Consider the following 388,118-nt stretch of genomic DNA (forward strand, 5'->3'; position numbering starts at 1 on the left):
GCCCGGGGAGGGGGTGCGGTCGGGGAAGAGCAGTCCGTCGCAGACGAAGTTGCCGTCGTGGACCTCCTCGCCGAAGTCGCCGCCGTAGCCGTAGCCGTGCTCCGGGTGGGCGATGCCGTGGTCGATCCACTCCCAGACGAAGCCGCCCTGGCAGCGCTCGTGCGTCTCGAAGAGCCGCTGGTACTCGCTGAGTCCGCCCGGGCCGTTGCCCATGGCGTGGGCGTACTCGCACAGGATGAAGGGCAGGGCGCGCCGGTGGGCGTCCAGCTCCGGGTCGTCCAGCGGGGCTTCCGCACGGCGGCCGATGAGGTCGACCTCGGCGTGGTCCGCGTACATCCGCGAGTAGACGTCGGTGTCCGCACAGGACGGGTCGCCCTCGTAGTGCAGGGGCCGGGAGGTGTCCCGTCCCCGGATCAGGCGGGCCATGGCGGTCAGGCCCCGGCCGGTGCCGCACTCGTTGCCCAGGGACCACAGCACGATCGAGGGGTGGTTCTTGTCCCGCTCGACCATCCGCTCGGCCCGGTCCAGCAGGGCGGGGATCCAGCGCTCGTCGTCCACCGGATTCCCGCGCCCGCCGAGGTCGACGAAGCCGTGGGTCTCCAGGTCGCACTCGTCGATCACCCACAGGCCCAGCTCGTCGCAGAGGTCGAGGAAGGCCGGGTGCGGCGGATAGTGGGAGGTCCGTACGGCGTTGATGTTGTGCTGCTTCATCAGCAGCAGGTCCTGGCGCATCGTCGAAAGCGAGACGGTCCGGCCGGTCTCCGGGTGGAACTCGTGCCGGTTGACGCCCCGGAAGAGGATCCGCCTGCCGTTGACCTTGAGCACCCCGTCCTCGACGGTGACCGTGCGGAAGCCGATCCGCAGCGGGATCCGCTCACCCGCCGTGGCCAACTCGCCCTCGTACAGCCGCGGCAGCTCCGCCGACCACGGCTCGACGGGCAGTGTCACGGTCTCGCCCGTCGCGATGCCGATGCCCAGCTCGGGCACGGTGACGCGCCCGCCCGGCTCGCTGTCCACCCGCAGGGTCCCGGAGCCGTCGCGGTGGTCGTAGGAGGCGTGCACGAAGAAGTCACGCACCGCTCCCTCGGGCCGGTGCAGCAGCGTCACCTCCCGGAAGATGCCGGGCATCCACCACTGGTCCTGGTCCTCCAGATACGAGCCGGCGGACCACTGGTGCACCCGTACCGCCAGCACATTGCCCTGAGGCCGCAGCAGGGCGCCGACGGAGAACTCGTGCGGCAGCCGGCTGCCCTGGAAGACTCCCAGCTCCTGCCCGTTGAGCCAGACCCGGGCGCAGGACTCCACGCCCTCGAAGCGCAGCAGCGCGTCACCGCCCGGGGCCGCCGCCGGCCAGTTCCCGGGCAGATCGAAGGCGATCCGGTGGTCACCGGTCGGGTTCTCCGTCGGCACCCGCGGCGGATCGACCGGGAAGGGGTAGACGGTGTTGGTGTACGCGGGCGCTCCGTGCCCGTGCAGCACCCAGTGGCCGGGGACCGGCAGCTCGTCCCAGCCGCGGTCGTCGAAGTCCGGGCGGGCGAAGGACTCGTCCCGCGCCGTCGCCGTCGGGGACAGCCGGAAGCGCCAGGTCCCGTCGAGGCTCAGCCGGTGCGCGTCCGAGGCGCAGGCCCAGGCGCGGGGCGGCAGGGCCCCGCTGCCCGGCGAGACGTCCTCGTAGTAGGGGAGTCCGCCGAAGTCGATCGTGCTCAATCCTGCTCCTCGGTACGGGGACGGCGCGACCTGCGCGATCCGGGCTTGCCGCAAGGGGTGTCACCCGCCGCCATCGAGATCCGTACGCTGGCGGAGCACCCGGAGCTCGTGGCCGAGAAGCTGCATCTCGTACAGCTTCCCCCGCGCGTTGTTGAAGGGGCGGTGGAGGACCATCATCAGCCGGCCGTCGAAGGTGTGGAACAGCATGCCGTGCCCGCTGTCGTCGCGGAGCAGCGGCCGGCGCTGGCTCCAGGGGCCTTTGATGTCACCGGACTTCGAGACGGCATAGGTCTGCACGTAGGTGCCGCCGACGGTGCCGTCCGGGTTGGCCGAGTTCTTCTCGTACGTCGACCACAGCATGATCAGGGATCCGTCAGGGGTGCGGTACAGCTCCGGGCCGTCGGTGACATAGGGCGGGAGCTGGTGGGGTACGCCGCTGGGGATCTGCTCGCTGATCCAGAACGCGTCCGATGCCTTGAACAGGTAGGTCGGGTCGCCGAGGGTCTTCGACAGGTCCGGAGCGAGCCGGATCGCTTCCATGGTTCCGTCGATGGTCTGCAGCCACTCGTGCGCGTACACCATGTAGGGCTGCCCGGACGGGTCGACGTAGAGCGTGCCGTCGAGGGCCATGAGCGTCTCGGGAGTGGTGGGACCTGAGGGGTCGATGACGGTGAAGGGCCCCAGCAGCGAGTCGGAGACAGCGATGATCGTGCCGCGCATGTAGTTCCCGATGGGGAACGGCGTGCCCCATTGGTTGGGCGGCGGTACCGGAAGCGGCTTGTTCTGGTTGTGCAGCGTGGTGAACAGGTAGTACTTGCCGCCCCATGCGTGCACCTCCGGCGCCCATCCGCCGTCGGTCGTCCAGAGTCCCTTCTGGTCGGCGGCGAGGAAGACCACGACGGGACGCGTCCAGTCGCGCAGGTCGCGGCTGCGGTAGACCATCGTGCCGGTGCCCTCCACGCCCGATACCGATGGATCGTTGGATGTGTAGAGGTAGTAGGTCCGCGTCTTGTCGTCGGCGACGATGAACGGGTCGTGCAGGGGCATGTCGGGAAGCCGCATGAGATCGGTGGCAGCCGACGCGGATGACACAGACGCTGCGCCGAGGACGGCTGCGGTGGCGGCCGCGCCGGAGGCGGCGATGAAGGTGCGGCGGGATCCGGGCAAGGTGGGTCAACCCCTCGAAGGCAGCAGCGATCAGACGTCTGACCGTTGCGATGGGTGAGAACGTGACGAAGGAGTGCGCCGTCTAGCCGCGGCTTGACGGCGGGGGTGCGGTCGAGGCTCGGACGACCAGTTCGACCGGTAGGTCGCCTGCCGGCGGAATCTCGGTGTCGGGCTTTTCGATGGCGTGGACGAGCAGCCTGAGTCCGTCCTCGGCCGCGGCGTCGAACGGCTGGCGCACGGTGGTCAAAGGCGGGGTGACGTGGGCGAAGACGGGGTTGCCGTCGAACCCCACGACGCTGACGTCCTCCGGCACCCGGCGCCCGGCTTCACACAGGGCGTGGATCAGGCCGACCGCCATGTCGTCGCCCGAGACGAAGACCGCGGTCACCTCGGGGTCGGCGGCCAGTTCACGGCCCGCCCGGTAACCGGAGTCGGCTGACCAGTCGCCTTCGACGAGGGGCGGCTCATGCCTGCCCCGTGCCGCCAGCGCCGCTCGCCATCCCTCGACGCGGTCCCTGGCGGCGTACCAGCGCAGTGGTCCGGCGAGGTGGTGGACGGTCCGGTGCCCCAGATCGAGCAGGTGGTCCGTGGCGGCCCGCGCCAGCAGATCGGCGCCGACCCCCGCGGTCACCACGCGAGGGCCGCCGAAGGCCGGCGGCGCGCCGAGGAAGAGGACCGGCACGTCGACACGGACGGACACCTCTCCTTCGATGACGGGCTCGGAGACGATGATGCCGTCCACGCCCTGCTCCAGGAGGGAGTCCACGGCGCGGGCGATGTCGTCCGGCTCGCCGCCCAGTGTGTTGACCACGCGGAGTCCGTAACCGGAGTCCCGCACGGCCTTCTCGATGGCCACGAGCAGGGAGGCGGTTCCGTATCCGGCCGTCCCCAGGGCGACCACGCCGATGGAGCGGTTCCGTCCGGAGGCCAGCGCCCGGGCCGCGTTGTTCAGCCGGTAGCCGAGTTCCTCGGCGGCTTCGAGGACGCGCCGCCGTACGTCGTCGGAGACATAGGGCTCGTTGTTGAGGACCCTCGACACGGTCTTGCGCGACACACCGGCCAGCTGGGCGACATCGGCACTGCGGGGCGCGGAGGGACTCCCGCCCCGTCCTGTCGCTCGTGTCATGGTGTCTCCTCTGGCCGGGCCCGGGGATCTTTCGAGGTCACCTGTATGACCGCGCGGTCATTGTCTACGCAGTGCGCGATCGCGCGTCAAGGGTGTGTGCCCGGTTTCTTTCCCACCGGAGAAAAGCCCCGGGGGAGGGGAGTGGCGCTGCGCGGTCTATTGACGCGTGCCTCTTCGGCTGCGTAGATATGACCGCGCGGTCAGTGACCGCGCGGTCATACAGCCGACCTCGCTGATGCGGGCATACGCCGTCGGGAGACTCCATGGCACGAGCAGTGAGGCGCAGCGCGGGTCAGCCCGCACCGCGCACCGGGGACGTGGTCCGTGCACGGCACGGGCGGTGGCCTCCGGGCGGCGCTGCCGGCCCCTGACCACCCTGCGCGGCCGCCGACGAGTGAGCCGCCGGTCGCACTCCTCGTCCGGACACATCGGCCCGAGCGGCACCTGCTGAGAACCGGGCAGTGAGCCGCCTGTCAGGACCGGGTGGTGAGCCGCCTGCGCTCACCGCCCTCAACAACCCTCCACCACCGTGGACTTCCGCTGTACGGCACGCGACGCGCCTGCCGGCGTGCGGCCCGCCCGACGCAACCCGAACATGGCGACCCCGATGCCCCGGTAGCGACGTACGCGCCCGCAGACCGACACACCCTTCCTTCCCACCCTTGCGACGCGCCCTCGCCAGGCGCTGCGCCCCTTCGCCCACCGGCGGGAGTTCACCATGCCCAGATCCTTCTTGCCCTCGTCCTCCATGAGCCGTCGGCGGTTCCTCGCCGCGACCGGCGCGGTGTCCCTCGGCGCCGCACTCGCCGCGTGCGGCGGCGACGGCGAGTCCGGCTCCTCCGCATCCGCCGAGCCGGTGAGCCAGGCCGACATCGACAAGGCGATGAAGACGCCGACCGAGCTGACGTTCTGGACCTGGGTCCCGAACATCCAGAAGGAGGTAGCGCTCTTCGAGAAGAAGTACCCCGCGATCAAGGTCAAGGTCGTCAACGCCGGCCAGGGCGTCGCCCACTACACCAAGCTGCGCACCGCGCTCAAGGCCGGCACCGGCGCCCCGGACCTGGCGCAGATCGAGTACCAGGCGATCCCCACGTTCACCATCACGAACAGCCTGCTGAACCTGAGCCCGTACGGCGCCTCCGCGCTGAAGGACAAGTTCGTCGACTGGACGTGGGGACAGGTCAGCGGCCCCGGCGGTGAGGTCTGGGCGATCCCCCAGGACACCGGACCCATGGGGATGCTGTACCGCAAGGACATCTTCGACCGGCACGGCATCCAAGTACCCAAGACCTGGGACAAGTTCGCGGCCGCCGCACGCAAGCTCCACCAGGCCGACCCCGGCGTCTACCTGACCAACCTCGCGGCCAACGAGCCCGCCGCCTGGCACGGTCTGATGTGGCAGGCGGGCGCCGAGCCGTATGCGGTCTCGGGCAAGAGCACCCTGTCCATCAGCGTCGACGACGCTGTCTCGAAAAAGCTCGCCCAGTACTGGGGCGGGCTGGCGAAGGAAGGCGTCATCAGCACCGACCCGGACTTCACCGACGGCTGGTACGCCGGGTTCAACAAGGGCAAGTACGCCACCTGGCTCACCGCCGCCTGGGGGCCCGGCTTCCTGTCCGGGTCGGCCAAGGCCACCGCCGGCAAGTGGCGGGCGGCGCCGCTGCCGCAGTGGGACGCGTCGAAGCCCGCCTCGGGCAACTGGGGCGGCTCCACGACCGCGGCCATCCGCTCCACCAAGAACCCGATCGCGGCAGCCCTGTTCGCCCAGTTCCTCAACAGCGACCCGGCGAGCGCCAGGATGTTCGCGACCGAGCAGTTCTCCTTCCCGGCGACCAAGGCCCTGCTCACCGACTCGGCTTTCACCGGTGCCGCGCCCGCCTTCTACGGCGGTCAGAAGGTCAACCAGGTCTTCGCCGAGATCAGCGACACGGTCTCCACGTCGTTCCAGTGGCCGCCGTTCCTGGACCAGGCGGCGACCGACTGGACGGAGACCGTCGGCAAGTCCCTCGCGGGAGGGTCCGGCACGGTCGGCGCGCTCGGCGCGTGGCAGTCGCGGCTCACGGCGTACGCCAAGAACCAGGGCTTCTCCGTCGAGGGGGCCTGAGATGGCCTCCAGGCCAGGGCCATGGTTCGTAGCCCCGTTCCTGACCCTCTTCGTCCTGCTGTTCCTGGCCCCGCTCGGCTACGCCGCCTACCTCAGCCTCTTCCAGCAACGGCTCATCGGCGGCACGGTCTTCGTCGGCCTGGACAACTACGTCACCGCCCTGAAGGATCCGCTCCTCCTGCACGGCGTCGGACGCGTGGCGCTGTTCTTCGTGATCCAGGTGCCGCTGATGCTGCTGCTGGCCCTGCTGTTCGCCCTCGCGCTGGACAGCGGCCTGCTGCGGCTGGCGCGCGTGATCCGGCTGGGCATCTTCGTGCCGTACGCGGTCCCGAGCGTGGTCGCCGCTCTGATGTGGGGCTATCTCTACGGCCCGGACTTCGGCCCGTTCGCCCAGCTGACCCGGCAACTGGACCTGCCGGCCCCGCGGTTCCTCAGCGAGGGCTGGATGCTGGGCAGCCTGGCGAACATCGTGACCTGGGAGTTCGTCGGCTACAACATGATCATTCTGTACGCGGCCCTGCGTACCGTCCCGCAGGACCTCTACGAGGCGGCCGCGATGGACGGGGCGGGCGTCTGGCGGGTCGCCTGGTCGATCAAGCTCCCCGCGCTGCGCCCCGCGCTCCTGCTGACCCTGCTGTTCTCGGTCATCGGCAGTTTCCAGCTGTTCAACGAACCGAGCCTGCTGATGAAGCTCGCCCCCGACGTCATCAGCAGCTCCTACACGGCCAACCTCTACGCCTACTCCCTCGCCTTCACCGGCCAGCAGGTCAACTACGCGGCCACGGTCTCCTTCCTCCTCGGTCTCGTCATCGTGATCGCCTCCTACGCCGTACTGCTCACCGCGAACCGCAGGAGAACCGCGTGACGACCACCCTGGAGAAGCCCACGACCGCACCGGCCCTCACCACGACCACGCGGCGCCGGACCGCGTCCCGCCGCCGCAGCACCCCGCTGACCATCGCCATGCTGGCCGCCCTGGCCTACTTCCTCCTGCCCCTGTTCTGGCTGCTGGCCGCCTCGACCAAGAACACGCAGGACCTGTTCAACAGTTTCGGCCTGTGGTTCTCCCGTGCCCCGCGGCTGTTCGCGAACATCAGGGCGACCTTCACCCAGGACGACGGCGTCTTCGTGCACTGGCTGCTCAACACCGCCGCGTACGCCGTCGCCAGCGCGGTCGGCGCGGCCCTGCTCGCAGCCGCCGCCGGGTACGGCTTCGCCAAGTTCCGCTTCCGCGGCGACCGGGCCGCCTTCAACCTCGTCCTCGGCGCGATCATGGTCCCGGCCACCGCGCTGGCGATCCCGACCTATCTGCTGTTCGCCAAGGTCGGCCTGGTCAACACCCCATGGGCGATCATCCTGCCCTCCCTCGTCAACCCCTTCGGCCTGTATCTCATGCGCGTCTACGCGGCCGACGCCGTCCCGGACAGCCTCCTCGAGGCCGCCCGCATCGACGGGGCGGGGGAGACGCGGATCTTCCTGCGGATCGCCCTGAGACTGCTGGCCCCCGGTCTGGTGACCGTCCTGCTCTTCACGCTCGTGGCGACCTGGAACAACTATTTCCTGCCGCTGATCATGCTCAACGACCCGAATCTGTACCCCATCACGGTCGGCCTGTCCTCCTGGGCCGCCCAGGCGCAGAACGGCGGGGCCGGCGCCAGCGGCGACATGCTCCCGCTCGTCGTCACCGGCTCCCTGATCTCCATCGTCCCGCTCGTCGTCGCCTTCCTCCTGCTCCAGCGCTACTGGCAGAGCGGTCTGGCGACCGGAAGCGTCAAGCAGTGACGCACGAACATCCCCCTGGTCATCCCCCGAAGGAGAGACACATGCAGAGAAGGCGGCTGGGAAAGGCGCTGGGAACCTTCATCGCGGCATCAGCGATGGTGGCGGTCCCCATGACAGGCGCGCAGGCCTACAACCCCACGGGTGGGATCCTCTACCAGCTCGGCAACGAACCATGCCTGAAAGGGCGGGGCAACTGCGCGATCTACGTGAAGTCGGCGCAGTTGCCGAGCGGACGGCTCATCGCGTCGTTCGAGAAGGCCACTGTCGTACCGACGACGGGAAGCGCGGACGGGGAGACGCTGCCGGTCTACAAGAGCGACGACCACGGCACGTCGTGGCAGCCGCTGTCGGAGGTCAAGGCTCCGGCGTACCTCTCCGGCGACCCCGAGTACGCGAAGTACAAGAGCAACTGGGGAGCCCCCTATCTCTACACGCTTCCGCAGGACGTCGGGAACCTGGAGAAGGGCACGCTGCTCCTCGCCAGCGTCGTGACGGGCGACGACCACTACTACACGGAGCACAAGGCGGCCGACCCCGACTGGACGCCGTCCAACGACGGAGACCGCAGTGACATGGCGATCGCCCTGTACTCCAGCACCGACGACGGCGTGACGTGGAAGGTCGTCAACGTCATCGCGACCGGCGGCTGGCAGGGCGGCAGTGCGGGCGCGATCGGCAAGAACGTCGCGAGCGCGAACACGTACAAGCAGGTGGATCCCCTCTGGGAGCCGTACCTGATGGTCTACAAGGGCCGGCTCGTCTGTTACTACTCCGACGAGAACGACTACCTCGGCTTCGACCCGGTCACCGGCGTGCCCACGCTGGACCCCGCGAACGACACCGCCCCGGACTCGCACGGACAGATCCTCGTCCACAAGACCTGGAACGGCCGCAGCAAGCAGTGGAGCGAGCCCGTGGTGGACGTCGCGGGACTGACCCAGGACATGGGCGGCGGCAAGACGGAGATCGGCGGCGGCCGTCCCGGCATGACGAACGTCGTCCCGACGACGGACGGCAAGTGGCTGCTTCCGTACGAGTACTGGGGTGGCGGAACCAACGTCCGGTACGTCATGGCCGACGACCCGTTGACGTTCTACCGCGGCTCGACGGACAACCCCGTCACCTCGCTGCCCGTCGACGCCGGCTCCCGTCCGCTCGCGACGGGCGGCAGCCCGGTCGTCATCCGGCTCCCCGACGGGCGCCTGGTCTACAACGCCGCGGGCAGCGGCAACGTCTGGGTCAACGAGAGCGGACGCAGCGACGGCGCGTGGAAGGAGTACCAGACGACCTCGCGGGCCGGCTACACCCGCAACCTGCAGTACGTCCAGGGCACCGGCCGCGTCTCGATCCTCAACAACCAGGGCACGTCGACGCTCGCCTACGCCGAGGTCGACCTCGGCCACTCGGAGGGCGCCTACTACCGGTTGGTGAACCGCAGGACCGGTCAGGTGATCGGCACCGGGAACAAGAGCAACGACGCGAACATCGGCAACGGCGACGTTCCCGACGTCCGCCTGGAGGAGGCCGGTTCGGCGGCGGACCAGGACACCCAGTACTGGCACGTGGTCGCAGCGCCGAAGGGCGGCACGACGCTGCTGAACAAGTCGGGCGGCCGCATGGCGGGCATCTGGACCGGGAACGCGACGGTCGGCCAGAGGATCGGCCAGTGGGTCGACAACAGCCCTACGGGCGTGTGGAACCTCATCAAGACCGCCGACGGGTACTACAAGTTCCAGGCCGCGAGGAACCCGAACGTGTATCTGACCGGTGCGAGCGCCGGGGCACCGCTGACCCTGCAGAACGCGGCCACGGACGGCTCGCAGGAGTGGCGGCTCGTCCAGCAGGCCCCGACCTCCTCGGACCTGACGAGGGACAAGCGGTCGAAGCAACTGATCGCGGCGAACGAGGTCGGGGTGACGGCGACCGTGCCGCTGGACGCGGCGGCGTCGGACCCCGCGGGCCGTGCCCTGCACGCGAACACGACGGGCCACGTCTACGTGGTCGCGGCCGACGGGAAGGTCACCGGCCTCGGTCCGGTCTCCTTCGACGAGGACCAGAAGGGCAGCGTGACGCTTCCCGCGACGATCGCCGCCGGGAGGAGGATCAAGGTCGCCGTGGTCTTCGACGACACACCGCTGATCTGGGACACGGTCACCGTCCCGGCGGCAGCCGCCGGCCGCTGATCCGTGGCTCGGAGTGGGCCGGCTCGCCGGCTCACCCCGGCCGGCTCGCGCCGCCCCGGGGACACCCCTGCGGGGCGCGCGTATTCTCCTGTCCTACGAGGGCGAGGAGGCGAGCGCCACGGCGGGGGCCGGCCGGACTGCAGTGCGCGACGCGTCGTCCGGCGGGCGTGCCGGGCGGGCTGCTCGTAGGTTGGAGTTGCAGCGGTCGCGCCTGTAAAGATCGGCAGGTCACGCGTGACGTCAGCGGAGATGGATTTCGAGGAGCTGTTCGACGCCGCACCGAATCCCTACCTGGTGCTGGACGCCGACCTGGTGGTCTGCCACGCCAACCGGGCCTACCTCCGGGTCACCGGCAGGAGCCGCGAGGAACTGGTCGGGCGGTACATCCTGGAGGCGTTTCCGGACACCCCCGGCGCGCCGGAGGCGGCGCGTGACTTCGGAGCCTCGCTCCAGCGCGTCCTGGACTCCCACGCGCCCGACATGGTGGCGCCGCGGCGGTTCGACATTCCCGTCGACGGCAAGCCGGGCGAGGTGGAGGAGCGCTGGTGGTGCGGGATGTCCAGCCCCGTCCTGGGGACGGACGGCGACGTGAAATGGATCATCGCCCGGGCCGACGACGTCACCGAGTTGATGCATTCCCCGGCCGTCCTGGAACGGCTGAACGAGCGGCTGCGCCAGGCGCATGCCCGCGAACGTGAGATCGCCGTCACCCTCCAGGAGGTCATGCTCCGCTCGCCCGACCTGGACAGGCACCGGGACATCGCCGTGCGCTACCTGCCGGCCTACGGGCCGCTCAACGTGTGCGGCGACTGGTACGACGTGGTCGATCTGCCGCCCGACCGCTGCTCCATCGCCATCGGCGACGTCGTCGGCCACGGCCTGGAGGCCGCCGCCGTCATGGGCATGCTGCGCAGCGCCCTGAGCGCCGCCATCCGGGCCGTGCCCAGCCCCGCACAGGCCCTGGAGGTGCTGGGCCTGTACGCCAGGGCGGTCGACGGCGCGCTGGCCACCACCGTGGCCAAGGTCCTGATCGACCCGCGCAGCCGGCTGATCATCTACAGCAACGCCGGCCACCCACCGCCGATCCTGCTCAGTCCGGACGGCAGCTGCCGACTGCTGGACCAGGCCACCGACCCGCCGCTGGGAGCCCGGCCGGAGCACGTCCCCCGCCCCCAGGCCGGCCTGTCCTACTCCCGGGGGGACACCCTCGTGCTCTACACCGACGGCCTCATCGAACGCCGCGATGAAGACATCGACATCGGCCTGTCCCGGCTGATCGACGCCCTGGCCCGGTCCGGCACTCTCCCGGTGGAAGAACTCGCCGACGGACTGCTGAACCGGATGGGTGTCTCCGACGGGGGGCAGGACGACATCGCCTTGGTCGTCGTCCGCCTGTGAGGCGGTTTCCGCAAAAGCCGTTTCCGCATCAAAAAAGTGAAATTGACACGGAATTCTCGACTTTTCCATGGCGGGCAATTCGCCTAGTGTGGACGCATGGAAAAGGCAGCAGAGTTCCGCGTAGTGAAGCGTGGTGACACGCTCAGTGAGATCGCGGTTATGCTCCGCGTGACGCTGGACCAGGTTCTGGAGTGGAACCCCCAGATCACAAATCCGGATATCATTCACCCCGGACAGCGGATCCGCGTGGCACCACCGGAAATGCAGGGAGACTTCGAGCCGTTTCCGGGGGACGACTTCTTCCAGTCGTCCGTGACCAGCCCGATCATCGAGGCCATGGGCTTCCGCCTCATCGAGGAGGGCTGCTCGGCGTACGCCGACGGGCCCGACTCGCAGTGGAGCGAAGCGGACCGGAAGTCGTACTCGAAGTGGCAGCGCAAACTCGGATTCAGTGGCCAGGACGCTGACGGCACGCCCGGCCGGAAGTCGTGGGAGAGGCTGCGCGTGCCCGCCGTCTTCGAGTGACCGGCACTGTTCCGGGCCGACCGCCGCGGACCGCATGGCGCGCCCGGGCGAAAACCCGGATCGCCTATCTCGAAGCGCAACTGGAACGCGAGAGTGTCCGGCCTTGCCCCGAAGACCGTATGACGCTCGTCGACGGAATGCGGAGCCATCTGGAAAAGGCCGGATCGGCTGCCGACGAGAATTTCGGATGGCGGCGTGCCTGGTCTGGCTCGGCCGCGCGTGAGGGCGTCTGGTCGAACATTCGCAGCGCGGAGGTGATGCTCCTGCAACTGGTCTCCGACGAGGAAGCCGCCGGCCGTGCCGGCGAGGTCATGGCGCTGGTCAAGGATCACCTTGACAAGGACGACTCACGACGGGTCCGCCTCGCCCGGCGGCTCCGTTCCGTCATCTCCGGCGCGATGTCACCGAGCGACCGGTGACCTCATGGTCCGGGCGCTCGACGCCGCCTACAACGCGCTCGACGACGAACTCGCCCGGGTGCGCAGCCTGCGCAACATCCTGTGGACCGCGACCTTCCTCGTCCTGCTCGGCGTCGCCGGCCTCGCCGTCTACGGCTGGTTCTTCCCCAAGTCGCTGAGCATGTGCTTCACGCCCAAGGTCGACCCCGGGAACGCGGGCAGGATCGATGTCGTGTGCCCCACCGCGGAGCATCCCAATGTGCCGGCGGGAACCCCTGCCAGCGACCTGGCCCAGCCGAGGGACATCCTCACCGTCGAGATCGCCGGACTCGCCGGCGCGGCACTCACCGTCATCGCCTCACTGCGCCACATCCGGGGCACCGACGCTCCCTACATGCTGCCCCTGGCATCGGCGGTGCTGAAGTTCCCCACCGGCACCCTGCCCGCCTTCCTCGGACTGCTGCTGATCCGGGGCGCCTTCGTCCCCGGGCTCAGCGACCTCGACAGCAGGGCGCAGGTCCTCGGCTGGGCCGCGGCCTTCGGCGCCGCCCAGCATCTCGTGACCCGACTGGTCGACGACCGCGCCCAGATGACGCTGTCGGAGGTGGGCAGGACGACCGACGCCGTGGTCGACCCCGAGCGAGCCGCCGTCCGGGAGCACAACGTGCTGGGAGAGGCCGGCGCGCCCGGACCGCCCACCGCCTTCCAGGACGGCGCGGGACCGCACGAAGGGCACAGGAGGGAACCCGCGACGGAGAGCGCGCTGACGAAGGAGCGGACGGGTCTCGCCCGCGAGCCGGGCCCTGACCGTCCGCCGCCCGGGCGCGCCCGCTCACCGCCGGAGAGGTGTGTGAGCCGTCTCGGGCAGCCGCAGGTACACCAGCGACGACAGCAGGCAGAGCACCGCGACGTACCAGGGGAACAGTCCGGCGTGGCCCACCTCCTTGAACAGCGTGCCCACGTACGGAGCCGTGCCGCCGAAGAGGGCGACCGTCAGCGAGTACGGGAAGCCGATTCCGGCCGCGCGGACCCGGGGCGGGAAGATCTCCGCGTTCACGGCGGCGCTGATGGAGGTGAACCCCGTCAGCAGCACCATGCCGGCGCACTGCACGAGCAGCAGTACCGCGAACGAGTCGCGCAGGGCGTGCAGCAGGGGCACGGTGAGCAGGGCGAAGCCAAGGCCGAAGAACAGGAGCAGGGGGCGGCGGCCGAAGCGGTCCGACAGGAGGCCGCCGAGCGGTTGCAGCAGGGCGAAGAAGGCCAGTGAGATCGTGCCCGCGAGCAGCGCGTCCGACTTCTCCAGCCCCGCGTTGAGTTCGGCGTACGTCGGAAGGTACGACGTCCACGTGTAGTAGGCGATGGTGCCGCCCGCCGTGATGCCGCCGATGAGGAGGGACTCGCGCGGGTGCCTCCGCAGCGCCTCGAACAGGCCGGGGCGCGGCGCCTGCTGCTGCTCGGCGCTGCGGGTCTCCTGAGCGCCCTGCCGGATCCAGAAGCCGACCAGGCTCAGCACGGCCCCGAGTATGAACGGAACCCGCCAGCCCCAGCCGTTCATCTGCCCGTCGCTCAGCGTGTCCACGAGCAGCGTGGCGATGCCGGAGGCGACGAGCTGTCCCACGGTCGTCGACACGTACTGGAAGCTGGAGAACAGCCCGCGCCTGCCGGGGCCCGCCGACTCGACCAGGAAGGTCGTCGAGGCCGCGAACTCGCCGCCCACGGACAGGCCCTGCAGCAGCCGCGCCAGGACGAGGATCACCGGCGCCAGTACGCCCACCGCCGCGTACGTCGGGGTCAGCCCGACCAGCAGGCTGCTGCCGCCCATCAGCAGGATGGTGACCGTCAGCGCGGCCCGCCGCCCGTGCCGGTCCGCGACCGCGCCCATCAGCAGCCCGCCGACCGGCCGCATGAAGAAGCCCACCGCGAACACCGCGAACGTGGACAGCAGCGGCACCAGCGAGTTGTCCGCGCTCTTGGGGAAGACCTGGGCGGCGATGTACGTGGCCAGAAACGTGTAGGCGTACCAGTCGTACCACTCCACGGCGTTGCCCACGGAGGCGGCGAGGAGCTGGCGAACGGGCCGTTTCGTCGGCGGGGAGGCCGTCTGCGTCTCTGTCACGTCCATGACCCTCCCCTGCCAACGTCCCGGCACACCTCACGTACCGGCGACTTTCACACCACTGTCACCGGCCCCTTCCTTGACGTTTGGTGTCCCTGAAACACTCCTTCCGCGCAGATTCCGTCACGTTCCGGCCATCCCGTACCTCTGGATGAGAGGTCTGTCCTTCATGTCCGAAGTCAACCGGCGCCGCTTTCTTCAACTCGCGGGTGCCACCACGGCCTTCAGCGCGTTGTCCGCCAGCATCCAGCGCGCCGCCGCGCTCCCGGCCAACCACCGCACCGGGTCGATCGAGGACGTCGAGCACATCGTCGTCCTGATGCAGGAGAACCGTTCCTTCGACCACTACTTCGGCACCCTGAGAGGCGTCCGCGGCTTCGGCGACCCGCGCCCGGTCACCCTCGACAACGGCAAACCGGTCTGGCATCAGGAGAAGGACGGCAAGGAGATCCTGCCGTTCCACCCGGACGCCGACGACCTCGGCATGCAGTTCCTGGAAGGCCTGCCGCACTCCTGGCCCGACGGCCACCAGGCCTACAACGGCGGCAAGTACGACCGGTGGGTGCCCGCCAAGGGCACCACGACCATGGCGTACCTGACCCGCGAGGACATCCCCTTCCACTACGCCCTCGCCGACGCCTTCACCGTCTGTGACGCCTACCACTGCTCGTTCATCGGCTCCACCGACCCGAACCGCTACTACATGTGGTCCGGCTACACGGGCAACGACGGCACCGGCGGCGGCCCGGTCCTCGGCAACGACGAACTCGGCTACGGCTGGACGACCTACCCCGAGCGCCTGGAGCAGGCGGGTATCTCCTGGAAGGTCTACCAGGACATCGGCGACGGCCTCGACGCGAAGGGTTCCTGGGGCTGGATCCAGGACGCCTACCGCGGCAACTACGGTGACAACTCGCTGCTGTACTTCAACAAGTACCGCAACGCCCAGCCCGGCGACCCCTGGTACGACAAGGCCCGCACCGGCACTGACGCCAAGGCCGGCGACGGCTACTTCGACCAGCTGAAGGCCGACGTCAAGGCCGGCAAGCTGCCGCAGATCTCCTGGATCGCCGCCCCTGAGGCCTTCAGTGAGCACTCCAACTGGCCGTCGAACTACGGGGCCTGGTACATCGCCCAGGTCCTGGACGCCCTCACCGCCGACCCGGAGGTCTGGTCGAAGACCGCCCTGTTCATCACCTACGACGAGAACGACGGCTTCTTCGACCACGTCGTACCGCCCCTGCCGCCGAAGGACGCCTCCCGCGGCAAGTCCACCGTCGACGTCTCCCTCGACCTCTTCCCGGGCGACGGCAAGAACACGGCCGGCCCCTACGGTCTCGGACCCCGGGTGCCGATGCTCGTCGTCTCCCCGTGGAGCAAGGGCGGATACGTCTGCTCGGAGACGTTCGATCACACCTCGATCCTGCGGTTCCTGGAGCGCCGCTTCGGGGTGCGCGAGAGCAACATCTCGCCCTGGCGGCGGGCGATCTGCGGTGACCTGACCTCCGCGTTCGACTTCTCCCGCAAGGACGCGCGGCCCGCCCCGCTGCCGGGCACGGACGCGTACGAGCCGCAGGACCGCGAACGCCACCCCGACTACAAGCCCACCCCGCCCGCCGACCCGCGCATGCCCCGGCAGGAACGCGGCCTGCGCCGCGCCCGGCCGCTGAAGTACGCGCCGCACGTGGACGCCTCGGTCGACGCGGCGGCCGGGAAGCTCACCCTCGCCTTCGCCTCCGGGCCGAAGGCCGGCGCCGCCTTCCACGTCACCTCGGGCAACCGCACCGACGGCCCCTGGATGTACACGACCGAGGCCGGCAAGACGCTCTCCGACACCTGGAACTCGGCTTACTCGGCGGGCGCGTACGACCTCACCGTGCACGGCCCGAACGGCTTCGTGCGGGTCTTCAATGGGTCGAACAGGACGGCGGGCTGCGAGGTCACCGCACGCCACACCGGTGACGACATCGAGCTGACCTTCACCAACAAGGGCTCCGGCACGGCACGGCTGAAGCTCTCCGACGCGTACGGCGGCCGGCCCTCGACGGTCACCGTCCGCCCGGGCGCGAGGGTGCGCCGAACGGTGGACCTCGCCGCCGGCCGCCGCTGGTACGACCTGACCGTCACCGCCGAGGGCGACAAGGCGTTCCTGCGGCGGTTCGCGGGACACGTCGAGAACGGGCAGCCGGGCGTGAGCGACCCGGCGTTCCTCACCGCGTAGCCGCGGTGAGGTGCCCCGGATCGTGCGGCCGGGGCACCAACGCCGGTTCGGCCGTAGCGGAACCGGGTTCCAGGGCCAGGACGGCGGCCACCGGATGGTCGTCGTCCGCCGGGACGGCCGCGGGCGTCGTCCGGCTGAGCAGCACCACGCCCCAGGACGCCAGGCCGGCCCCGGCGAGCGCGAGCAGCATGCCCGCCGGGCCGCCCTGGAGGCGTTCGCCCAGCAGCGACAGGCCGATCACCGCGGCGGCCAGCGGATTGGCCAGGGTCACCATCGCGAGCGGACCGCCGAGACCGCCCCGGTAGGCCGTCTGCGACAGCAGCAGCCCGCCGGCCGCGAACGCCGCCACGAGCAGCGCCACCCCGACCACCTGGACGCTCAGCAGCGGACCGGACCGGTCCGTCGCGGCCACCGTCACGGTCTGCGTGAGGGCCGAGGCGACCCCGGAGGCCACGCCGGACGCACCCGCGTGCCGCAGCCCGGGGCGGGCGCCCGGCCGGGACAGCACTCCGATGAGGGCCGCGGTCGCGCCCGCCACCGTCAGCGCCTCGGGCACGCTCAGCACGTCGTCGGGCGCCGGCCCGGACGCCGTGACCAGGATCGCGGCCAGGCCGAGCAGTGTCAGCGCGGTGCCCCGCCACTCGACGGCGCTCACCCGCCGCCCCGCGAGCCGCGCCCCCATCGGCACCGCCGCGACCAGGGTGAGGGCGCCGAGCGGCTGGACCACGGTCAGCGGACCGTACTTCAGCGCCACGACGTGCAGCAGCGCGGCGGCCGCGTTCAGACCGACCGACCACCACCAGGCGCCACGGGCGAGCAGCCGCAGCGTGCCCGAGCCGGGCGAGCGGGAGGCGAGCCGCTCCTGGGCGACCGCCGCGGCCGCGTAGGCGACGGCGGAGACGAGGGACAGGACCACGGCGACGAGGACGGCGCTCATCGGCCCGCCCCCGCGAGTGCCTGCTCCTCGGCCGGGGCCAGAGCCTGGGCCGGTACGAGCCTTTCCTGCGCGCGGCCCGCCGTCGTCGCCGTGCGGTGCGGCAGGTGAACTGCTGCGAGCGCGAGACCCAGCAGCGCCGTCGCCACGATCGCGTCGAGCCAGTAGTGGTTCGCCGTGCCGACGATCACCAGCAGCGTCAGCAGGGGATGGAGCAGCCACAGCCAGCGCCAGTGCGAGCGTGTCGCCACGATCAGGCCGACCGCCACCATCAGCGCCCAGCCGAAGTGCAGCGACGGCATCGCCGCGAATTGGTTCGACAGGGAGTCCGTCGCGGGAGCGCCGTACACCGACGGGCCGTACACCCGCGCCGTGTCCACCAGGCCGGTCGCGGTCAGCATGCGCGGCGGGGCGAGCGGGAACAGCAGGTGCAGCACCAGGGCGGCGGCGGTGACGGCGGCCAGCACCCGGCGGGCCCACACGTAGTGGGCCGGGCGGCACAGGTAGAGCCAGATCAGGAAGGCGGCGGTGGCCGGGAAGTGGACGGCCGCGTAGTAGGTGTTCGCAAGGTGCACCAGGCCGTCGCCGTGCAGCAGCAGGGACTGCACCGCCCCCTCGCCGGGCAGGTGGACCGCTCGTTCGAGGTCCCACACGCGGTGCGCGTTGTGGAAGGCCTCGCCGGTGTGGCCCGTGGCCAGCTGCCGGCCGAGCTTGTAGACGAGGAAGAGCCCTGCGACGAGCAGGAGCTCCCGGACGAGCGGCGGTCGCGCTATCGCGTCGGACCGCGCCGGCGCAGGCTCGGTGCGGGCATTCATTCCCCCGGCCCCTTCGGTGACGGTGGTGCTGTTATCGGTACGAGTGCGTACCGATACGCCAGTGTACCGATACGGCCGCGTACCGGTACACTGGCGTATCGATAGATGAACGACACACCGCCGGCCGGGAATTTTCCGGCCGCCCGAGGACGCCGGGAGCACAGGCCATGACGTCGCAGGCTGCGGACCGACCCGAGCCGGTCGGTTCCTCGCGCCGCTCCAAGATCACGCCGGAGCGTGAGCAGGAGTTCTACGACGCCGTACTGGAGCAGCTCCGCGAGTGCGGATACGACTCCGTCACCATGGAGGGCATCGCGGCCAGCACCCGGTGCAGCAAGTCCACCCTGTACCGGCAGTGGAAGACCAAGCCCCAGTTCGTGGCGGCGGCGCTGCGCTCCCACCGGCGGACGCGCTGCATCGACACCGGCTCGCTCGCGGACGACCTGCGCGAGGCCGCCCGGGCGGCGGGTGAGCTGTCCGGCCGGGACACCAAGCTCCTCCAGGCGCTCGCCCATGCCGCGCCCCAGGATCCCGAGTTGCAGCGCGCGTTGCGCGAGGCGCTGGTCGAACCGGAGATCGCCGCGCTGAAGGAGATCATCCGGCGCGGGGTCGAACGGGGTGAGGTGCCCGCCGATCACCCGGCGCTGGAGTACATCCCGGCGCAGATGTTCGGCGTCCTGCGCATCCGGCCCGTGCTGGAGGGCGAGGACGCGGACCCCGACTACCTGGTCCGGTTCGTGGAGGCGGCCGTGCTGCCGACCCTCGGCCTCACCTGAGACCCGGGCCGCCGTCCACGGGATGACCGGACGGTGACCGGATCGCGCCGACCCGTGGGGACGGGGGCGGCGCGCACCCCCCGGCCGGGCGGGGTGCCCCTGTGAGCGGCGGGGGCGCCCCACCCGGCCGACGGTGTCCCGGCCCGGCCGGGCCGGTGCCGGTCAGACGGTCTGTCCGTTGCCGCCGCCCGTCGACACCTTGATGCCCTTGGTGATCTCGTCCAGGACGGCCTCCTTCTGGTCGGCGTCGATGCCGAAGCGCACCACGACCATCTGCTTGGCGTTCACGGGAGAGGGGAACGCGAGCGACTCCACGATGCCGTCGGCGCCCTTGCTCGTGACGGCCTTCCAGCGGACCAGGTAGCCCTTCTGCCCGGCCACGGTCACGGCCTTGGAGTCCAGCACGTCGTGGGAGGTGATCCCGCCGTAGGACTTGCCGCCGTAGGACTCCTCGGCGTTCGCCGCGATGTCCGCCTTGGCGATCTCCTCGGCGGTGCTGCCCTTGGTGCCGAGGGCCAGGGCCGGGGCCGAGTAGGCTCCGCCCTTCGTGCACGTCGAGGACGTGTCGCCGGGGCACTTGTAGGCGTCGTCGGACGTCACCTGCGCGCCGACGGCGACCTCCTGGCCGTACCAGCCCTCGGGGATCGGCAGGCTGATCCCGCTGACCGCGTCGGTCACCGACCCGCTCCTGATCTTCGGCGGCTCGGACTGCCTGGGCGAGGGACTCTGCCCACCGGAGCCGCCGTCCCCGCCGGAACCTCCGGAGCCCCCGGACCCACCGTCGCCGCCGGAACCCCCCGACCCGCCCGGTCCGCCGAACGGCCCGCCCTGGCCCCCGGGCCCACCCGGGCCGCCCGGTCCCTGCGAGCTGGCGGAACCGCCGCCCGAACTGCCGTTGTCGGTCAGCGCGTACACGCCGACACCGATGCTGGCCAGCACGACGACGGCTGCCGCCACGGCTATCCCGATCCGCAGCCCTCGCCCTCGGCCTGCGGCCGGAGGCGCGGCGGGGTAGGCGGGATACCCGGGGGCAGCCGGGTGCCCGGTGCCGGGCGGATACCCAGGACCGCCCGGATAGGCGGAGGCTCCCGGGGCGCCGGCCCCGCCCGGATACGCGGTGGCTCCCGGTTGTTCGGTGCTGCCCGGGTATGCGGGTGCTCCCGGGGCGCCGGCTCCGGCCGGATTCCCGGCGGCTCCTGGTTGTCCGGCACTTCCCGGATCCACCGAGGCCCCCGGGGCGCCCGCGCCGGTCGTATTCCCGGGCGTTCCGGGCTGTCCGGCACTCGCTGGATATGCGGAGGCTCCCTGGGTTCCTGTGCCGGTCGGCTCTCCGGCACCGGCCGGACTCCCGGGGGCTCCCGGTGCCCCGGCATCGGCGGGCTGCCCCGCTTCCGGCTGTCCGGCGCCGGTCTGCTGCCCGGCGGCACCACCCTGTTGCCCCGCGGGCGGCGTATCACCTGAAGGCGCCGGATCTCCCGACGGAGCCTCGCCAGGGGCCGGATCGCGCGTAGGGGGACCCCAGGTCGCGGTCGGCCGTGCCGGGCGGATGCGGTCCGTCCAGGTCTTGCCGTCCCACCAGCGCTCGGTGGCGGGCCCGTCACTTTTCTGTCCGGGGTCGGGGTACCACCCGGGAGGAGTCTCCTGCGTCATGCCCCCACCGTATGAGGCGTGGGTGAAAGTGGGATGAGAGGAGCCGAACGGATCGCGTCAGTCCAGCAGCAGGCGCGTCGGCCTCCGGCCGGCCGGCGGGGGCAGCCGCAGCCCGTCCCGGCCCGGCGTCAGGGCGGCCGCCAGGGTCTCGCGTACGGCCCTGTCAGCATCACCGCCCGCCGCCCGAGCAGGTCGCTGAGCAGCCCCGCCGGCACGATCGTCACCGCGAACCCCAGGTTGGCCAGCACGGTGGCGATCAGCGCCTGCTGGAAGGTCGCGCCGACGTCCGCGACACCACTGGTCAGCACCGTGCTGCGGTGCTGGTCCCACCATCTCGGCCAGCGCTCCGGGCACCGCCTGGGCGCTCTTGGGGATGGGGCGGGTGAACGCCTCTGCCAGCGCGCGGTCCAGGCGCCGTCGAGGTCGGTGCCGCGGACGCGTGCGGTCTGGTGGGCGATGAGGTGGCCAGGTCGGATCATCTGCGACTCCGTAACCATGCTGCGGCAGCGCGCTGGTTGGAGTATCAGCGGTCGCGGCCCTCAGCCCCTGTACCTAGCGTCGTGAGCAAAGACCGCGCAGCAAGAAAGGAGGGCTGGCAGATGCCCATCCTTGCGTATCACCACAGCCCTGACTGGACGCAGGAGCTCTACCAGGCGACCATCGACCAGGTCATTCCCGACACTGACAACCTGCCGAGTGGGATGATCGCCCACTATGCAGCACCGCTGGAGGGAGGCGGTTGGCAGGTTGTCGATGTCTGGGAGTCTGCGGAACATCACGACCGCTTTCTTCGCGAACGGGTGATCCCGGCCGCCCAGGAACTCGACGCGCCCCCGTTCGAGACCGAGATGACCGAGCTCTACAACTCGATGGTCGCTTAGCAGCGCTCGCCGCACTGCCTTGTGGGCAGCAGACTGTCTGAAGGCTGCTTCAGCGTCGGTCCGTGGAACGGACAACGGGCAGAAATGAAGGGCCCTCATGGCCTGCGAGTCCTCTGTGGCCTGTGGCGGGCATCGGCCGGAAACGACGGCGAGTTGCTCGCGACTCTCTCGAGTGGGACGCCATGGAGGACCTGGTTTGCTCTGCCGCTACTCGTTCCCGCGCGGCACACAGCACCTGGTAGACGTGATCCAGGACGTCGCATCAGGCACGGTTGCACGTCGGCGGTTCCACGGCCGCCAGGGGCCTCAGCCACGGGTCGGCGTGTGACTGCAGCTCACCACCAATGGCGTGGCCCAGCTCGGGCCCCACATGCTCCGTGCCCGCCCTGCGGGAGGCTGCGCGAACCGCGTTGGAGCGCTGAACATTCTTTACGATCACCGGCGCCGCCCTGTCCGCACTGGCCTCGGACTGGGCTACCGGACCGCTCGCCGCACTCGCCCAGAGCCGCAACGGACAACCGGTCGGCGAAGACTCGGTCGCGTTCCTGGAGAACACCGGATCGCCAGCCTGCACCACGCGAGCACTGCCATCCCCCGTCCTGCACGCAATGCTCTCACTGACCCTGCGACACCGTCCGAGCCAGATGATGTCCAGGACGGACAGGTGCCGGGTGAGGCGGTTGATCACGTAGACGACGGACAGCTGCCCGATGGAAGCGGCGCGGACTTCCTCGCCTTCCCGGGTCGCCGGCGTTCCACTGTGGCCAGCCCCCCGACGAGCGCACCGCGTGTGTCGACGGCCGGGGCCGCCGCGAGGCGCACCTGCCGGGTACGCACGACGTCGTGGAGCGGCGTGATGGTGTAGCTGTGCCTCGAGCCCTCCAGGGCCTTGGCCCAGTCCCGTCCGAAGGCCGGTACCTCTATGAATAGGAAGGTGGGACGGCTTCCTACCTGAAGCGGTAGATCAGGCCGATGCTGTGCCATTACGGTCAGTGGCAAACTGACGGGGCTTCGCTGTCCTGTTTTCTCCAGGCCCGCGTGGGCTATGACTGAAGGATCGGTGAGCCGGTGGCTTTGGCGGGGGCGGCACGTGTGTGGGTGTGGGTGACGGCAGTCCTGGCGGGACTGGTGACGCTCGGCCTCGTCTTGCTGGCCGTGCTGAGGGATCTCGACACGGCAGGACAGACCTCAAGTGTGGCGGGAGCGGTGGTGGGAATGGCCGCGCTATTGGTTTCGGTGATCACCTTGTTCCGCAGCAGTGGCGGCGGTGGCGGCCGGAGGGTCCGCGCGGGCCGCGGCGGTGTTGCGGCTGGCCGGAACATCACCGGCTCCGCGCTTGGAGACCGCTCGAAGGTGACAGGCTTTCGCACACGACCGAGCGCCGGCCCAGCCCGCGAGGGGACAGATGACGTGCACGCGGGTCGCGACGGAGTCGCGGCCGGCGGTGACATCACCGATAGCGCCCTGGGCGAGGACAGCCAGCGGTGAAATGGCTTGCCAGGCGGCACCGCAGTGACAACGCTGCCTCCTCTAGACCAGCCACAGAATCTTCGGTGCCCCACAAGGTAAGCGCGGGGAAGGGCGGGGTTGCAACCGGCGGCGACATCATTGGATCAGCGTTGGCCCCCAACAGTCAGGCCAACTACGTCGAGCATCTGCACGTGGCAATCCGCCATCGTGAGGTGGAGTGGCCGGTAGTCATCGGCACTCTGCCGACTCTTGCGTCGGCATTTCAGCCCCGTACGGGGCTGCGAGACCAAATCGCTCGGGCCCTTGGGAGTGGCGACACCGTTGTATTGGCCAGTGGCTCTGCCGAGCCAGAGCTGGCTGCTGGAGATGCGAAGGGCCTGCAAGTGCCCACGCAAGTGATGTCGGGCGGCGGTGGCGTCGGCAAATCGCAATTGGCCGCGGCTTTTGCTCGTGACGCCATCAGGGATGGCACCGATCTGGTGCTGTGGACATCGGCGAGCGATGTCCAGCAAGTCATCACCGCCTACGCCCAAGCAGCGTTGAGCGTGCAGGCACCTGCCAGCACCGGTCAGGACCAGCTCTCTGATGCCCAAGCGTTCCTGACCTGGCTGTGTGGCACAGATCGACGTTGGCTCGTGGTCTTAGACGACATCACTGACCCTGCAGGCATGGACGGCTGGTGGCCCGACAGCCCGCGTGCCAATGGTTGGACACTGGCCACCACCCGGCTCAAGGATCCTCGTCTGACTGGTGGGGGACGCGCTCGAATTGACGTCGACGTCTACAGCCAGGCTGAGGCCACTGATTACCTCACGGCCCGCCTTGCTCACGATGGCAAAGAACACCTGATCGACGACCAGGTTTCGGCACTCGTCGGCGCCCTCGGATACTTGCCACTGGCACTCGGTCATGCCGCTGTCTACATGATCCGCGAAGAGATTACCTGCCGTCCCTACCTCGAACGGTTCACCGATCGAGCCGCCCGGCTGGACGAACTCTTGCCCCGCTGGGCAGACACGGAACGCTACGGCCGACAAATCACCACCACCCTTCTCCTCGCCCTTGATGCCACTGACCGGGATCCCCTCGGCCCTCTGGCCCGAGCTGCGCTCCTTGTCTCGGCGGTCCTCGATCCTGCTGGACACCCTGCGGCCCTTTGGAACACTCTTGCCTTGACCGCTTACCTCACCGATCACCGTCTTGCTTTCTCCTCGGGGAGAGCGGTCACGCCAGTCACAGGTGATGAAGCACGCGCAGCACTTCGGCTGCTCGACCGATATGGACTGATCACTTACTACGGCTCCGCCGTTGAGTCTCGTGCCGTACGCATACACGCCCTCACCGCACGAGCAGTACGCGAAGCTGCCTTGGAAGAGCATCGCACAGCCGTCATCACCGCAGCAGCTGATGGCCTCGTCGCTATATGGCCCAACCGCGACCAGACACAACGTGAGCTTGCCAGCGTTCTCCGAGCCAACGCCGACGCGATCTGTACCTATGCACGAGAGGTTCTCCAGGCTCCTGACTTTCATCCTGTTCTTTGGTGTGTCGGCACTAGCCTCCTCAACGCCCACCTACACAGAGCGGCTGTTGCCTACTGGAGCGCTTTGGTGGCCGACTGCGAGCGGCTTTTGGGTAACGACCACCCCGACACACTGACCGCCAGGTCCAACCTTGCCGTCGATTACTGGCGGGCGGGGCGGAATGACGAAGCCATGGTCCTGATGGAGCAGGTGCTGGCCGCCCGAGAGCAGCTCCTGGGCAACGACCACCCCAACACCCTGACCGCCCGCACCAACCTCGCCGCCTCTTACCAGACGGCAGGTCAGACCACCGCAGCCATCACGATGAAGGAGCAGGTGGTGGCCGAGTCAGAGCGGCTTTTGGGCAATGACCACCCCGACACCCTTATCGCCCGCAACAACCTCGCCGTCTCCTATCGAGTGGCAGGTCAGACCACAGAAGCCATCATGATGACGGAGCAACTACTTGTCGACTGCGAGCGGCTCTTGGGGAAAGGTCATCCCAACACCCAGGCGGTCCGTGACAATCTCGCTGCCTCCTACCAGGAGGCAGGTCAGACCGACAAGGCCATCATGCTTGAAGAGCAGGTGCTGGCCCACTGCGAGCAGCTCCTGGGCCACGACCACCCCGACACACTGGATGCTCGCGCCAACCTCGCTGCCTCTTACTGGCAGGCGGGACGGGTCGACGAAGCCGTTGGCCCCCTTGAGCAGTTGGTCGCCGACTCTGTGCAAGTGCTGGGCGGTGATCATGCCAGCACCATTACCGCTCGTTCCAACCTTGCCGTCTTCTACTCGCAGGCGGGACGGGTCCCGGAGGCCATTGATTTGCAGAAGCGGGTGGTGGACGACCGTGAGCGGCTCCTGGGCCGCGACCATTCCGACACCCTGACCGCCCGCGCTAATCTCGCCGTCTCTTACTGGCGAGCGGGGGAGACCGGCGAGGCCATCGCGATTGAGGAGCAAGTGGTCGCCGATTACGTACGATTGCTAGGTAGCGACCACTCCGACACCCTGACCGCCCGCGCCGAGCTTGCCCTGTCCTACCACCAGGCAGGGCGGATCAGGGAGGCCATTAGCCTGCAGGAGCAGGTGGTGGCCCGTCGGGCACAGCTACTGGGCCACAACCACCCGGACACTGTCCGCAGTCGTAACGCACTGTCCCTCTGGCAATCAGCGGTAGAGAGTCCCTGTCAGCCGCCGATCCGTGACTGAGGCATCTGCGGAGAATTTCGTCAGCTGGCCCGTGCGCAGATGCAGCCGCGTAAGCGTACGGGCGAGATCCAGGAGCGGCATGTCGTCCCGACCGGGATGCCGGACCCGCTGACGGCGGAGTCCGCCGAGGAACTCGTCGAAAAGCTGCGAGAGGTCCACCGGTGGGCGCTTCGTCCCTCATACTGGGAGCTGGAAGAGCGCACCGGCACGGCCCACAAGCGCTGCGCGCATCGGGGTCCAGCTGGCGCAGCACCATCCGCTGGCCGAACACCCGGAGATCGAGATCGCCGACGCGGCCGCGTATCCGCTGCGACTCCCGGACCGTGCGGCCAACCCCGTGATCCACGATCAGCTGTCCGCACTGTTCCGAGACACCCGACCACACCCCCGATTCCACACGCCCGCAGTCTCTTTCGACATGTCTCAGCGCGACCTGCGCGACGGGGTCACCCTCGCCCCGGCCGGAGAAGCCGCGGCCACGGCACAACCGGCCGGTCTCACCTGGCGACCGCTGCGGGGCGCGCCCAGCCTGACGATCCACCTGGTCCTCCCACGCGAGCAGGCGCCGCTGCACCGCCGCATCCGTGCCGTCGCCAAAACCCTGGCGCACGAGCTGCACTGGCTGCCGGACTGACGCGCAAGAGGTCAAGCGAGACGGACGCCTGTGGTGGCGAGGCCCAAGACCTTGCGCCCGGCGGACTTCGCGGTGATGACGACGGCGGTCTTGCTGAACGTCCGACACGACCTCGCTACGCCGGCGGATCAGCATCCGATCATGGCCCCGGGTCAGGTGCCGCTGCTGCGGCCGGACGAGCAGGTGTTCACGGCGATGCTGGACGGCTGGTCCAACCAGCAGCTCGCGCGGAACCTGGCGTTCTCCACGATCGAGGGCCGGGAGATGGTGGTACGCGCCTTCGTCCAGCACGCGGACACGTTCCCCTGGGCCTGGTCGCCGCGGATGGTCGACGAGTGGCTGAGCGACCTGCGGTCGGTGCGGCGCCTGCGCCGTTCCACGATCCGCAATTGCCAGGGATCGATCCGGTCCTTCTGCTCCTTCATCCCGACCCCGCCTACGGATGGGCGGCGACCTGCGAAGAGCGTTTCGCAGCCCACCCGACTCAGACCGTGCACGAGTGGAACACGGCGGTGCACGTGGAGGAAGCCGAGGCCGATCTCGGCAAACAGGCCTTCACCCGGCAGGAGTTGCAGGCGTTCTTCGACCACGCCGACGAACGGGTCGGCGGCCGGGTCCACAAGGGCTGGCTGCCCGCCTTCCGCGACGCGATGCTGTTCAAGACCGCTTACGCCTTCGGCCTGCGCCGCAAGACGCGGATGCTGGACGCGGTCAACCGGCTCGCCGCCCAAGCGCCGCAGCGTGCTGACCGTCTTCGACTGGTCGGCGGAGATCCTCCAGCGGTTTTCGCACGTGGTCAGTACGGTGAAGCCGCAGTAAATGCGTACACCTCGCCTCGGCGACCGGAACGGACCGCCGCAGGTCGCGACGATCACGGCAGGGGCTCCATGGCAGTAAACCCGTTATTTACTGCGGCAGTCTCAGGTTGTTTGCCGGGGCCATGCCCCCAGATCCTCCGTCACGGGCAGGCACTCGGCGAGCAAGTCGACGACGTCGCGCCAGGCTCGCTGCGCGTGCTGTGAGTGGTAGCCGACGCCGGGGACCGCGGGGTGGTCGACCGGCGGGTGATGGAAGGCGTGCAAGGCGCCGCCGTAGACAGTGAGGCGCCAGTCGACGCCCGCGGCCTGCATCTCGGCGGTGAACGCGTTCCGTTGCGCGGGCGGCATGATCGGGTCTTCCGACCCGACCCCGGCCCACACTGGGCAGCGAATGCGCGCTGCCTCGCCCGGTCGTCCCGTGGTAGTTGCGTTGACTGTCCCGATCGCGCGCAGGTCGACGCCGGCTCGCCCGAGTTCCAGCGCGATGGCGCCCCCGGTGCCATAGCCGATGGCGGCGATACGGTCGGGGTCGGTCCGCGGTTCGGTGCGCAACACGTCGAGCGCCGCTTGGCCGATGCCCCGCATTCGGTCGGGATCAGCGAGCAGTGGTATGCAACGGGCCAGCATCTCCTCGGGGTCGCCCAAATAGCGTCCGCCGTGAAGGTCGAAGGCCAGCGCTACATATCCCAGCTCGGCGAGGGCATCGGCCCGCCGGTGCTCGACGTCGCTGGGCCCCATGCCCTCGGGTCCGAGCAGCACCGCGGGTCGGCGGTCGATGCCGGTCGGGAGCGCGAGGTGCCCGATCATCGTCAAACCGTCCGCCGGGTACTCGACCGTACGCGTGGTAATCGTCGTCATGAGACTGGACTGTAGTGATCTCCGAGCACGGTCCGGCCGTGAACGACTGCCACGACCCGTACAGCCCCCGCCGGCCCGGCGGCGCGAACTCCGTCATCACCGACACGGCCCCGCCGAACTCCCCGCCCGCCGACAGCCCTTGGAGCACCCGCAGGAACGTCAGCAGCCAGGGCGCCAGGGCACCGGCCTGCGCGTACGTCGGCAGCGCGCCGATCAGCGTCGTCGCCACCGTCATCAGCGTGATCACCAGGACCAGCACCGGACGACGGCCGATCCGGTCGCCCAGGTGGCCGAAAAGTGCCGCGCCGACGGGGCGGAAGAAGAACGCCAGCGCGAACGCGGCGTACGTCTTCACCAGCCCCTCGATCTCACTGCCGCCCTCCGGCGTGAAGAGCCGCGCCGCGGTGATCGTCGCGAAGTAGCCGTAGACGCCGAACTCGTACCACTCGATGAGATTGCCCACTGACCCGGCGACCAGCGCCCGCCGGCCCCGCCGTGTCTCCCCGGTGTGGTGAATGAACGTCACCTCCCTTGCAATTGCACGCCGTTGACGCGAAGACGGCTGGTGACGGCCCGGGTGCGTCGTCCGACCGCACCCCGTGTCACCCGTCACGGCAACAGGTGCCCCGAGCATCCTCCACTCAGGCAATCGGAGGGCTACGCTCGACGTCAGTACGTCGTTCGGGCGACTTGGGGAGGTAGCGGGATGACGGAGGTACGGCCCACGGCCGCCGCCTCGGCTTCCCTGTGGGAGCGCGACGAGGAAGTCGCCGCCGTCGCGCGGGCGGTCGACAGCCTGTGCGCGGACCGCTGCTCGTCGGGAGGGCTGCTGGTCTTCCGCGGCGAGGCCGGACTCGGCAAGACCGCGCTGCTGGCCGAAACCCGCCGCATCGCCGAGGCACGGGGCTGCCAGGTCTGGTCGGCCCGCGGCGGCGAGACCCTCAGGTCGGTTCCCTTCAACGTCGTACGGCAGTTACTGCAACCCGCGCTGATGTCGATGCTGCCGGAGGAGGCCCGCGAGTACCTCGGGGACTGGTACGACATCGCCGGGCCCGCCCTCGGCATTGCGGACCCGGGCGACCGGCGGGCCGACCCGCAGGGCGTGTGCGACGGCCTCGTCGCCGCCGTGCGCCGGCTCTCCCGCCGGGACTGGCCGCTGGTGCTGCTCATCGACGACGCCCACTGGGCGGACCAGGAGACCCTGCACTGGCTCGCCGCGCTGGCCGAACGCCGGGACGAGATGTCCGTCCTGGTCGTGGTCACCCGCCGCCCGGGCGAGGTCTCCGGCACGAGCGCCCGGCACCTCGACACCGTCGCCGCCGCCGCGGACGGCCCCGGCGCGACCCTGAGCGCCCTCACCCCGGACGCGACGGCCGGACTCACCCGCGCCGCCCTGGGCGAGCACGCCGACGCCGCGTTCTGCCGAGAGGTCTGGGCCGTCACCGCCGGCAACCCCTACGACACCGTCGAGCTCCTCGCCAAGGTGCGGGACAGCGAACTCGAACCGGTCGAGGCCCGCGCCGGGGAACTGCGCGAGCTGAACCGCTCGGCCCGCGGCGGCGGCGTCGTCGCCCGCCTGGAGGAACTCGGCATCGACGCCACCAGGTTCGCCTGGGCCGCCGCCATCCTCGGTACCGGCATCTCCGTCGACCTGGTCGCCAAGCTCGCCACGCTGAAACCCGACGAGGCCCGCCGCTGCGCCGAACTGCTGCGCACCGCCCGCATCCTCACCGCCCCCGACCCCGCGACCGGCCGCACCGCCGAAGGCGACCTGGAGTTCGTCCACCCGCTGATCGCCACCGCCGTCTACAACTCGATCCCGGACGCCCTGCGCACCGCCATGCACGGCATCGCCGCCCGCATCGTCACCGACGAGGGACACGGCGCCGCTGCCGCCGCCCGCCACCTCCTCGAAGTCCACCCGGACGACGACGAGGAACTCGTCGAGCAGCTGCGCGAGGCCGCCCGCGAGCACCTCGCCGTCGGCGCACCCGACGCCGCCCGCCGCTGCCTGGAGCGCGCCCTGGAAGAACCGCCCCGGCCCGACGTCCAGGCGCACGTCCTCTGCGAACTGGGCTTCGCCACCCTCCTGACGGCGCCCGGCAGGACGATCGGCCACCTGCGGACGGCGCTCGGCATGCCCGGCCTCGACGGCGACGACCGGGTGGACGCCGTCGTCCGTCTCTCGCAGGCGCTGGTTCACCACGACAAGCTCGAGGAGGCCGTCCGCACGGTCGAGGCGGAGGCGGCCCGGCTCGAACCCGGGCCCGCCCGGATACGGCTGGAGGCCGTGCGCCTCATGTGGGAGGGGATCCACGCCGGCGAGGTCGCCTCACCGGGCCGCTCCGAGCGCCTGGCGGAGCTCGCGCGGACCTGTACCGGCCGCGACAACTCCGAACGCGCGCTGCTCATCCTGCGGGGCTTCGACGCCTTGATGCAGGGCGAGAACGCCGAGGAGGTCGTGGAGCTGTGCGACCGTACCCTCGTCAATGGCCGCCTCGCTCCCGGGCTCGGGTGGACCGGCACCGAGTGGGGCATCGAACTGCTGCTCATGCTGGCCAACGCGTATGCGTACACCGACCGCCTCGACCGCGCCGAAAACCTCTTCAACGACGCCGTGCGCGCCTACGAGATCGCCGGCTGGACCGGCGGGCACCTCGCCCTCGCACACGCCTATGTCGGCGTCGCACACCGCAGGCGCGGCCGCCTCGGGGACGCGGAACAGTCCCTGCGCGAGGCGCTGCCTCTCGCCGAGCGCGTCGGCCGCGGACTGCCCCTGTACTGGACCGTCATCTGCAATCTCGTCGAAACGCTGCTCGCCCGCGGTCACGTCGATGAGGCCTGGGACGTCGCCGAACGGTATGGCTTCGCCCCGCCCTACCCGTCGACCATAGTGCTTCCGGATCCGCGGGCGGTGCGCGGTCGGCTGCTGCTCGCCGTCGGCCGTACCAAGGACGGCACCAACGAACTGGAGGCCGCCGAAAAGGCGGCGGCCGTGCGCGGCCACCACAACCCGGTACTCGTCCCCTGGGCGGCCGACCTCGCCCGTGCCCTCGCCGCCGAGGATCCGGCCCGCGCAGCCCGGCTCGCCGTAGATGTCCGCCGGCAGGCCGAGCGCTTCGGCACGGACACCGCGATCGGCGAGGCCCTGCGCTGCGCCGCCGCCTTGGAGACCGGCCAGCGCGCGGTACGCCTCGCCGCCCAGGCCGTCGCCTACCTGGAGTCCTCGCCCTGCCAGTACGAACACGCCGCGGCCCGCATCGAGTACGGCGTCCTCGCCCGCTCGGTGAGCGACCTCAACCGCGGCCTGGACCTGGCTGTTTCGTGCGGTGCGCACGGGCTGGCGGCGAGGGCGCGTGCGGAGCTGGAGTCAGGGGCCGGGTTGCGGTGAGCGCAGAACCCCGGTGACCCGGGCCGGCACCAGCCGACCGATCGCCGCGGTCGGTCGGACACACGCGCCCTGGTCGGCGAGCCCGATGCCGTCAGGCTCGCACCAGCTGGTCCGTCATCGCCGCCAGCCGCGCCCGCGCTTGCGGGTCGTACGCCGCCTCATGGGCCCGCGCCGGGCTCGTCCGGTCGTAGTACCGGCCGCTGCCCAGGTCGCGGGTGGCCAGGGCCAGCACACCGGCCGCCCCGTCGGCGACCGTGCTCCACGGCGTGACGTCCGCCTCGCGGACCATCGCCGTGTCCATGTAGGTCGCCGGGTGCAGCACGTTCACCGAGACGCCGGTGCCGTCCAGTTCCCCGGCGAGGGCGAAGGTGTGCGCGGCGAGCGCGAACTTGCTGCGGCAGTACGCCGACACGCCGTCGTAGCCGCGGGTGAACTCGGGGTCCTCGAAGTCGAGGGGTTCCTGACCGGCCGAACCGACGTTGACGATCCGCGCCGGCGCGTTCGCCCGCAGCACCGGCAGCAGGGCCCGGGTGAGCACGACCGGCGCCAGATAGTTCACGGCCAGCCGCAGCTCGTGTCCGTCGGCGCTCAGCTGACGGCCCGCACCGGGCGCCCCGAACCCCACGCCCGCGTTGTTGATCAGCACGTCGAGGTCGGGATGCGCGTCGGCGACGTGCCCGGCCAGCTCGCGCACCTGTGCCAGCGAGGCCAGGTCGGCGACGAGCGCCTCGGCGTCCCCCTCGGCGCGCAGTTCCCCGGCCAGCCGCTCGGTGCGATCCGCGTCCCGGCCGTGGACGAGGACGACATGCCCCAAGCGGACGAGTTCGAAGGCGACGTACCGGCCGAGCCCCGAGGTGGCGCCGGTGATCAGGATGGTGGACATGCCCCCACCGTAGGCACGCCGGGCGGACCGGAGCGAGCTGCCGCCGAGCCCAGGGGGTGTCCGTAAAGTCCCGTCGTCCGCCCGGAGGGCGGGCCCTGCGGCGTCCGGTGCGTGCTCTGGGGGTCCCCCCGGCCGAAGGCTGGGGGAGTGCCGGGCGGACGCCCGCGTGCTGGTTGTACGCGGGTGGTCGCCCGGTGCGGCGAGTGGGGGCACCTCCCACGCCCTTGAGGCAGTGGGGGAGCGTGCCGGGCGTCGCCGGGCAGGCGGGACTTTGCGGACACTCCCTGGGACCAGCAGGATCACCCTGGCGTGCCGTCCTCCTCCGCCAGCACGCGCTGCGCCGTCGCGAACGCCGAGTTCGCCGCCGGTACCCCGCAGTAGACCGCGCACTGGAGCAGCACCGCGCCGATCTCCTCCGGCGTGAGCCCGTTGCGGCGAGCCGCCCGGACATGCATGGCCAGTTCCTCGTAGTGGCCGTGCGCCACCAGCGCGGTGAGGGTGATCATGCTGCGCTCGCGGCGCGACAGCGTCGGGTCCGTCCAGATCTCGCCCCAGGCGTAGCGTGAGATGAAGTCCTGGAAGCGCGCCGTGAACGGGGTCTGCCGGGTCTGCGCCCGGTCGACGTGCGCGTCGCCGAGCACCTCGCGCCGCACCTCCATACCGCGTGCGGCGTTCCCGCCGAAGTGTGCCCGCAACGCGGTCAGCACCGCCTCCGGGCACTGCGCCGGCGCCAGGTGGGAGGCGCCCGGGAGCTCCACGAGCGCAGCGCCCGGCACCGCGTCCGCGATCTCCCGCAGATGCGCGGGCGGCGTCGCCGGATCGTCCCGCCCGGCCACCAGCAGGGTCGGCACGGCGATCTCCGGCAGCCGGTCCCGCAGATCGAACGCGGCGAGCGCGTCACAGCAGGCGGCGTACGCCTCCGGGTCGGCGCGACGGTGGTCCTCGATCAGCTCCGGCACGGTGAAACCGGAGGTGAACCAGCGCGCGTCCGCACTCTCCGCCAGCCCGGCCAGCCCTTCCCGCCGCACCAGCGCGGCCCGCTCCTCCCAGGGCTTCGCCCCGTTGAAATGTGCGGAGGAACAGATCACGGCGAGGGACGACAGCCGCTGCGGACGGTGTACGGCCAGGTGCAGCCCCACGGCCCCGCCCAGCGACACACCCGCGTACGCGAACCGTTCGATGCCGAGCGAGTCGGCGAGCGCCAGCACCAGGTCGGCGAGCTCACCGACCTCCGCGCCCGCGCTGATGAGATCGGCGGCCGAGCCGCCGTGTCCCGGCAGGTCCCAGCGGACGACCCGGTGGGTGATCGACAACTCGGGCGCCACCTTGTCCCACAGGGCGTTCGACGTGCCGAGGGAGGGTCCGAGCAGCAGCGGGGGTGCGGAAGGGGGCCCTTCGGCACGGTGGGCGAGGAGTGTCAACGTCGCTCCAGAGCACGGTCGGTGAGGGCTCCGGCGGAGCCGGTGTAGTGGGTGGGGTCGAGGTCGACGTCCGCCAGCTCCGGCGCCTCGGCCAGTGGGCGCCCCTCGGAGGCCAGCCGGGTCAGGAGTTCCTTGGCGCGGGCGCGGCCCAGCACCGGGGCCAGCTCGGCGGACAGCCGCTCGGAGACGATCAACCCGCCGGTGAGATCCAGGTGTTCACGCATGGCCTCGGGCCTGACCCGCAGTCCCTCCGCCAGCTCGGCGGCGTCCCGGGCGGCCCCGCCGGCCAGCCGCAGCAGGTCCCGCAGCGGCTCCCACTCCGCGTGCCAGGCCCCGGCCGGCCGCTCGTCCTCCGCCGCCAGCGACCCGTACAGCGTGGCCGCGAGCTGCGGTGCCCGCCGCGCGGCGGAGGCGATCAGGGTGGACCGTACGGGATTGGACTTGTGCGGCATGGCCGACGAGCCGCCGCCGCTGCCCTCCGCGACCTCGGCGATCTCGGTGCGCGAGAGGGTCAGCACGTCCACGGCGAGCTTGCCGAGCGCGCCCGCCGTGAAGGCGAGACAGCCGGCCAGATCGGCGACGGGTGTCCGCAGGGTGTGCCAGGGCAGATCCGGTGCGCACAGGCCGAGTTCACGGGCGTAGGCCACCGGCAGCGCGGCCGGATCGTCCGCGCCGTACGCCCCGAAGGCCGCCAACGTGCCCGCAGCGCCGCCGAGTTGGGCGGGCAGCGAGTCCCTCACGGCCTGCACCCGGTCCCGCGCGTCGAGGACGAGCGCCCGCCATCCGGCCGCCTTCAGTCCGAACGTCGTCGGTACGGCGTGCTGGGTGAGCGTCCGCCCCGGCATCGCCGTGTCACGGTGCCCGGCGGCCAGCCGCGCCAGCGCCCGTTGCGTGCGGCCGAGATCGGCGAGGACCGGGTCCAGCGTGCGCACGGCGACCAGCATCGTCGCGGTGTCCATGATGTCCTGGCTGGTCGCGCCCCGGTGGACGTAGGAGCCGTACTCCTCGCCGACGGCCTTCGTCAGCTCCGCGACCAGGGGGATGACGGGGTTGCCGCCCGCGCGGGCCCGCTCGGCGAGGGACCGTACGTCGAAGGCACCGGCACCGGCCGCCTCGGTCACCGCCGTCGCCGCCTCGGCGGGGGCCAGCCCGAGCGCCGCCTGGGCCCGGGTCAGCGCGGCCTCCGCGTCGAGCAGCGCCCGCAGATAGGCGTGGTCGCTCGTGGCGGACGCCGCCGCCGAGTCGGCCCACCCGGGGGCGAGCAGGCCGGTGTCACCTTGGGCAGCTGTCACTGGAACTCCAGGAAGACCGTCTCGCCTTCGCCCTGAAGGCGGATGTCGAAACGGTACGTGCCGGCCGCCTCCGCCACGGCGATCAGCGTGTCGCGGCGCCCGTCCTCCAGCCCGGACAGCAGGGGGTCGGCGGCGAGCACGGCATCGTCGCCCGGCAGGTAGATGCGGGTGTACAGGTGCACGAGCAGTCCGCGCGCGAAGACGCAGACACTGATGTACGGGGCGCTCCGCCCGCGCGCACCGGGCCGCAGCGTACGCGCGTACCAGTGGCCGTTCGCATCGGTCTGGATACGCCCCCAGCCCGTGAACTCCACCCCATTGCGCCCCAGGAAGCCGCCCGACGCCGGGTCGCGGCGCATCGACCCGTCCGCCGTCGGCACATTGCCGTCCGGGTCCGCGCTCCACAGCTCGATCAGGGCGTCCGGCAGCGGATCGCCCGCGCCGTCGGTGACGTACCCGTGCAGGGTGACCGTGTCCGGATGCCCGAGGGGCGCGATGTCCTCGCCGCCGCGGAAGGGCAGGGCGTGGCCGTAGAACGGGCCGACGGTGTGCGACGGGGTGGGCAGCACAGTCTCCGGCCTGCTGGTGTCGATCTTCGTCATGGCAGGTCAGCGCCCTTCTTCGATCCAGGTGGCGTTCGGGCCGTCCAGCACGATGTCCCAGTGGTAGCCCATCGAGAACTCCGGCACCGACAGGCCGTGGTCGTACGTCGCGACCAGCCGCTGCCGGGCCGCGTCGTCCGTCACCGACTGGATGATCGGGTCGTAGGGGAACAGCGGGTCGCTCGGGAAGTACATCTGCGTCACGAGCCGCTGGGTGAACGCCGTGCCGAAGAGCGAGAAGTGGATGTGCGCCGGCCGCCAGGCGTTGAGGTGCTGGCGCCACGGGTACGGGCCCGGCTGGATGGTGGTGAAGTGGTAGCGGCCCTCGTCGTCGGTGAGGGTGCGGCCCACGCCGGTGAAGTTCGGGTCCAGCGGGGCGTCGTGCTGCTCGCGCTGATGGGCGTAGCGGCCCGCCGAGTTGGCCTGCCAGATCTCCACGAGCTGGCCGCGCACCGGACGGCCGTCGCGGTCCAGCAGCCGCCCGGAGACGGTGATGCGCTCCCCGATCGGCTCGCCCTCGTGCTGCCGGGTGAGATCGTTGTCGATCTCGGTGATGTCCCGCTCCCCGAAGGCCGGGGAGGCCAGCTCCACCAGCTCCGGATCCTTGCTGACGTCGATCGTGACCGGCGGCTGCTTGGGATGCCGGAGCACCGAGGACCGGTACGGCGCGTAGTCACGCCGCGGCTGATGCTCGACGGGCCCGCCATCGGCGAGCCGCTTCTCGTACGCGGCACGCTCGGCCGCGATCTCCTGGTCGATGTCTTGCTGAGTGAGAGTCATGGGGTCCCCTGAAAGGTTCTTGTGAATCGCGCCCCAAAGGGGCGCGGGGAACTGCGCGACCAGCCACAGGCGGGCCGCAGCCGCGCGGATCGCCTAGCGTTCCAGGACGAGGGCGAGTCCCTGTCCCACCCCGATACACAGCGTCGCGACACCCACACCGCTGCCACGCCGGGCCAGCTGATGAGCAACGGTTCCGGCAAGCCGAGCCCCGGACGCCCCCAGCGGATGCCCCAGCGCGATCGCCCCACCCTGCGGATTGAGAATCGCCGGATCGAACTCGGGCCACTCGGCCACACACCCCAGCACCTGCGCCGCGAACGCCTCGTTCAGCTCCAGCACGGACAGGTCGTCGAAGCCCTTGCCGGCCTTGGCCAAAGCCCGGTTGACCGCCTCCACGGGCGCCAGCCCGAAGTAGTCCGGGGCGATCGCGGAGACACCCGTCGCGCGGACCCGGGCCAGCGGCTCGCGCCCCGCCGCCCTCAACCCCTCCTCATCCACCAGCAACAGCGCCGCCGCACCGTCGTTGAGCGGCGACGCGTTGCCGGCCGTCACCGTCCCGCCCTCCGGACGGAACGACGGCTTCAGCCTGGCCATCGCCGCCAGGGACGCATCCGGGCGGACACACTCGTCGGCGGCGAAGACCACCGGGTCACCCTTGCGTTGCGGAATCTCCACCGGCGCCGACTCGGCGTCGAAGAACCCGGCCCGCTGAGCCTGCGCGGCCTTCTCGTGACTGCGCAGGGCGAACTCGTCCTGCTGCTCCCGTCCGATCTTGTGCTTGTCGGCGATGAGTTCGGCCGACTCACCCAGCGGAATCGTCCACTGCGGCTCCATCCGCGGATTGACCATGCGCCAGCCGAGGGTCGTGGAGTACAGCTCGGTGTGCCCGGCCGGGAAGGGCCTGTCGCTCTTGGGCAGGACGTACGGCGCCCGGGTCATCGACTCGACCCCGCCGGCCAGCGCGATCGAGGCGTCGCCGACGGCGATCGCACGGGCCGCCTGGATCACGGCCTCCAGGCCGGACGCGCACAGCCGGTTGACGGTCACCCCCGGCACGGAAGTGGGCAGGCCCGCGAGCAGGGCGGCCATGCGGCCGACGTTGCGGTTCTCCTCGCCGGCGCCGTTGGCGTTGCCGAAGTACACGTCCTCGATCCGCGTCGGATCCAACTCCGGTGAACGGGCGAGGAGTTCGCGAATGGCGTGCGCGGCCAGGTCGTCCGGGCGCACGCCGGCCAGTGCGCCGTTGTAGCGGCCGATCGGCGTGCGGACCGCGTCGACGATGTAGACGTCCTTCACTTCACGCCCTCCGGCACGGTCAGTTCGGCGTCGGTCTTGGCGGCGATCTCGGCGGCGGTCACGCCGGGCGCGGTCTCGACCAGGACGAGTCCGCCGTCGGTGACGTCCAGGACGCCGAGGTCGGTGATGATCCGGTTCACGCACCCCTTGCCGGTCAGCGGCAGGGCGCACTCGGTGAGGATCTTCGGGGAGCCGTCCTTGGCGGTGTGGGTCATGACGACGACGACCGTGCGGGCGCCGTGCACCAGGTCCATCGCCCCGCCGATCCCGGTGATCAGTTTGCCGGGGATCGCCCAGTTGGCCAGGTCGCCCCGCTCGGACACCTGCATGGCACCGAGCACGGCGACGTCGATGTGCCCGCCCCGGATCATCGAGAACGACAGCGCCGAGTCGAAGAACGAGGCGCCCGGCAGGACCGTCACCGTCTCCTTCCCGGCGTTGATCAGATCCGGGTCGACGGCGTCCTCGGTGGGGTACGGACCCGTGCCCAGGATGCCGTTCTCGGATTCGAGGACGACCTCGACGCCCTCGGGCAGGTAGTTGGGGATGAGGGTGGGCAGGCCGATGCCGAGATTGACGTACTGGCCGTCCCTCAGCTCCCGCGCCGCCCGTGCGGCCATCTCCTCGCGACTCCAGGCCATCAGGACCTCACCGTCCGCTGCTCGATCTTCTTGTCCGCCGCCTGCTCCGGGGTGAGCGCGAGCACCCGCTGCACGAAGATGCCGGGCAGATGCACCGCGTCCGGGTCGATCTCGCCGGGCTCCACCAGCTCCTCCACCTCGGCGATCGTGACCCGCCCGGCCATCGCGGCCAGCGGGTTGAAGTTCCGGGCGGACTTGCCGAAGACCAGGTTGCCGTGCCGGTCGCCCTTCGCGGCCCGGACCAGGGCGAAGTCGGTGCGGATGCCCCGCTCCAGCACGTACTCCGTGCCGTCGAACTCCCGGACCTCCTTCGCCGGGGAGGCGATCGCGACCCCGCCCTGCCCGTCGTAGCGCCACGGCAGCCCGCCCTCGGCGACCTGTGTGCCCACCCCGGCAGGGGTGTAGAAGGCGGGGATCCCGGCGCCGCCGGCCCGCAGCCGCTCGGCCAGCGTGCCCTGCGGGATCAGCTCGACCTCCAGCTCGCCGGCCAGGTACTGCCGTGCGAACTCCTTGTTGGCGCCGATGTAGGACCCCGTCACCCGGGCGATCCGGCCGGCCGCCAGCAGGACCGCCAGGCCGGACTCCATCGCCCCGCAGTTGTTGGAGACCACCGACAGCCCGGCCACCCCGCGCTCGTACAGCGCCCCGATCAGCACGTTCGGCACACCGCTCAGCCCGAAACCGCCCACCGCGAGCGACGCGCCGTCCGGGACGTCGGCCACCGCCTCCAGGGCTGTGGCGACCACCTTGTCCATCCGAGAAGCCCCATCTCTTCCGAGTGACCCGACCGCTATTTAGTCAGGGCACTGAGTATTTCCGTGAAGCTGCTCTCACGCTGCCATCGGGACGGGAGGGCGTCAAGGCCTCGGTGAATCCGCCCGTGATCCCTTGTGTGGGTGGCAGACAGGCCGGGAGCAGCCGGGTATTGTTCAGTGCGCCAACGAATACTCGGCAGGGCGAACGCGAGCGAGGGGTGCACATGGCGGCGGCGGACCTCACCACCCACCCCGGGCACCTGGCCCGGCGGCTCCAGCAGGCGCACTACCTGCTGTGGAACACGATGGTCTCCGAGGAGATCACCTCGCCCCAGTACGCGGTCCTCAACACGCTCGTCGACGAGCCCGGTCTTGACCAGCGCACGGTGGGGGAGCGGGTGGGCCTGGACCGGTCGACCGTCGCCGAGGTGATCAGCAGGCTCAGCCGGCGCGGCCTCCTCGACAAGGTCCGCGACCCGGAGGACGGCCGCCGTTCCCTGCTGCGTCTCACGGCCGAGGGCGAGCGCACCCACCGCAAGCTGACCGTGCGCACCGCCCGGATGAACCAGGTGTTCCTCGCCCCGTTGTCCGCCGAGGAGCGGACGGTGTTCTTCGACCTCATCCGGCGTGTCGCGGACGCGGCCGAGGAACTGCGCAACCCGGGGGAGTCCCTGGTGGCGCCCGGCTGACGGGCGTGACCGGCCGGCGCGTCGCGGGCGCCGGCGCGGCCCGCGGGTCAGGACGCCTTGGCGTACACCACCCACACCTGGCCCTTCGCGAAGTTCACCGGTGTGCCGTCGCCGGTGGTGAACGCCGTGCCGTCCGAGGCGTCCTCGCGGTTCCAGCTCACGTCGTAGGCCCGCCCGTCGCGCAGCACCCGGGCCTTTCCGGAGCCCACCGTCTCGGTGTACGGCGTGTTGTTGCCGAGGAAGTCGCGGAAGGCGGACTCGCGGACCTTCACGTACTGCACGACGACCGTCGCGGCCGCCACCCGCTTCCCCGCGGCCGTCGTGGCGGGCGCGCCGTCCATGCCGACCAGCCAGCGGTCCTGGGAGTCCGACCAGGTGAAGGTGAAGCGGGCCGCCGGGTAGCGCACCGTCTGCGAGGTCGCCGCCGTGCCGCCGGCCGGGGCGGAGCCGTAGCGGAAACCGGTGGTCAGGGCGGCCTGTCCCGGTTCTTCGGGCACGAGTCGCTCGGGCCGCAGATAGAGGTTGTGCGGGGCGGGCTTGCCCGAGCCGCGGAAGTAGGCGCCGGGGGCGCTGCCCGGTGTCTCGGCCCGCAGCGGTGCCTCGTCGATCAGCGGCAGGAGCTTCTTCTGCGCGCCCGAGAAGGCGAGGGTGGGCCGGTCGAACTGGCGCAGCAGCTCCAGGTCCGACTCGCGTGCGCTGCGCACCGGCCCCACCGTCTTCGGCAGCTGTGTCGCGTACACCGCCATCAGCCGGCTCAGTCCGCCCTCGACCTGCTCCGCGTACACGATGTCCGCGGCGTCGAGGCCGGTGTGCGGGCGGGCCGCGGCGGCGTTGTCGAGTTTGACGGCGAGCACGGAGGAGCCGGTCGCCGACGGGGAGGTGCCTTGCTCCGACTGCCTGGAGGTGCCCCGTCCGTCGTCGCCGGGACCGCCCCCGCCGGTGGTGCAGCCCGCCGCCAGGGCGGCCGCCACCGTGGCGGCCAGCAGCGCCGTCGTCGCGGCACGCCGTCCGCGCGCCCCTCGTTCCCTGCCCACCGTCGCCACCGGCCCCATGTCATCGATTTGTCTTGATTGTGCACTTATATGTCCACCGATGGCCATACCCGATCAATTCTGGCGGAGGGTCTTCGCTCCGCCCGTCGATCGGCTCAAGGTTCAGCGCGGATGCGCCCGGGTACCCGGGCGTCGCCGACTGACCGACCGGCCGACCGACGCGCACGCTGACGGAGGGAGCGCGAGGCGATGAGGGCTGTGACCTGGCAGGGCAAGCGGGACGTCCGGGTGGAGAACGTGCCCGATCCCGAGATCCAGGAACCGACGGACGCGGTCATCCGCGTGACGTCCACCGGGCTGTGCGGCTCCGACCTGCACCTGTACGAAGTGCTCACGCCGTTCATGACACCCGGGGACATCCTCGGTCACGAACCCATCGGCATCGTCGAGGAGGTCGGCGCCGGCGTCCCGGACCTCCAGGCCGGGGACCGGGTCGTGGTGCCGTTCCAGATCGCCTGTGGCAACTGCTGGATGTGCCTGACCGGCCTGCCCACCCAGTGCGAGACCACCCAGGTCCACGGCGAGGGCATGGGCGCCGCCCTGTTCGGCTACACCCGCCTGTACGGCTCCGTGCCGGGCGCCCAGGCCGAGTACCTGCGCGTCCCGCAGGCGCAGTACGGCCCGATCAAGGTGCCGGAAGGCCCGCCCGACGACCGTTTCGTCTACCTCTCCGACGTCCTGCCCACCGCCTGGCAGGCGGTCGCCTACGCCGACGTCCCGCAGGGCGGCAGCATCGCCGTGCTCGGTCTCGGCCCCATCGGCGACATGGCCTGCCGCGTCGCCCAGGTCAAGGGCGCGGGGCGGGTGTTCGGCGTGGACCTGGTCCCGGAGCGGCTGCGCCGCGCGCGCTCGCGCGGTGTGGAGACGTACGACCTCAGGTCCTTCGACAACGAGAAGGAACTCGTCGAGGCGATCCGCGACGAGACCGACGGCCGCGGCCCCGACGCCGTGATCGACGCGGTCGGCACCGAGGCCCACGGCAGCGCGGCCGCCAAGCTCGCCCAGCAGGCCACGGCGATCATGCCCCGCAAGCTGAGCGGCCCGCTCGCCGAACGCTTCAGCATCGACCGCCTCGCCGCCCTCTACACCGCCACCGACCTGGTCCGCCGCGGCGGCACCATCTCGCTGTCCGGCGTGTACGGCGGCATGGCCGACCCGATGCCGATGCTCACCCTGTTCGACAAGCAGATCCAGATGCGGATGGGCCAGGCCAACGTCCGCCGCTGGAGCGACGACATCATCCCGTACCTGACCGACGAGGACCCGCTCGGCGTCGAGGACTTCGCCACCCACCGGGTGCCGCTGTCGCAGGCCCCGCACGCGTACGAGATGTTCCAGCGCAAGCAGGACGGCGCGGTCAAGGTGCTGATGCAGCCCTGACGGTTGTCTAGGTGCCGAAGATCTCCGCCAGGTCATAGCGGACCGGCTCCTGAAGCTGCGCGTACGTGCAGCTCTCCGGGGTCCGGTCCGGGCGCCAGCGGCGGAACCGGGCGGTGTGCCGGAAACGCTGCCCGTTCTCCATGTGGTCGTACGCCACCTCGGCCACCCGCTCCGGCCGCAGTGGCACCCACGACAGGTCCTTCTTGGCCGACCATCGGCTGGGCGCGCCGGGCAGCCGTGCCGTCTCGTGCGCGGCCTCCTCGGACCAGGCCGCCCACGGATGCCCCGGGGCCGCTCTTGTGCAGGCGGTACCCGGCGACGACCACGTCCGCCGTGCGCTCGTGCTTGATCTTGAACATGGCACGCTCGTCCGGCCGGTAGCGCACGGTCAGCGGCTTGGCGATGACCCCGTCCAGGCCCGCCCCCTCGTACTGCTCGAACCAGCCGCGCGCCACCTCGATGTCGGTGGTCGCCGGAGCCAGATGCACCGGCGCGGTCACTCCGGACAGCTCCCGGTCCAGCAGCTCCCGCCGCTCGGTCAGCGGGGCGTCCATCAGCGACTCGTCCCCCAGCGCCAGCAGATCGAAGGCGACGAACGAGGCCGGCGTCCGCTCGGCCAGCATCCGCACGCGCGAGTCCGCCGGGTGGATCCGCTCCGTCAGCGCGTCGAAGTCCAGATGCCCCTCCCGCGCGATCACGATCTCCCCGTCCACCACCGAGCGCTCCGGCAACCGCTCCCGCACGGCCGTCACCAGCTCGGGGAAATACCTGGTCAGAGGCTTGCCCGTACGGCTGCCGAGCTCGACCTCGTCCCCGTCGCGGAAGACGATCGCCCGGAACCCGTCCCACTTCGCCTCGTACTGCATGCCCGACGGGATCGTCGCCACCGACTTGGCGAGCATCGGCAGGACAGGGGGCATCACCGGCAGATCCATGGTCCGATTCTGCGCCCATATGCCGGACCACGCCCGATGTGCGAGGTGTACGGGGTGCGCCTACCGTGGCTCGCATGGGTGACGCGGTGGAGCTGGAGGCGGGCGGCCGGACCGTACGGCTGTCCAGCCCGGACAAGGTGTTCTTTCCGGAGCGGGGCTTCACCAAGCTGGACCTCGCCCGCTACTACCTGGCCGTCGGCCCCGGCATCCTGCGCGCCCTGCGCGACCGCCCCACCACCCTGGAGCGCTACCCCGAGGGCGTCACCGGCGAGAACTTCTTCCAGAAGCGGGCTCCGAAGAACATGCCCGACTGGATCCCGACCGCGCACATCACCTTCCCCAGCGGCCGCAGCGCCGACGAGATGTGCCCCACCGAGGTCGGTGCCGTGGTGTGGGCCGCCCAGTTCGGCACCCTCACCTTCCACCCCTGGCCGGTCCGCCGCTACGACGTCGACCGCCCGGACGAACTCCGCATCGACCTCGACCCGCAGCCCGGCACCGACTACGAGGACGCCGTCCGCGCCGCCCACGAACTGCGGGCCGTCCTCGACGAGTTCGGCGGACTGCGCGGCTTCCCCAAGACCTCCGGCGGCCGGGGCCTGCACGTCTTCGTGCCCATCGAACCCCGCTGGACCTTCACCCAGGTCCGGCGCGCCGCCATCGCCGTCGGCCGGGAGATGGAGCGGCGGATGCCCGAGCAGGTCACCATCAAGTGGTGGAAGGAGGAGCGGGGCAAGCGCATCTTCATCGACTACAACCAGACGGCACGCGACCGCACGATCGCCTCCGCCTACTCGGTACGCCCCCGCCCGCACGCCCCCGTCTCCGCGCCCCTGCGCTGGGACGAGGTGGGGGTCGCGCACCCCCAGGACTTCGACCTCGCGACGATGCCCGCGCGCTTCGCCGAACTCGGCGACGTGCACGCGGACATGGACGACCACCGCTACTCCCTGGAGGCCCTGCTCGACCTCGCCCGCCGCGACGAGCACGACCACGGCCTGGGAGACCTGCCGTACCCGCCCGAGTATCCGAAGATGCCGGGGGAACCCAGACGGGTACAGCCGAGCAGGGCCAGGAAGACCCCCGAGGGGCCTACAACTCCTTGATCCGGATGTCCCGGTACGACACCACGTCCGTCGTACCGTGCACCTGGAGCCCGATGTAGCCGGAGGCGAACCGCCGCCCGTCCGTGCCCGGGTCGTCCGAGCGGGGCGGGGTGAACTCCTGGCCGCCGGTGTTGTCGAACTCGTTGATCAGCACGCCGTTGCGGAACACCGAGTAGTGCTGGCCCTCCACACGGATCTCGTAGTCGTTCCAGGTCCCCTTCTGCGTCACACCGGCACCGGCGAGGCCCACGCGGTCGAAGCCGTAGACCGAGCCCGTCTTGTACATGTCGCCGTCGGGCCGGTCGAGCACCTGCACCTCGTGCCCGTACTTGATGGCGACCCACTCGGGCCGGGACTCCTCCGGGTGGTCGTGGACCCACGGGAAGCGCACGAAGACACCCGAGTTGGCGTTGCCCGTGCCGGGAGCGTCGTCACGCCACTGGAGCTTCAGCGAGAAGTCGCCGTACTTGCGCTGCGGGAACCACAGCATGCCCATGCCGGGGGACGTGGTGCTGGAGATGATCGTCCTGTCGGGGTTCAGCGCGAACGAACCGCCGCCCACCTGCTGCCACTTGGCGAACGACTCGGCACTGCCGTCGAAGAGCGCCCGGTAGCCCTCGGTCTGCCCCGGCTTGCCGATGCCGGACTGGCGGGCGGCCTTGCGGACGGCGTTGTACTCCCGCTGGTCGATGACCCCTTCCTTCAGCAGGCGGTCGAGGACGGACGTCACGTGCTTGAGGAACAGCGCGTGGGACGTCCACTCCTTCTCGTCCTCGATCAGCTCGCCGATCCGGCAGCGGTTGTCGGTGACCCGGTTGCGCACCCCGGAGTCGACGTCGCCGACGATCACCGTCAGCCGCTCGTCGTACTCCGGGCAGTTCGGTGCCGGGACCTGCCCGGAGACGACCGTGAAGGTCACCGTGCGCGCCGCCGAGGTGTTGCCGGCCTTGTCGGTCGCCCGGTACGCCACGGTGTGCGCGCCCGCCCGGTCGACCACAACCGGGGCCGTGTAGGCCAGGTACGGGCCGCCGTCCAGGGAGTACTCGGTCCTCTCGACGCCCGAGCCGTGCTCGTCGGTCGCCGTGACGGTCACCCGAGCGCTGTTGACGTACGCTCCGTCGGAGTTCTTCGTGCCCTCCACGGTCACGCCCGTCACCGGCGGAGTGGTGTCCTGCGGCGGCGCCGCGACGACCGTGAACTGCACGCTCTTGTCGGCCGCCACGTTGCCCGCCTTGTCCGTGGCGCGGTAGCGGACGGTGTGGGCACCCACCTGGTGCACCATCACGGGCGCGGTGTACGGCTGCCAGGCACCGGAGCCGATCGCGTACTCGATGGTGTTCACCCCGGAGCCCGTGTCGGACGCGGAGACGGTGACGGTCGCCATGTCGATGTACGCCCCGTCCGGGTTGCGCTCGCCGCTCACCGTCGCCGAGGTCTCCGGCGCGGTCGTGTCGTCCGACTGCGGCGCCACCACCGTGAACGCTGCGCTCTTCTCGGCGGAGACGTTGCCCGCCTTGTCGAAGGCGCGGTAGCGGACCTTGTGGGCGCCGACCTGGTCGACGACGACCGGCGCGGTGTACGGCTGCCAGGCGCCCGCGTCGCCGATCGCGTACTCGATCCTCTCGACGCCGGAGCCGCCCTCGTCGGTGGCGTGGATCGCCACGCTCGCCGAACCGACGTACTCGCCCTGCGTGTTCTGCGTCCCGCTCACGTGCGCCGACGCCTCCGGCGCGGTGGTGTCCTCGCCGGTGCCCTCGGTCACCACCAGGATGCCCTGCATCTGGCCGTGGCCGGGGATGGTGCAGTGGTAGAAGTACCGGCCGGGCGTGAGCGTGACCTGGGCGGTGTGCTTGCCGCCCTGGGCGTCGTTCGGATTGGCCAGGATGTTGAGCTGCACGTCGTTGTTGAACTCGGGGTCACTGGTCACGAACGTCAGCGTGTGCGGCATGCCCGTGGTGTTGCCGGTGGCCACGCTGTTCTCGAAGACGATCGTGGCGGTCCCGGCGACCGCCGTCTTCGGGGCCGAGAGGTACTTGTCGATGTCGTTGCCGGCCGTCCAGGTGAGGACCTGGTCGGCGGCTTCCTTCTCGGGCTGCCCGGCGGCGGGCAGCGCCTGCACGCCGAGCATCATCAGCAGGGCGGCCAGCAGGGCGGCCCAGATTCTTCGTTGCCGGATCACTCGGTCCCCCTCGCCAGCTGACCGGCGGCCGGGGTCGGCCCGCCGCCCTTGTAGGTGACCCGCCACAGGGCCGACTTGGAGTCCGAGGTGAAGAAGCCGCGGCCGTAGTCGAGGACGTACAGCGCACCGTCCGGACCGAACTTCCAGTCCATGAGGTTCTTGATGCCGTCGTTGCCGATCGGCACGATCTTCTTCAGCGACTCCGAGTGCACCGGCAGACCGCCGTCGCCCAGCGTCTTCGGGTCCATGAGCACCGCGTTGCGCGGCTGGTCGGCGTCGTAGAAGTCACCGACGAACCACTTGCCGTCCCAGTACGCCGGCCACTTGACGGAACTGTCCGCCGCGACCGTGTCGTACCGGTAGACCGGCCCGTTCATCGCGGCCTGCCCGCCGCCCTTCAGCCAGGGCAGCCGGTACGTCGCCTCCTCCGGTTTGTACGACGGGACGCCGCCGGCGTCCCGCGGGTAGTCCGGCGCGCCGCCCTGCGGCGAGTACCAGATGTTGTTGCCGGTGACCGGCGGCAGGTTGACCAGACCGTCGTTGTTCGGCGACTCGTTCTTCGGGTGGTCGCAGTCGTACCAGCCGAGCGGCTGGGACGGGTCCGGCAGATTGCGGTCCCGGTAGGGCTGGTTGTTGCCCATGCAGTACGGCCAGCCCCGGTTGCTCGCCTTGGTGATGGCGGCGAACGTGTCGTACTTGGCCGGACCCCAGGTCGTCGAGGGCGCGCTCGCGTCCGGGCCGACCCAGCCCGCGTAGAGCACGTCGGTCGACTTGTCGACGAAGATACGGGCCGGGTTCCTGACCCCCATCACATAGATCTCGCCGCGCGTCTTGCCGCCGCCCTCGTCGGTCTCCTTCCCGGTGAAGAGGTTGCCCTCGGGGAGCGTGTACGTCCCGTCCGGCTCCGGGTGGATGCGCAGGATCTTGCCGTTGAGGTTGTTGGTGTTGCCGGCCGTGCGGCGCGCGTCCGCGAAGGAGACGCCCTTGTAGTTCGGCTGCGGGTTGTTGCCCGAGTAACCGCCGCTGAACCCGCTGGAGTTGTTGTCACCGGTGGCGATGTACAGGTTGCCCTTGGAGTCCCAGGCCATCCCGCCGCCCGAGTGACAGCAACTGTGGATCTGCACCGGCCACTTCAGCAGCACCTTCTCGCTGCCCAGGTCCAGCTTGTTCGTGGCCTGGTCGAGGGTGAAGCGGGAGACCCGCCGCTCGGCCATGCGCGTGTCGCGGTTGATCTGCGAGTGGGGCGTGTAGTGCAGGTACACCCAGCCGTTCTGCTCGAACCTCGGGTCCAGCTCGATCCCGAGCAGGCCCTCCTCGACCTTGACCAGTTCGTCGCCGCCGCCCTTGTTGCCGAAGACGGTGAGCGCTCCGGCGAGCGTGACCTGCTTGGTCTTCGGGTCGTAGACGTGGATCTCGCCCTTGCCCTTGCCGATGTCGGGGTTGTTCCAGTCGGTGACCACGGGCTGCGAGGAGTCGGCGCCGCCCCGGCCGATGTAGAACACCCTGCCGTCGGACGCGGTGACCAGCCCGTGCGGCTCGCCGATCTGGTCGTTCTGCCCCGGCTGGTTGGGCTTGGTCAGCCGCTCCGCCGCGTAGTTGGCGTTGATGGTCGCCTTGCAGTCGGCCTGCTCCAGGCGCGTCGTCCACATCAGCGCGCCGCGCAGATGGGCCCGGAAGTCGGCCTCGTCGTACGACGACACCGTGCCGCCCATGCCGGTGTAGAAGGAGCGTCCGCCGTCGTAGTCACGGCACCAACTCACCGGGTGGTCCCAGCCGTTGGCGCCGGCCCCGGGCTGGTAGGTCGACTCCCGGACCCTGGCGACGGTGTGGACGTCGCCCGACGGGTTCTTCGCCCAGTTCAGCCACTTGTCGGGGCGCTTCCACTGCACCGGCAGGTCCTTGGTGGCCGGATGCCGGCGGTCGCCGACCTCCACGGTCGCCCGTTGGGCGGACGCCGGGTTCGACGCGGCCGGCCGGGCGCCCACGAGTCCGGTGAACCAGTCCGAGTACGGCTCCGCGCGCGCCGCGTCATGGATGCCGACGAACCCGCCGCCGGCCTCCATGTAGGCCTCCAGGCCCGACTCCTGCTCGGCGTCGAGGACGTCGCCCCCGCCCGTCAGGAACACGATCGCGTTGAAGCGGCCGAGCTTCTTCTCGTTGGTGAACACCGAGGCGTCGTCGGTGGCTTGCACGGTGTAGCGGCGGTTCGCCGGTCCCGACAGCCCGATGTCCTCGATGGCCTCGATCCCGGCGTTCACGACCGGCGACTCCTCCCCGGCCGCCGCGGAACCGTGGAAGATCAGCACCCGTACATTCGCGCCGCCCGGCGGCGACTTGATCGACATCGTTGTCAGCGGGGGTTCTGGATACGGGCCCGCGTGGGCGGGCCCGGCCAGCAGCCCGGCGGTCACGGCCCCGGCGGCCGCGGAGGCCGCCCAGACACGTCTTCCCTTGCTCAACCCTCGTAAGTGCATGGGCACCTCCACGGTCACAGCAACACCGCCAAGGAAGCTAAACCCCTTTGCACGGCTCGCCAATACCTATGACCGTGATGGCCCCAACTTTGTCTTGAGTGTGGATAAACGGGAGCGCGACCGGTACCGTCTCACAGGTTCATCACAGGTACGCCTCCGTAAAAGCCTTACCAGGGTGGGGAGTTCCGCATGGACAGACGCAGCTTCAACCGGCGGGTCCTGCTGGGGAGCGCGGCCGTCGCGACATCGTTGTCCGTTGCGCCGGAGGCGGTCGGCGCGGCCGGACCGGTCAAGACGGCACCGGCCGGGGGTGAGGTGAGACGCATCAAGCTCTACGCCGAGAAGCTCGCCGACGGACAGATGGGCTACGGCCTGGAGAAGGGCGAGGCGACCGTCCCCGGTCCGCTCATCGAACTCAACGAGGGCGACACGCTGCACATCGAGTTCGAGAACACCATGGACGTGGCGGTGAGCCTGCACGTCCACGGCCTGGACTACGAGATCACCAGCGACGGCACGAAACTGAACCGCAGTCATGTCGAGCCGGGCGGCACCCGCACCTACACCTGGCGCACCCACGCTCCCGGCCGCCGCAAGGACGGCACCTGGCGGCCGGGCAGCGCGGGTTACTGGCACTACCACGACCACGTCGTCGGCACCGACCACGGCACCCAGGGGCTCCAGAAGGGCCTGTTCGGCCCGGTCATCGTCCGCCGCAAGGGCGACGTCCTGCCGGACCGCACGCACACGGTCGTCTTCAACGACATGCTCATCAACAACAGGCCGCCGCACTCCGGGCCGAACTTCGAGGCCACGGTGGGGGATCGCGTCGAGTTCATCGTGATCACGCACGGCGAGTTCTACCACACGTTCCATATGCACGGTCACCGCTGGGCGGACAACCGCACCGGCATGCTGACCGGCCCCGACGACCCCAGCCAGGTCATCGACAACAAGATCACGGGCCCGGCCGACTCGTTCGGCTTCCAGGTCATCGCGGGCGAGGGGGTCGGCGCCGGCGCCTGGATGTACCACTGCCATGTCCAGAGCCACTCCGACATGGGGATGGTCGGCCTGTTCCTGGTGAAGAAGCCGGACGGGACGATTCCCGGCTACGACCCGCACGACCACGGAGGTGACCACTCCGGGCACGATCAGCGCGAGGAGCACGCGCACTGACGGTCGGGTGGGCGCGAGAGCGCTCTCACCCCTGCGCGTCCGGGGCTATCCTGATCCGCACCCGCAGGTGAGGAGCCCCGAAGTGACCGACACAGCGCCGCGTCCCACCCTGGAGGCCGTGGCAGCCCGGGCCGGTGTCTCGCGGGCCACCGTCTCGCGCGTGGTCAACGGCGGGGACGGGGTCAGGGACATCCTCGTCGAGCGGGTCCGCAAGGCGGTGGAGGAGCTCGGGTACGTGCCCAACCAGGCGGCCCGCAGCCTGGTGACCCGGCGGCACGACGCGATCGCGGTCGTCGTCGCCGAACCGGAGACCCGTGTCTTCGCCGACCCCTTCTTCGCGCTCCAGCTGCGCGGCATCAGCAAGGAGCTCACCGCCCACGACAACCAGCTCGTCCTGCTGCTCACGGAGGGCCGGGATGACCACGCCCGGGTCGGCCGGTACCTCGCCGGCGGGCATGTCGACGGGGCCCTCGTCTTCTCCCTGCACCTCGACGACCCGCTGCCGGAACTGATCCAGCGGGCCGGTGTCCCCACCGTCTTCGGCGGGAGGCCGGGCTGGAGCGGAGACCGGCGCGGCGTGGTGTACGTCGACAGCGACAACCGCGGCGGCGCCCGCGACGCCGTCCGCCACCTGGCCGGCCTCGGCCGCACCCGGATCGCGCACATCACCGGCGCCCTCGACCAGACCTCCGCCGTGGACCGGCTCGACGGCTACCGGGACGTCATGGTGGACGCCGACCCGCGGCTGATCGCCGAGGCCGACTTCACCCCGGCCGGCGGCGAGCGGGCGATGCGCGAACTCCTCGGCCGCTGCCCGGACCTGGACGCGGTGTTCGCCGCCAACGACCTGACCGCATCGGGGGCGCTGCGCGTCCTGCGCGAGGTCGGGCGGCGCGTCCCCGACGACGTCGCCGTGATCGGCTTCGACGACATGCTGCCCGTCGCGGAACAGACCGATCCGCCCCTGACGACGGTCCGTCAGGACATCGAGGAGATGGGCCGCCTGATGGCCCGCCTGCTGTTGCGGGGGTTCGACCGCGGCACTCCTCGGGAGGGCGTCGGCACGCCCTCCGGCGTCGTCCTGCCGACGACCCTGGTGCGGCGAGCGTCCGCGTAGAGCCGCGCCGGTGCCTCAGGCCGGCCGCGGCTCGCTGCGGATCACCCCGAAACGCGCCCCGTACGGGTCCGTGAGCTTGGCGAGGCGCCCGACGTCCAGCAGGTCCGTGGCAGGCATACGGACCGTGCCGCCCAGTTCCCGGGCCCGGGCGACGGTGGTGTCCGGGTCCGTGACCTCGAAGTACGGCAGCCAGTGGGCCTCCTCCTCGGCCGCGTCGGCCAGGGGGACGAGGCCGCCGAACATGGCGTCCTCGCTCTCCCCGGCCGGGGTGAGGGTGGTGTAGGTGCCGCCGGGGAAGTCGACGCCGACCGTCTCCAGGCCCAGCACGGAGTGGTAGAAGGCGGCGGCGGCCGGGACGTCCGCCGTGTACAGCTCCAGCCAGCACAGCGAGCCGGGCTCACGGACGACGTCCAGGCCCTTGCTGCGGCCCGGCTGCCACAGACCGAAGGGCACCCCCGCCTGGTCGGCGAGGATCGCCATGCGGCCCAGATCCTGCACGTCCATGGGCTGCATCCGCACCGAGCCGTGTGCCTGCCCGGCCGCCCGCGCCGTGGCGTCCGCGTCCGGGGCCTGGAAGTACACCGTCCAGGAGGGCGGGCCCTGCTCCGGGGGCGTCTGCATGCCACCGGCCGCGGTCCTGCCGTCGAGCTGGAAGAGGCCGTACCCGCCGACCTCGGGCCCACCTGGCTGGAACCGCCAGCCGAACAGGCCGCCGTAGAAGGCGGCGGCGCCGTCGATGTCGGGCGTGCCGAGATCGATCCAGTTCGGAGCGCCGGTCACATAACGGGTGGTGAGCATCGCGGTCTCCTCGCGCAGGTTCCGTCGTCCGCTCTGCCGAGTCTCGCACCGGGCACTGACAAGCGCCGCCGGAGCGCCGCCGGGGCGTGATGCTGGGTTTCCGCGCGCCGCCGTGCGTCGGCGGGTTAGGGGGGCGACCATCAAGGTGGCCGGTGGCCCGTCCACGCGGTGTTGATCCCGCGTTGATCGAACGTTTTTCGCCCTCCGGAACGCTTCTGGGCATGCACATCGACACCATGATCTCGCCCGAACTCGCCTGGCAGCAGGAGGCGTTGTGCGCACAGACCGGGGCGGACTTCTTCTTCCCCGAGCCCGGCAGTTCGGTACGGGAGGCCAAGCGGATCTGCGGCCTGTGCCCGATCCGTGACGCCTGCCTCGAATACGCGATGGACCACGACGAACGGTTCGGTGTCTGGGGCGGTCTGTCGGAGAAGGAGCGGCTGGAGCTGCGGCGTGCGTCGCGGTAGCCGTGTGCGCGTGCCTGCCGGGAAGACGGGGCCGGCGGGCGCAACGCCGAGGCCCCGGCCGCTCGTGGCGGCCGGGGCCTCGCAGTCGTGGAGCAGGACGGGCCGGGCCGGCCGTCAGGCGCCGGCGGCGCCCGCCCGGGCCGCCATGCGGGCCTTGCGCGCGGCCAGCTTCTCGTCGAACTTCGTCGCCTCGCTGTCCAGGCCGCCCATGTACAGGCCCAGTTCCTCCTGCGCCTTGCGGCCCTCGGCACCCAGGCCGTCGATCTCCATGACCTTCAGGAAGCGCAGCACGGGCTGGAGCACGTCGTCGTGGTGGATGCGAAGGTTGTAGACCTCGCCGATCGCCATCTGCGCGGCGGCGCGCTCGAAGCCGGGGATGCCGTGGCCGGGCATCCGGAAGTTCACGACCACGTCCCGCACGGCCTGCATGGTCAGGTCGGGGGCCAGCTCGAACGCCGACTTCAGGAGGTTGCGGTAGAAGACCATGTGCAGGTTCTCGTCGGTCGCGATGCGCGCCAGCATGCGGTCGCAGACCGGGTCGCCGGACTGGTGGCCGGTGTTGCGGTGCGAGATGCGGGTGGCCAGCTCCTGGAAGGCGACGTAGGCGATCGAGTGCAGCATCGAGTGCCGGTTGTCCGACTCGAAGCCCTCGCTCATGTGCGACATGCGGAACTGCTCCAGCTTGTCCGGGTCCACCGCGCGCGAGGCGAGCAGGTAGTCCCGCATCACGATGCCGTGCCGGCCCTCCTCGGCCGTCCAGCGGTGCACCCAGGTGCCCCAGGCGCCGTCACGGCCGAAGAGCGAGGCGATCTCGTGGTGGTAGCTGGGCAGGTTGTCCTCGGTCAGCAGGTTCACGACGAGCGCGATGCGGCCGATCTCGGTGACCTTCGACTGCTCCTTGTCCCAGGCCTCGCCGTCCTCGAAGAGGCCGGGGAAGTTGCGCGCGTCGCTCCAGGGAACGTACTCGTGCGGCATCCAGTCCTTGGCGACCTGCAGATGCCGGTTGAGTTCCTTCTCGACCACTTCCTCCAGGGCGTGCAGCAGCTGAGCGTCGGTCCAGGCGCCGGCGGGGCTGCCGAGGTGGGGAGTGGTGATCGTCATGGACTCTCCAGGGGGACATGCGTACGAGCGGTGAGCGGTAACCTACGGCATCGTAGGCTACGTTTCCGTAGGTTACGTTGCCGTAGGTTAAGCGTGCTGTAAAGGCCGCTGATCAGGGGTGTCGCTCGTCCGCGCCTCCATCGCCCCCGGAACCGCAGGTCCGGAGGGTGGACCAGGAGCATGCCGCCTCCTCAGGCGTACAACCCCCGCAGCCGCACCGAGAGGCACGTCACACATCCCTCGAGCTTCTCGAACTCGCTGATGTCCACGACGACCGGTTCGTACCCCAGGTCGGCGAACAGCTCCGCGGTCTTCGGCGCGCTGGCGGCCATCAGCAGTTTGGCACCGCCGAGCAGCACGACGTGCGCACCGGCCTCCTCGGGCACCGGCAGGAAGCGCCCGAACAGCGACGGCGTGTCCATCTTGGGGATGTGCCCGATGACCGTCCCGTCCGGCAGCGCGGTGACGGCCGACTTCAGATGCAGCACCTTGGTCACCGGTACGGCGACGACCCGCGCGCCCAGCGGTTCGAACGCGGCCCGCAGCTGCTGGACGCCGGCGGCGTTGGTGCGCCCGCCCCGGCCCACGTACACGGTGTCGCCGATCTTCAGTACGTCGCCGCCCTCCAGCGTGCCCGGCTCCCAGATCCAGTTCACCGAGCAGCCCAGACCGGCCACGGCCTCCTCGACCCCGGCGGTCTCGTCACGCCGGGACTCGGCGCCCGGGCGGGCGATCAGCGCCACGTTCTTGTACATCACGACCGTGTCCTCGACGAACACCGAGTCCGGGCAGTCGTCGGCCGGGTCCACCTCGATGGTCTCCCAGCCGTGCGTGCGCAGGGCCGCCACGTACGCCTCCCACTGCTCGACCGCGAGGTCGGCGTCGACCCTCTCCCGCTCGATGTGGGTCACCAGCCCTTCGGCAAGACGCGGGCTGGGGCGGCGGACGAGGGCCTTCTTGCTGGGCACGAGCGTGACTCCGTATGGGATGGGACATGTGTGGACGGCGCCGACGGAACCCATCGGACGTCGGCCTGCCATCATGCAGGGCGATCCCGGAGGACGACACCCCCGGGGGAGGCCTGGCCCCGGTGCGCTTCGCTGGGCCGGTGTCGTCGTGGTGTCGGCGCGCTCGGGCGTGTCCACTCCGTGGGTCTCGCTGCGGAAGCCGGGGAAGCGGCGGTCGAAGGACTCCAGGGCGGTCAGGTGCCGCAACAGAGGGCCGTCCGCCGTGCCGGCGCTCTCGCCCGGCATGAGGACGGGGATACCCGGCGTGACCGTGGCCGCGACCATGGGGCAGTCCCCGGAAGGCCTGTCGAGGAGCTCGACCAGGCCGTCTCGCAGCTCCTCGTCCGCCATGACCAGGAACACCGGCAGGTTCTGGAAGCGGCGCCGATCCGGCCCGGCACCGCCGCACCGCCCGGTTCACCGTCGGCCCCCGGCCCGGGCGGAAGATCCCCGGCGACCACGCTCACCACCCACCGGACCGGTAAGCCGCGCCCGAGGATCACCTCGGCGATCCTCGCCAGCTGCCCGGCGGGCGCGCCCCCCGTCCTCCGGATGCTCCGCCTCCGCCACCAGAACCGTGCTGTCGGTCATGTCCCCCCCACCGGGCGGCCCGGCGCCCCCCCCCGCATCCCGGTCTTGGCGGGCCCGCACGCGTGATCGGCCGGCGGAGCGCCAAACCACCCCATCGGTCCACGGCCACGGGCCGCAGCTTGGCGTGTCAACGACCGCGCGCCCGGCATCCCGTCGGAGTACCTGATCAACCGTCTTGCAGATGATTCACCTGGTCGCGGCCCATGCCGATCTTCCGAGGCGTCGTTAGGCGCAGTGATCCCGGCCGAACCGGCCGGGACCGATCCAGCGGAAGGAAACCGACAGAGATGTACGGCACGCGACGTATCGCGGTGGTGGCCTCGATCGTGGGGATGCTGATGGCCGTTCCCGCCGGCATGGCCACGGCCCAGGCCGGGGACGGCGACGCGGGGGCGGGCGGTGTGCTGTCCAACCTCTCCGGCAGGAACTCCTCCGGTCACGCCAACCTCTGCGGCACGGGCAAGGTGGCGCTGTTCAAGGAGCGCACCTGTGTCACCGAGGACGACGGCAAGGGCGGCGGGGACCAGGCGGGCCCGAGCGGCGGTGTCCTGTCCAACCTGCTCTTCGCCCGGAACGCCTCGGGCCACAGCAACAACTGCGGCAACGAGACCGTGGCGGTGTTCAGCAAGACCACCTGCGTGACCGAGGACCGCTCCGGTCACTGACCGGCCGCACCGATGCAGTGATGAGAGGGGCCTCGATGTCGTCACCTTCTTTGTGCCTGGGCGTGGTGGCGCCCCTGACGGGTCGACTGGCCCCTCTCGGGTCACCGTTGTCATACGTGCTGCGCAGGCTCGCGCCCCGGCTCGCGCACCTCCGCAGCGGCGGCCGCCGCTACGACGTGACCGTCGCCGTGCGCGACAGCCGCTCGGATCCCGACGCGGCCCGGCAGGCCGTGCGGGAGCTGGCCACCGCCGACGGGGCGAACGTCGTGCTCACCATGGCCGGGACCCGGGTGCTGCCCGCCGTCACCGACGCCTGTGAAGAGGCCGGGGTCCCCTGTGTGTCGACCACGTTCCCCTGGCAGGCGTACGTCGACGCGCGCGGTGCGCGGCCGGGGCACCGCTTCCGGTGGACGTACCACTTCGCGTGGGGACTGGACGACATCGCCGCCGTCTTCGCCGACCTGTGGGAGCGCGTCGACGGCCAGGGCGCCGTCGGCTGCCTGTGGAACGACGACGTGCAAGGACGGCTGCTGCGCCACGACCGGTACGGCTTCGCCCCGGTGACGTCCCCGCGCGGACACACCCTGGTCGATCTCGGCGCCTACCGGGAACCGGCCCACGGCTTCCCCGCACAGGTCGAACGGCTGCGGGAGCACGGTGCCGGACTCGTCACCAGCGCCGCCACCGCCACCGACCTCGCCCTCTTCCACCGCCAGGCCCGGGAGGCGGGGCTGCGTCCGCGGCTGATCACCTGCTCACGGTGGCTGACCTACCCGCACACCCACACCACCCCCGCCCCCGACGTCCACGGCGAACTCGCCGACGCGCGCGTGGCCACCCTCGTCTACTGGAGCCCCGGCCACCCCTACCGCTCCGGCCTGGACGGCACCACCTGCGCCGAACTCGCCCACGCCTACCGGCAGGACACCGGCGCCGACTGGCTCCAGCCCCTCGGCCTCGCCCACGCCCTGGTGGAGACCGCCCACCACGCCCTCACCGTCGCGGCCGACCCCACCGACCGGGCGTCCGTCGCGCAGGCCCTCGCCGGAACGACCCTCGACACCATCGCCGGCACCCTCGACTGGACCCGCGGACCGACCCCCAACATCGCCCTGCTGCCGCTGGCCGGCGGGCAGTGGCAGCACGGCCGGGGCGGCCCGCGCCTCGCCGTCGTCAGCAACTCGGCGCTCCCGGACGTCCCGCTCACCGGGGAACTCACACCGGCACGGTGACGGCCGATGCCGCCACGGCCCGCCGCAGGTGCTCCCCGGTGAACGAGCCCGGCGCGTCCAGGAGCCGGCGCGGCGTCCCCTCGAAGACGATCTCGCCGCCGTCCCTGCCGCCGTCCGGGCCGAGGTCGATCACCCAGTCGGCCCGGGCGACCACGTCCAGGTTGTGCTCCACGACGACGACCGTGTTGGCCGTGTCGACCAGCCGGTCCAGCAGGGCGACGAGTCCCTCCACGTCCGCCATGTGCAGCCCGGTCGTCGGCTCGTCGAGGACGTAGACCGCGCCCGTCCGGTGCAGCCGCGTGGCCAGCTTGATGCGCTGCCGCTCGCCGCCGGAGAGCGTGGACAGGGGCTGGCCGAGCGTCAGATACGTCAGCCCGACGTCCCGCAGGGCGCGCAGCCGGCGCCGTACGCCCGTGTCGTCGAAGAAGGCGAGCGCCTGCTCGGCCGTCATCTGCAGGACGTCGGCGATGGAGCTGCCCTTCACCGTCAGTCGCAGCACCTCCTCCTTGAAGCGCCGCCCCTCGCAGTCGTGGCAGGTCGTCGTCACCGGGTCCATGAAGGCGAGGTCGGTGTAGATGATGCCCCGGCCCTCGCAGGTGCCGCAGGCGCCACCGGAGTTGAAGCTGAAGAGGCCCGCCTCGGCTCCCGTCTCGCGGGCGAAGATCTTCCGTACCGTGTCCATGATCCCCAGGTAGGTCGCCGGAGTGGACCGGCCCGAGATCCCGATCGACGACTGGTCGACGACCACGGCGTCGGGGTGCGCGGCGGTGAACTCCGCGGCCAGGCTGCTCTTCCCCGACCCCGCCACGCCGGTCACGGCCGTGAGCACACCGGCCGGGAACCGCACGGTCACGTCGCGCAGGTTGTGCCGGTCGGCGCCCTTGACCCACAGCTCGCCGACGGCCTTCCGCACCTGTTCCTTGACCGCCGTACGGCGGCGCAGACAGCGCCCGGTGAGCGTGTCCGAGGCGGCCAGTGAGGCCGGTGTGCCCTCGAAGACCACGCGGCCGCCCTCGGCGCCGGCGCCCGGCCCCATGTCGACCACGTGGTCGGCCAGCGCGATGACGTCCGGGTCGTGCTCGACGACCAGCACGGTGTTGCCCTTGTCGCGCAGCCGCAGCAGCAGATCTCCGAGACGGCCCACGTCGCGCGGGTGCAGGCCGACGCTCGGCTCGTCGAAGATGTACGTCATCCCGGTCAGGCTGGACCCGAGGTGCCGCACCGTCTTCAGTCGCTGGCCCTCCCCGCCGCTGAGCGTCGATGTCTCCCGGTCGAGGCTGAGATAGCCGAGGCCGATCGCCTCGACGCGCTCCAGCGCGGCCACGGCCGCCCCCGCGATCGGCCCGGCCACCGGGTCGTCGATCTCCTTCAGTACGGCGATCAGGTCCGTGATCTGCATCCGTGCGCAGTCGGCGATGTTCCGGTCGCCGATCCGGGTGGCGAGCGCCGCCGCGTTGAGCCGGGCCCCGTGACAGACCGGGCAGGTGCCCTCCACCAGGAACTCCCGGACCAGGTCCCGGGTCTTCTGACTCATGGCGGACAGGTCCCGCTTCAGGTACAGCCGCTCGAACCGGTCGGCCAGCCCTTCGTACTCGGTGGTCCACGTGCCGCCGCTGCCGTTGACGGTGACCTTGCTGCCGGGCCGTCCGCGCATCAGGAACGCGCGCTCGGCGGCGGTGAACCGCCCCACCGGCTTGTCCGGGTCCAGGTCGGGGCTGTTCGTGTAGGCCTGGCCCTGCCAGGTGCCCGCGGCGAACGGCGGGAAGCGGACCGCCCCGTCCGCGAGGGAGCGCTCGGGATCCAGGATGCGGTCCCAGTCGGGCCGTACCGTGCGGCCGAGTCCGTCGCACTCGGGGCACATGCCCGCCGGGTCGTTGAACGAGTACGCGGTCGCCGGCCCGGCGCTCGGGGTGCCGTACCGGGAGAACAGCACCCGGATCACCGAGTAGATGTCCGTCATGGTGCCGACGGTCGACCGGGAGTGGCCGCCGACCGGCCGCTGGTCGACGACGATCGCGGGGGAGAGGTCCTCCAGTCCGTCCGCGTGCGGCCGCTCGTACTTGGGCAGCCGGTTGCGGACGAACCACGGGTACGTCTCGTTCAGCTGGCGCTGCGACTCCACCGCGATCGTGTCGAAGACGACGGACGACTTCCCCGACCCCGAAACGCCGGTGAACACGGTCAGCCGGCCTTTCGGGATGCGCAGGGTGACGTCCTTGAGGTTGTTCTCGCGGGCTCCGGTGATGGTGATGAACTCGGTCATGCGGATGAAGCTAGGCGGGAAACCCGACAGCTTCTGGCGTGATTTCCTTCAGTTCCCCGTCCTCCATCAGGAGCCAGCGCGTGATGCCGATGGACTCCAGGAACGGCAGGTCGTGACTGGCCACGATCAGCGCCCCCTCGTAGGACTCCAGGGCCGTGGTGAGCTGCCGCACGCTCGCCATGTCGAGATTGTTGGTCGGCTCGTCCAGCATGAGCAGCTGCGGCGCCGGCTCGGCCAGCATCAGCGCGGCCAGCGCCGCGCGGAAGCGTTCGCCGCCGGAGAGCGTCGCCGCCCTCTGGTCGGCGCGGGCACCCCGGAACAGGAAGCGGGCAAGGCGCGCCCGGACCCGGTTGTTGGTGGCGCCCGGCGCGAACCGGGCCACGTTCTCGGCGACGGTCAGCTCCCCGTCGAGGACGTCCAGCCGCTGCGGCAGGAACCGCAGCGGGACATGTGCCGTCACCTCGCCCGACTCCGGAGCGAGCTCCCCGCTGATGGTGCGCAGCAGTGTCGTCTTGCCCGCGCCGTTGCGCCCGATCAGCGCGACCCGTTCGGGTCCGCGCAGGTCGAAACCGCCGTCCACGCGGGCGCCGTACCGGAGCCGGAGATCCATCAGCGTCAGGACGTTGCGGCCCGGCGGCACGGCCGTGTACGGCAGGTCGACACGGATCTCGTCGTCGTCCCGGACGGCGTCCACCGCCTCGTCCAGCCGCTCCCTGGCCTCGGCGAGCTTCTCCTCGTGCATGATCCGGTGCTTGCCCGCGGACTCCTGCGCCGCGCGCTTGCGCGCCCCCATGACGATCTTCGGCTCGCGCTTTTGGTCCCACATCTTCTGCCCGTACCGCTTGCGGCGGGCCAGCTTCATCTGGGCGTCGGCCAGTTCGCGCTTCTGCTTGCGGAAGTCGGACTCCGCGACGCGCACCATGCGCTCCGCCGCCTCCTGCTCGATGGCCAGGGCCTCCTCGTAGGCGGAGTAGTTGCCGCCGTACCAGGTGATCTCCCCGGAGCGCAGGTCGGCGATCTGGTCGACGAGGTCCAGCAGTTCCCGGTCGTGGCTGACGACGACCATCACGCCCGGCCAGGACTCGACGGCCGCGTACAGCCGCCTGCGGGCGTACAGGTCGAGGTTGTTGGTCGGCTCGTCCAGCAGCAGGACGTCGGGCCGGCGCAGCAGCAGCGCGGCCAGCCGCAGCAGCACCGACTCGCCGCCCGACACCTCGCCGATGGTGCGGTCCAACTCGACGTGTCCGAGGCCGAGTTCCCCGAGGGTGGCCAGGGCGCGCTCCTCCACGTCCCAGTCGTCGCCGACCGTCTCGAAGTGCGCCTCGGACACATCGCCCGCCTCGATGGCGTGCAGGGCCGCCCGCTTGCCGGCGATGCCGAGCGCCTCGTCGACGCGCAGGGTGGTGTCGAGCGTGACGTTCTGCGGGAGGTACCCGACCTCGCCGGCCACCCGGACGGCGCCGTCGGCCGGAGCGAGTTCACCGGCGATCAGCTTCAACAGGGTGGACTTTCCCGAACCGTTGACGCCGACCAGGCCGGTCCGGCCCGGACCGAAGGCCACGTCGAGGCCCTCGAAGACGGGGGTGCCGTCGGGCCAGGTGAAGGCGAGGGAGGTGACGGTGATGGAAGTAGGCATGCGGGCCTCTTTCGCGGTTGCTTGATGCGGTCAGGGGCAAACGCGTATCGAGACACCTGCGACCAGGGAGGAGGGCTCCAGGGGACAGACAGAGATATAGCCCTGCACCGGAGGACGGCTCGAACGCCGAGGTCGCACGCAGCGCACACACCAGAGGTGGGTGACGCGGTGTCTCAGGACCTCAGACGAGCAACGTCCTTCTCCAATCGGCGGCAACAGGACGCTGAACAACGTACGAGGGGGCGTCGGGCCTGTCAACGAATTAACGTGAGACCCGATCTTCCCTCCCCGAGGAGGCCCCGTGCCCGACGGCCCGCTCTTGCTGCCGGCCCGGCTCTGCCTGCTGGCCTGGGACCCCGCGCCGCCGGCGGGCACCGGCACCGCCCACCTGTCAGGCCCCGTGCGGGCCGGTGCCCTCGTCGAGCTGGCTCGGCACGGCCTGCTCGTCGACGAGGACGGCATCGCCACGCCGGCCGACCTGGACTCCGGCACGGGTGACGCGGTCCTCGACGGGCTGCTGGAACTCGTCCGCGAGTCGTGCCCGCACCCCTGGCGGACCTGGGTGACGCTGTACTCGCGGGTGACCGCCGACGCGGTGCGGGAGCAGCTGGTGACCGAGGGGTTTCTGCGGGCGGAGAAGAAGCGGGTCCTCGGGGTGTTCCCGTCCGTGGAGTACGCCCTGGACCGCACCGCCGCCGTGGAGGCGCTGCGGGAGGAGACGCGTCAGGTCCTCAGGGGGCCGCGGCCGGTCGCCCAGATCTCCGAGCGTGAGGCCGCGGTCGCGACGCTGGCCGCCGCGGCGGAACTGCTCCCCGAAGAGGACGTCGGCGCCCACGTACAGCGTGTACGGGAACTGGAGGAACGTGCCGTGGCGTCGGTACCGGGGCTCGGGGAGATCGTGCGCGAGATCGGCACGGCCCTGGCCACTGCGACGGCGACCGCTCCACCCTGACCCACGTCCACGTCGGATTCCCGCCGGCCACGGCCCGGGCCTCCGCTGGTCGGGTTGCCCGCATGACGAACCGGACCGACCGGGCCCTGGCCTTCCGCGCTCTGCACATCGCCGGAACCCAGCTGGTCCTGCCCAACGCCTGGGACGCGGTGAGTGCCCTCCTCGTCGAGGACGCGCTGCACGGCGCCGGAGCGGGCGGACCAGCGCCGCCGGCGCCGACGGGATCCTCGTCCCCGGGGCCGTCGACCCGGGGATCGTCAAGGAACTGGTGAACGGCGTCGGCGGGCCGCTGAACGTCATGGCCGGACCCGGCGCACCGACGGTCGTCGAACCGGCCGCCCTGGGCGTCGCCCGGGTCAGCGTGGGCTCCGGTATCGCCCAGGCCGCCCACGCCCTGGTCCGCCGGGCCGCGCGGGAGCTGCTGGACACCGGGACGTACCGGTCACTGGGCGGCGGTCTCGACCACGGCGAGGTCAACGCCCTGCTGGAGCGGGCACGTTAGCCGGGCACGCCTCGGCTCAGCACGCGTCCCGCATCAGCTCCGCCAGGTCGTGGTCCAGATCCAGCTGGAGGTGCTCCAGACCGACCGGCACCAGCTCGCTCGTGGCCTCCAGGAACCGGCGCACCTCGCCGGAACGGACGTGCACGACGGCCGTGCCCTCGGGGGCGTGGAACTCCAGCACCGTGCGGTCGTACCCGTACGGCCGCACCCGCACGTCGCCGTGGCCCTCGGCGTTCTTCAGGCCCGCGGCGAGCAGCTCGCGGGAGAAGGTCCAGCAGACCTCGACGCCCTCCAGCGTGGCCGGGGCGGGGAAGGTCATACGGACGGCGAACGGATCACGTCGGTCGTAGTGGAGCGTCGCGGGAATGCTCGGCATACGCGGCGCGGCGGCGACGAGGCGGGCCTCCACGGGCTGCTCGATGACGATGGACAACGCCTTGCTCCCTTGTGACGGCTGGACGGGACACTTCCGGGCGGATGAGGCCGGGCACTGGAAGAGACGACGGAATCAGCCAATCCGTGCACACGAAGTGCGAGTGACCTCTGTCACCGCGTTCATGCACCGGAGTGACGTGGCTCTCCTCCTGCGCCCCGCAGGGCACTTGTGGCGCCACCGGAACCCCCCGGGATCCGGGCGAGGCCATCTGGACGGCGCCCTGGGGGTGGGCTAGCTTCGCCGGCCATGAGGCGCTTGGGGAGCACGCGACGGACGGGACCGACACGGAGCAGGGCGACCGGAGTGGCGGCGGGTGTGGCGGCACTGGTCGCGCTCGCTGCCCTGACAGCCGTACCGGCGCAGGCGCATGAGCCTCAGCGCCGGGCGCCGCACTGGGAACTCAAGGACACCGGCGCCCCGGACGTACGGTTCCGCGGTTTGGCCGCCGTCAGCCGGAACACCGCCTGGCTCGCCGGGACCGGCGGCACCGTCCTGCGCACCACCGACGGCGGCACCACCTGGCGGAACGTCTCGCCCCCCGGCGCGGCGGAGTTGCAGTTCCGGGACGTCGAGGCGTTCGACGCGGGCCGGGCCGTGGTCCTGGCCATCGGCGAGGGCGAGGCATCCCGCGTGTACCGCACCGACGACGGCGGGGCGACCTGGAGGGAGTCCTTCCGCAACACCGACCCGAAGGCCTTCTACGACTGCCTCACCTTCTTCGACCACCGCCACGGCCTCGCGATGAGCGACCCGGTGGACGGGAAGTTCCGCATCCTGTCGACCCGCGACGGCGGCCGCACCTGGACGGTGCTGCCGGACGAGGGCATGCCGGCCGCTCAGGAGGGCGAGGCCGGATTCGCCGCGAGCGGCCAGTGCCTGGTCAGCTCCGGGCCGAAGGACGTCTGGCTCGCCACCGGCGGGGCCGCGCACGCGCGCGTGCTGCACTCCACCGACCGGGGACGCACCTGGACGGCCACCACCATGCCCCTCCCGGCGGGCGACCCCGCCCGCGGCGTCTTCGCGCTGGCCTTCCGCGACCGCACCCACGGTCTCGCCGTCGGCGGCGACTTCACCCCCGGCCGGCCCTCACCGGACGCCGCCGCGCGCACCGGCGACGGCGGCCGCAGCTGGCGCCCCGCCGCCACGCCCCCGCCCGCCTACCGCTCCGGCGTCGCCTGGCTCCCGCACCGCCGCACCGCCGCCCTCGCCGTCGGCCCCACCGGCACCGACCTCACCACGGACGGCGGCCGCACCTGGCGCACGGTCGACACGGGCTCCTACGACACCGTCGACTGCACGCCCGACCAAGGGTGCTGGGCGGCCGGCGAAAAGGGGCGGGTTGCCCGCCTGGAGCATTGAGCGCGCGGTATGCCCTGATTGTTGGCAGTGTGGGTACTCGTTCACTGAAGGCGAAAGGAAGTGAGCGGTCATGCCACGCGGTTCGAGCTCCAAGCGGGAGCGCCAGTACGAACACATCAAGAAGAGCGCGCAGGACCGGGGCGAGAGCACCGGCCGCGCCAAGGAGATCGCCTCGCGGACGGTCAACAAGGAACGCGCCCGCTCCGGCGAGTCGAAGACGGCCAGCCGCACCTCGACGAAGGACATGTCGTCCGGCAAGCGCGGCGGCCAGCGGTCGGGCCAGGGCTCGCAGGGCCCCACCTACGACCAGCTGTACCAGGAGGCCAAGCGCCGCGGCGTCGAGGGCCGTTCCAACATGAACAAGAGCCAGCTCCAGCGCGCGCTGGGCAAGTAAACGGCACGCCCCCGAGGCCGGCGGGACTCCAGGGTCCCGCCGGCCTCGCGCGGCCCACCGGCTCGGCGGCCAGAGCATCAGCCCGTGGGCTCAGGGACTCAGGGGATCAGGGGATCAGGGGGTCAGCCCATAGGCTCAGGGGCATCATGACGACCGTACCCATCCCAGAGGACTGGCCCGCCACTGAGGAACAGGCCCGCGCCGTCCAGGACGAGCTGCGCGAGCGCGTGATCCTCGACGAACCGGGGCCGCCGCCCGGAACGGGCCATGTGACCGGGGTCGATGTCGCCTACGACGACGAGCGCGATGTCGTCGCGGCGGCTGCGGTCGTCCTGGACGCGTCGAGCCTCGACGTCGTCGCCGAGGCCACGGCCGTGGGCCGGGTCTCCTTCCCCTACGTGCCCGGACTGCTCGCCTTCCGCGAGATCCCCACGGTCCTCGCCGCCCTCGACGCCCTGCCGTGCCCGCCCGGCCTCGTCGTCTGCGACGGCTACGGCCTCGCCCACCCCCGCCGCTTCGGTCTCGCCAGCCACCTCGGCGTCCTGACCGGACTGCCCACGATCGGCGTCGCCAAGAACCCGTTCACCTTCGCCCACGACGACCCGGACGCCCCGCGCGGCAGTACGTCCGCGCTGCTCGCCGGCTCGGAGGAGGTCGGCCGCGCCCTGCGCACGCGCGACGGCGTGAAGCCGGTCTTCGTCTCCGTCGGCCACCGCGTGACCCTGGCGAACGCCTGCGCCCACACCCTCGCGCTGACCCCCGAGTACCGCCTTCCGGAGACCACGCGCAGGGCGGACGCGCTCTGCCGGACGGCGTTGCGGGAGACCTATTCAGCCTGACCGGTCACGCTCCAGTGGCCCACCTCGCGGTACTCCGAGTCGTAGATGACCGATCCGTCCCCGGGCCGGAGCGCGTAGTGGCGCAGGTTGCCGCCCCAGTACCTGAGGATCCGGCCCAGCTCGCCCGCCGGGTCCTCGGCCAACGCCGCGTCGTCCATGCTGACTTCGAGAAGGAACTTCATGCCTTCAATGGTTTCATTGAACTCCTCTTTGGCACTTTTCGAGCTGTCGCCAGGAGCGGATGGCGGAAAGTCTCAAACCAGGGGGACACGCCTGTCCGAGGCGGGGGCGGCGGATCTGAGTACCGGCTCTGAGTACGTGTACGGATGCCCGGCCCCGGTCCCGTCGGCAGGCTGGGGGCATGACAACGCACCGCGCCCCCAAGCCTGTTGCCGGCCCGACCCAGACCGTCGAGCGGGCCGTCACCATAGGGCTGATCCTCGCCGTGCTGGCGGGGCTCGCCTGGATCGCCGGGATGATCTACACCATCGCCGAGTGGCCGCTGTAGGTCCTTCAGCAGGCCCTTGAGCCGGTCGGCAGGCCCTTCAGCCGGCCCTTCAGCCGGACCTTCAGCGGGTCGACGCGACGCGGAAGCGGATGCCCGCCGCGCGCAGCCGGCCGATCAGCGCGTCGCCCATCGCCACCGCCGTGGTGACCTGCCCGGCGGTCTTCGGAAGGTCGTCGTAGGCCAGGCACAGCGCCGACTCGGCCAGCATCTTCGCCGTCTCGTCGTAGCCGGGATCGCCGCCCGAGACCTCCGTGTACACCCGCCGGCCGCCTCCCTCGCCCACGAAGCGCAGGGAGAACCAGCTCTTCGCCCGCTTCTCGGGGCTCGGCCCGTCCCCGGGCTTGAGCCGGCCCGACAACCAGCGCCGCGCCGGCGACACCTGGGCCGCCGCCACGAGCGCGCCGACGGCCACGACGCCGCCCACCGCGACGGGCAGATGCCGGACGGCCGCGTACTGCCGGTAGCGGAAGTCGGGGCCGTACCGGTCGAGGGCCGAGGCGGACCGCCGCACGATCTGCGGGTCGATCGTCGGCATCGGCAGTGCCCACGCGCCCACCTCCTTGGCGAACCGCGGCGCACCCGCGGGCGCCGACGCCCGCCGGCCCACCAGCCGCGGCTCGTGCCGCCGCCGGTCCCGCGCGGCCGCCGCCATCTCCCGCTGCCGCGCGAACTGGTTGAGGGCCGAGGCGAAGGTCCCGCCCGAGAACGCCGCGTCGGCGGTCACGAAGCCCTCCACGGTCAGCGGCACGCCCTCCGGGAGCTGTTGCACGGTGAAGTACACGCCCAGGTCGTGCGGGATCGAGTCGAAGCCGGCGGCGTGCACCAGCCGTGCCCCGGTCTCCCGCGCGCGGGCGTCGTGCTTCACGTACATCAGGTCCACGAACTCGGGCTCGCCGCAGAGGTCGAGGTAGTCGGTCCCGGTGTCCGCGCAGGCGGCGACGAGCTCCTCGCCGTACGTCACGTACGGACCGACCGTCGTGGCCACCACGCGCGCGTGCTCGGCGAGGGCGCGCACCGAGGCCGGGTCGGAGACGTCCGCCCGCAGCACTCCGACCTCCGCGCCGCCGGGCAGCCGCTCCCGCAGCCGCTCCAGTTTCTCCTCGCTGCGGCCCGCGATCGCCCACCGCAGCCCCTCGGGCGCGTGGGCCGCGAGGTACTCCGCGGTGAGCGCTCCGGCGAAGCTCGTGGCTCCGAAGAGCACGATGTCGTACGGACGGTCCGTCCTTTTCAGCCTGCTCATGACACCCCTCGGTCGTGCAGCCCGTGCCGCTGTCGGTGGCCGAGGCTAGCGTGAGGAGTGCGGAGCCCGACGACGAGCCCGGAGGACGACGATGGCCGTGCCCAGGAATGCCCTGAAGAAGTGGGAGAAAGTGCGCACGTTCGCACTGGGGCTGCCGGGCGCGGTCGAAGAGTTCCCCTGGGGCGAGTCCGTCGCGAAGGTCAACAAGAAGGTGTTCGTCTTCCTCGGCGTCGAGGACGGCAGCTACCCCCTGGGTGTGACGGTGAAGCTCAGGGACGAGACGGCCCACGCGCACGCGCTGGCGTGCCCCGGAGCCGAGCCCGCCGGATACGGCCTGGGCAAGGCGGGGTGGGTGAGCATCCCCCTGGAGGGGCAGGGCGCCCCGGCCGCGGAGGTGCTCTGCGACTGGGTGGAGGAGAGCTACCGGGTGATCGCGCCGAAGCGGCTGATAGCGGAGCTGGACGGGAGCTGACGCGTCGGGCAGATTGCTGAGCGCTTGCTCGTTCGGCTCTTGTGCCGAGTGGAACGTGTTCTTAGCATCACTGGTGTTACATCACTTGTGTCACAGCACTGGGGGCTGGATGGCCACGGCAAGGACGCCAGAACAGGGCCCGCTCACCGGCGTGCGTGTCGTCGAGCTGGCCGGCATCGGGCCCGGCCCGTTCGCCGCCATGCTCCTGGCCGACCTCGGCGCCGACGTCGTGCGTGTGGACCGCCCCGGCGGCCCCGGCCTCGGGATCGACCCGGCGTACGACGTCACCAACCGCAACAAGCGCTCGGTGCTCGTCGACCTGAAGGCCCCGGACGGTCCGGACCAGGTACTCGACCTGGCCGCTCGCGCCGACATCCTGGTCGAGGGCTACCGCCCCGGTGTCGCCGAGCGACTCGGCGTCGGCCCCGAGGCCTGCCACGCCCGCAACCCGGCCCTCGTCTATGGCCGGATGACCGGCTGGGGCCAGGACGGGCCGCTCGCCGGCCGCGCCGGGCACGACATCGCGTACATCGCCCCCACCGGCACCCTCGGCATGATCGGCCGCCCGGAGGAGCCGCCGGCGGTCCCGGCCAACCTGCTCGGCGACTACGCGGGCGGCTCCCTCTACCTCGTCGTCGGCGTCCTCGCCGCCCTGCACCACGCGCGCGCGACCGGCACCGGCCAGGTCGTCGACGCCGCCATCGTCGACGGCGTCTCCCACCTCGGCACGATGATCCACGGCATGCTTGCCGTCGGCGGCTGGCAGGACCGCCGCGGCGCCAACCTCCTGGACGGCGGCTGCCCGTACTACGGGACGTACGAGGCGGCCGACGGCCGCTACATGGCCGTGGGTGCCCTGGAGCCGCAGTTCTACGAGGAGTTCCTCGCCCTGCTCGGCATCGAGGACCAGGCCGCCGCCCGCAAGGACGTCACCCGGTGGGGCGAACTGCGCGAACAGGTCGCCGCCCGCTTCAAGAGCCGCACCCGGGACGAGTGGACGGCCGTCTTCGACGGCACCGACGCGTGCGTGGCGCCCGTGCTGTCGCTGCGCGAGGCCCCGCACCACCCGCACCTGGCCGCCCGCGGCACCTTCACCGACCACGGCGGCATCACCCAGCCCGCCCCGGCCCCCCGCTTCTCCGCGACCCCGACCTCCGTCCGCACCGGCCCGGCCCGGCCGGGCGCCGACACGGCGGACGTCGCCCGGGACTGGGACGTCCCCGGGCTTGTGCCGTCGTCCCGCAACCCTCAGTGAAAGGCCTCCTCGTGAGCACCGAAGCGTATGTGTACGACGCGATCCGCACCCCGCGCGGGCGCGGCAAGGCAGGCGGCGCCCTGCACGGCACCAAGCCCATCGACCTGGTCGTCGGACTCATCCACGAGATCCGCGAGCGCTTCCCGGACCTGGACCCGGCCGCCGTCGACGACATCGTGCTCGGCGTCGTCGGACCGGTCGGCGACCAGGGCTCCGACATCGCCCGGATCGCCGCCATCGCCGCGGGGCTGCCCGACACCGTCGCAGGCGTCCAGGAGAACCGCTTCTGTGCCTCGGGCCTGGAAGCCGTCAACCTGGCCGCCGCCAAGGTCCGTTCGGGCTGGGAGGATCTCGTCCTCGCGGGCGGTGTCGAGTCGATGTCCCGGGTGCCGATGGCCTCCGACGGCGGCGCCTGGTTCAACGACCCGATGACCAACCTTCAGGTCAACTTCGTGCCGCAGGGCATCGGCGCCGACCTCATCGCCACCATCGAGGGCTTCTCCCGGCGCGACGTCGACGAGTACGCGGCCCTCTCCCAGGAGCGGGCGGCCACCGCCTGGAAGGAGGGGCGCTTCGACAAGTCCGTCGTCCCGGTGAAGGACCGCAGCGGCCTCGTCGTCCTCGACCACGACGAGCACATGCGCCCCGGCACCACCGCCGACTCCCTCGCCAAGCTGAAGCCGTCCTTCGCGGACATCGGCGAACTCGGCGGCTTCGACGCGGTCGCGCTCCAGCAGTACCACTGGGTGGAGAAGATCGACCACGTCCACCACGCGGGCAACTCCTCGGGCATCGTCGACGGCGCCTCGCTCGTCGCGATCGGCTCCAGGGAGGTCGGCGAGCGCTACGGCCTCACGCCCCGCGCCCGGATCGTCTCCGCCGCCGTCTCCGGCTCCGAGCCCACCATCATGCTCACCGGGCCGGCCCCCGCCACCCGCAAGGCCCTCGCCAAGGCCGGACTGACCATCGACGACATCGACCTCGTCGAGATCAACGAGGCGTTCGCGGCGGTCGTGCTGCGCTTCGTCAAGGACATGGGACTGTCCCTGGACAAGGTCAACGTCAACGGCGGCGCCATCGCGCTCGGCCACCCCCTCGGCGCGACCGGCGCGATGATCCTCGGCACCCTCGTCGACGAACTCGAACGCCAGGACAAGCGCTACGGCCTCGCCACGCTGTGCGTCGGCGGCGGCATGGGCGTCGCGACCATCGTCGAGCGCATCTGACCCCCTCCCGACGGATCACACGGAGCACCTCCACATGAGCACTGAATCCACCACCATCCGCTGGGAACAGGACCGCACCGGCCTCGTCACCCTGGTGATCGACGACCCGAACCAGTCCGCGAACACCATGAACCAGGCGTTCCGCGACTCGCTCGCCGCCGTCACCGACCGCCTGGAGGCCGAGAAGGACACCATCCGGGGCGTCATCATCACCTCCGCGAAGAAGACCTTCTTCGCCGGCGGCGACCTGCGCGACCTGATCCGTGTCACGCCCGAGACGGCCCAGGAGCTGTTCGACGGCGGTATGGCGATCAAGCGGAACCTGCGCCGCATCGAGACCCTCGGCAAGCCCGTCGTCGCCGCACTCAACGGCGCGGCCCTCGGCGGCGGTTACGAGATCGCCCTGGCCTGTCACCACCGCATCGCCCTCGACGCGCTCGGCTCCAAGATCGGCTGCCCCGAGGTCACCCTCGGCCTGCTGCCCGGCGGCGGCGGCGTCGTCCGCACCGTCCGCCTGCTCGGCATCGCCGACGCGCTGCTGAAGGTGCTCCTCCAGGGCACCCAGTACAGCCCGCGGCGCGCCCTGGAGAACGGCCTCGTCGACGACGTGGCCGCCACCCAGGAGGAACTGCTCGAAAAGGCCCGCGCCTTCATCGACGCCCACCCCGAGTCGCAGCAGCCCTGGGACAAGCCGGGGTACAAGATCCCGGGCGGCACCCCGGCCAACCCCAAGTTCGCGGCGAACCTTCCCGCCTTCCCGGCCACCCTGCGCAAGCAGACGAACGGCGCCCCTTACCCGGCCCCGCGCAACATCCTCGCCGCCGCAGTCGAGGGCGCCCAGGTCGATTTCGAGACCGCCCAGGTCATCGAGGCCCGCTACTTCGTGGAACTGGCCGCGGGCCAGACCTCGAAGAACATGATCCAGGCCTTCTTCTTCGACCTCCAGGCTGTCAACTCCGGCGCCAACCGGCCCAAGGGCATCGAGCCCCGCCAGGTCCGCAAGGTCGCGGTCCTCGGCGCCGGGATGATGGGCGCCGGCATCGCCTATTCCTGCGCCCGCGCCGGCATCGACGTCGTCCTGAAGGACGTCTCCCTGGAGGCGGCCCTCAAGGGCAAGGGTTACTCCGAGAAGCTGTGCGCCAAGGCCGTCGCCAAGGGCCGTACGACCCAGGAGAAGGCCGACGCGCTGCTCGCCCGCATCACGCCCACCGCCGAGGTGCGGGACCTGGCCGGCTGCGACGCCGTCATCGAGGCCGTCTTCGAGGACACCTCCCTCAAGCACAAGGTGTTCCAGGAGATCCAGCACGTCGTGGCGCCCGACGCGCTGCTGTGCTCCAACACCTCCACGCTGCCCATCACCGCGCTCGCCGAGGGCGTCGAGCGCCAGGCCGACTTCATCGGGCTGCACTTCTTCTCGCCGGTCGACAAGATGCCGCTCGTCGAGATCATCAAGGGCGAGCGCACGGGGCAGGAGGCCCAGGCCCGCGCCTTCGACCTGGTCCGGCAGATCAACAAGACCCCGATCGTCGTCAACGACTCCCGCGGCTTCTTCACCTCCCGCGTCATCGGACACTTCATCAACGAGGGCGTCGCCATGGTCGGCGAGGGCATCGAACCCGCGTCGGTGGAGCAGGCGGCGGCCCAGGCCGGCTACCCGGCGAAGGTGCTGTCCCTGATGGACGAGCTGACGCTGACGCTGCCCCGCAAGATCCGGGCCGAGACCAAGCGGGCCGTGGAGGAGGCGGGCGGCACCTGGACGGCCCACCCCGCCGAGGCCGTCATCGACCGCATGGTCGACGAGTTCGGCCGCACGGGCCGCAGCGGCGGCGCCGGCTTCTACGACTACGGGGACGACGGCAAGCGCACCGCACTCTGGCCGGGACTGCGCGAGCACTTCACCAAGCCCGGGTACCGGATCCCGTTCGAGGACATGCAGGAGCGCATGCTGTTCTCGGAGGCGCTGGACACCGTCCGGCTGCTGGAGGAGGGCGTGCTGACCTCCGTCGCCGACGCCAACATCGGCTCCATCTTCGGCATCGGCTTCCCGGGCTGGACCGGCGGCGTGCTCCAGTACATCAACGGCTACGAGGGCGGCCTGCCCGGATTCGTGGCACGCGCCCGTGAACTCGCCGAGCGCTACGGCGACCGGTTCACGCCCCCCGCGCTGCTGGTGGAGAAGGCGGAGAAGGGGGAGCGGTTCAGCGACTCAGCGTGACTCTTCCGAGGGCTCGGTGAGCCACTCGCCCAGCTCTTCCTTCAGCGACCGCTGAAACGCGGTGAGGAGCGCCTGCACCACCAAGGGGTGCATGTGCGCCGACAGGGACCGCACGTCCCGCGCGTCACGCTCGGCCACCTCGCCGCGGAAGAGCCGGGAGAGTTCACGGGCCGCGGCGCGCGCGTGCTCGATGAGCACTGTGCGCGCCGCGGAGATCGCCTCCTGGGAGAGCGGCACGTCCAGCAGCCCGACGCCCAGCCGGAGCAGACCGAGATCGGCCTCGTACCCGCCGTCGGTGGGACGGAGCACGCCCATCGCGACCAGCCGCTCGACGTCCTCGTCGCCGAGCGGCCGCCCGGCCCGCCGCTGGAGCTCCTCCCGCGTGACCTTCTCCACCGCGTCCGGCGCCCAGGAGGCCACCACCGCCCGGTGAACGGCGAGGTCGCGCGCGCTCAGGTCCGGCGGCAACCGGTGCAGATACCGCTCGATGCCCGCCAGCGTCATGCCCTGGTGCTGCAACTCCTCGATCAGCGCCAGCCGGGCCAGATGCTCCCGCCCGTAGTGCCCCACGCGCCGGGGGCCGAGCACCGGCGGCGGCAGCAGCCCCTTCGTGCCGTAGAAGCGGACCGTGCGCACCGTGACACCGGCCCGGGCCGCCAGTTCGTCGATCGTGAGGGTCGGTTCCTCGGTGTCGGTCGTCATGTGCAGCAGTATCGCTGTCTCACCAGTGCTGTGAAACCTCCGGTGGTCGGCGGGACGGTGCGGGAGTGCCCTGTGAGAAGTAACGCTCTGTGACGCAGACCACCGCGTGAGCCGCGATCCCTGGGGAAGGTGCCCTTGGTCTGCGTCTTGATCGAGGGCGCAGGCCATACGTACGTACGGACACCTGAGCGAGACCCGCTCGGGCGCACCAGAGAGTGGTACCCCCGTGAGCAAGGACGCCGTGAACACGGCTGCGGCCACGCCGCGTACCGATGCGGCCCAGGTGCCCGCGGACGCGGGCGACGCCGGCTACAGCAAGGACCTCAAGGCCCGCCACGTCAACATGATCGCCATCGGCGGCGCCATCGGCACCGGCCTCTTCCTCGGCGCCGGCGGCCGCCTCCACGACGCGGGCCCGGCGCTGGCGATCGCCTACCTGGTCTGCGGCATCTTCGCCTTCTTCGTGGTCAGGGCCCTCGGCGAGCTCGTCCTCTACCGCCCCTCCTCGGGCTCCTTCGTGTCGTACGCGCGCGAGTTCCTCGGCGAGAAGGGCGCCTACGTCGCCGGCTGGATGTACTTCCTGAACTGGTCGACCACCGGCATCGCCGACATCACCGCGATCGCCCTCTACACGCACTACTGGAGCCTGTTCACCGACATCCCGCAGTGGGTGCTCGCGCTGATCGCCCTCGCGGTGGTGCTCGCGGTGAACCTGATCTCGGTGAAAATCTTCGGGGAGATGGAGTTCTGGTTCGCGATCATCAAGGTCGCGACGCTCGTCGGCTTCATGCTCATCGGCATCTTCCTGCTCGCCACCCAGCACGAGGTGGGCGGCCAGACGCCCGGCCTGGGTGTCATCACCGACAACGGCGGCGTCTTCCCGCACGGCATGATGCCCGTCGTCCTCGTCATGCAGGGCGTGATCTTCGCGTACGCCGCGCTGGAGCTGGTCGGTGTCGCCGCGGGCGAGACCGCCGAGCCGGAGAAGGTCGTCCCGCGCGCGGTGAACTCGATCATGTGGCGGGTCGGTCTCTTCTACGTCGGCTCGGTCGTCCTGCTCGCTCTCCTGCTCCCCGGCTCGGTCTACTCGGCCGACCAGAGCCCCTTCGTCACGGTCCTGTCGAAGATCGGCGTCCCGGCGGCGGGCGACGTGATGAACCTGGTGGTCCTGACGGCGGCGATGTCCTCGCTGAACTCGGGCCTGTACTCCACGGGCCGCATCCTGCGCTCCATGGCGACGGCCGGCTCCGCGCCGAGGTTCACCGCCCGCATGAACCGCAGCCAGGTCCCCTACGGCGGCATCCTGCTGACCTGCGCGGTCTGCGTCCTCGGCGTCGGCCTGAACTTCCTCGTGCCGGCCCAGGCCTTCGAGATCGTGCTGAACGTCGCCTCGCTCGGCATCATCAGCACTTGGGTGATCATCATGATCTGCCACCTGGTCTTCGTCCGCCGCGCCAGGGCGGGACTGGTCGAGCGGCCCTCCTTCCGGCTCCCCGGCAGCCCGGTCACGGAGATCACCACGATCGCCTTCCTGCTGGCCTGCCTCGGCATGATGTGGAACGACCCCGAGGTCGGCCGCAAGACACTCCTGCTGATCCCGGTGATCGCGGCCATGCTGGTCGCGGGCTGGTTCGGCATCCGCCGCCGGGTGTCGCAGACGGCCGACCAGGAGCTGTCGCAGTTCACGAAGTAGAGGACCGGAGCCACTGTCAGTGGCAGAGCCTACGGTGGCGTCATGTCGGGGATCAGGTATGTCCGCGGTGACGCCACCGTTCCGTCGGTGAAGGGCGTCAAGGTCATCGCCCATGTCTGCAACGACATCGGGGGCTGGGGCAAGGGATTCGTCCTGGCGATATCGCGGCGCTGGCCCGAGCCGGAGGCGGCGTACCGGGCCTGGCACCGAGGCCGCGCGGGGAACGACTTCGGGCTGGGCGCCGTGCAGTTCGTGCAGGTCGAGCGGCAGGTGTGGGTGGCCAACATGATCGGCCAGCGCGGCACCAAGACCGGCAGCAAGGGCGTCCCCGTCCGGTACGAGGCGATCGACACGGCACTGGAGGCCCTGGCCGCGAAGGCCGGTGAACTGGGCGCGACCGTCCACATGCCCCGCATCGGCTGCGGCCTCGCCGGCGGCAAGTGGTCCCGGGTCGAGCCGCTGATCGAGGAGCGGCTGACACGGCGGGGGATACCGGTGACGGTGTACGACCACGGCGACTGACGGGCCCCGGTTTCGGCCCTGGCCCTGGCCCCGGCTCAGTCCGGGCCGTCCCTGTCGAACGCCCGCACCAGACAGTCGCCGAGGCGCCGCGCGATCGCCCCGTCGGGATCCAGACGGGGGTTGAAGATCGCGACGGTGAGACCGAGGGCACCGCCGCCGGACAGGGCCGTGCGCAGGACGGTCTCCAGCTCCTGCCAGGTCAGCCCGTCCGGGAGCCGGTAGTCGACGGCGGGCATCACGGCATCGTCCAACACGTCGACGTCGAGGTGGATCCAGTACCCGGCGCCCGCGCCGTCACCGGTCAGCAGCCCGACCGCGCGCCGCGCCGCCTCGCCCGCACCCAGGGCGCGCACGGTGTCCAGTTCCAGCGCGTGCAGCGCGGACGGCAACGGCTGCATCCCGTACGCCGCCGACTCCTCCGCGTCCCGGAAGCCCAGCGCGACGACGTCCTCGTCCCGCACCAGCGGGCCCCGGCCCTCCAGGTCGGCCAGCACGCGCGGGCCGCGCCCGGTGGCGAGGGCGAGTTCCATGGAGGCCACCTCACCGGCCGGTTCCGCCGACGGCTGGTAGAAGTCGGAGTGTCCGTCGAGGAACAGCAGACCGTGCCGGCCCCGGCGGCGCAGCGCGAGCAGAGTGCCGAGCAGCACGCTGCAATCGCCGCCCAGCACGACGGGGAAGCGGCCGTCGTCGAGGACAACGCCGACGGTGTCGGCGAGCGCGGTGGAGTACGCGGCGATGCCGCCGGGGTTCAGGACGCCGGTGTCCGGGTCCCGCTGCGGGTCGTACGGGGGTGGCTGGACGCGGCCGGCGCGCACGGCGCCCAGCCCCTCAGCCAAACCGGCGTCAAGAAGCGCGTCCGGCAGCTGCTCGACGCCGGTCGGCCGTAGGCCCAGCACGGACGGCGCCTCGATGATGGCCAGATTCCGCACGTCCGGCTCCTTCGTCAGCAGTCTCCACCGTAGACCGAGGGACGGCGTTCAGCAGGCCGGGCGCCTGCACGACTGGGCGGGCGTTGCGCAGCTCGGCGCGACGAGGTGCCGCCGCGCCCACCCGTGCCGCCTGGGGGCACCTCCCAGGCCCTTAAGGCACTGGGGGAGGCACGACTGCCCGCAGCTATGCCCGATGCACCCCGTTCGTCGCCGCGATCTTCTTCCACGACCTCGGCTGCGGCACGGCCTGCGCCCCCTTCGCCACCGCAGCGGCCCGCGCCGCCGGCGCCCCCGGCTTCGACGGCTGGTACAGCCACGTGTCGAACAGGGCGGACAGCGGCTTGCCCGACACCTCCTCGGCGTACCGCTGGAAGTCGGCGACCGACGCGTTGCCGTGGGCGTACTTCTGCGGCCAGCCCTTGAGGATCGCGAAGAACGCCTCGTCGCCGATCTCGTTGCGCAGCGCCTGGACGGCCAGTGCGCCCCGGTCGTACACCGCGATGTCGAACTGGTTCTCAGGGCCCGGGTCCCCGGGCTTCACCTTCCAGAACGGGTCGTCGGCGGGATGCGAGGCGTACACGTAGTCGGCGAGTTCCTGCGCCGTGCCCTCGCCCTCGTGTTCGGACCACAGCCACTGCGCGTAGCGCGCGAAGCCCTCGTTGATCCAGATGTCCTTCCAGCGCTCGAGCGACACGTCGTCGCCGTACCACTGGTGCGCCAGCTCGTGGACGACGACGGAGACGTTCGACCCGTTCGCGAACTGCCGCGGGCTGTAGTACGGCCGGGTCTGGGTCTCCAGCGCGTACCCGGTGGTGGTGTTCGGCACGTACCCGCCGAGCGCGTTGTAGGGGTACGGCCCGAAGTAGCCCGTCAGCCAGTCGGCGATCTCCCCGGTCCGTTCGATGCTCGCCCGCGCCGCCCCGGCGTGGCCGCCCAGGTCCTTGCTGTAGGCGTTGAGGACCGGGATGCCGCTCTCGGTCGTGCCGGTCGTGATGTCGAACTTCCCGACCGCGAGCGTGGCGAGGTACGTGGCCTGCGGTTTGTCGGAGCGCCAGTTCCAGCGGGTCCAGCCGAGACGTGAACTCGTCGACTGGAGCGTGCCGTTGGAGATGGCCTGTGTGCCGTCCGGGACCTGCACGGACACGTCGTAGGTGGCCTTGTCGAGGGGGTGGTCGTTGCTCGGGAACCACCAGGCCGCCGCCTCGGGCTCGTTCGCCGCGACGCCCCCGTCCGGGGTGCGGTGCCAGCTCGTGAAGCCGTAGGCCTTCTTCGACGACGGCACGCCGCGGTAGCGCACGACGACCGTGACGGGCGTGCCCTTGGCCAGCGGGGTCCTCGGCGTGATCTCCAGCTCGTGCTCGCCCGACGTCCGGAACGACGCCTTCGCGCCGTTGACGCGCACCTCGCCGACGTCCAGCAGGAAGTCCAGGTTGAAGCTGGAAAGATCCTGCGTGGTGCGGGCCACGAGGGTCGCCGTGCCCTCGAGTTCGTCCCTGGCCGGCTGGTACTTCAGTCTCAGGTCGTAGTGGGAGACGTCGTATCCGCCGTTGCCGTAGGCCGGGTAGTAGGGGTCACCGATTCCCGGCGCGCCGGGGGAGCGGGGCGCGGCCGATGCCGGGATCGCCAGCAGGAGAACGGCCGCGGCGAGGGCTCCCGGCGCGATGATGCTGCGGTGCACGCGAAACTCCAAGTCGTAGGGTCCCGAAGTCTGTCCGGAGCCTATGGGCTCCTTGTGTCTCTGATCATGTCCATGGCCCCTGCTGTCACACGATCGCCATTCGGCCGACATGAGACACCGGGCCCCCTCGGGTCCGTCCCGGACACGCCGGTCCGTCAGCTGCCCTCTTCTGAACAGGAGTTCACCGATGTAGCGTCCGGCGCATGCCGAAACGCACGCGCTTCACGACCTGGAGACCGCTCGCGACGGCGGCCACGGCCGCCCTGATGGCCACCCTGCTCACCCCGGCCGCGGCAGAGTCCGCCCCGCGCGAGAGCCGGCCCGTCCACTCGTACGAGAACGCCATCCGCGAGGCCGTCTGGGTGGACACCGGACTCGACGGCGACCGCGACGGCAAGGCCGACCGGGTCGCCGTCGATATCGTCCGCCCCCGCGAACCCGCCCGGCAGGGCCGCAAGGTCCCCGTCATCATGGACGCCAGCCCGTACTACTCCTGCTGCGGGCGCGGCAACGAGAGCCAGAAGAAGACGTACGACGCGAACGGCGACGTCAAGCAGATGCCGCTGTATTACGACAACTACTTCGTGCCCCGCGGCTACGCCTTCGTCGGTGTCGACCTGGCCGGAACCAATCGCTCCGACGGGTGCGTCGACGTCGGCGGCCGCTCCGACATCCAGTCCGCGAAGGCCGTCGTCGACTGGCTCAACGGCCGAGCCAAGGCCTACACGACCCGCACCGGCACCACCCGCGCCAAGGCCGCCTGGACCAACGGCAGGACCGGCATGATCGGCAAGAGCTGGGACGGCACCATCGCCAACGGCGTCGCCGCGACCGGCGTCGAGGGCCTGAAGACCATCGTCCCGATCAGCGCCATCTCCTCCTGGTACGACTACTACTTCCAGCAGGGCGCCCCGCTCTACGACTCCGGCCCCGAATGGCTGTCCGACTACGTCAACAGCCCCGACGCCCGGGCCAAGTGCGCCGCCGTACAGCAGAAGCTCGTCGACGGGGCCCCGCGCACCGGCGACTGGACCCCGCTGTGGACCGAGCGCGACTACGTCAAGGCCGCGCGGAAGGTCAAGGCCAGCGTCTTTCTCGTGCACGGCATGCAGGACCTCAACGTGCGGATGAAGCACGTCGGCCAGTGGTGGGACGCCCTCGCGAAGAACGGAGTGGAGCGCAAGATCTGGCTCTCCCAGACGGGCCACGTCGACCCCTTCGACTTCCGCCGCGCGAGCTGGGTCAAGACCCTCCACCGCTGGTTCGACCACGAACTCATGGGCTACGACAACGGCATCGACCGCGAGCCCATGGCCGACATCGAGCGCGGGCCGGACCAGTGGACCACCTCCCGGACCTGGCCGCCGAGCGGCACCCGAGCCGCCACCCTGCGCCCCGGCCAGGGCACCCAGGCCGGCGTCGGCAGCCTCGGTCTGCACCGCGGCCACGGCACCCGGACCTTCACGGACGACCCGGCCCTGAGCGAGACCGACTGGGCCGCGCGGATCGACAAGCCGACACCGGAGAAGGCCGGTTTCGTCACCCGGCCGCTCAGCCGCGACCTGCGCCTGTCCGGCTCCTCCGAGGTCACCGTCACCGCGACGCCCTCCACCCCGACGGCTCATCTCTCCGCCGTCCTCGTGGACATCGGCCCCGCCACCATCCGCGACTACGCCGACGGGGGCGAGGGCATCACCACCCTCACCGACCGCACCTGCTGGGGCGCGAGCACCGCCGGCGACAGCTCCTGCTTCAAGGAGACGAAGGCCAAGACCGCCGACGTCGGCTACACGATCGTCAGCCGCGGCTGGGCGGACCTCGGCAACCACGCCTCCGCTCTGACGGGCGCCCCGCTCACTCCGGGCAAGCGGTACACGATCACCCTCGACCTGGCCGCGACCGACCACGTCGTCCCCGAGGGGCACCGCCTGGCGCTGATCGTCGCGGGCACCGACAAGGGCCTCATCGACCCTCCCGCGGACAAGCCCGAGCTGACCGTCGACCTGTCCCGCACCTCGGCGCGCGTCCCGTTCGTCGGCGGAGCCACCGCCTTCGCCCGCGCCACCACGGGCGCCGCGACCGCCACCCCCGACGCCACGCTGCTGGACGGCGTACGGGAACCGCGCACCGCTCACCGCGTCCCGGAGGGAAGCCAGTGATCCGCCCCACGACCCGAGTCGGAGCCCTGACCCTGACCGCCGCGGCCGTCGCCGCGTCCCTGGCCGCCGTCCCCGCCCAGGCCGCCACCGGCTCCCCGCCCCGCACCGGCTTCGAGCAGACGAACGGCGCCCGCTGGACCACCCAGCCCGAGGAGCAGGACTTCCTCGAGACCGTCGACCGGTCGAGCAGCCGGGTCTCCCTGACCCGCTTCGGCACGACGAAGCAGGGCCGCCCGCTCCAGCTGGTCCGCATCGGCACCCACCCGACGCCCAACAAGGTGCTGCTCGTGTGCAGCCAGCACGGCGACGAGCCCTCCGGCCGCGAGGCCTGTCTGACCACGGTCCGCGACCTCGCGTACGCCCGCGACAGCCGCACCCGGCGCTTCCTGGACCGCACCACGGTCCTGGTCGTGCCCACCGCCAACCCCGACGGCCGGGCCGCCGACACCCGGGGCAACAGCGACGGCGTGGACATCAACCGCGACCACCTGGCGCTCCGGACCGCCGAAGGCCGCGCGCTGGCGAAGGTCCTGCGCGACCAGCGTCCCGACCTCGTCTACGACCTGCACGAGTACGGCGCCACACCCCCGTACTACGACAAGGACCTCTTCGACCTGTGGCCGCGCAACCTCAACACCCACGAGGCGGTCCACGGCGAGGCGAAGACCCTCTCCGAGAAGTACGTCCGCCCCGCGGCGCAGCGGGCCGGCCACTCGACCGGCACCTACGGCATCTGGACCGACCCCGAGACCGGCGAGCCGCTCAAACAGGTCGCCGGAGACGGCCAGGAGCGCATTTTGCGCAATATGTCCGGCATCAAACACGGCATCGGGCTGCTCATCGAGAGCCGCGTGGACCCGCTCACCGAGGCCGAGAAGGCGGACGAGGCGCTGAACAACCGCCGCCGTGTCACCTCCCAACTGGACGCACTGGGAGGACTGTTCGGCTACGCCGACCAGCGCCGCGGTGCGGTCGAGGCGGCGACGGGCAGGGCCCGGCTCGCGGGCTACGCCACCACCGGCCCCGTCTACGTCGGTGGCGCCGACAACGACACGCCCGAACCGGCCGAGGTGATCCAGAACCCGCCCTGCGGCTACCGGCTCACGGCCGCGCAGTACACCGAGGTGGGAGACGAACTCGCGCTGCACGGCGTGCGCGTACGCCGGGACGCGGAGGGTGTGCTCGTACCCCTGCGCCAGCCTCTGCGGGCGCTCGTGCCGCTGCTGCTGGACGAGCGCGGAACGTACCACCTGACGGCAGGGAATCCGGAAACGCAATGTTGAGGGGGGTGAGATTGCGCCACACGTGGTAGGGGCGTTACGGAGGACTTACGTTCCTCCTACGTCCCATGAAAGGTGCCGCCTGTGACGCACGACCGACCAAGTGAGAGCGACCACGAAGTGGGGCCCGCGCTTCCGGGTTCGGAAGCGGGCCTCCCCGGTCAAGAACGTCCGAAAACCGACCGAATTGTCTTCGGGGTCACAGCCGTGCTCACCCTCGCCTTCGTGGTCTGGGGAGCGGCGGCCACCGACTCGCTCGAAGACGTCTCCACCAGCATGCTCAGCGGGCTGATGCACAACGGCGGCTGGGCGTTCATGCTCGCGGCCTCCGGCTTCGTCGTGTTCGCCCTGTGGCTCGCGATCAGCCGCTACGGCCGCATCCACCTCGGTGCGGAGGGCGAGGAACCCGAGTTCCGCACGGTGTCCTGGGTCGCGATGATGTTCAGCGCCGGCATGGGCATCGGCCTGATGTTCTACGGCGTGAGCGAGCCGCTGTCGCACTACGGCACGCCCCCGCCGGGCACGAACCCGGCCGACTCCGGTGACCGCATGGAGACGGCCATGGCCACCACCCTGTTCCACTGGACGCTCCACCCGTGGGCGATCTACGCGGTGGTCGGCCTCGCCATCGCCTACAGCACCTTCCGCAGGCGGCGCCGCCAGACCATCAGCGCCGTCTTCACCCCGCTCATCGGCAGGAAGAACGCCAACGGCGGCATCGGCCGGGCCATCGACATCCTCGCGATCATCGCGACCGTCTTCGGCTCCGCCGCCTCGCTCGGCCTCGGCGCGCTCCAGATCGGCTCCGGCGTGCAGGAGCTGAAGTGGATGGACAAGGTGAGCACCGGGCTGCTCGTCACGATCATCGCGGTGCTGACCCTGGCCTTCGTCGCGTCCGCGATCTCGGGTGTGGAGAAGGGCATCCAATGGCTGTCCAACACCAACATGGTGCTGGCGCTGGTGCTCGCCCTGTTCGTGTTCGTGGCCGGCCCGACCATCATCGTCCTCGACCTGTTGCCCACCTCCGTCTTCGCCTACCTCGGTGACCTGCCCCAGCTGGCCGGCCGGACCGAGGCGAGCGGTGGCGAGGGCGTCGCCGACTGGCTGGGCAGCTGGACGGTCTTCTACTGGGCGTGGTGGATCTCCTGGACGCCCTTCGTCGGCATGTTCATCGCCCGCATCAGCCGGGGCCGCACGATCCGCCAGTTCGTCGGCGGTGTCATCCTCGTGCCCAGCACGGTCAGCCTGATCTGGTTCGCGATCTTCGGTGGCTCGGCGATGAAGATGCAGGAGCAGGGTCAGCTCGGCAAGGAGGCCACCCCGGAGGGGCAGCTCTTCGGTGTTCTCCAGCAGTTCCCCATCGCGACCGTCACGAGCCTGCTCGTGATGGTCCTCGTCGGCATCTTCTTCGTCTCGGGCGCCGACGCGGCCTCGATCGTCATGGGCACCCTGTCGCAGAAGGGCGCGCTCGAACCGGGCCGGTTCGTGGTGGTGTTCTGGGGCGTGGTCACCGGTGCGGTGGCCGCGATCATGCTCCTGGTCGGCAGCGGCCAGGGCGATGCGCTGACCGGTCTGCAGAACCTCACGATCCTCGCGGCGGCGCCGTTCGTCATCGTGATGATCTTCATGTGTATCGCCCTGATGCGCGACCTTCGCCGCGACCCGGTGATCGTGCGTGAGCAGATGGGATCCGAGGCCGTCGAAATGGCCGTCATGGAAGGCCACAAGAAGTACGACGGCGAGTTCGAGTTCCGCGTCGGCCCGGGCCGCGGCCCGGACGTGGAGGGAGACCCGATCGGCAAGCACTGACCCGACCGCCCCAGCCGCTTGACCTCGACGCCCCCGGCCGACTTCGGCCGGGGGCGTCGAGGTCAAGCAGCAAAGGAAGGTCAAGCAGCCAAGGTCAAGCAGCCCACGGCAGGCGGTCCTAGCCGACCAGCCGGGCCGCCTCCTCCGCGCACCCCCAGGCCACCGTCACGCCCGCACCGCCGTGGCCGTAGTTGTGGATCAGCGGACGGCCGTCCGGCAGCGTGTCGCGCTCCAGGCGGACGGCCGGGCGGGTCGGGCGCAGCCCCACCCGGTGTTCCAGTACCCGCGCCCCGGCGATCTCCGGCCGCAGCGCCGCGCAGCGGCGGATGATCGCCTCGGCCGTCGCGGGGTCGGGCTCCAGCGACCACGCGTCCTCCTCCGCCGTACCGCCGAGGACGAGCCCGCCCGGCTGCGGGAACATGTACGCGTACTCGCCGGCCGCGTCGGTGGAGACCAGCCACGTGTCGATCCCCGGGTTCTCCACGACGACCAACTGCCCGCGCACGGGCCGCACGGACGGATCCGGCACCAGCTCCCGCGCGGCGAGCCCCGTGCAGTTGACCACGACCGGGGCGTCGGCCTCCGCCAGCCCGGACACCGTACGGGCCTCGACCACACCGCCCGCCGCCGCCAACCGCTCCAGCAGCCACGGCAGATGAACCGGCATGTCCAGGAGCGGCAACCGTGCCCGGAGCCCCGACCCCGCGTACTCCTCGGGCGTGGTCGCCCGCAGCTCCGGCACCCGCCCCGCCAGCCACCCGTCGACCTCGTCGAGACGCGTCTCGCCCAGTACCCCTTCGACCAGGCGCACGCCGCTCGCCCCGGACCCCGCGGCCAGCTCCTCGTACACCTCCAGCGACCGCAGCGCCCACTCCCGCGCCTGTGCGAGCGGCTCGATCCGGTACGGCCACCACAGCGCCCCCGCGACCGCCGACGTCGTCGCCTCGACGCGGTCCCGCGTCCACACCCGTACCCGCCACCCCTGCTCGGCGAGGACCACCGCGGTCGTCAGCCCGACCACCCCGCCACCGACCACCACGATCTCGCCACCGCGCTCATCCACCATGCCCGGACCGTAGCGGAATGTGTCATGCCGTGCTCACATCACCCCCGGTGTGGGGATACTCACCGTATGTGTGCCGAGTACACGACCTTCGGCCTGGCACCCGCGATGCGGGCCGGCGGCGTCCTCACCGACGGTGGGTACCAGGTCCACCGGGACTTCGTGGACTTCATCGTCGACGGACGCCCGCTGCTGTTCCGGCTCTCCGACCTCGACGCGGTCTCCCCGCTCGCCTCCGACGTACCACCCGCGATCTTCACCGCGCAGGTCCGCAGCCTGCTCCTGGAAAGCCCGGCACCGCTGCCCGGCGGCCGGTACGTGGTCTACGGCTGTCCCGAGTGCGAGGACCTGGCCTGCGGCGCCGTCACCGCCGTCATCCAGGGGGACGGCGAGGACGTCGTCTGGCGGGACTTCGCCTGGCAGACCGGCGAACACGCCGACCTGGAGCTCAACGGCTACCACGGCATCGGCCCGTTCCGCTTCCGTGGCGCCGAGTACCGCGCGGCGCTGAGCGCCCTGCTGAACGGCTCCGCCGCGGACACCCGCCGCCGCGTCCTGCTGATCGGCGCCCGCGTCGCCGCCCTGGCCAGGCTCGCCGCGGCGCTGCGCACCATCGGCGTCGGCGCCGACATCGCCCACGACGCCGACAACGTGCCCGCCGACGAACTGCGCGGCTACGGCGCCGTGGCCTTCGCACCGGGGACCGGCGAGCGGGAACGCGCCGCCGTCCGCCGGGCCTTCACACACGCCGGCGTCCCGGTCGCCTGCGTCGACGGCCTGGCCCCGATCGTGCCGCTCCTCGTCGCCCAGATCGAACACGCCCTGGACCGCAGCCCGCTGGAGCAGCGCCGCCTCACCGGCCTGACCGCCACCGGCGGCGAGGCCGACGTCGAGGTCACCTCCGCCTGCCGGGTCACCCTCACCGCGTACCGCCTGGACCGGCTCTCCCGCACCCACACCCACGAGATCTTCGACGGCGTCCTGGAACCGGGCCGGCACCGCATCGCACTCGACGCCAAGGCGGTCAGGGGCCGGTCCTTCGTCGTGGCGCGCACGTCCGGAGGCGTCCTGGTGACGGCCGTCGCCGACGGAGGGGCCCATTAGGATCGGCACTCTGATGACTGCCACCCTCGTCGCCAAGAACCTCGCCGCCGGCCACGGCGACCGCTCCCTGTTCGCCGGGCTCGACCTCGTCGTCGCGCCCGGCGACGTGATCGGCCTGGTCGGAGCCAACGGCGCCGGCAAGTCCACCCTGCTCAGGATGCTCGCCGGACTCACCGCCCCCGAGCAGGGCGAGCTGCGCCTGTCCCCGCCGACCGCCACCGTCGGCCACCTGCCCCAGGAGCCGGACCGCCGCCCCGGCGAGACCGTACGGGCGTTCCTGGCCCGCCGCACCGGCGTCGCCGAGGCCCAGCGCGCCATGGAGGAGGCGACCCAGGCCCTGGTCGACGGGGCGCCCGGCGCCGACGACGCCTACGCCACGAGCCTGGAGCGCTGGCTCGGACTCGGCGGCGCCGACCTCGACGAACGCGCCGAGGAGGTCGCCGACTCCCTGGGCCTCGCGGTCGATCTCGACCAGCTGATGACGTCGCTGTCCGGCGGCCAGGCCGCCCGCGCCGGCCTCGCCTCCCTGCTCCTGTCCCGCTACGACGTCTTCCTCCTGGACGAGCCCACCAACGACCTCGACCTCGACGGCCTGGAGCGCCTCGAACGCTTCGTGAACGGGCTGCGGGCCGGGACGGTGGTCGTCAGCCACGACCGCGAGTTCCTCACCCGCACGGTCACCAAGGTCCTCGAACTCGACCTCGCCCAGCGGCAGATCAACCTCTACGGCGGTGGCTACGAGGCCTACCTGGAAGAGCGGGAGGTCGCGCGCAGGCACGCCCGCGACGAGTTCGAGGAGTACGCCGACAAGAAGTCGGCCCTCCAGGACCGCGCGCAGATGCAGCGCTCCTGGATGGACAAGGGCGTGAAGAACGCGCGCCGCAAGGCGGGCAACGACAACGACAAGATCGGCCGCAAGTTCCGCAGCGAGGCCAGCGAGAAGCAGGCCGCGAAGGCCCGCCAGACCCAGCGCATGATCGAGCGGCTGGACGTCGTCGAGGAACCCCGCAAGGAGTGGGAGCTGCGCATGGAGATCGCGTCGGCCCCGCGCTCGGGCGCCGTCGTCGCGACCCTGCGGGACGCCGAGGTGCGCCGCGGCGGCTTCGTCCTCGGCCCGGTGTCCCTCCAGATCGACTGGGCGGACCGGGTGGCGGTGACGGGCGCGAACGGCGCCGGCAAGTCCACCCTGCTCGCCGCCCTGCTCGGCCGCGTCCCGCTCGACGCCGGGCACGCGGCTCTCGGCTCGGGCGTCCTGCTCGGCGAGGTCGACCAGGCCCGCAAGCTGTTCCACGGCCAGGAGCCCCTGATGGACGCCTTCCGCGCGGCCGTCCCGGACACCGAACCGGCCGAGGTCCGCACCCTCCTGGCCAAGTTCGGCCTCAAGTCGCACCACGTCCTGCGCCCCGCGGCGACCCTCTCCCCGGGCGAGCGCACCCGAGCGGCCCTGGCGCTGCTCCAGGGCCGCGGCGTCAACCTCCTGGTCCTCGACGAGCCGACCAACCACCTCGACCTGCCCGCCATCGAACAGCTGGAGTCCGCGCTCGACTCCTACGAGGGCACCCTCCTGCTGGTCACCCACGACCGCCGCATGCTCGACGCGGTACACGTCACGCGCCGCCTGGAGGTGGCGGACGGAAAGGTGACCGAGCGCTAACGAACCGTCAGACGGGTGGCCAGCGAGGGGTACTCCACGACATACCCCTCTGCGTCGATCTCCAGGTCGCTGCGGAAGTCGCCGGAGGCATACCGGACCCGCCCGGGGCCGAGGTGCGTGTACGTCTGCAGCGACGGCCGCACCGCCAGCTCGGGCACCGACACCCAGGCCATCAGGAACTCCCGTTCACCGGGCGCCCGATGCAGCCCGTGCCGGAGCACCGGCATGGTGTTGGTGAGCGGGCACAGCCCCAAGTCGCAGTCGAGGGCGCCGTCGACACAGGGCAGTGGCTCGCCGTTTCCTGTCCACGTGCCATGACCGTCGTGCCGCAGGTCGAGCACGCGTTCCTGCGCCGCCGTCTCCACCCTGACGCTCAGTCGCCGGGTCACGAACCCTTCAGTGGTTTCGAGCTCGTAGGAGACCCAGTACGGCTCGGGGACGGTCCCGACGGCCCGCCCGCGCGCCCGCATCACACCGCCCCCGAGCTCGACCCAGGCGGTCTCGACCCCCCGGCTCGCGGACACGTCCCAGGTGATGACACGCGAAGCAGACATACCGGCCACTGTAGATCGTGAAAGGCGCGAAGCGCCTCTTCACCAGGGGCGCGGGGAACTGCGCGACCAGCCACAACGGCCCCGCAGCTCCCCACAGCCGAGCCGTCAGCGCTTGCCGTTCTTGGGGTCGACCAGGCCCGCCCGGCGCAACGCGTCGGCCATCGCCCCGTTGGCAGGCGGCGGCGCCTGACGCGAACCGCCACCGCCACCACGGCGCCCCGCGGCACCGCCCTGCCGCTGCTGCGGCGGACGCCCGCCCCGCTGCCGGCGCTCGCCGGAGCCGCCCTGCCCCTGCGGGGCCGCCTCGTCGTCCAGACGCAGCGTCAACGAGATCCGCTTGCGCGGGATGTCGACGTCGAGGACCTTCACCTTGACGATGTCCCCGGGCTTCACCACGTCCCGCGGGTCCTTGACGAACGTCTTCGACATCGCGGACACGTGCACCAGACCGTCCTGGTGGACCCCGACGTCCACGAACGCGCCGAACGCGGCGACGTTCGTCACGACGCCCTCCAGGATCATCCCGGACGACAGGTCGGAGATCTTCTCCACGCCCTCCTTGAAGGCGGCCGTCTTGAAGGCCGGACGCGGGTCGCGGCCGGGCTTCTCCAGCTCCTTGAGGATGTCGGTGACCGTCGGCAGACCGAACGTCTCGTCCACGAAGTCCTGCGGCTTCAGCGAGCGCAGCACCGCCGTGTTGCCGATGAGCCCCGCGACCTCCTGCCCGACGGTCTTCACCATGCGCCGGACCACCGGGTACGCCTCCGGGTGCACGCTGGACGCGTCCAGCGGGTCGTCACCGCCGCGGATCCGCAGGAAGCCCGCGCACTGCTCGTAGGCCTTCGGACCCAGCCGCGCCACCTTCTTCAGCTCACCGCGGGACTTGAACGGGCCGTTGGCGTCACGGTGCGCCACGATGTTCTCGGCGAGTCCGGAGGTGATGCCGGAGACCCGGGCGAGCAGCGGGGCCGACGCCGTGTTGACGTCCACGCCCACGCCGTTCACACAGTCCTCCACCACCGCGTCCAGCGAACGCGACAGCTTCACCTCGGACAGGTCGTGCTGGTACTGGCCGACACCGATCGACTTCGGGTCGATCTTCACCAGCTCGGCCAGCGGGTCCTGGAGCCGCCGCGCGATCGACACGGCGCCGCGCAGCGACACGTCCATGTCGGGCAGCTCCTGCGAGGCGAAGGCGGACGCCGAGTACACGGACGCGCCGGCCTCGGACACCATCACCTTCGTGAGCTTCAGCTCCGGGTGCTTGGTGATCAGTTCTCCGGCGAGCTTGTCGGTCTCGCGGGACGCCGTGCCGTTGCCGATGGCGATCAGCTCGACCGCGTGCTCCTTCGCGAGCCGGGCCAGCTTGGCGATGGCCTCGTCCCACCGGTTGGCCGGGACGTGCGGGTGGATGACGTCCGTGGCGACGACCTTGCCGGTCGCGTCGACGACGGCGACCTTCACACCCGTACGGAAACCGGGGTCGAGCCCGAGCGTCGCGCGCGTGCCCGCGGGAGCGGCGAGCAGCAGGTCGCGCAGGTTGGCCGCGAAGACCCGCACCGCCTCGTCCTCGGCGGCCGTGCGCAGCCGCAGCCGCAGATCGATGCCGAGATGGACGAGGATGCGGGTGCGCCAGGTCCAGCGCACCGTGTCCAGCAGCCACTTGTCGCCGGGGCGGCCCCGGTCGGCGATCCCGAACCGGTGCGCGACCATCCCCTCGTACGACGACGGACCGTCGGTCGGCTCCTCGGGCTCCAGGACGAGGTCGAGGACCTCCTCCTTCTCGCCGCGCAGCATCGCCAGGATGCGGTGCGAGGGGAGCTCCGTGAACGGCTCGGCGAAGTCGAAGTAGTCGGCGAACTTCGCGCCCGCCTCCTCCTTGCCCTCCCGGACCTTGGCCGACAGCCGCCCGCGCACCCACATGCGCTCGCGCAGCTCGCCGATCAGGTCGGCGTCCTCCGAGAACCGCTCGGTGAGGATCGCCCGGGCGCCGTCGAGGGCCGCCTGCGGATCGGCCACGCCCTTGTCGGCGTCGACGAACGCGGCGGCCGCGGCGAGGGGCTCGACGGTCGGATCGCCGAGCAGCCCCTCCGCCAGCGGCTCGAGACCGGCCTCGCGCGCGATCTGCGCCTTGGTGCGCCGCTTGGGCTTGTACGGGAGGTAGATGTCCTCCAGGCGCGCCTTGGTCTCCGCGCCCCGGATCCGCGCCTCCAGTTCCTCGGTGAGCTTGCCCTGTTCCCGCACCGAGTCCAGGATCGCCGTCCGACGCTCCTCCAGCTCCCGCAGATAGCGCAGCCGCTCCTCGACGGTGCGCAGCTGCGCATCGTCGAGCATCTCGGTCGCTTCCTTGCGGTAGCGGGCGATGAAGGGCACCGTAGAACCGCTGTCGAGCAGCTCCACGGCAGCCCTGACCTGCCGCTCCCGTACGCCGAGCTCCTCGGCGATCCTGCCTTCGATGGACCCTGCTGCGAGGGTCCCGGGTGTCGTCACGATCCCGTACCGCCTTCTCCACTGAGGTTGCGCGGCAATTGTGGCAGGTGACACCGACACTCGGGGTCAGGGCGGCACCGGGCAGGTCGGGACGGTTCCTGTCAGAACCCGCGGTCACACCCCGCGGCTCGGGCGCCGCCGCTCAGACCCTGCGGCTGCGGGTGGAGGACGAAGCGCCGCCGAAAAGCCGGGCCAGCGCCCGGAAGGGCAGCGTCACGACGGTGGCGATGGCGCCGCCGATCTGGCGCAGCACGTCTGCAATGGCACGGAACACGTAATTCCCCTTTCTCCTCTCCCGACCGCAGCGGCCGGGAGAGACCGGGTACCTCGCCAAAGCCTCACCATGCGTCACGGCCCCCCACACGTGCCCACACACGTGCCCGCGACCGTGGACAGCACCCGGTCAGCGCTTGCCGAGCAGATCCGCCGGATACGCCCCGGCCGTGAGCGCCGCCTGCGCGAACGCCGCCGGGCTGGCCCTCTGCACCATGACGGGCGGGCGGTGTTCGGGAACATGGTGATCCGGGAGTTCGCGGTCCGATCCGACGGGGGTGGTCGGTGGGATGGCCGCGACGGACGAGGTCGGCGGCGGCGCCCGGCGCGCCGGGGCTCTCGTCGAGGAACAAGCGCGAGGGCCGCACCGGGCGCGCTCGGTTCCGCGTCGGCCGAGCTTCGGGGCCACGAGGTGGGGCGGGTCCCGCGTGAGGCAGCGGCTGCTGGGGCGTGATACGGGGGCTTCGGCTCGGCGTGACAAAATGGGGGGTCGTTCGTCCGTCCTTTGATGCTGCGAGGTTCTCCGTGAGCAAGCACGTGGCCCGCGAGCCGCTGCGCCGTAATTCGCGGTCCAACCGGGCGCGCATCCTGGCCACGGCCCGTGAGGAGCTGGGGCGGAACCCCGATGTCACGCTGGAGGAGCTGGCGCGGGCCGCCGGGGTCGTCCGGCGCACCCTCTTCGGGCACTTCCCGGGGCGGGCGGCGCTGCTGGAGGCGCTCGCCGAGGAAGCCGCCGAGACGTTGCGGAACGCGGTGGAGGCCGGGCCGGAGCCGGGGGAGTCGGCCGAGCGGGCGTTGGCGTGGTTCGTACTGCGGATGTGGCCCGTGGGCGACCGCTACCGCATGCTGCTGGCGCTCACCCGGCGGGACCTCGGCTCCGAGCGCGTCACCGAGGTGCTGGCGCCGGCCCAGGAGGCCGCCATCGGGATCCTGGAGCGGGGGCAGCGGGACGGCGTCTTCCACTCCCATCTGCCGCCGGCCGTGCAGAGCGCAGGCCTGATGGCGTTGATCGTAGCTCTGGTGGAGTCCGTCAACACCGGCGCGCTGGAGGACGACGGGCACCGGATCGCCACGGCCACCCTCATCGCGGCCGGCGTGCCGGAGGATCGGGCGAGCGCGGTGGTCGAGGAGGTCGCGTCGGCGATGGCTACGGCTCTTCCGGCCCACGGCACCTGATTTCTCTCCGGCCGACCCGTTCGCCGAGGTGTCCCGGGCGTCGTCGCGGCGGAAGGTGACCGACTCGCCGGAGAAGTGGGCGGTGAGGCCCTGCTCCGTGGTGGTGACCGAGCGCAGTCGGAGGCCGTCGGGGATGTTCCGCGGCGCGATCGGCTCGGCGAAGACCTGGCCGAGCGACTTCTCACCCGCCTCGGGCAGGGCGACGCGGCCCGCGACCTTGAGGTCCTTGAAGGTGACGCGGTTGCCGGAGGCCGCCGGAGCCCTGGCATCGGCTCTCCTCCAAAGGGCTTCGGGGGGCAGGGAGTTGGGGGCGGACGTTTGTGTGAGTGCGAGTGGGGTACGGGCACGGGGTTTCAGACGGGACTCGGGAGCGACCCGGACTTCCGTACCTGATCGACCTTCGCGATGGCGGTGTCCGGGGCGACTCCGGCGGCGATGAGGGCGGCGGTGGCGGCGCCGGTGCCGTCGTCGGAGCACAGGCCGCGGTCGATGCAGTCGAGCAGGGCCAGCAGTTGGGCCTCGATGGCTCGGCCGAGCGGGTCGGGCGGGACGGTGGTCTGGAAGACGCCCTGTCGGCGGCCGTGGGCGAAGACCCTCGTGGCCATGTCGCGGGCGGGGGCCAGCAGTTCGTCGACGCGTGCGCGTGTGAGGTCCTGGCCGCGGGCCAGCCGGATGAGGGTGCGGTAGCGGTCGCCGACGGGCCACACCATGAGGACGAATCGCGCCAGGTCCGCGACGGCGTCGGAGGTCGGGGCCGGGGCACCCGCGACGGCGCGCCGGATCGCCTCCGCGGCCTCGGCGGCCAGGCCTTCGACGAGCGCGGCCCGGCAGGCGAAGTGGACGTACACGGTGCGCCGGGCCACACCGGCGGCGGTGGCGATGTCCTCCAGACGGCTGTCGGGGTCGCGGGTCAGTTCCCGCCGAGCCGCGTCGAGGATCCGGGCACGGGTGGCCGGCGCGTCCCGCCGCTGCGCCGAAGTCGCGGTCGAAGTCGGCGAGGGGGACGAAGTCGAAGTCGGAGCAGGAGGGGGCGGCGTCTCGTGGGGTCGGGCCGGAGGCCGTCTCGGAATCGTCGTCGGTGTTCGTGCTGGTCGGCGGGTCACGTCGGTACCTCGAGGGCGGGTGGGAGGAGGGAGTCATCGCGATAGTTGCACAGCGAGGGGCAATAAACTAGTCTGCACATCGATGGGCAATTAAGTGCTCCCGCCCGTCCGTCCCGTCCCTCTCAGGAGCTACTGATGCCCTTCCTTGCAAACACCCCCGTGGAGAAGATGACCGGGCCGTACGCGCGGCGCTGGTGGGCGCTGCTCGTGCTGTGCCTGAGCCTGCTGATCACGGTGATGGCGAACACGTCGCTGATCGTCGCCGCCCCCGACATGACCAGCGACCTGGGCCTGAGCAGCAGTGATCTGCAGTGGGTCGTCGACAGCTACACCGTTCCGTACGCGGCGCTGATGCTGGTGCTGGGCGCGATCGGCGACAAGTACAGCCGGCGCGGCGCGCTGGTGCTGGGTCTGCTGATCTTCGCCGGCGGTTCGGTGATGGGGAGCATGGTCGACGAGACCTCGCTGGTCATCGTGGCCCGCGCGATCATGGGTGTCGGTGCCGCGGTCGTGATGCCGGCCACGCTGTCCCTGGTGGTCGCGACCTTCCCCCGGAGCGAGCGGACCAAGGCCATCACCGCCTGGGCCGCGACCTCCGGGCTGGCGGTGGCCGTCGGACCGCTGGTCTCCGGCTGGCTGCTCGAGGACCACGCCTGGGGCTCGACCTTCCTGATCAACGTGCCGATCGCCGTCCTCGGCGTGTTCGGCGCGCTCGCCCTGGTACCGCCGTCCAAGGCGGAGGGCATGGGCCGGATCGACTACGTCGGTGGTCTGCTGTCGATCGTCACCGTCGGCTCCCTGATCTACGCCGCCATCGAGGGCCCGCACTCCGGCTGGGGCGTCGGCCCCGTCACCGCCGCCGTGGTCGCCGGTGTCGGTCTGGTCGCCTTCGTCGCCTGGGAGCTGCGGCGCCCGCACCCGATGCTGGACGTCCGGAAGTTCGCGCTGCGGCCCTTCAGCGGCTCGATGCTCGCGGTGCTGTTCTTCTTCTTCGGCATGTTCGCCGTGATCTACTACGCGACGCAGTTCCTGCAGTTCGTCCTCGGCTACGGCGCCCTGGACACGGGTGTACGGCTGCTGCCGCTGGCCGGTGCGGTGTTCGTCGGGTCCGCGCTGACCGGGATGCTCACCCCGAAGCTGGGGGTGAAGGCGATGGTCGTGACCGGCCTGGCCATCGGCACGGCGGGCATGTTCCTGCTCATCCAGATCGACAAGGGCTCGACGTACGGGGACTTCCTGGCGCCGATGATGATGCTGGGCCTCGCGCTCGGACTGGCCATCTCCCCGGCGACCGACACGATCATGGGCTCCTTCCCCGAGTCCGAGCTGGGCGTCGGCGGCGGTGTCAACGACACCGCGCTGGAGCTGGGCGGGGCGCTGGGCATCGCGGTGCTGGGCTCGCTGCTGGGCACGGCCTACCGGGACGAGCTGACCGACCTGGTGGGCGACCGGCTCCCGGCGGAGGCGATGGAGACCGCCAAGGACTCGGTCGGCGCCGGCCTGGCCGTCGCTGAGCGGGTCGCGCAGGATCCCTCCGCCGGGCCCCAGCAGGCCCAGGCCGCCGTGGACGCCGTCCACCAGGCCTTCGCCCACGGAGTCGCCCAGACCAGCCTCATCGGCGGGATCATCATGGCCGCCGGAACACTGATCGTCCTCGCGGTCCTGCCGGGCCGGCGCGGCTTCGCGAAGCAGAGCGCCGAGCCGGGGGCCGGGACGACGGCGAGCGAGACGGCGACTGTCCGGGAGCACGCCGGGTCCACCCGCTAGATCGCCGACGGGGCGTCCACTGGATCGCCGGGGACGCGTCCGCCGGGTCGCCGGGCACCGCCCCCGCCGGATCGCCCGCCAGGCGCGTCGGGCAGGAGCCCGGCGGCGCGGGACGCGCCGGGCGCGGGCGTGGTCCACGGTCCACGGCCAGCGGGTCTCCTGCCGGAACACCTCACCGTCCTCGGCGAACGCATCGTCATACCGGCGCCGGGCACTTCCTGCGCCTCGAACAGCCCAAGACGGTCGCCGGCCACATCGTGGGCTTCCTGAACGGCTGACCCCCTCCAACCAACCACCAGAACTCGAAGGGTTGACCGAAACCATGACTGACAAGGAAAGGCAGGAGGTCATGGCTGTGGCGACTCCTCCGTACGCGAGCGACGCACTGGCCGAGGGGACCGTCGACGCGGTGGTGATCGGCGGGGGCGCCGCGGGGCTGAACGGTGCACTGATCCTCGCCCGCTCCCGCCGCTCGGTCGTCGTGATCGACAGCGGCTCCCCGCGCAACGCGCCCGCAGAGGCCGTGCATGGCTTCATCGTTTTGGACGGCACCCCGCCGTCCGAGATCCTTCGACGGGGCCGGGAGCAGGTGCGCCAGTACGGCGGACGCGTCGTGCTCGGCGAGGTGGTCTCGGCCGAGTCCGCCGCCCCGTCGGCGGACGGGGACCTGCGCTTCACCGTCACCCTGGCCGACGGCCGCAGCATCACCGCTCGCCGCATCCTGGTGGCCACCGGCCTCACGGATGTGCTGCCGGAGGTGCCCGGGCTCGCCGAGCACTGGGGGGACAGTGTGGTGCACTGCCCGTACTGCCACGGCTGGGAGGTGCGCGATGAGCCCATCGGCGTCCTCGACACCGGACCGGTCTCCATCGAGCACGCGCATTTGTTCCGTCAGCTGACCGAGGACCTGACGTACTTCACCCACGGCACCGACCTGGACGAGGACAGCCGCGCCCGCTTCGCCGCCCGCGGCATCCGCGTCATCGACACCCCGGTCACCGAGGTCGTCAACGACGAGGACGGTGCCCTCGCCGGGGTGCGCTTGGCCGACGGCCAGGTCGTGGCCCGCCGCGTCCTCGCGATCGCCGCGCCGATGCAGGCCCGCACCCAGGGCCTGGAAGGTCTGGGCCTGCCGGTGCAGGACCTGCCGAAGGGCCGCGGTTTCGCCTCCGGCCTGGCCGGCACCACCGAGGTGCCGGGTGTGTGGGTGGCCGGCAACGTCACCGATCTGGTCGCCCAGGTCGGGGCGTCCGCAGCGGCCGGCGCACTGGCCGGCGCCGACATCAACAGGATGCTGGCCATCGCGGACACCGACGCGGCCCTCCAGGGGGGATCGCCGAGGTAGGCGCAAAAGGGGTCACAGGATGATCTTGAAGCCCTGCGATCTCGGCCCGTCACCGCTCGCCTCACCTTCACCGGTGAGGAGACCATTCTGTTTTCCCGTCTGGAAACTGATCAGTTTCCAGACGCCCTCGCCGGACTCCTTCGGGGCCGCCGCGCGACCTCCCGCTGGCTGGCCCTGGAGGAGCCGAAGCACCACGGCGCCGAGCCGACGGGGGAGCGGGTCGTCACCGACGGCAAGTACGTCACCGCCGCCGGCGTCTCCTCCGGCATCGACATGGGACTGACCCTGCTCGGCCGGATCGCCGGCGACGACCACGCGCGGATCGTCCAGCTCGCCACGGAGTACGACCCCCAGCCGCCCTACGGCGCAGGATCACCCGAGAAGGCCCCCGCGCACCTCGTCGAACTGGTCCGTTCGCACTCCGGCGTCATCCTGACGTAGGAACGCTCCAGCTGAACTGTGGCCGCCTGCGCTCCATGAACGCGGCGACGCCCTCCGCGGTGTCGCCGCTCTCGCGTGCCCGTGCGGCCCAGTGCGCGTCGCGGTCCGTGCGGCCGTTCGCGAACTCCTTGGCCGCGGCCTGTGTCAGCTGCGACCGGGACGCCAGGACCCGCGTGAACTCGGCGACCCGCTTGCCCAGTTCCCCCTCGGGCAGCACCTCGTCGGCCAGCCCGGTGCGCAGCGCCCGCTCCGCGTCGATCAGTTCCCCCGAGAACAGCAGGTACTTGGCGGTGGCCGGACCCACCAGGGACACCAGCCGCCTGGTCGAGGACGCCGGGTAGACGATGCCGAGCTTCGCGGGCGTCACGCCGAACAACGCGCCCTCCTCGGCGAACCGCAGATCACAGGCCGCCGCCAACTGCGCCCCGCCGCCCACACAGTGCCCGCGCACCGCCGCCAGCGTCGGCTTCGGGAACGCGGCGAGTGCCTCCTCAGCCGCCACGGCCAGCCGCTGCGCCTCCTCCGGTGACCCCCGCAGTGTCGAGATGTCGGCCCCGGCGCAGAACGTCCCGCCCTCGCCGGTGAGCACCAGCGCCCGCACGGCCGGATCACCCGCGAGCCGCTCCAGCAGCGGCGGCAGGGAACGCCACATCGCGGCCGTCATGGCGTTGCGCTTCTCGGGATGGCGGATGACGACCGTCGCGACCGCGTCGGTCACGCTGTACAGCAACTGCGGCTCCATGCGCCGGATGCTATCCGGATGCCAAACCCGTACAACCCGAATAGTTCGCCGAGACGGCACAACAGGGACAGGACCAGTCCCACAACTGACCGTGTCATACGCCAACGGTCATAAGTGCTCGATAGTTGCTGACTTCTGTTCAGCACTGGGGTAGGGAGCGCATCCTTACCAACACTCGGGATGTGGCGACAATCGAGCGCGAGGGTGGCGACCGGACGATGGACAACGACGGGCGTGGGTCCGGCCCACGCCCAGAGGGCGGCGCGGCGCCCCTCGGCCCCGGGCCCGCGGATCCGCTGCCGTACGAAGGGGTCTGGCGATTCACCGCACCGGCGGTCGACGCCTCGGTGCCGCAGGCGCGGCACGCCGTACGGGACCTGCTGATGCGTCAGGGGGTGCCCGTCTCGGACGATCTGGCCCAGGGGCTGCTGCTGATCGTCTCGGAACTGGTGACGAATGCCGTGAAGCACGCGGCGGTGCTCTCACCGACCATCGCCGTCGAACTGGCCGTCGGTGCCGAGTGGCTGCGCGTGGCCGTGGAGGACAACCACCCCTACCGGCCGACCGCACTGGAGACCGACCACGGCCGGACCGGCGGCCGCGGACTGCTGCTGGTGCGGGAGATCACCCGGGAGGCGGGCGGGGTGTGCGAGGTCGATCACACCGCGAGCGGCGGCAAGGTGATCTGGGCCACCCTGCCGCTCAAGCCCGTGCGCTTCCCCTAGGAATCCCGGTCCGCCAGGGTCGTCGTCACCAGCCGGCCGACGTGCCGGTCAGCTCCCTGATCGCCGGCCGGGCCGCGTCCAGGACGGTCATGAACCAGGACGAGAAGGTGTCCTTGGCGTGCCGCTCCGCCAGCTCGGGCGGGGTCACGAACGCCGTCGACGCCACCTCCTGAGGATCCGGCCGCAGCACGGCCTGCACCATCCCGACGAAGAGGTGGTTGTACTCCTGCTCCACCAGACCGGACTTTGGGTCCGGGTGGTTGTAGCGGACCGTGCCCGCCTCGGCCAGCAGGGACGGGGAGGCGCCGAGTTCCTCGAAGGTCCGCCGCGCCGCCGCCGCGAAGGGCGCCTCACCGGGGTAGGGGTGGCCGCAGCAGGTGTTCGACCACACACCGGGGGAGTGGTACTTGCCCAGCGCCCGCTGCTGGAGCAGCAGCCGGCCGTACTCGTCGAAGAGGAACACGGAGAACGCGCGGTGCAACTGCCCGGGCGGCTGGTGGGCGGCGAGCTTCTCCGCGGTGCCGATCGTCACGCCGTCCTCGTCGACCAGTTCCAGCAAAATCGCGTCTGCGGTGCCGTTCGACGGGCTGTGCGTCGCGGTGGCAGGTGTGATCGGCATACCCATCCTTCACATCGGTCTTCGCGCCCCAAGTCTGCCGTACGAATCCGGCACTCCCGGCACTTCGCGACGCGCCCGCATGTCCCGCGCGGTGGCGCGGAGCGCGGCGGCGCCGCTCGGACCCCGGAAGAGGGACCCAGTAGGGGATCGTGCCCGGCGCGGTGGGCCGAAAATCGTCCCCGCCGGTGCGGTGAGAGCCAGGGCGCGGGCGCGCGCCGGAGGGCTGCGTACCCCGGCGCATTCCGAGACAATGCCCCCACCAGCCACATCAGCCTCAGAGGTCTCAGAGGCGGGCGCGTCAGTGACAGAGGTGCGCCTCGTGCTCCGCGTGCCCGCCCGGCTCCAGCTGGAAGGTGCAGTGCTCCACGTCGAAGTGGCCGCCGAGGCAGTCCTGGAGCTCGTGGAGCATCTTCTCGTGGCCGATCGCGCTCAGGACGTCCGAGCTGACGACCACGTGCGCCGACAGCACCGGCATGCCGGAGGTGATCGTCCAGGCGTGCAGGTCGTGGACGTCCTCCACCCCGTCGGTCGCCAGGATGTGGGCCCGCACCTGAGCCATGTCGACACCCTTGGGCGCCGCCTCCAGCAGGACGTTCAGGGTCTCGCGCAGCAGCTTCACCGTGCGCGGCACGATCATCAGCGCGATGACGAGCGAGGCGATCGGGTCGGCGGCCTGCCAGCCGGTGAACATGATCACCAGGGCGGAGACGATCACCGTGACCGAACCCAGGGCGTCCGCCGCCACCTCCAGGAAGGCGCCGCGGACGTTCAGGCTCTCCTTCTGGCCGCGCATCAGCAGCGCCAGCGACACCATGTTGGCGACCAGGCCGATGACACCGAACACGACAGCGAGGTGGCCCTCGGTGTCCGCCGGAGTGACGAAGCGCTGGACCGACTCGTACAGGACGTACCCGCCGACCCCGAGCAGCAGCAGACAGTTGGCCAGGGCGGCGAGTATCTCGGCGCGGGCGTAGCCGAAGGTCGCCTGGTCGCTGGGCGGGCGGTTCGAGAAGTGGATCGCGAGCAGCGCCATGCCCAGGCCCAGCGCGTCCGTCGCCATGTGCGCCGAGTCCGCGACCAGCGCGAGCGAGTCGGCGAGCAGCCCGCCGACGATCTGGACGACCACGACGCCGAGCGTGATCGCCAGCGCGACCCGCAGCCTGCCGCGGTACGCCGAGGTCGCCGTCGCGCCGGCCGGCGCGCCGTGAGCGTGCCCGTGATCGTGCCCAGCCCCCATGAAAGCAGCCCTCCGGTATTCATCCGATTGTCGCTCTGATCGCGATCGAGCACCCCAGTGAACTACGGGGAGGGGGTATGTGCAACGCGGCATTGAACACCGTTGTCATGTGCCCTGACCTGCGGAAACGATGTGCAGGTCAGGGCACCCTCAGGGGGCTCAGGAGCCGTGGTGCAGGAGCCAGCCGCGCCAGGCCGACTCGGCCATCTCGCGCACTCCGCGCCGCGCGGTCCAGCCGAGTTCCTCCGCCGCCCGGGCCGCCGAGGCGACCGCCCGCGGCGCGTCCCCGGGACGGCGGCCCTCGACGAGCGGTGGCCGGCGGTCACCGGTGACCTCGCCGATGACCGTGATGAGTTCGCGCACCGAGACGCCCTCGCCCCGGCCGATGTTGACCGTCAGATCGCCCGTGACGTCCCCGCCGGCGAGCCGCCGGGCCGCCGCGAGATGCGCCTCGGCCAGGTCGGCGACGTGAATGTAGTCACGGACGCAGGTGCCGTCCGGGGTCGGATAGTCGTCACCGAAGATCCTGGGCGCCTCGTCGCGCGTGAGCCGGTCGAAGACCATCGGCACGATGTTGAAGACGCCCGTGTCGGCCAGTTCCGGCGCGGCCGCTCCCGCCACGTTGAAATAGCGCAGACATACGGTGGAGATCCCGTGCGCCCGGCCCGCCGCCCGCACCAGCCACTCCCCGGCGAGCTTCGTCTCGCCGTACGGGTTCACCGGCGCGCAGGGCGTGTCCTCCGTGATGAGGTCCACACCCGGGTCGCCGTACACCGCCGCCGACGACGAGAACAGGAAGCGCTCGATCCCGGCCCCGGCGACCGCCTCCAGGAGGGTCACCAGACCGCCGACGTTCTCCCGGTAGTACCGCGTCGGCTGCGCGACGGACTCGGCGACCTGCTTGCGCGCCGCGAGATGCACCACACCCGTCACGCCGTGCTCGGAGAACACCCGTTTCAGCAGGTCACCATCGAGCGACGAGCCCTCGACGAGCGGTACGCCCGCCGGGAGCCGCGCGGGAACCCCGGCCGAGAGGTCGTCCAGCGCGAGGACGCGCTCCCCGGCCTCGTCCATGGCCCTGGCCACGTGGGCCCCGATGTAGCCGGCACCGCCGGTGATCAGCCAAGTCATGGTCGCCCACCCTATGCGGCCCTGACCGGACCCGGCCCGATGTCCTCGATGTCCGGTCTGGGAGGCGCGGTTTGTGGGGCGGGCCCCGGATCCACGATGATGATCGCGGCAAAGGCCTGTGCGAACCACGTCGATCGATCTGCCGAACAGGCGGTGAACGGGGCCCTCCCGGCATCCGATAGCCTCTGCCGACATGCCGCCCGGGAGCTTTCCGGCGCGGGCGCCCCCACCATGTACAGCACTGGCGCGGACGCGTCGGTACCCAGGGAGTGAATTCGGTTGTCGACCGCCATCCTCACCGGTCAGCCGGTCCCCGGATCGTCGATCGAGGGCGATCTGCGGTCCCTCGGCTTCGACGTGCGGGTCGCGGCCGACGCCGCCGAGGCCGAGACCCTCCTCGCCGGCGTGCCGGGCGAGCAGCGTGTGGCCGTGGTCGACGCCCGGTTCGTGGGGCATGTGCACGCGCTGCGCCTCGGCCTCACCGACCCCCGCTTCCCGCTCGCCGCGATCCCCGGCGCCGTCACGGCTCAGCCGGCCGGCCGCCAGGCCCTGACCCGGGCGATGGCCCGCGAGAACTCCGCGGGCGGCGGCACCACCCTGGTCGACAGCCTCGCCGACCGCATCGTCACCTCCCTGGACGCCGACGGCACCGAGGTGCACCGCCCCGAGCTGGGCAGCCTCGTCGCCGCCGTCCCCGCCGACCCGCAGGCCCGCAACGAGGCACGGCAGGCCGTGACGGACGTCGACGACGAGGCCGTACGCCTGAAGTCGGCCGTGAAGTCCCGCGACGGCTTCTTCACCACCTACTGCATCAGCCCGTACTCCCGTTACATCGCCCGCTGGTGCGCCCGCCGCGGACTGACCCCGAACCAGGTCACCACCGCCTCGCTGCTCACCGCCCTCATAGCGGCGGCCTGCGCGGCCACCGGCACCCGCGGCGGCTTCGTCGCGGCCGGCGTCCTGCTGATCGCGTCCTTCGTACTGGACTGCACCGACGGCCAGCTCGCCCGCTACTCCCTGCAGTACTCCACGCTCGGCGCCTGGCTCGACGCCACCTTCGACCGGGCCAAGGAGTACGCCTACTACGCCGGCCTCGCCCTCGGTGCCGCCCGAGGCGGCGACGACGTCTGGGCCCTCGCCCTCGGCGCCATGGTCCTGCAGACCTGCCGGCACGTCGTGGACTTCTCCTTCAACGAGGCCAACCACGACGCCACCGCCAACACCAGCCCCACCGCCGCCCTCTCCGACAAGCTCGACAGCGTCGGCTGGACGGTCTGGGTGCGCCGCATGATCGTCCTGCCCATCGGCGAGCGCTGGGCGATGATCGCCGTGCTCACGGCGGCCACGACTCCCCGCATCACCTTCTGGGCGCTGCTCATCGGCTGCGCCTTCGCGGCGACGTACACGACAGCGGGCCGGGTGCTGCGGTCCGTGACGCGGAAGGCGCAGCGGACCGACCGGGCGGCGCAGGCGCTGGCGGACCTGGCGGACTCGGGCCCCCTCGCCCGCGTCCTGAGCCGCATCGCGCGCGGGAAGGGCTTCGCCCGGGCCTACCTCGCCTTCGTCGGCGCGGCCGCCGTCGTCCTCGGCGCCGCGGCCGCACCGTACGGCAGCTGGACGCCGGTCCTGGGCGCCACCTTCTACGCGCTGATCTCGGTGCCCGCCTTGGCCCCCCCTCTCAAGGGGGCCCTCGACTGGCTGGTTCCGCCCTTCTTCCGGGCCGGTGAATACCTGACCGTGCTGGTGCTGGCGGCCAAAGCCGACGTCAACGGAGCCCTTCCTGCGGCTTTCGGGCTGGTGGCCGCGGTCGCCTACCATCACTACGACACGGTGTACCGCATCCGCGGCAACGCCGGAGCGCCCCCGGCCTGGCTGGTGCGTTCCATCGGGGGGCACGAAGGACGGACGCTGCTCGTCACCGTCCTCGCCGCGCTGCTCACCGCCTCGCAGTTCACGGTCGCGCTCACGGTCCTCGCCGTGGCCGTGGCCCTGGTGGTGCTCGTCGAGAGCATCCGCTTCTGGGTGTCCGCAGGGGCGCCCGCCGTACACGATGAAGGAGAACCCGCATGATCGGCCTCGTGCTGGCGGCCGGCGCCGGACGGCGTCTGCGCCCCTACACCGACAGCCTTCCCAAGGCTCTGGTGCCGGTGGGCCCCGCGGGCATAGAAGGCGAACCCACGGTTCTCGACCTGACCCTGGCCAACTTCGCCGAGGTCGGCCTCACCGAAGCCGCGATCATCGTCGGCTACCGCAAGGAGGCCGTGTACGCGCGCAAGGAGGCGCTGGAGGCGAAGTACGGCCTCGAGCTCACCCTCATCGACAACGACAAGGCCGAGGAGTGGAACAACGCCTACTCCCTGTGGTGCGGGCGTGACGCCCTCAAGGACGGGGTGATCCTCGCCAACGGCGACACCGTCCACCCGGTCTCCGTCGAGAAGACGCTGCTCGCCGCCCGCGGCGACGGCAAGAAGATCATCCTCGCTCTGGACACGGTCAAGGACCTGGCCGACGAGGAGATGAAGGTCGTCGTCGACCCCGCCAAGGGCATGACGAAGATCACCAAGCTGATGGACCCCGCCGAGGCCACCGGCGAGTACATCGGCGTCACCCTCATCGAGGGCGACGCGGCCGCCGAACTGGCCGACGCGCTGAAGACCGTGTGGGAGACCGACCCGCAGCAGTTCTACGAGCACGGCTACCAGGAGCTGGTGAACCGCGGCTTCCGTATCGACGTGGCGCCGATCGGCGACGTCAAGTGGGTGGAGATCGACAACCACGACGATCTCGCCCGTGGACGGGAGATCGCATGCCAGTACTGACCCGGCTCATCCCCTCGCCGCTGGTCGTGGACATCCGCCCGGGTGCCCTCGACGACCTGGCGTGCGTCCTCGCCGACGAGCGCATCTCGCACTCCGGCCGCCTCGCCGTCGCCGTCAGCGGCGGCTCCGGCGCCAGGCTGCGCGAGCGCATCTCGCCGAGCATGCCCGGCGCCACCTGGTACGAGGTCGGCGGCGGCACCCTCGACGACGCGGTCCGGCTGGCGAGCGACATAAAGGCCGGCCACTACGACGCGGTCGTCGGCCTCGGCGGCGGCAAGATCATCGACTGCGCGAAGTTCGCCGCGGCACGCGTCGGCCTGCCCCTGGTCGCCGTGCCCACGAACCTCGCGCACGACGGCCTGTGCTCGCCGGTCGCCACCCTCGACAACGACGCGGGCCGCGGCTCCTACGGCGTGCCGAACCCGATCGCGGTCGTCATCGACCTGGACGTCATCCGCGAGGCCCCGGTCCGCTTCGTCCGCGCCGGCATCGGCGACGCCGTCTCCAACATCTCGGCGATCGCCGACTGGGAGCTGGCGGGCCGCGTCAAGGGCGAGCGGATCGACGGACTCGCGGCGGCCATGGCCCGCCAGGCCGGCGAGGCCGTACTGCGGCACCCGGGCGGCATCGGGGACAACGACTTCCTCCAGGTGCTCGCCGAGGCGCTGGTCCTCAGCGGCATCGCCATGTCGGTGTCGGGCGACTCACGGCCGTCCTCCGGGGCCTGCCACGAGATCAACCACGCCTTCGACCTGCTCTACCCGAGGCGGGCCGCCGCCCACGGCGAGCAGTGCGGTCTCGGCGCGGCCTTCGCGATGTGGCTGCGCGGGGCGCACGAGCAGTCGGCTTACATGGCCGAGGTGCTGCGCCGGCACGGGCTGCCCGTGCTGCCGGACGAGATCGGCTTCACGACGGACGAGTTCGTCAAGGCCGTCGAGTTCGCCCCGGAGACCCGGCCCGGCCGCTACACCATCCTCGAACACCTCGACCTGAACACCGAACAGATCAAGGACACCTACACCGACTATGTCAAGGCCATCGGTAGCTGAACTACGCCCCGTCGTTCACCCCCCGGGGGTGAAGGACCGGCGCAGCGGTGAGCACTGGATGGGACGCCTCTACATGCGTGAGGTGTCCCTGCGGGTCGACCGTTACCTGGTCAACACCAGGGTCACGCCCAACCAGCTCACCTACCTGATGACCGTCTTCGGTGTGCTCGCGGCCCCGGCACTTCTCGTGCCGGGGATCCCGGGCGCCGTGCTCGGCGTGGTGTGCGTCCAGATGTACCTCCTGCTGGACTGCGTCGACGGCGAGATCGCCCGCTGGAAGAAGCAGTACTCCCTCAACGGCGTCTACCTGGACCGTGTCGGCGCCTACCTCACCGACGCCGCCGTGCTCACCGGCTTCGGCCTGCGAGCCGCCGACCTGTGGGGCAGCGGCCGGATCGACTGGCTGTGGGCCTTCCTCGGCACCCTGGCCGCCCTCGGCGCCATCCTGATCAAGGCCGAGACCGACCTCGTCGGCGTCGCCCGGCACCAGGCCGGGAAGCCGCCGGTCGAGGAGGCCGCCGCCGAGATCCGCTCCTCCGGCATGGCGCTGGCCCGCAAGGCCGCCGCCGCGCTCAAGTTCCACCGCCTCATCCTCGGTATCGAGGCGTCCCTGCTGATCCTCGTCCTGGCGATCGCCGACCAGGTCCGCGGCGACCTGTTCTTCTCCCGGCTCGGTGTGGCCGTGCTGGCCGGCATCGCGCTGGTGCAGACCCTGCTCCACCTGGTGTCGATCCTCGCTTCGAGCAGGCTGAAGTGAGCGGTATGAAGGTCGGCGCCGTCATCATCACCATGGGCAACCGCCCCGACGAGCTGCGCGCCCTGCTCGACTCGGTCGCCAAGCAGGACGGCGACCCGGTCGAGGTGGTCGTCGTCGGCAACGGCTCGCCCGTCCCGGACGTCCCCGAAGGCGTCCGCACGATCGAACTGCCGGAGAACCTCGGCATACCCGGCGGCCGCAACGTCGGCATCGAGGCCTTCGGCCCGGTCGGCCGAGACGTCGACATCCTGCTGTTCCTCGACGACGACGGCCTGCTGGCCGGCCACGACACCGCCGAGCTGTGCCGCAAGGCCTTCGAGGCCGACCCGAAGCTCGGCATCATCAGCTTCCGCATAGCCGACCCGGACACCGGCGTCACCCAGCGCCGCCACGTCCCCCGGCTGCGCGCCGCCGACCCGATGCGCTCCTCCCGGGTCACCACCTTCCTCGGCGGCGCCAACGCCGTGCGCACCCGGGTCTTCGCCGAGGTCGGCGGACTCCCGGACGCATTCTTCTACGCTCACGAGGAAACCGACCTGGCATGGCGGGCCCTCGACGCGGGCTGGATGATCGACTACCGGTCCGACATGGTGCTGTACCACCCGACGACCGCTCCCTCGCGACACGCGGTCTACCACCGCATGGTCGCCCGCAACCGCGTCTGGCTCGCCCGCCGCAACCTCCCCGCACCGCTCGTCCCCGTCTACCTCGGCGTGTGGCTGCTGCTCACCCTCGTACGCCGTCCCTCCGGCCCCGCCCTGCGGGCCTGGTTCGGCGGATTCCGCGAGGGCTGGACCACCCCGTGCGGGCCACGCCGTCCGATGAAGTGGCGTACGGTGTGGCGGCTGACCCGGCTGGGCCGGCCCCCCGTCATCTGACAAGCTCGTATCGGAGTATCCGGGAGCACCCGGGCCGTACCCTGGCCCCCGGCTCATGCAGGCCCGGACAGGCCGCGCATCTCGAAGACGAAAGTTTCCACTAGTGAGTGAGACAACGCACGACGCCACGGTCGCGGTCAGCGCGCCCGCGGCGCCCGACGAGGGACTCACGGCGAGGGAGCTCGCCGCCAAGTACGGGCTGAGCGTGAGCGGCGCCCGGCCGTCCCTCATCGAGTACGTCCGTCAGCTCTGGGACCGGCGGCACTTCATCCTCGCCTTCTCCCGCGCGAAGCTGACCGCCCAGTACAGCCAGGCCAAGCTCGGCCAGCTGTGGCAGGTGGCCACACCACTGCTGAACGCGGCCGTGTACTTCTTCATCTTCGGCCTGCTCCTGGAGGCAGACCGGGGCATGTCCCGCGAGGTCTACATCCCGTTCCTGGTCACGGGCGTGTTCGTGTTCACCTTCACGCAGAGCTCGGTGATGGCGGGCGTGCGCGCGATCTCCGGCAACCTCGGCCTGGTCCGCGCCCTGCACTTCCCGCGCGCCTCGCTGCCGATCTCCTTCGCGCTCCAGCAGCTCCAGCAGCTGCTGTTCTCGATGATCGTGCTGTTCGCCATCGCGGTCGGCTTCGGCCACTACCCGGACCTGTCCTGGCTGCTGATCGTGCCGGTGCTCGTCCTCCAGTTCTGCTTCAACACCGGCCTCGCGCTGATCATGGCCCGGGCGGGCGCCAAGACCCCGGACCTCGCGCAGCTCATGCCGTTCGTGATGCGGACGTGGATGTACGCGTCCGGGGTGATGTTCTCCATCCCGATCTTCCTCGCGGACAAGCCGGCCTGGATCTCCAACGTCCTCCAGTGGAACCCGGCCGCCATCTACATGGATCTGATGCGCTTCGCCCTCATCGACGACTACGACCAGAAGTACCTGCCCGACCACGTCTGGGCGGCCGCGGGCGGCTGGGCCGTGCTGTTCGCCCTGGGCGGCTTCGTGTACTTCTGGAAGGCGGAGGAGAGGTACGGCCGTGGCTGAGCAGAGGCAGGACGAACGCATCCCCACCGTCATCGCGGACGACCTGCACATCGTCTACCGCGTCAACGGCGCCAAGACCGGCAAGGGCAGTGCCACCGCCGCCCTCAGCCGCATCCTGAAGCGCGGCTCCGACGACACGGCGCGAGGCGTGCGCAAGGTGCACGCCGTACGCGGCGTCTCCTTCGTGGCGTACCGCGGCGAGGCCATCGGCCTGATCGGCTCCAACGGCTCCGGCAAGTCGACGCTGCTGCGCGCCATCGCCGGTCTGCTCCCCGCCGAGCAGGGCAAGGTCTACACCGACGGCCAGCCCTCGCTGCTCGGCGTCAACGCGGCCCTGATGAACGACCTCACCGGCGAGCGCAACGTCATATTGGGCGGGCTCGCCATGGGCATGTCCCGGGAGGAGATCAAGGAGCGCTACCAGGACATCGTCGACTTCTCCGGCATCAACGAGAAGGGCGACTTCATCACCCTGCCCATGCGCACCTACTCCTCCGGTATGGCGGCCCGTCTCCGCTTCTCCATCGCCGCGGCCAAGGACCACGACGTCCTGATGATCGACGAGGCCCTGGCCACCGGTGACCGCAAGTTCCAGAAGCGTTCCGAGGACCGCATCCGGGAGCTGCGCAAGGAAGCCGGCACGGTGTTTCTGGTCAGTCACAACAACAAGTCGATCCGCGACACCTGCAACCGCGTCCTGTGGCTGGAACGCGGCGAGCTGCGCATGGACGGCCCGACCGACGAGGTGCTCAAGGAGTACGAGAAGTTCACCGGCAAGTAGTCCGGCACGCCCAGGGCCTCGCCGGAACTGTTCCGGCGAGGCCCTGCGTCTGGCAAAAGAAGCGTCAACTCCGGGCTTACTCAGGAATCTTGGGGCCAATCGGTGTGTTCTCGTGATGCGCGGGACACCCTGGCGATCCTCGATGCGTTGTACAACGTAAGCTGTACCGGTCCCGAAACGCGGCAATCAGGGCGATAATGCGCGACATCGCTCGTCGCACCGCCGTGCGGACGGCTGGGCGGCGTGTCCGAAATAGTGTGTATTGGGTCGGCAGTGTAGAACGGGAGATGTGACGGCGATGGCTACGGAAACTCCCCAGCTCCACGCAGCACGTGCCGTCCTCGCGCCGGGCAGCCGGCGGTGACGGGAACCGGCACGGCGCGCGCCCTCGACCCGGAGCGCGGCACGCTCGACAAGGCCGCGGGCGAGAACTTCCCGGTGGCCCCGTTCTTCCTGCCCCGGGCCTGGCGCACCGACCTCATGGCCGTCTACGGCTTCGCCCGTCTCGTCGACGACATCGGCGACGGCGACCTGGCCCCCGGCGGCGCCGACGCCCGACTGCTCGGCGTGTCCCCGCAGGAGGCCGAGGACCGGCTGGTCCTGCTGGACGCCTTCGAGGCCGACCTGCGCAGGGTCTTCGACTCGACCCCGCGCCACCCCCTGCTGCGCCGCCTCCAGCCGACCGTCCGCCGGTGCTCCCTGACCCCCGAGCCGTTCCTCGGCCTGATCGCCGCCAACCGCCAGGACCAGCTGGTCGGCCGGTACGAGACCTACGACGACCTCCTCGCCTACTGCGAGCTCTCCGCCAACCCCGTCGGCCGTCTCGTCCTCGCCGTCACCGGCACCTCGACGCCCGAGCGGATCCGCCGCTCCGACATGATCTGCACGGCCCTCCAGATCGTCGAGCACCTCCAGGACGTGGCAGAGGACCTCGGCCGCGACCGTGTCTACCTGCCCGCCGCCGACATGAAGCGCTTTCACGTCGAAGAGGCGGACCTCGCCACGAAATCCGCCGGAGCGTCGGTCCGTGCGCTGATTGCGTACGAAGCGCAAAGGGCCCGGGATCTCCTGAATGAAGGCGCCCCCCTGGTGGGTAGCGTCCACGGCAGGTTGAAGCTGCTGCTCGCAGGGTTCGTGGCGGGAGGAAGGGCGGCCGTCCGCGCGATCGCCGCCGCCGATTACGACGTACTTCCCGGCCCGCCCAAGCCCGGCAAGGTCCGGTTGCTGCGTGAGGTGGGCGTGACTCTGCGAGGAGAGAGGTGATCCGGACCGTGGAGTCGGAACCACACGCGTCCCCACCGGTACTCGCCGCCTACAGTTACTGCGAGGCCGTCACCGGGCGGCAGGCCCGTAACTTCGCCTACGGCATCCGGCTGCTGCCGACGCCCCAGCGCCGTGCGATGTCGGCGCTGTACGCGTTCTCGCGGCGGGTCGACGACATCGGTGACGGTGCGCTCGCCGACGACGTCAAGGTGGCCCGCCTGGAGGAGACCCGGTCGCTGCTCACCCGGATCCGCGAGGGCGAGGTGGCGGAGGACGACACGGACCCGGTCGCCGTCGCCCTCACGCACGCCGCCGGGCACTTCCCGATCCCGCTCGGCGGCCTGGACGAGCTCATCGACGGCGTCCTGATGGACGTACGCGGCGAGACCTACGAGACCTGGGACGACCTGAAGGTGTACTGCCGCTGTGTGGCGGGGGCCATCGGGCGGCTCTCGCTCGGTGTGTTCGGCACCGAGCCGGGGGCACGCGGCGTCGAGCGCGCGCCCGAGTATGCCGACACGCTGGGGCTCGCGCTCCAGCTCACCAACATCCTCAGGGACGTCCGTGAGGACGCCGTCGGCGGGCGCACCTATCTGCCCGCCGACGACCTCGCCAAATTCGGCTGCTCGGCCGGGTTCTCCGGGCCACGGCCACCGGAGGGCTCCGACTTCGCGGGCCTCGTGCACTTCGAAGTGCGACGGGCCCGCGCTCTTTTCGCCGAGGGCTACCGGCTGCTCCCCATGCTCGACCGGCGCAGCGGCGCGTGCGTCGCCGCCATGGCCGGCATCTACCGCCGCCTCCTCGACCGCATCGAACGCGACCCCGAGGCCGTGCTGCGCGGCCGCGTCTCCCTGCCCGGGCGGGAGAAGGCCTACGTCGCCGTGCGCGGCCTGTCGGGCCTGGACGCCCGCCACGTGACCCGACGGACGGTCAGGAGGCGCGCGTGACGGACGGACCGATCCAGGGGGATGCCACCGGCGACCGGGCTCACGCCCGCCGCGCGGGCGCGGGCCTGCGCGGCCGGGCGACGCCGGAGACCGCGGTGCTGCACGCCCCGCACGCCTGCCGTGAGGTCCAGCCCGTGCCGTCCCTGGCGTCTCGACGGGGGCGAGTCGCGGTCGTCGGCGCCGGGCCGGGCGGTTGCGCCCGCGTGGCCCCGACGGCCGGGCGCGGCCACGACGCCCCTCTCGGCCAAACCGTCGCAGACAACCGGTGGGCAACCCTCCGGCGTGGGGTGGCGTCCCTGACGGAGACGGTCGGTCGTGCGTCGTTCGAGCGGTACGGCCGCCGCACAGGGGAGGGCGCACGATGACCCAAGGCACGGAATCCCGGGGACCGGTCGCCGACGGTCGGTACACCGTCGTGGTGGGCGGCGGGCTCGCCGGCATCACCGCCGCGCTCGCGCTCGCCGACGCCGGCGTGCGCGTCACCCTGCTGGAGGGCAGGCCGAGACTCGGCGGACTGGCCTTCTCCTTCCGGCGCGGCGAGCTGACCGTCGACAACGGACAGCATGTGTACCTGCGCTGCTGCACCGCCTACCGCTGGTTCCTCGACCGCATCGAGGGCGCGGCGCTGGCCCCGCTCCAGGACCGGCTCGACGTGCCCGTCCTGGACGCCGAGCGGCCCGCGGGGCGACGGCTCGGCAGGCTGCGGCGCGACGCGCTGCCCGTACCGCTGCACCTGGGCCGCAGTCTCGCCACCTATCCGCACCTGTCGCTCGCCGACCGCGCCAAGGTGGGCCGGGCCGCACTCGCGCTCAAGGGGCTCGACCTCGCCGACCCCGCCCTGGACACGCAGGACTTCGGAAGCTGGCTGGCCGCGCACGGCCAGTCGAAGCGCGCCGTCGAGGCCCTGTGGGACCTGGTCGGGGTCGCCACCCTCAACGCCGTCGCGGGCGACGCCTCCCTGGGGCTCGCCGCGATGGTGTTCAAGACCGGTCTGCTGTCCGACCCGGGCGCGGCCGACATCGGCTGGGCTCGCGTCCCGCTCGGCGACCTGCACGACCGGCTGGCCCGCAAGGCGCTCGACTCCGCCGGCGTCCGTACCGAGGTCCGTACACGCGTCACCTCCGTATCCGAGAATGTGAACGGAGGGTGGAGCGTCCAGGTTCCCGGCGAGACGCTCCAGGCCGACGCCGTCGTGCTCGCCGTACCCCAGCGCGAGGCGCACGACCTGCTGCCCGCGGGTGCCCTCGACGCGCCGGAGCGGCTCCTGGAGATCGGCACCGCGCCGATCCTCAACGTCCATGTGGTGTATGACCGCAAGGTGCTCACGCGGCCCTTCTTCGCCGCCCTCGGCACCCCGGTGCAGTGGGTGTTCGACCGTACCGAGGCGTCCGGACTGCGCCAGGGGCAGTACCTCGCGCTGTCGCAGTCGGTGGCCCAGGACGAGATCGACGAACCCGTGGCCGTGCTGCGCGAGCGGTACCTGCCCGAGCTGGAGCGGCTGCTGCCGCCGGCCCGCGGCGCCGAAGTGTTGGACTTCTTCGTCACCCGGGAGCGCACCGCGACGTTCGCTCCCACCCCTGGCGTCGGGCGCCTCAGGCCCGGCGCCCGCACCAAGGCATCCGGCCTGTACCTGGCCGGAGCGTGGACCGCCACCGGGTGGCCCGCGACCATGGAGAGTGCGGTCCGCAGTGGTGTGAGCGCGGCGGACGCCGTGCTGGGCGCCCTGGGCCGGCCCCGCCCGCGGCACCTCTTCGAGTTCGAGGAGGCGGCGTGATGCTCGCTCACAACAGCGCGGCAGACGGCCCCCGCACCCCCGGTACCGCAACAAGAGGAGAGACTGTGCCCACTGTGCCCCCGGCCTCGAAGACTGCCGAGGCGGTGGACGTGACCGCGCTGCTGGAGCGCGGCCGGACCCTGGCCACTCCGGTACTGCGGGCGGCCATCGACCGCCTGGCACCTCCCATGGACACTGTTGCCGCCTACCACTTCGGATGGATCGACGCCCAGGGCCGGCCCGCGGCGGGCGACGGCGGCAAGGCCGTACGCCCCGCCCTCGCGGTGCTGTCCGCCGAGGTCATGTCCGCCGCCCCCGAGACCGGCATCCCCGGCGCCGTCGCCGTGGAACTCGTCCACAACTTCTCCCTCCTCCACGACGACCTGATGGACGGCGACGAACAGCGCCGCCACCGCGACACGGTCTGGAAGGTGCACGGCCCCGCCCAGGCCATCCTGGTCGGCGACGCCCTGTTCGCCCTCGCCAACGAGGTGCTGCTCGAACTCGGCACCGTCGAGGCCGGCCGCGCCACCCGCCGCCTGACCACCGCCACCCGCGCCCTGATCGACGGTCAGGCCCAGGACATCTCCTACGAGCACCGCGACCGCGTCACCGTCGAGGAGTGCCTGGAGATGGAGGGCAACAAGACCGGCGCCCTGCTCGCCTGCGCCAGCTCCATCGGCGCGGTGCTCGGCGGCGCCGACGACCGCACCGCCGACACGCTGGAGAAGTACGGCTACCACCTGGGCCTCGCCTTCCAGGCCGTCGACGACCTCCTCGGCATCTGGGGCGACCCGGACTCCACCGGCAAGCAGACCTGGAGCGACCTGCGCCAGCGCAAGAAGTCGCTGCCGGTCGTGGCCGCGCTCGCGGCGGGCGGGTCCGCCTCCGAGCGGCTCGGCGAGATCCTCGCCGCGGACGCCAAGGCCAGCGACTTCGAGAACTTCTCCGAGGAGGAGTTCGCGGCCCGCGCCGCCCTCATCGAGGAGGCGGGCGGCCGCGAATGGACCGCCGACGAGGCACGCCGTCAGCACACCATCGCCATCGAAGCCCTCGACGCCGTCGACATGCCCGACCGGGTGCGGGAGCAGTTCACGGCCCTCGCGGACTTCGTCGTCGTACGAAAGAGATGATCACTATCGGTCGAATAGCCCTCGCGTAGTCGCCGGCCGGTGCCGCGAGACACCACGGAGCACCGGCCGACGGCGGACCCACAGCAGCTGCACACCTTGCACCACTGCACGAAGGGGAAGCCATGACAGCGACGACCGACGGAAGCACCGGGGCCCTGCCACCCCGCGCTGCCGCGGCCAGCGACACCGCCATCGACGACACCACCCCCGCGGCGGCCGGGGTACCGCAAGCCGCCGCCCGCGCCGCACAACGCGCCACCGACTTCCTGCTCTCCCTCCAGGACGCCCAGGGCTGGTGGAAGGGCGACCTCGAGACGAACGTCACGATGGACGCCGAGGATCTGATGCTCCGCCAGTTCCTCGGTATCCGCGACGAGAAGACCACACAGGCCGCCGCGCTGTTCATCCGCGGCGAGCAGCGCGAGGACGGCACCTGGGCCACCTTCTACGGCGGCCCCGGCGAACTCTCCGCCACCATCGAGGCCTACGTCGCCCTCCGCCTGGCCGGTGACGAGCCCGGCGCACCGCACATGGTGAAGGCCTCCGCCTGGATCCGCGAGCAGGGCGGCATCGCCGCCGCCCGGGTCTTCACCCGGATCTGGCTGGCCCTGTTCGGCTGGTGGAAGTGGGAGGACCTGCCCGAACTGCCCCCGGAGCTCATCTACTTCCCGAAGTGGGTGCCGCTCAACATCTACGACTTCGGCTGCTGGGCGCGGCAGACCATCGTCCCGCTGACGATCGTCTCCGCAAAGCGGCCGGTACGCCCCGCGCCCTTCCCGCTGGACGAGCTGCACACCGACCCGGACCGTCCGAACCCGGTCAAGCCGCTTGGCCCGGCGTTCAGTTGGGACGGGGCCTTCCAGCGGATGGACAAGGGCCTGCACGCCCTGCGGAAGGTCGCGCCGCGCCGGCTGCGCAGAGCCGCGATGAACAGCGCCGCCCGCTGGATCATCGAGCGGCAGGAGAACGACGGCTGCTGGGGCGGCATCCAGCCCCCGGCCGTGTACTCGATCATCGCCCTGCACCTGCTCGGCTACGACCTGGAGCACCCGGTGATGCGGGAGGGGCTGGCGTCCCTGGACCGGTTCGCCGTGTGGCGTGAGGACGGGGCCCGGATGATCGAGGCCTGCCAGTCGCCGGTGTGGGACACCTGCCTGGCCGCGATCGCGCTGGCGGACGCCGGGCTGCCCGCCGACCACCCGCAGTTGGTGAAGGCCGCGGACTGGATGCTGGGCGAGGAGATCGTCCGGCCCGGTGACTGGTCGGTGCAGCGGCCCGGACTGCCGCCCGGCGGCTGGGCGTTCGAGTTCCACAACGACAACTACCCCGACATCGACGACACCGCCGAGGTGATCCTCGCGCTGCGCCGGATCGCCCACCACGACCCGGTGCGGGTCGACAAGGCCGTCGGGCGCGGCGTGCGCTGGACGCTCGGCATGCAGTCGAAGAACGGCGCGTGGGCCGCCTTCGACGTCGACAACACCAGCCCGTTCCCGAACCGGCTGCCCTTCTGCGACTTCGGGGAGGTCATCGACCCGCCTTCTGCCGACGTCACCGCGCACGTCGTCGAGATGCTCGCGGTGGAGGGACTCGCCCACGATCCGCGCACCCGGCGTGGCATCGAGTGGCTGCTGGCCGAACAGGAGCCCGACGGCTCGTGGTTCGGGCGCTGGGGCGTCAACTACGTCTACGGCACCGGGTCCGTCGTACCCGCTCTGGTCGCCGCGGGCATCCCCGCCGCGCACCCGGCGATCCGCCGGGCCGTGACCTGGCTGGAGTCGGTCCAGAACGACGACGGCGGCTGGGGCGAGGACCTGCGCTCCTACAAGTACGTCAAGGAGTGGAGCGGCAGGGGCGCCTCGACCGCCTCCCAGACGGCCTGGGCCCTGATGGCCCTGCTCGCGGCGGGGGAGCGGGAGTCCAAGGCCGTCGAACGCGGCATCGAGTGGCTCGCCGCCACCCAGCGGGCGGACGGTTCCTGGGACGAGCCGTACTTCACGGGGACGGGCTTCCCGTGGGACTTCTCGATCAACTACCACCTCTACCGGCAGGTGTTCCCGCTCACCGCGCTCGGCCGGTACCTGCACGGCGAGCCCTTCGCCGGCCGGCACCAGAGCGGAGGGGCGGCCGAGGGCAGGGGGGCGGCCGAGGGCAGCGGGGCGGCCGGGAGACCGCTCGCCGTGGCCAGGGGGAGCGGGGAGACCGGGCAGCCGCTCGCCGACGCCGAGGGGAGCGGATGAGCACACAGCCCGCTCCGGCCCCGCTGCTGATCGCCTGCGCGCTCGGCATCGAGCAGTTCGCCCTGCGCGCGGGAGACCGTGGCGGCGCCGGCGGGCCGGTCACCGTGCTGCGGACCGGGATGGGGCCGGTGGCGGCCGAGCGGTCCGTCACCCGGATGCTCGCCGGCCCGGCCCTGCGCGACGCCGCCGTCCTGGCCACCGGCTTCTGCGCGGGGCTCGCGCCGGGCATGCACCCCGGTGACCTCGTCGTCGCCGAGGAGACCCGCGACCCGCGCGGTACGACCGCCTGCGTCGGGACCGACCTGCTGGTCAAGGAGCTGGGCCGCACGGTGCCCGGGCGGACCGTGCACACCGGGCCGCTCACCGGCTCCGACCACGTCGTCCGCGGTCACGAACGGTCGGATCTGCGCGCGACCGGCGCGATCGCGGCCGACATGGAGTCGGCGGCCACGCTCCTGAGCGCCGTGCGCGCGGGCGAGCGCCCGGTTGCGGCCGTCCGGGTGGTCGTGGACGCTCCAGAACATGAACTCGTCCGGATCGGCACGGTGCGCGGTGGAATATCAGCTTTCCGTGTTCTTCGTTCCGTCCTACCCGCTTTCTTCGAATGGCACCGTTTCTTGCTGCTCCCCAGGAGGTGAGCCAGATGGCCATGCCGCTCCGACAGTCCATCAAGGTCGCTACATACTTGGCTGAACAGAAGCTCCGCCGGCGGGACAAGTTCCCGCTCATCGTCGAGCTGGAGCCGCTGTACGCCTGCAACCTCAAGTGCGAGGGGTGCGGCAAGATCCAGCACCCGGCCGGGGTGCTCAAGCAGCGGATGCCGGTCGCCCAGGCCGTGGGGGCCGTGCTGGAGTCCGGTGCCCCCATGGTGTCCATCGCCGGCGGCGAGCCGCTGATGCATCCGCAGATCGACGAGATCGTGCGTCAGCTGGTGGCCAAGCGGAAGTACGTTTTCCTCTGCACCAACGCCCTGCTGCTGCGCAAGAAGATGGACAAGTTCAAGCCCTCCCCCTACTTCGCCTTCGCGGTGCACATCGACGGGCTGCGCGAGCGGCACGACGAGTCGGTGGCGAAGGAGGGCGTGTTCGACGAGGCGGTCGAGGCCATCAAGGAGGCCAAGCGGCAGGGCTTCCGGGTGACCACCAACTCGACTTTCTTCAACACCGACACCCCGCAGACCATCATCGAGGTGCTGAACTTCCTCAACGACGACCTCAAGGTCGACGAGATGATGATCTCGCCTGCCTACGCCTACGAGAAGGCCCCCGACCAGGAGCACTTCCTCGGCGTGGAGCAGACCCGCGAGCTGTTCAAGAAGGCCTTCGCGGGCGGCAACCGGCGCCGCTGGCGGCTCAACCACTCCCCGCTCTTCCTGGACTTCCTGGAGGGCAAGGTCGACTTCCCCTGCACGGCCTGGGCGATCCCGAACTACTCGCTCTTCGGCTGGCAGCGCCCCTGCTACCTGATGGCCGACGGCTACGTGCCGACCTACCGGGAGCTGGTCGAGGACACCGACTGGGACAAGTACGGCCGCGGCAAGGACCCGCGCTGCGCCAACTGCATGGCGCACTGCGGCTACGAGCCCACCGCCGTCCTCGCCACCATGGGATCGCTGAAGGAGTCCCTGCGCGCCATGCGCGAGACGGTCTCCGGAAACCGGGAGTGAGGCCATGACCGCCATCCCGCTGGGCGTTCCCGAGGTACCGGTCCGGCCGATCGCGGAGCGGCGCGTGACGCGCCGGATCCAGGTCGGTCCGGTGACGGTCGGGGGCGGGGCCCCGGTGTCGGTGCAGTCGATGACGACGACCCGTACGTCGGACATCGGCGCCACCTTGCAGCAGATCGCCGAACTCACCGCGTCCGGCTGCCAGATCGTCCGGGTCGCCTGCCCCACGCAGGACGATGCGGACGCGCTGGCGACCATCGCGCGCAAGTCGCAGATCCCGGTGATCGCGGACATCCACTTCCAGCCGAAGTACGTCTTCGCCGCGATCGAGGCGGGCTGCGCGGCGGTCCGCGTCAACCCCGGCAACATCAAGCAGTTCGATGACCGGGTCAAGGAGATCGCGCAGGCCGCCAAGGACCACGGCACCCCGATCCGGATCGGCGTCAACGCCGGCTCGCTGGACCGACGGCTGCTCCAGAAGTACGGCAAGGCGACCCCGGAGGCGCTCGTGGAGAGCGCGCTGTGGGAGGCGTCCCTGTTCGAGGAGCACGACTTCCGGGACATCAAGATCTCCGTCAAGCACAACGACCCGGTCGTGATGATCGAGGCGTACCGGCAGCTCGCCGAGAGTTGCGACTATCCGCTGCACCTCGGTGTGACGGAGGCGGGCCCGGCGTTCCAGGGCACGATCAAGTCGGCGGTGGCCTTCGGCGCGCTGCTGTCGCGGGGCATCGGCGACACCATCCGGGTGTCGCTGTCCGCGCCGCCGGCCGAGGAGGTCAAGGTCGGCATCCAGATCCTGGAGTCGCTCGGGCTGCGGCAGCGCCGGCTGGAGATCGTCTCCTGCCCGTCCTGCGGACGCGCCCAGGTGGATGTGTACAAGCTCGCCGACGAGGTCACGGCCGGACTCGAGGGCATGGAAGTGCCGTTGCGGGTCGCCGTCATGGGGTGTGTGGTCAACGGCCCCGGCGAGGCACGGGAGGCCGATCTGGGGGTGGCCTCCGGCAACGGCAAGGGGCAGATCTTCGTCAAGGGCGAGGTCATCAAGACCGTCCCCGAGTCGAAGATCGTCGAGACGCTGATCGAAGAGGCGATGAAGCTCGCCGAACAGATGGAGCAGGACGGCGTGGGGTCGGGGGAGCCGGCCGTCACCGTGAGCTGAAGAGCACGGAATTCGAAGGGGGCCCGATCGTGACGATTCTGGAGACCATCCGGGGACCACGCGACCTGAAGGCGCTGTCCGAGGCGGAACTCGGCGAACTGTCCGACGAGATCAGGGAGTTCCTGGTGCACGCGGTCGCCAGGACCGGGGGTCACCTGGGGCCGAACCTGGGGGTGGTGGAGCTCACCGTCGCCCTGCACCGGGTCTTCGAGTCGCCGGTCGACCGCATTCTGTGGGACACCGGCCACCAGAGCTACGTCCACAAGCTGCTGACCGGCCGCCAGGACTTCTCCAAGCTGCGCGGCAAGGGCGGCCTGTCCGGCTACCCCTCGCGCGAGGAGTCCGAGCACGACGTCATCGAGAACAGTCACGCCTCCACGGCGCTCGGCTGGGCCGACGGGCTCGCCAAGGCACGCCAGGTGCAGGGGGAGAAGGGCCATGTCGTCGCGGTGATCGGCGACGGCGCCCTGACCGGCGGCATGGCCTGGGAGGCGCTCAACAACATCGCGGCCGCCAAGAACCGCCCGCTGATCATCGTCGTCAACGACAACGAACGCTCCTACGCCCCGACCATCGGCGGCCTCGCCGACCACCTCGCGACGCTGCGCACGACCGACAGCTACGAGCGGGTCCTCGCCTGGGGCAAGGACGTGCTCCAGGGCACGCCCCTGGTCGGCACCACCCTCTACGAGGCCCTGCACGGCGCGAAGAAGGGCTTCAAGGACGCGTTCGCCCCGCAGGGCCTGTTCGAGGACCTGGGCCTGAAGTACGTGGGCCCGATCGACGGGCACGACATCGGGGCCGTGGAGTCCGCCCTGCGGCGCGCGAAACGCTTCCACGGTCCGGTCCTCGTCCACTGCCTCACGGAGAAGGGCCGCGGCTACGAACCCGCCCTCGCCCACGAGGAGGACCACTTCCACACCGTCGGCGTCATGGACCCGCTGACCTGCGTGCCGCTCTCCCCGGCGGGCGGCCCCTCGTGGACCTCCGTGTTCGGCGACGAGATCGTCAGGATCGGCGAGGAGCGGGACGACGTCGTCGCGATAACCGCCGCCATGCTCCATCCGGTCGGCCTGGGCGGGTTCGCCGAGCGGTTCCCGGACCGGGTGTGGGACGTCGGTATCGCCGAGCAGCACGCGGCCGTGTCCGCGGCGGGTCTGGCGACGGGCGGTCTGCACCCGGTCGTCGCCGTCTACGCCACCTTCCTCAACCGCGCCTTCGACCAGCTCCTGATGGATGTGGCCCTGCACCGGTGCGGGGTGACCTTCGTGCTGGACCGGGCCGGTGTCACTGGTGTCGACGGGCCGTCCCACAACGGCATGTGGGACATGTCGATCGTCCAGGTCGTCCCCGGCCTCAGGATCGCCGCGCCGCGGGACGCCGACCAGCTGCGCGCCCAGCTGCGCGAGGCCGTCGCGGTCGACGACGCGCCGACGCTGCTGCGCTTCCCGAAGGAGTCCGTCGGCCCGTCGATCCCGGCCGTGGACCGGGTGGGCGGACTGGACGTGCTGCACCGTGCTCCCGAGCCGGAGGTCCTGCTGGTGGCCGTGGGGGTGATGGCGCCCGTCTGCCTCCAGGCCGCCGAACTGCTCGAAGCCCGCGGCATCGGCTGCACCGTCGTCGACCCGCGCTGGGTCAAGCCCGTCGACCCGGCGCTGCCCTCTCTCGCCGCCGAACACCGCCTGGTCGCCGTCGTCGAGGACAACAGCCGGGCAGCCGGGGTCGGTTCGGCCGTGGCGCTGGCGCTGGGAGACGCCGAAGTCGACGTGCCCGTACGGCGCTTCGGGATCCCGGAGCAGTTCCTCGCGCACGCCAAGCGCGGCGAGGTGCTCGCCGACATCGGCCTGACACCCGTCGAGGTCGCCGGACGGATCAGCGCCAGCCTGACCGTGAAGAAAGAGCTGTCCAAGGAGCCACAGGAATGACCACCGCCGAATCCGCGTCGGAGTCGTCGCAGGCCGGGGAGTTCGACCTCGGGGCCCTGCTGGCCGAGCGCGGGGCCGAGCGCTACGAGCTGCACACCCGGTACCTCAACCACCAGCTCCCGCGCATGCTGCACACCATCGGCTTCGACAAGGTCTACGAGCGCGCCGAGGGCGCCTACTTCTACGACGCGGACGGCAACGACTACCTGGACATGCTCGCCGGGTTCGGGGTGATGGGCCTCGGCCGTCACCACCCCGTGGTGCGCAAGGCGCTGCACGACGTCCTGGACGCCGAGCTCGCCGACCTCACCCGCTTCGACTGCCAGCCGCTCCCGGGCCTGCTCGCCGAGAAGCTGCTCGCGCACAGCCCCCACCTGGACCGGGTGTTCTTCGGCAACAGCGGTACGGAGGCCGTCGAGGGAGCGCTGAAGTTCGCCCGGTACGCCACCGGCAGGCCCAGGATCCTGTACTGCGCGCACGCCTTCCACGGCCTGACCACCGGCTCCCTCTCCGTCAACGGGGAGTCTGGATTCCGCGACGGCTTCGCCCCGTTGCTGCCCGACACGGCCGTACCGCTCGGCGATCTCGACGCGCTGGAAAGGGAGTTGAGGAAGGGCGACGTCGCCGCCCTGATCGTCGAGCCGATCCAGGGCAAGGGCGTGCTGGAGTCCCCGCCCGGTTACCTCCTGGCCGCCCAGGAACTGCTGCACCGGCACAAGGCGCTGCTGATCGCCGACGAGGTGCAGACGGGCCTCGGCCGCACCGGCGACTTCTACGCCTACCAGCACGAGGAGGGCGTGGAACCCGACCTGGTGTGCGTGGCCAAGGCGCTCTCCGGCGGCTATGTGCCGGTGGGCGCGACGCTCGGCAAGGACTGGATCTTCAAGAAGGTCTACTCGTCGATGGACCGGGTGCTGGTCCACTCGGCGAGCTTCGGGTCCAACGCGCAGGCCATGGCGGCAGGCCTGGCGGTGCTGTCGGTGATGGAGAACGAGCAGATCGTCGCGGGGGTCCGGGCCACCGGGGAACTGTTCAGATCCCGGCTCGCGGCGCTGACGGACAAGTACGAGATGCTCGCCGACGTCCGCGGGCGGGGCCTGATGATCGGCATCGAGTTCGGCCGGCCCAAGTCGCTGAAGCTGCGCAGCCGCTGGGCCATGCTCCAGGCCGCGCGCAAGGGACTGTTCGCGCAGATGGTCGTCGTACCGCTGCTCCAGAAGCACCGCATCCTCACCCAGGTCTCCGGCGACCACATGGAAGTGATCAAGCTGATCCCGCCGCTGATCATCGGGGAGCGGGAGGTGGACCGGTTCGTCGACGCGTTCACGGCCGTGATGGACGACGCGCACGACGGGGGCCTGGTGTGGGACTTCGGCAAGACACTCGTCAAACAGGCGGTGGCGAACCGCTGACCTTTTGCCTCTGAGGCAAGAAATTTGCCGCTGGGGCAAGGGTGCGGCTGAATGGAGGCATGAGCTCCTCCGAGACCGAGCGGCCCTCCGGGGCCGCCCCGTCGCCCGACCAGGCAGCGGATGCGCTGCCCGCCGTCGCGCCGCAGCTGCGGTCGCTGCGGCGCCAGGCCTCACTGACCCTGGAGGCCGCGGCCCGCGCCGCCGGGCTGTCGCCCGCCCACCTCTCCCGCCTGGAGACCGGGCAGCGCCAGCCCTCCCTGCCGATGCTGCTCGCGCTCGCCCGCATCTACGGTACGACCGTCGCCGAGCTGCTCGGCGAGACGGCCGCCGCCCGGGACGCCGTGATACGCGCCGCCGACATGGAACCGACCGAGGCGGGCGGCTGGACGTACTGGCAGGCCGGCGCGCCCGGGCGCGGGATGCAGGCCCTGCGCGTGCACGTCCCGTACGGCTCCCAGGGCGACATCGTCCGCGTCCATCCCGGTGAGGAGTGGCTCCATGTGCTCCGGGGACGGCTGCGGCTGCGCCTCGGCGACACCACGCACCAGCTCGCGCCGGGCGACAGCGCTCACTTCGACTCGCTGACCCCGCACCGGATCGCCGCCCAGGATCCGGACGGTGTCGAACTGCTCTTCGTCCACACCCTCTTGCAGAGTCCCACGGCCGCGTTGTGCCTGGGCCCCACCCCGGGAGACAGGCCGTGAAGGACATGGAGGAGAAGTTTCCCCGCGCCCTGTGGGTGCGGCTGTTCATCTACCTCGTCGTGGGCCATGTCTTCGCGGCCTTCGTGTATCTGCTCTTCGAGGTGGGCGCCAAGTAGCCGCCGGGCCGGCGGCGGCTGTCAGTCCAGCAGCCGCTCGCGCAGCCGCTCCCGGGTCTGCGGGGTGAGCCCGAGCCCCTTCTCCAGGTAGGTGTCGACGCCGCCCCAGGTCTCCTGGATGGTGTCGAAGGCCGCCGTCAGGTACTCGGCGCGCGCGTCGAACAGGGGGCTGAGCAGCTCCATGACCTCGGGGGAGTAGGCCGAGGCGGCGGTGCTGCTGCGGTGCACCTTGTAGCGGCGGTGCTTGGCGTTGGACTTCAGGTAGTCGTCGACGATCGCCTCGCGCTCGACGCCCAGGGCGAGCAGCGTCACCGCGATGGACAGACCCGCGCGGTCCTTGCCCGCCGCGCAGTGCATCAGCGCGGGGACGCTGTCCTCCGCGAGCGCGTGCAGCACCCGGGAGTGCTCGGACGTGCGGCTCCGGATGATCGTGCGGTACGAGGCGATCATCCGGTCCGCGCCCTTGCCGTCCGCGAGGATCGCGCGCAGTTGGTCCAGGTCGCCGTCGCGCACCATCTTCCAGAACTCGGCGCCGTCGGCGGGGTCGCTCAGCGGCAGGTTCACATTGCGCACACCCGGCAGCTCGACGTCCGGCCCTTCGAGCTTCTGGTCGGCCGCGTTGCGGAAGTCGAAGATCGTGTGCAGGCTCAGGGTGGTCAGGAAGGCGGCGTCCTCCCCGGTCGCATGGGCCAGGTGTCCGCTGCGGAACAGCACTCCCTGCCGCACCCGCCGTCCGTCCACGGTCGGAAGTCCGCCCACATCACGGAAGTTGCGCACTCCAGCCAGCTCGGGCTCGGTCGACGGGACCTGCTGTGTCACGAGGGCTCCTCCCCTTCGGCGCCGCCGGCGCGGCTCGTCGACGGGCATCACTCGACGATACGACATGCCTGCCTGGGGCAATGAGTTGTCCACAGGCGTTGCCGGGAGCCCCCGCGGCCCTTGATGATGTCGGAGCCTGGTCGCCCCTGGTCGGGCTTGTTCGAATCTGTGAGGCCTTGATGCTGGACATCTCCGAAGACGGTCGTACATGGGTCCTCTCCGGGCCGGCCAGCAGCTACGCCGTCCATGTCACCGACCGGGACGAACTGCTGCACCTGCACTGGGGCCCCCGGATCGCCCTCGCCGACGCCGAGGCCCTCGCCGTCCGGCCGCTGCCGGACTACTGGCCCTTCGAGTCACCGCTCGACGGACGCGAGGAGTATCCGGTCGAGGGCGGCCCCCGTTTCACCCGGCCCGCCCTGTCCGTACGCACCGGCGAGCGGCGCGGCACCGAGTGGACCTACGAGGGCCATGACGCCGAGGACGGTGAGCTGCGGCTGCGCTTCCGCGACGGCGACCTGGCCATCACGCTGCACTACCGGATGCGCCCCGGGACGGACGTCGTCGAACGCCGGGTGACCCTCGACAACCACGGACCCGCCGTCGAGGTGCTGCGCGCCGACTCCGCCACCTGGACCCTGCCCGACCGCGACTCCTGGCGGCTGTCCCAGCTGCACGGCCGCTGGGGTGCCGAGTCCCGGCTGGAGCGCTCCGGCCTCACCCACGGCGAGAAGGTCATCGGCAGCCGCCGCGGCCACACCGGTCACCAGCACCTGCCATGGGTCGCGCTCGACACCGACGCGACCGAGGAGCACGGCGAGGTCTACGGATGCGCCCTGGGCTGGTCCGGGTCTTGGCGGATCGCCGTGGCACAGCTCCCGGACGCGCGCGTGCAGATCACCGGCGGGGCCGGGTACGACGAATCGGGCCTGCTGATGCTGGGCACGGGGGAGTCGTACACGACCCCCGTCTTCGCCGGGCTCTGGAGCGACGGCGGCCACGGCGGGGCCAGCCGCGCCTGGCACGCCTACCAGCGGACGTACGTGGTCCCGGACGCGGACCAGGACCGGCCGGTGCTGTTCAACTCCTGGGAGGCCACCGAGTTCGACATCTCCGAAGAACAGCAGCGGGCGCTCGCAGAGCGGGCCGCCGCCATGGGTGTCGAGCTGTTCGTGGTCGACGACGGCTGGTTCGGGACGCGCACCAGCGACCGGGCCGGGCTCGGCGACTGGACCCCCAACCCCGACCGCTTCCCGGGCGGACTGAAGCCGCTCGCCGAGCACGTGCACGGCCTCGGCATGCGGTTCGGGATCTGGGTCGAGCCGGAGATGGTCAACCCGGACAGCGAGCTGTACCGCGCGCACCCGGACTGGGTGCAGTACCAACCGGGACGAAAGCGGACAGAGTTCCGCAATCAGCTCGTACTGAACCTCGCCCGCGAGGACGTCCAGGAGTACCTCTGGGGGCAGCTCGACGGACTCCTCTCCAGCGCGCCGATCGACTACGTCAAGTGGGACTTCAACCGCTGCTTCACCGACGCCGGGTGGCCGGACGACCCCTACCCGCAGCGGCTGTGGGTCGACCACGTGCACGCCCTGTACGCCCTGCTGGACCGGTTGCGGGCCGCCCACCCCGGGGTGGCCTTCGAGTCCTGCTCGGGCGGCGGCGGCCGGATCGACCTCGGTGTGCTCGGCCGCACGGACCAGGTGTGGACCTCGGACAACACCGACCCGCTCGACCGGCTCGCCATCCAGCAAGGCTTCAGCCAGATCCACCCGGCCCGGGTCATGGCCGCCTGGGTCACCGACAGCCCGAACGCCATGCTCAACCACCGGGCCAGCTCCCTGCGGTTCCGGTTCGTCAGCGCCATGGCCGGGGTGCTCGGGGTCGGCGGCGACCTCACGAAGTGGACGGAGGAGGAACTCGCCGAAGCGCGGGAGTGGGTGGAGCTCTACAAAGAGATCCGGCCCGTGGTGCAGCGCGGCGACCTGTACCGGCTGCGCCCGCCGGAGGGGGGCCTGAGCGCCGTGCAGTACGTCCTCGGCGACGAGATCGTCGTCCTCGCCTGGCTCCAGGCGCAGCGCTACGGCGAGCCCGTTCCGGCGCTCCGGCTGCGGGGTCTCGACCCGGCAGCATCGTACGAATGCCTCGAAACGGGCGAAGTTCACCGGGGAGTCGTACTGCTCCATCACGGGCTGCGGGTCGGTCTGCGCGGGGATCTGGATGCGACTGTCGTCCGGCTTAGGCGTATGTAGTCTTTCTGTCCGAATAGGGAGCGCTTCAGCTGTTTAGGTATAACGTGCCCCGGCTGTAAAGGAGATGAGGCCGGGGTGCGTGAGCATCGTCATATTCGTGACGATGTGTTGTTGCCATGTGCACGTAATTCCGGCGTTGTTCAGGGGTATTGCGGGAAGCTGGAGATCGGTAATCCACGCTCCGTGACGGAAAAAATGTCGGCGCGTCAAGAAAAATGCCGTCACGGGCAACCGCGAGCTTGTCCCTTTGCGTCCTGGTCGCTTACGTTCCCCACCAATCCGGACGGACGCCTAATCCTGCCGCCGCCCGGAGCCCGCACACACTGACCCGACGTACGGCAGGAGCGGGGGACCCACAGGTAAGACGCCTGTTCCGGTTCCCGGAACGGCTTGGGGTTAAGCCGCGCCTCGGCGTGGCCGGGCATCTCCAGTCCGAACCCGACAGCTCACCTCGCAGGCGACGGAGAGGAATTCGCCATGCCCGCGAAGGGTAAGCATCGCCGCCCGAAGTCCCAGCGTTTCACCCGCTCCATCGCCGTCGCCGGAACCGGTGGGGCCGCTCTCGCCCTTCCGCTCATGGGGGCCGCCGGCGCCCACGCCGCCACCCCGCAGTCGGCTCCGGAAAAGGCCGTCCAGTCCGCGCCGGCAGCCGAGAAGAAAGCCACCGAAAAGGCCACGGGCGCCCGCTCGTACACCGTGCGGGCCGGTGACTATCTCGCGAAGATCGCCGACGAGCAGAACGTCGACGGCGGCTGGAAGAAGCTCTACTCGGACAACCGTGACGCCGTCGGCGACGACCCGTCGCTGATCCACCCGGGGCTGAAGCTGGCGATCGGCAAGAAGGCGGCGGCGAGCGAGTCCCCGGCCCCGTCGAAGCCCTCGGCTCCCAGGCCCTCGAAGTCCTCGGCGTCGAAGTCGTCCGCCGCCGAGTCGCCCGCGAAGCCGGCCGCCGCCAAGCCCGCCGCCGCGACGTCCAGCGGCTACACCCTCCCGGTGGAGGGCGCCACCGTCGGCACCCCGTACCACATGTCCGGCAGCATGTGGTCCAGCGGCTACCACACCGGTGTCGACTTCGTCGTCCCGACCGGCACCTCGCTCAAGGCCGTCAGCGCGGGCGCGGTCGTCTCCGCCGGCTGGGGCGGCGCGTACGGCAACCAGGTCGTCATCAGGCTGAACGACGGCAGCTACGCGCAGTATGCCCACCTGTCCTCGCTCTCCGTCTCGGCCGGCCAGACCGTGAGTGCCGGGCAGGAGATCGGCCTGTCCGGTGCCACCGGCAACGTGACCGGACCGCACCTGCACTTCGAGATCCGCACCACGCCGGACTACGGCTCGGACGTGGACCCGGTCGCCTTCCTGCGCTCGCACGGCGTCTCCGTCGGCTGACCGACCGCGTCACCACCTGCCTGACACGCGACCGAAGGCCGGACCCCGATCCCCGGGTCCGGCCTTCGGTGTGTGCGCGCACCTTCCGGTCGCCCCAAGGGATCGACAGCGAGCGGCAGTTGGGACACAGTGATCCCGTCCGGAGCGCAAGCGCTTTCTAGAGCCTTCCAGGCGGATCCCCCAAGGAGATGTGTCCCGTGCCGACCACTCGCAGAGCGTTCGCCACCCTGGCCGCCGGAGCCGCCGTGGCGGCCCTCGTCCCGGCGGGCGCCGCGCATGCCGCACCCCGGCACCGCCGCCTCATCGCCCGGGACGACTTCCGTCACGGTCTCGCCCAGTGGGCGACCGAACTCCAGGACGGTGGCACCGTGACCGCCTCTCGCGGCGTTCTGGAGATCGACGTGCCGAGCGGGGCGACCGTATGGTTCAGGCAGCGGCTCGACGGGCCGTATGTCCTCGAGTACACCGCCACGCCCGTCTCCGAGGGCGGGGCCAACGACCGCGTCTCGGACCTCAACAACTTCTGGAACGCGACCGACGTCCGCTCCCCGGGCGACCTCTTCGCCACGCCGCGCGGTGGGGCGCTGGAGGAGTACGACCACCTGACGACGTACTACGCCGGTTACGGTGCCAACTACAACACCACGACCCGGCTGCGGCGGTACGTCGGGGAGCCCGGTGTCCGGCCTTTGATCTACGACTACACCGAGCCGCTGCTGGTGCCGGGCGAGCCGAACCGGGTGCGGATCGTCTCCGACGGTTCGACGGTGCGGTGGTGGAACAACGGGAGGCTCGTCTTCGACTACCGCGATCCGAAGCCGTACACGAGTGGGCACTTCGGCTTCCGGACCGTGTGGAGCCACTTCCGGATCACGGGATTCCGGGTGTGGCGACTGACCCCCCAACATCGCTGACGGGTGTCCTATTCCGGAGTTGGTGAACACTTGGGGAGTGGCTTATCTCACCGCCCGTCAACCCTTTCCTACGGTCGCGTAAGTCACATTCGAAGGTGAATCATGTGCTGCTGTGGCAGACGATTCGAAGAGTGACAGCAGAGCAGTGATCGGGTCGTACGTGGCGGTGGGGGACAGCTTCACCGAGGGCGTCGGTGATCCCGGCCCCGACGGGGCGTTCGTCGGCTGGGCCGACCGGTTCGCCGTCCTGCTCGCCGACCGCCGGCCCGAAGGCGACTTCCAATACACCAACCTCGCCGTGCGCGGGAAACTCCTCGACCAGATCGTGGCGGACCAGGTTCCGCGGGCCGTCGAAATGGCACCGGACCTCGTCTCGTTCTGCGCCGGGGGCAACGACATCCTCCGGCCGGGTACCGACCCGGACGAGGTGGCCGAGCGCTTCGAGCGGGCCCTGGTGCGGCTCACCGCCGTGGCCGGCACGGTGATGGTGACGACCGGGTTCGACACGCGTGGGATGCCCGTGCTCAAGCACCTGCGCGGCAAGATCGCGACGTACAACGGGCATGTGCGGGCCATCGCCGACCGGTACGGCTGCCCGGTGCTCGACCTGTGGTCCCTGCGCAGTGTCCAGGACCGCAGGGCCTGGGACGCCGACCGGCTGCACCTGTCGCCGGAGGGGCACACGCGGGTGGCGCTCCGCGCGGGGCAGGTGCTCGGGCTGGAGGTTCCGGCCGACCCGGAGCAGCCGTGGCCGCCGTTGCCGGCTCGGGGGCCGCTCGAGGTCCGGCGGGACGACGTGCACTGGGCGCGGGAGTTTCTGGTGCCGTGGATCGGGCGACGGCTGCGTGGGGAGTCGTCAGGGGATCATGTGACGGCGAAGGGGGCGTTGTCGCCGGAGGACATCCGGATGCGGATCGCTGCGGTGGCGTAGCGCGGGTGGCTGTGGCTGCGCCCGCGGCTGGCTTGTGGGTCGGGGCCGCTTCGGGGGGTGTCCGTCCTCGGAACGGCGCGATGGGGTCGGACGCCGACCGACTGTCCGTTGACGCGCCAACCGCTGCGGGCGGACACCCCCCGACACGTCTCCTTCTCGCCGTGCGGGCGTGCGGGCGCACTCAGCTGCGGGCAGTCGTGCCTCCTCCAGTGCCTTAAGGGCCTGGGAGGTGCCCCCCAGGCGGCACGGGTGGGCGCAGCGGCACCCCGTTCCGCCGGGCTGCGCAACGCCCCGCCCCGCGCCGGCTCGGCTCGATGTGCTCGAACGAGTGATTGCGGCGAGGCGAAGCTTCGTGAAGGCGGCGTTCAGCGGCCGCGGCCCTGAACCATGTGCGTCACACTCATGGACAGGGACCGCGGAGGACTGCACGGACCGTCGTACGTTTCAGCGGGGGCTTGTCGCGCTCGGTGCCGCGGGAGGAGCCGGTCTCGCACTCGGTCCGGACACCGCGTCGGCCGCACCCGCGGACCCCGGCCCGCTCCGGAGCCGGTCGCTGAGGGAGTACGCCCTTCCTGAGGCCGGGCAGACCCATGAGCCCGTGAAGGTGTCCGGCGCCCCGCTGCTTCTGATCACCCAGTGCTACCCCAGCCGACTGCTCAAACTCGCACTGGACCCGCACACCGAACAGGTCACCGGGCTGGCGCAGTTCCCGCTGGGCGACGACACGGACCTGCCGCACGGCCTGGCCGCCTCCGCCCGCTACCCGGGCAGAATCTGGGCCACGCTGGAAGGCGGGAACCACTTGCTGCTGCTGGACCCCGTGCCGCACTCGTTGAAGGCGGCACCCCGGGTACTGCGCGATATCCCGATCCCCGATGGGGGGGAAGGGCCCCCACTACGTGGGGGAGTACGGCGACCTGTTGTGGGTCAGTCTCAAGGGCACCAACGAGGTGCTGGCCATCGACCACCGTCACCCCGAGCGCCACTGGTTCTTCGAAGCCCGGGCGCAGCCGGTCTTCGTCGGGCGTCACCCGGTGAGCGGCGAGTTCTGCGCGAGCCAGGACAAGGCCAGTTCCCCGCTGCGGATTCCGTTCCCGTCCGGTCGTACGACGCAGATCGCGATTCCGCCGGAGCGGGGTGCCACCCCCGTCGGGGTGATCGCCGGGCTGGACGCGCTGTGGGTGGCGCTGCTCGGTACGCAGGAGGGCGGTACGGGCACCTTCGGGCGGATCGACGAGCACGGCGGGATCACCTGGTACCGCCTGTCCTCCCCCATGGCACGTGCGGCCGGGCTGCTGCACCTCGCCTTCGACCCGCCCAAGTCCGGCCGAGGCCCTGGCCTGTGGCTCCTGGGCTCGTCCATCGTCAGCGACCGCGTCCTGGATCTGATCGTGCGTGTGGAGCTGGACCGCTCACACCGGCGGATCGTCTCCGAGGACGCGGTGGCGCTGCCCACCCAGCTGTCGAAAGCCCACCGTCTGCTGGTGACGCGCCGCAGCGTCTTCGCCACGGAGACGCACTCCTCGACCCTCGCCCAACTGGGTTCTGCCTGACGCGCGTTGCTCAGTCCGTCGACGCGACCCGCTCCGTCCGACCGCCGCCGAACACCTCCTTGACGAGCCTCTGCGTCGCCTTCTGGAACGGCCCGGCCAGGGACATCGCGGCATCGTCCACGTAATTCAGCGCGGCGGTCAGCGTCTTGCGGCCGTCGGGCGTGCTGTACATCAGCGCCGCGTGGCCGGTGATGCCGCCGTTGTGGGTGATGATCGTGCCGCCGCCCTCCGTGTCCTGCACGAACACCCCCAGGCCGTAGCCCGCCTTGGGATGCGGCGTGCACATCTCCGCCAGCAGCGGAGCCGGCAGGAGCTTGCCGCCCAGGAGCGCGGAGATGAACGTGTGGAGGTCCCGGGTGGTCGAGATCATGTCACCGCCGCCGGAGATCCAGGAGGGGTTCTGTCGGGTGACGTCCACCGTCTTCTGCCGGCCGCCCTCCTCCTCGTACCGGTAGTAGGCGTGGGCATGCGGCTCAGGGACCTCATGCTGGGTGTACGGCGCCACGGTGCGCGACAGCCCGAGCGGCTCGATGATCCGCCGCTGCATCTCCTCGGCCGGCGAGCGGCCGGTGACGTTCTCGACCAGCAGCCTGGCCAGCACGTAGTTGGTGTTGGAGTAGTTCCAGTCCGTTCCCGGCTCGAACCGCGCCGGCTTGGACAACGCCAGCTGTACCAGTTCCTGCGGCCGGTAGGTCTTGAATCGGTTGTCCACCCACTCCTTGCCCCTGACGGGGATGCCCGGCGCGAACGTCCCGTCGTCGTAGAACTCGCCGGTGAAGTTGAACACCCCGCTGGTGTGCTGGAGCAGCATCCGTACGGTGATCCGGCGGTCCAGCCCGAACTCGGGCAGGTAGTCATCCGCCGGGGTGTCCAGCCCGATCCTGCCTTCGGCCACCAGATGCAGGACCAGGGCCGCGGTGAAGGTCTTGGTGTTGCTGCCGATCCGGCAGTGCCCGTCGGCCGGCGGCTCGGCGCTCTCGCCCAGCTTGCGTAAGCCGGTGCTGCCGACCCACTCGCCCCGCTCGTCGTGCACGCGCAGCTGCACCCCGGTGAAACCGGAATCGACGATTTCCTGCATGGCCTTGTGCAGCTCCGGGCGATCGGACACCGTGCTCTCCTTCGTTCGTTGTTTCTGGTGACAGAAAAGCTACGTTGCGTTCATAGATGCTGCAACGCATGTGTTGCGTACGATCGTCGTTTGTGCAGGTAGTAGCTAGAAGATCGTTGCAATGGTTTTAGAATCAATGCAATGATCGTCGTTCTGGGCGTTGCAATGCGACGAAAGTGAACGCTATGCTCGGGGCCCCTTGGAGCACGAAGGAGTTCGCGATGCCGGGAGGCAGGCTCACCCTGCAGGAGCGTCAGCAGATCGCGCACGGGCTGGGTGATGGCCTCGCCTACGCGGAGATCGCCAGGAGTCTCGGTCGTCCGACCTCGACGATCACGCGTGAGGTGATGCGCAACGGCGGCCCGACCGCCTACCGTGCCGACCTGGCCCACCGCGCCACCGAACGCCGGACCCACCGGCGCAGGCAGGCGGCTCCCCGGGGGGCGCAGGCGCCCGCGCCGGACCACGGGCGGGACGCCGAGGCCGTGCGCGAGTACGAGGAGATGTTCACCACCCTCCTCATGCAGCAGGGTCTGCCCAAGATGATGTCCCGGGTGCTGACCTGCCTCTACACCACCGACGCGGGCAGCCTCACCGCGTCCGAGCTCGTCCGGCACCTTCAGGTCAGCCCGGCCTCCGTGTCCAAGGCGGTCGCGTTCCTGGAGAGTCAGGGGCTCATCCGCCGGGAGCGCGGCGAGGGCCGCCGCGAGCGCTACGCCGTCGACGACGACGTCTTCTACCAGTCGATGATCGCCGCCGCCCGGTCCAACGCCCAACTGGCCGCTGCCGCACGGCAGGGCGTCGGTGTCCTCGGTCCCGACACCCCGGCCGCCATCCGCCTGGAGAACATCGCCCGCTTCGTCGACTTCGTCGCCGAGAGCCTCATCCGTGCGGCGGAGCAGGCCCGCGAGGTGCTCCACAGCAAGCCCGAAACGACCTCGGGCGGCATCGGCCCTCGCGAATAGGCGGCTGTTTCGGGTCGCGTCCGGTCAGGGGCGGGTCAAAGCCGCCGGTTCCAGGCCCAGTTCGCGGGCCAGTGCTTCCTCGGCCCACTCCTGGGCCCGTGCCCGCGGCACCGCGCCCGGGTAGGAGGTCAGCTGGACGGCGAGGCCGTCGAGGAGGGCGGTGAGGCGCAGGGCCGTGCCGTGCGGGTCGGGGCAGTGGAACTCGCCGGCCGCCATGCCCTCCGTGATGACCTCGGCGAGAGCCGCCTTCCACTGCCGGTCGAGATCCTGGGTGACCTCCCGCAGCGCGGGCTCGCGCAGTGCCGCCGCCCAGCCCTCGATCCACAGCCGCCAGCCCTTGGCCTGGCCGGTCGGGGCGTACCACCGTACGGCCGACCGCAGCCGGCGCAGTGCCGACGTACGGCGGCCGAGCAGCCCGCGCAGATGCGCGAGGTCGGCCTCGGCCGCGTGCCGGAACGCGGCGGCGACCAACTTCTCCTTCGTCGAGAAGTGGTAGAGCACCAGCGCGTTGCTCACACCGAGCGCCGAGGCCACGTCGGCGATCCTGACCGCTGCCACACCCCGGGCCTCGATCTGCTCGACGGCGGCCCGCAGCAGCTCTCCGCGCCGTTCCGCCACGCTCAACCGGACTCTCGTCACGCCGTCACCCTACACACGCGCCCGCACCCTCTTGACCGGTGTATTCGGCCGGTGCGGCAAGGGGCCCGGGGCTGGTCCGCCGTATGTCAGCGGTAGCAGCCGAACCGTTCCGCCATGACCGGCAACCGGTCCGCCACGAGTGCGTGGGCGGCGGCCCGCGGCGTCGTGCCGTCGGCCCGTGCGCGGGCCAGCATCCGCTCCACCAGGGACCGCATCGAGCGGCGCGTGTGCGCGAACGCCTCCTCGGCGTCGGGGCCGATGTCCCCGAACAGCGTCCACCACCACCAGGCGTTCGTCCCGGAGTTGACCACGACGTCGGGCAGCACGGTCACCCCGCGCGCGGCGAGCAGCAGCTCCGCCTCCGGTCGTACGGGCATGTTGGCCGCCTCGACGACCCAGCGGGCGGTGATCCGCTCCTGGTTCCCGGTGTCGATCGCGTACGAGACGGCCGCGGGGACCAGGACGTCCGCGTCGGCCGACAGCCAGGCATCGCCCGGCAGTTCGCGGTCGCCGGGGCGCAGGGCGGAGCGGTCCACGCTGCCGTGCGCATCGCGCGCGGCGAGCAGTGCCTCGACGTCGAGTCCCGCCGGGTTGGCGATCGTGCCCTTGATGTCGGCGACGGCCACGACCGTGAGTCCCGCGCGCGTGAGGAAGCGCGCGGTGGCCCCGCCCATGGTGCCCAGCCCCTGGAGGGCGACCCGCGTCCCCCCGTGGGGCACCCCGGCGTGGTCCAGTGCCGTGAGGGCCGCCTCGGCGACACCGCAGCCGCCGGCCAGTTCGTCCAGGCCGATGCCGTCCACCTCGACCGCGAAGGCGTCCCGGAGCCGCCGCCGGGCCTCGGCCTCGTCGTCCAGCAGCGGGTAGACGGCCTGGATGGAGGAGACCAGTCCCGCCTCGGCCGCGGCCTTGTCCATCAGGTCCTGGGTGAGCCCGAGGTCCTCGCCGGTCGTCCAGAGGCTCTCGATGTACGGCCGCATGGCGCGCAGGTACCGCACCAGCAGCGGGTAGGCCTCCGGGTCGCGCGGGTCGCAGTCGATGCCGCCCTTGGCGCCGCCGAGCGGGACGTAGCGGGCGGCGGGGTCGTAGTGGAGCGCCTCCTTCATGGTCATGCCACGGGCCAGGCCGGTGACCTCGTCCAGGGTGCAGCCCGCGCGCATCCGCAGGCCGCCGCTGGCGACACCGCGCACCAGCCGGTCGACGACCAGGAAGCCCTGACGGCCGGTGATGTGGTCGGTCCAGGTGAGGGACAGCAGGGGGCTGGCCATGCGGGCTCCTTCGCCGTGATGTCGCCGTGATTTACTGAATCGGAGTTCAGTATCACCGTCGTGGGACCCCTGGGTCCCGGTGTGTGCGGAGGGGCCGACCATAATGGAAAGCCTGACCGACTCCACTTGGAGGTACCGTGGCCGGTTTCCGTTCCCCGAGCTCCGGGCTCCGTGCGCTCCGGCCCGGGGCGTTCGGTGCGGATCCGAGCGGTGAGCGCATGGCGCGCATCCGCAGATCGCCCCACTTCAAGGACGGGGTCTTCCAGAATCCCGGAGGTCCCGCGCGGACCCGGCCCTCGGGCTCCACCCTCGACTTCGCCAAGAACTTCTTCGACAAGGAGACCCGGCCCCGCCGTGCCCCGAAGGGCACCGTGCCGGTGCACGCCACCACCCTCGCCGACATCGCCCGGCCCCCGGCCACCGGGCTGCGCCTGACCTGGATGGGGCACTCCAGCGTGCTCGCCGAGATCGACGGCCGGCGTGTGCTGTTCGACCCCGTGTGGGGCGAGCGCTGCTCCCCGTTCCCGTTCGCCGGGCCGAAGCGGCTGCACCCGGTGCCCCTGCCGCTGGCCGCGCTCGGCCCGGTCGACGTCGTGGTCATCTCGCACGACCACTACGACCACCTGGACATGCCCACCATCAAGGCCCTGGCCGGCACGGACACGCTGTTCGCCGTGCCGCTCGGCGTCGGCGCGCACCTGGAGCACTGGGGCGTGTCCGCCGACCGGCTGCGCGAACTGGACTGGCACGAGTCGACGAAGATCGGCGGCCTCACCCTGACCGCCACTCCGGCCCGGCACTTCTGCGGCCGGGGCCTGCGCAACACCCAGCACACCCTGTGGGCCTCCTGGGTCGTCGCCGGCGAGGGGCACCGGATCTACCACAGCGGCGACACCGGCTACTTCGACGGCTTCAAGGAGATCGGCGCCGACCACGGGCCGTTCGACGCCACGATGATCCAGATCGGCGCGTACTCCGACTTCTGGCCCGAGAACCACACGGACCACACGCCGCTGCCCGGGGCCTGGCCGGACATTCACATGTCGCCCGCCCAGGGGGTGCAGGCCCATCTTGACCTGCAGGGAGGCAGTCCGGGAGGGGTGCTGCTGCCGATCCACTGGGGGACGTTCAACCTTGCGCTGCACGCGTGGGCGGAGCCGGGGGAGTGGACGAAGGACGCGGCCGAGGAGGCCGGCCAAGCGGTGGCGTTCCCGCGGCCGGGTGAGCCGTTCGAGCCGGCGGGGAAGCTGCCGGCGGAGGCGTGGTGGCGGGCGGTGTCGCAACCGATCGCATGCCCGTGGCGTCGTCCGCAGGTCGCTCAGGATTTGGGCGAGACGAGCAAGGAGGATCTCGACCTCGCCGGTGAGCGGTGACGTCGGTCGCAAAAAGCCCCGGCCGAGCAGATCGGCCGGGGCTGGTTTGCGGTCAGATATCCGCCAGTTCCCGTAGGGAATTCATCGCCGGGTTCCGGGCCAGTGCCGGATAGCGATGCTCGAGGTACTCCACACCGTCGGTGATGAATGACCGGACCCCGGACACGTACTCGTTGAACGAGCAGCTGGGATGCGGCGTCGGAACGCCGCGCGGCGTTGAGGTGAAATGCACCTGATCGCCGATGAGTTGCAACCGGATGACGTAGGTGTTTTCCGTGAAATCGATCTCCGCCGTCCCGGTGGACCGCAGACTTTGCAGCGAGTACCCCAGAGTGAACATGATGTCGATCAATGGGAGGCGAGCGGCCGACAGGAACGCGTGACCGTCCACGATGAAGTCGACCGGGTACTCGAAGAATGCATAGCGCAAATCCGTCGCGCTGAGAGCTGCCAGGTCGACTCGGCCTGCCTGCCAGGCCTGCTGGTAGCCGGACCCGATGTCGCTGCTGCTGTCGGGCGTGAACTTGATCTTCAAGGGAATTCTTCCGTCTTCTCTGGACAGGTCCGCGTCTGCCGGGGGCGGTCACGGAGACGCTGACCGCTCCGCATCCGCCCCCGGCTCAGGCGGTGATCTACATGGGGTGAGCGGTTCGCAGGGAACCGTCGTCGTTGAGAATCACCCTGATGCCCGTCGAGATCCCGCCGCCGTCATTTTCGGAGAGCCTTCCGACCGTCTTGCCGGGGCCGAAATTGTATTCGTACACCGTGCCGTCACGGCCGTTGGTGTTCTTGCTCGCCTTTCCATTCCCGACCGCTTCCTGAATGCGCTTCTTCAGCTTGTCGCCCTTGACGAATTTCCCCTCGAAAGCTCCCTTGTCGGGGCCGTATTCCTTTCCGCTCGTGCGGTGCCGGTCAAGGACGTGCTGCCAGCCATCGTAACCAGTGCTTTCCTGCTGCCACTTCACGATGGGACGGGCCTTGGCGGCCTTCGCGACATCCGCGACCCGCTCCAGGTCCTTCAGCTGCTCCGGCAGCTTGATGAAGTCACCGACGATCGGGATGAGGCCCATGATGCCCAGGCCCGCACCGACCTTGTCGCCTTCGTCGGCCGAGCGCTTGACGTCGTAGCCGTCGCAGCCGGCCCCCAGGACGGGAATCCAGCCGCAGCCGATGAGCAGCAGTTCCTTGACCAGCTCCGGGTTGCCCTGGTCACCGATCAGACCCGGGCAGGCCGGGTAGCCGGAGCCCGTTCCGTTGCAGCTGTTGCCGGTGTTGGTGTTGCTGTCGGACATGGGCGGTGCGCCACCGGTTGTGGTGCACTGGTTCATGCCCATCGCGTAGTAGCACGTCGTCGTGCCGGTGCTGGCGTAGGTGGCCGTGCCGCTTCCGCCGCCACCACCGCTCCCGCCGCCACCGCCACCGCCGCCGCCACCGCTTCCGCCGCCACCACCGCCGCCGGAGAGAACGTCGCCCACGACGCCCAGCACGGCTCCGACCGTGCCGCCGATCACGGCGCCGATGATGCCGAGCAGATCACCGAGGCCGCCGCCGCCCTTCTTGAGGCCGGTCGGGTCGCTGAACGTGACGGGGCTGTTGTCCGCGTAGGCGTAGCCGTTCATGGACTGGTGCTGGTCCAGGGAGAGCACCGGGTCGACACTGACGAACTGGCCGATCCCCGGGTCGTACTCACGCGCTCCGACATGGGTGAGGCCCGTGGCGGCGTCGGCCGGCTTGCCCAGGAAGCCCTTGTCGTCCGGCCATGTGGTCGCCTTGGAACCGCGCGAGGCACCGAACGGCGACGTGTAGCGCTTGACGACGGCGAACGTCGTGGCATCCATGGCCAGCGAGGACGTGCCGTGGTGGTCGGCGGCCAGGAAGCTCAGTTTGCTTCCCGTTGTTCCGCTCACAGCGGTCCGGCAGGCGACATTCTGGCCGTTGGCGGAGTAGTAACGCGTGCCGGACAGGGTCTTGGCCGTGCCCTTGGCCGTGAGGCGGACCTCGGTGGCGCCGAGGTACAGGACGGTGTCACCATCGCCCTTCGCACGCCGGATGAGGAGCTCACCGTCGGCGTCGTAGAGGTAGGTGGTCTCGGCCGGTCCCTCGGTCGTCCTGACCAGCTTGCCCTCGGCGTTCCAGTCGAGGGACTGCTGGGCGGCCGGTCCGGGCCGCTTCGTGGTGTTTCCGGTCTTGTCGTACTCGTAGTTCTGAGTGGTGCTCCCGGTCGTCGTCTTGGTGAGGGGGTGCGGCTGGTTGGTGGGCGTGTCGCCGTAGGAGTAGTCGGTCGTGGTGTCGCCCGCGGCCGTGTGCTTGGTCTCGGTCTTGCGCTGACCGGCCTCGTTGTAGGTGTACGACGTCCAGTAGGGCGCCGCACCGTCGATGTTCGCCTGGGTGCGCCCGGTAGCAGCGCAGTCGGGGGTCCTCGGCGTCCAGGCCTCGGTCAGACGGCTGTGGCCGTCATAGGCGAAGCACTGGTAGTCGGGCTTGGTTGTGCCGCCCTGGGTGGTGCCGTCGAAGATCGAGGTGACGTTGCCCGCGGCGTCCTGCTTGAACTTCAGCTCCTGCGGCATGTAGCCGTGCACGTCGTCGGTGACGTAGGAGCGCACGAGGCGCCGGGTTCCATTCTCGTAGTCGTAGTTGAGGTACGCCTTCTTCGCGGTGCTCGTGCCGTCCGTGCCGAGAGTGAGCTGGCGCAGATCGCCCTGCGGCGAGAACGTGGCACCTTGCAGGTATCCGCTCGTGCCCTTGGAGGTGAGCTGCTGGCCGGTCGCGTTGTAGGTGTAGGAGACCGTCTCGGCGGGCATACCGCCGACCGCGGGCTGCGTGGCCTGCGAGACCGTGCCGTCGAGGCGGTAGCCGGTGGAGAAGGAGAGCGTCTTCGGGACGCCCGCCTTCACCAGCTCGTCGTCCTCCGGAAGCGACAACTGGCTGCTCTCGACCTGGTACTGGGCCGAGTACTTCGTGACCGTCGCGGTGTACGCCTTGCCGGCGACGCCCCCGTCGTAACGGGTCGCCGTGTCCTGGTGCCCCTTGGCCAGGGTGTCGAAGGTCCACGCCGCCAGTTTGTTGGCGTCGGTCTTGCTGGTTTTCCACAGGCCGGTCCTGCGGCCCAGGTCGTCGTACTCGGTGAGAAGGCTGCGCCCCTCCGAGTCCGTCGACTTGATCTGCCGGTCCAGCGCGTCGAACTCCGGCACTGTGGTTCCGGTGTCCGGGTCCGTCGACTTGCGGACACGGCCGAACAGGTCGTATTCGTACGACCACGTGGCCTTGTCGGGCCCGGTGATGGTCTTCTGCTGACCGCCCGGAGTGTAGGTGTAGGCGGTGGTGGTGTAGGCACCCTCAGGCTTGGGACTGCCGTACTCACGACGCTCCGTGGTCTGCCCGAGGGCGTTGGTCACCACCGCCGTGGCCTGGCCACCGGCCGGCGCGGTGCTGGTCACCGTGTCCCCGGTGTAGGTGTTCTCGACCGACCAACGCGTGACGTTGTGGGTCTTCATCACCTCCTTGACGGCCCGGCCGGCACCGTCGTACGTGGTGTCGGTCTGCCTGGGAGCCTGTCCGCCGTCGATCTGCCCCGCCGTGCCGGAGGGCGCGGACTGCTCGTCCCAGATGTCGGACTGCCGGGAGACCGCCAGACCCCGCGAGTCGTACAGCGTCTGGCTGATCAACCGCCCGCCGACCGGGGTGGGTGACTGCACCTGGCGCGAACGCAGCAGCGAGTCGAAGATCTCGTACGTGGTGTTGTAACCGGAGCCGTCGCCCTTGAGCGTGCTGGTCGCCACCCACGGCATCGCCGCATTGGTGACCTTGTACGCATAGGTGTGGTTCGGCGTCTTGTTCAGCGCCTTGGAACGGTTGGGCAGCCAGAGCTTGGTGAGCCGGCCCAGGCTGTCGAACTCGGACTCGGTGATCTTGCCGTTGGGGTCGGTGACCTTCACGGCCGAGCCGGTTCCGATGTCCACCTTGGTGGTGGTCTTGAACTTCTTGGCGTCCTCGGTCGAGGTCGCGGTGAGCGGCCCGCTCCCGGCAGGCGTGTAGGTCGCGCTGGTGGCCGGCAGGTTGTTGGTGTCCTTCACGACCAGGGCGCGGCCGAGCGCGTCGAAGGTCGTGCTGGTGACCTTCTGCCAGGCCGGGGTGGCTGCGGAGTACGACTTCGCGCGCCCCGTCCAGGACGCGTCGCCCCGGACCGGCTCCTGAGAGGCGCTCCAGCCGGTCGCGGCGGGATCGTCGTAGACGATCGCGGTGTCTTCGATGACGTCACCAGGACGCGTGCTGTCCGCGGGCAGGTCGAGCGCCGAGTCCGTCACCGAACAGGGCTTCGCGACCTTGCGGGTGCGCGAGACGAGGGCGTTGATGCCCGCGTCGGCGTTGCGCGCGTACCAGGTGCGCGTGCACGTCTCGTCGCCGGTGACCGCGTCGTCGCCCCTGTCCTCGACCGTCTCGGGCATGCCGTGGCCGTCGTACGAGGTGACGGTGGTGCGGACGCGGTCCCTCGCGGTGCCGCCGGACGTCACACGGGTGCGCTCGTGGGTGGCGGCCGTGCGTACGTAATACGCCTCGGTGTCGGCGTACGACTTGTGCTGCGTCGCGGTGCGCTCGGACCACGGGTCGGCGATCGAGCCGGAGACCTCCGCGGTGCCGTCGTAGGTGACGGTCTCGCGTACGAAGCCCGCGAACTGGTCCGAGTCGGTGATCTCGCCGGCCTTGATGCCGGTCACCTTGGCGGTTCGGCGCTTGTCCGGGTCCGGCGTCTTTCCGTCCGGGCCGAGGACGCGGTCACCGTTCATGCCGCGCAGGTAGATGGTGACCGTCTTGGACTGGGTGCCCTCGCTCGCGCCGGTGAGGTGTGTGACCTTCTCGAAGCCACGCCACAGCGACCAGGTGCGCTTCTTGGCCGGCGTCATCGGGTCGTCGTCGTAGTGCCAGGCGCCGCCTCCCGAGTACTGGTAGCTGTGCTGGACGGCCTCGGAGCCGCCGAACGGGTCCGTTGTCGAGACCGCGCTGACCGGGTACTTCTGGAACCAGTCGAGGATCGGCTCCTGCTCGCCGTTGGGCGACCACTTGACCGGGTAGCAGCGCTTGGTGTTCTCGTCGACCTTGGGCATGGTCTGGCCGTAGACGCAGTCGGCCTCCATGTAGGACACGATCGTCTGGGCGCCGGCCTCGGACGTGATGGTCTTCAGTCGGGGCTTCTCGAACGACAGGATGTCGTCGGAGGGGCCGTCGACCCGGTTCGGCTTGAACTCATGGGTGAACTTCACCGGGTCCATGGCGAGATCGGTGCCGCGCTTCCCGGTGTGCGTGATGGAGTCGAGCCACAGCGACTGGTCGGTGGAGTCACCGGTGTCGCCCGGGTCCAGGTAGAGCTGCTTGAACGACCAGCCGTCGATCGCCGCGTACCCTGGCGTCGCGGCCGCCGCGTCCCACGCGTAGGTGGTGACACCGGTCATCCGCTTGCGAGTGAAGAAGGAAGGGCCCACGTTCCCGGTGCACTTGTCGCCCTCCTTGCAGATGGCGTCGTAGGGCACGTCGGGCCAGTTGTCCCGCTTGTCCTCGGTCAGGGCGTCGCAGCCCGTGCCGCTCGCGAGACAGCGCTCCGCGTAGGAGAAGACCACCTTGTTCGAGGCCGCCGGAGTGGCGGAGAACAGGGCACCCTTGCGCTGGCCGTAGCGGATCTCCTCCAGATAGCCGCCCCGGGTGTACGCAGTGCCGGTGGTGTCGTCACCGAGCTCGTCGTAATAGTTGACCTCGTCCTCGTACCAGTACGTGGAGGAGTTGCCGTGTGTGTCCTCGACCAGGTCGAGGTTCCAGCGCCAGGCCTGCTTCTTGTCCCGGCCCGAGAAGCTCGAACCGTCGGAGTGGCCCGGCTCGCCCTCGTCGTCACCGAACACCGGCACGGTCCACACCGACTTGGTGCGGTCACCCGTGCCCGCGCCGGGCAGCTTGTTCAGGCCGAACGTGTAGACGGTGCCCTCACCGGTGGTGACGATCCAGTACTCGCCGTCGTCGTCGCCGTTGTCGGCGCCGGTACGCCGCTCGACGGTGGAGGCGTCGTCGTTCTTCAACCGCCACTTGCCGCGGGTGTCGTCCTTGACGAGCTCGGTGGCCTTGCCGTTGAGCACGATGGAGGCGTTCTCGTACTTCCAGCACAGGTCGTACTTGTCGTCCTGGCCGTCGTCGTCACACGAGCCGTACTGCCGCTCGATGTACGACGAGGTGATGTCGAAGCCCTCACCGAGCGCCGTGCCCTGGTTGTTCGTCGAGGCCGTACGGCCGTCCACGCTTCCCGAGTCGTAGGAGATCTGCAGCTCCGGCTGCGGCCCGGCCGCGGCCGGCGGGGTGCGCAGTGGGTAGGACCACGTGAACGTGCCGGACGAACCGCCGGCCTCCCAGGTCGAGGATGCCGAGAGCGGACTCGCCTTCAGATCGCCGGCGCCGGACTGGGATCCGGCCGCGAGCGCGAGAACCATCGTCGGACCGGTGCTCGCGGAGCGGACGGCGGGCGCGAAGGCCAGCGGTGCGCTCAGTTCGTCGGCGCCCCGCTTGTTCGTGGTCTCGAGCGGCACCCGGGCACGGCACTTGGCTTCCGTGGGGTCGCTCAACGCACATCCCGGCAGCCGCTGCATCTGCAGTCGGCCGGCCCAGTCGGCCCCGTAGGCCGAGGCGAACGCCGAGTAGTCGACGCCGAGTTCGGCCCGCCCACCGGTCTTCGGACCGGTGACGGTCAGGACGACGCCCTTGACGCCCAGGGCCCTGGCCGCCTTCTGGTCCAGGACGTCCACCCGGACCGAGCCGGTCGCGCCCTTCTTGCCGGCGGCCGGCTCCAGCGTCAACGGCAGAGAGCCCGGCTCCGCCCTCGCCACGCCCTTGTCGGGCAGGGTCAGCCGTGCGGTGCCCTTGCCGGGCCACGTCACCGACCGGTTCTGGTCGGTGCGCGCACGGCGGGCGGCGGCCGCGTCGGCGGCCTCACCCTCGGTCACCGTACGGGCGGCCTTGCGGTTGGCCTTCGCCGTCAGCGGCGACACGTCTGCCGAGCGCGCGTCCTTGAGAGTCGGACGACCCAACGGATCGTCCCTGTCCGCCGCGAACGCGACGGGTGACAGCAGGCCCGGCAGCATCGCCAGGCCCATGCCCAGCGCGAGGCCGGGCATCCAGCGGACGGTTCCGGCCGCTGTCGGCCGGCTGCTTCTCGGCAGCCGGTATTTCCCCAGGGGGTTCATGTGGGTGTTCTTTCTGCGCCCAGCCGGAAGCCGGGCGCGCTGCGCCCCCGCGTGGCGGGGGACGGGGCGGTGTGAGGGGCGGCCTCACCGGGCCCGGGCATCACCTCCCGGGCCCGGCACGGCAGAAGCGTCAGAGCGTGTTCGCGCCCAGTACCTGTGAGCTGATCTGGTCGGCGCTCATCGCGCCCGTCCAGACGCGCACTTCCTCCAGGGAACCGGGCAAGTGATGCCCGGTGCTGCCGCTCTTGCTGCCTCGGCCCGCGGTGATCGCGCCGGCGCCCTGCTGAGGTGCGGTGAACCCGGCGTCACCCTCCGTGGGCTGGTCGAACTCGCCCACGTACAGGTGGAGTTTGCCGTACTTGGTCGCTGTGGACCCGTCGTCGGCATCGGTCCACTCCCAGGCCTCCTGAGCGTCGAAGACGCCGGTGACCTGCACCCAGGTGTCGACCTCGGCGATGTCACCCCCGGGCACCTCGGCGCTCTGGGTGACCTTGCCGTCGGCGCCGAGCGCGGTGCGGGTGAACTTCCACTGGTAGACGTCGTCGGCGGGCTTGACGACCCACAGTGCCCACGAGGACTCTCCGCCGCTCGCCTGCTGCCCGGCCACCTGGGCCTGGTAGCCGACGGGCTTGGCCGCGAGCTTCACGGAGTCGAGCCGCACCCGTGCGGTGGCGGTGAAGGAGCCGGACTCGTCGGCGACCGGTCCGGTCGCCGAGGCGTAGCCGGCCGTGCCGTCCAGGACCAGGGCGTCGTTCTCCGTGTCGAGGACCGCGCCCGAGGCCGACAGCTTCATCGGACCGGCCGGATACGAGGTCAGCTCCTTGATCTCGGTGGCCGTGGACGCCGCGGCGTCCCAGTGCGCCACCAGCTCGTGCAGGGGAATGCCGTTCTCCGTCAGCTGTGCCTGCTCGGTGACCTCGTCCGCGGTCAGCGCCCGCTGCCACACGGACACCTCGTCGAGACGGCCGCGGAAGTTCTCCCCGTAGGTACCGCCCACCAGCGAGCGGCCGAACTGCAGGCCGCCGGTGGACACCCACGGCGTGTACGCGGTCGACAGCGAGGTGAGCACGACCGGCTTGCCCTGCGGGCGGCCGTTGACGAACAGTTGGATGGTGTCGTTGGTCTTGTCCGTGTCGCCTTGGGTGTCGAAGACACCCGCCAAGTGCGTCCACACCTTCACCGGCGGCTCACCGGTGTCGGAGAGCGACCGGAGATAGGTCTGGCCGTCCTTGACGTCAGCGGCGGTCCGGTTGAACACCCACTTCTTGTACGCGGCGGAGTAATAGAGGGTGAACGCCGAGGCGTTGGCCCCCGGGGCCGCGAGCACCACACGGTTCTGCGAGGCGTCCGTCAGATAGGCCCACGCCGAAAGGGTGAAGGAGTCCTTCGTGTTCACGGCCGGGGCGGCCGTGGCCGCGTACGCCTTCTGGTTCTCGGGGACCGTGCTGTCCATCCACAGCGAGTAGTCCGCGTCACCGCGCCGGGCCAGCGCCGACCAGCCCGCACCGGCGGTGTAGAGCGTCGCGTCGTGCCGTGTGCCCTCGGTCGCGGTGTCCTTGGCGAGAGTCACGCCCGAGTCCGGGGCGCCGTCGTCGAAGTGCCAGGTACCGGAGGGGCCGGAGGCGGGGGCGACCTTGAAGGTGAACTCGGCAGGGGCGCCCCACCGGCTGCGTACGTCCTTGGCCTCCACCGACAGCACCTGGGTGCCAGAGAGCGACGGCGTCACGTTCGGCACGGTGACTGTGGAGCCGGTGACCGTCCTGGTCTCCTTCGCGGAGGTGGTGAGCAGCCGCCAGCGGTAGCCGGCGATGTCCTTGTCCGCCGCGTTGGGCTTGAAGGTGAAGCTGCCGGGGACGCCCGGTCCGCCCTTGCCCTCGCACAGGTTGGTGGTGCACGCGGTGTACGGGCTGCCCGAGGTGATCACCGGGGCCTTGGGCGCCGTCGAGTCGATCTTGAAGTAGCACCACTTGGAATACGACGAGAAGAGATCACCTGACTTGCCGCCGTACGACCAGTGCGACTGCGTGCGCGCCTTGAGCCGGTACAGGCCGCCGTCCGCACGGTTGGTCGTGCGCATCTTCTCCAGGGTGCCGTCCGGGGCCCAGCCGGAGTCCGGCCGGTAGTCCGACCACACCTGGTGCCAGGCGGCGTCGTCACCGCGCTCGACGATGTACTCGGCCTGCAGCGAGCCCTCTTCGTCACCCGCGTTGTGCTCCACCTGGGTCTGCACCCGCGCCTGCACCATCGGGTCGATCCGGGTCACGATCAGCGGATCGGAGGAGGACGTCTTGCAGTAGGCGGTGGTGCCGTCCCCAGGGATGACGCCGACATCGGTGGGCACGCCCGGCTTGTAGGCGTAGTTGACCTTGAGCTCGGCGTTGTCGTCGAACCGCTTCCACGCCGAGGGGTCGCCCTCGTCCTTGGCCCGCAGCATGAAGGTGAGCCGGTGGATCTTGCCGTCGGCGAACTTACGCACCGTCGACGCGAGGTTCTCGTCCGACTCCTCCGGGTTGTCGTTGAACTCGACCCACGCATCAGGCTGGTCAGGCGTGCAGTTACCGCCGCGCCCCGCCGATACGTGCCGGTCGCCCATCTGGTCGAGCTGGGGCGGGCCCGGCCAGCGGGTCCCCTCGGTGATGTTGTCGGTGCGCTCCAGGTCCACCCACTTGGGGTCACAGGAGAACGACCAGGTCTCGTACGCGCGGAACGTGGCGTCGAGGACGTACTTGCCCGCCAGCTTCGACGGCGAGAACTCGAAGAGCATGCGGTTCGTGTAGTTGTTGCCGCAGTAGTACGGCCCGGACACGCTGCACCGGCCGACGCCGTAGTCGCCGTTGAACTGCCAGAACTTGTCGCCGTCGGAGGACAGCACGGTCCGCTCCGACCTCCCGAGACCGACCGAGGGGTCGATGTACACGGGGTAAACCGTTTCTTCACCGCGCAGCAAGCCGAGGTCCGGCTTGACGGACACCGTCCGGTCGTCGACGTGCACCGGCATGACGGCGCTGGTGTCGCCGGCGCCGGGCTGGGTGCCCTCCTCGGCCGGGGCGTCAGGGGCCGGCTCCGTCGCGGTGGCGGACAGCAACTGCGTGCCCGTGCCCCCGTCCTGGCCGGCGGAGTCCCACATCTGCCCGGCCGGCCCCCGAAAGACGGCGTTGCCGTCCTGGTCCAGGGCACGCAGGCCGCCGCCCGCGCCCTCCACGATGTGCAGATCGGTGGCCGTGGCGGTCAGCTTGATGTGCTCGAGCGCCGGATTGGCCGCGGCCTTGGCGGACTTGACCACGAGCACCTCGCGGTAGCCCTCGGCGGTGGCGGTCAGCTCCAGGTCCACCCCGTCAAAGACCTCGGGGTAGACGGCCTTCGCGCCGTCCAGCCTCGGTTCCGGCAACTCGCCCGACCAGCCGAGGCGTACGCTGCCCCGCTCGTCACCGAGCTTGATCAGACCCGCGCCGTCGCCGCCACCGGAGAACGACAGGTCCACTACGGCGGATCTGGGACCCACGGTTCCATCCGCACGCTTGACCAATGTGGCATCGGCCTCCTGCCACTGGCCCTGGGCCCCCTTGACGCGCTGCGGTACCGCGGACTGCGTCAGCGTGTACGTCCCGTCCGGGTTGGCCAGGGTGGTCGAGTACTCGGTTCGCTCGCCGGTGACTTCGACCTGCTCGCCTGTCTCCAGGGCCCTGGCTGTCGCGCTGGAGTGCGTGCTCGTGCCGCTCTCGACGGACTGCGTCGCCGTCTGCTCCGTGGCCGCGGCGGTCGTCAGCGTCGGCAAGGACACCACCAGGGTCAAGGCCGTGAACTCGGCTGCCAGGTATGAGATCCCCCGGGATCTGCGTCTTCTTCGACCTACCGACGCATTGTGTCTACGTATGCGCACTTCCCCCGCCCCAACTTCACGCGATCTTCAAAATGTCGAAGCAAGTAAAGAGAGCGCCTGACAGTAGGTCAAATTCGCCCGGACGGAGCAGGGTCATCCGCGCCCGGATCGCCCTGCCCTGCGGGGCGAGCCCTTCGAGTCCACGGCCGGGACCGTCCCTTCCGAGCTGTGGCGGCGCGGAGTGGCGCTCGCCCCGGCGGGTGGTTTTGCGGCCGGCGAAGCCCTCGCCGACGCCGCTATCAAGACCACGTCGAACGCGGCAGCCGTGGCCCAGGCCGATACGGTGAGTGACGGTGACGGCAGGGCGGCGAAGGGTACGGAGGACCTGGAAACGCTTCCGACGGGCTGAGCCGGAGCGAGCGGGGGATCGACGGCGAGGGCCGGGGAGTCACAGGCTCCCCAGCCCTCGCCGTGTCGGTGTGACCACTTCTGACCAGGTCGGATCGAACTGTTTCCGTTCGTGTTCGCAGAGGTGAGGGAGTTATCGGTCTGTCGTACGAGACCTCATACCAGAGCGGGACGCTCACCGTATGAGTTTGTCAACTGCCCACCGCACATGATGCGCTGACGACTACTGTCAGTGTCCGTCGGGAAACAGACGGATCAGGGAGTGGGGACCGGTACGTGCAGGCGCATGGCGGACGAGGGAGTCGACGCGAGGGGGATCCCCGCTGCCCGCGCAGGACCGACGCCGGGACGGGAGCCGCCGTAGTGGCCGCATCCGGGCCCGGGCAGCACACGGACTCCGGACCCGGCGGTGCCGGGCGGGAGCCGGACGGGCCCGAGCGGGCGGCCCGGGGCGTGCGGAAGCGGCCGCGTGAGCCCGGTCGCACCATCGCAAGCCCCCCTGGCACCCAGGACCGACGGACCAGTACGAGGACACCGATGTCTCACCTCCGCGCCCCGGCCGCACGCGCAGACCGCCGTGAGGGCGGGCGGCACGGGCGGCCGGCCGGCCGCACCGCACCCGCGCTGCCCGAGACCCATATACGGCCCCAGCTGCTGCGTCTCGCCGTGCTGCCGCCCGTCGCCGTCGCCCTCAGCGGCTGTGCCGCCGTCCTCTTCACCGTCCGGTCCACCGGGGCCCGGCCTGGGCCGACGCTGTGGGCCGTGCTCTCCGGCGCGGTCTCGGTGACCCTCGTCGGCATCGTCGTCGCCGCGGTGGCCGCCAACCGGGCCGCCCGGTCCGTGCACGACCGCATCGGCGTCCTGCGCCGCACCACCGCGCGGCGCGAGGCCGACCTGCGCGCCCTGGTCGAGGCGCTGCGCCGCGGCGACGTTCCGCCGCAGCCCGGCCCGCAGGGCAGCCCACGCGGCGGCCCCGCAGAGGGCGCCGACGACTTCGAACTGCTCTCCGCCGACCTGACCCGCGCGCACGACGGCGCCGTCACCGCCGTCGTCCAGGCGTCACAGCTCTCCAGCCAGGCGGGCAGCGAACAGAAGCTCGAGGTGTTCGTCAACCTCGCCCGGCGCCTGCAGTCGCTCGTGCACCGCGAGATCTCCATCCTCGACGAGCTGGAGAACGAGATGGAGGACCCCGACCTGCTCAAGGGGCTCTTCCACGTCGACCACCTCGCCACCCGCATCCGCCGCCACGCCGAGAACCTCGCCGTGCTCGGCGGGGCCGTCTCCCGCCGCCAGTGGAGCAACCCGGTCTCCATGACCGAGGTGCTGCGCTCCGCCATCGCCGAGGTCGAGCAGTACTCGCGGGTCAAGCTCGTGCCGCCGATCGACGGCACCCTGCGCGGACACGCCGTGGCCGACGTCATTCACCTGCTGGCCGAACTCGTCGAGAACGCCACGGTGTTCTCCGCCCCGCACACCCAGGTGCTGCTGCGCGCCAACCTCGTCACCTCCGGGCTCGCCGTCGAGGTCGAGGACCGTGGACTGGGCATGCCGCTGGAGGAGCAGACGCGGATGAACGCCCTGCTCGCCGACCCGGACCAGGTGAACGTCGCCCGGCTCCTCGCGGACGGCCGCATCGGGTTGTTCGTCGTCTCGCAGCTGGCGCGGCGGCACGGCATCACCGTCCGCCTCCAGAGCAACATCTACGGCGGAGTGCAGGCGGTGCTCGTCGTGCCGCAGGCGCTGCTGGGGGCCGAGGTGGGCGAGCCCGGGCGCACCGGGCAGGCCGAGGGCGGGGCGGGCGGTCAGGATCGTCCGGCCGTACCGCTGCGGCAGACCCGGCAGCATGGACAGGCCGGGCAACTCGGCCGGCTCGGGCAGTCCGCGGGCGGGGCTGGAGACTCAGGCGGGAGCGGGCCCGAGTCCGGAGCCGTGTCCAGGAGGGGGTCGTCCCGAGCCGAGGGGGCCGTGTCAGGAGTCTCGGCGGTCTACGGGTTCTCGTCCGGGTCGGGTGCCGCCTCCGAAGCGTTGCCGTCGGTGCCGCAGACCGCCGGCGCGTCCCGGGCGCACCAGCAGGAGGCCGAACGGGCCTCGGGCGGAAGCCCCCAGAGCGGCCGGCCTGCGCCCCTGCCCGTGCGCGGGACCCATCGGGGGCGGCCCAATCCGGCCGAGGCGAGGCCCGGGATCAGCCCCGACGACCGGCGCATGCTCGCCGAGAACGTGACATCGCCGCCCACCCCGCGCAACGGCACGGTGCGCGGCACCATGGGCAAGCCCCAACTGCCCCGCCGCCGTGCCCAGGAACACATCGCCCCCCAGTTGCGCGACGCTCCCACGCCGCGCCAGGAACCCGAGCTCCTCGTCGGCCACGATCCCGGCCTGATGGCCGCCTTCCAGCGCGGCATCAGCCTCGCCGAGGCCCAACAGCACATGGAGGCCGGGAACATGGAGTGGGGCGACACGGCCCCGTCGACGCACACGGCCCCGTCGACGCACACAGAGCCGACGCACACGGAGCCGGCACCCATGGGGTCGACACATATGGAGTCGGCCCACGTGACGCCGCTCCACAGGGAGCTCGCACACAACGAGCCCACACATAGGGAGCCCGCACACCGGGACCCGATCCCCATGGAGCCGGTGCACACCGAGTCCCTCCCCACCGTGGACGCGGCCCGCCTGACCGAGGCGCGCGGCGTGCGGGACGGTGTGACCGCGTCCCGCCCCGACCACACCACCACCACCCGGCAGGACGGGAGTGCACCCGCCGGATGACCACCCCCCTTTCCACCCACGTTTCCACCTCCACCCCCAGCGCTCCCGCAGACCTTCGTACCTCAAGGAGTCGATCCACCATGGCGAGCGATGCGCCGACCGCCCATGTATCCGATCTCGACTGGCTGATGAGCGGCCTCGTGCAGCGCGTACCGCACACGAGCGCCGCGGTGCTCCTGTCCTGCGACGGGCTCGTGAAGTCCGTGCACGGCCTCGACCCGGACAGTGCCGACCACATGGCCGCCCTGGCCTCCGGCCTGTACTCCCTCGGCCGCAGCGCCGGCGTCCGCTTCGGCGACGGCGGCGACGTCCGGCAGGTCGTGGTCGAACTCGCGTCGACCCTGCTGTTCGTCACCACCGCCGGCTCCGGCACCTGTCTTGCCGTGCTCGCCGGCCGCGAGGCCGACGCGGCCGTCCTCGGCTACGAGATGGCGATGCTGGTCAAGAGCGTCCGCCCGTACCTGGTCACCGCTCCACGCCAGCAGTCCGTCGAATCCCCGGCGATGAGGCCTTGAGCGTGGCGGCGGCCGGTGACGGGCCCTGGCTCGACGACGCGGCCGGGCGGCTGGTGCGCCCGTTCACGGTCAGCAACGGCCGCACCCGTCCCACCGTCGCGCTCGACCTCATGTCGCAGGTGATGGCCACCGGGGCGACCCCCCTGGGCTACCTCGGCCCCGAGCACGCGCAGGCACTCGAGCGGTGCAGTGTGCCCGTCGCCGTCGCGGAGGTCGCCGCCCATCTGAAGCTGCCGGTGGCCGTCACCAAGGTGCTGCTGGCGGACCTCGTCGACTGCGGGGCGCTGACCACCAAGCCCCCCGCGTTCCACCACAACCCGACGGACCGGGCCCTTCTGGAGGCAGTGCTCGATGGACTACGACGACAGCTCTGACTACGCCGACGCTTCCGGCCACGGCGGCGATCCGTTCCCCACCGCCCTCAAGATCCTGGTGGCGGGCGGGTTCGGCGTGGGCAAGACGACCTTCGTCGGCGCGGTCAGCGAGATCGCGCCGCTCAGCACGGAGGAACTGCTCACCACCGTCAGTGCCGCGACCGACAACCTCGACGGCATCGAGAACAAGGTCGAGACGACCGTGGCCATGGACTTCGGCCGCATCACGCTCGACCCGAAACACGTGCTGTACCTGTTCGGAACCCCCGGACAGGAGCGGTTCTGGTTCATGTGGGACGAGTTGTGCGAGGGCGCGCTCGGGGCGGTCATCCTCGCCGACACCCGCCGCCTGGAGGAGTGTTTCGCGGCCGTCGACTTCTTCGAACAACGCGGCCTCGGCTTCATCGTCGCCGTCAACGAGTTCGACGGCGCCTACCGCTACGACCCGGGGGAGGTGCGCGCTGCCCTCGACCTGTCCGACGAGATCCCCGTCGTGTGCTGTGACGCCCGGATCTCCAGCTCCGGGGTCCAGACCCTGCTGACCCTCGTGCGCCACCTCATCGCCCATGCGCCGGTTGCTCCCACGACCGGGTATGGCGCCCACATGTGATCCTCCAACACCTCAGGAGCCCGTATATGACGCATGCCCACAGTCCGGGAGGACGCCCATGAGCTACGACCCGCCGCGCCCGGCCGGTCGTCTGCTGCTCACACCCGAGGACAAGGAGGCCCCCGCCCGCGCCGGCCGACTGCGCCTGCTGGGTCTGGGGGAGCGCCCCGAACCCGCACTCGACGCCTTCGCGCACGGTCTCGCCGAGCTCACCGGGGCGCCGTACGCCATGGTCAACTTCCCGGACGAGCGGGGCCAGTTCTACGCGGGCCTGTCCGTGCCGGCCGTCGCGCCGGTGGTGCGCAGCGACGGCACCAGCCCCCGGGTGGGCCGTACTCTGCCCCGCGACCATGGCTTCTGCCCCCATGTGGTGGCGCGACGCAAGGCCCTGGTCCTGGAGGACGTCCACGACTATCCGCGGTTCGCAGGCAATCCGGTGGTCGACGAGTTCGGTATCCGCTCCTATCTGGGAGCACCGCTCATCGACGGTACGGGCCTGGTGCTGGGCACGGTCAGCGTCGCCGACGTCGGGCCCCGGCCGTGGGGAAAGCCGGGCCTGACGGCCATCAAGGAACACGCCGCGCAGCTCGTCGCACAGCTGGAGGGCCGGGACGGCATGCTGCCCTACTGACACGCCCGCGTTGCGCAGGTCACGCAGGGGGCGTGAAGGAAAGCTGAGGCGGCGCTTAAGAAAACCTCGATGGACCGGTGCGGCCGGCGTACGGCAGATTGCTGTGCGATCCCACTCCTCTCCCGGCCCAGGGGCTCCTTCGGCATGCCCGGAGCCGGGACTCACCCTCAGGAGCCGTAGCGGTGAAGGCGCTGGTCAAACAGAAGGCGGAACCCGGGCTGTGGCTGGCGGACGTCCCCGAGCCCGCCGTCGGGCCGGGTGACGTACTGATCAAGGTGCTGCGCACCGGCATCTGCGGCACCGACCTGCACATCAGGGCCTGGGACGGCTGGGCGCGGCAGGCGATCCGCACCCCGCTCGTGGTCGGGCACGAGTTCGTCGGCGAGGTCGTCGGGACCGGGCGGAACGTCATCGACATCGCCGTCGGCGACCGGGTGAGCGGCGAAGGCCACCTGGTGTGCGGCAAGTGCCGCAACTGTCAGGCCGGGCGTCGTCATCTGTGCCGGGCCACCATCGGGCTGGGCGTGGGCCGGGACGGGGCGTTCGCGGAGTACATCGTCCTGCCCGCCGCCAACGTCTGGGTGCACCGGGTGCCCGTCGACCTCGACGTGGCCGCGATCTTCGACCCGTTCGGCAACGCCGTGCACACCGCGCTGTCGTTCCCGCTCGTCGGCGAGGACGTGCTGATCACCGGCGCGGGCCCGATCGGTCTGATGGCCGCCGCCGTGGCCCGGCACGCCGGAGCCCGCAACGTCATGATCACCGACGTCAGCGAGGAGCGGCTGGACCTGGCCCGCAAGATCGGGGTCAGCCTCGCGCTCAATGTCGCGGACGCCACCATCGCCGACGGGCAGCGCACGCTCGGCCTGCGCGAGGGCTTCGACATCGGCCTGGAGATGTCCGGCCGCCCCGAGGCCATGCGGGACATGATCGCCAACATGACGCACGGCGGCCGGATCGCGATGCTCGGCCTGCCCGCGCAGGAGTTCCCCGTCGACTGGGCCCGGATCGTCACCTCGATGATCACGATCAAGGGCATCTACGGCCGCGAGATGTTCGAGACCTGGTACGCGATGTCCGTGCTGCTGGAAGGCGGCCTCGACCTCGCGCCCGTGATCACCGGCCGGTACGGCTTCCGCGACTTCGAGGCGGCGTTCGCCGACGCGGCGAGCGGCCGCGGCGGCAAGGTCATCCTCGACTGGACCGCGTAACCCCCCCTCACCGCCAAGCACTTCAGGAGCCCTCATGTTCGACTCCGTGCGCGACGACCTGCGCGCCACCCTCGACGAGATCCGCGCCGCCGGACTGCACAAGCCCGAGCGCGTGATCGGCAGCCCGCAGTCCGCCACCGTGAACGTCACCGCGGGCGGCCGGCCGGGCGAGGTCCTCAACTTCTGCGCCAACAACTACCTCGGCCTCGCCGACCACCCCGAGGTCGTCGCCGCCGCCCACGAGGCCTTGGACCGCTGGGGCTACGGCATGGCCTCCGTCCGCTTCATCTGCGGCACCCAGGAGGTGCACAAGGAACTGGAGGCGCGGCTGTCGGCGTTCCTCGGCCAGGAGGACACGATCCTGTACTCCTCCTGCTTCGACGCCAACGGCGGCGTGTTCGAGACGCTGCTCGGCCCCGAGGACGCGGTCATCTCCGACGCGCTCAACCATGCGTCGATCATCGACGGCATCCGGCTGTCCAAGGCCCGCCGCCTTCGCTACGCCAACCGCGACCTCGCCGAGCTGGAGGCCCGACTCAAGGAGGCCTCCGACGCGCGCCGCCGCCTGATCGTCACCGACGGCGTCTTCTCCATGGACGGCTACGTGGCCCCGCTGCGCGAGATCTGCGACCTCGCCGACCGCTACGACGCGATGGTCATGGTCGACGACTCGCACGCCGTCGGCTTCGTCGGCCCCGGCGGCCGCGGCACGCCCGAGCTGCACGGCGTCATGGACCGCGTCGACATCATCACCGGCACCCTCGGCAAGGCGCTCGGTGGTGCCTCCGGCGGCTATGTCGCCGCCCGTGCCGAGATCGTCGCCCTGCTGCGCCAGCGCTCCCGTCCGTACCTCTTCTCCAACACGCTCGCCCCGGTGATCGCGGCGGCCTCCCTCAAGGTCCTCGACCTGCTGGAGTCGGCGGACGATCTGCGCGTCCGGCTCGCGGAGAACACGGCCCTCTTCCGCGGCCGCATGACCGAGGCGGGCTTCGACGTCCTCCCCGGCGACCACCCCATCGCCCCGGTGATGATCGGGGACGCGGCGGTCGCCGGGCGCATGGCGGAGCTGCTGCTGGAGCGCGGCGTCTACGTGATCGGCTTCTCGTACCCGGTGGTGCCGCAGGGCCAGGCCCGGATCCGCGTCCAGCTGTCGGCCGCGCACTCCGCGGAGGACGTGAACCGGGCGGTGGACGCCTTCGTGGCGGCCCGGGCGGAGCTGGGGGCTGAGACCCTCACCGACCTGAGAGAATCGATCGCATGATCGAAGCGCGGCGGCTCCACATCCTCCGTGCGGTGGCCGACCACCGTACGGTGACGGCGGCTGCCGCCGCGCTGTACCTGACCCCGTCGGCTGTGTCCCAGCAGCTCGCCGCGCTGGAACAGGAGACCGGGCACCGGCTCGTCGAGCGCGGCGCCAAGGGCGTACGCCTCACCGCCGCCGGCGAGATCCTGCTCAGCCACGCCAACGCGGTCCTCGCCCAACTGGAGCGCGCCGAGGCCGAGTTGGCCGCCTACAGTTCGGGAGCGGCCGGGACCGTCACGGTCGCCTCCTTCGCGACCGGCATCGCGCTGGTCGTCGCGCCCGCGGTGGCCCGCCTCACCGAGTCGGCGCCCGGGATCCGCATCTGCGTCCAGGATGCCGAGGGCGACGCGAGCCTGCCGATGGTGCTGGACCGGCAGGTCGACGTCGCCGTCGCCGTCGAGTACCGGGGCGCCCCGCCCGCCGACGACCCGCGGCTGACCCACGTACCGCTGTACGCCGAGCCCTTCGACGCGGTCGTCCCGGTCACCCACCGCCTGGCCGACGCGGCGGAGGTTCCGCTCGCCGAACTGGCCAAGGACGCGTGGATCGGCCCGTACCCCGGTAACCCCTGCCACGATGTGGTGGTCCTGGCCTGCGAGAACGCCGGCTTCCAGCCCCGCATGGAGCACTCCTCGGACGACTTCCGCGCGGTCGTCGCCCTCGCCTCCGCCGACGCGGGCGTCGCCCTCGTGCCGCGCTCGGCGCTGCGCGGCATGGATCTCGCCGGGGTGGTCGTCCGCCCGGTCGACGGTACGGCGCCCACCCGGCGGGTCTTCGCCGCGGTGCGCCGGGGGGCCGAGGAGCATCCCCTGATCCGCCCGGTGCTGGACGCACTCGGCGCGGCGGCCCAGGTGTGAGGACTCCGTAACCGGGCCGTCTCATATCCGGGATACCGTCCCATATGTGAGAAGTGACGACACAGGCGCGATCGATACCCGGCTGGGCGCCCGCCTGGCCGAGCTGCGGACCGAACACGGCTACTCCCTGGGCGAGTTGGCGGACCGCAGCGGAGTGAGCCGCTCCACCCTCTCCCGGGCCGAGCGGGCGGAGATCAGCCCCACGGCCTCCCTCCTGAACCGCCTGTGTGCCGTCTACGGGCGGACCATGTCCCAGCTGCTCAGCGAGGTCGAGGCCGAACCGGCACCCGTGCTGCGGGCCGCCGATCAGCCGGTCTGGCAGGACCAGGCCTCCGGCTTCGTACGGCGGTCCGTGTCACCGCCGCATCCCGCCCTGCGCGGCGAACTCGTCGAGGTCCGCCTCGCACCCGGCGCCGACATCGCCTACGACCGTCCGCCCGTCACCGGCCTGGAGCAGCACATCTGGGTCCTGGAAGGGGCCCTCGACGTGACGGTGGAGAGCACCGAACACCACCTCGGCGCCGGTGACTGCCTGCGCATGCGCGTGTGGGGCCCGACCCGGTTCCGGTGTGCCGCTCCCGAGGGCGTCCGGTACCTGCTGGCGGTGGTGCGGCCGTGATCCGTCTGGACGAGGCTCAACTGCTCCGCTCCGCCGGGGCATTGGCGGACCTGTTGACCGACACCGTGAACGGCGGTGCCTCGGTCGGCTTCCTCGCGCCGCTCGACCGCGCGGAGGCGCTCGCCTGGTGGGAGGAACGGGCCGCCGACGTGGCAGCGGGACGGCTCGCCGTGTGGGCGGCGTACGACGGGGGCCGGGTGCTGGGCACGGTGAGCCTGGCCTTCCCCGCCAAGCCGAACAGCCGTCACCGCGCCGAGCTCGTCAAGCTCATGGTGCACCGCGACGCCCGCGGTCGTGGCCTCGGACGCGGGCTCCTGACCACGGCGGAGGGCGCCGCCGCGGAGGCCGGCGTCACGCTCCTGCACCTGGACACCGAGAGCGGCAGCCCCGCCGAGCGGCTGTACCGGTCGGCCGGCTGGACCGCGATCGGCGCGATCCCCGACTACGCGGCCAGCCCCGACGGGGAGCTGCGCCCGACGACGATCTACTACAAGCGCGTACCGGCAACCGCTCTCACCAGGTGATTGTCAGTGGCAGCCGCTACCGTGCCTGCCATGCCGGATGCCGAAGACGTACGACGTATCGCCCTGTCCCTGCCGGACACGACGGAGAAGATCGCCTGGAGCATGCCCACGTTCCGGGTCGCGGGAAAGATGTTCGCCACGCTGCCGGAGGACGAGACGTCCATCGCCGTGCGCTGCCCCAAGGAGGAGCGGGACGAACTGGTGCTCGCCGAGCCGGGGAAGTTCTGGATCGCCGACCACGAGGCCCAGTTCGCCTGGGTGCGGGTCCGGCTCGACGCGCTGGAGGGCGAGGGCGAACTGCGGGACATCCTGGCCGACTCCTGGCGCCAGGCGGCCCCGACCCGGCTCCTGGAGGCGCATCCCCGGCTGGGCCTCCCGGCGGTGGAGTGACCCCTCACCCCGACGGACCGCTGCTCATCTCGGCCCCCGGAAACGGATGCGCGATCACCGGCGCGAGTGCGGTATTGTTTCCCTGCACGTTCGGCCGGGGGAATCCCCAGGTCAGACGGGCAACGGGACGTGGCGCAGCTTGGTAGCGCACTTGACTGGGGGTCAAGGGGTCGCAGGTTCAAATCCTGTCGTCCCGACAGAGTCGATCAGCGGGTCTGCCGATATCGGCAGACCCGCTGATCGCGTTCCGGGCACTCGCCGGGCGGGCTCAGCCGCCGCCGTCGAGGTCGTCGCGGCGGCGCAGCACCGTCAGTTCGTGACCGCTGAGCTCCATCTCGTAGAGCTTCCCGCGCGCGTTCTCGAAGGGCCGGTGGAGGATCATCATCAGCCGGCCGTCGAAGGTGTGGAACAGCATGCCGTGGCCGCTGTCGTCGCGGACCAGCGGCCGGTGCTGCCGCCACGGGCCCTGGAGGTCCCCGGACCTCGACACGGCGTAGGTCTGCACGTAGCCGCCGCTGACCGTGCCGTCCGGACGGGCCGTGTGCTTCTCGAAGGTCGACCACAGCATCAGCAAGGACCCGTCAGGGGTGCGGTACAGCTGGGGGCCGTCGGTGATGTACGGCGGCAGCTGGTGCGGTACGCCCGCGGGGATCTGCTCGGCGGTCCAGGGCGCGTCCGACGCCTTGAAGAGGTACACCGGGTCGCCGGCCGCCTGGGACAGGTCGGGAGCCAGCCGGACCGCCTCCATCGTTCCGTCGATCGTCTGGAGCCACTCGTGCGCGTACACCATCCAGGGCTGCCCGGCCGGGTCGACGTACAGCGTGCCGTCGAGGGTCATGAGGTGCTCGGGCGGGACGGGGCGGGCCGGGTCGAGCACGGTGAACGGGCCGAGCAGTGAGTCGGAGACGGCCGTGATCGTGCCCCGCACATGGGTCGGGGTCGGGAACGGGACACCCCACTGGTTGGGCGGCGGGACCGGGAGCGGCCGGTTCTCGTCGTGCAGCGTGGTGAAGAAGTAGTACCTGCCGTCCCAGGCGTGCACCTCCGGGGCCCACGCGCCGTCCGTCGCCCAGACGCCCTCCTGCTCGGCGGTCAGGAACACCACGACGGGGCGCGTCCACTCGCGCAGGTCGTGGCTGCGGTAGACCATCGTGCCGGTGCCGTCCACGCCCGATACGGAGGGGTCGTTGGACGTGTAGAGGTGGTAGGTGCGCGTTGGTTCGTCGGCGACGACGAACGGGTCGTGCAGCGGCATGTCGGGAAGCCGCATCAGCTCACCCCTCGGTGCCGGCCCGCACTCGTCAGATCGCGCAGCCCGCATGGGCCAGCGCCTGCTTGAGCAGCACCCCGTGACCGCCCGGCATCTCGCTCTGCACCGCTTCCGAGACGGCCTCCTGCGGGCTGAACCACACCAGGTCGAGAGCGTCCTGCCGGGGCCGGCAGTCACCCGTCACCGGCACGATGTAGGCGAGGGAAACCGCGTGCTGGCGGGGATCGTGGTACGGCGTGATGCCCTGCGTCGGGAAGTACTCCGCGACCGTGAACGGCTGGAGCGACGCCGGGACGCGGGGCAGCGCGACCGGGCCGAGGTCCTTCTCCAGGTGGCGCAGCAGGGCGTCACGGACGCGTTCGTGGTGCAGCACGCGGCCGGAGACCAGCGTCCGGCTGACCGTCCCGTCGGGCCCCATGCGCAGTAGCACACCGACACTCGTGACTTCGCCGCTGTCGTCGACACGGACCGGGACGGCGTCGACGTACAGGATCGGCATGCGGGCACGTGTCATCTCCAGTTCGTCGGAGGACAGCCAGCCGGGCGTGGTTTCGGTCATGTCAGACATCGCTTGATCATACTTTCAGCCGTTCGGACTTCCTGGATAGCCGCTCGGGAGGAACTGTGACCGTCCCCACGCGGTTCAACCGTCTTCCGGGGAGTCGTCCGGGAACCGGTAGACGCGCAGGGCGTTGTCCCGGCCCGCCCACCGGGCGATCCGCAGCGCGTCCGGCAGGGACAGCTCGTCGGCGTCCAAGCGCTCCTGGAGCAGTTCCGCCAGGCCCTGCCGGAAGGCGAGCGCCCCGAGGTGGAAGAACTCCGGCACACCGTAGGCGTCGGAGCTGTACAGCAGTTTGCGGAACGGTGTGATCTCCAGGGCCTCCGCCAGCACCGCACCGGCCCTGGCCGGGCCGACGTGGTGGAGGGTGAGGCCGACGTCGAGATACACCTGCTCGAAGACCGCCGCGAGGTACGCAGCCTGCCGCTGGTACGGCCAGCAGTGCAGCAGCAGGACCGGGATCGTCCCGGCCGTCAGACGCAGCCAGTCCGTGAGGAGGGCCGGGTCGGCCCGGTGCAGCCGGATGTCGTTGTCGCCGAACCCGGTGTGCAACTGGAGCGGCAGGCCCAGGTCGACGGCGGTCCACAGCAGGTGCCGGACCAGGACCGGGTCGTCCAGGCGGCCGCCGCGGGCCGCCCAGTGCCGGGCGGCGCCGGTGACCTCCGCGTCCGAGGGCCGGGCCGGGTCCAGGTCGAAGCCGGTGCGGTAGGCCGCCACCGACTTCACGGCCACGGCGCCGGGCTGCCGTACGGCGTCCAGCGCCGCCGCGCGGAAGGCGTCCGCGTAGGCGTCCGGCTCGACCCCCGCGGCCCGCACCGACTCGGCGACGCCCTCCAGCCGCACGACCTCGTACGCCGACCCGCCCGCGGCCTCGGCGATCTCACCCGGGGTGGTCAGCCGGTCGGGGGCGTACCCGGTGTCGACGCAGAAGATGCCTGTGCCCGAGGCGCGCAGGAAGCGCCGCTGCACCTCACGCGGGCCGAGCTCCGAGCGCCGGGCCATGTACCGCTCGTTGGGGGCGTGCCGCGGCAGGTCCAGCAGGGGCGCGCAGTGGCGGCGCACGGCCACGCCCACGGGGCTGTCGAAGGGCGAGACGCCCGGCCACGCGTCGCCCTCGGTGAGGAGCGGCTCGAAGGCCTCCCGGTCGAGATCGGCGGCGACCGTGCCGTGGCAGTGGTGGTCGACCAGGCTCAGCGCGTCGAGCGCTTCGCGGACCGCGCCCACGTCAGTACTTCCAGCGGTACGCCGCCGCCACCTGGTCGTCGTCGAACCCGGCGACGGACGCCAGCTCTCCCCGCCGTACGGCGATCACCGCGTCGGCCAGGACCGGGCCGAGGGCCGCCCGCAGCACACCGTCCTCGCGGAACTCCTCGGCGGCCTGCTCCAGCGAGACCGGCAGCCGCCGTACGCCCCGGCCCGCCGCCTCCGCCTCGCCCAGCCGCGCCGGGTCCCCGGTGGTCTCCTCGGGCAGCGCGGCGGACGAGGTCATGCCGTCCAGCCCGGCGGCGATGAGGGAGCCGATCGCGAGGTAGGGGTTGGCGGCCAGGTCGACGGGTTTGATCTCCAGGTTGGCCGCCTGGTCGCGCAGGCCGGCGGTGCCGGTGACGACCCGCAGGGCGGTCTCCCGGGTCTCGCGGCCCCACGCGGTGAACACCCCGGCCCACTGCGAGGGCCTGAGCCGCAGATAGCTGGCGGGGCTCGGCGCGGTCACGGCCGTGAGCCCGGGCAGATGGGCGAGGAGGCCGGCTGTGAACGACTCCGCCCCGGCCGTCATGCCGTACCGGCCCTCGCCCCCGGAGTGCAGATTGACCCCGCCGCGCCAGGCCGAGAGATGGACGTGCCCGCCGTTGCCGACGCCCTGCCCCGTGACGGCCGGGGCGAAGGAGACCCGCAGCCCGTGCCGCTGGGCCACCGCGCGGATCGTCTGCCGCACCAGCACGCTGCGGTCGGCCGCCGCCACCGGGTCGACGGCACCCACCGAGATCTCGAACTGCCCGGCGGCGTACTCGGGATGGACCTGCTCCACGTCGAGCCCCTGGGCCGCGCACGCCGCCAGCAGGTCGGCGGTGTAGTCGCCGAGCTCGACCTGCCGCGTGGCCCCGTACGCCGGACCGGTCGTCGCGGGCACGAACGTGTCACCGGGTGCGTCCCCGCGGGCCAGGGTCCACTCGACCTCCACGGCCGCCTTGAACGTCAGGCCGTGCCGCTCGGCCGCCTCGGTGACGACCCGGCGCAGGAACGTACGCCCGCAGCCGGGATGCCGCTCCCCGTCCTGCGTGACCCGGTCGACCGGGGCCCAGGCCCAGCCGGGCTGCGCGGCCAGCACCACGAGCTGGTCGAGGTCCGGGTAGAGACGCAGGTCGCCGTCGGGGCAGCCGAGGACGTCGGTGGTGACGATGGAGTCGTTCGCCAGGAACGTGTCGAACACCGGGGACATGCCGACTCCCCAGGCGGCGGCGGAGGCGAGCCGGGCCGTCGGGATCGTCTTCACCCGGCCGATGCCCGCGGTGTCGACGTAGGACAGCACGACGCCGTGCACACTCCGCCCCGCCAGCTCGCCGCTCAGCGCGGTGGCCCGCTCGACATCGCCGGGACGGCCGCCGGGCACCGGATCGGCCAGGGTCGTCATGCGTCCTCCTCGGTGCGTCCTCCTCGACGGGACGGTCGCCGGGCGTCAGGCCTTGACGGCCACCGCGCCGTACTGCGGCACCAGCACGGCCGAGCCGGCGTCGGCACGCCACTGGCCGCACGAGACCAGGCCCGGTTCGAGCAGCTCCAGACCGTCGAAGAACGCGGCGATGTCCGTGCCGCTGCGGGCGGTGATCGGGGGAGTGGCGTTCTCGTTCCAGAACTTCATGGCCGGGATCTGTCCCGCGCCGCCGAGCTCGTCGTCGAACGTCGGGTGGGTGAGGACCAGGTAGCTGCCGGAGGGGACCGCGGCCATCACACGGCGCACGATGTCCCGGGCTTTCTCGGTGTCCAGGACGAAGTTGAGGATGCCCAGCATCATGACGGCGACGGGCCGGGTGAGGTCGAGGGTGTCCCCGGCCCGTTCGAGGATGGCGTCCGGGTCGTGCACATCGGCGTCGATGTAGGCGGTGACGCCGTCGGAGGTGCCGGTCAGCAGGGTGCGGGCGTGCACCAGCACGATCGGGTCGTTGTCGACGTAGACGATCCGGGAGTCGGGCGCGAGCCGCTGGGCGATCTCGTGGGTGTTGTCCGCCGTCGGCAGCCCCGTGCCGATGTCGAGGAACTGCCGCACTCCGCGCTCGCCGGCCAGGAACGACACGGCCCGGCCCAGGAAGTCCCGGTCCGCCCGGGCGATGTCCCGGATGATCGGGAACATGCCGGCCACCTGCTCGCCGACCTTCTGGTCGATCTCGTAGTTGTCCTTGCCGCCGATCCAGTAGTTCCACACACGCGCGTTGTGCGCCACACCGGTGTTCAGCCGCGCCGAGCCGCTCGGCGGGGTGTGGCTCTCACTCACGTCTCTTCCTCTCCTCGCACGAGCGACCGGTACCGGTCATCGCCGCCATTGTGCCGCTCCGGTGATCACCTGTCCCCGGAATCGGCAGAAGCCGGCCGGGGGCGCGTAGGCACGCGGCGGGGGAGAGCTGCGGACCGGGTTACTCGACCTCGCCGGGGTCCGGGGAGGGGGCCCTGCCGGCCAGCACGTCCTTCAGGCGCTGGGTGCCGAGCCGCACCGCCTGCCCGACGGAATCGCTCTCGCCCCCGTCCAGCCCGCCCGCCGTGACGGTGATCGCGTCGTCGCCGACGCGTACCGCGGCGACGTCCAGGGTCAGCGTGGCCTGCGTGCCGCCGGTGGTGCCCCGTACCGTCACACGCAGGCCCTCACGGGAGTCGCCCACGCCGGGCAGCGAGGTCTCGACGACCTGCACGGTGCGCTGTTCGCCGCCGTCGGTGACGGTGAACCGGTCGCACTTCTCCGGCAGGTCCGCCATCCAGTTCAAGGAGTCCTGCGGGTCAGCCCGTTCGTAGGAGGCGACCTGGTACAGCAGGCGCGAGTCGCCCTGCTGGAAGCCGCGCAGTTCGGATGCTCCGGACGGCCTGCCCAGCAGGTCGTCGTCGAAGAGGGAGTCGAGGAGCCGCTGACAGTCGGCGGCCTGGGCCTTGGCGGTGAGGAAGTCGGAGACGTCGACCCTGCCGATGAGCAGGCTGTCGTGCCAGTTCTCGGCCTCCGTGTCCTTGACCTGGGTCCAGTCGTCCTCGACGTCCGCCTCGGTGATCAGCGCGGTTCGCGCGCCGTCCGTGGTGAGGGTGGCGGTCGGAGAGGGGGTCTGCCGCTTCCCGGCGACCTGTGACGCGGCGACGTCCGGGACGCGCGAACCGTCCGTGCCGCCGTCGTCCGAGCAGGCGGCGGTGGCCAGCAGCGTGCCTGCCGCCAGGGCGGAGGAGAGACCACGGACGAGCCGGTTCGGACGACGGGTCATCGGGAGTGCCTCCTGGAAACGTGACGCGCGTGCCCTCAGCGCACCACCGGCACCGACGGCCCACCACCGGCACCGGACTGTTCGGGTGAGCGCCGTCAGCGGCGGACGCCTCACGCTCCGGCCCAGGCGTGCCCGTCCTGCCAGGCCCTGGCCGCGATCTCGACCCGGTTCCGGGCGGCCGGCTTGAACGGAACGCGTGCCGGCGCTGGGCGGCGGCCTGCGCGCCGGGCCGTGGGCGGGGGAGGGGTGGCGGGTGACGGCGACGTCCCGGTGGCGAGGAGTTGGGGGAAGCGGGGCGGCTGGCTCGCGTGTGTGCCGTCTGGCGTGGCGCACCCCACCGGCTGTTCAATGAGGCTGCACACCCCGCTCACTCCTGAGAGGAGCCGCCCGTGTCCCCCGCCGTCGTGCCGCCCGTCGGTGCGCGTATCCGGCAGGCGCGTCTGGAGCGCGGGACGAGCCTGCGCGCGCTCGCCCGGGAGGCCGGCGTGTCGGCGAGCCTCGTGTCGCAGATCGAGACCGGCAAGAGCCAGCCGTCCGTCAGCACGCTGTACGCGATCACGACGGCCCTGGGCATCTCCGTCGAGTCCCTCTTCGACGCCCGGGAGAGCGCCGGGCTCCCGCAGCACGGAGCGACCCCCCTCACGGCGGCGGCCCCCGGCACCGTCCTGCACGCCCTGGCCGCCTTCGGCGCCGACCCCGGGCGGCGGATCGGCCCGCTGGTGGGCGCCGGTGAGCGTGAGACGCTGGAGCTGGACTCGGGCGTCGTCTGGGAGCGCCTGGGCCGGGTGCCGGGCGTGGACGTCGACTTCCTGCTGGTGACCTACCGGCCCGGCGGCTCCTCCTCCGGCTCCGGCGGGCTGATGCGGCACTCCGGCACCGAGTACGGCTATCTGACCTCCGGCGAACTGATCCTCACCCTCGGTTTCGACGAGTACACCGTGCGCCCGGGCGACGCCGTCTCCTTCGAGTCGACGACCCCCCACCGCTACCGCAACGATGGAGAGGTACCGGCTGTCGGTGTCTGGTTCGTGTCCGGCGATGTTCAGTGACACTTGACACCCGCAGGACCCGGGCGTTCACTCCGAGGTGGGGGTGGTCGCCATGGCGATCCGCACATACGGCCCCAACGCGGTCGACTGGGAAGAGCGCATCGACCTGGACCGGCTGCGCGGACAGCGCCTGGCCCGGTTGCACGAGTCCCTGAACCGCTCCGAGCTCGGCGCGCTGCTCAGCTTCGACTTCGCCAACATCCGTTACATGACCGCCACGCACATCGGCACCTGGGCGATGGACAAGCTGATCCGCTTCGCCCTCCTGGTGCGCGACGGCGAACCCGTCGTCTGGGACTTCGGCTCCGCCGCCCGCCACCACCAGCTGTACAACCCGTGGCTCGACTACAGCGACGGCAAGGGCGGCCCGCCCACCGGTGCCCGCGCCGGCATCTCCACCCTGCGCGGCGCCTTCCACCCGGACGCGGGCATCGCCGAGGACGTCGCCGCCAAGATCGCCGCCGAGCTGCGAGACCACGGCGTGGCGAACGAACCGCTCGGCGTCGACGTCGCCGAGATGCCCGTCCTCGCCGCACTGCGCGCCGAGGGCATCGACGTCGTCGACGGGCAGCAGGTCTTCCTGGAGGCCCGCCGGATCAAGACCGGTGACGAGATCGCCCTGCTCACCCAGGCCTGCGCGATGGTCGACGCGGCCTACGAGGAGCTGTACGGGTACCTGCGCCCGGGCGTGCGCGAGAACGAGTGCGTCGGGGTCGTGGCCAAGGTCCTGTACGACCTCGGCAGCGAGTACGTCGAGGGCGTCAACGCCATCTCGGGCGAGCGCTGTTCACCGCACCCGCACGTCTACAGCGACCGTCTGATCCGGCCCGGCGACCCGGCCTTCTTCGACATCCTGCACAGCCACCTCGGCTACCGCACCTGCTACTACCGCACGTTCGCCGTGGGCAGCGCCTCCCGTGCACAGCGGGACGCCTATGTGCGCTGCCGGGAGTACATGGACCAGGCGATCGCGCTCGTCCGGCCCGGCGCGACCACCGCCGACATCGTGCGGGTGTGGCCGCGTGCGGAGGAGTTCGGCTTCGCCGACGAGACCGCCGCGTTCGCCCTCCAGTACGGGCACGGCGTCGGCCTGTCCATCTGGGAGAAGCCGATCTTCAGCCGCCTGGTCTCCCTCGATCGTCCCGAAGTCCTCGAAGAGGGCATGGTGTTCGCCCTGGAGACCTACTGGCCGGCCGCCGACGGCTGGTCCGCCGCCCGGATCGAGGAGGAGCTCGTCGTCACCGCCGACGGCTGCGAGGTCATCACCAAGTTCCCCGCCGAGGAACTGCTGGTGGCCGGGCGCAAGTACTGGACGGTCGGCGGCGAACTGAACACCCGCCGGGAGGCGCAGTCCCATCTCAACACCTCTCGCGACCCGTCTCGTGGCGACGGAGCGGACTGATGGACGCCGCCGGAATCCTCGCCTGCTACGAGCGGATGGCCGTCATCCGCCGTACGGAGAAGGCCGCCCACGACCTGTTCCTCCAGGGCCTGGTGAAGGGCACCACACATCTCGCCGCCGGGCAGGAGGCGATCGCCGTGGGCGCGAGCGCCGCCCTGCGCCCGGACGACTATGTGTTCGCCACCTACAGGGGCCACCACCATGCGCTCGCCCGGGGCGCCACGCCAGAGGAGTGCCTCGCCGAGCTGATGAGCCGGGCGACCGGGCTGTGCAAGGCCAAGGGCGGCTCCATGCACCTGACCAAGGCGGCCACCGGCATGCTCGGCTCGTACGCCATCGTCGGTGCCCATCTGCCGATGGCGGTCGGCGCGGCCTGGTCGGCCCGGCTGCGCGGCACGGATCAGCTCGCGGTCGCCTTCTTCGGGGACGGCGCGACCAACATCGGCGCCTTCCACGAGTCGCTCAACCTGGCCGCCGTGTGGAAGCTGCCGGTGCTGTTCGTGTGCGAGAACAACCAGTACATGGAGTACACGCCGATCGCCGACGTCACGGCGGTGGCCCGGCCCGCCGCCGACCGGGCGCCCGCCCACGGCATCCCGGGCGAGGTCGTCGACGGCAACGACGTCGAGGCCGTCGAGGAGGCGGTGACGCGGCTCGCGCGGCGGGCCCGGGCCGGGGACGGGCCCGCCGTCCTGGAGGCCGAGACCTACCGGCACTTCGGGCACAGCCGCTCCGACCCGGCGGCCTACCGCCCGGCCGAGGAGGTCGAACGCTGGCTGAAGCACGACCCGTTGGACCTCGCGCGGGGGCGGCTCGCCGAGCTGGGGGCCGGGGCGGAGACGGTGGCGGAGGCCGACGAGCGGGCCAGGGCCCTCGTCGAGCGGGCCGTCGAGGCGGCCAAGGCCGGGCCCCCGCCCGATCCGCGGGAGGCGCTGACCGACGTGTGGGCGGACGGAGGTGCCGCATGGCGGACGTGATCACCTACCGGGAAGCCGTCGCCGAGGGCATCGCGCGCGAGATGCGCCGGGACACCTCCGTCGTGTGCCTCGGGGAGGACATCGCCGCGGCCGGCGGTGTGTTCAAGACGACCGTGGGTCTGCGAGCGGAGTTCGGACCCGAGCGGGTGTGGGACACGCCCGTATCCGAGCAGGCCATCGTGGGTGCGGCGATGGGCGCCGCGATGACCGGGATGCGGCCCGTCGCGGAGATCATGTTCTCCGACTTCCTGGCCTGCTGCTGGGACTACCTCGCCAACGAGATCCCCAAGGTCCGCTACATGACCGGCGGCCAGGTGACGGTGCCCCTGGTCGTACGCACCGCCAACGGCGGCGGGCTCGGCTTCGGCGCCCAGCACTCCCAGGCCACCGAGAACTGGGCACTGACCGTCCCCGGCCTGAAGATCGCGGCACCGGCCACACCCGCCGACGTCATCGGCATGATGGCGGCGGCGATCCGCAGCGACGACCCCGTGGTCTTCTTCGAGCACAAGGCCCTCCTGGCCACCAAAGGGCCACCGCCACCGCCCGACCATGTCGTCGAGCTGGGCCGGGCCGCCGTCGTACGCGAGGGCGCCGACGTCACGCTCGTCGCGCTCGCCTCGACGGTGCCCCTGGCACTGAAGGCCGCCGACGTGCTGTCGGGGGAGGGGGTCGAAGCGGAGGTGATCGACCTGCGCTGCCTGGTCCCGCTGGACGCCGCGACCGTCCTCGCCTCGCTGAGCAGGACCTCGCGGCTCGTCACCGTCGAGGAGAACCCGTACCAGGGCGGCTGGGGCGGCACCGTCGTCTCGATCGTCGCCGACGAGGGCTTCGGCCTGCTGGACGCGCCCGTGCGGCGGGTGGCGGGGGAGTGCGTCCCGCTGCCGTTCGCCGACGCGCTGGAGGAACAGGTCATCCCCACCGCCGACAAGGTCGTCACGGCGGTCCGCGCACTCGCCGCCTATTGAGCCGCCCACCCACCCGCACACCGAAGACCCCATGGGAGGAAGCGCGATGACCACGAGAACACTTCTGCGCAATGGTCACGTGATCTCGATGGACCCCGCCATCGGGGATCTGTCCCAGGGGGACGTCCTCGTCGAGGACGGCAGGATCGCGGCCGTCCAGCCCGAGATCAGCGCCGACGCCGAAGTCCTGGACATGAGCGGCCACATCGTGATCCCCGGCTTCGTCGACACCCACCGCCACACCTGGGAGGCGCCGATCCGCGGCGTCGCACCCGACGCCACCCTCGACGACTACTTCGTCGACATCCTCGACACCTTCGCTCCGCTGTACACCCCGGAGGACGTCTACGCGGCCAACCTCGCGGGCGCGCTGGAATGCCTCAACGCCGGTATCACCACCCTCGTCGACTGGTCGCACATCAACAACACGCCGGACCACCCGGACGCCGCGATCCAGGGCCTCAAGGAGTCCGGCATCCGGGCGCAGTACGCGTACGGCAGCGCCAACACCTCCCTCGCCGACTACTGGTTCGAGAGCAAGATCGCGATACCGGCCGACGACGTCCGGCGGATCCGCACGACGCATTTCGCGTCCGACGACGGCCTGCTGACCATGGGCCTCGCCACCCGCGGACCCGGCTTCTGCGTCAACGACGTCGTCACCGCTGAATGGGCCCTCGCCCGCGAACTCGGCATCCCGATCACCGTGCACGTGGCCATGGGGCGGCTGGCCGGCCGCTTCGGCATGGTCAAGCAGCTCCACGGCATGGGCCTCCTCGGCCCGGACACCACCTACGTCCACTGCTGCTACCTCAGCGAGGAGGAGTGGCGGATGGTCGCCGACAGCGGCGGCACGGTGTCCGTCGCGCCGCAGGTGGAGCTCCAGATGGGCCACGGCTGGCCGCCCGTGATGCAGGCGATCGAACACGGGCTGCGGCCGTCGCTCAGCATCGACGTCGTCACCACCGTGCCCGGCGACATGTTCACCCAGATCCGCGCGGCCTTCGGCGCCGAACGCGCCCGCGTCAACGCCGACTGCTGGCAGGCCAACCTGCCCGTTCCCGGCAACATGCTGACAGCGCGTCAGATGCTGGAGATCGCCACCGTCAACGGCGCCCATGTCGCGGGCCTGGAGGACCGCACCGGCTCCCTGACCCCCGGCAAGCGCGCCGACATCGTCGCGGTCGACGCCACCGCGCTGAACGTCGCGCCCGTGCACGACGCGGCGGCCGCGGTGACCCTGTGCGCGGACGTGTCCAACGTGGACACCGTCCTCGTCGACGGTGTGATCCACAAGCGCGACGGCAAGCTGCTCGCCGACGCCGCGCGTGCCCTGCGGCTCGTCTCCGAGGCCCGTGACCGGCTCCTCACGGTGAAGGAGATGAAGGCGCCGAAGGGGGAGAAGGCCCCGGCATGACGCGTCATCTGGTCCGCCGCGCGACCGAGCTGCCGGAGCCGCCGTACGACGCCCTGGGCTACCGGCGGCGGACGCTGGTCGGCGAGGACGACGGCAGTGCGCACACCGGGTTCGGCCTGTGCGAACTGCGCCCGGACGGCCGTGTGCCCACCCAGGTGCACTCGTACGAGGAGAGCTTCCACGTCCTCGACGGGGCCGTGGTCCTCGACGTGCCCGAAGGCTCGTACCTGCTGGAAGAAGGTGACTACGGCCTGCTGCCGATCGGCGTCCCGCACGCCTGGCGCGGTGCCGGGGACACCGGCGGCCGCTGGGCGGACATGCTCGCGCCCGTGCCTCGGGCCCGCTACGGGTACGACACGCAGACCGTGCCGGACCTGCCCGTTCGCGACCCCGTCCGGGTCGACGTCCGCGACCCGCGCACCCGTTCCTTCGGTCACTTCGAGCCCGCCCAGATGGACCCCGGCAAGCAGTCCCAGGACCTGCTGGCCGTCACGGCGAGCATGCGCACGGCGCTGCTGGTCTACAGCGGCATCACGGTGAAGATGATGGTCGACAGCGACCTGGGCGCGGTCGGCTCGACGATGTTCATGGTGCAGTACGCCTCCGACGGCGTGATCGGCGCCCACGACCATCCCTTCGAGGAGACGTACCTGATCCTGGAGGGCGTCGCCGAGACCACCCTCGACGGCGAGCGGTACCGGCTGGAGCCAGGGGACCTCGCGTGGGCGGGCACCGGCTGCGTGCATGGGTTCGTCAATGCCGGGCAGGGGCCCCTGCGGTGGCTGGAGACACAGGCGCCGCAGCCACCGTCGCGGCACTCGTACCGGTTCACCAGGGACTGGGACTATCTGCGCCAGACGCTTCGGGAGGGCTCATGAGCACTGTCCTTGTCGTCGGCGGCACGTCGGGCATCGGCCTCGCGTTCGCCCGGGCCCGCGCCGAGCAGGGCGACGACGTGGTCCTGACCGGCCGCGACGCCCACCGCGCCGACCTGATCGCCAAGGAGTTCGGCGCCCGGGGCATCGCCCTCGACCTGGGGCGGCCGCTGGAGATCGCGGCGGCGCTGGCCGGCGTGGGACGCGTCGACCATCTGGTGGTGGCGGGCGTCTCCCGCGACGACAACAAGGTGAGCGAGTACGACATCGACGCCGCCCTGCGGCTGGTCACGCTCAAACTCGTCGGCTACACCGAGGTCGTGCACACGCTGCGGACCCGGCTGCACGACGACAGCGCCATCGTGCTCTTCGGCGGACAGGCCAAGGAACGCCCCTACCCGGGGGCGACGACCGTGGCGACGGTCAACGCGGGCGTGCGGGGCCTGATGAACTCCCTCGCGGTCGAGCTCGCTCCCGTCCGGGTCAACGCGGTGCACCCCGGCGTCGTCGGCGACAGCCCGTACTGGCAGGCCAAGCCGGAGAAGGTACTCGACGTGCTGCGCACCGAGACGCCCACCGGGCGGCTGGCCTCCCTGGCGGACGTGGTGGACGCGGTCGACTTCCTGCTGCGCAACCGGTCGGTCAACGCGGTGGAACTGCCGGTGGACGGAGGGTGGTTGCTCGGCTGACAGGGGGTTCGGTCACCCGGCCCGGCGCCTGGCGTCCTCGGCCACGTCCTTGTCCACCGCCGCCCGCACCAGCGCGGCGGCGAGGACGGCCGGGTCGGTCCGCCCGGCCAGTTCGGTGAGACGGCCCGGGTCCTTCGGCAGCTTCAACCGCTCGGCACCCTGGAGGGCCTTGGCGTCGAGGTAGGGGGCGGCCTCCGGCCACACGCCCTGCACCTCGCGCAGGAAGATGTCGGCTCCGGCCGGGCCGATCCCGGGGAACTCCTGGAGCAGGTGGCGCAGCTCGGACACCTTGCCGTCCGCCTCACGGCGCAGTCGCCGCAGATCGCCGCCCCACCGTTCGTTCAACAGCTCGGCGGCCTCACCTAGCTGGGTCGCCGTGCGCTCGTCGTAGCGTCGGTAGCCGCCCCGGCCGAGCGCGTCCACCCGCTCCTGCCAGTCGGCCTCGGCCATACGGCGCGGGTCGCGCAGGCCCGCCTCGTGCAGGGCACGGGCGGTGGCCAGCGCGATCGAGCCGCGGATGCGGGCGCTGAGCAGATGAGCCAGCACCAGCAGCCGGTACAGCGGCTGCGGGGTGTCCTTCAGAGGGATTCCCGCCTCGTCCGCGTACGTCCGGCCGTGCGCGTCGAGAAGCTCGCGCACGACGCGCTCCTGCCGGTCCACGACCCACTACCCCTTGAGGGGATCGTGGCCGACCGTCATCAGGCGGCGCCGGCGGCGCGTGTCCTCGGGCGTCACCTCGGGCAGCGGCTCGTCCTCCAGGTCCACCTGCGAGGTGACCCTGTCCACGACGTTCCGCATCACCCGCAGGTCGTCCTCGGTCAGGTCGGTGCGCCGCTTCTGCAGGATCGCCAGGACGTGCTGTCCGGTCTGCGTGCCCGCCTGGTCGGGCAGCGGCTCCGCGTCCTCGTCGGCGTCCCGCATCCGCAGCCAGGCCGCGAGCTCCTGCGAGGTCATGTTCACCACGCGGTGGAAGTCCTCCCACAGCGCGTCGAGTTCAAGGGCGTCGGTCATCACATGCCCCTTCCGTACGTACGTGCGCGCGCTGCGTACGTGCGCGCGCCGGTCAGCCCTCGCGGGGAAAGTTCTCGGCGTCGAACATCCAGCGCTGCTTCTCCAGCTCGGCGGTGATGCTGATCAGCAGGTCCTGTGTGACCAGGTCGGCCTTCTCGGTCGCGTCGATGCGCTCGCGCAGCCGGCCGATGGCGTCCTGGAGGGACTCCACCATCACCTGCACGGCGTCCGAGTCGCGCACCCAGCCCTCCTTGGGGGCGGGCAGCGTGAAGGCCTTGGCGATCGTCTCGGGACGGCCGTCCGGCGGGACGCCGAGCGCCGCGGACCGCTCCGCCACCGTGTCGGCGAAGTTCCGCGCGGACGAGACCACCTCGTCGAGCTGGAGGTGGATCGACCGGAACCGCGGTCCGACGATGTTCCAGTGCGCCTGCTTGCCGATCAGCGAGAGCCCGAGCAGATCCACCAGGGTGTCCTGGAGTGCCTCGCACGAGACCCGGCGGGCTTCGTCGGGCAGTGTGCTCCGCACAGCCGTCATAGGGCGCTTCTCCTTCTCGCGTCGTTCCTCGTGGTCCGGAGCAGTGCGTCGCGCTCCTCCTCGCAGGTCCCGCCCCACACACCCGCGGCCTGGCCGCTGCTCAGCGCGAAGCTCAAGCACTGGTCGGTCACCGGGCAGCGCGCACAGATCCGCTTCGCGGCGTCGACGTCCCGCAGGGCCGGACCCGCCGTGCCCACGGGGAAGAACAATTCGGGGTCCTCGTCCACACAGGCGGCGCTCCGCAACCACTCCATGAACGCGCGGGTGCCCAGGGCCCACGGGGGCAAACCCGATGCGGAAGCACGCAGGCCGGTTGTTCCGACCTGCGACAACGCCCGCCGGAAGCACTTCTCCCCCCGGAATCTTCACAGGGGGCGGATCGAGGGTCTATAGTCCGAAACTAGCAGTGCTAATTAAGCGGTGTGAGGAGTCCTCTCGTGCGTCCCGTCCACTTCGCGGCCGCCCGCCGCACCCCCATCGGCAAGCTGCGGGGATCCCTCTCCTCGGTACGGCCCGACGACCTCGCCGCGACCGTCGTCCGCGTCCTGGTCGGCGACGTGCCCGCCCTCGACCCGGCCCGGATCGACGACGTCTACTGGGGTGCCGCCAACCAGGCCGGCGAGGACAACCGCAACGTCGCCCGCATGGCCGCGCTGCTCGCCGGCCTCCCCGAATCCGTGCCCGGCGCCACCGTCAACCGCCTCTGCGCCTCCGGCCTGGAGGCCGTGACCACGGCGGCCCGCACCATCGCTGCCGGCGAGGCCGACATCGTCATCGCGGGCGGCTCCGAGTCGATGAGCCGCGCCCCCTTCGTCCTGCCCCGCCCCGACGAGGCCCTGCCGCACCGCATCGAGACCGCCGACACCCGCCTCGGCTGGCGCCTGGTCAACCCCGCGATGCGGGACCTGCACGGCCTGCTGTCCATGGGTGAGACCGCTGAGGAGGTCGCCGCGCGCTACGGCATCTCCCGCGAACGCCAGGACGACTTCGCCCTGCGCAGCCACCAGCGCGCCGCCCTCGCCCGCAAGAACGGCCACTTCGACGACGAACTCCTGCCCGTGGAACGCCCCGACGGGGTGGTCGTCGACACCGACGAGTGCGTCCGCGAGGACACCTCGTACGAGAAGCTGTCCCGGCTGAAGCCCGTCTTCCGGGACGGCGGCACCGTCACCGCGGGCAACGCCTCCCCGATGAACGACGGCGCCGCCGGCCTCCTCCTGGTCAGCGAGAACGCCCTGCGCGAGCTGGGCCTGGAGTCCCTGGGCCGCTACGTCGCCGGAGCCTCGGCAGGCGTCCACCCCGACGTCATGGGCATCGGCCCGGTCCCCGCCACCCGCAAGGTGCTGACCCGGGCAGGCTGGAACATCGGCGACCTGGAGGAGGCCGAGTTCAACGAGGCCTTCGCGGCCCAGGCCCTGGCCTGCGTGGACCAGCTCGGCATCGACCCCGACCTGGTCAACCCGAGCGGCGGAGCCATCGCCCTCGGCCACCCGCTGGGCTGCTCGGGCGCCCGCATCCTGACGACGCTGCTCCACCGGATGCGGCGAACCGGAGCGGGCCGGGGCCTGGCGACGATGTGTGTCGGGGTGGGGCAGGGGAGCGCGCTGCTGGTCGAGCGGGCGTAGCCGCCCCGGGGCCGGGTCAGCCGCCGAGCGCGGTCGGGCCGAGGCCCGCCGGCAGCCGGCGCACGGCCAGCGCCACGGCTTCCCGAGCCGTGCCGAACAGGCCCAGGTCCGGAGTGACGAAGCCCCGGCCCACTCCGAACATGCCGTCACTGCCCGCGGTCAGGCACGGCCCCATGACGGTCAGGCCGGGCCGGGTGGTGGTCGAGAAGCGCAGCGCCCAGTGGCTCGTGAACGGGTACAGGGCGCGCAGGCCGGGCTCGGCGTACGCCGCCTCGATCAGGGCCTGATACGCCTCCTGCCAGTCGTACTCCAGTTCACTCGCCTCCTGGAGCATGCCCCGCCACTCGGATTCCGTCAGACGCGCGGGATCGTTGCCGGGCACCTCGAACCGGCCGGTGAGGTGCACGAAGGGCGCCGCCCGGCGGATGTCTTCGAGGGCCGCCCCGTCGTGCCACGCCCGGGCCGCCCTGGCCACCTCCCCCAGGTCGTCCGTCCTGCCGTCGACGAGCGGTATGCCCTGGAACCGATCCTCGCCCCGGACCGACCACCGCCGTTCGTGCGACCACGCGCTGATCCGCAGCGGCTCGCGGTAAAGGAGGGTGCTGGCCACCGTCGCGTGGAGCAGCGGAGCGGAATCCGGAGAGGTGACGGGGACGGCGCCCAGGTGGCCTCCCGCCACCTCCCGGAGCGCTGTGGCGAGACTGCCGCAGGCCGCGGCATCGGGATACAGAACCGCGGGATCAGGAGGGGTGGACACGGCCGCCGATTATGCCCGACCGGCGAGACGGCTCTGCGAGGCCCGGTTCGTTGCACATAGCATCAGTGCTCGCATGAACACGATGACGCTCTGGTCCATCACCGGCTGGGAGTTCGCCGCGCTCGCCTTCGCGGCCCTGCTCGTCGGCTTCTCGAAGACCGCCGTGAGCGGGGCCAACACGGTCAGCCTCGCCATCTTCGCCGCGGTGCTGCCCGCCCGTGCCTCCACAGGGGTGCTGCTGCCGATCCTGATCGCCGGGGACCTGCTCGCCGTCGCCACCTACCGGCGGCACGCCCACTGGCCCACGCTGTGGCGGCTGTTCCCGGCGGTCGCCGCGGGCGTCGTCGTCGGCACGGTGTTCCTGATGTGGGCGGACGACGCGATCGTACGGACCTCCATCGGCGCGATCCTGCTGCTGATGGCCGGGGTGACGGTCTGGCGCAGGCGTACGGCGGACGCGGAACAGGAGCCGGAGTCGGTCACGACCCCGGCGGGCCGTATCAAAGCCCGCTCCTACGGCGTCCTCGGCGGCTTCACCACCATGGTCGCCAACGCGGGCGGCCCGGTGATGTCGATGTACCTGCTGTCCGCGGGCTTCCGCAAACTCGGCTTCCTCGGCACGTCGGCTTTCTTCTTCCTGATCGTCAACGTCTCCAAGCTGCCCTTCAGCGCCGGTCTCGGCCTGATCGACGGCCGCTCCCTGCTCCTCGACCTGGCGCTCGTCTTGTTCGTCGTGCCCGGCGCGTTCTTCGGCAAGTGGGCGGTCAACAAGATCAACCAGCGGTTGTTCGAACAGCTGGTCATCGCCGCGACGGTCGTGGGCGGACTGCAGCTACTGCTGCGCTGAACCCCGGAGGAGCGCGGGAAGGTCCGCGAAGGAGTCGATCACGTGGTCGGGCGTGCCGTGGGCGGCCCGGAGGGCCTCCGGCTGGAACTTGCCGGTCCGGACGAGGACCCCGGTGATCCCGGCCCGCTGCGCCCCGAGCACGTCGGACTCGACATCGTCGCCCACCATCACGGCCTCGCCCGCACCCGCGCCCAGCCGCGCGAGCGCCGCCTCGAAGAACGCCCGGGCCGGTTTGCCGGTGATCTCGGCCTCCACCCGGGCGGCCTGCTCCAGCCCGGCCAGGAACGCCCCCGAGTCCAGGCGCAGCCTCTCGGCCGTACGCCAGTACAGGTTGCGGTGCATCGCCACCAGCCGGGCCCCGCGCTGCAGCTGCCCGAAGGCCCGGTCCAGCGCCGCGTAGCCGAACTCCGGACCGGCCCCGCCGATCAGCACGACATCCGGCACGGTGGAGGAGTCCGCCGCGTCGACGACGGTCACACCGTCGAGGTCCTCAGTGATGTCGCCGCTGTTCAGCAGGGCGCACCGGGCGCCCGGGCAGTGATCGGCGAGGTAGGAGGCGGTGGCGGCGGGCGCGGTCAGGATGTCCTCGGCGGACACCGGGAACCCGGCCTCCACGAGCGTCCCGGCGATCGACGCCCGCGTCCGGGACGTGGTGTTGGTGACCAGCAGCACGGCGAGCCCGGCTTCCCGGATCTCCCGCAACGCCTCCGCGGCCCCTGGCAGGGGACGCCACGAGACGGTCAGCACCCCGTCGATGTCGACGAGCACGGCACGCACGGACTCCATGCCTGGACGATAGCCATGGTGAGCCGTGTCCGCCGGTCGGTACCCGCCGCGTCGAGCCGGGTGTCGGACTCCCGGACGCTCCGCCGTGTGGTGCCCATGTTCAGGTCCGTGCTGCCGGTGATCTTGGCGACGGCGCCACCGGCCCCGGTGATACGCGTCCCAGTCGTGTCAGTCGCGGGGGTGCCGGCGCAGCAGATACGTGTCCATGATCCAGCCCTTGCGCTCGCGGGCCTCGGTACGCAGCCGCTCGATCCGAGGCCCGGCCTCGGCGATCGGACCGGAGACGAGGATCTCGTCCGGGGTGCCGAGGTAGGCGCCCCAGTAGATCTCGATGTCTTCGTCCGCGTACTGCCGGAAGGCCTGGTGCGCGTCGAGCATCACCACCACGTCGTCCACGCCCTCCGGAAAGCCCGCCGCGAGCCGCCGGCCGGTGGTGATCTGCACGGGCCGGGCGACCCGGTTGAGCCCCGTCCGGTGCCGGGCGGCGAGCGCCGAGACGCTGGATATGCCCGGCACGACGTCGTACTCGAACGCCACCGCGCCCCGCTCCAGCACCTCCTCCAGGATCCCCAGCGTGCTGTCGTACAGCGCCGGGTCGCCCCGCACCAGGAACGCGCCCGTCTCCTGCGCGCCGAGCTCCTCGCCGATCAGCCGCTCGTAGACCGCGGCGCGGGCGCTGCGCCACTCCTCGACGGCGGGGGAGTAGGCCGCGCCGCCGGCGGTACGGTCCCGCTCCGGGTCACGGGTCTCGACGACCCGGTACGTCGCCGCGTCCGGTAGGTGCGCGTCGAGCATGTCCCACCGCAGCCGGGTGAGGTCGGCCTTCACCTCGCCCTTGTCCAGGACGAAGAACACGTCCGTGCTCCGCAGCGCCCTGACCGCCTGGAGGGTGAGCTGCTCTGGGTCGCCCGCGCCGATACCGATGACATGAATCTTCCGCACACCGACGAGTCTCCCGCAGCCCACTGACAACGCCGGGCACGCCCCACTCCGCGGGGCTGCCCCGCCCAGCACCCGGGGGCCCCGCGCATCCCGGGCGGCGCCCGTGCCCGGCTCAGATGTCCTGGATCGGGGCTTGCGCGCTCTGGCCGGACCGGCCGGCCGCCGGGGGCACGGTGGCTGGTTGGTCCGGCGGGGCCGTGCCGTGTGTCATACGGGGGCGCTCGTGCTCAATGGCCCGGGTGGCGCGATGCGCCTGCCCCCAGGGCCCGGATCGGGTCGGGCGCGTGCCCGTGGTCGTAGCCGGGGTGGCTGTGCCAGGGGTGTGGCGGGTGTGGATCGGGTCCGGGTGCCCGTGCCGGCACCGGGGTTCCCGGGCGGGGTGTCCTGGGGCATGGCCCCGAGTCTGTGGCCCCAGCCGGGACCCCGGCACCGGGGCGCCGGGGCCCGGGCGCCGGGGCCCGGGTCGGCCTTCCGCGCTCGCTTCCACACCCGGCGTGTTCCTGCTCCGTGTCCCCCTGGTCAGCGCCCCGCGTCCGCACCCCGCAACCGGGGCGCCCGGGCCCCCGCGTCCACCGGGCTGCCCTCCCGCTCCACCTCCTCGGCCAGCTCCCGTGCCCAGGCGGCGACGCTGCCGATGTCGATCCCGTGCGGCGTCGCTTCCCCGGAGGCGGACGCCCACTTCTCGGCCGCGCCCGCACCGCGCCGCAGCAGGCGCGCCCCGCCCGTGAGGTTGCCGCGGGCGGTGTGCGTCAGGCCGACCGCGAGCTGGGCGAGGCCGCGCCACAGTTCCCGTTCCGTGTCGGGACCCGACTTCCAGGCGTCCTCGAAGACCTCGTGCGCGTGGAACGGTTTCCCCTCGTCCAGCAGTCGCTGCGCCTCGGCGACGGTCTCCTCCGGCGCGCGTACGACGCCCTCGGGCTGCCGCGGCACGCCCGGCGCGTCGTACGGAAGGGGCCGGCCGAGGCCGTCCCGAGGCCGGGCGTTGCGCGCCCGCCCCTCGCTGTCGCGGTCCCGGGCGCCGCCGGGCCGGCCCGTGGCCATGTCCCCCGTGTGTCCCGTGTTCTCGGAGTTTCCCCTGCTGTCTGTGCTGCCCATACGGCGATTGTCCCGCTCAGGGGGCCGACTTTCGGCGCGGCCGGGGGTGTGGGGTAAAGTGCTGTTCGCGCGATCACGCGGTTCACCGCGGTGGGCGCGCATCGGGACGTGGCGCAGCTTGGTAGCGCACTTGACTGGGGGTCAAGGGGTCGCAGGTTCAAATCCTGTCGTCCCGACTTGTGAAGTAGCAGGTCGGAGGTCATTTCCGGTTGATCGGAAGTGGCCTCTTCGTCGTTCCTGGGGACCGGATGGGGCCCGAGCGCTGTGGGGTGGTCGGGTAACGCACCCTGAGTCGGTCAAGCTGCGCTGATCGGGGCGATCGCCCGACGTTCTGGACTGACCGACGTTTCCCTTACCACCGCGTCCGCCAACGCCCCCTTCCATGGGAGCAGGTTCGCCGAGGTGGACTCCCCTCGTGAGCCACTGGGTGATTTGGTGCGATATGTGCTTTGTCTTGCTTTATGGGGCCCCTAGTGTTCGCGGAGAGGGAATCGCTGCGGGGTCCGAGTCCTGTGCCACCGTCCGGAAACGAGGTGTGGAGCGCGTGCACGCGAGGTGCGGCTGCCGGCCCTTTTCGGGTCACATGGGACGTCCCAGAAGGACGCGATGGCTGCGGGCGTTCGCAGTACTGCCGTTGCTGGCTTCGGTGCTCGCCGCTTGTGGCAGCGACGAGGGCTCCGGCAGACCCACCCTGAACTGGTACAACTTCCCCGACGACTCGGGTGCGCTCCAGAAGGCGGCCGACCGGTGCAGCCAGGCGTCGGGCGGCCGCTACCGGATCAGTTACAACAAGCTCCCGCGTGCGGCGGACGGCCAGCGCCAGCAGCTTGTCCGCAGACTCGCCGCCGAGGACGACTCGCTCGACATCCTGGGCCTGGACGTCACCTGGGCGGCGGAGTTCGCCGAGGCGCGCTGGATCCGGGAATGGACGGGGACGGCGAAACGGCAGGCAGTCGAGGGCACCCTGCGCGTACCGCTGCAGACCGCGACCTGGAAAGGCAAGTTGTACGCCGTCCCGTACAACACCAACACCCAGCTCCTGTGGTATCGCAAGGACCTGGTGCCCACCCCGCCCAGGACCTGGGCCGAAATGCTGGACATGGCCGGTACCCTCGCGCGGCAGGGCAAGCCGCACTTCGTGGAGATCCAGGGCGCCCAGTACGAGGGCCTGACCGTCTGGTTCAACACGCTGATCAACAGTGCGGGCGGCTCCATCCTCAACGCGAGCGCGACCGAGCCTGCTCTCGGTCCTCCTGCCTCGCGAGCCGCCGGGATCATGCGTGATCTGGCAAAGTCCCCGGCCGCGGACCCCTCCCTGTCGAACCAGATGGAGGACCAGAACCGTCTCGCCATGGAGTCGGGGGTAGCGGCGTTCGAGCTCAACTACCCGTTCGTCTATCCGTCGATGAAGGCGAACAACGCCGAGTTGTTCAAGAACTTCCGTTGGGCGCCGTACCCTCGGGTCGACGCGAACCGCCCGGCACGGCCCACGATCGGCGGCATCGATCTGGCGGTGAGCGCCTACTCGCGCCACCCCGACCTGGCCTTCGAGGCGGCGCTGTGCTTGCGTAACCGGGAGAACCAGCTCACAGCCGCGCTCGAGGGCGGTCTGCCGCCCACGTTGCGCGGCCTGTACGACGAGCCGGCGTTCATGAAGGCATACCCGTTCTCGCGGGAGGTGCTGGCCTCCCTGCAGGCGGCGAGCGTGCGGCCCCTCACTCCGGCCTACCAGAACATCTCGATCGCGATCTCCCACACGCTGTCCCCGCCGTCGGGGATCAAACCGGTGAGCTCGATCGAGACCATCAGGGATCAGATCGACGATGCCCTGCGATCCGAGGGTGTGATCCCGTGAGCATGCAAGCGGAACCGGCCGGAGCACCGGTACCCCCCGAAGCAGAGCAGACACGGCAGGACAAGGCGGCGCTCTCGGTGGGCGCCCGGCAGGAGCGGCGCCTCGGCTGGCTGCTGTGCGCACCCGCCGTCGTCGTCATGCTCGCCGTGACCGCGTACCCCATCGGATACGCCGTCTACCTGTCCCTCCAGCGGTACGACCTGCGCTTTCCGGGGCAGGCGAAGTTCGTGGGCCTGAGCAACTACGGGGCCGTGCTGACCTCCCAGTTCTGGTGGGACGCGTTCTGGGTGACGCTGTTCGTCACCGCCGTGTCCGTGGCCATCGAACTGGTCCTCGGCATGTGCCTCGCCCTGGTCATGCACCGCACGATCTTCGCGCGCGGCGTCGTCCGCACGTCGGTCCTCATCCCGTACGGCATCGTCACCGTGGTCGCCGCCTTCTCGTGGCAGTACGCCTGGACCCCGGACCTCGGCTACCTCGCCGAGCTGTTGCCCGCGGGCGAGGCCCCGCTGACCGAGCAGTGGCCGGCCCTGTGGCTGATCGTCCTCGCGGAGGTGTGGAAGACGACCCCGTTCATGGCCCTGCTGCTGCTCGCCGGCCTCGCCCTGGTCCCCGAGGAGACCCTGAGGGCGGCCATGGTGGACGGCGCCACCCCGTGGCAGCGCTTCACCAAGGTCATGCTGCCGCTGATGAAGCCGGCCGTCCTGGTGGCGCTGCTCTTCCGCACACTGGACGCGTTCCGGATCTTCGACAACATCTACGTCCTGACCGCGGGGGCCCAGGGAACCGGCTCCGTGTCGATTCTCGGGTACGACAACCTGTTCACGGCGCTGAACCTGGGCATCGGGTCGGCGATCTCGGTCCTGATCTTCATCTGCGTCGGGATCATCGCCTTCACCTTCGTCAAGCTGTTCGGCGCAGCCGCACCCGGCGCGGAGGTGAAGCGCTGATGGCCGCCGTAGGCAAGACGCATGCCGCCCGATGGACCGTCGTGAACGTCGTGGTGGTCCTGTACGCCCTGTTCCCGGTGTGGTGGATCGCCGCGCTGTCGTTCAAGGACCCCAGCACCCTCACGGACGGCGACTACATCCCGAGGGACTGGACGTGGGAGAACTACCGGGGCATCTTCGCGACCTCCGAGTTCACCCGGGCGCTGATCAACTCCATCGGCATCGCCCTCATCGCCACGGTGATCGCGGTGGCGCTGGGCACCATGGCCGCGTACGCGGTGGCCAGGCTGCGCTTCCCCGGCAAGCGGGTGCTCATCGGCATGTCACTGCTGATCGCCATGTTCCCGCCGATCTCCCTGGTGTCACCCCTGTTCAACATCGAGCGGATCATCGGGATCTTCGACACGTGGGTCGGACTGATCATCCCGTACATGACCTTCTCGCTGCCGCTCGCGATCTACACCCTGTCGGCTTTCTTCCGGGAGATCCCCTGGGATCTGGAGAAGGCGGCCAAAGTCGACGGGGCGACGCCAGCGCAGGCCTTCCGGATGGTCATCGTGCCGCTGGCCGCCCCAGGCGTGTTCACCACGGCCATTCTCGTGTTCATCTTCTGCTGGAACGACTTCCTGTTCGCGATCTCGCTGACCTCCACCGAGTCGGCGCGTACGGTGCCGGCCGCGATCGCGTTCTTCACCGGGAGTTCGCAGTTCCAGCAGCCCACCGGGTCGATCGCCGCAGCCGCTGTGGTGATCACCATCCCGATCATCGTTTTCGTCCTGTTCTTCCAGCGGCGGATCGTCGCCGGACTGACCTCCGGGGCAGTCAAGGGGTGAACGGGCCGACCCGGAAGGCACGAAGGCAAGGAGGCACCATCCATGGCCGAGATCATCCTTGAGGGAGTCACCAAGCGCTTTCCCGACGGGGCCCTCGCCGTGAAGGACGTGGACCTCGAGATCGCCGACGGCGAGTTCGTGATCCTGGTCGGTCCGTCGGGATGCGGCAAGTCCACCACCCTGAACATGATCGCCGGGCTGGAGGACATCACCGAGGGCACCCTGCGTATCGGAGACCGAGTCGTCAACGACCTGGCTCCGAAGGAACGCGACGTCGCCATGGTGTTCCAGAGCTATGCCCTGTACCCGCACATGAGCGTCGGGGAGAACATGGGCTTCCCGCTGCGTCTGGCCAAGGTGGACAAGGCCACCATCGACGCCAAGGTGGCCGAAGCCGCCCGGATCCTCGACCTGACCGAGCACCTGGACCGCAAGCCCGCCAACCTCTCGGGCGGCCAGCGCCAGCGGGTGGCCATGGGCCGGGCGATCGTCCGTGATCCCAAGGCCTTCTTGATGGACGAGCCGCTGTCCAACCTGGACGCCAAACTACGGGTACAGATGCGCACCCAGATCTCCCGGCTGCAGCGCCGCCTCGGCACGACCACCGTGTACGTCACCCACGACCAGACCGAGGCGATGACGCTCGGCGACCGGGTCGTGGTCATGAGGCAGGGCCTGGTCCAGCAGATCGGCACACCCGCGGAGCTGTACGACCTCCCCCGCAACATCTTTGTCGCGGGTTTCATCGGCTCCCCGGCGATGAACTTCCTGAACGCCACCCTGGAGGGCGGTGTCCTGCGCTCGCCCGTGGGTGACCTTCCCCTCGACGACCGTACGAGACAGGCACTGGAACGGCAGAACGCCCCCCGCGAGGTCATCCTCGGGCTGCGGCCGGAGGCATTCGAGGACGTGGCCCTGGCGCACGACCGTGACCGAACGGGCCCGGTCTTCACCACCACCGTGGAGGTCCTGGAGTCGCTGGGGTCCGATGTGTACGTCTACTTCACCGCGGAGGGCGGTCCCGCGACGAGCGCCGAGTTGGAGGAGCTGGCCACGGACTCGGGCATGCGTGACACCGGCGCCGACGCCAGTCACATCGTCGCCCGCCTGGACGCGGCCACGCGTGCCCGCGAGGGTGAACCGGTGGAGCTGCAGGTCGACATGGCCAAGGCCCACGTGTTCCACCCGGGGACCGGAGCCAACCTGACGCATCCGGTGAGGGCGGCCTGACGACGCACGCGTCGTGCGGCCTCTTTCGCCGCACGCCCTTGACCTCAAGTGCGCTCCAAGCTGAAGACTCTCCTTCGTTGCCCCGAGATCCGGGGCGGCGACGGAGGGAGCAACAGCCATGCGCTACCGCACGATCGGCACGGACCCGCGCACCCGCCGCGAGGTGAGCGTGCTCGCACTCGGCGCGATGCTGTTCGGTTCGGTGACGGACGAGAAGACGTCCTTCGCCGTCCTCGACCGGTACGTCGAAGCCGGCGGGAACTTCATCGACACGTCCGACAACTACGCCTTCTGGGCCGACGGCGGCCAGGGCGGCCAGAGCGAGGAACTCCTCGGCCGCTGGCGGCGCAGCCGCGGCGTCGGCGACGAGATCGTCATCGCGACCAAGCTCGGCGCCCGCCCCCTGGCGCCCGGCACCAGCTACGTCGACAACGCCGAAGGCCTGTCGGCGAAGGTGATCCGCGAGTCCGCCGAACGCAGCCGCGAGCGGCTCGGCACGGCGAAGCTGGACCTGCTGTACGCCCACATCGAGGACCACAAGGTCCCCCTCCAGGAGACCGTCGAGGGCTTCGCCGAGCTGGTCGCCGAGGGCACCGTAGGACTGCTCGGCGTCAGCAACCACGCGACCTGGCGGGTCGAGCGGGCCCGTGCCCTCGCCGCCGCGGCCGGACTGCCCGGCTACGAAGTGCTCCAGTACGCGCACAGCCACCTGCGCCCCCGCACCGACGTACCCGAGGAACTCTTCCCGGACGGCAGCCTCGGCCACGCCGGCCCCGACCTGCTGAGCTACCTGCGGGCCGAGCCCGGACTGACGCTGGTCGCCTACTCGCCCCTGCTGAAGGGCGCCTACACCCACCCCGACCGGCTGCCCGCGGACTTCGACCACCCCGGCACCCCGGCCAGGCTGGCGGCGCTGCGGGAGGTGGCCCGGGAGACCGGCGCGACCGTCAACCAGGTCGTGCTGGCCTGGCAGATCGGCGGCGACCTGCCGATCGTCCCGCTGGCCGGCGTCTCCTCGGTGGCCCAGCTGGAAGAGAACCTCGCCGCGATGGACCTGGAACTGACCGCCGAGCAGCGGGCCAGGCTGGACGCGGCGCACTGAGCTCGTGGGACCGTGGAGGGAACCGGACATCCGGACCTCCGGAAGGAGCACCGGCCATGACCACCCACCCGGCCCACCCCGCCGCCCGGTCGATCAGGACCACCCCCGAAGGCCTCATGTGGGAGCCCAGCGAGCGCTGGGTGCGCGGCCGCAAGGGCGACATCACCGTCGTCGACAGCCGGCACCCGGTCCTCGTCTGGGAACCCCACCTGCCAGTGCCGCAGTACGCCTTCCCGCACGACGACGTCCGCACCGACCTCCTCCGCCCGGCGCAGAACCCGCCCACCGGCAAGCACACCGGCTCCCGGATCTTCTACGACCTCGACGCCGACGGCGAGGTGCGCGCGAACGCGGCCTGGACGTTCCCCGCCGACGACCTGGCCGGCCACATCGCCTTCGAGTGGTTCCTGCGCACCGACACGGGCCTCGACCACTGGTACGAGGAGGAGGAAGAGATCTTCATCCACCCCCGTGACCCGCACAAACGCGTCGACGCGCTGCCGAGCAGCCGCCATGTCCGGGTCGAGATCGAGGGCCGGGTCGTCGCGGACACCCACGCCCCCGTCCTGCTCTTCGAGACCTCCCTGCCGACCCGCTACTACTTTCCCCGCGAGGACGTCCGCCTGGACCTGTTCGACGCCACCGACCACAGCACCGGTTGCCCCTACAAGGGCACCGCCGCGTACTGGACCTGGCGCGGCGAGGGCGATGTGCCGCCCAACATCGCCTGGAGCTACCCCGAGCCACTCCCGGCCGTGGCGCCGATCCAGGGACGCGTCGCCTTCTTCAACGAGGCCGTCGACATCACGCTGGACGGCGAGCGCCTGGAGCGCCCGGACACGCCGTTCAGCGGGATGCTGCGGAAGGCGAGCCGCTCCCGGAACCGCCCGTGAAGCTGTCGAGCAGGGCGTCGAGCCCGGCAGCGAGCCCCTCGGGCCCGCCCCGCTCGGCGAGCGCCTCCGCGGTCTCCCGCAGCGTCGGCAACTCCTTGGCGGACAGCCGGTGCAGCCCCAGCCGGAAGGCCGGATCGGTCTCGTCCGGGTTGTCGACCATGGGGCGCAGCTCCACGGACACATAGCCGAGCAGCCAGGCGGTGAAGACCCGGAACACAGCGGAGACGGTGGCCTCGTCGAACCCGGCCTGCCGCAGCAGCGCGAGCACCCGCTCGTGATCCCGCAGCACCGCGGCGGGCCGCCGGGCCAGGGGGACCGCCAGCAGACGCGTGGCCAGCAGAGGCACCGCCCGGGGGTGGGCGAGGCACACGTCGTAGGTCGCGCGGGCGATGCGGTGCAGCCCGGCCCGCCAGTGGGCATCCTCCCCGGCGTCGGCGGCCAGCCGCTCCTCCAGCTCCAGATAAAGGGCCTCGACCAGCCCGTCGAGGAGGGCGTCCTTGCTCGCCGCGTAGCGGTACAGCGCCATGGCCTCGACCCCCAGCTCGCCCCCCAGACGCCGCATGCTGAGCGCCGAGAGGCTCTCGCGATCCACCAGCTCCAGTGCACTGGCCAGCACCTGCTCCCGGCTCAGCCGGCCGTAGCGGCCACGGTCGCTGGCGCGCCGGGCCGGTTCCGGCGTCCCGGCCTTGCGCCGGACTCGGGCCCGTTCCTCGGCCATGACAGCCTCCTCGTCTCGGGACGCGGAGTCCCGGGGCGACCGGCATCCGCCGGCGCGATGGGTCACATACATCCTAGGCGGAGGGATCGCCCCTGCCCGAGGCCGCGTCGCGTCGGAGCAGGGGGGAGTCAACGGAGCCTGTCGACCGCGCCGACGGCCCTGACCGCGGCGCGGTGGATCCGCGGATTGGCGCTGATCGCCGCGTGGGCGGTGCGGTCCGACGCCATGCGCAGCCGGCACAGCATCGCGGCGGGGGTGTGCCGGCCGACGTATCCCTCGGTGACGCTCAGGTCCGCCGTCTTCAGCGCGTCCTTGTAGCGGGAGGTGCCCTTGCCCATGTCGATGTGGACGATCCCGCGCTCCGCGGCGGCCTCGGCGAGCTTGAGGTGCAGCAGAATGCCGGGTGAGTACTTGGCGAACCGGGTGTCATAGGCCGGGAACCAGGTGGCGTACACCTCTTGCGAGCGCAGCCCGTAGAGCATGGCGACGGGTGCCTCACCCGCGCGGAGCACGGACAGCGTGCCCGAGCAGGACTCGGACGGCAGATCGAACAGTTCCCGGAGAATCGCAAGGAACCATGTCCGGGAAAGAATGTCCCGGCGTCCCTTGGACTGCTGCTGGTCGGACTTCCAGCGGATCAGGGTGTCCAGCAGCACGGGGTCGGGCGTGTGAAAGTCCAGCCGGAGCGGGCCCACGTCACGGGTCAGCCTGCGCTCCTGGCTTCGCGCGGTGCGCACTACCTTGTGCCGCAGCCTTTCGAGGTAGGCGTGATGGCCGCCGTCCAGTTCCATGACAGGGGACGAGGCCCGGGCACGAGGTGTACCCGCGGTCTCGAAGGGCGTCTGCCCGGCGGTCAGATGGTCGTACTCCCAGAGGGCGAGACCGCACGCCCTGAGCAGCTCCGCCGGGTCCCAGTCGAGGCCCGGCCGGTGGATCAGGCCCTGGCAGTCGCAGAAGCCGGAGCCGATCGGCTTGCCGGATCCCAGGGCGTGCCGTTCGAAGGGGAAGAACCCGGCGATGCGGCCTCCTTCGGACAGCCGCGCCACCCGGGCGGTGGCACGCCGGTGGCCCACAGCCCGGGCGAACTCGGATGCGAGGAAGGGATTGGCCAACGCCAGGGTCGCGCGTTGCATGGCGCCCCACGCGCCGAGGTCGGCGGCGGTCAGTTCGTCGGGGCGCAGAACCGTGACGTCCATCGGGATCACCTCAGTCGTAGCGGGAGATCACAGCGGAGTAGTCCTCGAGTGACGAACCCGGAGTGCCGTCGTAGAGGTTGTTGTCGAACGCCCACATCAACCCCCGCAGCCCGCAGGTCTCCATCTGGCGGGCCGCGGCGGACATGACGCCGGGATAGTAGGGGCTCACCTGGTTCCCGGCGCTCTCTCCGTTGAGCAGGGCGAAGCCGTAGTGCCGCGCGACACGGGTGACCCAGCGCACCGACGACCACTGGTCGTGCAGGCGGTCGGGCGGGGCCAGGACGTTCACTCGGCGGTCGTCGGGGGAGCAGCCGTTGTTCCGGGGCTCTCCTGAGCCGTCCACGAGTGAGGTCGCCACGATCTGTACGTTGTGGCGTTCGCGGATCTGGCCCAGAGTCCGGAAGTAACCGACCCCGAGGGCGATCAGCCGGTTGCCGACCGACGCGTCCAGGTGCCGCTGGACGGCACGCCGGTAATCGAGCGGGTAGTAGCCGCTGCCTGCCACCAGGACCTTCAGGAACCCGTCGTAGCGCAGTGATTTGTAGTACTCGATCTGCCAGTTCACCGCACCGGTCAGGGCCCTCAGGTACCAGTCGTACCACGCGCGGACCTGAGCCTCGGTGAACACCCGTCCGCGGTAGTCGCGTTGTCCCGGCCGCCAGCCGGGTGCCGGGTTCGCGGGAGTGCCGGGCGGCCGGTCCGCATGGGAAGCGCTCTGGGCGTTGGCGTCGAAGGCCCAGTAGGCGTGGGCATGCGAGTCCGAGGGGTAGCCGAACTCGCCGGTGTCGCTGACGCCGACGCGGATGGCCCAGAAGTTCCCCAGTCCGATGTCCCGGGCCACCTGGTCCACGTAGCGCTGTGCCTGCTCGCGCACGGTCTGGCTGAAGACCATGTTGGGCGCCTCGGTGAGGCGGTTGCCGTCCTGGTCCACATAGGCGGCCTCCGGATACTCCTCGAAGAGCCAACGCGGCGCGTGATGCAGTCCCAGGCTCACCTCGACGAGGAGCCCCGCCCGCTGGAGCCGTTCCAGCGAGCGCCTGACGCTGTCCCGGTACTCGGAGGAGAAGTGGCCTTCCCGGGGCTCGTACTGATCCCAGAAGATTTGCAGATGGGCGACCTCGATGCCCTTGCTCCGCTCCAGAGGGGCCTTCTCGGGCATGGTCTGCAGAGTGCCGAAGACGTAGGACCGGCCGTCGTCGCGCTCCAGGGCCGGGGAGCAGGCGGCGACGAGGAGAGCGGCCGTGACGACACCGACGCGCCGGCGGCAGGGCGCGGCACGGCTCACCGTGCCTCGGGTCTGCCGCCATACCGGTTTCATGCCAGGGACTCCTGGTACAGACGCTCGTACTCAGTGCGGAAGCGGTCGGGTCCGAACCGCTCCTCCACCGTGGCACGACCACGCCGTGCGAGCATCTCCCAGAGTCGTGGTTGTTCCAGCAGCCGCGTCAGCAGCTCACCCGTGCGCACCCCGTCTCCGACCGGGGCCCGGGGCCCCGCGAAACCCAGCTCGCCGAACTGCGGAAGGTCGCTGAGGATCACCGGTCGTCCGGTGGCGAGCGCCTCCAGCACGATGAAGGGGACGTCCGCCTTCCCGCCGAGCGCGCGTGGGGGGAAGAGCAGGACGTCCGACGCCGCCAGCAGCCCCGGCATGTCGGGTACATGGCCGAGGACGTCCACCTCGGGCAGCCCCTCCCGGGCCGCCAGCACCCGCAGCTCCCTCTTGAGCGTCTGCTCGTCCTGCCCCGGCCGGCGTCGCATCGCCAGCACCAGACGGAATCGGGCCCCCGAGCGGTGTGCCTGCGCCGCGGCGGCGATCGCCTCACGCGCGCCGCCCTCTTGATCGTGGTGGCCGGCGAACAGCACCACGCGACCCCCTGGGTTGCGCGGGCGCCACGACCACCGGTCCAGCGGAATCGTCGGCGGGATGACCCGTACGTCGCCGAAGCCCGCCGCGCGCAGTTGCCCGGCCGTCGCCTCCGAGAGGGCAACGGTGACTCCCAGCGGCCGCGCCCGCTCCAGCAGCCCGGTGTCCATCACCCCGGGCACCGTGTGGATGACCGGGCCGCCGCCGAGCAGGCCCCTCCGCAGCCGGGAGAACAGCGGGTACGTTCCGCCGATCGTCAGGATCGCGTGCACCAGGTCCGTGCGGCGCGCCAGGAAACCCCCGGCGAGGGCGGCTTGCAGCCGCTCCGGAACGCGCGGCACACCGTCCCGGGACACGATGGGCACCCGTCGTCCGGGCGCCGTCCCGGGCGTCCCCCGCTGTGGCCACCGGCTGAACCGCAGGAAGTCCCGGTCCGGCATGCAGTCGGCGATCGACGCCGCCAGCTGGGTGTCGGCTCCCGCCCCGCCCTCCCACGGACCGCTGGTGAAGAGCAGCACCCGGCACCGCGCCGAGCGCCTAGCCACCGGCCCCGCCCGCCCCGGCCGTGTGCGCTGTCGGGGGCACCGGCAGCCGGTACACCGCCACCGTTCCGTACGTCCGGCCGCGGAAGGAGAAGAGCAGGTCACCCTGCCGGGTGAGGTCCCGGACCTGGCGCTGAGTGAACGGGGAGTACCCATGAGCGACCAGCCGCCACGTGGTGACGACGTAGGACGCCCGCGCCCCCGCCCGCTCCTGCGGCGTATGCCAGCGGCCGACGCGGTAGCGGTCCTCCAGGACCAGGTCAGTGGAGCCGCTCGTCGAGATCACCCGGCTGCCCGGGGGCACATGGTCCAGCATGTACTGGCGCAGCTGCGCGTAGCCGTCGTCGGGCCGGGACCTGGTCTGCGCGTAGGTGAATCCGGACGCGGCCAGGGCGCCCGCGACCACAAGGACCGCGGTGGTACGCGCGACACCGGAACGCAGCGGCCGGCGCTCGGCCCGCCCCTCCCACAGCCGCACGCCCGCTATCGCCATGACCACGATCGTGGGAAGGATCAGCATGTACAGGGCCTGCTCCTCCAGCGTCCCCTTGACAACGGCGTAGCCGAGAGCGATGCCCGCCGACAGGTACCAGACGCCGAGCAGACGCTGCCCACGGTTGCCGCGACGAAGGACCAGGAGCACGGCCGGCGGGCCCAGGGCCAGCAGTGCGTAGGTGCCGCCGAAATTGCTCACCTCCTCGGCGACGCGCTGGGAGAGGGACGGCGCACCCGCCGCGTTGAAGCCGGTCTCCTGGACCTGGCCCAGCAACCGTCTGATGCCGTGGGTCTTCACCGCCCACAGCTCGTCGAAGTGGCCCGCCGCCGCCACGACACCGACGTAGATCGCGTACGGAACGGTGGCGGACACGGCGGCAAGCAGGGGCAGGGACCGCCGCGACCGCCAGGTGAACAGCACGGCGGCGAGCAGCGGCAGCACCGTGATGAGGGCCGCCACGTCCTTCGTCAGGATGGCCAGGCCGAACAGGAGGCCCCCGGCGACCGCCCGGCCGCGCGCTCTGGGCGGTCGGTCCCCCTGCGTCAACGGCAACAGCACGAGATAGCCGAGCAGTACCCAGAGCATCATCGAGGTCTCGATGAGGACGCGGTCGTTGAGCCGCAGGACGAACGGGTCGAACGCGAAGAGCAGGCCAACCGCCACGGCGGCGGGGACGGACCGGGTGACGCGGGTGATCAGGAACACCAGCACCGCCACGGTGATCATGGCGAGCACGGCGTTGAGCAGCCGCATCTGTTGCACCCCGGCGATGACGTCCCCATGGGCGCCGAACAGCCGCTCCCAGCCGCCCTCCATGTAGAAGTAGCCGGGCGGGTGAAGGAAGAACAACCCACCCTTGTACCGGGGGAATCCTCCGGACTCCACCGAGTGACCGATGCGCCAGTAGTAGACCTCGTCGCCGAACACGTCCGGTGTCTGGCCGAACCCGACCAGTCGGACGACGCCGGTGAGCGCCGCCGCGAGGCCCGCCACCACCCACAGGGGGATCGCCCGGCTTCGCAGCCATGCCACCGACACCGGCAGGGCCCTGCTCACCACAGCCATGACGCACCTCCCGTTTCCTCGCCGTCCGCCGGTGCGCCACCGGCGAGCAGATAGACCTCCGGCACCTCGGGTATGCGGGTGTCGGGGAAGAGCGCGGCCGCCTGCGAGCGGTAGCCGCGCACCAGTGCCGCCTTGGCGGCGAGCCCTCGTGACCACTCCACCCCGGCGAGTTCGTTCCGTATGACGAAGCCAGGGTCGAGGCGATGCTGCTGGTTGTAGGGGAAATCGCTGTAGTAGGCCACCCGGTGACCGCTGAGCTCGGCCGCGGTCCGCACCAGTACGTGGTCCACGTGCCGGCCCACACCCGAGGGCGCCAGCAGGATCGTCTGCGGTGCCGACGCCAGCCTCTCCAGCACGGCCCGCGCACAGGTCAGGGTGTCGGCGTCGTACCGGGAGATCCGGCCCGTGGCCAGATGCAGCCGGTACGTCGGATAGACGTGCGACGGCTCGGGCAGCACACGGCGCATCCAGTCGCGGTGCCGGTCGGACGCTGTGGGCTTGCGGCGGAACAGGCCGTCGGTCAGCCCGAGATGGACCCAGTCGACACCGAGCCGCCCCAGCACGTCCTCGTCCTCGGCACGCCGGTCCCGGTACAGGCGCTCGGCGTCGGTCTGACCCGTCAGCCGGAGGTAACGCCGTCCGGAGAGCGTGTACGGCGGGATGCCGGCCTCCGTGAAGAACGTCGCCACCCGCACGGCCGTACGGCCGACGGCGTGCGCCATCAGCGCTCCGCAGGACAGGACCGCGTCGTCGAGATGCGGGGAGAGCACGACGAACGGGGTGCCCGCGTCGATCGCGGCGGTCAGCGGATCGGCTGCCATGACCCGGCCTCCTTCCGCTCCGCTGCCGGCACCGCACTCGCCGGGGCACTCCCGGCGAATACGGGCCGGTCCAGCAGCTCCTGGACGAGGCCCAGGTACTGGCCCGTCGTCCGCTCCCACGAGAACCACCGCGCGGCCTGGTGCGCCAGGTGCCCCAGCCGCCGACGGGACTCCTCGTCCGCCGCGAGGGACCGCAACCGCTGCCCCAGGGCCGGCACGTCGAAGGCGGGGACGGCGACGTTCCCGCCACCGTCCATCCAGCGCAGCGTGGGAAGGTCGAAGTGCAGTACCGGCTTGCCGTACGCCATGGCCTCCAGCGCCACCAGGCCGAAGGACTCGCTGCGGGAGGGCAGCACCAGGAAGGCGCAGTTTTCCAGGAACTTCTGCTTCTCGGCTCCCGTCACCTCGCCCACCCAGCGGGCGTCGGCACCGGTCGCGGCGATCAGCGCGGCGAGCGAGGCCTCCTCGCCACGGGCGCCCGCACCGGCCAGCAGCAGCGGCATCGACGGCGCGCCGGCGTGGGCGGCCAGCAGGAGGTCCAGCCCCTTCTCCCAGACGTCCACCCGGCCCAGGAAGGCGATGTAGTCGCCCTCCCCGATCCGCCGGGGGTCGAGGGGCGGCTGGTCGACGCCGTTGTGGATGACGTGCGTGACGGCCTGGGGGGCGTGACGCCGCACGGTCGCGGCGTCGGCCTCGTTCAGGACGACGACGTCCTCGTAGAACCGCAGTCCGTAGCGCTCGACCTGGGCGAACGGCAGGTGGTAGCGGCGTGACATCGCCGCTCCGCTGAGCGATTGGGCCACTCCCACCACCCGGCCGCGGGAGAACGAAGGCAGGAAACCCGTGGAGAAGGGCGGTGTGAAGCTCTCCAGCCACAAATCGTGCGGCAGCCTGCGGGCCGTGAGCGGCAGCACCGCGTGGTAGAGGAGTTGCCCGAGGCGCGGTCCGGCCCAGCCGAGCGGCAGCCGGTGGTACCGAACGCCGTCGCGGGTCTCGACGCCGCCACGCGCGGCCACCGTGACGACGGTGACCCGGTGGTCCTCGGCGAGGCGGCGGGCGACCTTGTCCACGAGGAGCGCGCCGCCGCCGTGGTAGTCCGGATTGTGCAGGTCGTCGAAGGTCGAGATCACCACGTGCTTCCCGCCGTCGGCCCGCACTGGGGGCGGTCCGGCCGGAGCCTGCCACCGCGTCGGCACGCATCCCATCGCCTCGGCGGCGACGGTGGCGGGCGGCGCGTCGGCGTCCACCCGGCGGACGGACGGCAACCGGGTGGCCCACTGCCGGTAGCGGTCCCGGAACTTCGCCAGCGGTTCGATCGCGTACTCGCCGTCGCGCTCAGCGAGTACCTCGGCTTCCGCGTCCAGGAGCAGGGTGATCTCGTATGTCCTCGCCAGTCGTGCGAAGGCGGCCGCCAGGCGCGAGCCCGGCGCCGGGTCGAATTTGACGAGCCCGTCGAGCGGGCCGCGGTCGGTCACCACGGCGGCCGGTCCGCCCCGAGAGGTCAGGCGCGCTCGAACCCTGGCTTCCGCGAGAGCCGCGGTGAGTTCGGCCACGTCCACCCAGCCGTGCAGCCGGCCGGCCCACGTACCGATGCCCGAAGCGATCGACCTGGGCTTCCCGGGGGACGCGGTGAACCGGGACCGGATGCTCTGGGGCAGGCGCCGGCAGACGACACAGCCGTAGCAGTACTGGGTCGCCACCGCGTACCCGTGACCGCGCAGATTCGTCGCCATCCGCCCGACCAGCGACGACTTCCCGGCGCCGTCCGGCCCGGACACACAGACCAGCAGGGGGCGATTTCTCATGACAGGAGCATCCTTCGCCTCTTGGCGACCACGAGCGGCACCCGCAGGGCGGCCTCTCGTACCGCAACACGGGTACGTCCATGGCGCAGGAGATGCAGCGCGTGCTCCGCGCCCACCCGCAGTGACGCGCCCACCGGGAGCGGCACCGGCAGTCTGACCGGCGTGCCCTCGTCCAGCCGGCGCATCGCCCCGACCGCCACGGCGAGGGCGCGGTCGCCCCCGGCGAGCCATCCCTCGCGCGCCGCCTCCCGGCGCGCCTCGGCCACCACGTCCGGGGCGAGCAGGCCCCGCAACGCGAACAGTTCCGACAGGTCGAGGGACAGGTTCTGGAACAGGCCGTGCGCCAGCCAGATCCGCAGCTCGTCCGACGGGCGGGGCACCAGCCAGGCTCCCCCGTCGGGCTCGGCCCGCTCGAAGAGCCGACGGGTGGACAGCACCGGCACGCCGAACCACGACACGGCGGTGTGCAGATGGGCCGCCGGGCCGCTGCGCGGTTCCAGCAGCACCTTCGTCGAACGCTCCAGCCAGTACGTCGAACGCTCGACGTACCAGCCCTCCAGGGCGTCGCACGCCGCCTCCCAGCGCCCGTCGGGCACCACGAGGTCGAAGTTGCCGTAGACGTAGTCGCCGGCCAGGTCCGCCTTGATGAGCACGGTGGGGATGCCGGCGGCGCGCAGGCGGCCGGTCACCTCCACCAGGTTCTCCCGGAACGACTCGTTGGCGGTGTCCACCTCGGCCACGACGTCCGCCAGCTGCCGCGGGTACGCGCGGGCGAGGCGGCCCTCCACCTGGTTGTCGCGGGCGAGTGACAGCGCGTGGCGCAGTGCGGCGTCCTCGGCCGGCCGGGCGTTGCCGCGCCATACGGCGTCGACGAGCAGGCTGCCGGGTTGCTCTTCCGCATGGGGGGCGATGGCTTTCGGATGGTCGGCTTTCGTGTACGCCATGGCTGTCCCCGGTCGGTCGGTGGTGCTCTCTGAGAGGCCGGCGGACGGATCCGCCGACGAGTGCCCGGCGGTGACCTCGGTCTGGTCCTCCGCGGGGTCCGGCGCCCCCGGCCGGCGCAGGAACCGCTCCACGGCCCGTACGCCGACGGCTGTCGCGGCGATCAGCCACACCAGCGGGAACGGGCGCAGCACCACCAGCACCGCCGTGAGCAGCAGCGGCTCCAGCAGGGGCGTGCGCCTGAGGAAGGCCGTCCCCTGGCGGTGGACGAGCCGGCCCAGCAGCAGGGCGAGCGCGGCGGCGGCGCCGAGCGCCCCGCCGACGGCGATGCCCCGGACACCGTCGAGGTGCCAGCCCGCCACAAGCGCGAGCGTGTAACCCGCCAGGCCGACGATCTGCCAGCGTGCGCAGGCGTAGTCGTCCACGGCCTGGGAGAAGGTGACCGCCAGGTTGATCGCTCCGACGGCGAAACCCGTGAGCGCGGTGAAGGCCATGAGGGCGCTCATCATGCTGTATTCGGCCGGGAAGACGGTGCCCAGGAGGGCGCCCGGCACGGTGGCGAGCGACGCCGTGAGCGGCAGGGACGCGAGGACGTACATCCGTACGGCGCTGGCGCTGAGCTGGCTGCCGGCCCGCCGTCGGGACAGGGCGGGGAAGAACGCCATGGACACCGCGCCGGCCACGAACAGGGGAACCCGGGAGAGCGTGACGCTCGCCTGATAACTCGCCGCCTCCGACGGGTCGGTGGGCAGCATCGTCACCAGCACCACGTCGACCGCAGCCATGAGCGCGACCAGTCCCTGGAGCCGGGCGATGCCGAACGCCCGCCGCCACAGGTCCCGGTTGGCCGACGCACTGCGCCAGGGCCGCCCGCTGCCGTGCGGCAGGGACGGCCACCACAGCAGGAGCGGCAGCGCGCCGATCCCGAAGGCCGCCAGCGCGCCGCTGTCACTCAGTCCGAGGGCCACGACCAGGAACACGCCGGCCGCCATCTTCACCAGCACCTCGGCCACGTGCAGCAGCGACAGCGTCCGCATCCGCTCCTCGCCCTGGAGCCAGCCCGCGGTCACCGTCGTCACGTAGATCAGGAGCGTGCTCAGCGCCAGCGCCAGCGTGGTGGCGGATCCGGCGAACCGGGTGGACACGGCGGCGACGACGCTGCCCATGACGAGTCCGCCGCAGGTGCTCGTGATGACGGCGAAGCGGCCCGCGTCGCCCCGCTCCGCGTTCGACCGGGCCCGGGCCAGCGCCTGCGCCAGCACCCACGGCACCGTCACCGTCGCCACGGTGGCCGCGCTCAGCAGCAGCCACTGACCGGCGACGAACCGCGCGTAGGAGCCGACGTCCAGCAGCCTGGTCAGGAGCAGGGCGTACCCGTAGTTCACGGCGCCCACGGCGACGGCCGCCGCGGTGAACCAGCGGGCGCCGTGCACCGCCTTGATAACGTCCGGGCGGTTCGCCGGCCGGTGCATCGTGGTCGTGTGGGGGCCGCTCATGCGGGTTCCCGCCGTTCCCGGGCGCCGGGCCCGGCGGTGGTCGGCGCATCCGTGTCGTCCGGATCGGGCTTGCCCTCCTCCGGGTTCACGAGTTCCTCGCGCCGGTGCGCCAGGCGGAACGCGGCCTCGGGCACGCCGAGCCGTCGCAGGGCATGGAACGCGCGCACCTCGTCGCAGCCGTGCAGCAGCAACTGGAAGGTGTCGCCCCGACGGCTCCACCGGTCGGTCTCCCGTAGGAGGGTCTTCACGGCGCGCTCGACCTGGTCGCTGTTCGGAGCCCGGAACCGGGTGAGGACCGTCAGGTCGCTGGCCCGGCGGCGTGACCTGCGGTGCAGGTGCACGCGCCGGGACTCCTCGAGGACCACCTGGGCGAGCCGCTCGGCGCTGTCGTCCCAGGAGAACCGCGCGCTCCAGGCGCGGCAGCGCCGGGCCGCCCGGTCGCGGGCACCGGCGTCGGCCAGCTCGGTGAGGGCCGTGGCGAGCGCGTCGGAGAGCGGCACGCCGTCGGGGACCAGCCAGCCGTTGTGGCCGTCGCGGATGGCATCTCGCAAGCCGGGGACGTCGAAGGCGAGTGCGGGTGTGCCCATGGAGTTGGCCTCGATGACGGTCAGGCCCCAGCCCTCGGCGACCGACGGCACCACGGTGAGCCACGCGCCGCCGAGCAGTGCGTGTTTGCGTTCCTCGCTGACATGACCGTGGAACGTGACGGTCGAGTCGAGACCGAGCGCGGAGCACAGTGCGCGCAGGTTCGGCAGTTCGCTGCCTTCCCCGGCCAGGTCCACGCGCAGGTCCGGCCACCGTTCCCGGAGGGCGGGGAGCGCCCCGAGCAGGAGGTCCACGCGCTTTTGCGGTGTCATCCGTGTGACGAGGGCGACGGTCGGCGTCGCGGCGCGGAGGACCGACCCCGGATACGGGCGCGGGCTGCCGTTGGGCACGAGGTAGACGGGGTTCTTGCGGAAATGGAGCTCGGTGCGCACGCCCTCGCGTGTCGAGGGCGAGACGACGACGATGGCGTTCCGGCGGTAGACCAGGCGGCTGATCTGCTTTTCCAGCAACCGCCCGATGGTGTTCATGGGCCACCGGAAGAAGAGGTCGAACTGCTTTTGGTGGATGTGGTGGATGACGCAGACACCCGCGGTCCAGCGCGGTGTGAACAACGGGGAGAAGAACGGTATGCCGTTCTGGAAGTCGACCACGGCGTCGTAGGTGTGCCGGTTCCTCAGCAGATGAAGGGCCGCGGTGAGATAGACGCCGAAGGTGCCCCCGCGGCGCAGCACGCGCACGCCGTCGGCCCACTCGCCGGCCGGAGCGCCGGGGAAACGCGCCGCGAAGAGAGTCACGCGCGCGTCAGAACCGGCCAGCCGCCGCGCGATCTCGAAGCAGTAGGCCTCCGCCCCACCGGCCTGCGGATGGGCGGGGTCTCGCCAGTTGAGGAACAGGACATTGGTGCGGGCAAGGTGCTCGAGTGCATTCATGAAGGGTCACCGCGTGAGAGAGATGCGCAGCACGTCCGCCATGGAGCGAATGCCGTCGCGTCGGGCTGAGAACGTCGATCCGGGCATGTCCGACCAGGCGACCGGTACCTCCACGACCGTGCCGCCGACCCGCACCATCCGGGCGAGCAGCTCCACGTCGAAGGCGAACCCGTCCACGCGGCAGGTCGGCGCCACGTCCCGGGCGAGCCGCCCGTCGAAGAACTTGAAACCGCACTGGGTGTCGGCGATGTCCGGCAGCGAGAGACGGGTCAGGCGGCGGAACAGCCAGCCGCCGCACTGGCGCATCGTCGACTCCTCGGCCTCGAAGCAGGAGCCGTCGACGTGCCGGGAGGCGATCACGGCCGCGTAGCCGTCCCGCAGCAGGGGCAGCACCTTGTCGAGTGTCTCGATCGGCGTCGCGTTGTCGGCGTCGAGGAACCCGACGAAGCGGGCCGTAGAGGTGACGATGCCCCGCCGGACGGCGGCCCCCTTGCCGTGTTCGCTGCAGCCGATCACCTGGACAGGGGTCGCGGGGCTGTCGAAGCGCTCCGGTATGTCGATCGTGCAGTCAACGCTGTCGTTGTCGACCACGACGACGGAGGACGACCAGGTCTGGTCCCGGAGGTAGTCCACCGTCGACTCGATGGTGCGGGGCAGGCGGCGTTCCTCGTTGACGGCAGGAATGACGATCTCCAGCTCGACCGGGGGACGCCTGAGACACGGTGGGATCTCCTGGCATATGTGCACGGGAGTTACCTCCGTCGCGATCCGGGATCCAGACGCCGTATGTTTACGACGTATACGAGCATCTTGTGCCGATTTGGCCGGGTGCGTCAAGCGGAGGGCGATAAGAGTTGACTGGCACTGTTCATCGGGGAGACGCTGTACGTATACGTTGTAAACACGAGAGAGCCGTCGCGCGGTGACGGAGGACGGTGATCATGAGCGTACCGATCGAGGACTTTGCCCTACTCAGCGATCTGCAGACGGCGACCATGGTCGGCCGTAACGGCTCCGTCGACTGGTTGTGTCTGCCCCGCTTCGACTCACCGGCCTGCCTGGCTTCGCTGCTGGGCGACGGCGACAACGGCTGCTGGCGCGTCGCCCCGGCGCGCCTCGCGACGTCCGCCGGAACCGATCCCGGCCGCTGCGCGGACCGCGCCTACCGGCCGGACACCCTCGTCCTGGACTCCCGGTGGGAAACCCCGGACGGAACCGTGCGCGTCACCGACTTCATGCCACCGCGAGCCCAACTGCCCTGTCTGGTCCGCGTGATCGAGGGGCTGTCCGGAGCCGTGCGGATGCGCAGCGAACTGCGGCTGCGCTTCCATCAGGGCCGGGTCGTGCCATGGGTGCGGGACGCCGGGAACGGCACCGTCGCGGTCGCCGGGCCGGACGCCGTCTGGCTCGACGCCGACGGACCGGTGAGCACGCTCGGCGACACGGACGCCACGGTGTGGGAGTTCACCGTCCCTGCCGGGCGGCGGCTGGCACTGAGGCTGGCCTGGTCGCCGTCACACCTGCCCGGCCCGCCGCCGCCGCTGTCCGTCCCCGCCGAGACGGCGCTGAAGGAGACCGTCGACTTCTGGCGCCGCTGGGCCGGGCAGTGCCGCTACCAGGGACCATGGCGGGGCGCCGTGGTGCGCTCCCTGATCACACTCAAGGCCCTCACCTACGCACCGACGGGCGGCGTCGTCGCTGCCCCCACCACCTCACTGCCCGGCCGCATCGGCGGTGACCGGAACTGGGACCACCGCTACTGCTGGCTGCGCGACTCCACCCTCACCCTGTCCTGCCTGCTGCGCAGCGGGTACCGGGACGAGGCCACGGCCTGGCTGGACTGGCTGGTGCGTGCCATCGCCGGTGACCCCGCCCAGTTGCAGGCCGTGTACGGCGTCGGCGGCCAGCGCCTGCTGCCGGAGACCGAGGCGCCCTGGCTGGCCGGTTACGAGGGCTCACAACCAGTGCGGTTCGGGAACTCCGCTGTCGGCCAGTTCCAGCTGGACGTGTACGGCGATGTGCTGGACACGCTCTGCCTGTCCCTGCGGGCGGGTATCCCCATGCCGGCGCACGTCTGGGACCTGGTCGAGGCGCTCATGGGCTGTCTGCTCCGGCACTGGCGGGAACCCGATCAGGGACTCTGGCAGGTGCGCGGGCCGCGGCGCCAGTTCGTCCACTCCAAGGTCATGGTGTGGGTGGCCGCCGACCGGGCCGTGCGCATGGGGGCACTCCTCGGCCGCAACGGTTCCTCCGCCGAATGGCGGGCCATGCGCGACGATGTGCACCGGCAGGTGCTGCGGGAGGGCTGGGACCCCGGACAGCAATCGTTCGTGCAGGCCTACGGTTCGCCGGCCCTGGACGCCTCCAGCCTCCTGATGCCCAGGCTGGGCTTCCTGCCTGCGTCCGACCCCAGGGTGCGAGGCACCGTTCGGGCGATGCGCGGACTGGACCGCGGTGGCTTCCTGCTGCGCTACGCGCAGGGCGGGGACGGGCTGGACGGCCTGCCCGGCAGCGAGGGTGCGTTCGTGGCATGCTCCCTGTGGTACGCCGCCACCCTCGCGGCCACCGGCCACACCGCGCGCGCCCGGGAGGTCTTCGAGCGCGTCCTCGCGATCCGCAATGACGTCGGACTACTCGCGGAGCAGTGGGATCCGGAAACCGGACGGCAACTGGGCAACGCCCCGCAGGCGTTCAGTCATCTCGCGCTGGCGGAGACGGCGTTCGCTCTGTCCGCGGCGCAGTCGCGCGACGCGCGCGGGCCGGGAGGAGTGGCGCCGCGCCGGACCAGCGTTCTGCGAAACCACCAGCGGGAAGCGCGGTAGCCGGTCTGCCCTTGCTCCAGGTGAAGCGTCCGGCCCTTGCCCTCACCTGGACCGTCCGGCCCTTGCCCTCGCCTGAACCGCCGCCTCAGTACACGCCCGGTACCGGAGCCTCCGTGTCGGGTCCCTCGCCGTGGTGCCGCCGGAGCGCGACCACGCCCTGTTCCACCGTCATGGGCCGTGCGAACAGGTAACCCTGCCCGAACCGGCAGCCCATGGCGGTCAGCAGGTCCCGCTGTCCCCGCTGCTCGATACCCTCGGCGATGATCTGGAGCCCCAGCGTCTGGGCGAGACGGACGATGCCCTGGACCAGAGCGGCCTGCCGGGGATCATGCGAGATGTCGTCGATGTATGTCTTGTCGATCTTGAGGGTGTCGACGGGGAAGTCGCGCAGGTAGCGCAGCGACGAGAAGCCGGTTCCGAAGTCGTCGACCGCGATGCGCACGCCCAGCTCCTTCAATGACCGGATGACCGATTCGAGCCGGTCGTCCCCTTGCATGAGCACGGACTCGGTGATCTCCAGTTGCAGTGAGCCAGGCGCGAGGCCCGGCGTTTCGACGGCGCTGATCACCTTCGCCAAGAAGTCCGTGTCCTGCCACTGTCGGCCCGAGACGTTGACGCTGATGTACGGGGCCACGGCCCGGCCGGCTGCATGTTGCAGCCGGGCCATGTCCAAGGCGGCGTTGCGCAGGACCCAGGCGCCCAGCGGGGTGATGCGCCCGGTCTCCTCGGCGAGCGGAATGAACTGCCCCGGCGAGACCAGCCCGTGCCGGCCCTGGGGCCAACGGGCCAGCGCCTCGAAACCGATGACTTGGCCCCCGGTGATGTCCACGACGGGCTGGTAGCGCAGCGCGAACTCTTCCCCGGAGATCGCGCGGTCCAGCCGCGCCTGCAGGTTGTGCCGTGCGGTTCCCCGGACCCGCAGTCTCGGCATGAAGCGGCGCCACTGCCGCTTCCCCGCGGCCTTGGCCGCCCGCATGGCCAGCCCGGCGCACGTCAGCAGCTCGTCGGCGTCGGTGCTGTCCAACGCGGTGGCCACGCCCACGCTGGCGGAGATACTGATCGACCCCTCGGGCAGATGGAACGGGCGGTCCAGTACCTGGATCACCTGCGCGGCCAGCAGCTCGGCGTCGAGGGGGTGTCCGGCGTCCTCCATCAGTACGGCGAACTCGTCACCGCCCATCCGGGCCGCGATGTCGGTGCGGCGCAGCGTCTGCGACAGGCGCTCGCCCACCGCCTCGAGGATCCGGTCTCCGGCCGAGTGCCCCAGGGTCTCGTTGACGGTCCTGAAGTCGTCCAGGTCGACGAGGAGCACACAGGGCAGGACCTCGCGGTGGTCGCGCAGCAGGGCCCTCCCGATGCGCTCCAGCAGCAGGGCCCGGCCGGGCAGGCCGGTGACCGGGTCGCGGGAGGCACGCCGGGAGAGTTCGTGCTCCGGCTTCCGCGGCTCGGTCATGTCCCGGAGGGTGACGACCAGGCCACCGACGGTCTCGTCCTCCCGCAGATCACGGCAGTGCGCTTCCATCTCGATGCGACCGCCCCACTGCCTCACCCACCAGCGGTCGTGGACCTCCGGGGTCCGCTCGTCGTCCAGGACGGCCAGCGTCCGGTCGACCCGCTCCCGGTCGAGCGGGTCGATAAGGTCTCCCAATGCCGTTCCGATCACCCGGGAGCGGTCGAACACGGCCCGCGCGGACGGGCTGGCATAGCGGACGGTCGAGTCGTCGTCGAGGACGAGGACGACGTCCGAGGGGCTGCCCGGCAGGGTGCGGAAGGAGGCATCGCCCTCTTCGCGCGCGTCCCGCCGAAGCCTGGCGCCGAGGGCCGGCCGGGGCCGCCGGCGGGCGAGGACCCCGGTGGCCGCGGCCGCGGCCCCGGCCAGACCGATGACCGCCCACAGCGGCGGCCGCGGGCCGGGGGGCGTCACATACAGGCAGGTGACTCCCCCGACCGGCATGACGGAGGCGGCCATCAGCCGGCGGGCCTGCGGCACGGGCACACACCTCCTCGAGTCGGGCGAGACCGGAACGGCCGTGCCCGAACGCTCGCCCCGGGCGGGGCCGACGCATCGCGGTCACGGCCGGTCAGCGGTCCGGTCCGGCAACCGTTCGTTCAGTACTCCTTCCGCTTGGGGGCTTGCGGGGAGTTCGCGTAGCCGTTCGGACGGAGTTGCTGAGACCGCCAGGCGTCCCGGCACATGGACTCCAGATCCCGTGTGGGGCGCCAGCCCAGGTCGAGTGTGGCGGCGCGCGCGTCGGCGACGGACTCGGCCACGTCACCGGGGCGTCGCGGGGCGATCTCGTACGGAATGTCCCGGCCCGTAGCGCGCGAGAACTCGGCCACCATGTCGAGGACCGAGTTGCCCTCGCCCCGGCCGAGGTTGTACACGCGCATGCCCGGTTCGTCGCCGAGGTGATCCAGCGCCACCCGGAGCGCCTCGACCGTGTCCATGACGTGGATGTAGTCGCGGATCGCGGTCCCGTCGGGCGTCGGGTAGTCGTTCCCGAACACGGGCAGCCGATCCTGCCGCCCGGCGGCCACCTGTGCCATGTACGGCATCAGTTTCCCGGGCGGGCCGGGCTGGTCCTCGCCGAGCAGTCCGCTGGGGTGGGCGCCGACCGGGTTGAAGTGGCGCAAGCACAGCACGGCGTACTCGGGGCGGCGATGGCAGACGTCGGCCAGGATCTGCTCACATGCCCACTTCGAGGCGGCGAAGGGGTTCGTCGGGCGGGCCGGCGTGGTCTCTTCGAGGGGGCGGTGGCCCGCGTCGCCGTAGACCGAGCAGGTGGACGAGAACACCAACCGGTGCACCCCGTGGTCCTGCATGACGCGCAGCAGGGCGGTGGTGCCGCCGACGTTGGTGTCGTAGTACTCCACGGGTATCCGCGTCGATGTGCCGACCGACTTCAGCGCGGCGAAATGCACGACGGCGTCCACGGCGTGCCGGTGGAACACCGCCGACAGCGCCCGCCGGTCGCGGATGTCCAATTCGTAGACAGCGCCCACAAAGCGTCCGGCGACCCTCTGTACCTGAGCGAAGACCTGCGGGGCGCCGTGGGAGTAGTCGTCGACCACGATCAACTCGTAGCCGTGGTCGAGGAGTTCTGCGCAGGCGTGCCTTCCGGTGAAACCGGCTCCGCCGGTGACCAGGACTGTGGACGGTGCGCTCATGAGCCAGGCTCCCCGTGGACGCCGTACGTTTACGGTGTATATATACGACTTTGCGCCCATCTGCACCGAAGAGTCAAGCCGTGCGCGCTACGGCCTCACCAGCAACTGGAAGTCGAACGTGTACCGCGACGCCCGGTACAGGTGCGTCCCGTACTCGACCGCGCGGCCGGTGTCGTCGTAGGCCGTACGCTGCATGGTGAGCAGCGCCGCTCCCTCCTCCTCGTCCAGCCGGGCGGCCTCCTGCGCGGTGGCCGCGCGGGCGCTGACGCGCTGCCGGGCGCTGTGCAGGGTGATGCCCGCCGAGCGCATCACCCGGTACAGGCCCGTCGACTCCAGGCGTGTGTCGTCGAGGGGCACGAGGGACGTCGGCAGGTAGTTGCACAGCAGGGCCACCGGCTGGCCGTGCGTGCAGCGCAGCCGGTCCAGGACGGTGACCTCGCTGCCCTCCGCGACGCCGAGGGCGGCGGCCACGTCGCAGGAGGCCGGGACGACCTCGAGGCGCACGACCTGCGTGGTGGGCCCCTGCCCGGCCTCCTCCAGGTCGTCGTAGAGGCTGCTCAGCTCCAGCGGGCGCTTGACCTGGCTGTGCACCACCTGCGTGCCCACCCCGCGCCGCCGGACCAGCAGCCCCTTGTCGACGAGGGACTGGATGGCCTGGCGGACCGTGGGACGGGACAGGCCGAGGCGCACCGAGAGGTCGACCTCGTTGCCCAGGAGGTCCCCCGGGGCGAGGACCCCGTGCTCGATCGCCGCCTCCAGCTGCCGCGCGAGCTGGTAGTACAGCGGCACGGGGCTGCCCCGGTCCAGGGCGAAGTCCAGCGAGCTGAGCGCGGGAGCGGCCGCGGTGCGGGCCCGGCCACCGGTCCTCGCCATGGATGATCCCCCCTTCGGCGTCAGGAGTTGCTCGGGAAACCGAGGTTGATGCCGCCGGCGTCTGCCGGGTCCGGCCAGCGCGTGGTGATCACCTTGCCCTGGGTGTAGAAGGCGATGCCGTCGTTGCCGTAGATGTGCAGGTCGCCGAAGAGGGAGTCCTTCCAGCCGCCGAAGGAGTGGTAGCCGACCGGGACCGGGATCGGCACGTTGACGCCGACCATGCCCGCCTTGACCTCCAACTGGAAGCGGCGGGCGGCGCCGCCGTCCCGGGTGAAGATCGCGGTGCCGTTGCCCCAGCGGGAGTCGTTGATCAGCTTGATGGCCTCTTCGTACGTGTCCGCGCGGACGACGCACAGCACCGGGCCGAAGATCTCGTCGCGGTACGCGTCCGCCGTCAGCGGCACCCGGTCCAGGAGGGAGACACCGAGGAAGAAGCCGTCCTCGTGGCCCTCGACCGAGAAGCCGGTGCCGTCGACGACGACCTCCGCGCCCTGCTCGGCGGCCGAGGCCACGTACGACGCCACCTTGTCGCGGTGCTCGCGGGTGATCAGCGGGCCCATCTCGGACGCCGGGTCGTTGCCGGGCCCGATCTTCAGGTTCTTCGCGCGCTCCGCGATCTTGCCCACCAGTTCGTCGCCGGTGTCGCCGACCGCGACCACGACCGACACGGCCATGCAGCGCTCGCCGGCCGAGCCGTACGCCGCGTTGATCGCCTGGTCGGCGGCGTGGTCCAGGTCGGCGTCGGGCAGGACCAGCATGTGGTTCTTGGCGCCGCCCAGGGCCTGCACCCGCTTGCCGTGCTCGACGGCCTTGAGCTGGATGTACTTGGCGATCGGGGTCGAGCCGACGAAGGAGACCGCCTCGACGTCCGGGTGCTCCAGAATGCGGTCCACAGCCGTCTTGTCGCCCTGCACGACGTTCAGGACGCCGTCCGGCAGGCCCGCTTCGGAGGCCAGCTCGGCCAGGCGGAAGGAGGCCGACGGGTCCTTCTCCGACGGCTTCAGCACGAACGTGTTGCCGCACGCGATGGCCAGCGGGAACATCCACATCGGCACCATCGCCGGGAAGTTGAACGGCGTGATGCCCGCGACCACGCCCAGCGGCTGGCGGATCGAGGCCACGTCGACCCGGGTGGAGACCTGCGTGGACAGCTCACCCTTGAGCTGGACGCTGATCCCGCACGCGAGTTCGACGATCTCCATGCCGCGCGCGACCTCGCCGAGCGCGTCGGAGTGCACCTTGCCGTGCTCGGCGGTGATCAGTTCGGCGATCTCGTCGCGGTGGGCGTCCAGCAGCTCGCGGTACTTGAACAGCACCGCCGTGCGCTTGGCGAGCGAGGACTCCCCCCAGGACTCGAAGGCGGCCTTGGCGGAGGCGACGGCGGCGTCCACGTCGTCGACGGCCGCGAACGCGACCTGCTTCTCCTGGGCGCCGGTGGCCGGGTTGTAGACGGGGCCGAAGCGGCCGGAGGTGCCCTCGACGGGCTTGCCGTCGATCCAGTGGGTGATGGTCTTCATGGTGCGCAAGGGCCTTTCGTGAGCCTGGGATTCAAGCCTGGAGTGCAGCGGGTGTTCACAGGTGGCGACGGCGTCCGGCGACCTGCCGGTCGTAGCGCTCGCGGGCCTCGACGGCGGCCTCGCGGGAGGCGGTCTCGGCCACCGGCACGTCCCACCAGGCCTCGGCCGGGGGAGCGGTCGGGGCCGGGTCGGTCTCGACGTACACGCACGTCGGCCGGTCGGAGGCGCGTGCCGCGGCCAGCGCCTCGCGCAGCTCGCGCACCGTCTTGGCGCGCAGGACGTCCATGCCGAGGCTGGCCGCGTTGGCGGCCAGGTCGACGGGCAGCGGGGCGCCGGTGAAGGTGCCGTCGGCGGACCGGAACCGGTAGGCGGTGCCGAACCGCTCGCCGCCGGTCTCCTCCGACAGACCTCCGATGGAGGCGTAGCCGTGGTTCTGGAGGAGGACGATGTTGAGCGGCAGACCCTCCTGGACGGCCGTGACGATCTCCGTCGGCATCATCAGGTAGGTGCCGTCGCCGACCAGCGCCCACACCGGCGTACCGGGAGCGGCCTGCTGGACGCCGATGCCGGCCGGGATCTCGTAGCCCATGCAGGAGTAGCCGTACTCCAGGTGGTACTGGCGCGGGCTGCGGGAGCGCCACAGTTTGTGCAGGTCGCCGGGGAGCGAGCCGGCCGCGTTGATCACCACGTCGTCGTCGCCCACGGCCGCGTCCAGCGCGCCGAGCACCTGCGTCTGGGTCGGGACCGCGCTCACGTCGTCGGCGCGGTAGGCCGCCTCGACGACCTCGTCCCAGCGCTCCTTGCCGGCGCGGTACTCGGCCTCGTACGCCTCGCTCACCCGGTGGCCGGGGAGCTCCTCCAGCAGCCTTTCGAGGCCGGACCTCGCATCGCACACCAGCGTGCGCGCGGCCAGCTTGTGCGCGTCGAAGCCGGTGATGTTGAGGTTGAGGAACCGCACGTCCGGGTTCTGGAAGAGCGTGCCGGAGGCCGTGGTGAAGTCCGTGTAGCGGGTGCCCACGCCGATGACGAGGTCGGCGGTGCGGGCGAGGCCGTCGCTGACGGCCGTGCCGGTGTGGCCGATGCCCCCGAGGTCGGCGGGGTGGTCGTGGCGCAGTGACCCCTTGCCCGCCTGGGTGGAGGCGACGGGGATGCCGGTGGCGTCCGTGAACGCCTTCAGCTCCGCCTCCGCCTCGCTGTGGTGGACACCGCCGCCCGCGACGATCAGGGGGCGCTCGGCCGACCGGATCGCCTCGACCGCCGCCGTCAGCTCCACCGGGTCCGGCGCGGGACGCCGTACGTACCAGACGCGCTCGGCGAAGAACTCCTCCGGCCAGTCGTACGCCTCCGCCTGCACGTCCTGCGGCAGGGCCAGGGTGACGGCGCCGGTCTCGGCCGGGTCGGCCAGCACGCGCATCGCCTGGAGCGCCGACGGGATCAGCGCCTCGGGGCGGGTGATCCGGTCGAAGTACCTGGACACCGGGCGCAGGGTGTCGTTGACCGACACATCGGCCTCGACCGGGTGCTCCAGCTGCTGGAGCAGCGGGTCGGGGGCGTGCGAGGCGAAGTAGTCGCCGGGCAGGAGCAGCACCGGCAGCCGGTTGATCGTCGCCAGGGCGGCACCGGTGACCAGGTTGGTGGCGCCCGGGCCGATCGAGGTCGTCACTGCCTGCGCGGACAGGCGGTTGAGCTGCCGGGCGTAGCCGACCGCCGCGTGCACCATCGACTGCTCGTTGCGGCCCTGGTGGAACGGCATGACGTCCTCGCCCGCCTCCAGGAGGGCCTGGCCGACACCCGCCACGTTGCCGTGGCCGAAGATGCCCCAGGTCCCGGCGATCAGCCGGCGCCGCACGCCGTCCCGCTCGGTGTACTGGACGGACAGGAACCGCACCAGCGCCTGGGCGGTCGTCAGTCGGCGGGTGGTGGCGCTCATACGGAGGTCTCCGGGGCGGTGTAGAGGGGGAGTCGGGGGTCGACCGGCTGGTCCGGCCAGGTGTCGCGGACCCAGGCGTGGTCGGGGTGGTCGCAGATCAGCCAGGCACGCTCGGCCTCCGGGCCCGCCATGACGTTGAGGTAGTACATGTGGTGGCCGGGCGTGGCCATCGACGGCCCGTGCCAGCCGTCCGGGATCAGCACGACGTCGCCGTCGCGGACCTCGGCCAGCACGTCGGTGTCGCGGCCCGGGCCGGACGGGGAGACGCGCTGGTAGCCGAGGCCGGGGGTGCCGTCGTGGCCGGCGAACTCGAAGTAGTAGATCTCCTCCAGCACGGACTCCTCGCCCGGCCGGTGCTCGTCGTGCTTGTGCGGCGGGAACGACGACCAGTTGCCGCCCGGCGTGATCACCTCGACCGCGATGAGCTTGTCGCACTCGAACACGCCCGCCGCGCCGAAGTTGTTGACCTGGCGCGAGCAGTTTCCGGTGCCCCGCAGCTCCACGGGCACCTCGGACGCCGGGCCGTAGCGGGCGGGCAGCCTGCGGGTGCAGCGCGCGCCGGTCAGCGCGAAGCGGCCGCCGGCGGCGGAGGTCACGGTCGCCCGGGCGTCGCGCGGCACGTACGCGAAGTCGCTGACGCCGCTGAAGACGTCCCTGCGGCCCTGGAGCTCGAAGGTGTCCTGGCCGAAGTCGTCCGTCGCGGCGACCGTGCAGCCGCCGCTGAGCGGGACGACGATCCACTCGCTGTCGCCGGCCTCGAAGGAGTGCGTGCCGCCCGGCGGCAGCTCCAGGATCCGCAGGCTGGAGTGTCCCCAGCCGGCCTTCTCGGGCGTGACGTCGACGATGTAGGGGCCACCGAGGGCCTTACCCGCGGGGAGGTGATACGTCATCGTGTGCCTTTCGGGTCACAACAGGCCGACAGAGCGACTCACAACAGACCGACGGCAGTGTCCACTGCCTCTTCCACGCTGCCCCCGGCCGGGTAGAGCAGCGAGCGCCCGACGACCATGCCCTGCACGGTGGGCAGGCGCAGGGCCTTGCGCCAGCGTTCGTACGCGCCCTCCTGGTCGCCGCCGACCTCGCCGCCGAGCAGGACGACGGGGAGCGTGGAGGTCTCCAGGACCTGGGCCATGTCGTCCGGGTCGTCGGTGACGGGCAGCTTCAGCCAGGTGTAGGCGGAGGTGCCGCCCAGGCCCGCGGAGATCGCGATGGACCGGGTGACGGCCTCGGCGGACAGGTCGTTGCGCACCTTGCCGTCGACCCGCCGGGAGATGAACGGCTCGACGAACAGGGGGAGTTGCCGGGCGGCCATGTCGTCGATGGCCCGCGCGGTGGACTCCAGGGTGGTGAGCGAGCCCGGGTCGTCGTAGTCGATGCGGACCAGGAGCTTGCCCGCGTCGAAGCGGAGCCGCGCGATGTCCTCGGCGCGGTGGCCGGTGAAACGGTCGTCCATCTCGAACGCGGCGCCGGCGAGGCCCCCGCGGTTCATCGAGCCCATGACGACCTTGTTCTCCAGCACCCCGAGCAGGAGCAGGTCCTCCAGGATGTCGGCGGTGGCGAGCACCCCGTCGACCCCGGGCCGCGACAGCGCGACGCACAGCCGTTCCAGCAGGTCGGCGCGGTTGGCCATGGCCAGGCGCCGGTCACCGACCCCGAGCGCGCCGCGCGCCGGGTGGTCGGCGGCCACGATCATCAGCCGGCCGCTGTCGCCGATCAGCGGGCGGCGCACCCGGCGGGCCGCCGCCTCGGCGACGGCCTCGGGATTGCGGGCCCGGACCGTGGTGAGGTCGGGGATGCCGATGTTCAATGCAGGCTCCGTTCAGTGACTCGTGCTCGGCGACGACACCGTGGCGAGGAGGTCCTCGACCTCGGACTCGGCGGGCATGGCGGAGGAGCAGGCGAGGCGTGAGGCGACGAGGGCGCCGGCGGCGTTGGCGTGCCGCATGGTCTTCTCCAGGTCCCAGCCGGCGAGCAGGCCGTGGCAGAGGGAACCGCCGAAGGCGTCACCCGCGCCCAGGCCGTTGACCACCTCGACCGGCACCGGAGGCACCTCGGCCCGGGTGCCGTCGCGGTGCACGGCCAGGACGCCCTTGGGGCCCTGTTTGACGACGGCCAGTTCCACGCCGGCCTCCAGCAGCGCGTCGGCGCAGGCCTGCGGTTCGCGCACGCCGGTGGCGATCTCGCACTCGTCGAGGTTGCCGACCGCGACGGTGGCGTGGCGCAGCGCCTCGCGGTAGTACGGGCGGGCCTCCTCGGGGTCGGCCCAGAACATCGGCCGCCAGTCGAGGTCGAAGACGGTGATGCCCGCCTTGTCGCGGGCCTTGAGGGCGGCGAGCGTGGCGGAACGGCTCGGCTCCTCGCTCAGGCCGGTCCCGGTGATCCAGAAGATCCGGGCCCCGCGGATCGCGAAGAAGTCCAGCTCGTCGGTGTGGATCTCCAGGTCGGGGGCCTTGGGGCGGCGGTAGAAGTACAGCGGGAAGTCGTCCGGCGGGAAGATCTCGCAGAGGGTGATCGGCGTCGGGTGGGCGTCGACCGGGGTGACCCAGCGGTCGTCGACGCCGAAGGACGTCAGCTCCTCGTGCAGGTAGGTGCCGAAGGGGTCGTTGCCGGTCCGGGTGATCACGGCCGTACGGCGTCCGAGGCGCGCCGCGGCGACCGCCACATTGGCCGCCGAACCTCCCAGAAATTTCCCGAACGTCTCCACCTGGGGCAGCGGGACGCCGGTCTGGAGGGGATAGAGGTCGACCCCGATGCGGCCCATCGTGATCAAGTCGAAATACTGGGCTGGCTCGGCCATGCGCGACCTCCTCGGGAAGCTGGGGATGCGGGTCCGGGGCCCTCCTGACACCGTGGGGCGTGGGTGACCTGGGACCTGCCGCCTTACAGGTGTAGGCGGCGGAGGACGACCCTGTCAATAGTTTGTACTTACATTCGGACCTGCTTGTGAAATGATGTCTTAACAAAGTATTGACAGCGAGCCCGGCAAGGACTTGTATCCCGTGGCATCGCAACAGTCTGTTTGCGGCATCATGATCCGGACTCCGTAAGGCTCCGGGACCACGGATCCCTCGTGATCCCTCCCCTTTCCCCCGCAGTAGCACAGTGAGGTGCCAGGAAAGATGGACCGCTCTTCTCACCCCCGCTCCCGCAGGATCGCGCCGGTTGTCGCCGTTGCCGCGGCGGCGGCCCTGACCCTCGCCGGCTGCTCCAGCAGTTCCGGGGGCAAGAAGTCCGAGGAAGGCGCCGCGAACGCCTCCGCCGGCAAGGCGACCACGCCGCGCATGACCGTCGCCCTCGTCACGCACCAGGCTCCCGGTGACACCTTCTGGGACACCGTGCGCAAGGGCGCCGAGGCCGCCGCCGCCAAGGACAACATCAAGCTCATCTACTCCGCCGACCCGAACGCGGGCAACCAGGCCAACCTGGTCCAGAACGCGATCGACCAGAAGGTCGACGGCATCGCCGTCACGCTCGCCAAGCCCGACGCCCTCAAGGGCGTCATAGGCAAGGCCGAGAAGTCCGGCATACCCGTGGTCGGACTCAACTCCGGCCTGAGCGACTGGAAGAAGCTCAACCTGCTGGAGTTCTTCGGCCAGGACGAGTCCGTCGCGGGCGAGGCCTTCGGCAAGAAGCTGAACGAGGTCGGCGCCAAGAACGTCCTCTGCGTCATGCAGGAGCAGGGCAACGTCGGCCTGACGCAGCGCTGCGACGGCGTGGCGAAGACCTTCGAGGGCAAGGTCGACCCGCAGAACGTCAACGGCACCGACATGCCGGCCGTGAAGTCGACGATCACCGCCAAGCTGAAGCAGGACCCCTCCATCGACTACGTCGTCACTCTCGGCGCCCCCTTCGCGCTGACCGCGGTGCAGTCGGTCTCCGACGCCGGCAGCAAGGCGAAGATCGCCACCTTCGACCTGAACAAGGACCTGATCAAGTCCATCAAGGCCGGTGACATCCAGTTCGCCGTCGACCAGCAGCCCTACCTCCAGGGCTACCTGGCCGTCGACGGCCTGTGGCTCTACAAGAACAACGGCAACTACAGCGGCGGCGGCGAGCAGCCCGTGCTGACCGGCCCGGCCTTCGTCGACAAGTCCAACGTCGACAAGATCGGGGAGTTCGCCGCGAAGGGCACCCGGTGATGAGCATGACCCAGCAGGCCACGCCGGCGGTGGACACACCGCCGGCCCCCGGCCCCAAGCAGTCCGACGGCCGCACGCGGCAGCGCCCGCTGGCGCTGCGGCTGCTGGCCCGGCCCGAGGTCGGCGTCTTCCTCGGCGCCGTCGCCGTGCTCGTGTTCTTCCTGTTCGCGGCACCGCCGGTGCGCGACGGCAGCTCGATGGCCAACATCCTGTACCAGTCGTCGACCATCGGGATCATGGCGCTGCCCGTGGCCCTGCTGATGATCGGCGGCGAGTTCGACCTGTCGGCCGGTGTCGCCGTGATCACCTCGGCGCTCACCGCGTCGATGCTCAGCTACCAGCTGACCATGAACGTCTGGGTCGGTGTGATCGTCGCCCTGCTCGTGTCGCTCGCGATCGGCGCGTTCAACGGCTGGCTCCTGGTCAAGACCGGGTTGCCCAGCTTCCTGGTCACCCTCGGCACCTTCCTGATCCTCCAGGGCGTGAACCTCGCCGTGACCAAGCTGGTCACGGGCAACGTCGCCACGGACGACATCAGCGACATGGACGGCTTCTCCCAGGCGCAGAAGATCTTCGCGTCGACGTTCGAGGTCGGCGGGGTCAACGTCAAGATCACCGTGGTGTGGTGGCTGGTCTTCGCGGCCCTGGCCACCTGGGTGCTGCTGCGCACCAAGTACGGCAACTGGATCTTCGCGGTCGGCGGCAACAAGCACTCCGCGCGGGCCGTCGGTGTCCCGGTGACCTTCACCAAGATCTCCCTGTTCATGCTGGTCGGGTTCGGCGCCTGGTTCGTCGGCATGCACCAGCTGTTCTCCTTCAACACCGTGCAGTCCGGCGAGGGCGTGGGCCAGGAGCTCATCTACATCGCCGCGGCCGTCATCGGCGGCTGTCTGCTGACCGGTGGCTACGGCTCCGCGATCGGCCCGGTCTTCGGCGCCTTCATGTTCGGCATGGTGCAGCAGGGCATCGTCTACGCCGGCTGGAACCCGGACTGGTTCAAGGCCTTCCTCGGCGTGATGCTCCTCGGCGCCGTCCTCATCAATCTGTGGGTCCAGCGCACGGCGACCCGGAGGTGACCGCAATGACCAGCAACGAAACCGGCACCCACGGGGCCGTCCTGAAGGACACGCCGCCCGCGGAGGACCGAGCCCTCGTCGAACTCCGCGGCGCGGGCAAGTCCTACGGCAACATCCGCGCCCTGCACGGAGTCGACCTGAAGGTCTTCCCCAACCGGGTCACCTGCGTCCTCGGCGACAACGGCGCGGGCAAGTCCACCCTCATCAAGATCATCTCGGGTCTGCACCAGCACACCGAGGGCGAGTTCCTCGTCGACGGCGAACCCGTGCGTTTCTCCACCCCGCGCGAGGCCCTCGACAAGGGCATCGCCACGGTCTACCAGGACCTCGCCGTCGTCCCGCTGATGCCGGTGTGGCGCAACTTCTTCCTCGGCTCCGAGATGACCAAGGGCCCCTGGCCCGTGCGCCGTCTCGACATCGAGAAGATGAAGAAGACCGCCGACGAGGAACTGCGCAACATGGGCATCGTCCTCGACGACATGGAGCAGCCCATCGGCACGCTCTCCGGCGGACAGCGCCAGTGCGTCGCCATCGCCCGCGCCGTCTACTTCGGCGCCCGCGTCCTCATCCTCGACGAGCCGACCGCCGCCCTCGGCGTCAAGCAGTCCGGTGTGGTGCTGAAGTACATCGCCGCCGCCCGCGAGAAGGGCCTCGGCGTCATCTTCATCACCCACAACCCGCACCACGCCTACATGGTCGGCGACCACTTCAGCGTGCTGCGCCTGGGCACCATGGAACTGTCCGCCTCCCGCAGCGAGGTCAGCCTCGAGGAGCTGACCAACCACATGGCCGGCGGTACCGAACTGGCCTCCCTCAAGCACGAGTTGGCGCAGGTCCGCGGCGTCGACGTCGAGGAACTCCCCGAGGCGGGAGACCTCACCGCCCCCGTAGCCACGTCTTCGGAAGGAAAGTCCTGACATGGCCCTCGCGCTCGACCGCATCCGGGTCGGCTCCGCCCCCGACTCCTGGGGCGTCTGGTTCCCCGACGACCCCCAGCAGGTGCCCTGGGAACGCTTCCTCGACGAGGTCGCCGAGGCCGGCTACTCCTGGATCGAACTCGGCCCGTACGGCTACCTGCCGACCGACCCGGCCCGGCTCACCGACGAGGTGACCAAGCGGAACCTGCAGGTCTCCGCCGGCACGATCTTCTGCGGCCTGCACCGCGGCCCGTCCGAGTGGGACTCCACCTGGGAGCAGGTCAGCCGCGTCGCAGCCCTCACCCAGGCCATGGACGCCAAGCACCTGGTCGTCATCCCCTCCTTCTGGCGGGACGACAAGACCGCCGAGATCCTGGAGCCCCCGGAGCTGACCACCGAGCAGTGGCGCCACCTCACCACGGGCATGGAGCGCCTCGGCCGTGAGGTGAAGGACACGTACGGCCTGGACATCGTCGTCCACCCGCACGCAGACACCCACATCGACACCGAGGAGCACGTCGAGCAGTTCCTCGACTCCACCGACTCCGACGCCGTCAACCTCTGCCTGGACACCGGGCACTACGCCTACTGCGGCGGCGACAGCGTCAAGCTGATCGAGACGTACGGCGAGCGCATCGGCTATCTGCACCTCAAGCAGGTCGACCCGGACATCCTCGCCGACGTGGTCAAGAACGAGATGCCGTTCGGTCCCGCCGTGGCGCGCGGAGTCATGTGCGAACCGCCCGCCGGTGTCCCCGAGCTGGGTCCGGTGCTCACGGCCGCCCAGAAGCTGGGCGTGGACCTGTTCGCCATCGTCGAGCAGGACATGTACCCCTGCGAGCCGGACAAGCCGCTGCCGATCGCGGTGCGCACCCGCAAGTTCCTGAGGTCCTGCGGCGCCTGACGACCCGAAAGGACGGCCATGGCTGAGCGCGCCACTCTGGGAGTCGCGGTCATCGGTACCGGAAGGATGGGCGCGGACCATGTGCGCCGCATCCACGAAGTCATCAGCGGAGCACGGGTGGTCGCCGTCGCCGACGTCGACGCGGAACGCGCGAAAGCAGTCGCCGCCCGCGTCGACGGCTGCGCCGCCCACACCGACCCGGCCGCCGCCCTGGCGGCCGCCGACGTCGACGCCGTCCTGATCGCCTCCCCGGGCCCGGCCCACGAGGCCACGCTGCTCGCCGCCTTCGAGCGCGATCTGCCCGTCCTGTGCGAGAAGCCGCTCACCCCCGATGCGGCCTCCGCCCTGCGCGTCCTCGAAGCCGAACTGCGCCTCGGCCACCGCCGTGTCCAGGTCGGCTTCATGCGCCGCTACGACCCCGAGTACGCGAAGCTGAAGGCCCTGCTGACGACGGGTCAGCTGGGCCGTCCGCTGATGGTGCACAACCGGCACCGCAACGTCGCCAGCCCGCCCTTCTTCACCAGCTCCATGCTCATCAGCGACTCGGTCGCCCACGAGGCGGACGCGACCCGCTGGCTGCTCGACCACGAGATCACGGCGGTCACGGTGCTGCGCCCGGCACCGTCCGCCAACGCCCCCGACGGACTGCGCGATCCGCAGTTCGTCGTCTTCGAGACCGACGGCGGCGCCCTGTCCGACGTGGAGATCTTCGTCAACTGCGGCTTCGGCTACCAGGTGCAGGCGGAGGTGGTCTGCGAACGCGGCACCGCCCGCATCGGCGACGGCCACGCCCTGGTCACCAACATGGCCGGCCGCTGGGGCGGCACCATCGCCCAGGACTGGACCGAACGCTTCGAGACGGCCTACGACCGGGAGGTCCAGGCCTGGGTCGACGCCACCCGCCGCGGCGAGGTGACCGGCCCGAGCGTCTGGGACGGCTACGCCGCCGCCGCGGTGTGCGAGGCGGGGGTGCGGGCGCTGGAGGACGGCGGCCGGGTCGAGGTCGAACTGGCCGAGAAACCCGCGCTGTACGCGTGAACAGGCCGAGCGGACCGGGGCGCACCCCCGACCCGCTCGGCGTGTTCTGCGCTCTCAGATCCCGGTACGGGGCCGGGGCTCGAACCCGGCCGCCCGGTAACAGTCGTCGATGAGCGCCATCGTCGTCACCGCGTCGTCCGCGTCCAGCGGCAGCGCCGCACCGTCACGCACGCGAGCCGCGAACGCCTCCAGCTGGTACGTGTACGACGAGCGCGTCCCGAGGTGTTCCGTGCGCTCGCCCTCCGGGGTGCGGACCACGATCCGGTCGTCCATCTGCGGCAGCACGAAGTTCGGGGCGGTCGCCTCGCCCCGGGAGCCGGTGATCCGGATGCTCATGTCCAGCCCCTCGTACGCCATGTGGCAGCGGGCCGAGCCCGTCGCGCCGCCCGGGAACTCCAGGTCGGCGTCCAGCCACTCGTCGACCCCGGGCGCACCCGCGCGCTCCTTGCCCCGCGCCCCGGCCAGGCGGGGCGGGCCGCCCGCCCAGGGGGCGAGCATGCGCAGCGCGTGCAGGCTGTAGCAGCCCAGGTCCATCAGTGCGCCGCCGGCCAGCGGCAGCGACCAGCGCGGGTCGGTGTCCGGCGGGGCGGCGATGGCGACCATCGCCTCCACGTGCCGCAGTTCGCCGAGCTCACCGGAGTCCAGCAGCTCGTGCAGGCGGCGGGTGACCGGGTGGAAGAGGTAGTGGAAGGCCTCCATGAAGACCGTCCCGGCCTTGACCGCGGCCTCCCGCACCTCCGCCGCCTCCCGCGCGTTGCTCGCCGACGGCTTCTCCGACAGCACGTGCTTGCCCGCCGCGAGGGCGGCCAGGTTCCAGGGGCCGTGCAGGCCGTTGGCGAGCGGGTTGTAGACGACGTCGACCTCGGGATCGGCCACCAGCTCGGCGTACGAACCCGCCACCCGTTCCACGCCGTGCTCGGCGGCGAACGCCTCGGCTCGGGCGCGGTCGCGGGCGGCCACCACGACGAGGCGGTGGCCGGTCGCCCGGGCCGGGTCGATCAGGGAGCGTTCGGTGATCCGCGCGGCTCCCAGCACTCCTATGCGCAGTGGTTCCCGGCCCTTCTCGCTCATGCCTGCCGTACCTCCTCGATCGTCACGGGACGGTGCTCGTGCAGCGACAGTGTGCACGCGTCGGCGATCCAGCCCGCCTCCAAGGCGTCCTCGATCGTGCACGGGGAGGGGCGGGTGCCGGCGACGACCTCGGTGAACGCGGTCAGTTCGGCGCGGTAGGCGGCGGTGAAGCGGTCCATGAAGAAGTCGTGCGGGGTGCCCGCCGGGAAGGTGACGCCCGGCTCGACCGAGCGCAGCGGCAGCTTGTCCTCCAGGCCGACGGCGATGGAGTCCGTGAAGCCGTGGATCTCCATGCGGACGTCGTAACCGCGGGCGTTGTGGCGGGAGTTGGAGACCACCGCGATGGTGCCGTCGTCCAGGGTGAGGATCGCGCCGGTGGTGTCGGCGTCACCGGCCTCCTTGATGAAGTCGGCACCGCGGTTGCCGCCCACGGCGTACACCTCGGTCACCTCGCGGCCGGTCACCCAGCGGATGATGTCGAAGTCGTGCACCGAACAGTCGCGGAAGATGCCGCCGGAGGCGGCGATGTACGCGGCGGGCGGCGGCGCCGGGTCCAGCGTGGTCGAGCGGACGGTGTGCAGCATGCCGAGCTCCCCGCTCTGCACGGCGGCGCGGGCGTTGACGAAACCGGTGTCGAAACGGCGGTTGTAGCCGATCTGGATCGGCACGTCCTTGCCCTGGACCGCCTTCAGCACCTCGACGCCCTCGCTCATGGTCTTGGCGACGGGCTTCTCGCAGAAGACGGGGATGCCGGCCTCGACCCCGGCGAGGATCAGCGCGGGGTGGGCGTCCGTGGCGGCCGCGACGACGATGCCGTCCACGCCGGCGGCCAGCAGGGCCTCCGGCGAGTCCACGACCTCGGCACCGAACCGCTCGGCGGCGGCCTTGGCGGCGTCCGCGAACGGATCGGTGACGACGAGGGACTCGACGGCGCCGAGCCCGGACAGGGTCTCGGCGTGAAAGGCGCCGATACGGCCGAGACCGAGGATTCCGATACGCATGGGTATTGCTCCTATTTGTCAACAGGGGGTGGTGCTACGCCCTTTTTTGGGGGCGCGGGGAACTGCGCGACCAGCCGCTACGGCGCCGCACACGACCAACGACAAAGCGCGGCAAATCCTTAGTCGAGTCCTCCGAGCACGTTCTGATCCCAATCGATAACCGACCCGGTAACGACCCCGGACCGCTCCGACAGCAGAAACACGACAAACTCGGCGATCTCATCCGGCTGGCCCAACTTGCCCATGGGCAGCCGCGCAGCAGCGACCTCACGCCAGTCATCCCCGGCGCCGTGGAACACGCGCTGCGTGGCGTCCTCCCCTTCCGTCGCCGTCCAGCCGATGTTCACACCGTTGATCCGCACCCGGTCCCACCGATGCGCGTGCGCGGCGTTCCGGGTCAGGCCGACGAGCCCGGCCTTCGCCGCGACGTACGGCGCCAGAAACGGCTGGCCCCCGTGCGCCGACGACGTGACGATGTTGACCACCGTGCCGGGCGCCCCGCGCGCCACCATGTCCGCCACCGCCGCCTGCATCGCGAAGAACGGCGCCTTGAGGTTGATCGCGATGTGCTGGTCGAACAACTCCGGCGTGGTGTCCAGCAGCGTCCCCCGCGAGGTCAGCCCGGCGGAGTTCACGAGGCAGTCGACCCGGCCGTACGCCTCCACGACCCGGGCCACGGAGGCCCTCGCCTGCTCCGCGTCCGACAGGTCGGCCCGCACGTACAGGGCCTTGCCGCCCGCGGCGGTCAGCTCCGCCACCAGGGCCTCGCCGGGTTCGGGGCGCCGCCCGGTGACGGCCACGACCGCCCCCTCGCGGACCGCGGCCCGCGCGATGGCGGCGCCGACACCCTGCGTGCCGCCGTTGACCAGGACGTTCTTGTCGTCGAGGAGTCCCACGAGGTTCCTCAGCTCTCTCGCCGTGCGGTACCGGCCCGCAGCTCCGCCCGGAGCGCCTCCGGCGGCCACCCCTCGTACAGGGCCCGCCGTACGAGGTCCGCCTGCGAGGGCGGGGCCAGGCCGTCGACCGGCGGGTCGCTGTCGAGGTTGGTCGGGAAGGGGTAGCCCTCGGCGCTCGCCGCGATCACGTTGGCCAGCCACGCGTCGCTCACGCCCTCGGCCTTCCGCTTCAGCAGCACGGGGTACACCGCGTTCGCGACGGCCTCCCGGTCCACCGTCTCCATGGCGCGCCCGAACGCGGACGACACCTGCAGCAGGTTGGCCATGCGCCGGATGTCCGCCGAGCGGTTGGTGCCGGCGGCGTGGAAGAGGGCCGGGTTGAAGAAGACCGCGTCGCCCTTCGCGAGCGGCAGCTGCACCTGGTGCGCCTCGAAGTACGCCCGGAACTCCGGGCGCCGCCAGGCGAGATAGCCCGGCTCGTACTTCTGCGAGTGCGGCAGGTACATCGTCGGCCCGGACTCCACCGGCATGTCGCAGTGCGCGACCGCGCCCTGGAGGGTGAGCACGGGGGAGAGGCGGTGCACGTGCCCGGGGTAGGCGGCGGCGGCTTCGTCGGACAGGAAGCCCAGATGGTAGTCGCGGTGCGCGGTCTGGGCGGCGCCGCCCGGGTTGACCACGTTGAGCTGCGAGGTGACCTGGTAGCCGGGGCCCAGCCAGGCCGTCGCCACGAGGGCGAGGACGTCGTTGGCGTAGTAGTCGGCGAACACCTCCGCGTCGTACAGTGCCGCCTTCTCCAGCGCGTTCCACACCCGGTCGTTGGCGCCCGGCTTCGCGAAGTGGTCACCGGCCGAGGCGCCCGAGGCGCGCTGCTCGGCGATCAGGGCGTCGAACACGGCGGTGGTCCGGTCCACGACCTCCGGGTCGGGGAAGGCGCCGCGGAAGACGACGATGCCGGGCCCGTCGGCGAGCGCCCGCACCAGCTCGGCCTGGACCACCCGGTCGCCTTCGAGCAGGCCGGTGTCGTAGACCGGCACGTTCCGCTCCACCACGGAGGCGTGCGGATAGTCGGCGGGATCGGTCGCCTGCTCGACCAGCGCGCGGAACGCGTCGAGGTCGCAGTCCTGTTCGGACAGCCAGGCGCGGCGGTGTACGGAAGTGAAGGACATCGTCGTCCCTTCGGGGTCACGGAGCGACGCAGCCCTGTCATTCTTGTCAGTACAAACCCCTCGAACAACCAGCAGTGAGCCATCAAAAACCCCTCAAGGAGCCGGAGCATGGGCCACCCCTTCCCGATCCGGGAGATCGCACGTCAGGCGGGCCTGAGCGAGGCGACCGTCGACCGGGTCCTGAACGGCAGGGGAGGGGTGCGCGAGAGCACGGCCCGGGAGGTGCACCGGGCCATCGCCGACCTGGACCGGCAGCGCACCCAGGTCCGGCTCGTCGGCCGGACCTTCATGGTCGACATCGTGATGCAGGCGCCCGAGCGCTTCACCACCGCGATCCGCGCCGCCCTGGAGGCCGAGCTGCCGTCCCTGCACCCGGCGGTGCTGCGCTCCCGCTTCCACTTCCGCGAGACCGGCCCGGTCGGGGAGCTGGTGCGGATCCTGGACCGGATCGCCCGGCGCGGCTCGCAGGCCGTGATCCTCAAGGCCCCGGACGTCCCCGAGGTCACCGCCGCCGTCGGCCGCCTCGCAGCCGCCGGCATCCCGGTCGTGACCCTGGTGACCGACCTGCCCGCCAGCGCCCGCCTCGCCTACGTCGGCATCGACGACCGGGCGGCGGGCGCGACGGCCGCCTATCTGACGGGCCAGTGGCTGGGGGAGCGCCCGGGCAACATCCTGACCAGCCTCAGCAGCGGTTTCTTCCGCAACGAGGAGGAGCGCGAGATGGGCTTCCGCAGCGTCATGCGGGCCCGGCACCCTGAGCGCACCCTGGTCGAGATCGCCGAGGGGCAGGGGCTGGACGCCACCCAGTACGACCTCGTGAGGGCCGCGCTGGAACGCGACCCGGACATCCGCGCCGTGTACTCGATCGGCGGCGGCAACATCGCCACGCTGCAGGCCTTCGACGACCTCGGCCGCGAGTGCGCCGTGTTCATCGCGCACGACCTCGACCACGACAACACCCGGCTGCTGCGCGCGCACCGCCTGTCCGCCGTGCTCCACCACGACCTGCGCCAGGACGTGCGCGAGGCCTGCCACACGGTCATGCGGGCCCACGGGGCGCTGCCGCCGGCCGGTCCGTCGCTGCCGTCGGCGATCCAGGTGGTGACGCCGTACAACATGCCGCCGCAGGCGGCCGTGTGATCCCGGAGGTGTGACCGGGTGTGGATCCGGCAGAAGAGCATCCGCGGCCCCTACGGTCGTCCCCATGTGGACCTCACGCCCCGACGGCGGGCCGGACCGGTTGCTGACGCTCGCCGACGGCGTGTTCGCCATCGCCATCACGCTGCTGGTCCTGGACCTCTACGTCCCGCGGGAACTGGACGCGGACCGGTACCACGAGGCCCTGCGCCGGCTGCTCCCGGACCTCGGCGCCTACGCGCTCAGCGTCGCGGTGCTCGGCAGTTTCTGGCGCGACCACCGCCGGATCTTCCGTGACGTGCGGGAGGTCGACGGACATGTGATCATCCTGTCCCTCACCGGCCTGGGCGTCGCGGCCCTGGTGCCCTTCCCGACCAGGCTGCTCGCGGAGTACGGCGACGAACCCGTGTCGGTCGCCGTCTACGCGGCGGCGGTCGCCGCGCTCGCCGCCTGCCATCTGGCCCTGGCCGCCGTCCTGGCCAAGCGCCCCTGGCTGCGCGACGGCACCCCTTCCGACACCGGCAGCACGCCCTACCTCCTCGAGAGCGCCACGCTGGTGGTGGTGTTCGCCGTGACCGTCCCGCTCGCCCTGGTGGCCGGGGCCCACGCCATGTGGCTGTGGCTCGTCCTCGTCCCGGTGAGGTTCGTCCTGGGGCGCCGCCTGCAGAAGACCGGCTGAACGTCAGGCACCCACGGACACGTCCGCCCAGGCACCGCTCGACGCCGACCGCGCCATCGCGTCCAGAGCGGCCGCACTGTGCACGGCATCGGAGAGGGTCGCCCCGTGCGGGGTGCCCTCGGCGACCGACCGGAGGAAGCGGTACGCCTCGATGACCTTCAGGTCGTCGTACCCCATGGCGTTCGCCGCACCGGGCTGGAACGCGGCGAACTCGCCGTGGCCCGGGCCGACGTACACCGTCGTCACGGCCTGGTCCTGGTACGTCGTGCCGCGGCTGATCCCCAGCTCGTTCATGCGGCGGAAGTCCCAGAACACCGCGCCCTTGGTGCCGTGCACCTCGAAGCCGTAGTTGTTCTGCTCGCCGACCGAGACCCGGCAGGCCTCCAGGACACCGCGCGCCCCGGAGGCGAAGCGCAGCAGGCAGCTGACGTAGTCCTCGTTCTCCACCGGGCCGAGTTCGCCGCCCGAGGCGCGGCTGTGGCCCGCCGTCGCCCCGGTGGGACGGGCCCGCTCCGGCAGGAAGATCGCCGTGTCGGCCGTCAGGGACGCGATGTCGCCCAGCAGGTGACGGGCCAGGTCGGCGCCGTGCGAGGCCAGGTCGCCCAGCACACCGCTGCCGCCCCGCTCCCGCTCGTACCGCCACGTCAGCGCGCCCTCGGGATGGGCCGCGTAGTCGCTGAACAGCCGGATGCGGACATGCGTGACCGTGCCGATCTCGCCCGAGGCGATCAGCTCGCGGGCCGCCTCGACGGCGGGCGCGTTGCGGTAGTTGAAGCCGACGGTGCCCTGCACACCCGCCGCGGACACCGCGTCCGCCACCGCGCGGGCGTCCCCGGTGGTCAGACCGACCGGCTTCTCGATCCAGATGTGCTTGCCCGCCTCGGCCATGGCGACGCCGATCTCGCGGTGCAGGAAGTTCGGCGCGGTGATGCTGACCGCCTGCACCCGGGGGTCGGCGACCACGTCGCGCCAGTCACGCGTGGTCGAGGCGAACCCGAACTGCCCGGCGGCCTCCTCGGCCCGGCCCGGCACCTCCTCGGCGACCGTGACCAGCTCCGGAACGAGGGGCAGCTGCGGATAGTGGTGCCGCACACGCGCGTACGCCTGGGTGTGCACCCGCCCCATCCAGCCGAAACCGACGACGGCGACGCCGAGCGTGTCCACCATGAGAGCCCCTCTTTGGACCGTTCCACAACCTGTCCAGCCCACCCTGGGCGCGGTTTCCCGTCGCTGTCAACCCTTTGACAAGGCCACGACCCGCATGGAACGGTCCATGTCATGAGACCGCCGACGATCCGCGACGTTGCCGAACGGGCCGGTGTCTCCAAGTCGCTGGTCTCCCTGGTGCTGCGCGGCTCCGACCAGGTGCGCCCCGAGAAGCGCGAGGCCGTCCTCCGGGCCGCCCAGGAGCTCGGCTACCGGCCCAACGCCGCCGCGCGCAGCCTCAGCGAGCAGCGCACCCGCACGGTCGGCGTCCTCCTGAACGACCTGCGCAACCCCTGGTTCGTCGACCTCCTCGACGGCCTCAACTCGCTCCTGCACGCCAACGGCCTGCAGATGCTGCTCGCCGACGCCCGCCTCAACCGCCGCACCGGCCAGGACCCGGCCGACCCGCTCCTCGACCTCAGCGTCGACGGCCTGGTCGTGGTCGGCACCCTGCCCGGCCCTGCCGCGCTCGGGGCGGTGGCCGAGCGGATTCCGGTCGTGCTGGCCGGCTCCCGCGAACCGGCGCCACCCGGCGTCGACGTCGTGTCGGGCGACGACGAGCACGGCGCCCGGCTGGTGGCGGAGCATCTGATCGGCCTCGGGCACCGCCGCATCGCGCACATCGCGGGATACGGCGCGGTGGGAGAGCTGCGGCGCCGGAGTTTCGAGGCGACGATGCGTCAGCACGGCCTCGTGGACCGGACGGTGGTGGAGACGAGCGACATGACCGAGGAGGGCGGCTACCGCACGACCGTCCGGCTGCTCAGTCGCCCCGAGCGGCCCACGGCCCTCTTCGCCGTCAACGACATCGCAGCCGTCGGCGCGCTCTCGGCGGCCGAGGAGCTGGGGCTGCGCGTTCCCCGCGACCTGTCCGTCGTCGGCTACGACAACACGAGCATCGCCCGCATGCGGCACGTGTGGCTCACCACGGTCGACAACACGAGCCACGAGGTCGGCCGCCGCGCGGCCCGCTGTCTCCTGGAGCGTTTCGAGGGCGCCGACGGGGCGGGACGGGTCCAACTGGCCACGCCCACCCTGGAGATCCGGGGGACGACGGCGCCTCCGCCCATCCGCTGACGGGCGGGTGCTGACCGGCGCGCACTGTCCGGTTCAACCCGTATGCCCTGGTAGGGAGTTACCGTCGGCCTCGCGTATTGTTTGCGGCATATGCCCGGGGGTGCGGCTCCCAGGGCATGCGAGCGCGCGGGCGAAGGGGGACGAGGACGTGGACGAGACGCGGCACCGGCGGGGTGCCGGACTGACCGGAGGTGCCGTCACGGCACCCCTGGCCGTCGCGGCCTGTGCCGGTCATGCGACCAAGGCGGAAATCCCCTGGTGGGCCGTCCTCGCCGTGGCCGTCTCGACAGCGGGCCTCGCCGGCTGGACCGGAACCCGGATCGGCCGCCGCCGCGGGACGGGCGACGAGCCCCCGGAATCCGGTGAGGAGCTGTTCGGCACCCACATGATCCGCGCCCCACACCCCGAACACCTGTCGCCCCGGGGGCCGCGCCGCTGATCACCACTCCCCGTATGCGGTAGGGTTGACCTGCGCGATCACGCGGTTCAGCCGCGTGCGGCGCATCGGGACGTGGCGCAGCTTGGTAGCGCACTTGACTGGGGGTCAAGGGGTCGCAGGTTCAAATCCTGTCGTCCCGACTTGCGAAGTGCAGGTCAAAGACCATTTCGGGTGAATCCGAAATGGTCTTTCGGTCTTTTGGGGGACCGGACGGGGGTGGAGGGGGTCAAGCCGGGGCCACGGCTACCGGCCCACCATGTGCTCGACGCCGCTCTGTGTCGGCGCCGGCTTGAGGTCTACCTGCACCCGGTGCACCGAGTCGCGGCTCACCGCGCCGCCGAGCCGCGCCTCCACGACGCCCAGGCGCAGCCCCATGCCGCCCTCACCGGCCCGGTGGAACTGCACCGAGAACTCCACGCTCACCTGTTCGACGGTGAACCGCCAGTCACTGCCCGCTCCGTCCCGCTCCGCCTGCGCCAGTTCCGTGCGGATCGAGTCGATCGCCTGAGCGAGACCGATCGGTTCTGACTGATTCGCCGTCATGTCTGTCCCCCTGCATGGCGCTTGGCTGATTCGGCAGGAGCAGGAGTCTAGTCCGGGCGGGCCCTGGTGCGTAGCGTGGTGAGGATGGGGGAACTGGTTGCGGACTGGCGGGTGCGCCTGCGGTCGGGGGGCGCGGCGGGCGCGGTACGGGGCGCCGGCGTTCTCATCGATGCGCGGACCGTCCTCACCTGCGCGCATGTGGTCCGGGCTCCGGACGAGGTGATGTGGGTCGAGTTCGTGGAGAACGCGCGCGTCGAGCCGACCTCCGCGCGCGTCGTCGCCGGCGGCTGGCTGCCGGACCTGCCGGACGGGGACGGCGAGGACGTCGCGGTGCTGCGCCTGGACAGCCCGCGCCCGCAGGCCCGCCCCGCCACCCTGTCGACGGAGCTCACCGCCGGTCTCGCCGTCACCGTCACCGGGTACGCGCGGCGCTTCGACGATGGCATGGTGCTCACCGGGACCGTGCGCGGCCTCAGTGGGCACCGAGTGCAGTTCGACGCGCGGCACCGCAGGGAGGTGGTGCGCGGCGGGTTCAGCGGGGCCGGTGCGTGGACCGTGTCTGCGGACGGAGAACCGGTTGTGGTGGGAATCGTCGTCAGCTGGCGCGGCGACCTGGACCAGCCACTGCCGGAGAACAACGTGCTGGCGTACTCGTACCTGATCCCTGTCGCGCGCATGGCCGAACTCTCTCCGATCGTACGCGCACTGGCGCGTCCCGATGCATGGGACCGGCGCTTCGGTGAGCGGGCGCGGCGCTGGCTGGCCGACCCGTGCGGCACCCCCGTCAAGGTCAGCGTGGTCGCGCGCGGGGGCGGCCGGGAGCGGACCCTGCGCCACCTGGAACACCTCGCCGACTGCGTGCATCGGCCTGCTGACGCCTCCCGGGCCGAGCTGGTCGACCAGCTCCTGGGCGGGGCGCTCGCCTTCGCGCCCGGACGCTACCCCGCCTGCCGGGAGTGGCTGCTCGGCCGGGGCGTCCGCCCGGCCGGTGACTCCCCGTACGCCGCTGCACCCGGCATCACCATCCTCGTCGACGGTGTGGACGAGGCCCGCAGCCCCGCCCGCCTCGCCGCGCTGCTCGCTCGGCTCGCCGAGTGCGGCGTGCGGCTGCTGCTGGTCTTCCGCGACAGTGGCGGCCCGGGATGGCGGGAGGTCCGCGACACGGTGCTCGAACCCGGCCTCTTCGCCCGCGTCGATGACCTGCTCGCCCGTGTGAAGGAGTGGGAGGCCCGCCAGGCGCGCGAGGCCGGGATGGTCGACGCGGAGTCCCTGCGCCACGCGGCCGCTGCGACAGCGGACCTGATGGCACGCCGCGAGGCGATCACGGGCATGACCGATCCGGGGGCACGGCTGTGCGCCTTACGGGAGTTCGCGGACGGCTTGCGGGCGGCGTGTCCAGAAGGCGGGTGAATCGGTTGTGGGGTCGGTGGGTTCTGCCGGAAGGGCGACCTGCGGGGCTGCCGGGAGCCGGCAGGGTGAGCGGTGGGCGGTATGTCCCGGAGAGGGGGCGGGGATGAGCGGCGCGACCCGCAGTCGTGGCATCGGAACGCCGACGGCCGTGGGGGGAGGCGGCAGAAGACCATGCGCGTGAGTACGGAGGCGTGCCGCCAGCGACGGCTCAGTGGAGCGCCCTGCGGCGGGGAGATCCTGCCGACCGGGTACTGCGGCCGGTGTGGCCGACGGGAGGACGCCCCGCCGCTGCCGGAACCGGGCGACGGGCCGCGGGGCCCACGGCAGCTGCTGAAACTTCCGCCCCGCACGCCGCGTTCACCCGTGGAACGACTCGCCGGCGGCGCCCACATCGCGGACCAGGCGCAGCGCTGCCGCACACCGGACTGCGGTGCCACGATCCCCGTCCTCGCCGACAGCCCCGACCGGCAGTACTGCCCGCAATGCGGCAAGCCGCAGGCCATGCGGCCCGACTTCGTACAGGGCGCCACGCTCAGCGACCAGTACCACATCAAGGGACCCGTCGCCCGTGGCGGTCAGGGCTGGGTGTATCTCGCCGAGGACACCCACCTCGGCGACCTCGTCGCCGTGAAGACCCTGCGGGACCGCTACGGCGCGGACGGCGCCGCCCTCGCCGACCTCGAGCGGCGCACCCTCGTCGCCACCCGGCACCCGTACATCGTGCAGATCCGCGACTTCCTGCCCTTCGGATCCCCCAGATCGGGCGAGGACGGTGCCACGCACCCCGAACTCGAGGTCAGGGGCGGCCACATCGTCATGGAGGACGTCGGTGACCACACCCTTCAGTCCATCATCGACGAGGTCCGTCGCGGACGCGAGACACTCGACATCGAACACGTCGCCACATACGGCATCCAGATCCTGATGGCCCTCTCCCACCTGCACCGGCAGGATCTGCTGTACGGCGACATGAAGCCGTCGAACGTCGTCCATGTCGGAGACCACGTCAAGGTCATCGACATGGGCAGTGTGCGCAAGGTCCACCAGACCGAGCCGCCGCCCCATGTGACGCCCGGCTTCCATGCGCCGGAGCTGGCCGGTGAACTCACCCTCGCGAACGACCTGCACACCGTCGGCGTGACCCTGCGCTGCCTCGCCGCCCCCGCCGTCCGCGATGATGTGCCCGGCCTCGGCACGAGTTCGCTCGACGCCGTCATCGAGCGTGCCACGCGCACCGTGCAGCAAGGGCCGCGGTTCAAGGACGCGGAAGAGATGGCCGACCAACTCCGGGGCGCCCTGCGTGAGATCAGGGCGCTGCGTGGCAAGGGCGGCTCACCCGAGCCGTCCGGCTACTTCGACCCGTCGCCGGAGTGGCTGGGTGAGCGGCTCGGTGACGTACCCGCGACGTCCGATCTCGCGCGCCGCGACACGGACCGGCCACGCCGCGGCACCCCGCCCGTCCTGCGGATTCTGGACCCCGGGCGGCCCACGCCCGTCGAGATCGCCCGCCGGCTCCCGGTGCCCAAGCCGTTCTCCGAGGACCCGCGGACCCCGGAGTTCGGCGTCAGCGGCGGATACGCCCGCACGGTGCGGCTCCAGCAGGCTCCCGGCGACGAGCCCTCCGCCGAAATATGCCTGCACAACATCCGCGTCGCCCTCGGCACCGGGCCCGCACCGCCCGACGTCGTCGCGGCGGAGGCGGAGCTGGCCCTGGCCGAGGGCATCCCGGGACCCGAGGAAGTGCGGCGCTGGCGCCTGGAGTGGCACCGGGGGCTCATCGCGCTCGCCCGGTACGGCACGGGTGCGCCGGAGCGGCCGGCCGGCCTGGCTGCGGACCTGGCCGAGGCGTGCGAGAGCTTCGAGCTGGTCCGCGCCGACCTGCCCGGGGAGTACGCGCCGAAACTCGCCCTGGCCTACGCCTACGAATGCGTCGCCCACGCCGAACCACCGGCACCGGGTGCCGCCGCCGCACGGGCCCTGGCCCGCGATCTGTTCCACGCCGTGCATCTGCGCAACCCGGCGCACTGCGGCGCCGCCCTGGGCCTGGCCCGTCTCGCTCTCGACGAGCACGACCGCGCCGAGGCGCTCGCCGTCCTCGAACGGGTGCCGCGCGGCACCCGCGGCCGCACCCTCGCCCAGCGGGCTGCCACCCGGATCCGGGCCGCGTGCCTGGGCCCCGACCTCGACGACCTGCCCCCGCCGGCCGCCGCCGAGTCCGTGCTCGACGCGCACGCCGCCGACCGGACCCGCCCCTCACAGGAACGGGAACTGGTCCTCGCGCCGCTCGACGAACTGCGACTGCGCATCGAGGTCAACGAGTGGCAGCTCGCCGCACTGCACCTGACCCATGACATCACCGGCGCGGACGAAGCCACCTTGCGGAGCCGGCTGCACCGCCTGCTCCGCTGGTGGCGCCCCGCGCACGAACCGACCCCCGACGAACGCCGGGCGATGCGGGTCCGCGCCCAACTGGAACGCGACTACCTGGAACTCGCCGCCACCGAAGCGGACCTCAGTGAGGCTCTGGTGGAGCGCGCCCATGCCGTCCGCCCGACGACGTTGACGTGACACGCAGTGGTGCCCGTGCAGCCGTACCGCAGCACCTACCAGGAGGGACTGATGAGATCTCCGGCCGAGCAGGTTTCGACGGCGCCGTCCCCGGGCGGCGGCGGAACCGCGGTGCCGTACACCACCAGACTCGTCGTCCATGTCGACGAGCCCGATCTCGTGCAGCGCGTGCCGGGAGAGCCGGTCAGGCTGCTCGCGCAGGTGAAGGCGGCCGTTCTCGACGGGGGAGAGGGCGACCACGCCGACCCCGGGCAACTCGCCCTGATCATCGCGCTCGACCTCGCCGAACAGCGCAGGGAGCGCATGGTCACAGCGATGCGTGCCGCGCTCACGGCGATGCCCTCGGGCGTGTCCTTCGCCGTGGTCACGGCGGGCGGCGGGCGCGGCGACGGGCCCGTCCGCTACTACCCGGCCGGGCCCGGTTCATGGGCGCCGGCCGACCGGGACCACCGGGTCAACGCGGCCTTCGCGATGGGCGCGGCCCCGCTGGCCGTCGACGGCGCACCGAGATCCCCCGGCTACGAGGGGTGGCTCGCCGAGGCGCGGCGGTTGTTCGCGGGGAGCGACCGGCCGCTGTGCCGGCTGCTGCTGGTCACCGACGGGGGCACCGGATACGAGGACGCCGCGCTCACCGCTCAACTGACCGAGTGCGGAACCGAGTTCACCTGTGAGGTGATCGCCGTCGGCACGGGCTGGGACTACCAGCCACTCGTACGGATCGTCAGCCGTCTGCGGGGGACGGCCGACGCCGCGGGCCCGGACCTCGCTGCCGCGCTCGCCGAGGCGGTCCGCCGGGCCTGCCGCCGGGCCGTGCCCGCGCTGCCCGTTGAGGTCACCGTGCGTCCCGGCGTGAGCATCGAGTCCTTCGTCCAGTTCAAGCCGCAGTACCTCCAACTCGCCGCCGGTCCCCCGTCCGGACCGCACCGTCACGTGTTCCCCGTCCTGCCCTGGGATCCGGCGGGCGCCGACAGCGAGTTCCTGCTCGCCCTGCACGTCGACGGCACCGGCGACCCGCTCGGCGAGTTACTCCAGTTCGCCATGGTGTCGCTGGGGCCGCAGCAGGAAGCCGTCACCGCCCGCTGGCGTGATCCCAGCCTGCCACCCGCTCGGACCGCCCCGAGCACGAGCGACGAGACGCCCGGCGACAGCAGCCGCGTCCTCGACTCACGGAGCCGGATGATCGCCCACCTCGGAAAAGGCCTCAAGTACCTCAAAGCCGGTCGAAGAGCCGACGCGGAACGGCACCTGGGACAGGCCGCCGCACGGGCGCACCGGCTCGACGAGGAGTGGGTGCTCGCCGAGATCGCGGCCTGGGGCGACATCCATGACGCCGCCGCCGGATCCGTGCGCGTAAGCCTGCCCGCCGACGCCCACCGGGTCAGTGTCACCCTGTTGCGCCTCGGCGTCCGGTCGGCGGCGGCCAGGACCACGAGCCGCACGGCAGGCCGGCAGCGCTCCGTCGGCCCTTGCACGGAATGCGGGGAACAGGCCGCCCCCGGGGCCGTCTACTGCGTGCGCTGCGGAAAGCAGCTGTCATGAGGCGGGGGCACGAGCGGCCAGGCGAAGCCCGGCGGGGCACGAGCACGCGTCGGCTGCTGCTGCGTCACCTGTGGTCCTTCCTCGGCTGCGCCGCCGTCGGCGTCACCCTGCTCACCGCCGTGGCCGTACCACAACTCGACGCGCGAGTACGGGAGTTGCGCGATGAGGTCGCGCCGTCCGTGCAGGGCTCGGCGGCCGTCAGGCTTGCCGTGTTGCGCGCCGACGAGGCGGCCCGGCACTCGATCGACCGGAAGGTCGCCCGTACGGTCGGCGCGGGTGAGACGGCCCAGAGCCAACTCGCCGCCGCGGACCAGGGCCTCACCCAGCTCGCGGACCACGTCGGCAGCGGCATGGACCAGGACATCTCCGCGGTCAACGGTCTGCTCGCCGCCTACAACAACGCCATCACGCTCGCCGCGGTCAAGTACCAGGCAGACGCGGAGATGCGGGAGGAGAAGCTCGCCGAGGCCAGAGCCCTCCTGGAGCGCCCCGACACCGGTCTCCTCGACCGCCTCGACAAGGTCGCCACCGCCGAACAGCGCAGGGCCGGTGAACTCGCCGACCTGGGGTTCCTGTTGACTGCGTCCTGGGTGGTGGCGGCTGCCGCGCTGGCCGCCGCTGCCGCCGTGGCGGGCCTCGCGTGCCGGGCCATCATCCGGCGCTGCGGTCGGCTGCTCGCCCCCTGGATCCTGGTCGGCGTCGCCGGCTCCATGGCCCTGGCCACCGTGCCGGCCTTCCTGGCGTGGCGTACCGCCCAGAACCTGGACACCGCCCGCGCCCATCTCGCAGACATCCTGCGCATCGCCCTGAAGGACTCGCTGCACGGAGCCGAGGCCCTCGCCGCCGCGCAGCAGCAGGTCGCCGGCACCGGCCTGCCCGACCTGTCCGCGTTCGGCTGGTGGAACGCCGCCTACGTCGTCGTGGGCCTCGCCGTCACCTGCGCCGCGGTCGCCGGCCTCGTCGCCCGGCTCACCACCGACTACCCGGTGCGCCCGGTCGACTGGTCGTGGGCGCGCGGGCTGTGGAACCGCGTGACCCGCACGAAGCTGCGCCGCCGGATCGCCTCGGCAGCCGCGTTGGCCGTCGTGGCGGCGATCGTCGCCGCCCCCCAGCTCCTGGACCGCGATCCCGTTGTCACCGTCCTCGGCCCGTGGACGGGCAAGGAGGAACAGCGTTTCCGCGACCTGATGGAGGCCGAGGGCATCCGCATCAGCTACCAAGGCACCTCCGCCCAGCGTGAGGTGCTGCTCTCCCGTGTGCAGGCCGGTGACCCGCCCGACATCGCGATCATGCCGGGCTTCGGGGAACTGGCCGAGTACCGCGCCGAGAAGCACCTGAAGCCGCTCGACGACCTGGTCGAGGGACTGCGGTACGCGGGCCCCTGGCGCCCGCAAGGCAGGGGCCACACCTACTGGTGGCCGGTCAACGCCAACCTCAAGAGCATCGTGTGGCAGTCCCCCGATACCGCCGGCCGCCACGGCACCCTGTCCTCCTGGTGCCTCGGCATGGGCGAGGACGGCGCAGCCGGCTGGCCCGGCACCGACTGGATCGAGGACATCGTGTTGCAGCAGGCGGGACCGGACGTCTACGCGGACTGGGCCCGCGGCACCGGCAAGGACGCCTCCACGGCGTGGACGAAGGGACCGGTCCGGGAGGCGTGGCGGCATTGGGCCCGGTTCCTCGCCACGGACGGCAAGCGGGCAGAGCGGGCATTGATCACTGACTGGCGCGGCCCCGCCGCCCTGATCCGGGGCGACGACACCGCCTTCCGCGAGGCCACCCCCCGGTGCGCCCTCGAACACCAGGGCTCCTTCGCACAGGGCGAGGACGGCGCCCGCCTCACCGACGCGGCACCCCTGCTCCCGGGCGGGCCCTACCGGACCCGTGCCTACGAGGTGTCCGGCGATTTCGCCGCCCTCTTCAATGACAGAAAACCGGCCCGCGAGGCGCTGCGCGCCCTCTTCTCCCAGGCCGGGCAGAAGAGGTGGGCGGGCCAGGGCACCATGTACTCGGCGATGCTCCCCGTGATGGAGGAAGTCGCCGACCACGGCAAGGTGGACGGCACCGCACGCGCGATCTACGGAAAGTTCCTGCAGACCCAGGTGCCGCGCTGCCTCGACGCCTCCGACGTCATGCGCCCCGCCGTGCGGGACGCGTTCCACGAGGCGGTGCTGCGGACCGTCGCCGCCGTGGCCGGGGGCGGACTGTCCGACGCGGACCTCGACGACATACTGGACGGCGTCCAGAACGTGCAGGAGGTGACGGACCAGGACGCGGGGACCGCGGGCCTCCAGGTGTGCAGCGAGGCCCGGCCCTAGTTCGGCTCCATGGCCATGACCGGCTCCCGGGCCGCACATGGCGTGGTCGGGGACGTCACCCACCCCCCGATGAGGTGACGTCCCCGACCGCTCCCCCGGCGCCGGACTGTGGCTCAGGTGTCCGCCCGGCGGATCCGTGCCGTCACCAGCACATCACCGCCGTCTCGCCCGAACCCCAGGCGGAGTACAGGCGTACGCGGACGAAGTAGCGGCGGCCCTTGACGAGCCGCGCGCTGATCGTGGCGTTGTGCGCAGTTCCCCCGTCGTCCTGCCCGGCGAGGTAGCGGGGTTCCCCGTCCCGCTCCTCGAAGACCACGACGACGGCGTCACCGTCGCCGAAGGTGCCCAGCGTGTACGTGCGGGTCTGTGGCGGATCCACGATGAAGTCGGCCTGCTCGCCCGGCCCGAGACCGAGCGGTGCCGAGCGGAACGGCACCAGCGCGGGCGGGCCCGGCCGGTCCGCCGGCGGATACCAGCGGAGCACGAACTCCTTGTCGGCGGCGGACAGGGTGCCGGGCGGGTTGAGACCCGCGCGGTACTGCTCCGGCTCCAGGACCAGCCCCGACGAGAACGGATACTCCATGATCGAGTGCGGGTCCCAGACGGAGCCGTTGACCTCGTCCGGGCCGAGCTTGCGCAGGATGTTGTAGTGCGTCGTCTCCCGGCTCCAGTGGTTGGGCGGGCCCGCCAGTTCGGCGTACACGGCCTCGTCGTCCCAGTGGATGCCGGCGAACGGGCTCTGGTGCTCGTGCAGCATGCCGAGCGCGTGTCCGATCTCGTGCAGGGCCGTCCCGCGCTCCCCGGGCGCGGTCAGGTCCCAGCCGAAGTTCATGGTGCGCTCGTGCCGGCCGGCCAGCAGCGCGTCCCGGCCCACCGCCGACCAGGAGCCGGCGCCGAGCTGGAACCCGATGCGCAGTTCGGCCTCCGAGCGGTCGTCGACCTCGACGAAGGTGACCCCGATGCCGAGGTCCTGCCACTGAGCGAAGCACCCGCGCACCACGTCCCGCTGCTCCTCGGACCCGGCCCACGGCACGCGTCGCGTCATCCCCGTCCCCGGCACGGGGATGACGGACGCGTCGGTGTCACGGTCGAAGAAGCAGTAGTGCAGGACCGTGCCGTTGACCCACATCCGCCGCCCGCTCGCCAGCGCGCCCAGCCGCTCGGCCGCCAGCCCCGGTGCGAAGGCGGGCGCCGGCGCCTGTGCCAGCGAGCAGTAGCGTGCGGTCATGGCCCACAGCCTGCCCCGCGGCCGCTCCCGGGCGCCTGAGTCGGGGGCTACTCAAGTCGCCCTGTATCAGAAGTGAGTAGCCGCGCTCATGTCTGTGTGACGACTTACGAGAGGGACGCGACGACGCTGGAGCTGCCCTGGCCGTTCGCCGGGCGCGAGGACGAACTGGAGCTGGTCCGCCGGTCCCTGGCCGGCGGGCGCCGCGGCATCGTGGTGACGGGCCCGGCGGGCTGCGGCAAGACCCGCCTCGTCACCGAGGCGCTCCGCGGCACCGACTGCACCCGGGCGGCGGGTACGCCCGAGAGCCGGGCCATCCCCTTCGCCGCGTTCGCCCATCTGCTGCCCGAGTCGGTCACCCTGCACCGTGCGGTCCAGCTCCTGTCGGGCGTACGGACGTTGGTCGTGGACGACGCCCAGCTGCTCGACGACGCCTCGGCCGCCCTGGTCCACCAGCTCGCCGTGCACGGCCGCACTCGCCTGCTGGTCGTCGCCACGGACGGACGCCCGGTGCCGGGGGCGATCTCCCGGCTGTGGACGGGGGAACTCCTGCCGCGGCTCGCTCTGGAGCCGCTGCCCGAGCAGGACACCGCGCAGCTGCTCACCGCCGGCGCCGGCCCTCTCGACGCGCTCACCGCCAACCGGCTGCGGCGCCTGAGCCGGGGCGACCTGCGGCTGCTGCGCGATCTGCTCGGGGCGGTGCGGGGGCGGCTCACCCTCGAACCGGACACCGGCGAACGGGCGTGGCGGGGCCCCGTGCCGCTGACCCCGGCCGTCCGTGAGAGCACCGCCCCCGTCCTCGGCCGCGTCCACCCGGTCGAACGGGAGACCCTCGACCGCCTCGCCTTCGCCGAACCGCTGTCGTCGCCCCTGGACGATCTGGACCTCGGGGCCCTCGAAGTCCTGGAGTCCGACGGCCTGATCGAGGTCGACGACCAGGGCGGCGTCCGCCTGGCCCACCCCCTCCACGGCCCGGTGCTCAGAGCCGCGGCGGGCCGGCTGCGGGCACGCCGGCTGGCCCGGACACCGGACGCGTACGCCGCCGCCCTCGACGCCGAGTCGGCCGCACTGGCCCGCCGCATCGACCAGGACGACGTACGGGCGATGCCCGCGCCGGTGGGGGAGTGGCTGGTCGCCGAGGGCGGCCCGCTGCCCGGCCGGTACGCCGCCGTGCGCGCCCGGTTCGCCCGGCTGCGGGGAGAGCTGAGGGAGGCGGCGGCCTGGGCGCGGGAGGGCCTGCGGAACGATCCAGGGGACGCCGCGTGCCGGGCGGAACTCGCCCGCGCCTGCACACCGGTGGACAGCGGCGGGGACCTGGACCTCGACGCCCTCGCCGACCCCTACGACGCCGTGCGCCTCGGCTGTCCCGAGAAGGTCATCGACCGGCTGACCGGCGTGTTCGCCCGGCACGCCGACGCGCTCACCCGGGCCGACGGCCCGGCCCTGGACGAGGTGGCCGAGGAGCTGGTGCGGCGCGGTTTCACGCTGTTCGCCGCGGAGGCGCATGCCCAGGCCGTGCGCGCCCACCGCGATCCGAGCGCCGCCCGGCACTCGCGCACCCGGGCGGTCGCCCTGGCCCGGCGCTGCCAGGGCGCCCGCACACCGGCTCTGTCCGGGCTGGTCCTCGGCGAACTCACCGCCCGGCAACGGCAGATCGTCACGCTCGCGGCGGCCGGTCTGAGCAACCGGCAGATCGCCGAGCGCCTCACCCTGTCGATCCGGACCGTCGGCAACCACCTGTACAGCGCCTACGCCCGCCTCGGCGCGAGCGACCGCGGCGCCCTGCCCTGGCTGACGGACGTCCCGGAAGCCCAGCCGGCCTGACGGCCACCACCAGACCGGCGGCCTGACCCGAACAGGGGACGGGTCAGGCCGCCCCGAACGCCGAGAACGCCCACCCCGTGGCCTGGTGCAGCGCGTCGCCCGGCAGGGCGGCCCGGGCGTCGCGCAGCGCCTCCGCCAGGGACAGCCCGGCCCCCAGGCCCTTGTGCAGCGCGAGCATCAGCGGCACCACCGCGGCGTCGTTGACGGGCGCGCTGCACGCCACCACCCCGGCCGTGCCGAGCGGCAGCAGCGCCGTGACCAGACCGAGCAGTTCGTCGGCGCCGACCGAGGCAAGGAGGGCGGTGTCGCAGCAGGACAGGATGATCCGGTAGGGACTGCGGTCCAGACGCTCGAAGTCGTGCACGACGATCGGGCCGTCGGCCATCCGCAACGAGGAGAACAGCGGGCTGTCCGCACGGAACGTGCCGTGCGCGGCGATGTGCGCCAGCGCGGCCCCGTCCAGCTCCTCCAGCACGCGCGGCACCCGCGCCTCGTCCTCCTCCAGGACCGTCGCGCAGGCGTACCGGCCGGCCAGTTCGGGCACTTCGGCACCGCCCGTGGCCAGACCCGGGCCGCGTACCAGCACATGGCGGCCGTCCGGCGGCGGTGTCGTCTCCCGTGCCCGCAGCCAACTGCCCGCCGACGGCGACACGCTGAGGACCCGTTCCCGCAGCGACGGCAGCAGCGCCCACGGCACCCGGTGCAGCCGCCCCGGCGGCACGATCACCACCGGGCCGCCGCCCAGGTGCGCCGCGGCCGGTCCGAGCAGCAGCTCCTCCAGCCGCCGCCCCGCGGCCTCCACCACCGCGAGCCGCGCCTCGGCCCCGGGGTGCGCCAGCCGCCGCAGCCCCGCCTGCACGTGCTCGGCCTCGGTCTCCGCCTCGGCCAGCAGCCCGGCCTCGAACCTGCGCACCCGCCCCTGCCCGCACAGCAGCACCTGCACCCGCCCGTCGAGCACGGCGAGTTCCACCAGCCGCACCTCGTCACCCAGCCGCTCCAGCAGCCGGCCGACGTCGAAACGGTCGCCGCCACCGGGGGCCTCGCCGCGCATGTGCAGGGTCCGGGAGCGGATCTGCCGCTCCAGGCGCCGCTGTTCACGCTCCAGTGCCGGAACCGGCCTGCCCTCCATCCGGGCGGCCTCCGCGCGGGAGGCGATCTCCCGGAAGGCCGTCATACCGCTGAGCAGCTCCGGGTCGGCGGGCGGCCGGGTCGGCGGGGTGGACAGCACGGTGGCCCGCCAGCGCTCGCTCCATACCAGCAGCCGCCGCGGCCCGCCGGAGACCAGACTGGCCCGCTGCGCCAACGCGGCCAGTTCCGCGCCCTGTTCGGTGGCGCGGGCCCGCAGCTCCGAGGCGCCCAGCGTCATCCGGTGGTCGTCGAGCACGTCCAGGCCGCGCCGGCACGCCTCCAGCACGCCCCGGGTGGACCCGGCGGCCCGGGCCCGCAGCGCCTGCGCCGCCCAGCCCGTCATCCGCGCCAGCGGCGGGCCGCTGCGCCGGCTGCGGGCGGCGACGGCCAAGTGCCGCTCCGCGTCCGCCGTCCAGCCCAGCCCCAGCGCGATCCGTCCTGCCAGCAGCGACGCCTCCGGTGCGGCCGGCGCGCCGAACGCGGCCAGCTTCTCGGCCACCGCGGCGGCGTCGGCGACCAGCCGCCCCGAGCCGCGCCCGGCCGCGTGCCGCGCCTCGATCAGCACCAGCCGGGCGTGCGTCTCCCACCAGGTGCGGCGCTGCCCGGCGAACAGCCGCACCGCCAGGGCGGCACGGGCGATCGCCGTGTGCGGGTCGCCGGCCAGCCGTGCGGCCCGCGCGGCGGCCAGCAGCAGCTCCGCCTTGCGGGTGGACTGCCCGCCGATCCCGTCCAGCCTCCCGATCGCCGCGTCCGCCTCGGCCAGCGCCTCGGGCGCCAGCCCGGCCGCCATCAGCACCTCGCAGCGCCGGATGTTCAGCATGAACGTCGGCGTGCCCAGCCGGGCGTACCGCACCTCCGCCTCGTCGAGCAGCCGCAGCGCCGCCGGCACGTCACCGGAGCGGAACGCGGCGAGCCCCCGGCTCTCCACCGCGTCGGCCTTGTCGTGCTCCTGGCCGGTGGTGTCCCACAGCGCCTCGGCCGCGGTGAAGTCCGCCTCGGCCCGCTCCACCGCCCCCAGCGCCAGGTGCACGGTCGCCCGCAGGGTCAGCGCCCGCGCCGTCCAGATCACGTCCTCCGCCTGCCGCAGCACGGGAATCGCCCGGCGTACGTCCTCCAGCGCCTCGCGATGGTGACCGAGCACCCACCACACGTACGCCCGCCGGTACAGCACCCGCGCCCGCGTGTGCCCGCCGCCCCGCGCGACCCCCCGCTCGAACGCCGACAGGCCCTCCCGGGTACGGCCCGCGTGCACCAGCGCCACCCCCAGGGTGGCCAGCACGTCCGCCTCCCGGTCGGCCGAGTCCGCCCGCGCCGCGAACTCCCGGGCCCGCCGCAGATGCTTCAGGGCGAGCCGCAGATCACCGAAGTCCCGCTGCCAGATGCCGATCACCTGGTGGGCGACGGAGGCGTCCAGCGGCAAGGGATCGGCGTCGAGCAGCGCCCGGGCCCTCGCGAGAGCCTCGCCCGGATCGGCGAACACCATCGGCAGCAGTTCCTGCACCGAGCCGCTTCCCGCTGTCACTCCTCGGATGGTAGTGGCCCCCGAACCGCGGCACACAGGGTTGGCTCTGTATCAAAAAGCCGTCCGGCGGCTCTTGTCGACGAGCACCGACGACCGTTCGCCGCACCGACCGAAGCCGTCGCCCAGTGGGAGGACCCGCATGGCACCTCAGCGATTCCACGAGCAGTTCGACCAGATCCAGCGCTCGATGCCCGACGTCCCCTTGGCGATGGGACCGGACGACTCGGCCGAGTTCATGTACGAGAAGGGCGTCGTCCTCGTCCGCGACGGCGAGGAGGCCCGGGTCGTCGAGGACACCGTACGGGCACACTTCACGGCCGCACCCGACCTCGACCAGGACCAGGTCCGCCGGGCGGGCCCGCGGGCCAACCGCAGCGGCGTCACCCGGATCCGGGTCGGCGACCCCGGTGAGGGAAGCCGGGGAACCGACCGGGCCGTCGCGCAGGCGCTGCGGGCCGTACGCGAGCGCGAGGCCCGGGCCGGGCACCGGATCGTCGCCCGCAACCACGTCGTGCACATCGCGGTCAACGCCTGCCCCGGCGACGAACCCGTCCCCGTCCCGGTGAACGAGCCGCCCAACCCGGCCGCCGCCGACACGGCCTACGACCCGGACAGCGCCGTCGGCGTCCTCGTCGTCGACACCGGCCTCACCCACGACTACCGCTCCTGCGCGCTCCTCGCCCACACCGACGGCGACGCCCAGGTCCAGGAGTGCGACGAGCAGGGGATCCTCCAGCAGTACGTCGGGCACGGCACGTTCATCGCCGGGCTCGTCGCCGCCGTCGCGCCCAACACCGACATCACCGTGCGCGGCAGCCTCAACGACGCCGGCGCGATCCTGGAGTCGGAGTTCGGCGAGAAGCTCTTCGAAGCCGTCGACGCCGGTGGCTGGCCCGACGTCCTCAGCCTCTCCGCCGGCACCTCCAACGGCCGCACCGACGGCCTGCTCGGCGTGGAGAACTTCATGCGGGAACTGCGCGAGCAGCGCACCCTGCTGGTCGCCGCCGCCGGCAACAACGGCAGCGCCACCCCCTTCTGGCCAGCCGCCTACGCCGACCTGCCCGGCTGGGAGGACTCCGTGCTGTCCGTCGGCGCGCTGCGCAGCGACGGCGAGTCCGGCGCCTGCTTCACCAACCACGGCCCCTGGGTGAAGGTCTACGCCCCCGGCGAGCGCCTCACCAGCGCCCTCACCGGCTTCGAGACGCCCGTCCCGTACGTGTACCAGCACTCCACGTACGACGCCTGCCGCTACGGCTCCACCTACGGCTGCACCTGCCAGAGCCCCCGGCACACCGGGGTGCTCAGCGACGAGAACGCCGCCGCCAAGCCCGACCAGGTGATGTTCGAGGGGTACGCGCAGTGGAGCGGCACGTCCTTCGCCACCCCCGTGACCGCCGGCCTGGTCGCCGCCCACATGACGGCGCACAAGGAGACCGACCCGCGCGCGGCCAGGCGCCAACTGCTCGCCGCCGTCACCGGGATCGCGGACGTGCGCGGGGCGCAGGTGCCCGCGCTGCGTCCGCCCACCTGGCGCCCCGTCCCGGTCGTGCGCCCCACCCCCGGCCCGTGAGGGCCGGAACCGCCCCCTCCACGGCGTACGATGACGTGCCGTACTCGAGGGGTGGGGCTGCCGTGGACCGTACTGATGCCGGCGCGCTCGTCCAGGCCGCCGCCGACGGCGACGCGGCGGCCTGGAAGGCGCTCGTGGAAGGGCTCAGCCCCCTGGTGTGGTCCGTGGTGCGGGCCCACCGGCTGTCCGACGCGGACGCCCACGAGGTGTACCAGACCGCGTGGTTCCGCTTCGCCCAGCACCTCGGGCGGATCCGGGAACCCGGCAAGGCGGGCGCGTGGCTGGCGAGCACCGCGCGCCACGAGTGCCTGAAGGTCATCCGGAGTTCGCAGCGGCTGACCCTGACGGACGACCCGCAGCTCCTGGACCGCGTCAGCGAGGACGGCACGCCGGAACAGTCGCTGCTCGACTCCGAGGAGGCCGCCGCCCAGAGCGAACGCGTACGGCGGCTGTGGCAGGAGTTCGAGGAACTGGGCGAGCGGTGCCGGCAGTTGCTGCGGGTCCTGATGGCCACGCCGCCGCCCAGCTACCAGGACGTGTCCGCCGCGCTCGGGATCGCGGTGGGCAGCATCGGCCCGCTGCGCCAGCGCTGTCTGCGGCGCCTGCGGGCCCGGCTCGAAGCGCGGGGGGCGATGTGAGCGACATGAACGACGACGAGCTGTTCGACGAAGGGGACTGGGGGGACGAGGAGTTGGACACCGGACTGCTGGAGGAGGAGCTCCGGCGGGCCGCCGCCGTCCTGGACCCCCTGCCGGCGGAACTCCAGCAGATCGCCGTCGACGCCTACGCGCTGCACGACCTGGACGCCCGCGTCGCGGAGCTCACCTTCGACTCGCTGGTCGACGCCCTCCCGGTCCGGGGAGCCGGCGACGCGCCCCGGATGCTGACCTTCCAGGCGGGCGAGGTGACCGTCGACGTCGAGGTCACCGCCCAGGGGCTGATGGGCCAGGTACTGCCGCCGCAGCCGGCCGGCATCGAGGTCCTGGGCGGACCACGCCCCGGCTCCCCGCTCACGGCCGACGACCTGGGCCGCTTCACCGCCGCCACACCCCCGTCGGGCCCGTTCGCCCTCCGGCTGCGGACCGGTGAGGACGTGGTCGTGACGGAGTGGCTGCGGGCGTAGGCCCTGACGCGGTGGCTGCGAGTAGGCGCTGACGCGTCACCAGGTGCAGGGCAGCGTCCTCGGCCCCCGGATCGTCGTCTTGCGGCGCCAGGCCACCTGGTCCGCGGGGACGGCGAGCCGTAGCCCGGGCAGTCTGTCCAGCAGGGTCCCGACGAGGAGCTCGGTCTGGAGGCGGGCGAGGACGGCGCCGGTGCAGTAGTGCGGTCCGTTGCCGAAGGACAGGTGCGGGTTGGGGTCGCGCTCCGGGTCGACCCGGTCCGGCTCGGGGAGGACGTCGGGGTCGCGGTTGGCGGCGAGGTACGAGACGTACACCGGGTCGCCCGCGCGGATGCGGTGCCCGTGCAGGTCGACGTCCTCCAGGGCGATCCGCGCCAGCCCACGGAGCTGCGGTGCGGGATGTAGCGCAGCAGCTCGTCCAGCAGCGCGTCGCGCGCCCCGGGCCGCTCGTGCCACGCCTGCCGCACCTCGGGCCGGGTGAGCAGCAGGCAGAGCATCTGCCCGCAGTTGTGGGTGACGGCCTCGCCGCCGATCTGGAGCGGTCCGGCGAGGCCGACCGCCTCCGTCTCGCTGAGGTCGCCGGCGGCCACGGCGGCACCCAGCAGGGAGTACACGTCCGCGCCGGTGCCGTGCGCCCGGGAGCGTATCGTCTCCGTGATCCACCCGTACAGGCTGCCCTTGGCCCGGTCGGCGGCCTCGGCTCCGCCCGACGGGGAGATGATCTGCCGGGTCCAGCCGTGCACCCGTTCCCGGTCGGCGGCGGGCACGCCCATGACCTCGCTGACCAGGGCGATGGGGAAGGGTTCGAGGACCCGCTCGATGAGGTCGGCCGGGGGCCCGACCCGTACGACCCCGTCCACCAGGTCGTCGAGCATCTCCTGCGCGCGGCCGCAGCCGTTTCATCGCGCCGACGGTGAAGGCGCCCGCGACGGCCTTGCGCAGCCGGTTGTGGTCGGGCTGGTCGGCGAAGGCGAGGGAACCGGGCCGCGGCTTGAAGTGCGGTGCCATCCGCGTCACCTGACGCCCGGTCCCCTCCGCGCGGCTGAACCGCGGATCGTTGGTGATCAGCTTCGCGTCGTCGTGGCGGGTGGCCGGCCACGCCCACCCCTCGCCGTACGGCAGCCGGATCCGGGTCAGCGGCCCCTCGCGCATCAGCTCCGCGAGGACCGGGTCGAACTCCGTCCCGTCCAGGTCGAGGGCGGGTCAGTCCCGTACGGGGGGCCTGGCCGGTCAGCGTCGTGGTCTCCTCCGTCATGCACCCACCCCTCACCGCGCCCCCGCCGCTTGTCGCGCGGGAGTGCTCCAGCCGGTGCCGGTCAGCCGGAGGCGGCGTCGACCAGGCGGGCCAGCGCGGCGGCGAGCCGCTCCAGACCGGGACCGGCAAGGCCGCCCGGTTCGGTCATGTAGGTGTCCCGGCGGATCTCCACCATGAGCGCCTCGACCCGCGGGTCGGTCCCGTAGAACTCGAGCGGCACGTAGGCCCCTCGGAAGGGGCTGTCGAGCCCTGTCTCCCCGATGTCCCCGAAGGCCTGCCGCGCGGCCTCCAGCAGCCCGGGAGGGGTGTGGAACGAGTCGGTGCCGAGACACACCGGCGGCCGGGGGCCCTCCCCGTGCAGCTCATACGGCAGCCGGGCCCGGGGATAGGAGTGCACGTCGATGATCACGGCCCGCCCGGTGGCCGCCAGCCGGTCCGCCACGGCCTGTGTCATCGCCCGCGCGTACGGCAGGAAGTACCGTGCGACGAGCGGCCCGGCCTCGACGTCCCCGGACCGCAGCACACCGCCGTGCGTGGTCCGGGTGTAGACCGCGCCCATGCCGACGGCCCGCATCTCCTCCCGCTCGTCGGGGAAGCGCTCCGGGTCGACGACCAGCCGCGACAGCCGGTTGACGAACCGCCACGGGACGACGCCCGCCGCCCGGGCCGCCGCCTCGGCGATCTCGGCCGTGTGCGCGTCGGTGATGTGGTCCAGCTCCCGTGCGAGCTCGTCGTCGCCCAGCACGATGTCCGCCCGTACGGACGGCGGTATCTCCCGCGCCGAGTGCGGGACATGCAGGATGACGGGGGAGTGCCCGGCGCCGGGCAGGACGCCGAAGGACGGGGAGTCGGTGTACGGGGAGTCGGTGTACGGGGAGTCGAAGGACGACGGGTCGTCGGTCACGCGGCGGCTCCACGGGGACGTGGTCGGGGGGCTTCACTCGTAAGCCCGGCCTCTTCGAACATGACTCCGCCCCGGCCGGGCGGTGCGCCGGCCGGGGCGGAGCGGGTGGGCCGATGGGGCCCGGGGCGTCAGCTCAGGGACGCCAGCGCCTCGTTCCACGTCGCGGACGGGCGCATGACCTCGGCGGCCTTCGCCGGGTCGGGCTGGTAGTAGCCGCCGATGTCCACGGGCTTGCCCTGGACGGCGGCCAGCTCGTCGACGATCTTCTGCTCGTTGGCGGCGAGCGTCTCGGCGATCGGCGCGAACGCCTTCGCCAGGTCCGCGTCGTCGGTCTGCTGGGCCAGCTCCTGCGCCCAGTACAGGGACAGGTAGAAGTGGCTGCCGCGGTTGTCGATGCCGCCGACGCGCCGGGTCGGGGACTTGTCCTCGTTGAGGAAGGTCGCCGTGGCGCGGTCGAGGGCGTCGGCGAGGACCTGGGCGCGGGCGTTGCCCGTCACCTTGGCGAACTGCTCGAGGGACGGCACCAGGGCGAAGAACTCACCCAGGGAGTCCCAGCGCAGGTAGTTCTCCTTGACCAGCTGCTGGACGTGCTTCGGCGCCGAGCCGCCCGCACCGGTCTCGAACAGGCCGCCGCCCGCCATCAGCGGGACGACCGACAGCATCTTGGCGCTGGTGCCCAGCTCCAGGATCGGGAACAGGTCGGTCAGGTAGTCGCGCAGCACGTTGCCGGTCACCGAGATGGTGTTCTCGCCGCGGCGGATGCGCTCCACCGACAGCTTCGTGGCCTCGACCGGGTTCAGGATCCGGATGTCCAGGCCCTCGGTGTCGTGCTCCGGCAGGTACGCCTTGACCTTGGCGATCAGGTTGGCGTCGTGCGCGCGGGTCTCGTCCAGCCAGAACACCGCCGGGTCGCCGGTGGCGCGGGCACGGGTGACGGCCAGCTTCACCCAGTCCCGGATCGGCGCGTCCTTGGTCTGGCAGGCGCGGAAGATGTCACCGGCCGAGACGGTCTGCTCGATGAGCGCGGTGCCGCTGTCGTCGACCAGGCGGACCGTGCCCGTGGTGGGGATCTCGAAGGTCTTGTCGTGGCTGCCGTACTCCTCGGCCTTCTGGGCCATGAGGCCGACGTTCGGCACCGTGCCCATGGTGGACGGGTCGAAGGCGCCGTTGGCCTTGCAGTCCTCGATCACGGCCTGGTAGACGCCCGCGTAGGAGGAGTCCGGGATGACCGCCAGGGCGTCGTGCTCCTGCCCGTCCGGGCCCCACATGTGGCCGGAGCTGCGGATCATGGCCGGCATGGAGGCGTCGATGATGACGTCGGAGGGCACGTGCAGGTTCGTGATGCCCTTGTCGGAGTCGACCATCGCCAGCTCCGGGCCCTCGGTGAGCTCGGCGTCGAAGGAGGCCTTGATCTCGGCGCCCTCCGGCAGGGCGTCCAGGCCCTTGTAGATGCCGCCCAGACCGTCGTTCGGGGTCAGGCCGGCCGCGGCGAGCTTGTCGCCGTACTTCGCGAACGTCTTCGGGAAGAAGACGCGCACGACGTGGCCGAAGACGATCGGGTCGGAGACCTTCATCATCGTCGCCTTCAGGTGCACCGAGAACAGCACGCCCTGGGCCTTGGCCTCGGCGACCTGCGCCGCCAGGAACTCGCGCAGCGCGGCGACCCGCATCACGGAGGCGTCGACGACCTCGCCCTTCTGGACGGGTACGGACTCGCGCAGCACGGTCGTGGTGCCGTCGTCGCCGACGAGCTCGATGCGCAGCGCGCCGTCCTCGGCGATCACCACGGACTTCTCGGTGGAGCGGAAGTCGTTCTGGCCCATGGTCGCCACGCTCGTCTTGGAGTCGGCGGACCAGGCGCCCATGCGGTGCGGGTGGGTCTTGGCGTAGTTCTTGACCGAGGCGGGGGCCCGGCGGTCCGAGTTGCCCTCACGCAGGACCGGGTTCACCGCGGAGCCCTTGACCTTGTCGTAGCGGGCGCGGATCTCGCGCTCCTCGTCGGTCTTCGGGTCGTCCGGGTAGTCCGGCAGCGCGTAGCCCTGACCCTGGAGCTCGGCGATGGCGGCCTTGAGCTGCGGGATCGACGCCGAGATGTTCGGCAGCTTGATGATGTTGGCCGCGGGCGTCTTGGCCAGCTGACCCAGCTCCGCGAGCGCGTCGGGGATGCGCTGGTCCTCGTTCAGGTACTCCGGGAACAGGGCGATGATGCGCCCGGCCAGCGAGATGTCGCGGGTTTCGACGGCGACACCCGCCTGCGAGGCGTACGCCTGGACCACCGGCAGGAAGGAATACGTTGCCAGGGCCGGGGCCTCGTCAGTGTGCGTATAGATGATGGTCGAGTCAGTCACCGGGTGCTCCGCTCCACGTCTGCAACATTGCTCGACATCAAGATATCTCCTGACCGACCTCGTCTCGACAGGGGTCCAGGCAGAGTTTCGCGCCACCGACCGCCCCGGGACCCGGGCCGGGGAGACGGTGCGGCGGGTGACGGCCCCGCGACTGCCCTGGTCGGCGCGGCGACGGCTTCGGGCTGGAGGGGCCGCCGCTCTCGGCGGCACCGGCTTCTCCGGCCTCAGCCGCGCCTCCGGGCCGCCTCGCCCGCTCGTCAGCTTGCCGCGAACGCCCGGGCCGGAAGGCCGGCGGGTTGCCGCACGCCGTCGGCGTCTGGCTCCGAGCGCCCGCCGTCCGGCCACGGCCGCCCGGCGCCCGGCGTTCGCTGCCCGGTCATCGCCGCCCAGCCAGCGGTGTCCGCTGCACGGCAACCGGCGTCCGCCCTCCGGCCAGCGGTGTCCGCTGCCCGGTCACCGGCGCCCGCGGCCCGGCCGCCGGCGCCCGCCCGCCCGGTCATCGCCGCCCGGCCGTCCGGCCACCGGCGTCCGGCGTCCGCCGTCCGATCGGCGAGCGGATCGCCCACCCGGACTCGTCTTGCTCGCTCATGGCCCACCGGTCGCCCGGTCACCGGCGTCCGCCGTCCGGTCACCGGCGTCCGCCGCCCGGTCACCGGCGTCCGCCGCCCGGTCACCGGCGTCCGCCGTCCGATCGGCGAGCGGATCGCCCACCCGTGCTCGTCTCGCTCGCTCATGGCCCCCCGGGTGGTGCAGGTCACGGTGGCGGCCGCCTGCTCAAGAGCACCGCAGCCGCCCCACGAGGCCTCAGTCGAAACGGGCGGCCGAGGACATCTCGTTCGGCTCGATCTCGCCCGTGCGCTGCTGAGGGATGACCACCCCGCCCTGCTGGAGCGCCACCGTACGGGCCGGTGCCGGGATGCGGATGCCCTCGGCGCGGTAGCGCTTGTGCAGCCGCTTGATGAACTCGTGCTTGATCCGGTACTGGTCGCTGAACTCCCCGACGCCCAGGATCACCGTGAAGCCGATGCGGGAGTCGCCGAAGGTGTGGAACCGGATGATCGGCTCGTGGTCCGGTACGGCGCCCTCGACCTCGGTCATCGTCTCGGCGATGACCTCGTTGGTCACCCGCTCGACCTGCTCCAGGTCGCTGTCGTAGGCCACCCCGACCTGGACCAGGATGGTCAGCTGCTCCTCCGGCCGCATGAAGTTGGTCATGTTCGCCTGGGCGAGCTGGCCGTTGGGGATCACGACGAGGTTGTTGGAGAGGTTGCGGATGGTGGTCTGCCGCCAGTTGATGTCCTCGACGTAGCCCTCCTCACCGCTGCTGAGACGGATGTAGTCACCGGGCTGGACCGTCTTGGACGCGAGGATGTGGATGCCCGCGAAGAGGTTGGCGAGGGTGTCCTGCAGGGCCAGCGCGACCGCCAGACCACCCACACCCAGGGCGGTGAGCAGCGGGGCTATGGAGATCCCCAGGGTCTGGAGCACCACCAGGAAGCCGATCGCCAGGACCAGGATCCGGGTGATGTTGACGAAGATCGTGGCCGAGCCGGCCACCCCGGAACGGGACTGGGTGACCGTGCGCACCAGGCCGGCCACCACCCGCGCCGCCGACACCGTCGCCACGAAGATCAGCAGCACGGTGAGCACCTGGTTGGTGGTGTGCTGCACCGTCCGGTTCAGCGGCAGCACCGCCGCCGCGCCCGCCGCGCCGCCCACCACCGCGGCCCACGGCAGCACGGCGCGCAGCGCGTGCACGATGACGTCGTCCCCGCTCCAGCGGGTCCGGTCGGCGTGCCCGCCCAGCCAGCGCAGCAGCATGCGCAGCGCGAAGGCGGCCAGCAGGCCCGACGCCAGGGCGATGCCGGCGAAGACCAGATCGTCCGCGGTGAGGGCCCGGTTCACTGGTCACCTCCGGGAAGAAGAACTGCGGCGAACGCCGTTTCCGGCCGCCGGATGTGAAGTTTCGTCACGTCGTCACCTGTTCGTCCTGCGGGATGTTCCGCCGTGCCCGGCCACCCTGACCTGCGGTCGGCACGACCGTTCATCCTGCCGCATTCCGCACGGGGTTTCGTACCGGGGAACGGGCCAAGCCAGGGAGCACCGCCAGGGCACTGCGGGGCCTGCCGGGCCGTCAGATGACCTTCAGCCGCACCAGCGCCGCCAGCGTCAGCGCGCCCGGGAGCAGCGGCAGCCAGACCGTGATGACGCGGAAGGCGAGGACCACGGCCGTGGCCACCGCGGCCGGGCCGCCCGCCGCCACCAGCGCCACGACCAACGCCGCCTCCACCGAGCCGATACCGCCCGGCGTCGGCACCAGCGCGACGGCGACCGTCGCCGCCAGGTAGGCCACCGCCATGTGCGCGGGCGGCACGTCCAGCCCCATCGCCCGGCCCACCAGCACCAGAACGGTTGCCTGCAACGCGGGGAACGCGAAGGATCCGCCCCACAGGGCGAGGGCCCGGGCCGGGCGGGTGTGCACGGAGCGGGCCTCGCCGAGCGCCGTCCGCAGGAAGGACAGCACGGCCGAGCGCACCCGCCGCACCAGGGTCAGCACGGCCACCGCGATGACGAACACCACACCGGCACCGGCCAGCAGCGGCCCGAACGCCGTCTCCGGAACCAGCGTGCCCAGCCGCAGCGCGTCGGGGAACGCGATGAGCAGGGCACCCAGCAGGGCCACCCGGCCGACGCTCTCGGCCAGCAGATACAGCGCGAGAGCCGCCGACGAACGGGCGAGCGGCAGCCCGCACACCGTCATGAACCGCAGGTTGACCGCGCTCGCGCCCAGCCCGGTCGGCAGCAGGTGGTTGGCGGCGCCGGCCGCGAACTGCGTGGCCAGCAGCCGCCGTCGGGGCAGCCGCTCGACGACCGCCCCCTGCCGGGTGCAGGCGGCAGCGACCCAGGTCAGACAGGTCGCGCCGACCGCGGCCAGCAGCCACGGCCACTCGGCGTCGCCCAGATGCGCGAAGCCCTCGGCCAGCACCGACCGGTGCTGCACCGCGACCACGGTGACCAGCAGGAGCGGAAGCAGACACAGGATCTGACGCAGGAGGCGGACCGGGACACGACGGGGGAGTCGTCCCGGGCGGATTTCGGGGAGTTGTACCGCTGTCACGTCCGCAGAGGCTTCCCATGCCCCGCCAACGGCGGGTTGCGGACGTGCGGACGGCGTCTTACGGACGGGGAGCGGCTGGGAGGAGAGCGTCATCGCGGCCTTTGCGGGGGGACGGGGAGACGGGATTGGGGAGTCGGGGAGCGGGAAGAGGGGGGATCGGGAAGAGGGGGATCGGGCCGATTGTGCGGGATGTCGGGGCGATGTGCGAGCGCCTTGACCTCAAGATTGCTTGAGGTTCTACGTTCTCTGTCATGAGTATGGAGACCACAGCGTGGACACAACTGCACAGCGTCATGAACGCCCAGGAGGAACACCGCCCCTTCGCCCTCGCCACCCTGCGCCGCATCGGAGCGTTCGCCCGCCCGCACCGGCGCCGTATCGCCCTGTTCGTCCTGCTCGGCGTAGGCACCGCCCTGCTCGCCGTGGCGACACCCGTCCTGGCCGGGAGTGTCGTCGACGCGATCGTCTCGGACGGCACGGAGGGCACCGTCGTACGTCTGTCCCTGCTCATCGCGCTGATCGCGGTGGCGGAGGCGGCGCTCGGCATCCTCGGCCGGAGGCTGTCGGCGACGCTCGGCGAGCACCTCATCCTCGATCTGCGGACCGCCGTCTTCGACCATGTGCAGCGCATGCCCGTGGCGTTCTTCACACGCACTCGTACGGGCGCCCTGGTCTCCCGACTCAACAACGACGTCATCGGCGCCCAGCGCGCGTTCAGCAACACCCTGTCCGGAGTGGTCAGCAACCTCGTCACGCTGTTGCTCACCCTCGCGGTGATGCTCACGCTGTCCTGGCAGATCACCCTGCTCGCGCTGGTGCTGCTGCCGGTGTTCGTGATCCCGGCCCGGCGCATGGGCAGCCGGATGGCCCGTATGCAGCGGGAGGCCGCGACGCTCAACGCGGCCATGGGCACCCGCATGACCGAGCGCTTCTCCGCACCCGGCGCCACCCTGGTCAAGCTCTTCGGGCGCCCCGAGGAGGAGTCGGCGGAGTTCGCCGAACGCGCCCGCCGGGTCGCGGACATCGGCGTCCGGACGGCGACCGCCCAGGCCGCGTTCATCACCGCCCTCACCCTGGTCTCCGCGCTCGCCCTGGCCCTGGTCTACGGTCTCGGCGGCACCCTCGCCCTGCGCGGCACGCTGGAGCCCGGCGCGGTCGTGTCGCTGGCGCTGCTCCTCACCCGGCTGTACGCGCCGCTGACCGCGCTCGCCGGGGCGCGGGTGGAGGTGATGAGCGCCCTCGTCAGCTTCGAGCGGGTCTTCGAGGTGCTCGACCTGAAGCCGCTCATCGAGGAGAAGCCGGACGCGCGCCGGGTGCCCGACGGGCCCGTGGCGGTCGAGTTCGACCGGGTCCGCTTCGGCTACCCTGCCGCCGACAAGGTCTCCCTGGCCTCCCTGGAGGAGGTCGCCACACTCGACAAGCGCGGCGGTGACGAGGTCCTGCACGGCATCTCCTTTCGCGCCGAGCCGGGGCAGACCGTGGCGCTCGTCGGCTCCTCCGGCGCGGGCAAGTCGACCGTCGCGGGGCTGCTGCCGCGCCTGTACGACGTCGACGAGGGCGCCGTACGCGTCGGCGGTGTCGACGTCCGCGACCTGAGCGCGCGCTCCCTGCGGGAGACCCTCGGCATGGTCACCCAGGACGGGCACCTCTTCCACGACACCGTCCGCGCCAACTTGCTCCTGGCCCGCCCCACGGCCACGGAGAGCGACCTGTGGGACGCCCTGCGCCGGGCCCGCCTCGACGACCTCGTACGGTCGCTGCCCGACGGTCTCGACACGGTGGTCGGCGAACGCGGTTACCGCCTCTCCGGCGGCGAACGCCAGCGCATGACCATCGCCCGGCTGCTGCTGGCCCGGCAGCGCGTCGTCATCCTCGACGAGGCCACCGCCCACCTCGACAACACCTCCGAGGCCGCCGTCCAGGAGGCACTCGCCGAAGCCCTCGAAGGCAGGACGGCGGTCGTGATCGCCCACCGGCTCTCCACGATCCGGACAGCCGACCAGATCCTGGTCGTCGAGGCCGGCCGGATCGTGGAACGCGGCACGCACGAGGAACTCCTGGCGGCCGGGGAGCGGTACGCGGAGCTGTACCGGACCCAGTTCGGCGGGGCGGAGGGCACGGTCGTGGAGGAGGCCGCCGCGTAACCGGCCCGACCTCGGTGAACGGCTCCGGGCGCGCGTTCGTACCCCTGACGAGTACTCCTGCCCGCCCGCCAGGGCGGGACGGTCCGCATCCGGAGAGACGACGTGTCCCAGCAGCAACCGCACGCACGATCCAGCCGCCGTCCCCTGTCCCGCGCCCTGCGGCTGCGCGCCGCCGCGCCGGCCGCCGCGCTGGTGATGCTCCCCCTGGTCACCGCCTGCGGCGGCGGTGACGACGACAAGCCTGCCGCCGGCGGCAGGACGGCGACCCCGAGCGGGTCCGCCGCTCCCGCCGCCGGTGTCGTCGCGCCGGCGAAGGTGGAGGTGATCGCCGGTCTGACCGGCTGCAAGGTGAAGATCCGCACCGAGGCGGACGAACTGCGCGAGGGCGTCTGCCACACGAAGAAGGGCGACTACCTCATCACCACCTTCCCCGAGGAGAAGCTCAAGGAGACGTGGCTGGAGTCGGCCAGCGTCTACGGGGGCAAGTACCTCGTCGGCATGCGCTGGGTGGTCAGCGCCAAGCCGGAGATGCTGGAGCCCCTCCGCGCGAAACTCGGCGGCACCGTCAGGGAGTTGCGGGGCATCGGCCCGAGCGCGAGCGCCTCCTGACGTCCCGCTGCCCGAGCCGGAACCAGCCGTCGGCTCGGGCAGCGGTCCGGGACCTCTCCTGACACCTCACTTCCGGTTTTGCCTGGCCGGGGTCATGATTGTGCGACTCGGCACATGAGCCGCTCCACCTGTGTCGGCATCGAAGTGAGTTCCCTGTGGTCGCCACCTTTCGTCGCCATTCGCTCGCGGGCGAGATGCTGGTGCTCCAGCTCGCCATCGTCGTGATGGTGCTGCTGGCGGTCGCCGCCGTCTCGCTCGCCCAGTCGCAGGCCACCTTCAACCGGGTCGAGGGACGCCGGGTGAGCGCGCTGGCCGAACAGCTGGCCGCCAACCCCCTGGTGCGCAGCCAGCTGGTGCGTCCCGCGCCCGGGGAGACGCTCGCCCCGCTGGTGCTCGCCACGCAGGCGCAGTCCGGAGTGACCTCGGTGACGGTGGCCGACGCCTCGGGCCGGATCGTCAGCTCGACGAACCCGACGGCGGTCGGCGAGCGGCTGCCCGCCGAGCCGGGCGCCGACCGGGCGCGGGGCTGGTCGGGGCAGCTGACGCTGGACGGCAGCCGTGAACTGGCCGCCCAGGTCCCCGTCCTCGGGGCGACGGAGGAGAACCTCGGCCGGATCCTCGGCACGGTGATGATCGGCGAGGCCGATCCGACCGTCTGGCAGCGGCTCAGCGGCGCCTCCTCGTATCTGCTCGCCTATCTGGGCATCGCCAGCGGGCTCGGCGTGGCCGGCTCCTGGCTGCTCGCGCGGCGGGTGAAGCGGCAGACCCTCGGGCTGGAGCCGGGGGAGATCGCGGGACTCGCCGAGCACCGGGAGGCGATGCTGTACGGGATCGCCGAGGGCGTGGTCGCCCTGGACCCGCAGCACCGGCTCACCCTCGTCAACGACATGGGCCGCCGCCTGCTCGACCTGCCCGAGGACTGCGTCGGCCAGAGCCTGGACGGCCTGGGCATCGACGGACGGCTGCGCGACGTGCTGGCCGGCAACGCCGCGGGCCGGCGGGACGAGGTCGTCGTCCGCCACGGCCGGGTCCTGGTGATGAACCGGATGACCGTCACCAAGGACGGCCGGCTCCTCGGCTCGGTCACCACCCTGCGCGACCGCACCGAACTGGCCCGCCTGGAGCGGGAGATCGGCTCCTTCCGCAGCTCCTCGGAGCTGCTGCGGGCGCAGGCGCACGAGTTCGCCAACCAGCTGCACACCATCTCCGGGCTGATCCAGATCGGCGAGCAGGACGAAGTCGTGCGCTACATCCGCGCGCTGAACCAGCACCGCCAGTCCCTGGACGTCACCCTCAGCCGCCGCGTCCGGGACACCGCGGTGGCCGCGCTGCTGATGGCGAAGGCGTCCCTCGCGGCCGAACGGAAGGTCAGCCTGCGCATCTCGGACGACACCGCGCTGGAGCGGCTGGCCCCGGAGGACGCCGCCGACGTGGCGACCGTGGTGGGCAACCTCGTGGACAACGCCGTCGACGCCGCGGCCCACGCCGGGGAACGGTGGGTCGAGGTGGCGCTGCGGCAGGACGCCTCCAGCGTGGAGATCGCGGTCCGCGACTCGGGGCCGGGCGTGGCCCCCGAACTGGCCCGCGAGGTGTTCTCCCACGGCTTCACCACCAAGGCCGCGCGGGAGGGCGAGCGCGGCATCGGACTGGCCCTGACCAAGCTGGTCTGCGAACGGCACGGGGGAGAGATCTCGGTGGCCAACACCCCCGACGGGGCCGTGTTCACCGCACGCATGACCGTCAGCCACCTCCCCGAAGCGGTGGCGGAAGGAGCGGCCCCATGACCGGACCGGGCGACATGACCAGACTGGGCGACATGATCAGATCAGGCGACATGGCCGGAGGGGGCGACCCGGCCGGAACAGGCGCCAAGGCGGGCACGATCGACGTCCTCGTGGTCGACGACGACTTCATGGTGGCCCGGGTGCACCGCGCGTACGTCGAACGCGTCGAGCCGTTCCGGGTCGTCGGCGTGGCGCACACCGGCGGACAGGCGATCGAGGCCGTGGACGAACTGCGCCCCGACCTCGTCCTGCTCGACCTGTATCTCCCCGACCTCTTCGGCCTCGACGTCATCCCCCGGCTGCGCACCGCGGGCCACGACTGCGACGTCATGGTCATCAGCGCCGCGCAGGAGACCGACACGGTCCGCGGCGCCGTCCGGCAGGGCGTCGTCGACTACCTCCTGAAACCCTTCGACTTCGAGGATCTGCGCCCCCGCCTGGAGCGCTACGCCGCCCAGCGGGGCAGGCTGCTCACGGCGGTGGTGCGAGGCCAGGCCGACATCGACCGGGTGCTGGCCGGTGCCGGCGTGCCCGCACCGGCCCCCGCGCTGCCCAAGGGCATGAGCGTGGAGACCGCCGAGCTCGTCGAGCGGGCCCTGCGCGAGGCGGACGGCACCCTGTCCGCCTCCGAGTGCGCCGCGCTGACCGGCGTGTCCCGGGTGAGCGCCCGCCGCTACTTGGAGTACTTCCACGGCACCGGCAGCGCGGAGGTGTCCCTGCGCTACGGCGTCGCCGGCCGGCCCGAACGGCGGTACGCCTGGCGGGCGTGATCCCCTGACTACGGCGGGCCGTCGGTCTTCGGCGTCGTGACGCCCGGCTTCTCCGCCGCGTCCTCCGCGATCCGCACGGTGTACACGCCGGGGCTCTGGTCATGCCACTGCACGGGGCCCGGTTCGAGGGCCGTCGCGACGGTCAGGGGAAGCACCACGGCCCCGGTGAGGGCCAGGACCCAGCCGAGGACGGGGCTCAGGAACGCGGCGGCGGTCCGGTGGTACGTGTCGTGGTAGGCCAACTGTCGTCCCGGTGGTTCGACTCGACGTCATGTACTGCCCCCAGGGGCTCACTGTCGCAGCCGCCGCCCGCCAACGGAATCTTGAAACTTGAAGTCTCACGGAGTTGCACAGAAATTTCACAGTGGACTCAGGGTTGGTTGGTCAAGTAGCCGCCCATGGCGGTGAAGTACTCGGTCGCGGGCAGCTCCCGGCCGTCCTCGGTCCGGACCCGCGTGATGGCCAGGCCGTGGTTGCGGCCGGTGCGGGCGTCGGCTCCGGCGACGATCACCACGCCCTCGCCCTCGCGGTAGAAGATGCGGCCGGGCGTGCCGCCGTACCGGCCCTCGGAGACGACGGCGGCCAGCACCTCCAGCCGCTTGCCCTTGTGGAAGGTGAAGGCGCTGGGGTACGGCTCGGACTGGGCGCGGACCAGCCGCTCCAGGTCCTCGGCCGGCCAGGTCCAGTCGATGCGGCTGTCCTCGATGGACCGCTTGTGGAAGAAGCTGGCCCGGGAGCGGTCCTGCTTGGTGAACTCCGTCTGGCCCGAGGCGATGAGGTCGAGCGCGCCGATGGTGACCGGGGCGATGAGGTCGACGGTCTTGTGGAACAGGTCGGTCGCCGTGTCGGCCGGCCCGACCGCCACCGCCTCCTGCCGCACGATGTCGCCCGCGTCGAGTTCGTCGTTCATCATGTGCGCGGTGACGCCCACTTCGGGCTCGCCGTTGATCAGCGCCCAGATCAGCGGCGAGAAGCCGGCGTACTTCGGCAGCAGCGAGTCGTGCACGTTCAGCGTGCCGCGGCGCGGCAGGTCGAAGATGCGCGGCGGAATCCACGTACGCCAGTTGTTGGCCACGATGATGTCCGGGTCGGCCTCCTTGAGGCGCCCGAACAGCTCGTCGTCGTCAGGGCGGTTGCGGATCACGACCGGTACGCCGTTCTCCTCGGCGAGGTCGGCGACCGAGTCGCTCCAGATCTTCTCGTAGGCGTGCTCGCTCTTGGGGTGCGTCACGACCAGGACCACGTCGTGCTCGGAGTCCAGGAGGGCTTGGAGGGTGCGGTGGCCCCAGGTCTGGTAACCGAACATGACGACCCGCATGGGGTTCCTCCTCTGAGCAGGGAATGGCCGTGGCCAGTAAAGCAAGGCTTACCTAAGTGGTCAACGGGGCCGTTTTGCGGGCGTGTTGACGATCGGGCGGTCGGTACGTGTCCCTTTTGTCTATAGACAGCCCTACGCGATGAGCTTAGCCTTACCTAAGTTTTGGGTGGGCCTCTTTCGGCGTGCCCGACTTCGTACGATGGGAGTGACATGGCACAGGCTCGTCCTGGCGACGCCCCTTTGATCCACGACCTCATTGGCATCGGCTTCGGGCCGTCCAACGTGGCCATGGCGATCGCGCTCAGCGAGCACAACGCAAGCGCCGCCGGGGGAGAGGCGGTCTCCGCGCACTTCTTCGAGCAGCAGCCGCGCTTCGGCTGGCACCGAGGCATGCTCATCGACGACGCGACCATGCAGGTGTCCTTCCTCAAGGACCTGGTGACGCTCCGGAACCCGGCCAGCGAGTACAGCTTCCTGTGCTACCTCAAGAGCAAGGGACGGCTGATCGACTTCATCAACCACAAGAACCTCTTCCCGCTGCGGGTGGAGTTCCACGACTACTTCGAGTGGGCCGCGGGCCAGGTCGACGACATGGTCTCCTACGGCCACGAGGTCGTCGGCGTCATGCCCGTCCTGCGCGACGGCGTTGTGGAGTACCTGGATGTGACGGTCCGTTCGGGGGAGGGCCTGGAGGTCCACCGGGCCCGCAACCTCGTCCTCGGCACCGGCCTGCGTCCCCTCATGCCGGAGGGCGTGGAGCGCAGCGACCGCGTCTGGCACAACTCCGAACTGCTGGGCCGCGTCGACGCGTTGGAGGGCACCACGCCGTCCCGGTTCGTCGTCGTGGGCGCGGGGCAGAGTGCCGCCGAGAACGTCGCCTACCTGCACCGGCGTTTCCCCGGGGCCGAGGTCTGCGCCGTCTTCTCCCGCTACGGCTACAGCCCCGCCGACGACAGCGCCTTCGCCAACCGGATCTTCGACCCCGAGGCCGTCGACGAGTTCTTCGCGGCGCCGAAGGACGTCAAACGCCGGCTGATGGACTACCACGGCAACACCAACTACTCCGTGGTGGACATCGATCTGATCGACGACCTGTACCGGCAGATGTACCAGGAGAAGGTCCTCGGCACCGAGCGCCTGCGCTTCCTCAACGTCTCCCGGCTCACCGGTGTCACGGAGACGCCGGACAAGGTCACGGCCGCGGTCACCTCCCTCGTCACCGGCGAGGAGACCTTCCTGGACGCCGACGTCGTGGTCTTCGCCACCGGCTACAGCCCCGCCGACCCCGTCGGTCTGCTCGGCGAGGTGGCCGACCGCTGCCTGCGTGACGACGAGGGCCGGGTCCGTGTCGAGCGCGACTACCGCATCGCCACGGAGCCGGACCTGCACTGCGGCATCTACCTCCAGGGCGGCACCGAGCACACGCACGGCATCACCTCGTCCCTGCTGTCCAACACCGCCATCAGGGTCGGCGAGATCCTCGACTCGCTCCTCGACCGGGGCCGCAAGCCCGTCTCCGACGCGGCCCGGACGGTCGCCGACGGAACGGGCACGACGGCGCGTTAGCTCCGCTGGTGAGGCTGTATCGCGTCTGCGGGCCGCATGTGGCTGGGCGCGCCGTTCCCCGCGCCCCTGGGGGCGCTGCCGTTCTCGTTGATCAAAGGGATAACGTACGTCGACATGGGCACGATCGCAGTGGAGCGCCCCGCGTCCGAGGTCACAACTCGGGCCCGTCGGCGGCGAGTTGTGGGACTCGGCGCGCTGGTGCTGGTCCTCGTGGCCGCGGGGGCGGTGTCGTTGGCCGTCGGGGCGCGCGCGCTGAGCCCCGGCGAGGTGTGGCACGCGTTGTTCGCGGCGCCGGAGTCCGATCAGCGGCTCACCGAGATCAGGCTCATCGTCGAGACCGTGCGGGTGCCTCGGACGGTGCTCGCGATCGTGGCGGGCGTCGCCCTCGGGGTCGGCGGGGCGCTGATCCAGGGGTACACGCGCAACCCGATCGCCGACACCGGCCTGCTGGGCGTGAACTCCGGTGCCTCGTTCGCCGTGGTGACGGTGATCGCCGTGTTCGGGCTCTCCGACCCGTTCCAGTACCTCTGGTTCGCCTTCCTGGGGGCGGCGGTCTCCGGTGTCGTGGTGTTCGGGCTTGCGAGCATCGGCCGGGGCGCCGGGAACCCGCTGACGCTCGCCCTGGCCGGGCAGGGCGTCACGGTGTTCCTCGCGGCGATGACCACGGCGATCGCCCTGTCGGACCAGAAGTCGCTGAACGCCCTGCGGTTCTGGAACGCGGGCTCCGTGGCGGGCGTGGGATTCGGCGTCATCTGGCCGGTGACCGGGTTCATCGCGGCCGGACTGGTGCTGGCCCTGATCACGCTGCCCGCCCTCAACCTGCTCAACCTGGGTGACGACGTGGCGCGCGGGCTCGGGGTGAACATCGCGCTGAGCCGGACCATCGGCATCACCGCCATCACCCTGCTGGCCGGAGCCGCGACCGCCGCCTGCGGGCCCATTGCGTTCCTCGGGCTCATGGTGGCCCACGTGGCCCGGTACCTGACCGGGCCCGACTACCGCTGGCTGGTGCCGTACGCGGGACTGCTCGGCGCGATCGTGCTCCTGGTCTGCGACATCGCGGGCCGCCTGGTGGTGCGGCCGAGCGAGCTGGACGCGGGTGTCGTCGTCGCCCTGCTGGGCGCCCCGTTCTTCGCGGCCCTGGTGTGGCGCGGAAAGTTCAAGAGCACATGAACAGGACAGGCGTGAAGCCGCGCATGAACAGGACAGACGTGAAGCCGTCGGTGACGCCGGGCGTGCGGCTCGGCCGGGTGTCGTTCGTGTGGCGGCCGTGGATCGTGTGCGTCTCGCTGCTGCTCGCGGCGGCGACGTTCCTGGTGTTCTGTCTGTCCATCGGCGTCGGAGACTTCCCCATCGGACTGCCCCAGGTGATCGCCACACTCCTCGGCCGGGGCGAGCGGGTCGACGAGTTCGTCATCATGGACCTGCGGATGCCGCGGGCCCTGGCCGGGCTCGTCGTGGGCATCGCGCTGGGGGTGTCCGGAGCGCTCACGCAGTCCATCGCCCGCAACCCGCTGGCCAGTCCGGACGTCCTCGGGATCACGAACGGCGCCAGCGCGGTCGCGGTGTTCCTGGTGACGGTGTCGGGCGGGACGGCGGCGGCGGTCGTCAACTCCGTGGGCCTGTCGGCGGCGGCCCTCATGGGCGGTCTGGGCACGGGCCTGCTGGTGTACTTCCTCGCCTGGCGGCGCGGCATCGACGGCCTGCGGCTCATCCTCATCGGCATCTCGGTGAGCGCCGTGATGGAGGCCCTCACGACCTGGCTGCTGGTCTCGGCCGACATCAGGGACGTCGCCCAGGCCCAGGCATGGCTGGTGGGCTCGCTGGACGACCGGTCGTGGGACGAGGTCCAGGTGGCCCTGTGGGGCACGCTCGCCCTCCTGGTCGTCGTGACGGGCGCCGCGTTCCAGTTCAAGCCGATGCACCTCGGTGACGACGTCGCCGCGGGCCTGGGCGTCCGTTACTCGGCGGTGCGGGCGGTCCTCCTGCTGTGCGCGGTGCTGCTGGCCGGCGTGGCGGTGAGCGCGGCGGGCCCGGTCCCGTTCGTGGCGCTGGTGGCTCCGCAGGTGGCGATGCGTCTGGCGCGCTGCCCGACGCCGCCCATGGTGGCCTCCGCGCTGGTCGGCGCGTTGCTGCTGACCGGCTCGGACCTGGTCGCCCGCACGGCACTGCCCATCAGTCTCCCGGTCGGCGTGGTCACCGCGGCGATCGGCGGCCCCTTCCTCGTCTATCTGCTGGTACGGGCGAACCGCAGATAGCTGGTACAAAGTCAGGCGAGCCTAAGTAAGGGGGCCTTGTGGTCACTCAGTCCGTCACCGGGGTCGAGTCGAAGTCCGATCAGGCCTCACGGCTGGCAGCCAGGGGCGTCACGGTCGGGTACGGCGCCCGGACCGTCATCGACGATCTCGACGTGGCGATACCCCCCGGCGTGATCACCACCATCATCGGTCCCAACGGGTGCGGGAAGTCGACCCTGTTGCGGACCCTGTCCCGGTTGCTCAAGCCGTCCAAGGGGACGGTCGTGCTGGACGGCGACGACATCGCCCGGCTCAGGACGCGGGACGTGGCGAGGAAACTCGGCCTGCTGCCGCAGGCGCCGGTCGCGCCCGAGGGGCTGACGGTGGCCGACCTCGTCGCCAGGGGCCGCCATCCGCACCAGAGCTGGCTGCGGCAGTGGTCCTCGGACGACGCCGACGTCGTTGAGCGCGCGCTGGCCATGACCGGCGTGTCCGATCTGGCCGACCGCCCGGTCGACGCGCTGTCCGGCGGACAGCGGCAGCGCGTCTGGATCTCGATGACCCTGGCCCAGGGCACCGATCTGCTGCTGCTGGACGAGCCGACCACCTATCTCGACCTGGCGCACGCGATGGACGTGCTCGATCTGGTCGACGATCTGCACGAATCGGGATGCACCGTGGTGATGGTGCTGCACGACCTCAACCTGGCCGCGCGCTACAGCGACAACCTCATCGTGATGCGGGAGGGATCGATCCTGGCGCAGGGGCATCCCCGTGACGTGCTGACCGCCGAGCTGCTGCAAGAGGCGTTCGGACTGCGTGCCAAGATCATCGAGGATCCGGTGGGGGATCGGCCGCTCATCGTCCCGATCGGTCGCACGCACGTTCAACTCGACTAGTTCGCCAGAAAGTTACGCAAGTAAGGCTAGGCTTACCTTACTGGCTTGCGGTACGGTTTGCCTGCCCTTACCCGGGGGCGTACTGGACAGTGCGAAAAAGCAAGGGGATTGACGGATGCTCCTCCACAGAACGACGCGCAGGAAGCCATGGCGGCGGGTCGCGGCACTGCTCTCCGTCGCCACGCTCGGCGTCGGCCTCCTCGCGGGGTGCGGTTCCGAATCGGACTCGGCGGACAAGGGCGGCGACAGCACCTCGACCGCCGCGGCCGGCGCCTTCCCGGTCACCGTGGAGCACGCGTTCGGCACCACGAAGGTCACCGAGGCCCCGAAGCGGGTCGTCACGGTCGGCTACACCGACGACCAGAGCGTCCTGGCGTTCGGCATCAAGCCGGTCGGCATGACCGACCAGTACCCGAACCCGGCGGGCAAGAGCCCCGACATCAACACCCAGTGGCCCTGGGTGAAGGACAAGTGGGGTGACACCAAGCCCGAGGTCATCATGAAGAACGGTGACACCGGCCCCAACTACGAGAAGATCGCCGCCCTGCGCCCCGACCTGATCATCGCGGTCTACTCCGAGATCGACCAGGCCGGCTACGACAAGCTCTCCAGGATCGCGCCGACGGTGGCCCGCACCAAGGCCGAGAAGGAGCCGTTCAGCGCCCCCTGGCAGGACAACGCCCTGCACATCGCCAAGGCACTCGGCAAGGCCGAGGAGGGCGAGAAGATGGTGCAGGACATCCAGGGCAAGCTGGACGCGGCCAAGAAGGCGCACCCCGACTTCGCGAAGCAGAAGGCCGTCGTACTGTCCTGGTACGAGAACTCGGTGGCGCCGTTCACCTCCACCGATGTGCGCGGCCGGCTCGTGACGGGCATCGGCTTCCAGTACCAGACCGAGATCGACAAGGTCGCCGACGGCAGCTTCTACACCAAGCTCTCGCCCGAGCGCGTCGACCTGGTCGACGTCGACCGCATCTTCGTCATCAACGACAAGGCCGACACGGCCGCCCTGAAGAAGTTCAAGCTGTTCGCCAACCTCGACGCCGTGAAGAAGGGCAACGTGTCCTACCTGCTGGACAGCGAGGGCCCGGCGGTCGGCGCGGCCATCTCCCAGGGCACCCTGCTGTCCATGCCGTACGCCGTCGACGAGCTCGTGAAGTCGGCGGCCGAGTAGCGATGCCGGTCACCCTGTCCTGTCCCCTGCCCGCCCGGGTCGCGGTGTGAGCGCGACCGCCACCCGCCCCGCCCCGGCGACGCTGCACACGGCGACCGGGCGCGAGGCGTCCCGATGGGTCGCGGCGCACTGCCGCGAGGTGCCCTGGCTGTCGGCGGCCACCGTGCTCACCACGGTGGCCGGCGCGGCGCTCCAGGTGCTGCCGGTCCTGCTGCTCGGCCGGGTGGTCGACGGCGTGGTCGAGGGCGAGTCGCGCTCGGTCCTGGTCACCATCGGGGTGTTGATCGGGGCCGCCGCGCTGCTCGGCGCGGCGGCCACCGCGGTGTCGACCTACCTGATCGGCCGGCTGGGTGCCGACCTGCTCGCGCGGCTGCGGGAAGGAGCCGTCCGGGCGGTGCTGGGGATGCCGAGCGCCCGCATCGAACAGGTCGGCCGGGGAGACGTGCTCTCCCGGGTCGGCGACGACGTGGCCGTCATCTCCAAGGGCATCCGAACGGCCATCCCCACCGTGTTCTCGGCCGGAGTACTGGTCGCCATCGCCACGTTCGGCATGTTCGGCCTGGACTGGCGGCTCGGACTGGCGGGCGCCGGCGCGCTGCCCGCGTACGCGCTGGCCCTGCGCTGGTACCTCCCCCGCTCCGCGCCGCTCTACCGCAAGCAGCGCGTGGCCCAGGCCGACCGCGCACAGGCGTTGATCAGCGGTCTGAACGGGATCGACACGGTCCGCGCGTACCGGCTGGAGGGCGCCTTCCGCGAGAAGGTCACCAGCGAGTCCTGGCGCGTGCGCGACCTCGGTATCGAGGTGTTCCGGTTCTTCGGCCGGTTCGTCGGCCGGGAGAACCGCGCCGAGTTCATCGGGCTGGTCCTGATCATCGTGGTGGGGTACGCCCTGCTGGAGGCCGATGCCGCCACCCTCGGCGAGGTGTCGGCGGCTCCGCTGCTGTTCCACCGGCTGTTCGGCCCGCTGGGCCTCATCATGTTCACCTTCGACGAGGCACAGAAGTCGGGCGCGAGTCTGACCCGGCTGGTCGGTGTGCTGGGGGAGGCCGGTGAGGGCCGGCTGGTGGGTGACCCGGCCGTCGCGCCGGCGGACGCCGAGCCGTTGCCGGTGACGGTGCGGCGACTGACGTTCCGTTACCCCGGAGCCGAGGAACCGGTGCTGAGGGACGTCGATCTGACGATCCCGGCCGGGGGTTCGCTCGCGCTGGTGGGCGCGACGGGTGCGGGCAAGACGACCCTGGCCGCGCTGATCGCGGGCATCGGCACGCCCGACGCCGGGTCGGTACGCATCGGCGCGACCGACCTGGCGGGTCTGGACGAGGCCGCGGCGCGGGCCCTGGTGAGCATCCTGACGCAGGAGACGCATGTGTTCTCCGGCCCGCTCGCCGACGACCTGCGGCTGTCCGCGCCCGGGGCGACCGACGCCGAACTGACGGACGCACTGCGCACGGTGGGCGCCGACGCCTGGGTCCAGGCGCTGCCCGACGGGCTGAACACCAGGGTCGGCGAGGGCGGTGAGCGCCTCGACGTCACCAAGGTCGCCCAGATCGCCCTGGCCCGGCTGGTGCTGGCCCGCTCGCCCGTGGTGGTGCTCGACGAGTCCACCGCGGAGGCCGGCAGTGAGGGCGCCGCCGAGCTGGAACGCGCGGTCGTGGCCGCGTGCGCGGGCCGGACCACCCTGTTCGTGGCGCACCGGCTGACCCAGGCGATGGCGGCGGACCGGATCGCCGTGCTGGACGCGGGCCGCGTCGTCGAGCAGGGCACACACGACGAGTTGGTGGCTCTCGGCGGCCGGTACGCCCGGCTGTGGCAGGCATGGCGCGAGGGTAGTTAGGCAGGCCCGAGTCGGGCTGGGCTTGATTTCTGGTTTCCTTGAAAGGGTGCTGAGTCTTCGATGATGGAACCGAGCGCTCGTCTCGTACGGCTTTCTCCCGCACGCCTGGCCGACGTACGCCGGCGGACCGGCGACCACTCCGACAGGACCATCACCGAAGCCTGCGCCATCGGGCTGTCGTACTGGACTACGGGCGAGAGCCCCGACGGCATCGACCTCACCTCCGGCACCCTGTTCGCCGACGTCCTCGGATGGGTCGACAACGGCGGGGCCGGACCCGGTGACTGGGAGGTCGGCGCCGACGGCCGGAGCATCCGCGTGCCCGACGGCGTCTCGCCGGCCGAGGCACAGCTCGCGCTGGACGACCTGGCCGACTTCCCGGACCGGCCCCTCGGCACCATCGGACCCTCCAGCGTCGCCGAGAGGCTCGAACTCCTGGCCCGCTGGAACGACACCGGGGCCGACCGGAGCCGCCCGACCATCGTCGAGATGTTCCGCGAGCAGGCACGGACCAGGCCGGACGCCGTCGCCATCGTGGACGAGCACCGTTCACTGACCTACCGTCAGGCAGCCGAACTCTCCAGCCAGTTGGCCCACCACCTGATCGAGCGCGGCCTCGGCCACGAACAGGTCGTCGGCATCTCACTGGGCCGCTCCGCCGAGATGGTCGTCGGACTGCTCGCCGTGCTCCAGGCGGGGTGCGCGTTCGTGCCACTCGATCCGCAGTGGCCCGCCGCGCGCCGGGCCGTCGTCATCGAGGACGCCCGGGTCGTCGTGCAGCTCAACGACTCGGGCGAGCACGACCCGGCCGAACCGCCCGCCGTGGCCGTCGACCTCGACGACTGGCGCCACGGTTCCCACCCCACCGGGGGGACCGGTGTCACCGTCCACGGCGACGCCCTCGCCTACGTGATCTTCACGTCCGGCTCCACCGGACGGCCCAAGGGCGCCATGATCCGGCACGAGGCGATCAGCGAGCGCCTGCTGTGGCAGGTGAACGAGATCCTGGGCTTCGGCCACGACGACGCCTCGCTGTTCAAGGCGCCGTTGTCCTTCGACATCTCCATCAACGAGATATTCCTGCCGCTGGTGTCCGGCGCCCGGCTGGTGGTGCTGCGCCCCGGCGGCGAACGCGACCCGCACCACCTGCTGAGCGTCATCGCCGAACAGCGCGTCACCTTCACCTATCTGGTGTCGTCCATGCTGGACGTGCTGCTGGAGATCGCCGGCGACTCCGGCCGCCTGGACAGCCTCAGGCACGTCTGGTGCGGCGGCGAGGTGCTGACCCCGGAGCTGTACGAGCGGTTCCGCACCAAGCTCGACATCCCCATGTACCACGGCTACGGCCCCGCCGAGACGACCATCGGCGTCTCGCACGTCATCTACCGAGGAGAGGCGGAACGCCTGTCCACCTCCATCGGCAAGGCCAACCCCAACACCCAGCTGTACGTCCTCGACGAGGAGTTGCGCCCGGTCCCCGTCGGCGTCGGCGGCGAACTGTACGTGGGCGGGTTCCTCCTGGGGCGCGGCTACGTCAACGCGCCCGGTCTGACGGCATCCCGGTTCATCGCCAACCCCTTCGCCGACGACGGCTCCCGCCTCTACCGCACCGGCGACCTCGCCCGGTTCGCCCCGGACGGCTCCCTGGACTTCCTCGGCCGCGCCGACAACCAGATCAAGATCCGCGGCATGCGCCTGGAGATCGAGGACGTCGAGGTCGGCCTTGCCGAGCACCCCGGCGTACGGCACACCTGCGTCGTCGCCCGGAAGAACGCGGCGGGCGGCACCTACCTGGTGGGCTACGTCATCCCGGCCGCCGGCAGCGAGGACCTGCGCGCCGACGAGGTCAAGGCGTGGGCCACCGAGCACATGATCGAGTACATGGTGCCCGCCCACATCGTCGTCATGACGGAGTTCCCCCTCACCGCCAACGGCAAGCTCGACCGCAACGCCCTGCCGGAGCCAAGGATCGGCACAGGCACGTTCGTACGGCCCACCACCGAGAACGAACGCGCGGTCTGCGCGGCGGTGGCGGCGGTGCTGCGGCTCGAAGAGGTCGGCGTCGACCAGGACTTCTTCCAGCTCGGCGGCGACAGCATCCTGGCGATCTCGCTGCTGACCGCCCTGCGCGACGCGGGCCTCTACGTCACGGCACGGCAGATCTTCACCCACAGCACCGTGGGGGCCCTGGCCGCAGTCGCGAGCCGGGAGGACGTCTCCACCGTCGACCACCGCGATGTCCCGACCGGGTCCGTCGTGGGTTCGCCCATCGTGCAGTGGCTCGGCGAGACCACCGACGCGATCGACGGCTTCGTGCAGTCCGTCGTGCTGAACACCCCGCCGGACCTGACCGCCGACGCGCTCGACGAGATCCTCACCGCCGTGGTCCGCAGGCACGACATGCTGCGCGCCAGGTTGGTGCGCGCAAGCCGCTGGAGCTTCGACATCCCTGAGCCCGACCGGGCCGTCGCCGGATGGCAGGAGAGCGACCGGCCGCTCGACGCGTGCGTCGCACTGGCCACCGACGCCCTGGATCCCGACAACGGTGTGATGCTGCGCGCCGTCTGGCGCCGCGCGGCAGGGCAGCTGGTCCTGGTCGCCCATCACGTGGTGATCGACGGTGTGTCCTGGCGGATTCTGATGGACGACCTGGCCACGGCTTGGCGCCAGTTCACCTCGGGCACCCCCGTCGAGCTGCCCCCGGTGGGCACGTCCTTCCGGCGCTGGACGCAACTGCTGGAGCGCGCGGCCTTCGACGCGGACAGTTCCTACTACTGGCGCCCGCTGCCCGCAGCGGACCAACCGGTGGGCCGGCGCGCCCTGTCCGACGCCGACACCGTCGCCACGGAGCGACTGCGGACCGTCTCGGCCGGCCCGGAGATCACGTCCGCGCTGCTGGGCGACATCCCCGCGAGGTTCCACGCGGGCGTCAACGACGTCCTGCTGACCGGGCTCGCCGTCGCGCTCGCCCGGTGGCGCCGCGACCTGGGGCAGGACCAGACCTTCGCGCACATCGAACTGGAGGGCCACGGCCGCGAAGGACAGTTCGTGGCGCCCTCCGCCGGCTTCGAGCCAGAACTGTCGCGGACCGTCGGCTGGTTCACCACCCTCTTCCCGGTCACCGTCGACCCCGGCACCGCGGCCGACTTCACCGCCCCCGCCTACCTGACCGCAGCCCTCAAGGCGGTCAAGGAAGACCTCGCCCGGGTGCCGGACAACGGCGTCTCCTACGGCGCCCTGCGGTACCTGACCGACACCGAGTTCGACGCGCCCGCACCGCAGGTGCTCTTCAACTACCTGGGCCGCTTCGCCGCCGGAGAGCCCGGAGACTGGCAACTCGCCCAGGCGACCGGCCAGTTGGGCGAGAAGCGCGATCCGCGGATGCGCCTGCCTCGCGCCCTGGAGTTCAACGCCATCGCCGAACCGGCCCCGACCGGCGAATACGACCTGGTCACCACCATCTCCTGGCCCGACGGCATGTTCACCGACGAGGACATCGCCACCCTCGGCGGCTACTTCCGGGACGCCCTGGCAGGACTGGCCGCACTCGACCCGCACGGCGGCCACTCGCCCAGCGACTTCCCCCTGGTGCCGCTGACCCAGACCGACGTCGACGCCCTGGACGGCCCGGCGCTGCGGGACATCCTGCCGCTGACGCCCTTGCAGGAAGGCCTGTACTTCCACTCCGTCTTCGACGACGACTCGGCCGGCGCCTACGTCGAACAGCAACTGCTCACCCTGGACGGCGAGGTGGACGCCGACCGGCTCGCGGCGGCCGCCACCCGGCTGCTCACGCTCTACCCGAACCTCGCCGCGCGGTTCGTGGCCCTCGCCGACGGCCGCGTGGTCTCCGTACTGGAGAGCGGCGTCGAGGCGCCCTTCACCACCCTGGACCGCCCCGGCATCACCGACGCCGAGCTGCGCGACCTGGCCGAGCGGGACCGCCGCGCCGGATTCGACCTGGCAACGGGCCCGTTGATGCGGTACACCCTCGTCCGCTCGGGTCCCGGCCGGCACGTCCTCGTGCAGACCGTGCACCACATCATCGCCGACGGCTGGTCGGTGCCGCCGATGCTCCGCGCGCTGCTCGCCGAGTACCACGCGCCGGGGACCGTGTACCCGATCGGCGGCTTCGCCGACTACGTACGCTGGCTCGCCGGACGCGACGCCGACGAGAGCGACCGGGTGTGGCGCGAGCAGCTCGCCGACCTGCCCGGCCCGTCGCTGGTCGCCGAGGGGCACACCCCGTCCGACCGGTTCGCCGACACCGCCGTGCGCCCGGACCAGGACATCGACGCGGCCGCCCGGTCGGCCGGCGTGCCCCTGAGCGTGGCCGTGCACAGCGCCTGGGCGGTCACGCTGGGCGGCATCCTGCACGGACAGGACGTGGTGTTCGGCTCCACGGTGTCCGGCCGCGACGCGGACGTGCCCGGCATCGAGGACATGGCGGGCCTGTTCATCAACACGATCCCCGTCCGCGCCCGTTGGACCGCCACCACCACCGCCCGGGACCTGCTCGCCTCGGTCCGGGAACACCAGGGCGCGGTCCTGCCGCACCAGCACGTCTCACTCGCCAGGATCGGCCGCCAGGCCGAAGCAGGCTCCCTGTTCGACACCCTGGTGGTGTTCGACGTGGCGACCGACGTGGACGCGCTGCGCCGGCCCGGCGACACCCTGGTCGTCACCGACCTCGTCAACGAGGGCGCACCGCACTACCCGCTGACCCTGGTCGTGGAACGCGCATTCGACGGCCGCCCGCGCTTCAACCTGATCTACGACGGCGAGCTGCTGCCGGAGACCACCGCCCAGGCGATCCTGCGCACGTTCACCTCCACCCTCACCGCCCTGCTCACCCGACCGGACACCCTGGTCGACGACGTGGCGTCCGAGGGCGCCCGGCGCCCCGCGCGCATCACGCCGACCACCCTCGGCGGCCTGTTCGACGCAGCCGCGCGGCGCGACCCGGCCGCCACCGCCGTCACCCAGTGCGGTCTCGACGGCGGCACCCGGTCCCTGACCTACGGCGAACTGGCGCAGGCCAAGGACGAGTTGGCCTCGGCTCTGCGCGCGGCCGGTGTCGGCCCCGGCCGGCGGGTCGCCGTCGCCGTCCCGCGGTCCGTCGAGCAGGTCGTCGCCCTGGTCGCCATCGTCACCGCGGGCGGCGCGTACGTACCGCTGGACCTCGCCTACCCGGACGAACGGCTGGAGCACATCCTCGCCGATGCCGCCCCGCAGGTCGTCCTCGTGGACAGGGAACAGCGCGACCGCTTCGCGGAACTCCTGACCCGTACGGGCGTACAGGCCCGCGTACTCGTCCAAGGAGACGACCTTCCGCAGGCCACGACCGAACCGGGCCCCGGGGCCGGTTGGCACGATCCCGCGTACGTGATCTACACGTCCGGATCTACCGGCCGACCCAAGGGCGTCGTCGTCCCGCACTCCAGCGTGGTGACGCTGCTCGCCAACACCCGGCCCGACATGGACTTCGGACCGCACGACGTCTGGGTCCAGTTCCACTCCTTCTCCTTCGACTTCGCGGTCTGGGAGCTGTGGGGAGCGCTCGCGCACGGCGGTGAGCTGCTGGTACCGGAGTACGGGCTGACCCGCTCCCCGGTCGACTTCCACCGGCTGGTCCGCGAGCGCGGAGTGACCGTGCTCAACCAGACGCCGTCCGCCTTCTACCAGTTCATCGAGGCCGACCGGCACGCCGGCGAGCCCCTGCCCGCCCTGCGCCGCGTCATCTTCGGCGGCGAGGCCCTGGACCTCGGGCGGCTGCGCGGCTGGGTCGAGCGGCACGGCACCGGCTCGCCCGAGCTGGTCAACATGTACGGCATCACCGAGACGACGGTCCACGTCACCCACCGCGTGCTGACGGAGGAGGACTTCGGCCGCGGCGACGACGTCAGCCCGATCGGGAGCCCCATACCCGGCTTGGTCACTCACCTCCTCGACGACCGGCTCCGCCCGGTGCCGCCGGGCCGGGTGGGCGCCATCTACGTCGCCGGCGACCAGGTGTCGCTCGGCTACCTGGGCAGGCCCGGCCTCACCGCGGGCCGGTTCGTGGCGAACCCCTTCGCGGGTGACGGCTCCCGCATGTACCACACGGGCGACCTCGCCCGCCGCACCCTCGACGGTGAGCTGGAGTTCACAGGCCGCGCCGACGACCAGGTCCAGCTCAAGGGCTTCCGCATCGAGCTGGGCGAGGTCGAGACCGCGATCCGCGACCTCGACGGCGTGATCGACGTGGCCGTGACGGTGGCCGGCACCGGCGACCACCTGGTGGCGCACGTGGTGGGCCGGGTACCGGGGGACTTCGCCGAGCAACTGGCCGCGAAGCTGCCCGTGCACATGGTGCCTGGACAGGTGCTCACGATCGACGCCCTGCCGCTGACGGTGAACGGCAAGCTGGATCGAAGGGCCTTGGCGGAACAGGCATGTGGGGGCGCGGGGCTGTATCAATTCGCGGCTCCGCCGCTGGGCGCGCCAAGCCACGACGTACCCGCAGACGAGATCTCAGCTGTAGCCGCACTCGTCGACATCTTCACCCAGACACTGCCCGGCAAGGAAGTGACCGCCGACACCGACTTCTTCCACGCCGGAGGCGACAGCATCATCGCCATCACGGTCGTGAACAGGGCCAGGACACTCGGCCTGCCCATAGCCCCCCGGGACGTGTTCCTCCACAAGACCCCCCGCGCGCTCGCCGAACACCTGCCGACGCGCACACCACAAGCCACCGCCCCCACCCACCGCGCGGACGGCCCCCTTCCTCCGACGCCGATCATCCTGCGCCAACGCGAACTGGGCGGCTCACTCACCCGCTTCGCCCAGGCCAGAACGCTCGTGGTCCCGGACAGCTCCTTCGCCGATGTCGAACGCGCCGCGAACGCCGTAGTCGCCGCACACCCCACCCTGCGACTGAGGCTCGGTACCGGACACGGAGTGTGGACCCTCCGCACCGAACCCGCCCGTGACATCACCGTCGTACGCCCGGACACCGCCGACGTCACGACCGCCGCGAACGACGCCGCCGGGCGGCTCGACCCCGAGTCGGGCGAGGTCGTCGCCTTCGCGTGGCTGGAGGCGAGCCGGACCCTGGTCGTCACCGTGCACCACCTCGCCGTCGACTCGGTGTCCTGGCTGATCCTGCTGGACGACCTGGCCACTGCCCTCCGCGGGGAAGCCCTGGCCGCTGCGACGACGTCGTACGCCGAGTACGCCGAAGCCCTGGCCCTCCGGTCCACCCACGCGACCGACGACCTCGGGCACTGGCTCACCACGCTCCAGGCGCCCCCGCTGCTCCCCGCCGTCGAGGGACTGCGGGAGACCACGGTCGTCCTCCCGCCCGAAGCCACCGACCGCCTGACCCGCACCGCCCCCGCCGCACTCGGCGTCGGTCTCACCGAGCTGCTGTGCGGAGCCCTCCGCACCGCGCTGACCCACGTGCAGCCCTCGCCCACCGACCTCGCGATCGACCTGGAGCGGCACGGCCGGGTCCCGGTGCTGGAACACCACGACTACACCCGTACGGTCGGCTGGTTCACCGCGATCGCACCCGTACGCCTCACCGCGCACACCGATCCCGTCGCGGCGGCCCGCGAGGTCGCCGAACGCCAGCCGGACGAGCGCGCCCACATCGCCTACGGACAGCTCAGGCATCTCAACCCGCAGACAGCGCCACTGCTCGCCACCGCCCGCCCGCAGGTGCTGTTCAACTACCTCGGCCGGGGCAGCGAGTCCCAGGCGGTGCACCTCACCGGCGGCGACCAGGGCAGCCCGTACGCCGTCGAGGTCAACGCCTGGCTCGACGAGTCCACCGGGAGCCTGCACACGGCCTTCACCCTCGCCGAGGGCGTCCCCGACGAGATCACTGAGCACTGGCACCGTGCCCTCCGGCGCATCGCGGACACCGCCACGACGGCCGAGCGCACCGCACCGGTCACCCCGCTCCAGGGGGGCCTGTACTTCCAGGCCCAGATGGCGGGCTCGGCCGGGCACTACGTGGCACAGAGCTGGTTCACGTTCGACCGGCGCCTGGACACGGGCGCGCTGGCCGAGGCGATGGCGTACGTGATCGCCCGGCACCCGGTGGTCGGCGCGGGCTTCACGACCGACTCCGACGGCAATCCGGTCCAGGTCCTCAAGGCCGGCCGGCGGGTCGACGTCCGCACGATCGAGCTGTCGACGGACGCCGAGGTCGACGCCCTGCGGGCCCGGGACCGCGACACCGGGTTCGACCCGGGCGAACCGCCGCTGATCCGGCTGACCGTGGTGCGTCTGCCCGGTGACCGCGACGGCCTGCTGCTCAGCTACCACCTGCTGCTGTGGGACGGCTGGTCCCGCGAGATCGTGCTGCGGGACCTGTTCGACGCCTACGGGGCGGCCGTCGCGGGACGGCCCCTCGACGCGGTTCCGGCCACGCCGAGCTTCGAGGACTACGCCCGGGCGCTCGACGCCAAGGACTCCGCCGTCTCGGAGCGCTTCTGGGCGGATCACCTGGCCGGCCTCCCCGGCCCCACATTGCTCGCCGGACCGGCGCCGACCTTCTCGGACGACCTGCCGCGCGCGCTCGTGCACACGCTGTCCGCCGAGCAGTCCCGCCTGCTGCGGGACGCTGCCAGGACGCACGGCGTCACGCTGAACTCCGTGCTGACCGGCGCGTTCGGCCTTCTCCTCGGCGCCCACACCGGCCGCAGCGACGCCGTGTTCGGCGTGACGGTGTCCGGCCGGGAGGGCGAGGGGCTGTCCGACATCGTCGGCGTGCTGCTCAACACCGTGCCGATGTGGACGCGGCCCCGGCCCGACGACACGGTCCGCGACTACCTCTCGGCCGTGCAGACGGCCAGGGTCGAGGCGATGGAGCACGAGCACCTGGGGCTCGGCGAGATCCAGCGGGCCAGTGGGCACGACACCCTGTTCGACAACCTGTTCGTGCTCCAGAACTTCCTGGACCTGGACGCCTTCGCCGAGATGAACGCCCGGCACGGCATCAACTCGGTGCAGGCCGACGACTCCACGCACTATCCGTTCACCTGGGTCGTCACGCCCGGCGACCGGCTGACCGTCAAGCTGGAGTACCGCGACCAGGACACCGGGAACGCCCGCCGTCTCCTCGACGACTACCTGCGCGTGCTGGAGGACCTGGCCCGGTCGACCGGCCCGGTGGGCGCGCTGCGGGGCCTGGGGCCGGAACCCTCGCGGGGCGAGCGTACGGACGTCGGCACGGACACCGTCATCGACCGGTTCGACCAGGCGGCGGACCGGGCACCGGAGCGGGTCGCGCTCGTCGCCCACGGTGCGACGATGACGTTCGCCGAACTCCGGGACCGCAGCCGTGCGGTGGCCGGTGTGCTCGCCCGGCGGGGCATCGGCCCCGAGACGAACGTGGGGCTCGCGATCCCGCGCTCCCTCGACTCGATCGTGGCGCTGTTCGCCGTGCTGCGGGTCGGCGCCGCGTACGTGCCGCTGGAGCTGGACCACCCGGACGAGCGGATCGCCGCGATCGTCGAGGACGCCCGCCCGGAGGTGATCCTCACCGTGAGCGGCGTGTCACCCCGGCTGGCCTCACTGGACGCCGACCTGATCGAGCTGGACCGCCCGCTGCCCGAGGCCCAGCCGTACGTGACGTTCGCGCCGGACGACCCCGACCGCCTGCGGCACCCCGCCTACACGATCTACACCTCGGGATCGACCGGCAAGCCCAAGGGCGTGGTGACCGAGTTCGCCGGACTCACCAACATGCTGATCAACCATCAGCGCCGGGTCTTCGAACCGGTGCTGGCGGAACACGGCCACCGGATCTTCCGCATCGCGCACACCGTGTCGTTCGCGTTCGACATGTCCTGGGAGGAGCTGCTGTGGCTCGCCGACGGGCATGAAGTGCACATCTGCGACGAGGAGTTGCGGCGCGACGCGCCCCGGCTGGTCGCGTACTGCCTGGAGCACGGGATCGACGTCGTCAACGTGACCCCGACCTACGCACAGCAGCTCGTGGCCGAGGGCCTGCTCGACGACCCGGAACGCCGGCCGCCGCTGGTGCTGCTCGGCGGCGAGGCCGTCACCCCGACGCTGTGGCAGCGGCTCGCCGAGACCCGGGGAACGGTCGGCTACAACCTCTACGGACCCACCGAGTACACCATCAACACCCTCGGCGTCGGCACCTTCGAGTGCCAGGACCCGGTGGTGGGCGTCGCGATCGACAACACCGACGTGTACGTCCTCGACCCCTGGCTGCGCCCCCTGCCGGACGGCGTCCCCGGTGAGCTGTACGTGTCGGGCATCGGCATCGCGCGCGGCTACCTCGGACAGCCCGCCCAGACCGCGCACCGCTTCGTCGCCTGCCCCTTCGGGGAACCAGGCGAGCGCATGTACCGCACCGGGGACCTGGTGGTCCGCCGGCCCGACGGCAACCTGATGTACCTGGGCCGCACCGACCAGCAGGTCAAGATCCGCGGGCACCGCGTCGAACTCGGCGAGGTGGAGGCCGTGTTCGCGGCGCACCCGGCGGTGCGGTTCGCCGCCGCGGTCGCCCAGCCCGACCCGCAGGTCGACGGTTCATATCGGCTGGCCGCCTACCTGGTGCTGGACGGGGCGGAGTTGGCGACGGTGGCGGCCGAAGTGGGCGCCGGACTGCCGGACTTCCTGCGCCCCACGCACTACGCCCAGGTCGACAGCATCCCGCTGACGGTGAACGGGAAGGCTGACACCAAGGCGCTGCCGGAGGCCAAGCCGCTGGGCGCGCTGACCACGGTGGGGGAGCGGGGACCCGCGACCGAGACCGAGACCGTGGTGTGCGAGTACTTCGCCGAGGCACTGGACCTGGACGACGACGAGGTGAGCGCGGTGAGCGACTTCGTGTCCCTCGGAGGACATTCCATGCTGGCGGTGCGGCTGATCGGGCTGCTCCGCCGCGAGTACGGTCCAGTGATCACCATCCGAGACCTGTTCACCCTGCGCACCCCGGAAGCGATTGCCCGCCACCTCGATGACAACTCCTGACACGCAGCGGCCCCGCTCGGGGTCCGACATCCTCCGCACCGCCCTGCGCCGCAACGTCGGCGCCATGGCCGGCGGCACCCTCCTCATGGGCCTGTACCAGGCGGGCGAGACGGCCTTCCCCATCGCGCTCGGCCTGATCGTCGAGCACACGATGCGGGACCGCAGCCTCGGCGCGCTCGGCCTCTCGATCGCCGTCCTGGCCGTGATCATCACGACCGTGTCGCTGTCCTGGCGGTTCGGGATGCGTATCCTGCAGAAGGCCAACACGACGGAGGCGCACCGCTGGCGGGTCAAGGTCGCGGCCTGCGGTCTCCAGCCGGTGGCCAGGGACGTCGACCTCAAGTCCGGCGAGGTGCTGACCATCGCCACCGAGGACGCCGACCAGACCGCCGACATCATCGAGGTGGTGCCGCTGCTGATCAGCTCGCTGGTCGCGGTGGTGGTCGCGGCGGTCGCCCTGGGCCTGGCCGACATCCGGCTCGGCCTGCTGGTCATCGTGGGAACCCTCGCGATCCTGTCGTGCCTGAGCGTGCTGTCCAAGAAGATCGGCACCAGCACCCAGGAACAGCAGGCCCGGGTGGCGCGGGCGGGCGCGAAGGTCGCCGACCTCATCACCGGCCTGCGCCCGCTGCACGGCTTCGGCGGCAACCACGCGGCGTTCCGCTCCTATCGCGAGGTCAGCACGGAGGCGAAGGTCCAGGCGATCACCGTCGCCAAGGTGAACGGCGCCTACGCGGGCACGGCCCTGGCCCTCAACGCGGCGCTCGCCGGCGCCGTGACGCTGCTGGCCGGCTGGCTGGCGTTCGACGGCCGGATCAGCATCGGCGAACTGGTCATGGCCGTGGGCCTGGCGCAGTTCATCATGGAGCCGTTGAAGTTGTTCTCGGAGATGCCGAAGTACGTGATGATGGCGCGCGCCTCGGCCGAACGCATGGCGCTGGTGCTGACCGCGCCGCCGGTGATGACGCCGGGAGCCCAACGCCCGGCGGAGAGCGGGGACGTGGAGCTCGACTGCGTCCGGTACGGCACCCTGCGCAAGCTGAAGTTCCAGGTGTCGGCGGGGGAGTTCGTGGCGATCGCCGCGTACCAGCCGCGCGCGGCGGCCGACCTCGCGTCGATCCTTGCCGTGAACGTCCCGCCCGGCGCGTACGAGGGAACGGTGCGGGTCGGCGGCCGGGACCTCGCGGACCTGTCGGTCGAGGCGGTCCGCGAGCACGTGCTGGTGAACCCCTACGACGCGGAGATCTTCGCGGGGACGCTCCGCTCGAACATCGACCCGTCGGGCACCAGCCGCATGGTCCCCGAGGCGGTCGAGGCGTCCATGCTGACCGACGTCGTCGCCCTGCACCGCGAAGGCCTCGACTACGCCGTCCGCGACCGCGGCGCGAACCTCTCCGGAGGGCAGCGCCAGCGGCTCTCCCTGGCCCGCGCCCTGGCCGCCGACAGCGACGTGCTCGTCCTGCACGATCCGACGACGGCCGTCGACGCGGTCACGGAACAGCTCATCGCCCGCAACGTCGCGAAGCTGCGCCGGGGCCGTACCACCATCGTCCTCACCAGCAGCCCGGCCCTCCTGGACGCCGCCGACCGGGTCCTGGTCGTGGACGACGGAGTCGTCACGGCCGAGGACACCCACCGGAACCTGCTGGCGACGGACGAGGCCTACTGCTCTGCGGTGGCGCGGTGAAGCGCCCCGTAAGGGGCGCGGGGAACTGCGCGATCAACCCCCACCGGCCCGCGGACAATCACTTGGACCCCAGTGCCCAGGCGACATCCCTCAGCAGGGCATGACGCCACCCCACCCGATCATGGCCGGAGGCCGACCGCGAAACCCGCACGGTCGCCCCGGCCTGCTCGGCCAAGGTCTCCACCGACTCGCAATGCGGCAGCATCCGCGTCTCGTGTTCGCCCACATCGAACGCGACCCGCAGCCCCGTCAGGTCGGGACGCTTCCGCAGCCGGTCGGCAACCGCGCCGCCGACCGGCCCCACCAACGGATCCGCCGAACCCACGGCATCGGACGTCCACCAGAACGACCCCGACTGACAGGCCACACGCGACACCAACTCCGGAAACTCCAGCGCCGCGTACACCGCGCTCAACCCCCCGAGGCTCTGCCCGGCGACGACCAGCCGGTCGATCTCGGCGGTCACCCCCGACTCCGCCACCAGCGGCAGCAGTTCGTCCCGGACCGCCTCCCACAGCTCGGGCCGGCACGCGAACTCCGCCTCCCTGTCCTTGGCCGGCAGGAAGACGAGCGTGACCGGCGGCATCTCCCCACGGGCGACCGCCGAGTCGAACGCGGTCATGGCCGGGTGCAGATACAGCCAGTCGTCCCCGTCGAGCAGCAGGACCACCGGCCCGCCACCACCCGCAGGATGCACCCGCACGGTCCGCCGCCCGCCCAGCCGTTCACCGGCCCAGCGGATCCGGGTACGGGGGAGGGGCAGCACACCGTCGGCGCCGACGGCGGGCCAGTGCGGCTGGTCCGGCGCGTCCGGTGTCGCGGCGATGGACCGGTCGCCGCCGGCTCCGACCGGGTTGAGCGGATCGGCGTACGCCTCCTCGCCCACGCGGAACCGGTACGTCACCCGCAGCCGCGCGGGCATGCGCACCTCGGCGTACCAGCAGTCCGTGTCACCGAACCGGGCCAGCGGCACCGGCTCGGACCAGCTCTCGAAGTCGAGGGTCGCCGCACCGGTCCCACGCCACAGGAAGAGGGTGGTCCAGCCGTCGCCGTCGGGTATCGACGCGGGTGACCGCGCGGCCGCCCAGAACGCGTCGGTCCCGGGTGTGCCGGGCAGTCCGAACGCGGCGAACGTGTCGTCCCCCACCAACCTCATGGACGTCTCCTTGTGGAGCGAAAAGGCAGAAGGCTAAGCTCACTTGCGATTAGGCGAGCCTAACCTAATTCTCACAGGAGGCACGGCACATGAGCACCAACCCCTTCGACGACGCCGACGGCCGTTTCCTCGTCCTCGTGAACGACGAGGGCCAGCACTCGCTCTGGCCGTCCTTCGCGGACGTGCCCGGGGGGTGGACCATCGCCTTCGAGGAGAACACCCGGGAGGCGTGCCTGGAGTACGTCGAGGCCAACTGGACGGATCTGCGCCCCCGTTCCCTCGCCGAGTCCATGGACGCCTGACGCCCGATGCTCTGCACCAGACTGACGAACGCCCGCTTCGTCACCATGGACCCGGCCCACCCCGTCGCCCACGACCTGGGCATCTGGCGGGGCCGGATCGTGGGCCTGGACGGGGCCGTGACCTCGCTGCCCGCGCGGGAGGTGATCGACCTTCAGGGCGCCACCGTGCTGCCCGGGTTCATCGACGCCCATGTGCATCTGGCCTGGACCGGCTTCAAGCAGAACACGCCGAGCATCGCGGGCCACACGCGGATCGACGACGTGCTCGCCGTCGTAGCGGACGCCGTCCGCCGCACGGCCTCGCCCGACGCCTGGGTCAGCATCGCCGGCTACGACCAGCGTGCCCTGGGCCGCCATCTGACCGCCGCCGAACTCGACCGGGTGAGCCACGGGCGCAAGGTGTTCGTTCTGCACGACTCCGGACACGGCTGCGTCGTCAACACCGCGGTCCTGGACCGGCTCCCCGCCGGCGTCCCCCACGAGAACGGCTTCCTCGCCGAGGGCGCGATGGGGGCAGCCCGCGCCCTGCGTCTGCCGTACTCCCAGGAGGAACTCGCCGAGGCCATCGGACGCGCCACCCGGACCTGCGTCGCCGAAGGCGTCACCGCCTGTGCCGAGGCAGGCATCGGCGGCGCCCTCTTCGGGCACAGCCCCGTCGAACTCGGCGCCTACCAACTCGCCCGCGAGAAAGGCCTGTTGCCGCTCCGGGTGCAGCTCATGGTCTCAGCGGACCGGCTGCGGCCCGTCGCCGCGCACGAGGCCGACGGCATCCCCAGGGCACTCGACCTCGGTCTGCGCACGGGATTCGGTGACGACTGGCTCTCCGTCGGCGCCCTGAAGATCTACACCGACGGCGGCATGATGGCCCGCACCGCCGCGCTGAGCAGCCCGTACGAAGGGCTGGACCACACGGGCCAGTTGCAGGACGACCCGGAGACGCTCACCGAGACGATCGTGGCCGGCCACCTCGCCGGCTGGCAGCTCGCCGTGCACGCCATCGGCGACCGCGCCGCCGACGTCGCCCTCGACGCCCTGGAGCGGGCCCAGCGTCTCCGGCCACGCCACGGCGTGCGGCACCGCGTCGAACACGCGGGCCTCATCCGCCCCGACCAGCTGTCGCGCATGGCGCGGCTCGGCGTGAGCGCGGTCGTCCAGCCCAACTTCCTGCGCTACTTCGGCGACGACTACGCGGCGATCATGGGCGAGGAGCGGGCGCCGTGGCTGTACCGGGGCAAGGCGTTCCTGGACCACGGCATCACCCTCGTGGGCAGCTCCGACCGGCCGGTCACCGAAGGATCCCCGCTGCGCGCCGTCCAGTTCATGGTCGAACGCGCCTCCGCGTCCGGCCAGGTGATCGGCCCCGACGAGGGCGTCACCGTGGAGGAGGCGCTGCGCGCCTACACCGTGGCCGGTGCCTACGCCTGCCACTGGGAGGACAGCGCCGGCAGCCTCTCCCCGGGCAAGCGCGCCGACCTGGTCGTGCTCGGCGACGACCCGCGGCGCGTCGACACCTCCCGCATCGGCGACATCGAGGTGGTGGCGACGTACGTCGACGGCCGTGACCGACGCTCCGCCGGATCCTGGAGCGCGGCAGGGGAACCTTGAACACGGCCACGCCGCCCGTGCGGCCGGCCCCCTCCCCTCACCGCGTGCCGGTCAGGTCACCGTGAATCCGTCGAACGCGGCGATGCCCCGAGCGCCGTTCCGGCCGTTGGCCGAAGTCGTGAAGACCCCGACGTCCTGCGCGGCGGACGCGTCTGCCGGTGTGGCCGTGCCCACCTTCGTCCAGGTGACGCCGTCCCTGCCGGCCAAAACGGCCGTCGCCGTCGGCGTCCCAGCTCAGCGAGCAGCCGTTGGACGGCGTGACCGCCAGGTTCACACAGCCCGCGCTGCCCTGCGTGCCCAGTGCCCGGCGGCGAGCGGGTCGCGCACGCGGCGGGCCCGTGGAGCGGCACCCCGCCGCCGGGCTGACCGCCGGCGGCGGCCGGGGATGACACCGCGAAGCGCATCGGAGCCAAGGGTGGAGCCGCTGCCGGAAGCGGCGTGCGGTGTCAGGCGCGGATGACCTCCACACCGGCCGCCGTGAACGCCTCGGTCAGCTCGTCCGAGGCGCCCTTGTCGGTGACCAGGACGTCGATGTCCTCCACCGGGCAGATACGGGCGAAGGCCCGCCGGTCCAGCTTGGAGGAATCGGCGACCGCGACGACCTGCTGTGCGCGGCGGGCCAGCGCCCGGTTGATGCCGGCCTCCCCCTCGTGGTGAGCGGTCGCCCCGTGGGCCACGTCGATGGCGTCCACCCCGATGAAGACCTGGTCCAGTGCGATCTCCGCGAGCAGTTCGGTGGCCAGCGGCCCGATCAGCTCATAGGACGCCGGCCTGGCCACCCCACCGGTCACCACGAGCTTCACATGGCGCCGTACGACCAGTTCGTTGGCGATGTTCAGGGCGTTGGTCACCACGGTGACCGCCGTCTCCGCGCCGCCGGAACTCAGGTCGGCCCGTGTGGCCAGTGCCCGCGCCACCTCGGTGGTCGTGGTGCCGCCGTTGAGCCCCACCACGGCGCCGGCCTTGACCAGCCCGGCGGCCGCGTCCGCGATCCGCTCCTTCTCCGGAGCCTTGCGCGCGGCCTTGTAACGCAGGGGCAGGTCGTAGGCGATCGCGTTGATCACGGCACCGCCGTGCGTGCGGGTGACCATCTGCTGGCGAGCCAGCTCGTCGAGGTCGCGCCTGATCGTCGCGGCGGAGACCCCCAACTCCTCGGCAGCCGGTTCGACTTCGATCCGTCCGTCGCGCGTCAGCATCTCCAGCAGCGCGCTCCACCGGGCCTGCGGTGCCGCCATGTCTCACAACTCCCTGTCCATGATGTGCGCCACGATGTGCGCACTTCCATGAAACCACAGCGCTTGTTTGGGTGTTTTATGGTCCTCAAACGAGCAAAATCCTGCATGTTCCGCATAGCCTTGCCGCTGTGCCCGCCCCCGCGGGGCGAAGGAACCTCTTGGCTTGCTCAAGGGGAGATTGAAGTCGCCAGAGCGGGGGGCATGGTCCGGACAACCGGTGCGCCCGGCCCGGTGGAGGGGGAAATGATCGTGACTGTTTTGATCGTGGTGGCCGTTGTCATGCTGGTGATGGCGGTCGTGTGTGCCCGGCTCGTGCGTCGGGCCTGGCGGCGTGCCTGGGCCGATCTGGGTCGGCAGGCGTCCGGGTACGGCCGGGGGAGTGGGCAGCGGTACGGGGCGGGGCCGGCGATCAGCGGTACGGGGGCGGCATCAGCGACAGCAGGCGCCGGCACGGCGTCCAGCGGTTCGTCCTGGTACGCCGCGGGTGACGCCTGCGACCCCTCGCCGTCCGGTTCTTGCGGCGGTTCCTCCTCCTGCTCCGGCAGCGGTTCGTCGTCCTGTAGCTCGTCTTCCTGTGGCAGCAGCTCGTCATCCTGCGGCAGCAGTTCGTCTTCCTGTGGCAGTTCCTGTTGAGGGCTGGGGTGTGCGGAGGCACGTCCCGGTCAGCAAGTGGTCAGCATCAGTGCTTGTCAGTCGCGACGCCGACGGCCATCAGCCGTGGTGGGGCTGGTTGCTGATCCAGTGGTGCGGGATCGGTCCGCATGAGCGGCCGGATTTTCCCAACTCCTCTCCGGAGTGTCAGCGACGGTCCGTAGGCTCGACGATATGGAGGGGAACGAGGGGAAGACCTCACACGGGGAGGAAGTCGGCGCCGAGGCCTGGCAGCGACTGACTGCGTACGCGTACCTAAGCGCGCCCGAGCGCCTTGAGTACGTGGCCGTGATGCGGGTGTTCTGCAGCACGCTGCTCGCCGACCTGTCGGTACCCGACCTTCTCGCCAAGCTGGCCGAGACGGACGGCCCGGGGGCGGGGTTGGACGCGGAAACGCTCACACGCCGGCTAGAGGAGCTCGTGCGCTGGGGCAATCTGCTGCGCAGCACGCACACCGTCAAAGCGACCAGCATCGCCGAATACCAGCGTTCGCGCTCCCGCTACCAGCTGTCGAAGCTGGGGGAGCGCGTGCAGCGGGACGCGGACGAGGTGCTCGCCGGGGCGGACGCGGCACGCGAGGTCAGCAGCGAGCTGCTGGCCCTCGTCGACCGCGGCCTGCGTGAGATCGCCGCGATGGCCGCGGCCCCCGGCGGCGCCGATCCGCAGCAGGCACTGGAGCGGATCAGCACGCTCTTCGTGCAGTTCGCCGAATTCGCCGAGTCCGTCCGGGACTTCTACGCCTATCTGGGTCAGGTGCTGGCGCGCTACGACCTCGACTCGGCCGAGTACCAGGGGTTCAAGGAACTGCTGCTCGACTACGTGGAGGCCATCACCGAGGACGTCTCCTTCCGGGCCCCGCGCATCGCGGCCCACCTGGACTCGGTCTGGCCGCACCTGCCCGCGCTGCTCGCCCGGATCGACGCCCACGCGGCGGGCATCGGCACGCTCGCCGGCGGGCTGCCGGAGACGCGCGTGCAGCGCAGCCGCGGACGCGACCGCGCGGACTGGGAGGGGCTGCGCGAGTGGTTCACCGTCACCGGAGGCCACTCCAGCCAGGTGGATCAGCTGCGGGACGCCACCCTGCGCGCCCTGCAGTCGCTGCTCGCCAACGCCAAGCGGATGCTGCGTTCGGCCTCCGGTGAGATGTCCCGGCGCAAGGACCTGCTGCGGCTCGCGGCCTGGTTCGACGCCGCGGAGCCGGAAGAGGCCCACGACCTGGCGGTCGCCGCCTTCGGGCTCTACGGCGCACGCCATCTGGGGGTGGCACCGAATCCCGACCGGTCCGTGCCGGCGTACGTGAGCTGGTGGACGGGACCCGTCGTCGAGGTGCCGGTGGCACTGCGCGAGCGCGGCAGCAGGGCTCCCCGCGGACGTCCCGCGGCGGCCGAGGACCACTCCGAGCAGAAACGCCGCCTTGTGGAACAGGCACGACAGCAGGCCGAGGCCCGGCAGGCGGCGGCGGACGAACTGCGCAGCGCCTCAGCCAGGTTCGAGCAGGTGCGCCTCAGTGCGCCGGCGATGCGACTGCTGCTGGAGCTGATGACGACCGCTCTCGGCAACGCCCAGCTGCACAAGGACGCCCACGACTTTCTGCTCGACGGCGCGCAGGCGGCGGACGCGGACCTCGGCATCCGGCTGACCGCGTGGCGTACGCCGGGCAGGGCCATGGTCCTCAAGTCCGTGGACGGTGACCTGACGGCGGACGACCTCACCGTGGCCGTCGAGAGTGCCTCCACGTCCGCGGTGGGCGAGGCGAGCGCCTGATGCCCCTGCCTTCCGCACACGACGTCGCACTCGCGGCCGAGCGCCGCACCGCCGCACGGCTCCTGCTTGCCCACCCCCTGGTCACCAGCACCGGACCGCACAGCGACACCTTCCCGCTCATCAGGCGACACGCCGACTGGCTGGCCCAGCGCTTCCAGCAGGTCTTCGGATACCGCCTGCTGGTGGAGGCCTCGTACGCCCGGCTGTTCAAGGCCGGCCTCGGTCCGGGCTCGGGCCACCGCCTGGAGCGACCGTCGACCGGAACACCGTTCAGCCCACGCACGTACGCCTACCTGGCCCTCGCCCTGTCGGTCCTCGTCACGGCACCGGAACAGCTCCTGCTCTCCCAGCTCGTCGCCGACCTGCGGGCCGCGGCCGTCGACGCCGGCATCGAAATCGCCGACACCGGACGGCAGGCCGAGCGGCGAACCCTCGCGGCCGCGCTGCGGCAACTCGTCGACTGGGGTGTTCTGACAGAGACAGAAGGCCTGGTAGCGGCCATCGCCGAAGAACGGGGCGGGGAGGCACTGCTGACCGTGGACCGAGAGATCGCACGCGTCGTCGTCGCCGGCCCGCTCGCCCAGAGCCGCGACGGCGCGGATCTCGTGCGCCGGGCCGCAAACCCCGGTTTCGGAGGGCCGCGCACCTACGTGCGCAGGCGTCTCGTCGAAACCCCCGTCGTACACCTCGACGACCTCACGGACACCGAGCGCGAATGGCTGCGCACCCGGCAGCGGCGTGAGGCGCAGGCGTTCTCCGAACTGCTCGGCCTGGAAGCAGAGATCCGCGCAGAAGGCATCGCCCTGGTCGACACCGAGGACGAACTCACCGACCTGCACCTGCCGGGCACCGGGACGGTCGCACAAGCAGCGCTGCTCCTCCTGGAGCGACTGGTCGACCGGCTGCGTCCCGAAGACGCCGGGCATCCGGCGGTCGGCGGACGGCTCGTCATCGGCGTACCCGTCCCGGACGGGTTGCTGCCCGAGCTGCTGGACGACCTCATCGAGGAGTACGGCGGGCGCAGCAGCTGGCAGCGCGGCCACCTGGAGGACCGGGACGGATTCCTCGCGGCCGTACTCGACCTCCTCGTCCGGATGCGTTTGATGGCTCCGGCCGGCCCCGTGCGCGCGGACGGCCATGGCCTGCCCGAGGGATACGAGCAGACGGTGGCCGACGGCCGCTCCGTCACCGATGTCTCCCAGGCGCGGGGCCAAGGCAGTTCGGACGGCGGCTGGATCCTGCTCGCCGCAGCCGCCCGGTACGCCACCACCGTGGCGGTCAAGCACCGTACCGACCGCTCCCCGGCGGACGACGACTCCAAGGAGCCATCCCGATGAACCGCCCGCCGGCCCCGCACCGCTACCGACTGCACCGCGCGGGCATCCGCAACGTCTGGCAGTACGACGAGCAGGAGTTCGCCTTCGGAGAGGGGCGCCTGCTGCTGCGCGGCAAGAACGGCGCCGGTAAGTCCAAGGCCCTGGAGATGCTGCTGCCCTACCTCCTCGACGGCGACGCCCGCGCGCTGGACGCCACGGGAACCGGACGCACCACCCTGGCCTGGCTGATGCTCGACGGCTTCGGGCAGACCAACCGGCTTGGCCACCTGTGGCTGGAGCTCGCGCGCACCGACGAGGAGGGCAACGACCATCACCTGACGATCGGCGCGGCCATCCGCGCCTCCCAGTCGACCAAGACAGCGAAGCCGTTCTTCTTCACCACGCGACTGCGGGTCGGCGAGGGACTCGACCTCGCTCCCGCCGGGCAGCCACTGGCCGTCGACCGGCTCAAGTCGCTCGTCGGCTCCGAGAACGTCACCGACCGCGCCGTCGAACACCGGGCCAGGGTCGCCCGCGAACTGTTCGGCCTCACCGACCCGGCGCGCTACCGCAACCTGCTGCACCTGCTGCACCGGTTGCGACGCCCCACCATCGGCGACCGCATCGACTCCGGCGGACTGGTCTCCGTCCTCGCCGAGACCCTGCCCGCGCTCGACGACGAGGTCGTGGAGAAGGTGGCCCGCAGCCTGGACGACCTCGACTCGGTCAGGGCCTACCTCGGGCGCCTCGAACGCACCGACCAGGCATTGCGCACCTTCCTCACCGACTACCGCGGCTATCTGCACGGGGTGCTGCGCCGCCGCACGGACCAGGCGAACGGTGAGCTCGAGCAACTGATGGCGCACCGCAGGTCCGCGGGCGACGCGGCGCGCACGGCGGACGCGCTCCGCGAGCGCGAGCAGGAAATCGGCGCCCGCATCGAGGCACTCGAGGGCGAGTCGAACGCCGCGGCGACGGACCTCGCGGCGCTGCACGCCGGCGCCGAATACCGCAGCCTGACGGAACTCGGGGAGAAGCGCGCCACCGTCACCGCCCTGCACAGCGCGGCCGCCGCCGCCTTCAGGGCCGTCCGTCAGGCGCACGCCAACCAGGAGGAGGCCGGACGACGTCTCACCGCGGAAGCCGGGCGGCTCGGCGAAGAGCTCGTCGAACTGAACACCATGTACGGCGAATTGGTGCGGGAGGCAGAGCGGTCCGGGCTCGACCCCGTGCACCTGGGGGAGCCCGTGGCGACCCCAGTCGCACCCGTCGTGCCCGCCGCCACCGCCGAACTGACCGCACCGGACGGCGACTTCCACCTCGTACGACACGGTCCGGTGCTGGCGGTCGACACGCAGACATGCGCGGCCGCGCTGCACGCCTGGGACGAAGGGCTGGACGCCGCCCAGCCGGTGATCAGGAACCGTTCCCGGTTCGTCACCGAACTCGGCACTCTCATCGAGCGGTCGGACGAGGCCCGAAGGGAGGCCGCCGAGGCCGACGCGGCCCGGGAGCGCCTGGAGGAACAGGCGGAACACGCGCGCAGTCGGACTGAGCGGCGGCTCCAGGAAACCGTGGACGAGTCCGAGGCGTACGCCCTCGCGGCCACAGCATGGAGCGAGCGGCTGCGGGAATTCGCCGGGGTGTCCCTGGACGCCCTGCTCGCCCTCGTCGCGCCGGAGCCGGCAGACGGCCCCCTGCTCGCGCAGACCCCCGAGGCCGTGGTCGAAGCGGCCCGTTCGGCCGTCGACCCCTGGCTGGCGGCACTGGGCGCGGAGCGCGACGATCTCTCCCTGACCGTCCGCGAACGGGAGACGGAACAGGACCGCCTCCGGCGGCAGCGCGAGGACTGGGAACGCCGCACCGACCCCGAGCCCCCGCCCCGGTCCCACCGCACGGCTCCCCGCACACCCGGCACCGGAGCCCCCCTGTACCGTCTGGTGGACTTCGCCCACGACGTGGGGCCGGACGCGCGGGCAGGGTTGGAAGCCGCGCTGGAGGCGAGCGGCCTGCTCGACGCCTGGGTGCGCGCCGACGGCACCGTCCTCGATCCGGGCACGCGGGACACCCTTCTGGTTCCAGGAGCACCCGTGCCCGGGCCGACACTCGCCCAGGTGCTGCGGCCGGTCGCCGCGCCTGACAGCGGTGTGACGGCGGAGCAGGTCGAGCGGGTACTGGGGGCGGTGGCTCTGGCCGGCGACGAGACCCTCACCGGCGAGCCCGGCGCCGAGGGAGTGGACATGCACGTGGGCGCGGACGTGGATGTGGAGAGGGCCGAGCCGCACACCGCGATCGGTACCGACGGCTCCTGGCGGCTCGGCATCGCCCGCGGCCGCCACACCAAGGAGGCCGCCGAGTACGTGGGCGCCGAGGTGCGTGCCGAGACCCGCCGCCGGGCGCTGGCGGAACTCGACCGTCGACTGCTCGACCTGGAGACGGAGCTGGTGGAACGCAGGCACGGACTGCAGATCCTCACCGAACATCGCGACCTGGTCACGGACACCCTGCGCCGCCCGCCCCCGGCACGTGGGCTGACGGACGCCTGGGCTCGGACCGCCGAGGCCGAGCGTGCCGCCGAAACCCTGGCCTCGCAGGCGTACACGGCGGCCCGCGAGGCGGAACAGGCTCGGGCCCGCGCGGTCGTCGCCCGGCGCGAAGCCGAGGCCACGGCGAGTGCCCACGACCTCCCCGCGGACCCGGCCGCACTCCAGAGGGTCCGACTCGCCCTGGACCGCCTCGGGCAGGGGACGCAGCGGCTGCGCCGACGGGTGGGCGCGGTCCTCTCCGCCGCCGACGGCCACCGCGCCGGCCGCGCGGACTACGAGCGTGCCGAGTCGGCGCGCCGGGAGGCCGAGTCCGACTACGCGGAGCCGCTGGCTCGCCTGGAAGCCGCCCGCCGCACCGTCCGGGCCCTGGAAGAGGCTCTCGGTGCCTCGGAGCAGGAGATCCTGGCCCGCGAGGCCGAGACGAAGCGCCGCCTGGACGCCGTCGGACGCCAGCTCCCGGGTGCGCGAAGGGACATGGCCGACGTGCACGACCGGAGAGTACGGGCGGAAGAGGACGAGAGGGTGCGGCGCGAGACACTCGCCGCCCAGGAGGCCGAGGTGCTGGCCTGCGGCAGGAGACTGCGGACGGCCCTTTCCCTGCCGGGCGTGCTGAGGGGAGCGGGCCTCGATGCAGACGCGGACGCCGGCGCCGAGGCCGACGTGGGCGCGGATGCCGATGCTGACGCGAGCCGAGGGACGCTGAAGCCCCTGGACCCCGTCCACCAAGATGTGCGGGAGCGCATCGCGGCGCTGCGCCTGCTGGTCGACGCCGTGCGCCGCGGCCTGGATGCCGAGCGCCGGGACATCTCGGACACCACCCTCCTCAACCGTCACACTGAACTGCGCGACCAGCTCTCCGGCGGCTACGACGCGACGATGGAGGAACGCGAGGGCGTCAAGCTGTGCCGCCTCGTCGACGACCACGGCCCGCACGACATCGCCGCGGTCGGCGAGCGCATCGCGGCCGAGGCAGCCGAGGCCCGTGACCGTCTGACGGAGCGCGAGCGCGATGTCTTCCAGCGCTTCCTGACAGGAGAGCTGGGCGACCACCTGTCCTCGCAGGTGCTGGCCGCGAGCGCCCTGGTCGCCGCCCTCAACAGCACCCTCGCCACCGTTCGCACGTCACACGGTCTGGGCGTTACTCTCGACTGGAGCCTGGCCGACGGCGTGGAAGCGGACGTCAAGGCGGCCGTGGACCTCCTGCGCAGCCCCTCCGGCCTGCGCACCCGCGAACAGTCCGAGCACCTCCGCGACGTCCTCCAGCGCCGTATCGAAGACGCCCGCCGCGCCGACCCGGCCGCCGGCTACGCGGCCCACCTGCGGACCGCCCTGGACTACCGCGACTGGTTCACCTTCACCCCCTGGGTGGTGAACGACGCGGCACCGGGCAGCCGCCGCAAACTCTCCGGCCGCACGGGCCTGAGCCAGGGCGAACAGCGGGTCCTGTCCTACCTGGTCCTTTTCGCCGCCGCGGCGGCGCACTTCACCGGCCTCGCCGACACCGCCCCGCAGGCACCCCGCCTGATCCTCCTCGACGACGCGTTCGCCAAGGTGGACGAGCCCACGCACGCTCGCCTCGGCCGCATCCTGGTCGACCTGGACCTCGACTTCGTCCTCACGAGCGAACGGCTGATCGGCAACTGGCCCGACGTGCCGTCCCTCCACATCTACGAGTGCCTGCGCGACCCGCATGTGCGGGGCGTGGCCACGCTCCACTACACGTGGAACGGGCGACAGCGGAGATTGGTGTCGGTATGACGGGCGCCGAGCAGACCGACGAGCGTCCCCCGGACGCCGAAGCCCTCGCGTTCCTCACCCGGCCGGGTCTCACCCGCCTCTGGACGGCGGCCCGCACCCGGCTGGAACGCAACGGCCTGCGACTGGCCGGAACCATCAGGCTCGAGCACCTGGACGCGCGGGAGCGCGAGGCGCTGTCCCTCCTCCTGGCCAGACCGGTCACCGGCCTCACCGCCACCATCCGCCTGCCGGACCTGGACACCCGCCTGCGCGCCAGCGCGGTCGGACGGGGCCTGACCTCGACACTGGAGGAACTGGGCCCACCGCTGACCGACCGCCGGGCGGTGCGCGACGCGGCGGCGGCCGAACGCTCCCGCCTGTGGTCGACGGTTCAGACCGAGCTGGAAAGCACATCGCTGTCGGCCCAGCCCTGGACGGCACGGTGGCTGGAGGAGATACGACGCGGCGGCACACTCGCCCGCCAGGACCCGCACACCGCGACCACCGTCATCACCCAGGCCGTCCAGACCCTGGCGACACTCTTCCCCGGCACGGACCCACGCCTGACCCCGGCCTCCTGGGGCCGCGGCGAACTGGCCACCCGCGCCACCGGCTCGGCGCACGGCCTGGACGACGGAACCCTGCTGTCCCGGCTGGTTCTGCGCGGCATCGCCCTGGCACGAGGTGTCGAGTTCCCCGCCGACGCACCGGCGCGCCGGGTGCTGTGGCGCATGGCCTCGGTCACCCCCGATGAGGTCTCCAGCACGGCTCTCGCGTACGGCCTGCGCCCCACCGGCGGCACCTGGCGGGAGGCGGCGCTGCGCGAGCGCGCCGACCACCATATGGAGACTCATCTGACCCTGCGCGAACTACGCACCCTCACTTTGAACATGCCGCCCGGCACCCGGGTCCACGTCTGCGAGAACCCCCGGGTGGTCGAAGCCGCGGCCGACGCCGGCCGCACGGCGCCCCTCGTCTGCACCTCGGGAAGCGCGACGACGGTCGTCCTCACCCTCCTGGACGCGCTGGCGGCGTCCGGCTGCGCCTTCGCCTACCACGGTGACTTCGACTGGCCCGGCATCACCCTGGCCAACCGGGTCATGCAGCGGTACGCGGCGGAGCCGTGGCGTATGCGAGCGGCCGACTACGAGTACCTCGCGACCCGCGCACAGGTGAACGGCACACCGTCGATCGCCCTCACCGGACCGTCGGCCGAGGCGGTGTGGGACACGGAACTGGCTCCCGCCATGGACGCCCTGGGCATCGCCCTGCACGAGGAGGCGGCGCTCGATCTGCTGCTGGAGGATCTTGGGTGAAGGCCCCCGGCCCGGGCGGCGGTTCGCCGATCGCGTCGGTTCCGCGGCGACAGCCCCCGGTGCACAGGCAGTCGCGTCGACCCAGCGACCGGATGGCCGCATCGCTCGCAGCCACATGGGCGTGTGAAACACGGCCGGTGCCCGCCACGAGAACGCCGGCCAGTGATCAGGAACGCCTCAGACGCCGCCATCGAAAAGAGCCGCTACAGTCAGTACACGACGCGTCACCACATCTGTTGTTAACGGCGTCAACGAATACGTCCATTGATAGCGGCATGAGCCCTGTGTACGGTTGCCCGTATGACGGATACCCCCGCTCCGCAGGCCACCCCGCTGGTCACCGGCTCCGAGATCGCACGGCTGGCGGGTGTCACCCGCGCTGCGGTATCGAACTGGCGGCGACGCTACGGCGACTTCCCCACGCCTGTCGGCGGCGGCGTCAACAGTCCGCTGTTCGACCTGGCCGAGGTGCAGGCCTGGCTGGCCAGGCAGCGCAAGGGGCAGGAAATCTCCGTGGAGGTGCAGCTGTGGCAAGCGCTGCGCGGAGCCTACGGCGACGACATGCTCGGCGGGCTCGTGGACGTCGCCCGTTTCCTTGCCGAGGGAGAGGCAGGTGAGGAGTTTCCGTCGGACGTCGCCCGGCTCGCGCGCGATCTTGCCGAGAGCGGTGGCGCCGCAGAGGCGGTGAGCGCCCTGGCGGAGCGCTTCACCGACTCTGTACGCCGAGCCGGATCCGACCAGATCAGCTCATTGCGTGTCGTTCGAGCCGTACGCCACTTCGCCGGTGAGGTGGCACCGGACGCGACGCTTTTCGATCCGGCCTGCGGGATCGGCTCTCTCCTGCTCGCCGTCGGTCCAGAGCAGGGCCCAAGGCGCTGTGGGCAGGAGGTCGACGCCCGCAGGGCCACGTTCGCACAGCTGAGGGCCGTCCTCACCGCGAACGTCGGTGCCGACATCGTCGCCGGGGACTCCCTGCGTGATGACCAGTGGACGGATCTCAAGGCCGACCTGGTCGTTTGTGATCCGCCAGTCGGTGAACCCGACTGGGGGCGCGAGGATCTGTTGCTCGACTCGCGCTGGGAGTTCGGCACCCCCTCTCGTGCCGAAGGTGAACTCGCCTGGCTGCAGCACGCGTACGCGCACACCGCGCCCGGTGGCCGGGTCCTCATGGTCCTGCCCGCCTCGGTCGCCTACCGCAAGGCCGGCCGCCGTATCCGCGCAGAGCTCGTACGACGTGGCATCCTCACCCAGGTCACCGCCCTTCCCTCCGGCACGGCGGCCTCGCATGCGCTTCCGGTCCACCTCTGGCAGCTGCGTCGCCCCCTGACCCCGGGAGATGCCGCCACCAGCGTCCGCATGGTCGATCTGACGGCCGCCGATCCGGACGGCTCACTGGAACCGGACCCCGAGCAGATGGCGGAAGTGCCCCTGATCGATCTGCTGGACGATGCCGTGGACCTCACGCCCGGCCGTCACGTCGAGGACTCCCATCGCGACTTTGCGGTCGAATACCAGAGCCTGCGACGGGAGTTGACCGAACAGGTTCGGCTGCTGGCGGAGCTGCTGCCGGCCTTGATCGCGGGCGAGGGCCCAAGCTCTCTGGACGGACCCACCGTCAGCGTCGCTGACCTCGCGCGCGCAGGGCTCGTCGAGTACGGAGATCCGGAACCGGTCTCGACCAGCGACCAGCTCGACACCGCCTATCTCCAGGGTTTTCTGCGCAGTGCCGGCAACACCCGGCGCTCCACGAGCACCAGCGGCACCTTCCGTCTCGACAGTAAGGGCGCCCGCATTCCACAGATGGACATCACCGAGCAGCGGCGGTACGGGGCGGCCTTCCGCGCGCTCCAGGAGTTCGAGGAGCGGGCGCGGAGAGTGGCTGAGCTGAGCCGGGACGTGACGGCCCTGGCAAGGGACGGGCTCGGCAACGGCGCACTCGCCCCGGAAAGGTGACGCAGCCCGTCAGATCGTCTCGTCCGCGAGTCGATCAGGTCGGGGTACGAACGAACTGACCGACCCCTCCAGGTCACCGACAGAGCCTCCCGCGCCCGCGTGCACGCTACGAACAGCAGACACCGCTCGCGCAGCAGATCCGCCTCGCGCTGCAGTGCGTCCACGGGAGCCGGCGTCACCTCGCGGGCGAACGGCACCGCGCCGGCCGTCACGCCCAGGACCGCGACACAGCGGAACTCCAGCCCTTTCATGGCGTGCATGGTGGCGAGCCGCACCCCGTCCTGGTCGGGCCCTGGGTTGTCCCTGACCCGGACGACGGGGACTGGAGCACTTCGCACTGGTCTTCCGGCAGTAGTGTCTCGAACGCCTTGAGCTGCGCCTCGTCGACTATAGTCCGCACCGCGCGTAGCACCTGGTCGTCGATGCCCAGTTCGCGCAGCACGTTGTCCGAGTACTTCGCGAAGAGCAGGGAGTCGGCGGCGGCAGCCGCCTTCTCCAGAGCCGGAGTCAGCTGTTCGAGCGCGACCACGTTGCGGACTTCGAGGGCGCGCGTCGCGGAGTTCGTCGTGTACAGCCGCCTGGCTGCCCAGGTGTACGCGTCGTCGTGCCGCACGACGTTGACGAGCAGGAACACATCACTGCCGTCGTCAGGTGCGAGGACGACTCCGCGCCAGAAGTCGTTGATGCGGATGGTCCGCATGCGGGTGTCCTGAGCGTTCTGCACGGACTCGAGGTGGAGCCCCTTGTCCGCATGCAGTTCGGGCACGGAGAGCAGCTGGAACTTCTGCATCGCGTTGCGCACGCCGGCCTTGACGGGCTTCTCCAGGGAGTCGTAGCTCTCCCAGAAACTGTTGGCGAACGCGAGCTGCGGCACGAGGCGAACTCCCCACCCTGGTCGGACACTCCGCAGTCGGTCATACGCGCGCGGTGTCCGTCAGCCGCTGGGCCAGTTCCGCGACCTCCGCGAGCAATCCGGCGGGCTCCAGGCCCAGGTCGAGGGCGTGCTGATGGATGACGGTTCCCGCATGACGTACGTGGTGCGAGGCATGCGGGGCATTGCCCTTCGCATAGACGAGATGGCCCTCGCGCAGGTCGAGGGCTGTGCAGTACGCCAGCATCTGGTAGAGGTCGGCGTCCGGATAGCCGCCCCGCTTCTCCGCCTTGTACTTGGCGTCCACGACCGCGCACGGGATGCCGGCGCGCCCGTACAGCACGAAGTCCGGCCTCATGCGGATCGCGGCGCCCTCGTCGAGGTGGTGCGGGTCCTGGAACCGGACGGTGTGACCCGAATCCATGGCCCGGAAGGCCTCACGCAAGGCGACCGTCACGAAGTCCTCGAAGAGCTTGTTCATGTCGAACAGGAACCCGTCGATGCGCAGATCGCCGGGCGCGTGCTCGGCGGAGGCGCCGTCCAGGACGACGTGTGAGAGACACAAGGCGTGGTGATAACGGGAGTTGAGGCGGGTGAGACGCCAGTCGGGGATGGACTGCCCGCGCACGATCGCGGTGACGTCGGCCAGCCGGGCGCGCTGATGCAGCAGTCTGCGACGGACGTCGCTCGGTATGCCGGGCAGCCGGAGGAGACGCTCGACAGCCGTGCGCAGGATGCGGTTCTCCGCGATGTCGGTCGTGAACTCGTCGTACGCCACCTCCACCGGCAGCATGGCCCCGAACCGGCGCCGGATCTGTTCGGCCTCGCTGATCCGGCCGCGGACGACGAGCGCGGATTCCTCGGTCGCCCGATAACCCTGCAACAGGCCTTGTTGCAGGGCCCGGTCCACCTGCCGCTCCACGGCATGGGCGAGCGCCGGCAGCAGATCGCGGTGCTCGGCGACCTCGACCTCCCCGTCCCGCCAACTCCGTCGCGGATCAAGCGTGTAGCCAAGCAGGAAGAAGAGCCGGGCGATGGACACCTTGGGTCTGACACGCACGGTGACCGGGGTACCACCGTCCGGTGCCGTGATGGCCACGGCCCCGACCTTGCTGCCGGCTCTCAGGGACCAGAACCCGGGCGTGTACGGGTCCGGGACCGCGTCCACGACGTCGGAAGCGGCAAGGGCACGGCCGACGGCGTCCGGCAGAGCGAGACGGGTCGCCGGCGCGTGCTCGACCAGTTCGACGGACCGCACGGCTTCCCCCGCGGGCGTCACGCCAGGCACTCCCGCAACGCGGCCAGCCCGTACCGCTTCTCGATGTCCACGCCCTCCCCGTAGTGGTGCTCTTCGAGGAGAGGAAGGATCTTCGTACGCCAGGTCCGCTCCAGGCCGCCCTCGCGGTACACGCCCTTCTTCATCAGGTACGAGGGCCCGATGTGGAAGTCGGGATCGCCGATGCGCGAGTTCAGCACATCGAGCAGGTCGGCGGGCTCCGCGTCCTTGCCCTCTCGGGCCAGCCAGCGGCGCAGCAGGCCGCGTGTGGGTTCCGTACGCGGCGACAGTTCGACGAAGGCGAAGCGGCGGCGCATCGCCGCGTCCACGAGAGCGATCGAGCGGTCCGCGGTGTTCATCGTGCCGATCACGAATAGGTTCGGCGGCAGCGCGAAGTCGTCGCCGGAGTAGGTGAGCCGCACCGACTTGTTGCGGTACTCCAGCAGGAAGTAGAGCTCGCCGAAGACCTTCGCCAGGTTGGCTCGGTTGATCTCGTCGATGATCAGGAAGTGCGGGACGTGCCGGTTGCCCTCGCGGGAGGCCAGGTCGGCGAGTTCGCGCAGCGGACCCGCGGTGAGCCGGAAGGCGACCTCCCTGGTCTGGGCGTCCTCCTGGGGCCGGAAGCCCTCGAAGAAGTCCTCGTAGGCGTACGACGGGTGGAACTGCACGAGCTTGACCTGCTCGGGGCCGCCGCCGAGGAACTCGGCCAGCTTCAGCGCGAGATAGGTCTTGCCGGTGCCCGGCGGCCCGTACAGCACCAGCTGCCGCTCGTCCCACAGCAGATCACGCACCTCACGCAACCATTCGGTGTCGTGCACGAGGAGTTCACCGGCCAGCTCATCGGTCGGCTCGGGCAGCTCCAGCTCACGGCGGGCGGTGAGCGCCGGGAACTCTGCGCTGGGGTCCCGCTCTATGGCCTCCGCCTCCTCGACCAGCTCCTCGTAGGTCAGGCCGAGGCCTTCGATGTGGGCCTGGACCGAGGTGAGGTCGACGACGTCGTGCTGGATGGACAGCTTCTGCTGGAGTTCCTCGGGAAGTTCTTCGTACGGGTGCCCGGCCGGCTTCCACTCCACCGGTCGGCGCAGGTTGGAGCGCCGGTCCTCCGACTGCGTCTGCTCGGCCTCGCCGGTGATCTCACCGACGTACAGGTGCCCACCGGAGATGGTGCACACGGTGTCGCCCGGCTTCATCCGGGACAGGAAGGCGTGAAGGTCCTCGACGAGTTGTTGCCGCTGGTTGTACGTGGCCGTGGACTCGTAGTCCTCCTGGACCAGCGTGCGCAGCTCGTCCTTGCCGACGCCCTGCCGGATGCCCTGGCGCAGACGGGAGGCGGCGAGGGTGACGAGTCCCTCCGGGAGCCACTGACGCCGGACCAGGTCGAGACCCGAGACGTTCGAACCTCGCACCAACCACGGGCGGTTGGGAACGGACGCGGACGGCCCGAAGTGGTCGATGAGCGCACGGCCGTCGGCGGATTTCCACACCCCCCACCCGTTGGCACTGCAGCCCATGAGTATCTCGGCGGCGGAAGAGGGCGAGGTGCACTCGATGTCCGACACGGTCTCCAGATATCCCCGCCAACGGTCGGACCTGCGGATCACACCTGTGTCGATCAAGTGCTGCCGCGTGTAGTACGACGGTGGTTTCCTCGCGGCGAACGAGGGCACGGTGTTGGCCCGGACCGGGGACCCCGCCGCGACGACGAACATCCGGCTTCCCTTGGCGCCCTTCTCCGGCAGGAGCCGTCCCCGGGCCACCATCTTGCCGTTCGGCAGCCTCAGCCGAAACTCGGGAAACTCATCGGCCATGGACATCCCCCTCAGCACGCACCAGCCCGATCTTGCCTCAGCGTAGTGGCCCCCACCGACAGCCCGGCCGCCTTCGCCACGGCCCGGCTTTCTAGGATGTCCATTCGCATCGGGGAGGGGATCACATGACAGTGATGAGCGGTACGGACGGGTTGTCGGAACAGGATTTCCGCCAGAGGCGAGCGGACTGGCTGGAGATCAGGGCCGGGGATCTCGCAGCCGTCCTGGAGACCGCCGGGCCCCGACTCTTCGAGCTGCTTCCCAACGATCTGGGTGACCGGACACTGGTCGCGTCGGTGACGGTCGCGCGAGTGGCCGCGGACGAGGCACGGGCCCAGTCCGTGGCGGAGACCGTCCGCTGGCTGGAGCGGCTGATTGCTGGGGGACACCTCCACGATCTGGAGGGAGCGGTACGAGAACTCCGGTCCCGGCTGGCGGCGAGCGATGAGCCGGCCCTGTGGTCCTGGAACGCCGAGGGCTGGGAGGAGATGCTGCTGTGGTGGTGGAGGCGGGTTCAGCCGGGAACCGGTGACCCGGCCGCCGACTTCGCGGGGTGGCGGGCACGGTGGTCGGCGGAGATCCCGTGGGACGGTGAGATAGACCGTCCGGAGTCGATGCCACGCCGACACGGCAGGCAACTCCTCACGCCCGCCGAGTTCTTCGCCGACGAGCCGGAGCCGCTGCGGCTCCTGGCACAGGCTGTACTGGACGCACCCGGTACCGTTGCCGCGGTCCAGGACGCGGTGCTGCTCCGGGAGGAACACCTCCAGGGCGCGGGGCACCTGGTGTGGCTGGCCGAGCAGCAGGCCTGCGTCGAACAGCTCGAAGCGTGGCGCCGCAGAGAGCAGGTCACCGGATCGGAGGCCACCCGGGCGTTCCTCGTGGAACTGTCCGAGGCGGTCAAGCGATACATGTCGCTCGTACTCCAGCCGGTCATCGACGCCCTCTCCGCGTGCGAGCGGGCTCTGCTCGGTGACAGCAAGCACGGTGCGCGACGCTCCGCTGCCGACTACCTGGACGCCTTCCTCGACGCGCAGGAACAGCCCGGCGAGGATGCCTGGCGTGACGAGCGGCTCGGCGCGGACGTCGAACAGCAGGCGCGGGAGCACCATGACCGGGGGGAGACCACCTGGCACGGCATGCTCGGCACGGTTCCCGTCTGGTACCGCGTCGTGACCTCCCGCGAAGAGCGGGCGGCCGCGCTGGCCTACTCCGGGAAGCCGTCGACGTCCGTCGTGCGGGTCAGGACCGGCACGGCTACCCAGAGCCTGCTGACCGACCTGTTCGGATTCCGGGATCCGGACGACGAGCAGGAGGAGTGGTACCCCGACCCCGGGATCGAGATCGCCTACGACCCGGACCGTGCCTTCGACCTGTGCGCGCTGCTGGCGGTCGCCCAACTCGGCCACGCACGGATGGAGTTCCTCGTACGGCGTGCCGACGGAAGTTTCCAGCGGCTTCGCTCGGTGCGAGCACGGGTCCGTCGTGACGACACCGCCGCCTGGCGGCTCTGGGCGCTCAAGGTGCTGTCGGAACTGGTCCCGGACCCGGAGGACCTTGCGGACCTGATCGCCCGGGAGGACGACGACGGCACGGACGAGAGCGACGCGGCGGACGCCCGGACGCGCGCCGACGACCGTACCTCGTCCGACTCCGGCATGTCCGGGCCAGGCCCCCGGGCCGCGCGCGACGGACTGCCCGAGGCATTGCTCGGCAAGGTCAGATCGCTCCTGCGGAAGGCGGAGAACGCAGGGGCCACCGAGGAAGAGGCCCGCGTCTACCTGGCCAAGGCCACCGAGCTCATGGCCAAGTACGGCATCGAGCAAGCGATGCTCGACGACGTGACCGAGCCAGAGCGGCCCGTGGACCGGATCGTCGATCTGTGCCCGCCCTACGTCAAGGAGGGGCGCCGGCTGCTCGCCAGGATCGGCTACGAGATGCGCTGCCGATCGGTGTACCCCGGCGGCAAGGCCAACCGTCACCGCGTCCACCTCTTCGGTTTCGAGGCCGACATCCAGGCCACCGAGGTGCTGTTCGCGAGCCTGCGCCTGCAGATGCTGGAGGGCGCAGACCGTGCGGACCGCCTGCATCGCCCCGAAGGGGAGGACGCCCGCGCCTACAAGCGTTCCTGGATGCTCGGCTTCATCCGCGAGGTGACCGCGCGGATCGGTGCCGCCCAGCAGGCTGCGAGGGCCGCCGCCGAGCAGCGAACCGAACCGGAGGGAGAGGGACCGGGCGGCCGCAGCGTGGCGCTGGTCCTCGCCGACCGGACGACGGTGGTCGAAGCGCGGCTCGCCGCCCAGTACCCGAAGCTGAACAAGACCCGCCCGACGAAGTTCAAGGGCACCGGCTACTGGCAAGGGGTGGCCGACGGGCGGGACGCGGACATCGGTGGCCCGGCCTTCGATGAAGAGGGCCAGACTCCCCAGCTCGCCGTCTGAGCCACGTGCCGTCTGCTGATCAGGACGGGTGCGGGTCGGGAAAGACGCCGTCCCGCACCGGTCTCGCCGATGGTCAGCGCAGCACTGAGCCGATCCAGGCCGCCGCCTGGTCGGGCGTGGCGTGGGTGTCCACACCGAGGACCGGAATGATGCCCAACAGGCCATTGAGGCCGCGCACCTGGAGGGTGCGCTGAGCGTGACTGCCTGGCCGGGGATGGACGATGACAGCGAGCGGGGTGCCGGCGGGCGCGTAGCCGCTGCCGTAGGTGAGGAGCTGGTGGACGTCGTCCGAACTCACACCGTGCCGGTCGTAACGCTTGTACTTGGCGTCCACCGGCAGCAGCGTGCGTTGTGCCGTGTCCTGTCCTGGAAGACTGAGCAGGAGATCGGGCCGGAAGGCCGAGGCGCTGCCCAGATCTCCGCGGACGGTGATGCCGACGCCGCTTCCGCCGGGTACGGCGTGGCCGCCGTGCGAGCCGGCGGCCTCGGTGCCGAGGCGGCGGACGACGGCTTCCCAGAGCGCGGGCATGGCGAGCAGAAGACCGTCCGCCGTGGTGCCCTGGTCGGTGAGCAGGTCCGTCACACCGCCCCCGCGCAGCAGCAGGCGGGCCCAGGTGTGGGCGGGGCGGTAGCGAGCGTTGAGACGCGTGTAGCGGGTGCGGTCCAGGGCGCGGAGTGCCGCGGCCGGGGTCGAGGCCTGCGGGAAGGCGCCGGCGGCGCCGTGCAGGGCGTGCGCCAGGCCAGGACTGGCGGTCAGACCGAGGGCCGTCCTCAGTGCGCTCCCGAGGACGCGGTTGTCCCAGATGTCCGCTTCCCGGTCGAAGGTCCGTACGTGCAGCTGGTCCAGTTGCCCGAAGCGGCGGGTGGCCTGGGCGGCCACGTCCAGACGCCCCCGCAGCACCGGTTCGACACTCCGGCGGCATACGTAGTCTCGGCGCAGTCCCTCCCGCAGCAGCCGCTCGCACTCTTCGAGCAGGGCGGCGGCGACAAGGTCGGCGTATCCCTCGGGGCCGGTGGTCCAGCGCCTGGCCGTCGCCGGGACGGGCGTGCCGAGGGCGTAGGCGAGCCAGCTCATGAGCTGCTCTCCGGGAATGGCGAACTTGGGTGAGATCACCACACGGACACGGTCCAGGACCAGGACTCCGACGGTCGCGTCGGCTTTGAGCCGCCACCCGGTGCGCTCCCTGGTCAGGGTGAGGCGGCCCCGTGCCTGGAGGGCGTGCAGACGGTCGACGTCCCGGGAAGTGAGCTGACCGGGCTCCAGCGGGGCCGACTCGTACTCGCCGAGCTGGACCGGCGTGCGGTCAGACATCCGGGCCGGTGACGCCGCTGGTGAACTCGGTCGCCAGCGCGTCCGCCAGATCCTGCGGCGGCATGAGGAGCGGACGCCCGGTCTCGGCGTCGACCAGATCGCCGAGTATGCCGTGCAACAGGTCCGCCCGGCCGAGGCAGTAGTCCTCCAGGAGTGGGATCACCTCGTGGTGGAAGGCCGCGGCCAGATCCTCCTCGGTCGCGATGGGCTCGCCGTCGCGCAGCAGGTAGGCGTGCCCGATCTGGTGGTCGGCGTCGAGATGGCGGGCGATGCGGGTGTTGAGGGACTCGAAGAACGCGGCCAGGTCCAGAGGGCCGACGGTCCCGGAGACGGCGTCCGGGTCCGGGCCCACGGGCAGGAAGGCGAAGCGGCGGCGAACCGCGGCGTCCAGGTGGCTGATGCTCCGGTCGGCTGTGTTCATCGTGCCGATGACCCGGACGTTCGGCGGGACGGAGAAGCTTCGCTTGCTGACGGGCAGGGCGACCGGCAGGTTCCGTTTGTCAAGTTCGAGGAGTGTGATCAACTCGCCGAAGATCCGAGGCAGGTCACCGCGGTTGATCTCGTCGATGACCAGCAGGAACGTCTGGTCGGGATGGGCGGCGGCCCGGCTGCACACGCCGTGGAACAGGCCGTCGGTGAGGGCGAGGGCGAGCCCCGGGCCGGTGGCGCTCAGGTCCGGCTTGAAGCCCTCGACGAAGTCCTCGTACCCGTACGAGGGATGGAAGGTGACCATGCGGATACGGTCACCGTGCAGCATCTCGACCTGTGCCTGCGCACGTTGGCGAGCGTCCACGTCGGCGCCGAGCACGTCCGAGCGGCCGTCCAGGGCGAGGGCGGCGCCGAGCGCGAGCCGGGTCTTGCCCGTACCGGGCGGTCCGTGCAGGATCACTTGGCCTTTGCGTGCCAGGGCATCCAGTACGGCTTGTACGTCCTCGGGCGGCGCGACCGGCACACCAGCGCCGACCTGTGCCTGGACCGTGCCCGGTACGGAGCCGGAGCCGGAGTCGACGTCGGCGTCGGTTGCGGTGAACTTGGCGAAGAGGGACGGGTCGACCTTGGCGAAAGTGGACCGCCACCCGTGCTGGGCCTTCGACAACTTCCGCGCGTGGGAAAGGTCCCAGACCACCGGGACGACATGGTGGAACTCCGGCCGGTCCGGGTCGTAGCGGTAGCTCCCGTCGACCCTGCCGGTGGCCAGGACCTCGTCCGTCCCGCGGTTGGCGACGACCCGGTCTCCCGCCTCCAGGTCCCGGAAGGCCAGCAGCCGGCGGGCGAGGGTCAGGCTGCCGCCACTGGTGCGCGGCCAGTGCGCGTCCAGGGCCTGCTTCAGTTCCGTGTCGCTCCGGTACTGGCCGAGATCGCCGAGCTCGTCCCACCCGACGCAGATGAACCCGCCGTCCCGGCATTCCTTCCACAGACGGCCGCGCTCGCCCGGGGCGATCTTCCAAATGGTGCGCTGCCGGGGGCGAGGGTCGAAGTGCTCGTACAGGAAACGCATCACTTCATGCCCGGTCCAGCCTGTGAACTCAGGCTGAGCTAGGACGAGTTCGAGCAGACGGCGATTGCTGCGCCAGGCCGAGGCGTCACCCTGGTCCGTCTCGCCCGACAGCAGCGCGGCGAACCGGCGCAGGTGTTCCCCCGAGTAGATCGGCAGAAAATGCTCAGGGAAGTAGGTCGCCAGGGTCTTCGTCACCAGCGCCGGTCCGTAGCGCAGCACTTCGAGGTCGTCCAAGGCGTCGAAGTCCCCTGCCCCGACGGCGTCGAAGGCGCGGACGAACTGTCCTCGCAGTTCCGCCCAGGCGCCCTGCGGATCCATCCCTCTCAGCGGAGCGGCCAGTCGCCATTCGCCGGAGTTGTGGTGGTACATGATGTGCTTCGCGGCACTGCCGCCCTTGATGCTCCCCAGGTGGGGCGTGCCGAACTCCATGAGCCGGCAGTACGTCGGCCCCGACCCGGGTGGCTCTCCCTGCCCGAGGGCGTAGCGCACCAGCGGCAGCTCCGCCCACTCCTCCAGCGGAAACCGGGCCAGCACCTGCTTGCGCTCGTCCTCGGCGGCCGACTCGGCATCCGCCACGGAGCCCCTGTCGAACTTGGCCACGGCCGCTTGCACATCCAACCCACCCGTCATGGGAGCCATCATGCCGGAACCGGCGGCAACGGCCATTTCGTAAGCTGAGCTTGAGCACTTTCCTGCGCGGTAGCTCGAACGGCTGTCACCATGACTCCGCAGGACGACTTCCGTCTCGGGAAGGGCCGAGGGCCAAGGCGACAGGGGAGATCGTGGAGGACTGGATCTACATCCTCAATCCGAACAGGGACACCCTGGACGGGGAGCCCTCCGACAAGGAGACCGTCCGCCGCCTCTCACATGAGGATCCCGAGCTCGACCTCTGGCTCAGCCGACGCAACCGCATGAACCCGGGCGACCGCCTGTGGTTCTTCTTCAGCCAGCCGGAGGCGGCGGTCGCCGCGGTGGCCGAGGTCGACAACGAGCCGTGGGAGGATCCCGACGACCCGGACTTCTCCTACCGGGTCGAGGTGACCCTGCTGCCCGAGCCCACGGACTCTCTGTACCGCGCCCCGGTGGGCCGGGACGAGCTGGAACTCGGCCAGGTGCGGTCCGTGCAGAAGGTCAAGCCGGGGGCGTTGAAGATCCTGCTGGAGCGGGCCGGTCTGTGAGATGACCGCCCGGGGCGGATCGCTGGGGCGACAACGGAGACTTCGGACGAATACGCCTGGACGTAACCGCCGAAGGGCTACCGTCAACCAGCCGCCGATGCGTCGCCTGTATCGCGGGGGAGGTCTACGACCCTGGCGAGAACTCCTTCGGACAGCGCCTTGAACTCCTTGAAGCAGGTCTTCACGTACTGCTGGGTGCTGCCCAGTGCACCGTCGGCCGGCTTCAGGTCGAACATGGGTTTGCGCGCGTCGTGCGCCAAGGGCATCAGGCTTCGGTAGTTCCTCATGGTGGCGATGCGATGGCTGTCGTCCTGACGCGAGGACGGTGACTCGCCGAGGACCGCCGAGGAGTAGACCCACGGAATGCGCTGGAGCCATCGCTCGTACGCCTTGACCGGCCTGTCGAGTCGCATTTCGGGCTGCATGATGACGTACCCCAGCGGCTGCATGGCCGCGCGGGGAGCGGAAATGCCTTTCGGCACCCTGGGCAGGACCAGGGACTGCCAGTCGGTGCGCCACTGGCGCAGCGTGGGGCCCAGGTTGCTCAAGCCCTTGAGGGAGAACAGGTCCGCGGCCAGCGGCATCAGCACGGTGTCGGCGGAGATCAGCGCCGCCCGGTTGATGGCCCCCAGGTTGGGGCCGACGTCGATCAGCACGATATCGGCGTCCACGGCGCGCGCCGCCTGCTCGATGATGCGGTGGAACGACGTGGACGTGCGAATGGCCGCGATATCGCCGGCGTAGGCCCGTGACCACTCATTGGACAGCTTGTCCTCGAAGCGGCTCAGGTCGAGGCTGCCCGGCAGCAGCCAGAGGTCCGGTTGGAGCCGCGCGGGCTCGACGACCGCGATGTCGCCCGTCCCCTCCAGGATGGGACGGACGGCGTCGGCGATCGTCTGGCCGCTGCGCACCCTTCCTGTGCCCGGCAGACCCGCCATGGCCGCGCCCTGGTCGATGAGCTCCGAGGAGTTCTCCCACAGCTCTTCGATCTCCGTCTCCTCCAGGCACATCGAGGTGAGGTTGGCCTGGGGATCGAGATCAACTGCCAGCACACTCAAGCCGAGTCGCCTGATCATGTGCGCGAGGTGGTAGGTGAGGGTCGTCTTCCCCACACCGCCCTTGTTGTTGAACAGCGCGATAGAGGTCATGCGGCCCTCCGGATGACGACGGCCCAGGACGCGTCGTCGACCTGGAACTCGGCGGGTGGGTTTCCGTTTGTCTCCAGCGCCTTCTTCACCCGGCCGATGCCCCTGCCGAACCGGTTCACGTAGCCGAGGCCCTTCATCGCGGCGGCCAGGGAAGGATTGCGGTAATCGGTGACCCGGTCGAAGTTGTCGTCCCGTACCTGCCCGAAAGGCCCACCGGGGTTCGTGACCTCGATGCGGTCGTCGAACCACACGATGCGGGTCGGCGCGTACGAGGTCTCGTAGTTCCGGTGCATGAGGGCATTCATGCAGAGTTCGCGCAGTGCTTCCAGCGGATAGTCCGGGCGGGGCGTCTCACGGAACCCGTCCTCGACGAGGCGGGTTCGCAGATTGCTCCGCAGGAGGGGTTCGAGCCGGGCCGACAGCCCGACCAGGTTCTGCCGCAGTTCCTGCTCGTCGGCGATGGGGGCGTCGAGGTCCGTGCCCTGATAGCGGACGAACTGGAGGTACCCCCGGGAATGTGGCTCCCGGGGTCGAGGCCGACCGTCAGCAGGCCGAGCACTGTGGGCGTTCCGTCGGGCGTCAGCAGGTGGAGGGACGACAGCTGGAGGTCCACGGGACGGCCGTTCTCCTCGATGACCTCGGGCGCGACCATGGAGGGCAGGTAGGACTGCCGGAACAGGTCGAGGTCCAGGTCGTCGAGGCGGGCGAGAGACAGCGGCCGTGTGTCGAACGGGATGTCCTTGGCACGACGGCGCTCCGCCAGCACGCGTTCGTCCTCGCGGCTCGCCCTGCGCGTGGTGGGGCCGGGCCGTACCCAGACGACCCCTTCGAAACGGACCGGTGGTGTGGCGCAGGCCTCGACGTGGAGCCGGATGACCGGCTTGCCCCGGAAGACGGCCCGGTCGACGGTGAGCGACGGGCGGTCGAGAATGCGACCGTCGTCCCGCAGCTCCGTGAGCTGCAGGAGTGCCCGGTCGCTCAGGTCGACGTCGTCGACAGGCTGACCCTTGTCGTCCACACCGATGAGGACATCGCCGCCACCATGGCCGCACAGGTCGTTGGCCATGGCGCAGACCGCGTTGCCGATGGCGTCCCCGCGTTTCCCCTCGCGTTTCGCTGTGCGCTTGAACTCAAGGGAGGCGGACTCCTGTGTGCCCAGGAGGTCGGCCAGATCCGTACTGTTGTCGCTCACGGTGCCCATTGTGCCGTGTGGGCCGGGACCAGCCGTGTTCCAAGCCCCGTGGTGCCGGGGCCTGCGCTTGGGCGCCCCGTCCGGCCCACTCGGCCGGCGGGACGACTTATTCTCCGTCTTCCCTGGCGCGCCCGGCCCTCACCCCCTCGCCGGCATCAGGTGGTCAGGCCTCCAGGGAGTCATCGGGGCTGTCCTTGCCTTCGGCCATCACCTTGCCGCCGACGAAAGCCACGCCCAGTGCGAGTGCGGCACCGGCGCCCGCCAGCACCCTCTTGAGGTTCACGCTCAAGAACTGCTTGTTCTCGCTGTCCTTCTGGAACTCCATCCTTCCGGTCTCCTGGATCTGTTCGATGATGAACTTCTTCTCTTCCCAGCTCAGGTCGTCCTTGTTGAGTTCACCCTTGAGGATGTCCCTTATCTCCTGGCAGGCCCGATGGAAGTGCTCCTGGCTCTGCGTGTTGGCCGTGAGGGTGGACGCATAGGCGTTCTCCATCGCACCCACGACGTCCTTGGCGAAGTCCTTGAAAACGGGGAACTGCTCGACGATCTTCAGAGCCACCTCGGTGCTCATGTCGGGCATCATCGCCGCGAACCTGATCATCTTGTCCTTGGAGAGGTGCCTCCAGGAGTCGATTGCCAGTGCCCGCTTGATCTCGTCTTCGTTCTTGTAGCCCATGCCGCGGTTCCGTCCGTCGTCCTGTCAGGAGTAGACCCAGCGCCAGGCGTTCGCGCTGTAGGTGCATGTGATCCGGGTGCCGCCCGCAGTCGTGGTGGCGGCTCCGTGATCGCTGTTCCGGCAGAACTGTCCCGCCCGATAGCAGTTGCCCGAGTTGGAGACTATGGAGCATGTGCCACCCCCACCGCCACCGCCACCGCCGGATCGGGTTGCCTGCGCGGCTTTGGTGACGGTGACGGTGGGGCCGGGCCGTGTGACCGTCTTGGTCTTGGTGACCGTCGGTGCGGGCGTGGGCTCGGCGGTGGTGGTGACGGTGGCTGTCACGGTGATGGTCGGAGTGGGCCGCGAGGCGGCCGTACGTGCGGTGTCCGCGTCGTCCTGACCGGCCCCCTGGCAGCCCACGAGTCCGAGAGCGAGCAGTGCCGCGCCGGTGGCCCACACTCTCCTGCGCGTGTGCGGCGGTCTGGAGCCGGCCGGGCGTGACGGCCTGTTGCGCGAGTTCATGAATCCCCCCTCGGGCTTCAAGTGTTCGCAGAAACGTTTCAGCGAACACGTCGGCCGACGCCGGGCTGTGCCTGACACTCAGGAAAGGCCCCTACGGGCGAAGACCGGAACGCCGTCGGCAGGCGACGGCGTTGAAAGGGAGCATGAGGCACTGCTGTTGGCGATGTCAACAGACCCGACTCGTCGAGGATGTGCGGGCCTGTGTACGATCGGTCGTGCGGGCTTCGGGGAGGGTCGAGACGCGGAGCGAGTGGTGATGCCGACTGATCGCCGAGCCCAGGCGGACGGAGCTGACGGCCTATCTGCCACCGGTCGGAGTCCGGTATTAGAGTGTCTCCGCTGATGAGGGGGGCTTCATCGCACGGCCGCCGCTGCTCGCAAGAGAAGCCGCCGGTCGACCGCAGGTTCGCCGACGTCCGAAGTCGGCCGCGCCGCACCGTCCCGATCGGTACGTGAAGGCGCAGAACACCAGGGGGGTACATGACTCATCAGCGCGATCCGCGGTGTGATCCGAGGGCGGACGGTATCGGCCGTACGGCCGTGTCCGGCGCCGAGGAGCGTCCCGTGCCGGTGAACCTGCCCGAACGCATCGGCCCCTACCGGCCGATCCGGCACCTCGGAACCGGCGGTATGGGCACGGTCTACTACGCGACCGACCCCGACAGCGGGCGTCCCCTCGCCGTGAAGGTCCTTCACCAGGGCTTCGCCGACGACCCCGCGCACCGGGCCCGTTTCCGCCGGGAGACCACCACGCTCCGCAAGGTCACCGGCCCATACCTCGTGCCGCTGGTCGACGCCGACCCCGACGCCCCGCTGCCCTGGCTGGCGACCGCCTACGTCCAGGGCAACACCTTGCACCAGCACGTCCGGGACACCGGGCCCCTGCGCGCGGACAACCTGCTGACCTTCGCGGCGGCCGTCGCCCACGCGCTGGCCTGCGTCCACGGCGCGGGGGTCGCCCACCGCGACCTGAAGCCGACGAACGTTCTCCTGGCGGCCGATGGTCCACACGTCGTGGACTTCGGCATCGCCCACCACCTGGACGCCACCGCCATCACCGCGACATCGGTGACGACCGGCACTCCCGGCTGGATGGCACCGGAGCAGCTCACCGACGGCACCACGCTTCCGGCCTGCGACATCTTCTGCTGGGGGTTGCTCGTCGCCTACGCCTCGGCAGCGGCCCACCCTTTCGGAGTTCCCACCGGGATCAACCACCGCATCATCAGTGCGGCGCCCTCGCTCCAGGGTGTGCCCGACGCTCTGCTGCCCCTGGTCCGTGACGCCCTGCGCAAGGACCCCGGGGAGAGGCCGAGCGCTGCGGAGATCGTCGAGCGGGCGGCCGCCGTGTACGGGCCGACGGGGACCGCCGTCTTCCCGACCATGGCCTACACCCGGTCCTTCGAACGGGCCGAATCCGCCGTCACCGTGCCCCTGGACCGCATGCGCTGGAACGTGCCCCCGCCCGCCGAGCCTTCCGCCGACGAGGACCCTGCGGGTAGAGTAGAGGGCCTGTGGGCGGTCAGAAACCCGCGCGCAAAGGGCCCGTGGACGATGCGGAGACCGCCGCTCCTCCGGAACCCTCGGAGCCCCCTGCTCCGCAGGCGTCCGGAGAGCCGGCGCTCTCGCCGACCGTGCGGGACGTACGCCGGGACGCTCCCCCGGTCGCCCCGTCATCTCAAGCTCCGGCACCGCCTCCCGCCGCCTCGGGGGCCGCACCTGCCGGGCGCCGAACGCGAAGTCGCCGGGTCGTCCTCTGCACGGTGTCCGCCGCCGCGGTGCTGGGCGTCGTGGCCGGTGCCGTGGCGGTCGGTAACAGCGGGACCGCAGGCCCCGCCGGGCACCCCGCCACCGGTTCGACGGCCGAGCCGAAGCGGACGGCGGCGAGCCGGCACCCGGTCGCCGCGCCACCCTCCGCGTCCGAGTCCCCGAGCGCCGAGGAGACCGCCATACCGGAGCCGGAACCGGTGGCCCTCTTCGGCGGCCTGCGGGTCACGCTCCCGGCCGACTCGGACCTGGAATTCTTCCGGTCGGGCGATGAGGACACGGACGCCGGATCGTCCTGGGACACCTCGGAGACTTCGGGAACGACCGCCGCGACCAGTGTCGACTTCATCCTGCACGGGGACCCCGAAACCGGTGTGCGTGTCATGTACTCCCCGAGCCTGGGCCTGGACCAGATCAAGGAGGGTCAGACGGACTCCGGCTCCATGTGGTCCGTCGAGAACGAGGACAGTGACACCGTCACGGACGAGTCGGTGATCTCCACGAAGGACGGTCCGCTGACCGAAGTCGGCGGTAAGAAGGCCATGAGCTGGACGTTCGGCACGGATGTGCTTCCCGACTACGACGGCTCCCGCAAGAGCAGCCACCGCGTCTGGTGGCTGCCGTACAGCAAGTACCTCCTCTACACCTATGGGAAGCACGACAAGGCCGCCAGGGTGGCCGTGGACGAACTGATCGAGGGAATCGGCTTCGAGGCCACGGAGATGCCGCGCGACTGCGCGGACGCCGTCGTGGCCCTGGACAAGGCCGCCGCCAGCGGCGAACAGACGGACGACCAGGGCACCCTCGCCAACTGTTACGGCGCCGCGGCGGACGGCGCCGAACAACTCGACCCGGGGACGGTGCACACGAAGACGGAGGCCGCGTGCATCGCCCTCGTCCAGGCCTACAACGGGTACGGGTCCTACCCCGCCTACGACGAGGCGAAGGCCTACAAGGAACTGCGCCCCTGGTGCGACATCCCCGGGGCGGTCAGCAACCCGCGCCTGCCGGACTGGGCCTCCTGACGCTGTGACGGCCGGACGCCCTCAGGCGACGGGTCCGGTCACTTCCGGGAACGGCCGGTCGCGCGGCGGGGACTGCGTCAGCAGTGCCCACACCGTCTTGCCCGAAGGCGGGAACGGCTCCGTGCCCCAGCAGTCGGCCAGGGCGTCGACCAGGAGCAGCCCGCGACCCGACTCGTGGTCCGGACTCCGCTCCGGAGGGACCGCGGGGCGGCGCTCGCCCCGCATGTCGCTCACCGCGACGCGCAGGGTGCCGGCCATGTCGTCCAGGGGCAGCGCCAGCAGAAAGTCGCACCCCTGGACGCGGCCGTGCAGCGCCGCGTTCGCCGCCAGCTCCGCTACGACGTGTTCCGCCCGCTCGATGACTCGGGGTGAGGTGTCCCAGGCGGCCAGCCGTTCCACGGCCAGGAGCCGGGCGAGGCGGGCGCCGCGGCGGGTGGAGGAGAGTCGCTGCGCGAACGTGTGTGCGGTGGCGTGGATTTGGGGCGTGGAGGCGTGCATGGGACAACCGTGACGGGGGCCTGGTCCGACCAGATCGCGTACTACCTGCACCAATACGGGTACGCACCCGAACCTGACCTAGGATTGCACTTCGCCATGCGACCGGAGCGACGACCGCAGGTCCCGGCGCGGCGTCGCAGCGAAGCCAGCAGGTTGGTGTTGGTGCTGGCCGAGCTCCCAGGTTCCCTGACGGGCCGTCCCTCCTCCGGATCCTGCCTGTAGGGAAGGCGTCGGCCTCTGGCGGAGGCCCGGCCTGCTGGTGGGACCGCTCCCGGTAGATGCCTTCGCCGTATCCGGAGGTGAAGTCGGGGGGCCGGTCTTCCTCATACGCCTTGAGGAGTTCGTTGCTCAAGGCGTCCTGCGCCGCACTGGAGACGATGCGGACGTTCCACGGCTGGGTATTACTCATCGAGGGCGATCCGCGCGTGGAGGTGCGGGCGACCACCGTCTCGGAGAGGGACGGAGGCGAACAGGCCGGCCAGCTGCTCCGCCACTCCGAAGGGGATGGCAAGGACGACGGCGTCCTTGTCCTTGACGTCTTCCTCGACTGTCACGGCGCGGGCGCCGGTCTCGAGCACGGCGGGCGCGACAGCCTTGGGGCCACGGATGTCCGCCACCTCGACGTCGTGACCGGCTCCACTGAGCTTGCGGGCGAGATTGCCGCCGATCGCTCCGGCATCAAAGTCAGTGTGAGTCCTGAAACACCTGAGGGCAGCTGACCGGACACGCGAATCGCTGTACGCTCCGAAGACCGCCCTTGACCTGCAAGAAGCAGGCAGGGAGCAGACAATTCGGGAGCTTCTCCATGTTGCGCACCATGTTCAAGTCCAAGATCCACCGCGCCACCGTCACCCAGGCCGACCTGCACTACGTGGGATCCGTGACCATCGACGCCGACCTGCTCGACGCCGCCGACCTGCTGCCCGGCGAGCTCGTGCACATCGTGGACATCACCAACGGCGCCCGGCTGGAGACGTACGTCATCGAGGGTGAGCGCGGGTCCGGCGTCGTCGGGATCAACGGGGCCGCCGCCCATCTCGTCCACCCAGGCGATCTGGTGATCATCATCAGCTACGCCCAGGTGACGGACGCCGAGGCCCGGGCACTCACCCCCCGGGTCGTGCACGTGGACCGTGACAACCGGATCGTGGACCTCGGCGCCGACCCGTCCGAGCCGGTACCGGGTTCGGACCAGCAGCGCAGCCCGCAGGCCGTCCGGGCCTGACCGACTTACAGGGGACAGGAGCGTGTCCATATGAGGGACCTGGTGATCCGCGACGACCGCGAGGCGGGCCGCCTGGAGGCGGTGTCCGGCGGTGAAGTCGTCGGCCGCATCGAGTACTTCGTCCTCGACAGCCCCGAACGCGCGCTCGTGCCCGTGCACACGATCGTCGAACCGGCCCACGAGGGCCAGGGCATCGCGGGTGCGCTGGCGCGAGAGCTCTACGGCATCGCCGGCCGCGAGCACAGCGCCGTCGCCCCGCTCTGCCCCTACGTCGCCAAGTGGTCCGAACGCCACCCCGACGAGGCCCCACCGGCAGACCAGGCTCTCCTGACCGCGGCGAAGGACTGGCTGGCCGAACACCCCGGCCGTTTCTGACTCCCGGATCCGGACTCCCGAGCCGGGACACGCGGTGCCCGGCCCCGCCGCCCGTTACCCCCACCTGGCCCCTCCCCGTCCTGCGCGGGGGTGACTGGGGAAGGAGCCGACGGGTAGGCGGGGGAGTAGTCCAGAGCCGGAGTCGAGCGACTGGCTGGAGGACCTCATGACGAATCCGTATCCCGACCCCGTGCCGCCGGGGCCGACGCCGGGCCCCGAGCCCCAGCCCCCGGAGCCGCACCCCGATCCGGTGCCGAACCCGCAGCCGCCGCCGGGCCCGGAACCGACCCCGCCGCCCCCGGCCCCGGTCCCGCCCCCGGGTCCGACGCCCCCGGGTCCGACGCCCCCGGGTCCGACTCCACCAGGGCCGACCCCGCCGACACCCCCGGGCCCCGACCCGGTGCCGGGCCCCGACCCGTCCCCGATCCCGCCGGGACCGGAACCCGTACCGAACCCCGAACCGGGCCCGCCGCTCTCCTGAGCGGCGGCACGGCAGGGGAACCGCACGAGAACGGGGCCGGTGGACAGCCGTTACAGCTGTCCACCGGCCCCGTACCGTTTCCGTCCGTCAGCGCGGAGCGCCTACGCGGAGACCTCCGACCGGTCCCCGCCCCACAGCGTGTGGAACGACCCGTCCCGGTCCACCCGCCGGTAGGTGTGCGCACCGAAGTAGTCCCGCTGCCCCTGCGTCAGCGCCGCCGGCAGCCGCTCCGCGCGCAGGGCGTCGTAGTAGGCGAGCGCCGCGGCGAACCCGGGCGTCGGCACGCCCTGGCGGGTGGCCGCGACCAGCACCTCGCGCCAGTCGTCCTGGGCGTCCGCGATCTCCTGCGCGAACGTGGCGTCCGACAGCAGGCTCGGCAGGTCAGGCCGGGTGTCGTAGGCGGAGCGGATCCGGTCCAGGAAGGCCGCGCGGATGATGCAGCCGCCACGCCACAGCGCGGACACGGCACCGAGGTCGATGTCCCAGCCGTACTCGTCGCGCGCCGCGTCGATCTCGTGGAAGCCCTGCGTGTACGACACGATCTTCGACGCGTACAGCGCCTGCTCCACCCGGTCGGCGAAGGCCCCGGCCTCCGCCTCGCTGAGCGGCTTCGCCTTCGGGCCGGCCAGCCCGCGCGAGGCCTCCCGCAGCTCCGCGTGGCCCGACAGCGAACGGGCGAAGACCGCCTCGGCGATGCCGGACACCGGCACGCCCAGGTCGAGCGCGATCTGCACGGTCCAGCGGCCGGTGCCCTTCTGCTCGGCCTGGTCCACCACGACGTCCACGAACGGCTCGCCCGTCTGCGCGTCCACGTGCGAGAGCACCTCGGCCGTGATCTCGATCAGGTACGAGTCGAGGCGGCCCTGGTTCCAGGTGCGGAAGATCTCCGCGATCTGGGCGGGGGAGTACCCGGCGACATCGCGCAGCAGCTGGTACGCCTCGCCGATGAGCTGCATGTCCGCGTACTCGATGCCGTTGTGCACCATCTTCACGAAGTGCCCGGCACCGTCCGGACCGACGTGTGAGACGCACGGCGAACCGTCGGCCGCCTTGGCCGAGATCTTCTCCAGCATCGGGCCCAGCGAGTCGTACGACTCCTTCGGGCCGCCCGGCATGATGCTCGGCCCGTTGAGCGCGCCCTCCTCACCGCCGGAGACGCCCATGCCCACGAAGTGGATGCCCTGCTCGCGCAGGTCGCGCTCCCGGCGCCGGGTGTCCGCGAAGTGCGCGTTGCCGCCGTCGATGATCATGTCGCCGGGCTCCAGCAGCGGGGCGAACTCCTGGATCACCGCGTCGGTCGGCTCACCGGCCTTCACCATCACGACCAGCCGCCGCGGCCGCTCCAGCGCGGCCACGAACTCCTTGGCGGTCTCGCACGCGACGAACTCCCCCTCCCCGCCGAACTCCTCGACCAGGGCGCGCGTGCGCGAGGGCGTCCGGTTGTGCACCGCCACCGTGTAGCCGTTGCGGGCGAAGTTGCGGGCGAGGTTGCGGCCCATGACCGCGAGACCCGTGACGCCGATCTGCGCTGTACTGCTCATTCGGTTGGCTCCTAAAGACCTCGGTATCGGTGCTGCGGACGGTGTCCACCGGCGTGTTCACCAGCGCACACCAGCATGCCCCCGTCGCCCATCCTGACGTGCCGCTCCTGCGTCCGCACACGCGGGTCGTACGACGTCGCGCCCGCAGATACGCACAAGAGCCCCCGTCGCACTCACCCGAGGTGCGCGTCCCCGCGCGCGCCGCACCCGCGCACCGGGTGACGTACGCGGTGCACCGCCGAGGCGCACGACGCGCAACAGGGGCCTCATCCCGGCCATTTGGGCAACCGGGCGGCCGATAGCCGCCTTGTCCTGGCCGGTTCGCAGCGCTTACTTTTGCCCCTCCTGACGCATGTCTAGGGGGGCTCTCGATGGCCGTACGCGGCCGGCATCGCCGGTATCAGCCGAACAGGATCAACCGCGCCTCACTCACCGTCACGGCGGGCGGCGCGGGCATGGCGCTCCCGTTCATGGGAGCCGGCACCGCCCAGGCGGCGGACGTGGACACCTGGAACAAGGTCGCCGCCTGCGAGTCGAGCAACGACTGGAACATCAACACCGGCAACGGGTTCTACGGCGGGCTCCAGTTCACCCAGTCCACCTGGGAGGCCTACGGCGGCCGGGCCTACGCGGCGCGCGCGGACCTGGCGAGCAAGGACCAGCAGATCGCCGTCGCCGAGAAGGTGCTCGACGGGCAGGGCCCGGGTGCCTGGCCAGTGTGCTCCGTACGGGCCGGACTGACCCGGGGCGGAACCGAGCCCGACATCCGGCCGGCCTCCGAGAGCACGAAGAAGGGCGAGAAGGCAGACCGGAAGCAGAGGCCGAAGACCTCCATCGAGGACGTGCGGCCGCAGTCCACGCCGCAGTCGCGGGCGGGCAGCGCCGAGATGTACACGGTGGTGCGGGGAGACACGCTCTCCGGCATCGCGGAGGAGCGGGAGGTGCGGGGCGGCTGGCGAGGTCTGTACGCCGCCAACCGCTCGGCCATAGGGGGCGATCCCGATCTGATCGTGCCCGGCCAGCGGCTCGCGCTGCGCGGCGAGGGCGCCGTGAAGACGCGCCCCGCGCCCGAGCGGGCCGCGACCCCGTCGGCCGAGCCGTCGACGCAGAAGCCGGCGCAGAAGCCGGCGAAGAAGCCGTCATCGAAAGCCCCGGACCGTGCCAAGGACCGTTCCGAGGACCGTTCCAAAGAGGAGAGCAGGGAGCGCGCCGCACGGTCCACGGCCACCCGGCAGGGCCTGGTCGCCCCCGTCAACGCCTCCTTGGGGACGCCCTACCGCAAGGCGGGCTCGTCCTGGTCGAAGGGCTACCACACCGGCGTCGACTTCCCCGTGCCCACGGGCACGTCCGTCAAGGCCGTCGCCTCGGGCAGTGTCGTCAGCGCGGGGTGGGGCGGCTCGTACGGCTACCAGGTCGTCATCCGGCACGGCGACGGCCGCTACAGCCAGTACGCCCACCTGTCGGCGATCTCCGTGCGGGACGGGCAGACGGTGAGCGCGGGCCAGCGCATCGGCCGCTCCGGCTCCACCGGGAACAGCTCGGGCCCGCATCTGCACTTCGAGGTGCGGACGGGGCCCGGTTTCGGCTCGGACGTCGACCCCATCGCCTACCTGAGGGCCGGCGGCGTCAGGATCTGATACGCGTACGGTGCCGGTCCACCGTGGGCATCGGCACGTACGGGATGCCGTAGCAGGCAGCGTACGAGAGCGGGCGTTCCCCGCTCTCGTACGCGACGTCCGGTCCGGCCCCGCCTTCACCCGTACCGGCGACCGCAGGCACCGGCACGTCCCCTGACGCCCCTCGGCCGACCTCGGCACCCATCGCCCTGGGCAGCGCCCGCACGGCGACGGGCGGCGCACCCACGGTCTCGGGCAGCGAGGCGCCCACGGGCTCGGGAAGCAGCGAGTCCACCGTCTCGGGAAGCGACGCGTCCACCGGGCCGGGCAACTCGCCTCCGCTTCCGGGCGGGCGAACCACGGCCCCGACCAAGGCACCCACACGCTCGGACCCGACACCCACCGTCTCTGCCAAGGCGCCCACGCGCCGCGACTCGACACCCACCGTCTCCAGCGGGCCCCGCACGCTCCCGCCCGGCTCCCCAGCGGGCCCGGGCAGCATCCCCGTCGCCCCGAGACCCGTGTCCGCGGGAACCAGTCCTGTCGCGGCGTCCAGCCCGACACTCCCCGCACGCTCCGGCTGGGCGTGAGTGAGTCGTTCGGTCGTCAGCAGGATCAGGCCGCCCGCCGCCACAACGCCGCAGCTGAGGGCGAGCGCCGTGCCCGTCGTGCCGTAGCGGAAGGTTTCGCCGAACATCGTGATGCCGACCGCGGCCGCCACCACCGGGTTCACGACCGTCAGCGTGGCCAGCGGGGCCGCCAGGCCGGCACCCCGGTACGCGGCCTGCGACAGCAGCATGCCCGCCGTGGCCAGGACGCCGATCACGGCGAGGGACGGCACGTCCGCCGCCGACACACCGCCGGTCCAGTCGACCGCGACGGTCTTGGTGAACACCGAGGACATGCCGAACGCGATACCCGAGGCCGTCGCCAGCAGCATGCTGCGGACCGCCGGATGCCGGTGCGCGGCCCGGCCGGCGATCATCAGCGCCACGACCACACCCGCGGTGACCAGGGCCACGGCCACCCGCTGGCCCGTGTCCAGCGACCGCGCGTCGGACGCGGCGACCAGGGACAGCAGACCCGCGAGCCCCACCGTCGCCATGATCGCGCCCCGCCACGCCGTGGCACCGGCCTTGCGTCCGACGAACAGCGCCGCCATCGGCAGCGCCACCACGATGGTCAGCGCGCCGAGCGGCTGCACCAGACTGAGGGGACCGTACGCCAGCGCCACCACGTGCAGCAGACCGCCGAGGCCGTTCAGCGCGACCGCCGCCCACCAGACCGGCCGCCGCAGCGGCGCGTACTGCTCGTCCGGCGAGGACTCCGCCACCCGCTCCTGCACGATCGCCCCGCCCGCGTAGGCGAACGCGGACACGAGGGACAGCAGGACGGACAACGCGAGGGCGCTCATCGGCTGCTCCTCTGCGTCAGGCGGGGGCGCTCGGCCCGGCGCGGCGAAAGGTGGGCTTTCATGACCAACACCCTGCCGTGTCCGGGTCTTCCCGTCGTCGTCCCTGAGCACTCATTGGGTCCTACTGCCGATGGAGTACGAGGGGACCCCCGTCATCCCCAGGGTGGGCGGCCCCGGTCGGGGGTCACCGGGTCGCATCCCCTAGGGGCCTTGGTATTACTGCTCTCCGTGGACCTCGACCCCGACCTTGCCGCGCTCCGCCCGCTCGGCGGCTACTTCGTGCTGCGCACAGGAGGAGCGGCGGCCGGGCCTCTTCCCACTCTTGCACAGGCCTACGCCACCATGTCACCGGATGTGTACGGAAATTCCCTGATTTTCCGCGTCGATAAAGTCGCGAACGCCCTGCGCGCCCCGGAGCCTCGCGTCGCGGCGTCCGTGGCCCACCTGGGACTCGCGGCCCGCCTCTGGTCCGTGGCGCTCGGCTGCGCCGCGCTCTACGGCCGTGTCCCCGACCTCGACCCCCGGCTGCTGCACTGGGACGCCGACGCCGGCACCCCCGACGACCTGTGGCTGTCGGACGTACGGCCGCTCCCCGGGAACGCGCAGACCCTCGCTGACCTCATCCTGCACGGCCACCTCGACCCCCTCTCGGCCGCCCTGCGCGCCCACTACCGCCTCGCCCCGGGGCTGCTGCGGGGCAACGCCGCCTCCGCGCTGGCGGGCGCCGCCCGGGAACTCGACCGCTGGGCCCGGCGGCACGGCCGTCCGGACACCGCCGTCCGGGCCCGTTCCCTGGCCGCGGAACTCCTCGCCCACCCCCTGCTGACCGGCGCCGGAACCCTCACCGGCACAGCCTTCCGGCGCCGCAGCTGCTGCCTCTACTACCGCGTGCCCGGCGGGGGCCTGTGTGGTGACTGTTGCTTCACACGGCCGCCCCGCTCTTCCCCACAGGCCCCATCTGGGTGACCATGAAAGGGAACGGCCGCTGAGAGCAGGGAGTTGCGGGTGCGCGTCGGACTGCTGACCCGGGAGTACCCGCCGGATGTGTACGGCGGCGCAGGTGTCCATGTGGAGTTCCTCGCCCGGGAGCTCAGACCACTGGTCGACCTCGACGTGCACTGCTGGGGCGAGGGCCGCGCCGACGGCGTGCTGCGCCACCGCCCCTGGTCCACGCTCGACGGCGCCAACGACGCGCTGCGCACCTTCTCCGTCGACCTGGCCATGGCCGCCGCCCTCGAAGGCCGCGAGCTGGTCCACACCCACACCTGGTACGCCAACCTCGGCGGCCACCTCGCCAAGATGCTCTACGGCATCCCGCACGTGATGACCGCGCACTCCCTGGAGCCCCTGCGCCCCTGGAAGGCCGAGCAGCTCGGCGGCGGCTACGAGCTGTCGAGCTGGGCCGAGCGCACCGCGATCGAGGCCGCCGACGCGGTGGTCGCCGTGTCGGGCGCCATGCGCGAGGACATCCTCGGCTGCTACCCGGCCCTGGACCCGGAGAGGGTCCACGTCATCCACAACGGCATCGACACGAGCCTGTACCGGCCCGACCACGGCACGGACGCCCTGGACCGCATCGGCCTCGACCGCTCCCGTCCGTACGTGCTGTTCGTCGGCCGCATCACCCGCCAGAAGGGCGTGCCCCACCTGCTGCGCGCGGTGCGGGACATCGACCCGGCCGCGCAGGTCGTGCTGTGCGCGGGCGCGCCGGACACGCCGGAGATCGACCAGGAGTTCCGCGAGCTGTTCGGGGAGCTGAGCCGGGTCCGCGACGGCGTGTTCTGGATTCCGAGGATGCTGCCGCGCCCGGAGGTGATCCAGCTCCTCACGCACGCCGCCCTGTTCGTCTGCCCCTCGGTGTACGAGCCGCTCGGCATCGTGAACCTGGAGGCGATGGCCTGCGGCACGCCCGTGGTGGCCTCGGCGGTCGGCGGCATCCCCGAGGTCGTGGACGACGGCAGGACGGGCCTGCTGGTCCCGCCCGGCGACGGCTTCGAGGCGGGACTCGCCCGGGCCATGGACTCCGTACTGGGCGACCCGGCGGCCGCCCGGCGGATGGGTGAGGCAGGGCGGGAACGCGCGGTCGGCGAGTTCGGCTGGGACGCGGTGGCCCGCCGCACGGTACGGCTCTACGAGGAGATCCTGAAACAGGCTTAGTACGAGCTGCTCAGGGGCAGGCATCGGGAAATCTGCGTGAGGGGAGCGGCCATGCGTCGTGGTGGTCCTTCGGTCCTGGGAATCGTGCTGGCGGGCGGAGAGGGCAAGCGTCTGATGCCCCTGACCGCGGACCGGGCGAAACCCGCGGTGACCTTCGGCGGTACGTACCGCCTGGTCGACTTCGTCCTGTCCAACCTGGTGAACGCCGACGTGCTGCGCATCTGCGTCCTGACGCAGTACAAGTCGCACTCGCTGGACCGGCACATCACCACCACCTGGCGGATGTCCAGCCTGCTCGGCAACTACGTCACGCCCGTGCCCGCCCAGCAGCGCCTGGGCCCCCGCTGGTACCTCGGCAGCGCCGACGCGATCCTGCAGTCGCTGAACCTGATCTACGACGAGCGCCCCGAGTACGTCGCCGTCTTCGGCGCCGACCACGTCTACCGCATGGACCCCCGCCAGATGCTCACCCAGCACATCGACAGCGGAGCGGGCGTCACGGTGGCCGGGATCCGGGTGCCGCGCACCGAGTCCTCCGCGTTCGGCGTGATCACGCCGGGCTCGGACGGCCAGACGGTGGAGCGCTTCCTGGAGAAGCCCACGGACCCGCCCGGCCTGGCCGACGACCCCGAGATGGTCTTCGCCTCCATGGGCAACTACATCTTCAGCACGAAGGCCCTCATCGAGGCGCTCCAGCGGGACGCGGAGGACGAGCACTCCGTGCACGACATGGGCGGCTCGATCCTGCCCCAGCTCACCGACCGGGGCGAGGCCGCGCTGTACGACTTCAGCGCCAACCACGTGCCCGGCGAGACCACCCGCGACCAGGGCTACTGGCGGGACGTCGGCACGCTGGACGCCTACTACGAGGCCCACATGGACCTGATCGCCGAGCGCCCGGCCTTCAACCTGTTCAACCGCAGCTGGCCCATCTACACGCACTCGTACCAGCTCTCGCCGGCCCGCTTCAACGCCGGGGGCATCGCCAGCGAGTCCATCATCAGCGCCGGCTGCCTGATCCGCGGGCAGGTCACGCGGTCGGTGCTGTCGCCGGGTGTGGTGGTCGACCCGGGGGCCGTCGTGCAGGGGTCCGTGCTGCACGACAACGTGCACATCGGCCGGGGCGCGGTGGTGCGCGGTGCCGTGCTCGACAAGAACGTCGAGGTGCCGCCGGGCGCGACGATCGGCGTCAACCCCGAGCGCGACGCGGAGCTGTACACGGTGTCCAAGGGCGGCGTCATCGCTCTCGGGAAGGGGCAGCTGGTCACCTGACGAGGAGCGGCCGGGGGACTTTGTCCTGCCTCTGGACGAAGCGCGGAATCCGTGATGTTGTCATGCCAACTCCTGTCCATGACAACGTTGTTATGGAGGTTTCGTGCGCACCAGACGCCTCAGAGCCCGACTCGCGTTACTGCTCGCCGCGCTCCTCGCCCTCACCGGCCTGACTGCGGCACCCGCCCTCGCGGACGACCCGGCCGACCCGGCCGAGATCCACGGCCTCAAGGGCGAGTACTACACGCACTCCGCCCCCGGCGCCTTCGACTTCCACACCCTCAAGGCGACGACCTTCGACCAGGACCTCGACTTCGACAACCTGGAACCGCGCCTGGCCTTCACCACCGGACAGTCCGACGACGTCAGCGTCCGCTGGACCGGCAAGCTCGTCCCCGAGAAGACCGGCCCCCACACCTTGTCGGTGATCGGCGACAACGGCTTCCGCCTCTGGATCGACGGGCAGCTCGCCATCGACCACTGGGTCGACGACTGGGACCGCGAACAGACCGCACAGCCCGTCGACCTGACCGCCGGCAAGCCCTACGACATCAAGGTCGAGTACTTCGAGCACTACGGCGGCTCCAACCTCCACCTCCGCTGGATCCAGCCCGGCGGCGGCAAGGAGCCCGTCCCGCAGTCGGCGTTCCGCCTCCCCGACGGCTTCGACTACGACGGGGCCCTCGCGGCCACGGTCCAGTCCACCGGCCGCACCCTCAAGCTGGACTTCGCCCAGCCCCTCGCCGCACCCCCGGCGAGCTTCACCGACCACCTCAAGGCGGTGATCGGCGGCGCCGCATGGCCCCTGGGCGCGGCCCGGCCGGACCCGTCCGACCCCACCTCCCTCCTGGTCACCCTGAAGGAGCCGGTCGTCGGTAACAAGACCGGCACGGCCCGCGGCACCGCCGACGTCCGCTACGACGGGCAGGGCGGCCTCACCGACGCCGACGGCAACGTTGTCAAGGAGTTCTGGACCAGCGGCCCCAACCGCTCGACCCACCAGCTGCGCACCCGCTGGGCCGACGAGGTAGGACCCGGCAACGCCCTCCCGGAGTACCCGCGCCCGCAGCTGACCCGGGACGCCTGGCGCAATCTCAACGGCCGCTGGCAGTTCGCCGCCGCCGAGCCGGGCGAGCAGCCGCCCGTGGGCAGGACGCTGAAGGAGCGCATCCTCGTCCCGTACCCGGTGGAGTCCCAGCTCTCCGGCATCGAACGGCACGAGGACCGCATGTGGTACCGCCGCACCTTCACCGTCCCCGCCGACTGGCGGATCGGCTCCGGCAAGCGGCTCAAGCTCAACTTCGGCGCCGTCGACTGGCGGTCCGAGGTGTACGTCAACGGCACGAAGGTCGCCGAGCACGAGGGCGGCTACGACAAGTTCAGCGCCGACATCACCGACGCGCTCAAGCCCGGCCGCACCCAGGAGCTCATCGTCGGCGTCCACGACCCGACCGACGCCGCCTCCGGCGAGAACCCGCCGCTCGGCAAGCAGCGCCTGGACCCCAGCGGCATCTGGTACACCCCCTCCTCCGGCATCTGGCAGACGGTCTGGATGGAGCCGGTGGCCCGCGACCACGTCGACTCCCTCAAGCTCGTCCCCGACGTGGCCGGCGAGAAGCTGACCGTTCAGGCCCGGGGCGTCCGGGACGGCGTACCGATCACGGCGACGGCGTACGACGGCCGGCGCGAGGTGGCCACGGCGAGCGGCCGCACCGGCAGCCCGCTGACACTCACCGTCCGTGACCCGCACCTGTGGTCGCCCGACGACCCGTTCCTCTACGGCCTGAAGGTGAAGGTCGGAGCCGACCGCGTCGGCAGCTACTTCGGGATGCGCTCCATCGCCGTCGAGAAGGTCAACGGCGTCCCGCGCACGGTCCTCAACGGGGAGCCGGTCTTCATGATGGCCACCCTCGACCAGGGCTTCTGGCCGGACGGCCTGCACACCGCGCCCACCGACGAGGCCCTCGCCTACGACCTGAAAGCGCACAAGCGGCTCGGCTTCAACTCCGTCCGCAAGCACATCAAGGTCGAGCCGGACCGCTGGTTCCACTGGGCCGACCGGCTCGGGCTGCTGGTGTGGCAGGACATGCCCGCGATGACGGCCGGGGTGAACCCGAGCCCCGCCTCCCGCGCGCGCTACGAGCGCGAGCTGAAGGAGATGATCGACGAGCACGTCAGCAGTCCGTCGGTCGTCATGTGGGTGACCTTCAACGAGGGCTGGGGCCAGTACGATGTGGGCCGGGTCGCCGAGCAGGCCAAGGCGTGGGACCCCACCCGCCTGGTCAACGGCCAGTCCGGGCTGAACCTCGGCGCCGACGGCGGCACCGGCGACATCATGGACGAGCACGGCTACCCGAGCCCGGCCCTGCCGCCCCGCCCCGACGGCGAGCGCGCCCTGGTCAGCGGCGAGTACGGCGGCCTGGGCCTCGCGGTGCCCGGCCACGCCTGGTCGGTGCAGCAGTCGTACGTCGACGTCGACCCGGCCACCTACACGGACGACTACCTGGCGAAGCTGGACGAGGTCCGGGCACTGGTCTGCCGGGGCAGCAACGGGGCCGTCTACACCCAGATCGCGGATGTCGAGGGCGAGCTGAACGGCTTCCTGACCTACGACCGGGCCGTGCTCAAACCGGACACCGCCCGGCTGAAGGCGGCCCACGAGGCGCTGATCCGTGACGCCTCCCGGGTGACTCCCACGGGGTGCCCGGCGCCGCGTCCTGTGCTGAACTGACCTCACATGCACCATAAGTCCCGCCCCTTTCATCGGGGCGGGACTTAATCTGCTGTTAACTGTACGTAGCCTGATCGTACTTGACCGTAATCGGCTGGGGGCGATTGACTGCTGGCCCACCCGTCGTCGACGCGAGGCAAGCCCTTGACTGCTGACCTGCTCGCTCCTCTCGACCTGGCGTTCTGGAACATCGAGTCCGCGGACAACCCGATGCACCTCGGCGCGCTCGGGATCTTCTCGGCTCACTCGCCCGCCGCCGGCGCCCACGCGGCCGATCTGCTCGCGGCCCGCGCCGCCGGCGTGCCCGGACTGCGGATGCGCATCCGCAACGTCTGGCAGCCGCTGCCCGCCGCGCTGCGCCGGCCCCTCGCCTTCGGCGGCGCCGCCCGCGAACCCGACCCGGACTTCGACCCCCTGAACCATGTGCGGCTGCACGCCCCGACCGCCGACTTCCACACGGTCGCGGGCCGGCTCATGGGACGTCCGCTGGAGCGTGGCCGGCCGCCGTGGGAGGCCCACGTGCTGCCCGGCGAGGACGGGGTCTCCTTCGCGGTGCTGTTCAAGTTCCACCACGCCCTGGCCGACGGGCTGCGGGCGCTGACCCTCGCCGCGGGCGTCATGGACCCCATGGACATGCCTACGCCCCGGCCCCGCCCGGCCGAGCCCCCGCGCGGCCTGGTGCCCGACGTGCGCGAGCTGCCGGGGATGGTGCGCGGCGCCCTGTCCGACGCCGCCCGGGCCCTCGACATCGGCGCCTCCGTCGCCCGCTCCTCCCTCGACGTGCGCTCCGCCCCCGCGCTCACCTGCGAGCCGAGCGGCACCCGCCGCACCGCCGGAGTGCTGCTCGACATCGACGACGTGCACCGCGTCCGCAAGACCGTCGGCGGCACCGTCAACGACGTCCTGATCGCGGTCGTCGCGGGCGCGCTGCGCCGCTGGCTCGACGAGCGCGGCGACGGCAGCGAGGACGTCGCGCCCCGTGCCCTGATCCCCGTCTCCAAGCGCCGCCCGCGCACCGCCTACCCGCAGGGCAACCGGCTCTCCGGGTACCTGATACGGCTCCCGGTGGACGACCCGGACCCGCTGGCCCGCCTCGCCTCGGTCCGCACCGCCATGGACCGCAACAAGGACGCCGGCCCCAACCGGGGCGCGGGTGCCGTCGCCCTGCTCGCCGACCACGTCCCGGCCCTGGCCCACCGGCTGGGCGGACCCCTGGTCGGCCAGGCGGCCCGGCTCTGGTTCGACATCCTGGTCACCAGCGTGCCCCTGCCCAGCCTCGGCCTGAAGCTCGGCGGCAACCCGCTCACCGCCGTCTTCCCGTTCGCCCCGCTGGCCCCGGGACACTCCCTGGCGGTGGCGGTCTCGACGTACCGGGGGAGCGTCCACTACGGGCTCGTCGCCGACGGCCATGCCGTGCCGGATCTCGACCGGCTCGCCGCGGCCGTCACGGAGGAGGTGCGCACGCTGATCACCGCCTGCCGGCCCTGAATCGGCCGGGTTTGGCGGTATGGCCCGCCACTCGCGTAAAATTCGCCCTTCGAAAGCGGGCGCGGCCGGCGCGCCACCACGGCAGAGCAGGGAACGACAGCGGCGATGACGGTGACAGAGGACGGCCCGCAGGCCATGGACGAGGCGAGCGGGCTCTCGTACGGACCCGGCATCGACCCGGAGCGGCTGGCCGTCTGCCTCAGCGTGCTCGAGGAACTCGACAAGCTGGAGATCGACCACCCGGACGCCGTCGCCGTGCGCCGGGCCACCGCGGGCGTCTACCGCACGGTCAAGCAGCGCCGCCGCCAGGAGCGCCGGGCCGCCAAGACCGCCCACGACAAGGCGGTCACGGAGGCCACGGCGACCGGCTCCGCCCAGCGCATCGACGACGAGACCGAGGGCCTGCTGCCCTCCTCGCGCACCGAGGAGGGCCGGATCGCGGGGATACTCCAGCGCCCGCGCTCCTGCTACACCTGCAAGACCCGGTACGTGGAAGTCGACTACTTCTACCACCAGCTCTGTCCGGACTGCGCCCGCGTGAACCGCGAGAAGCGCGACGTCCGCGCCGACCTCAGCGGCAAGCGCGCCCTGCTCACCGGCGGCCGCGCCAAGATCGGCATGTACATCGCGCTCAGGCTGCTGCGCGACGGCGCCCACACCACGATCACCACGCGCTTCCCCAAGGATGCCATCCGCCGCTTCAAGGCGATGGACGACTCGGCGGACTGGATCCACCGACTGGAGGTCGTCGGCATCGACCTGCGCGACCCGGCCCAGGCCGTGGCCCTGGCGGAGCAGGTCGCCGAGGCGGGCCCGCTCGACATCCTCGTCAACAACGCGACCCAGACCGTACGCCGCCTGCCTTCCGCCTACGCGGCGCTGGTCGAGGGCGAGAGCGCCCCGCTGCCCGCCGGTGAGCTGCCCGCCCACCACGTCATCGGCGCGTTCAACTCCGGCGCGGTCGACGGCCTGGCCGCGCTGCCCCTGGGCACCAGCGGCCTCGATGCCCAGCAGGTCGCCGACCTCGCCCTGGTCGCGGGCAACGCCAGCGTCGAACGGCACCTCGACGGCACGGCGATCGACGCGGGCGGACTGGTCCCCGACGTCGTCGACTCCAACACCTGGGTGCAGACGATCGAGCAGATCTCCCCGGTGGAGTTGCTGGAGACCCAGCTGTGCAACTACACGGCGCCGTTCATCCTCATCAGCCGGCTCCGCCCGGTCATGGCCGATGCCGCGAAGAAGGCGGCGAGCGGACGCGCGTACGTCGTGAACGTCTCGGCGATGGAGGGCGTGTTCGGCCGCGGCTACAAGGGCGCGGGGCATCCGAACACCAACGCCGCGAAGGCCGCGATGAACATGGTGACGCGGACCAGTGCGCAGGAGATGTTCGAGACCGACGGGATCCTGATGACCTCGGTCGACACGGGCTGGATCACGGACGAGCGGCCGCACTACGACAAGCTGCGGCTCGCGGAGGCCGGGTTCCACGCGCCGCTGGACCTGGTCGACGGTGCGGCCCGGGTGTACGACCCGATCGTCCGGGGCGAGGCCGGGGAGGATCTGTACGGCGTCTTTCTGAAGGACTACGCCCCGGGCAAGTGGTAGGGCTTCCCGGCTTCCCGGCCGACGTCTGGAAAACGCCGGTGCGGGTCTACCCCGTTCGGGTGAGCCGCAAAACGTCCTACCGTGGGCAAATCGGTGCGTAAACCCGAGCTGAACACGGGATGACGCGCGATCGTTACCGCTTGTTTTCAGCCCCATCGAGCGGGGTGCCGCTCATTTGGTTAACCTGAGGCGGACGGACAGCAGGACGGGACCCACACCCACGGTCCGTCATGGGACTAGCCGGTACACCACGGCCTGCGCTCCCGCGAGTTACCGGCGCCACCGCGTCCGAACTGCATTTGGCATCAGACCCGAGCGGGCGTCAGGCGCAGAGCAGGACGGCGCATACGTCCCGAGGGTGACCGACACATAAGGAGTGCGCGGTGACACCGGAGAAGACGAATCGCGAGCAACGCCCCAAGGAACGCACGGAGCGCAAGGGCCGCCGGTCCGACGAACTCGGCAGCCTCGACGTGTGGGCCCGGTCGGCCCCCATCCGCCTCGCGGGCTATGAGGAGGACCTCGCCGAGCCCCACATCCTGCCCAGCGTCGACTGACCGGGCGCGGCCCCTCCGCGTTCGCGCGCACAGGGGCGTGCCAGACTCGCGTCCATGCTGATCAGGGAAGCAGCGGCTGACGACTGGCCGCACATCTGGCCGTTCTGGCACCGCATCGTCGCCGCGGGCGAGACCTACGCATGGGACCCGGGCACCTCCGAGGAGGAAGCCCGGGTCCTGTGGATGAATCCGGCGAAACGCGTCTATGTCGTCGAGGACGACGGCGGCCGTGTCGTCGCCTCCGCGTACCTCACCCCCAACTACGGCGGGCCCGCCGCCCGTATCGCCAACGCCGGCTTCATGGTCGACCCGGCCCAGGGCGGGCGGGGCTACGGCCGCGCCCTGGCCGAACACCTCCTGACCGAGGCCACGGCCGCCGGCTACCGGGGCATGGTGTTCAACGCCGTCGTCGAGACCAACCCGGCCGTGAAGCTGTGGACCTCACTGGGTTTCACGATCCTCGGTACGGTGCCCGACGCGTTCGAGCATCCCCGGCACGGCCTCGTGGGGCTGCACATCATGTACCGGGCGCTTTAGAGCATCAGGACATCGGAGGGCTCCATGGCCGGCTTTCGGGTGAGGCCTCTGGACACGGGCAGCTGGCCGGACTTCGCAGCTCTGGTCGAGCGGCACAGGGGCGTGTGGGGCGGCTGCTGGTGCATGGCCTTCCACCCCGAGGGCCTGAGCCGCACCAAGCGTCCCGAAGAGAACCGCGCCCGGAAGGAGAGCCGCGTCCGTGAGGGCGACGCGCACGCCGCCCTCGTCTACGACGGCCGGGACTGCGTCGGCTGGTGCCAGTTCGGGCCGACGCCGGAACTGCCCCGCATCAAACACCGGCGTGCCTACGAGAAGGACCTCGGGACCCCTCCCGACTGGCGGATCACCTGCTTCTTCGTCGATCGCGCCCACCGACGGCAGGGCGTGGCATCCGCCGCCCTCGGCGGGGCCCTCCGGGAGATCGCACGCCTCGGCGGCGGAACCGTGGAGGGCTACCCCGAGGACGCCGAGGGCCGGTCGGTCTCTCCGTCGTTCCTGTACACCGGCACGGTGGCGCTGTTCGAGAGTCACGGATTCGAGCGGAGCCGGCGCCTCGGCAAACACCACTGGGTGGTCGGCAGGACGGTCCCCCGCGCGGCCGTCAGGGACGGACGTACGGCCGGGTCATGATCTCCATGTTGTGGCCGTCCGGGTCGTCGAAGTAGGCGCCCCGGCCGCCGAAGAGGTCGTTGACCCGGCCGGGCTCGGTGTGACTCGGGTCGGCGTAGTAGGTGACCCCCAGCGCCTCCAGCCGGGCGATCATGATGTCGAACTGCTCCTCGGGCACGAGGAACGCGTAGTGCTGCCCCTGGATCGGCTCGTCGCGCTTCTCGTAGTAGTCGAGGGTCACGCCGTTGCCCAGGTCGACGGGCAGGAAGGGTCCGAAGGGGGCGCCCACCTTCAGACCCAGGACCGCCGCCAGGAACTCGGCCGACAGCTGGCGGTCCGAGGAGAAGACGACGGTGTGGTCGAGGCGGGCGACGGTGGCCGGAAGTTCGGGCGTGTGCTGTGCGTGGGACATGAGTCTGAAAGGTCTCCGGGTCTCGGGATCCGTGGTGAAGCGCCGCAGCGGGCGCGAGGGGATGAGGACACGGAGACGGGAGGTGGGGCTCGTGCCCCCTCCGGCTCTCGGGCGGGCCCGGGCGGGGTCACCCCCGCCGCGCTCACTCCGAGGCCGGGCGCCTCACTCGTGCATGGCCTACGGCCGACCCGGCAGTCACCCGGCCGACTCTAGTTCATCGGCGCCGTACGCCGCCACGGATTACGTTCCTGCAACTGCTGGGCCAATTCCAGGAGTTGGTACTCCGTACCGGGGCGTCCCACCAGCTGCACGGCACAGGGGGCGCCGGAGGGGAGGGTTCCGCAGGGGACCGACATCGCGGGCCAGCCGGTCAGGTTCCACGGGGGCGTCAAGGGCGAGTAGTTCGTGTTCGCCAGGAGGTTGCTCAGCCAGCTCCGCTCGTGCCAGGGCGCGGCCTTGGGGGAGCGGCGGGCGAGCGCGGGCGTGAGCAGCACGTCGTACTCGGTGAAGAACGGCTCCAGCCGCCGGCGCAGTTGCTCCCGGGCCGTCCCGGAGCGCACCCTGCCCATGACGAGTCGGCCGAGTCTCGCGTGGGTCCGGGTGCGCCGGGTGAGCAGACGTGCGTCGAGGTGCTGGGCGTCCGCGGCGGTGCCGGCCGTCCAGTGGACCAGTGAGGTCGTGGCGAGCGACATCGGGTAGGGCGGGTCGGCGCGCCGGACCTGGTGGCCCGCCTTCATCAGCACCCCGGCCGCCTCCCGTGCGGCCGCCGCGTAGGGCCGGCTGATGGTGACGCCGGCGACCGGACTGCGCAGCGACACGGCGACCCTGAGGGGGCCGGGCTCGGCGCGGAGGGCGGGCTCGTCGTCCGCGAGCACCGAGAGCATCAGACGGGCGTCCTCGACGGTCGTGGCGAGGGGTCCGTTCTCCGACAGGCCGAACCAGCCTCCGTCACCGTCACCCGCCGGGACCACTCCGTGTCCCGGTTTGATGGTGACGAGGCCGCAGTTGGCGGCGGGTATGCGCAGCGAGCCCATGCCGTCGTTGCCGAGGGCGATCGGCACCATCCCGGCGGCGACCGCGGCGGCACTGCCGCCCGACGAGCCGCCCGCCGAGCGCGTCGGGTCCCAGGGGTTGCGGGCGATGCCCAGCACGCCGTCCGTCGTGCCGAAGACGCACAGCTCGGGCACGTTCGTCAGACCCACGACCACCGCGCCCGCCGCCCGCAGCCGGGCCACCGTCACATGGTCCTGAGCGGCCGGAGTGTCGGGAGTCGCGGCCGAGCCGACGCGGGTGGACTCGCCGCGCACGGCGAGGTTGTCCTTGACGGCCACGGGCACCCCGGCCAGGGGCAGACGGTCGAAGTCGCCGCGTGCGGCCACTTCGTCGGCCTCGGCCAGCGCCGCCTCGGCGCGCACGGTGCGGAAAGCCCCGACACGGCCGTCGAGCCGCTCGATCCGCGCGAGGTGCTCGGCGGCCACCTCGCGCGGGCTGACCCGCTTCTCGCGTACGGCGGCGGATATCTCGGCGGCGGTGCGGCCGGCCCAGGTGGTCACGGAGGCTCCTCGGCGTGGAAGGACGGGCTTACTGGCGAGTACGTAGAGAACTCTGCACCGGCCGGGGGCGCACGTCGAGGCCCTCGGCAGCCGGATGATCCGAGCCGTTCAGCGCAAGTGGCGTGCGAAGAAGGCCTCGGTGAGGTCCATCGAGGCCGGCCACCGCGGCCCGAAGGTGTGGCCCTCGCCTGCGTGGGTGCGCAGTTCCACGTCCTCGCCCGCCTTCTCGAACGCGGCGGCGACCTCGCGTGACCAGGTGAGGGGGCAGGTGTCGTCCGCCGTGCCGTGCTGGATCAGCAGGGGTTCGGTGACGCGGTCGGCGTACGTCAGGGGCGACACGGCGCGCCAGAAGGCCGGGTTCTCCTCCGGCGTGCCGTGCTTCTCCTCGATCTCTGCCACGAGGGGATCGCCGTCGGGCCGCTGGAAGTGGTCGATGTTCTCCTCCGGGCGGGCGCTCACCGGCGCGTACACCACCGCGGCGTCGAACAGGCCGGGCGCCACGACCAGGGTGTTGTACACGACCCCGCCACCCATCGACCGGCCGAACAGGCCGATCCGGTCGCCGTCGATCTCCGGCCGCCCGGAGTCGCGCAGGGCCAGGGCCGCGCCGATGACGTCCTCGGTGTAGCCGAGGCGGAGGTCCACGTCGTTGTCCGGGTCGTCGTCGGAGCGGGCGTGGTTGCGGTAGTCGGTGTGCAGCACGACATAGCCGCTGCGGGCCAGGCGGTCCTGCTCCCGGGGCATGCCCTGGCCGCTGAAATAGACGTCCGGGTCGATGTACCCGTGCGCCAGCACCAGCGCCGGGAACGGGCCCTTGCCCTCCGGGATGTTCATGATCCCGGAGATGGTCAGACCGTTCGCCTCGTACGTGACCGCGTAGCGGGTGTAGGCGGAGGTCCGGTCGAGCACGTTCCCGAGCCGCAGGCCGGAGCCGGTGTGCTTCCGCTGCATCAGGGCCGGCAGGGAAACGGGATCGGCCGGGGTGGGGGAGGGCGTGGTGCGAGGCCGCTCGTTCCCGGCCCGGGTGGACTTGGGCGACGCCTCGGGCGCGCTTTCGTCCCCGCCGCCGGTACAGCCGATCGCGACGGCCGCCAGCAGTCCGGCGGTGACCCAGGCCGTGCCCCGCAGTCGCATACGGCCCATTGTCGCCCTGCGAGAGACGCACGTCACATTCCTCGATGTCACATCGGGCCGAGCCGCCGGCTCATAAGGGCGTAAGCATCGACAACGACACAGGAGTTCACCATGAACGCGCGTCTGGACGTCTTCGCCATCCCGAGCGCCGCCAAGGTCATCAAGCAGTTCATGTCCCTGGGGCGGCTGGTCGTGGAGTCTCCGCTGCCGGCCGCCACCCGGGAGCTGGTCTCGCTCCGGGTGAGCCAGATCAACGGCTGCGCGGTCTGCATCGACATGCACACCAAGGAGGCCGCGGCGGCGGGTGAGACCTCCGTGCGCGTCAACCTGGTCGCCGCGTGGCGGGAGGCCACGGTCTACACCGAGGCCGAGCGCGCCGCACTGGAGCTGGCCGAGCAGGCGACGCGGATCGCGGACGGCGCCGGCGGGGTGCCGGACGAGGTGTGGGAGCGGGCCGCCAAGCACTACGACGAGGAGCAGCTCGTCGCCCTGGTGACCCTGATCGCCTTCATGAACACGGCGAACCGGCTGAACGTCGTCCTCCAGCAGCCGGCGGGCGACTACCAGCCCGGTCAGTTCAAGTAGCGGCCGCACACCGGGCCCTGGGTACTGTTCCCGGACACTCCCTAGGGCCCGAGCTGTGCCCGCAGCCACTCCTCCACCTCGCCCACGTGCGCGGCCGCCGCCGCGCGGGCCGCCTCCGGGTCGCGGGCGGCCAGGGCGCGGTGGATCGCGGCGTGTTCGCGGCGGGTGCGGGCGAAGGCGCCCTCCTCCTGGTAGCCGCGCCAGACGCGGGCGCGGAACGTCCGCGACGACAGGCCCTCCAGGATCGCGGCCATCGTCTCGTTGCCCGCGGCCATCGCGATCTCACGGTGGAAGGCCAGGTCGTGGGCGAGGATCTCCTCCGGATCGTCCGTGGCGTTCATCGCCGCCAGGTGCTTCTCGACCTCGCCCAGCTGGTCCGCGGTGATCCGGGCCGCGGCCAGTGCCGTCGCCGTCGACTCCAGGATCCGGCGGATCTCCAGCAGCTCCACCAGACGCGGGCCGCGCGACAGGTCCGCCACGACCCCGAAGGTCTCCAGCAGGTCGCCGGCCTCCAACTGTGTGACGTAGATGCCCGATCCGTGCCGGGCCTCCAGCACACCCAGCACCGTGAGCGCGCGGATCGCCTCCCGCATCGAACTGCGGGACATGCCGAGCTGCGCGGCCAGGTCACGTTCGGTCGGCAGGCGCTGGCCCGGCTCCAGCCGGCCCTCGCCGATCATCGCCTTGATCCGCTCGATGGCGCGCTGCGTCACGGTGCCCTTCTGCGGGGCTGTCTCGTCGTCCACGCCATTCCTCCGATCACCGGCTGCGGCGCAGTCTAATCGGCGATGTGGTCGGACCACTATGCGCCAAGAGCGCGAAAATCTGGCGCCGTGGGGTGTTCCGGCGGGGGAGTGGTCTGATAAGTATGCGGGCATCTGCTGGAAGACCGGTCGATGGGAGGGCCTCAGATGCCCGGAAGCACAGCCCGCAAGCGGAGCAGGTCCCGGATCGTTGGCACGGTGGCCCTGGCCGCCGGCGCCTCCCTCCTGCTCGCCGCGTGCGGCAGCACCAAGGACACCGGCGCCTCCAGTGCCGGCGGCGGTGACGGCAGCGGCAAGGTCGGGGTCGTCCTGCCCCTGCTGACCTCGCCGTTCTGGCAGTCGTACAACGACTACGTGCCGAAGATGGCGAAGTCCGAGGGTGTGGACGCGATGAAGACCGTCAACTCCAACAGCGATCCCTCGCAGCAGATCACCGACATCAACAACCAGCTCAACCAGGGCGTCAAGGGCCTGGTCGTCGCGCCGCTGGACAGCGCCGCCATCGAGGCGGGCCTCGACCAGGCCGAGCGCAAGGGCGTGCCGGTCGTCGCGGTGGACGTGGCGCCCGACAAGGGCAAGGTCGCGATGGTGGTCCGGGCGAACAACGTGGCGTACGGGGAGAAGGCCTGCCAGTACCTCGGCGAGCACATCACCTCCGGCAAGGTCGTGCAGATCATGGGCGACCTGGCCTCGGTCAACGGCCGCGACCGCTCCGAGGCGTTCCGCTCCTGCGTGAAGAAGAACTTCCCGAAGCTGAAGGTCCTGGAGATCCCCGCCAAGTGGGAGTCCGACGCGGCGGCGTCGAAACTCGACACCCTCCTCAACGCCAACCCCGACATCAAGGGCATCTACATGCAGGCGGGCGGCGTCTACCTCGCGCCCACCCTCCAGACCCTCAAGTCCAAGGGGATGCTGAAGAAGGCCGGGCAGCCGGGGCACATCGCCATCGTCTCCAACGACGGCATCCCGCAGGAGTTCGACGCGATCCGCAAGGGCGAGATCGACGCGACCGTCTCCCAGCCCGCCGACGCCTACGCCAAGTACGGCATGTACTACATCAAGGCGGCGATGCAGGGGAAGACGTTCAAGCCCGGCCCGACGGACCACGACTCGACCATCGTCAGACTGCCCAGCGGCATCCTGGAGGACCAGCTGCCCGCGCCGCTGGTGACGAAGGACAACGTCGACGACCCCAAGCTCTGGGGCAACACGGTCGAATGAACACCCCACGCACCCCACTGGCTGAAGCGCGGGGCGTCGTCAAGCGGTACGGCCCCACCACCGCCCTCGCCGACGGGCAGCTCACCGTCATGCCCGGCGAGTCCCACGCCCTCGTCGGGCGCAACGGCGCAGGCAAGTCGACCCTCGTCAGGATCCTCACCGGCCTTCAGGCCCCGGACGAGGGCACCGTCCGCTTCGACGGCGACCCCGCGCCCCCGCTCACCGACCGCGACGCCTGGCGCCGCAAGGTCGCCTGCGTCTACCAGCACCCGACGGTCGTCCCCGAACTGACCGTCGCCGAGAACCTGTTCATCAACCGGCAGCCGCTCCGGCGCGGGTTCATCAGCTGGCGCCGCCTGCAGACCGAGGCGGCCCGGCTCCTCGACACCTGGGACGTGCGCGTCGATCCCGGCGCCCGCACCGCCGACCTCAAGGTCGAGGACCGGCAGATGGTGGAGATCGCCCGGGCCCTGAGCTTCGGCGCCCGCTTCATCATCCTCGACGAACCCACCGCCCAGCTCGACAACCGCGAGATCGAGCGGCTGTTCACGCGCATGCGCGCCCTTCAGGACTCGGGCGTCACCTTCCTGTTCATCTCCCACCACCTCCAGGAGGTCTACGAGGTCTGCCAGGCCGTCACGGTCCTGCGCGACGCCCGCTGGATCACCACCGCGCCGGTCGCCGACCTGCCCCGCCAGGCCCTGGTGGAGGCCATGGCGGGGGAGACGATCGCCGAACAGGCCGAGCGGCTGCGGACCGTCGCCGCCTCCGGACCCGTCCTCCTCGACGTCCACGGCCTCACCTCGCCGGCGTACGAGGACGTCGACCTCACCGTCCGCCGCGGCGAGGTCGTCGGACTCGCCGGATCCAGCGCCAGCGGCAAGATCGAACTCGCCGAGTCGTTCACCGGACTGCACACCCCCACCAGCGGGACGGCCCGGATCGACGGCGCCCCGCTGCCGTTCGGGGACGTCCAGGCCGCGCTGAAGGCCGGTGTCGGCTTCGTCCCCCGCGACCGGCACGACGAGGGGCTGGTCTTCGGCATGTCCATCGGCGACAACGCCACCCTCAGCGTCCTGGACCGGCTCGGCCGGTTCGGGTTCGTCGGCACCGACCGCAAGCGCGGTGTCGCCACGGCGCTGATCGAACGCCTCGACATCCACGCGGAGGGCCCCGACCAGCCCGTCTCGGACCTGTCCGGCGGCAACGCGCAGAAGGTCGTCATGGCCCGCGCCCTCGCCTCCGACCCACGGCTCCTCGTCCTCGTCAACCCGACCGCGGGCGTCGACGTGAAGTCCAAGGAGTCGCTGCTGGCCCGGGTGGACAGCGCCCGCGAGGACGGCACCGCCGTGCTGGTCGTCTCCGACGAACTCGACGACCTCAGGCGCTGCGACCGGGTCCTCGTCCTCTTCCACGGCCGTGTCGTCGCCGAGCACCCGGCGGGCTGGCGCGACCACGAGCTCATCGCCTCCATCGAAGGAGTGGACCATGGCTGACACCAAGGCGGCCCCGCCGCTCGCGCCCGCGCGCGCCACCGACCCGCGCGCCGCCAAGGCCGTCCTGCTCCGCCGCGCCCGTGAACTCGCCCTCGTGCCCGCCCTGTTGCTGCTCCTCGTGCTCGGCGCGATCGTCAACGACTCGTTCCTCACCGAGCGCAACCTGATCTCGATCCTCGGCGCCTCCGCCGCCCTCGCGATGGTCGTGCTCGCCGAATCCCTCGTGCTGATCACCGGCAAGTTCGACCTGTCCCTGGAATCGGTCGTCGGCATCGCACCCGCCGTCGGCGCCCTGCTCGTCCTGCCCGCCGCAGCGTCCGGCTGGGGCACCGAACTCCCGGCGGCACTCGCGCTGCTGGCGGTCCTGGTCGCGGGTGCGGCCGTGGGCGCCTTCAACGGCGTCCTGGTCGTGAAGTTCAAGCTCAACGCGTTCATCGTGACGCTCGCCATGCTGATCGTGCTGCGCGGCCTGCTGGTCGGCGCCACCAAGGGCAAGACGCTGTTCGGGATGCCCGACAGCTTCTACTCGCTGGCGACGACCACCTTCCTCACCGTCCCGCTGTCGGTGTGGCTCGCCGCGATCGCCTTCGCCGTCGCCGGGCTGGTCCTGAAGTACCACCGGGTCGGCCGCGCGCTGTACGCCATCGGCGGCAACGCGGACGCGGCCCGGGCGGCGGGCATCCGCGTGGAGCGCGTCATGCTCGGCGTGTTCGTCGTCGCGGGCGTCCTCGCCGCCGTCGGCGGCATCATGCAGACCGGGTACGTCGGCGCGATCAGCGCCAATCAGGGCCAGAACATGATCTTCACGGTGTTCGCGGCCGCGGTGATCGGCGGCATCGCCCTCGACGGCGGCAAGGGCACCATGTTCGGCGCCCTGACCGGCGTCCTCCTGCTGGGCGTCGTGCAGAACCTGCTCACCCTCGCCCAGGTGCCGTCGTTCTGGATCCAGGCCATCTACGGCGGGATCATCCTGGTCGCCCTCATGATCGCCCGGGTCACCACCGGCCGCGCCCAGGACTGAACCGCCCGTCTCCGCACCCGACCCGAAAGGCCCTCCGTGTCCCCGACGCCCGCCCGCATCATCGCGGTCGACACCCACGACATCCGCTTCCCCACCTCGCGCGAGCTCGACGGCTCCGACGCGATGAACCCGGACCCCGACTACTCGGCGGCCTACGTCGTCCTGCGCACGGACGCCGCCGACGGGCACGAGGGGCACGGGTTCGCCTTCACCATCGGGCGGGGCAACGACGTGCAAGTCGCCGCGATCGACGCACTGCGCGGACACCTGACTGGCCGCTCGGTCGACGACCTGTGCGCCGACCCGTCCACCCTGAACCGCGACCTGATCGGCGACAGCCAGCTGCGCTGGCTCGGCCCCGAGAAGGGCGTGATGCACATGGCGATCGGCGCGGTCGTCAACGCCCTGTGGGACCTGGCCGCCAAGCGCGCCGGCCTGCCGCTGTGGCGGCTGCTCGCCCAGGCCGAACCCGAATGGCTGGTCCGCCAGGTCGACTTCCGCTACCTCACCGACGCCCTCACCCCCGAGGAGGCCCTGACCCTCCTGCGCCGGGGCAGACAGGGCGCCGAGGAGCGCACGGCCCGGCTGCTGGAACACGGCTACCCGGCCTACACCACCTCGCCCGGCTGGCTCGGCTACGACGACGAGAAACTCACGCGGCTCGCGGACCGGGCCGTCGCCGACGGCTTCCGGCAGATCAAGCTCAAGGTCGGCGCCGACCTCGACGACGACATCCGCCGCTGCCGCGTGGCCCGTTCCGTCATCGGCCCGGACGTCCGCATGGCCATCGACGCCAACCAGCGCTGGGACGTCGACGAGGCCATCCGCTGGACCAAGGCCCTCGCCGAGTTCGACCCCTACTGGATCGAGGAGCCCACCAGCCCCGACGACATCCTCGGCCACGCGGCGATCCGCCGGGCCGTCGCCCCCGTGAAGGTCGCCACCGGCGAGCACGTGCACAACCGGATCGTCTTCAAACAGCTCCTCCAGGCCGGCGCGCTGGACGTCGTCCAGATCGACGCGGCCCGTGTCGGCGGCGTCCCCGAGAACCTCGCGATCCTGCTGCTCGCGGCCAAGTTCGGTGTCCCGGTCTGCCCGCACGCGGGCGGCGTCGGCCTGTGCGAACTCGTCCAGCACCTGTCGATGTTCGACTACGTGGCTCTGACCGGAACCACCGAGGACCGTGTCATCGAATACGTCGATCATCTGCACGACCACTTCCTCGCCCCGGTCGTCATCAGCGAAGGTCGTTACACGGCACCCACCGCGCCGGGCTTCTCGGCCGCCATGCGGCCCGAGTCGCTGGCGCGCTACACCTACCCGGGCGGCGAGTTCTGGGCCGCCGACCTCGACAAGAAGAAGGGTCGGGCTGCATGAGCGACTTCGAGGGCATCAGGGCCCTGGTGACGGGCGGCGCCTCCGGTATCGGCCGGGCGACCGCGGACCTCCTGGCCGAGCGCGGCGCGCAGGTCGCCGTCCTCGACCTGGACCCGTCGCCGGTCGACAAGCCCCTGCTGGCCTACCGCGCGGACGTCACCGACGACGCGTCCGTGCGCGAGGCCGTGGCGGCGGCCGTCGCCGACCTCGGCGGGCTGGACGTCCTGGTCAACAACGCGGGCATCGGCGCCCAGGGCACCGTCGAGGACAACTCCGACGACGACTGGCACCGCGTCTACGACGTCAACGTCGTCGGCATGGTCCGCACCGCCCGCGCCTGCCTGCCCCACCTGCGCGCCTCCGCGCACGCGGCGATCGTCAACACCTGCTCCATCGCGGCCACCGCGGGCCTGCCGCAGCGCGCCCTGTACAGCGCCACCAAGGGTGCCGTGTACTCGCTGACCCTCGCCATGGCCGCCGACCACGTCCGCGAGGGCATCCGCGTCAACTGCGTCAATCCGGGCACGGTCGACACACCGTGGGTCGGCCGCCTCCTCGACGCCGCCCCCGACCCGGCCGCCGAGCGCGCGGCCCTGGAGGCCCGCCAGCCCACCGGCCGCCTGGTCGGCGCCGCCGAGGTCGCGGGCGCCATCGCCCACCTGGCGAGCCCCCTGTCCGGCGCCACCACGGGCACCTCGCTCGCCGTCGACGGCGGCATGCAGGGCCTGCGGCTGCGGCCGGTGGCCCGGTGAACCGGCTCGGCGGCAGCGGCGTCGAGGTCAGCGCCCTGTCCTTCGGCGCGGCCGCGATCGGCAACCTGTACACCGAGGTCGGCGAGGAACAGGCCCGCGAGGCCGTGGAGGCCGCCTGGCAGCGGGGCATCCGCTACTTCGACACCGCCCCGCATTACGGCCTCGGCCTGTCCGAGCGCCGCCTCGGCGCCGCCCTGCGCGACCGCCCCCGCGACCGGTACACGATCTCCACCAAGGTCGGCCGCCGCCTGGAACCCGCGGACGGCACCGGCGACGACCTCGCCGGCGGCTTCGCCGTGCCCGCCACCCACCGGCGCGTCTGGGACTTCAGCGCCGACGGCATCCGCCGCACCCTGGAGGCCAGCCTGGAACGCCTCGGCCTCGACCGGGTCGACATCGTCTACCTGCACGACCCGGACGAGCACGCCGAATGGGCCTTCCGCGAGGGCTACCCGGCGCTGGAGAGGCTCCGGTCGGAGGGCGTGGTCGGGGCGATCGGCGCCGGGATGAACCAGGCGGAGATGCTCACCCGCTTCGTCCGCGACACCGACGTCGACGTGGTGCTGTGCGCCGGCCGCTACACCCTGCTGGACCAGAGCGCCCTCACCGGCCTGCTGCCCGCCGCCCACGAACGCGGGAAGTCCGTCGTCATCGGCGGCGCCTTCAACTCCGGCCTGCTGGCGAACCCGCAGCCCGGCGCGAAGTACAACTACACCGTCGCCCCCTCCGACCTGGTCCAGCGGGCGCTGCGCCTGAAGTCCGTCGCCCACCGCCACGGCACCACGCTGCGCGCCGCCGCCCTGGCCTTCTGCGCCGCCCACCCGGCCGTCGCCAGCGTCCTCGTCGGAGCCCGCTCGGCGCACGAAGTGCGCGACTGCGCCCACCAGTTCGCCGCCCGGGTGCCCGCCGGGTTCTGGCAGGAGCTGCGCGCCAAGGGCCTGCTGCCCGCCGACGCCCCCGTCCCCGGCGAGGAGCCGTCCTCCACGACGGCCCCGGCCAAGGAGCCGTCATGAGAGTCGCCCTGCACACCAAGGTCCGCGCCGACCGCATCGCCGACTACGAGGCCGCCCACCGCGAGGTGCCCGAGGAGCTCACCGACGCCATCCGCGCCGCGGGCGCCACCTCCTGGACCATCTGGCGCAGCGGCACCGACCTGTTCCACGTCCTGGAGTGCGAGGACTACGCCAGCCTCCTCGCCGAGCTGGAGAAACTGCCGGTCAACGTCGCCTGGCAGGCCCGCATGGCCGACCTGCTGGACGTGGTGCACGACTACTCCGGCGACGGCGCGGACGCCGGCCTGCCCGTCGTCTGGGAGCTGCCCTCATGACCGTGGTCGACGCCCACCACCACCTCTGGGACCTGTCCGTGCGGGACCAGGACTGGATCGCGGAAGACAGCCCGATCCGCCGTGACTTCACGATGGAGGACCTCACGCCCGAGGCCCGCGCGGCGGGTGTCGACCGTACCGTCCTCGTCCAGACCGTCACCGTCCCGGAGGAGACCCCGGAGTTCCTGGCCCTCGCCGACGAGCACGAGCTGATCGCCGGAGTCGTCGGCTGGACCGACCTCACCCGCCCCGACGTGACCGACGAACTGGCCCGGCTGCGGGAACTGCCCGGCGGGCGCTACCTCAAGGGCATCCGGCACCAGGTCCAGGGCGAGCCGGATCCCGAGTGGCTGCTGCGTCCGGACGTACACCGCGGCCTGACCGCCGTCGCCGACGCGGGGCTGGTGTACGACCTGGTCGTGCTGCCCCACCAGTTGCCGGCCTGCACCAAGGCGGCCGCATCCCTGCCGCACCTCACCTTCGTCCTGGACCACTTGGGCAAGCCGCCCATCGCCTCCGGCACATTCGAACCCTGGGCGTCCGGCGTGCGCGCCCTCGCCGCGCTGCCCAACACCGTCTGCAAGCTCTCCGGCATGGTCACCGAAGCCGACCTCGCGTCCTGGACGATCGACGGCCTGCGCCCGTACGCCGACGTCGTGCTGGAGGCCTTCGGCCCGGACCGCCTGATGTTCGGCTCGGACTGGCCGGTGTGCACCCTCGCGGCCTCCTACGGCGACGTGCTCGACACCGCACGCCGGCTGACCGGCCCGTTCGAACACGCCCGCATCTTCGGGGCCACCGCCACCCGCGTCTACGACCTCTGAACCACCCCGGTCAGTCGCGTCGGCGGCAGATACTCCCGTACGTACGTCCGCTCCCAGCACGCGCCCGTCTCTCGCAGCTCGCGCCAGGTCGTGTACCGGTAGCGGAAGAGGCGGGCGCGGACGAAACGGGGCGGCGCGTCGGGCGGGAACGGGGAGCGGCGCAGCAGCTTCAGGGTGTCGCGGTCGTTCTCCAGCAGCCGTTCCACCAGGGCGCCGAACCACGACCCGGCGTACGCGGGGGAGAGGGCCGCGAACCACATCATCCAGTCGAGGCGCAGATGGTACGGCGCGAACTGGCGCGGCCAGCGCCGCGGATCACCGGGCTTGCCCTTGAACTCGTACTCCCGCCAGTCGGAGTCCTCGCGGGGCACGTCGTCGGCCGTGCCCTCGACGACCACCTCGTAGCGGACCCGGCTGACGCTGCCGAACGCGCCGTAGGTGTTGACCAGATGGAGCGGGTCGAAGGAGCGGTTCATGACCTGCCGACGGGAGATCATGTTGCGGACCGGCTGGTAGCTGAGCCCCAGCAGCAGCGTGGCGACCGCGAGGACCACGACCTCGTACCAGAGCGGCGCGCCGGGCACCGACGGCGGATCGGTGGGGAACTCCACCGCCGACAGGGCCAGCACGATCGTGATCCAGTTCAGCCAGGAGAAGTTGCCCGACAGCACCAGCCACAACTGGGTGACGATCATCAGCGCGGCGGCGGCCGACGCGACCGGCTGCGGGGTGAACAGCAGGAAGGGCACCACGAGTTGCGTGACGTGGTTCGCGGCCACCTCGACCCGGTGCACGGGACGGGGCAGATGGTGGAAGAACCAGCTCAGCGGACCCGGCATCGGCTGCGTCTCGTGATGGTGGTCCAGGCACGTCAGCTTGCGCCAGCACTCGTCGCCCCGCATCTTGATCAACCCCGCGCCGAACTCCACGCGGAACAGGATCCAGCGCAGCAGGAACAACACGACGACGGGCGGCGCCACTTCGTCGTTGCCGAGGAACACGGCGAGGAAGCCGACCTCCAGCAGCAGTGACTCCCAGCCGAACGAGTACCAGGTCTGCCCGACGTTGACGATCGACAGGTACAGCGCCCACGGCACCAGCCACAGCAGCATGCCGCCCCACAGGGGGAGAGCCGAGTCGAGCCCGGCCAGCAGCGCCGCCGACACCGCGCAACCCGTCCACGCGCAGACGGCGAAGAAGCGGTCCGAGTAGTACAGCTGGAACAGGCTCGGCGCCCGCTTGAAGGGCACCCGCTCGACGAACTTCGGCACCGGCAGCATGCCGCGTTCCCCGAGCAGCGCGCGGAACTGCAGCGCGGCCGTCAGGAACGCGACCAGGTACACGGCGGCCAGCGCCCGCTGGAAGACCAGCCGGCTCAGCCAGTAGTCGGATGCGGTGAACCAGTCCACGGCCGTGCGTTCCTCCCAGTGCGGCGCCGGACCCCGGTGTCACGCTCCGTTTACCGCCGCTCCGGTTGCGTAACCCGAGTGAGTGAAGCAAACAATAGTGATGAAGTGCCATATTTGTGATGCATCTGCCATATGTGATGCATGTGACGTAGCGGGCTGGAGGGCGAGTGCGGACACCTACCGGGACCTTCGTCACGGCCTGCGCGCTCTTCGCGGCGGCACTCCTCCTCTCCGGCTGCGGCGGCGACAGCGGCGGCGACGGCGACGCCGCGGGCATCGGCGGGGCACTCTTCCTCCAGCCGGCCGCGGCCCAGGGGCCGAACCCCTTCACGGACTCCACAGCCACCACGACGGCTACCCCGTCCCCCATCCCCCGAACGCCGGAGTCGGCCGGCGCGGGCGACGCGGCCCCGGTCTCCGCCGACCTGAGCGGCCTGCGCTCGCTGTCCGGCGGAACGCCCGGCCTGTACGGGGGCATCGAGCGGACCGGCAGCTGCGACGTCGCCTCGCAGATCGGCCACCTCACCCGCGACCCGGCCAGGACGCGCGCCTTCGCCCGGGTCGCGGGCGTCTCCCCGGCGTCCGTCCCGGACCACCTGCGCGGACTGACCCCGGTCGTGCTGCGCGCCGACACCCGCGTCACCGACCACGGCTTCCACACGGGCCGGGCCGTCGGCCGCCAGGCCGTCCTCCAGGCAGGCACCGCCGTCCTGGTCGACGACCGGGGTGTGCCGCGCGTCCGGTGCGCCTGCGGCAACCCCCTGCGCCCTCCCGTGGCGCTGCGCGGCACGCCGGACACCCAGGGCGCCCCCTGGCCCGGCTACCGGCCCGGCCGGGTCGTCGTCGTGACGCCCGCCCCGCAGGCGATCGCCACCTTCACGATCGTCGACGTCAGCACCCGCACCTGGATCGAACGGCGCACCGGCCACGACGTACGCCACGACCGGGCCCTGCCGCCACCGGTCTGGGCGACGGACCCGCCGCCACCGGCTCCGGTGGCGTCCGAGCCGCCGCACCCCGTTCCGCGCGAGTCCGGCGTCTCGGTGGACCTGGACAGCGCGTCCCCCTGGGACGTGAGCTCCCCGCTCACCGTCACGGACGCACCACCGCCCGACGAGCCCGGCCCGCCGCCCGGCGAACCCTCCCCCGAAGACCCCGTCGGCCCCGACATCGGCGAGGTCGGCCCCGACATCGGCGAAGTGGGCCCCGAGCCCGGCGAGGTGGGCCCCGAGGCTGTCCCGGACAGTCCCGATCCGCCCGACGGAGCCGGGCTGATTCCCGACGAGCGGGCCGCCGACGTCATCCTCGGCAGCCCCACGGACGTCTTCGGTAACTGAGGGCCGCTTCGGCGGAGCGGCCCGTAAACTCAGCACATCCGGTCGAAGAATCGGACGAATCCTGGCAAGGTGGGCCCATGGCTGATCGGGGAGCGAGCGCCCTGTCCCTCCCGGACGACTGGCCCGCCCACCCGGATCCGATCCTCGCGCTCAACCGGATGGGCAGCTTCGACTGGGATCTGGACACCGGCCTGATGCACATGGACGCCCAGGCCCACGAGATCTTCGACGTGCGCCCCGACGAGTACGACGACCACCCCGAGACGCTCGCCAAGCGGGTCCCGCCCGGTGAGTCCCGGCGCCTGGACACCGCGGTCTCCCAGGCCCTGAAGGACGGCAGCGAGAACTACGGCGCCTACTTCCGTATCCGCCGCCGCGACGGCTCCCTGCGCTGGACCCACACCCAGGGCTACATCCGCCGCGACCACACCGGACGGCCCCGCCGCATCATCGGCATCGTCCGGGACGCCACCCGGGAACTCGCCGAGAGCGACGCCCGCAGCGACGAGGCCGCCCAGGACGAGGCCCGCCGGCAGCAGACCAGCGTCGTCGAACTCACCACGGCCGCCCTCGCGCACGCCCGCACCGTCCAGGACGTCATCGACGTCCTCAAGGACACCCACGGCCTCACCCACCTGGGCGCCGCCAGCCTCGTCATGGGCCTGGTCGAAGCCGGCCGCATCCGCCTGGTCGCCGAGGGCCCCGCGGACAGCTTCGTGCCCGGCACCCGCATCACCCGGATCGACGAGCCCTACCCGATGAGCGAGGCCGTACGGACCCTCGGCCCCTGCTTCATCGAGTCGCCGGAGGAGTTCGCCGAGCGCTACCCGATCCTCTGGCCGCACATCACCGGCCTGAACATCACCTCGGCCGCCTATCTGCCGCTCATCGTCCAGGCTCGGCCGATCGGCGCCATCGGTCTGCTCTACAGCGACCGGCGCGGCTTCACCCCCGAGGAGCGCAACATCCTCGTCGCCCTCGGCAGCAGCATCGCGCAGAGCCTGCAGCGGGCCATGTTCTACGAGCAGGAGATGGATCTGGCGCAAGGTCTCCAGCAGGCCATGCTGCCCCGGACCATCCCGAGCGTGCCCGGGGCCGACGTCGCCGTCCGCTACCGCGCCGCCACCATCGGCGGCTCCGTCGGCCGGGACATCGGCGGCGACTGGTACGACCTGATCCCGCTGCCCGGCGGCCGGGTCGGCGCCGTCATCGGCGACGTCCAGGGCCACGACACGCACGCGGCGGCCGTCATGGGCCAGCTGCGCATCGTGCTGCGCGCCTACGCCGCCGAGGGACACACCCCGGCGACCGTGATGGCCCGCGCCTCCGTCTTCCTGCACGAACTCGACACCGACCGCTCCGCGACCTGCCTCTACGCGGAGGCCGACCTGTCCACCGGCGTGCTCCAGATGGTCCGGGCCGGCCACATCGATCCGCTCGTGCGGCACACCGACGGCTCCTGCCGCCGCGTCACCGTCCCGGGCGGCCTGCCGCTCGGCCTGTCCGCCGAGTTCGGCCGCCTCGACTACCCGGTGAGCACCGTGGAGCTGGACCCGGACGAGACGCTGCTGCTGTGCACCGACGGTCTGGTCGAGCAGCCCGGCGCCGACCTCGACGACGGCATGCGCACCCTCACCGCCCTCGTCGACACCGGCCCCGACGACGTACGGGACCTCGCCGACCGGCTCATCGACGTGGCCGCCGAGCGCGGTGGCGACGACGACGTGGCGCTGCTCCTGCTGCGCCGGCGCGGCCCGGACAGCCCGCGGTCCGGTCAGCGGCTCCAGCGGCACGTCGCCCCCGGCGACCCGGCGGCCCTGGCCGAGGCCCGGCACATGATCCGCACCGCGGTCGGCGGCTGGGGAGCCGGGGAGCGCGCCGACGACATCGAACTCGTCGCCGACGAGATGATCACCAACGCCCTGATGCACACCGAGGGCTCCGCCATCGTCACCCTGCGGACCCTCACCGGCTCCGAGCGCCGGCTGCGCGTCGAGGTCGAGGACTCCTCCAGCGCCCTGCCACGCCGCCGCGAGGCGGGCGAGTCGGGCGTCTCCGGCCGGGGTCTGCTGCTGGTCGAGCTGCTCACCGACGTGTGGGGCGTGGAGGCACGCGGCGGCGGCAAGGCCGTGTGGTGCGAGTTCGTGGTGCCCGGCCAGGACTGACCTCGCGTGGCACTCTGGTCTTATGCCGGAACTCCCCGAGGTCGAGGCGCTCAAGGACTTCCTCACCGAGCATCTCGTCGGCCACGAGATCGTACGGGTGCTGCCCGTCGCGATCAGCGTCCTGAAGACGTACGACCCGCCCCTGTCCGCGCTGGAGGGTCACGAGGTCGCCGCGGTACGCCGGTACGGCAAGTTCCTCGACATCAAGACCGCGGACGGACCGCACTTCGTGACGCACCTGGCCCGCGCCGGCTGGCTGCACTGGAAGGACCGCCTGCCCGACGGCCCGCCCCGCCCCGGCAAGGGCCCCCTCGCCCTGCGCGTGGCCCTGGAGACCGGCGCCGGGTTCGACCTGACCGAGGCCGGCACCCAGAAGCGGCTCGCGGTCTACGTCGTGGCGGACCCGCAGGAGGTCCAGGGCATCGCCCGGCTCGGCCCGGACCCGCTGGCCGACGACTTCGACGAGCGGCGCTTCACGGAACTCCTGGCCGGTGAACGGCGGCAGCTCAAGGGCGCGTTGCGCGACCAGGGCCTGATCGCGGGCGTGGGCAACGCCTACAGCGACGAGATCCTGCACGCGGCGAAGATGTCGCCCTTCAAGCTGGCCGCGTCCCTGAGCGAGGAGGAGACCGGGCGGCTGTACGCGGCCCTGCGCGACACGCTCACCGAGGCGGTCGAACGCTCCCGGGGCGTGGCGGCCGGCCGGCTGAAGGCCGAGAAGAAGAGCGGCCTGCGCGTGCACGGCCGCACCGGCGAGCCCTGCCCGGTGTGCGGCGACACCGTCCGCGAGGTGTCCTTCAGCGACTCCTCGCTCCAGTACTGCCCGACCTGCCAGACGGGCGGCAAGCCGCTGGCGGACCGCAGGATGTCCCGGCTGCTGAAGTGACCCGGCCCCGCCCTCAGCGGGGCGGGCCCGACCACTCGAACATGAGGATGGTCGCGTCGTCCCGCAGCCGGCTGGTGGACGAGTCGAGGATGGAGTGGATGAGGCGCCGCAGCGTCTCGGGCGCCAGCTCTCCCGCGTCCGTAGCCCGGATGATGTAGTCGGCGAACTGCTCCAGCCCGAACTCCGCGCCGTCGGCACCCCTGGCCTCGGTGACCCCGTCCGTGTACATCAGCACCCGGTCGCCCGGCTGCAGCGCGATCTCGTGCGTCCGCCGCTGCCGCCCGGCGAGCAGCGAGGGCAGCCCCATCGGCGGTTCCGGCTCGCGCCGCATCGCGTCGACGAGCAGCCGCTGGTCGCGGATGAGCAGCGGGGTGGGATGCCCGCAGTTGCTCCACCGCAGCGTCCCGGAGGCCAGGTCCAGCTGGGCCAGGACGCCCGTGCAGAACTGGTCGGGCAGCCAGCGCGCCAGCGCGTCGTCGACGCACTCCACGAGTGCGGGCAGGTCCGCCCCGGTCCGCCGGGCGTTGCGGCACGCGGCCAGTGACACGGCCGTGGTGAGCCCGGAGGCCAGGTCGTGTCCCATGGCGTCGAGGACCGTGGCGTGCAGCGTCGTCTCCGTCAGGGAGTGGTCGAAGGCGTCGCCGCCGATCTCGTAGGCCGGCTCCAGCACGGCCGTCGACACGACGTGTCCGGTGCCGATCGTGCGGGGCGGCAGGAAGGCCCGCAGCATCTCGGCGGGCAGGGCCATGGGGTTGGTACGCGTACGCCGGACGAAGGAGTCCTGGTACGCCCGGGCCGAGGTGATCATCATGGCGAGCAGGGTGGCCAGAGCCCTGCCGCGGCGCAGGACGGCCGGCGTCAGCGACGGCGCCTGCACGGCGAGGACGCCGAGGCGTTCCGCGCCGTCCACGAGGGGGACCCAGGCCGTCATGCCGCCCGCCTCGGACTCCGCCACGCGCAGGGACTGGGTGCGGTAGGTCCAGCCCGCGAGCGAGTCGTCGACGAGCAGGGGTGGGGTGATGTCGCCGAGCGGGACGAGCCGGCGCTGCTGGATGTCGGCGAGATAGACCACGGAGTGCTGCAGGCCCAGCGCCTTGGTGCAGCGGGCCGCCGCGGTGGTGAGGTCCAGCGCCGCGGTCTCCGGGTCGGCGAGGAACGCCTCCAGGCGACCGTCGCCGGTCTCTGCCGTCACCACCTCGTCTCCCCTCGCCGGGACCGCGGGCACCCGGGGCCTTCCGGGTGCGTCGTCCAGCAGTTTCACACCGGGGCGCGCGGGGTGCCCGGCGGCGGGGGCGTACGGACGACAGCCCCTTCGCGAACGGAGACACGGAGGCGGCCTACTGGGGCTGGAGTCTCACCAGGACCTCTCCGGACGCCGAGCGGACCTCGTAGCGGGCGGTCTCGTCGGGATGCTTGGAGGAGCTGGCCATCATCGTGCTGGGCCGGTCGTCGTGCCCGGGCCCGTGCCAGCTGGTCGCGGTCTCCTCGGTGCCGTCCCGGCCGACGATGACCAGGTGGCAGGGGCGGGGACCGGCCGAGTCCTTCACCTTCAGTTCGACCTGGCTGCCCGAGGCCTTGTCCTCGACCGTGACCTGGGCCCAGACACCCGACCGCGCGTCGGTCGCCGCGATCCGCACCGGCTCCTCGGCGCCGCCCCGCGCCATCATCGCGACGCCGGGTACCGACACGGCGATCACCACCGACGCGGCCAGGCCGAACAGCATGCGCCGGCGTCCGGCCCGGCGGCGCGTCGCCACCTCGGCCAGCAACCGGTCCAGCATGCGCGGCCCGGGCTGCGCCATCGGGTGCACGAACCGTGGCGTAGCCCGCCGGTACAGCATCAACTGCCGTGTCGTCGGTCCAAATTCCGTCACCTCTGCGGCGCACCGAGGGCACTCCATGAGGTGGTCCTCGAAGCGGAAGGCTTCCGCCTCGTCCAGCACGCCGAGCGCGTAGGCGCCGACGTCGCGATGCCTTTCCAGGGACCTCATGCCGAATCCTCGTGCCGTTGGGTGCGGGTGGGGTTACTCCTTGCTCCCACCGGTACGGACCAGGCAGCGGAATCACTCAAGCCGGTGACACAATCGCAACCAAAGGATTCGGAGCGCTCCGGCCCGCGGATTGGTCCTGGGCCGCAGAAATCTAAAAAAGATGGATGGCGAGGTGTCCCAGCGGCAGTCCGAGCTGCCAGGCGGGCGTCCAGACCTTCGGCCCCTCGTCCTCCCCGACCACCGGAGCGCCGCCCGGCACCGCGTTCAGGTCGGGTGCGAGCAGCTCCGTCTCCTGGAGCCAGCGCCAGGCCTCCTCCGCGAGGTCCAGGTCCGGCGAGGGCCGGCCCGACTCCGCGGCCGCGGCGGCGAGCTCGTCGAGCCGCTCGCGCACCCACTCCTGCCACGGCTGGTCGTACGCCGTCAGTGACAGCCACGTCTCCAGCTGCGTGACGACCCGGATGCCGGACAGCTCTCCCTCCGTGTCGGAGAGGAAGATGGTCAATGCCAGTGCGTCCCGCCCCGCGCGGAACTCGAAGGACGTCGGCGGCATCAGATCGCCGGTCCGCAGCAGCTCGTCGGCGATGTACTCGGCATACAACCACGCCATGGGGACGGTCAGTTCACCGCCGGCGCCGTCCGTGCCCTCTTCGCTTCTGTGCAGCATCCCTTCCTGCCTTCCTCCGGTACGTGCGCGTCGCCCGACACCGGGCCCCGGGGCGCTGACGGCCCCATCCGGAACACGGATGGGAACAGCCGATTACTCAACCGGGGTCCTCAGCAAGGCGCTTTACGGAGGCTTGACTCGGCCATTGGTTTCAGTGCAGGTCGGCGGCGTATCCCGGAAGCACCCGGCGCAGGGCGCGCAGCGCATAGTACGCGCGGGACTTCACGGTACCGGGCGGGATGCCGAGGGTCGCCGCTGCTTCCGCCACACTCGCCCCCTGGAAGTACACGAGCACCAGGACTTCACGGTGTTCCGGAGTGAGTGTCTTCACAGCCTGGCGGACGTCGAGCATCGCCGCGGCCCGCTCGGCGTGGTCGGAGATGACCCGCGCGTTCTCCAGCACCGCGTCGCCGACCTCGGTGGGACGCGCCTGCCGGGCCCGCCGGGCGTCGATCGCGAGCCGCCGCGCGACGGTCATCAGCCAGGGCCGCACGGAGTCGAAGTCGTCGGCGCGCAGGGCCTCGGGATGCTGCCAGGCGCGCACCAGCGTCTCCTGCACCAGGTCCTCCGCGCGCTGCCGGTCGCCGTCGCAGAGCCGGAGCAGGAGCGCGAAGAGGGGCCGGCCGTGCTCCCGCTGCAGTGCGGCGAGCTCGTGCTCGGCGGTCGTCCCGTTCGTGAGAGTGGATCCGGCCGTCATGGCCGTATGCCACCGCAGGGCGCGGCCGGGGGGACAGGCCACGTACCCGCCTGTGCGGCGGACGGTCGATCGCGTCGACGAACGGTTCGACGAACGGTCGGGGCGCCGTCCATGTGGGTGCCGGACGGGCTGATGAGCGTGTCGGAGCCGGGCGGGGCGCTGTGCGCCTTCTTTCCTGTTTGTGTGTAAATACGACAACAACGCCCACAGTGGGGTGAATGGATGATCGCACGCAGTCGACAGGTGGCCCTGGCCCTGACCGTCGCCCTCGCCGCGGGGGCCGCCTGTCAGGCCCGCAGCCACGAACCGTCCGGCCACGGACGCCCGGCACCCTCCGCGGTGGGATCCCGCGGCTTCACACTGGTCGCCTCCGGAGACGTCCTCCCGCACAGCACGATCATCGACCGGGCCCGCTTCGACGCCGGCGGCACCGGCTACGACTTCCGGCCGATGCTCGCGGGGATCCGCTCCGTCGTCTCCCGCGCCGACGTGGCCCTGTGCCACATGGAGACCGTGTACGGCGCGAACGGCGAGTACACCGGCTACCCCACCTTCAAGTCCCCGCCCGAGGTGGCCCCGGCCCTCGCCACCACCGGCTACGACGGTTGCTCCACCGCCTCCAACCACACCCTCGACGACGGCGCCGACGGCATCCGCCGCACCCTCGACGCCCTCGACCGCGCGGGCGTCCGGCACGCCGGCTCGGCACGCACCGAGGAGGAGGCCCGCACGGTGACGGTGCTGAGGGCCGGACCGGCGAAGGTCGCCCACCTCGCCTACACCTACGACACCAACGGCGTCCCGCTCCCCGACGGGCAGCCCTGGGCCGTGAACCTCATCGACGAGGCAACGGTCCTCGCGGACGCCCGGGCCGCACGCGAGGCGGGCGCCGACGTGGTCGTGGTCTCCCTGCACTGGGGCACCGAATGGCAGGACGCCCCCGACGAACGGCAGCTGACCCTGGCCCGGAGCCTCACCGCCGCGCGCAGCGGGAGCCGCCCCGACATCGACCTGATCCTCGGCACCCACGCGCACGTCCCGCAGGCCTACGAGAAGGTCAACGGCACCTGGGTGATCTACGGCATGGGCGACCAGATCGCCGGCGAGATGACCAACCACCAGGGCGCCAAGGACCCGCGCGGCAACCAGTCCACCCTCGGCCGCTTCACCTTCGCCCCGCCCGCACGGCCGGGCGGCCGCTGGGAGGTGACGAAGGCCGAGTTCGTCCCGCAGTGGTTCGACGTCGACGCCGGCCGGGTCGTCAACCTCAACCGGGCGATCGCCCAGGGCGCCGGCGTACAGGCCGTCCGCGACCGCATCCGCGACATCGTGCTCAGCCGGGGCGCGGCCGAGGACGGCCTGGTGATGGGGGAGTAGGCGAGAACCGCCCGGTCAGCGCCGCGCCAGCTCCGAACGCCGGTAGGAGTAGGCGAAGTAGATCACGAGCCCGATCGCGAACCAGACGGCGAACCGCGCCCACGTCTGCCACTGGAGGAAGGTGATCAGCCAGATCGAGAAGACGATGCCCACCGCCGGTACCACCGGCATCCACGGCGTACGGAACGTGCGCGGCAGGTCCGGCTGCCGGTAACGCAGCACGATCACCGCCGCGCACACCACCACGAACGCCAGCAGGATGCCGATGTTGGTCAGTTCGGCCGCCTCGCCGATCGGCAGGAACCCGGCGATGGCGGCCGACGCGAACCCCACGATCCAGGTGACACGCGTGGGCACGTGCCGCGTCGAGTGCGTCTTCGCGAACCACCGGGGCAGCAGCCCGTCACGGGACATGGAGAACCACACCCGGGTCACGCCCAGCATGAAGGTGAACATCACCGTGAGGATGCCGATGATCGCGCCCACCGCGATGACGTCGGCCAGCCCGCTCAGCCCCACCGACTTGAACGCCGTCGAGAAGCCGCTCTCCTTGTCGATGTCCTTGTGGTCCTGCATGCCCGTCAGCACCAGGCAGGCCGCCACGTACAGCACCATCGAGATGACGAGCGAGTAGATGATCGCCTTCGGCATGTGCCGCTGCGCGTCCTTGGACTCCTCGGCCGCCGTCGACATGGCGTCGTAGCCGAAGACCGCGAAGAACACCGTCGCCGCGCCCGTGAACGCCCCGCCCACCCCGTAGGGGAAGAACGGGTTGTAGTGCGCCGTGTCGATGTGGAACACGCCGACCCCGATCACCAGCAGCACGACCAGGACTTTCAGCACCACCACGACCGTCTCGAACCGGGCCGCGTTCTTGATGCCGAGGGTGAGCAGATACGCGATCAGCAGGCACAGCAGCGCCGCGAAGAGGTCGACTCTGTGCCCGTCGCCGGTGCCGGGCGCGCCCAGCATCCAGTTGGGCAGGTCGGCGCCCATCTCGCCGACCAGGAAGCTGAAGTAGCCCGAGATGCCGATCGCGACCACCGCCACGATCGCCGTGTACTCCAGCAGCAGGTCCCAGCCGATGAACCAGCCCGCGAGCTCGCCGAGCACCGCGTAGCCGTAGGTGTAGGCGGAACCGGCCTTCGGGATGAGCCCGGCAAACTCCGCGTAGGACAGGGCGGCCGCGGCACTCGCGACGCCCGCGATGAGGAACGAGACGAGCACGGCCGGACCCGCCGTGCCGTTGGCCACCGTTCCCGCGAGCGTGAAGATGCCCGCGCCGATGATGCCGCCGACCCCGATGGCGGTCAGCTGCCACAGTCCCAGGGACCGTTCCAGCTGGGTGCCCTTGCCGACTTCCGTCTCCTCGATCAGCTCGATGGGTTTGCGACGGAGAATCCCTTGTCCCATCCGGAGCCCGGCCATGCGCCTCACTTCTTCGCGATCGGCAAACGGCTGATGGCGGATCATGATGGCCCAGCTGCCCCCGCGACGGAAGACACCGCGCACGGCCCCTGCAGCCTCAGGAGGCCACGGCGTAGCTCAAGTCGTGCGCGACGAGGGACACGGGCTTCAACCGCAGCCAGACCGTCCCCCGCTGCGCGGGATCGTCGTACAGATAGTGCACGAACCGCTCGTCCCACCGCTCCTCGTCCGCACCCAGATAGCGGACGAGCTTGCGCCTGCCCCGCTCGACACCGAACGGCACGAGCTCGGCCCGGCCCCGCGCGATCACCTGCCGGACCAGCCCGGTCGCCAGGTCGCACTCGTCCACCACCAGCGCGACCTCGGGATCGTCCCGCACCCGGCCGAAGAGACGGGCCCAGGGCCCGGTCAGCACCCAGAAGGCGTCGTCCTCCCACAGGTACCAGACCGGGCGGACCGTCGGCCCGTTGGTGGCGAGGCGTGCGGTGAGGGGCCGGCGCAGGAAGGCGTCCACGTCGAAGGCGTAAGAAGTCACCCCCGCATCATCGGGCCCCCATGCCCGCGTGCCCACCGACCAGGGACCTAGGTCCTCGCATGCCGGTCGAGGCCTACGGCACCACCGTCACCGGCCAGCGCCCGGCCTTCACCAGACGTACCGCCACCGATCCGACGAACCGGTGGCCCGCCTGCTCGGACGCGCCCACGACCACCGCGTCGGCCTTGAGTTCGTCCGCCGCCTTCACCAGGCCGCTGTACGGGTCGCCGCGGAACGTGTGGAACTCCCAGCGGACCTCGAACATCCCCTTGAGCCGCTCGGCCGCGTCCCGGATGTACGCCACCAGGTCCTCGGCGATCTCGTCGGTCGTCTCGGCCACCGGCGCACCGAGCGCCGCTCCCGTCGCCAGCACCGGCTGCACGTACACCACGGCGAGCAGCGCGTGCTGGCGGCGGGCCAGGCCGGCGGCGTAGGCCGCGGCCCGCAGGGACGAGTCGGAGCCGTCCACCCCGGCCACGATCACCTTCGGCCCGTCCGTGCCCCGTTCGAACTGAGGGGAGTGCTGTTCCATCACGCCGCGAGGCTATCGGAGGCCACAGCTCCGTTCCGGGGGCGGGAGCCCTCGAGGGGCGAGAAGACGCGGGTGTTCCTAGAGTCGGAACATGAGCGCCTCCGCGGAGACCGGGACGGCCGAGAAGGACACCACGGGTCCGATACGGCCGTCCCGCCGCCGGGCCCACGGCTTCCTGAGCCGGGTGCCCGGCGGCTTCGCGGTCCTCTTCGGCGCCCTGGGCCTGTTCTGCGCCCTGCTGGCGGTCATCCCGCCGCTGCGCACCGGCCTCCGCCCCCTCGTCCGCTTCCTCGACCTGCTGCTCGTCCCCGTCAGCGCCAACCTCGCCTACGCGGTCTTCCTGTTCCTGCTCGCCGCCGCGACCGGCGCCCGCAAGAAGATCGCCTGGTGGTTGGTCGTCGTCTACCTGGGCCTGCTGGTCCTGACCGACATCCTCGGCATGGCCGTCGGCGAGTTCGCCGAATCCGTCCCGTCCTTCGTGGTCTGCGGCCTCGCCCTGGCCCTGCTCATCGTCGCCCGCGGCGAGTTCTACGCCGCCTCCCGCCGGGCTGCCGTGCGCCGGGCGCTCGCCGTCCTGGTGGCCGGGCTGCTCGTGGTGATCCTGGCCGGCTGGGGCCTCGTCGAGGCGTTCCCGGGCACTCTGCCCCGCGGCGAGCGCCTCGCCTGGGCCGCCAACCGGGTCCTGGGCGGCCTCGTGCCCGCGGGCAGCTTCGACGGCCGCCCGCCGCACGCCCTGTTCTTCCTGCTCGGCCTGTTCGGCGCGCTCGCCCTGCTGAACGCCGCCACCACCCTGTTCCGCTCGCAGCGCCTGGAAGCCGCCCTGCACGAGGACGAGGAGGCCCGCATCCGCGCCCTCCTCGGCCGCTACGGCGACCAGGACTCCCTCGGCTACTTCGCCACCCGCCGCGACAAGGCCGTCGTCTTCTCGCCCAGCGGCAAGGCCGCCGTCACCTACCGCGTCGAGGCCGGGGTGTGCCTGGCCAGCGGCGACCCGGTGGGCGACCGGGAGGCCTGGCCGCACGCGATCGCCGCCTGGCAGGAGATGGCCCGCCGGTACGCCTGGGTACCGGCCGTGATGGGCGCCTCCGAGGAGGGCGCCAGGGCCTTCGTCCGGGCCGGGCTCGGCGCGCTCCAGCTCGGCGACGAGGCGATCCTGCACGTCCTCGACTTCGACCTCGACGGCCGCGACATGCGCGTCACCCGCCAGGCCGTCAACCGGGTCCGCCGCCTCGGCGTCACCTGCCGGGTCCGCCGCCACTCCACCCTCGCCGAGGAGGAGATGCGGCAGATCGTCGAACGGGCCGACGCCTGGCGCGACACCGAGACCGAGCGCGGCTTCTCCATGGCCCTGGACCGGCTCGGCGACCCGGCCGACGGTGACTGCCTCCTCGTCGAGGCCCACGACGAGGACGGCCGTCTCCTCGCCCTCCAGTCCTTCGTGCCCTGGGGCAGGGACGGCGTCTCCCTGGACCTGATGCGCCGTGACCGCACCGCACCCAACGGCGTCATGGAGTTCATGGTCGGCGAACTGTGCCACGCCGCACCGAAACTGGGCGTGCGCAGGATCTCGCTGAATTTCGCCGTCTTCCGCTCCGTGTTCGAGGAGGGCGCCCGCATCGGCGCCGGACCGGTGCTCCGCCTCTGGCGCCGCCTGCTGCTGTTCTTCTCCAAGTGGTGGCAACTGGAGGCCCTGTACCGGTCCAACGCCAAGTACCGCCCCGAGTGGTACCCCCGCTTCCTCTGCTACCCGGACGCCGCCTCGCTCGCCCGGGTCGGCCTCGCCTCCGGAATCGCCGAGGGCTTCGTCTCCGTACCGTCGATGCGCACGTTGTGGGGAAGAGGAAGAGGGCACCCGAAGGGCGGACAGCGGCCCGCCACCACGCGCGGGCTGCCGTCGTTGGCGGCGCTCGGCCTCGCCGGAGGGGACGGGACCGAGCCCGCCGACCCCCTCGACGGCCTGCCCGACCAGGTCCGCGTCCGGCACCGCAAGCTCGACCGGCTGCGCGCCGCCGGCACCGACCCCTACCCCGTGGGCATCCCGGCCCCCACCCACACCCTCGCCGGCGTCGAGCGGGGCCAGGACGTCACCGTCGCCGGGCGGATCATGCTGGTCCGCGACTTCGGCGGCATCGTCTTCGTCGTCCTGCGCGACTGGTCCGGTGACCACCAGCTCGCCCTCACCCGCGACCGCTCCGGACCCGCCCTGGACCGCTTCACCGCCGACACCGACATCGGCGACCACATCACCGCCACCGGCCGGGCCGGCGTCAGCGACCAGGGCGAGCCGACCGTCTTCGTCACCTCCTGGCAGCTCACCGGCAAATGCCTGCGCCCCCTGCCCGACAAACGCCGGCGCCTGGCCGACCCCGAGGCCAAGGTCCGCCGCCGCTACCTCGACCTCGTCGCGAGCCCAGACGCCCGCGAGGTCGTGCGCGCCCGCTCCACCGCCGTCCAGGCGCTGCGCCAGGGCCTGCTGGAACGCGGCTACCTGGAGGTCGAGACACCGATGCTCCAGCAGATCCACGGCGGCGCCAACGCCCGCCCCTTCACCACCCACATCAACGCCTACGACCTCGACCTCCATCTGCGCATCGCCCCCGAGCTGTACCTCAAGCGGCTGTGCGTCGGCGGCCTGGAGAAGGTCTTCGAGCTGGGCCGCACCTTCCGCAACGAGGGCGTCTCCTACAAGCACAACCCCGAGTTCACGATGCTGGAGGCATACCAGGCCTTCGCCGACTACGACGTGATGCTCGACCTCGTCCGCGAACTGATCCAGGGCGCCGCGACCGCCGCCTTCGGCAGACCCGTCGCCCACAAGGACGGCACGGAGTACGACATCTCCGGGCCGTGGCCGGTCAAGACCGTCTACGGCGCCGTCAGCGAGGCCCTCGGCGAGGAGATCCACCCCGGTACCGAGCAGCCCGAGCTGCTGCGGCTCTGCGACCGCGCCGGCGTGCCGTACACCGCCGACGACGGCCACGGCGACATCGTCCTGGAGATGTACGAGCGGCTGGTGGAGGAGCGGACCTGGCTTCCCACCTTCTACAAGGACTTCCCGACCGACGTCTCCCCGCTCACCCGGCAGCACCGCAGCGACCCGCGCCTCGCCGAACGCTGGGACCTCGTCGCCTTCGGCACCGAACTGGGCACCGCCTACTCGGAGCTGACCGACCCCGTCGAGCAGCGCCGCCGGCTGACCGCGCAGTCCCTGCTCGCCGCCGGGGGAGACCCCGAGGCGATGGAACTCGACGAGGACTTCCTCGACGCCCTCGAATACGCCATGCCGCCCACCGGCGGCCTCGGCATCGGCGTCGACCGGCTGGTCATGTTCCTCACCGGACTGACGATCCGAGAGACCCTGCCGTTCCCCCTGGTGCGCCGCCACTGACCCTTTTGCCTGGGCCGTTCGGGTGAATCCGTGCCGCCGCACCGGTGTTGCTCAGGTGCGTCGGCCTTCCGCCGGGCGACTGATGAGTCATGAAGAAGGATCAGTTGCTCACCCGCCGCCGGCTGTTGATCGCGGGCACCGGCGCCGTGGGAGCGGCCGCCACGGCCGGTGTGGTCACGGCGGTCACCGGGGAAGGCCCCGCCGGGTCCGTCCCGGCCGCGGGGCCCCAGCCCCGCCGCCCTCTCGGCGCCTCCGCGTACCGTCTCCAGCCCCTGACCGGATACGGCCCGCCGCAGGCCGCGCCCCGCCGGACCCTGGTACGCCGCGCACCGCTGCTGCGCGTCTCCGGACGCGGGCGGACCATGGTGCTGACCTTCGACGACGGCCCCGACCCCCGCTACACCCCGGCCATCCTCGACACCCTGGCCGAGTACGACGTGCGCGCCATGTTCTTCGTGTGCGGGGAGATGGCCGCCGACCACAAGGTGCTGCTGGCCCGGATGGCCGACGAGGGCCATGTCGTGGGGAACCACACCTGGTCCCACCCGCTGCTCACCCGCCTCACCCGCCGGCAGATCCGCTCCCAGCTGGAACGCACCTGCGACGTCATCGAGGAGGCCTACGGCGAGCGCCCCGAGTGGTTCCGCGCCCCTTACGGCGCCTGGAACCGCGCCACCTTCCAGCTCGGCGCCGAACTCGGCATGGAACCCCTCGCCTGGACGCTCGACACCCTCGACTGGACCACTCCCGGCACCCGGTCCATCGTCGACCGGGTCGAGAACGGCGCCGCCCCCGGTGTCGTGGTGCTCGCGCACGACGCCGGGGGCGACCGCTCGCAGAGCGTGCGGGCCCTGCGGCGTTATCTGCCCGAACTGCTGGACTCCGGCTACCACGTCACCGTGCCGCGGCGGCACTAGGCAGTGTCCGCAAAGTCCCGCCTGCCGCGCGGCGCCCGGCACGCTCCCCCACTGCCTTAAGGGCGTGGGAGGTGCCCCCACTCGCCGCACCGGGCGGCCACCCGCGTACAACCAGTACGCGGGCGTCCGCCCGGCACTCCCCCAGCCTTCGGCCGGGGGGACCCCCAGAGCACGCACCGGACGCCGCGCGGCCCGCCCTCCGGGCGGACGACGGGACTCTACGGACACGCCCTAAGCCTGAGATGGCTGTGGGGCCTTCGCCCGCCCGGCCGGGGAACGCTCAGCGCACCTCGACCAGGCGGGCGAAGGCGACGACGTTGCCGTCGTAGCCGTTCTGCTGGGAGAAACCGCCGCCGCAGGTGATGACCCGCAGTTCCGCCGCCCCCTTGGAGGCGTAGACACGGTCGCCGGGGAAGTTGTTCTTCTCGAACACCTCGATGCCGTAGATCTCGAACACGGCGGTCTTCGCGTCCTGCCGGGCGACCTCGACGCGGTTCCCCTTCTTCAGGGCCCCGAGTCCGTAGAACACGGCGGGGCCCTGCTGGTTGTCGACATGGCCGACGACGACCGCGGTGCCCTTCTCGCCGGGGGTGACGGCACCGGTGAACCAGCCGGCCAGGTTCGGGTCCTCCGGGGGCGGCGCGCCGACCCAGCCGTCGGCGTCCAGGCCCACGGGAATCATCGGCGCGTCGACCTGGATCGCCGGGATCCGCACCCGGTCCGGGAGGGCGTAGGGGAGGGGCTTGACGGACCCGGCGAACGTGGCCGCGGGCACGCGGCTGTCCGCCGCGGCCGCGGTCGCCGGCTGCGGCGGGCCCTCGTCGAATTCCCCCGAACCATTCCGGATGAGCGCGAGGCCGGTCAGCAGAACCAGCGCTATCACGCCCCACGGGGCGCGCTTCTTCGGCCGCGCCTCCTCTTCCGCCTCGGCCAGCTCGGACGCAGACATGGGCCATCCCCTCTCGACGCGGCCGTCGCCGTGTCGTTCGCGCATATCAGAACGCTAAGTGCCGCGCGCGAAACCGGCGACGGGGCGGGGGCGAACGGGTGGTGGGGGCCGGCCGGGGTGATCACGTGCCGTCCCGGGCTTCGAAGCCATGAGGTGCGCCATCCGAGTTGCCGCCGCGAGGAAATTTCCGACGGTCCGTGACCTGCGGTGATATCCGATTGCGCGGTTCTCCCGCGGTGCCTTCTCTCACCAGGACGGACCATTCCCGAAATGCGGGTGCCCCCAAGGCAACTGACTGTCTTTCTGGGAGGCGCTTTCTCGCCGATCGACCGGGGACGGGTCCCGGGGCGTCTTCCGCGGAGGTTCACATGCGTAACACTCGTGCCCTGGCGGTCGCCGGCGCCGCGGTCGCCGCCCTCGGCCTCTCCGCCCCCGCGGCCGTCGCGTGGGACACACCCAGCAACATCGTCGCCCTGCCCAGTGTGATCGCCCGCGGCGGCCAGCTGACCATCACGGTCGACGGCTGCCGCCACGGTGGCACGGCCACCTCCAACGCGTTCACGATGCCGGCGACGCTCTCGCCCGTCTCCCACGCCAAGGGGGAGACGGCGAGGGGCACCGCCACCATCAGGAACAACGCCCGCCCGGGGCCGTACGACATCACCGTCACGTGCAACGGCAGGAGCCTGACCAAGCCCCAGGCCTTCACCGTCATCGGCGGTGTCCGAGGCGGTGTCGGCGGCAGCAGCACCACCGGTGCGACCCCGACCGACATGGCCATCGGCGGTGGCCTCGTGGCCGCCGCGGTCGTCGGCGGTGGGGTGTTCTGGATGCGCCGCCGCGCCGAGCGCCGCGCCTGACGCCTCGCTCCACGCTCCTTGGACCCCTTCGACGAGCCGTCTCGCACGTGAACGGACTTCGCCCCGGATCCCTCGACGGATCCGGGGCGAAGACCTGTGGTGGGTGCCGCGCGGTGCGCGGGGCCGGTCAGCCGGTGTCCTCGTCGGTGCGGCGGCGGGCGAAGTGATAGGCCGTGCCCAGCGCGCCCGCGATCAGCGCGGCGCCGAGGCCGATCTCCTTGAGGTCGAGTCCGCCGAGGGTGCCGCCCTCTCCGGCGTGCACGCCCTTCCACGGGTGGCGGGGGTGGTGCGGCGGGTGATGCCCGTGGTGGTGCGTCGGGTGGTGCGTCGGACGGCCGCCGGCGATGGTCAGGCGCGCGGTGCCGCTCGACTCGTCGCAGACGAACTCCACGTCGTACACGGCGCCGGGCTTGGCGTCCCAGTCGACCCGGGCCGTCGCCGACGACTCCTCGGGCGGGATGACGACCACGTCGAAGACCGGTGAGGAGACCGCCGCCTCCCCCTCGCACGCTTCGTTGCGCTCCACCCGCAGCGTGACCTTGCCGCCCGCCGCGACGGTGGAGGGCTCGACGCTGAAGCCGAAGTCGGTCTGGATGGCCGCGTCGGCCGGCACGCAGGAGGTGAGGGCGCCGGCGCCCAGCAGTACGGCCGAGGCCGAGGCGACGCATATCGCGCGCATGGTGAATCCTCCGGGTCCCCGAGGAGCAATCGCGGACCTGTTCCGCTCACGTCAGAAATGCACCTCGATGCCCGAAACGCTAAGAACGTGCGCGCGACAGCGCGATCGCAGTCGCGCGAATGGGGCACACGTGTGGGCCGCCAGAGGGAATCCCGCTGACGCGAACGGGGGACGGCGACGGTGTGTCGCGCGCCCCCCGGCCGGGTTCCGTGATGTGGGGTGCCGTCAGTCCCCGACCCCTGGGAAGAGGTTCAGGAACGGTTCCGCCGACGCGGTCACGCCCCTGCTGTAGGGCGAGTCGAAGTCCCAGATCAGGAACAGCAGGAAGGCGATCAGCGCCGAGAACAGCCCGGCGAGGATCAGTTCACGCGTCGTTCTGCGGATCTGGAGGACGAAGATCATCCCGATGGTGACGACGGCTCCGGCGATCAGACCGAACCACACCACGCCCGGCATGGTCTCCCCGGTCGACTCCGACCGGGCGATCCGGGCCTGGCTGGCCGCGGTCACCTGGTCGACGAGCGGCTGGTAGGCCTGCGCCTGGAAGTCGGTCTTCGGCTGGTAGTCGGTGACGTCCTGGCGAACGCGCTCGAAGAGTTCACCGCCGCGCTCGGTGACCTGGTCCTGGTCGGCCATGGCGTCCCACTCGGTGGTGACGACGTGGCTCACGTACGTGTGGATGTCGTCCCGGATGCGGTCGCGCACGTCGTCCGGGTAGACCCGGACCCGCTCCGAGATCTCGTGCAGCGCGGTGGCCTCCGCCTGGACGTGGTCCTGGGCGGCGCTGCGCCCCTCCCACACACCGGCGATCGCCAGACCCAGGACGATGGCGTACACCACGCCGATCCACATCGTCATGTACTCGATGACGTCCGGGGTCTCGCTGGGGTCCTCGTCGTCGGACGCCGTGCGGTGGCGTACGAGGGTGACGACGACCACCACGACACCGGCGGCCAGCATCGCGAGGGTGAGAACAAGCCATTCCGGCAAGAGATGCCTCCAGAGCATCAGGGATCAGCGCGCGCGCAGCGCGGCGACGGCGACCACCGCGGGCACCGTGACGAGCAGGACGAAGGTGAGCGGCGACATGGTGCGGCTCACCGGCCGTGGCCGCGGCGCGGCCCGGTACCGCGGGTAGTGCACGGGCGACGCGGACGGACGCGGGGTGGGCTTGGCCGACGGCTTGGGTGCCGGGGCGGGGGGTGGGGGAGGGGCCGGTCGGGGCGCCTGCCGGGGCGGTGGTGCCGGGGGCGGCGGGGGCGGCGGAGGCGGGGGCGGCGGTTCCGGTCTGACCGTGGGGGCCGGTTTCGGGGGTGGCGGCGAGGGCGGCGGCGGCTTCGGAGTCGGCTTCGGCGGCGGAGGTTTCGGAGTCGGCTTCGGTGGCGGGGGCGGCGGAGGCGTCGGGGTGGGCGTGGGCGTGGGGGGCGGTGTGGGTGTCGGGCACGGCGGCTTCGGCCAGGTCCTGCTTCCGGCGACCGCCACCGCCTCCGTGCCGTCCGGCCCCGTCGAGGCGTACGCGCAGGCGTCGGCCACCGCCACTGAAGACGGTGCGCCGACGAGCGCCCACGTCAGCGTCGCCACCGCCAAGGCCTTTGCGGCGAGGGCGGATTGGGTCGATACGGGTCCATGCACGACGAAGATCATGAACCTTCTGCCGCCGAGACGTGCCGGAGCGCAAGGGGATTGCCCCGAAAGGGGGATATCCGGGCGCCACCGGTTTGCCGGGTGGGTCACCCGCGGACCTTCCGGCCCGTACCCGTGTGCGGTGGCGGCGGCGCTGTCACAGGTTCCGGAAAGAAATTTGGCCGGTGGTTGAACACAAACACGCCCGCCATGCGTACTCATGACCGTGCGGCGGCGCAGCAGGGCGCTGCAACACCCTTGCGATTATGGGGAGTTGACGATGAAGACCTCCTGGCGGAGCGCCTCACTCGTGGCGAGCGCCGCGGCGGTCCTGGCGCTGACGACGGCGTGTGGTCAGGACAGCCCTCCGGCGGCCAGCCAGAACGTGGGTGCCTCGGCAGCGCCCGGGGACTACGGAAGCATCGGCACCGGGAACGGGGTCGCCGGCACCCCGGGCGGCCAGCAGGCCGCGCCGAGCCCTTCCAGCCCGTCCAACCCCGCGGGCAAGCTCTCCGTCGCCACCGCCGAGGAGGTCGGCAAGGTGGTGACCGACAGCCTGGGCCTCACCCTGTACCGGTTCGACCAGGACACGGACCAGCCGCCCAAGTCGAACTGTGACGGCGACTGCGCCAAGACCTGGCCGCCGGTGCCCGCGGACGACGCCGAGGCCGGTGAGGGCATCGACAAGTCGCTGCTCGGCTCGGTCACCCGCGCCGACGGCACCAAGCAGCTCACCGTCGCCGGCTGGCCGGCCTACCGCTACGCCAAGGACGTCAACGCCGGTGATGTCAAGGGCCAGGGCGTGGGCGGCAAGTGGTACGCGCTGGCCCCCGACGGCAAGAAGGCGCGGGGCGGCGGGGCCGCCGGCGGCGAGGAGGCCGGGGCGCAGCCCGGGCTGTCCACCCGCAACGACCCCAAACTCGGCGAGATCGTCGTCGACAAGAACGGCATGACCGTCTACCGGTTCAAGAAGGACGAGGCCTGGCCCAAGCCCGTCTCCAACTGCACCGGCGAGTGCCTGGAGAAGTGGCCGCTCGTGGAGCCCGTCGACTACGCCGACACCAAGGGCATCCAGGAGAAGGGCTACATGATCTTCGACCGGACCGACGGCAAGGGCAAGCAGCAGACGATCAACTGCTCGCCGATCTACACCTTCGCCGGTGACAAGGCTCCCGGCGACACCAACGGCCAGGGCGTCGGCGGCACCTGGTACGCCGTGCGGCCCGACGGCAAGCTGGTCGGCGCGTCGGAGAAGTAGAGAAACCTCCCCAGGGTTGATCATCTCGTCCACCCGACGGAGCCGACCCGGTCCGCCCCTCCGTGATTCACGGAGGGGCGGACCGTTTTGACGTGCTCGAACACTGTTCGTCATATGTTCGAAGGGTGTGCGTGCGGGTATCAATTCGGCACGTGCCGCAGTCAGTGACCGGGAACGGATGGTCAATTTCCGTTTCGGGTCGCTCCATTGGCGGGCGATCAGTAGCCTCTGCTCGAACACCGGATCGCCTACGCCTTGGAGAGATAGATGGAGCGTCCCGCCTGGGCCCCACGGAGCATCGACATCTCGGTGCCCAGCGTCTCCCGGATGTACGACTACTACCTGGGCGGATCGCACAACTTCGAGGTCGACCGGGAAGCGGCCCGCAGGGCCATGGAGTTCATGCCGGGGCTCCCCAAGATCATGCAGGCGAACCGGGCCTTCATGCGCCGCGCCGTGCGGTACGCGGCCGGCCTGGGCATCGGCCAGTTCCTGGACATCGGCTCCGGCATCCCCACCTTCGGCAATGTGCACGAGGTGGCCCAGGCCGCCCGCCCCGGCGCGCGCGTGGTGTACGTCGACCACGACCCGGTGGCCGTGGCGCACAGCGAGGCGGTCCTGGAGGGCAACGACGACGCGGCCGTCGTCGCCGCGGACCTGCTCAAGCCCCAGGAGATCCTGCGCAGCCCCGAGGTGGAGCGGCTGATCGACCTGAATCAGCCAGTGGCGCTGCTCCTCGTTGCCATACTGCACTTCGTGGAAGACGAGGACGACCCGTACGGGGCGGTGGCCGAGCTGGGCGAGGCGCTCGCGCCCGGCAGCCTGCTCGTGCTCACCCATGCCTCGTACGAGGGGATCCCGCTGCCGCCGGAGCGGGCCGGGGGCGCGGTGAACGTGTACCAGGACATCCGCAACCCGCTGATCATGCGCTCGCGCGAGGAGATCGCGCGGTTCTTCAAGGGGTACGACATGGTGGAACCCGGACTGGTGGCGATGCCGCGCTGGCGGCCCGACACCGCACCGGAGGACGAGGATCCGTATGCGTTCTCCGGTTTCGCGGGCGTGGGGCGTACGGCGTGATCGCGGAACCGGACGGGCCGGAGGACAGACTGCGCCGGTTCGCGACGATCTGGAGCCGGGCCGTCTTCCCGGTCACCTCGACGTCGTCGACCCGGCCCGAGTTCGAGGAAGAACTGCTGCCGCTGGCCCGGCGGTTGAGCCGGGCGCTGCTGGCCCGCGCCTTCGACGCCGACGAGGGCAGGGCGGTGGGCGCCGCCCTCGTGGACGCGCACTGCACCGACCCGGAGGCGCTCAGCCGCACGCTGGACTGCGTGGACGCCTATCTCGTCCTGTACTGCGGCGGTGACGGCGACCAGGAGGACCTGCGGGCGCGCTCCGCACGCCTCCAGCACGCGATGGCCGCTGGCTTCGCGCAGGCGCTGCGCGAACGGACGCTGGCCGAGCAGGAGGCCATCGCCCAGGCCGCCCTCCGGGCGCAGGGCGTGGTGGCACAGGCCCTGCACGCGACCGAGGCCCGCTTCCGCGCGGTCTTCGAGGGCGCGGCCATAGGCATCGGCATGGCCGACCTCGACGGCAACATCCTCCAGGTCAACGGCGCGCTGCTGCGCATGTTCGGGGTCTCCGAGCAGACGATGCGCAGCCGCAACGTGATGGAGTGGACCCACCCCGACGACGCGCCGCAGACCTGGCGGCTCTACGACGAACTCGTGCGCGGCGAGCGTGAGCACTACCACCTGGAGAAGGCGTTCTACCGCCCTGACGGAACGGTCCTGTGGACCAATCTGACGGTCTCCCTGCTGCGGGACGCCGACGGCTCTCCGCAGTACCAGCTCGCGCTCATGGAGGACACCACCGAGCGGCGGCTGCTCAACCTGAGGCTGCGCTACGAGGCCACGCACGACGCGTTGACCGGGCTGCCGAACCGCACCTTCTTCTTCGAGCGACTGGAGAAGGCACTGAGCGCCGGCAAGGACCAGCGGTTCGGCCTGTGCTACCTCGACCTCGACGGCTTCAAGACCATCAACGACAGCCTCGGCCACGCGGCCGGCGACCGGCTGCTGGTGGAGGTCGCCGACCGGCTCCAGTCCTGCGCCACCGCACCCGGCGAGATGGTCGCCCGGCTCGGCGGCGACGAGTTCGTGGCCCTGGCCACGGGCCCCGACACCCAGCGAGAGGTCGACGAGCTCGCCACGCGCATCATGAACGCGCTGCTCGCCCCGATCAGCGTCGACGGCCGGGAGCTGACCGTGCGCGGCAGCATCGGCATCGTCGAGGGCCCGGCCGGGGAGCGCAGCCCGGCGGAGGTGCTGCGCAGCGCCGACATCACCATGTACCGGGCCAAGTCGGCGGGCGGCAACCGCTTCGAACTCGCCGACCCGGAGGCGGACGCCCGCGCCATCACCCGGCACGGCCTGACCACGGCGCTGCCGACGGCCCTGGAGCGGGGCGAGTTCTTCATCGAGTACCAGCCGCTGGTCCATCTCGGCGACGGCAGTGTGCGCGGTGCGGAGGCCCTGGTGCGCTGGCTGCATCCGCAGCACGGGGTGCTCGGCCCGGACCGGTTCATCCCGCTCGCCGAACACACCGGGCTGATCGTGCCGTTGGGTCGCTGGGTCCTGGAACAGTCGGTGCGGCAGGCCCGCGAGTGGCGGGAACTGCACGGTGGGGCCGAGGCGGTGGGCCCGCTGCGGATCAACGTCAACCTCTCGCCCTGCCAGTTGACCCACCCCGGTCTGGTCCAGGACACCGTCGACATCCTGGAGCGTACGGGCATCGAACCGGACGCCCTCTGCCTGGAGGTCACGGAGTCGGCGCTGATCGGCGCGGACGACGATCTGCTGAAGCCGCTGCGCCGCCTGGCGGAGATGGGCGTCGACATCGCCCTGGACGACTTCGGTACCGGTTACTCCAACCTCGCCAACCTGCGCCGCCTGCCGGTCAGCATCCTGAAACTGGACCGCTCCTTCACGCAGAGCATGCAGCAGTTCCCGGCCGACCCCGTCGACCTGAAGATCGTCGAGGGGATCGTCTCGCTGGCCCACAGCCTGGACCTCGCGGTGACGGTGGAGGGTGTCGAGACGGGAGCGCAGGCCGAACAGTTGCGGATACTCGGGTGCGACACGGCCCAGGGCTGGTACTACGCGAGGCCGGGCCCCCCGGACCGTCTGCACGAACTGGCACTGGCGGACGCCACTGGCTGAGCCGGCTTTTCTGGGGGCGCGGGGAACTGCGCGACCAGCCGCGCACCACCCGCACTCCTGAACGATGCTCACACCCAACGGCGCATATCCGTAGACAAAACGCCCTCACCGCTCAAGCAGCATCCGCTGCAACTCCCGAGCGGCCCGAGGCGGAGCCACATCGCTGCGGTGCGCCAGCGCGATGGTGCGGTGGAGGCCGGGTCTGGCCAGCGGGGTCACCCGCAGACCACGTCCCGACCTCGCCGCCACCATCCGCGGCACGACGGCGACCCCGAGCCCGGCCCGCACAAAACCCAGCACCGCGTCCATCTCCCCGCCCTCCACCGCGAAGTCCGGCTCGAACCCCTCCGCGCGGCACGCCGCCACGGTCAGTTCGCGCAGGTCGTAGCCGTGGCGGAACATCACCAGGCGCTCGCCCTCCAGGTCGGCGACGCGTACGGTGCGCCGGCCCCGGCCGGGTCTCGGCGCGTCCGGGGAGGAGACCACGACCAGGTCCTCGCGCAGCAGCTCCACCGTCGTCAGCGCCGGGGACGGCGTCGGCAGGGGCAGCACCACCAGGGCGAGATCCAGCGCGCCGCGTGCCAGCTCCCGCACCAGGTCGTGCGACCCGCCCTCCTCGATCAGCAGCCGGATGCCCGGGTAGCGGTCGTGGAAGGCGCGCAGCACATCCGGCAGCAGGCCCGTGCACAGACTGGGCGTGGCGCCGAGCCGCACCCGCCCCCGCCGCAGCTGCACCAGCTCCAGCACCTCGTGCCGGGCCGTGTCCGCGTCGGCCAGGATGCGCCGGGCCAGCGGGAGCAGGGCCTCCCCGGCGTCCGTGAGCGTGATGTTGCCCCGCGCCCGCAGGAACAGGTCCGCGCCCAGCTCCCGCTCCAGTGCCTTGATCTGCTGCGACAGCGACGGCTGCGCGACATGGACCAGATCGGCGGCCCGGGTGAAGTGCCGGGTCTCGGCGACGGCCACGAAGTACTGGAGCTGGTGGAACTGCATCCTCGTACGATAGCCCCTGCCTATGGAATCAAGCCGCACCATGTCTTGGACCGATCGGCTCCATGTCCGTAGCGTGCTGTGACATGGCTCTGGCAACGCGGACGGACCGACGGCCGTCCATGGCACGCACCGTGTGGGACTCCACCGTCGGCAAGAAGACCGTGATGGCGGTCAGCGGCCTGATCATGCTGCTGTACCTGGTCGCCCACATGATCGGAAACCTGAAGATCTACTTCGGGGCCGGCGAGTTCAACGCGTACGGACACTGGCTGCGCACCGTCGGCGAGCCGTTCATGCACTACGAGTGGACGCTGTGGCTGATCCGCGTCGTGCTGGTGGTCGCCGTCGTCGCGCACGCCGTCTCCGCGTACCAGCTCAGCCGCCGCGACATCAAAGCGCGGCCCAGCAAGTACGTCCACAAGAGGCCGCGCGCGAGCTACGCGACGCGCACCATGCGGTGGGGCGGGATCATCCTCGGGCTGTTCATCGTCTGGCACGTCCTGGACCTCACGACCGGCACCGTGCACCCCGGCTTCCGGCCCGGCCACCCGTACCAGAACGTCGTGGACACCTTCTCCACCTGGTACGGCAACGTCATCTACATCGTCGCGATGCTCGCGCTCGGCCTGCACATCCGGCACGGCTTCTGGAGCGCCGCCCAGACCCTCGGCGCCGGCAGCCGCACCCGCGACCGGGCCCTGAAGACCGTCGCAAACGTCCTCGCGCTGCTGCTCACGGCCGGTTTCATCGCCGTACCCGTGGGCGTCATGACCGGAGTGGTGAGCTGAAGATGACTTCCTACGCCGACTACGCGACCGGTGAGCCGGTCGTCGACACCAAGGCCCCGAAGGGCCCCGTCCACGAGCGCTGGGACAAGCGCCGCTTCGAGGCCAAGCTGGTCAACCCCGCCAACCGGCGCAAGCACACCGTCATCGTCGTCGGCACCGGCCTCGCCGGCGGCTCCGCCGGAGCCACCCTCGCCGAACAGGGCTACCACGTCGTCCAGTTCTGCTACCAGGACTCCCCGCGCCGCGCCCACTCCATCGCCGCTCAGGGCGGCATCAACGCCGCGAAGAACTACCGCAACGACGGCGACTCCGTCCACCGGCTGTTCTACGACACCGTCAAGGGCGGCGACTTCCGGGCCCGCGAGTCCAACGTGCACCGCCTCGCGCAGATCTCCGTCGAGATCATCGACCAGTGCGTGGCCCAGGGCGTGCCGTTCGCCCGCGAGTACGGCGGCCTGCTCGACACCCGCTCCTTCGGCGGCGTCCAGGTCTCGCGGACCTTCTACGCCCGCGGCCAGACGGGACAGCAGCTGCTGCTCGGCGCCTACCAGGCCCTCAGCCGGCAGATCGCCGCGGGGAACGTCGAGATGCACCCGCGCACGGAGATGCTCGACCTGATCGTCGTCGACGGGCGGGCGCGCGGGATCGTCGCGCGGGATCTCATCACCGGCAAGATCGACACGTACTTCGCGGACGCCGTCGTCCTCGCCAGCGGCGGCTACGGCAACGTCTTCTACCTGTCGACGAACGCCATGAACTCCAACGCGACCGCGATCTGGCGGGCGCACCGGCGCGGTGCCTACTTCGCCAACCCCTGCTTCACCCAGATCCACCCCACCTGCATCCCGCGCACCGGCGACCACCAGTCCAAGCTGACGCTGATGAGCGAGTCGCTGCGCAACGACGGCCGCATCTGGGTGCCGAAGGCCAAGGGCGACGACCGCCCGCCGAACGAGATCCCCGAGGACGAGCGCGACTACTACCTGGAGCGCATCTACCCGTCCTTCGGCAACCTGGTGCCGCGTGACATCGCCTCCCGCGCCGCGAAGAACGTCTGCGACGAGGGCAGGGGCGTCGGTCCCGGCGGGCAAGGCGTCTACCTCGACTTCGCCGACGCGATCGAGCGCATGGGCCGCAAGGCCGTCGAGGCCAAGTACGGCAACCTCTTCGACATGTACCAGCGGATCACCGACGAGGATCCGTACCGGGTGCCCATGCGGATCTACCCCGCCGTGCACTACACGATGGGCGGCCTGTGGGTCGACTACGACCTGCAGACCACCATCCCCGGCCTGTTCGCGATCGGCGAGGCCAACTTCTCCGACCACGGGGCCAACCGGCTCGGCGCCTCCGCGCTGATGCAGGGACTGGCCGACGGCTACTTCGTGCTCCCCGCGACCATCAACGACTACCTCGCCCGCAACCCGCTGCGGGACCGGGTCGACGCCGGCCACCCGGTCGTGCAGGAGGTGCTGGCCGAGACCGAGGACCGGCTCAACCTGCTGCTGTCCGTCGACGGCGACCGCACGCCCGACTCCTTCCACCGCGAGGTCGGTGAACTCATGTGGGAGTTCTGCGGCATGGCGCGCACCGACTCGGGACTGCGCAAGGCGCTGGAGCGCATCCCGCAGATCCGTGAGGAGTTCTGGCGGCGCGTCAAGGTGCCCGGCACCGGCGAGGAGTTCAACCAGTCGCTGGAGAAGGCCAACCGCGTCGTCGACTACCTGGAGCTGGCGGAGCTGATGTGCCTCGACGCGCTGCACCGCAGCGAGTCCTGCGGCGGCCACTTCCGCGAGGAGTCCCAGACGCCCGACGGCGAGGCCGCCCGGAAGGACGACGAGTTCGCGTACGCGGCCGCCTGGGAGTTCAACGGCACCGGCGAGGCTCCGACCCTGCACAAGGAAGACCTGGTCTTCGAGTACGTCCACCCCACCCAGCGGAGCTACGCATGAAGCTCACCCTGCGCGTCTGGCGGCAGAAGAACGCCGACGCCGACGGCGCCATGTCCACGTACGAGGTGGACGGGATCTCCCCCGACATGTCCTTCCTGGAGATGCTCGACACCCTCAACGAGGAGCTCATCCTCAAGGGCGAGGACCCGGTCGCCTTCGACCACGACTGCCGCGAGGGCATCTGCGGCGCGTGCTCGCTCGTCATCAACGGCGACGCGCACGGGCCCGAGCGGACGACCACGTGCCAGCTGCACATGAGGTCGTTCAAGGACGGCGACACGATCGACATCGAGCCGTGGAGGGCGTCCGCGTTCCCGGTGATCAAGGACCTGGTCGTCGACCGTTCGGCGTTCGACCGGATCATCCAGGCCGGCGGATACATCACCGCGCCGACGGGTGCGGCGCCCGAGGCGCACGCGACGCCGGTGCCGAAGCCGGACGCCGACTTCGCCTTCGAGCATGCCGAGTGCATCGGGTGCGGGGCGTGTGTCGCGGCGTGCCCGAACGGGGCGGCGATGCTGTTCACGTCCGCCAAGGTCAACCATCTGAACGTGCTGCCGCAGGGGGCGCCCGAGCGGGAGACTCGGGTGCTGGACATGGTGGCGCAGATGGACGAGGAGGGGTTCGGGGGGTGCACGCTCGCCGGGGAGTGTGCGACGGCTTGTCCCAAGGGGATTCCGCTGATGTCCATTACGAGCATGAACAAGGAGTGGCTGCGGGCTACTCGGCGGGTGGGTAAGCGGTAGTACGCCGGGGGGTGTGGGGGCTGGTCGCGCAGTTCCCCGCGCCCCTGCCACGTTGCACTTCTGGCATTCAATCTCCTGGCATCCGCGCTCCTGGCACTCGTCACGCGAAGGTCAGTCGGCATGGGCACAACAGTGGGTGGCGGCACCGCTCGCCGCCCCGGCCCGTGACCAGGAGAGAGCCATGACCGGCGTACTGACCGTCGACCGCCCCGCGCAGCCCACGGCCCCCACCCGCTACACCGTCACCCTCGCCCGGACCGAGGAGGACGTGCGTGCCGCGCAGCGGCTGCGGCACGACGTCTTCGCCGGGGAGCTGGGCGCCCTGCTGGCCGGCTCCCCACCGGGGCTGGACGTCGACCCGTTCGACGCGTACTGCGACCACCTGCTCGTCCGCGAGAAGACCACCGGCCAGGTCGTCGGCACCTACCGGCTGCTGCCGCCGGAGCGTGCGGCCGTCGCCGGGCGGCTGTACTCCGAGAGCGAGTTCGACCTGAGCTCCCTCGCCGGGATCCGGCCCGAGCTCGTCGAGGTCGGCCGCTCCTGCGTGCACCCCGACCACCGCGACGGCGCGGTCATCAGCCTCATCTGGGCCGGGATCGCCCGCTACATGGTCGACCGGGGCCACGAGTGGCTCGCCGGCTGCTGCTCCGTCCCGCTCGCCGACGGCGGCACCCTGGCCTCCGCCACCTGGGACCGCGTGAGCGCCAAGCACCTGTCGCCCGAGGAGTACCGCGTCCGGCCGCTGCTGCCGTGGGTCCCGGGCCCCGCGCCCGCCGCCCGCGTCGAACTGCCCGCCCTGCTGCGCGGCTACCTGCGCCTCGGCGCCTGGGTGTGCGGCGAGCCCGCGCACGACCCGGACTTCGGCGTCGCCGACCTGTACGTGCTGCTGCCGATGAGCCGGGTCAACGCGCGCTACCTGCGGCACTTCCTGTCCCTCGTGCCCGCCTGATGAGTGCCTGGCTGCCCACCGCGCCCTGCACACCGCGGGCCTGTGTCGAGGCGCCGGCGGGGGTGCCGGCGCGTGCCGTGCCGCGTGCCGTGCTGCGGCTCACCGGGGTCGTCCTGCTGCTGTTCGCGGGGATCGCGCTGTCGCCGCTCGGCGCCCGGATACCGGCGTCCCTGATCCGGCGGTGGTGCCGGTGGATCGTGGGGGCCGCCGGGGTCCGGGTCCGCGTCACCGGCGCCGCCGTCCCCACCGGCGGACTGCTGCTGGTCGCCAACCACATCTCCTGGCTGGACATCCCGCTGCTCGCCGCCGTACGCCCCGCCCGGATGCTGGCCAAGACCGAGGTACGGCGGTGGCCCGTCGCCGGGCCGCTGGCCGCCCGCGGCGGCACCCTGTTCATCGACCGGGACCGGCTGCGGGCCCTCCCGGAGACCGTCGCCCGGATCGCCCGGGCCCTGCGCGAGGGCGCCGCCGTCGCGGCCTTCCCCGAGGGCAGCACCTGGTGCGGCCGGGCCCAGGGCACCTTCCGCCGGGCCGTCTTCCAGGCGGCTCTCGACGCGGGAGTGCCGGTCCAGCCGGTCCGGATCCGCTACCGGCTCACCGGCGGAACCACCACCACGGCCCCCGCGTTCGTCGGCGACGACACTCTGTTCGCCTCCCTGTGGCGGGTGGCGACGGCCCGCGGCCTGGTCGCGGAGGTCGAGGTCCGCGCCCCCATACCCCCGGGCACCTGCCCCGACCGCCGTGCCCTGGCCCATTCCGCACAACCACAGGAGACGGCGGCACCGGCGTGGACGCACACGGTGCTGGTGGCGTAGGGCGCGTACCGGCCCGGCGGGGTTCCGGGTCCGGCCCGCAGCGGTCTGGGTGAGCGGATCGCCCTGGCGCTCGCCGCGACCGGCCACGGCGGCGGCGCGGGGGAGGGCGGTGTGCCGAGGCCGTTCGTCTTCGGCCGCCGCGAGGGGCCAAGGGGCATGCGGGGCGCCGAGGGGTCGCCCTCCCGCCGGAAGCACCCCGGCCTCGCCTGGCGGCAGGGGCGGGACGGTCGTTCCTCGACCGGCCTCAGCCGGCCCCGGACAGCGTGCGGACGAGATACGGCGCTGTCCTGCTCTGCTCGGACCGCGCCACCTCCGCCGGCGGTCCCGCCGCCACGATCCGGCCGCCCGCGTCGCCGCCGCCCGGACCGAGATCGACGACCCAGTCCGCGCGCGCGACGACGGACATGTCGTGCTCGACGACGATCACGGTGTGCCCGGCGTCGACGAGGCCGTGCAACTGGCGCATCAGGACGTCCACATCGGCCGGGTGGAGGCCGTTCGTGGGCTCGTCGAGGAGGTAGAGCGTGTGCCCGCGCCGGCCGCGCTGCAGTTCGCTCGCCAGTTTGATGCGCTGGGCCTCGCCGCCGGAGAGCTCGGTCGCGGGCTGGCCGAGGCGCAGGTAGCCGAGGCCCACGTCCAGCAGCGTGCCCAGGCTGCGGGCCACGGCCGGGGTGTCGGCGAAGAACTCCGCCGCGCTCTCCACCGTCAGATCCAGCACCTGCGCGATGGTCCGCCCCCGGTACGTCACCTCCAGCGTCTGAGGGTTGTACCGGGCCCCGCCGCAGTCCGGGCAGGGCGCGTACGTGCTCGGCAGGAACAGCAGCTCCACGCTGACGAACCCCTCGCCCTGGCAGGTCTCGCAGCGCCCGCCCGCCACGTTGAAGGAGAACCGGCCGACGCCGAAGCCCCGTTCCAGCGCCCCGTCGGTGGCCGCGAACACCTTGCGCACGACGTCGAAGAGACCCGTGTACGTCGCGAGGTTCGAGCGCGGGGTGCGTCCGATCGGCTTCTGGTCGACCGAGACCAGCCGGCCCACCCCGGCCGTGTCCTGCGTGATCTCCCCGATGAGCGTGGACTTGCCGGAGCCGGACACCCCGGTGACCGCGGTGAACACGCCGAGCGGGAACTCGGCGGACACACCGCGCAGGTTGTGCCGGGTGATCGGCCCGGTCTTGAGCCAGCCGCTCGGTTCGCGGACCTCGCGCGCGGGGGCGGGGGAGTCGTCGAACAGGTAGCGGGCCGTCGCCGACTCCTCGACGGACGCCAGCCCGGCGACCGGGCCGCTGTGCAGCACCCGCCCGCCGTGCTCACCCGCGTCCGGACCCACGTCGACCAGCCAGTCGGCCCCGCGTACGACATCGAGGTGGTGCTCCACCACGAACACCGAGTTCCCGGCCGCCTTCAGCCGCTCCAGCACGACCAGCAGCGCCTCGGTGTCCGCCGGGTGCAGCCCGGCCGACGGCTCGTCGAGGACGTAGACGACACCGAACAGGCCGGAGCGCAACTGCGTGGCCAGGCGCAGGCGTTGCAGCTCGCCCGCGGAGAGGGTGGGGGTGGACCGGTCGAGGCTGAGGTAGCCGAGGCCGAGTTCGACGATCGGCGCGATACGGGAGGTGAGGTCGTCGGTGAGGACCCGGGCGGTCTCGGAGGTCGCGTCGAGGGCGGCGGCCAGCTCCACCAGCGGCAGCGCCGCCAGCTCGGCGATGGTCCGGCCGCCGAACGTCACCGCCAGGGCCTCGGGCCGTAGCCGGCTGCCGCCACAGGCCGGGCAGGGCGCGCTGGTGAGGAACCGCTCGGCCTTCGCCCGCAGGGCCGGGCTCTTGGAGTCGGAGAAGGTCTTCATCACGTACCGCCGGGCGCTCATGTACGTGCCCTGGTACGGCCGCTGGATCCGGCCCGCGTCCCGGACCGGGTGCACGGTGACCACCGGCTGCTCGTCCGTGAACAGGATCCACTCACGCGCCTCGGCGGGCAGCTCCCGCCACGGCCGGTCGACGTCGTACCCGAGCGCGTCGAGGACGTCCCGCAGGTTCTTGCCCTGCCAGGCGCCCGGCCACGCGGCGATCGCGCCCTCGCGGATCGACAGCGACGGGTCGGGGACCAGCAGCTCCTCGCTCGTGCGGTGCACCCGGCCGAGCCCGTGGCACTCCGGGCAGGCCCCGGCCGCCGTGTTGGGCGAGAAGGCGTCGGAGTCGAGGCGCCCGGCGCCGGGCGGGTAGGTGCCGGCCCGGGAGAAAAGCATGCGCAGCGAGTTCGAGAGGTTGGTGACGGTGCCGACCGAGGAACGCGAGGTGGGGGCCGCGCGGCGCTGCTGGAGCGAGACGGCCGGCGGCAGACCGGTGATCTCCCCGACCTTCGGCGCGCCGACCTGGTGGATCAGCCGGCGCGCGTACGGCGCGACCGACTCGAAGTAACGCCGCTGCGCCTCCGCGTAGATGGTGCCGAACGCCAGCGACGACTTGCCCGAGCCGGACACGCCGGTGAACACGGCCAGCACGTCCCGGGGAATGTCGACGTCGATGCCCTTGAGGTTGTGCTCGCGGGCGCCGCGGACACGGACGTACGGGTCGTGGGGGCCGTGAGGGTCGTGCATGGGCAACGACTCTAACCGGAGGTGATCGCGGCCAGCCGCCGGTAGGAGTCCAGCAGCGCCTCGCGGTCGTACGTGCTGGTGGTGACCAGGACCTCCTGCGCTCCCGTCTCCTTCAGCACCGTCTCCAGTTCGTGCGCGACCTGCTCCTCGGTGCCGGCGATGTGCCCGGTCAGCCCGGACTCGTAGAAGCCGCGTTCCTTGGCGCTCATCGTGAGCGCCTCCACGCGCTCCGCGGGCGGCAGGGGCGGGAAGGTGCCGTGGGTGCGGGAGTACGCCATGGACCAGGCTTCGGGGATCAGCAGCCGCCGGGCCTCCTCGGGTGTGGCGGCCACGGCGATCGTGCCGGAGACGACGACATAGGGCTCGCTCGCCCAGGCCGAGGGACGGAAAGCGTCGCGGTAGTGGTCGATGCCACGCCGTATCTTGTCCCGGTTCCTCAGGTCGCCGATCACCATGGGCAGGCCGAGGCGGGCCGCGATGCCGGCGCCCTCGCCCATGGCCAGGACGAACGGCGGCACGGCCAGCCCCTCGGCGGGACGCGCGTGCACCCCGGTCGGGGAGGTGCCCCGGAACCAGCCGAGCAGCTCCCGCAGCTGCGCCTCGAAGTCCTCGGCGTCCTCCTTGTCACCGCCCAGGGCCCTGCGCACCCCGTCCGTGAAGCCCACGGACCGCCCCAGACCCATGTCGATCCGCCCGGGGAACAGCGACTCCAGCACCCCGAACTGCTCCGCCACGACCAGCGGCCGGTGGTTGGGCAGCATCACCCCGCCGGTGCCGACCCGGATCGTCCGCGTCGCGGCGGCGACGGCCGCCGCCAGCACGGTCGGCGCGGAACCGGCGACCCCGGGAACGCCGTGATGCTCCGAGACCCACAGCCGGTGATACCCGAGCTTCTCCAACTCCCCGGCCAGCCGCACGGTGTCACGCAGCGCCTCGGGATGCGTGTGCCCGTCGCGGGTGCGGGAGCGGTCGAGGACGGAGAAACGAGTCGAGGCGATCAGGGAGCTCACACGGGATTCAACGCGTGCGAGGCCGTGGCATTCCCGGCACCGCGCCCGCCGCTACGCCGCGTGCTCGTGGTCGCACGTCTCGTCGATGCCGTACGTGTCCCAGGCGGGGAACGGGTCGTCGGCCGAAGGGGCTTCGCCGGGCGCCGCGAGGCAGCCGGTCAGGGCGGTGTGGAGGGCCTTCGTGTCCAGGCCCGTCCCGATGAACACCAGCTCCTGCGCGTGCGGGGTGTCGGTGTCGCGGGCCGCTGACGGTTCGAAGCGGGCGACGGAGCCGGCCTGTGACCACAGACCCGTCACGTGCGGGCGGCTCGCCAGGGTGAAGAAGCCCTTGGAACGCAGGATCCGACCATAGGCACCGGTGTCCAGTTCCTCCGTGACGAACGTCCACAACCGCCCGGGATGGAAGGGGAGTGCGGAGCGGAAGACGGTGGAGGAGATGCCGTACTCCTCGGTCTCGGGGACGTGGTCGCCGTTGAGTTCCCGGACCCAGCCCGGCGCCTGCTGGGCGCGTTCCAGGTCGAACAGGCGGGTGCCGAGCACCTGGCGGAGGTCCACCCGGCCGTGCGTCGCCGGGACCAGCCGGGCGAGCGGGTTCAGCCGGGTCAGGGCCGCCCGCAGCCGGGCCGCCGTCTCCTCGTCGACCAGGTCGAGCTTGTTGAGGACGAGGACGTCGGCGAACTCGACTTGGTCGACGAGCAGATCGCTGACCGTGCGCTCGTCGTCCTCGTACGGCGCGAGACCCCGCTCGGCGAGGTCGTCGCCGCTGTCCAGCTCGGCGAGGAAGTTGGCCGCGTCCACGACCGTGACCATGGTGTCCAGCAGGGCCACGTCGTCGAGGGTGGCGCCGTCGTCACGGGCGAAGGCGAAGGTGGCCGCGACGGGCATGGGTTCCGAAATGCCGGAGCTCTCGATGAGGAGGTGGTCGAACCGGCCCTCGCGGGCCAGTCGGTCCACCTCGTCCAGCAGGTCGTCGCGGAGCGTGCAGCAGATACAGCCGTTGGTCATCTCGACCAGGCGTTCCTCGGTCCGCGACAGGGCGGCCTCGCCGCCGCGCACCAGGGCCGCGTCGATGTTGACCTCGCTCATGTCGTTGACGATGACGGCGACGCGCAGACCTTCGCGATTGGCCAGGACGTGGTTGAGCAGGGTGGTCTTGCCCGCCCCGAGGAATCCGGAGAGCACGGTGACGGGCAGTCGTTCGTACGACACGGTGTCAGCCCTCGGGGCGCAGCAGGCCGCGCTCGTAGGCCTTGACCAGGTTCTGCGGTACGAGGTGACGGACGCCGTCGACGGTGACCGGGACCAGCGTCGGCGTGGCGGCCTTCCACTGGGCGCGGCGGTGACGGGTGTTGCTGCGGGACATCTTCCGCTTCGGGACAGCCATGGGACTCCTCCTCGGTGGGCAGGCACCGAGGACGCTACATGAAAATGGATCCCATTAACAATTCGCGTCCCCGGTGTCCCGTGGCCGGTGTCCCGTCCGGTGCGTCAGTCGTCGGCGCCCACGAGCATCCGCACCTCGAACTCCTCGTGCGCGGTGCTCTCCTCGGCCGGGCCCTTGTCCAGCACCGTCCCGAGCCACCCCAGCAGGAAGCCCACGGGGATGGAGACGATGCCGGGGTTCTGGAGCGGGAACCAGGCGAAGTCGACCTCGGGGTAGAACGAGGCCGGGGCGGAGGAGACGACGGGGGAGAACACGGCGAGCAGGACCGAGCAGAGCAGGCCGCCGTAGAGACTGAGCAGTGCTCCCTTCGCCGTGAAGCGGCGCCAGAAGAGGGTGTAGATGATCGTCGGCAGGATCGCGGAGGCCGCGATGGCGAAGGCGAGGAACGCGAGCGTCGCGGTGTTCGCCCCCCAGGCGACGAGGGCCAGCAGGATGCCGAGGATGCCGATGACCGCCCCGGACAGCCGGGCGACGGTCAGCTCCTCCGTCTCGCTCGCCCGGCCCTTGCGGATCACCTCGCCGTACAGGTCGTGCGCGAGGGACGAGGCCGCGGCCAGGGTGAGGCCCACCGCCACGGCGAGCAGGGTCAGGTACGCCAGGCAGGTCAGCAGCGCGGTGAGGACGCTGCCGCCCAGTTCGTGCGCGAGCAGCAGGACGGAGGCGTTGCCGGTGCGGTCCGTGCTCTCGATGGCGTCCCGGCCGAGGAGCGCGGTGGCGCCGAGGCCGAGGATGCCGGCCCCGAAGCAGACCGCGCCGACCAGGCCGATGGCCCACACCACGGAGCGGCGCAGCACGCTGCTGCTGCGCGGGGCGAGCAGGCGCATCAGCACGTGCGGCAGGGCGGCGAGGCCGAGGACGATGGCCAGTTCGAGGCTGAGGAAGTCCAGCTTGTTGCTGACGGTGCCGCCGTAGCGCAGCCCGGGTTCGAGGAAGGACAGACCGGTTCCACTGCGGTCGGCAGCCCTCTCGAGCAGCGCGTTGGGGTTCCAGTCGAAGTGGTACAGCACCAAGCCCGCGGTGAACAGCACGCCCGCGATCAGCATCACGGCCTTGATGATCTGGATGACCGTCGCTCCGGGCATGCCCCCGAGGGAGGCGTACAGGATCACGAAGGTACCGATCACGGCCACGCACAGGGTGCGGGTGGTGGCGCTCGGCGCGCCGGTGAACTGGGTCAGCAGGGCAACACTGCCGACCAGTTGGGCCACCAGGTAGAGGGTCGTGATGGCCAGGATGCAGACGGCCAGCGCCACCCGGACCGGCCGCTGCTGCCGGGGCAGGCGCAGCGCCACCGTGTCGCCCAGGGTGAACTTCCCCGTACGTTGCAGGGGTTCGGCGATGAGCAGCAGCACCATCATCCAGGCGACGGTCGTGCCGCCGAGGTACATCAGTCCGTCGTACCCGGTGAGGGCGACCAGGCCGGTGCTGCCCAGCAGGGTGGCGGCGGACAGGTAGTCGCCGCACATGGCGAGGCCGTTGCGCAGCGGCGACATGGTGCGGTTGCCGAGGTAGAACTCGCTGATCTCGTCGCGCTGAGGCGCCGTCAGCAGGGCCGTGAACAGGGTGATCACGACCACGGTCAGGAACAGGACGAACGTCAGCTGGAGGCTGCTGTCGTCGATGGCGGCGAGCGTCACCACGTGCGGAACCCCCTCGTGCCGTGCTGGACGGGCTGCCCGGCCCCTTGAGGGGGCGCCGCCGCCGAGCGGGCGCGGCGGCTGTCGTTCTCGTGCTGCCGGGACCTCAGGCCGCGGGCGAGCGGATCGACTCGGGTGCGCATGTGCCGGACGTAGCACCACGCGGTCACGCCCATGATGACGAACTGGCCGAGGCCGAGGGTCAGTCCGATCGTGAGGTGGCCGAACAGCGGCTGGTTCATCACCGCGGGCACAAAACTCGACAACAGCACATACAGCAGGAATCCGCCGACCGACAGGATCGTCGCCCGGGTGCCGAACCGGCGCTGCGCGCGACGCAGGGAGTGAAATTCGGGATGATCGGATATGCGAGACGGCGGAGTGTGTTCGATGTGCGGAAGTGGGAATGTGGGAGTGTCATCCCGTCGCGGTGGAAATTCGGGCACAGGCGCACCTTCTTCGCTGCTTCGTGCCCCGCACTCGACCCCTTCGAGTCAGTGGTCTCGTCCGGCTTTGAGCAAGGTGGAGGGACGCCGGGCGCACTGCGGGGGTGCGGGCTCTGTGGGGGTCTCGTGAAACCGAAAGAATCGCTGTTCGGATTCACGCGGACTGCCTCGGGGTTCTGTGTGGAGATCCCCGGCCAGCCCCGCCCGCGGGTGGGGGCGAGGCTGAATGCGGAGTATGTCAGTGCGACGCTTGAGCCATCAACTGTGAGGGGCAATTCACGGCTGTTCATGGCTCGTTCACGCCACGGTCGAAGGTAGGCGGTACTGCGCCTGCGCCGGGCTGCCAGGGAAAGGCCGGCCCGTAAATAGTACGGACCATTTCTCCGGCCGGGCTGGTCAGAAGCGGGCGCCGACGGCGGTGCCGGACCGGGGGACGAGGAACGCCGGCGCCTTCGGCAGCGAGCCGTCCGCCGCGCGGGGGCCGGTGAGCGGGGCCGGGTCGGTGCTCAGGACCGAGGCGGCGTCCCAAGTCCCACCGATGTTCCAGGAGTTGCCGCTGGCGACCGTCCCGGACCCGACGGCCGCCGGGCGCTGGTCCGCGACGGAGAGGTCGCCGGTGAGCCTGGCGGTCCCGCCCGAGACGTCGGCGTCGAAGCCCGTACCGGCGTTGGCGAACGTGGAGTTGCGGCTCAGGGCGAGGGCGCCCGGGTTGCCGTTGTCGGTGAATCCGTGCTTGGCGTTCTTGAACGCGACGCCGCCCCGGACCGTGTGGGCCACGGCCGGGGCCGGGCTGCCGCCGCCGAGTTTGAAGCCGTTCCCGTCGCCCGCGAAGTCGGGGAAGTTCCAGCGGTTGAAGCCGTTGCCGTACGCCACCGTGTTCTCGATCGTGACCGGGGAGGTGAACTTCCAGGCGTCGAAGCCGTCGTCGACGTTGTTCCACAACCGGGCGCCGCGCACGACGTTGCCCGAACCGCTGCCCTCCTTGATGGCCAGGCCGTCGGCGCTCTCGCCGTTCTTGCGAGGGTCGCGGTTGCCGTAACTGTCCAGGTTCAGGATCTGGTTGTCACTGGAGGCGCCCTGGAGCTGGAAGCCGGACTCGTAGTTGTCGTGGGTGCTCAGGCGCGCGAAGACATTGCTGTTGCAGCCGTCGCAGTACACGCCGTACGGGCCGTTGACGATCTCCAGGCCCGAGATCCGCCAGTGCGACGCCTCCATGTGGACCGCCCCACGCTCGGCACGCGGGATGCTGCCGCCGACCGGGGTGTGGCCGGCGGGCAGCTTCTCCCCGTCGACGACCACCCGCTCGCCCTGGTAGGGCGCGAGGGTGATGGGCTGGGATGCGGTGCCCGAGGTGGTGATGGTGATGTTGTCGGTGAGGGCGTACGTCCCGCCGCGCACGCTGATGGTGTCCCCGGGCCGCGCCAGGTCCACCGCCCGCTGAATCGTCCTCAGCGGCCGGTCGAGCGTGCCCGGGCCGGAGTCGTCCCCGCCGGGCGCCACGACCAGGGTCGTCCCCGCCGCGGCCGCCGTCCCCACCGGCCCGCCCAGCGCCAGGGCCACCACGGCCCCCGCCACCGCCACCGACCAGATCCTCGCGTTGCGCATACGGCCTCCTGCCTGTACCTGCGTGGGTGTCGCAGAGCAGTGGCCGCCCGGGGGGCGAAGGTTGCCGGGGTGGCACCCCGTCCAGTTCCCGGCAGGTGTTCGTGTCGGCCGCGGACGGGGTTCCCGTTCCTGCGGGCTGCGGGCTGCGGGCTGCGGGCTGTGCCGCCTACGGGCCCGGCCAGTGGACCCGTCGCCCCGGCCGCCGCACACGGTCAGCCACCCGGGACGGACGACGAAAACCGCCGGGCGGCCTAGGGTGGACAGCGTGAGTGACGATCGCCGTGTGGCCCCGCTGGCCGTGTTCGACCTGGACAACACCCTCGCCGACACCGCGCACCGGCAGCGGTTCCTGGAGCGCAGGCCGCGGGACTGGGGCGGGTTCTTCTCGGCGGCGCCCCAGGACCCGCCGCTCCCGGAGGGCATCGCGCTGGTCAAGGAGAGCGCGCGGGAGTGCGAGATCGTCTACCTCACCGGGCGGCCCGAGCGCTGCCGGCGCGACACGCTCGACTGGCTCGCCGCGCAGGAACTGCCCGAGGGGCGGGTGTACATGCGGCGCGACGCCGACCGCCGGCCCGCCCGGTTCACCAAGCTGGAGATCCTGCGGCGGCTCGCCCGCACGCGTGAGATCCGTGTCCTCGTGGACGACGACGAACTGGTCTGTGAGGACGCCCGGCGCGCGGGCTTCACCGTCCTACGGGCCGACTGGGCGGCCAGGTCCGCCGAACTGAAGGTGGCGCAGGAGCGGGAAGGGCGCACCTGAGAGTCCGCGTTGGCGGAGTGTTCACCTCCGCCGGGTATCTCCGGGTACCGAGGACAGCGGACATACGGGGGATGCCATGAAGGGACGTCGTAGGGGCGCGCTCGCGGCAGCCGCGCTCGTCGGCGCCGTGCTGCTCACGAGCTGTGCGAAGCCCGACCGGAGCGAGATCGTCACCTGGACCGACGAACACGGCCGGGCCTGCACGGGCGTGGCCATCGTCGACTCCGAGGACGGCGACCGGGAGGTGAGCAGCATCGACTGCGACTACCCGCCGGAGGGCAGGCAGCCGGGCCGCTCCACTTCGGCACCGCTGCCGGACTGAGCCGGCCGTTCGCAGCGCGGCGGACTACTCGGACTCCTCCAGCCGGAAGCCCACCTTCAGGCCCACCTGCCAGTGCGCGATCTGCCCGTTCTCGAGCTGCCCGCGCACCTGCGTCACCTCGAACCAGTCCAGGTTGCGCAGCGTCTGCGAGGCCCGGCCGATGCCGTTGCGGATGGCCTCGTCGACGCCGTCGGGGGAGGTGCCGACGATCTCCGTGACCCGGTAGGTGTGGTTCGACATGCCGTTGCTCCTCTTCAGTGACGGGTGTCACACGTGACTCCACCGTGCCCCAAACGGCGGCGAAGCGCGAGACGTCGTCGCCCGCCCCGCCGCCGCCAGGGGCACAGGGATGCCACAGGCATGCCACAGATGTCAGCGCACCACGCTCAGCGCACGACGCTCAGCGACAGCGCGAACCGGCCCGCCTCGTCCGTCCACCAGTGGGCCAGGTCCAGGCCCGCCGCGAACAGTTCGCTCCGCACACCCTCCTGCCGGAACTTCGCCGACACCTCGGTCCGCAGCTCCTCGCCCGCCGCGAAGTCGACCGCGAGGTCGAGCGCCGGCACCTTCACGGTCTGCGCCGTACGGGAGCGCAGCCGCATCTCGATCCACTCGCGCTCGGCGTCCCACAGGGCCAGGTGGTCGAAGGCGGCCGGGTCGAAGTCGGCTCCCAGCTCGCGGTTGATCACGGTGAGCACGTTCTTGTTGAACGCGGCCGTCACCCCGGCCGCGTCGTCGTACGCCCGGACCAGCACCTCCTCGTCCTTGACCAGGTCCGTGCCCAGCAGCAGCGCGTCGCCCGGGGCGAGCAGGGCCCGCACGGACGCCAGGAACGCGGCGCGCTCCGCGGGCAGCAGGTTGCCGATCGTGCCGCCGAGGAACGCCACCAGCCGGGGCCCCGGCGTCTCCGGCAACGTCAGTTCCGCGGTGAAGTCGGCGATCAGCGCGTGCACGTCGAGCCCCGGCCGCTCGGCGGCGAGCGCCTGCCCGGCCTGGGTGAGGGCGCTCTCGCTGACGTCGACGGGGACGTAGGTGGGCAGGTCCGTCAGCGCGTCGAGCAGATGCCGCGTCTTCTCCGAGGAGCCGGAGCCGAGCTCGACCAGCGTGCGGGCCCTGGTCGCCGCGGCGATGTCGCCGGAGCGCGCGACGAGGATCTCCCGTTCGGCGCGCGTCGGGTAGTACTCGGGCAGTTCGGTGATCTTCTCGAAGAGGTCGCTGCCGTGCGCGTCGTAGAACCACTTCGGCGGCAGCGTCTTGGGACGGCCGGTCAGACCCCGGTGGACGTCGGCGCGCAGCGCGGCGTCCGTGGCGTCCTCGGGCAGCGTGCGGGTGAGGTGGAACGGGCTCACGTACGGGGCTCCTTGGGTGAGGCGGGCGCGAAGGTGTCGGCCGGCTCCTTCAGCGGCGTGAGCAGCACGTCCGTGCGGCTCGCCGCGAGCAGCGTGCGGTCGGGCACCTCCTGCCAGTGCGGATCGTCGTCGTAGGGCTCCGAGGCCACGACGGTGCCGCCGCCGGGCCGGGTGAGATACCAGAGGGTGTCGCCCCATGCGGTGGCGGTGACGGTGTCGCCGTCGGTGAGCAGGAGGTTGAGCCGGGAGCCGGGAGCCGCGGCGGCGACCTCCAGGACCGTGTCGGCCAGCGCCTGGCCCTGCTCGTCGCCGCTCCTGAGCCGGGCCAGGACCAGGGCCCACACGAACGCCGAGTCGTTGCGGGCTTCCAGCGACAGCAGGTCCTCCGGCGGCAGCGTGCGGGACACGGGCGCCAGCGAACCGGGCCAGCCCTTGACCGCCCCGTTGTGGCTGAACAGCCAGGTCCCCGCCGCGAACGGCGCCGCCGCGGCCTCCGCGTCCGCACCCGACAGCGTCGCGTCGCGCACCGCGGCGAGCAGCGCGGCGGATCGTACGACCCGGGCGAGATCGGCGAACGACAGGTCCGCCCAGATCGGCCCGGCCCGGCGGTAGCGCGCCGGCACCGGATCGCCCTCGGCGTACCAGCCGACGCCAAAACCGTCGGCGTTGACCGTCCCGTACCGCTGCCGCCGTGGCGCCCACGACTGCCGGTACAGGCCGTGCGGGGGATCCATCAGGAACCGGCCGAGCGGCTCCGACGGTCCCACGTACGCCACATGACGGCACATCAGACGTCCTCCGAGCGGGCCGTGCGGAACCCGGAGAAGATCTGCCGCCGGATCGGATGGTCCCAGTTGCGGAACGTGCCCCGGCAGGCCACCGCGTCCACGGCGAACGAACCGCCGCGCAGCACCTTGTAGTCGGACCCGAAGAAGACCTCCGAGTACTCCTTGTACGGGAACGCCCTGAAGCCCGGATAGGGCAGGAAGTCGCTCGCCGTCCACTCCCACACGTCGCCGATCAACTGCCGTACGCCGAGCGGCGACTCGCCGGCCGGGTAGCTTCCGGCGGGCGCCGGACGCAGATGCCGCTGGCCGAGGTTGGCGTGCTCGGGCCCCGGGTCGGCGTCGCCCCACGGGTAGCGCATGGAGCGGTCGCCGGCCGGGTCGTGCCGGGCCGCCTTCTCCCACTCGGCCTCCGTGGGCAGCCGGCGTCCCGCCCAGCGGGCGTAGGCGTCGGCCTCGTACCAGCACACGTGCAGCACCGGCTCGTCCGGCGGGACGACCTCGGTGACGCCGAAGCGCCGCCGCAGCCACTGCCTGCCGTCCCGCCGCCAGAACAGCGGGGCCGTGAGGGAGTTGCGGCGGATGTGGGTCCAGCCGTCCGCCGTCCACCAGCGCGGGTCGTCGTAGCCGCCGTCCTCGATGAAGGCCTGGTACGCGCCGTTCGTCACCGGCGTGGTGTCGATCCGGAAGGGCGCCACCTCACGCCGGTGCGCGGGCCGTTCGTTGTCCAGGGCCCACGGCTCGTCGGAGGTGCCCATCGTGAACGGGCCGCCCGGGACGAGGACTTCGGACGGGCCGGTGAACAGCGGTACCGGCTCCGGGTCGGGCGCGGTCAGTGCCTGCGGCCCCCGACGCAGCTGATGGGTGATCAGCATGGTCTCGTCATGCTGCTGTTCGTGCTGCGCGATCATCCCGAACGCGAACCCGGCCTCCGTCAGCCGCGTCCCGTGGAACGCCGCATTCTCCAGCACGTCCAGGGCGCGGCCACGGACATCGGCCGCGTACGTGCGTGCCTCGGTCGGCGACAGCAGGGGCAGCTTCGGCCGCTCGGCCCGCGGATGCTCGAACGCGTCGTAGAGGCCGTCGATCTCGGGCCGTATCGCCTCGTGTCCGGCGACGGCCCGCAGCAGCCACTGCTCCTCCTGGTTGCCGATGTGCGCCAGGTCCCACACGAGCGGCGACATCAGCGGCGAGTGCTGCGCGGTCAGGTCCGGGTCCTCGACGCAGCTCGTCAGCAGGGTGGTGCGGTCGCGGGCGAGAACCAGCGAGGCGACCGCCCGCTCGCGCAGGACCTCGGGGTCGGTGGTGCCGGGGTCGACGGCCGGGCTGGTGTCGGTCATGAGCGCGGGTCCTTCCCGTGGGCGCGACCGTCCGTGCCGCGCTGTCGGTCGAGCAGGTCGTCGGCGGGGCAGCGGCCCAGGACGACATGGCGGTCCAGATAGGCCGTGACGGCCTCGACGACCTCGGGCCCGGCGCCGAGCCGGGGCAGGGCGTCCAGCGCGGCCGTGAAGCAGGTGACGGCCACCTCGCGCAGTTCGGCGTCGGCCAGCCCGTTGCGGGCCGCGTCGACCCACAGCGGGTTGTGCGGCGCGGGCAGCCCGAGTGTGCGCTCGGCCAGCGGCTTCACGGCCCGGTAGGCGGTCTCGGCGGCCTCCGGGTCGTCGAACAGCGCCGCCGTCACGGCCAGCGGCACGATCCAGCCGTCGTCACCGGGCTGCGCGTCGATCATGCGCAGTTCGAGGTGGCCGCGCGGCCTGACCGGCGGGAACAGCGTCGTGACGTGGTAGTCGAGGTCCTCCCGCGTGGGTGGCCGGGGGGCGCCCGTGCGGATCCACTCGCGGAAGGTGAGCCCCTCCGGGACGTCCCAGGGCCCGCCGTCGCGCCGTACGCACATCACCGGGGAGTCCAGCACGTGCCGGGCCCAGGCGCCGCGCGGGTCGGCGTCCAGGGGCGGTCCGCCCGCCCGGCCGGCGCCGATCCGGGTCCACATCAGCTGCCGGGTGGACAGCCAGCCGGTCGGCCGGTGACCGGCGAGCGGGGAGTTGGCGAACACGGCCACCAGGACCGCGCCCAGGTGATGGGCCAGCCACCAGCGCCGCACATGGCCGAGAGGCCCGGGCTCCTCGTGGCCGGCGTCCACGCACACCTGCACGGAGGCCGAGGCGCACATCATGGCGCGGCCGGAGGGGCCGTTGCGGTCGAGGCAGGCCTCCATGGCGTCGTAGCGCGGTTCGCGCAGGAACCGGCGGGGTTCGTGCCAGGGATCGTGGCCCAGGCCGACCAGTGTGAGGCCGTTCTCGCGCAGGACCGCGCGGACGGCGTCGAGGTCGGCGGAGACGGTGGCGATGACCTCCGTCAGCGAGTCGGCGGGGGGCGAGCTCAGCTCCAGCTGGCCGCCGGGCTCCACGGTGAGCGCCGACCTCAGGGACAGGGGCCGCAGTGCGGCGTAGGCCGCGTCGAGTCGTTCGGGTGTGACGGGGAGCTGCGGTGCGCGCAGCTCGTGGACGAGCCATTCCACCTCGACGCCGAGGCGGCGCGGTGGGCCGGTCTTGAAGCAGATGCCGCGGACCAGGGCTTCGACCTCGGCTTCGGACAGGGCGGTGTGCGGCTGGGTACAGCCACCCGCCGGGGCAGTGGGCGCATCGGACATGTCGGGATCCTCCTGAGATTCCACCATGCCACCGGTTCGGGCACTTCGGCGGCCCGGGCCGGGATCACTCGTCCCACCCAAGTCCCTCGTGTCGCTCGGCACAAGGGGGCGTACCGGGGCGTTCCGGGGCGGTCATCCGGGCCGGGCAGGCGTTTCCCGGTGCTTTCCCCGGTGTTCTCCCGTGGCGAAAACTGCGTTGCACCGCGCGTCCGGCATCACCCACCATGCCTGCGTGAGCACGACAAGACCGACCGCGCGGCACGCGGTCACGGCGCGCACGGGGGTGGCGCCGTGAGCGCGCGCCTGCGCGGTCTCGCGCAGCAGACTGAACAGATCGTGGCGGCGGGCGCCTACCGGGCGCCGGACGGGCGCGAGGTGTCCCTCGCGGCCGGACTCCGGGCGGCCCGCGAGGGTACGCGCATGTTCGGTCCGGAACCGGTGCCGGTGCCGGCGTCCGTGCCCTGCGTTCAGGTGACTCGGATGCAGGTCGAGGTCACGGGCGAGAGCAGCCTGGAGGCCGCTCGCCGGCTCGGCGGACACGTGGCGGTGCTGAACTTCGCCTCCGCCCGCAACCCCGGCGGCGGTTATCTCAACGGCGCCCAGGCCCAGGAAGAAGCCCTGTGCCGGGCCTCCGCGCTGTACACCTGCCTGCTCCGGGCCCGTGCGTTCTACGACCACCACCGCGCCCACCGCGACCCGTTCTACACGGACCGTGTCATCCACTCACCCGGCGTGCCCGTCTTCCGCGACGACCGGGGCCGCCTGCTGGACGAGCCGTACACCGCCGGCTTCCTGACCGCGGCGGCGCCCAACGCGGGCGTCGTGCACCGCACGGCACCCGAGCGGGCCCGGGAACTGCCGCGGGCCCTGGCCGTCCGCGCCGAGCGGGTCCTGGAGTCGGCCGCCGCCCACGGCTACCGGCGTCTGGTGCTGGGCGCTTGGGGATGCGGCGTCTTCCACAACGATCCGGCGCAGGTCGCCGGGGCGTTCCGGACGCTGCTGGAACCCGGCGGGCGCTTCGCGGAGGCCTTCGAGCAGGTGGTGTTCGGGGTGCTGGACCGGACGCCCGGGGCCGTGGTGCGGGGCGCTTTCGAACAGGCTTTCAGTTCCAGCCGTAGCGCTCCCGCAGCCGGTGCCGGACGAGGTTGAAGCGCATACGGTCCAGGGCGCAGGCCTCCCGGCGCATGCCGTCCTCGTGCAGACGCAGGACCCGGTCCACGTCGACCCACGACGCGCGGCCCGACCGGTCCCACGGTCCGCTGCCGATCGGCACCCACTCCCGATCGCCGTCATGCCGCTTGCTGGACAACTGCACGGCGAGGAACGTCCCCGCCGGCTCGCGGGCGACCACGAGCACCGGGCGGTCCTTGCCGCGCCCGTCGTTCTCCTCGAAGGGCACCCACGTCCAGACGATCTCGCCGGGGTCGGGGTCGCCGTCGTGCGCGGGCGAGTACTCGGTGCGCACCCGGCCGACCTCGCGCGGATCGGCCTGGGTGGTGGCGGAGGGGCCAAAGCGGCCCGGGACGTTCTCATCGGTAAACGCGGTCACGCGGGCACCCTAGACGTTGCTCCCGTGCGCCCGGCCACCGACCGGTCCGCCCGGCGAAACCCCGCACGATCGCTCAGGCGGCGGCCGAAGTCTCGGCGACCGGAGGCGTCGGCCACTTCTCGTGCCAGCGCAGCTCCGCCTCCAACTGCGCGGCCACCTGCACCAGAAGCGGTTCGCTGTTCGCCGGGCCCAGCAACTGGGCTCCGACGGGCAGACCGTCCGGCGTGAAACCGGCGGGCACGTTGACGCCCGGCCAGCCCAGCACATTCCACGGCCAGGCGTACGGGCAGGCGGCGATCATCGCCCGGTCGGTGGCGAAACCGCTGAGTTCCAGCAGGGCGCCGATCCGAGGCGGGGGAGCGGCGGTGGTCGGTGCGAGGACGACGTCGTACGAGGTGAAGAACCCGCCGATACGGCCGTGCAGGACGGTCTCGGCCCGACGGGCCGCCCGCAGCGGCGCCCCGCCGAGCAGCCGGCCCAGCCGGGCCGCTCCCAGGGTGCGCCGGTCCAGCAGTGCCGGGAAGGGCGCCTCGGCCACCCGCTCGGCGATCCCGGCCGTCGCGCGCGGCACGAAGGTCAGCCCGATCCGCCCGTACGGCGGGTCCGCCTCCTCGACCGCGTGCCCCAACGCCGCCAGCCGCTCGGCGAGTTCGACGACCCTGGTCCGCACCTGAGGCAGAAGCCGGGCGGGCACGGCCGTGAACGGCGGCTTGAGGGCGAGCGCGATGCGCAGCCGCCCGGGGTCGCGGCCGACGGCGGCCGAGGCGTCGACGGCCGGGGGCCGGTGCGGGTCCAGCGCGTGGTTGCCGCTCGCCGCGTCCAGCAGCAGGGCCGCGTCGGCGACCGTACGGGCCAGGGTGCCGTTGACGGTGATGCCCTGGAAGGACTCGCCGCGCGGCCAGGTGGAGACGCGGCCGCGCTGCGGCTTGATACCGACCAGATGGGTCCACGCGGCCGGGATCCGCACCGAGCCGGCCCCGTCCGAGCCGAGCGCGGCGGGCACCAG

At 71.4% G+C, this 388,118-nt stretch carries 316 protein-coding genes, 3 tRNA genes, 13 pseudogenes and 1 riboswitch (1 of these 333 cut by a window edge); of the genes and pseudogenes, 183 read left to right on the top strand and 149 right to left on the bottom strand.

Features of this window, described 5'->3' with window-relative positions:
- From ABZ192_RS02440 to ABZ192_RS02450, 3 genes are all read right to left on the bottom strand, one after another.
- Positions 1–1,707, bottom strand: the 5' portion of a protein-coding gene (locus ABZ192_RS02440) for a glycoside hydrolase family 2 TIM barrel-domain containing protein (RefSeq protein WP_356922661.1). 1,215 nt of this gene lie to the left of the window's left edge; only the first 1,707 of its 2,922 coding nucleotides appear in the window; it begins with the start codon at positions 1,705–1,707; its stop codon lies beyond the left edge, outside the window.
- Positions 1,708–1,767: 60 nt separating this feature from the next.
- Positions 1,768–2,754: a glycoside hydrolase family 43 protein gene (locus ABZ192_RS02445; RefSeq protein ID WP_356922662.1), complete on the bottom strand. Its 987-nt coding sequence runs from the start codon at positions 2,752–2,754 to the stop codon at positions 1,768–1,770.
- Between the two features lie 202 nt (positions 2,755–2,956).
- A complete protein-coding gene (locus ABZ192_RS02450; RefSeq protein ID WP_356922663.1) occupies positions 2,957–4,000 on the bottom strand; it encodes a LacI family DNA-binding transcriptional regulator in 1,044 nt (347 codons plus the stop codon).
- Positions 4,001–4,718: 718 nt separating this feature from the next.
- Between ABZ192_RS02450 and ABZ192_RS02455 the strand changes: the two genes are divergently transcribed.
- The 8 genes and pseudogenes from ABZ192_RS02455 (at position 4,719) to ABZ192_RS02490 (ending at position 12,411) form a co-directional block, all read left to right on the top strand.
- Positions 4,719–6,104, top strand: a complete 1,386-nt coding sequence (locus ABZ192_RS02455; protein WP_356922664.1) for an extracellular solute-binding protein — start codon at positions 4,719–4,721, stop codon at positions 6,102–6,104.
- Position 6,105: 1 nt separating this feature from the next.
- Complete coding sequence (locus tag ABZ192_RS02460; RefSeq protein WP_356922665.1) at positions 6,106–6,969, top strand: sugar ABC transporter permease; 864 nt, start codon at positions 6,106–6,108, stop codon at positions 6,967–6,969.
- Positions 6,966–7,886 (top strand): carbohydrate ABC transporter permease, encoded by a 921-nt coding sequence (locus ABZ192_RS02465; protein ID WP_356922666.1) that lies wholly within the window; start codon positions 6,966–6,968, stop codon positions 7,884–7,886. The genes ABZ192_RS02460 and ABZ192_RS02465 overlap by 4 nt, the downstream gene beginning before the upstream one ends.
- Positions 7,887–7,927: 41 nt before the next feature.
- Positions 7,928–9,727, top strand: a pseudogene (locus ABZ192_RS02470) (RICIN domain-containing protein); the annotation flags it as partial.
- A gap of 591 nt (positions 9,728–10,318) precedes the next feature.
- Positions 10,319–11,467 carry a SpoIIE family protein phosphatase gene (locus ABZ192_RS02475; RefSeq protein WP_356922950.1) on the top strand — a complete coding sequence of 383 codons (1,149 nt, stop codon included), beginning with the start codon at positions 10,319–10,321 and terminating at the stop codon, positions 11,465–11,467.
- Positions 11,468–11,563: 96 nt separating this feature from the next.
- Positions 11,564–11,704: pseudogene (locus ABZ192_RS02480) on the top strand (LysM domain-containing protein); the annotation flags it as partial.
- A 36-nt stretch (positions 11,705–11,740) separates the two neighbouring features.
- Positions 11,741–11,992 (top strand): annotated as a pseudogene (locus tag ABZ192_RS02485) (peptidoglycan-binding protein); the annotation flags it as partial.
- Between the two features lie 119 nt (positions 11,993–12,111).
- Entirely contained in the window at positions 12,112–12,411 is a 300-nt protein-coding gene (locus ABZ192_RS02490; protein WP_356922667.1) for a hypothetical protein, read from the top strand.
- Between the two features lie 811 nt (positions 12,412–13,222).
- Here ABZ192_RS02490 and ABZ192_RS02495 read toward each other — a convergent pair.
- Positions 13,223–14,512: an MFS transporter gene (locus ABZ192_RS02495; RefSeq protein ID WP_356922668.1), complete on the bottom strand. Its 1,290-nt coding sequence runs from the start codon at positions 14,510–14,512 to the stop codon at positions 13,223–13,225.
- 163 nt (positions 14,513–14,675) lie between these two features.
- Here ABZ192_RS02495 and ABZ192_RS02500 point away from each other — a divergent pair, with 163 nt between their 5' ends.
- Positions 14,676–16,727 carry a phosphocholine-specific phospholipase C gene (locus ABZ192_RS02500; RefSeq protein WP_356922669.1) on the top strand — a complete coding sequence of 684 codons (2,052 nt, stop codon included), beginning with the start codon at positions 14,676–14,678 and terminating at the stop codon, positions 16,725–16,727.
- On the opposite strand, the gene ABZ192_RS02505 is transcribed toward ABZ192_RS02500, so the two are convergent.
- Positions 16,717–17,664 (bottom strand): hypothetical protein, encoded by a 948-nt coding sequence (locus tag ABZ192_RS02505; RefSeq protein ID WP_356922670.1) that lies wholly within the window; start codon positions 17,662–17,664, stop codon positions 16,717–16,719. The two genes, ABZ192_RS02500 and ABZ192_RS02505, sit on opposite strands and share 11 nt — an antisense overlap.
- Complete coding sequence (locus ABZ192_RS02510) at positions 17,661–18,476, bottom strand: phosphatase PAP2 family protein (protein WP_356922671.1); 816 nt, start codon at positions 18,474–18,476, stop codon at positions 17,661–17,663. The genes ABZ192_RS02505 and ABZ192_RS02510 overlap by 4 nt, the downstream gene beginning before the upstream one ends.
- A 167-nt stretch (positions 18,477–18,643) precedes the next feature.
- Between ABZ192_RS02510 and ABZ192_RS02515 the strand changes: the two genes are divergently transcribed.
- Positions 18,644–19,252: a TetR/AcrR family transcriptional regulator gene (locus tag ABZ192_RS02515; protein ID WP_356922672.1), complete on the top strand. Its 609-nt coding sequence runs from the start codon at positions 18,644–18,646 to the stop codon at positions 19,250–19,252.
- 162 nt (positions 19,253–19,414) lie between these two features.
- Here ABZ192_RS02515 and ABZ192_RS02520 read toward each other — a convergent pair whose 3' ends face one another.
- The 3 genes and pseudogenes from ABZ192_RS02520 to ABZ192_RS02530 form a co-directional block, all read right to left on the bottom strand.
- Entirely contained in the window at positions 19,415–20,476 is a 1,062-nt protein-coding gene (locus ABZ192_RS02520; RefSeq protein WP_356922951.1) for a hypothetical protein, read from the bottom strand.
- 309 nt (positions 20,477–20,785) lie between these two features.
- Positions 20,786–20,902, bottom strand: a pseudogene (locus ABZ192_RS02525) (DUF2510 domain-containing protein); the annotation flags it as partial.
- 128 nt (positions 20,903–21,030) lie between these two features.
- Positions 21,031–21,381: a hypothetical protein gene (locus tag ABZ192_RS02530; RefSeq protein ID WP_356922969.1), complete on the bottom strand. Its 351-nt coding sequence runs from the start codon at positions 21,379–21,381 to the stop codon at positions 21,031–21,033.
- 120 nt (positions 21,382–21,501) lie between these two features.
- On the opposite strand from ABZ192_RS02530, the gene ABZ192_RS02535 reads away from it, so the two are divergent.
- A complete protein-coding gene (locus ABZ192_RS02535; RefSeq protein ID WP_356922673.1) occupies positions 21,502–21,783 on the top strand; it encodes a hypothetical protein in 282 nt (93 codons plus the stop codon).
- A 684-nt stretch (positions 21,784–22,467) separates the two neighbouring features.
- Here the strand turns inward: ABZ192_RS02535 and ABZ192_RS02540 are convergent.
- On the bottom strand, positions 22,468–22,767 hold the full coding sequence (locus tag ABZ192_RS02540; RefSeq protein ID WP_356922674.1) for a DUF6247 family protein: 300 nt from the start codon (positions 22,765–22,767) through the stop codon (positions 22,468–22,470).
- Positions 22,768–22,887: 120 nt separating this feature from the next.
- Here ABZ192_RS02540 and ABZ192_RS02545 point away from each other — a divergent pair, with 120 nt between their 5' ends.
- The 3 genes and pseudogenes from ABZ192_RS02545 to ABZ192_RS02555 form a co-directional block, all read left to right on the top strand.
- Entirely contained in the window at positions 22,888–23,271 is a 384-nt protein-coding gene (locus tag ABZ192_RS02545) for a hypothetical protein (protein ID WP_356922675.1), read from the top strand.
- Positions 23,272–23,336: 65 nt separating this feature from the next.
- Positions 23,337–25,991: a tetratricopeptide repeat protein gene (locus ABZ192_RS02550; RefSeq protein ID WP_356922676.1), complete on the top strand. Its 2,655-nt coding sequence runs from the start codon at positions 23,337–23,339 to the stop codon at positions 25,989–25,991.
- A gap of 214 nt (positions 25,992–26,205) precedes the next feature.
- A pseudogene (locus ABZ192_RS02555) lies at positions 26,206–26,625 on the top strand (LysR substrate-binding domain-containing protein); the annotation flags it as partial.
- A gap of 152 nt (positions 26,626–26,777) precedes the next feature.
- On the opposite strand, the gene ABZ192_RS02560 reads toward ABZ192_RS02555, so the two are convergent.
- The 3 genes and pseudogenes from ABZ192_RS02560 to ABZ192_RS02570 form a co-directional block, all read right to left on the bottom strand.
- Complete coding sequence (locus tag ABZ192_RS02560; protein WP_356922677.1) at positions 26,778–27,500, bottom strand: hypothetical protein; 723 nt, start codon at positions 27,498–27,500, stop codon at positions 26,778–26,780.
- A 45-nt stretch (positions 27,501–27,545) separates the two neighbouring features.
- Positions 27,546–28,301: a dienelactone hydrolase family protein gene (locus tag ABZ192_RS02565; protein ID WP_356922678.1), complete on the bottom strand. Its 756-nt coding sequence runs from the start codon at positions 28,299–28,301 to the stop codon at positions 27,546–27,548.
- 37 nt (positions 28,302–28,338) lie between these two features.
- A pseudogene (locus ABZ192_RS02570) lies at positions 28,339–28,827 on the bottom strand (MFS transporter); the annotation flags it as partial.
- Positions 28,828–29,007: 180 nt separating this feature from the next.
- On the opposite strand from ABZ192_RS02570, the gene ABZ192_RS02575 reads away from it, so the two are divergent.
- Complete coding sequence (locus ABZ192_RS02575; protein WP_356922679.1) at positions 29,008–31,692, top strand: AAA family ATPase; 2,685 nt, start codon at positions 29,008–29,010, stop codon at positions 31,690–31,692.
- A gap of 91 nt (positions 31,693–31,783) precedes the next feature.
- Here ABZ192_RS02575 and ABZ192_RS02580 read toward each other — a convergent pair whose 3' ends face one another.
- From ABZ192_RS02580 to ABZ192_RS02615, 8 genes are all read right to left on the bottom strand, one after another.
- The gene (locus ABZ192_RS02580; protein WP_356922680.1) at positions 31,784–32,575 is read right to left on the bottom strand and encodes an SDR family NAD(P)-dependent oxidoreductase; all 792 of its coding nucleotides are present in this window, start codon (positions 32,573–32,575) and stop codon (positions 31,784–31,786) included.
- Positions 32,576–32,874: 299 nt separating this feature from the next.
- Positions 32,875–33,996: a 3-oxoadipate enol-lactonase gene (gene pcaD / locus ABZ192_RS02585; protein ID WP_356922681.1), complete on the bottom strand. Its 1,122-nt coding sequence runs from the start codon at positions 33,994–33,996 to the stop codon at positions 32,875–32,877.
- On the bottom strand, positions 33,993–35,288 hold the full coding sequence (gene pcaB / locus ABZ192_RS02590; RefSeq protein WP_356922682.1) for a 3-carboxy-cis,cis-muconate cycloisomerase: 1,296 nt from the start codon (positions 35,286–35,288) through the stop codon (positions 33,993–33,995). The genes pcaD and pcaB overlap by 4 nt, the downstream gene beginning before the upstream one ends.
- Positions 35,285–35,890 carry a protocatechuate 3,4-dioxygenase subunit alpha gene (pcaG, locus tag ABZ192_RS02595; protein WP_356922683.1) on the bottom strand — a complete coding sequence of 202 codons (606 nt, stop codon included), beginning with the start codon at positions 35,888–35,890 and terminating at the stop codon, positions 35,285–35,287. Before pcaG ends, pcaB begins: the two co-directional genes overlap by 4 nt.
- Before the next feature lie 6 nt (positions 35,891–35,896).
- The gene (gene pcaH, locus ABZ192_RS02600; protein WP_356922684.1) at positions 35,897–36,670 is read right to left on the bottom strand and encodes a protocatechuate 3,4-dioxygenase subunit beta; all 774 of its coding nucleotides are present in this window, start codon (positions 36,668–36,670) and stop codon (positions 35,897–35,899) included.
- Positions 36,671–36,763: 93 nt separating this feature from the next.
- Positions 36,764–37,966, bottom strand: coding sequence for a thiolase family protein (locus ABZ192_RS02605; RefSeq protein WP_356922685.1), 1,203 nt, complete (start codon positions 37,964–37,966; stop codon positions 36,764–36,766).
- The gene (locus ABZ192_RS02610) at positions 37,963–38,607 is read right to left on the bottom strand and encodes a CoA transferase subunit B (protein WP_356922686.1); all 645 of its coding nucleotides are present in this window, start codon (positions 38,605–38,607) and stop codon (positions 37,963–37,965) included. The genes ABZ192_RS02605 and ABZ192_RS02610 overlap by 4 nt, the downstream gene beginning before the upstream one ends.
- On the bottom strand, positions 38,607–39,362 hold the full coding sequence (locus ABZ192_RS02615) for a CoA transferase subunit A (RefSeq protein WP_356922687.1): 756 nt from the start codon (positions 39,360–39,362) through the stop codon (positions 38,607–38,609). The genes ABZ192_RS02610 and ABZ192_RS02615 overlap by 1 nt, the downstream gene beginning before the upstream one ends.
- Before the next feature lie 224 nt (positions 39,363–39,586).
- Between ABZ192_RS02615 and ABZ192_RS02620 the strand changes: the two genes are divergently transcribed.
- The gene (locus tag ABZ192_RS02620) at positions 39,587–40,051 is read left to right on the top strand and encodes a MarR family transcriptional regulator (protein WP_356922688.1); all 465 of its coding nucleotides are present in this window, start codon (positions 39,587–39,589) and stop codon (positions 40,049–40,051) included.
- Between the two features lie 47 nt (positions 40,052–40,098).
- On the opposite strand, the gene ABZ192_RS02625 is transcribed toward ABZ192_RS02620, so the two are convergent.
- Positions 40,099–41,103: a DUF3048 domain-containing protein gene (locus ABZ192_RS02625; protein WP_356922689.1), complete on the bottom strand. Its 1,005-nt coding sequence runs from the start codon at positions 41,101–41,103 to the stop codon at positions 40,099–40,101.
- Positions 41,104–41,292: 189 nt separating this feature from the next.
- Here ABZ192_RS02625 and ABZ192_RS02630 point away from each other — a divergent pair, with 189 nt between their 5' ends.
- Entirely contained in the window at positions 41,293–42,483 is a 1,191-nt protein-coding gene (locus tag ABZ192_RS02630; protein ID WP_356922690.1) for a zinc-dependent alcohol dehydrogenase, read from the top strand.
- Between the two features lie 7 nt (positions 42,484–42,490).
- On the opposite strand, the pseudogene ABZ192_RS02635 reads toward ABZ192_RS02630, so the two are convergent.
- Positions 42,491–43,418, bottom strand: a pseudogene (locus ABZ192_RS02635) (ATP-dependent DNA ligase).
- A gap of 74 nt (positions 43,419–43,492) precedes the next feature.
- Between ABZ192_RS02635 and ligD the strand changes: the two are divergent.
- Positions 43,493–44,524, top strand: a complete 1,032-nt coding sequence (ligD, locus tag ABZ192_RS02640) for a non-homologous end-joining DNA ligase (RefSeq protein WP_356922691.1) — start codon at positions 43,493–43,495, stop codon at positions 44,522–44,524.
- On the opposite strand, the gene ABZ192_RS02645 is transcribed toward ligD, so the two are convergent.
- Positions 44,511–46,703, bottom strand: coding sequence for a family 16 glycoside hydrolase (locus tag ABZ192_RS02645; protein ID WP_356922692.1), 2,193 nt, complete (start codon positions 46,701–46,703; stop codon positions 44,511–44,513). The two genes, ligD and ABZ192_RS02645, sit on opposite strands and share 14 nt — an antisense overlap.
- The gene (locus ABZ192_RS02650) at positions 46,700–49,177 is read right to left on the bottom strand and encodes a ThuA domain-containing protein (RefSeq protein WP_356922693.1); all 2,478 of its coding nucleotides are present in this window, start codon (positions 49,175–49,177) and stop codon (positions 46,700–46,702) included. Before ABZ192_RS02650 ends, ABZ192_RS02645 begins: the two co-directional genes overlap by 4 nt.
- Positions 49,178–49,366: 189 nt before the next feature.
- Between ABZ192_RS02650 and ABZ192_RS02655 the strand changes: the two genes are divergently transcribed.
- Together ABZ192_RS02655 and ABZ192_RS02660 are read left to right on the top strand one after the other, a co-directional pair.
- Positions 49,367–50,356 carry a multicopper oxidase domain-containing protein gene (locus tag ABZ192_RS02655; RefSeq protein WP_356922694.1) on the top strand — a complete coding sequence of 330 codons (990 nt, stop codon included), beginning with the start codon at positions 49,367–49,369 and terminating at the stop codon, positions 50,354–50,356.
- 82 nt (positions 50,357–50,438) lie between these two features.
- Positions 50,439–51,473: a LacI family DNA-binding transcriptional regulator gene (locus tag ABZ192_RS02660; RefSeq protein WP_356922695.1), complete on the top strand. Its 1,035-nt coding sequence runs from the start codon at positions 50,439–50,441 to the stop codon at positions 51,471–51,473.
- Positions 51,474–51,488: 15 nt separating this feature from the next.
- Here ABZ192_RS02660 and ABZ192_RS02665 read toward each other — a convergent pair whose 3' ends face one another.
- Positions 51,489–52,271: a VOC family protein gene (locus ABZ192_RS02665; protein WP_356922696.1), complete on the bottom strand. Its 783-nt coding sequence runs from the start codon at positions 52,269–52,271 to the stop codon at positions 51,489–51,491.
- Between the two features lie 221 nt (positions 52,272–52,492).
- On the opposite strand from ABZ192_RS02665, the gene ABZ192_RS02670 reads away from it, so the two are divergent.
- A complete protein-coding gene (locus ABZ192_RS02670; protein WP_356922697.1) occupies positions 52,493–52,738 on the top strand; it encodes a WhiB family transcriptional regulator in 246 nt (81 codons plus the stop codon).
- A gap of 114 nt (positions 52,739–52,852) precedes the next feature.
- Here ABZ192_RS02670 and ABZ192_RS02675 read toward each other — a convergent pair whose 3' ends face one another.
- From ABZ192_RS02675 to ABZ192_RS02685, 3 genes and pseudogenes are all read right to left on the bottom strand, one after another.
- Positions 52,853–53,839, bottom strand: coding sequence for an acyl-ACP desaturase (locus ABZ192_RS02675; RefSeq protein WP_356922698.1), 987 nt, complete (start codon positions 53,837–53,839; stop codon positions 52,853–52,855).
- A gap of 191 nt (positions 53,840–54,030) precedes the next feature.
- Positions 54,031–54,807 (bottom strand): dimethylargininase, encoded by a 777-nt coding sequence (ddaH, locus tag ABZ192_RS02680; RefSeq protein WP_356922952.1) that lies wholly within the window; start codon positions 54,805–54,807, stop codon positions 54,031–54,033.
- Positions 54,808–54,987: 180 nt separating this feature from the next.
- Positions 54,988–55,197, bottom strand: a pseudogene (locus tag ABZ192_RS02685) (hypothetical protein); the annotation flags it as partial.
- 527 nt (positions 55,198–55,724) lie between these two features.
- On the opposite strand from ABZ192_RS02685, the gene ABZ192_RS02690 reads away from it, so the two are divergent.
- Entirely contained in the window at positions 55,725–56,102 is a 378-nt protein-coding gene (locus ABZ192_RS02690) for a hypothetical protein (RefSeq protein WP_356922699.1), read from the top strand.
- 35 nt (positions 56,103–56,137) lie between these two features.
- Positions 56,138–57,334 (top strand): ABC transporter substrate-binding protein, encoded by a 1,197-nt coding sequence (locus ABZ192_RS02695; RefSeq protein ID WP_356922700.1) that lies wholly within the window; start codon positions 56,138–56,140, stop codon positions 57,332–57,334.
- On the opposite strand, the gene ABZ192_RS02700 is transcribed toward ABZ192_RS02695, so the two are convergent.
- Both ABZ192_RS02700 and ABZ192_RS02705 read right to left on the bottom strand, forming a co-directional pair.
- Positions 57,318–59,597, bottom strand: coding sequence for an excinuclease ABC subunit UvrA (locus tag ABZ192_RS02700; RefSeq protein ID WP_356922701.1), 2,280 nt, complete (start codon positions 59,595–59,597; stop codon positions 57,318–57,320). The two genes, ABZ192_RS02695 and ABZ192_RS02700, sit on opposite strands and share 17 nt — an antisense overlap.
- A 10-nt stretch (positions 59,598–59,607) precedes the next feature.
- Positions 59,608–61,233, bottom strand: a complete 1,626-nt coding sequence (locus ABZ192_RS02705; protein ID WP_356922702.1) for an ABC-F family ATP-binding cassette domain-containing protein — start codon at positions 61,231–61,233, stop codon at positions 59,608–59,610.
- A 301-nt stretch (positions 61,234–61,534) separates the two neighbouring features.
- Between ABZ192_RS02705 and ABZ192_RS02710 the strand changes: the two genes are divergently transcribed.
- The 3 genes from ABZ192_RS02710 to ABZ192_RS02720 all read left to right on the top strand — a co-directional run bounded on the left by ABZ192_RS02710 (position 61,535) and on the right by ABZ192_RS02720 (position 62,687).
- Positions 61,535–62,185: a GPP34 family phosphoprotein gene (locus ABZ192_RS02710; RefSeq protein ID WP_356922703.1), complete on the top strand. Its 651-nt coding sequence runs from the start codon at positions 61,535–61,537 to the stop codon at positions 62,183–62,185.
- 62 nt (positions 62,186–62,247) lie between these two features.
- Positions 62,248–62,457: a hypothetical protein gene (locus ABZ192_RS02715; RefSeq protein WP_356922970.1), complete on the top strand. Its 210-nt coding sequence runs from the start codon at positions 62,248–62,250 to the stop codon at positions 62,455–62,457.
- Entirely contained in the window at positions 62,409–62,687 is a 279-nt protein-coding gene (locus ABZ192_RS02720; RefSeq protein WP_356922953.1) for an isocitrate lyase/phosphoenolpyruvate mutase family protein, read from the top strand. Before ABZ192_RS02715 ends, ABZ192_RS02720 begins: the two co-directional genes overlap by 49 nt.
- A gap of 16 nt (positions 62,688–62,703) precedes the next feature.
- On the opposite strand, the gene ABZ192_RS02725 is transcribed toward ABZ192_RS02720, so the two are convergent.
- Positions 62,704–63,120 (bottom strand): SsgA family sporulation/cell division regulator, encoded by a 417-nt coding sequence (locus ABZ192_RS02725; RefSeq protein ID WP_020271762.1) that lies wholly within the window; start codon positions 63,118–63,120, stop codon positions 62,704–62,706.
- A 249-nt stretch (positions 63,121–63,369) separates the two neighbouring features.
- Between ABZ192_RS02725 and ABZ192_RS02730 the strand changes: the two genes are divergently transcribed.
- From ABZ192_RS02730 to ABZ192_RS02740, 3 genes are all read left to right on the top strand, one after another.
- Positions 63,370–64,482 carry an oxidoreductase gene (locus ABZ192_RS02730; RefSeq protein WP_356922704.1) on the top strand — a complete coding sequence of 371 codons (1,113 nt, stop codon included), beginning with the start codon at positions 63,370–63,372 and terminating at the stop codon, positions 64,480–64,482.
- Positions 64,483–64,552: 70 nt separating this feature from the next.
- Positions 64,553–64,876 carry a hypothetical protein gene (locus tag ABZ192_RS02735; RefSeq protein WP_010042867.1) on the top strand — a complete coding sequence of 108 codons (324 nt, stop codon included), beginning with the start codon at positions 64,553–64,555 and terminating at the stop codon, positions 64,874–64,876.
- A 146-nt stretch (positions 64,877–65,022) separates the two neighbouring features.
- Entirely contained in the window at positions 65,023–65,715 is a 693-nt protein-coding gene (locus ABZ192_RS02740; RefSeq protein WP_356922705.1) for an endonuclease V, read from the top strand.
- Here ABZ192_RS02740 and ABZ192_RS02745 read toward each other — a convergent pair.
- A complete protein-coding gene (locus ABZ192_RS02745; protein WP_356922706.1) occupies positions 65,703–65,897 on the bottom strand; it encodes a hypothetical protein in 195 nt (64 codons plus the stop codon). The two genes, ABZ192_RS02740 and ABZ192_RS02745, sit on opposite strands and share 13 nt — an antisense overlap.
- A 179-nt stretch (positions 65,898–66,076) precedes the next feature.
- Here ABZ192_RS02745 and ABZ192_RS02750 point away from each other — a divergent pair, with 179 nt between their 5' ends.
- Entirely contained in the window at positions 66,077–66,223 is a 147-nt protein-coding gene (locus ABZ192_RS02750) for a hypothetical protein (RefSeq protein WP_356922707.1), read from the top strand.
- Positions 66,224–66,284: 61 nt separating this feature from the next.
- Here ABZ192_RS02750 and ABZ192_RS02755 read toward each other — a convergent pair whose 3' ends face one another.
- The gene (locus tag ABZ192_RS02755; protein WP_356922708.1) at positions 66,285–67,463 is read right to left on the bottom strand and encodes a saccharopine dehydrogenase NADP-binding domain-containing protein; all 1,179 of its coding nucleotides are present in this window, start codon (positions 67,461–67,463) and stop codon (positions 66,285–66,287) included.
- A gap of 91 nt (positions 67,464–67,554) precedes the next feature.
- On the opposite strand from ABZ192_RS02755, the gene ABZ192_RS02760 reads away from it, so the two are divergent.
- The 4 genes from ABZ192_RS02760 (at position 67,555) to ABZ192_RS02775 (ending at position 72,631) form a co-directional block, all read left to right on the top strand.
- On the top strand, positions 67,555–67,935 hold the full coding sequence (locus ABZ192_RS02760; RefSeq protein ID WP_356922709.1) for an MmcQ/YjbR family DNA-binding protein: 381 nt from the start codon (positions 67,555–67,557) through the stop codon (positions 67,933–67,935).
- Between the two features lie 109 nt (positions 67,936–68,044).
- Positions 68,045–69,190: a CaiB/BaiF CoA-transferase family protein gene (locus ABZ192_RS02765; protein WP_356922710.1), complete on the top strand. Its 1,146-nt coding sequence runs from the start codon at positions 68,045–68,047 to the stop codon at positions 69,188–69,190.
- An 11-nt stretch (positions 69,191–69,201) separates the two neighbouring features.
- On the top strand, positions 69,202–70,416 hold the full coding sequence (locus ABZ192_RS02770; protein WP_356922711.1) for an acetyl-CoA C-acetyltransferase: 1,215 nt from the start codon (positions 69,202–69,204) through the stop codon (positions 70,414–70,416).
- A gap of 34 nt (positions 70,417–70,450) precedes the next feature.
- Complete coding sequence (locus ABZ192_RS02775; protein WP_356922712.1) at positions 70,451–72,631, top strand: 3-hydroxyacyl-CoA dehydrogenase NAD-binding domain-containing protein; 2,181 nt, start codon at positions 70,451–70,453, stop codon at positions 72,629–72,631.
- Here the strand turns inward: ABZ192_RS02775 and ABZ192_RS02780 are convergent.
- Positions 72,623–73,333 (bottom strand): MerR family transcriptional regulator, encoded by a 711-nt coding sequence (locus ABZ192_RS02780; protein ID WP_356922713.1) that lies wholly within the window; start codon positions 73,331–73,333, stop codon positions 72,623–72,625. The genes ABZ192_RS02775 and ABZ192_RS02780 overlap by 9 nt on opposite strands.
- A gap of 226 nt (positions 73,334–73,559) precedes the next feature.
- On the opposite strand from ABZ192_RS02780, the gene ABZ192_RS02785 reads away from it, so the two are divergent.
- Both ABZ192_RS02785 and ABZ192_RS02790 read left to right on the top strand, forming a co-directional pair.
- On the top strand, positions 73,560–75,026 hold the full coding sequence (locus tag ABZ192_RS02785) for an amino acid permease (protein WP_356922714.1): 1,467 nt from the start codon (positions 73,560–73,562) through the stop codon (positions 75,024–75,026).
- A gap of 42 nt (positions 75,027–75,068) precedes the next feature.
- On the top strand, positions 75,069–75,548 hold the full coding sequence (locus tag ABZ192_RS02790) for a macro domain-containing protein (RefSeq protein ID WP_356922715.1): 480 nt from the start codon (positions 75,069–75,071) through the stop codon (positions 75,546–75,548).
- 35 nt (positions 75,549–75,583) lie between these two features.
- Here ABZ192_RS02790 and ABZ192_RS02795 read toward each other — a convergent pair whose 3' ends face one another.
- Entirely contained in the window at positions 75,584–76,477 is an 894-nt protein-coding gene (locus tag ABZ192_RS02795) for an arginase family protein (protein WP_356922716.1), read from the bottom strand.
- Positions 76,478–76,661: 184 nt separating this feature from the next.
- Positions 76,662–78,155, bottom strand: a complete 1,494-nt coding sequence (locus tag ABZ192_RS02800; RefSeq protein ID WP_356922717.1) for a M1 family metallopeptidase — start codon at positions 78,153–78,155, stop codon at positions 76,662–76,664.
- A gap of 203 nt (positions 78,156–78,358) precedes the next feature.
- Here ABZ192_RS02800 and ABZ192_RS02805 point away from each other — a divergent pair, with 203 nt between their 5' ends.
- From ABZ192_RS02805 to ABZ192_RS02815, 3 genes are all read left to right on the top strand, one after another.
- Positions 78,359–80,314, top strand: a complete 1,956-nt coding sequence (locus tag ABZ192_RS02805; protein WP_356922718.1) for a Xaa-Pro dipeptidyl-peptidase — start codon at positions 78,359–78,361, stop codon at positions 80,312–80,314.
- Positions 80,311–81,597, top strand: a complete 1,287-nt coding sequence (locus ABZ192_RS02810; RefSeq protein WP_356922719.1) for a M14 family metallocarboxypeptidase — start codon at positions 80,311–80,313, stop codon at positions 81,595–81,597. Before ABZ192_RS02805 ends, ABZ192_RS02810 begins: the two co-directional genes overlap by 4 nt.
- Before the next feature lie 117 nt (positions 81,598–81,714).
- Positions 81,715–83,403 carry a BCCT family transporter gene (locus ABZ192_RS02815; RefSeq protein ID WP_356922954.1) on the top strand — a complete coding sequence of 563 codons (1,689 nt, stop codon included), beginning with the start codon at positions 81,715–81,717 and terminating at the stop codon, positions 83,401–83,403.
- A 118-nt stretch (positions 83,404–83,521) separates the two neighbouring features.
- Here the strand turns inward: ABZ192_RS02815 and ABZ192_RS02820 are convergent, their stop codons facing one another.
- On the bottom strand, positions 83,522–84,469 hold the full coding sequence (locus ABZ192_RS02820; RefSeq protein ID WP_356922720.1) for an FAD-dependent oxidoreductase: 948 nt from the start codon (positions 84,467–84,469) through the stop codon (positions 83,522–83,524).
- A 66-nt stretch (positions 84,470–84,535) separates the two neighbouring features.
- Here ABZ192_RS02820 and ABZ192_RS02825 point away from each other — a divergent pair, with 66 nt between their 5' ends.
- Both ABZ192_RS02825 and ABZ192_RS02830 read left to right on the top strand, forming a co-directional pair.
- Entirely contained in the window at positions 84,536–85,570 is a 1,035-nt protein-coding gene (locus ABZ192_RS02825; RefSeq protein WP_356922721.1) for an oxidoreductase, read from the top strand.
- 13 nt (positions 85,571–85,583) lie between these two features.
- The gene (locus ABZ192_RS02830) at positions 85,584–87,224 is read left to right on the top strand and encodes an ABC-F family ATP-binding cassette domain-containing protein (RefSeq protein WP_356922722.1); all 1,641 of its coding nucleotides are present in this window, start codon (positions 85,584–85,586) and stop codon (positions 87,222–87,224) included.
- On the opposite strand, the gene ABZ192_RS02835 is transcribed toward ABZ192_RS02830, so the two are convergent.
- From ABZ192_RS02835 to ABZ192_RS02845, 3 genes are all read right to left on the bottom strand, one after another.
- Positions 87,221–87,778 (bottom strand): putative glycolipid-binding domain-containing protein, encoded by a 558-nt coding sequence (locus ABZ192_RS02835; protein ID WP_356922723.1) that lies wholly within the window; start codon positions 87,776–87,778, stop codon positions 87,221–87,223. The genes ABZ192_RS02830 and ABZ192_RS02835 overlap by 4 nt on opposite strands.
- Before the next feature lie 105 nt (positions 87,779–87,883).
- On the bottom strand, positions 87,884–90,268 hold the full coding sequence (locus ABZ192_RS02840; protein ID WP_356922724.1) for a Tex family protein: 2,385 nt from the start codon (positions 90,266–90,268) through the stop codon (positions 87,884–87,886).
- Positions 90,269–90,410: 142 nt separating this feature from the next.
- The gene (locus ABZ192_RS02845) at positions 90,411–90,542 is read right to left on the bottom strand and encodes an LPFR motif small protein (protein ID WP_010042827.1); all 132 of its coding nucleotides are present in this window, start codon (positions 90,540–90,542) and stop codon (positions 90,411–90,413) included.
- 524 nt (positions 90,543–91,066) lie between these two features.
- Between ABZ192_RS02845 and ABZ192_RS02850 the strand changes: the two genes are divergently transcribed.
- Positions 91,067–91,717, top strand: a complete 651-nt coding sequence (locus tag ABZ192_RS02850) for a TetR family transcriptional regulator (RefSeq protein ID WP_356922725.1) — start codon at positions 91,067–91,069, stop codon at positions 91,715–91,717.
- A gap of 353 nt (positions 91,718–92,070) precedes the next feature.
- On the opposite strand, the gene ABZ192_RS02855 is transcribed toward ABZ192_RS02850, so the two are convergent.
- Positions 92,071–92,655 (bottom strand): TetR/AcrR family transcriptional regulator, encoded by a 585-nt coding sequence (locus ABZ192_RS02855; RefSeq protein WP_356922955.1) that lies wholly within the window; start codon positions 92,653–92,655, stop codon positions 92,071–92,073.
- A gap of 300 nt (positions 92,656–92,955) precedes the next feature.
- Here ABZ192_RS02855 and ABZ192_RS02860 point away from each other — a divergent pair, with 300 nt between their 5' ends.
- The 3 genes and pseudogenes from ABZ192_RS02860 to ABZ192_RS02870 form a co-directional block, all read left to right on the top strand.
- Positions 92,956–94,587: an MFS transporter gene (locus tag ABZ192_RS02860; RefSeq protein WP_356922726.1), complete on the top strand. Its 1,632-nt coding sequence runs from the start codon at positions 92,956–92,958 to the stop codon at positions 94,585–94,587.
- Positions 94,588–94,936: 349 nt separating this feature from the next.
- Positions 94,937–95,932, top strand: coding sequence for an NAD(P)/FAD-dependent oxidoreductase (locus ABZ192_RS02865; protein ID WP_356922956.1), 996 nt, complete (start codon positions 94,937–94,939; stop codon positions 95,930–95,932).
- A gap of 123 nt (positions 95,933–96,055) precedes the next feature.
- Positions 96,056–96,373: pseudogene (locus tag ABZ192_RS02870) on the top strand (DJ-1/PfpI family protein); the annotation flags it as partial.
- Here the strand turns inward: ABZ192_RS02870 and ABZ192_RS02875 are convergent.
- Entirely contained in the window at positions 96,360–97,115 is a 756-nt protein-coding gene (locus tag ABZ192_RS02875) for an enoyl-CoA hydratase/isomerase family protein (protein ID WP_356922727.1), read from the bottom strand. The pseudogene ABZ192_RS02870 and the gene ABZ192_RS02875 sit on opposite strands and share 14 nt — an antisense overlap.
- 218 nt (positions 97,116–97,333) lie before the next feature.
- Between ABZ192_RS02875 and ABZ192_RS02880 the strand changes: the two genes are divergently transcribed.
- Positions 97,334–97,840: an ATP-binding protein gene (locus ABZ192_RS02880; protein ID WP_356922958.1), complete on the top strand. Its 507-nt coding sequence runs from the start codon at positions 97,334–97,336 to the stop codon at positions 97,838–97,840.
- Between the two features lie 25 nt (positions 97,841–97,865).
- On the opposite strand, the gene idi is transcribed toward ABZ192_RS02880, so the two are convergent.
- From idi to galE (ABZ192_RS02895), 3 genes are all read right to left on the bottom strand, one after another.
- Positions 97,866–98,459 (bottom strand): isopentenyl-diphosphate Delta-isomerase, encoded by a 594-nt coding sequence (gene idi / locus ABZ192_RS02885; protein WP_356922728.1) that lies wholly within the window; start codon positions 98,457–98,459, stop codon positions 97,866–97,868.
- Positions 98,460–98,757: 298 nt separating this feature from the next.
- The gene (locus tag ABZ192_RS02890) at positions 98,758–99,696 is read right to left on the bottom strand and encodes a cation diffusion facilitator family transporter (RefSeq protein WP_356922729.1); all 939 of its coding nucleotides are present in this window, start codon (positions 99,694–99,696) and stop codon (positions 98,758–98,760) included.
- 159 nt (positions 99,697–99,855) lie between these two features.
- Positions 99,856–100,827, bottom strand: a complete 972-nt coding sequence (galE, locus tag ABZ192_RS02895) for a UDP-glucose 4-epimerase GalE (protein ID WP_356922730.1) — start codon at positions 100,825–100,827, stop codon at positions 99,856–99,858.
- Between the two features lie 279 nt (positions 100,828–101,106).
- Between galE (ABZ192_RS02895) and ABZ192_RS02900 the strand changes: the two genes are divergently transcribed.
- From ABZ192_RS02900 to ABZ192_RS02995, 20 genes are all read left to right on the top strand, one after another.
- Positions 101,107–102,897: a DUF5941 domain-containing protein gene (locus tag ABZ192_RS02900; protein ID WP_356922731.1), complete on the top strand. Its 1,791-nt coding sequence runs from the start codon at positions 101,107–101,109 to the stop codon at positions 102,895–102,897.
- Entirely contained in the window at positions 102,894–103,646 is a 753-nt protein-coding gene (locus ABZ192_RS02905) for a phosphocholine cytidylyltransferase family protein (RefSeq protein ID WP_356922732.1), read from the top strand. Before ABZ192_RS02900 ends, ABZ192_RS02905 begins: the two co-directional genes overlap by 4 nt.
- Positions 103,634–104,695 (top strand): iron-containing alcohol dehydrogenase family protein, encoded by a 1,062-nt coding sequence (locus tag ABZ192_RS02910; protein WP_356922733.1) that lies wholly within the window; start codon positions 103,634–103,636, stop codon positions 104,693–104,695. The genes ABZ192_RS02905 and ABZ192_RS02910 overlap by 13 nt, the downstream gene beginning before the upstream one ends.
- Positions 104,673–105,452, top strand: a complete 780-nt coding sequence (locus ABZ192_RS02915; protein WP_356922734.1) for a CDP-alcohol phosphatidyltransferase family protein — start codon at positions 104,673–104,675, stop codon at positions 105,450–105,452. Before ABZ192_RS02910 ends, ABZ192_RS02915 begins: the two co-directional genes overlap by 23 nt.
- Before the next feature lie 5 nt (positions 105,453–105,457).
- Positions 105,458–106,330, top strand: coding sequence for a glycosyltransferase (locus ABZ192_RS02920; RefSeq protein WP_356922959.1), 873 nt, complete (start codon positions 105,458–105,460; stop codon positions 106,328–106,330).
- Positions 106,331–106,433: 103 nt separating this feature from the next.
- On the top strand, positions 106,434–107,363 hold the full coding sequence (locus ABZ192_RS02925) for an ABC transporter permease (protein ID WP_356922735.1): 930 nt from the start codon (positions 106,434–106,436) through the stop codon (positions 107,361–107,363).
- Positions 107,356–108,144, top strand: a complete 789-nt coding sequence (locus ABZ192_RS02930; RefSeq protein ID WP_356922736.1) for an ABC transporter ATP-binding protein — start codon at positions 107,356–107,358, stop codon at positions 108,142–108,144. The genes ABZ192_RS02925 and ABZ192_RS02930 overlap by 8 nt, the downstream gene beginning before the upstream one ends.
- 360 nt (positions 108,145–108,504) lie before the next feature.
- Positions 108,505–109,407, top strand: a complete 903-nt coding sequence (hpnC, locus tag ABZ192_RS02935) for a squalene synthase HpnC (RefSeq protein WP_356922737.1) — start codon at positions 108,505–108,507, stop codon at positions 109,405–109,407.
- Positions 109,404–110,354 (top strand): presqualene diphosphate synthase HpnD, encoded by a 951-nt coding sequence (hpnD, locus tag ABZ192_RS02940; RefSeq protein WP_356922738.1) that lies wholly within the window; start codon positions 109,404–109,406, stop codon positions 110,352–110,354. The genes hpnC and hpnD overlap by 4 nt, the downstream gene beginning before the upstream one ends.
- Positions 110,351–110,719: a DUF6380 family protein gene (locus ABZ192_RS02945; RefSeq protein WP_356922739.1), complete on the top strand. Its 369-nt coding sequence runs from the start codon at positions 110,351–110,353 to the stop codon at positions 110,717–110,719. The genes hpnD and ABZ192_RS02945 overlap by 4 nt, the downstream gene beginning before the upstream one ends.
- Positions 110,716–112,128, top strand: coding sequence for a hydroxysqualene dehydroxylase HpnE (gene hpnE / locus ABZ192_RS02950; RefSeq protein ID WP_356922740.1), 1,413 nt, complete (start codon positions 110,716–110,718; stop codon positions 112,126–112,128). Before ABZ192_RS02945 ends, hpnE begins: the two co-directional genes overlap by 4 nt.
- Positions 112,128–113,261: a polyprenyl synthetase family protein gene (locus tag ABZ192_RS02955; RefSeq protein ID WP_356922741.1), complete on the top strand. Its 1,134-nt coding sequence runs from the start codon at positions 112,128–112,130 to the stop codon at positions 113,259–113,261. The genes hpnE and ABZ192_RS02955 overlap by 1 nt, the downstream gene beginning before the upstream one ends.
- Positions 113,262–113,383: 122 nt before the next feature.
- Positions 113,384–115,501 carry a squalene--hopene cyclase gene (gene shc / locus ABZ192_RS02960; RefSeq protein WP_356922742.1) on the top strand — a complete coding sequence of 706 codons (2,118 nt, stop codon included), beginning with the start codon at positions 113,384–113,386 and terminating at the stop codon, positions 115,499–115,501.
- The gene (locus ABZ192_RS02965; RefSeq protein ID WP_356922743.1) at positions 115,498–116,139 is read left to right on the top strand and encodes a 1-hydroxy-2-methyl-2-butenyl 4-diphosphate reductase; all 642 of its coding nucleotides are present in this window, start codon (positions 115,498–115,500) and stop codon (positions 116,137–116,139) included. Before shc ends, ABZ192_RS02965 begins: the two co-directional genes overlap by 4 nt.
- Before the next feature lie 5 nt (positions 116,140–116,144).
- On the top strand, positions 116,145–117,167 hold the full coding sequence (hpnH, locus tag ABZ192_RS02970) for an adenosyl-hopene transferase HpnH (protein ID WP_356922744.1): 1,023 nt from the start codon (positions 116,145–116,147) through the stop codon (positions 117,165–117,167).
- A 4-nt stretch (positions 117,168–117,171) separates the two neighbouring features.
- The gene (gene ispG / locus ABZ192_RS02975; protein WP_356922745.1) at positions 117,172–118,329 is read left to right on the top strand and encodes a flavodoxin-dependent (E)-4-hydroxy-3-methylbut-2-enyl-diphosphate synthase; all 1,158 of its coding nucleotides are present in this window, start codon (positions 117,172–117,174) and stop codon (positions 118,327–118,329) included.
- Positions 118,330–118,358: 29 nt separating this feature from the next.
- Positions 118,359–120,254, top strand: coding sequence for a 1-deoxy-D-xylulose-5-phosphate synthase (gene dxs / locus ABZ192_RS02980; protein WP_356922746.1), 1,896 nt, complete (start codon positions 118,359–118,361; stop codon positions 120,252–120,254).
- A complete protein-coding gene (locus ABZ192_RS02985; RefSeq protein WP_356922747.1) occupies positions 120,251–121,666 on the top strand; it encodes an aspartate aminotransferase family protein in 1,416 nt (471 codons plus the stop codon). Before dxs ends, ABZ192_RS02985 begins: the two co-directional genes overlap by 4 nt.
- A 59-nt stretch (positions 121,667–121,725) precedes the next feature.
- Positions 121,726–122,370: an XRE family transcriptional regulator gene (locus ABZ192_RS02990; RefSeq protein WP_356922748.1), complete on the top strand. Its 645-nt coding sequence runs from the start codon at positions 121,726–121,728 to the stop codon at positions 122,368–122,370.
- Complete coding sequence (locus ABZ192_RS02995) at positions 122,367–122,486, top strand: DUF6126 family protein (RefSeq protein WP_040903800.1); 120 nt, start codon at positions 122,367–122,369, stop codon at positions 122,484–122,486. The genes ABZ192_RS02990 and ABZ192_RS02995 overlap by 4 nt, the downstream gene beginning before the upstream one ends.
- 21 nt (positions 122,487–122,507) lie before the next feature.
- Here the strand turns inward: ABZ192_RS02995 and ABZ192_RS03000 are convergent, their stop codons facing one another.
- Positions 122,508–123,305 carry a tyrosine-protein phosphatase gene (locus ABZ192_RS03000; RefSeq protein ID WP_356922749.1) on the bottom strand — a complete coding sequence of 266 codons (798 nt, stop codon included), beginning with the start codon at positions 123,303–123,305 and terminating at the stop codon, positions 122,508–122,510.
- A 179-nt stretch (positions 123,306–123,484) separates the two neighbouring features.
- On the opposite strand from ABZ192_RS03000, the gene ABZ192_RS03005 reads away from it, so the two are divergent.
- The 5 genes from ABZ192_RS03005 to ABZ192_RS03025 all read left to right on the top strand — a co-directional run bounded on the left by ABZ192_RS03005 (position 123,485) and on the right by ABZ192_RS03025 (position 130,344).
- Positions 123,485–125,560 (top strand): alpha-galactosidase, encoded by a 2,076-nt coding sequence (locus ABZ192_RS03005; RefSeq protein WP_356922750.1) that lies wholly within the window; start codon positions 123,485–123,487, stop codon positions 125,558–125,560.
- Positions 125,561–125,871: 311 nt separating this feature from the next.
- A riboswitch (cyclic di-AMP (ydaO/yuaA leader) is annotated at positions 125,872–126,033 on the top strand.
- A 4-nt stretch (positions 126,034–126,037) separates the two neighbouring features.
- Positions 126,038–126,946, top strand: coding sequence for a LysM peptidoglycan-binding domain-containing M23 family metallopeptidase (locus tag ABZ192_RS03010; protein ID WP_356922751.1), 909 nt, complete (start codon positions 126,038–126,040; stop codon positions 126,944–126,946).
- Between the two features lie 197 nt (positions 126,947–127,143).
- Positions 127,144–127,860 carry a DUF6250 domain-containing protein gene (locus ABZ192_RS03015; RefSeq protein WP_356922752.1) on the top strand — a complete coding sequence of 239 codons (717 nt, stop codon included), beginning with the start codon at positions 127,144–127,146 and terminating at the stop codon, positions 127,858–127,860.
- 145 nt (positions 127,861–128,005) lie between these two features.
- Complete coding sequence (locus ABZ192_RS03020; RefSeq protein ID WP_010044665.1) at positions 128,006–128,791, top strand: SGNH/GDSL hydrolase family protein; 786 nt, start codon at positions 128,006–128,008, stop codon at positions 128,789–128,791.
- Positions 128,792–129,666: 875 nt separating this feature from the next.
- A complete protein-coding gene (locus tag ABZ192_RS03025; RefSeq protein ID WP_356922753.1) occupies positions 129,667–130,344 on the top strand; it encodes a hypothetical protein in 678 nt (225 codons plus the stop codon).
- Positions 130,345–130,354: 10 nt separating this feature from the next.
- Here the strand turns inward: ABZ192_RS03025 and ABZ192_RS03030 are convergent, their stop codons facing one another.
- The gene (locus tag ABZ192_RS03030) at positions 130,355–131,422 is read right to left on the bottom strand and encodes a serine hydrolase domain-containing protein (protein WP_356922960.1); all 1,068 of its coding nucleotides are present in this window, start codon (positions 131,420–131,422) and stop codon (positions 130,355–130,357) included.
- A 251-nt stretch (positions 131,423–131,673) separates the two neighbouring features.
- Here ABZ192_RS03030 and ABZ192_RS03035 point away from each other — a divergent pair, with 251 nt between their 5' ends.
- The gene (locus ABZ192_RS03035) at positions 131,674–132,417 is read left to right on the top strand and encodes a helix-turn-helix domain-containing protein (protein ID WP_356922754.1); all 744 of its coding nucleotides are present in this window, start codon (positions 131,674–131,676) and stop codon (positions 132,415–132,417) included.
- Positions 132,418–132,441: 24 nt separating this feature from the next.
- Here the strand turns inward: ABZ192_RS03035 and ABZ192_RS03040 are convergent, their stop codons facing one another.
- Together ABZ192_RS03040 and ABZ192_RS03045 are read right to left on the bottom strand one after the other, a co-directional pair.
- The gene (locus ABZ192_RS03040) at positions 132,442–133,056 is read right to left on the bottom strand and encodes a TetR/AcrR family transcriptional regulator (RefSeq protein WP_356922755.1); all 615 of its coding nucleotides are present in this window, start codon (positions 133,054–133,056) and stop codon (positions 132,442–132,444) included.
- 86 nt (positions 133,057–133,142) lie between these two features.
- On the bottom strand, positions 133,143–134,321 hold the full coding sequence (locus ABZ192_RS03045) for a Glu/Leu/Phe/Val dehydrogenase dimerization domain-containing protein (RefSeq protein WP_356922756.1): 1,179 nt from the start codon (positions 134,319–134,321) through the stop codon (positions 133,143–133,145).
- 137 nt (positions 134,322–134,458) lie between these two features.
- On the opposite strand from ABZ192_RS03045, the gene ABZ192_RS03050 reads away from it, so the two are divergent.
- Positions 134,459–135,694, top strand: coding sequence for an MBL fold metallo-hydrolase (locus ABZ192_RS03050; RefSeq protein WP_356922757.1), 1,236 nt, complete (start codon positions 134,459–134,461; stop codon positions 135,692–135,694).
- Between the two features lie 52 nt (positions 135,695–135,746).
- Here the strand turns inward: ABZ192_RS03050 and ABZ192_RS03055 are convergent, their stop codons facing one another.
- The 3 genes from ABZ192_RS03055 to ABZ192_RS03065 all read right to left on the bottom strand — a co-directional run bounded on the left by ABZ192_RS03055 (position 135,747) and on the right by ABZ192_RS03065 (position 145,675).
- Entirely contained in the window at positions 135,747–136,229 is a 483-nt protein-coding gene (locus ABZ192_RS03055; RefSeq protein ID WP_356922758.1) for a hypothetical protein, read from the bottom strand.
- A gap of 97 nt (positions 136,230–136,326) precedes the next feature.
- A complete protein-coding gene (locus tag ABZ192_RS03060) occupies positions 136,327–142,911 on the bottom strand; it encodes an RHS repeat-associated core domain-containing protein (RefSeq protein WP_356922759.1) in 6,585 nt (2,194 codons plus the stop codon).
- Positions 142,912–143,041: 130 nt separating this feature from the next.
- Positions 143,042–145,675 carry a LamG domain-containing protein gene (locus ABZ192_RS03065; RefSeq protein ID WP_356922961.1) on the bottom strand — a complete coding sequence of 878 codons (2,634 nt, stop codon included), beginning with the start codon at positions 145,673–145,675 and terminating at the stop codon, positions 143,042–143,044.
- Positions 145,676–146,972: 1,297 nt separating this feature from the next.
- Between ABZ192_RS03065 and ABZ192_RS03070 the strand changes: the two genes are divergently transcribed.
- The 13 genes from ABZ192_RS03070 (at position 146,973) to ABZ192_RS03130 (ending at position 157,142) form a co-directional block, all read left to right on the top strand.
- On the top strand, positions 146,973–147,140 hold the full coding sequence (locus ABZ192_RS03070; protein ID WP_356922760.1) for a hypothetical protein: 168 nt from the start codon (positions 146,973–146,975) through the stop codon (positions 147,138–147,140).
- Between the two features lie 536 nt (positions 147,141–147,676).
- Entirely contained in the window at positions 147,677–149,911 is a 2,235-nt protein-coding gene (locus ABZ192_RS03075) for an ATP-binding protein (RefSeq protein WP_356922761.1), read from the top strand.
- A gap of 80 nt (positions 149,912–149,991) precedes the next feature.
- On the top strand, positions 149,992–150,426 hold the full coding sequence (locus ABZ192_RS03080; RefSeq protein ID WP_086564018.1) for a roadblock/LC7 domain-containing protein: 435 nt from the start codon (positions 149,992–149,994) through the stop codon (positions 150,424–150,426).
- A gap of 2 nt (positions 150,427–150,428) precedes the next feature.
- Positions 150,429–150,800: a DUF742 domain-containing protein gene (locus ABZ192_RS03085; RefSeq protein ID WP_010044672.1), complete on the top strand. Its 372-nt coding sequence runs from the start codon at positions 150,429–150,431 to the stop codon at positions 150,798–150,800.
- Positions 150,778–151,410, top strand: a complete 633-nt coding sequence (locus tag ABZ192_RS03090; protein ID WP_356922762.1) for an ATP/GTP-binding protein — start codon at positions 150,778–150,780, stop codon at positions 151,408–151,410. The genes ABZ192_RS03085 and ABZ192_RS03090 overlap by 23 nt, the downstream gene beginning before the upstream one ends.
- A gap of 58 nt (positions 151,411–151,468) precedes the next feature.
- Complete coding sequence (locus ABZ192_RS03095; RefSeq protein ID WP_356922763.1) at positions 151,469–152,041, top strand: GAF domain-containing protein; 573 nt, start codon at positions 151,469–151,471, stop codon at positions 152,039–152,041.
- A 182-nt stretch (positions 152,042–152,223) separates the two neighbouring features.
- Positions 152,224–153,252, top strand: a complete 1,029-nt coding sequence (gene tdh / locus ABZ192_RS03100) for an L-threonine 3-dehydrogenase (RefSeq protein WP_356922764.1) — start codon at positions 152,224–152,226, stop codon at positions 153,250–153,252.
- Positions 153,253–153,286: 34 nt separating this feature from the next.
- Positions 153,287–154,513 carry a glycine C-acetyltransferase gene (locus ABZ192_RS03105; protein ID WP_356922765.1) on the top strand — a complete coding sequence of 409 codons (1,227 nt, stop codon included), beginning with the start codon at positions 153,287–153,289 and terminating at the stop codon, positions 154,511–154,513.
- A complete protein-coding gene (locus tag ABZ192_RS03110) occupies positions 154,510–155,412 on the top strand; it encodes a LysR family transcriptional regulator (RefSeq protein WP_356922766.1) in 903 nt (300 codons plus the stop codon). Before ABZ192_RS03105 ends, ABZ192_RS03110 begins: the two co-directional genes overlap by 4 nt.
- A gap of 46 nt (positions 155,413–155,458) precedes the next feature.
- Positions 155,459–156,031 carry an XRE family transcriptional regulator gene (locus ABZ192_RS03115; RefSeq protein WP_356922767.1) on the top strand — a complete coding sequence of 191 codons (573 nt, stop codon included), beginning with the start codon at positions 155,459–155,461 and terminating at the stop codon, positions 156,029–156,031.
- Complete coding sequence (locus tag ABZ192_RS03120; protein WP_356922768.1) at positions 156,028–156,555, top strand: GNAT family N-acetyltransferase; 528 nt, start codon at positions 156,028–156,030, stop codon at positions 156,553–156,555. The genes ABZ192_RS03115 and ABZ192_RS03120 overlap by 4 nt, the downstream gene beginning before the upstream one ends.
- 30 nt (positions 156,556–156,585) lie before the next feature.
- A complete protein-coding gene (locus ABZ192_RS03125; RefSeq protein ID WP_356922769.1) occupies positions 156,586–156,945 on the top strand; it encodes an MmcQ/YjbR family DNA-binding protein in 360 nt (119 codons plus the stop codon).
- Positions 156,946–157,068: 123 nt separating this feature from the next.
- Positions 157,069–157,142 (top strand) — tRNA-Pro (locus tag ABZ192_RS03130).
- Positions 157,143–157,213: 71 nt separating this feature from the next.
- Here the strand turns inward: ABZ192_RS03130 and ABZ192_RS03135 are convergent.
- From ABZ192_RS03135 to ABZ192_RS03160, 6 genes are all read right to left on the bottom strand, one after another.
- Complete coding sequence (locus ABZ192_RS03135) at positions 157,214–158,215, bottom strand: glycoside hydrolase family 43 protein (RefSeq protein WP_356922770.1); 1,002 nt, start codon at positions 158,213–158,215, stop codon at positions 157,214–157,216.
- Positions 158,216–158,246: 31 nt separating this feature from the next.
- Positions 158,247–158,783, bottom strand: a complete 537-nt coding sequence (locus tag ABZ192_RS03140) for an NUDIX hydrolase family protein (RefSeq protein ID WP_356922771.1) — start codon at positions 158,781–158,783, stop codon at positions 158,247–158,249.
- Positions 158,784–158,858: 75 nt separating this feature from the next.
- Positions 158,859–159,998, bottom strand: coding sequence for an amidohydrolase family protein (locus ABZ192_RS03145; RefSeq protein ID WP_356922772.1), 1,140 nt, complete (start codon positions 159,996–159,998; stop codon positions 158,859–158,861).
- A 1-nt stretch (position 159,999) separates the two neighbouring features.
- Positions 160,000–161,403: a glutamine synthetase family protein gene (locus tag ABZ192_RS03150; protein WP_356922773.1), complete on the bottom strand. Its 1,404-nt coding sequence runs from the start codon at positions 161,401–161,403 to the stop codon at positions 160,000–160,002.
- Between the two features lie 45 nt (positions 161,404–161,448).
- Positions 161,449–162,261, bottom strand: a complete 813-nt coding sequence (locus ABZ192_RS03155; RefSeq protein WP_356922774.1) for an SAM-dependent methyltransferase — start codon at positions 162,259–162,261, stop codon at positions 161,449–161,451.
- A 139-nt stretch (positions 162,262–162,400) separates the two neighbouring features.
- Positions 162,401–163,225 carry a hypothetical protein gene (locus tag ABZ192_RS03160; protein ID WP_356922775.1) on the bottom strand — a complete coding sequence of 275 codons (825 nt, stop codon included), beginning with the start codon at positions 163,223–163,225 and terminating at the stop codon, positions 162,401–162,403.
- A 389-nt stretch (positions 163,226–163,614) separates the two neighbouring features.
- Here ABZ192_RS03160 and ABZ192_RS03165 point away from each other — a divergent pair, with 389 nt between their 5' ends.
- From ABZ192_RS03165 to ABZ192_RS03195, 7 genes are read left to right on the top strand one after another with little or no spacing between them, the layout of a single operon-like run.
- Positions 163,615–164,274, top strand: a complete 660-nt coding sequence (locus ABZ192_RS03165) for an XRE family transcriptional regulator (RefSeq protein ID WP_356922776.1) — start codon at positions 163,615–163,617, stop codon at positions 164,272–164,274.
- A gap of 52 nt (positions 164,275–164,326) precedes the next feature.
- On the top strand, positions 164,327–165,676 hold the full coding sequence (locus ABZ192_RS03170) for a Xaa-Pro peptidase family protein (RefSeq protein ID WP_356922777.1): 1,350 nt from the start codon (positions 164,327–164,329) through the stop codon (positions 165,674–165,676).
- Complete coding sequence (locus tag ABZ192_RS03175; RefSeq protein ID WP_356922778.1) at positions 165,676–166,653, top strand: thiamine pyrophosphate-dependent dehydrogenase E1 component subunit alpha; 978 nt, start codon at positions 165,676–165,678, stop codon at positions 166,651–166,653. The genes ABZ192_RS03170 and ABZ192_RS03175 overlap by 1 nt, the downstream gene beginning before the upstream one ends.
- Positions 166,641–167,621: an alpha-ketoacid dehydrogenase subunit beta gene (locus ABZ192_RS03180; RefSeq protein ID WP_356922779.1), complete on the top strand. Its 981-nt coding sequence runs from the start codon at positions 166,641–166,643 to the stop codon at positions 167,619–167,621. The genes ABZ192_RS03175 and ABZ192_RS03180 overlap by 13 nt, the downstream gene beginning before the upstream one ends.
- Before the next feature lie 46 nt (positions 167,622–167,667).
- The gene (locus tag ABZ192_RS03185) at positions 167,668–169,038 is read left to right on the top strand and encodes an amidohydrolase family protein (RefSeq protein WP_356922780.1); all 1,371 of its coding nucleotides are present in this window, start codon (positions 167,668–167,670) and stop codon (positions 169,036–169,038) included.
- Entirely contained in the window at positions 169,035–169,916 is an 882-nt protein-coding gene (locus ABZ192_RS03190) for a cupin domain-containing protein (RefSeq protein ID WP_356922781.1), read from the top strand. Before ABZ192_RS03185 ends, ABZ192_RS03190 begins: the two co-directional genes overlap by 4 nt.
- Entirely contained in the window at positions 169,913–170,602 is a 690-nt protein-coding gene (locus tag ABZ192_RS03195) for an SDR family oxidoreductase (RefSeq protein ID WP_356922782.1), read from the top strand. Before ABZ192_RS03190 ends, ABZ192_RS03195 begins: the two co-directional genes overlap by 4 nt.
- A gap of 12 nt (positions 170,603–170,614) precedes the next feature.
- Here the strand turns inward: ABZ192_RS03195 and ABZ192_RS03200 are convergent, their stop codons facing one another.
- The 4 genes from ABZ192_RS03200 to ABZ192_RS03215 are packed head-to-tail and all read right to left on the bottom strand — an operon-like array spanning position 170,615 to position 172,402.
- A complete protein-coding gene (locus ABZ192_RS03200) occupies positions 170,615–171,262 on the bottom strand; it encodes an endonuclease (RefSeq protein ID WP_356922783.1) in 648 nt (215 codons plus the stop codon).
- Positions 171,263–171,268: 6 nt separating this feature from the next.
- Complete coding sequence (locus ABZ192_RS03205) at positions 171,269–171,613, bottom strand: DUF3140 domain-containing protein (protein WP_356922784.1); 345 nt, start codon at positions 171,611–171,613, stop codon at positions 171,269–171,271.
- A gap of 52 nt (positions 171,614–171,665) precedes the next feature.
- Positions 171,666–172,148, bottom strand: coding sequence for a DNA starvation/stationary phase protection protein (locus ABZ192_RS03210; RefSeq protein ID WP_356922785.1), 483 nt, complete (start codon positions 172,146–172,148; stop codon positions 171,666–171,668).
- Positions 172,145–172,402 (bottom strand): WhiB family transcriptional regulator, encoded by a 258-nt coding sequence (locus ABZ192_RS03215; RefSeq protein ID WP_356922786.1) that lies wholly within the window; start codon positions 172,400–172,402, stop codon positions 172,145–172,147. Before ABZ192_RS03215 ends, ABZ192_RS03210 begins: the two co-directional genes overlap by 4 nt.
- Positions 172,403–172,585: 183 nt before the next feature.
- On the opposite strand from ABZ192_RS03215, the gene ABZ192_RS03220 reads away from it, so the two are divergent.
- Entirely contained in the window at positions 172,586–173,773 is a 1,188-nt protein-coding gene (locus ABZ192_RS03220; protein WP_356922787.1) for a thiolase family protein, read from the top strand.
- A 16-nt stretch (positions 173,774–173,789) separates the two neighbouring features.
- On the opposite strand, the gene ABZ192_RS03225 is transcribed toward ABZ192_RS03220, so the two are convergent.
- A complete protein-coding gene (locus tag ABZ192_RS03225; protein WP_356922788.1) occupies positions 173,790–174,530 on the bottom strand; it encodes a DUF6193 family natural product biosynthesis protein in 741 nt (246 codons plus the stop codon).
- A gap of 73 nt (positions 174,531–174,603) precedes the next feature.
- Between ABZ192_RS03225 and ABZ192_RS03230 the strand changes: the two genes are divergently transcribed.
- Positions 174,604–175,377, top strand: a complete 774-nt coding sequence (locus ABZ192_RS03230) for a sulfite exporter TauE/SafE family protein (RefSeq protein ID WP_356922789.1) — start codon at positions 174,604–174,606, stop codon at positions 175,375–175,377.
- Here ABZ192_RS03230 and ABZ192_RS03235 read toward each other — a convergent pair.
- The 3 genes from ABZ192_RS03235 to ABZ192_RS03245 all read right to left on the bottom strand — a co-directional run bounded on the left by ABZ192_RS03235 (position 175,363) and on the right by ABZ192_RS03245 (position 178,146).
- The gene (locus tag ABZ192_RS03235) at positions 175,363–176,163 is read right to left on the bottom strand and encodes an HAD-IIA family hydrolase (protein WP_356922790.1); all 801 of its coding nucleotides are present in this window, start codon (positions 176,161–176,163) and stop codon (positions 175,363–175,365) included. The two genes, ABZ192_RS03230 and ABZ192_RS03235, sit on opposite strands and share 15 nt — an antisense overlap.
- Positions 176,164–176,331: 168 nt before the next feature.
- The gene (gene cobF, locus ABZ192_RS03240; RefSeq protein WP_356922791.1) at positions 176,332–177,105 is read right to left on the bottom strand and encodes a precorrin-6A synthase (deacetylating); all 774 of its coding nucleotides are present in this window, start codon (positions 177,103–177,105) and stop codon (positions 176,332–176,334) included.
- A gap of 519 nt (positions 177,106–177,624) precedes the next feature.
- A complete protein-coding gene (locus ABZ192_RS03245) occupies positions 177,625–178,146 on the bottom strand; it encodes a DUF309 domain-containing protein (RefSeq protein ID WP_356922962.1) in 522 nt (173 codons plus the stop codon).
- A gap of 156 nt (positions 178,147–178,302) precedes the next feature.
- Here ABZ192_RS03245 and ABZ192_RS03250 point away from each other — a divergent pair.
- From ABZ192_RS03250 to ABZ192_RS03280, 7 genes are all read left to right on the top strand, one after another.
- A tRNA-Pro gene (locus tag ABZ192_RS03250) sits at positions 178,303–178,376 on the top strand.
- Positions 178,377–178,783: 407 nt separating this feature from the next.
- Positions 178,784–180,055, top strand: a complete 1,272-nt coding sequence (locus ABZ192_RS03255; protein ID WP_356922792.1) for an ABC transporter substrate-binding protein — start codon at positions 178,784–178,786, stop codon at positions 180,053–180,055.
- Positions 180,056–180,057: 2 nt separating this feature from the next.
- Positions 180,058–181,005 (top strand): sugar ABC transporter permease, encoded by a 948-nt coding sequence (locus tag ABZ192_RS03260; protein WP_356922963.1) that lies wholly within the window; start codon positions 180,058–180,060, stop codon positions 181,003–181,005.
- Positions 181,005–181,838 carry a carbohydrate ABC transporter permease gene (locus ABZ192_RS03265; protein WP_356922793.1) on the top strand — a complete coding sequence of 278 codons (834 nt, stop codon included), beginning with the start codon at positions 181,005–181,007 and terminating at the stop codon, positions 181,836–181,838. Before ABZ192_RS03260 ends, ABZ192_RS03265 begins: the two co-directional genes overlap by 1 nt.
- Positions 181,839–181,880: 42 nt before the next feature.
- Complete coding sequence (gene ugpC / locus ABZ192_RS03270) at positions 181,881–183,068, top strand: sn-glycerol-3-phosphate ABC transporter ATP-binding protein UgpC (protein WP_356922794.1); 1,188 nt, start codon at positions 181,881–181,883, stop codon at positions 183,066–183,068.
- Positions 183,069–183,186: 118 nt separating this feature from the next.
- Positions 183,187–184,170: an aldo/keto reductase gene (locus ABZ192_RS03275; RefSeq protein WP_356922795.1), complete on the top strand. Its 984-nt coding sequence runs from the start codon at positions 183,187–183,189 to the stop codon at positions 184,168–184,170.
- 56 nt (positions 184,171–184,226) lie between these two features.
- Positions 184,227–185,063 (top strand): DUF427 domain-containing protein, encoded by an 837-nt coding sequence (locus ABZ192_RS03280; RefSeq protein ID WP_356922796.1) that lies wholly within the window; start codon positions 184,227–184,229, stop codon positions 185,061–185,063.
- Here the strand turns inward: ABZ192_RS03280 and ABZ192_RS03285 are convergent.
- The 10 genes from ABZ192_RS03285 to ABZ192_RS03330 form a co-directional block, all read right to left on the bottom strand.
- Positions 185,017–185,781: a TetR/AcrR family transcriptional regulator C-terminal domain-containing protein gene (locus ABZ192_RS03285; RefSeq protein WP_356922797.1), complete on the bottom strand. Its 765-nt coding sequence runs from the start codon at positions 185,779–185,781 to the stop codon at positions 185,017–185,019. The genes ABZ192_RS03280 and ABZ192_RS03285 overlap by 47 nt on opposite strands.
- Before the next feature lie 128 nt (positions 185,782–185,909).
- The gene (locus tag ABZ192_RS03290) at positions 185,910–186,977 is read right to left on the bottom strand and encodes a GNAT family N-acetyltransferase (RefSeq protein ID WP_356922798.1); all 1,068 of its coding nucleotides are present in this window, start codon (positions 186,975–186,977) and stop codon (positions 185,910–185,912) included.
- Positions 186,978–186,987: 10 nt separating this feature from the next.
- The gene (locus ABZ192_RS03295; RefSeq protein WP_356922799.1) at positions 186,988–188,295 is read right to left on the bottom strand and encodes a beta-galactosidase; all 1,308 of its coding nucleotides are present in this window, start codon (positions 188,293–188,295) and stop codon (positions 186,988–186,990) included.
- Positions 188,292–189,386, bottom strand: a complete 1,095-nt coding sequence (locus ABZ192_RS03300; RefSeq protein ID WP_356922800.1) for a glycosyltransferase — start codon at positions 189,384–189,386, stop codon at positions 188,292–188,294. Before ABZ192_RS03300 ends, ABZ192_RS03295 begins: the two co-directional genes overlap by 4 nt.
- Positions 189,379–190,944 (bottom strand): phospholipid carrier-dependent glycosyltransferase, encoded by a 1,566-nt coding sequence (locus ABZ192_RS03305; protein ID WP_356922801.1) that lies wholly within the window; start codon positions 190,942–190,944, stop codon positions 189,379–189,381. Before ABZ192_RS03305 ends, ABZ192_RS03300 begins: the two co-directional genes overlap by 8 nt.
- A complete protein-coding gene (locus ABZ192_RS03310) occupies positions 190,932–191,765 on the bottom strand; it encodes a PIG-L family deacetylase (protein ID WP_356922802.1) in 834 nt (277 codons plus the stop codon). Before ABZ192_RS03310 ends, ABZ192_RS03305 begins: the two co-directional genes overlap by 13 nt.
- A complete protein-coding gene (locus ABZ192_RS03315; protein ID WP_356922803.1) occupies positions 191,747–193,570 on the bottom strand; it encodes a glycosyltransferase in 1,824 nt (607 codons plus the stop codon). Before ABZ192_RS03315 ends, ABZ192_RS03310 begins: the two co-directional genes overlap by 19 nt.
- Positions 193,567–196,008 carry a lipopolysaccharide biosynthesis protein gene (locus tag ABZ192_RS03320; protein ID WP_356922804.1) on the bottom strand — a complete coding sequence of 814 codons (2,442 nt, stop codon included), beginning with the start codon at positions 196,006–196,008 and terminating at the stop codon, positions 193,567–193,569. Before ABZ192_RS03320 ends, ABZ192_RS03315 begins: the two co-directional genes overlap by 4 nt.
- Positions 196,005–197,483 carry a glycosyltransferase family 4 protein gene (locus tag ABZ192_RS03325; RefSeq protein ID WP_356922805.1) on the bottom strand — a complete coding sequence of 493 codons (1,479 nt, stop codon included), beginning with the start codon at positions 197,481–197,483 and terminating at the stop codon, positions 196,005–196,007. Before ABZ192_RS03325 ends, ABZ192_RS03320 begins: the two co-directional genes overlap by 4 nt.
- Positions 197,484–197,489: 6 nt before the next feature.
- Complete coding sequence (locus ABZ192_RS03330) at positions 197,490–198,230, bottom strand: glycosyltransferase (RefSeq protein ID WP_356922806.1); 741 nt, start codon at positions 198,228–198,230, stop codon at positions 197,490–197,492.
- A gap of 194 nt (positions 198,231–198,424) precedes the next feature.
- Between ABZ192_RS03330 and ABZ192_RS03335 the strand changes: the two genes are divergently transcribed.
- The gene (locus tag ABZ192_RS03335; protein WP_356922807.1) at positions 198,425–200,305 is read left to right on the top strand and encodes a glycoside hydrolase family 15 protein; all 1,881 of its coding nucleotides are present in this window, start codon (positions 198,425–198,427) and stop codon (positions 200,303–200,305) included.
- Between the two features lie 85 nt (positions 200,306–200,390).
- On the opposite strand, the gene ABZ192_RS03340 is transcribed toward ABZ192_RS03335, so the two are convergent.
- From ABZ192_RS03340 to iolC, 8 genes are all read right to left on the bottom strand, one after another.
- Positions 200,391–202,295: an EAL domain-containing protein gene (locus tag ABZ192_RS03340; RefSeq protein ID WP_356922808.1), complete on the bottom strand. Its 1,905-nt coding sequence runs from the start codon at positions 202,293–202,295 to the stop codon at positions 200,391–200,393.
- A 119-nt stretch (positions 202,296–202,414) separates the two neighbouring features.
- Positions 202,415–203,473: a UDP-glucose 4-epimerase GalE gene (galE, locus tag ABZ192_RS03345; RefSeq protein WP_356922809.1), complete on the bottom strand. Its 1,059-nt coding sequence runs from the start codon at positions 203,471–203,473 to the stop codon at positions 202,415–202,417.
- An 87-nt stretch (positions 203,474–203,560) separates the two neighbouring features.
- A complete protein-coding gene (locus tag ABZ192_RS03350) occupies positions 203,561–204,346 on the bottom strand; it encodes a GntR family transcriptional regulator (RefSeq protein ID WP_356922810.1) in 786 nt (261 codons plus the stop codon).
- 20 nt (positions 204,347–204,366) lie between these two features.
- On the bottom strand, positions 204,367–205,863 hold the full coding sequence (locus ABZ192_RS03355; protein WP_356922964.1) for a CoA-acylating methylmalonate-semialdehyde dehydrogenase: 1,497 nt from the start codon (positions 205,861–205,863) through the stop codon (positions 204,367–204,369).
- 55 nt (positions 205,864–205,918) lie between these two features.
- On the bottom strand, positions 205,919–207,793 hold the full coding sequence (gene iolD, locus ABZ192_RS03360) for a 3D-(3,5/4)-trihydroxycyclohexane-1,2-dione acylhydrolase (decyclizing) (protein WP_356922811.1): 1,875 nt from the start codon (positions 207,791–207,793) through the stop codon (positions 205,919–205,921).
- Positions 207,790–208,683 carry a 5-deoxy-glucuronate isomerase gene (gene iolB, locus ABZ192_RS03365; protein ID WP_356922812.1) on the bottom strand — a complete coding sequence of 298 codons (894 nt, stop codon included), beginning with the start codon at positions 208,681–208,683 and terminating at the stop codon, positions 207,790–207,792. Before iolB ends, iolD begins: the two co-directional genes overlap by 4 nt.
- A 38-nt stretch (positions 208,684–208,721) precedes the next feature.
- Positions 208,722–209,600, bottom strand: coding sequence for a deoxyribose-phosphate aldolase (locus ABZ192_RS03370; RefSeq protein ID WP_356922813.1), 879 nt, complete (start codon positions 209,598–209,600; stop codon positions 208,722–208,724).
- A gap of 12 nt (positions 209,601–209,612) precedes the next feature.
- Positions 209,613–210,590: a 5-dehydro-2-deoxygluconokinase gene (gene iolC / locus ABZ192_RS03375; RefSeq protein WP_356922814.1), complete on the bottom strand. Its 978-nt coding sequence runs from the start codon at positions 210,588–210,590 to the stop codon at positions 209,613–209,615.
- A 322-nt stretch (positions 210,591–210,912) separates the two neighbouring features.
- Between iolC and ABZ192_RS03380 the strand changes: the two genes are divergently transcribed.
- The 5 genes from ABZ192_RS03380 to ABZ192_RS03400 are packed head-to-tail and all read left to right on the top strand — an operon-like array spanning position 210,913 to position 215,867.
- Positions 210,913–211,932: a sugar ABC transporter substrate-binding protein gene (locus ABZ192_RS03380; RefSeq protein ID WP_356922815.1), complete on the top strand. Its 1,020-nt coding sequence runs from the start codon at positions 210,913–210,915 to the stop codon at positions 211,930–211,932.
- The gene (locus ABZ192_RS03385) at positions 211,932–213,008 is read left to right on the top strand and encodes an ABC transporter permease (protein WP_356922816.1); all 1,077 of its coding nucleotides are present in this window, start codon (positions 211,932–211,934) and stop codon (positions 213,006–213,008) included. Before ABZ192_RS03380 ends, ABZ192_RS03385 begins: the two co-directional genes overlap by 1 nt.
- A gap of 5 nt (positions 213,009–213,013) precedes the next feature.
- Positions 213,014–213,925, top strand: coding sequence for an ATP-binding cassette domain-containing protein (locus ABZ192_RS03390; RefSeq protein WP_020271623.1), 912 nt, complete (start codon positions 213,014–213,016; stop codon positions 213,923–213,925).
- A 1-nt stretch (position 213,926) separates the two neighbouring features.
- The gene (locus ABZ192_RS03395; RefSeq protein ID WP_356922817.1) at positions 213,927–214,829 is read left to right on the top strand and encodes a sugar phosphate isomerase/epimerase; all 903 of its coding nucleotides are present in this window, start codon (positions 213,927–213,929) and stop codon (positions 214,827–214,829) included.
- An 18-nt stretch (positions 214,830–214,847) separates the two neighbouring features.
- Positions 214,848–215,867: a Gfo/Idh/MocA family oxidoreductase gene (locus tag ABZ192_RS03400; RefSeq protein ID WP_356922818.1), complete on the top strand. Its 1,020-nt coding sequence runs from the start codon at positions 214,848–214,850 to the stop codon at positions 215,865–215,867.
- A 54-nt stretch (positions 215,868–215,921) separates the two neighbouring features.
- On the opposite strand, the gene ABZ192_RS03405 is transcribed toward ABZ192_RS03400, so the two are convergent.
- The 4 genes from ABZ192_RS03405 to ABZ192_RS03420 all read right to left on the bottom strand — a co-directional run bounded on the left by ABZ192_RS03405 (position 215,922) and on the right by ABZ192_RS03420 (position 220,001).
- Positions 215,922–216,938 carry a Gfo/Idh/MocA family oxidoreductase gene (locus tag ABZ192_RS03405; protein WP_356922819.1) on the bottom strand — a complete coding sequence of 339 codons (1,017 nt, stop codon included), beginning with the start codon at positions 216,936–216,938 and terminating at the stop codon, positions 215,922–215,924.
- Positions 216,935–217,939 carry a Gfo/Idh/MocA family oxidoreductase gene (locus tag ABZ192_RS03410; RefSeq protein WP_356922820.1) on the bottom strand — a complete coding sequence of 335 codons (1,005 nt, stop codon included), beginning with the start codon at positions 217,937–217,939 and terminating at the stop codon, positions 216,935–216,937. The genes ABZ192_RS03405 and ABZ192_RS03410 overlap by 4 nt, the downstream gene beginning before the upstream one ends.
- 119 nt (positions 217,940–218,058) lie before the next feature.
- Positions 218,059–218,835: an SDR family oxidoreductase gene (locus ABZ192_RS03415; RefSeq protein ID WP_356922821.1), complete on the bottom strand. Its 777-nt coding sequence runs from the start codon at positions 218,833–218,835 to the stop codon at positions 218,059–218,061.
- A gap of 8 nt (positions 218,836–218,843) precedes the next feature.
- The gene (locus ABZ192_RS03420) at positions 218,844–220,001 is read right to left on the bottom strand and encodes a phytanoyl-CoA dioxygenase family protein (RefSeq protein ID WP_356922822.1); all 1,158 of its coding nucleotides are present in this window, start codon (positions 219,999–220,001) and stop codon (positions 218,844–218,846) included.
- A 108-nt stretch (positions 220,002–220,109) separates the two neighbouring features.
- On the opposite strand from ABZ192_RS03420, the gene ABZ192_RS03425 reads away from it, so the two are divergent.
- Together ABZ192_RS03425 and ABZ192_RS03430 are read left to right on the top strand one after the other, a co-directional pair.
- Positions 220,110–221,141, top strand: a complete 1,032-nt coding sequence (locus tag ABZ192_RS03425; RefSeq protein WP_356922823.1) for a LacI family DNA-binding transcriptional regulator — start codon at positions 220,110–220,112, stop codon at positions 221,139–221,141.
- A 64-nt stretch (positions 221,142–221,205) separates the two neighbouring features.
- A complete protein-coding gene (locus tag ABZ192_RS03430) occupies positions 221,206–221,817 on the top strand; it encodes a TMEM175 family protein (protein ID WP_356922824.1) in 612 nt (203 codons plus the stop codon).
- A gap of 3 nt (positions 221,818–221,820) precedes the next feature.
- Here the strand turns inward: ABZ192_RS03430 and ABZ192_RS03435 are convergent, their stop codons facing one another.
- The gene (locus ABZ192_RS03435) at positions 221,821–222,984 is read right to left on the bottom strand and encodes a Gfo/Idh/MocA family oxidoreductase (protein WP_356922825.1); all 1,164 of its coding nucleotides are present in this window, start codon (positions 222,982–222,984) and stop codon (positions 221,821–221,823) included.
- Between the two features lie 111 nt (positions 222,985–223,095).
- On the opposite strand from ABZ192_RS03435, the gene ABZ192_RS03440 reads away from it, so the two are divergent.
- From ABZ192_RS03440 to ABZ192_RS03450, 3 genes are all read left to right on the top strand, one after another.
- Positions 223,096–224,100 (top strand): LacI family DNA-binding transcriptional regulator, encoded by a 1,005-nt coding sequence (locus ABZ192_RS03440; protein WP_356922826.1) that lies wholly within the window; start codon positions 223,096–223,098, stop codon positions 224,098–224,100.
- 148 nt (positions 224,101–224,248) lie between these two features.
- A complete protein-coding gene (locus ABZ192_RS03445; protein ID WP_356922827.1) occupies positions 224,249–224,539 on the top strand; it encodes a hypothetical protein in 291 nt (96 codons plus the stop codon).
- Positions 224,540–224,605: 66 nt separating this feature from the next.
- Positions 224,606–224,679: transfer RNA gene (locus tag ABZ192_RS03450), tRNA-Pro, on the top strand.
- 103 nt (positions 224,680–224,782) lie between these two features.
- Here the strand turns inward: ABZ192_RS03450 and ABZ192_RS03455 are convergent.
- Positions 224,783–225,082 (bottom strand): trypco2 family protein, encoded by a 300-nt coding sequence (locus tag ABZ192_RS03455; protein ID WP_356922828.1) that lies wholly within the window; start codon positions 225,080–225,082, stop codon positions 224,783–224,785.
- 84 nt (positions 225,083–225,166) lie between these two features.
- Here ABZ192_RS03455 and ABZ192_RS03460 point away from each other — a divergent pair, with 84 nt between their 5' ends.
- The 4 genes from ABZ192_RS03460 (at position 225,167) to ABZ192_RS03475 (ending at position 232,917) form a co-directional block, all read left to right on the top strand.
- Positions 225,167–226,492 carry a serine protease gene (locus tag ABZ192_RS03460; RefSeq protein WP_356922829.1) on the top strand — a complete coding sequence of 442 codons (1,326 nt, stop codon included), beginning with the start codon at positions 225,167–225,169 and terminating at the stop codon, positions 226,490–226,492.
- Between the two features lie 363 nt (positions 226,493–226,855).
- The gene (locus ABZ192_RS03465; RefSeq protein WP_356922830.1) at positions 226,856–229,060 is read left to right on the top strand and encodes a tetratricopeptide repeat protein; all 2,205 of its coding nucleotides are present in this window, start codon (positions 226,856–226,858) and stop codon (positions 229,058–229,060) included.
- Between the two features lie 51 nt (positions 229,061–229,111).
- Complete coding sequence (locus ABZ192_RS03470; RefSeq protein WP_356922831.1) at positions 229,112–230,599, top strand: hypothetical protein; 1,488 nt, start codon at positions 229,112–229,114, stop codon at positions 230,597–230,599.
- The gene (locus ABZ192_RS03475) at positions 230,596–232,917 is read left to right on the top strand and encodes an extracellular solute-binding protein (RefSeq protein ID WP_356922832.1); all 2,322 of its coding nucleotides are present in this window, start codon (positions 230,596–230,598) and stop codon (positions 232,915–232,917) included. The genes ABZ192_RS03470 and ABZ192_RS03475 overlap by 4 nt, the downstream gene beginning before the upstream one ends.
- A gap of 142 nt (positions 232,918–233,059) precedes the next feature.
- On the opposite strand, the gene ABZ192_RS03480 is transcribed toward ABZ192_RS03475, so the two are convergent.
- On the bottom strand, positions 233,060–234,145 hold the full coding sequence (locus ABZ192_RS03480; RefSeq protein WP_356922833.1) for a M12 family metallopeptidase: 1,086 nt from the start codon (positions 234,143–234,145) through the stop codon (positions 233,060–233,062).
- Positions 234,146–234,241: 96 nt separating this feature from the next.
- Between ABZ192_RS03480 and ABZ192_RS03485 the strand changes: the two genes are divergently transcribed.
- Positions 234,242–235,966 carry a LuxR C-terminal-related transcriptional regulator gene (locus ABZ192_RS03485; protein ID WP_356922834.1) on the top strand — a complete coding sequence of 575 codons (1,725 nt, stop codon included), beginning with the start codon at positions 234,242–234,244 and terminating at the stop codon, positions 235,964–235,966.
- Positions 235,967–236,009: 43 nt separating this feature from the next.
- Here the strand turns inward: ABZ192_RS03485 and ABZ192_RS03490 are convergent, their stop codons facing one another.
- Entirely contained in the window at positions 236,010–238,577 is a 2,568-nt protein-coding gene (locus ABZ192_RS03490; protein ID WP_356922965.1) for a CHAT domain-containing tetratricopeptide repeat protein, read from the bottom strand.
- A 178-nt stretch (positions 238,578–238,755) separates the two neighbouring features.
- Here ABZ192_RS03490 and ABZ192_RS03495 point away from each other — a divergent pair, with 178 nt between their 5' ends.
- The 3 genes from ABZ192_RS03495 to ABZ192_RS03505 all read left to right on the top strand — a co-directional run bounded on the left by ABZ192_RS03495 (position 238,756) and on the right by ABZ192_RS03505 (position 241,309).
- On the top strand, positions 238,756–240,186 hold the full coding sequence (locus ABZ192_RS03495; protein WP_356922835.1) for a S8/S53 family peptidase: 1,431 nt from the start codon (positions 238,756–238,758) through the stop codon (positions 240,184–240,186).
- Positions 240,187–240,248: 62 nt separating this feature from the next.
- On the top strand, positions 240,249–240,824 hold the full coding sequence (locus ABZ192_RS03500; RefSeq protein ID WP_010044855.1) for a sigma-70 family RNA polymerase sigma factor: 576 nt from the start codon (positions 240,249–240,251) through the stop codon (positions 240,822–240,824).
- A 5-nt stretch (positions 240,825–240,829) separates the two neighbouring features.
- Complete coding sequence (locus ABZ192_RS03505; protein ID WP_356922836.1) at positions 240,830–241,309, top strand: hypothetical protein; 480 nt, start codon at positions 240,830–240,832, stop codon at positions 241,307–241,309.
- A 36-nt stretch (positions 241,310–241,345) separates the two neighbouring features.
- On the opposite strand, the pseudogene ABZ192_RS03510 reads toward ABZ192_RS03505, so the two are convergent.
- From ABZ192_RS03510 to ABZ192_RS03535, 6 genes and pseudogenes are all read right to left on the bottom strand, one after another.
- Positions 241,346–242,561: pseudogene (locus ABZ192_RS03510) on the bottom strand (cytochrome P450).
- A gap of 61 nt (positions 242,562–242,622) precedes the next feature.
- Positions 242,623–243,465: an N-formylglutamate amidohydrolase gene (locus ABZ192_RS03515; protein ID WP_356922837.1), complete on the bottom strand. Its 843-nt coding sequence runs from the start codon at positions 243,463–243,465 to the stop codon at positions 242,623–242,625.
- 128 nt (positions 243,466–243,593) lie between these two features.
- On the bottom strand, positions 243,594–245,813 hold the full coding sequence (locus ABZ192_RS03520) for an NADP-dependent isocitrate dehydrogenase (RefSeq protein WP_356922838.1): 2,220 nt from the start codon (positions 245,811–245,813) through the stop codon (positions 243,594–243,596).
- Between the two features lie 585 nt (positions 245,814–246,398).
- The gene (locus ABZ192_RS03525; RefSeq protein ID WP_356922839.1) at positions 246,399–246,524 is read right to left on the bottom strand and encodes a hypothetical protein; all 126 of its coding nucleotides are present in this window, start codon (positions 246,522–246,524) and stop codon (positions 246,399–246,401) included.
- Between the two features lie 93 nt (positions 246,525–246,617).
- A complete protein-coding gene (locus ABZ192_RS03530; RefSeq protein ID WP_356922840.1) occupies positions 246,618–247,718 on the bottom strand; it encodes a mechanosensitive ion channel family protein in 1,101 nt (366 codons plus the stop codon).
- Positions 247,719–247,947: 229 nt separating this feature from the next.
- Entirely contained in the window at positions 247,948–248,847 is a 900-nt protein-coding gene (locus ABZ192_RS03535) for a lysylphosphatidylglycerol synthase transmembrane domain-containing protein (protein ID WP_356922966.1), read from the bottom strand.
- Between the two features lie 341 nt (positions 248,848–249,188).
- Here ABZ192_RS03535 and ABZ192_RS03540 point away from each other — a divergent pair, with 341 nt between their 5' ends.
- The 4 genes from ABZ192_RS03540 to ABZ192_RS03555 all read left to right on the top strand — a co-directional run bounded on the left by ABZ192_RS03540 (position 249,189) and on the right by ABZ192_RS03555 (position 254,238).
- On the top strand, positions 249,189–251,075 hold the full coding sequence (locus tag ABZ192_RS03540; protein ID WP_356922967.1) for an ABC transporter ATP-binding protein: 1,887 nt from the start codon (positions 249,189–249,191) through the stop codon (positions 251,073–251,075).
- A 102-nt stretch (positions 251,076–251,177) separates the two neighbouring features.
- Positions 251,178–251,684: a hypothetical protein gene (locus tag ABZ192_RS03545; protein WP_356922841.1), complete on the top strand. Its 507-nt coding sequence runs from the start codon at positions 251,178–251,180 to the stop codon at positions 251,682–251,684.
- A 155-nt stretch (positions 251,685–251,839) separates the two neighbouring features.
- The gene (locus tag ABZ192_RS03550; RefSeq protein WP_356922842.1) at positions 251,840–253,468 is read left to right on the top strand and encodes a sensor histidine kinase; all 1,629 of its coding nucleotides are present in this window, start codon (positions 251,840–251,842) and stop codon (positions 253,466–253,468) included.
- 50 nt (positions 253,469–253,518) lie between these two features.
- Positions 253,519–254,238 (top strand): response regulator, encoded by a 720-nt coding sequence (locus tag ABZ192_RS03555; protein ID WP_356922968.1) that lies wholly within the window; start codon positions 253,519–253,521, stop codon positions 254,236–254,238.
- Between the two features lie 8 nt (positions 254,239–254,246).
- Here the strand turns inward: ABZ192_RS03555 and ABZ192_RS03560 are convergent, their stop codons facing one another.
- Complete coding sequence (locus ABZ192_RS03560) at positions 254,247–254,480, bottom strand: hypothetical protein (protein ID WP_356922843.1); 234 nt, start codon at positions 254,478–254,480, stop codon at positions 254,247–254,249.
- Between the two features lie 128 nt (positions 254,481–254,608).
- Positions 254,609–255,556: a methionyl-tRNA formyltransferase gene (locus ABZ192_RS03565; RefSeq protein ID WP_356922844.1), complete on the bottom strand. Its 948-nt coding sequence runs from the start codon at positions 255,554–255,556 to the stop codon at positions 254,609–254,611.
- 210 nt (positions 255,557–255,766) lie between these two features.
- Between ABZ192_RS03565 and ABZ192_RS03570 the strand changes: the two genes are divergently transcribed.
- The 8 genes from ABZ192_RS03570 (at position 255,767) to ABZ192_RS03605 (ending at position 275,951) form a co-directional block, all read left to right on the top strand.
- Positions 255,767–257,122 (top strand): lysine N(6)-hydroxylase/L-ornithine N(5)-oxygenase family protein, encoded by a 1,356-nt coding sequence (locus ABZ192_RS03570; RefSeq protein WP_356922845.1) that lies wholly within the window; start codon positions 255,767–255,769, stop codon positions 257,120–257,122.
- 114 nt (positions 257,123–257,236) lie between these two features.
- Positions 257,237–258,295 (top strand): iron ABC transporter permease, encoded by a 1,059-nt coding sequence (locus tag ABZ192_RS03575; protein ID WP_356922846.1) that lies wholly within the window; start codon positions 257,237–257,239, stop codon positions 258,293–258,295.
- Positions 258,296–258,318: 23 nt separating this feature from the next.
- Positions 258,319–259,380, top strand: coding sequence for an iron chelate uptake ABC transporter family permease subunit (locus tag ABZ192_RS03580; protein WP_356922847.1), 1,062 nt, complete (start codon positions 258,319–258,321; stop codon positions 259,378–259,380).
- 38 nt (positions 259,381–259,418) lie between these two features.
- Positions 259,419–260,258: an ABC transporter ATP-binding protein gene (locus ABZ192_RS03585; protein WP_356922848.1), complete on the top strand. Its 840-nt coding sequence runs from the start codon at positions 259,419–259,421 to the stop codon at positions 260,256–260,258.
- Positions 260,259–260,373: 115 nt separating this feature from the next.
- On the top strand, positions 260,374–261,432 hold the full coding sequence (locus tag ABZ192_RS03590; protein ID WP_356922849.1) for an iron-siderophore ABC transporter substrate-binding protein: 1,059 nt from the start codon (positions 260,374–260,376) through the stop codon (positions 261,430–261,432).
- Positions 261,433–261,478: 46 nt separating this feature from the next.
- Positions 261,479–263,266 (top strand): ABC transporter ATP-binding protein, encoded by a 1,788-nt coding sequence (locus ABZ192_RS03595; protein ID WP_356922850.1) that lies wholly within the window; start codon positions 261,479–261,481, stop codon positions 263,264–263,266.
- Between the two features lie 60 nt (positions 263,267–263,326).
- Positions 263,327–274,264: an amino acid adenylation domain-containing protein gene (locus tag ABZ192_RS03600; RefSeq protein ID WP_356922851.1), complete on the top strand. Its 10,938-nt coding sequence runs from the start codon at positions 263,327–263,329 to the stop codon at positions 274,262–274,264.
- The gene (locus ABZ192_RS03605; protein WP_356922852.1) at positions 274,251–275,951 is read left to right on the top strand and encodes an ABC transporter ATP-binding protein; all 1,701 of its coding nucleotides are present in this window, start codon (positions 274,251–274,253) and stop codon (positions 275,949–275,951) included. The genes ABZ192_RS03600 and ABZ192_RS03605 overlap by 14 nt, the downstream gene beginning before the upstream one ends.
- A 58-nt stretch (positions 275,952–276,009) precedes the next feature.
- On the opposite strand, the gene ABZ192_RS03610 is transcribed toward ABZ192_RS03605, so the two are convergent.
- Entirely contained in the window at positions 276,010–277,107 is a 1,098-nt protein-coding gene (locus ABZ192_RS03610; protein WP_356922853.1) for an alpha/beta hydrolase-fold protein, read from the bottom strand.
- Positions 277,108–277,196: 89 nt separating this feature from the next.
- On the opposite strand from ABZ192_RS03610, the gene ABZ192_RS03615 reads away from it, so the two are divergent.
- Positions 277,197–277,409: an MbtH family protein gene (locus ABZ192_RS03615; protein WP_086599049.1), complete on the top strand. Its 213-nt coding sequence runs from the start codon at positions 277,197–277,199 to the stop codon at positions 277,407–277,409.
- A gap of 6 nt (positions 277,410–277,415) precedes the next feature.
- Positions 277,416–279,014: an amidohydrolase gene (locus ABZ192_RS03620; protein ID WP_356922854.1), complete on the top strand. Its 1,599-nt coding sequence runs from the start codon at positions 277,416–277,418 to the stop codon at positions 279,012–279,014.
- A 446-nt stretch (positions 279,015–279,460) separates the two neighbouring features.
- Here ABZ192_RS03620 and ABZ192_RS03625 read toward each other — a convergent pair whose 3' ends face one another.
- Entirely contained in the window at positions 279,461–280,249 is a 789-nt protein-coding gene (locus ABZ192_RS03625) for a DeoR/GlpR family DNA-binding transcription regulator (RefSeq protein ID WP_356922855.1), read from the bottom strand.
- A gap of 825 nt (positions 280,250–281,074) precedes the next feature.
- On the opposite strand from ABZ192_RS03625, the gene ABZ192_RS03630 reads away from it, so the two are divergent.
- From ABZ192_RS03630 to ABZ192_RS03650, 5 genes are all read left to right on the top strand, one after another.
- A complete protein-coding gene (locus ABZ192_RS03630; RefSeq protein ID WP_356922856.1) occupies positions 281,075–282,664 on the top strand; it encodes a TIGR02677 family protein in 1,590 nt (529 codons plus the stop codon).
- Positions 282,664–284,001, top strand: coding sequence for a TIGR02678 family protein (locus ABZ192_RS03635; protein WP_356922857.1), 1,338 nt, complete (start codon positions 282,664–282,666; stop codon positions 283,999–284,001). Before ABZ192_RS03630 ends, ABZ192_RS03635 begins: the two co-directional genes overlap by 1 nt.
- Positions 283,998–288,284 carry a TIGR02680 family protein gene (locus ABZ192_RS03640; protein ID WP_356922858.1) on the top strand — a complete coding sequence of 1,429 codons (4,287 nt, stop codon included), beginning with the start codon at positions 283,998–284,000 and terminating at the stop codon, positions 288,282–288,284. The genes ABZ192_RS03635 and ABZ192_RS03640 overlap by 4 nt, the downstream gene beginning before the upstream one ends.
- Positions 288,281–289,579, top strand: coding sequence for a TIGR02679 family protein (locus tag ABZ192_RS03645; protein ID WP_356922859.1), 1,299 nt, complete (start codon positions 288,281–288,283; stop codon positions 289,577–289,579). Before ABZ192_RS03640 ends, ABZ192_RS03645 begins: the two co-directional genes overlap by 4 nt.
- Before the next feature lie 300 nt (positions 289,580–289,879).
- Positions 289,880–291,532 carry an N-6 DNA methylase gene (locus ABZ192_RS03650; RefSeq protein WP_356922860.1) on the top strand — a complete coding sequence of 551 codons (1,653 nt, stop codon included), beginning with the start codon at positions 289,880–289,882 and terminating at the stop codon, positions 291,530–291,532.
- Between the two features lie 128 nt (positions 291,533–291,660).
- On the opposite strand, the pseudogene ABZ192_RS03655 reads toward ABZ192_RS03650, so the two are convergent.
- The 4 genes and pseudogenes from ABZ192_RS03655 to ABZ192_RS03670 form a co-directional block, all read right to left on the bottom strand.
- Positions 291,661–291,792 (bottom strand): annotated as a pseudogene (locus ABZ192_RS03655) (hypothetical protein); the annotation flags it as partial.
- A 62-nt stretch (positions 291,793–291,854) separates the two neighbouring features.
- Positions 291,855–292,406: pseudogene (locus ABZ192_RS03660) on the bottom strand (DNA helicase UvrD); the annotation flags it as partial.
- A 40-nt stretch (positions 292,407–292,446) separates the two neighbouring features.
- The gene (locus ABZ192_RS03665) at positions 292,447–293,682 is read right to left on the bottom strand and encodes a restriction endonuclease (RefSeq protein ID WP_356922861.1); all 1,236 of its coding nucleotides are present in this window, start codon (positions 293,680–293,682) and stop codon (positions 292,447–292,449) included.
- Complete coding sequence (locus tag ABZ192_RS03670; protein ID WP_356922862.1) at positions 293,679–295,493, bottom strand: DUF4357 domain-containing protein; 1,815 nt, start codon at positions 295,491–295,493, stop codon at positions 293,679–293,681. The genes ABZ192_RS03665 and ABZ192_RS03670 overlap by 4 nt, the downstream gene beginning before the upstream one ends.
- 119 nt (positions 295,494–295,612) lie before the next feature.
- On the opposite strand from ABZ192_RS03670, the gene ABZ192_RS03675 reads away from it, so the two are divergent.
- Positions 295,613–297,928, top strand: a complete 2,316-nt coding sequence (locus ABZ192_RS03675) for a DUF2786 domain-containing protein (protein WP_356922863.1) — start codon at positions 295,613–295,615, stop codon at positions 297,926–297,928.
- 73 nt (positions 297,929–298,001) lie between these two features.
- Here ABZ192_RS03675 and ABZ192_RS03680 read toward each other — a convergent pair whose 3' ends face one another.
- Together ABZ192_RS03680 and ABZ192_RS03685 are read right to left on the bottom strand one after the other, a co-directional pair.
- Positions 298,002–299,240, bottom strand: coding sequence for a PE-PGRS family protein (locus ABZ192_RS03680; RefSeq protein WP_356922864.1), 1,239 nt, complete (start codon positions 299,238–299,240; stop codon positions 298,002–298,004).
- On the bottom strand, positions 299,233–301,368 hold the full coding sequence (locus tag ABZ192_RS03685; RefSeq protein ID WP_356922865.1) for an AAA family ATPase: 2,136 nt from the start codon (positions 301,366–301,368) through the stop codon (positions 299,233–299,235). The genes ABZ192_RS03680 and ABZ192_RS03685 overlap by 8 nt, the downstream gene beginning before the upstream one ends.
- 152 nt (positions 301,369–301,520) lie before the next feature.
- On the opposite strand from ABZ192_RS03685, the gene ABZ192_RS03690 reads away from it, so the two are divergent.
- Complete coding sequence (locus ABZ192_RS03690; RefSeq protein ID WP_356922866.1) at positions 301,521–301,919, top strand: hypothetical protein; 399 nt, start codon at positions 301,521–301,523, stop codon at positions 301,917–301,919.
- 83 nt (positions 301,920–302,002) lie between these two features.
- On the opposite strand, the gene ABZ192_RS03695 is transcribed toward ABZ192_RS03690, so the two are convergent.
- The 5 genes from ABZ192_RS03695 to ABZ192_RS03715 form a co-directional block, all read right to left on the bottom strand.
- A complete protein-coding gene (locus ABZ192_RS03695) occupies positions 302,003–303,067 on the bottom strand; it encodes an AAA family ATPase (protein WP_356922867.1) in 1,065 nt (354 codons plus the stop codon).
- Positions 303,064–303,360 (bottom strand): ATP-binding protein, encoded by a 297-nt coding sequence (locus ABZ192_RS03700; protein ID WP_356922868.1) that lies wholly within the window; start codon positions 303,358–303,360, stop codon positions 303,064–303,066. Before ABZ192_RS03700 ends, ABZ192_RS03695 begins: the two co-directional genes overlap by 4 nt.
- A gap of 8 nt (positions 303,361–303,368) precedes the next feature.
- Positions 303,369–304,259 carry an ATP-binding protein gene (locus ABZ192_RS03705; protein WP_356922869.1) on the bottom strand — a complete coding sequence of 297 codons (891 nt, stop codon included), beginning with the start codon at positions 304,257–304,259 and terminating at the stop codon, positions 303,369–303,371.
- A gap of 163 nt (positions 304,260–304,422) precedes the next feature.
- A complete protein-coding gene (locus ABZ192_RS03710) occupies positions 304,423–304,935 on the bottom strand; it encodes a hypothetical protein (RefSeq protein WP_356922870.1) in 513 nt (170 codons plus the stop codon).
- Positions 304,936–304,959: 24 nt separating this feature from the next.
- Positions 304,960–305,439 carry a hypothetical protein gene (locus ABZ192_RS03715; protein ID WP_356922871.1) on the bottom strand — a complete coding sequence of 160 codons (480 nt, stop codon included), beginning with the start codon at positions 305,437–305,439 and terminating at the stop codon, positions 304,960–304,962.
- Between the two features lie 480 nt (positions 305,440–305,919).
- Between ABZ192_RS03715 and ABZ192_RS03720 the strand changes: the two are divergent.
- Both ABZ192_RS03720 and ABZ192_RS03725 read left to right on the top strand, forming a co-directional pair.
- Positions 305,920–306,762: pseudogene (locus tag ABZ192_RS03720) on the top strand (serine/threonine-protein kinase); the annotation flags it as partial.
- A gap of 440 nt (positions 306,763–307,202) precedes the next feature.
- Entirely contained in the window at positions 307,203–308,231 is a 1,029-nt protein-coding gene (locus tag ABZ192_RS03725) for a hypothetical protein (RefSeq protein ID WP_356922971.1), read from the top strand.
- A gap of 21 nt (positions 308,232–308,252) precedes the next feature.
- On the opposite strand, the gene ABZ192_RS03730 is transcribed toward ABZ192_RS03725, so the two are convergent.
- Both ABZ192_RS03730 and ABZ192_RS03735 read right to left on the bottom strand, forming a co-directional pair.
- Positions 308,253–308,729: an ATP-binding protein gene (locus ABZ192_RS03730; RefSeq protein WP_356922872.1), complete on the bottom strand. Its 477-nt coding sequence runs from the start codon at positions 308,727–308,729 to the stop codon at positions 308,253–308,255.
- Between the two features lie 401 nt (positions 308,730–309,130).
- Positions 309,131–309,346, bottom strand: coding sequence for a hypothetical protein (locus tag ABZ192_RS03735; RefSeq protein WP_356922873.1), 216 nt, complete (start codon positions 309,344–309,346; stop codon positions 309,131–309,133).
- A 188-nt stretch (positions 309,347–309,534) separates the two neighbouring features.
- On the opposite strand from ABZ192_RS03735, the gene panD reads away from it, so the two are divergent.
- Both panD and ABZ192_RS03745 read left to right on the top strand, forming a co-directional pair.
- The gene (gene panD / locus ABZ192_RS03740) at positions 309,535–309,954 is read left to right on the top strand and encodes an aspartate 1-decarboxylase (protein ID WP_086598998.1); all 420 of its coding nucleotides are present in this window, start codon (positions 309,535–309,537) and stop codon (positions 309,952–309,954) included.
- A gap of 30 nt (positions 309,955–309,984) precedes the next feature.
- The gene (locus ABZ192_RS03745) at positions 309,985–310,329 is read left to right on the top strand and encodes a GNAT family N-acetyltransferase (RefSeq protein ID WP_356922874.1); all 345 of its coding nucleotides are present in this window, start codon (positions 309,985–309,987) and stop codon (positions 310,327–310,329) included.
- 582 nt (positions 310,330–310,911) lie between these two features.
- On the opposite strand, the gene gndA is transcribed toward ABZ192_RS03745, so the two are convergent.
- On the bottom strand, positions 310,912–312,351 hold the full coding sequence (gene gndA / locus ABZ192_RS03750; RefSeq protein WP_356922875.1) for an NADP-dependent phosphogluconate dehydrogenase: 1,440 nt from the start codon (positions 312,349–312,351) through the stop codon (positions 310,912–310,914).
- Positions 312,352–312,722: 371 nt separating this feature from the next.
- On the opposite strand from gndA, the gene ABZ192_RS03755 reads away from it, so the two are divergent.
- Entirely contained in the window at positions 312,723–313,988 is a 1,266-nt protein-coding gene (locus ABZ192_RS03755) for a peptidoglycan DD-metalloendopeptidase family protein (RefSeq protein ID WP_356922876.1), read from the top strand.
- On the opposite strand, the gene ABZ192_RS03760 is transcribed toward ABZ192_RS03755, so the two are convergent.
- Positions 313,978–315,381 carry a DMT family transporter gene (locus ABZ192_RS03760; protein ID WP_356922877.1) on the bottom strand — a complete coding sequence of 468 codons (1,404 nt, stop codon included), beginning with the start codon at positions 315,379–315,381 and terminating at the stop codon, positions 313,978–313,980. The two genes, ABZ192_RS03755 and ABZ192_RS03760, sit on opposite strands and share 11 nt — an antisense overlap.
- Positions 315,382–315,591: 210 nt before the next feature.
- Between ABZ192_RS03760 and ABZ192_RS03765 the strand changes: the two genes are divergently transcribed.
- The 9 genes from ABZ192_RS03765 to ABZ192_RS03805 all read left to right on the top strand — a co-directional run bounded on the left by ABZ192_RS03765 (position 315,592) and on the right by ABZ192_RS03805 (position 326,361).
- Positions 315,592–316,347 carry a (2Fe-2S)-binding protein gene (locus ABZ192_RS03765; RefSeq protein ID WP_356922878.1) on the top strand — a complete coding sequence of 252 codons (756 nt, stop codon included), beginning with the start codon at positions 315,592–315,594 and terminating at the stop codon, positions 316,345–316,347.
- Between the two features lie 39 nt (positions 316,348–316,386).
- On the top strand, positions 316,387–317,538 hold the full coding sequence (glgA, locus tag ABZ192_RS03770; RefSeq protein ID WP_356922880.1) for a glycogen synthase: 1,152 nt from the start codon (positions 316,387–316,389) through the stop codon (positions 317,536–317,538).
- Positions 317,539–317,589: 51 nt separating this feature from the next.
- Positions 317,590–318,810, top strand: coding sequence for a glucose-1-phosphate adenylyltransferase (gene glgC / locus ABZ192_RS03775; protein WP_356922881.1), 1,221 nt, complete (start codon positions 317,590–317,592; stop codon positions 318,808–318,810).
- 103 nt (positions 318,811–318,913) lie between these two features.
- The gene (locus tag ABZ192_RS03780; protein ID WP_356922882.1) at positions 318,914–321,541 is read left to right on the top strand and encodes a PA14 domain-containing protein; all 2,628 of its coding nucleotides are present in this window, start codon (positions 318,914–318,916) and stop codon (positions 321,539–321,541) included.
- Between the two features lie 144 nt (positions 321,542–321,685).
- A complete protein-coding gene (locus ABZ192_RS03785; protein WP_356922883.1) occupies positions 321,686–323,029 on the top strand; it encodes a wax ester/triacylglycerol synthase family O-acyltransferase in 1,344 nt (447 codons plus the stop codon).
- Positions 323,030–323,134: 105 nt separating this feature from the next.
- Positions 323,135–324,637, top strand: a complete 1,503-nt coding sequence (locus tag ABZ192_RS03790) for an SDR family NAD(P)-dependent oxidoreductase (RefSeq protein ID WP_356922884.1) — start codon at positions 323,135–323,137, stop codon at positions 324,635–324,637.
- A 383-nt stretch (positions 324,638–325,020) separates the two neighbouring features.
- Positions 325,021–325,194, top strand: a complete 174-nt coding sequence (locus tag ABZ192_RS03795; RefSeq protein WP_010037330.1) for a hypothetical protein — start codon at positions 325,021–325,023, stop codon at positions 325,192–325,194.
- Between the two features lie 54 nt (positions 325,195–325,248).
- Positions 325,249–325,731, top strand: a complete 483-nt coding sequence (locus ABZ192_RS03800) for a GNAT family N-acetyltransferase (RefSeq protein ID WP_356922885.1) — start codon at positions 325,249–325,251, stop codon at positions 325,729–325,731.
- A 24-nt stretch (positions 325,732–325,755) separates the two neighbouring features.
- On the top strand, positions 325,756–326,361 hold the full coding sequence (locus ABZ192_RS03805) for a GNAT family N-acetyltransferase (RefSeq protein WP_356922886.1): 606 nt from the start codon (positions 325,756–325,758) through the stop codon (positions 326,359–326,361).
- Here the strand turns inward: ABZ192_RS03805 and ABZ192_RS03810 are convergent.
- From ABZ192_RS03810 to ABZ192_RS03820, 3 genes are all read right to left on the bottom strand, one after another.
- Positions 326,333–326,752, bottom strand: coding sequence for a VOC family protein (locus ABZ192_RS03810; protein WP_356922887.1), 420 nt, complete (start codon positions 326,750–326,752; stop codon positions 326,333–326,335). The genes ABZ192_RS03805 and ABZ192_RS03810 overlap by 29 nt on opposite strands.
- A 209-nt stretch (positions 326,753–326,961) precedes the next feature.
- Positions 326,962–328,305: an amidase family protein gene (locus ABZ192_RS03815; RefSeq protein WP_356922888.1), complete on the bottom strand. Its 1,344-nt coding sequence runs from the start codon at positions 328,303–328,305 to the stop codon at positions 326,962–326,964.
- 108 nt (positions 328,306–328,413) lie between these two features.
- Positions 328,414–329,439 (bottom strand): alpha/beta fold hydrolase, encoded by a 1,026-nt coding sequence (locus ABZ192_RS03820; RefSeq protein WP_356922889.1) that lies wholly within the window; start codon positions 329,437–329,439, stop codon positions 328,414–328,416.
- A gap of 111 nt (positions 329,440–329,550) precedes the next feature.
- Between ABZ192_RS03820 and ABZ192_RS03825 the strand changes: the two genes are divergently transcribed.
- The gene (locus tag ABZ192_RS03825) at positions 329,551–330,024 is read left to right on the top strand and encodes a carboxymuconolactone decarboxylase family protein (RefSeq protein WP_356922890.1); all 474 of its coding nucleotides are present in this window, start codon (positions 329,551–329,553) and stop codon (positions 330,022–330,024) included.
- Positions 330,025–330,065: 41 nt separating this feature from the next.
- Here ABZ192_RS03825 and ABZ192_RS03830 read toward each other — a convergent pair whose 3' ends face one another.
- A complete protein-coding gene (locus ABZ192_RS03830) occupies positions 330,066–330,770 on the bottom strand; it encodes an FCD domain-containing protein (protein WP_356922891.1) in 705 nt (234 codons plus the stop codon).
- A gap of 165 nt (positions 330,771–330,935) precedes the next feature.
- Between ABZ192_RS03830 and ABZ192_RS03835 the strand changes: the two genes are divergently transcribed.
- From ABZ192_RS03835 to ABZ192_RS03870, 8 genes are read left to right on the top strand one after another with little or no spacing between them, the layout of a single operon-like run.
- Positions 330,936–332,009, top strand: a complete 1,074-nt coding sequence (locus tag ABZ192_RS03835; protein ID WP_356922892.1) for a sugar ABC transporter substrate-binding protein — start codon at positions 330,936–330,938, stop codon at positions 332,007–332,009.
- Entirely contained in the window at positions 332,006–333,505 is a 1,500-nt protein-coding gene (locus ABZ192_RS03840; protein ID WP_356922893.1) for a sugar ABC transporter ATP-binding protein, read from the top strand. The genes ABZ192_RS03835 and ABZ192_RS03840 overlap by 4 nt, the downstream gene beginning before the upstream one ends.
- Positions 333,498–334,526 (top strand): ABC transporter permease, encoded by a 1,029-nt coding sequence (locus ABZ192_RS03845; RefSeq protein WP_356922894.1) that lies wholly within the window; start codon positions 333,498–333,500, stop codon positions 334,524–334,526. Before ABZ192_RS03840 ends, ABZ192_RS03845 begins: the two co-directional genes overlap by 8 nt.
- 36 nt (positions 334,527–334,562) lie before the next feature.
- Positions 334,563–335,903 (top strand): L-fuconate dehydratase, encoded by a 1,341-nt coding sequence (locus tag ABZ192_RS03850; RefSeq protein WP_356922895.1) that lies wholly within the window; start codon positions 334,563–334,565, stop codon positions 335,901–335,903.
- On the top strand, positions 335,900–336,655 hold the full coding sequence (locus ABZ192_RS03855) for an SDR family oxidoreductase (protein WP_356922896.1): 756 nt from the start codon (positions 335,900–335,902) through the stop codon (positions 336,653–336,655). Before ABZ192_RS03850 ends, ABZ192_RS03855 begins: the two co-directional genes overlap by 4 nt.
- Positions 336,652–337,668, top strand: a complete 1,017-nt coding sequence (locus ABZ192_RS03860; RefSeq protein WP_356922897.1) for an aldo/keto reductase — start codon at positions 336,652–336,654, stop codon at positions 337,666–337,668. The genes ABZ192_RS03855 and ABZ192_RS03860 overlap by 4 nt, the downstream gene beginning before the upstream one ends.
- A complete protein-coding gene (locus ABZ192_RS03865) occupies positions 337,665–337,982 on the top strand; it encodes an L-rhamnose mutarotase (RefSeq protein ID WP_356922898.1) in 318 nt (105 codons plus the stop codon). The genes ABZ192_RS03860 and ABZ192_RS03865 overlap by 4 nt, the downstream gene beginning before the upstream one ends.
- Positions 337,979–338,806, top strand: a complete 828-nt coding sequence (locus tag ABZ192_RS03870) for an amidohydrolase family protein (RefSeq protein ID WP_356922899.1) — start codon at positions 337,979–337,981, stop codon at positions 338,804–338,806. The genes ABZ192_RS03865 and ABZ192_RS03870 overlap by 4 nt, the downstream gene beginning before the upstream one ends.
- On the opposite strand, the gene ABZ192_RS03875 is transcribed toward ABZ192_RS03870, so the two are convergent.
- Entirely contained in the window at positions 338,794–340,215 is a 1,422-nt protein-coding gene (locus ABZ192_RS03875) for a lipase maturation factor family protein (protein WP_356922900.1), read from the bottom strand. The two genes, ABZ192_RS03870 and ABZ192_RS03875, sit on opposite strands and share 13 nt — an antisense overlap.
- 167 nt (positions 340,216–340,382) lie before the next feature.
- Here ABZ192_RS03875 and ABZ192_RS03880 point away from each other — a divergent pair, with 167 nt between their 5' ends.
- The 3 genes from ABZ192_RS03880 to ABZ192_RS03890 all read left to right on the top strand — a co-directional run bounded on the left by ABZ192_RS03880 (position 340,383) and on the right by ABZ192_RS03890 (position 344,603).
- The gene (locus ABZ192_RS03880; protein ID WP_356922901.1) at positions 340,383–341,552 is read left to right on the top strand and encodes a DUF6777 domain-containing protein; all 1,170 of its coding nucleotides are present in this window, start codon (positions 340,383–340,385) and stop codon (positions 341,550–341,552) included.
- 77 nt (positions 341,553–341,629) lie between these two features.
- Positions 341,630–343,717 (top strand): SpoIIE family protein phosphatase, encoded by a 2,088-nt coding sequence (locus ABZ192_RS03885; RefSeq protein WP_356922902.1) that lies wholly within the window; start codon positions 341,630–341,632, stop codon positions 343,715–343,717.
- Positions 343,718–343,739: 22 nt separating this feature from the next.
- Complete coding sequence (locus ABZ192_RS03890; protein WP_356922903.1) at positions 343,740–344,603, top strand: DNA-formamidopyrimidine glycosylase family protein; 864 nt, start codon at positions 343,740–343,742, stop codon at positions 344,601–344,603.
- Positions 344,604–344,616: 13 nt separating this feature from the next.
- Here the strand turns inward: ABZ192_RS03890 and ABZ192_RS03895 are convergent, their stop codons facing one another.
- The 4 genes from ABZ192_RS03895 to ABZ192_RS03910 all read right to left on the bottom strand — a co-directional run bounded on the left by ABZ192_RS03895 (position 344,617) and on the right by ABZ192_RS03910 (position 347,955).
- Positions 344,617–345,798, bottom strand: a complete 1,182-nt coding sequence (locus tag ABZ192_RS03895; protein WP_356922904.1) for a PP2C family protein-serine/threonine phosphatase — start codon at positions 345,796–345,798, stop codon at positions 344,617–344,619.
- Between the two features lie 142 nt (positions 345,799–345,940).
- The gene (locus ABZ192_RS03900) at positions 345,941–346,594 is read right to left on the bottom strand and encodes a zf-HC2 domain-containing protein (RefSeq protein WP_356922905.1); all 654 of its coding nucleotides are present in this window, start codon (positions 346,592–346,594) and stop codon (positions 345,941–345,943) included.
- Positions 346,595–346,745: 151 nt separating this feature from the next.
- The gene (locus ABZ192_RS03905) at positions 346,746–347,258 is read right to left on the bottom strand and encodes a hypothetical protein (protein ID WP_356922906.1); all 513 of its coding nucleotides are present in this window, start codon (positions 347,256–347,258) and stop codon (positions 346,746–346,748) included.
- A 151-nt stretch (positions 347,259–347,409) separates the two neighbouring features.
- Positions 347,410–347,955, bottom strand: a complete 546-nt coding sequence (locus ABZ192_RS03910; RefSeq protein ID WP_356922908.1) for a sigma-70 family RNA polymerase sigma factor — start codon at positions 347,953–347,955, stop codon at positions 347,410–347,412.
- A 222-nt stretch (positions 347,956–348,177) separates the two neighbouring features.
- Between ABZ192_RS03910 and ABZ192_RS03915 the strand changes: the two genes are divergently transcribed.
- On the top strand, positions 348,178–349,332 hold the full coding sequence (locus ABZ192_RS03915) for a CapA family protein (protein ID WP_356922909.1): 1,155 nt from the start codon (positions 348,178–348,180) through the stop codon (positions 349,330–349,332).
- A 15-nt stretch (positions 349,333–349,347) separates the two neighbouring features.
- Here the strand turns inward: ABZ192_RS03915 and ABZ192_RS03920 are convergent, their stop codons facing one another.
- The 3 genes from ABZ192_RS03920 to ABZ192_RS03930 all read right to left on the bottom strand — a co-directional run bounded on the left by ABZ192_RS03920 (position 349,348) and on the right by ABZ192_RS03930 (position 351,830).
- The gene (locus tag ABZ192_RS03920; RefSeq protein WP_356922910.1) at positions 349,348–350,760 is read right to left on the bottom strand and encodes an amino acid permease; all 1,413 of its coding nucleotides are present in this window, start codon (positions 350,758–350,760) and stop codon (positions 349,348–349,350) included.
- Between the two features lie 97 nt (positions 350,761–350,857).
- Positions 350,858–351,295 (bottom strand): pyridoxamine 5'-phosphate oxidase family protein, encoded by a 438-nt coding sequence (locus ABZ192_RS03925; protein ID WP_356922911.1) that lies wholly within the window; start codon positions 351,293–351,295, stop codon positions 350,858–350,860.
- 73 nt (positions 351,296–351,368) lie between these two features.
- A complete protein-coding gene (locus ABZ192_RS03930; protein WP_356922912.1) occupies positions 351,369–351,830 on the bottom strand; it encodes a universal stress protein in 462 nt (153 codons plus the stop codon).
- An 88-nt stretch (positions 351,831–351,918) separates the two neighbouring features.
- Here ABZ192_RS03930 and lysX point away from each other — a divergent pair, with 88 nt between their 5' ends.
- Both lysX and ABZ192_RS03940 read left to right on the top strand, forming a co-directional pair.
- Positions 351,919–355,215, top strand: coding sequence for a bifunctional lysylphosphatidylglycerol synthetase/lysine--tRNA ligase LysX (gene lysX, locus ABZ192_RS03935; protein ID WP_356922913.1), 3,297 nt, complete (start codon positions 351,919–351,921; stop codon positions 355,213–355,215).
- Between the two features lie 89 nt (positions 355,216–355,304).
- The gene (locus ABZ192_RS03940; protein WP_356922914.1) at positions 355,305–356,132 is read left to right on the top strand and encodes a polysaccharide deacetylase family protein; all 828 of its coding nucleotides are present in this window, start codon (positions 355,305–355,307) and stop codon (positions 356,130–356,132) included.
- Between the two features lie 280 nt (positions 356,133–356,412).
- On the opposite strand, the gene ABZ192_RS03945 is transcribed toward ABZ192_RS03940, so the two are convergent.
- Positions 356,413–357,081, bottom strand: a complete 669-nt coding sequence (locus tag ABZ192_RS03945) for a class F sortase (protein ID WP_356922915.1) — start codon at positions 357,079–357,081, stop codon at positions 356,413–356,415.
- A 368-nt stretch (positions 357,082–357,449) separates the two neighbouring features.
- On the opposite strand from ABZ192_RS03945, the gene ABZ192_RS03950 reads away from it, so the two are divergent.
- Positions 357,450–357,941 carry a hypothetical protein gene (locus tag ABZ192_RS03950; protein WP_356922916.1) on the top strand — a complete coding sequence of 164 codons (492 nt, stop codon included), beginning with the start codon at positions 357,450–357,452 and terminating at the stop codon, positions 357,939–357,941.
- A gap of 127 nt (positions 357,942–358,068) precedes the next feature.
- Here ABZ192_RS03950 and ABZ192_RS03955 read toward each other — a convergent pair whose 3' ends face one another.
- The 3 genes from ABZ192_RS03955 to ABZ192_RS03965 form a co-directional block, all read right to left on the bottom strand.
- Positions 358,069–358,620, bottom strand: a complete 552-nt coding sequence (locus tag ABZ192_RS03955; RefSeq protein ID WP_356922917.1) for a hypothetical protein — start codon at positions 358,618–358,620, stop codon at positions 358,069–358,071.
- Positions 358,621–358,845: 225 nt separating this feature from the next.
- Entirely contained in the window at positions 358,846–359,610 is a 765-nt protein-coding gene (locus tag ABZ192_RS03960; protein WP_356922918.1) for a DUF4239 domain-containing protein, read from the bottom strand.
- Between the two features lie 24 nt (positions 359,611–359,634).
- Positions 359,635–359,763 (bottom strand): hypothetical protein, encoded by a 129-nt coding sequence (locus ABZ192_RS03965; protein WP_356922919.1) that lies wholly within the window; start codon positions 359,761–359,763, stop codon positions 359,635–359,637.
- A gap of 760 nt (positions 359,764–360,523) precedes the next feature.
- Here ABZ192_RS03965 and ABZ192_RS03970 point away from each other — a divergent pair.
- From ABZ192_RS03970 to ABZ192_RS03980, 3 genes are all read left to right on the top strand, one after another.
- Positions 360,524–361,501, top strand: coding sequence for an SCO0930 family lipoprotein (locus ABZ192_RS03970; RefSeq protein WP_356922920.1), 978 nt, complete (start codon positions 360,524–360,526; stop codon positions 361,499–361,501).
- Positions 361,502–361,768: 267 nt separating this feature from the next.
- Complete coding sequence (locus ABZ192_RS03975) at positions 361,769–362,581, top strand: SAM-dependent methyltransferase (protein ID WP_356922921.1); 813 nt, start codon at positions 361,769–361,771, stop codon at positions 362,579–362,581.
- Positions 362,578–364,722, top strand: a complete 2,145-nt coding sequence (locus ABZ192_RS03980) for an EAL domain-containing protein (RefSeq protein ID WP_356922922.1) — start codon at positions 362,578–362,580, stop codon at positions 364,720–364,722. Before ABZ192_RS03975 ends, ABZ192_RS03980 begins: the two co-directional genes overlap by 4 nt.
- 105 nt (positions 364,723–364,827) lie before the next feature.
- On the opposite strand, the gene ABZ192_RS03985 is transcribed toward ABZ192_RS03980, so the two are convergent.
- Entirely contained in the window at positions 364,828–365,712 is an 885-nt protein-coding gene (locus ABZ192_RS03985) for a LysR substrate-binding domain-containing protein (RefSeq protein ID WP_355845690.1), read from the bottom strand.
- Between the two features lie 119 nt (positions 365,713–365,831).
- Here ABZ192_RS03985 and ABZ192_RS03990 point away from each other — a divergent pair, with 119 nt between their 5' ends.
- The 5 genes from ABZ192_RS03990 to ABZ192_RS04010 all read left to right on the top strand — a co-directional run bounded on the left by ABZ192_RS03990 (position 365,832) and on the right by ABZ192_RS04010 (position 370,962).
- Entirely contained in the window at positions 365,832–366,500 is a 669-nt protein-coding gene (locus ABZ192_RS03990) for a succinate dehydrogenase (protein WP_356922923.1), read from the top strand.
- A gap of 2 nt (positions 366,501–366,502) precedes the next feature.
- The gene (locus ABZ192_RS03995) at positions 366,503–368,452 is read left to right on the top strand and encodes a fumarate reductase/succinate dehydrogenase flavoprotein subunit (protein WP_356922924.1); all 1,950 of its coding nucleotides are present in this window, start codon (positions 366,503–366,505) and stop codon (positions 368,450–368,452) included.
- Positions 368,449–369,198, top strand: a complete 750-nt coding sequence (locus ABZ192_RS04000) for a succinate dehydrogenase/fumarate reductase iron-sulfur subunit (RefSeq protein ID WP_356922925.1) — start codon at positions 368,449–368,451, stop codon at positions 369,196–369,198. The genes ABZ192_RS03995 and ABZ192_RS04000 overlap by 4 nt, the downstream gene beginning before the upstream one ends.
- A 181-nt stretch (positions 369,199–369,379) precedes the next feature.
- Entirely contained in the window at positions 369,380–370,147 is a 768-nt protein-coding gene (locus ABZ192_RS04005) for a GNAT family N-acyltransferase (protein ID WP_356922926.1), read from the top strand.
- The gene (locus ABZ192_RS04010) at positions 370,147–370,962 is read left to right on the top strand and encodes a lysophospholipid acyltransferase family protein (protein ID WP_356922927.1); all 816 of its coding nucleotides are present in this window, start codon (positions 370,147–370,149) and stop codon (positions 370,960–370,962) included. Before ABZ192_RS04005 ends, ABZ192_RS04010 begins: the two co-directional genes overlap by 1 nt.
- A 244-nt stretch (positions 370,963–371,206) precedes the next feature.
- On the opposite strand, the gene ABZ192_RS04015 is transcribed toward ABZ192_RS04010, so the two are convergent.
- The 7 genes from ABZ192_RS04015 to ABZ192_RS04045 form a co-directional block, all read right to left on the bottom strand.
- Entirely contained in the window at positions 371,207–373,555 is a 2,349-nt protein-coding gene (locus ABZ192_RS04015) for an excinuclease ABC subunit UvrA (protein WP_356922928.1), read from the bottom strand.
- A gap of 11 nt (positions 373,556–373,566) precedes the next feature.
- Positions 373,567–374,565 (bottom strand): LLM class flavin-dependent oxidoreductase, encoded by a 999-nt coding sequence (locus ABZ192_RS04020; protein ID WP_356922929.1) that lies wholly within the window; start codon positions 374,563–374,565, stop codon positions 373,567–373,569.
- Positions 374,566–374,616: 51 nt separating this feature from the next.
- Positions 374,617–375,774, bottom strand: a complete 1,158-nt coding sequence (locus tag ABZ192_RS04025; protein ID WP_356922931.1) for a GTP-binding protein — start codon at positions 375,772–375,774, stop codon at positions 374,617–374,619.
- Positions 375,775–375,778: 4 nt separating this feature from the next.
- Positions 375,779–375,949 (bottom strand): 50S ribosomal protein L32, encoded by a 171-nt coding sequence (rpmF, locus tag ABZ192_RS04030; protein ID WP_010043581.1) that lies wholly within the window; start codon positions 375,947–375,949, stop codon positions 375,779–375,781.
- Positions 375,950–376,053: 104 nt separating this feature from the next.
- Entirely contained in the window at positions 376,054–377,649 is a 1,596-nt protein-coding gene (locus tag ABZ192_RS04035) for a cation acetate symporter (RefSeq protein ID WP_356922933.1), read from the bottom strand.
- A complete protein-coding gene (locus ABZ192_RS04040) occupies positions 377,643–378,092 on the bottom strand; it encodes a DUF485 domain-containing protein (RefSeq protein ID WP_356922935.1) in 450 nt (149 codons plus the stop codon). Before ABZ192_RS04040 ends, ABZ192_RS04035 begins: the two co-directional genes overlap by 7 nt.
- Before the next feature lie 396 nt (positions 378,093–378,488).
- On the bottom strand, positions 378,489–379,697 hold the full coding sequence (locus ABZ192_RS04045) for a right-handed parallel beta-helix repeat-containing protein (protein WP_356922936.1): 1,209 nt from the start codon (positions 379,695–379,697) through the stop codon (positions 378,489–378,491).
- 265 nt (positions 379,698–379,962) lie between these two features.
- Between ABZ192_RS04045 and ABZ192_RS04050 the strand changes: the two genes are divergently transcribed.
- Positions 379,963–380,457, top strand: coding sequence for a hypothetical protein (locus ABZ192_RS04050; RefSeq protein WP_356922937.1), 495 nt, complete (start codon positions 379,963–379,965; stop codon positions 380,455–380,457).
- Positions 380,458–380,533: 76 nt separating this feature from the next.
- The gene (locus ABZ192_RS04055; RefSeq protein WP_356922938.1) at positions 380,534–380,779 is read left to right on the top strand and encodes a hypothetical protein; all 246 of its coding nucleotides are present in this window, start codon (positions 380,534–380,536) and stop codon (positions 380,777–380,779) included.
- A 24-nt stretch (positions 380,780–380,803) separates the two neighbouring features.
- On the opposite strand, the gene ABZ192_RS04060 is transcribed toward ABZ192_RS04055, so the two are convergent.
- The 5 genes from ABZ192_RS04060 to egtA form a co-directional block, all read right to left on the bottom strand.
- On the bottom strand, positions 380,804–381,019 hold the full coding sequence (locus ABZ192_RS04060; RefSeq protein ID WP_356922939.1) for a dodecin: 216 nt from the start codon (positions 381,017–381,019) through the stop codon (positions 380,804–380,806).
- 146 nt (positions 381,020–381,165) lie between these two features.
- The gene (gene egtD, locus ABZ192_RS04065; RefSeq protein ID WP_356922940.1) at positions 381,166–382,128 is read right to left on the bottom strand and encodes an L-histidine N(alpha)-methyltransferase; all 963 of its coding nucleotides are present in this window, start codon (positions 382,126–382,128) and stop codon (positions 381,166–381,168) included.
- Positions 382,125–382,916 carry an ergothioneine biosynthesis protein EgtC gene (gene egtC, locus ABZ192_RS04070; protein WP_356922941.1) on the bottom strand — a complete coding sequence of 264 codons (792 nt, stop codon included), beginning with the start codon at positions 382,914–382,916 and terminating at the stop codon, positions 382,125–382,127. The genes egtD and egtC overlap by 4 nt, the downstream gene beginning before the upstream one ends.
- Positions 382,916–384,253: an ergothioneine biosynthesis protein EgtB gene (egtB, locus tag ABZ192_RS04075; protein WP_356922942.1), complete on the bottom strand. Its 1,338-nt coding sequence runs from the start codon at positions 384,251–384,253 to the stop codon at positions 382,916–382,918. Before egtB ends, egtC begins: the two co-directional genes overlap by 1 nt.
- A complete protein-coding gene (gene egtA, locus ABZ192_RS04080; protein WP_356922943.1) occupies positions 384,250–385,563 on the bottom strand; it encodes an ergothioneine biosynthesis glutamate--cysteine ligase EgtA in 1,314 nt (437 codons plus the stop codon). Before egtA ends, egtB begins: the two co-directional genes overlap by 4 nt.
- 291 nt (positions 385,564–385,854) lie before the next feature.
- Here egtA and ABZ192_RS04085 point away from each other — a divergent pair, with 291 nt between their 5' ends.
- Complete coding sequence (locus tag ABZ192_RS04085; protein ID WP_356922944.1) at positions 385,855–386,712, top strand: TIGR02452 family protein; 858 nt, start codon at positions 385,855–385,857, stop codon at positions 386,710–386,712.
- On the opposite strand, the gene ABZ192_RS04090 is transcribed toward ABZ192_RS04085, so the two are convergent.
- Positions 386,666–387,112, bottom strand: a complete 447-nt coding sequence (locus tag ABZ192_RS04090) for a type II toxin-antitoxin system PemK/MazF family toxin (protein WP_356922945.1) — start codon at positions 387,110–387,112, stop codon at positions 386,666–386,668. The two genes, ABZ192_RS04085 and ABZ192_RS04090, sit on opposite strands and share 47 nt — an antisense overlap.
- 73 nt (positions 387,113–387,185) lie before the next feature.
- Positions 387,186–388,118, bottom strand: a 933-nt coding sequence (locus ABZ192_RS04095; protein ID WP_356922946.1) for an amidase family protein, incomplete at its 5' end; no start/stop codon positions are given.

It is taken from the genome of Streptomyces sp. NPDC006235, assembly GCF_040613735.1.
Lineage (GTDB): Bacteria > Actinomycetota > Actinomycetes > Streptomycetales > Streptomycetaceae > Streptomyces.

Coding starts and splice junctions, on each gene's coding strand:
- ABZ192_RS02445 (WP_356922662.1), bottom strand. CDS start 2,754: ATGCCCCTGCACGACCCGTTCATCGTCGCCGACGACAAGACGCGGACC.
- ABZ192_RS02450 (WP_356922663.1), bottom strand. CDS start 4,000: ATGACACGAGCGACAGGACGGGGCGGGAGTCCCTCCGCGCCCCGCAGT.
- ABZ192_RS02455 (WP_356922664.1), top strand. CDS start 4,719: ATGCCCAGATCCTTCTTGCCCTCGTCCTCCATGAGCCGTCGGCGGTTC.
- ABZ192_RS02460 (WP_356922665.1), top strand. CDS start 6,106: ATGGCCTCCAGGCCAGGGCCATGGTTCGTAGCCCCGTTCCTGACCCTC.
- ABZ192_RS02475 (WP_356922950.1), top strand. CDS start 10,319: ATGGATTTCGAGGAGCTGTTCGACGCCGCACCGAATCCCTACCTGGTG.
- ABZ192_RS02490 (WP_356922667.1), top strand. CDS start 12,112: ATGACGCTCGTCGACGGAATGCGGAGCCATCTGGAAAAGGCCGGATCG.
- ABZ192_RS02495 (WP_356922668.1), bottom strand. CDS start 14,512: ATGGACGTGACAGAGACGCAGACGGCCTCCCCGCCGACGAAACGGCCC.
- ABZ192_RS02500 (WP_356922669.1), top strand. CDS start 14,676: ATGTCCGAAGTCAACCGGCGCCGCTTTCTTCAACTCGCGGGTGCCACC.
- ABZ192_RS02505 (WP_356922670.1), bottom strand. CDS start 17,664: ATGAGCGCCGTCCTCGTCGCCGTGGTCCTGTCCCTCGTCTCCGCCGTC.
- ABZ192_RS02510 (WP_356922671.1), bottom strand. CDS start 18,476: ATGAATGCCCGCACCGAGCCTGCGCCGGCGCGGTCCGACGCGATAGCG.
- ABZ192_RS02515 (WP_356922672.1), top strand. CDS start 18,644: ATGACGTCGCAGGCTGCGGACCGACCCGAGCCGGTCGGTTCCTCGCGC.
- ABZ192_RS02530 (WP_356922969.1), bottom strand. CDS start 21,381: ATGATCCGACCTGGCCACCTCATCGCCCACCAGACCGCACGCGTCCGC.
- ABZ192_RS02535 (WP_356922673.1), top strand. CDS start 21,502: ATGCCCATCCTTGCGTATCACCACAGCCCTGACTGGACGCAGGAGCTC.
- ABZ192_RS02540 (WP_356922674.1), bottom strand. CDS start 22,767: ATGGCACAGCATCGGCCTGATCTACCGCTTCAGGTAGGAAGCCGTCCC.
- ABZ192_RS02565 (WP_356922678.1), bottom strand. CDS start 28,301: ATGACGACGATTACCACGCGTACGGTCGAGTACCCGGCGGACGGTTTG.
- ABZ192_RS02575 (WP_356922679.1), top strand. CDS start 29,008: ATGACGGAGGTACGGCCCACGGCCGCCGCCTCGGCTTCCCTGTGGGAG.
- ABZ192_RS02580 (WP_356922680.1), bottom strand. CDS start 32,575: ATGTCCACCATCCTGATCACCGGCGCCACCTCGGGGCTCGGCCGGTAC.
- pcaG (WP_356922683.1), bottom strand. CDS start 35,890: ATGACGAAGATCGACACCAGCAGGCCGGAGACTGTGCTGCCCACCCCG.
- pcaH (WP_356922684.1), bottom strand. CDS start 36,670: ATGACTCTCACTCAGCAAGACATCGACCAGGAGATCGCGGCCGAGCGT.
- ABZ192_RS02610 (WP_356922686.1), bottom strand. CDS start 38,607: ATGGCCTGGAGTCGCGAGGAGATGGCCGCACGGGCGGCGCGGGAGCTG.
- ABZ192_RS02615 (WP_356922687.1), bottom strand. CDS start 39,362: ATGGACAAGGTGGTCGCCACAGCCCTGGAGGCGGTGGCCGACGTCCCG.
- ABZ192_RS02620 (WP_356922688.1), top strand. CDS start 39,587: ATGGCGGCGGCGGACCTCACCACCCACCCCGGGCACCTGGCCCGGCGG.
- ABZ192_RS02625 (WP_356922689.1), bottom strand. CDS start 41,103: ATGGGGCCGGTGGCGACGGTGGGCAGGGAACGAGGGGCGCGCGGACGG.
- ABZ192_RS02630 (WP_356922690.1), top strand. CDS start 41,293: ATGAGGGCTGTGACCTGGCAGGGCAAGCGGGACGTCCGGGTGGAGAAC.
- ligD (WP_356922691.1), top strand. CDS start 43,493: ATGGGTGACGCGGTGGAGCTGGAGGCGGGCGGCCGGACCGTACGGCTG.
- ABZ192_RS02650 (WP_356922693.1), bottom strand. CDS start 49,177: ATGCACTTACGAGGGTTGAGCAAGGGAAGACGTGTCTGGGCGGCCTCC.
- ABZ192_RS02655 (WP_356922694.1), top strand. CDS start 49,367: ATGGACAGACGCAGCTTCAACCGGCGGGTCCTGCTGGGGAGCGCGGCC.
- ABZ192_RS02665 (WP_356922696.1), bottom strand. CDS start 52,271: ATGCTCACCACCCGTTATGTGACCGGCGCTCCGAACTGGATCGATCTC.
- ABZ192_RS02670 (WP_356922697.1), top strand. CDS start 52,493: ATGCACATCGACACCATGATCTCGCCCGAACTCGCCTGGCAGCAGGAG.
- ABZ192_RS02675 (WP_356922698.1), bottom strand. CDS start 53,839: ATGACGATCACCACTCCCCACCTCGGCAGCCCCGCCGGCGCCTGGACC.
- ABZ192_RS02690 (WP_356922699.1), top strand. CDS start 55,725: ATGTACGGCACGCGACGTATCGCGGTGGTGGCCTCGATCGTGGGGATG.
- ABZ192_RS02695 (WP_356922700.1), top strand. CDS start 56,138: ATGTCGTCACCTTCTTTGTGCCTGGGCGTGGTGGCGCCCCTGACGGGT.
- ABZ192_RS02700 (WP_356922701.1), bottom strand. CDS start 59,597: ATGACCGAGTTCATCACCATCACCGGAGCCCGCGAGAACAACCTCAAG.
- ABZ192_RS02705 (WP_356922702.1), bottom strand. CDS start 61,233: ATGCCTACTTCCATCACCGTCACCTCCCTCGCCTTCACCTGGCCCGAC.
- ABZ192_RS02715 (WP_356922970.1), top strand. CDS start 62,248: ATGACGAACCGGACCGACCGGGCCCTGGCCTTCCGCGCTCTGCACATC.
- ABZ192_RS02730 (WP_356922704.1), top strand. CDS start 63,370: ATGAGGCGCTTGGGGAGCACGCGACGGACGGGACCGACACGGAGCAGG.
- ABZ192_RS02735 (WP_010042867.1), top strand. CDS start 64,553: ATGCCACGCGGTTCGAGCTCCAAGCGGGAGCGCCAGTACGAACACATC.
- ABZ192_RS02740 (WP_356922705.1), top strand. CDS start 65,023: ATGACGACCGTACCCATCCCAGAGGACTGGCCCGCCACTGAGGAACAG.
- ABZ192_RS02745 (WP_356922706.1), bottom strand. CDS start 65,897: ATGAAGTTCCTTCTCGAAGTCAGCATGGACGACGCGGCGTTGGCCGAG.
- ABZ192_RS02750 (WP_356922707.1), top strand. CDS start 66,077: ATGACAACGCACCGCGCCCCCAAGCCTGTTGCCGGCCCGACCCAGACC.
- ABZ192_RS02755 (WP_356922708.1), bottom strand. CDS start 67,463: ATGAGCAGGCTGAAAAGGACGGACCGTCCGTACGACATCGTGCTCTTC.
- ABZ192_RS02760 (WP_356922709.1), top strand. CDS start 67,555: ATGGCCGTGCCCAGGAATGCCCTGAAGAAGTGGGAGAAAGTGCGCACG.
- ABZ192_RS02765 (WP_356922710.1), top strand. CDS start 68,045: ATGGCCACGGCAAGGACGCCAGAACAGGGCCCGCTCACCGGCGTGCGT.
- ABZ192_RS02775 (WP_356922712.1), top strand. CDS start 70,451: ATGAGCACTGAATCCACCACCATCCGCTGGGAACAGGACCGCACCGGC.
- ABZ192_RS02780 (WP_356922713.1), bottom strand. CDS start 73,333: ATGACGACCGACACCGAGGAACCGACCCTCACGATCGACGAACTGGCG.
- ABZ192_RS02790 (WP_356922715.1), top strand. CDS start 75,069: ATGTCGGGGATCAGGTATGTCCGCGGTGACGCCACCGTTCCGTCGGTG.
- ABZ192_RS02805 (WP_356922718.1), top strand. CDS start 78,359: ATGCCGAAACGCACGCGCTTCACGACCTGGAGACCGCTCGCGACGGCG.
- ABZ192_RS02820 (WP_356922720.1), bottom strand. CDS start 84,469: ATGGTGGATGAGCGCGGTGGCGAGATCGTGGTGGTCGGTGGCGGGGTG.
- ABZ192_RS02825 (WP_356922721.1), top strand. CDS start 84,536: ATGTGTGCCGAGTACACGACCTTCGGCCTGGCACCCGCGATGCGGGCC.
- ABZ192_RS02830 (WP_356922722.1), top strand. CDS start 85,584: ATGACTGCCACCCTCGTCGCCAAGAACCTCGCCGCCGGCCACGGCGAC.
- ABZ192_RS02835 (WP_356922723.1), bottom strand. CDS start 87,778: ATGTCTGCTTCGCGTGTCATCACCTGGGACGTGTCCGCGAGCCGGGGG.
- ABZ192_RS02860 (WP_356922726.1), top strand. CDS start 92,956: ATGCCCTTCCTTGCAAACACCCCCGTGGAGAAGATGACCGGGCCGTAC.
- ABZ192_RS02865 (WP_356922956.1), top strand. CDS start 94,937: ATGGCTGTGGCGACTCCTCCGTACGCGAGCGACGCACTGGCCGAGGGG.
- ABZ192_RS02875 (WP_356922727.1), bottom strand. CDS start 97,115: ATGGAGCCGCAGTTGCTGTACAGCGTGACCGACGCGGTCGCGACGGTC.
- ABZ192_RS02880 (WP_356922958.1), top strand. CDS start 97,334: ATGGACAACGACGGGCGTGGGTCCGGCCCACGCCCAGAGGGCGGCGCG.
- idi (WP_356922728.1), bottom strand. CDS start 98,459: ATGCCGATCACACCTGCCACCGCGACGCACAGCCCGTCGAACGGCACC.
- ABZ192_RS02890 (WP_356922729.1), bottom strand. CDS start 99,696: ATGGGGGCTGGGCACGATCACGGGCACGCTCACGGCGCGCCGGCCGGC.
- galE (WP_356922730.1), bottom strand. CDS start 100,827: ATGACTTGGCTGATCACCGGCGGTGCCGGCTACATCGGGGCCCACGTG.
- ABZ192_RS02905 (WP_356922732.1), top strand. CDS start 102,894: ATGATCGGCCTCGTGCTGGCGGCCGGCGCCGGACGGCGTCTGCGCCCC.
- ABZ192_RS02910 (WP_356922733.1), top strand. CDS start 103,634: ATGCCAGTACTGACCCGGCTCATCCCCTCGCCGCTGGTCGTGGACATC.
- ABZ192_RS02915 (WP_356922734.1), top strand. CDS start 104,673: ATGTCAAGGCCATCGGTAGCTGAACTACGCCCCGTCGTTCACCCCCCG.
- ABZ192_RS02920 (WP_356922959.1), top strand. CDS start 105,458: ATGAAGGTCGGCGCCGTCATCATCACCATGGGCAACCGCCCCGACGAG.
- hpnE (WP_356922740.1), top strand. CDS start 110,716: ATGACCCAAGGCACGGAATCCCGGGGACCGGTCGCCGACGGTCGGTAC.
- ABZ192_RS02955 (WP_356922741.1), top strand. CDS start 112,128: ATGCTCGCTCACAACAGCGCGGCAGACGGCCCCCGCACCCCCGGTACC.
- shc (WP_356922742.1), top strand. CDS start 113,384: ATGACAGCGACGACCGACGGAAGCACCGGGGCCCTGCCACCCCGCGCT.
- ABZ192_RS02965 (WP_356922743.1), top strand. CDS start 115,498: ATGAGCACACAGCCCGCTCCGGCCCCGCTGCTGATCGCCTGCGCGCTC.
- hpnH (WP_356922744.1), top strand. CDS start 116,145: ATGGCCATGCCGCTCCGACAGTCCATCAAGGTCGCTACATACTTGGCT.
- ispG (WP_356922745.1), top strand. CDS start 117,172: ATGACCGCCATCCCGCTGGGCGTTCCCGAGGTACCGGTCCGGCCGATC.
- ABZ192_RS02985 (WP_356922747.1), top strand. CDS start 120,251: ATGACCACCGCCGAATCCGCGTCGGAGTCGTCGCAGGCCGGGGAGTTC.
- ABZ192_RS02990 (WP_356922748.1), top strand. CDS start 121,726: ATGAGCTCCTCCGAGACCGAGCGGCCCTCCGGGGCCGCCCCGTCGCCC.
- ABZ192_RS03005 (WP_356922750.1), top strand. CDS start 123,485: ATGCTGGACATCTCCGAAGACGGTCGTACATGGGTCCTCTCCGGGCCG.
- ABZ192_RS03010 (WP_356922751.1), top strand. CDS start 126,038: ATGCCCGCGAAGGGTAAGCATCGCCGCCCGAAGTCCCAGCGTTTCACC.
- ABZ192_RS03025 (WP_356922753.1), top strand. CDS start 129,667: ATGGGGGGGAAGGGCCCCCACTACGTGGGGGAGTACGGCGACCTGTTG.
- ABZ192_RS03030 (WP_356922960.1), bottom strand. CDS start 131,422: ATGCAGGAAATCGTCGATTCCGGTTTCACCGGGGTGCAGCTGCGCGTG.
- ABZ192_RS03035 (WP_356922754.1), top strand. CDS start 131,674: ATGCCGGGAGGCAGGCTCACCCTGCAGGAGCGTCAGCAGATCGCGCAC.
- ABZ192_RS03045 (WP_356922756.1), bottom strand. CDS start 134,321: ATGGCCAGCCCCCTGCTGTCCCTCACCTGGACCGACCACATCACCGGC.
- ABZ192_RS03060 (WP_356922759.1), bottom strand. CDS start 142,911: ATGAACCCCCTGGGGAAATACCGGCTGCCGAGAAGCAGCCGGCCGACA.
- ABZ192_RS03065 (WP_356922961.1), bottom strand. CDS start 145,675: ATGCTCTTCGAGTTCTCGCCGTCGAAGCTGGCGGGCAAGTACGTCCTC.
- ABZ192_RS03075 (WP_356922761.1), top strand. CDS start 147,677: ATGTCTCACCTCCGCGCCCCGGCCGCACGCGCAGACCGCCGTGAGGGC.
- ABZ192_RS03080 (WP_086564018.1), top strand. CDS start 149,992: ATGGCGAGCGATGCGCCGACCGCCCATGTATCCGATCTCGACTGGCTG.
- ABZ192_RS03090 (WP_356922762.1), top strand. CDS start 150,778: ATGGACTACGACGACAGCTCTGACTACGCCGACGCTTCCGGCCACGGC.
- ABZ192_RS03095 (WP_356922763.1), top strand. CDS start 151,469: ATGAGCTACGACCCGCCGCGCCCGGCCGGTCGTCTGCTGCTCACACCC.
- ABZ192_RS03105 (WP_356922765.1), top strand. CDS start 153,287: ATGTTCGACTCCGTGCGCGACGACCTGCGCGCCACCCTCGACGAGATC.
- ABZ192_RS03110 (WP_356922766.1), top strand. CDS start 154,510: ATGATCGAAGCGCGGCGGCTCCACATCCTCCGTGCGGTGGCCGACCAC.
- ABZ192_RS03125 (WP_356922769.1), top strand. CDS start 156,586: ATGCCGGATGCCGAAGACGTACGACGTATCGCCCTGTCCCTGCCGGAC.
- ABZ192_RS03135 (WP_356922770.1), bottom strand. CDS start 158,215: ATGCGGCTTCCCGACATGCCGCTGCACGACCCGTTCGTCGTCGCCGAC.
- ABZ192_RS03140 (WP_356922771.1), bottom strand. CDS start 158,783: ATGTCTGACATGACCGAAACCACGCCCGGCTGGCTGTCCTCCGACGAA.
- ABZ192_RS03150 (WP_356922773.1), bottom strand. CDS start 161,403: ATGACGACCCTGGCCGATCCGGTGCCCGGCGGCCGTCCCGGCGATGTC.
- ABZ192_RS03160 (WP_356922775.1), bottom strand. CDS start 163,225: ATGACCCGTCGTCCGAACCGGCTCGTCCGTGGTCTCTCCTCCGCCCTG.
- ABZ192_RS03170 (WP_356922777.1), top strand. CDS start 164,327: ATGGCGATCCGCACATACGGCCCCAACGCGGTCGACTGGGAAGAGCGC.
- ABZ192_RS03175 (WP_356922778.1), top strand. CDS start 165,676: ATGGACGCCGCCGGAATCCTCGCCTGCTACGAGCGGATGGCCGTCATC.
- ABZ192_RS03180 (WP_356922779.1), top strand. CDS start 166,641: ATGGCGGACGTGATCACCTACCGGGAAGCCGTCGCCGAGGGCATCGCG.
- ABZ192_RS03185 (WP_356922780.1), top strand. CDS start 167,668: ATGACCACGAGAACACTTCTGCGCAATGGTCACGTGATCTCGATGGAC.
- ABZ192_RS03190 (WP_356922781.1), top strand. CDS start 169,035: ATGACGCGTCATCTGGTCCGCCGCGCGACCGAGCTGCCGGAGCCGCCG.
- ABZ192_RS03195 (WP_356922782.1), top strand. CDS start 169,913: ATGAGCACTGTCCTTGTCGTCGGCGGCACGTCGGGCATCGGCCTCGCG.
- ABZ192_RS03205 (WP_356922784.1), bottom strand. CDS start 171,613: ATGACCGACGCCCTTGAACTCGACGCGCTGTGGGAGGACTTCCACCGC.
- ABZ192_RS03210 (WP_356922785.1), bottom strand. CDS start 172,148: ATGACGGCTGTGCGGAGCACACTGCCCGACGAAGCCCGCCGGGTCTCG.
- ABZ192_RS03215 (WP_356922786.1), bottom strand. CDS start 172,402: ATGGAGTGGTTGCGGAGCGCCGCCTGTGTGGACGAGGACCCCGAATTG.
- ABZ192_RS03230 (WP_356922789.1), top strand. CDS start 174,604: ATGAACACGATGACGCTCTGGTCCATCACCGGCTGGGAGTTCGCCGCG.
- ABZ192_RS03235 (WP_356922790.1), bottom strand. CDS start 176,163: ATGGAGTCCGTGCGTGCCGTGCTCGTCGACATCGACGGGGTGCTGACC.
- ABZ192_RS03245 (WP_356922962.1), bottom strand. CDS start 178,146: ATGGCCACGGGCCGGCCCGGCGGCGCCCGGGACCGCGACAGCGAGGGG.
- ABZ192_RS03255 (WP_356922792.1), top strand. CDS start 178,784: ATGGGACGTCCCAGAAGGACGCGATGGCTGCGGGCGTTCGCAGTACTG.
- ABZ192_RS03260 (WP_356922963.1), top strand. CDS start 180,058: ATGCAAGCGGAACCGGCCGGAGCACCGGTACCCCCCGAAGCAGAGCAG.
- ABZ192_RS03265 (WP_356922793.1), top strand. CDS start 181,005: ATGGCCGCCGTAGGCAAGACGCATGCCGCCCGATGGACCGTCGTGAAC.
- ugpC (WP_356922794.1), top strand. CDS start 181,881: ATGGCCGAGATCATCCTTGAGGGAGTCACCAAGCGCTTTCCCGACGGG.
- ABZ192_RS03275 (WP_356922795.1), top strand. CDS start 183,187: ATGCGCTACCGCACGATCGGCACGGACCCGCGCACCCGCCGCGAGGTG.
- ABZ192_RS03280 (WP_356922796.1), top strand. CDS start 184,227: ATGACCACCCACCCGGCCCACCCCGCCGCCCGGTCGATCAGGACCACC.
- ABZ192_RS03285 (WP_356922797.1), bottom strand. CDS start 185,781: ATGGCCGAGGAACGGGCCCGAGTCCGGCGCAAGGCCGGGACGCCGGAA.
- ABZ192_RS03290 (WP_356922798.1), bottom strand. CDS start 186,977: ATGGACGTCACGGTTCTGCGCCCCGACGAACTGACCGCCGCCGACCTC.
- ABZ192_RS03295 (WP_356922799.1), bottom strand. CDS start 188,295: ATGAAACCGGTATGGCGGCAGACCCGAGGCACGGTGAGCCGTGCCGCG.
- ABZ192_RS03305 (WP_356922801.1), bottom strand. CDS start 190,944: ATGGCTGTGGTGAGCAGGGCCCTGCCGGTGTCGGTGGCATGGCTGCGA.
- ABZ192_RS03310 (WP_356922802.1), bottom strand. CDS start 191,765: ATGGCAGCCGATCCGCTGACCGCCGCGATCGACGCGGGCACCCCGTTC.
- ABZ192_RS03315 (WP_356922803.1), bottom strand. CDS start 193,570: ATGAGAAATCGCCCCCTGCTGGTCTGTGTGTCCGGGCCGGACGGCGCC.
- ABZ192_RS03320 (WP_356922804.1), bottom strand. CDS start 196,008: ATGAGCGGCCCCCACACGACCACGATGCACCGGCCGGCGAACCGCCCG.
- ABZ192_RS03325 (WP_356922805.1), bottom strand. CDS start 197,483: ATGAATGCACTCGAGCACCTTGCCCGCACCAATGTCCTGTTCCTCAAC.
- ABZ192_RS03335 (WP_356922807.1), top strand. CDS start 198,425: ATGAGCGTACCGATCGAGGACTTTGCCCTACTCAGCGATCTGCAGACG.
- galE (WP_356922809.1), bottom strand. CDS start 203,473: ATGAGCGCACCGTCCACAGTCCTGGTCACCGGCGGAGCCGGTTTCACC.
- ABZ192_RS03350 (WP_356922810.1), bottom strand. CDS start 204,346: ATGGCGAGGACCGGTGGCCGGGCCCGCACCGCGGCCGCTCCCGCGCTC.
- ABZ192_RS03355 (WP_356922964.1), bottom strand. CDS start 205,863: ATGAAGACCATCACCCACTGGATCGACGGCAAGCCCGTCGAGGGCACC.
- iolD (WP_356922811.1), bottom strand. CDS start 207,793: ATGAGCGCCACCACCCGCCGACTGACGACCGCCCAGGCGCTGGTGCGG.
- iolB (WP_356922812.1), bottom strand. CDS start 208,683: ATGACGTATCACCTCCCCGCGGGTAAGGCCCTCGGTGGCCCCTACATC.
- iolC (WP_356922814.1), bottom strand. CDS start 210,590: ATGGCCGAGCCAGCCCAGTATTTCGACTTGATCACGATGGGCCGCATC.
- ABZ192_RS03380 (WP_356922815.1), top strand. CDS start 210,913: ATGGACCGCTCTTCTCACCCCCGCTCCCGCAGGATCGCGCCGGTTGTC.
- ABZ192_RS03385 (WP_356922816.1), top strand. CDS start 211,932: ATGAGCATGACCCAGCAGGCCACGCCGGCGGTGGACACACCGCCGGCC.
- ABZ192_RS03390 (WP_020271623.1), top strand. CDS start 213,014: ATGACCAGCAACGAAACCGGCACCCACGGGGCCGTCCTGAAGGACACG.
- ABZ192_RS03395 (WP_356922817.1), top strand. CDS start 213,927: ATGGCCCTCGCGCTCGACCGCATCCGGGTCGGCTCCGCCCCCGACTCC.
- ABZ192_RS03400 (WP_356922818.1), top strand. CDS start 214,848: ATGGCTGAGCGCGCCACTCTGGGAGTCGCGGTCATCGGTACCGGAAGG.
- ABZ192_RS03405 (WP_356922819.1), bottom strand. CDS start 216,938: ATGAGCGAGAAGGGCCGGGAACCACTGCGCATAGGAGTGCTGGGAGCC.
- ABZ192_RS03410 (WP_356922820.1), bottom strand. CDS start 217,939: ATGCGTATCGGAATCCTCGGTCTCGGCCGTATCGGCGCCTTTCACGCC.
- ABZ192_RS03420 (WP_356922822.1), bottom strand. CDS start 220,001: ATGTCCTTCACTTCCGTACACCGCCGCGCCTGGCTGTCCGAACAGGAC.
- ABZ192_RS03425 (WP_356922823.1), top strand. CDS start 220,110: ATGGGCCACCCCTTCCCGATCCGGGAGATCGCACGTCAGGCGGGCCTG.
- ABZ192_RS03430 (WP_356922824.1), top strand. CDS start 221,206: ATGTGGACCTCACGCCCCGACGGCGGGCCGGACCGGTTGCTGACGCTC.
- ABZ192_RS03435 (WP_356922825.1), bottom strand. CDS start 222,984: ATGGTGGACACGCTCGGCGTCGCCGTCGTCGGTTTCGGCTGGATGGGG.
- ABZ192_RS03440 (WP_356922826.1), top strand. CDS start 223,096: ATGAGACCGCCGACGATCCGCGACGTTGCCGAACGGGCCGGTGTCTCC.
- ABZ192_RS03455 (WP_356922828.1), bottom strand. CDS start 225,082: ATGACGGCGAATCAGTCAGAACCGATCGGTCTCGCTCAGGCGATCGAC.
- ABZ192_RS03460 (WP_356922829.1), top strand. CDS start 225,167: ATGGGGGAACTGGTTGCGGACTGGCGGGTGCGCCTGCGGTCGGGGGGC.
- ABZ192_RS03470 (WP_356922831.1), top strand. CDS start 229,112: ATGAGATCTCCGGCCGAGCAGGTTTCGACGGCGCCGTCCCCGGGCGGC.
- ABZ192_RS03475 (WP_356922832.1), top strand. CDS start 230,596: ATGAGGCGGGGGCACGAGCGGCCAGGCGAAGCCCGGCGGGGCACGAGC.
- ABZ192_RS03480 (WP_356922833.1), bottom strand. CDS start 234,145: ATGACCGCACGCTACTGCTCGCTGGCACAGGCGCCGGCGCCCGCCTTC.
- ABZ192_RS03490 (WP_356922965.1), bottom strand. CDS start 238,577: ATGGTGTTCGCCGATCCGGGCGAGGCTCTCGCGAGGGCCCGGGCGCTG.
- ABZ192_RS03495 (WP_356922835.1), top strand. CDS start 238,756: ATGGCACCTCAGCGATTCCACGAGCAGTTCGACCAGATCCAGCGCTCG.
- ABZ192_RS03505 (WP_356922836.1), top strand. CDS start 240,830: ATGAACGACGACGAGCTGTTCGACGAAGGGGACTGGGGGGACGAGGAG.
- ABZ192_RS03540 (WP_356922967.1), top strand. CDS start 249,189: ATGGAGACCACAGCGTGGACACAACTGCACAGCGTCATGAACGCCCAG.
- ABZ192_RS03555 (WP_356922968.1), top strand. CDS start 253,519: ATGGCCGGAGGGGGCGACCCGGCCGGAACAGGCGCCAAGGCGGGCACG.
- ABZ192_RS03565 (WP_356922844.1), bottom strand. CDS start 255,556: ATGCGGGTCGTCATGTTCGGTTACCAGACCTGGGGCCACCGCACCCTC.
- ABZ192_RS03570 (WP_356922845.1), top strand. CDS start 255,767: ATGGCACAGGCTCGTCCTGGCGACGCCCCTTTGATCCACGACCTCATT.
- ABZ192_RS03575 (WP_356922846.1), top strand. CDS start 257,237: ATGGGCACGATCGCAGTGGAGCGCCCCGCGTCCGAGGTCACAACTCGG.
- ABZ192_RS03580 (WP_356922847.1), top strand. CDS start 258,319: ATGAACAGGACAGACGTGAAGCCGTCGGTGACGCCGGGCGTGCGGCTC.
- ABZ192_RS03590 (WP_356922849.1), top strand. CDS start 260,374: ATGCTCCTCCACAGAACGACGCGCAGGAAGCCATGGCGGCGGGTCGCG.
- ABZ192_RS03600 (WP_356922851.1), top strand. CDS start 263,327: ATGATGGAACCGAGCGCTCGTCTCGTACGGCTTTCTCCCGCACGCCTG.
- ABZ192_RS03605 (WP_356922852.1), top strand. CDS start 274,251: ATGACAACTCCTGACACGCAGCGGCCCCGCTCGGGGTCCGACATCCTC.
- ABZ192_RS03610 (WP_356922853.1), bottom strand. CDS start 277,107: ATGAGGTTGGTGGGGGACGACACGTTCGCCGCGTTCGGACTGCCCGGC.
- ABZ192_RS03615 (WP_086599049.1), top strand. CDS start 277,197: ATGAGCACCAACCCCTTCGACGACGCCGACGGCCGTTTCCTCGTCCTC.
- ABZ192_RS03620 (WP_356922854.1), top strand. CDS start 277,416: ATGCTCTGCACCAGACTGACGAACGCCCGCTTCGTCACCATGGACCCG.
- ABZ192_RS03625 (WP_356922855.1), bottom strand. CDS start 280,249: ATGGCGGCACCGCAGGCCCGGTGGAGCGCGCTGCTGGAGATGCTGACG.
- ABZ192_RS03630 (WP_356922856.1), top strand. CDS start 281,075: ATGGAGGGGAACGAGGGGAAGACCTCACACGGGGAGGAAGTCGGCGCC.
- ABZ192_RS03635 (WP_356922857.1), top strand. CDS start 282,664: ATGCCCCTGCCTTCCGCACACGACGTCGCACTCGCGGCCGAGCGCCGC.
- ABZ192_RS03640 (WP_356922858.1), top strand. CDS start 283,998: ATGAACCGCCCGCCGGCCCCGCACCGCTACCGACTGCACCGCGCGGGC.
- ABZ192_RS03645 (WP_356922859.1), top strand. CDS start 288,281: ATGACGGGCGCCGAGCAGACCGACGAGCGTCCCCCGGACGCCGAAGCC.
- ABZ192_RS03650 (WP_356922860.1), top strand. CDS start 289,880: ATGACGGATACCCCCGCTCCGCAGGCCACCCCGCTGGTCACCGGCTCC.
- ABZ192_RS03670 (WP_356922862.1), bottom strand. CDS start 295,493: ATGTCCATGGCCGATGAGTTTCCCGAGTTTCGGCTGAGGCTGCCGAAC.
- ABZ192_RS03675 (WP_356922863.1), top strand. CDS start 295,613: ATGACAGTGATGAGCGGTACGGACGGGTTGTCGGAACAGGATTTCCGC.
- ABZ192_RS03680 (WP_356922864.1), bottom strand. CDS start 299,240: ATGTCTGACCGCACGCCGGTCCAGCTCGGCGAGTACGAGTCGGCCCCG.
- ABZ192_RS03685 (WP_356922865.1), bottom strand. CDS start 301,368: ATGACGGGTGGGTTGGATGTGCAAGCGGCCGTGGCCAAGTTCGACAGG.
- ABZ192_RS03695 (WP_356922867.1), bottom strand. CDS start 303,067: ATGACCTCTATCGCGCTGTTCAACAACAAGGGCGGTGTGGGGAAGACG.
- ABZ192_RS03700 (WP_356922868.1), bottom strand. CDS start 303,360: ATGCACCGGAACTACGAGACCTCGTACGCGCCGACCCGCATCGTGTGG.
- ABZ192_RS03710 (WP_356922870.1), bottom strand. CDS start 304,935: ATGGGCTACAAGAACGAAGACGAGATCAAGCGGGCACTGGCAATCGAC.
- ABZ192_RS03715 (WP_356922871.1), bottom strand. CDS start 305,439: ATGAACTCGCGCAACAGGCCGTCACGCCCGGCCGGCTCCAGACCGCCG.
- ABZ192_RS03730 (WP_356922872.1), bottom strand. CDS start 308,729: ATGCACGCCTCCACGCCCCAAATCCACGCCACCGCACACACGTTCGCG.
- panD (WP_086598998.1), top strand. CDS start 309,535: ATGTTGCGCACCATGTTCAAGTCCAAGATCCACCGCGCCACCGTCACC.
- ABZ192_RS03745 (WP_356922874.1), top strand. CDS start 309,985: ATGAGGGACCTGGTGATCCGCGACGACCGCGAGGCGGGCCGCCTGGAG.
- gndA (WP_356922875.1), bottom strand. CDS start 312,351: ATGAGCAGTACAGCGCAGATCGGCGTCACGGGTCTCGCGGTCATGGGC.
- ABZ192_RS03755 (WP_356922876.1), top strand. CDS start 312,723: ATGGCCGTACGCGGCCGGCATCGCCGGTATCAGCCGAACAGGATCAAC.
- ABZ192_RS03760 (WP_356922877.1), bottom strand. CDS start 315,381: ATGAGCGCCCTCGCGTTGTCCGTCCTGCTGTCCCTCGTGTCCGCGTTC.
- glgC (WP_356922881.1), top strand. CDS start 317,590: ATGCGTCGTGGTGGTCCTTCGGTCCTGGGAATCGTGCTGGCGGGCGGA.
- ABZ192_RS03790 (WP_356922884.1), top strand. CDS start 323,135: ATGACGGTGACAGAGGACGGCCCGCAGGCCATGGACGAGGCGAGCGGG.
- ABZ192_RS03800 (WP_356922885.1), top strand. CDS start 325,249: ATGCTGATCAGGGAAGCAGCGGCTGACGACTGGCCGCACATCTGGCCG.
- ABZ192_RS03805 (WP_356922886.1), top strand. CDS start 325,756: ATGGCCGGCTTTCGGGTGAGGCCTCTGGACACGGGCAGCTGGCCGGAC.
- ABZ192_RS03810 (WP_356922887.1), bottom strand. CDS start 326,752: ATGTCCCACGCACAGCACACGCCCGAACTTCCGGCCACCGTCGCCCGC.
- ABZ192_RS03820 (WP_356922889.1), bottom strand. CDS start 329,439: ATGCGACTGCGGGGCACGGCCTGGGTCACCGCCGGACTGCTGGCGGCC.
- ABZ192_RS03825 (WP_356922890.1), top strand. CDS start 329,551: ATGAACGCGCGTCTGGACGTCTTCGCCATCCCGAGCGCCGCCAAGGTC.
- ABZ192_RS03835 (WP_356922892.1), top strand. CDS start 330,936: ATGCCCGGAAGCACAGCCCGCAAGCGGAGCAGGTCCCGGATCGTTGGC.
- ABZ192_RS03840 (WP_356922893.1), top strand. CDS start 332,006: ATGAACACCCCACGCACCCCACTGGCTGAAGCGCGGGGCGTCGTCAAG.
- ABZ192_RS03845 (WP_356922894.1), top strand. CDS start 333,498: ATGGCTGACACCAAGGCGGCCCCGCCGCTCGCGCCCGCGCGCGCCACC.
- ABZ192_RS03855 (WP_356922896.1), top strand. CDS start 335,900: ATGAGCGACTTCGAGGGCATCAGGGCCCTGGTGACGGGCGGCGCCTCC.
- ABZ192_RS03865 (WP_356922898.1), top strand. CDS start 337,665: ATGAGAGTCGCCCTGCACACCAAGGTCCGCGCCGACCGCATCGCCGAC.
- ABZ192_RS03870 (WP_356922899.1), top strand. CDS start 337,979: ATGACCGTGGTCGACGCCCACCACCACCTCTGGGACCTGTCCGTGCGG.
- ABZ192_RS03885 (WP_356922902.1), top strand. CDS start 341,630: ATGGCTGATCGGGGAGCGAGCGCCCTGTCCCTCCCGGACGACTGGCCC.
- ABZ192_RS03890 (WP_356922903.1), top strand. CDS start 343,740: ATGCCGGAACTCCCCGAGGTCGAGGCGCTCAAGGACTTCCTCACCGAG.
- ABZ192_RS03900 (WP_356922905.1), bottom strand. CDS start 346,594: ATGAGGTCCCTGGAAAGGCATCGCGACGTCGGCGCCTACGCGCTCGGC.
- ABZ192_RS03905 (WP_356922906.1), bottom strand. CDS start 347,258: ATGCTGCACAGAAGCGAAGAGGGCACGGACGGCGCCGGCGGTGAACTG.
- ABZ192_RS03910 (WP_356922908.1), bottom strand. CDS start 347,955: ATGACGGCCGGATCCACTCTCACGAACGGGACGACCGCCGAGCACGAG.
- ABZ192_RS03915 (WP_356922909.1), top strand. CDS start 348,178: ATGATCGCACGCAGTCGACAGGTGGCCCTGGCCCTGACCGTCGCCCTC.
- ABZ192_RS03920 (WP_356922910.1), bottom strand. CDS start 350,760: ATGGCCGGGCTCCGGATGGGACAAGGGATTCTCCGTCGCAAACCCATC.
- lysX (WP_356922913.1), top strand. CDS start 351,919: ATGAGCGCCTCCGCGGAGACCGGGACGGCCGAGAAGGACACCACGGGT.
- ABZ192_RS03940 (WP_356922914.1), top strand. CDS start 355,305: ATGAAGAAGGATCAGTTGCTCACCCGCCGCCGGCTGTTGATCGCGGGC.
- ABZ192_RS03945 (WP_356922915.1), bottom strand. CDS start 357,081: ATGTCTGCGTCCGAGCTGGCCGAGGCGGAAGAGGAGGCGCGGCCGAAG.
- ABZ192_RS03950 (WP_356922916.1), top strand. CDS start 357,450: ATGCGTAACACTCGTGCCCTGGCGGTCGCCGGCGCCGCGGTCGCCGCC.
- ABZ192_RS03955 (WP_356922917.1), bottom strand. CDS start 358,620: ATGCGCGCGATATGCGTCGCCTCGGCCTCGGCCGTACTGCTGGGCGCC.
- ABZ192_RS03970 (WP_356922920.1), top strand. CDS start 360,524: ATGAAGACCTCCTGGCGGAGCGCCTCACTCGTGGCGAGCGCCGCGGCG.
- ABZ192_RS03975 (WP_356922921.1), top strand. CDS start 361,769: ATGGAGCGTCCCGCCTGGGCCCCACGGAGCATCGACATCTCGGTGCCC.
- ABZ192_RS03985 (WP_355845690.1), bottom strand. CDS start 365,712: ATGCAGTTCCACCAGCTCCAGTACTTCGTGGCCGTCGCCGAGACCCGG.
- ABZ192_RS03990 (WP_356922923.1), top strand. CDS start 365,832: ATGGCACGCACCGTGTGGGACTCCACCGTCGGCAAGAAGACCGTGATG.
- ABZ192_RS03995 (WP_356922924.1), top strand. CDS start 366,503: ATGACTTCCTACGCCGACTACGCGACCGGTGAGCCGGTCGTCGACACC.
- ABZ192_RS04000 (WP_356922925.1), top strand. CDS start 368,449: ATGAAGCTCACCCTGCGCGTCTGGCGGCAGAAGAACGCCGACGCCGAC.
- ABZ192_RS04005 (WP_356922926.1), top strand. CDS start 369,380: ATGACCGGCGTACTGACCGTCGACCGCCCCGCGCAGCCCACGGCCCCC.
- ABZ192_RS04010 (WP_356922927.1), top strand. CDS start 370,147: ATGAGTGCCTGGCTGCCCACCGCGCCCTGCACACCGCGGGCCTGTGTC.
- ABZ192_RS04015 (WP_356922928.1), bottom strand. CDS start 373,555: ATGCACGACCCTCACGGCCCCCACGACCCGTACGTCCGTGTCCGCGGC.
- rpmF (WP_010043581.1), bottom strand. CDS start 375,949: ATGGCTGTCCCGAAGCGGAAGATGTCCCGCAGCAACACCCGTCACCGC.
- ABZ192_RS04045 (WP_356922936.1), bottom strand. CDS start 379,697: ATGCGCAACGCGAGGATCTGGTCGGTGGCGGTGGCGGGGGCCGTGGTG.
- ABZ192_RS04055 (WP_356922938.1), top strand. CDS start 380,534: ATGAAGGGACGTCGTAGGGGCGCGCTCGCGGCAGCCGCGCTCGTCGGC.
- ABZ192_RS04060 (WP_356922939.1), bottom strand. CDS start 381,019: ATGTCGAACCACACCTACCGGGTCACGGAGATCGTCGGCACCTCCCCC.
- egtC (WP_356922941.1), bottom strand. CDS start 382,916: ATGTGCCGTCATGTGGCGTACGTGGGACCGTCGGAGCCGCTCGGCCGG.
- egtB (WP_356922942.1), bottom strand. CDS start 384,253: ATGACCGACACCAGCCCGGCCGTCGACCCCGGCACCACCGACCCCGAG.
- egtA (WP_356922943.1), bottom strand. CDS start 385,563: ATGTCCGATGCGCCCACTGCCCCGGCGGGTGGCTGTACCCAGCCGCAC.